We start from the raw sequence: 332,322 nt of genomic DNA, 5'->3' as shown, positions 1-332,322 counted from the left end.
GTCCGGGTTCGGGCATGTAAGCGACAGGCAATACGCCAATATCACAAAAGGGGCCGGAGCAATCCGGCCCCTTTTTCGTTGTCAGGGCATGCCGTTGTTCGAACTGTGAGGATATTCATGAAGAACCGTTTCCTGCTGCCATCTTTCGCCGCACTCGCCCTTGCCGGCTGCACCACGGTGGATGAGCTTCCCAGCGACAGGGTCGGCGAGACGACGCTGCTGTTCGCCAATGGGCTACCGGCCGGAACCGTACAATTGTTGAGCAATGGGCAGACCGTAACGGTCGCCGTCGCCGCTGCGGCCATGTCGCCAGGCGAGCATGGCTTCCATCTCCATACGACCGGCCAGTGCACCGCGCCCGACTTCACCAGCGCCGGCGGCCATCTCAATCCCGGCAACAAGACCCACGGTTCGCTGTCACCCGGTGGTCAGCATCTGGGCGACATGCCCAATCTGATCGTAGGTGCCAACCGGACGGGCAGCACCGAGGTCCAACTGGAAGGCAATGCCCGCGACGTGATCGAGGATATCTTCGATGCCGACGGCACGGCCGTGGTCGTCCATGCCGGGCCGGACGACTATCGCACCGACCCGGCCGGCGATGCCGGATCGCGGATCGCCTGCGGGGTATTGAAGCGGGTCTAGACCGCCTCGCCAGCCTCGCGGGCGCGCTCCACTACGGATCCCGCCGCTTGCGGGACCAGCTTCAGTGCCGCGACGAGCAGGATCAGCCCGATCGGCGCCGCCACCAGGGTCGAAAGCACGCCCAGCGACAGATCGTCGCCATTGGTCGCCGAGACATAGCCGGCCATGAAGGGGCCGAGGCCCAGGCCGATCAACGTCGTCGCCAGGAAAAACGTCGCCGTGGCGAGCCCGCGCATACGCGGCAAAACCAGCGCCTGGCTGGATGCAGCAGCCGCGCCCAGCGCCGATGCGCTCAGCAATTGCGCCAGAAAAGCGCCGACATAGAACAGCACGACATCGTCGGTCGTGTAGGCAAGCCACATGGCCGGGATCGGTGTCACCAGGCCGAACACTATAACCCATACCCGCCCCTCTGGCCGACGTTCGAGGAGGTAGTCGGCCATCCGTCCCCCGAGGATAACGCCGAGGAAACCAGCCACCGCCGCCGGAGCGCCGAGGAACCAGCCGAGATCGGTCTTGTCGACACCCAGCGCGCGTTCGGCATAGGGGGCGCCCCAATAGGACGCGGCATAGGCCATGAAGGCGACGGTGCCATATCCCAGAATCACGCAGAGGAAGGCGGGCGACCCCCAGGTCAGCCGGAAAGTCGGCAGATCGCGCGCGCGCAGGCCCATCGCCCAGCTGAACACCGCATAATAGCCGACGCCGAGAAACAGCCATTGCTCCAGCACACCGGTCCAGCGCCACAGTATCCATGCAAGAGCAGCGAAAAAGGCAGCGCCGAGCAGGTTCATCGCCAATGCGCCGGTCCCCCGGGCGGCCGCCCCGAACACGGTGAAGGGCGGGATGACCTGGAACAATTCGCGCAAAAAGCCGCGGAACGGTTGCGGATCTTCGGGCGTGGGCAACCCGTCGATCGCCCCGCGAACGGGTTCGCGCAAAGTGAGCACCCACAGCGCCAGCAGGAGCCCGGGCAGGCCGACCGCCAGGAATGCCGCCTGCCAGCCGGCCAGGCCCAATGGCCCGCCTTCGGGATAGGCGGCGTTCCAGTTCTCGACGATGAGCCCGCCGATCAGCAGCGAAATACCGCCGCCGATGTACAGGCCCGAGGAATAGATCGCGAGCGCGGTCGCGCGCAATCGCGCGGGGAACCAGTCCGAGATGAGCGAATAGGCCGACGGGCTGGCCGTCGCCTCCCCCACGCCGACACCGATGCGTGCGACGGTCAGGGCGGTCGCACTTTTCGCAAAGCCCGACAGCGCAGTCATGGTCGACCAGAGCGCCAGACCCAGGCTCATCAGCCGGACCCGTTTCCAGCTATCGGCGAGCTTGCCTAGCGGGATACCGAACAGAGCATAGAAGACGGCGAAGGCGGTCCCGTAAAGGAAGCCGAGATAGTCGTCCTCGACGCCGAGATCGGCCTTGATGTCATTGGCGAGGATCGACAGGATCTGCCGGTCGATGAAGTTCAGAACATAGATGAGAACGAGAACGCCAAGGGCATACCAGCTATAGGCGGGAACCTTGTCCGTGCCGTCGCCTGCTGTTTTTCCGACCTTTGGCGCGGCATCCGTTGCTTCTGTCAAACCCTCACTCCGTCAGTTCCGGGGCATCCTCTGAATAGACGGTGGTATCGACAAGCCCTGCCTCGGCAAAGCCTTTTCGGCGCAGGCGGCAGGAATCGCAGGCGCCGCAAGCCTCGCCCGAAGCGGTCGGATCGTAGCAGGACCAGCTCCACGCCGGATCGAGGCCGAGGCGATGGCATTCGCGCGCGATATCGGCCTTGGACATGTGCTGCAGTGGCGCGTGGATCGTAAACGGATGGCCCTCGACACCCTGCTTCGTGCCGAGCCGCGCGGTTTCCGCGAAGCTGGCGATGAATTCGGGACGGCAATCCGGATAACCCGAATAGTCGAGCGCATTGACCCCGATAAAGATATCGCGCGAGTTCGCCGTTTCGGCAAAGGCGGTCGTCAGTGCCAGGAAGACAAGGTTGCGCGCCGGCACATAGGTCACGGGGATATCGTTCCCGACCCCGCCTTTCGGTACATCGATATCATCCGTCAGCGCCGAACCGCCGAAGCGCCTGAGGTCGAGCGGCAATTCCACATGACGCTCGACCCCCAGCTTTTCGGCGATGGCGCGGGCCGATTGCAGCTCGCGCACGTGGCGTTGGCCATAGTCGATCGTCAGCGCGTGGACCGCCATGCCAAGCTCGCGCGCGATCGCTGCCGTGACCATGGAGTCGAGCCCGCCCGAGAGCAGGACCACTGCCGGGCCGGATGTGTCGGATTCAGTCATGCAGGCCCGCTAAGCGCGAACGCGCGACCCTGCAAGCCGGCGGTCAGCCGCAGCTACCCGTCTGGCGCGCTTCGGCGGTGAACTGGAACGGCTTGCCCCCGGCAATTCCCTGACTGTCGATCTGGACCAAGCTGGCCGACTCCTTGCGGATATGGGTACGCCCATAACCATTGCCCCGGCAGGTGTACTGCACCGTCACCTCGCTCGCCGCATCGTCGACGACGAACCGGTTGCAGCCGCCTTCGGTGTGGCGAAGCTGGATGAGTTCGCGCCCCGTCCGCACGCAGACCTTGCGCGCGGAACTGCCATCGCGGAAACGGATTTCCCATCCGCCGCGATCGATACTGTCGAGCATGGCGAGAGATGCCTGCGCAATGGCCGGGGAGGTCACGGCCGCAAGCGGCGCCAGCAGGAGCGCCGTCAGGAAAGCCCGTTTGCAAGCCATACCAAATCCACCTTTCGTCCGGAGAGACGCCTCGATTCCCGCGCATTATACCAAAATGGCGATGAACCGTTGTATAATATCGACATACCGATCAAATTTCGATGTCGAACTGCTTCGAGCAGAACGCGCAGTCGACGAGCACGATCCCGTTCTCATCGCGCATCTCGGCGCGCTGGTCGTCGGGAAAACGCTCCAGCACGGCGCGATAGTGCTCGACCGAGCAGCGGCATCCGCGGGCAATCTGCGCTCCCGGCTGGATGCGAACTTCGTCTTCCTCGTGGAACAGCCGCCAGGCGATCGCTTCGAGCGAAAGCGCGGGATCGAGCAGTTCGTCGTGCCTGAGCGAGCCTGCCAGGATGGCGACATGTTCCCATTCGGGATGATCCAGCTTGGCATGCAGGCGCTCGCGCCCCTCCTCGCCCTCGGGAAGGTGCTGCACCAGCAGCCCGGCGGCACGAACTCCATCGCCGTCCGAGCGCACGGCGCAGCGAATGAGCGTGGGAACCTGTTCGGACTGGTAGAAATAGCGCTCGCACGCTTCGGCAAGACTATCGCCCTCCAGCGGCACGATGCCCTGGTAGCGCCCCTTGTCGCCGGCAAGATCGAAGGTGATCGCAAGATAGCCCTTGCCGAACAGCGCATAGAGCGAAGGGTTGGCACCCAGTTCGGCAAGCCTGGCCGCGTCGAACTCCACATAGCCGCGCAGGTCGCCGCCCTTGTAGTCGCAGACCAGCAAGCTGACCGCACCCGCTTCGGTCTGCGCCTGCATGGTGACCTGCGATCCGTCGTCCTTCACCAGCCCTCCGATCAGGACGGCCAGCACTAATGCCTCGGCGAGGAGATGCGTGATCGGCGCCGGATAATCATGCGCCGCGAGAATCTCGTCGAGCGTCCTGTCGAGCCGCACGACGCGCCCGCGCGCATGGCGCGTCGGAATGGTGAAGGCGAGCAGGCGACCCGAATAGGTCTCTTCGTTCTTTGCGGAAATGGCGTCCATGCCCGATATATGGGGCGCATGCCCGCAAATGTTAGGTTTGGCGGAAGCTGTCAGATCCGGTCGAAACACCAGAGCAAGACCGACTTTTGCGCGTGAATGCGGTTCTCGGCCTCGTCGAAGACTACCGACCGGTCGCTTTCGAACACGTCTTCGGTGACTTCCTCGCCCACATGGGCGGGCAAGCAATGCAGGAACTTGGCGTTGGGCTTGGCCATATCCATCAGTCGGCCGGAAACCTGGAAGGGAGCCATCGCAGCGAGCTTGTTGTGAACATGCTCCTGGCCCATCGAAACCCAGGTGTCGGTGACGACGATGTCGGCGCCCGACACGGCCTCGGCGGCGTCTTGCGTCAAAGTCACCTGCGCACCGCCCGAACGCGCCATGTCGACGAACTCGGCATCCGGCTCATATCCCTGCGGCGTACCGATACGGACGTTGAACTTCATCAGCCCCGCCGCTTCGAGAATCGAATGGAGCACATTGTTGCCATCGCCCAGCCAGGCGATTTCGAGCCCGGGCACGGCCTTGCCATGTTCGACCATGGTGAGCAGGTCGGCGACGATCTGGCAGGGGTGCGAACGGTCGGTCAGGCCGTTGATGACAGGCACACTGGCATGGCGCGCCATTTCCAGCGCTTTCTCGTGATCGTCGGTGCGCAGCATGATCGCATCGACCATGCGGCTGAGCACGCGTGCCGTATCGGCAATGCTTTCGCCGCGCCCGAGCTGGCTGGTGCCCGAATCGAGGATCAAGGCCGAACCGCCCAGCTGACGCATGGCCATGTCGAAACTGACCCGGGTGCGGGTCGAGTTCTTTTCGAAGATCATCCCGAGGACATGGCCGGCAAGCGGCGCATCGGCATCGGCCCTGCCCTTCGGCCAGCCGGCCCGCGCCGCCTTGCGGTCCTGGGCATCGTTGATCATGGCGGCAATCGCATCACCGCCAGCGTCCGAGAGGTCGAGGAAGTGCCGCACTGCCACCCTCCCGTCAGCCTGCCGGATCGTAGCTCGCGGCACCGGCCGAAAGCTTGTCGAAGAACTCGTCGAACTCGGCATCGCCCGCCACCAGCGGCGGCAGGACACGCAGTGTGTTGTCGCCGGCGGCCACCGTCAGCAGGTGATGATTGTCGCGCAAATGGACGAAGAAGGGCCGGCTTTCGACCTTCATCCTGAGGCCGAGCATCAGGCCCTTGCCGCGCACCAGTTCGAACAGCTCGGGATAATTGCCGATGAACTGTTCCAGGCGCGTACGCAGACGCTCGCCCTTTTCGGTGACTTCGGCGAGGAAATCGTCATTGGCGACGGCGTCCATCACCGCCATGCCGGCAGCCATGGCCAGCGGGTTGCCGCCATAGGTCGAGCCGTGCGTGCCGAAGCCCATGCCGCGTGCCGCTTTCTCGGTCGCGAGGCAGGCACCGAGCGGGAAGCCCCCACCGATACCCTTGGCGGTGGCCATGATATCCGGTTCGATGCCGTAATGTTCGTAAGCGTAGAGCTTGCCGGTGCGAGCGACGCCGCACTGGACTTCGTCGAAGATCAGCATGAGATCGTTATCGTCGGCCAGCTGGCGCAGGCCGCGAATGAATTCGTCGCTGCCCGGGCGGATGCCGCCCTCGCCCTGGATCGGCTCGACAAGGAAACCGGCAGTCCTGTCGTTCATCAGCGACCTGGCGTGGTCGAGATCGTCGAACTCGGCATATTGGAACCCGGCGAGCAGGGGCATGAAGCCCTTGTGCATCTTTTCCTGGTTGGACGCGCTGATGGTCGCCATAGTGCGCCCGTGAAAGGCGTTGGTGAAGGTGATCAGCTCGGTACGGTTGCTGTCGCCGTCATCATGCTGGTGGTAGGCGCGCGCCGTCTTGATCGCCGCCTCGACCGCTTCGGCGCCCGAATTGGTGAAGAAGACGGTATCCGCAAAGGTCTTGTCGACCAGGCGCCGGGCGAGTTCTTCGCCCTGTGGGCTGCCATAGAGGTTGGAGACATGCATCAGCGTCTCGGCCTGTTTCTGGATCGCGCCGATCAGGCCGGAGTGGCTATGGCCTAACAGGTTCACCGCAATGCCGCTGGCGAAGTCGAGATAGCGCGTGCCGTCTTCATCGATCAGATGGCAATGCTCGCCCTTGACCGGGCGAACCCCGCAACGGGGATAGACGGGCATCAGCGGCGTAATCGACATGGAGCCTCCAGCGGCACCTCTTCGCGGGTGCGTTTGCAATCGAAAGACAAATGGCGGTCCCGCGAAGGAACCGCCATCTGCGTGTTTGCCAGCGATCTATTGCGTCTCGCGATCCGGGTCAAACCCGAAGGCGGAGCGCGGCCTCAGTCCTGAACGGGGACGAGGTTGACCGCCGAATATTTGCCGCGTCGGTCGACTTCGAGGTCGAATTCGAACCGTTCGCCCTCGTTGATTCCGGCAAGGCCCGAACGTTCCACGGCGCTGATATGGACGAACGCATCGGGTTGACCGTCATCGCGGGTCAGGAAGCCGAAGCCCTTCATCGAATTGAAGAACTTGACCGTTCCCGTCGCTTTCTCGCCGGTCAGTTCCCGCCGGGGTGCTGCATCGCGGTCACCGCCGCGATCACCGCCGCCGCGCGATTGCACGGGAATGACATCGCCGACGACCTGGAGATCCTGCGCCGAGACCTTGCCGCCGCGATCCACGAGGTTGAATTCCAGTTCCTGCCCTTCGGCAAGACCTTCGAGCCCGGCGCGTTCGACTGCGCTGATGTGGACGAACACGTCCTCACCGCCGCCATCCTGCTGGATGAAGCCGAAACCCTTCTGGCCGTTGAAGAACTTGACCGTACCCTTGCCGGTACCGACGACCTGTGCAGGCATGCGGTTGAAGCCGCCACCGCCGCCGCGATTGCCGCCGCCGAAGCCGCCGCCACGATCGCCCCCACGATCACCGCCGCCAAAACGGTCATTCTGAAACGCCTCATGCGGAGCAAAATCGCCCGGAGGCCCACCGAAATTGTCGAAACCGTCTTCCCCGAAACCGTCGCGCTTGTCCCGGCCGCGGCGGCGTCCTCTGTCGTAACCCATAACTCGAACAATACCTTGTCGTGCAGTCTACAAGTCAGAACTCGCCGGAACGGAGGACTGCATTCCGTACTGGCGCGGGCGGGAACTTAACCCTCCCCTGTTCACCCGTCATAGCGCGAAACATGGCTAGGCGCGAATGTTTTAGGTGCAATAGCTAGCAAACCGCAGAAATGTGACATTTTCGCATAGCGATACTGCTCAAAAGATCGCTTGAACGAAGCGAGGGCGGCGGGCAGAGGGTGAGTGATGGAATTTCTGGCTCTCCTGTCCGATCCGGCAACCTGGCTGGCCCTGCTGACGCTGATTGCACTCGAAGTCGTGCTCGGCGTGGACAATCTCATCTTCATCGCCATCCTGTCGAACAAGCTGCCCGAACACCAGCAGCAGCGCGCACGCCGTATCGGCCTCGCGCTTGCGCTCATCATGCGCATCGGACTGCTGATGCTGATCGGTTGGCTGGTCACGCTACAGACACCTTTGTTCGACCTCGGCCTGGTGGGTGCGCCCAACGAATATGGCGAACCCAGTTTCGAGACAGCCTTTTCCGGTCGCGATCTGATCCTGCTGGTCGGGGGCCTGTTCCTGCTGTGGAAGGCGACCAAGGAAATCCATCACGCGATGGAGCCGGAAGACAATTCGGGCGAGCTGCTCGACAAGACACCCGGTGTCGCCGCCGCGGCGACCGCGACGTTCGGGACCGTGATCGCCCAGATCGTCGCGATCGATATCGTCTTTTCGGTCGATTCGATCCTGACCGCCGTCGGCATGACCGACGAAATCCCGATCATGGTTGCAGCGGTCGTGATCACGGTTGCGATCATGATGGTCGCGGCCGATCCCTTGGCGAACTTTATCGAAAAGAACCCGACACTGGTGATGCTGGCGCTCGCCTTCCTCGTCATGATCGGCCTCGTCCTGATCGCCGACGGCTTCGGATTCCACGTACCGAAGGGATATATCTATGCCGCGATGGGCTTCTCGGTCGGGGTCGAGATCCTCAACATAATCCAGCGCCGGCGCCGGGAAGGCAAAGCGGCCAGCGCGGCAGGAGAAGCTCCATGAGCGAATTCCGCAAGATATCCGACGACTTCTATGCCAGCCCGCAGGTGACGCCGCAGGAGATTTCCGAAGCCGCGGCGATGGGCATCGCGCTGGTGGTCAACAACCGCCCCGACGGCGAAGCGCCCGATCAGCCGGAAGGCGCAGATATCGAGGCTGCCACGCGCGCGGCCGGAATGGATTATCTGGCCATCCCGATCGGCAGCGCGGGCTTCAGCGAACCGCAGGTCGAACAACTGCAGGACGCGCTGGCCGCGGCGCAGGGACCGGTGCTCGGCTTTTGCCGTTCGGGAACGCGCTCGACCCTGCTCTGGTCGCTCGCCCAGGCGAGGGCTGGCAGCGATCCCGACGAAATCGGCGAAGCGGCGGCGGCCTGCGGCTACGATGTGAGCCCGGTTCGCCCGGCGATCGACATGTTCGCCGCCCGTGCCCGCGGCTGATCATTTGCGATAGTCGAGCGGCGGGTCGCGATCGCCCAGCAGCGATTCGTAGACGTAATCCTCGCCCCGCGCCGCAATGAACTCGGCCTTGGCCGTCTCGCGCAGTTGCGGATTGGTGTAGAGTTCGACCGCTGCCAGCACCATCGCCTTGGCCGCATGCTGCGTGCCCTTGGAACCATAGCTGTGCCCGCTCGCGGCGACCGCCTGCCAGCTATGTGCCGCCGTTCCCGGAACCCAGGTGGCGGTGCGCACGCTGACGGTGGGCACGGCGCGGCTGACATCGCCCACATCGGTCGAGCCGTAGCCGGTCTGCACGGCATATTCCTCGACCTCGCCCGCTTCCGAGAGTTCGGGAGCATCCTCGCCGAAACTTTCGCGAACCGTCGCCGCCCAGGTCAGCTCATCAGCCGTATACTCGATCGGCTCGAGCGCGCGCAGCTTGGTATCCATCATCTTTTGCAGCGATTCGAGGGGGAGCGTAGGATTGTTGCCATGGATGATCTCCCAATCGACCTCGGTCCCCGTTCCCATAGCTGCGCCCTTCGCCGCCGCCTCGAGCCGCGGCCATAGCGCCCGCACCTCGTCGGCATCCGAATGGCGGACGTAATAGAACACCTCGGCAAAATCGGGCACAACGTTGGGAGCCTTGCCCCCGTCCGTGATGACGTAATGGATGCGCGTATCCATGCTCGTATGTTCGCGCATCATGTTGACCATCATGTTCATCGCCTCGACCCCGTCGAGCGCCGAGCGCCCGCGCTCCGGCGCGCCGGCGGCATGGGCGGAAACCCCGCGGAAGCGGAACTTGCCCGAGCGATTGGCAAGGCTCATGCGCGAAGCGGCGGAATTGCGATCCGCCGGATGCCAGTCGATCACGAAATCGGCATCGTCGAACAGACCCGCGCGCGCCATGTAGACCTTGCCAGAGCCGCCTTCTTCGGCGGGCGTACCGTAAAGCCTGACGCGGCCGGGCGTACCGGTCGCCTCCAGCCAGTTGCGGATAGCGATCGCTGCGCTGAGCGAGCCCGCACCGAACAGGTTGTGGCCGCAGGCATGGCCGGCATGTTTCCCCGCCACGGGATCGCGCGTCGGTTCCGCCGATTGGGTTATTCCCGGCAGAGCGTCGAACTCCGCGAGCAGGCCGATCACAGGCCCACCTTCGCCCCACTCGGCAACGAAAGCGGTGGGTATATCCGCCACACCGGGCCGGATGGAAAAACCCTCTTTCTGCAACTCGTCGATCAGCAATCCGCTCGAGCGCGTCTCGAGATATCCAAGTTCCGCAAACTGCCAGATCTGCTGGGCGACACGCTCGGTCCGATCTGCTTCGGCTTCGACCTGAGCGATGGGATCGGCAGTCTGTGCGAAGGCGGGCGTGGCGACCAGTGCGGCCCCGGCGGCAAGAATGGCGAAGGATTTCATATCTGTCTCCCTGATGCGCCCTGCTTGCCGGAAAGCGCCGCGCGTGCCAACGCCTGCGTCATGGAATTGCCACCTGCTCTGTTCCAGTTCCTCGGTTCGCTGATGGCGATCTTCGCACTCGCGGGAATTGCCTTCTGGCTCAAGCTTGGCCCGGCGCCCCGGCTTGTAGACGAAGATGCCGCCCGGACTGCGGCGGCAGAGGCCGTCAGTGGATTCGAAGCGGTCGCCGTCGGGCTGGACCGCGACGGGCGGGGCGCGCTGCTGCGGGATGGCGCCGGGCGCGTGTTGCTGCTGCGCGCTCATGGCGTGCATTTCGCGGGACGCGTTCTGTCCCCCGCCTCTCGCGCTCAACGCGATGGCGACACGCTGCTCGTCGATACGGCAGAAAAGCGTTACGGTGCGGCGCGACTGGTGCTCGACGATCCTTCGGCTTGGGTCGATGCGATAGACGCGATAAAGAACTGACCGCCATGCCCGATTTCTCGCCCACCGAACTTGCCGTTCCCGGCTTCGTCGCGCTCGTGCTGATCGAGATGATCTGGGCGTGGCGCAAGCGGCCCGAGGCTTACGAGCCCAAAGATACGCTCACCAGCCTGGCCTTCGGCCTTGGCAGTACGGTTTCGGGTCTGCTTTTCGGCGGCGTTTTCTTCGCTCTGTTCCTGTGGCTATGGCAGTTTCGCCTGTTCGATATACCCTGGACCTGGTGGGCCTTCGCTTTGTGTTTCGTGCTCGACGATCTCAAATATTACTGGGTCCATCGCTTCGGCCATCGCGTGCGCTGGTTCTGGGCAAGCCATGTGAACCATCATTCGAGCCAGCATTACAACCTTTCCACCGCGCTGCGGCAGACATGGACCGGGTTCCTGACGCTGGGTTTCGTCTTCGCACTCCCGCTCGTTCTGCTCGGCTTCCACCCGGCGATGATCGCCATCTGCGGCGGGTTCAATCTGATCTACCAGTTCTGGATCCACACCGAAGCGATCGACCGCATGCCGCGCTGGTTCGAGGCGGTGATGAACACCCCAAGCCATCACCGCGTCCACCACGCCACCAACCCGCGGTATCTCGACCGCAATTATGCCGGCGTGTTCATCGTCTGGGACAAGATGTTCGGCACCTTCGCACCGGAGGTGGACGGCGAGAAAATCCGCTACGGTATCGTCAAGCAGCTCGGCAGCTTCAATTTGCTCTGGGCGGTGTTCCATGAATGGATCGGCATCGTGCAAGACATGTGGCGCGCGCCGTGGAAGCACAAACTCTCCTATCTCCTGCGCGAGCCCGGCTGGACGCATGACGGCAGCCGCGAAACCTCGGACCAGATCCGTGAACGCTGGCTCGAACGGCAGGGAACGCAGGAAAAGTCCGTTTCATCGGAAAACCCGATTGCGGGCGAAGCGGAGCCTGCCTAACCTCTAGGCAGGAGAGGAGAATCCATGGACGAATTCGATGTCATCGTGATCGGTGGCGGCAGCGGCGGCAGTGCCGTTGCCGGAAGGCTGGCGGAAGCTGGACGGACTGTATGTCTGCTCGAGGCGGGCGGGCGGAACAACGGCATGTTGGTCAGGACACCCGGCTTCATGCCCTTCCTGCGCGACGCGCAGAACTATCGTTTCGAGACAATTCCGCAGAAAGGTCTCAATGGACGCGTCGGCTATCAGCCTCGCGGGCGCGGCCTGGGCGGTTCATCGGCAATCAACGCCATGGTCTATATCCGCGGCAATCGCTGGGATTACGACAATTGGGCTGCGCTCGGCTGCACCGGCTGGGGCTATGACGACGTTCTGCCCTATTTCAAGCGCGCCGAGCACAATGTCCGCGGGGCCGACGAATACCATAACAGCAGCGGCCCGCTTTGGGTCAGCGATCAGAGATGGCCCAATCCGGGCAGCCTGGCTTTCGTCGAGGCGGCCGCGCAGCTCCAGTTGCCGCGCAATGCCGATTTCAACGGGGCGAACCAGGAGGGTTTCGGACTCTACCAGGTCACGCAAAAGGACGGCGAACGCTGGTCGGCCGCGCGCGCCTATATAGAGCCGCAGCGCCGCGCGAAGAATCTCGACATCCGCATCGGCGTCACGGTGCAGCGGCTTGAAATCGACCAGGGACGGGTAACCGGCGTGACCTACGCAGTCGCGGGCAAGGAGCGCACGATCACGGCGCGCGGCGCGGTCGTGCTGTCAGCGGGAGCTTTCAATTCGCCGCAGATACTCATGCTGTCCGGTATCGGCCCGGGGGCGCATTTGCGGGAGCACGGGATCGAGGTCGTACTCGACAGGCCCGCAGTCGGGTCGGACCTTCAGGACCACATCGACTACGTTTCCAGCTGGGAGACCAAGAGCAAGGATTTCATCGGCGACAGCCTGACCGGCACGGTCCGCATGGCCAAGGCCATCATGGAGCATCGGCGCAAGCGCACCGGCATCATGACGACACCCTATGCCGAAGCGGGCGGGTTCTGGACCGTCATGCCCGATGCGCCCGCCCCCGATGTGCAATGGCATTTCGTGCCTGCCATGCTCGAAGATCACGGGCGCGAAAAAGTGAAAGGACACGGCTTTTCGCTCCATGCCTGCGTCCTGCGACCCGAAAGCCGCGGCACCGTCCGGCTCGACAGCCGCGATGCCAGCCATGCGCCTCGCATCGATCCGAACTTCCTCGATGACGATCGCGATATTGCGACCTTGCGCGAGGGAGTGCGCCTCTCGCACCGCATCGCCTCTTCGCCCAGCCTCGCGAAATACGGCCCGCAGGATCGCTATGCGGTTAATCTCCACGACGATGCCGAGCTGGACGAGCTGATCCGCAATCGAGCGGACACGGTCTATCACCCCGTCGGTACATGCCGCATGGGCGCGGATGAAGGTGCCGTGGTCGACCCGACGCTTAAGGCGCGCGGGATCGACGCGCTGTACGTGGCCGACGCCAGCATCATGCCGCGCGTGGTCAGCGGCAATACGAACGCGCCGAGCATCATGATCGGCGAGCGCTGTGCGGATTTCGTGAAGGCAGCGCTGGTTGCCTGATCTGAGTTCTCCGCAAACGAGGAGCGGGCCGGAGTCGCCCCCGGCCCGCATTTAAAGTCCTGGATGCCCCATCAAAACGTCTGGCGTGCCGTCAGGCCGAAGGTCCGCGGCGAACCGACGCTATAGCCCAGACGGGCACGTCCGCCGCGTTCGCGGTCGAAGCTGAGCAACGCATTCTCGTCGAAGATGTTGTTTGCGTAGAGGACGAAGGACAACCCGCTGTCGAAGTCGATGCCCACATTGACGTTCACCAGATCGTAGGACGGCAACAGCAGATCGACCGTGGTGGCGGCATCGGCGGGAGCGCCTCCGAACGGCAGGCCATGGACGAAGGTGCGCGGATTGTTTTCCTGATCGCCCGGCTGCGTATAGCGATTGCCGACATGGCTGTAGGAGGCCGAAAGATAGGCGCTCGCACTATCCGCGATCGGGAACTCGTAACTGCCGGAGGCGGAGAACTGGAACTTCGGCACGGAGGCGAGCCGGTTACCTTCGCGAATCCCCGTAGCGGCGGCGAGCGGGCCCGGAAGGGTGGAATCGAACTCCGCCTCGATCAGGCTGCCCGAAAAGACCAGATCGAGCCCGTCGATTGGCGACAAGCCGAATTCGGCTTCGACACCCATCGTATGCGCTTCCTCCACGTTGAACACGATGCGCGAGGAACAGCTTCCGGCATCGAGTGTCGTCTGCAGGTTCTTGATGTCGTTGTAGAAACCCGCAACGTTGGCATAGAAGCCGCGTCCCTGCGCCTTGGCGCCAACTTCGTAGTTCCACAGGGACTCGTCGTCATAGCTCTGGAATGCCCCGAACAGCGCGGCATCCTCCGGCGTGCAGAGCGTGATGTTGAGCGGATCGTTTACGCCGCCAAGACGGAAGCCCTTGGAAGCTTGCGCATTGACCGTAAGCGTTTCGCTGACATCATAGCTTAGCAGAATGCGCGGACTGAAACCGTCGGACGTGGTCGTATCGGAAACATTGTCGCCATTGGCGAATAAACCGCCCGAGATGAACTTGCGGCTTTCTTCGAAATCGTAATACCGCACCCCGATCGTCACATCGAAGGCATCGGTCAGGGCATAGGTGCCTTCGCCGAAGATCGCGACCTGTTCGAGCTGGTAGGGCAGGTCCGCATTATAGGGCGAATCGAGATCCGGGAAGCCGTTGGCGACCGCTGCCGATGTGCCTGCGCCCAGCGTCGCGTCGGTCACTGCCGCATAGCCCGGCGTGGGCAGGCGTTGGCGATAGAAGCGGTCGGTGCTGGCGTAGAACCCGCCGAACACCCATTGGAACGGGCCCGATCCGTTCGAGGAAAAGCGGATTTCCTGCGTGACCCCTTCCACATCGGTGGTGTCGCGCAGATTGGCCGGCAACAGGACACCCTCGTCGGGATAGCCGAGATCGACCGAAACCGAGCCGGTGAGGGCGCTACCGTCGCGGCTGACCAGGATATCGCGATTGGTATAGGAGCTGACCGAGGTGAGCGTGACCGGGCCAAGCTCCGCCTCGACCACCAGATCCGCGATCAGCGTTTCGTCTTCGAATGCCTCGCGCAAGAGCAGGTACTGCTCGCGCTCGTCGAACGTCACCGCGGGGCGGGTGGTCGTAAACGGATTGGCGTAGAGGTTGTAGATTTCCTGCCGGTTGAAGCCATTCGCTTCCACCTTCTGGTAAACCACGCGCGGCGTGATGCTGAAACCTTCGCCGGTGTCGAGCGTGAAGGCAATGCGTCCGCCATAGCGCTTGCCATCGTTCACGTCTTCGCCGCCAGCTGGACCGATCGCGTCGATGAAGCCGCCATATTGCGTGTAATAGCCGACCGCACGGATTGCCGCGTTCTGCCCTACAGGCACGTTGACGGCGCCTTTCAGGTGCCAGCCCAGGTCGTCGCCATCGACAAGATTGATATTCCCCTCGACAAGGCCTTCGGTAACACCGACTTGCGGCTGGTTGGTAATGTAGCGGATCGTCCCGCCGACGCTGCCGGAACCGAATAGCGTACCTTGCGGGCCACGCAGCGTTTCCACGCGATTCAGGTCGAACAGGTCGAGATCGGGCGTAAACAGCGAGAGCGAAATGACGCTTTCATCCAGATAGACGCCAACCTGCTCCTTCACGCCGGGCTGATCGCGTACGACCTGCCCCGCCGATACCCCGCGGACCGACACCTGGCTCTGGCCCGGACCGAGATTCTGCACGGAAAGGCCGGCAACGTTGCGCGAGATGTCTTCGAGATTGGCTGCACCGGATTTCTGGATGTCTTCCTGCGTCTGTGCGTTGATCGAAAACGGCACATCCTGGATGGTCGAATCTCGTTTGGTCGCCGTCACGATGATAACGTTGGCATCGTCTTCGACTTGCTCCGTCTCCTGCGCAAGCGACGGAACTGCGACAGCCATGTGGCTGCATCCGGCAAAGAGCAGCGCAGTGCGCACAGCAAGCCGGTGGTTTATTGTTTGCATGATGTTCGTCCTCCTGCCGAGGCACTAACAGCCTCTTGATGACGAATTACATGAATCAACTTGGGCCGCGAAACAATCGGGACCATCCGCTACTCAATGAGATCGGTCGCCAACGTAGTAAAAGAGTCACACAGGCAGCGGACAAAAAAATGGGCCGGGAAATATCCCGGCCCTCGATAGGCTTGTGTTCGCAGGAGGAACATCTTTAGACGGGGACACCTCCAAGAGGAGAGGAGAGAGAAGAGGCGCCCCGCCTAACTTGTGATCAACTTGCCCGGGCGAATTCCGGGTAGGCTTCGATACCGGTTTCGCCGAGGTCGAGACCTGCCATCTCTTCCTCTTCGCTCGGACGCACCCCGATGGTCATCTTGAGTGCGAACCAGACGATGCCGGAAGTCACGCAGACGAAGACGGCTGTCGCGACGACACCGGTGATCTGTGCCACGAACGGTACTTCGGTGTTGGTCAGCGGCACTGCCAGCGTACCCCAGATACCGGCGACGAGGTGGACGGGAATGGCGCCGACGACGTCGTCGATCTTCAGTTTGTCGAGTATCGGAACGAAGATCACCGGGAGCGCGCCGCCGATACCGCCGATTATGATCGCCATGCCCACATTCGGCGTCAGCGGTTCGGCAGTGATCGCCACAAGGCCGGCAAGCGCACCGTTGAGAGCCATGGTGGTATCCGCCTTGCCGTAGCGCAGCTGGGTGAAGATGATCGCTACGACCACGCCGGCACAAGCCGCCATGTTTGTATTCACGAAGATTTTCGACACGTCGGACACGTCGCCGATCGTGCCCATGGCAAGCTGGGACGCGCCGTTGAAGCCGAACCAGCCAAGCCACAGGATGAAGGTGCCGAGCGTTGCGAGCGGGATGCTCGAACCCGGGAATACCGCCATGCCCTTATTGGTGTAGCGCCCCAGGCGCGGGCCGATGATGAGAGCTCCCATCAGAGCCGCCCAGCCGCCGGTCGAGTGAACGAGAGTCGAACCGGCGAAGTCCGAGAAGCCCATCGCATCGAGCCAGCCGGCACCCCATTCCCAGCTGACGATAACCGGATAGATGAAGCCGGTCAGGACGGTGACGAAGATGAAGAACGGAACGATCTTGATGCGCTCCGCAACCGTGCCCGAAACGATCGAGGCCGTGGTGGCGCAGAAAACCATCTGGAAGAACCAGTCGGACGCGATCGAATATCCGGTCTCGGTGTCAGCTTCGCCAACCCCCTGCATCGCGTAGGGGAAGTCCGCGATGCCGAAATAGCCCCCTTCGAAACCCGGATAGGCGATCGAGTATCCGATCACCCAGAACATGAGACCGGCAATTGCATAGAGGCCGATATTCTTGAGGCACTGGACCGATACGTTCTTGGAACGGACCAGACCGGCCTCGAGCATGGCAAAGCCCGCCGCCATCCACATGACGAGGAATCCGCCGATTAGGAATAGAAGCGTATTGAAAATATAGGCCGTACCGCCGGAAACGGCCGCTGCTGCTTCCGCGGCGGCGGGATCTACCGCCTCCTGCGCGAATACCACTGCGGGCGTGAGCAGCGCGAGGCCGACGGCGGCGCTGCGAGAAAAAGTTCGAAGCATCATGGTTCCCATCCTGTCCGTCAGAGCGCGGTGTCGCCGGTTTCGCCGGTGCGAATACGCGTGGCGCTGGCGAGGTCGAATACGAAGATCTTGCCATCGCCGATCGCCTCGGTGCTGGCAGTCTGCTGAATTGTCTCGACCACTTGCGGAGCAAGATCGTCGCTGGCGGCAATCTCGAGCTTCACCTTGGGCAGCATATTGGTCGAGTATTCCGCACCGCGGTAGATTTCGGTCTGCCCTTTCTGGCGACCGAACCCCTTGACTTCGGTAACGGTCATTCCGGCCACTCCGATAGCTCCCAAAGCCTCACGGACTTCGTCGAGCTTGAATGGCTTGATGACGGCGATGATGAATTTCACGCGCTCACCCCCTCATTGTGATCCACCGGCCCAAGCACCGGCATTCGCACATGCAGCAAACTGCGTGCCAAATAAGGTTTTGGTAAGATTTGGCCGCCCAGACCCCTTTTCAGGGTATAATATTGTCCATTCCTTAGGCGGGTGCCCGCTATTTAGGCAATTCGAGGGTCGCCTTTATGGGCAGATGGTCCGATGCGACGGCGGACAGCGCCGTATGATGGACGTCGGTCGCGATGCAGTTCCAATGCCTGCTCGCCACGATACGATCCAGCGTCGCCACGGGCTGTCGGCTCGGATAGCTGCGGCCCGGCGTGATGACCTGCCAGTCGGCCGCAAATTCGCGCATCGCGCCCGTCTGCCGGCCCCATTGGTTGAAGTCGCCCATGATGACGGTCGGCAGATCGCGCCGGCATTTGCCGCAGAATTTCAGGAGGGAGCGGATCTGGTCGCGGCGGCGCAGGCCGGACAGGTCGAGATGCGTCCCGATCACGCGCAGGCTGCGCCCTTCGACCACGAACTCCCCGCAAGCCGCGCCACGCGGCTCAATGATCGGAAGATCGAGCGCTTCGCCATGGACGATATCGATCCCGCGCCTGACCAGCAGCGCATTGCCGTGCCAGCCGATGCTGCGCGGGCGCCGGGCCACCTCGACCACGCGCCAGTGCGTATCGTCGAGCTCCGCGCGCGGCAGAACGCTCGCACGCTCGCCGATGCGTCGGTCGGCTTCCTGCAGCGCAACGATATCGGCGTCGATCTCGTGCAGGACCGAAAGGATGCGCTCGGGATCGCGTTTGCGGTCCAGCCCGACAGCCTTGTGGATGTTGTAGCTGGCGAAAGTGATCTGCACTCGCGCCCTATTCGCCTTCGAAGAACCGATCGGTCGGGCGGGTGGGCAGGCCGTCGATGCTTTGGGTGCGCGTCTGCATCTTGGCGACCCATTCCTGCGGGTCGGACTGGGCATGCGCCTTTTTCAGCGTGTGGCGTTCCTCGCGATAATCCATGAAGGGCACGCCCCAGCCACAACTGGTCTGGACGCTCTCGACCGCGATATCGAAGATTTGCCGCGTGCCGGGAATGAGTTCGAACCGGTCCGCCAGTTCGGCCCAGCCCGCATCCTGCGGCAGCACGGCGCGCCCCTGGCCATAGATGCGCAGGATCAGTGCCGGCCGGTCGAAGTTGCAGAACATGATCGTGATCCGCCCATCCGCGGCGAGATGGGCGTGGGTCTCGTTGCCCGACCCGCCAAGATCGAGATAGGCGACCCGGTCGGGGGCGATTACGCGAAAGGCGTCGTAGCCCTTGGGCGAGAGATTGATGCGGGCATCTTCGGCGGCTGTGGCGACAAAGAAGACCGGCTGCTTGCCGATCATGGCGATATGCTTGTCGTTCAGCGCGTCGAAGAAATCGGCCATCAGAGAAAATCCCTCAGTGTCGCCATAAAGCGGTCGAACTGGTCATGGTGGAGCCAGTGCCCTGCATTTTCGAATTCGATCACCCTGGCATTGGAGAAATGGTCGAGCCGGCCATCGCCTTCGGGGTTCGAAGCCCAGCTGTCAGCGCCGTAGAGCAGCAAGGTCGGCGCTGTGATAGCCGCCCATGTCTGGTGCAGGAACTCGTCGGCAATGTCTTCGACCGGCCACACATTGAGGTGCGGGTCGAACTTCCAGCTATAGGTGCCGTCCTCGTTGCGGTTCACCCCGTGAACGGTGAGGTGACGCGCCTGATCTTCGGTGAGGTAGCTGTTTTCCTCGATCATCCGCGCGAAGGCGGCTTCGATGCTTTCGTATTTGCGCGGAGTGCGGCCGGATGCGGCGCGCTTCTTGCCGATCCACTCATTGAGCCGTTCGGGATAGCTTTTCTCGCGCATCTCGGCCTGGCGCGTCGGGCTCGGCCCCAGGCCTTCGATGGCGACAATCTTGCCGACCATGTCGGGAAACGTGCCGGCATAGCGCAGCGAGACATTGCCACCCATCGAATGGCTGACGATGGTCACCGGCCCCACGCCGAGCTGATGGACCAGCTGGGCAAGGTCGTAGACCATGTCGTTGGCGGAATAATTGCCGTCGCTGACCCAGTCGGAATCGCCGTGGCCGCGATGGTCCATGGCCACGACATGCCAGTCGTCGCAGAGCTGTTCGGCGACCCAGTCCCAGCTGCGTGCATGGTCGCGCCCGCCATGGACCAGCACCAGCGGCGGCTTCCCGCGCCCCTTCCCGTTAAGTCCACCCCAGTCGAGATAGTGCAGCCGCAGGCGCTGCGAGATGAAGGTCTGCGAGGTCGGTCCGGCGTGTGGCGTCATGCGCGTGGCTTTGCGCCACTCCGCGCGTCAATTCAACCTCAGCGCTCCTTGGTCGCGGAGAAGGTCAGGTCCGGGTTCTTTTCCTGCTGGTAGTTCACGTCCCACGGGCTCTTGGCCATGAAGACGAGATCGCCGTCGCGGTCCTTGGCGAGGTTGGAGAGGTTGAACTTCTCGAACTCGTTCAGCGCCTTGTCTTCGCCCCGGATCCAGCGCGCGGTGGCGAAGGGCGAGGCTTCCAGCCGCGCCTCCACCTTGTATTCGGCGGACAGGCGGCTGATCAGCACGTCGAGCTGGAGTTGCCCGACCACACCGACGATCCACTGGCCGCCGATCTCGGGATAGAAGACCTGGATCACGCCCTCTTCGCTCAGATCGTCGAGTGCCTTGCGCAACTGCTTGGTCTTGGTCGGATCGACCAGCGCCACGCGGCGCAGGATCTCCGGCGCGAAGTTCGGCAGGCCGGTAAAGCGGATCGCGTTCTTCTCGCTCAGCGTATCGCCGACGCGCAAAGTGCCGTGATTGGGGATGCCGATGATGTCGCCAGGCTCGGCCGTGTCGGCCACTTCGCGATCCTGCGCGAAGAACAGGATCGGCGAATGGATGGCGACCGGCTTGCCGAGGCCCGAGGGCGTCAGCTTCATGCCGCGTTTGAAGGTGCCGGAGACCTGCCGCATGAAGGCGATACGGTCGCGGTGGTTGGGGTCCATATTGGCCTGCACCTTGAAGATGAAGCCGGTGACCTCGTCGCGTTCGGGCGAAATCTGCTCTTCGCCCGCAGGTTGGGGGCGCGGCGGCGGAGCGTATTTCGCGATCGCCTCGATCAGTTCGGTGACGCCGAAATTCTTGAGCGCGGAGCCGAAATAGACCGGCGTGAGATCGCCATTGCGATACGCCTCGAGATCGAATTCGGGATAGCCGATCTGCGCCAGTTCGATATTCTCGGCAAAACGTTCGGGAATCTCGGCATCGCAGTCGCGCCTGCCCTTGAACTCCTTGCTCGGCCCTTCCGGGCGCGCGATGCAGCCGGTGTCGAAATCGAGCACGCCTTCGAACTCCCCACCCATGCCCACCGGATAAGCCTGCGGGCTGACATCGAGCGCGAGCATATCCGCAATCTCGTCGAGCAGTTCGAACACCGGCCGTCCTTCGCGGTCGACCTTGTTGACGAAGGTGATGATCGGCACGCTGCGCAACCGGCACACTTCGAACAGCTTGCGCGTCTGCGGCTCGATCCCCTTGGCCGCGTCGATCACCATGATGGCGGAATCGACCGCAGTCAGCGTGCGATAGGTGTCTTCGGAGAAATCCTCGTGCCCCGGCGTATCGAGCAGGTTGAAGGTAATGACTTCCCCGTCTTCATTGGCGCGCTCGAAGGTCATCACGCTCGAGGTGACCGAAATGCCGCGCTGCTGCTCGATCTTCATCCAGTCCGAGCGCGCCCGCCGCGCCTGCCCGCGCGCCTTGACCTCGCCGGCCAGGTGGATGGCACCGCCGGTCAGCAGCAGCTTTTCGGTCAGCGTGGTCTTGCCCGCGTCGGGGTGCGAGATGATTGCGAAGGTACGGCGGTTTGAGGTCATTGGCTCACGGGATTCGAAGAAGCGGGCATTGGTTATTGAGGATGTCCCTGATCGCGGCCCCCGGCGAGAAATCGTGCAACACCAGCAACGGCAGGATGCCGACGATAATCAGATAACCCGTCGTGGGGCGTAGGCTGATGGCCGCCCCGCACGCCAGCAGAAACACGAGGGCACCTCCCCAGACGTAGTACGAGGAGACGAACACCGATTGCGAGCAGTCGGAGATCAGCCGCGCACCCGTGGAGGTAAGCGCGACGCCAAAACCGCCGAGGCCGATAAGCGCACAAATAATCGCCAGTACCGTGCGCCCCATCAGTCGCGCGCCACCCGAAAACCTGCAAAATCCTGGTTCACCGGCATCAGTTCCAACCGGTTGATGTTCAGATGCGGCGGCAATTCGGCGATCCACTTGATCGTATCGGCGATGTCCTGCCCGGTCATCGGGTTCACCCCGCGATAGAGATCGTCGCTCGCGTCCTGGCTGTTCGTGCGCACCAGTGTGAACTCGGTTTCCACCATGCCCGGCTCTATGCTGGTCACGCGCACGCCGGTACCGTGCAGATCGGCACGCAAGGCAAGCGTGAAGTGGTTCGCAAAGGCCTTGGACCCCGCATAGACATTGCCGCCCGGATAAATGTAGCTGCCCGCCACCGACCCGATGGCGATGATTGCGCCCTTGCGTTCGATCAGCACGGGCAACAACTTGCGGGTCAGCACCACCATGGCCGTGACATTGGTGTCGATCATGGTCTGCCAGTCGTCGAGGCTGGCCTCCTGCGCGGGTGACAGGCCCTGCGCCAGCCCGGCATTATTCACCAGCAAATCGATCCCGGCGAAACCTTCGGGCAGCGCGGCGATGGCATCGTCCATCGCGGCGGTATCGCGCACATCGAACGCGGCAGGGTGGACCTTGTCCGCGCCCAGCTCGGCAACCAGCGCATCGAGCCGTTCATTGCGCCGGCCCGTGGCCACGCAGCGCCACCCGCCAGCGACCAGCGTGCGAACGGTAGCCTCGCCTATCCCCGCGGTGGCGCCGGTTACGAAAGCGGTCTTCATCCCCTCAGCTCCGCGCCTTGCTTGGCGGCTGCGGCGACGACCTTGTCCGAAATCGCCTTGATCTCGACATCGGTGAAGCTCTTCTCGCCTGGCTGAAGCGTGACTTCCAACGCCACGGATTTCCGGCCTTCGGGCACACCCTGCCCCGCGAACACGTCGAAAACGCGCGCATCGACGACCGCCTTCTTGTCTGCGCCCTTTACTACGCGCACCAGATCGGCGGCGGCGAGATCGGCCGGGACGAGGAAAGCGAAGTCGCGCCCGATCGCCTGCAATGCGGGCGGGGCATAGGCGGCGCGTGCGAAGCTCGGTGCACCCTTTTTGACCGGGATCGCATCGAGATGGATCCCGCCGGCCATGACCGGCACATCGATGTCGAAAGCCTTGAGCAGCGCAGGGTGCACCGCGCCGAAGCTGGCAATGCGGTTCTTGGGGCCGAGCCGCAGCGTGGCCGACTGGCCGGGGTGATAGACCTCGCCCGCCTCGCCCATCACCATGAGATTGCCGACCGGCGCCCCGGCGGCGGCGAGCAGGTCGAGGACCAGCGCCTTGGCGTCGTAGGCATCGAAGGTGCGCGGCTTGCCCGTCTTCCAGCCGCGTTCCGCCTCGTCGCCGACCAGAACGAAGGCCAGCGAGGGATGCTCGCCATCCGCGAGATAGCGCCGCCCGATCTCGAACAGCCGCAGCGAGGATGCACCGCGCGCGAGGTTGCGCCGCGCCGCGGAAAGCAGGCCGGGGAGTAATGAGGGACGCATGACCTTCATCTCCTCGCTGATCGGATTGTCGAGCACCCATGGCCCGCCGCCGACCAGATCGGCCTCGCGCTCGGAGATGAAGCTCCAGGTGATCGCCTCGTCGAGCCCGCGCGCCGCTGCTGCGCGGCGCAGCTTGCGCTCCATCAGCTGGAGCGGGGTGGCGGTGGGCTTGGCGACGCCCTCCGCGCGCGGCAGTGCCACGCTCTCGACCTTGTCGAGGCCGTGGATGCGCACGACTTCCTCGACCAGATCGGCCGGACCTTCGATATCGTGGCGGCGCGGCGGACAGGTGACCTGCCAGGCCTCGTCGACCCGGAAATCGAGCGCTTCGAGAATGCGCCGCTGTTCGTCCTCTGCCACCTCGACACCGCCGAGGCGCCGCGTGAGCCCCGGATCGAAGGTGACAATCCTCGGCTCCTTCGGTGGAGCACCCGCGCGCACCACATCGCTCGCCTCGCCGCCGCAAAGCTCCAGAATCAGCGCCGAAAGCAGCGCCAGCCCGTCGTCGAGGAAAGCCGGATCCACCCCGCGCTCGAACCGGGTGCGGGCATCGCTGGCAAGCCCGAGCTTGCGGCCCGTCACGCCGATGCGCTCGGGATCGAAATAGGCGATTTCGAGCAGCACGTCGCTGGTCTCGGGTGTCACCGATGAATGCTCGCCGCCCATGATCCCGGCGATGTCATGCACGCCTGCCTCGTCGGCGATCACGGTCATGGTTTCGTCGAGCGTGTAGGTCTTCTCGTTCAGCGCTTCGATCTGCTCGCCTGCGACCGCGCGGCGGGCGACCACCGTGCCGGTGAGCTTTGCGAGGTCGTAGGCATGTGCGGGGCGGCCGTAGGAAAGCATCATGAAGTTGGTCAGGTCGACGATCGCGCTGATCGGGCGCTGCCCGGCGCTGAGCAACGCATTCGCCAGCCATTCGGGCGAAGCGCCGTTGGTCACGCCGCGAATGACCCGCCCATAGAAGGCGGGGCAGCCTTCGGGATCCTCGGTACGGATTGCGACCGGACAGGGAAAGCGCCCCTCTACCGCGTCGATGCGCGGCGGCTTCAGCGTGCCCAGACCCGCCGCCGCGAGATCGCGCGCGATGCCGTAAACGCCCATGCAATCCGGGCGATTGGGCGTGATCGCCACATCGAACACGGGCGAGGTTCCGCGATAGATGGCAAAATCCGTCCCTACCGGAGCATCGCCCGGAAGCTCGATGATGCCGTCATGCTCCTCGCCCAGCTCCAGTTCGCGGACGGAACACATCATGCCGTTGGATTCGACCCCGCGGATAGCGCTTTTGCGCAGCTCCATGCCATTCGCGGGGACCACCGCGCCGGGCAAGCCGAGCACACCCTTCATCCCGGCACGGGCATTGGGCGCTCCGCAGACGACCTGGAGCGGTTCGCCCTCTCCGGTGTCGACCGTCAGCACCTGCAGCTTGTCGGCATCGGGATGGGGCGCGGCGGTCAGCACTTCGGCGATGCGGAAGCCCGCGAACCGTTCCGCCGGATCGTCGATCCCCTCCACCTCGTGGCCGATGGCGTTGAGCGTCGCAGCGATCGTCGCAGCGTCCGCCTCGGTCGTGAGATACACCTTGAGCCAGTTGAGCGAGAACTTCATGCGCGTGCTCCCACCCCGGCGCTGAGCGTCGGCTGGTCGAAGGGCGAGAAGCCGTAATGCGAGAGCCAGCGGCGATCGCCGTCGAAGAAGGCGCGCAGATCGTCCATGCCGTATTTGAGCATGGCAAGGCGATCGACGCCGACGCCGAAAGCGAAGCCCTGCCACTCGTCCGGATCGAGACCCGCGAATGCGATCACGCGGCGATTGACCATGCCACTGCCCAGCAGCTCCATCCAGCCATGGCCCGGCGCATCGCCATCACCGCCGAGCACGCGGCGGCCATCTACATCCTGCCAGCCCACATCGACCTCGACCGACGGTTCGGTGAAGGGAAAATAGCTCGGCCGCAGGCGCAGCACGATATCCTCGCGCTCGAAGAAGGCCTTGAGGAAGGTCTCCAGCGTCCACTTGAGATGGCCGAGATGGATCGCGCGGTCGATCACCAGGCCTTCGACCTGGTGGAACATCGGCGTGTGGGTCGCATCGCTGTCGCTGCGATAGACCCGGCCCGGGGCGATGATGCGGATCGGCGCACCATGTTCGACTAACGATCTGATCTGCACCGGCGAGGTATGCGTCCGCAGCAGCATGCGTGTGTTCGGCGCGTTATCAAGCGTCTGATCCGCACGATCTTGCAGGAAATAGAAGGTATCGTGCATGGCGCGCGCGGGATGCGTTTCGGCCATGTTGAGCGCGGTGAAATTGTGCCAGTCGTCCTCGATCTCGGGACCTGTGGCGACCGAGAAGCCGAGATCCGCAAAGATTTCAGCGAGTTCGTCCATCACCTGGCTGACAGGGTGGACCGAGCCCTGCGGCACATCCGGCGCTGGCAGGGTGAGATCGAGAGTCTCCGATGCCAGTCGCGCTTCAAGCTCTTCATTTTCAAATGCTTCCTTGCGCGCGGCAATGGCATCGGCGGTGGCGCTGCGCAGGCCGTTCAGCAGCGGGCCCTGCACCTGCCGTTCTTCGGGCGCCATCTTGCCCAGCGTTTTCATGAGTCCCGAGATCGATCCCTGCTTGCCCAGAAATTCGATCCGCAGCGCTTCGAGCGCCGCTGCATCGGGAGCGTTTTCGATCTGCGTCAGCGCATCGGTCTTGAGTTGGTCGAGGTCGGTCATCGGATCTTGCTTGGAAGTGTCGGAACTATGCGTCCGCCGCCCCTAGCGGCATGTGGAGAAATGCTAAAGCCCAGTTTCCTAGTTGCGCGAACGGTCGGGGTGATAGAGGGCCTGCATCGTGACGCCCGCGCGCATGCTCGTCAGTCGGACCGCAGCTCCGGAGATTGGATGGGGCAGTGCCGCAAATTCGCTTGGCTTCATATTCATCGTCGCGCGAAACTCGCGGATGAAATGCGCCTGATCCCAGTAGTGCGTGTCGAGCGAACCGATCCAGCGCATCGATGGATCGAGCATATACTTGCCGAGACTGCGCAAAAATCTCTGTCGCCTGAGCAACGCACTGGGTGCGAAGCCGAAATGTCGCTTGCAGAAACGCTCGAAAGTGCGCGGTTTCATGCCCGCCATTTCGGCGATCGATGCCACCGAAGACGCGTCTTCCGACAGAAAACCGAGATGGACGGCGCGGATCGCGCTTTCGGAGTCGAGACCGTTGCCTGGGAGCGCACGAAACGTCTCGTTAATAAGCCGCGCCGATGCCTGAACATCATCGCCATCTTCGCGCAAAGCATCGAGCATCGCCTGCAGCGACCCGTGTGCCGCGGAGCCGGCGATGTCGGTGATGCGGTTCGCCATGTCGCTGGCCGGCAAGCGGATAAAGCGGGCCCAGCCGGCGGGCGTCAACCCGATACCCCAGAACTTGCCGCCGCCTATGCGCAAATAGGTCACCCGGTCCGTCGGCCCGGAAATCACTCCGGGCGGGACGTCGATTACGGCGTCGCCCCCGATCGCCGCCTTGTAGACTGTCGCAGACCCCGTCCTGAGATTCGCTTCTTCCGGAGGCAGCCAATCCTCGATCTCGACACCCTCTTCCACCTCCGTCCGGTAATAGGCGGACAGATACGGCGCCAGATCGTCGGGCGGTCCGGCCAGCTGCAATCGCAAACCATTCGCCTCGTAATCGCTAAACTCTACCAGCGATGTCGTCACCGCGCTCCCCCAAAGCGCGATCTAATGGTTAACGGCTTTGAATTGCAACATTTTTCCTGTCCAGCCCGGTTGTTGGCCCGGGCGAAGACAGACTAACGGGCCTCGGGCCGGTGAAGCACCTGCATTGCCTCGCCCGCTATCGCCATGCGGGCATGTGCCGCCGCGGCGAGGACGGAATGCGGAAGTTTTGCATAGGCGCTCGGCGACGTGACCATGAACCGCATGCCCCGCTTCGCTTATCACAATCCCATCTGTGGCTGTCGGGTAGCAACTTCCATCCGAATCCCAAACCTATTTGGGTTTATCGAGTGCCTGCACCGGCGAACCCCACACCCGCTTGCGTTCGGCCATGAAGGCGCTGAGCACGGGATGCGGCTTGGCCGCATACTCGCTGGGAGAACAGCGCATGAAGGCGTGGAACTCGTGAACGAAATGCGATTGATCGTGGTAATGCCGATCGATCACTTCGGACCAGTTCGCCCGCGGTTCGAGCATGAAGGCGGCAAGGCTGCGCATCAGCCTCTGCCGTCGCAGCAACAAACGCGGCGGGAACCCGAAGTGGCGCAGACAAACACGCTCGAGCGTGCGCTTCGACAAGCCGCATCGATAAGCGAACTCCCCGACCAGCATAAGGTGGGGATCGACCATGATCTCGTGGATCTTCTGGATACGAGCGCCATCGCGCGGCGGAGGGGCAAGCGCGCGAAAAAACTCGGCAAGCCAGGCGAACTGCCTTTTATCCGAATGTTCGCGCGTGCACAGTTTCCCACACAACGGCGCGAACTGCGCGAAAACGGGGCTCCGCTCGCCATCGACGACGATGTTGACATGCTCGCTGGCGTTCAATCCGACGTAGCGCGCCCACCCGAGCGGAAACAGCCCGATGCCCCACATCCGGGTGCGGCCGATCCTGAAATGAGCGGGGCCGGAACTGGGGCCCGTCGCCTGAAATCTGACTTCGCTGGATGGTCGGCCATCGGTAAAATCGGCCATCGGCGGATTGCCGGCGAAAAAGCGGAGATTTGCCCATTCCGGCTGCAACCAGTCTTCGAGAACTTCGCCTTCCGGCAGGTCGACCTCAAGCCGATAGAAACTGGTGAAGCAGGCAGCCAGATCGGCTGGCGGCGCAAAAAAACGCACATTGATGGCGTCGTGAGCTGTCAATCGCCTCCTCCGACTGCAGAGCCGCAGTATAGACGGTTGTAACCTCGCGACAAGCAGCCCCAATGCAGAAGGGCGCCCCTCGCGGAGCGCCCTTCAGAAAGATTCGGTTAAGCAGTGGCTTAGGCGGGCAGAGCCTTCTTCGCCTGCTCGATGATCGCCTTGAATGCACCGGCTTCGTTCATGGCGAGGTCGGCCATGACCTTGCGATCGAGCTCGATGCCGGCGAGCTTCGTCCCGTGCATGAACTGCGAATAGGTCAGACCTTCGGCGCGAACCGCAGCGTTGATACGCTGGATCCAGAGCGCGCGGAAACTGCGCTTCTTGATCTTGCGATCGCGGTAAGCGTATTGGCCGGCCTTCTCGACGGCCTGGCGGGCGATGCGGATGGTATTCTTGCGACGGCCGCGATAGCCCTTCGCCTGATCAAGAATCCGCTTGTGCTTCTGGCGCGTGGTGACGCCGCGTTTGATGCGAGGCATTTCGTATTCTCCTTAGTTCGCGCTCAGTCGAGGCCGTAGGGGGCCCACTTTTTCACCGTTTTGCTGTCGGCTTCCGACAGGACGGTGGTGCCGCGGTTCTGGCGAATATACTTCGCATTGTGGCTGATCAGACGGTGACGCTTGCCGGCCACACCGTGCTTGACCTTGCCGGTTGCGGTGATCTTGAAGCGCTTCTTCACACCGCTCTTGGTCTTCAGCTTGGGCATTTTCATCTCCTTGACAGAGACACGTCGCGCCAGCCCTGGCAGCCCTTTCGGCCAGACCGGCGGTGAATCACGTGTCGGTGAAGGGCGCGCACTTAGCGGTTCTCTTCACAAAAGCAAGTCAGAAGTGGGTGAGATAGCCGCCATCGACGGCCAGTGTATGGCCGGTTATGTAGCTCGCCTCGGGCGAGGCGAGGAAGGCAACCGCACCGGCGATCTCGCCCGGCTCGCCCCAGCGGCCGAGCGACGTCCTCCGGGCGAGGTGCTGCGCGATACCCGGATCTGCGGCCATTTCCCCGTTCGCTTCAGTCGCGAAATAGCCCGGCGAGACCGCGTTGACGGTAATGCCGGTCGGGCCGAGTTCCGCTGCCAATGCGCGGGTCAATGCTGCCAGACCGCCTTTGCTGGCGGTGTAGAGTGCATCGCCGCGCGCAATATCGGCGGCGATCGAGGTGATATTGACGATCCGCCCGAAACCCCGCGCCTGCATCAACGGCACTGCGCGGCGGGCAAGGTCGAAAGGCGCGACGAGATTGATGGCGAGCATCGCAACCATGTCCTCGCGCGTCAGCTGGTCGAGCGGACGCCGGTCGCGCTGGCCCACATTGTTGACCAGAATGTCGAGGCCGTCTTGCGCCAGCCGTTCGAAAGCCGCTTCGCTCGCTCGATCGTCGCCGATATCGAAGGCCAGCACCCGCACACCGCCGCCGATTCGCCCGGCCGCGTTCTCGAGCGCCGCGCGGTCGCGCCCGTTGAGCCACACCGTCGCACCATCGGCAACGAGCCGCTGCGCGATTTCGAAACCCAATCCACGCGCCGCCCCCGTAACGAGGGCGGTCCTGCCGGAGAGCGGGGAGCTCACCCCATAGCCTCGAGCACATCCTCGAGCCGGGCCGCATCGCCCAGCGCGATCACCCGACCGTCGCTGCCGGCGTCTAGCGGGTTGCCCAGCCAGTCGCTCATCACGCCGCCCGCGCCTTCGACCACCGGGACCAGCGCGGCATAGTCATGCAGCTTGAGACCGGCCTCGATCACCACATCGACATGTCCGCTCGCGACCAGTCCGTAATTGTAGCAATCGCCGCCGTAGATGATCTTGCGTTCGGCCACCGCCTTGGCCACGCCCATGAAGGCATCGACATCGTCGCCCGAAAACTGGTGCGGAGTGGTTGTGCCGAGCACCGCGTCCGACAGGTCCTTGCACGCCGCGACATGCGCTGGCTTGCCGTTGAAGGTCGTGCCATTGCCGATCTGCCCGACCCAGCGCTCTTGCGTTATGGGTTGGTCGATCACGCCCAGCACCGGCCACCCATCCTGGACCAGCGCGATCAGCGTACCGAAGATCGGCCGCCCGGCGATGAAGCTTGTCGTACCGTCGATCGGATCGAGCACCCATTGCCTTGCCGACCCTTCGTTGCGGGTGCCGTATTCCTCGCCGATGATCCCGTCATCGGCGCGTTCGCTTTCGAGGATCGCGCGCATGGCTGCTTCGGCGGCACGATCGGCCTCGGTCACGAAGCTGCGATCGGCTTTCTGCTCTTGCGACCATTCGCCCCGGAACAGCGGGCGGATGGCCTCCCCTGCAGCTTGGGCGAGACGATTGGCGAGCGCTATATCGGAACTACTTTGCATCAGAGTGCATTTGACTTCATGTGCGGCACCGTCAAGGTGCGGTTAGAAAGATGACGTGATTGCCCTTCGGGTCGCTTCGGAGGAAAAACAATCACTTTGTCGAAGTCTGAACGACGTCGGCCTAACAAAGGCCGGGGCGACAAATCGTCGCCTGTCATGAAATCTGCCACCGGGTCCACTCCGGAAGGGCTGCCGCTCGCCTATAACCGTGCACCCTGTGCTGCGTTGCAGCCGTGGGTGGCGCGCATCGGCGTAACCTCCGTGGTTCTGCCAGAAGGTCAGACGATCGAATGCGGCACGTTCGGCGAGCAGCCTATTCTGAGGATGATATACGGGTCGCGCTGGACGGCCGAAACCGCCGACGGATCGCAAGTCTTCGAACCGGGCGACAGGGGTATCGCGTTGTATTTCGGTCCCTGCACGCGGCTCATGCGGCTCACCGCACACGGATCCTTCAAGGTCGTCTCGATCAATTTCGCTCCTGGCGGCACGATCGGCCTCGACCTGCCGCCGATCCAAGAGACACTGGATCGCATTCTGCCGTTCGATCCGTTCACGCGCTCGCCCTTTCCGCCGGAAGGATTTGCGCCGGACAATGATGCGCGAGCCTGGCTCGACGCTGCGGAGCGGGAACTGCTCGATATCAGCAGTGGGGACACACGGGCGCCGCCCGATCCACTGCTTGCCGAATTCGAACAACTGTGTCTGACGGACCCCGGAGCCCCGCTAGTCGACTTCGCCAAATCGAGGGGTATTGCCCGGCGAACGCTCGAGCGAGTGATCCGGAAGAACTGGGGCGTGACTCCCCGATTCGCGATGCGCCGTGCGCGGGCACTGGATATGGCCGCGGTATTGCTGAATGTGATTGCGGACGAGGAAGAAGCCGAAATCCGGCTACGCTATTTCGACCAGTCGCATGTCACGCGCGAACTGCGGAAATTGCTCGATACAACGCCCGGACGCTTGCAAAAGGGACATCACCCCCTGCTGCTGATTACCATGGAAATCCGGCAGTCGCGGCGCCTCGAAGTCCTCGCACGTCTCGCCAGCGACGATCCCCGCCCGTGGCGCGACCCCCATGCCGAGCCGCATTCGCTCAGTCGAAAAGAGAGCTGACCGAACTCTCGTCGGCAATCCGCCGAACCGCCTCGCCGATCAGAGGGGCGATGGTCAGGATGCGGATGTGCTGCGAATCCCGGGCGTCGTCTGTCGGACGGATCGAATCCGTGATCACGAGTTCCTTGAGCGCGGAACCGTCGACCCGGGCCACTGCGCCGCCGGAGAGGACGCCATGGGTGATGTAAGCCGCGACCGAAGCGGCACCCTGGTCCAGCAACGCCTGCGCCGCATTGCACAGCGTGCCGCCGGAATCGACGATATCGTCGATCAGGATGCAGTGGCGGCCCGACACGTCGCCGATGATGTTCATCACCTCGCTCTCGCCGGGACGGTCGCGGCGCTTGTCGACGATGGCCAGCGGGGCATTATCCAGCCGCTTGGCCAGCGCGCGGGCGCGCACCACGCCACCTACGTCGGGCGATACGACCATCAGGTCCTGATCGCCGTAGCGCGCCTGGATGTCGGCCGCCATGACCGGGGCGGCGAAAAGGTTGTCGGTCGGGATATCGAAAAATCCCTGAATCTGTCCGGCATGCAGATCGACGGCGAGGACGCGGTCGGCGCCCGCCTCGGTGATCAGATTGGCGACCAGCTTGGCCGAGATCGGCGTACGCGGACCGGGCTTCCGGTCCTGGCGAGCATAGCCGAAATAGGGCACGACCGCCGTGATCCGCCGCGCAGACGCGCGTTTCAGCGCATCGATGCAAATCAGCAATTCCATGAGATTATCGTTCGCCGGATAGCTGGTCGACTGGACGACGAAGACGTCCTCGCCACGGACGTTCTCGTGGATCTCGACGAAGATTTCTTCATCGGCGAAGCGGCGTACCTGCGCGTCGACCAGCGGCATTTCGAGATAGCCTGCGATCGCGCGGGCGAGCGGCAGGTTCGAATTTGCGGCCATGATTTTCATGCGACGAATCCCCGGGGAAGCTGGCGGTGCGCCACGCCTAGCCGAGCGTCATGGATATGCAACATGTGAGATGGGCATTTCCCCGTCCCCGGGCAGGTTATTTCTCGCGATGCTCGCCCTTGATCCAGCGAACCGTTCCGCTGCTGGCGCGCATGACCACGCTTTCGGTCGTCATCCGACCATCGCGCAAATATTTCACGCCCTCGAGAAGCGAGCCCGAGGTGACGCCGGTCGCGGCAAAGATGCAGTCCCCTTTCACGAGATCGTCGCGGGTATAGATGCGATCCAGATCTTCGATGCCCCATTTGGCGGCACGGGCCTTCTCGTCGTCGTTGCGGAATACGAGGCGCCCGTTGAACTGCCCGCCGACACAGCGCAGCGCTGCTGCGGCGAGAACGCCTTCCGGTGCACCGCCTTGCCCCATATACATGTCGATCGTGGTATCTTCGTCGGTCACCGCAATCACACCTGCGACGTCGCCATCCCCGATCAGAACCACACCACAACCCAGATTGCGCAACTCGGCGATGAGCTCGGCGTGGCGCGGACGGTCGAGTACGCAGACGATGATGTCCGCAGGCTCCACCCCCTTGGCCTCGGCCACCGCCTTGACGTTTTCTGTCGGTGTCTTGGCCAAGTCGATAATGCCCTGGGGATAGCCTGGGCCTACGGCTAGTTTGTCCATGTAGACATCCGGCGCATTGAGCAGGCAGCCTTCCTCGGCAGCCGCAAGCACGGCCAGCGCATTCGGGCCGGCCTTCGCGGTAATCGTCGTTCCTTCCAATGGATCGAGCGCGATATCGATCTTCGGGCCCTTGCCCGGTGCACCGCCTACTTTCTCGCCGATAAACAGCATCGGCGCTTCATCGCGCTCTCCCTCTCCGATCACGACGGTACCGTCCATGTATAGCGTGTCGAATGCCTGACGCATCGCTTCGACCGCAGCGGCATCGGCAGCCTTCTCGTCGCCGCGCCCGATCAGCTTTGAAGCGGCGACCGCGGCCGCTTCGGTCACCCGGACCATTTCGAGCACGAGAACACGGTCGAGTGGGTTGTCGGCAAGCGAGTTCATAATGAGTTCAGTCCTCGGTAGCTGTCAGGGGAATTGATCGGTGATCGGGCCGCTGGCGGAAATTCGTATGCGCGGCGCGAATATACAGGGAGCTTTGCATTGTCGAGACACTGGCGTCCAGCGTCGCTGGTTGTGTTGAGCCTGCTGGCGCCTGTTCCGCTCGCCGCGCAGGATGAACCGCCCGAAACGATCGACATTCTTGTTCCACCCGAAACCTATGAAGGTGAGCTGGAGGATTGCAGCGCCGAACAGGAGGCAGCCTCGATTTCCGGCGAGATCATCGTTTGCCGCAGACGGGTGGGCGGCGGCGGCTTCGGCTATGACCCTGAACGTGCAGAACGCGAATACGCCACTCGAACGATGAACAGGGGCGCTCCGAAGGCGCCAGACGTGTTCGGGATTCCCGATCACGGTGTGGTAGTGGCTCGCGGCTGCTTTATCCCGCCCTGCCCACCGCCGCCGGCGTTGATCATCGACGTCGGGGCCCTGCCCGAAGCCCCGGCAGGTTCGGATGCCGACCGCATTGCCCGGGGCCTGAATCCAACGGGCGAAGACACTCCGGCGCAGCCTGGCGTTCCACTGGTCCAAAGAGAACTTGGCCTTCCACCACCGTCGGATGCCATCAATCCTTCAGAATCGGCATCACCAACGGAGGAGCCGTCAGGCTAGGCGACCCGTCGAGCAGAGCAAGAGCCTTGCTCACGCAGCGTTCCGGCCCTTCATGCGTGACCATCGCGACCAGAACTTCGCCACCTTCGTGGTCGCGTCCACGCTGGATCAGGCTCTCGATAGACACCTCCGCATCGCGCATGGCAGCCGTGATCTCCGCAAGCACGCCGGGGCGATCGGTGACGGTGAAACGGATGTAATCGCGCCCCACGCGGTTTCCTGGATCGGCCGGAGCGAACTTTTCGAGTTCCTCGACCGGAACCGAGAAGGGCGCCCCGCTATCGCCGCGCGCGATATCTATGAGATCGGCCACCACGGCGCTCGCGGTCGGCCCGGCGCCCGCGCCCGCGCCCTGGAAGAGCAGGCGGCCCGAGAAATTGCCTTCCGCCACCACCGCATTGGTCGGTCCGGTGACCGCGGCGAGCGGATGCCCCCGCGCCACCAGACATGGGCGAACCCGCTGGAGCAATGCAGCCTCCGCGCCGCTCTGATCGAGCGAGGCTATGCCGACCAGGCGTATGACATAGCCGAGAGTGCCGGCCTGAGTGATGTCGGCGGCTCGGACCTCGCCGATACCCGTCGCCTCGACCCCATCGAAATTCACCCGCGCGCCGAAGCCTATTGCCGCCAGAATGGCCAGTTTGTGCGCGGCATCGACACCTTCGACATCGAATGTCGGATCAGCCTCCGCATAGCCTTTCTCCTGAGCCGCGCGCAGCATGTCGCCAAAATCGGCACCCGTACGCTCCATTTCGGAGAGGATGTAATTGCAGGTGCCGTTGAGGATGCCGTAAATGCGCTCGATCCGGTTGGCTGCCGCGCCTTCGCGCAATCCCTTTACCACGGGGATGCCGCCGGCAACGGCCGCTTCGAACTTGAGTGGCACGCCCCTTAGTGCCGCCTGCTCCGCCAACGACAGGCCGTGATGGGCGATCATGGCCTTGTTTGCGGTCACGAATGCCTTGCCTTCATCAAGCGCCGCTCGCGCCAGTGTCAGCGCGGGACCATCGGATCCGCCGACCAGTTCGACAACCACGTCGACGTCGACCCGCCCGGCCATCGCCTGCATGTCGTCGACCCAGGCATAGGGCGTGAGGTCGATGCCGCGGTCGCGCGTGCGGTCGCGTGCATTGACGGCGACGATTTCCAGCGCGCGTCCGGCGCGGCGTTCGATCATCGACCGGTTGGTTTCGAGCAGCTCGATCACGCCAGTGCCGACGGTGCCGAGCCCGGCCAGAGCTATGCGAAGAGGTTCAGACATGTTGGCCGCCTAGCGCAGGCCAAGGGTGCGTTGGAACCAGTTTGTCTTGGAAAGGGTCAAGCGTGGCCTTTTCAACTACGCGTACGCTCGCATGGTCCGAGCGCTTCGCGGATCAGAGCATAGTCAGCGGTCGCGAGTTCGCGCGCTCTTGCGTCGCGCGAGAGATTGGCGTCCGCCGGCAAGTTTGCGGGAAGTGAGCAGGCAAGACGATACCATTCGAGAGTATTGCGCTGCGGTGCCCGGGCCGACTGATCCACGATCTCGGTCCACGAGACGCCCCAGCGCGGTTCCTGACCAGGGCGACGTACGATGGTGACCGATACCGGGCCGTCATTCTCCGTATCGAGGAATAGCTGAGTTTCCGATTCGCCGACCAGCGTCCCTTCGACCGCCAGTGCATCGCGAATACCGGTCACACGCGGCGGAGCGTCCTGCGACAGGACTGACGAGAGGACTGGACGCAGTCGCTCCTCGAACGCTGCGCTATAAGGAAACTGCGCCTGCGGATCTACGAGCTGGACCTGGTCGGCGCGCCCACGCACCGGCCGTGCAAACAGGATGACGTCCTGCTTCTTGAGCTTGGGCGCCTTCCCCTTGGTCGTCAGCGGAACGTCGACAAGGTAGCGCAGCGATTCACCCACGGGTGCATTGCCTGCAATAAGAGCGGTAGTGCGCGCTTCGACATAAAGACGGACGAAACCGGGAGCGAGACCAGGCGAGCGTTCTTGCTCTACAGTCGCCTGTTCGCGAATCTGGGCCCTGAGAACGAGCGGTGTGCCTTCGGCGAGATCGACCATATCGGCGTAGGTTAGGCCGGGAGTGGTCGAGGCAGGCTCCTGAGCGCCCGTCGCCGACGGCACCATGGTCAGCGCTGCACTGGCGAGCAACAGGCGGGTGGGCACGCAAAACGTCGGCATGGGCAAAATCATTCCTCCTGTCGGATCCAAGGCGCGATTCGCAAAACTCGCGGAGTTTATCACGGTTCCTTCCGACAGACCGCTGAATCCGCCGTTAACCGATAAAGCGTTTGCGGAGGGGGGACAGCTTGGCTAAGGGTCGGACCATACCTGAGTACATGATACATTATTGCTTGGGGAGAGGTGCTAGAGTTCTTATTGGGAACTTTGGCCTGCTTTCACCGCTTGGCTTTCAGGAGCCCAAGTGGTGCGAATGTGTTAACGACACCTGTTTCGCGTCGGCTTGGCGGGAAATGTATGTGTCAATCTGCCCCGGATTTTCCGGGGCGCCCGATGGAGTGATGCAACCGAATGGCTTATGCTGACCAACAGATGAGCGGCAATCGCGTCGTCGCGATCATCATTGTTGCCCTCATCCATATCGCTCTCGGCTACGCTCTCATCACCGGTCTCGCATATAATGCAGTCCAGCAGGTGGTCGAGCGCGTGACGACGATCGATATCGAGGAACCCCCGCCGCCCGAGGAAGAACCGCCACCACCGCCGCCGGAAAACATTCCCGATACACCGCCGCCGCCGGTCGCGCCGCCGCCGCCGATCAGTATCGCGCCGGCTCCTCCTCCGATCCGGACACAAACCACTATCCCGCCACCGGCACCTCCGCGGTTGGTTATTCCGCCGCCGGCACCGCCCGCACCACCACCGCCTCCCTCGAAGGCTCAGGGCGCCAGCGTAAGAGGTAATTGGGGCGCGCAAATTCAGCGCAACTACCCCAGAAGGGCCGAGCGTGAAGGTATCGAAGGCACGGTCGGAGTCCGTGTTACGGTAACTGCCGAAGGGCGTGCAACGGGTTGCACGGTGACTTCTTCGAGTGGTTCGAGCGATCTCGATCAAGCCGCTTGCGAAGGCGTGGAACGGTATGGCCGTTTCAACCCCGCGCAGGACGCGGCGGGCAATCCGATCGCAGATACCTACAACACCAGGATCGTTTATCAGCTCAACTAAGTTTCGTCCGCAGCTGACGCGGAACCAAATGACACAAAAGGACCACTCGTTATGACCTTCGAACTTCTTGCAGCTGCAGGTGAAGCAGCACCGCAGAGCTCTTTCGGTTTCATGGAAGCCATGGAACAGGGCGGCTTCGTCGCCTGGTTCATCCTCGGCGTCATGGTGATTATGTCGGTCGGCTCGTTCTACATCCTCTTCACCAAGCTGTTCGAGCAGCGCAAGGTGATGAGCCAGTACAAGGCCGTGCGCACCAATTTCTGGAAAGCCAATAACCTCAAGGAAGGGGCCACCAAGCTCGAGAAGAACAGCGCTTGGCGTCAGCTCGTCGACGACGCGCTGGTTGCCGAAGATCAGCACGCCAAAATGACCGACAAGCTGGAAGCGCACGACTGGATGCACGGTTCGCTGGCGCGTTCGGAAGATACCATCAATTCGAAGCTTGCAGGCGGCCTGCCGTTCCTCGCCACGGTTGGTGCAACCGCACCGTTCGTCGGTCTGCTTGGAACGGTTATCGGTATCTACCGCGCCCTGATCAACATCGGCATCGCCGGTTCGGCTTCGATTGACAAGGTTGCTGGCCCCGTCGGCGAAGCGCTGATCATGACCGCCATCGGTCTGTTGGTCGCGGTTCCGGCCGTGTTCGCTTACAACTGGTTGCAGGGCCGCAACAAGCGTATCGCCGAAATGCTCAGCGCATTCTCGACCGACCTGCTTGCCTACATCAACTCCAACGGCACGGTTAAGCCTGCGGCGTTGACCACTACGTCGACGCAGCAGGCAGCCAAGGCTGCCGGCACCGCGCCCGCCACCGCGGTCAAGAAGTAATCGATCGGAAGCGGGGGCGGCTCGGCGTCGCCCTCGCAACCACAGCATCGAACCCAAGAATTTCGAACGTTAGGAACTGAAACATGGCGATTTCGACAGGAGGTGGAGCAGGCACTCCGATGTCGGACATCAACACCACGCCGCTCGTGGACGTGATGCTGGTGCTTCTGATTATCTTCCTCATCGCGGTTCCGGTCGCGATCCAGACTATCGAGAGGCTGGAAATCCCGGTTTTCGAATCGGTCGAATCCAAAGACAAGGTCGAAAACCTCCTCCTGACTGTCAGCACTTCGGACATGAACGGTGCCAGTGCAGGCGAACCAGGCTTCGAAGGTGCGTCGCGTGGCGGCGAGTGCCGTGTCTATTTCAACAACACGACGGCGGTTACCTCCGAGGAGCTCTATGACCGCGCATTCGAGCGCCTCGATGCCATCGTGCAGCGTGCCGGCGGCCCCGAGGCGATCATGAACGACCCGGAAAAGATCCCGCAGGTGCATATTCGTGGTGACGTGAATGCACCCTGGTCGTGCGTTGCAGGCGCGATCTACAACGTCCAGGCGGCGGGCTACCCCACCGTCGGCTTCATCTCGAACCCGGTCGACCCCAACGGTTGATCGAGCGGTTCGGCAAGCAGATTAGGGAGTAACCCACTATGGCAATGTCAGGCGGCAAGGATGATGGCGCGCCGATGATGGAAATGAACATGACGCCGCTGATCGACGTCCTGCTCGTTCTCCTCATCATGTTCATCATCACCATCCCGGTTGCGACCCACTCGGTCGACATCGATCTTCCGGCTCCGAGCCCGGTCGATACTCCGATCACGGTCGAGCCGGAGAAGAACAAGCTGGTGCTCACGGCCACCGATGAGATTCTTTGGAACGGCAATTCGATCGATCAGGGCCAGTTGCGTACGCTGCTCGATCAGTCGACGCAGATGGCGGTTGAGCCCGAACTTCAGTTCGAGCCCGAAGCACAGGCAAGCTACGATCTTTCGGCAAAGGTGCTGCAGCTCATCAAGGTCAGCGGTGTCACCAAGTTCGGCTTTGTCGGCAATGAACGCTATCGGACTTTTGGCAAATAGGGCCAGATCGAACGGACCGATAAGCAGTAGTGTTTAAAGGGGCGGAGCGATCCGCCCCTTTTTTGCGTCCTGGCTTTCGCGAAGTTGCCTAGCCATCGACCCGCATAGCCGCGCCCGCGAGACTCTCCGCCTCAAGCAGCAGTTCATCGTCTACCGCCCCTTGCGGCGTCGCCTCTCGTCCAATCATCACCATGACCGGAACCGCAAGCGGGCTCACGCGATCGAGCTGGACATGCACGAGCTGCTCCGCAGACCGGTCGAGCAGGTCTCCCAGTCGGCCCACATCGGTCAACCGGGTGCGCGCGTCCGCCCAAGCAGCCTCGATCAGGACGTGGTCGGGCTCGTACTTGCGCAAAACGTCGTAGATCAGGTCGGTCGAGAACGTGACCTGCTTGCCGGTCTTGCGTTTACCCGGATGCTGACGTTCGACCAGCCCGCCAATCACCGCGACCTCGCGGAAGGCCCGGCGCAAGAGGTGCGAATTTTGCACCCAATCGATGAATTCGTCCTGCAGGATATCGGGTGAAAGAAGCGGTGCCGGCTCCTTTACGGGCTTCAATCCCCAAACAGCGAGCGAATAGTCGTTGGCTACGAAGCCGCCTGGCATCAGCCCACGATCCTCCATGCGCCGCGTGATCAGCATCCCCAGGCTTTGGTTCGCATTCCAGCCTTCGAAGGTATAGTATACGCTGTAATGCTGTTTCGCGTGCGGGAAGCTTTCCACTAACAGTTCGCCTGGCCCCGGCATCTTCGAGCGCCAGTCCTGCACCTCGAGCCATTCGCGCACATCGTCCGGAAACCGCGCCCATGCCGCCCGGTCGATCAGCATTTCTCGTACTCTGTCGGCAAGGTGTGTGGTCAGCGGCATTCGTGCGCCGCCATAGCTGGGTATCATGGCGCTGGCCTTGGCGGCCTTCACCACGACCTCCATGTCCTGAATCTTGACCACTTCGAGGCTCATACCGGCAAACGAGAAGGTATCTCCGGGGCTGAGCGAGGCCGCGAACCGTTCTTCCACCTTGCCGAGCGATCGCCCGCCGCGACCACGCCCGGCATTTATGCGGACGTCGAGCATTTCGGAATCCACTATAATTCCGGCATTCATGCGGTGACGCTGGGCCTGCTCCGGGTGGGTCAGGCGCCATACCCCTTCGCGATCGCGCACGATGCGCCTGAATTTGTCATAGGCCCTCAGCGCATAGCCGCCCGTCTCGACGAAGGAGAGGACCCGCTTCCATATCTTCTCGTCCACCCAGGCATAGGACAGGCTACCCCGAATTTCGGCCAATAGCTCCGCTTCCTGAAATGGCGAGGCGCAGGCACAAGCCATCACGTGCTGAGCGAGCACGTCGAGGCCGCCGGGCCGAAACTCCTCGCCGTCGCGCTTGCCCTCATCGACCGCCTCTTTCGCCGCGGTGGCTTCCAGGAACTCGAAGCGGTTGCCCGGCACCAACAGCGCGCGGCTGGGGCAATCGAGCCTGTGATTGGCGCGGCCGATCCTCTGGAGCAGACGCGAGGAGCCTTTGGGCGCCCCCATCTGTACGACTAGGTCGATATCCCCCCAGTCGACGCCCAGATCCAGGCTGGCCGTAGCAACCAGCGCACGCAACTCGCCCCGCGCCATCGCACTCTCGACCTTGCGCCGCGCCTCTTTGCTCAGCGAGCCGTGGTGAACGCCGATGGGTAGGTTCTCTTCGTTCACGTCCCACAGGTGCTGAAAGATATACTCCGCAAGAAAACGCGTATTCGTGAATATCAGCGTCGTTCGGTTGGCGCGGATTTGGTCGTAGAGTTGCGGAATTGCCCAAGTCGCTGCATGCCCGCCCCAAGGCACGCGCTCTTCTTCGGGCAAGAGGATCTCGACCTCGGCCGGTGCACCGGCCTCTCCCTCGACGACATCCACCGCGTCGATATCGCCCCACGGTGCGAGCCATTCGCGGAAACCTTCGGGATTGGCCAAAGTCGCCGAAAGCGCGGCGCGTTGCAGCCCGGGTGCGATCGCCTGCAAACGGGTCAAGGCGAGCGCCAGAAGATCGCCTCGCTTGCCGGTGGCGAAGGCATGCACTTCATCGATGACAACGCGCTTCAACCCGTGGAAGAGTTCGAAACTGTCGGGGTAGGAAAGCAGCAGCGAAAGGCTTTCCGGCGTCGTCAGCAACACATGCGGCGGACGCGTGCGCTGACGCTTCTTGCGATCGGACGGGGTATCGCCGCTGCGCGTTTCGATGCGAAGTGGCAGCCCGATTTCATCGATCGGCGTCAGCAGATTGCGCTGAACATCATGCGCCAGCGCCTTGAGCGGCGAGACATAGAGCGTGTGCAGCCCGTCGGGCGCATCCCCGCTTCCCAATCGGGAAGGCGTGAAATCTGCCAGCGTCGGCAGGAATCCCGCCAGCGTCTTACCGGCACCGGTATCAGCCACGAGCAGCGCATGCCGCCCGGCATCGCTCGCCGCCAGCATATCGGCCTGGTGTCGCCGGATGCGCCAGCCACGCCCGGCGAACCAGTCTTCCAGCTCGGGCGGGATAGCGGTGTGCATCACGAAAGAAGCGATGCAGGAACCGTTTCGGTTCCTCCGCGACGCACAGGTCGAAGGATGTCGCTACATTGCCTGATCTTCGACAGACCAATCCATCGGTTTAGGCGGCTTGACGATCTCGCGCAGGCTCTCCGCATCCACCTCCAGCAAGGCGGCCAGCCGGGCCCGCTCGGCAGGATCAAGATCCCCGTAGCCACGCTCGGTCGGCAGCGATTCCATCGCCTCTTTCATCGCGGATTCCATGTCTCCGAGACCACTCAGCACAGCCGGAAGCGCTTGCATGGTTGCTTCCATCACCTGCGGATCGGCGAACATGGCCATCGACTCCCTGGCATATACGCCGCCCGTCGGGGTCGCGAAGAAGGCAGAGATATCGGCAAGTTGCGTGTCATCGAACCGCACCGCATAGGCTTTGGAAAGACCTTCGCGCATCGGACCTTCCATGGTCGAGAACATGCCCCCCATCTTGCCTGTCAGGACACCGACGGTAGCATCGAAACGCTTTTCGTAAGCCGGATCGAGCATGGTCATGATCTCGACCTGCTCTTCATCCGCCAGAGCTTCGATCGTTTCCTGTTCCAAATCCAGTCGCGATCCCAGGATGAATTCCGGTGCGGCCAACATCGACATCATCGGACTCAACATCTTGTCGATCATCTCGCTCATCATCTTGCCGTAGAAGCCATCGGGCATCATCGCGCCCACAACTTCCTGCGCAGCAGGCAAACGCGCCTGCTGTTCGGCAGTGAGCGGCTCGGTCTGGAACAGACCGGTCATCATCGCCGCGAAATCGTCGATCTTCTTCTGCGCAGCCACGTCTGTGCCTGCCTCATCAGCTTCTTGCGCCACGGCCGGGTTCGTCATCGCGAGCGCCACTGCCGCAATCGATGTTCTGAAAAATCTACGCAACTTTTCCCCCTTTAGTATTGGTGAGCCGAAGTTAGTGCCCTGCCTGCGGGCCACGTTCCAGCCCCGATGCCGCGAGCTGCTCGTCAATCTGCGCGACCAGCCGATCGAGACCTTCCTGGCTTTCGCTTTCCGCACGGGCGACCAGCACGTCCTGCGTGTTCGACGCACGCAGGAGCCACCAGCCGTCATCGGTCGTCACCCGGACCCCATCGGTGGTATCGGCCACCGCGTCGCTGGCTGCGATCCTTTCGGCAATCTCGCCGATGGCAGCGAACTTGCGGCTTTCATCGACCTGGAAGCGCATCTCGGGTGTGTTGACCATTGGCGGCATTGCGCCGCGCAATTCGGTCACCGAGCGGCCCAGCCGCGCCGCGGCGGCGATCAAACGGACTCCGGCGTAAAGTGCATCATCGTAGCCGTAGTACTCGTCGGCGAAGAAGACATGACCGCTCATTTCGCCGGCGAGCGGCGAGCCGGTTTCCTTCATTTTGGACTTGATCAGCGAATGGCCGGTCTTCCACATCAACGGCTCACCGCCGTGTGCAGCGACATGATCGAACAGCGCGCGGCTGGCCTTGACGTCTGCGATAATGGTCGCGCCTTTCGCCCGGGTCAGCAGATCCTCGGCATAGACCATCAGCAACTGGTCGCCCCAGATCACCCGGCCCTCGCCGTCGATGGCACCGATGCGGTCGCCATCGCCGTCGAAGGCTATGCCGAAATCGAGCCCCTTGTCGGCGACGAGCTTGCGCAGATCCTCGAGATTCTCCTCGACCGTGGGATCCGGGTGATGATTGGGGAAATTGCCGTCGACTTCGGTGAACAGCAGGTGATGCTCACCCGGCAACCGCGCAGCCAGCTTTTCCAGTGCGGGACCGGCGGCACCATTGCCAGCATCCCAGCCAACCTTGAGATCGGCGAGAGCGGTATTGTCGATCCCGTCCAGCGCCTCGAGCATACGATCGATGTAGGCATCGAGGACATCGCGCTTCTCGACTTCGCCCGAACCGTCCGCCCATTCTCCCTCGGCACCGCGGCGCCCCTGTTCCTGGATATCCGCGCCAAAGAACGGACGCCCTTGGAATACCATCTTGAAACCGTTGTAATTTGCGGGGTTGTGGCTCCCGGTGATCTGGATCCCGCCATCGACATCCTCGGCCGAGGCCTCGGCATAGTACAGCATCGGCGTGGGCCCCATACCGATCCGGACGACGTCCATGCCGGAAGCCGTCAGCCCTTCTATCAGCGCGTGCTCGAGCAGCGGCGAGCTGACGCGACCGTCATACCCGACCGCTACCTTGCTGCCGCCCGCTTCGGCCAGCATGGAAGCGAAACCGCGGCCGATCGCACGCGCATCGTCCGGCCCGAGGGTTTCGCCGATGATTCCGCGAATATCGTACTCGCGCAGGACGGTGGGGTGAAAGGCATGGCTCATTCTGGTCGCTCCGGTGGTTCGTGCGGTAGGTCATCTAGCAGTAAGTCGCGGGCCGCGTTGAGTTCCTGCATTGCCGCGTTCGTCCCGCCCCTATCGGGATGAATCATGGCAGTCATGCGACGATGCGCCTCGCGTATTTCACGTCTGCCCGCCTCTGGTCCGACCCCAAGCAACTGGCGCGCTTCCGACAAGGCCAGTTGACGCGTCGGCTTCGACTGCAGGTATTCCCAGGGCCATTTCCCAAAGATCCAGCGGCAGGCGACAGAGATCAGTATGAGAAGCGCGAGCAGACGAATCACGTCGCAGCCCCGTCGATCTGCTCGAAATTGTCGCGGGGCAGGCGGAAGCTGGCGACAAGACCACGTAGTTCCTGCCGCGCGACCAGATGGCTGGTCCCAAGATCGCCCAGTTGTCCCTTATCGAGCAGCGTCAGGCCCGAAGGGAAGAGTTCGCGATAGATCACGCGTTCGGACAACCCCTTGGCCACGCGGAAACCGACGCGCTTGGACATCTCGGCCAAGGCCTGTTCAATACGAGCCATGTTACGCGCTTCCGTATAGCCCGTGCGGTTTCGCACGACTACCCAATCCATCTGCGCGCGCTGCTGTTCGATCGATGTCCGGCTGCGCTTCAGGCGCGCTTCCCAGATAAGCTCGGCGTAGAAGGACAACTTCTTGACCTTGAAACTCTCGCCTTCGACCTGACCGATGAGGTCGAAGTCGACGAAACTATCGTTCATTGGCGTGACGAGCGTATCTGCCGTCGTCGCGGAGTGGCGCGCGAGGGGATCGTCACGCCCCGGCGTGTCCACGACCACGAAATCTGCCTCGGCAGCCTTTTCTTCGATCAAGCCTTCCATCCCGTCTTCATCCATGTCTTCGACGACATGGCAGCGCGCAGTGGGCAAATCGATACCACGACGACTCATGGTTTCCGCCCGGTTCTCGAAATAGCGAAACATGGTGCGCTGGCGATGGTCGAGATCGAAAGCGACGACATCGGCGCCGCGAAAAGCCAGCGCGACGGCGATGTGGACCGCCGTCGTCGATTTGCCCGTCCCGCCCTTTTCGTTGGCGAAGACAATGCGGTGGGGCTGCGAAACCATCAGGATCTGGCCGGAGAAATCATGTCGGCAAGGTCCCTATCCAACCCGTCGCCCGGCGGCAACGCGCGGTCTCACGGAGCAGTATGATTTTTCCCACAATGACGGTTCCATACTAGCACATACTCCATCATTTGGTATTCTCCCTCCTAACTGGGTCGCATTCGACCGGCGAGGATCGGCAATAAGTCGGCGGCCGCGAACTGTTTTTCCAAAGGGGGGAACCCAGAATATGAAGAAGGCGCTTTTCGCGGCATTGGCCGTATTTTCGATGACGGGCATGGTTGCCGAACCGGTTTTCGCCCAAGGCACATCTTCTGGCCGCAAGGCACAGGAGCGTGGAACCATGGAAATTCCGCGCTGCAACCGCAATCTCGGCACGATCGCAGTGGTCGAACCCGACGACAAATGGTGGCGCGAACTGAATCTGGGCAGTCCCGAACAGATCATCCGCGTCTTCGTCCAGCGTTCGGGTTGCTTTACCATGGTCAGCCGCGGACGAGCGATGCAGAGCAGAGCAATGGAACGCGCCTTGCAGGAGCAGGGCGAGCTGCAGGACGGGCAGAATGTCGGGCTGGGCCAGGTTGTGACCGCCGACTATTTTCTCCAACCCGACATCGTTAGCGCGAACAGCAATTCGGGCGGCGGTGGCGGCGCCCTCGGCGGCGTTGTCGGCGGCCTGTTCGGTCGTACTGCCGGTGCACTTGCCGGCGGTATCCGGGTGAAGAAGGGTGAGGCAAACGTGGTCCTCTCGCTCGTCAATGCCCGAACGACGGTCGAAGAAGCGCTTGTCGAGGGCTACTTCCAGAAGAAGGACCTCGGCTGGGCTGCCGGCGGCGGCCTGTTCGGCGGAGGCGGAGGCGCTGCGGGGGGCTTCGGTAGCTACGAGAATACGGCTATCGGCCAGATTCTCGTGCTCGCATATCTGAATGCCTACACCGATATGGTGTCTCAGCTCGGCGGGCTTCCGCTGGACGCCGCGGCTGCAGCCCCGGAGGCGCGCTGAGAAACGCCAGCTTGCAACACAAGGGGCGGGGCGGCACAGGTCGCTCCGCCCCTAACCGTTTCCGGGAGTTGGATCGTTGCAAACCATCACCCATCTCGCTGAACTCCGCCCTGCCACCCGCGCGTTGCAGACCACCGGGAAGCTCGCCCTGGTTCCGACCATGGGTGCCTTGCACGATGGACATCTCAAGCTTGTCCGCGAAGCGCGCAATGCCGCGGCCCACGTTGCCGTGTCGATCTTCGTCAACCCGCGGCAGTTCGGCGCGAATGAGGATCTGGATGCCTACCCCAGGCAACTGCAGCGCGATGCGACTCTGCTCGAAGACGAGGGTGTTGCTCTACTATGGGCGCCCTCCCCCGACGAAGTTTATCCAACCGGCTATGCAACCAACGTCTCCGTCGCCGGGATCAGCGAAGGACTTTGCGGTAGCGATCGCCCTGGCCATTTTGACGGGGTGGCGACGGTCGTTTGCAAGCTCTTCAATCAGGTCAGACCCGATATGGCGTTCTTCGGCGAGAAGGATTGGCAGCAACTGGTCGTAATCCGTCGCATGGCGGAAGATCTCGACCTGACCGAACCCCACGTCGATTCGATCCATGGCGTACCCATAGTGCGCGAGCCCGACGGCCTCGCGATGAGCAGTCGCAACGCCTATCTTTCGCCCGAGAATCGCAATGCAGCCGCTGCGCTCCCCCGCGAAATGCGCGAGGCGATCCGACGAGTTGCCGAAGGTCAGGCCGCGAGTTCGGCTACCAGAGATCTGCGCAGCCGCCTGATAAATGCCGGTTTCGATTCGGTAGACTATGCGGAGATACGCAACGGTGCCGATCTCGCGCCCGCTAACAACGCAGCCGCAGTAAATCGCCTGTTCGTGGCCGCCAGGATCGGCGGAACGCGCCTGATCGATAATATGCCGATCATCTGAAATGGCTCACGGTCCACCATTTGGAGGACTGTAACCGAATCGCAATCCTCGCTATCGCGGAGATCCGTTGAGAACGGTGCCACGCAGCGCCTGCCCTTCGGGTTCGCACGGGCCGGGTGCATGGCATCTACGATGCCGTGCATCCGGCCTTGGACGTGCGTCGACTTTCCGACACAGGATTAGGTCGTCCTCCCACGGAAGTGCGCCCAATTTTAACTGGAGAGAATGGAGCGGGTAAGGGGAATCGAACCCCTCTAGCCAGCTTGGAAGGCTGGAGCATTACCACTATGCTATACCCGCCCGGGTGGAGCGCCAATGCCACCGAAGCTGCGCCGCCGTCAACACGCTATTGCGTTTGCGCGTTATCTTCAGTTTCTTCCTCCTGCCTCGTAGTAGCCAAGCTCTCAGCCAAAGTCGGCCTGCTGTCCCGCGCGGCCTGATCGAAGCTGCGAACTTCGATCTCGACCCGGCGATTTACAGCCCTGCCATCCTCATCGGGGGAACCGTCCGGCAGGGCGTTGGGCGAAGCCGGATTTTGCTCGCCGAACGCAATCACCGAAATGCGGTCTGGCGCAACGCCGTTCTCCACCAGCCAGTCGCGCACCGCTTCCGCCCGCGCCAACGAGACGCGCATATTGACTTCGTCGTTCCCGCCACTGTCGCTGTGTCCGCGCAGGACAATCGTATAGCCCGCGGCAATTTGCGGAGAAGCCAGCACGGTAGCGAGTTCGGCACGCGCGTCCTCTGTCAGTTCGGCGCCTTCGGGAAAGAGAATTCGCGTTTCGAGCGAACCGGATGGGCGCAGCTCCTCAATCGGCTCTACCTGGAACTCGGGGCGGAAGATCGACCGCTTCTCCACCGCGACATCATCCTGCGATGAAGATGAGCTGCGTCGATCTTCACATGCACCCGAGGCAAGTGACAATGCGACAATGGCGAGCGAGGTACGGATCGGGTTGTTCATTTCATGCCCCCTGGTCGGCGGTCTTGTTTCGTTTGCGATCTCGTTTGGCGGCAGCATCCTGTGCGCTGCGTTCCTGCGGCGGCGCGAAGCTTACGATAACATCCCCCGCCCGCGGTTCCGGCTTTGCCGCATGTGTGAAGAAACGAATCGTCCCGTTGTCGCGCACCAACAGGAGCATCGATGCCGCATCGGACAGGCGCTCCCGGGCCGCGTCGAAATCGAACTCTTCCGACAGCTTGGTCTTGCGGAACACCCAGCCGCGCGCGAGCCGTTCGTTGACATCCTCCACGCCGAAACCGCTCTCGAACAGGGCACGGCCACGGATGCTGCTGGGGAGCGCATGCTTGTCGTCCTCGTCGACCGCATTGCCGAGCTGAAAGACCGTGTCGCGCCCGATTTCGTAAGCAAACTCGTTACACACAAGCGCGTTATAGGCTTCGTTCTCGGTTGCCGCCACGAGGACCGCATAGGGCGCAAGGTCAAGATTGTGTTCGGTCGCCTCGTTGAGGATCTCGCCATGGTAGAAAGGCAAGCCCTTCTGTCGCGCCAGCGCAAGCCGCTGCCAACTGGCATCGACGACCATGACCGGCGTCTTGAGCTCCTTCATCATCATGGCAAGCGAGATAGTCCACGGTGTACTGCCGACGATCAGGATGCCGGGGCGGCTGCTTCCTTTGAGTTTGAGCAGGCGGGCCACGAGATCGATGGTAAAGCCATGCGCGACTATGGTTGCGACCACCACGGCGAAGCTGAGGCCGATCAGTGCCGTGCCGTCATAACCGATTTCCTCGAGCCGCAGCGCGAACAGGCCCGAGATAGCCACGAGGACGATACCTCGCGGGGCGATCCATGACAGGAACAGCCGCTCGTTCCATGGCACCGAACTACCGAGCAGGCTGAGCAATATCGTGCCAGGCCGGACCAAGAACAGCAGCGCAAGCAGGAACAGCGCGAAGTTCCAGTTGAGATAGGCAAGCTCTTCGAATTTCAGGCTGGAAGACAACAGGATGAATATGCCCGAGATCAAAATCACGGCGATGTTCTGCTTGAAAGGATGGATGCTACGCAGAGAAGAGACATTCATGTTCGCAAGCGCCACGCCCATGACGGTCACTGCGACCAGTCCGGCTTCGTGCTCGATCTGGTTGGACAGAACAAACACGACGATCACAGCGGTGAGCAGGACCGGCACCTTGAGGAATTCGGGCACCGTTCCACGCGGGAACGCCCAAGCTACGGCAGCCGCTGCAACATAGCCGATCAGACCGGCAAGAATGGCCGCGAAGATAAGCGGCGGGACGACTTCGAACAGGCTCGATCCGGGCGATTGCGCCACTGCACGGAAATACTCGTAGGCGACGACTGCGAACAATGCCCCGATCGGATCGTTGACGATGGCTTCCCATTTAAGGATCGCTGCGGGGCGCGCCTTGATCGAGGATTGCCGCAATAGTGGCATCACGACCGTTGGCCCCGTTACCACGAGAATGCCGGCGAAAAGGATGGCCACGGGCCATTCAAGGCCGCCGATCGAGTGGGCGGCAAAGGCACCCAGCACCCAAGCGATCGGCCCACCGAGCAGAACGAGGCGCCACACGCCCTCCCCGGCGTGACGCAATTCGCGGAAGTCGAGGCTCAAACCGCCTTCGAACAGGATCAGGGCAACACCGATTGCGATCATCGGTTCGAGCAGGTCGCCGAACGCGTGTTCGGGATCGAACAAGCCGAGAATAGGTCCGGCGAGAAAGCCAGCCGCCAGCATCAGGACAATCGCGGGCCACCCCGTGCGCCAGGCCAGCCACTGGGCGCCTATGCCCAGCATGCCAACCATTGCGATAACTAGTGACTGTTCCATGCCCCTCTCTGACTAAGCGATTGGTCGCGGGTCAGTACACCCCCTTGGGCACTAATCCAATCAATGCCCGACACCGCCGATATCTCCAGCGCTTTCGGAAAGATCAGTCGCCGTCGAAGTCCATCAACGTCCGCACATCGACCGATTGAGCAGCTAGTCTGGCGCTCCCACCCAAATCCGGGAGATCGATCACGAAGGCCGCCCGCCCCACTGCCGCACCCGCCTTTCGCAGAAGTTCGGTGGCTGCGAGCGCGGTCCCACCGGTGGCGAGAAGATCATCGACGATTGCCACGTTCTGCCCCCGCGCGATTGCGGTCGGGTCCATTTCCAGCCGATCGACGCCATATTCGAGTTCGTAATCCACTCCGATCACTTCGCAGGGCAGTTTACCCGGCTTGCGGATCGGCAGGAACGGCAGACCGAGACGGGCCGCGACCGCAGCTCCGAAGATAAAGCCCCGTGCCTCCATGCCGGCGATGGCCTCTACACCCTCCACCTCGCCCGCCAGCCATCGGACGGAGGCCGCGAAGCCGGGACCGTGGCCGAGCAGGGTGGTGATGTCACGGAACTGTATGCCCGCTTTGGGGAAATCCGGGATCGTCCGGATCAGCGCCTTGAGATCGTCGGGTGTCATGCCTTCTCCCGGAATCAGAACGCCCCTTGCATCGCTGGGACGCAAGGGGCGCTAATCATTCGCTTCGAACCGGCTGCTCAGCCGTTCTTGCGTTTTGCCGCTGCCCAGATCTGGTTCTTCGACAGATATGCGAGAACGGTTGCGAACAGCAGGAAAATCAGCACCGGCCAGCCGGTCTGTTTGCGCTTCACCAGCGTCGGCTCGGCAGTCCAGGTCAGGAAGGCGGCAACGTCTTCGGACATTTGCTGGACCGTGGCTTCCGTGCCGTCGTCATATGTCACCTGCCCGGTCATCGCCAACGGGGGAGCCATCGCGAGATTCAGGTTCGGGAAATAGGGGTTGTGGTGCAACCCCGGCCCCGGAGCCGCTTCCGGATGCTCTTCAAGCAGTTCCGCACTGGGTTCGGCATATCCCGCAAGCAGTGACGCAACATAGTTCGTACCGTCATGCCGCGCCTTGGTCATCAGCGAGAGGTCTGGCGGAATGGCGTTGTTGTTCGCCGCTGCCGCCGCGACATTGTTTGGGTAGGGCGAGGGGAAGTAATCGGTCGGCAGGCCCGGACGCGTGGTTGCCTCGCCCGTGTTCGGGTCGATGCCCGGGACTTGCTTGGACGCGGCGAAGGCTTTCACCTGGCCTTCATCGTAACCAATCTGTTCGAGGTCGCGGAAGGCGACATATTTAAGGCTGTGGCAAGCAGAACAAACTTCGTTGTAGACCTTGAAGCCGCGCTGCAGCTGCTGAACGTCCCACTTACCGAAAGGGCCATCGAAAGAGTAGGCGATGTCGCGCGGCTCTTCGTAGGGCAGGTGGCCGGGCGCTTCTTCGGTGATCGCAGCATAGGCGCCGACGACGAAGGAATAGAGCGCAACAACTGTGAAACCGAGGCCGACGAGTATCGCGACGAGGCGGATGCTGAGAAGCTTGGTCATGTCTTTTTCTCGTACTCGCTTAGGCCGCCGCTTTGGCGTTTTCGCCAAGCACTGCCTTCTCGTCCGAGCCCAGAACGGCTTCGGTGATCGAATAGGGCAGCGGTTGAGGCTTCTCGATCTGGCTGACGATCGGAAGGATCACCAGGAAGTGGAGGAAGTAGTAAGCCGTCGCGATCTGGCTCATCATCACGAAAGGCTCTTCAGCAGGAGCACCGCCGCAGTAGAACAACACCGCCATGCAGATGAGCAAGACGTAGAAGAACTTGCGGAACAGCGGGCGATAATGGCCGCTGCGCACCGGCGACTTGTCGAGCCAGGGCAGGAAGAACCAGATCAGGATCGACCCAAACATCGCGATCACGCCCATCAGCTTTGCCGGAATGAACAGGAAGTCGACGGTAAAGGCGCGCAGGATCGCGTAGAACGGCCAGAAGTACCATTCGGGCACGATGTGTGCAGGTGTCGAGAGAGGGTTCGCCTCGATATAGTTGTCGGGGTGGCCCAGAGCATTCGGCAGGAAGAACACCATCGCAAAGAACAGGATGAGCGCGACGCCGAGCCCGAAACCATCCTTCGCCGTGTAATAAGGATGGAAGGGTAGCGTATCGCTTTCGCTCTTCACCTCGACGCCGGTCGGGTTCGACGAACCCGGGATATGGAGCGCCCAGATATGCAGGATCACGACGCCCGCGATCACGAAGGGCAGCAGGAAGTGCAGGCTGAAGAAACGGTTCAGCGCGGCGTTGTCCGGGGCGAAGCCGCCGAGCAGCCAGATCTGGATCGGTTCCCCGATTACTGGGATTGCCCCGAACAGGCCGGTGATCACCTTGGCACCCCAGAAGCTCATCTGGCCCCAGGGCAGAACATAGCCCATGAACGCGGTCGCCATCATCAGCAGGAAGATGACGACGCCGAGCAGCCAGATCATCTCACGCGGCGCCTTGTACGACGAAAAGAAGAGGCCGCGGAAAATATGCAGGTAGACGACGATGAAGAAGAAGCTGGCGCCGTTCGCGTGCGCATAGCGCATCAGCCAGCCCCAATTGACATCGCGCATGATGTGTTCGGTCGTCGCAAAGGCGACCTGCGCATTGGCGGCATAATGCATTGCCAAGACCACACCGGTGACAATCTGCAGCACGAGGAAGAAGCCGGCGAGAACGCCGAAATTCCAGAAATAGCTCAGATTGCGAGGTACCGGGTAGCCCGCGCCGACGGCGTTGTAGACGAGGCGCGGCAGTGGCAGCTTCTCGTCGAGGAACTTCATGACCCCGTTGGTCGGGGTATATTCCTTGGCCCAGGGAAAGCTCATCGTATCGTCTCTTCTCTCTAAGCTCAGCCGACCTGAATGACGGTGTCAGAAGTGAACTCGTATTCGGGCACTTCGAGATTGGTCGGCGCCGGGCCTTTGCGGATGCGGCCGGCGGTATCATAATGCGAACCGTGGCAGGGGCAGAAATAGCCGCCAAACTCGCCCTTCACCTCGCCTTCCGCGGCGCCCAGAGGGACACAGCCAAGGTGGGTGCAGACACCCATCGTCACGAGCATATCCTCATGACCTTCCTTGGTTCGTTCGGCCAAGGTTTGCGGATCGCGCAGCGAACCGGTGCTGACGGCGTTGGCGGCCTGGATCTCAGCTGGTGTCAGGCGGCGCACAAACAGCGGCTGTTTGCGGAAGATCGCCTTGATCGCCTGCCCCGGCTGAATCGCCGAAACGTCGACCTCGGTCGAACTGGCGGCGAGAACATCCTTCGACGGCGCCATCTGGCTGATCAGCGGGTAGATCACCGCCAGGCCGCCGATGCCTGCGGCACTGACTGCGGCGATGTCGAGAAAATCCCGGCGGCGGATGCCGTCATCGGCCACGCCGGTCGTTTCGGGAGTTGCGGTTGCAGCGGTGTCTGCCATCAGCGCTTTGCCTTGCCTGCCTTGGTAGTGCGCCTCCACCCGGACGGGTTTCGGCGCCTTGTGCGAATCCAGTACCCGCCCTCTCGGAAAGCCGGTGCGCCCGAATATGCGATACGTGCGCGACAGCCCCCGGTGTGCCGGTTTGGTGGCGCCTCTAGCCGCTATGCGACTGGTTGCCAACCGCCTTTTGGCACGCTTGGGCTTCGAAATGCAGCACACGCCTCAGCCGCTGGCGGGAAGCCCTATTACGCTGAGCTGGCGCCCGTTCGTCGTTTCCCCGCGATGTGTGGCGCGGCGGTAAGAGTGAAATCGCCCCGGTTGCGAGTAGGTATCCTCGGCGAGATCCTCGACCCGGCTCACCCCAACTTTGCTCAAACGATGTACGACATAGGCGGGGAGATCGAATTGCAGATGCCCCTCGCGACCGGCCGCGAAGAAGTGCGAATCCGTTTCAGCGAACTGTCGCTCGAAAGCCTGGTCTACTTCATAACTGGGCTGGGAGATCGTAGGACCGATCGCGGCACCGATATTCTCTGGCTGAGCTCCAAGAGCGATCATGGCCGTGACCGTTTCCTCGAGAACACCGCCAAGTGCACCGCGCCAGCCCGCATGCGCCGCCCCCACCACACCCGCGACCGGGTCGGCGAACAGCACCGGTGCACAATCGGCGGTGACAATGCCGAGCAACAGACCCGTGCGGGCGCTCACGATCCCGTCGGCCTCGAGAAGAGCATCTCTCGCCTTTGTCGCCTCGACGACGGCTCGGCCGTGGACCTGCTTGACCCTGACCAGTTCGGCACCCGGCAAAATGGCCGCGAGATCCGGTTCCCGCGCGGTCGAGAAACCGTGTGGCAGGCCCTCCAAAACGCGCGCTTGCAGATGATCCCCCATGACGACCTAACCCAGCGAGCGGGTTACCTGCTCGAATGTGTCGCGCGACAGCCGGGGGGCTGCAGCGATCCGATCGAGAGCTTCGCGCATCAGCCTGGCCCGTCCTGGCTCAATCCGCCTCCAGCGTCCTAGCGGAGGAACGGAGCGTGCAGCCGTCTGCGCGTTGATCGGATCGAGTTCCAGGATCAGATCTGCGATCAAGTCGTACCCCTCCCCGTCGGCGGCATGGAAGCCGTGGGGGTTGGCGGCGAAAGCCATATAGAGCGAGCGCACCCGGTTGGGATTCTTCAGTGTGAAGTCGGCATGTTCGCTCAGCGCCTTGACGTGCTCGATCACCTGTGGATGCAGAGAACTCGCTTGAAGCGCGAACCATTTGTCGATGACCAGCGCGTTGCCTCGATAACGATTGTAGAAATCGAGCAATTTGTCGGTGCGCTCTACGCTGTCGAGGCCAGCCAGTACCATCAGCGCACCCTGACGATCGGTCATGTTGTCGGCGCGATCGTATTGCCAGGCCGCAAGTTCTACGGCCTTTGCCGGATCGCTGGCGGCAGCGTAGCCGAGTATCAGCGTTTTGACTTTGCGCGCACCCTTTGCTTCAGCACCAAGCGAAAACTCTATCTTCGCGGCACGATCGTACAGCGCATGGAACGGCGATGCGAGCCGCGCACCCAGATCGGCCTTCAACGCTTCCCTCTCGGCATGGATACGACCCGGTTCGGCAACGAGCATCTGTTCGGCGATATAGCTGTGACTGGGCATCATCATCAGTTCGCCACGCATGAGGTCGTCGAGTCGATCGTCCTCGATCACGGCCTCCAGTGCGCGGGCGATATCGGCGCGGGCGGCCTCACGCTCATTTTCGCCAAGATCGCCGGAGACCGCCGCGACGAGATAGCCGGTCATCAGTTCCTGCATCGCCTCATAGCGCGCAAACGGGTCATCGTCTCGCGCCGCCAGGAAAACGAGATCCTCACGCGGTACGGCGCGCTCGATCGAGACAGGCGCGGAAAAGGTGCGATTGATCGAAAGGACCGGCTTTTCGGCAAAACCGTCGAAGGCGAATTCCGCGCTTTCCTCGCCCAGCACGACGAGTTCTTCACCGCCATGCTTTCCCGTGGAGCGATCGAACAAGGCCAGCTTGAGCGGGATCGGCATGGGTTCCTTGACGGGTTGGCCCGGAGTCGCCGGAACCGTCTGCGCGAGCCTGATCTTCGCGGTCTCTCCCTCATGCTCGAGCTTAAGTACTACCTTCGGCGTTCCGGCCTGCGCATACCATCGGCGAAACCGGACTAGGTCCAGCCCCGTGCCGTCCTCGATCGCCTTTACGAAATCCTCGCAGGTCGCCGCTTCGCCGTCATGGCGATCGAAATAGAGATCGGTGCCTTTCCGGAACAGCTCCTCTCCAGCCATGCTGCGCATCATGCGTATGACTTCTGCGCCCTTGTTGTACACCGTACTGGTATAGAAGTTACTGATCTCACGATAGGAATCGGGCCGAATGGGATGCGCCAACGGACCTGAATCCTCGGGAAACTGTACCCCCCGCAGCACGCGCACGTCCTCGATCCGCTTGACCGGTGCGCTGCCCATATCGGCGCTGAACAACTGGTCGCGTAGTACCGTGAAGCCTTCCTTGAGGCTCAACTGGAACCAATCGCGGCAGGTGATGCGGTTACCCGACCAGTTGTGGAAATATTCGTGACCGATTACCCCCTCGATACCGTCATAATCGCCGTCGGTGGCGGTGTCGGGGTCGGCAAGGACATATTTGGTGTTGAAGATGTTGAGGCCCTTGTTCTCCATCGCCCCCATGTTGAAATCGGACACGGCGACGATGTTGAACAGGTCGAGATCGTACTCGCGGCCGAATATTTCCTCGTCCCACTTCATCGAGCGCTTGAGGCTTTCCATCGCGTGCTCGGTCCGGTCGAGATCGCCCTCGCGGACCCAGACGTTGAGCTCCACCTCGCGGCCGCCCATGGTGGTGAAGCTGTCGGTCCGGGCGACGAGATCGCCCGCCACCAGCGCGAAGAGATAGGACGGCTTGGGCCAGGGATCGTGCCATTCGGCCCAGTGCGTGTCGCCGCCCTCACCCTCGCCCGTGCGGTTCCCATTGCATAGCAGCACCGGGAACTGCGCCTTGGGTCCGCTCATCCGCACGGTGTAGGTGCTCAGTACATCGGGGCGATCGGGGAAGAAGGCGATACGACGAAAACCCTCTGCCTCGCACTGGGTGCAAAGCATGCCGCCCGAGGCGTAGAGCCCCATCAGCTGCGAATTGCCGGACGGGTCGATTTCGGTGACGATCTCGATCGTGTGGCGATCGCCTTCCAAGGTAATGACCAGATCGTCGCCATCCATCATATGGCCCGCGCAATCGCCCCCGTCGCAGGTCAGCGAGACTGGCTGGAGGCCATCACCATTCAAACGGATCGTCGGCGAGGCATCGGCAGCCGGATTGCGCTCGACATCCATGGTCGTCCTGACCCGGGTCTTCTCCAGGCCGAGGTCGAATTCCATCCGGATCGTCGGCACAAGCCAGGGAAACGGCGCATAATCCTCGCGGCGGATTTCGGGCGGCGCCTTGGGTTCGACGGCCGCATCGGCCATTTCGGGATTGCCGTCGGGCGTGGCGGGAGTGCGCGCAATATCCATGAAGGTCCTGTCGGTTCTGGGTCGGAAGTGCTCTGTCACCCATTGCAACGCCCGTCGAGACTTTGCGTTCACTCGCCGCGCCGCAACCGTCGCGCGATTGACAGATTCGCGGCACTCGCGCAGCAGCGGGAAGGAGGATCATCATGCCGAACCTGCCTTTTGCCGTCAGCGGCATTCTCGACATCGACGCGGCGACACGCCCGCGTCCCCGCTGCGCATGAGCCGCCTGCTGATCTTCGGCCTCGGTTATACCGCATCGCGGATCGCCTATGCGATGCGAGGACGCGGCTGGCAGGTCGAGGCCACGGGCAGCGCGGGGAATATCGGGTTCGACGAACGGGACGGTGTGTCCGCCGCTCTTGCGCAGGCATCGCATGTCCTGAGCTCCGCGCCCCCGGCCGATGGCAGCGATCCGGTGCTGGACCGTTATGGTGACGCGCTGAAGGGACGAATGCTCGCTTATCTCTCGTCCACCGGCGTCTATGGCGATGCCGATGGCGCATGGGTCGACGAGGCTTCTCCTACAGGCAGCGGGCGGCGAAGCGCGCGGGCCGAATGCGATGCGCGGTGGCTGGAAGCGGGTGCGCGGGTATTCCGCCTGCCCGGGATTTACGGCCCGGGACGCAGCGCTTTCGACCGGATCGAGGCAGGCAAGGCGCACCGGATCGACCTGCCCGGACAGGTTTTCAGCCGGGTCCATGTGGACGATATCGTCGCAGGCGTGGTCGCGGCGTTCGAGCAGGCGGTTCCGCCAGGCGCCTACAACCTGTCCGACGATCTGCCGGCGAGCCAGAATGCGGTGATCGAGGAGGCTTGTCGCCGGCTCGATGTCGAACCACCGCCCCTTGTAACTCTGGAGGAAGCCGATCTGTCACCTATGGCGCGCGGGTTCTATGCCGAGAACCGCCGTGTCGCCAATGGCAAGGCCAAACGGGTGCTTGGCTGGAAGCCGCGCCATCCGACCTATCGCGAAGGCCTCGCCGCCATCATGGCTCGGGAGTAGCGCGGCGCGGGGGTGCGCTTGCCCTGCCGCGCATCGCGACGACCATGCCGATCAGCGTGATGGCGGCACCAGCTATCGGAAGCGGTCCCCATTCGAACGCTTCGAACAGTGTCGACAGTACCATTGCCACGACCGGCACGACGACCGAGCTGTAGGCCGCCTGCCCCGCCCCGACCTTGCGCACGAGGCCGTAATAGAGCGGGAAGGTCACTACCGAACCGGCAAGCCCGAGGTAAAGAATGCCAAGCGTGTAGGAAGGTCGCGGATCGAATTGCGGCAGGCCGGATGTCGCCAGTGCGAATGCGCTGTTGATGACGACTCCTGCGGTCATTGCCCAGGCCAGCAGAGCGAGAAACGGCTGCTTCTTCGCCCCTTCCATCGCTTGCGTTATATTGGCCGCGCTGGCCGACACTATGCCGCAAACCGTCAGCCCCGCGCCCAGCAGCACTTGCTGCAAGGTCGCGGGCGAGGAGCGCCATTCATGCGCGAACAGCAGTGCCACGCCGATGGCGGCGATCGCCGAGCCCACAACAAACGGCCCGGTGATCTTCTGGCCGAGGAAAATCCGTCCCAGAATCGCATTGGGCACCACCAGCAGGGCGAACATGACCGCAACCAGACCCGAGGTGATGTAGCCTTCCGCATTATAAACGAAGACAAAATTGAGGGTGAACTGGAACAGACCCAGCAGGAATGCCCAGCGCAATCCCCCCCGGCCGAGCATCAGGCTTTCGCGCCGCAGCGCGGCTAGCGCGAACATGCCGAGCGCGGCGACGATAAACCGGTAGGAGATCGACCAGCCTGCCGGAACGCTAGCGATCTGATCGCGGATCACCAGCCAGGTTCCGCCCCAGATTACACTGACCAGCAGGAATGCCGCGAAATTTTTCGGAGTGAAGAGGCTTTCCGCCTCGCTTGCCGCGCTCATAGATTGCCGATCGCTTGGGCGAGCGCCGACGCATCTTCGGCGCGTGTGTTCCAGGCGGTTACGAAACGTGCGGCGCCATCGCCCCAGTCGTAGAAGCCGAAACCCTGCGCGCGCAGTGCCTCGCGCTCGGCGGCGCTACAGCGAACAAACACTTCGTTGGCCTCCACCGGGTGCATCAATCGCTCTGCGCAGGCCAAACCGATTTCCTGCGCGGCGGAGTTGGCGTGGCGCGCATTGTCCAGCCACAGATCGCCATCGAGCATCGCCAGGAGCTGGGCGGCGAGATAGCGGCCCTTGGATTGGAGATGCCCCGCCCGCTTGCGGCGATAGCGCGCCACATCGGCCGCCCCTGCATCGAAGAACACGATCGCCTCCGCACTCATCGCTCCGTTCTTGATGAAGCCGAAGCTGAGCGTATCCACCGGACCCGCAGCTTCGGCCGGCGCGCAGCCCAGAAATGCCGCCGCATTGGCAAAGCGTGCGCCATCCATGTGCAAAGCGAGACCCCTGTCGCGGGCCAGATCGGCAATCGCCGCGATTTCATCGGGCCGATAGCTGCAGCCATATTCGCTCGCTTGGGTGATCGCGATGGCATGCGGCTGCACCTGATGCACATCGTCGCGGATCGGATCGATAGCGGCAAGGATCGCAGCGGGCGTTAGTTTCGCGCTCTGTCCGCCAGCAAGCATCAGCTTTGCGCCGTGCAGGTAGAAACCCGGCGCACCGCCCTCGTCGACCTCGATATGCGCCTCTTGGTGACAGACGACGCCCCCGTGGGGCTGGACGATCGTCGCCAGGGCAAGGCAGTTGGCCGCGGTGCCCGTAGCGACCCAGAGAACCGTGCAGGGTTTGCCGAACAGTTCGGAAAATCTCCCGTCGAGTGCGGCGCTCAACGCATCGCCATCATAGGGAGAATCGGGCCCATCCGCGGCTTTCAGGGCATCCCAGACGGCCGGGTGGACCGCAGCGGCATTGTCGGAGAGGAACTGCATCGGAACGCCCATAACCATCGGCGCATTGCTTGCACAGAAAGGAAAGGTTCGACGATGGAAACTGCCGAAATAGCGATTCGCAGCGAGGATCGCGGCACCAAGGGCGAGTACATCGCAACCGACGGCACCGGCGCTTATGCAGGCAAGCTGACATGGACGGTCCGCGGCGAAGCCCGCGATGCCGAACACACGGTGGTCCCGCCCGACATGCGCGGCCGGGGTATCGCGGCAAAGCTGGTGGAAGCCATCGTGAACGATGCGCGCAGCGAAGGGTTCAGGATCGTTCCGAGCTGTTCCTATGTCGCGGCACAGTTCGACCGCCATCCGGAATGGGCGAATCTGCGCGCCTAGGCGGCGGGTAGCTGCTGGTCCACTATATCGGAGAAGTCCTGCTGCGCCATGCTGTCCACCACGGCGTCGCGGATGTGCCGCGCCTCATCCAACGCTACACCGCGCATCCGCAGGCGGCCGCCGGCCAGCCCGAAATGCACATCGGCATAGCCGCGCAGGCGCGCCAGCGGGTTGCGCACGATTTCGACCGATTGCAGTTTCTCACGCGAGGCAATGGTCAGGCTCGGCGCAAACCAGCCGTGGCGGGCGTAGAGTTGGCCGGGCCCGATAGCATACCGATCCCAGCGCCAGCGCAAGTATTCGTGGAGACCGAACCAGCCACCGCCGAGCAGAATCGGCAGGATTGCGAACGCGGCACGATCGGCGACGAACAGGCCGATCGATAGCGCCGCCATTGCCGCAAGACCGAGCAGGAACCCGTCGATCCGATAGGCGGGTGCGGCGCGGCTCCATTCTTGCGTTCCTCCCGGCAGTTCGAATCCGGTTTCCGCCACGACGGGGGCAATCTCATCCATCTGCGCGAAGGGAACCGCCTCGTGATTAGCCGAGCCACTATCGCTGGCGAGGCTGACCAGTTTGAGCGAGTGCCAGCCGAACAGCCGCCTGACGATGCCCGTTCCTATCCGCAGCGCCTGCACGCGGTGGACAGGCATGACCAGATCGGTTCGCGTCAACAGCCCGCGCCTGCGCCGCAGGCCCTTGTCGGTCCGCTCCAGCCGGAATCCCCATTCACGCAGGACGGTACGGACGACGCCGGTCACCACGCCGACGAGCAGCAGCGACGCGACAGCGAGAACGCCGCCTACGATCTGGGCCAGGAATCCGAGCCCCGCCAGCCATTGACCGGGCCCGGTCAATCGCTCGCGCCAGGCCCGCCAGTCCCAGACTTCGAAGGGCAGGAGGAATTCCAGTTGCTGCGCAAGGCCCGCAACCACCGCGACGACGGCGAGCGAAAACTCGAACAGGCCGAAAGTGAGCACCCGCTTGCGCGACATGGCATACAGAAGACGGGCGTCGACATCGTTCTCCGCCTCGTCTGTGTCCGTGTCCGACGCGGCAACCGCGATTCTTCCGCGCCGCGAACGGACCAGTTCGCGCAGGCGCTCGCCCTCGTTTTCCCGAAGATAGGCAAGCTTGAGATCTTCGCCTCCACCCGCGCCGGTTTCGAACTTGACCTCCACCAGGCCGAACAGCCGCGGCACTACCTTCTGTTCTAGGCTGACGTCCTGAATGCGCTCGTAGGGTACCGAGCGCGCGGCGCGCGAGAGGACGCCGCTTTCAACCCTGATATCGGCATCACTAACCGTATAGGTGAGGCGTGACCAGCGCAGATAGGCGAAGAGAATATTCGCGCCCACGGCGACCAGGACAAAGGGCAGAAAATAAACGATCGCGTCGTCGAAATCGCCGTCGTCGAGGAGGGCAAAGCCACCTACGACAAGGGGCAGGACGAGTTGGGACAGCAACCCCACGGTGCGCACGGCGAACGTGCGCGGGTCGGTCCGGCGCGGGATCGTGTCGGGCGTCTGGTTCACCGCGTGTCGCGCCTGATCGCGGCGCGAATGTCTTCGCGCATGGCAATCGCATCGGCGTGGCGCAGCCCCGGCAGCGAAACCGAGGCGTTGTGCGTGCCCGCCGTATGCACGGTAAGCGTGGCGAGACCGAACGCGCGCTCGAGCGGCCCTTGGCCGACATCGATATGCTGTACGCGTCCGAAGGGCACGACGGTATCTGCGCGGAAGAAGATCCCCCGAACCACCCGCAGCCGCTCCTCGACGAGCGAATAGCTGCTGGCATGGTAGCGCCGCAGCGGCACGCGGATCAGCGCATAGGCGATGACGAGCAGGGCCGGGATCCACACGGCGCCCGTCCATCCGGGGATGGCGATTTCGGCAATGGTCGTGGGCACCAGCAGCACCAGTCCCGTGATCGCCAGCTGCAGGCGCAACATGGATTTGTAGGCAGGGTCGAGCGGGATGAGATCGTCGGCGGCGTCCATGCCGTCATAGCTAGGCAATACAGCGCATCGATTCAATCTGGTTTAGAGGGCCTCTTGCGCTATGCCCCCGGATGACAAAGGGAGAGAGCGATGGATATTACAAAGCTGATGTACCGCGATGGGCTGATGAAAGGCGAGCGCATCCTCGTCACCGGCGGCGGCACCGGGCTTGGCAGAGAAATGGCGGAAGCATTTCTGAAGCTGGGCGCGGAAGTGCATATCTGCGGGCGGCGGCAGGGCAAGCTCGACGAAACGGCCCGTGAGCTAACCGATCGGCATGGCGGAAAGATCATCGGCCACGCCTGCGATATCCGCGACCCGGAGGCGATCAGCACCATGGTCGACACGATCTGGCAGCACGGGCCGCTGACCGGGGTAGTCAACAATGCCGCGGGCAATTTCATCAGCCGGACCGAGGATCTGTCGGTAAACGGCTTCAACGCGATCAGCGATATCGTCTTTCGCGGCAGCTTCTACGTGACGCTCGATGTCGGCAAGCGGCTGATCGAGGAAGGGCGCAAGGCCAGCTTCCTCTCCATCCTCACGACCTGGGTCCGGAACGGCGGCCCCTTTGTGGTGCCGAGCGCGATGAGCAAAGCGGGTCTCAACGTGATGACCCAGAGCCTGGCGGTCGAATGGGGCCGTTACGGCCTGCGCTTCAACGCCATCGCGCCGGGCCTCTTCCCCACCGACGGCATGAGCGCGCGTCTGTCGCCCGGCGGGCGCGGCGGGAATTCGCATGACGACATGAACCCGATGGGCCGCCATGGCGAAATGCACGAACTCGCCAATCTCGCGGTGTTCCTGATGGGGCCGGGTGCCGAATGGATCAACGGCGAAACCATCGCTATCGACGGCGCCGGTTACAAGGCGCATGGCGGCAGCTTCTACGGCGCGCTCAAGGACATGGACGACGAGCAGTGGGAAGCGATGCGCGCGATGATCAAGGGCACGAATGCCAAGGACAAGGCGGAGAGAACCATCTGATCTTCGCATGGCGCACCTGCGCAGGCCAATGCGGACACCAAAAAAACATCGCTTTTCGAAAAATGGTGCTGCTGGGGAGGATTGAACTCTTACCCCGCGCACTTAAAGCGTTGAAAAGTCGCAGTATCTTTTGGCGTAGCTGTTCCCGTTGTAATGGCCTGCTGTAACAGTTTTTACAAGATCAGGCATAACGAGGCCCCCGCGCATGCAGGGGCCTCGCCGTGTCATTTCCGTTCAGGATGTTTGATGCGTTCCCGCTCGGTCGTGGCAGGATGGCGGTGAGCATACTGCTCGGTCACGAAGCGTCCGGTCCGCGAACTGCGGTGGGACGTTTGCGTTGGCACTCTATTGCGGGCCATGTCCGTTCCTTTCTTGTCGAGGACATGTCTATCAGCGTGAGCGTAGGAAGGGGCCTCCGCCAGCCAAGTGCAATGACCAGCGGAGGCTGTATCTGGCTTACTCGTCTAAGATGATGGGAAAGGCACAGATGCCGCGCTCACGGGCGTAAACCCGCTTCCCCTTCACCGTAATCCAAGCACGCCAGATCACGCGCTTCCCCGTGGGTACGCTGACCTTGGACATGTCGAACCTCATAGTGAGGGTGGCCCGACGTTCTTTGCGTCCCATCTCAACCATGCTACGCATGGCTTGCACAGAGGGCAGGATCGCGCACCCGTAACAGGGGCCACATTCTGTTCCGGGATGGGGAGGTCCGCCCGTGCGGGTGACCTCCTCATTTCCCTTAGATTTCAGCCATTGCTGACGCGTCGGCCTCAAACCATCAACATGGTGAATGCGCGGTTCACTCGGTTCAAGGCGGATAACCCTGTGGATACCGGAGTTATCGCCGGTTGTCTTTCGTCGGGCGTAATTTCAGATAGGGCGACTCGCCGGAAATCCTCGGCCCTGATGCGTCACAACCCCTTGGGCAAGAAATAGGGGAAAAGTCGCCTTTTCCACAGTTGAGTGATTCGCCGGTGCGATTCTGCACGCGCATGGCCCTTTGACCGTCGCCCCAGACTGCCGACCGATTCGCCAAATTGGCGGAAATGCGTGGCCAACCCCGAGTCGAACCGGCGCAACCCCGACCTGAAAATAAAATGCTCGCAAGAGGCCCCACCTATGACCTTTGACGCGCGCGTTTCCCCCCGTAGCCCCACCCGCGGAGCCACGCGAAGGTTGAGCTTTACATTTCTGTCAACGAGCATAGTTGGTAACGTAACATCGCGTTTTGACAGAGGTGCCTCGTGACCGACTATGTAGCTTACGCTCGTGTATCGACAGCCAAGCAGGGGCGAAGCGGCCTAGGGTTGGAGGCCCAGCAAGCGGCCATTGACGCATTCCTACGCGAAGGGGACAAGTTGCTCACCCCTACCTATGTCGAGACGGAAAGCGGCAAGGAGGATGCACGTCCCGAACTCACCAAGGCGCTCAATAGGTGCAAGCTCACCGGTGCCACACTCCTCGTGGCGAAGCTTGACCGACTCAGCCGCAACGTGGCTTTCATAGCCCAGCTACAGGACGCGGGGGTCAGCTTTGTCGCCGCCGATATGCCGGAAGCCAACGAACTCACTATCCATGTCATGGCGGCGATGGCCCAGCATGAGCGCAAAGCTATCAGCAGGCGCACAAAGGAGGCGCTGGCCGCAGCCAAAGCAAGGGGGACGAAGCTGGGCGGGTGGCGAGAGTACGGCAAGGAGCACAAAAAGCACGGACAGGCCCGCATGCCCGTTGACCATCGGCTGGGTATGGTAGCGCGGCAGGCGAGGGCAGCGGAGTTCAACGGACGCGTTGGGCAGGCCATTGCGGAGATACAGTCCGGAGGAACAACTAGCTTGGCTGGTATCGCCCGCGCACTGAATGAAGAAGGCATACGGACAGCGCGCGGAGGCAAGTGGCAAGCGACACAGGTATGCCGTGTGCTCGCCTCAATCGAAAACATTGACTGAGGCGCTCCACACCATTGCGCAATCAATGGGCAAAGGACTTTCGCGGCTTCCCATCTTCGCTAAGACGTTCGCATGACGGCTCAAGAGTTTATCGCCAAGTGGCGTAACACCCAACTGAACGAACGCGCTGCATCGCAGAGCCACTTCAACGACCTGTGCGCATTACTGGGGGTCGATGATCCGATCACGGCCGACCCCAAGGGCGAGTGGTACGCCTTCGAGAAAGGTGCGACCAAGACCAGCGGCGGCGAGGGCTGGGCCGATGTGTGGCGCAAGGGCTGCTTCGCGTGGGAGTACAAGGGCAAGAAGAAAGACTTAAACAAGGCTTTCGCCCAGCTCCAGCAATACGCCATCGCGCTGGAGAACCCGCCGCTCCTGATTGTGTCCGACATGGACCGCTTCCGCATGCACACCAACTGGACCAACACCGTCCAGGAGGTGCACGAGTTCGCACTCGACGACCTGATCGACGGGGCCACGCGCGAGATGTTGCGAGCCGCCTTTGAAGACCCCGAGCGCCTGCGCCCGGCGAAGACCCGGCAGATGCTCACCGAGGAAGCTGCCGAGGAGTTCGCACGGCTCGCCCAGCGGCTGCGCGACCGTGGCCACGAGGGCCACACCGTCGCTCACTTCGTCAACCGGCTGGTGTTCTGTATGTTCGCCGAGGACGTTGGCCTCCTGCCCGGGCATATGTTCTCAGAGATGCTCAAGGCCAGCCGCAGCCAGCCGGAGAGCTTCGCGGGCCACGCCGCCACCCTGTTCGCCGCCATGAAGTCGGGCGGGCTGGTGGGCTTCACCAAAGTGGAGTGGTTCAACGGCGGCCTGTTCGATGACGACAGCGCACTGCCGCTCGACCGGAACGACATCGACAGCCTGATCGCCGCCGCCGCGCTGGACTGGTCAGAGGTGGACCCCTCGATACTCGGCACCCTGTTCGAGCGCGGACTGGACCCCGACAAGCGCAGCCAGCTCGGGGCGCACTACACCGACCGCGACAAAATCATGCAGATCGTGGGGCCGGTCATCCAGCGGCCCCTCACTGCCGAATGGGAGGCCATCCGGGGCCAGATCGAGGAGCTGGTCGCCAACGCCCCGCAACAGACCGCAGAGAAGCTCCTGCGAGGCGCGGAAAAGACGAAGCGGGACCGGGCCTTCGCCATGGCTCAGGAGCTGCTCAGAGGGTTTGTGGAGCGCCTGCGGACGTTCCGGGTGCTTGACCCTGCCTGCGGCTCGGGAAACTTCCTGTACCTATCCCTGCTTGCCCTGAAAGACTTGGAGCATCGCGCCAACCTAGAGGCCGAGGCGCTGGGTTGCTCGCGCGAGTTCCCAGCGGTCGGGCCAGAGAGCGTTCTGGGCATCGAGCTGAACCCCTACGCGGCGGAGCTGGCCCGCGTGTCCGTCTGGATTGGCGAAATCCAGTGGATGCGCCGAAACGGCTTCGAGGCCGCCCGCAATCCCATCCTCCGCAGCCTCGGCAACATCGAGTGCCGGGATGCCGTGTTGGACGTGGTGACCGGCGAACGCGCCCGGTGGCCAGAGGCCAATGTCGTCGTCGGCAACCCCCCTTTCCTCGGGAACAAGAAGATGATCGCCGAACTGGGGGAGGAGTACACCACCGCCCTCCGCAAGGCTTGGCCGCAGGTGCCGGGTGGGGCGGACTTGGTGTGCTACTGGTTTGCAGGTGCATGGGATCGAATGGTTGCGCACAAACTGAAACGTGCCGGGCTGGTTTCCACGAACTCAATCCGTAGCGGTACCAACCGTGATGTCCTCAAACCCATCGTGCAGCACGGGCGGATATACGAGGCTTGGGGCGATCAGGAGTGGACCGTTGAAGGCGCAGCGGTCAGAGTGTCATTGCTCTGCTTCGACCGTGAACAGCATACTGGTGCGGTGCTAGATGGCAAACCGGTTGAGGCAATCTATGCTGACCTATCCGGACAGCGGGGAGGTGTGGACCTAACTTCCGCGACCCAGCTTCCAGTTAACGCCAAGGTCGCCTTTCAGGGGCCGGTGAAAGTTGGGCCGTTCGACATTGACGGTGCGCTTGCACGAGAAATGCTCGGCCTTCCGTCCAACCCTGATGGCAGCAAGAACTCCAAGGTAATCGTGCCGCTACTCAATGGTAGCGACATAACCCGTCGGCCTAGCGACCGATGGATCATCGACTTTGGTGAGCGCACGGAAACTGACGCCAGTTTGTACGAAACCCCCTTCGAATATGTCCGCAAAGTGGTGAAGCCGGTGCGCGATATGAACCGCAGGGAACGCCGCCGCCAGTACTGGTGGCAACACGGCGAAACGGTGCCCGGGATCAAGCGGGCCGTAAGCGGCCTCGGTCGGGCTATCCTCACTCCCCGCGTGGCGAAGCACAGACTGTTCGTCTGGACTGGGCGACGCGTCGTACCGGACAGCCGCGTGGTCATTATCTGCCGGGACGATGACTGCGCCTTCGGCGTGCTTCATTCGTCCTTCCACGAGGTTTGGTCGCTTGCGCTTGGTGGTTGGCACGGTGTGGGCAACGATCCCCAATACACGCCGACCCAAGGCTTCGAGACCTTCCCCTTTCCCGAAGGTCTCACGCCCGATATTCCAGCCGCCAATTATGCCGGTGATCCCCGCGCGGTGGCCATCGCCATCGCAGCGGCCCGGCTCAACGAGTTGCGCGAGAACTGGCTCAACCCGCCCGACCTGATCGAGCGCGTCCCCGAGGTCGTCCCCGGTTACCCCGACCGCCTCCTGCCAAAGAACGAGGCCGCCGCCCAGGAGTTGAAGAAGCGCACCCTCACCAACCTCTACAACGTCCGCCCCGCATGGCTAGACCACGCCCACCGGGCCTTGGACGAGGCCGTGGCCGACGCCTACGGCTGGGGCGACGACTTCCGCGCTGGCACCCTCACCGACGACGAAATCCTCGCCCGGCTTTTCCAGCTCAATCAGGATCGGGCTAGCAAGTAGCTGGGAGCTACCACACGCAGTGACCTAGATCGCCTTGCTGGCTCAGCTTCGTGGGCGGCCAGCCTGCCTTGTTTTCCTGATCTGATACCGTCATAACACAACCGTTCGCCTGCCTTAAAAACCATGGGTTCCATGGGGGCGCAGGGAGGCATGGGGGGAGAAACTAGGCTGCCAAAGGCAACGCAACCAATGAAGCCCCTGCACTCCACGATGTAGAAATTGAATAATGCCGTATGGACTAGCAGGAGTATGTACACTCGCAGGACGCACGGGATTTAGTTGACCCATAAATGGGACGGGCGATAGAGGGTAAGCCAAGGGAGCATGCACGGTTTCCCGAGTTACGATCAGCAACAAAAAGCTTGCTAGGCACCCACACAAGTGCGCCCCTACCTTGCTCCGATGTAATCGAGAAATCTCCCGTATTCCCTTGGGTCAACTGCATGCGCCACGCCCAGCAAAAAGACAGCCGCTGATTGATAGGCAACTTTGGCCTCGTCAGCCGTTTTGAAAGTCCGCCTGCCGAGCGCATCTGCCATGGTATCCTTGAAGGTCTCAATTGCTTCGTCGAACTCTGACAGGTTTGCCGTAATAGCATAGGCTCCACCCCAGCGAGCGGACAAAGCCTGCTCCAGCGAGCACCCTTCTTCCAGCAGCTCTGCTGCGTATCCGCGCTCTAGCTTGTGCAAATCCAAATGCGGTGCATGGCGACGCGTTATGGCCACCTGAACGAATCCCCGTGCGGCAAACTCGATGTCCGGCTCTGGCGTCCTTCGTGTAACCCTGCTGAAAATCCCCACGTGCGCTCCCCTACACCCGAAATGGGTCGTAAATACCGTGGCCTATGGGTGCATCTGGCGCAACTGAAAATGCGTGCCGCGCAAGTCCGCCAAGACCGATCCCGAGGAAAAGCTTCTCAAATTGGGGAAGGCGATCCGTGCGGCGAGGCTAGAATGTGGGCTTTCACAAGAGGCGCTCGCTGACGCCTCTGAGATTGATCGCTCTCACATGGGTAAGATTGAACGTGGCGAAAGAAATGTAAGCTTCCTAAACCTCGCCCGCGTCGCAGCGGCCCTTCGAATGTCTGTGGCCGCCCTTCTAGTCAAAGCTAATATCTGATCAGCACACGCTAAGAGCGCGATCCGCGTTCGTCATAGATCGAAGCGCGGCAGCTTCTCGATAGCGTTTCGCATGAGAACCAAAAGGTTCGAGCCACCATATTTCCGACCTTCTGTCGCTGGGGCGTGGCCCTGTATTTTGTCTGCAAGATATTCCGGTATTTCAGCGATACGGGCCTGCGTCTTAAATCTGTGTCGCCAGCCGTGGTTCGGTGCGGGCGCATCAACACCGAGGGTCCGGACCCACTTGGCGAGGTCGCTGGCTCGCAGTTTGTAGCCGGGGTTCAAGTCGCTCCCTGCACCCTCCCGATAGAACAGAGGCGCTTCGTCACCTGTCTTCGCAAACTGAGCAATGCCTTGGTCCAATAGATGCGAATGGATCGGTACCAACCGGGCCTCCCCGGTTTTCACTCCGCCTGCCTCCGGAGTGATATGGACTAGCCAAATGTCTCCGGCTTTGGTTATGTCTGTGGCTCGTAGCTGCGTTATTTCGCTGACCCGCGCCCCCGTGTAGGCGCAAAGCCAAGGAACCCAGCGGCGGGCCAAAGCGTGCTCCGGTGACAGGCGCTTCGGCTGGGGTTGCAGCGATCCCCGCAGGATCGTGGCCGCCTCATCGTCCGTAAGTTCGCGCTCCCGCAGCTTCGTTGGCTTGGGCGCCCTCACCTTCAATCCGGAAGCGGGGTTGGTGGGAATGTCCCCATCCTCATAGGCCACAGCAAAGGCGACCCGGATGGCGGGCAGGTACCCATCCCGGACAGTTTTCCCTTCCAGACCCTTTGCCACCAGAGCGGCGGTCCATCCGTTCAGGTCTGCCCGAGTCACTCGGCGCGCGTCGTCGTGCCCCAGATGCTCCACCAATTGTTCAACCCGGTTGCGCCATCGGCGCGCCGTGTTCGGGTTGGCGGAACCCGAGGCGGCGTAGCGGTCGAAGAGGCCGAAAATGCTTAGGGCCTTGCCGCTGCCTTGCCGCTGTGCCTCAAGTGCCTTGTTGCCCGCCCTGAGCCCCACTGTGGCCTCACGGAGCATCTCCAGCGAGATGCCTTTCTCGCGCAGCACATCAATCCATGCGGCGTCCTGCGGGTCCATTTCGGCTGTGCTTAGCTGGAGGCGCTTGTGGACCTCGATACGTCCTTCCCTGCGAGCCTCCCGTCTGGCGCGCTGCGCAGCCTCCAGCGCGGCGAGGGCTTCTGATCGCTCATCTCCCCCGCCTTCGCCCCCAATCCGCTCTCCGGCGTCATCACGGGCAGAAGCGAGGGTCCGGCGGGCGTCATCAATGAGCGCATCCGTTTCAACCTCGTGGGGCCGCAGGAGACGCTTCGCCGTTTCCCGGTCCTTGGTTCGTAGGCTGAATTTCCAATCCGTCCGGGCTTTACCCGTCTGGGTCTTGAAAAAGCCGATGAGGTCTTGGGGTACGGCGCGGCGGAAATAGTAGGTTGATCCGACCTGATCGAGATATGAGCACATTGGATTTCTCCGTTACAATTGTAACAGCCAGATGCCAATAAGCCTCGATTTTCTGCCAGATTTCCGCCGTTCCTAGGAGGAAAATGGTGCTGCTGGGGAGGATTGAACTCCCGGCCTCACCCTTACCAAGGGTGCGCTCTACCACTGAGCTACAGCAGCACGGATCTGCCGCGAGAACCTCGCGGAGTGGAGGCGCGCGCTATTGGCAGAGACGGCGGATAAGTCAACCTTCGCTTGAGCCGCGCCGCAAAATTGGCGAAAGCTTGCGCGATGGGCAGCCAGAACGACAAATCGAGCCGCGAAGAGCGCCTTGCCGCGAAACTTCGCGAGAACCTGCGGCGCAGGAGAGCGCAGGGGCGCGAAATCCGCGAATCGGACCAGACAAGCCTTCCCAATGAAGAAACGGAGCGCTAACGCGCACTGCTCCTAGGGGAAACCGGAGTAATCATGTCGAAACTGATCCTCGTTCGCCACGGCCAGAGCGAGTGGAACCTCGCCAACCGCTTCACCGGCTGGTGGGATGTCGACCTGACCGATAAGGGCGAAGCCGAAGCACACGACGCCGGCGAGTTGATGAAAGCCAAGGGCGTGCTGCCCACCACCGCGTTCACGAGCGTGCAGAAGCGCGCGATCAAGACGCTCAATATCGCGCTCGAAGCCTGCGATCGGTTGTGGATCCCGGTGACGCGCGACTGGCACCTGAACGAGCGGCATTATGGCGGCCTCACCGGTCTCGACAAGCAGCAGATGCGCGAGAAGCATGGCGACGAACAGGTCCATATCTGGCGCCGCAGCTTCGACGTTCCGCCACCCGAGATGGAGGCGGGCAGCGAATTCGATCTCGCCGACGATCCGCGTTACGCCGGCATCGACGTGCCGCGTACCGAGAGCTTAAAGCTCACGATCGAACGCGTGCTGCCCTATTGGGAAAGCGCCATCCTGCCGCTGCTGGGCAAGGGCGAGACTGTCATCATTTCCGCCCATGGCAACAGCCTGCGCGCGCTGGTGAAACACCTCTCGAACATCTCCGACGACGAGATCACCGGGCTCGAGATCCCGACGGGGCAGCCGATCATCTACGAATTCGATGGCACCACCGTGTCGGGCAAGCGCTATTATCTGAAGGACGCCTAGGATGAGCGCGAAGGTCGCCATTGTCATGGGTAGCCAGTCCGACTGGGAAACCATGACCTGCACCGCCGAGGTGCTCGCGGAACTCGGCGTCGAGACCGATGTCCGGATCGTTTCGGCTCACCGCACGCCCGACCGGATGTACGATTTTGCGAAGGGCGCAGCGGATGCCGGTTTCGAAGTGATCATCGCGGGCGCAGGCGGCGCGGCCCACCTTCCGGGCATGATCGCGGCGCTGACGCATGTTCCCGTGCTCGGCGTGCCGGTGCAGTCGAAAGCGCTTTCCGGCGAAGACAGCCTGCTGTCGATCGTGCAGATGCCAGCCGGCGTGCCGGTGGGCACGCTCGCCATCGGTAAGGCGGGCGCGACGAATGCCGGGCTGCTTGCCGCGGCCATTCTTGCCAATCACGATGCCGCGCTGTCGCAGCGCCTGCAAGACTGGCGCGCAGCGCGCAGCGCAGCCGTCACCGAACGCCCCGTCGATTGATGCTCAAGCGCGGAAGCACCATCGGCATTCTCGGCGGCGGCCAGCTTGGCCGGATGATGGCGATCAGCGCCGCGCAGCTGGGCTATCGGGCAATCGCCTATGCGCCCGAGGGCGACAATGTGGTGCGCGAAGTTTGCGACGATGTCTTCGCGAACACGTGGGACGATGCCGCCGCGCTCGCAGCTTTTGCCGCCAGGTGCGACGTGGTGACGTGGGAGTTCGAGAACGTCCCCGTCGCAACTGCTCGGGCCATGCCGGAAGGCCGCATTTTCCCGCATCCGCGCGCTCTCGAAACGGCGCAGGATCGCCTGAATGAGAAGCGCTTCGTCGAGGAGCTGGGCGGGAGGCCTGCAGCCTATGCCCAGGTCGATACGGACGCCGATCTTGTGAGTGCGATCGACAGGCTGGGCGCGCCCGGCATTCTCAAGACGCGGCGCGACGGATATGACGGCAAGGGCCAGTGGCGCATCGGTTCCATCCGCGATGCGCAGGGCATCCGCCTGCCCGACACACCATTGGTCTATGAAGGCTTCGTCGAGTTCGCGGCCGAATTCTCGGTCATCCTCGTCCGCGGACGGGACGGCGAGATTCGCTTCTGGGATTCGACCTGCAACACGCATGAAGACGGCATCCTCGCAACTTCCGCTTTGCCGGCCGGGGAGGCTATCGAGGCGCAGGTCGGCGCAGCGCGCGAACTGGCCCGGCAGGTCGCCGATGCGCTCGGCTATGTGGGGGTGCTGACCCTCGAATTCTTCGCCACGCGCGACGGGCCGGTGTTCAACGAGATGGCGCCCCGGGTGCACAATTCGGGCCACTGGACCATCGAGGGTGCCGTCACCAGCCAGTTCGAAAACCACATCCGCGCGGTGGTGGGCCTGCCGCTGGGCGATACCGCGACGGTAGCGCGAAGGGTCACCATGACCAATATCATCGGGGTGGATATTGACCAGGCAAACCAGTGGCTTGAGCAGCCCGACACGCATCTCCATGATTACGGCAAGGCCGAGGTGCGCGAGGGGCGCAAGATGGGCCATGTGACGCAGCTGGAACGATAGACACGAGTCTATGCACAGGCTTTAGACAGCCCTTTCCGCAGTGTTGCATAAAGGACTCTTGCTGTATCGGCCTTTCAAGATTCTAATGGCGCTACGTCACCGGGGACATGACATGACCACACTTACATCAATCGTGGCAGTTGGACTCGACGGTGCAATCGGCATACAGAACCGCCTTCCATGGCGGCTCAAATCCGACCTGCGGTTCTTCAAGTCCAAAACGAAACAGAACGTTATTATAATGGGTCGGAAAACCTACGACTCCCTAGGCTCGTGTCTACCAGACAGGGAGAACTTAGTTCTGTCACACACTCCCTCGCTGTTCCCCGACCACGAAGGCTGTCACCATGTGCACAGCATCGCCGAGGCGCTGTTCGCAAGAGAGAAGTGGGTAGGCAAAGAAGCGTTCGTCATCGGTGGAGCGCAGACGTATTCGCAATTCGCGCCCTACGTTGATCGCTACCTTTTGACCATCGTCAACGCTCGATTCCCGTTAGCTGATGCCTTTTTCGACCAGTCTATATTTGGTGAGGAATCGGATTGGGATCGTCGGGAGTTGGAAGTCGAGCGGGTGCCTTCTGAGGGAGCGGATGAATTTGACTTTCAAGTGTTTGAATTGAAGCATAAAGCTTCTAATGAAGTTGAAGCTCGCAGAGCTAAAATCGTCGCTGATTTTCAAAGACGCAATCATCTATCGAAGCCAAAATTGCCGCCGAAATCTCGCCGAGCAACTAAAACAGGTGAACCTCTAAAACTGTTCGCATAACTTTTTAGCATGAGATACCTCGATCACCGCGAGCCGCTGCCCGAATCGCTGCGCGGCGCGATCGTCGCGCTGGGCAATTTCGACGGCTTCCACCTCGGCCACCAGGCGGTGGCGGGCGAGGCGATCCGGTGGGCACGCGCCGAAGGCCGCCCTTCGATCATCGCGACTTTCGACCCACATCCGGTACGCCATTTCAAGCCCGATGCGCCGCCCTTCCGGCTGACGACGCTGGAACAGCGGCAGGAGCTCTATCTCGCGGCAGGGGCAACCGCGATGCTGGTGTTTCATTTCGATGGCGAGCTGGCGGGCACCACAGCGGAGGATTTCGTTCGCAAGCTGCTGGGCGATCAGCTCGGCGTGGCGGGCGTCGTCACCGGCGAGGATTTCACCTTCGGCAAGGCGCGAGGCGGCAATTTCGAGAAGCTCGTGAGCCTCGGCAAGGATGTCGGGATCGAGGCGCGTGCGGTGCCGCCGGTGCTGGACCGGGGCGAGCCGGTATCGTCGAGCCGCGTGCGCGACGCCCTGCGCGGAGGCGACCCGCAGGAGGCGGCGCGGCTGCTCACCCGCCCCTTCGCCATTCGCGGCGTAGTGCAGCATGGCGACAAGCGCGGGCGGGAGATCGGCTATCCCACCGCCAACCTGCCGGTCGAACATTACCTGCGTCCGAAATACGGCATCTACGCGGTGACCGGGCGCATCCTCGCCACCGGGCAGGGGCTCAAGGGCGCCGCCAATATCGGCATCCGCCCGCAATTCGATCCGCCCAAGGAACTGCTCGAACCCTATTTCTTCGACTTTTCGGGCGATCTCTACGGGCAGGAGATCGAGGTGGCCTTCCACCATTTCCTGCGCGGCGAGGCGAAGTTCGACAGCCTCGATGCGCTGGTGGCGCAGATGGAGAAGGATTGCGACGAGGCGCGGCGGTTGCTGGCCTAGCGGCCGCTGTTTCGCGCTGAGAGCGCAGAGGAGCAGAGGCCACAGAGTGACCTACGCGGCGAAGCCGCAATTTATCTCACACGAAGCCACGAAGATGTTGCGCCAGGTGGCAGCCGGGATTGCCCCCTTCGTGTCTTCGTGTGAAAAACCGGAAGCCGCTGCGCGGGTGGAGCGTCTCTCTGCGGCCCCGGCTCCTCTGCGGCCTCTGCGCGAAACCCTTTCCTACACGGCGCAATTCGGTTAGCGGCGCACAGCTATGCCAGAGTCCACCGACACCAAACGCGATTACCGAGATACCGTCTTCCTGCCGAAGACCGATTTTCCCATGAAAGCCGGCCTCCCCCAGAAGGAGCCAGGTATTGCCGCGCGCTGGGAAACGGAGGAGCTCTACAAGGAGCTGCGCGAGGCACGGAAGGGGCGGGAGAAGTTCATCTTCCACGATGGCCCGCCTTACGCCAATGGCGACATGCATATCGGCCATGCGCTGAACCATACGCTGAAGGACATCGTCTGCCGCACGCAGAACCTGCTGGGCAAGGACGCGCCCTATGTTCCCGGATGGGACTGCCACGGCCTGCCGATCGAATGGAAGGTCGAGGAACAGTACCGCAAGAAGAAACTCGACAAGAACGAGGTCCCGGCGAAGGAATTTCGCGCCGAATGCCGCGCCTATGCACAGCACTGGGTGGATGTGCAGCGCGAACAGCTGAAGCGGCTGGGCATCATGGCGGACTGGGACAATCCCTATCTGACCATGCAGTTCGACAGCGAGGCGACCATCGTGGCCGAACTGATGAAGTTTGCCGAGGCGGGCAATCTCTATCGCGGATCGAAGCCGGTGATGTGGAGCCCGGTCGAGGAAACCGCGCTGGCCGAGGCGGAGGTGGAGTACGAGGACATCACCTCGACCCAGATCGACGTGGCGTTCGAGATCGTGGAATCGCCGGTTCCCGAACTGGTCGGCGCACATGCGGTGATCTGGACGACGACGCCGTGGACGATCCCGGTGAACCAGGCGGTCGCCTATGGGCCGGAGGTCGAGTACACTTGCGTCAGTATTGAAGGAAAAAAATACTTGTTTGCCCTTCCGCTCAGCGGCGAATTTGCTGAGCGAGCTGATCTCCCACTCGAGTACAAGCATCGCGTCTGGACTGGCAAAGGCTCCGACCTCGCCGGAACCGTCGCCCGCCACCCGATTTACAACCTTCTCAAATCCCGTCGGCCCGGGCTTGACCCGGGCCAGGGCTCCTCTTCGGGAACGGCGGACGAAGGAAGCACAACCCCGGATCAAGTCCGGGGTGACGGCCGAAACGGGGAAATGGAAAAGGCGCTCGCATTCTACGCCAATCCGCGCCCTTTCCTGCCCGGCGATTTCGTCACCACCGACAGCGGTACGGGCCTCGTCCACATGTCGCCCGACCATGGCGAGGACGATTTCCTGCTGTGCCGCGAGCATGGCATCGAGCCGGTCTTCGCGGTCATGGCCGACGGGCGCTATCGCGACGACTGGGAATGGCTGGGCGCAGGCGATGTCGATGCCGAGGGCAAGGAACGCCGCCGCAGCGTCATCAACAAGCCGTTCAATGCGCCCGAAGGCCCGATCTGTTCGGATTTGCGCGAGGCAGGGGCGCTGCTTTCCGCCAGCGAGGATTACCAGCATTCCTACCCGCATAGCTGGCGGTCCAAGGCCAAGGTCATCTTCCGCTGCACGCCGCAATGGTTCGTGCCGATGGACAAGCCCATCCTGGAGCATGTCGACAATCGCGCAGAGCAGCGCTGGGAATCGGAAGGCGGCGCGCAGGAACCGCTCGTGACGCTGCGCCAGCTCGCCATGCAGGCCATCGCCGATACGCGCTTCGTGCCGGAAAAGGGCCGAAACCGCATCGGGTCGATGGTCGAGGGCCGCCCCGACTGGGTGCTGTCGCGCCAGCGCGCCTGGGGCGTGCCGATCACGCTGTTCGTGAAGAACGGCACCGGCGAGTATCTGCAGGACCGCGACGTCAATGCACGCGTGATCGCCGCCGTGCGCGAAGAGGGAGTCGATGCGTGGGACGACGCCCGCAAGGCCGAATTCCTGGGGTCCGGTTACGATCCCGACGAGTATGAGATGGTCAGCGACATTCTCGACGTCTGGTTTGATTCGGGCTGCACCCATGCCTTCGTGCTCGAATCCGGGCGTTGGCCGGAAATGCAATGGCCCGCCGACCTCTATCTGGAAGGCAGCGACCAGCATCGCGGCTGGTTCCAGTCCAGCCTGCTGGAAAGCTGCGCCACGCGCGGCCGTGCGCCCTTCAACCAGATCCTGACGCATGGCTTCACCATGGCGAGCGACGGGCGCAAGATGTCCAAGAGCCTGGGCAACACGATCGATCCGCTCAAGGTGATGGAGCAATACGGCGCCGACATCATCCGCCTGTGGGCGCTGAGCGTCGATTTCACCGAAGACCACCGCATCGGCGACGAAATCCTGAAGGGCGTGGGCGACCAGTATCGCAAGCTGCGGAACACCTTCCGCTATCTGCTGGGCGCGCTGGACGGGTTCGTCGGCGACATGGGCGATACGGGCGCGATTCCGGAGCTGGAAGTCTACGTCCTGGCGCTGCTGGCCGATCTCGACGGCAAGCTGCGCCAGGCGGTCGATGACTACGACTTCAACACCTATACCCGCCTGCTGGTCGATTTCTGCAACGAGGACCTGTCGGCCTTCTATTTCGATATCCGCAAGGACAGCCTCTATTGCGACGGGCCGGACAGTGTAAGGCGCAATGCCTATCGGACGGTGCTGGACATCCTCTTCCATGCGCTGGTCCGCTATGCGGCGCCGGTGCTGGTCTATACGGCCGAGGAAGTGTGGGGGACGCGCTATCCGGACGGGGGTAGCGTCCACCTGCTCGAATGGCCGAATGTGCCGGGTGTGAGCGCCGACGGCGCAAAGTGGAGCACGCTGCGCGAGTTGCGCGAAGACGTGATGGAAGCGATCGAGCCGCTGCGGCGCGATAAGGTGATCCGGTCCGGCCTGGAGGCCGATGTGGTGGTACCGGCGAGCATGGTGCCCGACGGCTTCACCGATGCCGATCTTGCCGAACTGTTCATCACCGCGTCAGTCACGCGCGGCGATAGCGAGGCGGTGACCGTCACGCGGACATCCGAAAGCAAGTGCGGGCGCTGCTGGCGCCTCCTCCCCTCCGTCGCGGAAGACGGCGATCTGTGCGATCGCTGCGAACCCGTGGTCGCCCAACTGGATGCCGCCCAATGAATGCGATTTTGAAGTACCGCCTGATCGGCTGCGTGGTCGCGCTCGGCATCTTCGCCGTCGATCAGTGGAGCAAGAGCTACGTCACCGACGCACTGGGTATCGACGAGATCGGCGATGCGATGGAATTGCTGCCCTTTTTCGACCTGCGCTTCACCCGCAATTTCGGCGTCTCGCTCGGCATGTTCGAGGCGACCAGCCCGGAAATGCGCTGGGGCCTGGTGCTGGTGACTGCGCTGATCGCGCTGGTCGTCACCGTCTGGATGCTGCGCGAGAAGCTGATCGGCGACATCCTTGCGCTGTCGCTGATCCTCGGCGGGGCACTGGGCAATATCAAGGACCGGTACGAGCTGGGCTATGTGGTCGACTTTGCCGATCTGCATTTCGGGGAATTCCGCCCCTTCCTTATTTTCAACGTCGCCGATGCGGCTATCACCATCGGCGTAGTCATCGTCCTTGCGCGCGCCTTCTTCATGCGCGACAAGGATGAGCAAGAGGCCGGCAGCCTCATGAACAGCAAGGCGGCCGATGCCGCGGAGAGCAAGTGATGACAAAATTCGCCCGTTTCGCCCCAAGATTCGCGATTCTCGCCGGCCTCGGCGCCATGACCGCAGCGTGCGGCGGCGGCGGCTTCCTCGACCGCCAGCGGCCCGACGAATTTGCCGTGCAGCGCCAGGCGCCGCTGGTGGTTCCGCCCGATTTCAACCTCACTCCGCCCGCCCCCGGCGCGCCTCGCCCGAGCGAAGGCACGGCCGCTTCGCAGACTCTCGAAGCATTGTTCGGCGGCCCGCAGGCGCGCAGCAGTGTCGAAACCAGCCTGCTCGAACGCGCCGGCACGTCCGACCCGGGCATCCGTAGCGCCGTGGGCGATGCGCAGACCGCCACCGTGGCCAAGGGCAGCGTGACCCGCGACATCATCGCCGCACCCGAAGGCGACGGCGCAACGGCAAGCGCGGTTATACCCGGCTGATTTTTGCTTTTCGCACCGACCTCCGTCGGTGCGTCCTTGCCGGGCCTCCACCGGCCCGGATCTGACGCAGTCTGATCGACTGGCGAAATTATCCGAGCCGCAGCCGAGGCAAGCGCGACCGCGCGCCCGAGCTTATGCGAGGAAGCCAAGCCGCATGGACGTGCGGCGCCCGGCGTTTGAGGGTCTGAACAAAAGACTCCGGAGGTCGGTCCGAAACACAGAAATTCTATCCCGCGTTCTCCGCTTTCCCCTCGCCGCTCACCAACAGCTTGTCGATCCGTCGGCCGTCCATGTCGACCACTTCGAAGCGCCAACCCTGGTCGGTGAAGTGATCGCCTTCGATCGGCAGGCGCTTGAGGACGTGCAGCGCATACCCGGCAGCCGTGCCGAACTCGCGATCTTCGCCATATTCGAGCGCCAGCCGATCGGCGAGCACATCGGCGGATAGCGAGCCGGACACCAGCAGGCTGCCATCCTCGCGCTCGACGATGCCTGGGCCGTCGGTGCCATCCTGGTCGCTCACGAAATCGCCGACCAGCGCGGTCAGCAGGTCGACCGGCGTCACGATCCCGTCGAGATGGCCGTACTCGTCATGGACCATCGCCATGGGGACTTCGGCCTGCTGCAGCACGCGGAGTGCATCGACCGCATCGAGTTGATCGGGCACCACCTCCGCCTTGACCATGAGGGAGCGCAGGTCGACCGGATCTTTCATGACGAGGCGGGTCAGGATCTCGCGCACTTTCACTACGCCCAGAACCTTGTCGGGCGATCCTTCGGCCACCGGCAGGAGCGAATGGGGGCTGGTGTCCAGTACCGCCCGGATCGCATTGGCATCCGCGTCGGCATCGATCCAGTCGACCTCGGTACGGGGCGTCATCAATTCGCGTACCGGCCGCTGCGCCAGGCGGACGACGCCCTGCAACATCTGGTGCTGTTCGCTTTCGATCACTCCGCTGCGGGTCGCTTCGGCGAAGAGCATGTGCAGTTCCTCGGCCGTCACCGCGCTTTGCCCGGAGGAGCGCACACCGAGCAAGCGGATAAGCACGCCGGACGACGCGTCTAGCAGCCAGACCAGGGGCGCCGCCACCCGCGCCAGCAGCGCCATGGGCTGCGCCATGACGATCGAGATCGGCACGGCGGCACGCAGGGCGATCTGCTTGGGGACCAGTTCGCCAATGACCAGCGTCGCATAAGTTGTCAGCGCGATGACCGAGGCGAAGCCGATTTCCTCGGCGTAACGCTCCGGAACGCCGAGCACGGCCAGACGCTCGCCCACCGGCCCGCCAAGACTGGCGCCCGAATAGGCGCCCGATATGATACCGACCAGGGTGATGCCGATCTGCACCGTGGACAGGAACTTACCCGGATCTGCAGCGAGCGCGATTGCGGTTGACGCCCCGCCGCTGCCCTTCGACGCTGCCTGCTGAAGGCTCGAAGTCTTGGCGGAAACGATGGCGAGTTCGCTCATGGCGAATACGCCATTGAGGACGATAAGCCCGGCTATGATCAACAGGTCTGTCAGGGGAAAGGGTGTCACGCGGCACTGGCTAGCACAAAAGCGCAAGGCTGCCAGCGCCCCGCGCTACTTATCTGCGCAACATTGGAACGGCTGCGGGCCTTGAAGGTTTGAGGATGAGAGACGCGAGTGGGCGCGTCCCGTACCACTCGCACGGCACGGCCCCATCTGGTCGGCTGCCGATCAAGAAGGGGAAGAGTATATGAATAAGTCGCGCATCCTTACCGCCAGCCTTGCCGCCGTGTCGCTGATGACCGTATCCGCTTGCGTCACCGATCCGAATACGGGCGAACGCAAGGTATCGCGCACGGTTCTCGGCGGGGTCGGCGGCGCAGTGGCCGGCGGCCTGCTGGGCGGAGTGATCGGCGGCAAGACCGGCCGTATTATCGGCGCGGCCGCGGGCGGCGTCGCCGGCGGCGTCGTCGGCTACAAGATGGATCAGCAGATCAAGGAGCTCGAAGAACAGACGGCCGGATCGGGCGTGGACGTCTCGGAAACCGATGGCGGCGAAGCGATCCTCGTGAATCTGCCCGACGGCGTTACCTTCTCTACCGGCAGCTACACGATTTCGCCGGGCTTCCGTGAGCTACTCGATCGCGTGGCCGGCAGCCTGCGCCAGTATCCCAACAGCCTGGTGGATGTGTACGGCCATACCGACACCACCGGTTCGGCCGAATCGAACCAGCGCCTGTCCGAACAGCGCGCACAGGCCGTGGCCAATTATCTCATTTCGCAAGGCGTCAGTTCATCGCGCATCCGCTGGATGGGTTTCGGCGAAACACGACTCAAGGTTTCGACCGGCGACAATGTCAACGAACCGCTGAACCGCCGCGTCGAAATCAAGATCATTCCGTTCGACCAACAGGATGTCGAAGCTGCACAGTCTCAGTGAATGTAAGGCACCGAACCCTTCGGGATGTCGCACCAACTGGGGCCGGTTCACGCGGCCCCTTTTTACTGTGCGGCTGCAACGCGCGCTGCGAGGCGCTCTACCGCAGCCTCATGAATATCCGGCGCGCTGACCAGCACACCGAATGCACGGGGATCGCGCTTGTTGTAGTGGAGCTTGCCGCCATGGGCATCGCTGACCGCGGCCCCCGCTTCGCGCGCTATCAGGCCGGCCGCGGCGATATCCCATTCGAAGCCCCAGCGAACGGTCGCGACGAGATCCGCTTCGTCGGCGGCGACCATGGCGATGCGTAGGGCGATCGAATTGGGCTGGTCGACGGCGACCAGATCGGCGTCGGTCTTCGGTAAAGCGTGCGCTGGAACGCGTGATCCCGCGAATTCCTTGCGCATGCTGGCGATGAGCTTCCGGCGGTTGCGATAGGCACCTTGTCCGGCCATCGCCTGCCAGGTTTCGCCGCGGGCAGGCGCGCAAAGCGTGCCGATCAAGGGCCTGCCGCCGCTGATCAGAGCGACCGAAACCGCCCAACCGGTACGGCCGCGGATGAAGTCGCGCGTCCCGTCGACCGGGTCGACCAGCCAGATCAGATCGTTGCCAAGGCGCGCGGGATCGTCGGCGGTTTCCTCCGACAGCCAGCCAGCCGATGGCAGCAAAATTCCCAGTTCGCGCTTGAGAAAGGCATCGACCGCGAGATCCGCTTCGCACACCGGATCGCCCGGCCTTTTTTCCCATGCATCCAGCTCGTTGCCCGCCCCGGGCCACAGATCGTACGCGATCCGTCCGGCTTCGGAGACGATGGATTCAAGGCGCTGGCTATCGATCATGAAAGAATGGCTGCTGCCTGCACCCGAAAGCGGGCCTTTTCAAGCGCGCCCAGACATGCTTATGGCGCTCGCGACTCTCTTTCCCCCACGCGCGTCACGCGAAGGACGAAGCTTCTCATGAACATTCACGAATACCAGGCCAAGGAACTGCTCGCAAAATACGGCATCGGCATCCCGGCAGGACATGCCGCCCTCTCGGTTGAAGAAGCCGTCGCAGGTGCCAAGAAGCTTCCCGGGCCACTTTACGTCGTGAAGGCGCAGATCCACGCTGGTGGCCGTGGCAAGGGCAAGTTCAAGGAATTGGGTGCGGATGCGAAGGGCGGCGTGCGCCTGTCGAAGAGCATCGAGGACGTCGAAGCCAATGCCAAGGAAATGCTCGGCAATACGCTGGTGACGATCCAGACCGGCGATGCTGGCAAGCAGGTCAACAGCCTTTACGTCACCGACGGCGTCGACATCGCGTCCGAATACTACCTCTCCATGCTGGTCGATCGCGCGACCGGCCGCGTGGCCATGATCGTCTCGACCGAAGGCGGGATGGATATCGAGGAGGTCGCCCATTCGACGCCCGAAAAGATCGCCACGATCGCCATCGATCCGGCGCAGGGCTTCATGCCGCATCACGGTCGCGCGGTGGCCTTCGCGCTCAAGCTTGAGGGCGACCTCAACAAGCAGGCGCAGAAGCTGGCCAAGCAGCTCTACACCGCCTTCATGGACCTCGACTGCGAGATGCTCGAGATCAATCCGCTGGTCGAAACCGAGGACGGCAATCTGCTGGTGCTCGACACCAAGATGAGTTTCGACGGCAATGCGCTGTTCCGCCACAAGGATGTGGAAGCACTACGCGACGTGACCGAAGAAGACCCCGCCGAAGTCGAAGCGAGCGAATACGACCTCGCCTACATCAAGCTGGACGGCAATATCGGCTGCATGGTCAATGGCGCAGGCCTCGCCATGGCGACGATGGACATCATCAAGCTCAACGGCGCTTTCCCGGCGAACTTCCTCGACGTCGGCGGCGGTGCGACCACCGAGAAGGTCACCGCGGCGTTCAAGATCATCCTCAAGGACCCGGCGGTCGAAGGCATCCTCGTCAACATTTTCGGCGGCATCATGAAGTGCGACGTGATCGCGAATGGCATCGTGCAGGCGGCGAAGGACGTGAACCTTTCCGTTCCGCTGGTTGTCCGCCTCGAAGGCACCAATGTCGAAGAAGGCAAGGCCATACTCGACAATTCGGGTCTCGCGATCGTCAGCGCCGACGATCTGGGCGATGCGGCCAGGAAGATCGTTGCCGAGGTGAAGAAGGCGGCCTGAGCGCCGCTCTCGCCTATCGCTCCATCCGTTTGAAGCGGAAGACCAGCTCGCCTGCGGGTTTGCCCTCGCGCGTCATGCGGACGGCCGCCAGCAGGCCTTCCTCGCCGTCGCAACGCAGCGTCAGCGCGCGGAAATAGGCTGCGCAGTCTTCGAGAGCGATCAGGTCGAAGGTCAGCATATCGTCCTTCTCTTCCCAACCGGTGAGGTCGGCATTGAAGTGCTTGAGACGCAACACGAGCGAGCCACCTTCTTCCATCAGATACATGTGCTCGGTAAAACGGACGGTGTCTGCGTCGGCCAGTTGGACGAAGGTGCCGATCATCGTGCCCCCGGTCGGAGGTAGCCAGCTCTCATAGGCAGGCTGGCCGCCTATCCCCTCACCCGCCCATTGACCGGCGAGCCAATGCATCTGGTCGAGTGTGGCAGGAGGCGGGGTGTGGTCCTCCGGTACGGTGCGGGTTTCCTGCGCCGAAACCGGCATTGCGCATAGCGCTGCGAAGCTTGCGGCAATGGCCCAGACGCGCATCGAACACCTCCTGTCTCGACCCAATGAAACTATGCCCGGCGCCAACCATAGTAAAGACTGGTGCCGACGCCGCTTGACCTGCCCTGCCGCGCGAGCGAGGGACCAAGGCGAGGGTCGTATACGGCTCCATCGCCTTGCTTGACGTTTACGTAAACGCAAGCTAGGCGAGCGCCACAGTTTCAAGTCGAGAGGAAGGTAACACCGATGAAAATCCTCGTCCCCGTCAAGCGGGTGATCGATTACAACGTCAAGCCGCGGGTCAAGGCCGACGGCTCGGGCGTCGATCTTGCCAACGTCAAGATGAGCATGAACCCGTTCGACGAAATCGCCGTCGAGGAAGCCATCCGCATCAAGGAAGCGGGCAAGGCCGAGGAAATCATCGCCGTCAGCATCGGCCCCGCCAAGGCGCAGGAGACACTGCGCACCGCGCTCGCCATGGGTGCCGATCGCGCGATCCTGGTGCAGACCGACGACGAGGTCGAGCCGCTGGCGGTGGCAAAGATCCTCAAGGCCATTGCCGAGGAAGAACAGCCCGGCATCGTGATGTTGGGCAAGCAGGCGATCGACGACGATTCGAACCAGACCGGCCAGATGCTAGCCGCCCTCATGGGCCGCCCCCAGGGCACGTTCGCCAATACCGTCGAGGTCGATGGCGACAGCGTCACCGTGAAGCGCGAAGTCGATGGCGGGCTGCAGACGGTTAAACTCGCCCTGCCGGCCATCGTCACCACCGATCTACGCCTCAACGAGCCGCGCTATGCCTCGCTCCCCAACATCATGAAGGCGAAGCAGAAGCCGCTCGATACCAAGGCCCCTACCGATTACGGCGTCGACACGGCGCCGCGTCTCAAGACCACCAATGTCTCCGAGCCGCCGGTCCGCCAGGCGGGCGAGAAGGTCGAGGATGTCGACGCGCTGGTCGCCAAGATCAAAGCGCTCGGCATAGCCTGAGTCACACGAACGAGAAGGAACACGGATATGAACACCCTCGTTTGGGTCGAACACGACAATAAGAGCGTCGCTGACGCGACGCTCGCCGCCGTCACCGCCGCTGCCGAGCTGGGCGAAGTCCACCTGCTCGTCGCGGGATCGGGCTGTCGTGCGGTGGCCGACGAAGCCGCCAAGATCGCGGGCGCCGGCAAGGTGTACCTCGCAGACGATGCGGCTTACGAGCACGCATTGGCCGAAAACATCGCACCGCTGGTGGCCGATCTGATGGGCGAGCACGACGCCTTCGTCGCGCCCGCGACCACCACCGGCAAGAACATCGCCCCGCGCGTCGCCGCACTGCTCGACGTGATGCAGATCTCGGACATCCTTTCGATCGAGGGCGACAAGACCTTCACCCGCCCGATCTACGCCGGGAACGCCATTGCGACGGTGGAGTCCTCCGACGCCAAGCTCGTTATCACCGTTCGCGGCACGGCCTTCGAAAAGGCCGCGCCCGAAGGCGGGTCGGCGAGTGTCGAGGACGTGTCCGGCCCGACCGATGCCGGGATATCGACCTTCGTCAGCGAAGAGATCGCCGAGAGCGACCGCCCGGAACTCACCAGCGCCAAGGTGATCGTGTCGGGTGGCCGCGCGCTGAAGGATTCCGAAACCTTCGAACAGGTCATCACCCCGCTCGCCGACAAGCTTGGTGCCGGCATCGGCGCGAGCCGCGCGGCAGTCGATGCGGGCTATGTTCCCAACGACTACCAGGTCGGCCAGACGGGCAAGATCGTCGCCCCCGAAGTCTATATCGCGATCGGCATTTCGGGCGCGATCCAGCACCTCGCCGGGATGAAGGATTCCAAGACGATCATTGCCATCAACAAGGACGAGGATGCGCCGATCTTCCAGGTCGCCGACATCGGCCTCGTCGCAGACCTGTTCAAGGCGGTTCCGGAGTTGACTGAAAAGCTCTGAATTGCATTGTCACCGAAATCGAATAACCCTCCTACCGGGCACCGGTAGGAGGGTTATTCATGTTGGGTCGCATCATCTCCGCAGCATTGTTAATTTCAATAGCCGCGCAACCGGCTGCCGCTGCGGCAAGGGAACCCGTAATTCTGGAGCCAAGCTCGACTTGGCAAATCGACTATGGTGAAACACGCTGTCGCATTGGGCGAATTTTTGGCGAAGACGGTGGCAAAACAGCGCTCTATTTAGAGCAATATGCGCCGTCGGACGAGTTCGAATGGGTCATTGGAGGTCCATTGATTGACCGACTGAATGCCAGCCACAGATTCACTATTCAATTTGGGCCGGGACAAGCGCCTTACGAATTTAGGCCGAAGATAAATCTGACCATGGAAAATTTCGGAAAAGCTGTCGGCGGGAACGGTTTCGAGGGATGGTCCAACGCAGAAGACGGGGCGAAGGACGAGAATAGCGCCGAACCGGTTGGGCTGCCGAGCCTGTCATCTGAACAAGGCAAGGGCATCGATTGGATCGAAGTATCGCGCGCAGGTCGTGCCTATCGGCTGAACACGGGTAATCTGGCACCCGTGTTCGACGCAATGAACGCCTGCATGGAGAATCTCGTGACTCATTGGGGAGCGGATATCGAAACCATGAAATCCCGCAAGACGGAGCCCGAGATCGTCAACCTCGAACAGGTCGTACGCCTTGTTCAGACACGATATCCCAAGGCAGCCGAAATGCATGGCTCGCAGGCGAGTCTGCAAATTCGTGTGATGGTCGAAGCCGATGGGACTGTGGCAAAATGCCATACGGATTCGGTCACCAAGGCAGAACGGTTCGACGACAGCGCGTGTGTAGTTTTCCTGGAAAGTGCGAAGTTCAAGCCCGCTACCGACCTTCAGAACCGACCTATCCCGTCATACTACGCGGTTCGGGTGTCGTACCAGCTTTACTGAAAGCGCAGCTTAGATCACGTAAACATCCAGCGTGTGGATGGTCATTCCGACCAGTCCGCCGACAAGCGTGCCATTTATGCGGATGAACTGGAGGTCGCGGCCGACTGCGTTTTCGACGCGGTCGGTGATTGTCTGCGCATCCCAGCGGCGTACGGTTTCGGACACCAGCCGGACGATCTGGTCGCCATAGCGTGTCGCAACGCCCACGGCAGTGCGGCGGGCGAAGCGGTTGACCTGCCTTTGCAGCCGTTCGTCGTCGCGCAGCGCGGCGCCAAGCTCGCCCAGCGTCTGTCCGATATAGTCGCGGCCGGGCGCGTCGGAGTTGCGGATCGCACCGATGAGATTGGCACGCAGCCGCTCCCACACGCCCTGCCACCATTCGCCGATTGCAGGGTTCTCGAGGAGCTCGCGCTTCATGCGCTCGACCCTTTCCTGCATCTCCGGATCCTCGCGCAGACCTCTGGCGAGTTCGTGCAGACCTTCCTCGATCTTGTCGCGCAAGGGATGCTCGGGATCGACCAGAACCTCCGCCAACAGCTTGTAGAGCCCATCGAGCACCGAGTTCGCCAGCCGCTCGTCGAGGCCGGTAAAGCGCAGCACGGCATTCGCGCGCCTGTGCACCATGTCACGTACCATCGCCTCGTTGTCTTCCAGCACCAGGCCGGCCCAACGGATGATCTTGTCGATTAGCGGCTTGTGACGCCCATCGGCGATCATCGCTTCGAGCATACCGCCAAGCAGCGGCGCAATCTCCAGCCTGCCGAGCTGCGCCTTTATCCCGCTGCGCACCTGCGTGCCGAGCCGGTCTGGATCGAGCGATTCGAGTACCTCGATCGCCAGTTCGCCCGCACCGGCGCGAATGCGTGAATCCTTCGTGGCCTTGGGATCGGCCAGGTAGCTGCCAACGGCCTGCGCGAGATTCATCGAGCCCATCCGCCGGCCGACCACGGCGGGAGTAAGGAAGTTCTCGCGCAGGAACCCCGCCATCGTATCGGCGATGCGATCCTTGTTTTCGGGAATGATCGCCGTGTGCGGAATGGGCAGGCCGAGCGGGTGGCGGAACAAGGCGGTGACCGCAAACCAGTCCGCCAGTCCCCCGACCATCGCAGCCTCGGCGAAAGCATGAAGATAGCCCCAGGCGGGATGGGCATCGAGAAAGCGGCCCGACCACAGGAAGAGCGCCGCCATCAGCACGATCAGCCCGGTCGCCGTCCGGCGCATTGCGCGCGCGCGATCAGGCGGGATCGATGGACCGGTAACGTGCCGACCCGCTGGCAAGCGGACATTCACTCTGCGGGTTCGACTCCGGGTTCGGCCGAGCCGTCACCAATAGGACCTCGCTTGTCATCGCCTTCCTTGTAGGTCAGCATGCGCGTACGCAGCCATGGTCCGATGCGTTTCTCGAAGCCATCCGCCAAGCTGAAGCCAGCCGGAACGATCAGCAAGGTGAGCAGGGTCGAGAGCAGCAGGCCACCGATCACCACCGTACCCATGGGGGCACGCCAGGCGCCATCGCCTCCCCCGAACACGCCCGACAGAGCGGTAGGAACCATGCCCGCCGTCATCGCGACCGTCGTCATGACGATCGGTTGCGCGCGCTTGTGGCCGGCATCGATAATGGCGTCGAGCTTGCGCGTGCCTTTGTCCATTTCCTCGATCGCAAAATCGATCAGCAGGATGGAGTTCTTCGAGACGATGCCGAGCAACAGCAGGATGCCGATATAGACCGGCATGGATTGCGGCTGGCCGAAAATCCAGACAAGCAGGATGCCACCAAGCGGGGCGAGCGCGAGACTGGTCATGTTGACCAGCGGGCTCATCAAGCGCTTGTAAAGCAGCACCAGCACCGCGAATACCAGCAGGACACCCGAAACGATGGCGATCAGCAGGCTGGTCATCAATTCGGCCTGCCATTCATCCTCGCCAACCGCATCGCGGATCACGCCCTGCGGCAGGTTCTGCAGGATAGGCAGGGCGTCGAGCTTGGCCTGCGCCTCTCCCTTGACCACACCCTGCGCGAGGTCGGCACCGACCAACACACGGCGGTTCTGGTTGTAACGCTGAATGGTGGTGGGTCCGGAGCCGAAGGAGATGTCGGCAACGCGCGACAGAGGCACCGAGCCGCCGCTTGCGGTCTGCACGGGCAGGTTCTTGATCGTTTCAAGACTTTCGCGCGATTGTTCGGGCAGCTTGACGCGGATCGGAATCTGACGGTCCGACAGCGAGAATTTCGCTGCGTTCTGTTCGATTTCGCCCAAGGTCGCGATACGGATCGTCTGGCTGAGCGCAATCGTGGTCACGCCGAGTTCGGCTGCAAGATCCTCGCGCGGCTGGATGATCAGTTCGGGCCGATTGATGTCGGCACTGATGCGCGGGGCGACCAGCATGCCGATCCCCTTCATTTGCTCGACCAGCGTCGCTGCCGTCTGATTGAGCAATTCGGGATCCGATCCAGCGAGCATTATTGTCATGTCGCGGCCCGAGCCGAAACCGCCCGATTGCGACGCAAAGCGAACGCGGGCGTCGGGAATTTGCGCGAAAGTCGGCGCAAGCCCACGTTCGAATTCGATCGAGGTTCGTTCTCGATCGGGGCGCAGGGTCACGTAGATCGTTGCCTGTCCTTCGCGCACCCGCTCGAGCGCGATTTCGACCTCTTGCTGATCATAGAGGATCTGTGCGACGCGGTCAGCCACGCGCTCGGTCGTTTCGAGCGTCGTACCGGGCACCATTTCGATTTCGACCCGGCTGTTCTCGTCATCGATCACGGGCTGAAACTGTGTCGGAACAATCCCGAATAGCAGGATAGTGAACAGCAGGGAGAAATAGCCTACGCCGAGCATCCATACGCGATGATCGAGGAAGCGCGCGTACAGATACTGCCACGCCTGCGCCATGTGATCGCCAAAGCGGCGGACTATAAAGCCGAGTATACGGAAGAAGGCGAGCGTGGCGACCAAGCCGGCGATCAGCGGCACCGCAAGCTGAAGGATACCGACCACCTTGGCGAGAATTTCGGCACCGATATTCGCGCCGGGACCCGCAATCATGGTGGTCACGCCGAAACCCTGGATGAAGCCGGACAGAGCGAAGGTCACCATTGCGGAGATGGCCAACGCTGCAAGCACCACCAGGAATAGCGACAAAACGTAAAGCCAGCGATGGCGCGGCCCTTCGATATTTTCGCGGGCGGCATACATCTTGCCCCGATTGAGCGACCACTGCAGCACATTCATGTAGCGGTCCATCATCGGACCTTCACCATGCGCCGCCTGGCCATGCGCCTTGAGGAAATAGGCCGCGAGCATCGGCGTGATCATGCGCGCGACAGCCAAGGACATCAGAACTGCCACGACGACGGTGAAGCCGAAATTCTTGAAGAACTGGCCCGATATGCCCGGCATTGCGCCGACCGGAAAGAACACGGCAACGATGCAGAAGCTGGTCGCTACAACAGGCAGGCCGATTTCGTCGGCCGCATCTATCGACGCCTGGTAGGCCGTCTTGCCCATCCGCATATGCCTGACGATATTCTCGATCTCGACGATAGCGTCGTCGACCAGCACGCCGGCGACCAGCGCAAGCGCCAGCAGTGAAAGCTGGTTCAGGTTGAAGCCGAGCAAATCCATGAACCAGAAGGTCGGGATCGCTGACAGCGGGATCGCGACCGCTGAGATCGCGGTCGCGCGCCAATCACGCAGGAAGAAGAATACCACGACCACGGCGAGGATCGCGCCTTCGATCATCGCTGCCATGGCGCTTTCGTACTGGTTCTCGGTATATTTGACCGTATTGAACAGCGGGATGAACTTCACGCCCGGGTTTTCCGCCTCGATCTCGGCGATCTTTTCGAGCGCATCGTCATATACCGTCACATCCGACGCACCCTTGGCGCGGCTCATGGCAAAGTTGACGACTTCCTTGTCGCGCACCTTGCTGATCGAGGTCCGTTCCGAATAGCCATCACGCACGCGAGCAACATCGGCCAGCTTGATCGTCCGGCCGCCGCCAAGTTGGATCTGGCGCTGGCTGAGCGCATAAGCGTCGTCGCTATTGCCAAGCACGCGAACCGACTGCTTCGTCCCGCCGACTTCCGTCGCACCGCCTGCGGCGTCGATGTTGCTCTGGCGCAGCACGCCATTGATTTGGCTTGCGGTAACGCCCAGCGCCTGCATTTTGGGCAGATCGAGAATAACTTCGATCTCGCGGTCCACCCCGCCAAAACGGTCAACCTCGGCCATGCCTTCGATGCCGAGGAGCTGCTTGGCCACCGTGTCGTCGATGAACCAGCTCAACCCCTCGATCGTCATATCGTCCGCCTCGACCGCGTAGATCGCAAGGAAGCCGCCGGAAATCTCCTCTTTGGTCACCTGGGGTTCGATAATGCCGTCTGGCAGCGAACTGCGGATCTGGTCGACCGCATTCTTTACCTCGGCGACCGCATCGTTGGGATCCGTGCCGATTTCGAACTCGATAAAGGTATTCGAATTGCCTTCGCTTGCGGTCGAATTGATCGAGTTGACCCCATTGATCGAACGGACAGCCGATTCGACCAGCTGGGTAATCTGGTTCTCGATCTCCGTCGGCGCCGCGCCGGGTTGCGAGATCGAAACGTTGACCGCGGGAAATTCGATATCGGGATTGTTGACCACGTCCATCCGCGCAAAGCTGATCAGGCCAGCGAGCAGCAGCGCCGTGAATGCAACCAGCGGGATGACAGGGTTGCGGATTGACCAGGCGGAGATATTGCGGAAATTCATCTACTTGCCCCCGGTCAATCGGCCTCGGCCATCTGTGTCTTGACGGTCTCGCCTTCGGTCAGGAAGCCGCCAGCGCGCAACACCACCTTTTCGCTGCCGGTAAGGCCATCGGTTATCACGATACCGCGCGAGGTAACGGCACCGGTCGTTACAGAGCGACGTTCCGCTTTGCTTTCGCCGTTGACGATCAGGACGTATGGTCCGTCGCGGTCGGAAAGCACAGCGCTCTCGGGCAGGATCGGCGCCACGACCGTGCCGCTGGAGATTGTCGCGGTGGCAAAGCCTCCCGGACGCAGGCCCGGCGCATAGGAAAGCGCGATACGCACGGTACCCTGGCGGTCTTCCTGGCTGATCGTCGGCGAAATCTGCCAGACCTGGCCGGTGAAGAGTTGGTCGGTGCCGACCGGGCGGATTTGCGCCGTAGTCCCCACCGACATGGATGCGAGCGAGTCTTCTCCCAGCCGCGCCAGCATCTCCATCTCGCCGCCGCGCGCGATCCTGAAGAGTGGCGCAGCACCGCCGCTGACGGTCTGCCCAGGCTCCACGTTGCGTTCGAGCACGTAGCCCGAAGCAGGCGCGAGAATGTTGAGCCGCGCGTTGCGAGCGCGCAATTCACCGAGCTGTGCCTGCGCCACACGGACCCGGGCCACTGCGGCATCGCGCGTCGCGGTCAAGCGATCAATATCGGCCTTGGAGACGAACCCGCGTTCGACCAGTTGCAGCGCGCGATCGAGATTGGCCTGGGCGAGATTTGCATCTGCCTGGGCGACCTGAATATTGGCGGCGGCACTCTGGACCTGCTGGGTCTGAACGGACTGGTCGATGCTGGCAAGCACCTGCCCCTGCCGTACCCAGTCACCGGCATCGATCGGCACCGACACCACGCGACCACCTTCGCCGACGACGCCGACCGGCATTTCGCGACGCGCCGACAGCGTCCCGGTGGCGGTGATCTGACCGTCGACCGTGGTTTTGCCAGGGGTAATAACGGTCACGGTGGGGGCTTGAGCATTCTCGTCGCCGACCGGCGTGGTTGTGCCGCTCCCGCGCATCACGAAGAAGGCACCGATGGCCAGTGCGAGCACGATCAGCGAACCAATGATTATCAGACGACGCTTGCTACGGCGGGCGGAATCCTCGAATTCGGCAGGCTCATTGTCGAGACCGATCGTTATCGGCTCGCCTCTTTCGGCCATTACTCCAGATTCGTAGTTCATGTTTTACCCTGCCCCAGAAGCGCTATGGATAGGCAGTGTATTACATTGCTATATCACTTAGCGCAAGATATTCGCCATGTGCGATAGACGCAGGCCGAACGCAGGGCAATCGAGGCTTCGACCAGAGGCATGCATGGCTTGACGAATGTCGCCCAGGCACAACACAGGTCCAATCTCGAAAACAAAGGGTGGGCGCCGTCCGACGCCCCACCCATCGATAATGTTGGATAATGTTGTTTTATGGACGCTTAGCGAACGCGGCCGCGCTGAACCATGTTGGCGATACCCAACAGCACGATCGCGCCAAGGAGCGACATGAGCAGGCCCGGTACGCTGAAGGTAGTAAGCGTTGCGCCGACACCGATGAGCGAGCCGAGAAAGCTGCCGATAAACGAACCCACAACGCCGACGATGATGTTCCAGAAGATGCCCATCGATGCGTCACGGTTCATGACCAGGCTGGCAAGCCAGCCGATGATGCCGCCAACGATGATTGCGATAATCCAACCCATTACAATTCCTCCTGTTTATCCCGTCAACCCGTGCGACCATTCAACGGGCCGGTGGGACGAACGGTTCCCCGCATTTCCTGACGGGAATGCAGTTGGAGCGTGCGGATTGATGTTTGGTTCCCGTCCGGCAAGGCGGGCGGAAAGGGAGGGTCAGTACTTCAGCTGGCGCTCGTACAGGTCGCGATAATGCTGGATGCGAGTTACGCGCAGCCCCTGCATGCCCGACCGGTCGACCGCGCGTTGCCACGAGGCGAATTCTTCAAGACTGAGCGAATAACGCTCGAGGACCTCGTCGATCGTCAATAGGCCGCCATTGACCGCTGCCACGACTTCGGCCTTGCGACGAACGACCCAGCGCTTCGTGGTAGGCGAAGGCAGGTCGCGAAGGGTCAGCGGCTCCCCGAGTGGGCCGATGACTTGCGCAGGGCGGATGTCCTGGTTTTCGATCATTTGTTCTCTCTATCGCCTTGCGCCGCATCGCTTGCGGCTTCCCCAAGGCTTAGCCCGCTCGTTTTGCCATGACTTAAATCATCATGGTTAAGCGACGGTTTACTGTCGTCAACGCCTTCGCGGCGCGCTTCGCCGAACGCATTGAACCCGCCGTCGACCTTCGCGAGCTCGTCGCGAAGCTCCCGAGTCGCGGCGAGCTTCGCTACCAGGTCGGTCCAGCGAAACTGCCGCAAAACCGTGCTTTCGCGCGGTTCCGGAAAGTCCGCTCTGTTGATGTGCCCCTCAAACATGCCATTGTGAATAACGCTGTATGGTAAACGTTCCATGAAGCTTCCGATCGCGCCGTTACGGGCAACTACTGGTCGCAAGCGCGCAAGGCGTGTATGGGGCGCTTCATGCCCGCAACCGAAACCCTTTCGCCGGATCAGGCCGCCGCGCTGTTCGACCTGCCGAGACCGGCAGCCCAATGCCGTATCGTCGTCGCGATGTCGGGCGGCGTCGATAGTTCCGTGGTTGCGGCATTGGCCGCGCGCACGGGAGCCGAGGTCGTCGGCATCACCCTGCAGCTTTACGATTACGGCGCAGCGACGGGGCGCAAGGGCGCCTGCTGTGCGGGCGACGACATCCGCGATGCGCGGGCCGTAGCCGAACGGCTGGGCATCGCCCACTACGTTCACGACCACGAGAGCGCCTTCCGCGAAGAAGTGGTCGAAACATTCGCCGACGATTATCTGGCCGGGCGCACACCGGTGCCGTGTATCCGCTGCAATATGGGCCCGAAGTTCACCGATCTGCTCGATATGGCGCGCGAACTGGGAGCCGATTGCCTGGCCACGGGCCACTATGTCCGCCGCATCCTGGGCGCTGCCGGGCCCGAATTGCACCGCGCCGCCGATCCGGCTCGCGACCAGTCCTATTTCCTCTACGCAACCACCGACGGGCAGCTTGATTTCTTGCGCTTCCCGCTTGGCGGGATGCCCAAGGCCGAGGTGCGCGAGCTGGCGGAAAGCGCGGGCCTGCGCAATGCAGCCAAGCCCGACAGCCAGGATATCTGCTTCGTTCCCGATGGAGACTACGCCAAGATCGTCAAGAAGATGCGGCCCGAAGGCGCTCGCCCCGGCCCGATCGTTCATGCCGCCACCGGCGAAATGCTGGGCGAGCATAAAGGCGTGATCCACTATACGGTCGGCCAGCGGCGCGGGCTGGAAATCGGCGGGCAGCCCGAACCGCTCTATGTGGTGGGGATCGATGCAGTTCAGGCGCAGGTCCTCGTCGGCCCGAAGCGTATGCTAGCCGTCTGCGAAGCGCATATCGTCGAAACCAATCGCATAGGGCCGCTGCCCGACCTGCCCCTGACAGCCAAGGTTCGCAGTCTCGCCAAGCCAGTCCCCATTATGCTCGACGGGTCGCTCGGCAACGGGAAGGGAGTCACCGTCCGCTTTGCCGATCCCGAATTCGGCGTGGCGCCGGGCCAGGCGGCGGTGATCTATGCCGGCGACAGGGTCGTGGGCGGAGGCTGGATCGATTCGACGACGCGGGTCGCCGCTTAATCGCGCCACTCCTGCAATACACAGCCATAACCTTCGCGGTATACTGCCGTGTCCGAGGCAATGAACGGAATCGACGCGGTCACGCTTTTCGCTTCGGGATCCTCGCTCAGCGAAATCAGTTCCATCCCTTCGAGCTTGTCCTTGGTGCAATCGTCGAGACTGCGTCCAGCGACGAAGCGGCACGAGCATCCTACCCGCGCCGCATAGGCCGACCCGACACCGCCGGTCTTGCGCAAGCCTTCGCCCCAGGCGAACCAGGCAGCGCCGAGCAGTGCGACGACCAACAGGACCAGCCACAGCCAGCGGCGCGATTTGCGGGAGCGTGTTTTGGCCGTTGCCAAGCGGGATTCCTTCGTGCGAGTGACGCCGCATGACCATGCGGCCTGTTCCCCTTATCGCGCTTGCCCTCGCCACCTCAAGCCTTGCGTCCTGCGGCTCCCACGGCCCTGTCGAAGAGCCCCCTTTGAGCGAAGAAGCGCTGGCTGCCGTGACTGCCGACCCCGGCGCTCCGACCAAGGCGCTGGCCCGCGCGGCCGACGAGCTGTTCACGCTCGACGGTCTCGGCGAAACGCGCGCGCTGGTGGTCTATCATGGCGGCAAGCTGGCGGTCGAACGCTATGCGCCGGGATACGACAGGGACACGCGCTTCGTCAGCTGGTCGATGGCCAAGACGGTCACCGCGGTGATGATCGGCATGCTGGTCGCCGACGGGCTGCTACGGCTCGATGCACCGGCCCCAGTCCCCCGCTGGCAGCGCACGGGCGACCCGCGCGCCGAGATCACTTTGCGCCACCTGCTGCAGATGCGCAGCGGGCTGGAGCATACGGAAGCAGGCGATCCGCCTTACGAGAGCGGCGAGGTACGCATGCTCTTCCTCGATGGCCGCGACGACATGGCCGATTATGCCACGGCCCAGCCACTCGAAGCGGAGCCGGGGGAGAAATTCGAGTATTCGTCGAACACCACGGTTATCCTCGCCGATATCGCCGCGCGCGCGCTGACCGACAGCGCGGATCCGGACGTTCGCCGCGAGGCGGTGGCCGACTATCTCGAGGCGCGGCTGTTCGCTCCGCTGGCGATGACGAGCGCAGTTCCTGAATTCGACCGCGCGGGAACGCTGATCGGCGGAAGCCTGATCCACGCCACCGCGCGCGACTGGGCGAAGCTCGGCGAGTTGCTCCGCAACAAGGGTTCCTATCGCGGTGAGCAGCTGGTGCCGCGCCAATGGGTCGAAGAGATGGTCGAACCAAGCCCGCGCAGTCCGCATTACGGCTTGCAGACCTGGCTTAATCGCCCCTTGCCTGACGGCGAGGACCACCCGCTATTCCCCGATCGCGCCTCGCACAGCGCGTTTTCGCTGATCGGCCATATGGGCCAGTATATCTTCGTGTCGCCCTCGCAGAAGCTGACCGTGGTGCGGCTCGGCCACTCGAATGCCGAAGAGCGCAAAGCCATGCTCCAGCAGCTGGCCGACATTGTCGAACTCTACCCACAAATCTAGGGCAGCAAAAAACTGCCTTCGACCACGGTTACGCATGGCCCTGACAGCACCGCCCGTTCTCCCTCGCGACGGCAGGTGGCGTGTCCGCCGCGCTGCGAGGCCTGAAATGCGGTGAAGCTGTCGCGCCCCAGCCGCTCCGTCCAGAAAAAAGTCAGCGCGGCATGGGCCGAGCCGGTAAAGCTGTCTTCGTCCACCCCGCCTCCAGGGACGAAGACGCGGCTCACGACGTCCGTATCGCGTCCCGGGGCGGTGCAAATGAACTGATCGTTCCCCAAGGCCCGCAATCCGCGCAAATCGGGATCGAGCGCACGCACCTGATCCTCGTCCTCGAAGAGATAGACTCCGTAGCGATCGGGACTGAGCCAGATGTCCCGCGGCGTCGTCCCGATCAGCCGGACAGCGTCCGCCCACACGCCCGGCTCCGTCCGAATCAAGGGCAGCGCCAGTTCGTATCCCGCCTCGGCACGCGCAACTTCGAGCACCCCGGCTTTGCGCGTAAGAAACGTGACACGATCGCCGCCATCGCGGGTCAGCAATACATGCCCACTGGCGAGCGTTGCATGGCCGCAAAGCCGAATCTCCTCGGCTGGAGTGAACCAACGCAATTCCCAATCCGAAACGCCGCTCTCGTCGCGAATCAGGAAGGCGGTTTCGGCGAAGTTGTTCTCTTCCGCAATGGCCAGCAGGGTGGCATCGTCGAGCCATTCCTCCAGCGGCATCACCGCCGCCTGGTTCCCCGCGAAAGGACGCCCGGCGAAAGCATCGACATGCCAATAGGGCAGCTTGCGGGTCATGAATCCTTCTCCAGCTTGGCGAACTCGTTTTCCTCGACCAATGGATTACCGGGTTCGTCGATATGTCCTTCCGGGTCGATGTGGATGAGCAGTTCCATGCCGGGAAACTGTCGGCAGAGATCGGCTTCGACGCGTTCGATGATGTCGTGCGCTTCCTCGATCGTCATGATCGGCGGCAGATCGACGTGAAACTGTACGAAATCGCGATTGCCGCTGGTGCGGGTCCGCAGGTCGTGAAGATTCGACAGCTCTGGATGCTTCGCTGCGGCCTCGACAAAGGCGAGGCGCTTCTCTTCAGGCCATTCCCGGTCCATCAGATCGTCGACCGCTTCGCTCGCCCCGCGCCACGCCCCGAATGCAAGCCAGGCGGCGATGGCCAGGCCGAACAGGGGATCGACGACGCCGAGACCGGCATATTGATCCAATGCCAGCGCAGCGATGACCGACAGGTTGAGAAACAGATCCGATTTGTAATGCAGGTGGTCCGTCTGGATCGCCAAGCTGCGCGTCCGGTTCATTACATAGCGCTGCCGGGCGAGCAGCGCGAAGGTCAGCGCTATCGCAATCAGCGAAACCGCGATCCCTTCCTCCGCCGCTGCAGTTTCGCGCTGCCCGGCAAGTTGCATGATCGCGCGGATCGCGATGCCAAAGGCAGATAGGCCGATCAGCATGACCTGGAAGATCGCCGCCAGCGCCTCGGCCTTGCCGTGACCGAAGCGGTGATCTTCGTCGGCTGGCATGGCAGCGATCCACACCCCGGTCAGCGTCGCGAGGCTGGCGACGAGATCGAGCGCCGAATCGGCAAGGCTGCCGAGCATGGCGGTCGAACCGGTGCGCCAGCTCGCCCAGGTCTTCAGTGCGACCAGCACCGCAGCCACCGCGATCGAGGCCAGCGCAGCGGACCGTGCGAGCTTGGTCCGGTCCGGCGTCATGGATAGAGCAGCGTGTTCGTCCATGCGTCCGTTTCGCTTTCACGGGAGAACAGGCGGCGGTCGTGCAGGCGATATTGGCGATCCTGCCAGAATTCTATCCGGCGCGGGCTCAGCCTGAATCCCGTCCAGTGCGGCGGGCGCGGGATATCGCCTTCTGGATAACGGTCTTCCAGCGCCTGGGTCCGGTCGAGATAGACCTGCCGGTCGGGCAACGGACGCGACTGGTCGCTGGCCGCCGAAGCTATCTGCGAACCGCGCGGGCGCGAATGGAAATAGGCGTCGGCCTCTGCCTCGCTCACTTCCTCCAGCGGGCCTTCCACGCGGATCTGACGACGCAGGCTCTTCCAGTGAAACAGCAGCGCAGCACGCATATTGGCCCGAATCTGCTCCCCCTTGCGGCTTTCGGCATTGGTGTAGAAGACGAAGCCGTCGCTCCCGTGCCCCTTCAGCAGTACCATGCGTACCGAGGGAAACCCGTCCGCCGAAGCGGTGGCCAGCGCCATTGCATTCGGGTCGTTCGGCTCGCTCTCGCGGGCCTCGGCGAACCACACTTCGAATAAAGTGAAGGGGTCGCTTTGCGGAATGGCGCTTTCGTCGGTCTGCATCGAACCTTCCTTATACTATGGACACTTGGAGCGATGTTCCGGAGCAAAATGCGCCGCAGCCCGTTCTTGCCCGGAATGCCGAGGACAGAGATGATAATTGTCGCCCATGTCGAGCCCCCTATCGCCAATGCGCGCGGGAGGAAACCGCGCGCGCTTGCATGCGCAAAGCGTAGCAATTAGCTAACACACCATGGCCGACCCCTATTCCACCCTTGGCGTAACGCGCAGCGCTTCCGAAAAGGACATCAAAAGCGCCTATCGCAAGCTCGCCAAGGAACTTCATCCCGACCGCAACAAGGACAATCCGAACGCGGCCGAACGGTTTTCCGACGTCACCAAAGCTTACGACCTTCTCTCGGACAAGGACAAGCGCGCCCGGTTTGATCGGGGCGATATAGACGCGGATGGCAATCCAGCCAGCCCCTTCGGCGGCATGGGCGGTGGCGGCGGTTTTCGCCCTAATGGTGGACAGCAAGGGTTCAGAGCCGAGGATTTCCAGGGCTTCGGCAATGAGGAAGTGGACCTGGGCGATATTTTCGACGGCTTGTTCGGCGGGCGCGGTCCCCGCGGCGGGGGCCCGTTTGGCGGGGCCCAGCAGCGCCGCCGCCCGCCACCCCAGAAGGGTGCGGACATCGCGTACAAGCTCCGCGTAACATTTACCGATGCCGCGACTCTTAAAGATCAGCGCATTACGCTGGCCGATGGCAAGACGATCGACCTCAAACTGCCCGGCGGCGTCGAGGATGGCACGCAGATGCGGCTCAAAGGCAAGGGCGAACAGGGGCCGGGCGGAGCGGGCGATGGACTCGTCACCATCGCGATCGACAGGCACAAGGTCTATCGGCGCGAAGGCGACGATGTGCGCCTCGACCTGCCGATCACGCTCGACGAAGCGGTGAACGGCGGCAAGGTACGAGTGCCCACCGTGGACGGTCCCGTGATGATGACGATTAAGTCCGGCACCAATGGCGGGACCGTTCTGCGGCTGAAGGGCAAGGGTTTCACGCGCAAGGGCGGAAGCCGCGGCGATCAGCTCGTCACGCTCGAAATCCAGCTTCCCGAAGACGTCGAGGACCTTGCCAAGCGGCTCGAGGGATGGAAGGACAACGGGGATCCGCGCAGCAAGCTCGGGATTTAACCCTTGTCGCACCAGCAATTTCCGGAAGGTCAGGAACGCGAGATTCACTCGCTTTCGCCCGAGCAGCGCCGGAAGGACGCGCTCGCTCTTCGCGATCGTATCGAACGGCGCGTCGGACCGGGAACGCGGGCCTGGGACGTCGCCAAGCGAACGCTGGTGGGCACATATAATGACGGCTTCATCCATGCAGGTAACCTCGCCTACCTGTCGATGCTGGCCATATTTCCCTTCTTCATCCTCGGCGCGGCGGTGTTTTCGGCGATCGGGGAGGAAGCCGAACGCGCGGCCATGATCAACGCTGTATTGAGTGCGATGCCGCCTGTGGTCGGCAACGTCATCGAGCCCGTGGCGCGCGACGCGATCGAAGCACGCAATGGATGGCTGCTGTGGATCGGCGGGCTGGTGGGACTGTGGACAGTCGGCAGCCTGATCGAAACGATCCGCGATATCCTGCGCCGCGCCTACGGCACGCACGCGACGCATGCCTTCTGGAAGTACCGGTTGCTTTCTTCCGGCGTGATCCTGGCGGCAGTTCTGCTGCTGATGCTCAGCCTGATCGCGCAGTTCCTGATCGGCACGGCGCAGGAGGTTATCGAGGTCTATTTCCCGCAGCTGGTCGACCGGGTTGCCGATCTGAGGTTGTCGCGCATCGTCCCGGCGATCGGCCTGTTCGGATCGCTCTATCTGATCTTCTATTCGCTCACGCCTTCGGAGTACCGGAGCAAGCGCTACCCCAAATGGCCGGGCGTACTGCTGACCACTGTGTGGTGGATCGCGGTGACCACGGCAATGCCTGCGCTGCTACGCAATTTCTTCTCCTACGACCTCACCTATGGCGGGTTGGCGGGCGTGATGATCGCGCTGTTCTTTTTCTGGCTTGTCGGGCTCGGCGTGGTTATCGGCGCGGAACTGAACGCTGCATTGGCCGAAACACCCGAGGAAGAGATGAACCTCATCGGGCAGGCAGACGACCGGCGCCGGGCTGCGCTGGCCAGGGAATTGAAAGAGAAGGAGCGCGCTTCATGAGCGGGTTGATGGCAGGAAAGCGCGGGCTGATCATGGGGCTCGCCAATGACAAGTCGCTGGCCTGGGGCATTGCCAGGCAACTGCATGAACAGGGGGCGGAGCTCGCCTTTTCCTATCAGGGCGAAGCGTTGAAGAAGCGGGTCGGCCCGCTTGCGGACCAGCTCGGCAGCGATTTCCTGATCGAATGCGACGTGTCGGACATGGCGGCGCTCGATGCCGCTTTCGACACGCTGAAGGCGCGGTGGAAGACGATCGATTTCGTCGTTCACGCCATCGGGTTTTCGGATAAGAACGAGCTGCGCGGGAAATATGTCGACACCAGCCTCGACAATTTTCTCATGACGATGAACATCTCGGCGTACAGCCTGGTGGCGGTGGCGCAGCGCGCCTCGGCGATGATGCCGGACGGGGGCGCCATTCTTACCCTGACCTATTACGGCGCCGAGAAGGTCATTCCGCACTACAATGTGATGGGCGTGGCCAAGGCGGCGCTCGAGACTTCGGTAAAGTACCTCGCCAACGATCTCGGTCCGCAGAACATCCGCGTCAACGCGATCAGCGCAGGGCCGATCAAGACGCTCGCGGCCAGCGGGATCGGCGATTTTCGCTATATCCTCAAGTGGAACGAGCTAAACTCGCCGCTGCGCCGGAACGTCACGATCGAGGATGTCGGCGGATCGGGTCTCTACTTCCTGTCGGACCTGTCGTCGGGTGTTACCGGCGAAACGCATCACGTCGATGCGGGCTACCATGTCGTCGGCATGAAGCAGGAGGATGCCCCCGATATCGGACTTGTCTGACTGTTTCGTTCGCCCTATGTTCCGACGAAAGCAAGGGAGAGAGTGCGATGATGAGCGGTGGATGCCAATGTAGTGCCGTAAGGTACGCAGTATCGGGCGAAGCGGCGCATCACGCGCTGTGTCATTGCCGGGATTGTCGGGCCTCCTCGGGCGCGCCGGCAACGGCCTGGATGGCCTTTCAGGCAGACGATTTTCGCGTGACCAGGGGAAAGGCGATGGCCTATAATTCCTCGGGCGCGTCCTGGCGTCATTTTTGCGGCCAGTGCGGCACCGGTCTGTATTTCATCAACGAAGAGATGCTGCCCGGCATAGTCGATATCCAGTCGGCGACGCTCGACGACGCTCAGGCCTACCCGCCAGGCGCGCAAATCCAGACCGCCGAGCGGCTGGCTTATATGGCGGATTTGGCAGCGATGCCCGAGTTCGAGCGTTATCCCGGGCCTTAGAGATCCGCGTCAGGCCAAGTCGGGCCAGATGCCACGAGTATCGTAGATCGCCTTGCCTTGCCGCTCTTCAGGCGGAATTACCTTGAATACATCGTGGTCGACCAGAGTGACAAGCACGCCGCATTCCTCGAGCGCAGTATCGATATCGATCAGTTCGGCACCCGTACCCTCGAATTCGCGTGGCAGCTCGGCTGCATAGGGTTCTACCACGCGAACCCGTTCGCCGAATTCCCGCGCCAGAGAGGCGGCGACATAACGCGCCGGGGATTCGCGGAAATCGTCTATGTTGGCCTTGAAGGCGAGGCCGAGGCAGGCAACCTTTTCGCCCGGATTGGCCTCCGCCAGTGCTTTGGCGCGGGCGAGAACGTGGTGCATCTTGCCATCGTTTGTCTCGCGCGCCTGGCGGATAATCTTCGCCTCCTCCGGCGCGCCATGGACGATGAACCACGGGTCGACCGCGATACAATGCCCGCCCACGCCGGGGCCAGGAGTAAGAATGTTGACGCGCGGATGACGATTCGCGAGGCGGATGACCTCCCATACGTCGAGGCCCTGCCGGTCGGCGATCATCGAAAGTTCGTTGGCAAAGGCAATATTCACATCGCGGAAGGCGTTTTCGACCAGCTTTGTCATCTCCGCCGAGCGTGCGTCTGTGGTCACGCATTCACCCTTCACGAAGCGCTTATAGAAGGCGAGCGCCTTTCTGGCGCAGCGCGGCGTGATGCCGCCGATCGAGCGATCGTTGTGCGTCAGCTCCTCGAGAATTCTTCCCGGCAAGACGCGTTCGGGGCAATAGGCAATCGACACATCGGGCTGGCCTTCGCACAGACCCGGCATGGCGAGATCCGGACGTTTTGCAGCAATCGCATCGCGCATCGCCTCTGTCGTGCCGACGGGTGAGGTGGATTCGAGAATCACCGCGTCGCCCTTCTTCAGGACAGCGGCGACCTTTTCCGCCGCAGCCATGACATGGGACGTGTCGGGCGTGTGATTGCCATCCTTGGCGAAAGGCGTCGGCACTGCGATCACGAAAACGTCGGCGGGTGCGACTTCGGTCGATGCCCTGAGCAAGCCGCGCTGGACCACGGCCTGTACCAGCCCGTCGAGGTCGACTTCCTCGATATGGATCTCGCCGCGATTTATAGTGTCGACCACATTCTGCGACACGTCGACACCCGACACGGGACATCCCGCCCGGGCGATGATCGCGGCGGTAGGAAGGCCGATATAGCCGAGGCCGATGACGCAGACGTCGGGCTTGTTGTCACCACGCATGAAATTTCTGTCCCTGCACCTTTGCGAGGCGGGTCTAACGCCTGTCGGTAAATTTAACAGTAGCAACGATTAGGCACTTGCGAGCAAGTCCGCGATACGCGTTGCGGAACGTCCGTCGCCAAACGGATTGTGCGCGCGGGCCATGGCCGCATAGGCCGCCTCGTCGTCGAGCAGACGGTTGGTTTCGTGCACGATCGCATCCGCATCGGTACCAACGAGCATCGCTGTGCCCGCTTCGACTCCTTCGGGACGTTCGGTCGTCTCGCGCATGACGAGCACCGGCTTGCCCAGCGCCGGAGCCTCTTCCTGAACGCCGCCGCTATCCGTGAGCATGAGGTAGCTGATGTCGAGCAGGCGCGCGAAATGCGGATAATCGAGCGGTTCGATCAGCGCGACATTGTCGAGCCCGGCCAGTTGCTCGTTCATTACAGCACGCACATTGGGATTGAGATGAACCGGAAAAATAACCGCAATGTCGTTACGAGATGCGATACACTTAACCGCGTTGGCAATGTTCTGCATGCCGTCACCGAAATTTTCTCTCCGGTGACTGGTCATGCCGATTATGCGTTTGTTCGCGAACCTGGCCTCCAGATCGGCAAGGCCGGAAGCCAACTCGGGAACGCACTCGACACGCTTCGCCACCCAGTGCAATGCGTCGATTACCGTATTGCCGGTAACATGAACCGTCGCCGGATCGACATTCTCGCGCAGCAAGGCATTGCGTGCAGTATCGGTCGGCGCGCAATGCAGCGCAGCGAAGCTGCCAACGATCCGGCGATTGACCTCCTCGGGCCAGGGATGATGGATATCGCCGCTACGCAGCCCTGCCTCGACATGGCAGACCGGAATCTTGCGGTAATAGGCAGCGATCGCTCCGGCCATCACAGTGGTCGTATCGCCTTGTACCACGACCCAGTCGGGCCGCTCGTCGTCGAGCACCTTGCCGATTTCGACCAGTGCTCGCGCCGTGAGCGAATCGAGCGTCTGCCCGGGTGTCATCAGGTCGAGGTCATGATCTGGTACAACCTCAGCGATATCAAGCACCTGGTCGAGCATCTCACGATGCTGGGCGGAAATGCATACGCGGCTTTCGAAGCGCGTATCGTCAGCCAGGGCGTGGATGAGCGGGAACAGCTTGATTGCCTCGGGACGTGTCCCGAAAACGGTGAGAATCTTTCGGCGCACGGTCATGGGCGCCTGCCTAACGGCAAAAGGTTAAGCGGGCATAGACTCTACAGCGCGTCTTCGTCGCTTTCAGGCTGCGGCAATGCGGCTTCTTCGGGCGTGTCCGCACCGCGCTCGCGTTCGAGCCGTTCCATATATTCGCGCTCGATCATCTCCACGCGCTTCTGCTCGGCGGCGGCGTCTTCGTCGATGGTCGCCAGACGTTTGGCCCGCTCGGCAGCGATGATCTCGGCGAAGCGCACGCCGGCATTGTTGGCCTTGTCGGCGTAGGCGGCCTTGATCATTTCCTGCGTACAACCGGTAAAGCCGCCCGCTCCGGTCGGAGAGCAAGACATAGCGCCGAAGGCGCCCGCCATCTCGAAGCTCTCAACCCGTTCCGCCCAGGACCTGTTCTCGGGGCTCTCGGAGAAGCGAAGGTTTTCGGGTATCCGATAACGCTCCCGCTCGGCCTTGCGCGCGCAGACGACGATCTGATCTTCGGTGCTTTGCGGACACTCGTCGTCCCCATAGACGATGACCATGTTGTAGTTTTCATCGCCCGGCTCCTGTGTCTGCACCGGCTCTTGGGCAATTGCAGGGACGGCGAGTGCCAGACTGGCAATGGCAATCAGCGGTTTCGACATGGTCGTCCTCTTGGCGAAATACGGGCTGACACAATTGGCGCCACGTGGGGTGAACTCTCTATGAAGCGAATGCCGGGCCCCTCCGGTTCCCATCACACCCGCTCCGAAATGCGGATTGCCGCGCGGCAGCCGAGTCGGATCAGGCCGGACAGCACCGGATAGGCGGGCGCACGCTCGGCGCCTGCGGCCAGTGCCGCATCGCGATGCTCGCGCTCATCTTCGCGGAACTCCTCGATCATGCCGGCGAGTTCGGGATCCTCTCCGCTTTCATGCAGGCGGTCGAGTTGCTTCGAATAGTGATCGTCGATCTCGATCTCGATCGCAGCGGTGCAGGCCATCGCCGCCTCCGGCCCGATCAGCGCTGTCACGGCCCCCAAAGCGAAACCCGCGCGATCCCAGAAGGGCTGGAGCGCCGTAGGCCGGACCCCGCGTTCCGCCATCAGAGCGTCGAACTTTGCCCTATGGCCGGCTTCCTGTTCCGCCATTCCCGCGATCTCGGCCGAGTGGGGCCCACGATCGCCCATCACGGCCAACTGACCCGCATAAATACGCGTCGCGCCGAATTCGCCTGCCTGATCGACGCGAATCATACGCTCGATATGGTCTGGAACAGCGGTCATACGCTACGATCCTTGCCGAGCAGCACCAGGATTGCCAGACCCGCGGCCGTCGAGATCAGGAAATTATAGCCAGCGAGACTGATGCCGAACAAGGTCCACGCCGGCTCGTCGCATCGCACCAGCGGGGTGTTCATGATATCGTCGAGCGCATTGCCGCTACCACCGCCAGTTACCACGGCACAGGATGTAACGCCCTGCCACCAGCCATACTCGACGCCGGCATGAAACAGGCCGATACCCCCTGAGATCAGGATCGCGATAGCCGCGAAGCCGGTCCATAGCTGCCGCGGCGCGATGGTATAGGCAAGCAGCGCCAAGCCGATCGCCGCGAAATGCGGCCAGCGTTGCCACCAGCACATCTCGCACGGATAAAGGCCGAAACCGTACTGGGAAACATAGGCACCGCCCAGCAACAGAGCAGGTGTGGCGAGCGCCAGGACGCGGGCGAGGCGGGCGTGCTGCGAAAGGCTCATGGAGCGGCGGTGTAGCCTATTTCGCGCGGGCGGCAATGCTCTTGGGGCTTGTGCGGCGCAACGTCTCCAGCGCGTAATGCAACTGGAAATCCTCGATACCCTTTTCCTTCAGCTCTTCCGCGGTCTGCTGAAAGCGCGGATCCTCGCGCGTATCCTTTTCTACCGCATCGTCGGCAAGGCCGATTTCGTTGATCAGGTGACCGCGCAGGTCGGATTCGCGCATCTGGAAACGGGCGCGCTTGGCCAAATCGGGGTCCGACAGCTGCGGCACGGCAATATCTGGCTTGATCCCGCCTTCCTGCACCGAGTGGCCCGATGGCGTGTAATACCGGGCGGTGGTCAGTTTGAGCGCGGCGTCGTTGCCCAATGGCAGCAGCGACTGGACGCTGCCCTTGCCGAAACTGCGTTCGCCCATGACGACCGCGCGGCGATGATCCTGCAATGCGCCGGCCACGATTTCGGACGCCGAGGCCGAACCGGCATCGATCAGCACGACGATCGGCAATCCTTCGGCGATGTCGCCGCGGAAGACGGTTTCCGCGTCATAGGAGATATTCTCGCCCCGCGCACGCCCACGTTGCGCGACGATGCGCCCGTCGGTCAGGAACAGGTCGGAAAGCGCCACGGCTTCGTCGAGCGAACCGCCGGGATTGGAGCGCAGGTCGAGTACCAAACCGTTCAGACGGCCGGTCGCCTTCTTCTTCATATCCTCCCAAGCGCCGAAGACATCGCTGCCGACATCGCGCGAGAATTCATTGACCATTATGTGGCCGACATTGCCGTCCTGCAGTTCCCAGGTAACCGGTTCGAGTTCGATCACGCCGCGGGTAACGGATACGTCGAACGGCTCATCGCGACCGGGGCGGAAGATCGTCAGCTGGATCGAGGATCCTTCCGGGCCGCGCATCTGGGCGACCGCTTCGTCCAACGTCTGCCCGACAATGAACTTTCCATCGAGATGCGTGATGAAATCGCCCGCCTTGAGGCCGGCCTTGTCGGCCGGACTGCCGCGGAACGGCGAAATGACCTTCACTGCCCCGTCTTCCTCGACGACCGATAGGCCGAGGCCCGAGTAATTGCCGTCGATCATCGTTTCGAGACGCTGGAGATCCCCGCCATCGAGATAGCCCGAATGCGGATCGAGCGCGGTGAGCATACCGTCGATCATCCCGCGGATTAGCACATCGTCTTCTACCGGCTCGACATAGCTGGCCTTGATCCGCTGGTAGACTGCCAAAACCTTGGCGAATTCCGGACCGGCGCGGCCATCGACCTGCGCAAGGCTGGCAGTGGTCGCGGGAATAAGCGCGACGGCGGTCACGAGGGCGGCCGAGCGGGCAAGGGCAGCGAATTTCATCGGCGAAACAACTCCTTTACGCGCGTCCAACCTATCGCTTGTTCGCGCTGAATGCCAGATGAGCATTGATTGGGCGGCTGAAGGAAGCGGTTTTCGACCGGCGTCCTATGCCAAGTGGTCGAGCGGGTTCACCGGTTCGCCCCCCTTTCTGAGTTCGAGCGTGACTTCGCCACGCTGCGCCGGGGCAAGGCCCAGGGGCGAGCCAGCCGCGATATCCTGACCGACCGCAACATCGAGCGTGCCGAGCCCTGTAACCAGGCTGGTCCAGCCGTTGGCATGTTCAAGGATCACGATCCGCCCGAAGCCGCGATAGGATCCCGCGAAAGCCACGCGGCCGGGGCCTGGCGCAACGACCAATGCGCGCGGACGGGCAGCGAGGGCAATCCCCGCCTGGCGTTGGCCGCTGGTGCCCGCTTCACCAAAGCCGGCGACGATCTCCCCCGCCACGGGAAGCTGGTATTGCGCCGGGGGATTGGTAGCGCTTGCCCGCGGAGGCGCGTCCGCCGACGCCATCGCTCTTGCCGGATCGGCCGGACGAGGCAGGGGCCCGGGCAAAGCGGCAAGCTGTTGGCGGAGCGATCCCGCCGCTTCCAGCCGACCCACAAGCTGGTCGAGATCGATCGCCTGTTCGGCCAGCACCAGCGCCCGCTGCGCCTCGCGATCGGCGCCGCCTGTCGCCTGGCGCGCCTTCATCCTTTCCTGTTCTGCCAGCGCGACGAGCTGCGTACGTCGCTGGCGCAGGGCCGTCTCGCTATCGCGCCGGTCGGCAACAGCCTGGCGCGCTTCCGCCTCGAGCGATTTCGCCTGGTCGAGATCCCCACGCAGCGCTGCTGTGCGCGTACGGATCACCGGAATGGTGCTGTCGAGTACCGCGCGCGTGTAGACGAGATCGCGCAACGACCCGGGCTGGAGCGCCGACAGGGCCAGCGGGCGACGCGACATCGATTGGAGCGCCCCGGTCAGCCGGACAAGCGGCGCACGGCGCGCGGACAGCTTGCGATCGAGCGATCGTCGCGCGCGATTGGCCAATGCAAGGCGGGCCTCGGAAGCCGCGATCGCCGCCTCCGCCTGCTGGACTCTCGCCGCAAGTGCTGCCGCATCGGTTATCGCCCTGTCCGAAGCTTCGCGCGAATTGGCCGCTTGCCGTTCGAGTTGTTCCGCCCGGGCGCGGGCATTGCGTTGTTGCTGACGTGCGGCATCGAGCGCAGCGCGCGCATCGTCGACGGTGTCGAATTGCGACGGGGCCTGCGCGATTGCCGGCAAGCCCAGCAATCCCGTGACCAGAGCCATTCCGGCAATAAGGGAGATGCTGCGTCTCATCGCGCGAATTCTGCCCGATCAGCCGCTGCGATGATAGGGGTGCCCGGCGATTATCGTCGTCGCTCGATAAAGCTGCTCCGCCAGCATGGCCCGGGCCAGCAGGTGCGGCCAGGTCGCCTTGCCGAAAGCCAACAGCAAGTCCGCCTCGAGCCGCTCTTTTTCCGAATGCCCGTCCGCCGCACCCAGCACGAAACGGCACTCACGCATTCCGTCGTCGCGCCAGCGCGCCAGAATTTCCGCCAGGCTTTCGGAAGAGAGGTCCCGGCCGCGCTCGTCGAGCAGCACGGTCTTCAGCGGTGTCTGCGGGTCGGGAACACGCCCTCCGGTTTCCGGCAATTCGGTGAACTTCACCGGCCATGCCAGCCGCTTCTCATATCGCGCGACGAGCTCCGCCTCCGGCGATCGCGCAATCTTTCCCCTGGCAATGATGTGAAGGAGCATGAACTCGCTCTATGGCGATGTTCCATGCGCGTCCAGCACGCGGCAAGGGCAGCGGTCTACCCGCAGCGATGCAGCCGCCAGGTCGCATGAGCGAGGATATCGCACCCGCGAAGGCGAGTGCGGAAATATGCTACGCGGTGCCGGCCACGGGCGGCGCGTCGCCGAAGGCCCACATGCGCTCGAGATTGTAGAAGCTACGGACCTCGGGGCGGAACAGGTGGACGACAACGTCGCCTGCATCGAGCAGAACCCAGTCGGCAGCCGGCAGCCCTTCGAGCTTCACCGGGCCGAAGCCTGCCTGCTTGACCTTTTCGGCGAGTTTTTGTGCCATCGCGGCAACCTGACGGGTCGAGCGGCCCGAAGCGATCACCATGTGATCGGCAATCGAACTCTTGCCCTCGAGATCGATGGTCACGATCTCCTGCGCCTGGTCGTCGTCGAGCTGCTGCAGCACCAGCTTGAGCAGCGGATCGGTCTTCGCGTCAGCCAAGGCAATAACCTGTGCCGTAGCGGTCCCGGCAGTCGCCGGGCTGATATGCGCCTGTGTCATAGGCGGATGCGGTACTCCTGGATTGAGAGGCAAAGACCATGGCAGGGACAACGCGCATCATGGCGCGGTGGTTTCCTCCCCCGACGAAATCAAGCGATGTGTCAGTTGGTCCCTCGGAGGCGGTCCGGCATAGCGTAAGGCCCAGTCGGGATCGGCGCGGCGGATGGCCGTGGCCGATCGGTCATCGGGATCGAAACGCAATGTCACCAGTGCCGGTGCGCTCCATTCGCCCCTGTTCGCGAAACTGGACAGCGGCACGGAAAAGCACCTCAGCCAGGCCATCGCGGGGCTCGCGACAGCATCCGCATCATAGCCGGGCCTTGCGATGACCGCAATCGGCATCCTGCGCGCGATCCCCCGCCAGGCCCGCCAGCGGTGGAACTGGGCAAGATTATCCGACCCCATCAGCCAAACAAATTCGCGTTTGGGAAAACGACGCATCAGTGCGCCGAGCGTATCGACCGTGTAACGTGTCCCCAGGTTCCGTTCGATCGCTGTGACCCTGATCGGTGCGCGTTTCGCCTGCTCTATCGCCGATCGCACACGCGCGGCCAGCGGTGCCATGCCGGCTTCCGGCTTGAGCGGATTGCCCGGCGAAACCAGCCACCACACTTCATCGAGCTTGAGCGCCCGCGAAGCAAACAGCGAAATCGAGCGATGGCCGCCATGCGCGGGGTTGAAACTTCCGCCGAGCAGACCGATTCGGCGATTCACGCCGGTCAAACCGACGCTCCAGCCAATTTGTCGTATTTATACAATGCCTTGCTTCCGAAGAGGGGGCCGAATCGCAAGCTATTGGTAAACAACGACTTAACCTTTGGTTCCCGCTTCTGTTCGATAATTTTCCGGCGCTGAAACGACTCGTCCCATCGAACCTTCGACTCGTGGATTCTACGGGAACCGCGATTCGATTTCATCGGCAACCTTTGTTAGCTCTACGTGGAGGGACGTATAAGACCATAAGGGACGGGTCGTTTTGAGCAACAAGATTGCCGCAAAAGGCTGGGGGAGCCGTATGCGGAGCTGGTTTCCGGATCGTGAGTTTTTCATGCGGTCGGAAGGTCAGGTTCGCTTCATAACCATTTCATCGAAAGTGCAGATGACCGCTGCGGCGATCGCGCTTGCGGCGCTGATCGTCTGGGCATTGTCGATGGCGATCGCCGGCTGGACGCAATATCGCGCCACGGCGGACCGTCTCTCCTTGCTCGACCGCGAGGCCAAAGTCACCACCGCGACGGAGCGCGTCAATGCCTATCGCCACGATATCGATGCCGTGGCGACCGACCTGGCGAAGCGGCAGGAGTTCATCGAGGATATGGTCGCCTCGCTCCCCGATGACGTGAAGACCGTGGAAAATGTCAGCGATTCCACCGGCGAAGCGGCCGCGACGGTCGACAAGGTCAGCCTGTCCATTCCCGAAGCCAGCGCGCTTGCCAGAATCGAAGCGCGCCAGCTGGCCTTCGTCGAGAACCTTACACGCTACGCGGACTGGCGGTCGCAGCGCGCCGCGTCGGCGCTGAAAAGGCTGGGCCTCAACCCGGACAACATGATCCGCAACGCCGACCGCAGCGCGATGGGTGGCCCGCTGGAGAAGCTCGCCACAGATAGCAGCGGTGGTGTAGATCCGCGCTTCGAGCGTCTTGGCCTTTCGATCGCCCGCATGGACGCGCTCGAACGCGGCCTTGCCGGCGTGCCGCAGGTCGCCCCGGCCAATGTCCAGATGGTCACGTCGAGCTATGGGTATCGCCGCGATCCGTTCACTGGAGTTGCCGCCATGCACAAGGGCCTCGATTTTCGCGGTCCCATCGGCGCTCCCATCTATGCTGCCGCCAAAGGCCACGTCAGCTTCGTCGGGCGCAAGTCGGGCTATGGTAATGTCGTCGAGATCAGTCATGGTAACGGCCTCATGACCCGCTATGCCCACATGTCGAAGTTCGCGACAAAAGTCGGGCAGACGGTCGATGCCGGACAGACCATCGGCGCAATCGGCTCCACCGGTCGCTCGACCGGTCCGCACCTCCATTTCGAGGTTCGCATCAATAACCGTGCGGTCAACCCGCGCACTTTCCTGGAGACAGCTCCCCATGTTCTCGAAGAAATCCGACGAGCTCCCCAGCTCGCCTCAACCAAGTAATCCGGGACGAGACCGCATGGCCAGCAAGAGCAACTCCACCTTTTCGGTCTTGGGCTCGGATCTCTCGATCACAGGCGACATCAAGGCCTCGGCCGATTTGCATATCGACGGGTCGGTCGAGGGAGACATCGCCTGTTCGTCGGTTGTCCAGGGCGAGACCAGCATCGTAAAGGGCGCGATCAAGGCCGAGACCGCTCGCCTCGCCGGGACGGTCGACGGGTCGATCACTGCGCGTGAGCTGGTGATCCTCAAGTCGGCCAAGATCATGGGCGACGTGTTCTACGACGCGCTTACCATCGAACAGGGCGCGCAGGTCGAAGGGCGTTTCGCCCACCGCGATACCAAGGCCAAAACGCCCGACACCGCGCACGCGCAAGCCAAGCCCGAGCTGGCCGTGGCCGGCTGAGCAATCGAGTTCGGAGAGGACGGGGGCCGTCTGCGCAACGACGCAGGCGGCCTTCTTTGTTTTCCGCCTGCCCGAATTATGCGCGTCTGCTCGAGCGAGCGGATCGCCCTTCAGTCGAGAACCTCGGCCCGCAGCGCCTTGCGATCGAGCTTGCCGATCATGGTCTTGGGAAGTTCTTCGCGGATCACGACTTCCGCGGCGCGTTCGTGCTTGCCGACCCTTGCATTGAGCCATTCCTTGAGCTGGCTTCCCGTAGCATCGGCGCCGCTTTCCAGGGTGACATAGGCAACGGGCACTTCGCCGCGATACCCGTCGGGGCGCCCGATGACGAGCGCCTCCTTTACCGCATCGTGTTCGAGCAGAACGTCCTCGACCTGGCTGGGAAACACCTTGAATCCGCCGACTGCGATCATGTCCTTGATCCGATCGACGATTTCCAGAAAGCCGTCTTCATCCAGCGTCGCCACGTCGCCCGTGCGCAGCCAGGTCTTTCCTAGATGCTCGACGAAGACATCCTTCGCCGCCTCGGGCCGGTTCCAATATCCCTGCATGATCTGCGGGCCGTGGATCGCCAGTTCGCCCGGCTCGCCATCGGGTGCGATGACCGAAGGGTCTTCCTTGTCGAGCAGAAGCACCTCGGTACCCATGACGACCTGCCCGATAGTGCCTGGTTTGCGCATGCCCTCGTAGGGGTTGGTCGACACCACGCCGGAACTTTCGGTCAGCCCGTAGCCTTCGACCAGCCGCACACCGGTCGCAGCCTCGAACTTTTCGCGCAAAGGGCCGGGTAGCGGCGCCCCGCCGGAAATGCAGACCTTGAGCGAAGAGAGATCGATCTTGGCGAGATCCGGATGGTCGAGCAGCGCCTGATACATCGTGGGCACACCGGGAAAACCGGTCGCGCCCAGTTTCTCGATCGTCTTGAGAACCTGCTTCGTTTCGAAACGCGGGACCATGGCAATCGATGCCCCTGTGACGACGGCGTGATTGAGCAGCGCGGTGTTGGCAAAGACATGAAAGAACGGCAACGCGCCCATGAAGACTTCGCCCGGCGGATCTCCGAACGGATTGAGACCGGCGGTCTGCTGCGCATTGATCGACAGGTTCGCGTGGGTGAGCATCGCACCTTTGGGCGTGCCGGTCGTACCCCCGGTATATTGGAGCAGCGCCAGCGAATGCGGATCGACGACGGGCAGGCCGCCTCGGTTGCGACCGCCTTCTTCCAGCAGGTCGCCCCACCGCACGACGCCCTCGCCATACTCGACCTTCGCAACTTTCGCGCGACCAAAAAGCCGCAGCGCAATGCCCTTGAGCGTTGGCAGCATCTGCGCAAGCGAACTGACCACCAGCGTTTCCAGAGCCGAGCTACACAGCACTTTTTCAGCCGTCGTGTAGAGTTCGGGCACATCGACCGTCACCAGCAGCCGTGTGCCCGAGTCCGCCACTTGCTGCGCCAGTTCCTCCACCGTGTAGAGCGGCGAGAAATTGACCACCACGGCTCCCGCCATCATCGCTCCGTAGTAGGCCACGACATAACTTGGCACGTTGGGCAGGAAGAGCCCCATGCGGTCGCCTTCCGCAATGCCCCGTGCTTTAAGCGCATGCGCAAAGGCCTGCGCGTCGCGGAAGAGTTCGGCGTAGGAGTAAGTCCGCCCAAGAAAATGCAGCAGTGGCGCATCGGGCGTACCGCGCATGGTACGCGCAAACATCTCGGGCAGCGCGATCGGCTCGAACGTCGTGCCCCACGGCACCGGGTGGTGGTTCGGAAGCTTGCTTACATCCATGTCAGTTGACTTGGACCATCTCGCCCCAAACGCAAGTAAAAAGGCGGGCCGAGCCAACGCTCGACCCGCCTTTGCGTCAGACATTCCGTACGAAAGGTCAGGCTTCGTCCGTGGCCTCGACCTCGCCCGCATCTTCGGCGGCGCGCTTGGCTTCGAGCCATGCAGCGGCCTCGGCTTCCTGCGCCGCCTCGGCCGCAGCCTTTTCATTGGCGTCGCGTTCGGCACGCAGTTCTTCGATCAGCTTTTCGCGGTCGCTGGTCCCGCTGGCCGCTTCGACCGGAGCGATGTCTTCATCGACCGGCAGGTTCTTGGCTGCCTTGGCGACCACGGCATCGAGTTCGCGCTGTGAACACAAGCCGAGCGTGACAGGATCCTTGGGCTGGATGTTCTGGATATTCCAGTGGCTGCGTTCCCGGATCGCAGTGATCGTGTTGCGCGTCGTGCCGATGAGCTTGCCGATCTGCGCATCCGAAATTTCCGGGTGATTGCGCAGAATCCAGGCGATGCCATCGGGCTTGTCCTGACGCTTCGAAACCGGTGTGTAGCGAGGGCCCTTCGTACGGCTGACCGCGACCGGCGCACGCTGCATCTTGAGCTTGTATTCGCTATCGGCCTGACCGCGCTCGATCTCTCCTTGCGTCAGTTCGCCCGAATGAACCGGATCGCGACCGGTGTATTTGCTGCCCGCCAGATCGTCGGCCATCGCCTGCACTTCGAGGATATGCAGACCGCAGAATTCGGCGATCTGTTCGAAGGAAAGACCCGTATTGTCGACCAGCCATGTGGCGGTAGCATGCGGCATCAGCGGTTTGGGTTGGTCGGCCATGAATATGCCTTTTCTCGTCCTGCGAAAATAGAAGGGCCGCCCCTTGCGGAGCGGCCGTACCTTTGATGATGTAGGCGAAGGCGCCGGATTCGGCAAGCGTTTCGCTAGGCCGCGGGCAGTTCTTCCGACTCGAAGGCCGCCAATCCGCGCAGGAACTGGCCAGTGGCCGCGGTCCAGCTATAGCTCGCACCATAGGCGGCGCAGGCGCGGCGGTCGCAGAACAGCGCTGCGGCGATGGCGCGGTCCAGATCTTCGCAAAGGGCGCCGACCTCGTCCGTGACGATGTCGCTTGGCCCCGGCACCGGATAGGCGGCAACCGGTGTGCCGCAGGCCAGCGCTTCGATCATGACGAGACCGAACGTGTCGGTCTTGCTGGGGAAGACGAACACGTCGGCACCGGCATAGCATCCCGCCAGATCTCGCCCCCCGCGCCGTCCGAGAAAATGGGCATCGGGATATTTCGTCTTGAGCGAAGCGAGCGATGGCCCATCGCCGACCACGACCTTGCTGCCGGGATATTCGCCCTCGAGGAAGGCCTCTATATTCTTCTCCACTGCCACGCGCCCGACATAAAGCTGGATCGGCTTCGGCAGGCCGGCAAATTCCGGCGGCGGGGGCGCATCGGGTGTGAAGCAGGACAGGTCGACGCCGCGGCTCCAGCGGTGGAGGCGGGTCAGGCCGTGCGCGCGCAACTCCTCGCAGATGCTGTCGGTCGCCACCAGCACGCGTTTCGCAGGGCTGTGAAACCATCGGATATATCGCCAGAACCATTCGGCCGGCAGATGAGTTCGCTTGGCGAGATAGTCGGGGAACTGCGTGTGGTAAGCCGTTGTGAAACGGATCGCATGTTTCGCGCAATAGCGGCGTGCCGTCATGCCGAGGGGGCCTTCGGTGGCGATGTGGATCGCCTCGGGCGAAAACTCCCGCAGACGGGCGGCAACGGCGCCCGGTTTCGTGAGCGCGAGGCGGATTTCGGGATATGTCGGACATGGAATGCTGGCGAACTGGTCGGGCGAAACCACCAGCACCTCGTGCCCCTGTTCCCGCAGCTGTTCACAGGTCGTGGTCAGCGTGCGGACCACACCGTTCATCTGCGGAAGCCACGCGTCTGTGACGATGGCGATGCGGTGTGGAATTTCTATCGGCCCGCCGTGATCGGGAATTGCGGGCGCCGGAGTCACGCAGCCTCCGGCACCGTTACCGTGGCGTCATTGCGTCGGCCGTCGCGCCGCGCGACTTCGTCCGGCCAGTGGAGAATTTCCATGGTTCCGTCGAAATGCTCGACCAGCGCGTTGCAACCTTCGACCCAGTCGCCGTCGTTCCAGTATTCGACACCGTCGAAGTCGCGGAATTCGGCGGTGTGGATATGGCCGCATACGACCCCGTCGACTCCGCGCTCGGCAGCGGCGCGGGCCACCACTTCCTCGTATTTGGAGATGAACTCGACCGCGTTCTTGACCTTATGCTTGGCCGCCTTGGAGATCGACCAATAGGGCAGGCCGAGGCGTTTGCGCACGCCGGCCACCCAGTTGTTGAGCTTCATCATGACATGGTAGGCCGCATCGCCCACGAAGGCGAGCCAGCGATGTGCCAGCATGATGGTGTCGAATTCGTCCCCGTGCAGCACCATCAGGCGCCGCCCGTCGGCCGTATCGTGGAATGCGGCGCGCATGATCTCCACCCCGCCAAAATTCATGCCGGCGAAGGGGCGGATCATTTCATCATGATTGCCAGGGATATACACGATCCGGGTGCCGCGCTTGGCGCGCTTCAGGATCCGCCAGACGATGTCGTTATGTTCGGGCGGCCAGTAGAACTTCTTCTTCAGCCGCCATCCGTCGATGATGTCGCCGACCAGATACATGGTATCGCTGTCGGTGTGGTCGAGGAAGTCGATGAGCAGCTCGTGATTGCACCCCTTGGTGCCGAGATGCACGTCGCTGATCCAGATCGTGCGGAATTTGCGCCGCTCGCCCAAAGTGCGTTCGGGCACACTGGGCTTGATAGATGGAAAATTGGCCACCTTGTGGGCGGCATCGAAGTGTTTGGGCAAATCGTTCATGGGCTTGACCCCCGATCACTGTCGGGAATGCCATGGCGCAAGATTGTTACATGCGATTCACAGCGCCGTTACGAAACGGCGACATTGCGACGATTGCGGGTCAGTCTCCGGCGACCTCCAGCACGATCTTGCCGATATGCGCACCCTCTTCCATCCGGGCATGCGCCGCACCGGCTTCGGCGAAGGGAAAGGTGCGATCCATCACCGGCAGGATCGTGCCGTCTTCGAATAGCGGCCAGGCGTAATTGTAGATTTCGTCCGCAAGCAGCGCCTTGAATTCGTCCGAGCGCGGGCGCAGCGTCGATCCGGTCAAAGAGAGGCGCTTGCGCATGACGGTAGCCATGTTGATCTCTGCCTTTAGTCCGCCCAGCACGGCGATGGTCACGTGCCGCCCGTCATCGGCCAGGCATTCGATATTGCGCGCCACGTACTCGCCCGAGACCATGTCGAGCACGACGTTCACGCCCTTGCCGCCGGTGAACGCCTTGACTTCTTCGACGAAATCCTGGGTCCGGTAATTGATCGCAAGGTCCGCCCCGAGCCCGCGGATCGCCTCGCACTTGTCCTCGCTTCCTGCCGTCGCGATAACGGCGATGTCGAACGCCTTGGCAAGCTGGATCGCCATCGTGCCGATACCGCTGGTCCCGCCATGGACCAGCAGCGTGTCGCCATCGCTCGCCCAGCCACGCTCGAACACGTTATGCCACACGGTGAAAAGCGTTTCGGGAATCGCCGCGGCGATGTCGAAGGCCATGTCGGCGGGCAGATTCAGGCAGTGGGCCGAATGGGCCAGGCAATATTCTGCATAGCCTCCGCCCGAAACCAGCGCGCAGACGCGGCGGTTCAGCATTTCGGGCGGGGCGCCCTTGCCTACTGCCACCACAGTGCCCGCGACTTCGAGCCCGGGTATCGGCGATGCACCGGGCGGCGGCGGATAGAACCCTTGTCGCTGGATCACATCGGGCCGGTTGATACCGGCATAGGCAACGCGGATCAGGACCTGATTCTCGCCTGGCTCGGGAACCGCCAGCCTTTCGGGGCGCAGGACTTCAGCCCCCCCCGGATCGTCGAAACCTATTGCGGTCATCGTCTCGGGCAAATTGGCTGCCACGTGCGTCCCCGTTTTCTGTTTTGTCATAGTGGCGTCGCTGCCACGTTGCGGTGCAATACCGTCCACCCCCGTTGACAGCAACCGGCCATCCTTGCGAGATTGCAGGTCGATGGAAGAAGACGATCGTCCACTTCTCAAGGGGGATGCTGCGAGCAAGCTCGCCACCGAAGATCTCGGGCCCTATTCGCAGGACGAACTGGCAGCACGCATCGGGCTGCTCGAAGCCGAAATCGTCCGCGTCGAAAAACACCGTCTGTCCGCCGCCGCGCACCGCGAAGCGGCGGACGCGTTGTTCGGGCGAAAGGAATAGTTGGCGATGCGGGGGATGATAATATCTGCCTCCGCACCCATATCGGCCGTGCATACAGCATTGGCTAACCTTCGGCCCATAGGCTGTTTCCAGTTCGCCCCGTGCGAGTCGCCCAAGAAAGATACCTGAATGCCCAGTTTTGCAGCCAATCTCGAAAAGACCCTCCACGCCGCGCTGACCGATGCCGGCGAGCGCCGCCACGAATATGCGACGCTCGAACATCTGCTGCTTGCGTTGATCGACGACGAGGATGCGGCCCAGGTCATGACTGCTTGCGGCGTCGAACTGAACGAACTTACTGCGGTAGTGAAGCAATATCTGGAACAGGAATATCAGTCGCTGCAATCGGACGAGAGCGCCGATCCGCAGCCGACGGCGGGTTTCCAGCGAGTCATCCAGCGGGCGATCCTGCATGTGCAGTCTTCGGGCAAGGATACGGTGACCGGCGCCAACGTGCTGGTGGCACTGTTTTCCGAGCGGGATAGCTATGCCGTCTATTTCCTCCAGCAGCAGGATATGAGCCGCCTCGACGCGGTGAGCTTCATCAGCCACGGCATCGGCAAGGGCGGCAAGCAGATCGAGAGCCGTCCGCCCGAAGGTGCGGAAAACGCCGAGACGCAGGGCGAGGAGAAAGCCGGCGAAAAGGGCAAGAAGGAAACCGCGCTCGACCAGTTCACGGTCAATCTCAACAAAAAGGCCGAGGACGGCCGGATCGACCCGCTGATCGGGCGCGGTCCGGAAGTCGATCGGACGATCCAGATCCTGTGTCGTCGCAGCAAGAACAATCCGCTCTATGTCGGCGATCCCGGCGTCGGGAAGACCGCGATCGCGGAGGGGCTGGCGCGCAAGATCGTCGAAGGCGAAGTGCCCGAAGTCCTGCAGGATGCGGTGATCTACTCCCTCGACATGGGCGCACTGCTCGCCGGCACTCGTTACCGCGGCGATTTCGAAGAACGGCTCAAGCAGGTCGTCAACGAACTCGAAGGCATGCCCGAGGCCATCCTGTTCATCGACGAGATCCACACCGTGATCGGCGCCGGGGCGACCAGCGGCGGGGCGATGGATGCCTCGAACTTGCTGAAGCCGGCCCTTTCGAGCGGCGCAATCCGCTGCATCGGTTCGACCACCTACAAGGAATTCCGCAATCACTTCGAAAAGGATCGCGCGCTACTGCGCCGGTTCCAGAAGATCGACGTGAACGAGCCGACGATCGAAGACACGATCAAGATTCTCAAGGGCCTGAAGACCGCATTCCAGGATCACCACAAGGTAACCTATACGATCGATGCGCTGAAAACGGCGGTGGAGCTGTCCGCGCGCTATATCAACGACCGCAAGTTGCCCGACAAGGCAATCGACGTGATCGACGAGGTTGGCGCGATGCAGATGCTGGTGCCGCCCAGCCGCCGCAAGAAGAAGATCACCGCCAGAGAAATCGAGGCGGTCATCGCCACTATGGCGCGCATCCCTCCCAAGACGGTATCGAGCGATGACAAGAAGGCGCTGGAAAACCTCGAGCGCGATCTGAAGCACGTCGTGTTCGGACAAGACGCGGCGGTAAAGAAGCTGTCGACCGCGATGAAGCTCAGCCGCGCAGGGCTGCGCGATCCCGACAAGCCGATCGGCTCCTTCCTGTTCTCGGGCCCCACCGGCGTCGGAAAGACCGAGGTCGCGCGCCAGCTCGCCTCGATCATGGGCATCGAACTGAAACGTTTCGATATGTCCGAATACATGGAGCGTCACAGCGTGTCGCGCCTGATCGGCGCACCTCCGGGCTATGTTGGTTACGATCAGGGCGGACTTTTGACCGATGCGGTTGATCAGAACCCGCATTGCGTGCTTCTGCTCGACGAGATCGAAAAGGCGCACCCGGACCTCTTCAACATCCTGCTGCAGGTGATGGATAACGGCCGCCTGACCGATCATCACGGCAAGACGGTCGACTTCCGCAATGTCGTGCTGATCATGACCACCAATGCCGGTGCCGCCGACATGGCACGCCAGGGCATCGGCTTTGGCGACGTGAGCAAGGAAGACGCGAGCGAGGAAGCGGTGAAGCGCATGTTCACCCCCGAGTTCCGCAATCGCCTCGATGCGATCGTGCCGTTCGGCTATCTCGGCAAGGAAACGGTCGCGCGAGTGGTCGACAAGTTCATCCTCCAGCTCGAGCTTCAGCTGGCCGAACAGAATGTCGACATCCAGTTCGACAAAGAGGCCCGCGCCTGGCTCGCCGACAAGGGCTACGACCGTCTCTACGGTGCACGCCCGATGAGCCGCCTGATCCAGGAAAAGATCAAGCAGCCGCTGGCAGAGGAACTGCTGTTCGGCAAGCTGGCCGATGGCGGCGAGGTTTCGGTGACGATGAAGGACGGCAAGCCCTCCTTCGAACTTACCCCGGCTCCGCCCAAGGCCAGTCGCAAGCCGGCGGCGAAGAAGAAGCCGACCGCGAACAAGAAGGCTGCGCCGAAAAAGCCTGGCGCGAACGCCAGCGAAGGGACCGACGAAACCAAGAGCTGAGCTGTGCCGGCCATGAACAGTGGGCACCAGAGTGTGGTCGGCGCCTCTGTTTTCTTTCGCTCGCGTCGGCCGCAACAGCAAGCGATCACCACTGTTTGCAGGATGGGCCGTGATCGGCCTTTCGTGCCCGTCAGGCTAGGCGTGGTTGCACCGGGGATCGACGTCACCTAGTCGCTATCGGACACTAGGGAGCGCCAATGTCGGTTCTGCAAGTTTCTCATCTCGTCAAACGCTTCGATAACGTGGTCGCCGTGGACGATCTGTCGTTCACGGTCGCGCCCGGGCAGATTTTCGGCTTTCTTGGCGGCAACGGTGCGGGCAAGACCACGACGCTGCGCATGGTGCTCGACATCATCCGCCCGACATCGGGGACAATCAGCGTGCTTGGCAGCGCGCCCGACCGCCGAAACGCACAGGCAATCGGCTTCCTGCCGGAAGAACGCGGCCTCTACGCCGGGATGAGCGCGATCGATACCATCGTGTATTTCGGGCGGCTGAAGGGAATGAAGGCCGCCGAAGCGCACAGCCGCGGTATGGATCTGCTCGCTCGTTTCGATCTTGCGGGGCGTGCCAGAAGCGATATCGGCGATATGTCCAAGGGAATGGCGCAGAAGGTTCAGCTGGCGACTTCGCTGGTCAACGATCCCGCGCTGCTGATGCTCGACGAACCTTTTTCCGGCCTCGATCCGGTCAATCAGGGGCTACTGGAAGATGAAATCCTGCGCGCGTCCAGGCGCGGTGCGGCAGTGATCTTTTCCACCCATGTGATGCAGCACGCCGAACGGCTGTGCGATCGCCTGCTGCTGCTGCGCAACGGCCGCAAACGGTTCGAAGGCACGCTGGACGAGGCGCGCGCGGCCTTGCCCGCGCGGCTGATTGCCACCGCGAAGACAGATCTTTCGCAAGTCCTCGGCGTGGCTCGGGCCGAGCGGGGCGAGACACGCAGCGACGGCTGGCAGGACTGGACACTTCATCTGTCCGATGGGGTCGATCCCGCCGCGGTGCTCGAACACTGCAGTTCCAACGCTATTGCGTTGCGGCGCTGGGATGAACACCGGGCCAGCCTGCATGACGTCTTCGTCCAGCTGGTTGGGGCGGACCCCGAACACGACCCTGTTGCAGCGGAGGCGGCGCGATGAAACCGTCGATCGACATTACCAATGTGCTGCTTGTCGCCCGGCGGGAAATTCACCAGATCCTCAAGATGAAGAGCTTCTGGCTTACTCTTCTCATCCTGCCCGTCGCTTTCGCACTCGGACCGATCTTCGCCGACACGCTGGAAGACAACGAACCCACGCGGGTTACCGTGGTAGATCGGTCTGGCGGGGACGCCGAGCAGGCGCTGGAGGCACTTTTTGCGGCCGAAGAGGCCCAGGGGCTGCTGCGCGAATTGTCGCGTTATGTCAGGCGTTACGATCTCCAGCACGCTGATCCGCAAGCTCCGTGGGCAAAGCACGACCGCTGGTATACCGCCGCCGATATCATCGCCTTCGAGCGTGCGGGCGGGATCGAGGCGGCACTGGAAAAGATCGACGCCGTGCGTCCCGAAGGCGTGCCCGCTTTCGAGCCGGAAGAGACCCAGTACATTTTCTCCCCCATCCCCGAAGCCCTGATCGCTGCGGAAGGCGAGGCGTTCGGCACCCAAGCGCGCGCGCTGTTCGATGCGGATGACGATACCGCGCCGGAAATCGTGGTTCTGATCGGCGAGAACTATCCGGCCAATCCGCGTATCCAGCTGTTCTCAGCCAATCCGCCCCAGGGCAGTTTCGTAACCACCATACAGGAAGCGCTGACCGCCGATCTGCGCGCGCGGCTACTCGCCGCTCAGGGTATTCCACCCGCAAACGCTGCGGCGGTACAGAGTGCGGCGCCGATTGTTGCGGTGGACACCCCCCCGCCGGGCGGCGGCGCGCGCGAGGCTTTGCTGGTCCGCTCGATCGTGCCATTGGCCCTTGCCTACATTCTGGTAATGAGCCTCATCCTCTCGGGCAGTTGGATGCTGCAGGGCTCGGTCGAGGAACGCTCGAAAAAACTTCTGGAATCGCTCCTTGCCTGCATCAGGCCCGAGGATCTGATGTACGGCAAACTGCTCGGCTCGCTTAGCGTCGGCCTGTTGATGATCCTTGTCTGGGGCGCTTGTGCAGGCGTGGCAGCCTACGCCACGCACGGGGTTATCGCGGACATGATCCGCCCGGCGCTCGATCCTGTCTCCAGCCCCGGCATCATCGCCGCGATCCTGTTCTTCTTCATTGCCGGCTACATCGCCATCTCGGCTCTTTTCGTGGCGATCGGCGCGATGGTCGATTCGATGAGCGAGGCGCAAGGCTATCTCATGCCGGTCATGTTGCTGATACTGCTGCCTGTCACTTTCCTGATTCAGACGATCCTTGCCGGCAATTCGGGCTGGATCGTGCAAGTGCTGACCTGGGTGCCGCTATGGACGCCCTTCACTGTACTGGCGCGGCTGGGCATGGGTATCGAATGGTGGGAGATGGTCGGTTCGGGCGCATTGCTCGCCACTGCGATCGCGCTCGAACTGGTACTGATTGGGCGGCTGTTCAGAGCCAGTCTTCTCGCTTCCGGGCAAAAGCCGAGTTTCAAACGCATGATCGAACGCCTGCGCGGCACGCCGGGCTGATCGCAGGCAAGACAGGTACGGGAACGGTCGGCGCCCTTTTCGTTTGAATACGAAATGGCCGCACCCGCCCCCTCCTGGATCAGGCCCAAACCGCACGGCATCTATATCGCTCCCGCCGATTGCTGGGTCGACCCTTCGCGTGCGGTCGACAAGGCATTGGTCACGCATGGCCATGCCGACCATGCGCGCGGCGGGCACGGACGGACCGTTGCCACGCCCGAAACGCTGGCGATCATGGAGTTGCGCTACGCAACTCGCGACGGCGCGACGCCAGTCGCATACGGCGAAACGATCCGTTTGCCTGGCGGCGTCGATGCGAGCTATCTGCCGGCGGGGCACGTCCTCGGCAGCGCACAGATACTGCTCGAACATGCGGGCGAGCGCGTGATCGTGACGGGCGACTACAAACGGCGTCACGACCCCACTTGCCCACCTTTCGAGGTCGCCCCCTGCGACATCTTCATCACCGAGGCGACTTTCGGCCTGCCAGTGTTCCGTCATCCGCCGATCGAGGAAGAGATGCAGAAACTGCTCGATCGGCTGGCCGCGCATCCCGACCGTTGCGTACTCGTCGGTGCCTATGCTCTGGGCAAGGCGCAGCGTGTAATCGCCGAATTGCGGCGCGCGGGACATGGTGCGCCGATCTATCTCCACGGCGCGATGGAGAAGATGTGCCGGCTCTACGAGGAGCATGGTGTGAGGCTCGGCGAATTGCGGCTGGTCTCCGACCATTCTAAGGACGACATGCGCGGGTCTATCGTGATTTGCCCGCCGTCTGCGCTAAACGATCGCTGGTCTCGCCGTCTGCCCGGGCCTATCACGGCCATGGCCAGCGGCTGGATGCGTATTCGCCAGCGGGCGCGCCAGCGCAACGTCGAATTGCCGCTGGTCATCTCGGACCATGCCGACTGGGACGAACTTACCCGCACGATCGAGGAAGTCGGCGCGCAGGATAACTGGATCACTCATGGCCGTGAGGACGCACTCCTGCGCTGGTGCCAACTCCACCAGCGCCGCGCGAAGGCCCTCGCGCTGGTCGGCTACGAGGATGAAGACGACTGATTTATCGTGGAACCCCGCCGCCGGTTAAGTCGTTCTCGGCCTGAAGCAATCCGGAGCTGCCCAATGCGTCTTGCCCTCACGACCGCGCTTGCATCCCTCGTCATGCTTTCCGCTTGCGGAGTGAAAGAGACAGAGCCCGAGGGCAGCGAGGGCTCGGCGGAACAACAGGATATGACCCCCGAAGGTCCCTCGATCACGTCGCGCCTGTTCGGCGGGGGCGAGCCGATGGGACTGGACATTCAGCTTACCCACCCCAACCGCTCGGTAGTCCAGCTCACTTCGATGCAGGCCAAACCTTCCGAAACTGTCGTCACTGCCGTAATTACCAATGGCGCGGAAAAGGAAATGTACTTCAACCGCTATGGCAATGACGACACCTACATCGTCACCGGTAGCGGTCAGAAGCTCTATCTCTCGCCACCAGCGGGGAACGAGAAGCTCGGTGTGACTGCGGGCCAACGGGTACAGGTGGAACTCGTTTTTCTCGGCAACTTGCCCGAAGGCGAAAGCGCAACGCTGATCTTCAACGACGGCGAGGCGACCGATAACCGCTTTTCCGACCGCCCGGGTTTCCGCATTCCCCTGCCCCTGACCGAAGCGGCCTTTTCGGACGACGGCTCAAAAAAAAACTGAGCCGTCTGACGGTACTGGGCCAGTCGCCGCGAACAGCGATCCGGCCGTTCCAGGGTAGCGCTTCAACGCTCGGCGGAGCGAATACCGGCGGCAGCAGCGTGAGCACCATCGAACAGGTCCGCTCCGACCTAGGCGCAACGCAGACCGAGCGCGGCACCGTCGTGGCTCTGCCGGGCGACGTGCTGTTCGATTACGACAAGGCGGAGATCCGCGACAGCGCCAAGCCCACGCTGGCCAAGCTGGCGCAGCTGATCGCGGCGGACAAACCGTCATCGATCGCGATCGAGGGCCACACCGATTCCAAGGGCGAAGACGCGTACAACGATCGCCTCTCGCGCGCCCGGGCCCAGGCGGTGTACGATTTCCTCAAGGACGTGCACAGCGTGGCTGGGGACAGCATGGAGGTAGAAGGCTTTGGCGAGAAGCGCCCGATCACTCCCAACACCAATGAGGACGGTAGCGACAACGAAGATGGCCGCCAGCAAAACCGCCGCGTGGAAGTTATCCTGAAAAAATGATTGGAGACTGCGATGCCCCTGACTTTCGTGCCCTATTTCGCCTACGAAAATGCCGCAGAGGCGATCGACTATCTCGAACGATGCTTCGGTTTCGCAACCGGTGCGCGCTATGACGGCGAGGACGGCGCAGTAATGCATGCCGAGCTGACCTTCCGGGGCGGCGCCATCATGCTGGGTTCGGCGCAGGGCGGCCCGGGCGATCCGAAGCCGAGTCACGGCACCTATGTTGTGGTCGAGGATGTCGATGCACATTTCGCCAAGGCCGAGGCAGCAGGGGTTCGCGTGGTCTATCCGCCTGAGGACACCGAGTTCGGCTCCCGCCGCTGGCGCGCGCAGGACAGCGAAGGTTATGAATGGAGTTTCGGCACTTATGCTCCGAATACCGGGGATGGATGAAGCTTCCTCTCCCGGCTGCGGCTTTACGGTATCTGCAGAAATCGGGGCAACCCAGGCCAATCGGCATCCAGCCGATTGGCTTGCGGCGTTTCGCTAGTGGAGCAACTCGCAGCTCTGCTGGATGCGCTGGTCTATACGCGCAGCCGCAACGAGAAGCTGCGGCTGATCGCCGAGTACCTGCGCACCACACCCGACCCCGACCGCGGCTGGGCGCTGGCCGCGCTATCCGACGGGCTCGACTTTCCCGCCGTCAAGAGTTCGACGATCCGCAACCTGCTCAAGGATCGGATCGATCCGGTGCTATGGACCCTCAGCCGCGACTTCGTCGGCGATACGGCGGAAACGGCCAGCCTGCTGTGGCCCGCCCCCGAACGGCCGCCCTCGCCGCCGACGGTCGGCGAAGCCGTCGAACTGCTTCTCGCGATGAACCGCAAAAGCGTTCTCGGCGAACTCCCCGAACTGCTCGATCGCCTGGACGCCTCCGGCCGCTATGCCCTGCTCAAACTGGCGACGGGCGGAATGCGGATCGGCGTATCCAGCCGCCTCGCCAAGACCGCATTCGCCCACGCCTTCAATGTCTCCGTCGACGAGGTGGAAGAATACTGGCACGGCCTCGATGCCCCCTTCGATCCGCTTTTTGCCTGGGCTGCACGCGGCGAAGCGCCGCCCGATATCGAAAACCTGCCGACCTTCCGCCCCTTCATGCTCGCACATCCGTTAGAGGACACCGTCGTCGACCTCGCCGATTATGCCGCCGAATGGAAATGGGACGGCATCCGCGTGCAACTGGTCCGCGCAGGCGACGAAACGCGCGTCTACAGTCGTTCCGGCGACGATATCTCCGCGACTTTCCCCGAACTGCTGGACGTCCTGCCCTTTTCCGCTGTGCTCGATGGCGAACTGCTGGTGCGCGGTTCGACGCAGGGCGGCCCGGAAAACGCCCGGACTCAAGGCGGGGCGGCCAGTTTCAATGCCCTGCAGCAACGGCTCGGCCGGAAGACCGTGAGCAAGAAGATGCTCAAAGAGTTTCCCGCCTTCGTGCGCCTCTACGACGTGCTCCTGCTCGAAGGGCAGGATCTGCGCGAACAGCCCTGGACCGGACGCCGTGCGCAGCTCGAAAGCCTGATAGTCCGCCTCCCAGAAAGCCATTTCGACATCAGCAAGGTGGTCGAGGCGCGCGATTTCGATCATCTCGCGAAAATCCGCGAGGGCAGCCGCGACGATGCGATCGAGGGCTTGATGCTCAAGCGCAAGGACAGCCCCTATATCGCCGGGCGCCGCGTCGGCTACTGGTACAAATGGAAGCGCGATCCGCTGCTGATCGACTGCGTACTGATGTATGCCCAGCGCGGCAGCGGCAAGCGCTCGAGCTTCTATTCGGACTACACTTTCGGCTGCTGGGACGGCGATCCCGACGCCGGGGCGGAACTTCTCCCCGTGGGCAAGGCCTATTCGGGCTTCACCGACGAAGAACTGAAGAAGCTCGATCGGCACGTGCGCCAGAACACGGTCAACCGTTTCGGGCCGGTGCGCGAAACGGACAAGAGCCTGGTCTTCGAAGTCGCCTTCGACAGCGTCCACGAATCCAGGCGCCACAAATCCGGCCTCGCCATGCGCTTCCCGCGTATCCATCGCATCCGCTGGGAAAAGCCGGTGCACGAGGCGGACAGGATCGACGCGCTGCGAGCATTGATCCGCGATTAGGGAGACTCGGACAATGGATATGAAGACGCTGCTACTGACCACGCACGCCAACATGCTCGGCACACTCGACGGGTTGGTCACGAAGGCCGAGAGTCATGAGAAGGCCGGCGAGCTGCTCGGTGCACGCCTGGCCGACGACATGCACCCGCTTTCGACGCAGATCCGCTTTCTTGCGAATATGCCGGGCGAAGCGCTCGAAAGGCTTGGGCTTATGGAGTTCACCAGCCGCGACGAAGACCCGAAAGACTTCGCCGAAGCGCGTGCAATTATTGCCGAGGCTCGAAAGCTGGTGGAAAGCGCGGAAGCTCTCCACTTTCCCGCCGACGATGCACCGTTGGCAATGGCATTGCCCAACGGCATGACCTTCGACCTCACTACGCAGGACTACGTTCGCGATTGGGCCATCGCGCAATTCTACTTCCACATCAACGCCGCCTACGCCATCCTGCGGCAGGCGGGGCTGGCTATCGGCAAGGCCGACTACGTGCCCTACATGTTCAAGTATCTGCGCCAGCCCACAGGGTAGAAGTCGCGCCGCGCATCTTGCGGCGCAGTGGCGTCAGCCTCACGACGCCTTGGCGACCGCCTCCGCATGTAGCCTCGCGTTCTCCGCATAATGCGCCACGCCCATGCGCATGCCCGCAATGTCCGCATCGTCGAGATCGCGCATCTTGCGCGCAGGCCGCCCGCCCCACAGCTCGCGCGGGGCCATAACCTTGCCTTCGGTCAGCATGGCGCCGGCCGCCAGCATCGCATCCGAGCCGATCACCGCCTTGTTCATGGCGATCGCGCCGAGGCCGACGAAGCCACGATCCTCGATCGTGCAGCCATGGACCATGGCCATGTGGCCGATCAGCACATCGTCGCCGACGATCAGCGGCGAGCCATCGGGATCGCCCGGGCGCTCGGGATCGCAGTGGCACACGCTGCCGTCCTGGATGTTCGAGCGCTCGCCGATCACGATGCGGCTGACATCGGCGCGCAGCACGCAATTGTACCACACCGAACTGTCGGGCCCGATCTCGACATTGCCGATGATCGTGCAACCGGGCGCGATGAAGGCGCTGTCGTGGATTTTCGGCGTGTGGCCATGGATCGGGATAATGGTGACGCCGGGTCGGCTCGCGTTCATCGTGCGTTCTCCCATTGGTCTTTCGTGAGCGAGTAGAGGATCGTCGTGCGATCCTCGGGCGGATAGGCGGGATCGTCGAAGTCGAGATCCTCGCGCCGGACCATGCCGAGCTTTTCCATCAGCTTCCAGCTGCCGATATTGGCATGGCTGGTCAGCGCAACGACATAAGGGGCACCGATACGGGTGAAGGCCCAGTCGAGTACCGCGCGCATGGCCTCTTCGGCATAGCCGCGCCGCCAGCGATCCTCGCGCACGAGCCAGCCGACTTCGTGATCGCCGAGGTTCTTCGCCAACGGATTGTCGACGCGCTTCATCCCGCAATGGCCGACCATCTCGCCGGTCGCCTTCTCGATCATGAAAAGAAAGCTGAAGCCTTCTTTGGCGTAGAGTGCCATCGACTTGGCATGCTTTGCCTGAGTCTCGTGCAGCTCTTTCGGTCCGCCTAGGCGTGCCATAACCTCCGGACTGTTCAACACGCGCATCTGCTCGGCCGCGTCGCTTTCCTCGATCGTACGCAGGATCAGGCGGCCGGTTTCCGCGATAATGTCAGCCATCTGCACCCTCCCACGTGGCACGGCCGATGGAATAGACGATGATCACCGGATCCTCGTCGTCGAACTCGGCATTGTCGAAGTCCAGATCCTCGCGCCGACGCATGCCGAGGCGCTTCATCAGCCCCCAGCTGCCCGCGTTGCGCTGGACGGTGAGCGCGACGACCTCGTCCACCTCGAACCGGTCGAAGCCAAGGTCGAGCGAGGCCTGTGCCGCCTCGCGCGCATAGCCCTTGCCCCAGGCACTCTCGCGCAACCGCCACCCGGCCTCCATCATGCCGATCGGCCCGCCCGCCTGGTTCGATCGCTTGAGGCCGCAGAAGCCGAGGATTTCGCTGTCCTCCTTCCGCTCGACACACCAAAATGTGTGGCCGTGATCGCGTTCGTAGGACAATATGCGGTCCTGCGCGGCCATGCGCTTCCCTTCATCGCACACGCCGCCCAGCCAGCGCATGACGGCGGGCGTATTGGTGCCCTCCCAGAAGCGCGGCCAGTCGTCCTCGCGCCAGCTACGCAGGACCAGCCGCTCGGTCTCGTGACGGAAGTCAGCCATTCAGCAGCTGTGCGGCGCGCGGGGCATGATAGGTCAGCACCCCGCTGCACCCGGCGCGCTTGAAGGCGATGAGCTTTTCCATCAGCAAGGCGTCCCGATCGGCCACCCCCGCCGCCGCACCCGCCTCGATCAGCGCATATTCGCCGCTCACCTGATAGGCGAACACCGGCACGCCGAAACGCTCCTTCGCGCGCCAGATGATATCGAGATAGGCCAGCCCCGGCTTGACCATCACACTGTCCGCGCCCTCGGCGATGTCGAGAGCGATCTCGCGCAACGCCTCGTCGCCATTGGCCGGGTCCATCTGGTAGCTCTTCTTGTCGCCCTTGAGCAGACCGCCCGATCCCACCGCGTCGCGGAACGGACCGTAAAAGGCCGAAGCATATTTCGCCGAATACGCCATGATCTGGACATTGGGATGCTGGTTCATCTCCAGCGCCATGCGAATCGCCTTCACCCGTCCGTCCATCATGTCCGACGGCGCGATAATGTCCGCGCCCGCATTGGCCTGGTTTACGGCCTGATCCACCAGCACCGCGACAGTGTCGTCGTTGACTACATAACCCGTCTCGTCGAGCAGACCGTCCTGGCCGTGGCTGGTATAGGGATCGAGCGCGACGTCGGTCAGGATGCCGATTTCGCTGCCGCAGGCATCACGGATCGCCTTGATCGCGCGGCACATGAGATTGTCGGGGTTGAGCGCTTCGGCGCCGTCGTCACTGCGCCTGTCAGGCTGTGTGTTCGGGAACAAAGCAATGCACGGAATGCCCAGATCAAGCGCCTGATGCGCACGTTTTGCGACAAGGTCGACCGACCAGCGCGATACTCCGGGCAAGCTCGCCACCGGCTCTTCCACGCCCGAACCCTCGGTCACGAAGAGGGGCCAGATGAGATCGGCCGGCGTCAACACGGTCTCGCGATGCATGGCGCGGCTCCACGCAGTCGCGCGGGTGCGACGCAGGCGAGTGTTGGGATAGCTTGCGTGAGTCATACGCGCGCTCTGCCGCAAGCGGCCACGCGGCGCAATCGCGGCGCTACTTCTTGGGTGGAGCGAGCTTGTCGATTTCGCGCTGGGGCTCTTCGGCTGCGACTTCGGAAGCGGTCTGTTCGAGCTCGGCCAGCGCCGCGCCAGGCTCGACCGTTTTCATCTTCGCCAACGTATCCTTGAACCGCTGCAATTCGGCACCGGAAAGCTGTGCGCGCGTGACATACTGCACCGAAGCCGGGTCGATGGCGCGGCCATTGCGATACATTTCGTAGTGGAGGTGCGGTCCGGTCGAAAGACCGGTCGAGCCGACATAGCCGATGACCTGCCCACGACGCACGCTCTGACCGCGGTTCACCGCGATCCGGCTCATATGGCAATAACGTGTATCTATGCCGCCGCCGTGGCGCAGCTTGACCGCATTGCCACAGCCGCCCGCGCGGCCCGAGGAAAGCACGCGGCCATCGGTCACTGCAACGATCGGCTGGCCGTAAGCAGCCTTGAAGTCGAGCCCTGCATGCATGCGGCGATAGCCGAGGATGGGGTGACGGCGCATGCCGAAGCGTGAGCTCATCCGCCCGGGCACCGGTGCCATGAGTCCGCCGCGCTGTTCGCCTACGCCCGATGCCTCGTAGAATTCGCCGTCCTTGCCCCAGCGCATGAGTTGCACGCGAGGCTTTTCCGCGCGTTCGAGGCCCGCATAAAGCAACTGGCCTGCCTGACGCTCTCCGGTTGCCGCCCGACGATGGGCCAGGATGAAGTCGAAAGTGTCGCCCGAACGCACTTCGCGGTCGAGATTCACATGCTGGCCTAGCGTCTTGAGATAGGATTGCACAGCGCTTGCCGGAGCGCCAGCCGCGCGCGCCGAACGGTACAGGCTATCGCCCACCGTGCCACGGATCCGCAGCGGGGTTTCGTCCACGCGAATGACCTTGCGGACGAGCGCAAGGGCCGCACCTTGGTCCAGTCGGCCAACATCGAGTTCGAGATCGAACCGCGCGCGAAACGCCAGCGATCCGAGCGGGCGCGGTTCTCCGGGCGCTACCCGGCGGCCAAGCGTGATATCGAACTGCGTACCGGACTCGATCTCGGAAAGCGGGATCGCCCCGGCAACAAGGGCCGCGACGCGATCCGCATCGCCGGCACCAACCCCTGCGCGGCGCAACATGCGTTCGAAGCTGTCGCCCTTCGCCAGCGTGGCGACCATTTCGAGTGTCGGACGCTCGGGAGCGGCGGCGAGCGGCTGGACCAGCGCCGTTGCGCCCATATGCCGACCGCTATCCGCCCCCAAGGCGAGCGGCAGGATCATCTGGCTGCGGAACTCGTCGCGCACGGCATCGTCGATATGTGCGGGCGGGGCCGCTTCGAGCGGCGCGAAATTGGGCCAGAAAGCCAGCGCAACAGTGGTCAGACCGACGAAGGTTCCAAGCCCGCGGAACCAACGCTTGCTGCCGATCTCGCTGCCAAGATCCGGTGCGAGGTCGAGGGCACAGATACGACCGGAAAGCTGTTCCCGCACGGCTTTCCAGGAGAATGAGGGCACGGGCATTTTTGGCAGGATCTGGTCATACGCAAGCGCAGCTGTGGGTCGACCGGGGCCACCGTTCGCCGCTTGCAATCCTGCTTCTGCGTTGTCCGCGTGAGACGTGTACACGCCTGTCCCTCCAACAAGGTCGCCCGATGCGTGAACCGGCGCGACCTGACGCTTGCAAAGGTCTTCTGCCCGCTTCGCCTGCCAAAACAAAGTAAAGGGGGCCTTAACTTGCGGTCATACGAGTCGGGATTGCGGTGAATCGAGCAATAGGCGCGCCACCCGGTTGCCCTTGCGCCCGCGCGCTGCCACCTAGGGGGCGTGCAGCGTAGCGCGATCAAGGCGGTCCTCGGACCCACCAATACCGGCAAGACGCATCTGGCGATCGAGCGCATGGCGGCGCATTCGAGCGGGTGCATGGGCTTCCCACTGCGGCTGCTTGCGCGCGAAGTCTACGACCGGGTTCGCGCCATCAAGGGCGACGATGCGGTCGCTCTCATCACCGGCGAAGAGCGGATCGAGCCCAAGGGCGCACGTTATATGTGTTGCACGGCAGAGGCGATGCCGCGCGACGGTGCGAATGCTGCGTTCGTCGCGCTGGACGAGGCGCAGCTTGGTGCGGATCGCGAGCGCGGGCATATCTTTACCGATCATCTGCTCAACACACGCGGGCGCGAGGAGACGATGCTGCTCGGCGCAGCGACGCTCGAGCCGCTGGTGCGCCAGCTCGTGCCCGAGGCGGAAATATCCGACCGGCCGCGCTTCTCGACGCTCGCCCATATTGGTCCACGCAAGCTCTCGCGCCTGCCGCCAAGAAGCGCGATCGTCGCCTTCAGCGCGGAGCAGGTCTACGCGGTTGCGGAGATGCTGCGACGCTTTCGCGGCGGAGCCGCGGTGGTGATGGGCGCGCTCAGCCCCGAAACCCGCAACAAGCAGGTCGCGCTCTTCCAGACCGGCGAGGTCGATTACATCGTCGCCACCGACGCGATCGGCATGGGCCTCAACCTTGACGTCAATCACGTCGCTTTCGCAGGTCTGACGAAATTCGACGGCGTACGCATGCGCCGCCTGCTGCCCGCCGAAATGGCCCAGATCGCCGGACGTGCCGGCCGCCATCAGCGCGATGGGACTTTCGGAACATTGGCAGGCACGAACAAGCACGGCACTGCGCCCGAGTTCTCCGAGGAAGAAGTCTACGCAATCGAGGAACATCGCTTCGCGCCCCTCACACAGCTGTTCTGGCGCGAGCCCGAGCCACGTTTCGATTCGCTCGGCACGCTGATCGCCGATCTGGAAGCGCCGCCGGGAGATGCCGCATTAAGGCTTGCTCCGCAAGCGATCGATCTTGCCACGCTCAAACGTCTCGCGGAGGAACCGATTGCCGCGAATGTTCGCGGGGCTGGGGCGGTACGGCGGTTCTGGGAGGCATGCTCACTCCCCGACTTTCGTCAACGCGGTCCGGATGTTCACGCCCGCTTCGTCGCCCGACTGTGGCAGGATCTGGCCCAAGGCTATCTGGGTGCAGACTACGTTGCTGCGCGAATCAGCGAACTCGACAATATGAGCGGGGACATCGATACGCTGCAGGGGCGGATCGCAGCGATTCGCAGCTGGGCCTATATCTGCCAGCGGCCCGACTGGGTGCTGGCGCGTGACGAAATGGCGTCGCGCGCCCGAGCGGTAGAGGCAAAACTGTCGGACGCGCTCCATGCGCGGCTGACCGAGCGATTCGTAAACCGAAGGACGGCGATCCTGATGAAGTCACTAGGACAGGATGCAGGCATGTTGCCGATTGAATTGAGCGAGATGGGTGAGGTGAGCGTAGAGGGCGAGGTGTTGGGCCACGTCGAAGGCCTGCGCTTCGTGGTCGACCCTTCGGCCCGTCACGAAGACCGGCGCATGCTGCTCGCCGCGGCGGAGAAGGCATTGCCCAGATTGCTCGGCGAGAAGGCGGAGGCCCTGGCAACGTCGGACATGGCCGATGTAGAGCTTTCGCGAGGTGCAATCCGCTGGAAGGGGCGGGAACTGGGCCAGCTTGAACGCCGCGACGGCACCGTGACGCCAGTGATATTGCCGACGCGCGAAGTTGCCGCACTGCCCGAAGCGGCGCGCCGCAAATTGCTGGCCTCGCTCGACACATGGCTTGCGAAGAAGCTCGAGCCGCTCGATCCGCTGGAAAAGATGCATCATGCGGCGAGCAATCCCGATGCCGGTTCGCAGGCGCGCGCGCTGTTGCTCAACCTCATCGCGGGCCATGGTTACGTCACCCGAGAGAAAGCGGGGATCGAGTATTTGCCCAAGGAGATGCGGCCCTTCCTGCGCAAGATCGGCGTCACCTTCGGTGCGCTCGACATTTTTGCCCCGGCCCTCCTCAAGCCGGCGCCACGCCAGCTGCTGAATGCGCTCAGCCTCGATCGGCGTCCGCTGCTCGATGCGATGCTGCCAGTCATTGCCGATACCAAGAAGCTGCCATCGGGCTATCGTCATGCGGGCAGCCAGGCGATCCGCATCGACCTTGCCGAGAAGATACTGCGCGCTGCACATGAAACGCGGGCAAAAGCGCAGGCCAAGGATCGGCGACGGAAATTCGTGCTCGATTATGCGCTGCCGGTGTCCATCGGTCTCGAGGAAGGCAACATTTCCCGATTGCTCGGCAATGCGGGGTTCCGCGTGCAGAAAGGCAAGCCACTTTCCGAAGGTCAGTTCGGTCCGCCTCGGCCCGACCGCTGGGAATGGCGACCCTCCCGCCGCAAGCAGGAACGGCAAAGGCCTTCGCAGCCAAGAGAAGGCAACGCGTTCGCCGCTCTTGCCGGTTTGGTCCGCTGACGACGAGGCCCGAGTGAGAATCGATCGGCTGCTGTGTTACCTGCGCTTCGCGAGAACCCGCGGCGCAGCACACAGGCTGGTCGAGGAGGGGCATATTCGGCGCAACGGAGAGCGGGTCACCCGTTGTTCGCGCAACGTTGTCGAGGGGGACATTCTTACCCTGCCGCTCGGCAGATCGGTAAAATTGGTGGAAATCCTGGCGCTCCCCGAACGGCGCGGCCCGCCTCGCGAAGCCGAAGCCTGCTATCGGGAGCTTGACCCCAACGGATAATCCGCCCTAGCAGCACGGTCAGGGAAACAGTTCCAGGGATTACGCCACCAATGACTTATGTCGTCACCGACGCCTGCATCAAGTGCAAGTACACCGACTGTGTAGAGGTGTGTCCGGTCGATTGTTTCTACGAAGGCGAGAATATGCTCGTCATCAATCCCAGCGAATGTATCGACTGCGGCGTGTGCGAGCCCGAATGCCCCGCCGAAGCGATCCTGCCCGATACCGAAGACGGGTTGGAGAAATGGCTGGAATTGAACACCAAATTCAGCGCCGAATGGCCGAACATCACTCAGTCCAAGGAACCGCCCGCCGACGCCGACGAGCATAAGGACGAAGAAGACAAGTACGACAAATACTTCTCGGACGAACCGGGCGAAGGCGACTGATCCGGCGGGGCGCGCGCGGCCAGACACGAAAAATCCGGACAAATGAATTGCGATTCGCAATTTTGTTGCGGCTGTGCTATATAATGCAACAACTGCGCCGGCTTGCTCCCGGGCAGGTGAGACAATTGAAAGGGCACGCCGCTTCCAGCAACGTCACAATCGGGTATCGACTGCACTCACTGTAGAGTTGCGGCCAAGCCTTTCATGACGCTGCTTGCCCCCGGTGGGGTGTCCCGACGAAAGGAAGTATTGCATGGCAAGCAAGGCTGATGCCTTCGACGTTGGCGACTACGTTGTTTACCCAAAGCACGGCGTAGGCCGTGTCATCGAGCTCCAGAGCGAAGAGATCGCCGGTATGCAGCTCGACCTCTATGTTCTCCGGTTCGAGAAGGAACGTATGACCCTGCGCGTTCCGGTCAACAAGGTCGAATCGATCGGGATGCGCAAGCTGTCGAGCGACAAGACGCTCAAGGAAGCGATGGAAACGCTCAAGGGCAAGCCCAAGGTCAAGCGCACAATGTGGAGTCGGCGCGCGCAAGAATACGAAGCCAAGATCAATTCGGGTGAAATCGTGCTGATTGCCGAAGTGACTCGCGACCTGTTCCGCCCGGACGATCAGCCTGAGCAGAGCTATTCCGAACGCCAGATCTTCGAGGCCGCTTCGAGCCGCCTTGCTCGCGAGCTTGCCGCAATGGAGAAGACCGACGAGCCGACGGCGCTGGAGAAAATCCTCGACGTGCTGCGCGAACACGCGCCACAGTACTACGAGAACACCGAAGACGCATAAGCGCTTCGCCAGTTCAACGCGCAAAGAAGGGGGTGCCGAAGGGCGCCCCCTTTTTCGTTGGAGTACGATTCGAACGGCAATTCCGCCGACCCACTACATCTGTCGACGAGCGCACTCGACATTGAGGATGGATGATGGGAGCAATGCGACCCGCAATTTGGAGAATGCCCATGTTTCGCATCCTGGCCGCCGCCTCGCTCGGCCTGGCGGTCGTGACCGCCATCCCGCCAACGCCCGTACTCGCCGAAAAGGCGTGGCGCTCCAAACTGGATGATGGCCAGCCCATCGGGGAGAATTGGTCGGCGACCGGAGATTTCGAGCAAGTGACTTTAGCCGGGAGCGACAGCGTAACCGTTACCCGCGGAGATCGCTGGCAGATCCGGGCGTCCGGCAGCGCGGCCGTGCTGGCCGATCTCCGCTACCTTGTGGAAGATGGCGAGTTGATAATTGGGCGTCGCTGGCGCCGCGAGCCGGTGAGGGGCAATGCACGGATCGAAGTGGTTGCGCCTTCCATCGACGGCGGCACATTGGCGGGATCGGGAAACTTGTCGGTCGATGCAATGAGCGGATCGGAAATAGACGCCACGGTTGCAGGATCCGGCATGTTCGATGTCGCCCGGGTCGAGACCCCCCGCCTGTCGGCGACAATTGCAGGTTCGGGAAGTTTGCGAGTCGCCGGCCGGGCCGACGACACCAGGATCAGCATTGCCGGCAGCGGCGATCTCGACGGCACACGCCTGCGTGCCGGCCGCGCTACCGTAACTATCGCGGGATCGGGCGATGCTCGTTTCAACGCCGAAGATTCGGTTTCCGCCAGCATTGTCGGCAGCGGCGATGCTATAGTCAGCGGCACGACCAACTGCACCCAATCCCGAATGGGGTCGGGTCGCCTGACCTGCTCGCGCTAAGGCTCGACAGGCAGCGATCGGGCCCGATGCCCTTAGCGTTTCCTGAGCGCGCGTCGGTTTCTCTGCCTTGATGAATCTCGGTTGCTGTATTATATCAGCAATACGGACTGCCGCAGCAGAGGAACATGACCGCGATGATTCACCGAATTCTCAAAGGGCTCGCCCCGATCGCCGCACTCGCCGGGGCAGCGCTCGTTGCCGGATGCGATGGCATGAACATCCAGATCGGAGATAGCGAAGGCGTTCCATTGGCCGAACTCGATCTGAGCGGAGCAGCACCGACGGAGCTGGTGCTGGCGGGTCCCGACAAAGTAATCGTTACCAAGGGCGACGCACTCGATATTGCCGTATCGGGCGATGATGCGGCGGTTGATGCGCTGCGCTTTTCTCTGGACGAGGGATCGCTCGGTATCAGCCGCGAAAATGACAACTGGAAGGACCGCGGCACGGCGATCGTGCGAGTTACCATGCCCAGCCTCACTGCCATGGTTCTGGCCGGGTCGGGCGATATCGAAGCCGCTTCGATGGCCGGCAAAGCCGATGTGACGATCGCGGGATCGGGCACGGCGAAAGTAGCTCTCCTCGACGCCGAATCGCTCGATCTGACGATCGCCGGGTCCGGCGATTTCGAAGCGGCCGGTACAGTCGACAAGCTCGACATGACGATTGCCGGGTCTGGCAAGGCGAGCATGTCGGGCCTCGCGGTTGGCGAGGCGGACATCTCCGTTGCCGGATCGGGCGATGCCGAGTTTTCTTCCGACGGCAAGGTCGACGCCAGCATAATGGGTTCGGGAACGATTACCGTCAACGGCCGTGCGGACTGTACCATCAATGCGATGGGATCGGGAGAGCTCAACTGTCGTAACGTCAGATCGGCAAATACAGCGCCGGAAGCTCCAGCGAAGCCCGACGCTCCGAACGCACCCGCTGCACCCGAGGCGCCTGAGGCCCCCGCCGCGCCAGAAGCCTGAGTTCATCGACGGCTCACCGATTCTAAGCTAGGCAGCGCAGCGAAAGGATTTCGCCATGCGCCGCCTAGCCCTGTTCGTACTCCTGCCGGCAGCCATTGCCTTGCCCGGATGCCTCGCCAAGACCGTTGTCGATGTCGCGACGCTGCCCGTGAAGGCTGTCGGCAAAGGCGTGGACGTCGCCACTACCAGCCAGTCGGAAGCAGACGAGAATCGCGGGCGGGAAATCCGGCGCCGGGAGGAGCGTTTGGGAAAACTCGAGCGCGACTATCAAAAACAGCTCGACGACTGCAGGGACGGCAGCCGCCGCGCCTGCGACGATGCGCGCGACACCTATGCCGAAATGCAGCAGATAATCCCCTCGATCCCGGTCGAACCGAGAAACGACTAGGCGGCCGGAGTCGCGGCACGGCGCAGCCTGTCGTTGATGGCAATGCCGACGCCCTTCTCCGGTATGGGCGCCACCGCGATCCGAGGTTTGTTCGATCGCGCGCCTTCGTGGAGGCATGCATAAAGGCGCGACGCCGCCTCGGTTAGATCGCCTTTAGTTGACAAAGTGCATTCGCCAACGACCTCTCCGAAGCCGATCAGATACTCGTCTGGCGCAACTTCCGACGCCATGAGGCGGACCGGCTTTCCCGGAGCGTAATGGCTGGCAAGTTGACCGGGCGCTTCGACGCCTTTTCCGCTCGCCGCCAAGGCCTCCAGAACGACAGGTCCGGGGCGCAACACTTCGACCGTACCGTCCGCCCGCACCGCGGCGATGGTCGATTCCAATCCTTGCCGGGACGAACCGCCATCGAGCACGGCATCGACTTTCCCGTCGAGAGATGCGAGCACATGGGCGGGCGAAGTGGGGCTGATGAACCCGCTGCGATTGGCCGAAGGCGCAGCAACAGGCAGGCCGCATTCCTCCAGCACGGCACGCATCACGGGATGCGAAGGCATGCGCAGCGCAAGTGTATCGAGCCCTGCCGTCACGGCTTCGGCCAGTCCGGCGCGGTCGCTGCGCGGAAGGACGAGGGTAAGCGGGCCGGGCCAGTGCTCGGCGGCCAGCCGTTCCGCTTGCGGACAGAAGTCGGCCAAGCTTTGCGCCTGCTCGAGCGACACGACATGGACAATCAGCGGATTGAAGCTGGGCCTGCCCTTTGCCCGGTAGATGCGCGCCACCGCTTCGGCGCTGTCGGCACGCACCGCGAGCCCATAGACCGTCTCCGTCGGTACGGCGACAAGCCCGCCATCGCGCAGAATCTGCGCTGCTCGGGTGATTCCCTGCGGATCGGCCGGTATAGTTTCCGTAGCGTATTTGCCGCTCATGCCCGTGCGCTATATCTGCGTGCGGGACAAAGCCAAGAGGATTACATGTGACCTACACCCCCGCCACCCAGGATCAGCTGCTCGCCATCCGCGTCAACGCCGGCATCGAGGAATTGGCGCAAAGCGAAAAATTCGCCGCCGCCGAACCGGATATGGTCGAAGCCATCGTGAGCGGAATCGGCGAATTCGCGGCCGGTGAATGGGCGCCGCTCAATCGCGCGGGCGATCTCGAAGGCGCCAAGCTGGAAAACGGCGTTGTCCGCTTGCCCGAAGGATTCGCAGAAGCTTACGCCCATTATGTCGAGCAGGGCTGGAATGCGATTGCGGGCCCGGTCGAGTTCGGCGGGCAGGGTCTGCCCTTCACCCTTTCGTGCAATGTGCTCGAGAATCTCGGCACGGCGAACATGGCTTTCAACCTGCTACCCATGCTCAGCGTCGGTGCGATCGAATCGCTCGAGCATCACGGATCGAAAGCATTGCAGGAGAAGTACCTGCCCCGCCTGGTCAGCGGTGAGTGGTCCGGGACGATGAACCTGACCGAGCCGCAGGCCGGGTCGGATGTCGGTGCGCTGCGCACCACCGCTCAGCCGATCGAGGATGGCGAGCATGCCGGGAAGTATCGCATCAAGGGCCAGAAGATCTATATCACATGGGGCGAACACGAGCTGGCGAAGAACATCGTCCACCTCGTCCTTGCCCGGCTGCCGGATGCGCCCGAGGGCAGCCGCGGGATATCGCTTTTCATCGTGCCGAAGTATCATGTGAAGGACGACGGTACGCTTGGATCGCACAACGATCTGCGTTGCGTCAGTATCGAGCACAAGCTCGGCATCAACGCCTCGCCGACCTGCGTGATGAGCTATGGCGACAACGGCGAATGCATCGGCGAACTCGTCGGCGCGGAGAATCGCGGTTTGATGGCCATGTTCACCATGATGAACAATGCGCGCATCAATGTGGGCAATCAGGGCGTTCAGATCGGCGAGAGAGCGACACAGCAGGCGCTGGGTTATGCGCAGGAGCGCGTCCAATCCGCCCGCGCCGGCTCGCCCGACAAGTCGCCCATTGCCATCGTCGAGCACCCCGATGTGCGCCGCATGCTGCTGCGGATGAAGGCACTGACCGAAGGTGCGCGAGCCCTGCTCTATTACACGGCCGGTCAAGTCGATCGCGGTACGCTCGGCGATACGGCAGCCGGCGCGCGCGGCGAAGTGCTCACCCCGCTGATCAAGGCCTGGGGTACGGATATCGGGATCGAGGTCGCCAGCCTTGGAGTACAGGTGCATGGCGGCATGGGCTTCATCGAGGAGACGGGCGCCGCGCAGCACTGGCGCGATTCGCGCATTGCGCCGATCTACGAAGGCACCAACGGAATTCAGGCCGCGGATCTCGTCACCCGTAAGCTCGGACTGGATGGCGGGGAAGCATTGACTGGCCTGATCTCCGACATCGCGCGCGACGCAAAGGACGAGCCCCGACTTGCCGCCCTCGCCGCCGATTGCGAAGCGGTGGCCAACTGGATGCGCGAGGAAGCCAGCCTCGACGACCGCCTGGCGGGATCGGTGCCCTTCTGCACCATGCTTGCCGTGGCGGTCGCGGGCTGGCAGCTACTTCGCCAGTTGCGCGCCGTCGAAAGCGGCGAATCGCCCGGTTTGGCCGCGGCAAAGCCCGCCAGCGTCCGTTTCTTCATCGACCGTATCGTGCCGGAAGCGTCGGGGCAAAAAGCCGCGGCAACCGCAGGCGCGGAGCCACTTTATGCGATCTCCACCGAGCAACTCGTCGGCTAGCTACTCGGCGGTCACGTGCCGCGCATAATCGTCTTCACCGAAACTCGCTTCCTGCCCGCGCAACTCGCGCTGGGCGGGCAAGCGTTCGCCAGTGATCCGGTCGATCCCGGCTTGCGCCCCAGCGCCGGGCGCAAAAACCCGCCAGATGATGCCGGCGGTGTCGTCCGACACGAGCAGCGAACCGTCGCCTGCCCATTCGACCCATGTCGGGCGGCCGCGCGTAGTGCCGTCCTCTTTGAGGAAGCCGGCCAGTACGGGCACCGGCTTACCGGTCGGATTGCCGCGATCGTCGAAAGCTACGTAGACCACGTCGTAACCCGACGGCGGTTTCCGATTCCACGATCCGTGCTGCGCGACGAAGGCACCACTACCGAACCTTTCGCCCATTCTCGCTCCTTCCCTGCTGAAAACGAGACCGAGGGCGGCGACATGGGGGCCAAGCGCGTATTCGGGTGTGCGGACGTAGTTGATGAATTGCGGAATTGGATACTTGACCCGGCGATCGAAATTGTCGCCGAAATAAACCCACGGCCAGCCATACTGCGCGCCTATCGGAACGTTCGTCAGATAATCCGGAACGAGGTCCGAACCGAGCATGTCGCGTTCGTTGACCGTGGTCCACAACTCACCCGACCACGGGCTGAAATCGAGACCATTGGCATTGCGCAGCCCGCCGGCAAACATCCTCTGGCGTCCGGTCTCGAGGTCGATTTCCCAGATCAGCGCCCGACCTTCTTCGGCCTCCAGCCCCTTGTCGGCGATGTTCGTGTCGGAGCCGACCGCCGCGTAGAGCCTGTCGCCATCGGGATGCAGCGCGAGATTGCGCATCCAGTGACCGCCGCCCGCAGCCAGATCGGCAATCTTCCGCGGCGCGCCCGATACCTTGGCGGCACCCAGCTCATACGGATAGGCGAGCACTGCATCGTTATTGGCGACGTAGAGCGTATCGTCGCCCCAGGCCAGGCCTGACGGGGAGTTGAGGCCGTCCAGCAAAACCTCGCGCGTTTCGGCCTGTCCGTCGCCATCCGCATCGCGCAGCAGGACGACCTGGTTGGGCGAGTCCCCGGTCGCCCCCGCGCGCGACATCAAGAGATCGGCGATCCAGGCGGTGATGCCGCCTCCACCCTCGCGCTTCGGTGCGCGGGTCAGAGATACGAGAATATCGCCATTGGGCAGCGCCTGCAGAGTTCGCGGATGGTCGAGCCCGTCGGCGAAGCGGCTGACGGCAAGGCCCTCTGCCGCGACCGGGACCTCGTTGTCGCCCCAGCCGACAGGTTCGGCAATTGCCACGGTAGGGATACTTTCCGCGTCGGGTTCCTGCAGAGTGGGATCGGTGCCCACGACTTCGTCGAACGGAACATCCGCCGTATCGCCCCGCGTGAAAAAATACCCCGCGATCAACGCGATCAGTACGATGACGATGAGCGCGATGCCCAGCTTTTTGAGAATACCCATGGGCGTCGGGATAAGCGAGCGCGGTGCGGGGGGCAATGGGGCTTGCGAGACGCAAGTTCCACGCTACATCGCCGCTGCATGTTCGATTTCCGCCCAACGCCCGGCACACCGAAGCCCGAAGCCTATCGCCAATTGCGCGAGTCTGCCGATGCGCTGACGGCGGGCGAGCCCGATGCAGTTGCCAATATGGCCAATATCGCGGCCTTGCTGTGGGATTTCCTGCCCGATCTGAACTGGTCCGGTTTCTACCGGGTGATCGATGGCGAATTGGTGCTCGGGCCGTTTATGGGTCGCCCGGCCTGTATCCGCATTCCCATGAGCCAGGGCGTCTGCGGCATGGCGGCTGCCAGTGGCGCAACGCAGCTCGTCGAGGACGTTCACGCCTTTCCGGGGCATATCGCCTGCGATGCCGTGACCAATTCGGAACTGGTCGTCCCGGTGAAGCGCGACGGGGAGGTTGTCGCCGTGATCGATCTCGACAGCCCGCGCAAGGCGCGGTTCGACGGCGACGACGCGGCGGGCATAGAGACAATTGCGGCGATGCTGTCGGAACGCATCTGATCGGCGCTGCCCCATTCCGGCACACCGCGCGCCCAACTTTTGCGTGCAAATCCGCCGGTGCTACCGAGAGGCGAGCGATTGTCGGCCTACGCCGAGTCGCCCGAAGGAGCACGCGCCATGATCGATCGTATAGCCCTTGCCGTGACCGTCTCGAGCCTGGCAGTGGCGCCCGGCGCTGCCCACGCGCAAGAGACGATACCCTACGATGCGGGACAATACGAATACGCGCAGCCGGAGCCCGAGCTGGACGACGATGTAGTGACCGAGACCGTTGCGGCGCAACCCGATGCCACTGCAACGGTGCAGGCTCCGCAAGATCCCGCAGCGCCGGTTTTCGTTGCCAATCCGACGATCCAGCCGATCGATCCTTCGGACCCCGCATATTATGCCGACGGGGCGTCGCCTGCGGGGCCGGGGCCGGCAGTTCGAACCATCCCGGCCCGTGCATCCGCGTCTGGCACACCAACGGCCGAACCTGCGGCAGGCGCGTCGCGGATCATCTATCGCGATGTGCAGCAGCAGGCCGCTCCCACGCAGTATGTCTACCAGTCGGGCTATGTGGGTTCGCCTGCCTATCTCCCGGCGGGAGCGCAGGTGGTCGCTTTCGATCGCGATGTGTGGCTGAACGAATGTCGCTCGCGCCTCGAAACCTATGAGAGCGAAAGCGATCGTGGGAAAATTATCGGAGCACTGATCGGCGGGGTTGCTGGCGGGGTGCTCGGGAACCGGATCGCCGGTCGGGGCAACCGCACTGCAGGCACGCTCATCGGAGCAGGCGCAGGGGCCGCCGCAGGTATGGCGGCAGGCGATGCCATCGACGATCGCAGCCAGCCTCGGAGTGATAGCTATGCGCAGTGCCAGGCCTATCTCGACAGCTATATGCAGAATGCGACCGCAAGCGCGGGTGCGGTCCAGTATTCGCAGCCGGGAGCGTATATGCTGGTTCCGGTAACCGTCGAGGTACCGCAACGCGCTGTCTATCGAGACGGCACGCCGGTCGATTAGTCTTTGAGCGCCATTGTCCGGGATGTGCAGCGCGCCACCAGATCGGGCATTGCGAAGCTATCGAGGTCGAATTCCGGCAGGACGGTACGGCAGTCGCCCCCCATCCCCGGATCGAGTGCAATCCATTCGTCTTCCGACAGACCGTTGAAGTCGACTAGCCCGTCGAATGCGACCATGTACTCCCGGCCCGACGGCATGGAGACGATGGTGCTGCCCACCGGCAGCGGTTCGCCCTGTTCGTCGACCACGCGCAGCAGGACCGAGCGGTAGGCCTCGATGTCCATATCGACCAGTACCACCCCGCCGCGCGAGGCCTGCATCCGGCGGAAGGTCGACCGGGCGACCGCCGTGGCGGGCAGTTTGTCGGGGGCAACGTCGAATTGCATCGGCACCAGCGGCGTGATCCGCGTGACGAGCAGTCGTCCGCCCTCATCGGATTGGCCCACCTCGCGGTGCTCGTGCGTCACCGTCACGCCGCCGACATTGCCCGTACGGACCAGCGCATAGGCTTCCGATGCGCGGTCGCGCGCGAAGACCCGGCCGTCTGCGATTACCAGCGAGCCTTCGGCACGCAGCCGCGCGGCGGCAGTTCCTGCCGCGTATTCGGCATCGGCGGCAAAGCGGGCGAAAGGCGCGCGATATGCTGCCGTTCCCGCGAAGCGCGTCCTGCCGCCGAGCTTGGCATGGGCCGCATAGCCGAATTCGCCGATCTCGGTATCCGGCCGGAAGAAGCTGAGCTGACCGGTGGCCTTTTCGGTGCTGGTATGGCGCATCGATGCGCTGGCGCTGGTACGCGGCCCGAACCGGATATTGAGATTGAGCCCGGCCACGAATTCGCTTTGCCCGGCACTCTCGCGATAACTGAGATCGCCGGTAAGCGTCATGCGATCGTTCAGTTCGTGCCGAGCTGCAGCACGCAGTACGGTGGTCGTATCGGCCTGACGCTCGAGCAGGGGTTCCGCCGGTCGCGAAAGGCGGGTGGCCGAAAGCTGGAAGCGCGTGGTCTGCGCGAGGTCGAAGTCGATCGAACCGACGAGTTGTCGTGGAACCCGACCATCGCCCGACTGGGACGCAATGTCGCGGTATCCGGTCGAGGGAACTATGGCCTCGATTCTTCCGGATATTCCACGACCGACGGACTCCGCCCCCAGCTTGAACAGGGTTCCGTTTTTGTCAGCGGTATGACTATACCGCATTTCGCCATAGACCATCGCGATGTTGGCAAGTGTGGTCTGAGCCTGGCCGCCCACATTCCACAGCCCGTTTCCACCTTCGCCAGAAACGCCTACGGAGAGTGACCTGGTCAGTCCTCTCCGTATGAAAAACATTCCTACCAGATCGCGGTAGTCGTTGCTTATGGTCCCGTATCTTCGTCGGACCCAGCCCATAGTCGCTCCCCATTCGGTGATTCCCCGGTCCAGCATTTCGGGCGCGATGTAGATTTGCGCCGTCCGGACCGTTTCGCGGCCCAGTTCGTCACGCAGAACTACCGAAACCTCCCCGCGACCGGCGGCCATGGGTATGTTGTGCACACGGAACTCACCGGCTTCGATATCGGACGACTGAAAGCGCCTGTCGTTGACGATAAGGTCGATCGAGGTCGGCACCGACACCTGCCCTTCGAATTGGGGCAGTGGGTTGGTGATGATATCCGGACGAAGAGCGAAATCCGAACCGATCTGGATACCGCCGAGGCGCAGCGGACGCTGAACTTCGCTTCCCAAAGTGATCACGTCGCCGGCGCGCACCACCAGCGTCTTGTTGGGGATGGCCAGCGTTGCGGTGGTATCCAGACGGACGAACTCGGACCGTTCGGGTCCCGCATTGGTCCGAAACGTGAAGGCACTGCCGAGGTTGAAGTTGCCGTAAGTGACGCGCGGCGCGACATAAGCGCCAAGCTGGGTATTGCCGCCTGAATGGGACGCATTCAGGCTGTAATCGACTATCCCTGCAAGCAGCGGCGCCTGCAAACCGGGCTCATAGTTGCGCCGCGCAACATTCACATCGTTAGGGCCATCGCCCTTCCGGTAGTTCTTGACGGTCAGCTGCTGGGTAACCCGGTCGAAGTCGAAGCGGGCGATATCGAGCTGACTTAGCTTGATGTAACCTTTCGCCCCCCGCTCTACGGGCAGGCCGGCGGTTTCCGCCGACTCGCCCAGGATGGCGAGCTCGCCGTCGACCCATTTCAGGTCTACCATGCGCTTTTGCTCGATGCCGTCCACGAGTATGACGCTGAGCCCCGGACCTTCCTTTTCGGCCTCGACAGCTTTCTTGAATGTCAGGTCGCGCTCGATCGCGAACGGATCGTCCGATTGTGCGAGGGATTGCGCGGGTACCGTTATGGCCCCCACAGCAACGATCGACGCCGCGACAAATAGGTTAGCTGCAGGTAGCCGGAACCTGGACACGATGCGTGTCGCCCTCGATGCGAGCCTGAAGTGTCAGCTGGCCCGTCGGGCACCCACCGGGAAGCTTCCACTCGTGCCAGGAGCCGCCATGGACATAGTGGAGCGAGGCGCCCTGGATTTCGACCGGAGCGTTAACCCCGTTGCTTAGAGCCAAACTAACCATACGCGCGGATTGTTGACCGAGGTTTGCGACGCGCAGAGTATCTCCCTTCACCGACCAGTCGAGCTGAGCGGGAGCAGCTGTGGCGCGGTCTACGAACAAGGGAATGGTGAAACGGATGCGCGTCATGGCCGTGCCGCTCTGTGCGAGTTCGGGATCGGGTAGCTGGTCGATCGCGACGCGGTAGCGGCGCTCTCCTGCAGGTGGCAGCGCGCGGCGCTGGACGCGGAAGAACTGTGTCTTACCCGGTTCGATCACCACGATCGCGGGAGAAACCAGTACATCGGTTGTGGGCGCATAGACGTCTTCCCCATCCGTCTGCGTCCAGCCGAAGGCCCTCACCTGAATACCGATCGGGCGATCCGAGGGATTGATGACCCGAAGTGTCTCGTGCAGTTGCTCGCCATCCAGCTCGAGTCTCAGCGGGGCCACGGTGACCCGCGCGGAAGGAGCTTTCGAACCTATGGTAGATTCGTCCTGCGCATGCGTCGAAGAAGCCAGAAGGGCGAGCGACAGCGCGGCAAATACGGATGCGAAGCGTGCGTACATTGTGGCAACCCGATTTGTGGCCGGCGGGCCGAAGCCCGCCGGACGAGGATCAGAAGGTGATCGTGACAGCAACCGAGTCCGAATAGGTGTCGGCAGCGACATTGGCTGCGGATGCCGGAATACGGCCGCCAATGGTGAGCGTCTGCGCGGAACCGTTGCCGGTGCCGGCGGCAACCGCGTTGTTGACCGCGAGGATCGTACCCGAGGCCGGAACGCCGAGATAGAGGTTATACGGAATGGTGTCGGTGCCCGAACCGGCCATGTAGCGCTGTCCGGCAACAGCGTTGCCACCTGCTCCCATGGTGACATTGTAGTCCGAACCGTCGGTGCAGGTGAGCGACATCGAGGTGCTGGTGTCGTGATCGGCACCGTTGAGCACGCCCAGGCCAGTCCAGGCCAAGGTGGCATCGCTGACTTCGCACGATTCGATGACCTCGGCGGTGACGGTCAGAGTGGACGAGTTGGTGGCTGCAACGGCGGGCGTCGCAACGACCATACCGGCACCAGCGGCGACCAGAATAATCTTACGCATGTGATTGATCTCCTAAACCCAGTTCCAAGCGGGTGATTCGGTAAATACGTAGCTCGCGTATAGATTCGGTTAAGCGCCAGTGTTTCGAAGCGGGTGCAGGGAGCTGAAAAGGCCGGAATTTTCAGCCAGAACTGCTTTCTCCTGCAGTTAATGGCGATCTCGTGCAGCAGCTCAGAAATCGATAGTTACAGTGACGTTGTCATCATATCGACCGGGGACCGCGGCACCGTTGAAGGTGAGCTCGCCATACACCGTATAGGTGACCGACCCGGTCGAACCCGAGTTTCCTTGAACCCGTCCGGACCGCTGATCGGTCCAGCGGCGCGAGTAGCCTGGGTCCGAATAGAGACTGTAGCGCATGTAGCCGCCATTCACGGAGTTGCGCATCCGGCGATTGATCCCCTGACTGTGCAGTCCCCGGTCCATCGATATGGCGAAATCGAGATTGGCCGTGCATTGCACATCGACAGTTCCCGACGCCCGTATCTCCCCGGCCACACCGACGATCAGGCCGAATGCAACATCCGTGGTCGAAAGCGTGCACCCATCGACGATGGCTACCGACAGCTCGAGATCACCGCTATTCTGATGCGATTGCGCCTCGGCGGGCGATGCCGCGCAGACCAGTGCAAAACCGACCGGTATCGAACTAAGGCGGGAAAGTTGAGACATCTCGGATCCGTAAGGACCCGTAGTACTGCGTTAGGGTAAATAAACGCTTTCGCTGCCTAGCAGGCTCCGAGAAAGCTAGACATCCCCGCCTGTAAGTCTCTGACAGATAAGGTCTAATTGGTCGAGGGTCCGGTACCGTATGGTGACGCTACCGGTGTTTGGCGTCACGTCCGTGGTAATCTTCACCGGCATGCCGAGGAACTCTTCGAGGTGCCCCTGCACTGCCGCAATATCCGCATTGTCGTCTACATCGAACTTCTCGGGGTTCTCGGTCTTGCGGGATCGGTCCTCGCGCGGCTTGCGCGTCAGGGCTTCCATTTCGCGTACCGACAATCCTTCGGATACCGCTTTCTTTGCAAGCTCCGTTGCCTCCTCGCGCCCGATAAGCGCGCGGGCATGCCCCATCGACAGCGAACCATCGGCGAGAAACGCAAGCACTGTGTCCGGAAGAGCCAAAAGCCTTTGGAAATTAGCTACATGGCTTCTCGATTTGTCGACCAGCTTGGCGATCTCCGCCTGCGTCATACCCTCGTCTTCGGCGAGCTTGTGATAGGCCCGCGCCTCCTCGACAGGGTTCAAATCTTCGCGTTGCAGGTTTTCGATGAGCGCGAGCGCCATGACCTCGCGCGGCTCAAGTTCCCGAACTAGCGCAGGAATATCGTGCAAACGCGCCTTCTGTGCGGCACGCCACCGGCGTTCGCCCGCGACCAGGCGATAGCGCCCCGCCCCGAGTGGTGAGACAATAATCGGCTGGATTACGCCCCGCGCGGCGATCGACGAGGCGAGCGCGTCGAGGGCGTCTTCATCGAAGCGGGTGCGCGGCTGCCCGGGAAGTGGTTCGATATCTGCAACCGGAATGGAAGCGAGCCCCCCGGATACCGGCGCGGCGTTCGCAGAGCCCGGAGAAGAGGTCTGGTCGCGAGGCGTATCGCCTTCGCGGACCAGCGGTTCCTCGCGTCGGGTTTCGCCGAGAAGCGCACCCAAACCTTTGCCCAGCTTCTTCTTGCGATCGATCGGTCTGGCTCCCGCGTCTGCCTGGCTCATGCTGCTTTCCTGTTTTCGGGCAAGCGCCCGATGAGTTCCCGGGCAAGGCCGATATAGGCGCGGCTACCCGGACAGTTATGGTCGTAAACGAGTGCCGGCATACCGTGGCTGGGCGCTTCGGACAGCCGCACATTGCGCGGAATGACGCTTTCGAACACGAGATTGCCGAGACAATCGCGAACGTCATCGGCGACCTGATCGGTCAGACGATTGCGACGATCGAACATCGTCAGCACGACGCCGACAATGCCGAGCGATGAATTGAAGCCCTGTTGCACCCGTTCGACCGTCTGGAGAAGCTGGCTCAATCCCTCGAGCGCAAAAAATTCGCACTGAAGAGGGACCAGAAGCGTATCAGACGCGCACAGCGCGTTGAGTGTCAGCAGGCCCAGCGATGGCGGGCAATCGATGAAGCAGACATCGTATCCGGCGAAACCACCGCGAGTTTGTTGATCAAGTGCATGCGTGAGGCGCGCCGTTCGATCGTCGACCGAAACCAGTTCGACTTCGGCGCCTGACAAATCCTGCGTGGCGGGAATGATGTCGAGGCCGGGAATTTCGGTCGGCTGGGCGCATTCGGCCAGCGTAGCCTGATCCAGCAGCAGATCGTAGCTTGTGTTCTCGCGCGCGGCGCCCGGAATGCCGAGCCCGGTGGAGGCATTTCCCTGCGGATCGAGATCGATAAGCAGGGTTTTCCAGCCGGTCGCGGCCATAGCGGTAGCGATATTGATCGCGGTGGTGGTCTTGCCCACCCCACCCTTCTGGTTGGCGATCGCGATGGTAATCATGCTTTAGCGCTCCATTGTCCGCGGCCGACGACGATCCCAGCTTCCGGATCTGTCCGGGATTGTTCCACGTGAAACATATTCCGGCGATTCTTCGGTAATGCCCGCACTTCTTGCGCTGCCGACCGCCCCTTGGGCAACACCCAACACGTATCCTTTGTGGAGAAGCGTGCGGATAATGCGAGCAAACGATCCAGCGGCGCAAAGGCACGCGCCGAAATGACACCGGCGGACACGGATTCGACGCTTTCCAGCCGCCTCCCCTCGACCTGACAATTGGTCAGCTCCATCGAGGCCACTGCCCGTTCCAGCCAGTCAACCCGACGCTTCCTGGATTCTATAAGTATTACAGATATTTCCGGCCGCATCGCGGCGATCACCAGACCGGGAAAGCCAGCGCCGCTGCCCAAGTCCAGCCACGGGCTCGACGGTTCGCAGAACTGGAGCAGTTGAGCCGAATCGGCCACGTGCCGTTGCCACACCGTGCCGAGAGTCGCCTTTGCCACCAGATTCTGAAGCTCATTCTCCCGCGCAAGCTCTTCGATAAGAATGTCCAGTCGCGCAATCGCCGCGTCTCCAGCGAGATCGGCCACATAAGAGCGCGCGTCGCTCTCCGTAGAAATCATGCCGCCGCCTTGCTTAGCTTGCGCGAATGGACAAGCACAGCCGCCAGCGCCGCCGGAGTGATGCCGCGTATCCGCCCCGCCGCGGCCAGCGATTCCGGTTTCGCAAGCGACAGCCTCTCGACCATCTCGGTCGACAGACCGGGCACTTCGTCAAAGGGGAAGTCTGCAGCCAGAATCTGGGCTTCGCTGGCGCGCAGATCGATCAGTTCCGCATTCTGGCGAGCCAGATATGGGGCGTAGAAAGCATCCTCGGCCATTTCCACGGCCAAAGGATCCGAGGGATCGACCCCCTCCATCCACCGATCCAGCGCTGCAAGATCGGCATGCCCCGCCGCGATCCATTCCGCCGCTGCGCGCGGTCCGGCATCCCGTTTCACGTGAAACCCCGCGTCCGCCAGTGTCTTCGAATGGATGGGCGCCGCAAAGGATTCAGCGTATCTCGCGCGCCGATTCTCCCGCGCCTCAAACCAGGTCGCGCGCTCATGCCCGACGATTCCGCAAGCCATGCCAAGAGGGGTCAATCTTGTATCGGCATTGCTCGCCCGCAGCCGCAGACGGTACTCGGCGCGGGACGTTAACATCCGATAGGGCTCGGTAATCCCCTGCAAGGTCAGATCGTCGAGCATCACGGCAATATAGGAATTGGCCCGATCGAGCGTGGCCGCTTCGACACCCAGAATGTCGGCTGCTGCGTGCATGCCCGCAACAAGCCCCTGTGCAGCGGCCTCCTCATATCCGGTCGTGCCATTGATCTGCCCGGCGCAATAGAGACCGGGAATGGCATGAAGCCCTAGGGCGGAGCTGAGAGCGCGCGGATCGATATGATCGTATTCGACGGCATAGCCGGGAACGGCCATCTCTACGCGAGACAGGCCGTCCATTTCCCTTAGCATTGCCAACTGTACGTCAGCCGGAAGCGATGTCGAAATCCCGTTCGGATAGATCAGTTCGGTGTCCAGGCCCTCCGGTTCGAGAAAAACCTGATGTCCGTCGCGATCCCCAAACCGGTGGATCTTGTCTTCGATAGAGGGGCAGTAGCGCGGCCCCGCGGCGCCGATTGCGCCGGAAAACAGCGGAGAGCGATGCAGATTGGCGCGAATGATATCATGCGCGCGTTCGTTGGTGCGGGTGATCGCGCAGAATATCTGCGGGTTGGCCCGCCCCTGCGAAAGCGCGCTCATCGTCCACGCTTCATCATCGGACGACTGCTCGTCGAGAACCGCCCAATCGATCGTCCGCCCGTCGAGCCGCGGAGGCGTCCCTGTCTTGAGCCGCCCCATGGGCAGCTCCGCCCCGCGCAACTGAGCCGCCAAACGATGCGCAGCGCCTTCGCCTATCCGACCGCCCTCGAACCGCTCCTCACCGCGAAACAGGACGCCGCCGAGAAAGGTCCCCGTACACAGCACGACCGCGCGCGCGGCGAGCCGATCGCCGGAGGCCAGCTCCAGCCCGGCGACTCGCCCACCTTCGAAACGGAGCGCTGCTGCTTCGCCTGCAACGAGTTCCAGCGATGGTTGTGCACGCACCACGCTCTGGACCGCGCGATGAAACAGTTTCCTGTCCGCCTGCACGCGCGGCCCCCAGACGGCACTGCCCTTCGACCGGTTGAGCATACGGTAGTGAATCGCGGCGGCATCGGCAGCCCGGGCGATCACTCCGTCCAATGCGTCGACCTCGCGAACGAGATGGCCCTTCCCCAACCCGCCGATTGCCGGGTTGCAGCTCATCGCTCCGATCTTGTCGATCTCGAGCGTGACCAGGCCCGTCCGCGCGCCCATGCGGGCGGCAGCGCAGGCAGCTTCGACGCCGGCATGACCGCCGCCGACGACAAGGATATCGAATTCGAGCATTTGGCGGCGCTTTACCCGAGGCCCAGCCGGGCGTCAAAGCGCATGTTTCACGTGAAACACTACTTGCCAATACAGAACCGTCCAAACAGGGCATCCAGCATTTCTTCGGTCGAATCGCGCCCTACCAGGCGGTCCAGAGCCCGGCGCGCATTCCTGAGATCCTCCGCCACGACCAGCATGTCGCCCTTGCCACCAACGGCATCAAGGCTGTCGGCTGCAGCCAACGCCCAGTCACGCTGACGCCGATTGAACGCGAGACCGTCTACGGGAGGCAGTGCGGCGCGACCTCTTTCGACCAAAAGATCTGTCAGTCTATCCAGCCCGGCACCGGTTACAGCCGAAACTTCCAACGCATCGTCGGAGGCAGCGCCGAGATCGGACTTGGAATGAATCCGTATAGCGCCATCCGGACGATCTTCGGGCATGCCGAGCCAGAGCACGATTTGACCCGCTGCCACTTCGCGGCGCGCGCGCGCTATGCCGATTTCCTCGATTTCTCCTGCACCGGTGTCGCGCATTCCCGCGGTATCGACCAGGACAAATGGTACTCCCCCGATTGCCAAGGGCCGCTCCAGCACATCCCTGGTGGTCCCTGCCTGAGGGGTGACGATGGCTGCCTCGTCTAGCAATAATGCATTGAAAAGAGATGATTTTCCTGCGTTTGGCGGCCCTGCGAGCACCACCCGTATGCCATCCCTGAGTCTCTCGGTGGCAGGTCGTTCGGCGATCGAGCGAATTTCGCTGGCCAGCGCATCCGCATCCTGTGCGAACGAACAAGGGAGGCTCGTCACATCGTCCTCGTCGGCAAAATCGATCACGGCTTCCACCGATGCCGCCAGCCCCAGGACGCGGTCTCGCCAAGTTTCGATCCGCCGCGACAACTCTCCGCCGGCAGAGCGCATCGCCCCTCTGCGCTGCAATTCGGTTTCAGCTGAAAGCAAATCCGCAAGACCTTCCGCTTCCGCCAGATCGATCCGCCCGTTCGCGAAGGCACGACGGGTGAATTCGCCCGGCTCCGCCTCGCGCAAACCCGCAATCTCTCCGAGCGCTGCAAGCACGCCTGCAATGACCGCCCTGCCCCCGTGGCAATGCAGCTCGGCCAGATCTTCGCCGGTCGCAGTGGCCGGTCCCGGAAACCAGAGCACCAGCGCGCTGTCCAGCTGTTCGCCGCACCGATCCCGCAAGGTCCGCAATCGCGGCGAGCGCGAAGGCGGAAGATCGCCCGCCAACTGCGTCAGCGCCTCTGCTGCCCCCGGTCCGCTTATCCGGACAACCCCGATGGCAGCCGGCGGCGCGCCGCTCGACAAAGCGAAGATCGTATCGTCCATTGCGCCGCGGCGCCTCAGTCGTCGTCGGAAGTCTTGCTCTGCGAGGAGGTGCGCGCAGCACTGGCGCCTTCCATGAAGCTCTGGAACAGCTTGAACCCGGCCTGCCCCATCGGGGCGAGCTGCTTGGCATATTCCTGCAACTGGTCGGTGTTGTTCACGCCCTTCATCGCCTTCGACATCATATCGACATAGACCGCGTTGGCCTTGCCGACATCGGGCAGGCCCATGAAGCTGCGCGCCTCTTCGGGCGTGCAATCGATTTCGATATGGACCTTCATCGTGCTTCCTCCGTTATGATGTGCGAGACCTATCTGGGTTCACATCACGCGTCATGCAAGCATAAGACACCAGCGAAACGAGGAAGCCATAAGCCCATGAGCGAAACTGTCACCATCTCGACCCTGTCCGGCAATGACAAATTCGGGGCCTATGTCGCCCGCCCCGCCAGCGAACCGAAAGCTGCGATCCTCGTGATCCAGGAAATTTTCGGCGTGAATGCCGGCATCCGCCGCAAGTGCGACAAGCTGGCCGAAGACGGCTACCTCGCAGTCGCGCCCGACCTCTTCTGGCGGATCGAGCCGGGGGTCGAGCTCGATCCGGACGTGGAACCGGAGTTCCAGCGCGCGCTCGACCTGATGGGCAAATTCAATCAGGATCAGGGCATCCGCGATATCGAGGCGGCCATTCATTATATCCGGCAGAATGAAGGCGTAGGGAAGGTCGGGGCCGTGGGATACTGCCTCGGCGGCCGCCTGGCATTCATGACCGCAGCGCGGACCGATGCGGATGCCGCGGTAGGCTATTACGGTGTCGGGATCGACGGCCTCCTGCGAGAGAAGCACGCCATCGCCCACCCCGTGATGCTGCATATCCCGACCGAAGACGGTTTCGTCGACAAGGATACGCAAAAGGCGATGCACGATGGCCTCGACGACCATCCCAAAGTTACTCTCTACGACTACGAGGGTCTCGATCACGGCTTCGCGACCGAATTCGGCAAGCGCCGCAGCGAGGAGGCTGCACAACTGGCCGACAAGCGCACGGCGGAATTCTTCGCCGAGCACCTGGGCTGATGCGCAACCGCGCGCAGATGCGCGAATCGTCAGAGCTGTTCATGCGGTTCGGCCCCACCCTGGTCGTGGCGTTGCTGACCGCACTATTTGCCATGGTCGAATGGTTGCGATGGGGCCTGGTCTTCACCATCCCGCTGCTGCTGCTGGCGATCTACGATTTCTTCCAGCGACGGCACACCTTGCTGAGAAACTATCCCCTGCTCGCCCATGTGCGCTGGCTGATGGAAGATCTGCGGCCCTATGCGCGCGCCTATTTCGTCGAGGGCGACCTCGAGGGGCGACCGTTCAACCAGCAACAGCGGGCGCTCGTCTATGCCCGCGCCAAGGGCCAACTCGACAGCCATCCTTTCGGTACCGAGCTGGATGTCTATTCGGACGAATATGAGTGGCTGGCCCATTCGATGGTCCCGAACGACCGGGCGCCCCCGGAATGGCGCGTGGATGTCGGTAGCGAACAATGCTCGAAGCCCTATTCCGCATCGCTACTCAATATATCTGCCATGAGCTTCGGTTCGCTATCAGCCAATGCGATCATGGCGCTCAACAAAGGGGCTGCGGCGGGCGGCTTCTATCATGATACGGGCGAAGGCGGCATCTCGCGCTACCACCGCTCGCATGGCGGCGACCTCGTGTGGGAAATCGGCAGCGGATATTTCGGCTGTCGCGACGGCAACGGCTCGTTCGACCCGGCGCGATTCGCCGACAGCGCGCAGGACGACCAGATCAAGATGATCGAGATAAAACTCAGCCAAGGCGCGAAACCGGGTCACGGCGGCGTCCTGCCCGGAACCAAAGTCACCGCGGAAATTGCCGAAGCGCGTGGCGTAACCATCGGGACGGACTGCATCTCCCCGCCCGCACATGCGACTTTCTCGACCCCCACCGGAATGCTCGAATGGGCCGCGAAGCTGCGCGATCTTTCTGGGGGCAAGCCCGTCGGGATCAAACTATGCGTCGGCAAGCCGCACGAGGTCTTCGCGGTGATGAAAGCCATGCGCGAAACCGGCATCAGGCTGGATTACATCGTGGTCGACGGGGCCGAGGGCGGGACGGGAGCGGCACCGATCGAGTTTTCGAACCGCGTCGGCATGCCCCTGCGCGAAGGGTTGATCCTGGTACGCAACGCGCTCGTCGGCAGCGGTTTGAAGCCCCAGGTCAAGCTTGCCGCGGCGGGAATGGTCCATTCGGGTGCCGGGATGGCGATGAACTTCGGCCTTGGCGCCGACTGGTCCAATGCCGCGCGCGCCTTCATGTTCGCGCTGGGCTGCGTCCAGTCGATGAAATGCCACACCGATGCGTGCCCCACCGGCGTAGCCACGCAGGATTCGACGCGCCAACGCGGCCTCGTCCCGATGCAGAAGGCCGAACGCGTCGCCCGGTTCCAGCGCCATACGCTGCATTCCTTCCGCGAGCTGGTCGTCGCGATGGGGCTCGATAATCCCTGGCAGATTAACCCGCATCTCATGTCCGAACGGATCAACGGCGCGCAATCGGACAGTCTCGGCCGGCTCTACGACTTCCTCGAGCCCGGCCAACTGCTCGACTCGCCCGATAGCACGCCCTATGCCAAAGCCTGGGCCGCCGCTTGGGCGGATACATTTGCGGAGGCGGGATGAGCGCGGAACTGGGCCTGAAGAAATGGCATGAGGTGATCGAGGGCGGCAATTCGCCCGACGCGCTGGCCGCGATGATCCATGAAGATGCGGTGTTCCATTCGCCTGTGGTCCACACGCCGCAGGTCGGTCGACCCATCGTCGTCGCCTATCTCTCCGCTGCGGGCCAAACGCTTGGCAATGCCAGCTTCGAATATGTCCGCGAGCTCGTCGACGGCGAGAACGCCATGATCGAGTTCCAGACCACAATGGACGGCATTCATGTCAACGGCATCGACCTCATCCGTTTCGACGAGAACGGCAATATCGTCGACTTCAAGGTGATGGTGCGTCCCCTCAAAGCCGTAAACAAGGTGTGGGAGCAGATGGCGGCGCAGCTCGAACGTCAGAAGGCGTCATAAACGTTCCAAGACGAACGCTGCGCGCTCCCGTGCCGAAATCAAGGGCAGGTCGATCAGATCGTATCCGAAGTGCTTCCACGCCCGGGTCACAGCCTCGTCGCTGGCCACGGCTTCGTTCCAATCCTGTATCCGCTCATCGTCGGGTGAATAGATCGCACGCCACGGGCGAGCCCTGAAGACCGGGCCGTCGAAAACCAGCTTCCGACAGACCCGGTCGAGTCGGTCGGAAACCGCCAGGCCTTCGACCCACAGAAATCCGACAATATCCGCAAACCCGCGATCGAACACGGTCGAGCCGCCTCTGCCGTCACAGTCCCAGGCTGCCAGCTGGGCGTCCAGCATGCGGTCCGCGAAACCCAGCGGATCGCTTACGCGCAACGCCATGCCGCCACTCGATTGCAGTATGCTGCGAGCCACTTCCGGAACCACTGGCACCGCCTGTGCCGCAAGTTCTGCCAGCAAAGTCGACTTTCCCGCGCCCGGTGCGCCAGTGATGGCAGATCTCCGGACGGCGGGCATGACGACCGAACTACTACTGGTTCATCGTCGCGAAGAAGTCCTCGTTGGTCTTGGAATCCTTCATCTTGTCGAGCAGGAATTCCATCGCATCGACCGTGCCCATCTGCATGAGGATGCGGCGGAGCACCCACATCTTGGACAGCTTGTCCTTTTCGACCAGAAGCTCTTCCTTGCGGGTGCCGGACTTGCCGACGTCGAGCGCGGGGAAGATGCGCTTGTCGGCGACCTTGCGGTCGAGCACGATTTCGCTGTTACCGGTGCCCTTAAATTCTTCGAAGATGACTTCGTCCATGCGGCTGCCGGTATCGATCAGCGCGGTGGCGATGATCGACAATGAGCCGCCCTCCTCGATATTACGTGCCGCGCCGAAGAAGCGCTTCGGGCGCTGAAGCGCGTTGGCATCGACGCCGCCGGTCAGCACCTTGCCCGAGCTGGGCACGACGGTGTTGTAGGCGCGGCCGAGGCGGGTGATCGAATCGAGCAGGATCACGACGTCGTGCTTATGCTCGACCAGCCGCTTGGCCTTCTCGATCACCATTTCCGCGACCTGCACGTGGCGGTTTGCGGGCTCGTCGAAGGTCGAGGAGATAACCTCGCCCTTCACGCTGCGCTGCATGTCGGTAACTTCCTCGGGCCGCTCGTCGACCAGCAGTACCAGCAGGAAGACTTCGGGGTGATTGTCCGTGATCGCCTTGGCGATGTTCTGCAGCAGCACGGTTTTACCCGTACGCGGCGGTGCGACGATCAGCGCACGCTGGCCCTTGCCCTGCGGCGAGATGATATCGATCACCCGGGCCGACTTGTCTTTCACGGTCGGATCGAGCGTGTCGAGATTGAGCTTCTGCTCGGGATAGAGCGGCGTGAGGTTGTCGAAATTGGTGCGGTGACGGACCGCTTCGGGCTCGTCGAAATTGACCTTGTAGAGCGTGGTCAGCGCAAAATAGCGCTCGCCTTCCTTCGGCGCGCGTATTTCGCCTTCCACGGTATCGCCGGTGCGCAGGCCCCATTTACGGACCTGGTTCGGCGAGACGTAAATGTCGTCGGGCCCGGCAAGATAGTTGGCTTCGGGCGAACGCAGGAAGCCGAAGCCATCCTGCAGCACTTCGATCGTGCCGATGCCCATGATCTTTTCTTCGTATTCCTCGTCCTCGGCGAGCTCGCGAAGAATGCAGAACATCAGGTCCTGCCGGCGCATCGTCGATGCGCCTTCGACGCCCAGCTCTTCGGCCATCGCGACCAGGTCTGCTGGGGTTTTTTCTTTCAAATCCTTGAGATGCATATGTTTTTACTCGGTATTCGGGTTCGGATGGCCGGCGGATCGGTATGGGCTTGGAGAAAGCGGACCCAGCCTCACAGGAATGGAGGCCTGTAGCCGGTAGGTGGCGTGCAATTACGACTGCGCTGCGAAGGCGTCAATTGACAATGCGACGTGTCGTTTTCTGTCCGGTTTCAGGCGCCGGCGGCGTCTCGTCCCTGGCCCGGAACGTCAGAACGGTTTGACGACGACCAGTACCACGATGATCGCCAGGGCAATGCCGGGAAACTCGCCCCAGATGCGCAACTGTTTCTCGGTCATCGGTCGTTCGCCCGCGATCATCTTCCTGGCGCGGGCAACCATGATGCCGTGGAACGCGGTCAGAAGCACGACAAACAACAATTTGGCGTGAAACCACCCCTGGTCCCACGCACCGATCGACATGGCCAGCATCAGGCCCAGGACCCATACGACGATCAGGCTCGGCGTAAGGATCACCTTGCGCAACAGGCCCATTCTGGTCGCCCACAGCGCCGCTTCCTCGGAATCGGGCGCTGCCGGGTGCAAATAGATCATCTGGCGCGGCAGCATGAACAGCCCGGCCATCCAGAACACCATGAAGATAATGTGGCCGGCCTTGAGCCAGTAATAGGTCATTGCGAGCACATCCTGCATTGCACGATCATGTAGGGATCGCTCACGCCTCCGTCACCCCTTGAAACCGCGCACGGTGGCAATCAGGCGCTCGACATGCCCGATCGGCGTGCGGCGGTCGATCCCGTGACCGAGGTTGAAGACGTGCGGTCGATCGGCAAAGGCCTCGAGGACGTCCCGCGCCCGACTCTCCAGCCGATCGCTACCGGCGAGCAGCAGCAAGGGATCGAAATTTCCCTGAACCGGCATACCGGCGGGCAGTTCCCGTGCGACCCAGTTCGGATCGAGAGTTTCGTCGACGCCGACCGCCTGGACGCCGGTTTCGCGTGCATAAGCGGGCAGCTTCTCGCCCGCCCCCTTGGGAAAACCGATCACCGGCGTTGCGGGATGACGTTCGCGCAGAGCTGCGACGATCGCCGCATTGGGTGCGATCACCAACCGTTCGAACTCGTCCGGGGCAAGACTGCCCGCCCAGCTATCGAAGAGCTGGACCGCTTCGGCACCCGCCTCGATCTGTCCGGAGAGATATTCGATCGTCTCCGTGACGATCCGCTGCAGGATCGCGTCGAGCTTCGCCGGGTCGCGATAGGACAGTGCACGCGCCTCGTGCTGATCGCGACTGCCCTCGCCCGCGACCATGTAGGTCGCAACGGTCCACGGGCTGCCCGCAAAACCCAGCATGGTCACCGTTTCGGGAAGGCGCTGGCGGCACAGGCGCACCGTCTCGTAGATCGGTTCGTAACGCGAAGGATCGCGCGTCAACGCATCGAGCGCGACATCGACCAGTCGCGGCGACAGCTTCGGGCCCTCGCCGGCGAGAAATTCGAGATGCTGGCCGATCGCGTGGGGCACGATGAGGATATCGGAAAACAGGATCGCCCCGTCGAAGCCGAACCGGTCGATCGGCTGCAAGGTGATCTCGCAGGCCGCCTCGCTGTCGTAGGCCATGGCGAGGAAGCCGCCCCTTTCCTCCCTCAATGCCCGGTATTCGGGCAGGTAACGCCCTGCCTGGCGCATGAGCCAGAGAGGTACGCTTGTCCCGCGCTTACCGTTCAGCGTGTCGAGAAGGAGACCGGGCATCGATGGGTCCAATCCAATAAATAATTATATTTATAATAGGGTTGAAGGAGTCTGTTGGCCCTGTGGATTTCAGGGATAAGTGGCTCCTGCCCGATTTCTCCCGCGCTGCAAAGGGCAGACGCCGGATTGCGACTCGCCAGCCGGCGGGAGTCGAGTCAAACTTATCCTCGCTGTCCCCACCCCTGCGCAAAACTCGCATTTGGTGTGCGGGAATCGGCCCGTGAAGGACTCGTATCGGGGAGGGTTTCTGCTCCCGAACTTGTCGCCAGCTTTCTCCCGTGGTTTATGCCTCCCGTTCTCCACAGGCCGCAGGACGTCGAAATCACCAACCGGGTCCATCTCCACCTTCTGTCCGATTCCACCGGCGAAACGCTCGAAATGCTCGCCAAGGCGGCATTGGCGCAGTTCGAGGATGCCGATGTGGTGCGCCATTTCTGGCCCATGGTCCGCAGCCGGCAACATCTTGAACGGATATTGCCGGAGCTCAAGGCGAACCCGGGGCTGGTGCTGTTCACGCTGGTCAACCTCGAAACCCGTTCTAGGCTGGAAGAGGCCTGCAGTCAGCTGGGCCTGCCCGCAGTACCCATTCTGGATCGCGTGACCGAGGCGCTGGAAAAGGCGCTCGGTCAGGAGGCGCACGGCCGCCCCGGTCGCCAGCATGCCATGGACCAGGCCTATTTCGCGCGGGTCGAGGCGATCCAGTTCACCATCGCGCATGACGACGGGATCGGCTGGGAGGATTGGGAAGATGCCGATATCGTGCTGGCAGGCGTGTCGCGCAGTTCGAAGACGCCGACCAGCATCTATCTTGCCAATCGCGGCTACAAGGTCGCCAATATCCCGCTCGTGGTCGAAAGTCCGCCGCCGTCAAAGCTGTTCGAGCTGAACCGGCCGATGGTCGTCGGCTTGACCACGGCACCCGAACGTCTCGTCCAGATCCGCCGCAACCGGCTCCTGACGCTGAACGAGGAGCGGGAAACCGACTATGTCGACAATGAGCGCGTGAAGGACGAGGTGAAATTCGCTCGACGCATGTTTGCCGACAATGGCTGGGCGGTGATCGACGTGACCAGGCGGTCGATCGAGGAAACCGCCGCCGCGGTGATCCGGCTTTACAATGAGCGCGAGACGCGCGGAACGTCGCAGGGAGCGAAACCGATATGAACACGATCAGCGGCAGCGGAATCCTGCTCGCATCCAGCAGCGCGTCCCGCAAGGCGATGCTGGCGGCGGCGGGTGTCGCTTACACGGCCGAAGCCGCGGGCGTCGATGAGCGCGCCCTCGAGGCCGAGATGGACGGCGCCGAGCCCGCCGAAATTGCGCAGGCGCTGGCGGCGGCGAAGGCGGCGGCGGTTTCGGCAGAGAAGCGCGATGCCCTGGTGCTCGGGTCGGACTCGCTGGTCGAGGTAGGCGGAAACCGTTTCGACAAGCCGACCAGCCGCGCGAATGCAGCCGAGCACCTGCGTTTGTTCTCCGGCAAGACGATGACTCTTCACAGTGCCGCAGCACTGGCCCGCGACGGCCAGATCGTCTGGGTCGGCTCGGACTTTGCGCGGCTGCGCTTGCGCGATCTGAGCGAGGACTTCATCGCGGCCTATCTCGATGCCGAATGGCCGGCAGTAAGTTATTGCGTGGGCGTGTTTCGCATCGAGGGGCCGGGCGTCCAGCTGTTCGAGAGTATCGCGGGCGACCAGTTCACGGTTCTCGGCATGCCTTTGCTCCAGGTCCTCGACGCCTTGCGCGAGGAAGGCGCTCTCTCGTCGTGACTCGCTACGCCGAAGTGATCGGCGACCCGATCATCCAGTCGAAATCGCCGGTGATCCATGGGTTCTGGATCGAGAAGCTGGGGCTGGATGCCGAATATCGGGCTACGCATGTTACGGCAGACAGGCTGCGCGAATACATCACTCGTGGGCGCGAAGACCCCGACTGGCGCGGTTGCAACGTTACCATGCCGCACAAACAGGCCATCATGCCGATACTCGATCGGCTGGAGCCGCTCGCCAAACGCGTCGGCGCTGTGAACACGGTAGTAAAGGGGCCCGATGGTCGTTTGATCGGTCGCAATACCGATGTCGCAGGTTTTCTCGGGCCCCTCACGGATCGGCTGCGCAACCAGCATTACTTTCGTATGGCGCGGGTTCTGGGAACGGGAGGTGCCGCCCGGGCAATCGTCGCCGGGCTAGCGGGAGCGGGATTCACACTAGTTCTCGCGGGCCGCGATCCCGACAAGGCACGCGCTTTGCTCGAAGAGCTCGATCCGGGAAAGGAACACCACGTCGCCCTGCTCGATCATTTCGCGCAGGCCACCGACTTCGCTTTCGACGACCGCCAGGGTTGCTGCGATCTGATCGTCAATGCGACTCCGCTAGGGATGCGCGGTCAGCCGCCGCTTGCTTTCGACTGGAGTCACGCGCCGCCTGGGTCGGTGGCCTACGACATCGTCACCGATCCCGTGGACACGCCTTTTCTCAAGGATGCCCGCGTCGCCGGGTTCGAAACGATCGACGGCCTCGGCATGCTGATCGGCCAGGCCGCCGCGGCCTTCACTTACTTTTTCGGCGTCGAACCTCCCCGCGAACACGATGCCGAGCTGCGCGAAAGGCTTACGGCATGACCCGCCCGCTGATAGTCGGCCTGACCGGCTCGATCGGCATGGGCAAATCGACCGTTGCGGCGATGTTCGAGGCGGCGGGCGTGCCCGTTTTCGACGCCGACGCCGAAGTGCGCGCCATGCAGGGGCCGGACGGCGAGTTGATAGCTGCGATCGAAGCGGCGTTCCCCGGCAGCACGGATGCGGGTGGGGTGTCGCGAGACAAGCTGGGCGCACAGGTGTTCGGCGATCCCGAACAGCTTGCCCGGCTCGAGGCGATCGTTCACCCGGCAGTGGCGCGGAAACGCGAAGCCTTCCTGATCGAACACGCCGGCGAACCGATGGTCGTGTTCGACATTCCCCTGCTGTTCGAGAAGGGCGGCGTCGACGCGGTTGACCGCGTGGTCGTCGTTTCGGCGCCAGCGGAAGCGCAGCGTCGCCGCGTGTTGGCTCGTCCCGGGATGACCGAAGACAAGTTCGCCCATATTCGCGGTCTCCAGACGCCCGACGCGGAAAAGCGTGCCCGTGCGGACCATGTGATCGATACCGGCACTGCCCTCGAGGTCACCGAACACGCTGTAATTGCACTGGTTGAGGAATTGCGCGCCGCAGGAGCATACTCCCGCGGGTTGTAACCCTCTTGTAATCTAGAGACGTGAGGCCGATACAAGATTCGATGCGCGAAATCGTGTTCGACACCGAAACGACCGGCCTCGACCCCAAGGCCGGGGACCGAATGGTCGAGATTGGCTGCATTGAGATGGTCAATCTCGTCACCACCGGCAACAGCTACCATGCCTATTTCAATCCCGAACGGGACATGCCTGCCGGTGCCGAAGCCGTGCATGGCCTTTCGGCAACTTTTTTGTCGGACAAGCCACTGTTTCGCGATCTTGCCGAAGAGCTGCTGGAGTTTCTCGGCGATTCGCCATTGGTTGCCCATAATGCGGGGTTCGATTTCGGCTTTCTGAATGCGGAGCTGGCGCTCATCGAGATGAAGCCGGTGTCGACCGATCGGATGGTCGATACCGTGGCACTTGCTCGCAAACGGCATCCGGGGGCAAAGCTTTCGCTCGACGCCTTGTGCACCCGCTACGGCATCGACCGCAGCCACCGCGTGAAGCACGGTGCGCTGCTCGACGCGGAATTGCTTGCGCAGGTCTATGTCGAGCTCAAGGGTGGGCGTCAGATCGGCCTCGAACTGGCGGCCGAAGCGGCTCGAACGGCCGGCGTTTCCGCGACGCGCAGTTCGCCCGATGGCCCACGGCGTCCGCCGCGACCGCATGCGGCCAGCGATGCAGAGCTTGTCCGACACAGGGAATTCATGGCCGGGATCGAGAACCCGCTTTGGGGCTGAGTTGCAGCCATGGGGAAACCGACGGATGACGGGTGAGTTGGGATCGCACGGGGGACGATAAAGGAGAAAACGACAAGATGGACATTCGCGTTTCCGGCCACCAGATCGACACCGGCGCAGCCCTGCAAGAGCATGTCGGCGATCGGTTGAACTCCATCGTCGACAAGTATTTCAACCGCGCGATCTCGTCTCACGTCACGTTCGGCAAGGGCCCCGGCGGAGCATTCACTTCCGATATCGTGACGCATGTGATGCAGGGCCTGATCCTGAAAGGTCATGCCGAAGCGCACGACGTCCACCAGGCGTTCGATGCTGCCGCGAACAAGATCGAAAAGCAGCTGCGCCGGTACAAGCGACGGATTCAGGATCGGCACGAACAGGCTGCGCACGCCGTGCGCGAGGCGGAGGCGGCCTATACGATTCTCGCGGCACCCGAGATCGACAGCGACGAGGAAATCGCGGCCGACAGCCCGCTTGTGGTTGCCGAGACGAAAGCGATGATTCCCGAATGCACCGTTGCCGATGCGGTGATGCTGCTCGACCTGCAGAACGCCAACGGACTGCTGTTCAAGAATGCGGGTAGCGGGGAGCACAACATGGTCTATCGCCGCCATGATGGTTCGATCGGCTGGGTCGAGCCCCGTTAAGGGAGAACAGGCAGCTATGACCGGGGCCGCATCCAGCGGGGCGCAGCGTCACCATCGGGCGCTGGAAAGCCTCTACGCTTCGGCGCCGGTCAATGCCGTGTTCGATTCGCATCTGGACATTACCGGCGAAGGCGCGGCTCGGATCACTTTCGATGTGACCGAGAAAGTCTATCATGCGGCAGGCGCGGCACACGGCACGATCTATTTCAAAATGCTCGACGATGCGGCGTTCTACGCAGCCAATACCTTCGTGACGGATCGCTTCCTCCTGACGACGTCGTTCAACCTGCACTTCACCAAGCCGGTGCGGGTCGGTCGGGTTGTTGCAGAAGGGCGTTGGGTCAGTGGGCGCAAACGCGTGTTTGTCGCCGAATCGCGACTGGTCGATGCCGAAGGCGACGAGATCGGTCGGGGAACCGGTACCTTCATGCGGTCGCACATCGCGCTGTCCAGCCTGCCCGGCTATCTCGTCGGCGGCTGAAGGACATGGATGCGCGCCTGCCCGCCCACGTCGAGGTTTCCGGCCTCATCCGCGCAGCAGAAGCGGCTGGCGGCTTTGGTATGGTCCTGCAGAAGGGCGAAAGAGATGCGGGAACCATTCTGCTGTTAACCACGCATAGTGGCAGAAATACCCGCCTGTGGGAACGCATGCCACAACTCGACGGCTCGCGTATATTCGTGTGCACGCGCGACCAAGACGATGAAAATACAAGAGAATTTGAGGAATATCTGGCGCGACGGCGGCTTTCCGACCCGGATTGCTGGATGGTGGAACTGGATGTCGAAAATGCGGAACGGTTCATCGCAAGGGGCGGCCATTAACTTGACTTGATTTCATTTGCGACTATTTGGCCGCGGAACTTCGATGCGCAGGCGGTGTGAAACGGCAATGGGGTCGGTACGCTAGCACGCAGACGGGGGGTGGCCGGCAGGCCCGCGAAAGATCCGCCATCCAGGACGCAACCAACGCGCCATGGGTCCCGACCTGCGACAGACCGCTCACCGCTTAGTTGTCAGTAAAAATGATTCGCAAGACTACCGGTTTCTCCGCGATTGTCGCGGCGACTGCCTTGACCATTCTTGCCGGAGCCGAGGGTTCCGGAGCCAATGCCCAGGTTGCGGCGCAAGCAACCGAAGTTACCGCCGCCGAGGCACAGCTTACCGAAGAGGTGGTGCCTGTCTTCGTAGAAAAGCCGGTGGTGCAAGAACTTCCCGAAGACGCGGAAGTTCCATCCAGAGATTCCAGCGACGATGTGCCGCAGGCTGACAGCCTGCGCGAGCTCGTCTCGCAGATGCCTACCACGGGCCAGCTTTCGGAAGAACTGCGCTGCCTTGCAGGCGCGGTCTATTTCGAATCGCGCGGCGAGCCGCTCGACGGCCAGCTTGCGGTGGCGCAAGTCATCATCAATCGCGCCGAAGACAACCGGTTTCCTTCCAGCTATTGCGGTGTCGTCTATCAGCGTTCGCAGTTCTCCTTCGTGAAACGTGGGCGCATGCCGCATATCCGGACCGGTTCGACCGCATGGAAGCGCGCCGAGGCCATTGCCCGCATTGCGCATCGCGGTCTGTGGGACAGTCTGGCGAGCGATGCCCTGTTCTTCCACGCCAACTATGTCCGTCCCGTCTGGAGTCACCGCAAGGTCGCGCTCGCCACGATCGACACGCACGTCTTCTACCGCTGAGACAAACCGGAATTCCATCGGAGGGCCGCCATTGATGTGGCGGCCCTTCGTACGCCATTCACGCTAATCGCGCAGCTCGACCCAGACGGGCGTATGGTCGCTGGCCTTCTCCCTTCCCCGATATTCCTTGTCGACCCCGGATGCAGTCATTCGGTCGGCCAGTTCGGGAGAGAGGAGAAGGTGGTCGATGCGGAAACCATGGTCCCGCTGCCATGCGCCAGCCTGGTAGTCCCAATAGGTCCACACTCCGCCTCGCGGATTGAGCGTATCGATCGCGTCGGTCCATCCATCGGCGAGGAAGCCTGAATAGGCGTCGCGCGATTCGAGCTGCATCAGCGCATCGTCTGCCATGGCCCGCACCGACCAGACGTCCTTGTCTTCGGGAATCACGTTGAAATCGCCCAGCACGATGGCGGGAATCTCGTCTTTCCAGATCTCTTGCATGCGCTCGCGCAGCTTCTTCATCCAGGCAAGTTTATAGTCAAACTTGGGCCCTGGATGCGGATTGCCGTTTGGCAGATAGAGATTGCAGATCCGCACGCCGTTGACCTCTGCTTCGAGATACCGGGCCTGCTCACCCTCGCCGTCCTTCGGGCCGTCGATCCCCAGCCCGCGCTTGATTTCCCTGGGCTCTACACCATCGGCCAGGATGGCGACGCCGTTGAAGCTTTTCTGTCCGTGCCAGATGGCCTTGTAGCCGATCGCCTCGAACTCGTCGGCCGGGAAACCGTCATCCATCGTCTTGATTTCCTGCAGGCAGGCGACGGTGGGACGAGTCTCCTCAAGCCATTCCTTCAGACGCGGCAGGCGGGCCTTGATGCCGTTGATATTGAAGCTGGCGATACGCATGCGCGCCTGATGCCCGAAAGGTTCGCGCGGGTCTAATCTAAATGCCGAAGCTCGATCCGCAGCCGCAGCCGGCTGCCGCTTGCGGGTTCTCTACGCGAAATGCGGCACCGCCAAGCGATTCGACGAAATCGACCGTGCTACCGGCTACGAGGTCGAGACTGACCGAATCGACCACCAGTTTGACCCCAGCGTTCTCGCTCACCGAATCGTCGTCTTCGGCTGCGTCGGCCAGACCGAACCGGTACTGGAACCCGGAACACCCACCGCCTTCGACGGACAGCCGCAGGATCGCAGGCTTCGCCTGCTTCTTGGCAATCGCGGCAATGCGTGCAGCCGCCGCATCGGTCAGGGAGGGTGTCGTCATGCTGGCGATGTAGGGAGTGGAGCCGGCACTCTCAAGCGGTCCGGATATACTCGCGCATGGCTTCGGCTTCATGCTGGATTTCTTCCAGACGCGCCTTGACCAGGTCGCCGATCGAAATGAACCCGCACATCACGTCCCCCTCGACCACCGGCAAATGCCGGATACGGCGGCGCGTCATCAGGGCGAGCGCGTCGAGAAGCGTGGTCGAACGCTCGACGGTTATGGCCGGCGATGTCATCACTTCGCCGAGCGGACGCGACAGACATGCCTCGCCCTCGTCGGCCAGCCGATAGACCACATCGCGCTCGGAGAAGATGCCGACGATCTGCCCACCTTCGACAACCGGAATCGCACCGATGCGCCTCGACGCGAGGAGCTTGACGGCGTCGCGAACGGGCGTCTCGACGGAAGAAGATATGATGTCCGAACTCGCACGCCCTTCGATCAGACGACTGATTTCCATACGACCTCTCCTCTCCTATTTGCCGTGCAGCAAGAATGCCATTTCTGCGGGGAAAAAGCGAATCGCGTGCGGGGCGACGTTGAATAGTCGTCCATGGGCCGCCATGTCCGCCGGCGATGGTACGCAAATCACCCCTCGACGATCCGGAAAAGGCCGCCTTTGCCTGGGCGCGCTATCGGCGGATCATGCGGTTCATGTTCCTGCTGACGGTCGGTGTGGTGATCGTTGCGCTGGCCTTGCTGTACAAGCATGGCGACGAGGAAATCTCGATCCACTACTATATCGCATCCGCCCTCGGCATCGGTTTCACCATGCTGCTGACGAGCGCGCTTATGGGGCTGGTATTCCTGTCGTCGGGCACGGGGCACGACGAATCCATCGAAGATCCGCTCAGCGACGACGATTAGCCTGCTGGACGCAGTCGGTATTCCTCGACCGGCACGCCGCCGATCAGATGGCGCTGGATGATGGCTTCGAGAATTTCCGGGCGGCAGGAATGGTACCAGACATTGTCCGGCCACACCACGGCGATCGGGCCTGCTTCGCAAATCTGCAGGCAGTCGGCCTTGGTGCGCTGAACCGAGCCGCCGCGGCCCACAAGGCCAAGCTCTTTCAGGCGTTTTTTCAGGTAATTCCAGGCTTCCTTGCCCTCGTCCCGGCGGCAGCATTTCTGCTTTTCCGACACGGCGCACAGGAAAATCTGCCGTTCGACGGAAGCGCCCCCGGTCTTGGCCAGTGCTTCCTCGGCCTTGCGCATCGATTTCGAACTTACAGTCAAGGTGCGGGCGGGTGTCCTAGCTACGCTTGCCCGCGATCCGCGCGATCTCGGCCTTGACCAGGTCTTCCACCATTCCGGGCAGATTGTCGTCCAGCCATTGAGCCAGCATCGGACGGAGCATCTCGCGAACCAGTCCCTCGAGCGAGGTTTCGCCGGAACGCACGATCTGCGGTTGCTTGCCCGGCTTGGCCAGCATGGCCAGCGCAGCGAAATTCTGGCGCATCGCCTCCCGCGTATCGCCGCGGGTGAGTGCATCCATGTCGGGTTCGGCTTCCTCGTCGCCCGGCAGGTCTTCGAGAGCCGTCTCTTCCGCCAGCTCGAGCACTTCTTCGGCATCGTCGCCGTCGGCCGATCCGATCGCGTCCCCCGACGGCTGGACGCCGAGGCGACGGCGGCGATCGAGGATTGCGCCCTCGCGATTGTCGCGCGCGATCACCTTCTTGATGGAGTCGAGAATTTCCTCGACCGAAGGTTCACCCGGTTGTTGCATCGTGTTCAGGCCCCCCTGCTGGCGAATCGGCAAGCTCCGATTCGGTAAGACACCTCAATAGCTTGGTTCGAGCCCGATTTCACCTTGTTCGGGCACATCGGCCGTAGGCGCCGGAACGTCGACGGTACGCGTGGCATCGGCGACCGGGTCCGGGTCCCGTCCCCAATCCCAGATCTTGCCGCGCACGCGTTCGTAATTGTCGACCGGGTCGTAGAGCATGCCTTCGCCGAAGAAGCCGAGATCGCGTGCTTCGGCGCGCCCCATGGCGGCCAGGAGGCTGAACCCGGCGACATAGGCGTTGCGGCGAGCGGTCACGAGCTCGACTTGTGCGCCCACCAGTTCCTGCTCGGCATTGAGAACGTCGAGGATCGAACGGCTGCCGATCGAATTCTCGGCGCGCACACCCTCAAGGCTGAGAGACGCCGCTTCGACGGCAACCTGGCTGCTTTCGATCACGCCGAGCGAAGCCTGCCAGCTCGACCATGCGGCTCTCACCTGCGCTATGACATCGCGTTCGGTTGCGATGATCTGTTCCAATGCTGCAGTTTCGCGCGCTTGCGCCTGGCGCTGGCGGGCTGCCGGCAGCCCGCCCTGGAAGATCGGGATGCTGATCTGGACGCCAGCGTTGGCGGTGGTCTCGTCCTGTGCGATACCGCCCGCGCCGCCAGCCAGTGTACCGAAGTAATCGGTGTAATCGGCACCGGCGAAAAGAGAAACCGTGGGCAGCCGACCGGAACCGGCCACTTCGGTGTCGAAGCCGGCAGCCTGCGCGCGCTGCTTGTCCGCGATCAGATCGGGATTGCCGGCCAGCGCGATATCGACGGCTGTGTCGACATCTGCCGGAAGGCCCGGCAGCGCGGGTGGAGGTTGGAGTTCGTTCGGCGCTTCGCCCACCAGCTGGATATAGGTTTCTCGCGCATTGATCAGCGCCGCCTGCGCGTTGCGCAAGTCACCCTGAGCCAGCGCCAGACGCGATTGCGACTGCGCGACGTCGGTCCGGGTCAGATCCCCGATTTCGAAACGGTCGCTTGTCGCCTGAAGGTTGACGGTCAGAACATCCACCTGGTTGGCGGCCAGCGATACCAGTGCCTCGCTGCGCAGCACGTCCATATAGGCCGCCACGAGCTGGCTGAAGATAGCGCTTTCGATGGCGCGCAGGTCTGCCTGCCCGGCGTCGACGCGCTCCCGCGCCGCCTTGACGGAATTCTTGATCGCCCCGCCGGCATATACCGGCACAATCAGCGTAGGGCCTATTTGCAGGATCCGGTCGGGAGCGGTGAAGCTGTTGGGCGATTTCTTGAGAACTTCGGTGTAGCTTCCCGTAGCATCGATGCTTGGGATGCCCTGCGCCTTGTTGATCGGTACGTCCTCGTCGATTGCGCGCTGGTTGGCGCGCGCGGCGAGTAGCGTGGGGTTGTTGCGATATGCCTTGGTAAGCGCTTCCTGTAGCGTATCGGCTTGAGCCGGTGCAGCAAACGCCAGCATGCTGGCGCCAGTCCCCATTACCAGTATTCTAACGATCCCTCCCCGACGCATTCAGAAACTCCAGTTTTGCGGCCGGTCGAATGCGCCAAGCCGCGGGATTCCCATCTCCGCCAGCGGGAGCATGGCGAGAGCCTTGCCGGACTTGCGACCGGTAGCAAGGCGGGTCACGCCGCGCTCGACCGTGCCGGTGACGATCCGTCCGCCTTCCGCGACCAGTTTCACCAGCGCCGCCGGCACGTGTTCAATGGCTCCGTCCACCAGGACCAGCGTGTAACTGCCCGGCCGGCTGCCATTGGCCGCCTTGTCGGGGGTGGTCGTGTCCAGCCTGCCCGCGAGCGGTGCGACCAGGGCAGGCAGATACCCGCTTCCGGCATCGACCACGAGCACCTTGTCGTCCGCGCCGGGGCGGGCTTCTGCCAGCATTGCACCATGGAAGAGCGGGGCGGGCAGAAAGCCGCCGTCGTCGAGCCGGATGGCCCGATCCATATAGGCGATCGCCCTCGCGCTTTCGGGCACGAAGTCCTCCCGCGGGACGCTCCCCATGCGCTCGAGCACGAAGGCGTCGCTCACGCCGCTGGTGCGTAGCTGGCTGTCGATCATCGCCTTGCGGGCGACGGCATAATCGGGGCTGGTGGTGGTCAATATCATGGTCGTTCCGCGAGCTGTATTACATCAATAACACGCTTATGCAAGCTCCGGTTGCCTTAGGCGCAAGGCCTGTTTCGGCCAAGTGCTTTGACCGATGGCGGCAAACGCGCCTATCGGGGAGCGCAAATCTGCAACATGGGAATTTGCGGCGATGAGCGACATGACCGTCATCAGCGAAGACGACCTTATCGAGAGCGTGGCCGACGCGCTCCAATACATCTCCTACTACCATCCGATGGACTATATCCGCGCGCTGGGCGAAGCTTACGAGGCGGAGAAAGGCCCAGCAGCGAAGGATGCCATCGCCCAGATCCTGACCAACAGCCGCATGTGCGCCGAAGGGCATCGGCCAATCTGTCAGGATACGGGCATCGTCAACGTCTTCGTCCAATGGGGCATGAATTGTCGCCTCGACAGCGATCATTCGCTGCAGGAAGTCGTGGATGAAGGGGTGCGTCGCGCCTACAACCACCCGGATAACAAGCTCCGCGCATCGATCCTCGCCGATCCGGCTTTCACCCGCCGCAATACGCGCGACAACACGCCATCTGTCCTCTCGGTGGAAATGGTGCCGGGCAATACGGTAAGCGTGGACGTCGCGGCAAAGGGCGGCGGCAGCGAGAACAAGTCGAAATTCAAGATGATGAACCCGAGCGACAATATCGTCGAATGGGTGATCGAACAGATCCCGTCCATGGGCGCGGGCTGGTGCCCTCCCGGCATGCTCGGCATCGGTATCGGCGGTACCGCCGAACACTGCATGAAGCTCGCCAAACTCAGTCTGATGGACCCGATCGATATGGGTCAGCTCAAACAGCGTGGCGCGCAGACCGACATCGAGCATCTGCGCATCGACATCTTCGACGCGGTCAACGCGATGGGCGTCGGCGCGCAGGGTCTCGGTGGCCTGTCGACCGTGCTCGACGTGAAGATCCTCGATGCGCCGTGCCATGCGGCCGGAAAGCCGGTGGGCATGATTCCCAATTGTGCGGCGACGCGCCACGCGCACTTCACTCTCGACGGTTCGGGCCCGGCCTATCTCGAACCGCCCAGGCTGGACGATTATCCGCAGGTCACCTGGCAGCCCGATAGTGCCGCGAAGCGTGTCGATCTAGACGCGCTCACGCCGGAGGAGGTCGCGAGCTGGCAACATGGCGACCGCCTGCTGCTTTCGGGCAAGATGCTCACCGGGCGCGACGCCGCACACAAGCGCATCAAAGACATGCTCGATGTGGGTGAGGAGCTGCCGGTCGAATTCAGGGGCCGTGCCATCTACTATGTCGGCCCGGTCGATCCGGTGATGGGCGAGGTGGTCGGTCCGGCCGGACCGACCACGGCAACCCGCATGGACAAATTTACCGAGATGATGCTCGATCTCGGCCTTCTCGCCATGATCGGCAAGGCGGAACGCGGGCACAATGCGGTCGAGGTGATCAGCAAGTTCAAGGTGGCCTATCTGATGGCGACCGGCGGCGCGGCCTATCTGGTCAGCCGTGCCATCAAGGGCGCGAAGGTGGTCGCTTTCGAGGATCTGGGCATGGAGGCCATCTACGAGTTCGAGGTACAGGACATGCCGGTAACCGTGGCGGTGGATGCCGCGGGCAACAATGTTCACACGCTCGCCCCGGCAGAGTGGCGCCGTCGGATCGCCGAGGGTGATCTGGAACCCGCCGAATAGCAGGCGGCTCGACCAACCGCACAGCGGGTTCGACAGCGGCGCTGGTATTTGAACGCGCGATTGGCCACATCTCGAATCGTGTCGATACATGAACGCCAAATGAATCCGGAAGACGAGCGTCTGCCCGCCAAGGTCGTTTTTGCCTCCATGGCGGGGGTCTGGCTGTGCTATTTTCTGCTGATCACATTGCGTGGCGTGGTGGTGGGGCTGGAGTTCCAGGACGAACTGGCCTGGCGCCGCGCCCTCGTCTGCGTGATCGGCGTGGGCGTCACGGCAATCCTGTGGCTCTTGCTCCGCGTGGTCGAAAACCGGTCCTTGGGCATCAAGATCGCGGTCGCCCTGATCGCGGCGCTGCCCGGCGCGATCATGATAGCCCAGGCCAATCGCTGGGTATTCGATCCGATCGAGGCCAAGGTCGAGCAGCAGATGGGCAAGGAACGCGGTATCTTCCTGCGCCGTGACGAGGCCGGCAATCTGCTGATCGACCTTCCCCGGACGCAGATGGATGAGGATGTCGAGGAGGCAGCCCCGCAAAGCGTGGTGATCGCCCCCGCGCCGACTTCGCTCGATCAGTGGAAGATGACATTCGAACTGGCCATCGGGCGGTACTTCGTCCTGATGGCCTGGGCTGCGCTGTTCCTGGCGCTGCTTGCCGGGGCGCAGGCGCGGGCTGCCGAGCGGCGGGGCGAACGCTTTCGATCGGCGGCCAAGGCCGCCGAACTGCGCTCCCTGCGCTATCAGGTGAACCCGCATTTCCTGTTCAACACGCTCAATTCGCTGTCGGCCCTGGTGATGACCGGCAAGGCGGAGCGGGCCGAACAGATGATCCAGACGATATCGCGTTTCTACCGGCACAGTCTGGCAGAGGATTCGACGGGCGATGTGAGCCTGGAAGACGAAATCGATCTGCAGGAACACTATCTCGAAATCGAGTCGGTGCGGTTTCCCGAAAGGCTCAGGGTCAAGGTGGACCTGCCATCCGAACTGGCAGGGTATAAAGTGCCCGGAATGATCCTTCAGCCGCTGGTCGAGAATTCGGTGAAGTACGGCGTCTCGGCATCGAGCAAGCCTGTGACGATCGCGATATCCGCGCGGGAAGAATACGGCCGGTTGGTCCTGACCGTCAGCGATGACGGCCCTGGTACCTCGGGGCAACATGGTTTCGGTATCGGCCTCGCCAATGTGCGCGATCGGCTGGAGGCACGCTTCGGCAACGCCGCGACGATCGTTTCCGGACCGTCCCTGACGGGCTATGAAACAGAGTTGAGGTTACCGATGGTGAAGCATGGCTGAGGAAGAGGGCGAGAAGCTCAGGACCCTGATTGTCGACGATGAACCGCTGGCGGTCGAACGCATGCAGGTCATCTGTTCGAAGATCGGCCAGCTGCAGGTCGTCGGAACGGCGAGCGACGGGGCCCAGGCCTTGCGATTGGTCGAGGCACTCCAGCCCGACCTCATGCTGCTGGATATGACCATGCCGGAGATCGACGGGATTTCTGTCGCGAAGACGCTGTCGAAGAAAGCGCCACGTCCCGCCGTCGTGTTCGTGACCGCGCATGACAACTACGCCGTCGAAGCCTTCGATCTCGATGCGGTCGACTATGTGCTGAAGCCGGTCAAGGCAGAACGCCTCGAACGGGCAGTGTCGCGGGCCTTCGCACGGCAAGGGACTGGCGAGCAAGGCGACCGAGTGTGGCTCGAGGAATTGTGGATCCCGCATCGCTCCGAGCTGATCCGCATCGCCACGTCCGAAGTCGGCCGGATCGATGCCGAACGCGATTATGTCCGCCTGCATGTCGGCTCCGACGACGAGGCGCGGACCTACCTCCTGCTGCAAACCATTGCCGGCCTGGAAAAGCGGCTCGATCCGGCGAAGTTCATTCGCATTCACCGCTCCACCATATTGCGCAAGGATCGGATCACCGGGTTGCGCCATGATGGCCTGGGCGTGTGGTCGGTGGAACTTGACGATGGCGAGGCATTGCGTATCGGGCGTACCTATCTGCCCAAGGTCAAGGCAATGGCCGGGCGGTAGAAGCCGGCGCAACCATTTATCGAGATCGTCTGCGGTTCTACCCGCACAAAGAAAGACCCCGACCGGGGGACTGCATCCGGCCGGGGTCCGATATTGGGCGAACTGGGGGTATCAGCCGCCCAAGGACTGATCTTCCACGAGCGCGGCGAATTGCTCGCTCACGTCGGCCTTGGCCTTCTCGAAACAGGCTTTCGCTTCGCGGCTCTGCAGGCGCGTACCGGTCCGCGATTCGGAATAGCCGCAAGCATCCCGCGCGGCCTTATCGATCCTTTGGGACAAGACCTTCTGCCCGGCCGCGGTACCGAGATTGAGGTCATCGTAGGTGACGGTAATCGACTTGGCGTGGGCGGTGCCGGCAGTCAGTGCGATTCCGATTGCGGCGATCGTAGCGAGGGTCGTCTTCATGGCATGTTCCTCCTGGTTTGCGGCGAGCCCGATCAGTGAGGGGAGAGGCTCGCCGCTGGAACTGTATTACGCGGCTACATCTGTAATCGCACGCCGGTTTCGATCAGCGACGATGCATTCGGACAAGCGACGCGAAACGGTCGACCAATGGCGTTTGGCAATCGGCGGACGACGAGCCTAAGGTCTTCGTCCATGTTGCTCGGCGTCCTTTTCGTGCTCGGGATCGTGAATTTCGCGGTCCACAAGGCGGTGCTCGAGTCGGACCATCCCCTGCTCGATACCTTGCCGCGACCGTTCACGGCGAATGGCGGCCGGCTTTCGCTTGCCGTCGAGTTTCTCGTGCTGCTCGCGTCCATGATGCTGTCGGCTCATGGTTGGCCGGCGGCGGCCTGGGGATATGCCTTGTACAGCGCGCTCAATGCAATAACGGGGTGGCTGTTGCTCGACGACCGGGTCTGAGCACGGGAACTGTGGCGAGCATTCGGCGCTTTCTCCGCATGCCGTCCCTGAAAACATGTCTCGTCGTCAATTCGCGTAGCGGCAGCAACAGCGATGCCACTCTCGCTGCGCTGGAACAGTCGATGGCTGCGCGCGGCCTGTTGCCTGCGACCACGTTCGGATTTCCGGCAGACCCATTGCCCACCCGCCACCAGCTCGAAAGCGAGGGCGTTGCGCGCCTGGTCGTCTTTACCGGAGATGGCACGCTCAACGCCGCGATCGACGCGGTTGCCGGCTGGGACGGCGAAGTCCTGGTTCTGCCGGGCGGCACGATGAACCTGCTCAGCGCCCGGCTTCACGGCGAGGGTACGACGTGCGACGCGATTCTCGATTGTATCGCACGCGGCGCCTATCGTCCGGTCCGGCCGATCATGGCCTGCTGCGATGCGGGCCGGGCGCATGCCGGTTTGCTGGTTGGCCCCGGGACAGCCTGGGCGGAAGTGCGCGAAGCGATGCGCGATTTCGATATCACCGGTCTCGCCCAAGGCGCGAGCGAGGCGCTGGCCGAGACGACCGGGGGGCCGCGGGTCCGCATGATCGACCCGGCAATCGGCCATGATGACGGCTATCCGTTGATCGAACTTACGCCGTGTCATCGCGGAATGCAGGCGGATGGCTACCGGCTCGAAAGCGCCGGCGAGTTTCTCCAGCAAAGCTGGGCCGTGCTGCGGCGCAGATTTCGCGATGGTCCGCACGAGCGGCTGGGCTTGCTCGACCGGCTGGTCATCGAGAATTGCGGGAATCAACCGCTGCAGCTGCTGATCGACGGCGAACCGGCCACGCTCGGCCCCCGTGCCGAATTCACGGTGGCTGAATGTCCCGTCAATCTGCTAGCGACCGCGCATGGCTTCTGACATCCGCCGCATATTCCACCTTTCGGACATCCATTTCGGGCTCGAGAACAATCGGGCGCTGGACTGGGCCAAGCAAGAGATATCCGAAAAGGCTCCCGACGCGGTGGCGATCACCGGCGATCTGACGATGCGCGCGCGCCATCGGGAATTCGCGGCCGCCACGCACTGGATCAATTCGCTGGACGCTCCCGTCACGGTCGGAGTGGGCAATCACGATCTGCCCTATTTCAACCTGCTGGAGCGTTTCGCCACGCCCTATAAGCGGTTTCGCGGGATGCAGGAGAAGGTCGAAAAGGAACTCGATCTGGGCTCTCTTGCAATCGTGCCCTTGAAGACGGCGGTTCGCATGCAGCCCCGTCTCAACTGGTCGAAAGGCTGGGTGAGCCGACGGGCGCTCCACCGCTGTCTGAAGGCGCTGGACGCACTGCCGGAGGGCACCCGCGCGCTGGTCGCGGTTCACCACCCTCTGCGCGAAGTCGGGACCGAGGGGACGGCCCTCACCAAGCATGGCGATCGGGCTCTGCGCGAACTGGCGAAACGCAAGGTCGAAGCAGTGCTGTCCGGCCATGTCCATGATGCCTTCGATATCATGGAAAATACGAGCGAAGGCCCCGTCCGCATGATCGGGGCGGGCACCTTGTCCAAGCGGACCCGCTCGACGCCGCCGAGCTTCAACGAGATCGAGTGGGACGGCAGGACGCTGAAAGTATGCGTCCGCAATCTCGAGGATGTGGAGACCCGCGACATGCAGATCGACGACGTTCCCGAGAACGCCTTGCCGCCGCGCCGCGAGGGCGAGCCCGTGGCTCCGGTTCGCCAGATCCCGCGCGTCGACCCGCCGGTCCATTAACCAACGGCGCTAGGCGCGATCCGCATTGCTTCGGCAACCGTGGTTTTGTAGGTTTCCCGGGTAAGGAGATGGCCAGGTGGAACTCGTCAAAGCAGTCCCCCTTGGTGCGATACTGACGTTCGTGGTCGCACTGCTGATCGGATCGCAAGGCTCGAAGGGCGGCGAGCTGGCGATCTTCCATGTCGAAATATACAGCTACGATTTCTGGTGGTCGTGGCCGCTTTTCTTCGGGGGCACCGCACTCGCCTGGGGCATCATGATGCTCCAGCGTTGAGCGCTGCGCAAAGCAAGAGTGCGCAAAGAAGAAGGGCGGCTCCCTGCGGAACCGCCCCCTCGGTGATCTGAAAGATCGGGTGAAGCCTTAACGCTTCGAGAACTGGAAGCTGCGGCGTGCCTTGGCGCGGCCGTACTTCTTACGCTCGACTACGCGGCTGTCGCGGGTCAGGAAGCCGGCGGCCTTGATCGTGCTGCGCAGGGCAGGCTCGTACTTGGCGAGCGCCTGCGAAATGCCGTGCTTGACCGCACCGGCCTGGCCCGAAAGACCGCCACCCTTGACCGTGGCGACGACATCGTACTGGCCCTGGCGATCGGTGATCGTGAAAGGCTGGTCGATGATCAGGCGCAACGTCGGACGGGCGAAGTAAACTTCCTGGTCCTTGCCGTTAACGATGACCTTGCCGCTGCCGGGCTTGAGCCAGACGCGAGCGGTCGCGTCCTTGCGGCGACCGGTGGCGTAAGCGCGGCCCTGCTTGTCGAGCTCCTGCTCGCGCAGGGGGACGTCGGCGGTTGCTGCGATATCGGCGGCATCGCCCTCGGGCGCGTCACCGGCGATGTCCTTCAGATCGGCGAGATCCGAGACGGTTTCGTTCTTGGTTTCGTTCGACGATTCGGGAGCCATTACGCGACAACCTTGTTCTTGCGGTTCATCGAGGCAACATCGAGCTTCTCGGGCTTCTGGCCGTCATAGGGATGCTCGGTGCCGGCGAATACGTGGAGCGCGCGCATCTGGGCACGGCCCAGCGGGCCGCGCGGAATCATACGCTCGACAGCCTTTTCGAGGACGCGCTCCGGGAACTTGCCTTCCAGCACCTTGGCCGGGGTGGTTTCCTTGATGCCGCCCGGATGGCCGGTGTGCTTGTAGTACACCTTGTCGTTCATCTTCTTGCCGGTGAACTTCACCTTGTCGGCATTGACGACGACGACATGGTCGCCGCAATCGACATGCGGGGTGTAGCTCGGCTTGTGCTTGCCGCGCAGGTGGTTGGCGATGATCGCGGCGACACGACCGACGATGAGACCTTCGGCGTCGATGATGTGCCACTTCTTTTCGACCTCGGCCGGCTTGATCGACCGGGTGGCCTTCGTAAGAGCCTTCATGGCTGGTTTCCGTTCCTAGTGTTCGTGCCGCGCCCTTGCGAGGCGGCGGCGCCAATCGGCGAATCCATGTGCACGGACCCGCGAAGCGCGCGCCAAATGGCTGCAGACCGGCGATTAGTCAAGCAATTCCGCGGCCTTCCCATGGGGTAAAATAAAACCCCAACACAATCTGCGAAACGTGAATGGCGGAAATGCCCCGTCTTCGCGCTACAGGGCGCCGAGCCATTCCCGGGTGGCCGCGCCTGCCGCCTCGCAGCGCCAACCCAGAATGGCCGGGGAATCGTAAGGGTGCAGTTGTTCGAGGCGTGCAACAGCGTGATCGAGCTTTGCGGCCGATGTCTTGAGAAGTCCTGGAATCTCCTCGCCCTCGCCGATTGCGCCGTCCCATGAAAATATCGCGCGGATTGGCCCGCCGATATTGATGCAGGCGATGAGACCTTCCTCGACCAGGACCCGACCGATCCGTTCGGCGCAAGCCGCATCGGGAAACGGGCAGTAGATCAGGGCGGTCACGTCCGGCGGCCCAATATATGCGCGCCCCATGCAAAGCTCGCCACCAGCAGTGCCCCCACCACCTGATGCGCCACCGCCACCCACAGGGCGACGCCGGTCCAAACCGTCGCAATGCCCAGCAGGATCTGCGTTCCCAAGGTCATCTGGATCGCCACCGATGCCTTGCGTTCGAGCGGCTTGACCCGGCGGGCCAGCACTATGAGTGCAATGACCGCGATCCAGGCCCACCAGCGATGGAGGAAATGGATCAGGAAGGGATCGTGGGTCATGGCCCAGAAGACGCCGTGCGCGCCATCGAATTCGGGCATGAAGCGGCCCTGCATCAGTGGCCATGTGTCCGATGCCAGCCCGGCATTGAGCCCGGCCACCCAAGCGCCCAGCAATAGCTGCACGAAGAGGATCGCACCCACCCAGCTTGCGGCAAGCGTCCAGCGCGCAGCCCGTTTCTGGCCCGCCGCCCGGCGCCTGAGGTCCAACGCCGTCCAGACCAGACCGCCAAGGGTAAGGAACGCGGTCAGCAAATGGATCGAAAGCCAGAAATGGCTCACATCGGTCATCGTCCCGGCGAGGCCGCTCTTCACCATGAACCAGCCGAACACGCCCTGCAGCCCGCCGAGCGCCAGCAAGGCAACAAGTCGCGGCTTGTATCCGGCGGGGATGGCACCCCTGACCCAGAACCACACCAGCGGAAGCGCGAACGCCAGCCCGATCAGACGCCCCAGCAGCCGATGGAGCCATTCCCAGAAGAAGATGAACTTGAAGGCGGTGAGGTCCATGCCCGCGGGGCCGGTGACGTTCTGGTATTCTCCGGTGGCCTTGTAGAGATCGAACTCGGCCTGCCACGCGCTCTCGGTAAGCGGTGGGATCGCTCCGGTTATGGGCTTCCACTGGGTGATCGAAAGCCCGCTCTCGGTCAGGCGGGTGATACCGCCTACCGCGACCATCAGGACAACCATGGCGGCGACCACTAAAAGCCAGTTGGCGAGCGCAACCGGGCGGACCTGCATGCTATTCTTGGACATGGCTCGCGTCTCTGGTTCCCACTTGCGCGCAGCGCAAGAGCAAATCCGGAAAGCGGTATGCCGGTTCCTGCAATCGCCGGAACGAAGCGGCATAGACACGGTTTCGCTTGAAACACGTTACACCATAACATAACTGCCGAGTCATGTTGCAACGCGCTATCTCGCCGATTCGTCGGAAGCTGGACCGTGCGGGAATATTCCTGTCCGGTGCCTGCGCGGTGCATTGTCTGTTGTCGATCGTCCTGGTGTCGGGCCTCGGCCTCGGTGGCGAGTTGTTCCTCCATCCCGATATCCACCGGGTCGGCCTTGTCGTGGCGACGCTCATTGCGGGCGTCGCGATCGGCTGGGGGGCGATGCGCCACCGCGTCGCGGCCCCTTTCGTCGTCGCCATGACCGGTCTGACCTTCATGGGCGGTGCACTGGCTGTCCCGCATGGGTTCGAGGAAGCCATTCTGACCATCATCGGCGTCGCCCTGGTGTCGCTCGGTCACATCCTTAACCTGCGCCATGTGCATTCCGCCGCTTGCAAGGAGCGCTGCGGGGACTAAGTCGGGCCGCATGATTGCCCTGACCGTCAATGGCGAGACCCGCCGCACTGCCGCCGCCACCATCGCCGACCTCGTGCGCGAGCTCGACCTCGATCCAGCCAAGGTTGCGGTCGAACACAATGGCACGATTGCGCCCCGCAGCGAACTGGCCGCACATTCCATCGCGGACGGCGATACGCTGGAGATCGTGCATTTCGTAGGCGGCGGGCAGGAAGACGACATCTGGACGGTTGCCGGGCGCACGTTCGGGAGCCGCCTGATCGTCGGCACCGGAAAGTACAAGGATTTCGAACAGAACGCCGCCGCGCTCGAGGCTTCGGGCGCAGAAATCGTCACCGTGGCCGTGCGCCGCGTGAATGTCAGCGATCCCAAGGCGCCGATGCTGACCGACTATATCGATCCGAAGAAGATCACCTATCTGCCCAATACCGCCGGTTGCTTCACCGCCGACGAAGCGATTCGCACCCTGCGCCTGGCGCGCGAAGCCGGCGGCTGGGCTCTGGTGAAACTGGAAGTGCTGGGCGAAGCGCGCACGCTCTATCCCGACATGCGCGAAACGCTGGTGGCGACCGAGACGCTGGCCAGGGAAGGCTTCCTGCCGATGGTCTATTGCGTCGACGATCCGATCGCGGCGAAGCAGTTGGAAGATGCGGGCGCCGTCGCGATCATGCCGCTTGGCGCGCCGATCGGCTCGGGGCTGGGCATCCAGAACCGCGTGACGATTCGTCTGATCAAGGAAGGCGCAGGCGTGCCGGTGCTGGTCGATGCCGGTGTCGGGACCGCCTCGGATGCGGCTGTCGCCATGGAACTGGGCTGCGACGGTGTGCTGATGAATACCGCCATCGCCGAAGCGAAGGACCCGATCCGCATGGCCCGCGCGATGAAGCTGGCGGTGGAGGCGGGGCGCGACGCCTATCTTGCCGGACGCATGGCGACGCGCAAATACGCCGATCCGAGCAGCCCGCTGGCCGGATTGATCTAGCACGAAGAGGAGAGCGCGTCGTGGCCGATATGGAAATCACCCGTGAAGACGGGGAAACCAAGGGGCGCTACGTCTACCGGTCTGCCGACGGTGGCGAGGAGGCGGAACTGACTTTCTCCAAGGTCAGCCCGACGCGCATCATCGTGGATCACACCGGCGTGCCCGATTCGCTGCGCGGTCAGGGGGTCGGCCAGGCGCTCGCCTTGCGCGTGGTCGAGGATGCCCGCGCCACCGGCGTGAAGATCATTCCGCTCTGCCCGTTCTTCAAGGCACAGGCCCTGCGCCACGAGGATTGGCGCGATGTGGTAGAAATCTAGCGCGGCACACAGCTTGTTAACCATCTTGGGCGAAACTCCGCCTTGCAACAGGGGCTTGCAACAGGGGAGTGCCGTCATGGCCGTCACGGGTACCGCATCTTTGACCATCGCCGAAATGCGCGAATTTGCCAATTTTACCGCCGCCGAACAGCGCTATATCCGCCGCAGCCTCGACATCGGACTCGGCCGGTGCGACGCCTTCCGCATCTGGGGCCGCAATGCCGGCGAGAATGCCGCGATTCGCAGCCAGTACGTCGCCTACCAGGAATTGAAGGCACTGCGGCAGTCGATCCCCGAAGAGTCGGGGTTCGACGGCATCGAGGGTTTCGTCGGCAAGCTGACCCGCGTCGCGGCTTTCGACCTCGCACAAGAGCGGATCGACAGTTTCTCCGCGTTCCGTTTCCTCTACGAGCGCCTCATTTCCGCCGAAGCGCGGCCCTGGCTGCCCAGCGCCTTCTGCGCCGCCGCGGCCCTGCCCCAAATCCGGCCCGAGCGTCGCAAGATGCTGCTTCAGAGCCTTAGCGAGGCGGCCGCAACAGCCCCGGGCTGGAGCGACCGCGCGCCGAGCTTCTACCCGGAATTCATCGAAGAAGTGGCCGCCTGACCATCGCGCTTTCGCCCAGGTGCTTAAGCCGCTAGCTTGCGCAGCAATGACTCCTGCACCTGCTTCCGCGAAGCCCGGCTTTCGACCGTTCGGCCTGACGCTGTGGGCGGTGATTGCGCCCGTCCTCTCGGTCGTTGCCATCGGTGCCGGAAAGCCCGGCGGGATAGGCATGGCGCTGATTCTCGGCCTGCTGCTCGGCGCCGCGATCATGGCGGCGGTCTATCACGCCGAAATCCTCGCTCACTATCTGGGCGAACCTTTCGGGACGCTGGTTCTGGCCGTCGCAGTCACGGTGATCGAAGTGTCGCTCATCGTCTCGATCATGCTTGGCGAAGGCGCGCAGGCTCAGGCCTTGGCTCGCGATACGCTGATCGCTGCGATCATGATTACCATCAACGGTATCGTCGGGATCTGTCTCTTGGCCGGGGGGAGAATCCATCACGAGCAAAGCTACACCCAGTCCGGGGTGAGCGCCGGGCTGGCCATGCTTGCGACGCTGTCCGTGCTCACGCTGGTGCTGCCCAATTTCACCACAAGTGCTCCGGGGGCTTTCTATTCGCCCAAGCAACTCGTGTTCGTCGCCGTGGTCTCGCTACTGATCTATGCCACTTTCGTTGTGGCGCAGACGATCCGGCACAGAGATCACTTCCTCCACAACCTCGAAGAAGCCAACGATCACGCGCATGAGGAAATGGTCACCCGGCGCAAGGCGATCGCTGCCGGCGGCGCTCTGTTGGTCGCACTGGTCGGCGTGGTCTTCCTGGCGAAGAACCTGTCGCCGACGATCGAGGGCGCCGTGGCTTCGGCAGGCCTGCCCCGGGCGCTGGTCGGGATCATTATCGCGGGACTGGTCCTTGCGCCCGAAGGTTTTGCGGCATTGCGCGCTGCGCGGGCCAATCGTGTGCAGACGAGCTTGAACCTGGCGATTGGCTCTGCGTTGGCGACCATCGGACTTACGATCCCATCGGTCGCGGTGGTTGCGCTGATGCTGGGGCTCGATCTGGAACTGGGGCTGTCGATGCGCTCTGCCGTGCTACTGGCGCTGACCCTGCTGGTTGCGACATTGACCCTGTCGCGCGGCCGCACAACCGTCGTGCAGGGCGTAATCCATCTGGTGATCTTCGCGACCTATCTGTTCACCACCATAGTGCCCTAGGATCGGTAAAGCTTTTCCATCCGTTCGCCATAGCGTTCCTTGATTTTGTGGCGGCGGATTTTCATCGAGGGCGTCATTTCCTCGTTCTCGATGGTGAAGGGCTCGTCCGCGAAGGCGAACTGACGGACTTTCTCGACTACCGACAGATCCTTGTTCACCCGATCGACCGCCGCGCGCACGGCGCTGCGGTACTCCGGCAGTTCCTGCACTTGCTTGCAGTCGAACTGCTTGCCCTGCTCGCGGCACCATTCGAGCGTCCATTCGGCATCCGGGACGATCAGGCCAACGACATAGGGCTTCCTGTCGCCGGCAACCATTGCCTGGCCGATCTCGGGCTGCAATGTCAGCATGCCTTCGACCTTTTGCGGCGCGATATTGTCGCCTTTGTCGTTGACGATCATGTCCTTCTTGCGGTCCGTGATCACGATGCGGCCTTTTTCGTCGAGATGGCCGATATCGCCGGTGTGCAGCCAGCCATCCTGGATCGCGCGCGCCGTTTCGCCCTCGTTCTGCCAGTAGCCATGCATCACGAGCTCGCCGCGGCAGAGAATCTCGCCGTCCTCGGCAATCCTGATCTCTACCCCGCGCATGGCCGGGCCGACCGAATGCATGGCGATGCCCGCTGCCGGGCGGTTACAACTGATGACCGGGCCGGCTTCGGTCTGTCCATAACCTTGCAGCATGGTCAGCCCCATCGCTTCGAAAAAGATTCCGACTTCGGGGTTGAGCGGCGCCCCGCCCGACACCATCGCCTTGATCCGTCCGCCGAAACGCTTGCGGATCTTGGGCTTGAGCAACCGGCCGACAGCGAAATCCTTTACCCCGTCGCCGAACTTCTGCTCGCCCGCGGCGCGCCGCTCGCCCACTTCCAGAGCGGTATTCATGAGCTTCTCGGCAAGCCCGCCCTGCTTCTGCACCTGTTTCATGATGCGCGCGCGCAGCACCTCGAACAGGCGCGGAACGACGACCATGATGGTCGGGCGGGTTTCCTCGATATTGCTGGCGAGCTTTTCGAGGCCTTCCGAATAATAGATCTGCGCTCCCACGCCGATGGGGAGGAACTGGCCGCCGGTATGTTCGTAGGCGTGGCTCAGCGGGAGGAAGGAGAGGAAGCGCTCGTCCTGCGCGATGCCGAAATCCTCCATCAGGATTTCGGCGGCCCCGGCGACATTGCACAGGATTGCGCCATGGTGCTGCAACACCCCGCGTGGAGCCCCGCCCGTACCGCTGGTGTAGATGATGCAAGCAGTGTCGCCGCGGCCGATTCCCGCAATCCGCTCTTGCACCGCCTTGCGCGCAGCGTCGGCGTCGCCTTCGAGCATGCGGTCCCATTTGTGGAAGGAGAAGCTGCCCGATTGCTGTCGATGCAGGTCGTCGATGCCGATCACATGTTCGGCCACGCCCGTGGCCTGCAAAGCACCGTGTAGCGGTTTCAGCAGTTTTTCGGTCGAAACGATTACCGCCTTGGCGCCCGAATTGTCCAGGATATGGACGTGATCCCGTTCCGTATTGGTGATGTAGGTGGGCACCGTGATGCAGCCCGCTGCCATGATCGCAAGGTCGGCAATGCACCACTCGGGCCGGTTTTCCGCCACGAGGCAAACCCGATCGCCATCCTTCAGACCGAGCTGGCGGAGGCTTTCGGCCAGCAGGCAGACACGGTCTGCCGCAACTTGCCAGCTTATGGTCTGCCAACTCCCATCCCGTTTCGCACCGAGGAAAGGCAGGCCACCCTTCTCGTCCGCGCGCTTCAGGAAAAGTTCGACGAGATTGTTGGCGGAATCGATATCCGACAGCACGGCAGGCTCCTCAACAGTCGCTTTTATTTTACCCTGCGCGGGGACTTAGGCGCCCTCCGGCATGACGGCAAGCCGGTCTGCCAACGGGTCAGGGGGTATCGATCTGGCCCACCAGGCGCGGATCGCGCGCGCTGTGCCAGCCCGTTGTGTCGTGCAAGACGGCGCCTGCCTTGACCGGGGCTTCGCGCGCGAACACGTTTTTGTGCCCGAGCGACTGAAACGCGGCCATCTGCTCTTCCATCCAGGTGCCTTGTTCCACCATGACGCGATCGCCGAATGCCATGATGAAGGGCAGGCCGAGTATTTCTTCCGCCGACATGCCGAAGTCGATTGCGCCGATGATGCTGCGTGCAGTCTGCACCGGGATGGTGCCGCCGCCAGCGGCTCCGACGGCGAGGAATGGTTTGCCTTGCGGATCCCAGATAATCGTCGGCGACATGGAGCTTCGCGGGCGCTTCCCGCCCTCGACCCGGTTGGCAACGAGCTTGCCGTCCACCATGGGCGAGCGGCTGAAATCGGTGAGCTCGTTGTTCAGGAAAAAGCCATTGACCATCAGGCCCGATCCGAACGCGCCTTCGATGGTCGAGGTGTAGCTGATCATCGTGTTGTCGGCATCGACGACTGCGAAATGGGAGGTGCCGTGCTCTTCGGGTTCATCGCCATCGGACAGTGCCATGGATGCTCCGGCAGGAATGCCGGCCACCGCCTCGGTCAGCGTGTTGCCCTCGTCTATGAGCCGACTGCGGGTCGCGATGTAATCGGGCGCGAGCAGCCCTGCCACCGGAACCGACACGAAATCCGCATCGGCAAGGTAAAGTTCGCGGTCGGCATAGGCGAGGCGCTGCGATTCGACGAAGAGGTGCCAGACAACCGGGTTGCGCGGCCCAAGCGCCGCCAGATCGAAGCGTTCCAGCTGGCCGAGGATCTGCAACACCGCGACGCCGCCCGATGTCGGGGGGCCCATGGTGCAGATGCGATAGTCGCGATAGCTCCCGCATATGGCGTCGCGCTGTTTCGCTTCGTAAGAGGTAATGTCGTTATAGGTCATGGCGCCGGAATGCGGCGTATCGGCGGCCACGGCGGCGGCTATCTCCTGTGCGGTGTCCCCCGCATAGAAGGCCTCGGGGCCGGCACTGGCAATCGCTTCGAATGTCTTGGCCAGCCGCTCGTTCTTGATCGTTGTGCCCAGGGGCAGAGGATTGCCCTCCGCGTCGAAGAATATGCTGCGGGCTTCCGCCGAGTGCGCGGAACGGTCCTTGGCCGAGTCCAGCGAACCGCGCAGGCGCGGATTTATCTCGAACCCCTGCCGTGCCAGATCGATGGCCGGTCCGAACAGCGTCGCCCATGGCAGCTTGCCGTGGGCCGCATGGGCCTTGGCCGCGAGCGCGATATTGCCCGGTACGCCGACCGAAAGCCCGCTTCGAACCGATTCGATATACGGTGGAACCTCGCCGTTTTCGTCGAGAAACCATTCGGGCGTCGCGCCGGCCGGGGCGGTTTCCCGGCCGTCGAAAGTGCTGACCGTGCCATCGGCCTCTCCGCGGACCATGAAGCCGCCGCCGCCTATGCCCGAGCTTTGCGGTTCGACGACGGTGAGTGCTAGCATCACTGCGATGGCGGCATCGGTCGCGCTCCCCCCGCGGGCGAGCATCTCTTCGCCTGCGGCCTGGGCCCGCGGGTCTGCCGCCGAGACGGCTCCTGCCGGTGCCGACTGCGCCTGCGAAGCCGTCGACGAAAGCGGTGCATTGGCGGTGCACGAGGCCAGAGCGACGGCCAATAGCGAAGCGGAAAGTTTTCTGATCATCGGCAGGACGCTATTCGCTTCCGATCGCTTCGGCAATCGAAGTGAAGCCATCGCGTTGCATGAGCTGTTCGACCCCTCGCAGAATACGGCGTGGCAGACCCGGTCCGCCGTAAACCATCGCACTATATATCTGTATCAGGCTGGCGCCGGCGCGGATGCGTGCCCAGGCATCCTCTGCGCCGGCAATGCCGCCAACGCCGATCAAGGGAACGCGTCCGCCCGTCGCCTTGCGAAAATCGCGGAGCCGCGCTTGAGCCAGATCGCGCAACGGAGCGCCCGACAGACCGCCGGTTTCGGCTGCATGGCCGGATTTCAGCGATGGGCGCGACACGGTGGTGTTCGACACGATCAGCGCCCCCAACTGCTTTTCGATGGCGATCCGCGCAATCGCATCGATGTCGGACGGCTCGAGATCAGGCGCGACCTTGAGGAATATGGGCGGTCCGCCGCTTCCGCGCGCTTCGATGACCGCATCGAGCAGGCCGGACAGCGCGCTCTCGTCCTGCAGCGCGCGCAGGCCCGGCGTATTGGGGCTGGAGATGTTGACCGCCAGATACGAGGCGAAAGGCGCCATCGTTTGCGCCATGATCGCGTAGTCGGCGATGCGATCCGCACTGTCCTTGTTGGCGCCGATATTGATGCCGACGACGCCGTCGCGCCCCGCACGTCGTTCGAGGCGGACCCTTGCCGCATTCGCCCCGCCATTGTTGAACCCCATCCGGTTTATGACGCCCCGATCTTCGACCAGGCGGAAGAGGCGCGGCTTCGGATTTCCCGCCTGTGGCTGCGGAGTGATCGAGCCGACTTCGGCAAACCCGAAGCCGAGGCCGAGAATCTGATCGGGTACTTCCGCATCCTTGTCGAAGCCGGCCGCCATGCCGAGCGGGTTCGGGAAATGCACGCCCGCGACATCCACGGCCAGCCGCCCGGAAGTTCGCGGGCCGATACGGGGCGCGAGCGCGAGCGCCCTGATGGTAAGCCCATGGGCGGTCTCGGGATCGAGCGTGAAGAGAAACGGGCGCGCCAGGTCGAACAACATGCTGTGCGCATGCCTCGCCGCGCGCATTCTGTCGAGCCGCTACCTGCCCGTTCCGCCGGTCGCAAAAAGGTAGAACGAGGCAAGAAAAGTCACCGCATTTTCACGACTGTCGCTTGCATACAATCAATTGAAACATAGTCGGCCTAACACGTCTTTGCGACCCGAAGGGCTCGGAGCAGTTCTGCAACGAGTTCTCGACTTGAGAGGGGGGCGACCTTGGTGGGTTGCCCCCTTTTTTTGACTACTCGCGCCTTGGCTGCCCACAGTTTCTTGCCATGCCATTTGCGCATGGAGCGTATTTGGCGTATTTTTACAATTTGCTAACCAAAAAAGAAACGGAACAGGGGTTTGTCGGGTCGGATGGGAGACCGCATTTCACATTCGTTCGAGTTTGTCGCGGCGCCGCCGGATCTCGCACCATACCTGAACTCGCTCTACATCTGGCGCAGCCCGGACGCGCATCTGGACGATGTGCTGCCTGCCTATTCGGGGCAGATGGCCATCTTCGGACAAGGGGCCGGGCAAATGCAGTTCGATTCGGCACCGGTCGAGGCGGGCGACACGTTCATTCTCGCGCCGCTCTGCCAGGCGCGGCGCTTCAGCGTGAACGGCCCTGCGACCTTGCTCGGCGTATCGTTGAACTTCCGGGGATGGGCTGCCCTTTCGGGCCTGTCGGTGCACGACTATCACGACTGCTTTCTCCAGCCGGCAATGGTTCTTGGTGACGAGCTCGCCGGGGTGTTCACCGGTCTTGCCGCAAGATTTCGCGACGGCGAGCTGGACGAGAGAGGTTTGCTCGACGCCATGTCCGATATCGTCAGGCGCGGAATTTCGGTCCTGCCGAAACAGCACCTCACGGTGATCGACCGGACGCTCGAATGGCTGTCGAGTTCGTTCAAGCCGGAGCTCGAGGATCTGTACGAAAAACTGCCCTACTCCAAGCGACAGTCCCAACGGTTGGTGGCGCAGTTCTTCGGCCAGTCGCCGGTGCGCCTTGTGCGCCGCTATCGCGCGGTACGGGCGGCAACGCTCCTGTCGCTCCCGCATCTGCCCGAGGAAATCGAGGCGGAGATTCGCGAGGCATTCTACGATCAGGCGCATCTCATCAAGGAGATCCGCTTTTTCACCGGCCGCACGCCCAAGCGCCTGCAACCGGCATCCGGATTGCCGATCAGCGACATGCTCGGCCCGGACGGCTACGGTTCGGTCAGTCTGTTCGGTTCGGGCGAGGCCGAGCAACTGGGCAAGGATCCGATCGACGAATGGTAAGTGCTAACGACTCGCAACAAAGGAAAATCCGTTGAAAAGGTAGGTCCGGGCGCTTAGCTGTCCAATCGGAGCGATTTGGTCCGATTTGATATGCGCCTTTCCAATCTTGCCGACTATGCCGTGGTCACGATGAGCGCCGCCGCCCGCCATTGCGGCGGTGCGCGCACCAGCGCGGCCGAACTGGCGGCCGAAACCGGCCTACCGGTTCCCACCGTGCAGAAGCTGGTCAGCAAACTATCGGCGGCCGGACTGCTGCGTTCGACACGCGGCTCCGGCGGCGGCTTGCAGCTGGCGCGCCCGGCGGCGGCGATTACCGTGGCCGATATCGTCGAAGCGGTCGAAGGGCCGATTGCGCTGACCGCCTGTATCGAAGGCGCGGAGTGTTCGGTGGAACATGACTGCACGGTCAAACCGCACTGGCCGGTCGTCAACGAAGCGTTGCGCGGCGCGCTGGCGGCGATCCCGCTGACCCAGCTGGCCCGCACAAGAGAGATTGCATGAGCGAGAATATCGACATCCAAGACCGCGAAGCGAAGGAAGCCGCCGAAAAGGCCGCCGAATACGAACATGGCTGGTCGGCGGAAATCGAAACCGAATTCGCCGAAAAGGGCCTGAGCGAAGACACGGTCCGGTTTATCAGCGCCAAGAAGGGCGAGCCCGAATGGATGCTCGACTGGCGCTTGAAGGCGTTTCGCCTGTGGCAGGAGATGGAGGAGCCCGACTGGGCCAAGCTCGGCTATCCCGCGATCGATTATCAGGACGCATATTATTATGCCGCGCCCAAGAAGAAGGAAAAGCTCGCCTCGCTCGACGAGCTCGATCCCGAGATCAAGGCGGTCTACGACAAGCTCGGCATTCCCGTGGCGGAGCAGGAAGTGCTCGCCGGGGTGGAGGGCGCGCGCAAGGTCGCGGTCGATGCCGTGTTCGATTCGGTCAGTGTCGCCACCACTTTCCGCGAAGAGCTGAAGAAGGCGGGCGTCATCTTCCTCTCGATCAGCGAGGCGGTGAAGGAATATCCCGAGCTGGTGAAGAAGTGGCTCGGCAAGGTCGTCCCGCAGCACGACAATTTCTTCGCCACGCTCAACAGCGCCGTCTTTTCGGACGGCACCTTCGTCTATGTGCCCGAAGGCGTGCGCTGCCCGATGGAACTCAGCACCTATTTCCGCATCAATGCCGAGAATACCGGCCAGTTCGAACGCACGCTGATCGTCGCCGAAAAGGGCTCCTATGTCAGCTACCTCGAAGGCTGCACCGCGCCGATGCGCGACGAGAACCAGCTCCACGCCGCCGTCGTGGAACTGGTCGCGCTGGAAGATGCCGAAATCAAATATTCGACCGTGCAGAACTGGTATCCCGGCAATGCCGAGGGCAAGGGCGGGATCTACAATTTCGTCACCAAGCGCGGCCTGTGTCAGGGCGCCCGCAGCAAGATTTCCTGGACGCAGGTCGAAACCGGCAGCGCGGTGACGTGGAAATACCCGTCCTGCGTGCTCAATGGAGAGGACAGCGTGGGCGAGTTCTACTCGGTCGCGGTCACTAACAACTATCAGCAGGCCGATACCGGCACCAAGATGATCCACAATGGCAAGGGCAGCCGCTCGACCATCATCTCCAAGGGCATATCGGCGGGCAAGTCGAACAACACCTATCGCGGGCTGGTGCGCGTGGCCGCCAATGCCGACGGCGTCCGCAATCGCACCGAATGCGATTCGCTGCTGATCGGCGACCGGTGCGGCGCGCACACCGTGCCCTATATCGAGGTGAAGAATCCGAGTGCCCAGATCGAGCACGAGGCGACCACCAGCAAGATCAGCGACGACCAGCTCTTCTACGCCATGCAACGCGGCCTCGACGACGAGGAAGCCATGGCGCTGATCGTAAATGGCTTCGCCAAGGATGTGCTGAAAGAGCTGCCGATGGAGTTTGCCGTCGAGGCGCAGAAGCTGCTGGCGATCAGCTTAGAAGGGAGTGTGGGGTGATGCGCGCCGTATTTTTTCGAGTTTCGGTCCTAGCCTATATTCTGCTGTGCGGAATTTGCTTCATCCATTTCACAGTTGGTGAAGCGTACTTCGACCCATCGATGGAGTGGGCCCCACAAGATCGCGCCTGGCTCATCGCTTCGCAATGGGCCGCTCTACTAGTTCCGATCCTAGGCGGTGGATTACTCTATTGGGTTTCCGGACGAGAAGAATGACTGACCGCAAAACCCTCCAGCTGCCCGATCCGTCCGAGGTCGACGAAGCGCCCGCCATCAAGAAGCGCGGGCGCGGGTGGGAAATCTCGGAGAAGCGGCTCGATGCGATCCATGAGCGGGCGCGCTATCTGCGGCGGCACTCGACCGCGGCGCACAAGGCGCTCGCGGCGCGCTTCGCCAGGGAAGATTTCGGGAAGTACAAGTTCACCCGGCACACGGTGGTCGGCTCCGCGATCCTCGATTTCGTGTCGCACCCGCTCGGCCTCGCCATCGCGATCGACGAAGAAGATCAGAACGACACTCTCGCCAGGCGCCGCGACAAGAGCCTCGCCAGCGTCGGCATCGAGGTGTTCCGCATTCCCGCCGCGACGATCCTCGCAGATGTCGAGGCCGCCATGCAGCCGATCTTCGCCGCGATGAATGCGCGCTACCGCGAAAAGGAAACCGCGCGCCGCGCGCACCAGTCGAAATACGGATCGACGCCGCGCCGTCCCGGCCGCGCCCCCCGTCGCGACGACACCCGTGGAGGTCCACGAGACCGCCGATGACGCGCGCCTGCCCCTCTCCCGTCATCCCGGACTTGATCCGGGATAGTGCTTTTTTTGCCGATGCTGCGCCCAAAGCAGCGCCGGCCCCGGATCAGGTCCGGGGCGACGACAATATGGAAATCGCCTGATGCTGAAAATCGACAATCTCCACGCCGAAATCGATGGCAAGACCATCCTCAACGGCCTTTCGCTCACCGTTCCCGCGGGCGAGGTCCATGCCATCATGGGCCCCAATGGCGCGGGCAAGTCGACGCTCGCCTATGTGCTCGGCGGTCGGCCGGGTTACGAGGTGACGCAGGGTTCGGTCGAATTCAACGGTATCGACCTGCTCGACATGGAACCGCACGAACGCGCCGCTGCGGGCCTCTTCCTCGGCTTCCAGTATCCGGTCGAAATTCCCGGCGTCTCCAACCTCCAGTTCCTGCGCGAGGCGCTCAATTCGCAGCGCAAGGCGCGGGGCGAGGAGCCATTGACCGGCGGCGAATTTCTCAAGCTGGCCAAGGACAAGGCGGCGCTGCTCAAGCTCGACCCGGACATGCTCAAGCGCCACGTCAATGTCGGCTTCTCCGGCGGCGAAAAGAAGCGCGCCGAGATGGTCCAGATGGGCATACTGAACCCGCGCTTCGCCGTGCTGGACGAGACCGATAGCGGGCTGGACATCGATGCCTTGCGCGTGGTCGGCGAGGGGATCAACGCCATCATGCGCGCGCCCGACAAAGGCGTGTTGCTGATCACCCACTACCAGCGCCTGCTCGAAGTGGTGAAGCCCGATCGCGTCTCGATCCTCAGCCGGGGCCGCATCGTCAAGACCGGCGGGCCGGAGCTGGCGGTCGAGCTCGAAAACGAAGGCTACGACGCGGTGATGGCCCCAGAGACGGCCAATGCCTGAGGCAGCGGAACTTCCCACAAGGCGCGAAGAGGCCTGGCGCTATTCCGCAGTCGAGCGGCTGCAGGGCGAGGCGCTGGACCGCTGGCGCACGATCGACATCGCGGCGGGCGAGAGTGTTCGTGAAACGCTCGTGATCGCGGATGGCGATGGCAGCAGGCCGACCGAATTGCATCGCTGGCGGGTCACCATAGGCGAAGGCGCGACCTGCGAGCTGTTCGCCGTGCTCGCCTCGGCCGAATATGCGCGGCTCGAAATCGAAGTCACGCTGAAGCGAGGCGCACATTTCGAGTTCGGCGGCATAACCGTGGGCGGGCGCGACACCGTCCGCGAATTCGTCACCCGCACGATCCACGCCGAACCGGAAGCGACCAGCAACCAGACCGTCCGCAGCGTCCACTGGGGCCATGGTACGGGCAATTTCCTCGGCAATATCGATGTCGTGCGCGATGCGCAGAAGACCGATGCGGCGCAGGATTTCAAGGGCCTGCTGCTCGAAAAGGGCGCGAGCGTGAATGCCGTGCCGCAGCTCGAAATCTTCGCCGACGACGTGAAATGCGCCCACGGCGCCAGCGTCGGCCAGCTCGACGAGACGGCGCGCTTCTACATGGCGGCGCGCGGCCTGTCGCCCGAACTCGCCCGCCGCCTGCTGGTGCAGGCCTTCCTGGGCGATGCGCTGGTCGGCCTGGAAGACGACGCGCAGCGCGAAGAATTGATGCAGGTCGCGCTCGACAAGGTGGACAGGTACCTGTGAGCGACACCGCCACCCTCTCGCGCAAGGCCGATTTTCCTGGCCTCGTCACGGCCGATGGCGGGCCGTGGCACTATCTCGACACGGCCGCCTCGGCGCAGAAGCCGCAGGCGGTGATCGATGCGATGACTCGTGCGCTGGGCCGGGATTACGCCACCGTCCATCGCGGCGTCTATGGCCGCAGCGCGCAGATGACGCTCGGCTACGAGGCCGCCCGCCGCCGCGTCGCGGACTTCATCGGGGCGAAGAGCGAGAACGAGGTGGTCTTCGTGCGCGGCGCGACCGAGGCGATCAATCTCGTCGCCGCAAGCTGGGGCATGGCCAATATCGGCGCGGGCGACCGGATCGTGTTGTCGACGCTCGAGCATCACTCCAACATCGTCCCATGGCAGATGCTGGCCGAGCATACCGGGGCGCAGATCGATGTCTGTCCGCTGACCGGGGATGGGCGGATCGACCTCGGCGCGCTCGAAGCGCTGCTGACCCCGCGCACGAAGCTGGTTTCGCTGGCGCATGTCTCGAACGTTCTCGGAAGCGTGCTCGATGCGCGTGCGGCGGCGGAACTCGCCCATTCGGTCGGTGCGAAGCTGATGCTCGACGGGTGCCAGGCGGCGCCGCGCATGGCGCTCGACATGGCGGCAATCGATTGCGATTTCTACGCGTTCTCGGGCCACAAGATCTACGGACCGACCGGCATCGGCGTGCTGTGGGCGCGCGAGGAAATCCTCGATGCCATGCCGCCCTATCAGGGCGGCGGATCGATGATCGACAGGGTCACCTTCGCAAAGACCACCTATGCCCCGCCGCCGCAGCGGTTCGAGGCGGGCACGCCGATGATCACGGAGGCGATCGCGTTGCATGCGGCGATCGATTATCTGGCCGATTATGGTGTCGATCGAGCGTATGATCACGAACGAAATCTCGCCCGAACGCTGCGCGAAGCCCTGTCCGGCCTCAATTCGGTCCGCCTGTTCGGGCCGGAAGACAGTGTCGGGATCGTCAGTTTCGCGATGGAGGGGGTTCACCCGCACGATCTCGGCACCATATTGGACGAAGAGAATGTCGCGATCCGGGCCGGGCATCATTGTGCGCAGCCGCTGATGGACCATCTCGGCGTCCCTGCCACCGCCCGGGCCAGCTTCGGGCTGTATTCGGACGAGAGCGACATCGCCGCCTTGTTGCGCGGCATCGAACGTACCCAGAGGATCTTCGGATGAGCGAAGAAACGAATACCGACACCGATTTCATCGCCGCGCCTTCGCCGGCCGACGCTGCGGCTGCCAAGCCGCGGCGCGCGCGAGTGGAAGATGCCGTGGATGCGGACGAGACCCCGCGCGAGACGATGGAGCGCAAGCGCGACTATCTCGAAGGCTTCCTGCAGAAGAAGCCGGACAACGTGCCCGCAGGCGCGCCCGGCGGCGATCTGTACGAGGCGGTGATCGCCGCGCTCAAGGAAATCTACGATCCGGAAATCCCGGTGAACATCTACGATCTCGGCCTGATCTACGGCGTCGAGGTCGACGACGAGAGCGACGTGACCGTCACCATGACGCTGACGACGCCGCATTGCCCGGTCGCCGAAACCATGCCGGGCGAAGTCGAACTGCGCGCCGCCAGCGTGCCCGGCGTGCGCGATGCCGAAGTCAATCTCGTCTGGGACCCGCCCTGGGGCCCGGACAAGATGACCGACGAGGCGCGCCTCGAACTGGGAATGCTCTGATGACCGAGACCACGACCCGTCCCGCCCCCAAGGCCGCCGTCATCCTGACGAAGGCCGCCGAACAGCGCGTCGCCGACCTCATGGCGAAGGCGCCCGAGGACGCGATCGGCGTGAAGCTGTCCACCCCGCGCCGCGGCTGTTCGGGCCTCGCCTATTCGGTCGACTATGTTGCCGAGGAAGCGAAGTTCGACGAGAAGATCAAAACGCCCGGCGGCGTGTTCTACATCGACGGTGCCAGCGTGCTCTACCTGATCGGCAGCACGATGGACTGGGTCGAGGACGATTTCACCGCCGGCTTCGTGTTCGAAAACCCCAACGCCAAGGGCGCCTGCGGCTGCGGCGAGAGCTTCATGGTATGATGCACGGATGAGCTTCTACGAACGGCTGCTGAGGAAGGCGCGCCGCGCCGCGGCCAACCGCCGCCAAGACCGGGAGGCGATGATGCGACGGCTCGGACGCGAGCCCAGGAAGCCCCGCAGGAAACCTCCCGAAGCAGGAATTGCGGTACCTGCCATTCCGCCGCAGGGTCCATTGCCCAAGCTCGGCGGAGCCGAAGCCCCGCTCGAATTCGACTAACTCACTTCCCCGCGAGGAAATCGAGCAGCGCTTTCTCGTAGGCGTCGATCCGGCCGTTCACCGCGAATTTGGCGTTGAGCCATTCGTTCTCGCTGGCGGTCAATTCATGCGCGGCTGCGACGTGCTCTTCGCGGGCCGGGCCTGCATCCTTGCGGCCGAAGACGATCCCGAACGCGTTCGGGGCGGAAACCGCCATCTTGCCGAGGAACCCGCCCACGCCCGACGCAGTGTCGTTCATGAAGGCCTGCAATTCGCTCGCCCGTTCGCGGCTGATCTGGGCGTTCTCGCTGCTATAGCCCTGCAGATAATTGGCGACGCCCTGCACGAAGAGCTGCTTCCACTCCGGCGCATTGTCGGCGTCCAGCGTCGCATCCTTGAGGCGGAAGAGCATGTCGGCTTCCTTGCGGCCCACCGCGGCCGGGCGCTCGCTGGCGGGCGCGAAGATCGCGCGGCGCAGCAGCCTGGCCTCGGTCGCATTGACGTTGCCCGCTTCCAGCGCGCCGCCGTCGCGCGTCGGGCCGGTGCCTTCGAGCACGGCCAGTTCGATCTGCGAGATCGCGCAATCCTTGAGCGCCCCGGGCACGTTCTGCGCACGCTCGAACACGCGGATCAGCAGTTCGAGTTCGGCCATCGAACCCAGCACCCCATCGGCATCGATCTGCGCCATCAGCCAGGCGGCATTCTCGCTGTCGACATAGCCGGTCGGCGCACGCTGGTTGACGACATATTCGCCCAGCGCCTCGACGAAGAAGTCGACCCATTCGGCGCTCTGCGATGTGAGCGCGCGATTGAGGGCGAAGATCGCCTCCGCCTCGGTCTGCGAAATACGCCCGTCGGGCCATGCCTCGCGCCGGAGGGCGAGCACGTCCTCGCCCGATATCGCGCCGTCCGCGCCGACTTTCTTGGCCAACTCGCCGAAATGTACGCTCATCAGGTCCGAACCCTCGTAAAATTCAGGTCCGGAGAACCTATCGCGGTTTGCTTAAGACGGGGTTAGCGCCGCAGCGCCCGGACGCAGGCGGCACGGTCGACATCGACACCGTCGCTCGCCCGCCGCGCATCGACATAGGTGGCGCTGGGCTCGCCGCGCGGTTCGAGCGGGTAGAGATAGATGTCGAGCACGCAGGCCTCGCCCACGAATTGCAGCTTCCTGGCATCGCCCTCCTTCACATTGAGCCGGGGCGCACCGAACAGATTGGCGAGCGCCGTCTCGTTCCGGCCGATCACGCTCTCCAGGCCCGGCATGTTCATGATGCGCGGCGCGCGGAAGGCCTGCGTGGTCGGAGCGGGGCGCACCTGCTGCGGCGGAGGCGCGGCGGAAGGCCGCGACGGCGCGGGGCCGGACGGGGAAGGCACGGCCGCGCAGGCGCCGAGCAGCGGCAGCAGGAACAGGGCAAGTTTACGCATGGGGTACTTTCTCTCGGGCGCGGTGGACCATGTGGGTCGCGGCGGCAGCGCCTATTATCGGGGCGATCAGATTGACGAAAGGGATTGCGAGCAGGGCCACCACCGCCCCGCCGAGCAGGACGCGGTTCAGGCCGCCCATGGGGGCGATCTCGGCCCTGTCGCTGCGGTGTCTCAGCCAGACCATGTCGCGCAATTCGCGGCCGACAAGGAAGGCGTTGACCGCCCAGAACACCGCCGCCGCGCCAATCCCGGTGACCAGCAGCAGCCCTGCGATCGGCAGCGCCGCGGCATTGGCCAGCACGGTGCGCAGGAGCGAACGCAGCGCATTGCCGACCTCCTCGGCCAAGGGAATATCGCGGACGGTATGCGCGGCGTGCGGATAATGCTTCGTCTCCACCGCACGCACCACGTCCTCGGCAAAGAACTGCAGCACGAACAGCGCGACCACGCGGAACAGGAACCAGCCGGCGAACACCGTGACGAGGGCGGCGACGAAGCCGCTGATTTCCGCGCTGAATGCGACGCCTGCGGATATGAGGTAGTTGTACAGCCCGGCCAGCAGCACGCCGCCGAGCACCACGAAAATCGCCAGCGTCGTCAGCGCGGTCTTGAGCAGCACCGCGATGATGGCCGGATCGCCGAGCTGGCGCAGCGACAGGGCAAATGCGGCAGGCAGCGAAATCATGCAGCCGGGGGATGCGCGCGCACTGCGCCCAAGTCAACGCCGCCCTTGGCCTTGCGGCGACGAACGGCTAACGGCGCCCGACATACCGAAAACCCTACCCGGAGTATCCATGACCGAACCCCGCTACGACGTCGTCGCCATCGGCAATGCCATCGTCGACGTGATGGCCCCCTGCACGGACGAGCTGATCGACGAGCTCGACCTGAACAAGGGCGGCATGACGCTGGTCGACGAAGACGGTGCGCGGCGGCTCTACGAAGCGATGGGTCCGGCACGCGAAATCTCGGGCGGTTCGGCGGCCAATACGCTGGCGGGCATGAGCGCGCTGGGCGCGCAATGCGCGTTCGTCGGCCAGGTGGCGCAGGATCAGTTGGGCGATGTGTTCACGCACGATATCCGCGCGGTCGGCATCGATTTCGATACGCCCTCGCGCGAAGGCCAGCCTGCGACCGCGCGCTGCCTGATCTTCGTGACGCCCGATGGCGAGCGGACGATGAACACCTTCCTCGGCGCCAGCCAGTTCCTGCCGCCCGCCGCGCTCGACGACGAGCTGATCGCCAGCGCGGGCATCCTCTATCTCGAAGGCTATCTGTGGGACCCGGAAGAGCCGCGCAGCGCGATGCGCCGGGCGATCGGGGTGGCGCGCAAGGCCGGGCGCAAGGTCGCCTTCACCGCCTCGGAAAGCTTCGTGATCGAACGCCACGGCGACGATTTCCGCGCGCTGATCGAGGAAGGGCAGATCGACATCCTCTTCGTCAACGAAACCGAACTGGCGACGCTGACGGGCGAGAGCGATTTCGAAGCGAGCCTCGCTGCGCTGGACGGCAAGGTCCCGGTCCTCGTCGCCACCCGCAGCGCCAGGGGTGCGGTCGGCATCGCCGGCGGCCAGCGCGCCGAAGTCGCCGCCGAGCCGGTCGAGAAGGTGGTCGACACGACCGGCGCAGGCGACCTCTTCGCCGCCGGCTTCCTGACGGGCCACGCGCGGGGCGAAAGCCTCGAAACCTGCCTGCGCATGGGCGCGATCTGCGCCGCCGAAATCATCTCCCACTACGGCGCACGGAGCGAGGCCGATCTGAAAGCGCTGATGGCCGAGAAGTTGGGGTGAACCATCGCGATGGGGACCGATAACGGCCCCCGGCTCAGTCGCCACCCCCGCCCCGAGCCGGGGCCCGGCTTTTTCTTGCGAAGTCGCGCTGTGTCTCAGTTAAGATGTCGCCTTCAAGAGTATGTGTTATTTGAGGTGCGGCACCAGAAAATTCTGCTAGTTCTTTGGTGATGTTCCTCACCTCGCAGATCGACCGCCTCGAAGGCTTCTTTCTCGCGCAATTTGAAGAAGATGGCGACCGCTGCCTTTATCGAAAACATGGGCGAGGGGCGCCGATACCGGTGACGCCCCAGGAGAAGGAAGATTTCCGACTTCAGTATCGCCGCGCGACGCGATCGATGTTCTGGCTTACCATTGCGCTGACCATTGTTGCGATCGCTCTGGCATTCTGGATCACGCCCGAGTTTCTGGACGAGGGACCGGGTATATTCGTCATTTCAATGGCAACAATCCTCGCAATCGCTGTGCTCAGCGTGCGCAATACTACCGCGCCAGCGAGAACTCTTGGAACGCGTCTTTCAATAGGACCGCCCCTGACAAATCGCGAGGTTCGTGCCAAACACTTTGCCAGCACCAGCTGGGCGCTGCTTGGATCGATATTCTTTATCTCGACTACCGTTTGTGGGTACCTGCTCTGGAGCGCGCAGTTCACAGCCATAGAAGATTACTTCTGGGCGGCTGGCAGTGCCATGATTGCGGTGATCGGCGCACGCGCTTTGTGGCTGAAGTATTCACTCGGGGTGTAGCATGGCGCGAACGGTCTGATGGGCCGACGCCGCTATCACCTTTGCCACCCCCGCTCAGCCTGAGCTTGTCGAAGGCCACGCACTACCGCCTGCTCCGAGCGCCATCACCCCTGCCGGTTACGCGACAGCGCCGAGATTCTCTCCCAATCTCCGGCGATGAGCGCCTGTTTCTTCGCCCGGCTCCATCCCTTGATCTGCCGCTCGGCGTCGAAAGCCTCGTCGCGAGTGGGAAAGTCCTGAGACCATTCGAGCGATACGGGGCGCCGCTTTGCCGTGTAACCGCCCAGCGCACCGGAGTGGTGCTGCGCCATCCGGTCGTCCAGGTCTTCGGTGTGCCCCGCGTAATAGCTGCCGTCATTGCAGCGCAGGAGATAGGTGAAGAAGGCCATTTCCTGCCGCTAACCTCGGTGGATGGCCTTCGACAAGCTCAGGCTGAGCGGAGCTGGGTACCGGGGGCGGCGGAGCAGACCGGGAGCAGCGCCCGCAGATCCGGCCAATTGCGGAAAATTCACCCCCGCTCGCGCCGCACTTCCCTTTGCCCGATATCGCGGCGGCAAAACCCGTCCGCAAAGTCGATCGCGTCCACCGCAGCGTAGGCTTTGGCTTGCGCCTCGGTCGCGCTGCCGCCGCGGGCGGTGACGTTGAGCACGCGGCCGCCGCTGCTGGTCAGCGTCTCGCCCTCCAGTTTCGTGCCCGCGTGGAAGACTTTCGCGCCGTTCGCCTCCGCATCGCCCAGATCGATCTTGCCGCCCTTCTTCGGCGTGTCGGGATAGCCTTCCGCCGCCATCACCACGGTCAGGGCGAAATCGTCGGACAGCACCGGCGCGGCGATCTCGCCCAGCCGCCCTTGCGCACAGGCCTGCATCAGTTCGACGAGGTCGCTTTCCAGCCGCATCATCAGCACCTGGCATTCGGGATCGCCGAAGCGCGCATTGTATTCGATCAGTTGCGGGCCGTCCTTCGTCAGCATCAGCCCGGCATAGAGCACGCCCGAATAGGGCATGCCCTCGGCCGCCATGGTGCGCACGGTCGGCTCCACGATCTCGCGCATGACCTGGGCCTGCAGCGCCGCGCTCAGCACCGGGGCGGGGGAATAGGCGCCCATGCCGCCGGTATTGGGGCCGGTATCGCCTTCGCCCACGCGCTTGTGATCCTGCGCGGTGCCGATGGGGACGATGGCGGTGCCGTCGGTCAGCGCGAAGAAGCTGGCTTCCTCGCCGGTCAGGAACTGTTCGATCACCACTTCGCTCCCCGCGCTCCCGAACCTGCCGTCGAACATCTCGTTCAGCGCGTGCTGCGCGTCCTCGCGCGTTTCGGCGATGACCACGCCCTTGCCCGCGGCCAGCCCGTCGGCCTTGAGCACGAAGGGCGCATCGAACTTCTTGAGCGCGCCCCAGGCCGCTTCCAGCGACGTGCAGCGTTCGTAACGCGCGGTGGGGATATCGGCGCGCCGGCACAGTTCCTTGGTGAAGCTCTTGCTCCCTTCGAGCTGGGCGGCCTTTTGGGATGGACCGAAGGTATCGATGCCGGCGTCGCGCAGCGAATCGGCCAGGCCGTCGACCAGCGGCGCTTCGGGCCCGATCACTACGAGGTCGATCGCATTTTCCGACACGAAATCGACCACGGCCCGGTGATCGGTTACATCCAGCGCTACGCAGGTTGCACCCTGCGCTATACCGGGATTGCCCGGCGCCGCCCACAGCTTGTCGCATAGCGGCGATTGCGCCAGTTTCCATGCCAGAGCATGTTCGCGCCCGCCCGCACCAAGCAAAAGGATATTCATGGCCAGCGATTTCCCGTCAGATTCCGAAGATGCAGGCTTGGTAGCGAAGGGTCGCGCGGGCGACAACGCCGAGCCGCTGACGGTGAGCGAAATATCGCAGGCGCTGAAGCGGACCGTGGAGGATCGCTTCGGCTTCGTGCGGCTGCGCGGCGAATTGTCGGGCGTGAAACGCGCGGCCTCCGGGCACATGTATTGCGCGCTCAAGGACGAGAAAGCGGTGCTCGACGGGGTGATGTGGCGCGGCAATGCCGAGCGCCTGCCATTCCGCCCCGAAGACGGGCTGGAGGTGGTCGCCAGCGGCAAGATCACCACCTATCCGGGGCGCTCGAAATACCAGATCGTGATCGAGCGGATGGAACTGGCGGGCGAAGGCGCGCTGCTCGCGCTACTGGAGAAAACCAAGGCGAGGCTCGAGGCGGAAGGGCTGTTCGATCCGGCACGCAAGAAGCCGCTGCCGTTCCTGCCGCGCACCATCGGCGTGGTCACCTCGCCCACCGGTGCGGTGATCCGCGACATCCTGCACCGGCTGGCGGACCGCTTCCCGAGCCGGGTGATCGTGTGGCCGGTACTGGTGCAGGGGCAGGGCGCGGCGGAGCAGGTGGCGGGCGCGGTGCGCGGGTTTTCGGCACTGCCCGAGGATCATCCCGACCGCCCCGACCTCGTCATCGTCGCGCGCGGCGGCGGGTCGATCGAGGACCTGTGGAGTTTCAACGAAGAGGTTGTCGTTCGCGCCATCGCAGACTGCCCGATTCCCACGATCAGCGCGGTCGGGCACGAAACCGACACCACGCTGGCCGATTACGCCGCCGATCGCCGCGCGCCAACACCGACCGCCTCGGCCGAAATGGCGGTACCGGTACGCGCGGAGCTGGCGGCGACACTGGCCGATTTCGAGGCGCGCAAGAAGCGCGCAATACTGCGCCCGGTCCAACTGGGCCGGGAACGCTTGCAGGCCCGCACCGACCGGCTGCCCAGGCGCGAGGCGCTGCTCGAACCGCACGCGCAGGCGCTCGACGATCTGGCCGAACGGCTGCGGCGCGGCCTGCAGGATCGCGCGTCGCAAGGGCGCGAGAAACTGTCGAATCTGCGCCTGTCGCCTGCCGTACTGGAGCGAAACCTGCGCGAGGCGCGGCGTGCACTGACGGGACAGAAGCTGGTGCCCGCGCTGGTCGAGCGCCCGCTTGCCGACCGGCGCGAGCGGTTGGCCGCGCTCGCCCGGCTGGCCGAACAGCTGCATCCCGACCGCCCATTGTCACGCGGCTATGTGCGTGTAACCGGCCCGGACGGGCGGACCATTACCGACAAGGCCCAGGCGGCGAAGGAGGCCGCACTCACGCTCAAGTTCCGCGATGGCGATCTTGGCGTTGCGACCGGTGCTTCGTCACCCGCTCCGCGCCGAAAACCGCCCAAATCCGGAACTCCATCGAAGCAGGATGATTTGTTCGGTTGAGACTGACCTGCTAGAAATGTTTCCATGCTGATGAATAAGAATTCCGGCCCGTCGAGTGGCGAGGCCAAGCTGCAATACGGCCCCTCCGGCTTTCGGGTTCTGCGCGCCGGCAGCCATGTGTTCTGCGCCGTGAGCGGGGTGCCGATCCCGCTCGACGAATTGCGCTACTGGTCGGTCGAGCATCAGGAGGCCTATGCCAGCGCCCAGATCGCAACGGAACGGCTGGCGCCGTGAGGCTGGCAAGGGTCGCGCTGCTTCCCCTTCTCATGACTGCCTGCGTCCCCGCCGCCGAAGCGCCGACTTCCCCGCCGCCGGCAGAGGTGGTGCAACCGGTGCGTACCGCGCCGGCGGCACGGCCGAGCCCGTCGCGATCGGCGGTTTTTACGTTCGACGGGGAACTCGAACAGGGTGGCTGGATGCGGGGCACCGTACCTCCCGGCACGGTCGAGGCCAGACTTGGCGAGGAACGGCTCGCGTTCGACGATGAGGGGCGGTTCTTCGCCGCGTTCGACCGCGATTCGCCCGGAACAATGACGCTTGCCGCGCGGCTGGCCGACGGGCGGACGATCGAAAGCCCGCTCGCCATCGCGCCGCGTGGCTGGGATATCGAGCATGTCGATGTCGCCCGTAGTCCGGGCGGGGCTTCGGAAGCCTTCATGCGCCGCCGTCAGCCCGAACTCGACGCAATCTGGACCGCCCGGCTGAAGGAAACCGGTAGCGAGGGCTGGAAACAGGACTTCGCCTGGCCGGTGAAGGGACGGATTTCGGGCCGCTTCGGATCGCAGCGCGTATATCGCGGCGAACCGGGCAGCTATCATTCGGGCCTCGACATCGCGCCGGGGAATGGCGCGCCCTACGTGGCGCCGGCCGACGGAGTGGTGGTGCTGGTAGCGGACGATTTCAGTCTGGAAGGCAAATTGCTGATCATCGACCACGGTCAGGGCCTCAACAGCGCTTTCCTGCATTCGTCGCGCCTCTATGTGCGCGAAGGCGAACGCGTGCGCCAAGGCCAGCACATCGGCGATGTCGGCGCATCCGGCCGCGCGACCGGCCCGCATCTGCACTGGAGCCTCAAATGGCGCAATGCGCGGCTCGATCCGCTGCTGTTTACCGGACCGATGCGCTGAGGGGCCGGCATCGCCTCGATACTCAAGAGAACTCAGGATCCATGCGCTACAACCACCTCCTTCTGGCCTGCCTGCTGGCCCTGGCGATCGCGCCGGGAACCTGGTTGCGGACCGAAATCCCGCTGGAGGAACCGAGCTTTGTCGAGGCGATAGCGACGGTGGAGGTCGGCAAGGCGCAGGCCGGGCCGCTCGTTCTCGAACATGCGTGGGAGATTACCGGGAGCGGCCCGCTCTTCGGCGGCTTCTCGGCGCTTCTGTCCTTGCCCGATGACCAGTTTGTGGCGGGGAGCGATGCGGGCGCCAAGCTCGTCTTCACGCGACCCGACAGGCGGGGCACGCTCCCGCGGCTCACGCGGTTCGGCGGAGACGACGATCCCGACAAAAATGCGGTCGACCTCGAATCACTGACGCGCGATCCCGAAACCGGGTGGATTTGGGGTGGATACGAATGGGATCAGGCCATCCGCCGTTTCGATCCGGACTACGTTCCAAGAGGAAAGGTGCGCCCCCGCGCCATGGCCGACTGGGGCAGTAACAGCGGCGCCGAAGCGCTGATACGCCTGCCCGACGGCAACTTTCTCGTTATAGAGGAGGGCTCCTTCAACGACGACACGGTGCACCATCAGGCGTTGCTGTTTGCCGGCGATCCATTCGAAAGCCGACCGCCCGAATTGCTCTTCGTGAATGTGCCGGAAGACTATCGCCCGGTCGACATGACGCAACTGGATGATCACCGGATTGCGGTTCTGCTGCGCGGGTTCGAATTCGACCTGCCGCCCCGCTTCTCCACCGCGATCGCGGTGATGGACATTGCGGACATAGCGCCGGGCGCGACGGTCGATCTGCATCTTGTCGCAGAGCTTGGCGAAGATTTCCCCGCCGACAATTACGAGGGCATGGCGGTCACGCGCGATGCCGGGAAAACCTACCTGTGGCTGATGTCGGACGACAACTTCATGCAATATCAGCGCACACTGCTCCTCAAGCTGCTCTGGCAGACACGCGAAAAGGCGCGCGAGTAGACCTCGCGCGCCCTTCGAGTTTCCGCTGTTGCTGCGGCGCCCAGGCGCCGGCATGCCTTCAGGCGGAAGCGGCGTTTGCCTTCTTCAGCTCGCGCTTCACCTTCAGCGCATTGGTCGACAGCTTTTCGTCGCTGGTCTTGAGCAGCCAGTTGTCGAGGCCGCCATTGTGCTCGACCGAACGCAGGCCGTGGGTCGACACGCGGAACTTGAAGCTACGATCGAGCTTCTCGCTCATCAGCGTGACGTTCTGCAGGTTCGGCAGGAAGACCCGCTTGGTCTTGTTGTTGGCGTGGCTCACATTGTGACCGACCTGGCGGCCCTTGCCGGTGAGTTCGCAAATGCGCGACATGATACGTCTCTTCGTTCGAATGGGCGGGCGAGTTCCCTTGGCCGCATGGGCGCGGCTGCGGGGCTCATTAATCCCGGAAAGCGGCGCGCATAGCGGCGAGGGGGCGAATCGTCAAGCACGTTGCGCCATGCGACGCCCGGGGCTAGCGCGTGCGCAATATGACCGGCTGGACGTTACCGCAACCCATGGGCCGTGCCCTCGCGCTGGCCGAAGAGGCCGCCGCCGCGGGCGAGGTGCCGGTAGGCGCCGTTGTGACACGCCACGGCGAGGTGGTGGCCGAGGCGCATAATGCCCCCCGCCGGACACACGATCCCACCGCCCATGCGGAGATCCTCGCGATTCGCCGCGCGGCGGAGGCGCTTGGCGACGAACGCCTCACGGATTGCGAGCTGTGGGTGACGCTGGAGCCCTGCGCCATGTGCGCCGGGGCCATCGTCCACGCGCGGATCGCGAAGCTCTACTACGCTGCGAGCGACCCCAAGGGCGGTGCGGTGGAACATGGCGCGCGGGTCTTCGAACAGGAGCAATGCCTGCACCGGCCCGAGGTCTATGCAGGGATCGGCGAGGCGCGTGCGGGAGCGCTGTTGCGCGAGTTCTTCAGGGAGCGGCGGTGAGTAGCCGGTCTGGAGACGACCCTAGTTGCGGTCGCTCAATTACAACCAAATTCTACCCGATTTCCGCCCAAGTGGCTGACACAGTTTCCCATCTGTCTTACTGAGATAATTGGAGGTCGCGAATGCCCAAAGCAATCATAGTCGGTGGCGGAATTGCTGGTCTAGCATCCGGTATCGCATTCGCGAATGCTGGCTGGGATGTGGAGGTCTTGGAGCGCGCGGCCCGCTTCGAACCCTTAGGCGCTGCGCTCAGCCTTTGGCCAAACGCTTGTGCGGCGATGTCGAGCATCGGGGTCTTGAGCGCAGTCAGCGCAGTCGCCGCTCCGATTACGGCAATGCAGTTGGCCACGCGAGGCGGACAGACAATCCTTCGCAGAGAAATTCCAGATCAAGCAATGATGAGCACCCGCGCTTCCTTGCAGGATGCACTTTTGGCAGCCCTTAGCATCGAACGCGTTCTTCTCGGTTGCAAGGTCGAGCACATTTCCAATGATCGGATCACACTGGCTGACGGGGCAACGCTGACCTGTGATCTGGTCGTCGATGCGGGAGGCATCCGCGCCTTAAGCAGTGCAGGATCACCACCAAGCTATGCCGGTTATGGCGGGGTGTTGGCGCTTTCAGACAAAGTTGGCAAAGCCAGACTTCACGGTCTGGCTGCTGAATATTGGGGTAGGGATGAACGATTTGGCGTCTTCGAATTGCAGGAGAATCGGCGTTATTGGTTTTACATGCGCAGCCAGAGTGCCGAAGCTTCAATGCCTAGCCTTGCAATGTGCCAAGCAGCAGCCGAAGGTTGGCCTGAACCAGTCGAACAGGCAATTGCTGCTACGACAGAAGATGCCCTCATCCCATTCGCAATTTATGCGAAACCGCCGCCGAAGGCACTTAATGAGAGTGGCATCTTGCAGGTAGGCGACGCTGCGCACGCGATGGAGCCCAACCTTGGTCAAGGCGCATGCCAAGGACTTGAAGATGCGGCAGCTTTACAAGCAATCGTTTCAACTGTTCCCTTAGAAAAGGTGACCGCTGAGTATGAACGGATGCGGCTAAAGCGAGCGAGGATGTTTGTCCGGGAATCGACGCAAGCAAGGTTTGGCGCGCATGGTCCGAGAACCATTCAGACAATCTTCAGAGCGGCGTTGAGGGTTATACCAGCCTCAATCACGGAGCGGCGAATGCAAGGAATGCAGACAATGCCCGACTATCTAGCGAGTGTCCGCTGATCCGTTTCTTTTCTCGTAAGCCGCCAGCCTGTTCCCTACCCAATGGCAGCCTTAGAGCTAAGCCCTATAGCCCTCGCCAGATCTTCGCCTGCGCCCCATTTCGCGCACCGAACCGCGCTCTGTCGCACGCTTTGGGCATGAAACGTTTATCGTAGCAGAGCCGCAGCTCTTCCAGCCAACCGCGCGCGTTGAGTTTCACGCCGATCGCCTCGCGGGGCCAGCCGGGGTTTGCGTCGACGAAGCGGGTGCGGATGGTGCTCGCGGTCACCCCGTCCTCGCGGCTGATACGGTCGAAATCGGGAATGCGCAGGCCCTCCCACAATATGCGGGTGACTTTGAAATATGTCGCGGGGCGCTTCGCCATGCAGGTGCCGTGCTTGGCCCATTGGCGCGCGATCAGCGATGCGGAGGGCGAGATGCACATATTCGCGGCGATCTCGCGCGGCTGCGGCTGGCGCTGACTTGCGCACCATTGCGGCCAGCTGCGCCCGCTTTCCGGCCAGAGCCCGTGGACGACGAGGCCGAACATCCCTTCACGACCGCTGCATTGGCGTGCATGGCGGGCCTGTCCCTTGCGGGGCTTGCAGAACTCGGGGCTCCAGCTCAACGCCATTGTGTAGCCGGTGACCGGCAGCGGCCGCGGCGAGGCTTCGGGCGTTATCCGCGGCATCTGCACGCTGCGCGGCAGGCTGCACTGGTAGTGCTGGGCGGCCAGTGGCGCGGCGGGAAGTGCGGTCATTGCAAGGCCGAAGGCCAATAGCCGTTCGCGGCATCGCATATTGCAGATCACAGCGGTGTAAAGTCGAGACCGATATCGGCGGCGGGCGCGCTCTGGGTCAGGCGGCCGACCGAGACGTAGTCCACGCCGGTTGCTGCTTTGGCCCTGATCGTGTCCAGATTTATCCCGCCGCTGGCTTCGGTCGGCACCCGGCCCGCGACCAGAGCTACGGCCTCGCGCAGCATCGGCGGCTCCATATTGTCGAGCAGCAGGCGAGTGGCGCCGGCCGCCAGCGCGGGTTCGATCTGGTCGACCCTGTCGACTTCGCAGATGATGTCCCCGACACCCGCCGCGATCGCGCGGCGCACCGCCTCGCCGACCGATCCGGCCACGAGCACATGGTTGTCCTTGATCATCGCCGCGTCCCACAGCCCCATACGATGGTTCGACCCGCCGCCCATGCGCACCGCATATTTTTCGAGGTGGCGAAGGCCGGGAATGGTCTTGCGCGTATCGAGCAGGGTGCAGTCGGGATTGTCCATCGCTCGGATGTATTCGGCGACCATCGTCGCGATGCCCGAAAGGTGCTGGACGGCATTGAGCGCGCTGCGTTCGGCGGTCAGCATGGCGCGGGCATAGCCTTCCAGCCGCATCAGGTTGGTGCCCGCCGGAACGGACGCGCCCTCCTGAACGAGGATGTCGATCCGCATGTCGGGATCGAGCGTGCGGAAGAATGCCTCGGCGATCGGCAGGCCTGCCACATGGATCGCATCGCGCGTATCCATGACGCCCGAGAAGCGCGCCCCTGCCGGGATCACGCTCTCGCTGGTGACATCGCGTCCGCCGTCGGAGAATCCTTCGCCAAGATCCTCGGCCAAGGTGTCACGGACAAATGCGGCAAGGTCGAAGCCGGGAAGCTGGAATTTGCTCAAGGCCATCTCTCAGTCATTGCGAGCGACAATAGGTCGTGTGGGCAATCCATGGCGCCATGGATCACTTCGTCGCCTCGCTCCTCGCAATGACTGTGAGAAGCGTCAATGCACGAAGCGCGCGACGACATCCCTGTAGGACCGCGAGACCTTCACCTCCGCCCCGCTGTCGAGCACCAGGAAGCACTCGCCATTGGTATGCGGTTTCACCTGGCGGACCTGATCGAGATTGACGATGGTCGAGCGGTGCACGCGCTGGAACTTGCGCGGATCGAGGCGGCGTTCGAGGTCCTTCATCGTCTCGCGCAGGATCAGCGAATTGTCGCCGGTGTAGATGCACATATAGTCGCCGGCGGCTTCGATATGCTCGATCGTTTCCACTTCGACGCGGAAGATCTGGCCGCGATCCTTGACGTTGATGAGCTTTTCGAACCGGCTGGCCGCTTCGGTATCCTCGCCGGCCAGGTTCTCGGCCGCCTCCGGTGCGACTTCGGACAGGACGTTCTTGAGCTTTTCGGCTTCCTCGGTCGACTTTTTTTCCGCCAGACGCTGGCGAACGCGCTCGACCGTGTCGGCCAGCTTGTCTTCATCGACCGGCTTCATCAAATAGTTGACCGCATTGGCTTCGAAGGCGCGGATCGCGTGTTCCTGGAACGCGGTAACGAAGACGAACAGCGGCGGGTCGATTTCCATCACGCCCTGAACGACAGAGAAGCCGTCGAAGCCGGGCATTTGGATATCGAGAAAGACGAGATCGGGCTTCTGGGTCTTGATTGCGCGAATCGCTTCGCGGCCGTTCTGGCATGTGTCGATGATTTCGACATCCTCGAACGGTTCCAGGCGGAGCTGGAGGCCCTGGATGGCGAGCTTCTCGTCGTCGACGAGGATAGTGCGGATGGTCATGTCGTCTGGGGTGCTTTCGGGGGTAGTTGCGAGTGTATAACGGCTGGGGGAGCCGACGGTTTCTGCGGAATGACGGCCTGCTGCGCGGGGGCGACTTGCCCTTCGCTTAACGCTTCGGTTTCTTCGCCCTCATAGGGAAGCTCGATGAGAACCGAAAAGCCGCCACTTTCGGGCGAGCGGATTTCGAAACGATGTTCTTCGCTATAGGCCTGTGCGAGGCGATCACGAATATTGGCGAGGCCCACGCCCGTCGAGTCGCGCCGGGCATGGGTGGGGCGGACGGCGGGCAGGCCGTCTTCGATACTGTTCATCGTCATACCCGGTCCAGTGTCCGATACAGTAACGCGCAGCCGTGGACCCACGATCTGCGCCACGATGGCGATCTCGGCGCCTTCTTCCTGCGGGCTGACACCGTATTTGATCGCATTTTCGACCAGCGGCTGGAGCAGCATGGCGGGCAGTTGTGCCCCGGCAGCGTCGGGCTCGATGCGGAACGTGGTCCGCAGCCGTTCTTCGAAGCGCATCTGCTCGATACCGAGATAGAGTTTCAGCGTTTCGACTTCCTGCGCCACGGTGACTTTGCCGCCGGGCTGCGTGACCAGCGTGTGCCGCAGGAAGCTGGACAGGCGGGTGAGCATGGCGTTGGCGGTTTCGCTCTGTTTCAGCAGCACCAGCGTACTGATCGAATTGAGCGTGTTGAACAGGAAATGCGGATTGAGCTGGTAGCGTAGCATGGCCAGCTGAGCGCTGGTTGCCTGTGCCTCCAGCCGTTCGAGCCGATCGGCCTGTTCTTCCACCTGCAGGAAGAAATTGATCGCGTAATACAGCGCCGACCATGCTCCGAGCAGAACGAGATCGATGAAGTAGATGCCGACGAAGAGATTGGCGAAATTGCTGCCCGACGAGGCCGCGCCCGCCACTTCGAGGACCCAGCTGTCGATGAAGGCATAGACCCCTGTGGCAACGCCGAGCACCAGCGCAGTCGCGCCCCACGTAATGATCGGGCGCTGCTTGATGAGCTGGCTGTAGATCACTGCCAGGATCAGGCTGATCGAAAAGCCGGTAATCGTCGAGATCAGGTTGATGACCAGCCGGTCGAGCGGAAAGCCGTTGGCCAGCGCGGACATTGCGCGCAGCATCGTCGCCCCGCCCCAGCCGGCCAGCTGCAGGTTCCAGAACGCCTGGTTCTTGTTGGCGAAGAACGGCGTGGGACGAATGGGCAAGACTGCCATTTCGACGTCCCTCTAGCGCAATTGCGACGAATTGCACCAGCCGCTACACTGCGCGGAACAGGTAAGACGAGAGAGAGACGCGATGGGCATCCAGGAAAATATCGGAGATTCGGCGGCGGAACGCGCCAAATTTCGCGAAATGAAGGAGGGCACCGCCCAGGATTGGGCGATCATCGGCGGGGAGTATCGCGAATTCGCCAAGGGCCTGCCTGATCGCGTGCTCGATCACCTGAAGCTGCTCGATGGCGATTTCGGCGGCTTCCCTGTCGACCGGCTCGAACATTCGCTGCAGACGGCAACCCGTGCGCATCGCGATGGGCGCGACGAGCAATATGTCGTCATGGCCCTGCTGCACGATATCGGCGACACGTTGGGCAGCTACAACCATCCGGAGGTCGCCGCCTCCATCATCAAGCCCTTCGTCACGGAGGAAATCCACTGGATCTGCCAGAATCACGGGGCCTTCCAGGGATATTATTACTTCCACTTTCTCGGCATGGATCAGAACGCGCGCGACAAGTTTGCCGGCCACCCGCATTTCGAGGCCTGCCGCATCTTCTGCGAGAAATACGACCAGGCCGCCTTCGATCCCGATTACGAGAGCGAGCCGCTCGAATTCTTCGAACCGATGGTGCGCCGCGTGATGGAACGCCCGCTCGCCTCGATGTATGCCAAGGCGATGGAGGAGGGGTAAGCGTCTAGCCCGCCCCTTTCAGCGCCTCTGCCAGCCGTTCGGTCGGCACCAGCCCTTCGATGACCTCGCCGCCAGCGACCCAGCTGGGCGTGCCAGTGAACTGCAACGAACGGGCGAAGGCCATGTTCTTGGCGATCTCGGCCGAAGCCTCTTCCGATTCGGCGAAATTTTCGGCGGCGGTCATGTCGAGCCCCGCAATCTGTCCGGCGCGGGCAATGGCGGCTTCCGTGGGCGGGCCCTGTTCGAACATGGCGTGATAGAAGGCGGTGAATTTGCCCTGTTTCGCAGCCGCCAGCGCCATGCGCGCCGCGTGTTCGCTGCCATCGAAGATGGGCCATTCCCGGATCACGACCTTGAGCTCGGGATCGGCGGCTATGAGCTGGTCGATCCCTGCGATCGATTGGCGGCAGTAAGTGCAGCCATAATCGGTGAACTTGACGAGCACTTTCGAGCCTTGCGGATTGCCCAGCACCGCGCCGGGGAAGGCTGCCTTTACCTCGTCGGACACCTGCGCGAGCCGGCCCTGCGCTTCGTTGCGCTGATAGGCCTCGGCCATTTCCGGCAGGATCTGCGGGTTGGCGAGCAGATAATCGCGCGTATGCCCGTTGCCGAGGCCCGATAGCGACCACAGGCCGGCACCGGCAAAGCCGAACACAAGAGCGATAAATCCAGATATCAGGTGGTTCTTCATCGTGCCCCTTGGGATACGTCAACCGGGCGCACAATTGCGCTTACGTTCCATTTCGCACTGCCGTTCCAGCAGCGCACGCGCCTGCATGCCGATATCCTGCGCGCGGATCCAGTCGGGTGTGCCGTGCTCCAGCCCGTCCTCGGCCGCACGCGCGCTGCGCATTGCCAGGCCGTATTCTCCGTTCATCACCTGCTGTTCGGCGGTAGCGAGGCGGGCACGGGCGTCATCGCCATTGGCTGCGTACACCACGCCGAGTTGATACCAGGCGAAGGGGTTGCGCCGGTCGCGCCCCACGGCTGCGCGCAGCACGCGTTCGGCTTCGTCGTAATTGCTCTTGTCCTCGGTCGCGATCAGCGCATGCCCGAAAAGACCGGCGATCAGTGGCTCGGCATTGGTAAGTTCGGTCGCCCGGCGGAGCAGCGGTAGAGATTCGCCGGGACGCCCCGATTCCAGCAACACCTGCCCCTTGAGTTCTAGAAAGTATGGATCGTCGGGATTGGTCGCCAACAGCTGATCCGCCGTCTCGAGCGCCAGATCGACCCGGGCGTTCTGGTGATAGGCATAGGCGCGGGCGTAGAGCGCAGGTACGGTCCGGTCGGTTTCGGGATAGTCACGCAGTGTGGCGGACGGTTTCGAGATATAGCCGACCAGCTTGGCCTTGACCCGTTCGAAATTGGCCTGGTTTCGGGCATTGGGCGGTGCATCCCAGGCGGGATCCGTCTGATAGACTTCACGCAGGGTCGAGATGCGATCGCCCGACAGCGGGTGCGTGCGGTAAAACCCCGCCTCGTCGCTCTGGCTGTAGCCATAGCGATATTCCTGGTTGAGCAGCTTGCCGAAAAAGGCGAGTGACCCCCGCCCGGATATGCCCGCCTTGGAAAGATACTCTGCCCCGGCAGCGTCTGCGGACGATTCCTGCGTCCGGCTGAAGGCAAGGAAGTTGCTGAGCGCGGCCTGCTGCCCGGCCATCATGATCCCCATCGCTGCATCGCCCGCGCCCGCCAGCGCAGCGCCAAGCCCGGCCAGCAGCGACAGCACGGTGACTTTCGTGGCCGACGCCATGCCCTCGCTGTAGCGAATAACATGCCCGCCGGTGATATGGCCAAGTTCGTGAGCGATGACGCCCTGGACCTCCTCTGCCGTGTCCGCTGCATCGATCAGGCCGGAATGGATGTAGACCGCCTGTCCGCCCGCCACGAAAGCGTTGATCGAAGGGTCGTTTATCAGGACGATGTCCACATTGTCGGGCTGTAACCCTGCGGCCTCGATCAGCGGGGCGGAAATCTCGTTCAGGAAAGCTTCCGTCTCGGCGTCACGCAGGATCGATTGCGCAGCGACCGGCTGCGCCGCAAGCATGGCGGCCGCGAGGATGGCGAGCAGGCGGGCGATCAGGCGCATCGGCGGCGACCCTATGGGATCTCGGCCTGAACCGAAACTGAAACCTCGGTCACGCGGCGAGCAAAATCGATTGCGACCTCGTCGATATCGCGCGATCCGCGCCAAGGGCTCGCCAGCGAGATCAGCGGGGCGTTGTGATCGAATTCGTCGTAGATACGAAGCTCGACCGGCGCGCCCACATCCTCCAGCGCCTTGGCAAGGGCGCGGGAATTGCGCGGCTTGACCAGCGTGTCGCGCTCGCCGTGGATCAGCAGCATGGACGGCGCATCGCTGCGTGCGTGATTGACCGGCTGGCTGTCCGGTCCGGCTCCGACAGACCCGAAGGCGTCCCTGCTGGATTCCTTGTCGAAGGGATAGAAGTCGTAAGGGCCGGCCAAGCCGATCACGCCGCGCGGTGCCCCACCGGCGGCGGTCAGCCACTTCCTGTCCAGCGCTATCTGGACGACGTTATACGCCCCCGCCGAATGTCCGGCGAGCACGATGCGCGTCGGGTCGCCTCCGAACTGTGGGGCGAGACGCGCTGTTTCGGCAAAAGCCGCTGCGGTGTCTTCCAGCATCGCGGGATAGCGCCCGTCTTCGCCCAGCCGGTACCCTGCCAGAGCTACGATGAAGCCCTCCGGTGCGAAGGCGCGGGCGATGAACGCGTAATCGTCCGGATCGCCCCAGCTCCAGCTCCCGCCATGAACGAAGAGGAGGACCGGCAGCTGCTGCGTTGCCTTCGCAGCAGCGTAGATCCGCAGCTTCTGCGATGCATGGCTGCCGTATCGGGTCTCCGAAACCAGCGACACGCCGCGCGTGCCGCCGGTCAACCGGTCGATGCCGTCGAGAACTGCGGCGCCGTTCATGCGAATTGCCAACGCCAACGCGCCACCCGCCAGCAGCAGAGCGACGGTCAAACCGAGCGCGATTCGCATTGCTTGCCTCACACAGTTTCAGGGGCGGTCGCTTCGACCGTATCGACGATTGCCCGGACTTCGTCATCGGCCAGCATTCCGGTCGAGGCGAGGAACTGGCGACAGGTCCGGTAGCTGTCTCCGAGCCACAATGGCACTTTCGCGCCTTCAAGTTTCGCCTTTGCGGTTAGCTCTTCTGCACTCATCGCATCGCCCACCTTGCGGATGAAGACGGCGCGGATGCGGCCGGGATGCGTGAGTGCGATATCGGCAAAGGCGGTCAGGTCGCCCTGGCTGTCATCGCCGATGAGCGCGAATTTCATCTCGGGGTAGGTCTCGATAATGCCGCCGATCGCCGCGCTTTTGTGTGCACCATGGCTCGACGAGCCGAACGTTCTGCGGTTCAGACCCCAATCGCGCAGGAAAATCGGCCCCAATGGAAGTCCGCGTCCGCGAATATAGGTCACCAGATAGCTGAACAGGTTCCATGGGCTCGACGAGACATAGAAAAAAGGGCGGTGCGTTGCCGACTGCGTGTTTCCCACCTGCCCCCTGCTATCCGCCAGCACTTCGCTGCCGCCAAGGGCATTGTAGAACACGTCGGCACCGGGAACGAGGATACGTTCCTCGGGCATTTCTACCAGCACGCGCCGCCAGTTGCGCAACACCGCGCGGAAATCGCCGGTGATCCCGGTTTCGACGATGGTGTCGTCGATGTCCGAGATCACTGCAAGGCTCGTATCGCGGCCCGGAGCGAGCACATGGGCATCGACGCATCGCTCCTCTTCGCCCGCCTTCCAGTGGAATACGACCGTCTCCCAGGCAGACTGATCGCCATAGTCCCAACGAGGATCGAGGCGGATATCGAAATGCACAAAGCCTTCCTCGTCGGTCAGGCCTTGATGACGGTGACTTTTTTGCCCGGGGCGTGCGATTTCGAGCTCGACCGACAGTTCGGGCACTTCATGGCTGGCGAATTGGGTCAGCATGGTTTTTGCTGCGCGCCATTTGCCGCGCTTCTCGAACTTGCCGACGCGCGATCGCAACGCGCGTGCGGTGATGCGCAGCCGATCGCGGTTCCGATAGCCGAAATAGGGTTGAATACGGACAGGCGCGGAGGGCAAGAACGGCATCGCGGTCCGAGCTAGCCAATCCGGCGCAGGGCCGACAAGCGAATTGTCTCGGTTGTCGTCCTAGCCGAGCAGCTTGCGCGCGGCGCGTTCGACCAGCGGCACGTCCTCGGGCACTTCGCCGATGACTTCCAGCTTACCTTCGGGCGTGCGGCGGACCATAACCAGCGCAAATTCCGCACCATCCTCGTCGAGATCGGCCAGCGAGAGCGGCTCCAGCGCTCGCAGCTTCCTGGCGAGGGTCGCGCGCACGGCCTTTTTATCGCCGACCGGCTTACCTTGCTCCTCCTTGCGCGCATTGCGCTCGGCATTGACCACACCCTTGAGGCCGCCTTCGGCCTCGCGCAGAAAGGTAGCGAGCTTTCCGCGCTCGACGCCCACGCGGTGGGCATGCATCAGCACGGCAGCATATTCGGTAAGGCGGGTCTTGTCGTAATCGGCGCCGAAGACGAGCTTGACGATCGGCGTCATCGGCGCGCGATCCTGGAATGTCAGGCCGTTATCGACCAGAAGTTCGTCGAAATCGTCCGGCGCTTTCTGCGCCTCGAGGCTGAAGTCGTATGCGCGCCCGACCGCCGAATACAGCGCCTTGCGGCTGCGATCTTCGGTGTTCTGCGCGGCTTGTGCCATCTCGCGGGCTGCCGCGAGACAATCGTGGAGACCTGCGGGTGAGCCGTCGTCATCGATGGGTTCATCCCCGGCGACCGAATCGACGGCGTCCTTGTCCGCCGGATCGTCGTCTTCACGCTTTTCATATCCGATCGAAAGCCCGAAGTGGCCTTCCGGCTCGTCGTCAGTCTCGCCGAATGCGGTCGCCGGGTCTTCGGCCGGCGCTTCGTAGGCTTGAGGCATGCGCGGCGGCAAGGAGAAGCCCTCGTCGTCAAAGGCTTGGGGGATGGCGGGCGCGGGCTCGCTGTTGGAGAGGTCGACGCTCTTCTTCGTGCGGCCGCCGCGACTTACCAGCGAGATCAGGCTGCTTGCCGTGTCCTCATCGGCCAGCGGGTCGACGACACCTTCGACATCGTCATCATATTCTTCCTCATCGTCCCAGTTGGGAAGGCCATAGTCGGCGGCGGTCTTGATGGTGCTGTCGAAATCGTCCTCTCCCTCGTCGTCCATTCCGACTTGCTCGCTGGCTCCATGGCCGCCGACCGGATTGCCGAGCGCATCGACGCGGTGACCAGGGTGGGCCGTTTCGACCGCTTCGATCGCCGCATCCTCATCGTCTGCCACCGCCCCGAACGAGGGCTTCGGCAGCGAGCCGTTCGAGTGGTTGTCCATCATGGTCTCGTCTCCGAGGTCCAGCACGTCTTGGTCATGTTCGAGGCCCGCTCCGAAGGTGAGTGTTTCGGCGGTTTCGACGGTGTCTTCGAAATCGTTCTCGTTGTCATCTGCCGTGCCGAGGGCTTGGTCTATCGCCAGAAGAAGCTCGTCGGCCGTCTGCCGATCGGCCATTTCCTTCCAGTTGATCACGCCATAGATGAAATCGATCGTCTCGTTGTCGCTGGAATAGGGAAGCAGGATCCCGCGATAGAGCATCGTTGCGCCGCGTTCGTTGATGAATTCCGCTTCGAAGCCGATCGGCGCCTGGTTGGCGAGGATCTGCATGTAATGATCGGTGATCCGGCTCAGTACCGAGCGGCTCGGGACTTCGGACAGCCGGCCCAGCATGCTGTCGTAGCCGCACTCTTCGGCCAGTTCCGCACCGACGAAGGCGACCTGCGGGTCTTCGATGTCGTCCGACAGGTCGAGCAGCACCGAATAAGGCCCGAAATCGTCAAGCTTTTCCGGTTCCAGGTCCGACACATGCGGGAAACTAAGGTCGCCGAGGAGGCTGGCCCAATGGTTATAGGCCCGCACCTGCATGCGCCGTTCGTCCTGACCGACGGGCGAAGGCGGCGGATCGAGATCGGCGTCGGCCTCGTCGACGAAATCGTCGTCGAAGTCCTCCTCCTGATCGCGCGAGCCGAAAAAGCCGCCTAGCCTGTCCATCACTGCATTTGCCCCCGAAGAGTTCTGCTCATTCGTCGGCGGTATGGAGGGTGCGCAGTAAAGATATGGTTAAAGAAATTAACCATGACCACTCCGTGCGGGCGGGTGATCAGAGCATGTAGCGCATCCGGATGGTCAGCTGGCGATCATCCTTGCCGATGTCGATCACGGCATCGGAGAAGCTGGGGGGGCCCATCCGGACCTTGGCATCGCGCGAGAAGCCAAAACCTTCCTTGGGCATCATGCCGAGAGCGCGATCGGCCTTGCCGTTGGAGTTCTCGTCATGAAGCAAGGCAATGGCGTAGCGACCCGGCGTCACGTCCTTGAAGGTGAAAGATACGTTGCCTTCGCGCGCCTCCGCGGTCGCGCCATGCGCACCGGCCACTCCGCGACAGCGCGGGAATCTTGCCTCGTCGGCGGTCATGCATGCACGCACGATACCCTTGGCATTGCGCAAGTCGGTCACCGTGACGGTAATCGTGGCGCCCTTGCCGGGTGCCGGGACCGCTGCGGCCAGAGCGAAACACAGCGGCGGCAAGGCCAGCGCGACCGCACGGTTCATGCGTTGGGGCTCAGTCCGCGATCCGTGCCGCATACCCGATCCCAAAAGCGAAAATAGAGGCCATAGTTGCATTTGTACTCTTCGTGATGACGCTGATGATGGCTGGCGGTTATCAACCACTCGCCCAACCTCGAATGAACCAGTCGCCTGGGAAACATTTCCCAGCCCATATGATTGGTGACGCCCATGACCGTCATGATCAGCAGAACAAGGCCGAGCATGGTGACATGGATGGGAATCGCGAAAACCAGCACGGGGATCACCACCGCACCGGTAAGCGCTTCCCATGGGTGAAAGCTCATCGCCGCCCACGCCGTCGGAGGGCGGCTCGCATGGTGGACCGCATGCACGACACGGAACCATCTGGGGCGGTGCATCAGCCGGTGGGTCCAGTAGAACCAGCTATCATGTGCGAAAAGATAAAGCAGCGGCGCGATCGGCAAATACCAGAGAGGATAGGCGTTCCAGTCGATATAGATCCGGGTCCATCCGTGTTCCTGCCAGCCCCAGGCGATCACGCCCGCCGGTATGCCGTAGATCGCCGCCGATGCCAGCGACCAGCCAATCTCTCTGCGGATTTGCTGGCCCAGCCGAGCGTGATAGCCCGGACGCACCCGGTTCGTAACGAGCGCAAACACCCCGCTCGCCGCCAGATATCGCAGCGCGACAATCGCGGTCATGGCAAGAGCCGAGAGGATGATGGCGGTCCACATCGTCCGCGCACCCTAGTCGGCCGGGGCAATCCGGAAAACAGCCAAGTTCTACTCGGGTGTTCCCCAGGGCGCGCAGTGTGGGTCGAGCGCAACGGTCGCCCGCCGCAAGGCGGCGCGCGCAAGGCGTTCGACCTCGAGCCTGCGGCGCGCGGCGGCGAGCGGATGCAGCGGGGCAGGGCGTACGATTTCGCCGTCATAGCCATCTGCCACGATGATCCCGCAGCAATCCGGGCGATAGCCTTCGCCGGCCAACGGACTTCGGTCCAGTTCCGGCGGAACGCCCCAGTAAAAGCGGTCGCAGAAATCGAGATAGTCGGGCCACTTGCCGTCACCGAGCAGGTCTCCACGCTGCACTTTGATCTCGACGATGATGACCCTGCCCTTGGGATCGACACCCATGAGATCCGCACGCCTGCCGTTGCGCAGGGGCATTTCGGACAGGCACCAGATATCGTTGCGCGCAAAAAGTCGGGCGATACCCCGCGCCACGCGCGTTGCCGTTTGTTCCTTAGCTATCGAATCTGCCATTCCCGATGAATGGAACATACCACGAACACGGTCAAGAACCAACTTCAGGGAAAGATGGCAAGGCCGGTGTCCCGGCCCGGAAGCGGCAGGCGATGGTTAACGGCCTGTCAAATACGCTTTGCGCATTCTACCCAATGGAAAGAAGGGAAACGGTTAGGCAAACTCCACAGTCCGATGAAGCTCACTATCGTTCTACCTGCCACCATCGTGGCCGCCGCGCTCGGCACCCCGGCCTTGGCTGGCCAGGCCAATGCTGTCATGCAGGTGCGGGCGGAGGTTGTCGAAAGCTGTAGCGCCAGCGCGGGTCACTTGGAATTCGCCCTCGACGCGGCAGATGGCGCAAAGGCACTGGGCCAGGCAGCCGTGGTGTTGTCGTGCGATGGACCCGCGGCATATGAGATCGCCCTCGATGCGGGGCAGAACGGTGTGCGCCGGATGGTCGATCCGGCCAGTGGAGCCACGCTTGCCTACGAAATCTATTCCGATGCGGCGCGCAGCCTTCGCTGGGGCAATACCCGCGGTTCTGATACGGTCGCAGGAATGGCCGATGCCGATGGCAAGGCCGTGCTGACGGCCTACGGAGCGACACTGGGCGGCGGCGAACGGCTGCCTGCCGGGACTTATGCCGACGCGGTCGTCGTTACCGTCGATTTCTAGGAATCAGCCTGCCCCGACGGTGTCGAGTATCGCTCTGCGTGCGGCATGGAATTCACGCCAGAGGGTAAGGGCGGCGGCCGTCGTATCGCGACCCTGTGCCGTTAGCGACAGCAGCGCGCGCAGACCCGGCTGCATCACGGCGGCAAGATCGTCGATCCCTCGGGCAGCCGTTTCGTAGCGCCAGCCGCCCATTCGGGCCGCGCGCAATGGCAGTTCCGCAATTTCGGGCGACAACGCTTCGCGTCCAAGCTGAGCGAGATTGCCGACGGCCGCTGCCGCTTCGTGTACCGCTTCCCACTGTTCGGTGAGTATGTCGACTTCGGAAAGCGTACGCCTTCCGACCCCGATGGGAGGGAGCACGGTGGCATGAGCCAGGTCGAATTCGTGGGACATCGCACTCATGGCCAAGACCATTACGAACCCAGTCTTGCCAAATCGCTAATGCAGCAGCCGTTAACGAGCTTTTCGTTTTAAGGCTGGCGAGGGCCCCCGCGCTTTGCTAAGCGCCCCGCTCGCCGAAAGGTGAGCAAAGCACCCGTAGCTCAGCTGGATAGAGCGCTGCCCTCCGAAGGCAGAGGTCAAGTCAGCTTTGGCGCGATAAAATGAAGGAATTACAGTTATTTGGATGTTTGCAAGGAATGGGTTCACATCAGAAATCATTCCGCGTAAGCACCACGTAAGCACAAAGCACCCGTAGCTCAGCTGGATAGAGTGTCGCCCTCCGAAGGCGAAGGTCACAGGTTCGAATCCTGTCGGGTGCGCCAGCTGCCTCCGATTTTCAGAATTCGAAGCCTTGTAGCCAAGGCCAATGGCGCGCTGTCTCAGCGGCTCAGGGCGTCAGCTTTTCCGAGATAATCGCTACCCAGTCTGGCCTCTATTGCGTCGCGTCCTGAGGATTGTTGGTGCCGCGAATGTCGCTCGTCATGAGATGATCGATCACATCGAGACAACGCCTCCTCATCTCTGCATTCCTCTCGTTCGAGGTGTGATTTGCATAAGCGGTTCCCGAAGACGATTGGTTACTCCCGCACGAGCCGGGCACAAGCGGGCGCAAGCAACGTCCAGATATCATCGAGAACCTCAGCAAACTCCGGTACCGGAAGATCGAGGGACTCGGCATAGGCGCGCCATCGTTGTTGCGCGGCTGCATCTTCGGTCATCGCCGTCGATAATCCGGGCGGGCGTTCGCTTGGAATCGGCGTGGTTCTTCGCCCGAATGTCGCGGCCAGGGCATCGTCGAGTGCCTGGTCATCGAGCGATATGGCCTGTGGAATGGCCCAAAGATCGTAGAAGTCCTTCATGCGGCCATTGACGAGACCCAGCGCGACCACCGCCTGAAATTTCTCGGCAATGACCTGGACTGGTGGATAGGCGCGGATGGTGGGCCGATCCATGCCGAGTAGCGAAGGATAGTCGATGGTCTGGCCGGCATCGGCCACCGCATCGCCGAAGGCGATGTCGAGCGTGACCGGGATACGGGTTCGTTCGAGATAGGAGCTTGTCTTGAGCCGGATGCCGCCATACTCCATCTCTTCGCGGATCGATGTTGCCACGATCGCATCCGTGTCGAAATCGAGCCCGTCGTCTGCGGCGATCGACATGATTTCGGCAAACGTCGCCTTGATCGTTTCGACCTCGGCTTTACCGAAGCCGAGGAAATCAGCATCGCGGGTTTCGCGATGGTCGTGGTCGAGCCATTGCGTGACCAGCATTCCGCCTTTGAGGATGAAGCTGTCGCGGTGCGGCGACTGCGAAAGGCGAAACAGCAACCGTTCAAGTGCGAAGCGCACGAGCAGGATGTCGAACCCGCGTCGCTGCGCACGCGCCATATTGAGCAAGCGCTGTTTGACCGAGACGGCAATGTTTCCGGGCGGGTCAGCCATTGAAGGTCAGCGCCTCGAGATAGGGGCGCATGACCCGCCAAGCGCCACCCGCGCGTGCTGCATCCGCAATCTGCGCCGGGGTCGCCTTGCGCTGGTCGAGCGCGGCGCGCAGCCCTTCGACTGCGACCGAGCGATCCACCAGTCGACCATTGCGAAACAGGTCTGCGAGCGTCTTGGGAATCGAGAATATCGGGACATCGACGCCCGAGATGCGCTGTTGTTCGACGCCTTGATGGAGGTATTTGTCCGTGAAACGCACGATCCGGACGGGCGGATAGTCCGACACCGTCGACCAGTCGCTGGTTCCGATTGCCACCCAGGTCTTGCGCGGCATCTGGTCGGTCAGTCCATGATAGGCCAGCGCCGACAGCATCGCGATCACACCCTTGGGAATGCGTTTCGCTACCTCGGCAAGCGTCTGCTCTGTTTCGAAATCGCTTTGCGGATTCTGATAGAGGCCGCGGCCGATCCGCACGAGATCGCCATCGTCGAGCGCGCGCTGTATGGTTGAGCCAGCAATCCCGGCCTTGCGCAGTTCCTGCGCGCGAACGATCGATTTGCCCGCCACGATGGCCCTGAGCTGTTCGCGCTGGGTTTGCATCGGTGCCGACATGTTACAAATCCTATGAGGAGATCGCTTGTAGTCAGAGGTTTTGTAACAACAAGTGTCCAAATAGGCCAGTCGTAAACAACCGCCCGGCACCCTGCCACCAACTCGGAGAAATGTGAGCGACGAAATATCCGGAGACCGTATTACAATTCCGAACTGCCCCGAATTCCCCCAATCGCTTGAACAGGGAAATGCCTTCCCCTGCACCAAAACCGCAGCCAGTCTCTGCCTACCTCCCTCATGCGGGGGCGCACAGCAACGCCCGGGGAAGCGCCGCGGGGGTGGTGACGCGCTCGGTCCCGCGCGCCGTCCCGGCGCGCTCCAATGGCCGCGGTGTTGGAGGACTGGGCCCCGCAAGCAGCCCTAACGCGAGGATTACAGGTTCGAATCCTGCCGGGCGCACCAAATTTTGCCTGCACTCGCTCTGTTGCCGCTCTAGGCGCATGGGTGGCGCCTAAAACAGATGAAGCGTTCTCACGATCCTAATTGTGACGGTCACAAGCAGCGACAGCGCGCAAATCGTGCCGCGTGATACGTCAGCAAAGCGCCGTAATGTCGGCCATTCGAGTGATCGCGTAAATTTCCCGGGAGCAGACGTTTGTTCAGACTGGCGCGGCTGGCTACTAAGCGCCCTATTTCCGGACACTGGCCAAACGTTAGTACAGCTCTCAAAGCGGCCAAGAATGCTCGAAAGGGCGAATTGAGGTCTCCCTCGCAGCTCGCCCTAACGTGATGCTATGCCGCTGAGGTTCAGACAGCGTCTGGCTTAGCGCTCGTGTGCGCTGTCCAACGCAGGAACGCTTGGCAGCGCAAACGCTTCGACAAATACGGTCGGATCGAAATACTCCCTGAAGAGCGCGATCTTGCCGTCATCGTCGATCTGGAAAACACCGATGTAGCGTTGATCATAGGTGCGACCGGTCGGCACGATATGCGTAGTTCCGCGGAACTCAGCGATGACAAGATCGGGATCAGCGCTCGGCAGGAAGCGCAATTCGCTCGTGTAATCGGGATCCAGAGCGTTCTGTGGCCAGCCTGAATATCGGCGAAGCAAAGCCTCCCGGCCTTCGACCCTGTTCGGGAAGCCGACGCCGCGCGGCGCAAAGGGCATTTCCTGGACGGCGTCTTCGGCCCAGACCGCGTTTACCTGATCCATGTCCTTTGCCTCTAGACCTACGAGGAATTGCCGCACGATCGCCTGTGAGCGCTGGCGGCGCAGATAGGGCGCCGGTTCGTCGTCGGCGGCCTTGCCAGCGGCGTCGAAGACTTCGCGGGTTCCACTCTCTCCGTTGATCTCGAATCGATGGGCGGTAATGGCCCAGCCATCGACAGTCCGCTCGAACGCATAGGTGTAGTTGCCCCGGACCTGCCAGTGAAGGCTGCCGACCCAGTGATCGGCGACAACCGCAGCAGTGGCTGTGGCGCTGTCTCCGGAAATGACGACCACGATTTCATCAATCGCATGGCGGGTCCGGTCAAACCCCGGCAGAATGCCGGCCCAGCGCGTCATGAGTTCGACGTTGCTCACCGTTTCCGGTTCCCCGCCGGCAAGCGAGGTATAGTCAAGCATGACTTCCGGAGCATAGAGCTGCTCGAGTGCGCCAAATTCTCCCCTGTCCGCGAATGTTCCGACGCTTTCGATGATTGTGGTGATTGCGGCCTGATCCTGTGCCTCGCTACTGGTAGGCAGGGATGAGACATTGTCCGGTGACCCAGCAAAAAGAGGGGTGGTCGTCATGGCAAGAACTCCTGCGAGAATGATGGTGCGAAGCGCGGACATCACAGCGTCTCGCCGAAGTGGCGGGCAACCGCATCGGCAGCTGTCGTGACCGGTCCCTGCTGATCGTAGAAATCGAACTGCGTGACAGCTTCCAGCCAGAGTTCGGTCTTCTGAGCGGGCACGAGATCGAAGAACCTGTGCGCTCCCTCGGGGATTGCTGCGCTTTCGCTATGGACCATCAGGAAGGGCTGCTTGAGCAGTGGCGCTGCCTCGATGGCATTGAACGTCAGCCATCCGCGCCAGAAGCCGGGGTCAGCCTCGTTGCGCCAATCAGCGATCATACCCCGATCCGCTTCGGTATAATAGGGCGCCTGGTACATGATTGCGTTTGCGTCGGTCATGCTGGCTGCCGGCACGAAAGTCTGCTGCCCGGTCATTGCATAGGCCTGCCCGGCTTCGTCGCCGAGACGGACAAGAGCGTCCATGCCATCGTCCCCGCCATATATGTCTGCAAGGATCGAGGTGTCATGCAGCCACGGTGCAACCAGCGATACCGACCTGATCACCGAAGACGTCAGGCTTGCGGTCACCATGTATCCCGCGCTGGCGCAGATGCCGAGGCCACCAATCCGCTCTTCATCGGTTTCGGGTCGCGAGGCCAGAAATTTCGCTGCCGCCTCGATATCGGCGATCTTGGACTGCGGGTCCTCGAACTGACGCCTGGTGCCGCCGCTCTCGCCCCAGTTGCGGAAGTCGAAAGCCAGCGCAGCATAGCCGCGGTCAGCGAGTTCGGCAGCATAGCGACCGGCCATTTGCTGCCGTACTGTCATCCAGGCGCCGGTTACCACCACGGCGCTCAGGCGGTCACCCTCCTCGTAGTCATCGGGAAGATAGAGGTCGCCGACGATAGTCTCGCCGTCGCTCTCGAAGGTGACGGGGATTTTGGTGGCTGCCTGTGCGGTCCCGGTGAGTGCGCTTGTCGCAAGAGCGGCTGCTGCAAGCAGTTTCATGATTCTTCTCCTCATGTGTGTTCATGTCGATGAACATGCTTCTAGGAGACGCGACCTCGGCAATATTGTCCCAGCCTCGGAAGGTTTTGAACGAAACTGCTATCAGCGCTTGCGATATTCGCGAGGCGTCATGCCGCTTGCCTGCTTGAAAGAGCGTGTGAGGTGAGCCTGATCGGCAAAGCCGCAGGCAAGGGCCACATCGATGAGCGCCCGCGAGGGATCATCGAGCATCTTGCGCGCCTGCTCGAGACGATAGTCCATCACGAAGCGGTGGGGCGTCTCCCCGACGGTCGCCTTGAACAGCCGCGAGAAATGCGCAGGGCTCAGTCCTGCTGCCCTTGCAAGCTGCTCGACCGTGATGGTGGAGCCGAAGTTGTCCGCCACGTAGTTGAGCACCCTGCCGTACTGGGTCGCCGTGAACCCGTTCGAGAAATCAGCGCCTACAGCGCGTTTCTCACCATAGCGATCGAGCAGCTGAACGAGAAAGACCCGGCACAACGATTCGTAGACGATCTCGAAGCCGAGTGGCCGTTCCTCGAGCGCGATCTTCATCTGCCATGCCGAAGCGCACAGGGCCGCATCTCTGCGTTGCGGCACATCCGCAAGCTGCTTCTCTGCCAGAAGGATCCCAAGCTCCTTCTCCGCAAAGGTCCCCAGCCGATGCGGATCGAGGGTGATCACGATCACCTTTGATCTGGCATGCCAGTGCCAGCCGCTTTCGATCCCGGCGGGGGTCAGGACGATCTCGTCGGGATGATAGGTGAAATCGCGGTGCCGCCCGTCTCGCCAGTTCTCGACCCGGTGCGGTGTCTCGCGGTAATTGAGCAGCAGGTGATGCTGCTCGAACCGTCCTTTCGGCATCGCAGCGGGCTCGGCCTCGAAATATTCCAGATTGAGAAGATCGGCCGCCCGTGGCCGGAGTATGTCGCGTCCGCGCAGTAAAGGATCGGAAGGATAGATGTCCTGGTAACGCATCAGGCCCCCGCTTGCCGAAAGATGAGGTCGAGACTTCCCGAGGTCATGGCTCGCAGCGCTCCTGGCTCTGTACCGGCGCGCGCGCGCAGCGCGATGCTGTGAAGGAGCGAGGAGAGCGAGAGCGTGAGGTTTTCGACGGGCACAGCAGGCGCAAGCTCACCGCCGTCAACAGCATGCCGGAGTCGCTTCAGGAAGGCCTCGTCGATGGTACGGATTGTTCCGGCGAGTTGCTCTCGCACCTCGGGTTCCTCGACCCCTTCGGCAACCGCGGTGCCCAGGATCGGGCAACCGAGCTGGGCATTCTCGCCCGAGGTATAGAACTCCACGCTGGCAGCAAAGAACGTCTCAAGCTCGCTTGCGAGCGGGCGTCGGCCGGACAGCGTGATCCGCAGCATCCGCTCAAGATCAGCCTCGAAGCTGCGCAGTACTTCGAGATAGATCGCCCGCTTGTCACCAAAGGCCGAATAGAGGCTCGGCTTGCTTGCGCCGGCGGCCCGCGCGAGCTCGTCCATCGACCGGCGCGAAAATCCGCCCGACCAGAACTGTGCCTTCATGCCATCGAGCATGGCCTCGCGGCCCAGCGAAGGCGGACGCCCGCGTGGCCGTGTCGCCTTTTTCATACCAGGTCGTAGATAATCATTGACGCCATTTTCCTACTCTTTAGTAGAAAGCCGTGTTCGTCAAGGGAGCCGTCATGCATTTCAACCCCTTCGCCTCGTCGCGCAAAGGCACCGAGATACTGCCGGGGGTGCACATGCTGGGTACCCGGCGCGTCAATTTCTTTGTCCTTGAGGAAGGACGTTCACTCACGCTCATCGATTGCGGTTTCGATGGTCATCGCCATCGCCTGCAGCACTGGCTCGATGCGAGAGGTCGCAGGCTGAGCGATATCGAAGCGGTGCTGCTGACGCATGGGCACGCGGATCACGTCGGCTTTGCCGAGCGTCTCGCCCGTGCCGGCGTTCCGGTCTATCTGCATCACGCCGACGTCCACTTTGCCTGCAGCCGGCACATGCGCAGACCTCCCGAAAGGTTTCGCAGGCGCGCATGGCATCCGCGCGCCATCGGGCTGTTCGGCGAGGCCCTGTTCGACGGCGTCTTTGCCCAGCCCCCGCTGACGCGCCCCATCCCGATCGGCGCCGGTCCGCTTGATCTGCCGGGTCGCCCAGCGATCGACGTGATCGCTACCCCCGGGCACACAGCGGGACATACAGTTTTTCACGTCCCGCAGAGCAACGCCCTCTTCACCGGCGATGCGCTGATGACTGCTGACCCGATGTTCGGCGGTCCGGAGCGGGCGCTGGTCTTTGCCGAGCGCGAATCGCAGACCGATGCGGCGATGGCTGCTCTCGCAGCATTTGCTCCGTATGGCGAGGCGGCCCTTTTGCCAGCGCATGGCGAGCCATGGTTGGCCGAAGGCGCCGTGGCCCGGGCTGTAGATGAGGCTGTTGCCGTCTGAAGGATAGCCGGGGTCTGCCCGGCCCGTCCCCTGTGAGGAACTCAATCAGCGCCCGGGCGCGGAAGGTCGCGAGCAAAGATCGCCCGGTAGGCGCGCCGCAGAAGGTCGACCGAGCCGAAGCCGCTCTGGCTTGCCACCTTCTTGGACGGCACGCCGGCCTCAAGCAGGGCCCGGGCCCGTTCCACCCGCAGCCGCCGAACGAAGGTTGCGGGCCTGTGACCCGTGGCCTGGCTGAAACGGCGGTAGAAGGTTCGCTCGCTCAGGGCCGTGCGCCGGGCTAACTGTCCGACCGAAAGATCCTCTCCAAGGTTGTCCTGCATCCAGGTGATGAGATCGGCGAACTCGCCGCCCTGGGCCGCCAGCGTCTCGGAGAACTGCGACTGGTTGCCGTCGCGCCGCATCTGCAGGACGAGACGCCGGGCAACGCGAGCGGCAAGGGCGCGGTCATGATCGTTTTCGACCATGGCGAGCGTCATGTCGATGCCCGTGGAAACCCCTGCCGAGGTCCACACCGGCCCGTCGACAATGAACAGTGCATCGCTGTCGACCATGACATCCGGGAAGCGGCGCAGCAGTTCTTCGCCGGCCTCCCAATGGGTGGTCGCGTTGCGGCCAGAAAGCAAACCGTTCTGCGCCAGCAGGAAAGCCCCGGTGCACACCGACGCCACCCGCCGTGCGCCCGCCAGGGACCTGATCGCCGCAGCCAGCTGGCGATCCCGCAAGGCGTCTGCAAGGGAGTTCGCGTCCGCACCCGGAATGATGGCGGTATCGATGTCGCCGGCGACGATATGCTCCGCCTTCACGGTTTCGACTGCGATACCGCCGCCTGTCCTGATCATGCCGCCCGCAGCCGAAGCGAGGATCACCCCATAGCCCGGCGCCGGCAAGAGGTGGTTGGCCTCCGCAAGGACCGCTGCCGGTCCCGTGATATCGAGGATCTGCGCGCCCTTATAGGCAAGGATGACAACCCGGCGCGTCATGACAATGGCAGATATCGTAGCATCATTGACATTTCTGCCATGACAGATTGCGTCTATGCAAGGGCTGATAACTTACTGCAGGAGTGATGCATGCCTTTCCGGATTGGCTTTCTTCTCTATCCGCACGTGACCCAGCTCGACCTGACGGGGCCTGCCCAGTTCCTCTCGCGCATGAGCGATGCGACCATCCATCTTGTCTGGAAGGACAGGGCGCCGGTCCCGACTGACGCCGGATTCAGCATCCTGCCGACCGACGATCTTGCCACTTGCCCGCAGCTAGACATGATCTGCATGCCCGGCGGCGCTGGCCAGGTCCCGCTCATGGGCGATTCCGCGATTCTTGACTGGATCGCCCGGCAGGGTGGACAGGCCCAATACGTCACAAGCGTGTGCTCGGGCTCACTGCTGCTCGGAGCATCCGGCCTGCTCAGAGGTTACGAGGCCGGATGCCATTGGGCCTACCGCGACATGCTTGCAGCCTTCGGCGCGACACCGGTACCGGAACGCGTGGTCAGTGATCGCAACCGGATCACCGGGGGTGGAGTAACGGCGGGGATCGATTTTGCCCTGACCGTGATCGCCCGGATCCGCGGCGAGGCTGAGGCCAAAGCTATCCAGCTGGCCTATGAATATGCACCGCAGCCGCCGTTTTCGAGCGGGCGCCCGGAAAGCTCGGACTCTGAAACGATCGCCTCGGCCCAGGCGATCCTTGCCCACATGCGCGATGTCGCGCAGGCCGAACTTGCCAGTGGCGATCATGCAGCAGCTTAACTTCATTGGCCCACGCGCGCTCCAATGGCGTGACGTCCCGCCGCCGGTCCTTGATGACCCTAAGTCGGTCCTCGTCCGGCCGCTGACCGTTTCGACCTGCGACATGGACGGGGTGGTGATTCAGGGACTTCTGCCGCTCAAGGGCCCCGTTCCGCTCGGACACGAAGGCGAGGGAGTGATCATCGAGGCAGGAGGCGAGGTCACGCGCTGGCGGGTGGGCGACCGCGTGATCATCCCATGGAAGATCGCCTGCGGTCACTGCAAGTCCTGCGGGCGAGGGCACAGCGCGCAGTGCCTCACCGTTCCCCCAGAGGACGCCTATGGGTGGGGCCCGACCGCTCCACATTGGGGCGGGTTCCTGTCAGATGTCGTGCTGGTGCCTTTCGCCGACACCATGCTGACGCGGTTACCTGACGGGATCGACCCCGTGCTGGCCTGCGGCGTTGCGGACAATATCTCCGATGGCTGGCGGGCGGTCGGCCCGGCGCTGCGCGAACGCCCCGGCGGAACCGTGCTGGTGGCCGGGATGGTGCCGCCGGGCTCGATCGGGCTCTATGCTGCCGGGATCGCGGTGGCGCTCGGATCGGAGCGGGTTGTCTATGCCGACCATGATCAGCGCCGGCTCGAGATTGCCGGGAAGATGGGGGCAGAGCCCTTGCAGCTGGGCCCAAACTCGCTTGAAAGCCTCAGACTTGGCGGGGGTCTTGACGGAGGGTTCGATGTCACCGTGGATGCTTCGGGTAGCCCCGAAATCCTCCAGTCGCTGATCCGCCTGACCGCGCGGGCGGGCGTCTGTGTCTCGACCGCGGGTATCGTCTATCGCGGGCGCGATCCGCAACTGCCCGTCTACGAGATGTACCGCAAGTCGATGACCTTCTCGACCGGCTGGGTGCATACGCACAGCCTGATCGACGATCCGCTTGACCTGATTGCCTCGGGACGCTTCGATCCGCGCCCGGTCATCACGCGGGTCGTTCCGTGGGAAGAGGCGCATGCGGCGCTCGCCGAGCCATTCACCAAACTCATCGTCTCGCGCGAGGCGTGATGTGGCAACGGGGCAGAATAATGCGCAAAGCAGCGTTCCTGACGCTGGCCCTGTTCGCGATGTCCGCGGCGGGCGCGTGGTGGATGCTGCGCCTTCCGCCGTCACCGGAACCCATCCATACCCGCTTTACCCTGTCGGACATCACGTTGGTTGTGCCCGGTGAGAGCCGCACTCCTGACGCCACGGTTTCGGTGTCTGATGGCAGGCTGCGCATCGGACCCGGTGCTGCCGGCGGAGCGCTGCTTTCCGAATATGCAGGCCACTATGTGCTGCCCGGCTTCATCGACATGCACACCCATCTTCCGCCCGAAAGCCTGCTCGGGCTGACTCGGCACTACGGGCTCCTCCATCTCGCGCATGGCGTCACCACCATCCGCGATGCCGGAGATATTGATGGCACGGCCGTCCCGGCCGCACGACGCGCGCTTGAAGCGGGCCATCCCTTTCCGCGCCTGTATTCCTGTGGGCCGTTTGTCTCGGCCGGAAAACCGGTCTGGCCCAATACCATCCTGATGCACTCGCCCGCCGAAGCGGGGAGCATCGTCGCCCAGATCGCGACGGAGGGGCACAGCTGCATCAAGGCCTATGACGGGCTGTCGCCTGAGCAGATCGCCGCTCTCGTCGAGGCGGCCGGCAAGCGCTCGATGCCGGTGCTGGGGCACGTCCCGGACGACCTCGCCTACGAAGAGGCCGGATTGCCCGATGTACAGCACTTCTTCGGCGTTCCGCCTGCCGCTCTGAAGAGCCAGGCGAGAAGCGTGGTGGCGCGGAACGGCGACTGGTCCGGTGTGAGCGATGCACGCCTCGACGGGATTGTCGAACATGTCGGGCGCACCGGTACGCGCAACACGCCGACGCTCGGCACGCTTGCGGGCTTTGCCCGGCTTGAAGAACGGAACGACAGCGGTCTTGGCGCCTCCGGCGGCCTTCCCTCCCTGTATTCGCAGGTGATCTGGGACCGCAAGTTTGGCCTGCCGGTCTATCGCCGGGTTGGACCTGCCGAGTTTGCGCGGGCCAGAGCCGCACTCCGGCTTAAGATGCGACTGGTCCTGCGTCTCGCCGAAAGCGGCGCGAAGTTGCATATCGGCACCGATGCAGGGCAGCCCTACTCTGCGCCCGGCAGCGCCTACTGGCGTGAGTTGCGGTTGTTCGAGGAGTCGGGTGTCCCGCCCGAGCAGGTCCTCGCCTATGCGACAACCGTGCCGGGTGAGGTCATTGGCCATGGTGCGGGACGGTTGTTTGACGGTGGTCCGGCCGATTTCCTCATCTTCAGCGAGGATCCGACCGCCGACCTTGATGCGCTCGACAGTCTTGTGGCCGTCGTGATTGGCGGGCGTCTCTATACCAGGGGGCAGCTCGACGACGGCGTTACCCTCATACTCGACCATTACGAGAGCTGGCCGTTGAGACCAATCTCCCATTGGCTGGCGCGCCGGAAGATTGAGGGCAGTGCGCGGGATTTTTAGCTTCTGTTGCCGCCATCTTACTGGTGCTCGGACTGGAAACGCTAATGTCGGATCTCCCCGCGCCCGCAGAGCTAGTCCCGGTGTACCTAAGAGATCAAAACCCTACGCGTTTGTGAAATTGCTGCGCTTAAGTTGCTGCGCGAGCGGCTGCTTCGCGCGGTGTGCGGGTCCATAGCAGACTGTCGGGATACGGCCCAATCTCAGCCGAGCAAAATGAAACCACTCATAGCCCCGGCGGCGACAATCACCGGAAGCCCCCATATGCCTTTTAGCTTCCAATAGGCGGCGAGTGCGACGACGAACATCGTAGCGATCACGGGCAGGTTCGTTGCTCGCTCCGAGAGGTTTCCAGCCAAATCGAAGAAGGTCCCCGCAATGATGCCGATTGCCGCGGCAGCCACACCGTCGAGCAAGCGCTCCAGCTGCACGTTGCCGACAATGGCCTCGAGGCGTTCGAAGAAGATCATGGAAAAAGCAAAGGCCGGGAGGAACATTCCGGCGGTGATCGCGATCGCGCCAGTCCATCCCCCTGCGATGTATCCCACAAAGGTTGCGAAAATGACGAGAGGTGCAGGCAGCAGTCCCGCGAGGGCAACTCCGTCGAGAAACGCGCCGTCGGATATCCATCCGCGACCGACGGTATCGTCGCGCACGTAGGGTATCGCGGTATAGGCCCCGCCGAACGTAAGCAGCCCGCCCTTGAGGCCTGCGACGAACAGTGCGGCCACCGTTACGGCTTCTGTTGCCGCTTTGGGTTCGGCGATGACGGAAAAAGCGAAAGGCAGGCTTCCACAGACCAGCCAACCGATGCCAATGGCGACAATCAAGACGCCGATCACGATGCCGGATCGCTCGAAGAGTGCGAATGCAATAGCCGCACCGAGCAGGATGATCCAGAACGGCACGCCGAAGATTGTGCCCGCCAGAGCCACCAGGGAAGCTGCGATGAGGGGCGAGCTGGTCAACACATGCTCGCCGATACGATAAACCGCGCGCAGGATGATGGCCAACACCGCCGCCTGGACGCCCAGCAACACACCGACCCAGTCGGACTGGCCGGCGATGAAGGAGGCGTAGGCCCAGCCGCAAACCATCATCAGCCCGAAGCCGGGCAGCATGAAGCCCATCCCTGCCAGCAGCCCACCGATCCGGCCGCGCGCGATCATCCCCATATGAACGCACAGCTCGTGCGCCTCGGGACCGGGCAGGACCTGCATCACAGCGAGCAAGCGATTGAACCGTTCTCGCGAAATCCAGCGCTCGTCTTCGACCAGGGCCTCGCGTACCATCGCGATCTGCGCGACCGGCCCGCCGAACGCGAGGCAGCCAAACCGAAGGAATTTCAGAAAGAGGGCGCCGAGCCCAATTGCAGGCGGCGCGGGTGGCAGTTCGTCCATCGCATATCACTCCATGCCGCACGGAGCGGCGCAGGAGCGGACTTGGACGAAAACCGTCTCAGCGGGCGTCCGCCGAATGGGCCCGCAGCGCGGTATTCGCGCATTTTCTGGAAACCGGCAAGCCACTTCGCGTGTGCACCTCAACCAAAGGCTTGCACGATCGAATAGGTGCTTGTGGCGATCAGTATTACTGCCACAGCGCCGAGCAGGAGGCGCGGCCTTACCCGCTTCACAAGCATCGCGCCGAGCGGCGCGGCGATCACGCCGCCGATGATCAGGCCGACCGTCGCCACCGTAAAGGCGGCGAGGCCGAGCGAAGCGATGAAGGCGATCGATACCGACAGCGCCAGGAGGAACTCCGCTGTGTTGACCGTGCCGACGATCCGGCGCGGATCGCCGCCCTGTATCAGCAGGTTCGAGGTCACTACTGGACCCCAGCCTCCGCCACCGGCTGCATCGAGAAAGCCACCGACCAGCGCCAGGGGTCGGGTGGTTTTCGGGTCTTCGAAGCGCGGCTTGGACAGCTTGATTGCGCGATATAGCAGCAGCAACCCGATGATGGCCAAATATGCCATGACGAATGGCCGCGCGACCGATGCGTCAATGTTTGACAACAGATACGCCCCTGCAACGCCGCCTGCGATGCCAAACGGGACGAGCCGCTTGAAGAGGCTCCAATCGACATTGCGCTGGACGATGTGGCTGGTCCCCGAAGCGCCGGTCGTGAACACCTCGACCAGATGCACGCTGGCGGAGGCCGCTGCGGGTGGGACACCGACGCTCACCAGGAGGGTCTGCGAGATGACCCCGAAGGCCATGCCGAGCGCGCCGTCGATCAACTGTGCCGCGAAGCCGATTAGCAGGAACGGCAGGATGTCGGCGAGCGTGAGATCGCCGATCTCGAGCAACGGTACGGTCGATACGTCGAACATGCGTTCAAGCTCCGTCTGAGATAGGCATCAGAATCTGTAGGCTGCCGTGACGCCATAGGTGGCCGGATCGCCGGGATTGCCGACGATCAGCCCGGTGTTGCCGCTGGGGACCTGCAATTGCTCGAAATACTCTTCGTCGAACGCGTTGCGCGCCCAGGCGAAGAGGTTGAACCCGCTGTCGCTGCGAAAGCCGAGGCGAAAATTGCTGAGCGAATAACCGTCCACATTGGTGTAGATCGATGGTGAGGGGTTGGACGAGAAGCCCGAGCGATACGAACCGTCATAGCCGAGGTAGACCTCGCCGCTCGCACCGAAGATCACCGCCGGATGATTGTACTCCGCACCGTAGGAGAACGCCCATTCGGAAATGCCGGGGAGCCGCTGGCCCGAGATGTCGCAGTTGGCAGGGCTGATCCCTCCGGGCGCTCCCGGTGCGCTGGGCGTCTGGCCGGGTTGCGCTGAGGCACCGCCGGAAAGCTCGGGCGGACAAGGCGCATCGGTGAAGCTGGCGTACTCGGCATCGGTGTAGGCGCCGTTGAAATAGAGGTTGAAACGCGCGCTGGGTCGCCACGACAGGTCGAGTTCGATCCCCTGACTGCGAACCTTTTCGGCATTGGCGAGATAGCCACGCAGCACGCCCAGCTGCCCGTTAGTCACCAGCGCCTGGTAATCCTCGATTTCCGTGCGGAATGCGGCGAGGTTGGCCGTCAGCCGCCGATCGAGGAACTGCGCCTTGATGCCGGCCTCGAAATGATCGACCGATTCCGGCGCCACGTTCGCCGCCGCCAGGATCGGATTGCCCTGCGCGTCCGACGGCACGCCGTTGAGGTTGATGCCGCCCGACTTGAAGCTCTTCGCATAGGTCGCATAGGCCAGGATGTCGGGTGCCAGCGCGTAGCTGGCGGTGAAATCATAGCTCAGATTCCAGTCGCTGAAGGTCGTCTCGAAGCTTTGCGGGGCCAGCACGGCGCGTTGCGCCACGATGCGCGGATCGATGCTGGCAAACGTGACGGGCTGCCCGTTCCCATTGGTGACGACAGAAGCGTAAAGGCCATCCTTTCTGTCGTAATTGACGCGGATGCCCGGCTGCAGCGTCAGCCGGTCGGTGACGCGCCAGCTCAGCTGACCGAACAGCGCGGCACTGACATTGTCGAGGCGAATGTCGTTGGTGGCGGTCAGGCCGTTCAGCAAGGAGGGATCGCCGCTAAGCGGGTTGGCCGGATTGATCAGCCACCGGCTCGCCGCCGGTCCCTGCGCCTGCGAGCCTTGGGTGCGGATTTCCTGATAGTAGCCGAACGCGCCCAAGACGAAATCGACCTGGCCGAGATCGGCGCTGTAGCGAAATTCCTGCGTCCACTGGTCCTGCCGCGAGGGGTTCTGTGAGAGCGTGGTGATCGGTAGGCCGAGGAAGTCGCGATCGTTGGCGGGTAGCCAGTCCCAGAAGCGCCACGCTGTGATAGACGTGAGCGTTCCGGGGCCGAGCTGCCAGTTCACCTTGAGCGCCGCTCCGCCAAGCTCGTTCACCGCGCTCAGCGGCGCGTCGAGATCGGCAATGCGGTCGAACGGGTCGGCGCTAGGGACGGCATAGCCCTGCACAGCGGCGAGCGCGGCGAACTGGCGCTCCAGCGGGCGCTGGGTGGCGCCGGTACCGACGTAGACCGTGCCGCAGCACAGCGGGTTCTGACGGCTCCAGTCGAGCGCAAGAGTGACATCGAACGCGTCACTCGGCTCCCACAGCAGCTGGCCGCGCGCCCCGAAATTGTTCTGCTCGTTAATATCCTCGCCCGTCGCCGCGTTGAACAGCGTGCCCGCGCGGTCGGTGTAAGAAAGCGCCAAGCGCGCTGCGACCGTGTCGCTCAACGGTCCGGAGAGCGCTGCCTTGACCTGGCGGAAGTCGAGATTGCCGAGCGACATCTCGACGCTGCCTTCAGGCGTGAAGGTCGGCTGCCGAGTTGTAATGTTGATCGCACCTGCCGTCGTGTTCTTGCCGTAAAGCGTGCCCTGCGGCCCGCGGAGCACTTCGATCTGAGCCACGTCTAGAAAGTCGAACGTCGCAGAGGCGACACGCGAATAGTAGACATCGTCGACATAGATGCCGACGCCCTGCTCGATCCCGTCGTTGGTCAGGCCGAAGGGCACGCCGATGCCGCGTATGTTGACTGCGGTGTTGCGCGGGTTGGAGCTATAGAATTGCAGCGTCGGGGTCAGTTGTTGCAGCCGTCCGACATTGAAGCTGCCGGTCGCGTCGATATGCTCGCCGCCCACCACCGACACCGCGATCGGCACATCCTGCGAACTTTCCTGCCGCCGCCGGGCGGTGACGACGATCGTGCCGTCATCTACCGCGCCGGTGCCGATGGAAGAAGGCGACTGTGCCTCATCCTGCTCGCTCCCGGAGAGGTCTGGTTCGTTGGAGCTGGCCTCCTGCGCATTAGCTGGTAGAACGGGAGCGGCGCACGACAACAGCGCTGCCGCGCGGATAAGAAATCTCGGATGCATGGTCTCGCTTTCGAAGGGTCGAGCCGCATCCGGTGGTCCGGTCTGCTTGTTCGGGGTGGTTTGAGGTTGGCGTAAGTCAGGTGAAGCGGCGCTTCTCCGTGATCTCGAGCTGCACGAGCTTGCCTTCGTGCACCGTCAGCTGGATTACGCCGAACCGCAGCGTGTCGATGGCCGCCGCTACCTGGAGAAGAGGTTCTGAGAGGTTGGGCACCAGTTCGGTAACTTTTTCATTCAAGCTAGCCATTCACTTGTCTCCATGTTGCCGAATCACGGCTCCACGCACAACGATCTATTCTCAACTAAATCAGTTGACAATATAGCATGCGACAAAGCGTTCGAATTTTAGGCACCGTGTGATTGCTCGGGAACCATTTCATCGAACGAAGGAAGCGGCTCTACAGGGTCAGACAAGCGGATCGAGTCAAGCAATTCGGCGGTCTGGTCGCGCACCATCAGCATGAGCGCGCGCAGGCGGCACTCATCTTCGGCAATGCAGTTCGTACAGCGCTCGTGCGCGTTCCGACTGGCGCAAGGCACCAGCGCGAGCGATCCACGCATCATCCGCACCAGATCGCCATAGGTAAGTTTAGAGGGCGCGACGGCGAGCCAGTACCCGCCGTCGCGCCCGCGTTGCGATCCCACGACTCCCGCGCGTCCTAGCTCGGAGAGGATCGTCGTCAGGAACTTCGCCGGGATTTTCTGCCGCGCTGCGATCTCCGAGAGCGGCACTGCGCCTTCTCCATGACGGTCGGCAAGGTGCTGGATTGCACGGATGGCGTAGCGGGCTTTCTGCGAGAGCATGAAACGACCCTAAACCAAACTCTATTGGCGCGCGAGTAGCCCGGTAAAGTGTCTGCTTGCATAGGCAGACCCTTCGAAGGCCGACAGTCCGCTGTCGGCCCACATACTGCAGCTCGCGGTTCTTTCGGATCAGGAAACAGGTTTCCGGGCATACTTAGAATCGACAAACGTGCGATCCGGGGCGGGCAGCAGACTGGCTGCTTTTGAGCCGCCTTTCTTAGTGCTAAGCTGCCAGCCTTACTGCAAGACAAACGACACCCTACATCGACGGAGAAGGACGCCATGCATGTGAAGTTGTGCCGGGCCTTGGCGGCGTTCTTGATATTGCTTGCTTCGGCCATGTCTTCGGTCGCAACCGCTCAACAGGTCAGCGAAGTTCCGCTAAGCGAAGAGGTTCGCTATCCGTCCGATCCCGACACGGTGATCGCTGCCACCCTCGAAAGGCCGCCTTCGACCGACGAGCGCCTTCTTCCTGTGGTCGTCATCATTTCGGGCACCGGACCTTGGACTCGCGGAGGTTGGGAAAACATGCGCGCCACCCTCCACGCAGCGGGCTTCGCTACGCTGATGTACGACAAGCGCGGACTGGGGCAATCGACCGGCACCTTCGTCGACACCATTCCCGCCATGCAGCGCGATGTGGCCGCTGCCGTCGCGTTCCTGCGCACGCGAGCAGACATTGATCACGAACGCATCGCTCTGATGGGCATTAGCCAGGGTGCCGTCGCCGCGCCGCTGGTTGCGTCGGAAGATCCGGCGATCGCTGCGGTGGTCATGCTCTCCGGCCCGGTTGGGCCACGCGGCGAGTTGTTTCTCGGTATCCTGCGCGGCCATCTCACGAACGCCGGGAAGACCAGTGAGCAGATCAATCGAGTGACTGCGGCGGTTGCAGCCTGGATGAACGCTCGCAGCGAGGTTGCCGACGAAAGTGAAACAGCGAATCTGAGAAAAGCGGTTGTAGATGCATTCGCAGAGGTCGGCTTCCCGCAAGATCAGGCGGAGAATTTCGTTGCGGCCTTGGATGACGAGGTTGTGCTTTCGATGTACGATGTCGCATCCGACCGTGCTCTCGAACGGCTGCGTATGCCGACGCTCGCCATCTACGGGTCGAAAGATGAAGTCATCGCTCCCTACCTCAGCATCGAAGCGGCGACGGTGGCCTTGCAGGGGAACCCCGATGCGATCGTTGTCGCGATTCCTGGCATGACCCACGAATTGCAGCGTGCAACACCGATGCCGAGCTCTGGAACCGCACCAAAGGATGGCACAATGCCGGTCGTCACCGAGCTCGTCGGAAACTGGCTTGCGAGAAGGCTGGGTACAATGCCGCGTGGTCGCTGAAGAGCTAACGGGCAACTGTCTCTTCCCACCACACGGACCGCGAACAGGTGCCGTTAGTCTTCGGGCGTGAAGCATCCTTGAGAGGATCACCCTTACATTGAGGCTTGAAAGGCCTGCGGCTGGGACAAACGTTGCCTAAATTTATGACAGGTTCGCGGTCGGGTATCCAGAAACAATCTGGAGGGAAACGGCCCAGAACCGGTCACACTTCGGTGGAACATGTCCCGATTCTCTCGGCATGGGCGCAGCAAGAAGCGTTCGGCTCACTCCTGATCGATCGCCAGACGGAAACAGGTCGCGAAGCGTCCCCGATCGGCCCGGCCAAGCCCCGCCCCTTCGAACAGCTGCTCCCAGCGCGCGGCGACGATCTTCCGCATCTGAGCGATCATCTTGGCCGCCGCCTCTTCGCCAAGATCGAAGACGGCGGCACCGGCCAAAGCGTTCTCAAGCGTCGCGTTGCGCCCCTGCGGGCCAACACCCAGGACGAGCCGCCGATCGAGACCGACCTGCGGCTTGGGGACCACATCGTAGAGCGGCGACAGGCGCCAGCCCTTGCCGTCAAACAGGAAGCCGTGGTTGCGCAGGTGATCATCGTCATTGGTGACGAGGATGTTGAACACCATGCGCCGGAACAATTCGTGGAGATCGGCGCGCACCTCGGTCCCAAGCTGGCGCAGAGCGCCCGCCAGGTCGGCATAGCTGTAACGGCTTACCTCGCTCTCGTGCGCGCCGAGCATGGTCAGGCCGGACGCGAAATGGCGCCGCTCCATCCAGTTGCCATGATGGACGCGGTCAAAGCGCTCGATCAGATAGATGTCGCGTTCAAGCACCCGCCTGAGACCCAGCGCCGGAACATTGAGACCGCATTCGGCAGCGAGCCGCATCGTCGCATACTCGACCCGGCATTCGGGAAAGCTGTCATTGCGCGCCTCGAACTTGGCAATCCACGACTGGTCGGCGATTTCGGTTGCCGCCTTGGGGCGCGCGCCGCCGAGCGACGATCCCGCGGTCAGCAGGCGGCGCAGGTTCTCGTCCAGCTCCTCGACATGCTGCGCGCGCTCGGCCGCTTCGGCCAGTTCGCCCAGCGTGAAATGCTCACCCGGCGCCGCGCCTTCGCCCCATGGTGTGATGCGCTGCGGGCGTTCGGGCGTGGGACCAAAGGCGAGGCACCCGACCCGGTGTTCTCCTGAAGCAAGGATCAGGTCGATCTCGCTCGGCGTCCGGTCACCCATGGCCTTATACATGAGGTACTGCCCCCAGCCGTCCGGCGCGGCATCGCGAATGCCGTTGAAGACGGCGAAACCCTCTTCCGTGCGATAGGTCACGCTGGTCCCTGCCTCGGGAAGTGGCAGGGCGACGGGATCCACCGCCAGACGATCGGGACGCTCGAGATAGCGCCTGCCATAGGCGAAGGTCGCGAACCGGTTGCGCGGCTCGTCGGTCATGGTCAGCAGGCCAGCCGGGACCGGGCCTTCGGGCAGATGCACGAAGACATAGGTGCGCATGGTCACCATTACGGCTCAGAAATCCAGATCATCGTCGCCCGCCGCGTGGGTCGTCCTGGGCAGGCGGGCGAGATCCTCGCTGATCCCTGCCCGATCGGTATCTGGCGCGGCGAGACCGGCGAGACGGCCGGTCATGCCGAACACATGAAGCGCGCTTGCGAGGACCGCAAGGCCGACCGTGGGGTCTCCGGCCTCAAGCCGCTGCAACGTCTGGACCGAGACGAGCATGCGCTCGGCCATCAGGCGCTGTGGCAGCTTGCGCCGTCGGCGCGCGAGCGCAATATCCCTGCCAAGTTGCGCGATGGCGCGTTGGCTCTGGGGCGGCAGTCCGGTGGCGGCTCTGGAGGCGCGTGGCATAGTGTCTCAGATGACATATCATGTGCATTCTGTCAAATTCAAATGATATGTCATGCTTCAAACCACGAATTCTCATGAGCACACACAGTCGTTGGGTATCACACACCAGCGCTCACGCTAGAACAGTAAAGCCTGCTCTATTGTTGGATGGCATCGCAATTTTGAAGGCCGACGCGAGACGATGAGCCAGGAGCAGAGGGACGCTCTTGCTGTTGCATCTGCCACGTTCAGGAGGTCGCATGTCCCCGTCTGTCCGATCTCACCCCGACCGGTCGCTTGCCGAGACCGCCCGCCAGATCTGCGAATCGCGAGGCGGCAAATGGTCCGGCACAAAGGGCATGGCCTGTTGCCCCGCGCATGATGACCGCACACCGTCACTCGGTGTGTCGCTCGGCCGACAGGCCATCCTCTTCCACTGTTTCGCGGGATGCGATCAGCAGAGCGTGCTGGCTGCTCTGGCGCGTGAAGGTTTCGAGACACCGGCGCTTTTTGCAGGTTCTGCGACCAACAACGAACCCGAATCGACCAGCACCCGCAAACCCTCGGCGGTAGCGCTGAGGATCTGGCGCGATGCGCAGCCACTGCGTGCCAGTTCGGCAAAGGCATATCTTGAAAGCCGCGGCATCCTCGCCGCATCTCCGGCGCTCCGCTTCCATCCACGAACGCCGCTTGGCCCGAAAGGACGAACCCGTTTTCTTCCCGCCATGATCGCGGCGGTAAGCCTCGACGAGGGGCCGATGGCCATCCACCGCACATTCCTGTCTACCGAGGCTTCAATCAAGGCCGCTTTCGAAAAGCCGAAACGCGCGCTCGGCGCGCTCGGTGAAGCTGCTGTTCGTCTCTTCGCTCCAGTTTCCGGCAAGCTTGGCCTCGCCGAGGGCATCGAGAGCGCGATGTCGGCTTATGCTCTTACCGGTATTCCCGTCTGGGCGACCCTGGGCAATGAGCGCTTCGGTCTCGTCAGCGTGCCTGAGAGCGTGACCGAACTTCATCTCTTCGTCGATCACGATGCTGGCGGCGAGCTGGCTGCGTCGCGTGGCCTGGCCGCTTATGCCCGTGAAGGACGGACGATCCAGGTTCGCAAACCTTCCTTGCGCGATACCGACTGGAACGATGAACTGACAGCATGGCTGCGCCGCAAGGCGGCGCGGTAGAGGAGAGATGGCTTCTCGATTTCCTGATCCGGCAGAGGGCGTGTCCCGATGCCCCCATCAGGAGGACGAATTGCCATGATTCAATCAGACCTGTTTCCCGCCAGCGAGCAGTTGCCGTCAGAGCCCCTGGCCTTCGCAATCAGCACCAAGATTGCGGCGCTTCTTGCCTCGGGACGCCATCTGACCCGTGCGGACATTTCCGGCCTGTTCGCCAAAGACACCGGCGCCCTGGACTGGGGAAGCGCCTGGACCATCGATGACTACAACAACGCGGCCGAGATCGGCGCAATGCTGTGGCTACGGGAATCTTCACGCATCGATCTGGCGACAAGCGTGCATGAAGCCGAAGCGCGTTTCGACTGGCTCGAGGCTGCCTTGCCGCCGCGGCACGTGCGCAGCGAAGCACAGGTCGAGCTCCAACAGTTCTCGACCCCGCCAATGCTGGCCTGGCTGATGGCGAAGGCCGCAGCCGTCTCTGCGCAAGACACGCTCCTCGAACCGTCCGCGGGCAATGGCGCTCTTGCTCTCTGGGGCAGCGTCCAGAACGCCTCATTGGTCCTCAACGAGATCGATCCGGCAAGACGAGACGGCCTGGGCCACATCTTCCCTTCGACCACGATCACCGCGCATGACGGGGAATTGATCGCCGACCTGCATCGCGGCCCTGTTCCGTCGGTCGTGTTGATAAACCCGCCATTCGCGCGCAGCCAGGAACGCGGCAGGGATAGTGAGACGGCGCAGCGCCACCTGCGCAGCGCGATCCGGGCCGCTGCCGGTGGCGCGAGGATTGTCGCGATCATGCCCGAAGGCTTCGATGCTTCCACCTTCGCCAAGGCACAGGATGACGCGTCGCTCCTGCTCAATGTCCGCTTGCAGCAGATGTTTCGACGGACGGGCACGGGGATCGCCGTTCGCCTGGTCGTGTTCGACAAGACGCCGATTGCGTCCTTGCCCGCAATCACCGGAGATACTGACGACCTCATCTCGCTCCACGAGCTTATCACTGCGCTTCCGCCACGCGTACAGACCTCCGCCAACATCCATCGCCTGCCGCTCGGCAAGCCAGCGCGCCTCGTTGGCAAGACTTCGACCCAACGCACGCCGGTCCGGCCGTTGGCGCCTTTCGCAGCGACACCAGCAGCCACAGCGAATGCGACCAATCTTGCCTATTCGGTCCTAGCCGAACCTGCGCCTGTACCCGAACAGGCAGGCATTTACCTGCCTTACCGGCCCAGCCGCATCGCCTTCGAAGACGCGCCGGTCCATCCCACCCCGCTCGTGGAATCGGTCGCCATGGGTTCGGTCGCGGCGCCCCAGCCGGAAGTGCGGCCACGTCTCCCCACCAACTGGCAGGCCGATGGCCTTTTATCCGAGGCTCAGTGCGAGACACTGATCTACGCTGCCCAGGCATTCGCGCGCAACTTACCGGGCCAGTTCAAGGTCAGCCAGGAAGGCACTGCGCTGGAACTATCCGAAGACGGGGACGCGTTCCGCCAAGGCTTCTTCCTCGGCGACGGAACCGGAGCGGGCAAGGGACGGCAGATCGCAGCGGTGATCATGGACCGCTGGCTCGCAGGCGAGCGCCGGCATGTCTGGATCACCAAGAACGAGGCGCTGCTCGAAGATGCACGCCGCGACTGGGAAGCGCTCGGCGCCATGGCTCTCGATCTCCAGCCGCTCTCACGCTGGAAACTTGGCCATCCTGTAACAATGTCCGAAGGCATCCTCTTCGTGACCTACCCGACGCTGCGCTCGGGGCGCGCCGAGGATACGCGGCTCGACCAGATCCTTGCCTGGGCGGGCGAGGATTTCGACGGCGTGATTGCCTTCGACGAAGCTCACGCGATGGCCAATGCGCTCGGGAGCTCTTCAATCCGCGGCAAGGTCAAGGGCTCCGAGCAAGGGATGGCGGGCCTCAGGCTGCAGAACCATCTCCCGCGTGCCCGCGTGCTCTACGCGTCTGCCACCGGCGCTTCGGATATCGCCAACCTAGGCTACACGTCCAGGCTTGGCCTGTGGGGACCCGAGACCGCATTCCCGACCCACGAGGCGTTCATGACCGAGATCCGCGCCGGCGGCGTCGCAGCGATGGAACTCGTCGCTCGTGATCTCAAGGCCCAGGGCCTCTATCTCGCCCGTGCGCTATCCTTCGCCGGGGTAGAGTACGAGATCCTCGAACACAGTCTGACCGAAGCACAGGTGCGGATCTACGATGCCTATGCTGATGCCTGGGCGATCATCCACCGCAACCTTGAAGCTGCGCTCGAAGCAACCCGCGTGGTCGACGAGGACAGCGGCGATACGCTCAACCGCAACGCCAAATCGGCGGCGCTTTCGATCTTCGAAGGCACCAAGCAACGCTTCTTTGCCCAGCTTCTGCTCTCGATGAAGCTGCCGAGCCTGATCCCGGCGATGGAAGCAGCTCTTGGCGCGAACCATTCGGTAGTCGTGCAGCTGGTCTCGACCGCCGAGGCCATGCTCGACCGGCGCCTTGCCGACCTTAGCGTGGAAGAACGCGAAGCGCTCGACATCGATCTGTCCCCGCGAGAGTACGTCATCGACTATCTTGCGAAGAGCTTCCCTGTGCGCCTGATGCAGGTCTTCGCCGACGAGGATGGCAATCTTCGCTCCGAGGCGATGAGCGACGAGGAAGGCAATCCCGTTTTCTGCCCGCGCGCCATTGCTGCGCGCGATGCGCTGATCGAACAGCTCTGCGCGCTGCCGCCCATCGCCACAGCGCTCGATGCGATCATCGAGCACTTCGGAACCGACGCCGTCGCCGAGGTGACGGGCCGAACCCGCAGGCTGGTGATGGGACGCGATGGTCAGCAACGCCTCGAACGGCGTAGCCCCAGCGCCAATGTCGCCGAAGCGCAAAGCTTCATGGACGGGACCAAGCGCATCCTGGTCTTCTCGGACGCGGGCGGCACGGGGCGTTCCTACCATGCCGATCTCGGCTGCCGTAACCAGCAGCGCCGGGCTCATTTCCTGCTCGAGCCGGGCTGGCGCGCCGACAACGCGATCCAGGGTCTCGGCCGTACCAACCGCACCAACCAGGCCTCGGCCCCGCTGTTCCGGCCGGTAACCACCGACGTGAAGGGTGAGCGCCGGTTCATCTCGACCATTGCGCGAAGGCTCGATGCCTTGGGCGCGCTTACGCGCGGCCAGCGCCAGACCGGCGGACAGAACCTGTTCGACCCGGCAGACAATCTCGAAAGCGACTATGCGCGCGATGCGCTCAGCCGCTGGTTCCAGCTGCTCTATGACGGCAAGCTCGAAGCCACGAGCTTCGGCCAATTCGTCGAGCGAACGGGCCTCCGTCTCGAAAACCCAGATGGGGGGCTGACCGACAATCTCCCCACGATCCAGCGCTGGCTAAACCGCATTCTCGCGCTGCCGATCGCGCTCCAGAACGGAATCTTTGACGAATATCTCGGGTTGGTAGAGGCGCGGATCGAAGCCGCGCGCGAGGCCGGAACGCTCGACCAGGGACTGGAAACCGTGAGGGTCGATCGGTTCACGGTCCTGGCAGATGAACTCCTGCGCGCCGATCCTGTGACCGGAGCGGAGACCCGGCTCGTCTCGCTCGAAGTGAGCCGGCACCTTCGGCCCCTACGATTGCAGCGCCTGGTGCGGATGCACGAGATCGGCAGCCCGCACGCGATACCGATGCGCAATGCGCGCTCGGGCAAGATCGCACTGTCGGTTCCAGCCCGGCGCCTCATCGCTGACGACGGGGCCGTGATCGAACGCCGACGACTGCTGCGCCCGCTCAAATCCGCGAACTGGACGCTTGAGGCGCTTGCTGAAAGCCACTGGGAGGAGGTTGGCGTTACCGCATTCACCAGCGCCTGGCGAGCCGAGGAAGAGGAGGCCTCCGCTGCACCTGTGACCAAGCGCGTCCATCTTGCTACCGGACTGCTGCTCCCGGTCTGGAAGCGCCTGCCCGGCGATCATGTTCGGGTTACCCGGCTCGTTGCCGAAGATGGCCAGTCGATCTTCGGCCGCGAAGTGCTCGATATCGATCTCGCCGCAATCGCCGATACCTTTGGCCTTTGCGGAGTTACCGGGCCAGCTGCAGAGCAGATCGGCGACCTGGTCCTCTCAAGCGGAAAGCCGCTGGTCCTCGCAAGCCACGATGCCTTGACCGTCAAGCGATCGCTGGTCGGCGGCGAACAGCGCCTTGAACTGACCGGGTTCTCGCCCGATCGGCTCGACTGGTACAAGAACAAGGGCTGTTTCACTGAGATCATCCGCTACCGCACGCGGCTGTTCGTGCCGGTGTCGAGAGTCTCGTCGGTCCTCCCTGCGCTTGCCGCCTGATCCTTAGGGCGGACCCCAATCTCAGAATGAGAGTGGAGGGAGCCCTTTGGGCTTGTGGGCCTCGTGATCCTCACCTGCGCCCTCATTCCATCAGGAGAACACCCATGATCCAGTCGATTCCCTTGAAGAAGCTCGTCCCGAGCCCGCGCAACGTTCGCAAGTCGAGCGACGTGCTGGCCGACCTCCAGCTGCGTGCAGACATTGCTGCCCGCGGCCTACTGCAGAACCTCGTCGTGCGCAAAGGAAAGCGCGGCAAGTTCGAGGTCGAAGCAGGCGGTCGCCGTCTCGCCGCGCTGCAGGCGCTGGCCGAAGAGGGCACATTGCCCGACATCCACGAGGTCACTTGCCTCGTCATCGAAGGCGAAGAAAGCGAAGTGCGCGAAGCCAGTCTTGCCGAGAACTTCCAGCGCCTCGCGATGAACCCCGCCGACGAGGCGCAGGCCTTCGCTTCCATCATCGAGGCAGGGGCTACCACCGAAGACGTGGCGCGTCGCTTCGGCCTCACTGTCCGGTTCGTCGAAGGGCGTTTGCGCCTGGCAAGTCTCGCGCCATGTGTCTTCGAAGCGCTTGCCGAAGGCACGATCACGCTCGACATGGCCAAGGCCTATGGCGCGATTTCCGACGTGGAGCGTCAGGCGCATGTCTATACCGAGCTGCAGGACGTCTGGTACCAGATCACGCCTGACACGATCCGCCGCATGGTGCTCGATGCATCGGTGCGTGGTTCCGATCCGCGTGCCGTGCTCGTCGGACGCGATGCCTACCTCGCCGCAGGCGGCCGGATCGAGCGCGAACTGTTCGACGATGATGCCAGCGAGAGCTGGATCGATGTCGCGCTGCTCGAGGACCTCGCGCACAAGGCCATGGACGAAGCCGCAGAAAAGACCGCGCTTGAATATGGCCTTGCCTGGGTTCGGCCGACCCTTGGCAACTACGTCAGCCAAGACCTTGTTGAAGGTCTCGGTCGCTTGCCCTGCGGGCATGCGCCAATGACCGAGCAGGAAGCTCGGGAGCTCGGCGAGCTCGAGGCCGACTACGACCGTGTCGCCGCCGTACTCGAAGACGAGGATAGCGACGAGGACGAGGTCGCCAAGGCCGAACAGGAACTCGTCGTCATCGACCGTGCCATGCGCGCGCTCAATGACCGGCCGCCGGTACTCGCCGACGAACTGAAATCCGATGCTGGCGCCTTCCTCGTCCTCTCGCGCAATGGCGAGCCGACCTTGGTTCCGCAGTTCTATACCGAGACCGAAGTCATCGCTGACGAAGGTGTGGTCGAGGCGATTGAGGAAAACGGTGCGGCGAAGCCCAAGGGAAGCTCGTTGTCGCAGCGCCTGCTCGACGAACTGGCCATGCAGCGCCGCGATATCCTGGCAATCCATCTCGCCAACGATCCGGCACTGGCGCTCGACTTCATGGTCTTCACGCTCGCCGATGCCGACGGCCATGACTGGCGCGCCAAGAAAGCGTCGACGCTTGTCGGCTCGGTGGCTTCGGGCCCGGTTACCGGGTTCGAGGCCAAGGATGCACCGGCGAGCGCTGCGCTCGCCGAGTTCGCCGGTTCGCTCGATGAAAGCTGGCGCGCTGGGACAAGCGATGTCGAGCGGTTCGCCAACTTCCGGGCGCTTTCCGACGAGGCGCGCTCGGCTTGGCTTGGTCATGTTGTCTCGCGCACTCTGATTGCAAGCCTTGCTTGCGAAGGCGAGCGCTCGGTGCCGATGCATGAGACGCTCGGCTCCCTCCTCGAAATCGAGACCGCGCATTGGTGGCGTCCCACAGCGGCGAGTTACTTCGACCGGGTGGCCAAGGCTCGCACGCTCGAAGCGCTCGATGCTGTCGGTGGTCCGGAGCTGGTCAGTCGCTATGCTGCATCGAAGAAAGCCGAACTGGCGAGCGCTGCCGAGCGCATCTTCTCCGGCAACCTCATCGGCGAGGCCGAAGTAAAGGAACGGGCTCAGGCCTGGGTGCCTTCGATCATGCGTTTCGCCGGTTCTGAAGAAGTCGAATTGGCCGACCATGTAGGAGATGAGGCGGTCAACGCCGAAGGAACTGACGAGATTGCCGAGCAGGCTGCCTGACCCCTCCTGACAGGTCCAGGTCGTTCGGCGGGCGGTCTGTCCCTCTCGGGACGGGCCGCTTTTTTCTATTATGCGTGTCTGGGTTGAAAGGACGATACCCGTTGGCACAACACGCATGATGCCGAAGGATCAGCAGGCCGCCGTACCGGTCTCTCGGCTCTGGTGTTGCGGCTAGATCGACACTTTCCACTCTTAATCGGGTCGATCGCGACCGACAAAGGCCCGTGGCGCGGGCTCCGGGAGGATACTACCTGCCTTCACTTCCGAAAGGCGGCTGCGCAACGTGTCGATTGAAAGATAAGACGGCATGGGCGCGTGGGCTTCGGCATCAAAGGATTCTAGAAGCCCGAGAATTCGAGCGGCAGGTTCAGACATATCGTGTCCCAATTCGTGGCGGATCAGGATCGCTGCAATCAGCGCGGTCGAGATTTCTTGCTCGAACAGAATTTCCGGCTCGCTATCCAGACGCTCCAAGGCAATCTCGTACATGTCGTTTCTTCGAGACATGGCGATCAACAGGGCTTGGTCGAGGAAGGCTCCGGTACGGCTGGCAGGGTTGCGCTGTTCAACAGCGATAGCTTCTTCCAGCGCATCGACAGCGCTGTCCACGTCTCCGGCCATAGCCAATGCGGTTCCAAGATAGAGTCGTGCCCGTGCCTCCTGATCGACGTCGCCTGTTGCAACTGCGCGTCTTGCGAGTTCCGCTGCTGCTAGGGGATCATGAGCCAGAAGAGTATAGGCCTGAATGTTTAGGTATTGCGCTTTGTGTTTGGCACGACCCAATTTCTTATCGAATGCTTGCCCGATGTCCTCATCCCATGTGGTGTTGCGATACCAATCCGTCATGACTCACTCCTCGCCGCCGCAGCTTCACTACTGCGCAGATGCGAAATTGCGTGACCGCCGTCCAGCGCCTCCGCAAAATCTGCGAACGCACCCTTCTGCGGAGAGAACACGCCGACTTCTTCCGTCCCGTGTGCGATGGAGGGCGAATTTTCCGGGGTCATGGCAAGCGGCCAAAACCAGGCCGGCAAGCAAGGTGACATGGTCGATGAAAAACGCAAACTCGACCTGATTGCTCTGCCAACGGTCCGGACCGTGAAACACAAGGGCGAAAAAAGCCACGTAAGCAGCCGACCAAGTTTAGCTGCCTGATAGGCAATGCCGCTGAAGATAGCTGCCGCGACCGCGAAATCGAAAATTACGGCGAACCATGTCAGCAATGCAGGCATCGGAAATCCTGCCGCCTCGATCGTATCGGTCGTCACCAAAGGGTCGGATATCTTCATTACCGCGGCCATCGCAAAGAAACCCGAGAATACAACGCGTGCAACAAGTGCGCCTAGCGAATTGCATTGCACAGTCGTTTTCCATTCGTGTTGATTTGATTTTCAGTTTGCGCAGCGCATTTGATCGGATACTCCGGATCAAGCGACGGCGGTTGGGGGTGGGCATGGCCATCGATGTGTTGGACAAGGCGGCTGCTGCCGAAATCCGCAGACTGATCCTCCCGCTGTTTCGTGATCTGGGGTTTCAGCGAGTAACATCCTCGATCAGCGAGCGCTGGGATGGATCGGCTGAGCGTCCGGACCGGTTCCTCAGGCTTCACCTTATTCCCGAACCGCGCAGGCGCGACCTTGGCGAACCGTACGGAGTGAGTGTCGAACTTTCGGTTTTTCATCCAGCGATGGAGCACCCCGACTGTTCTGTGCGGCGAGACCCTCAAGGGCGCTATTCGCCGAAGCCTGCTGAAGTTTTCAGGCCGCGCCACGTTCTCCACTTGTGGACCGGTGATGGCCAACCGCACTGGCGCGCTGACGCCGGTGACATGGCGAGAATGTTCGGTGTCATGAGAGCCAGCATGTGCGAACTGCTTGTGCCGGAAATCGAGGCGGTCGCAAGTTTTGCCTATGAGGTTGTTAAGCACAAACAGCTCTTTCCGCTTACGCCGGATGAAGTGCGTGAGCGGGTTTGCGAGGAACAGGCAGCCGTGGCGCAAGAGGTTGACCTGATCCCGGACGTTCCGTTTATCTGGACGACGCAGAAGCGACCCGCCGGCTTCTTCAGCCCTGACCTGCGCTTTCCGGTTGCGACCGCCGATTGGGGCGACCCGGTTGTGTCTGCACTGCTGCGCGAAGCGCATTCGCTGCACTATCTGTCGGCGCTGGCAGATCGTTACCTCGGCAAGCCTGTAGCGACCGAATTCAGGCAGCGAGCAGGGGCGTTGGAGGCGGCCGCCGGCATCGATCTGCGCGCTGAAACCGAGGAAGAGTATCTCTCCAGGTTCGGTTACTGACTTGGCGCGCCGCTCCACTTCGGCCGAAGTTGGCAATTTTTCGATCGAACCGATGCGAGCGATATTCTCACTGATCGGCACAATTCGCTTTTCTGCGGAAGTAAGGAGAACGCACGATGCAACCTGTACCAGAAACGCCTGAGGACGCCTTGGCAGTCTATCTGGATGAAAGATCGGAGGATTGGGAAAGGGACTATGCGGCGCGCATGATCGGGATCCTTGAAGAAGGTCGCGCGGCACTTCTTACGACCGCACGCAATGCCGACGAAGACGAGATGCTCCAGCAGAGAGCTGCCGAGGTCCTCGCCTGGGCGTGGCGCGAGGCGGGAACGCTCATGACGGAAGACATCGCCGGCTTTACACAAGCGGCCCGAGAAGAAATCGCGCTTCACCGCGGACAGGGGGAAGGGTTCAGAGGCTGAAGGCGGCAGACCGCATTGACGGCGCAAACCGAATGTCGCGACAATTTCAACGCCGGCCACTGCGGAGACTCGCCCGCCTAAAGCGAGAATTCGAAAGTTCTCACATCAGCGCCGGTCTCGAACCCGCGGACGAATTTCATTTCGCTTGGTATTCTGCCGTCGAACAGCCTTTTCCCATTTCCGCCCATTGTCGGGTGAACCGACAGCAGGAGCCGGTCGAGCAGACGCCATTGGGCGAACTGGTCGATTACGGAAGGGCTGCCGAGAATGAGGATATCGCCTTGCGAGCGCAGCTTTTCGGCTGCGGCTCGGTCGAGTTCGGGCAAAATCGTGGTTCCCGTCCAGTCGCTGGTTTCGAGCGAGCGAGACACGAGGGTACGATCAATTCCGTCGATGGCCTGACCCAGTTTCTGTTCCATTTCCGGCAAGGTCTTATCGTGCGCCGCCTTCGGCCAGTGGGACACGAAAAGTTCGTATGACTTTCGTCCGAGAACGAGACGCTGCGCCTCGTCAAGGCAGGCGATCGCGAAGCGCATGAAGTCGTCGTCGATTACGACATCGTCGTGGTCGCAAAACCCATCGGGTGTAACGTTCAACTGGGCGGTGACGGGCATATATAAAACTCCGTATCGTCAGGAGAAAAACTGCAACCGCTTGCATATCTAAACCACTTGCAGAATGCAACTAGTTGTTAAGGAGGATCGGAACGTTTACTCCTGTCCGACCGTGTCCAGCTCGCAAGAAAAGCAGATCCGGTCGGGCTGCCCGATCAATCTCACCCTCGAAGTCCTTGGCGACCGATGGAGCCTCATCCTCATCAGAGACATGATGTTCGCTGACCGCCATCACTTTGGCGATCTGATGCGCGGGTCTATCGAGAACATCGCTTCGAACATGCTCGCAGACAGGCTCAGGCGCCTCGAAGTGGCGGGTATCGTGACCAAGAAAGACGACTCGTCGCACAGCCAGAAAGTTCGCTATGATCTGACCGAAAAGGGAATCCAGCTCTTGCCGGTCCTTGTTTCCATGGGCGCGTGGGGACGCCGGCATCTTCCGGTGACTGATGAACTCGCTGCGCGAAATCAAGCTCTCGAAGAGGGAGGCGCACCGATGCTCGCAGCTTTTATGGACCAACTGCGCCGCGACCATCTCGGTTCGCAGACCGCATCGGACCGGGACGTCAGGGCCGAGCTGGCCTCCGCCAAGCGCCGCGCCGCAGGGCTTGATTAGGTTACTGCTCTTCAAGAGCCCGGTGCGACTTCATCTGACCCGCTTGACATCGGGCGCCAACATCGTCGCACGCCCTCCCGCCGCCTGAAGCGTTGACCCACTCGGCACCATGGCGACGAGCCCTCCCAGAACGCAGCATGAGCCTCCGAATAGAATGACGGGACTTACGGCCGCAGGGTTCCTTACCCATTCCATCGCGGCCGCGAGTGGAGCCAGCAGGATCAGATAGCGCGCAGCCTTTGCGGGACCGAGCTCGTCTATTGCCCTCATCCAGGTACAGTAAGCCACTGCGCCCGCTGCAAGCGAAAGATAGGCGACGGGCCAGAATACCTCGGCACTCGAAACTGTCTTGCTCAAGCCCGCGGCCGTCCACGGGGCAAGCATGACGGCGCCGCAGCCGATGGTCGCTGCTGCGCTGGTAACCGGACCATATGTTCGGACCAAGGGCCGCTGGATAACGAGATAGATACCGGACAAGAATGAGGCTATACTGCACAATGCGACCCCCTTGGCGCTTATCGCGTCGGCTCCGCACGCTGTCATCGCGGCTGATCCGATCACGAGCAAGGCGACGCCCGTCGACAGTGTCACGGTCAGGCGCGTATTCCGATCCGACCGATCGATGAGCTTTGCCCACACCACCTGCCCTGCGACGATGAAGCCGGCAACCGCCGGCCCGGTCAGCTCCTCTCCCCAACCAAGCACCGCGTTGTAGCCCGCTATTCCTATTGCTCCACATGCAGCGAGACGCCCGATGTCTTGGCGACCGGGTTTGGGTCCTCGCGCGAATGCAAGCCAGCCGACAGCAAGCAAACCAACGATCGCAAACCGTGCGGCCGCCAATTCGAGCGATGACGCCGCTGCAACGCCGTCGTGGATTGCCAGGAAGGACCCGGCCCAGATCAGGACCGTGAACAATGCGGCCGTCCTTCCGGTCATGTTCATCGCTGGCAGGCGTTTGCGCGAACCCGGCGCTCTCGCGGCCTCAGGGCGTAGCATCGTCGGCGGATTCGCGTGCGTCCGTGTCTGCAGCCAGCTCGCCGAGTGCGGCAGCTTTCACCTTTTCGGCTGGAACAGTCGCAAGCGACGCACCTTCGGCGCAGCCGAGCCGGGCTCTAAGAGCTTCGAGGACCATTCTGTTGGCAAAACTATGGGGCTCGTCCGGATTTCCGCTCTGGTTTGCCGCAAAGCCGTCAAGCACCCGTACCAGCGTCGTATCCGCCAACGCCACTTCAACGAGCTTGGCGCGGTATTCCAGTTCCCAGTTGGCCAGCCCCGAATAGCGGGCCTTGTCCGCAAAATGCTGGCTCTCGTGGGCGAGGAAGTTGATACGGAAATGCTCGTCGTCGAGGCTTTTGTATGCAGGCACGATGACGAACAGACCTTCGTCCGTTGTCCACCCGCCGGTGCCTGTCCTGTCGCAGGTGAACCAGCTGCTCCACCCTCGGCTGTCGAAATCGTCGAGATACGTAACAAGGGTCTGCGTCGTGCCTCCCGGAAGGTCTACCTGCTCGCGCTTCTCGATTTGCTTGCGCCATACCATCAGCTCGCGCAGCAGGCCTGTCCTGCCCAGCTGAGCATGATAGCCGCGCTTCCCCAGCGCCGCGACAAGTGCGGCTTCGACGCTGTCCCACTGCGCGCTGCGCTCCAAGTGGAGCATGTTTGCCAGGTCGGTCCGTAGTGCATCCTCCAGACGGTCGCGGTCGGCACCGGCTGCCGCAGCTTCGTTCCAGTACTGCCGATACCTGGCGAGCAGCGCCTCTTCGAAGTGATGGTTATGCTCGATGCGCGCTTGAAACGGCCCAAGGCGCGACAGCGCGCAGGTGCGGAACTGCCGATCTTCCTTGTCGAGCTCCTGTTCTGGGATTTGCATGAGCAATGCGCGCGCTTCTGCCGTGTCGGCGCGCAGGATGGCACCTACCCCCTTCTTAAGCTGCGCCGCCGTCTCCGGGGTCGTATCTTGAATGTCGGACTGTACCGGTGAATTCGGCGCTGCCACCATCAGTAGGATCGAAAAAAACATGCATACTCCGAAAGCTAGATATCGCGGCAGCATCTGACGTGATCACGATCACCGATCTTGAATGGATTTGACCCTTTGTCTTTTACCGGGCGTCTGACCAGTCACGGCCTTCACTGCCCTTGTCATATGCGCTTGGTCGGCGAAGCCAGCTTCTGCGGCAATTCCGGCCAGCGACAACTCGCGTCCGTCGATCAACCGCAGCGCCTGCTGAACTTGGGCTTCCAGCCGAAATGCAGCAGGCGAAGTGCCGAATGTTTTGGAGAAAGCGCGGCTGACATAGGCTGGGGACCGGTTATTAACCTTGCACCAGTCACCGATTGCGATCGGGTTCGTCACGAGGTGGTCGGCCAACTCGTCTATCCAGTCGCAGTACCTTCGAGGACTGGCGCGAGCGCTTCGCAGAACGTCATTTGCGTCGAGCGTGTCGCCCTCATGCAGGCGAAGCAGGTCGTCGGGATTGTCGATCGTGAACACTGCCGGCAGGTCCGGTAAAGTAGCAAGGGCCAGATTGAAGATGCGTGTGCCCGCGCTCACCTCGATATCGTCATGCGCCTCGAAGGGCCCATGGCAGACGATCTCACCGGGCTCGACCTGCCACCGACCGCGGCCGCCGCGTTCGACATAACCGCCTTCGAGAACCAAAGCGAGGTAGGCGTGGGCGTGCCGGTGCCGCGGCATACCTCCCCCCAACGACTGGATGCCACCCGACAGCGGCAGGCGGGAAAGGTCTGTAGAAATGCGCCGCGACCTCGGCGGCGGTACAGACTGGGGTGCGCTCATCTCCTCATTGTAGCCCGGCGGTTTGCAGCGCGGCGGTCACGCATGCGCGAGATTGTACTCCGGGCCATGTCATGGGGAGACGCAAGCCGTGCGGAAAATCCGGCACCAGCGATGCGATAGCGAACTTTGCAGGACCGGGCGATGCATCGGAAAACATTGCCGCGTGCAGCGGCTGGAGGCGCTTGTCGATAGCCTCTGCTTTGTCCCAATCGCCGCTTGCGACGGCGGTCTGAAACTCCGCGCACAAGTGCGGCGCAACGTTGGCGGTTACGGAGATGCAGCCACACCCGCCGAGGCGAGCGAATTTCAGAGCCTGGTCGTCGTTGCCCGTAATGAGTGCAAATTCTTGGCCGATTTCCTTTCGGTGAAGCTCGACGCGTCCGAGATCGCCGCTGGAATCCTTCAGTCCGACGATTTTTTCAGGATACCGACGGGCCAGTTCGATCACCAGATCAGGCGTCAGATCCGCCACCGTCCTTCCCGGAACATTGTAAAGAAGGATCGGCAATTCCGAAGCTTCAGCGAGCAGAGAAAAATGTTGTAACAGACCGTCCGAGTTTGGCCTGTTGTAGTATGGCGCAACAATCAGGGCGGCGTCCGCTCCTGCCTTTTCGGCAGCCTCGAGATTCCGCACCGCAATGCGGGTATCGTTCGACCCCGTTCCCGCAATGACCGGCACCCGCGCTCGTGCCGCCTTCACGCACGCTGCCACGACTTCGAAATGCTCTTCAAACGAGAGTGTGGCCGCTTCTCCGGTGGTACCACACGCCACCAGTGCGGAACTGCCAGCGTCGATCAAACGGTCGATATGCGCCGCATAAGCAGTTGCATTGAAACGTCCGTCAATATCGAACGGCGTAATGAGGGCTGGAATTGATCCTTTGAACACATTCAACTCCAGCGGGGGAGATTAAGAGATTCGGAGTGCTGATCTGGGCAGGCGCCAATTCGACTCAGAGTCCCTGTCTCCTTCATAGTCCGGGGCCTGTCATTCGAAAACAGACGCAAACCGCATCGCCGCGTTTCTCAGCGTCACGACCGCAGGCGATCATTTGGCTGCGGGAACAGGAAATCCATTTGCCGCCAGGACGCTGAAGGCGCCTTTCGTGCGAGCGTCCATCGCACCGGCGAGGGTGAGATCGAGATTCATCGCGAAGTAGACCGGGCCGCCCGCTGACTCGGGTCGTTCTATCCAGCCGACGAACCAACCGGTCCGCTCCATGTCCGATCGCAACAGTCCGTCGGTTTCCTTGTGCAGAAACCCGTCGTCGTCGATCGGAAGCATGGCCCCCGTCTTCCCGTAAATCGCGCTGCCGTCGCTTGCGGGATCCATTCGTATGATCCGCCTGGTCCGGTCCATAGAGGATGCGGACGCATCGAGCGTGCCGTTACGCAGGCGCTCCAGGAAAGTCACCTGTTCGACCGCGCTGATCGTGAGGGGTCCGCTGAGCCAGAAGTGGCGCAGGTCGGCTTCCGGTCCGACATTCTCGTTGCCGTAACCCAATCGCTCCACCCACGCCTGCTCACGCTGCGTCCCAACACTGTGAGCGATCGCCTGGAAGACCCATACGGCCGAAGCGGGCACTGCCTCGGCCAGGCTCTTGTCCCCGTTCCAGGCGGGAACACCGCGATCTTTCCCATCCCACCTGAATTTTGCATTCTCGTCGGCTACAGCGCCGGTCTCGAGCGCGATGAGCGTATGGGGAATCTTGAAGGTCGAGGCCGGGACAAAGCGCTGCTCGGAGCGCGCTGAATTACACACCAGCATTCGCTCGGCGCCGGGCTGATAAATCACCATCGTCGCTTTCATTTTATCCGGAAGGCTGTCGCAGCCTGCTGCGGCTTGCATGCTGCTCTGCGTACCGGAAAAGTTCGCCGGTCCGGCGACCGACGCGCAGCCTGCCGACGCGGCGCACAAGCCGACAACAAGGGCTGCGTAAAGGCGCCGCGTCAATTTCAATCCGGTTGAAAGCATGGTGTTTGATCCACCTATAATATACACGAGTAGTGATAAGTCTTTACCAGAGCGGGATGTTCCCGCAATGAATCGGCTTTGCGGCAAACCGGTTGGCTTCTCTCGTTTGCCGCCAATCGGCACTCGTAGCCGAAACGCAGCGAACATATCTTTATCAACCGCGACATCCTCCCCCTTGACGAGTATCGGGAAAAGTAACCTCATGAATACGCTGGAATCCGTCGACTGGAGCCAACTGCCGCAACCGAGCGATGACGGCGGTGCCGCGCATCTTCCGGGCAAGCGCATGCCTCAGGTTTCTCTTGCATCGACGTCAGGCCGATTTGTCGATCCTTCTTCTCTGGAGGGTGTGATCGTCGTCTACGCCTACCCTATGACGGGCCGCCCAGGTCGTTCGCTTCCGGACGGTTGGGACATGATACCGGGAGCACGCGGATGCACTCCGCAATCGTGCGCCTTTCGGGATCATTTTGCAGAGCTTCAGTCGCGGGGCGTGGCTCATCTTTTCGGCTTGTCCACCCAGCCTGCCGCGGAACAGCGTGAGACCGCAGATCGTCTCCACCTGCCGTTCCCCTTGCTGTCGGATGCCGCGCTGGAGTTGACCAGAGCGCTGGAGCTGCCGACCTTCGAAGTGAACGGGGCTATCCTTTTGAAGCGGTTGTCCCTTATCATCCGCGACGGCCTCGTCATAAAAGCTTTCTATCCGGTCTTTCCGCCCGATCGCGCAGTCTTCGATGTGATGGCCTGGTTCGACGGCGAAGAGGCAGATTGATCGCTTGATCGAAACCGGATTTGCTCTGGCGCAAAGCGGTGATGGCTATGTGACCCCTGCATTTCTTCGAAAGGGAAAGACCTTGTGTCGATAACAAGCGGCTCTCGAGTTGCCGTACTCTCGCTTCTCTTCCTGTCGGGGTGCGCCACGGTGCCTGGCGACACGTCGCAACTGGCCGGAACGCGCTGGATTATCGAGAGCGTGAACGGATATGATCTTTCCGCGCGAGAGGACTTCACGATCAGCTTCACGCACTCGAAGTTCGAGGCGCGCTTCGGATGTCGAACGAGCTCAGGGCGTTACACTGTCGAAGGCGACTACCTCAGAACCGCCGAGGTGGTTACCGACGGACCGTCCTGTGCCGAAACACCAGCCGAGGAACTCGGACCGGTAATCTTGAATTCCGGTATGTCGCTGTCCTGGAGCGGACGAGGGCTCATGCTCGAAAAACCTCCTACCTTCATTTTCCTTCGGCCCACCAGGTAGGAGTGCAGGACGGTCTGCCTGCGCTTAAGAGACAGGGTGACCGGACAGTTCCCGACAGCGAGCAGGATGGGGCACTTGCTTGCGCGCGGCGATGGCGTTCCTGCCGTCCTGATTTACTCTTCAGCCATGCTTTTGCGATACCAATGAGGAAAATTTCAACCGGCCAGGACGACTCGGATGTTTGGCTTATTCAAACGTAAACCTCGGCTTCTAGAACCTAGCGAACCGATTGAACTCAAGACGTCGATTGAAATCGATCGTTCGGCGGAAGAAATCTATGCGTTGCTGGACTTCGGCGACGCGCGGAACCAGTTGCGTGCGCGCGGCAACGAGGTTCGACGTATCTCCGATGATCCGGTGGAGTATCGACTCTGGTACGACCGGATGCCCGATCACAACTTTCTGTTCACGGTAACCGAGGCGATTCCCGGCAAGTCATATGCGTATGCGGGCCAGATCGTGCCGCCGGTCGGACGTCGCATATCGTCGCATGAGGCCTATGCGATCGAGGAGCTGAGCGAGAAATCGTGTCGGCTTACTTTTGTAAATACGATAACGCATGTTGCAGGCCTGACCGAGGCAGAACTAGCCGACGAAGTCGGCAAGTCTTCGCTGGCGGCCGCAAACTCTTTGACGAAACTCAAGATTCAAGCCGAGAAAGGCGTCGAAGCCGTCGACGAATTTGAGCGAGAAATGGGTCAACGCTAATTCCCACCGCGCGTAAGAGAGCGGCGCCTGACGATAGAAGAATCAGACGCGTGGAAAAGGATGGCAGGTTCGCTCACGTCGGGGAGGTAATAAGACCCAAAAGGGGTTCAGACATACTCGTCCCATTACATTTGCCCAACATCCAAAGCGGTGAACCGTCCGCTGTCCGACTAACAGCTGAAAGATTATAGGGGTCTACTGGCATTTTGCGCCGATGATCACGCCGTTGTCGTCGAGCATGACGTTGAGCCGGTCTTCCTGGATGTCCATTGTGATCACGCTGTCAGGGGTAAGCCAGCGGATTTTCTCATGACCGACCTTCGAGGTGAGATCCGCTCGTACGCCAGGAGTGGCGGTCTTCGAGACAAATTCACCGATCCGGTCGGCACCGCACGTACTATCGGCAACAGACGTATCCGGGCCCTGATCGTTGTCTGGCCCCGGCTGTGCATCCGCCGGAGGATTTACGGTTGCGGGCATAGTTCCGGAGACAGTTTCGTTTGTCGAGCCTGTTTTGCCCGAATCTATCTTGCCATCTCCACTGTCCTGCATCGCTCCGCTGCATCCGGCGAGCGCTAGACCTGAGGCGAAGAGCGTAAACAGAGCACGGGTCATAAGGCATCCTTTCATAAAATCGTGGAAATTCAACGATACCGAATGTGAAAATTTCCCGATGCGCCCGGTGGCGAGGCACAATTCAACGCGAATTTTACGGGTTTTGTCGGATCGGACAATTCGACAGGCATATCGAGAAAGCACACGGCCCAAACTCACTTCTGAGCTGGTCGGCCGATTTTCCAGAGAGAGGAGGGAGCTTTGCTCTCCCTGAGCCGGGGCATGTCCGTCCCGGCGATCAGGAGATCTCCCATGACTAAGTCCCACCGCACTGCTTCGACATCGACAGCGGAGCGCATCACCACCGCCATCATTGAAAAGCTTGAAGAAGGCACAAAACCTTGGATCAAGCCTTGGCGAGGTGTGCCGGTCTCGCGGCCCTTGCGCTCCTGCGGGACACCCTATCGCGGCATGGCAGTCACCCGGATAGTCGCGAACCTTTTCACCAATGACCCGCCTGCGCTGGCAAAGTTCTACGAAGAGGTGTTCGCTTTAGATATACCGCTCGATATGGGGTGGATTTCTTTCCTCGTGAATGACTCGCAGCAGAAGATTGAACTTCATACAGCATCTCAAGGAGGCGCAGGCACCGAACTTCCAGTGATTTCAATCGGCGTTGATGATCTCGAGGCCACAGAAGCTGCGGTCCGTGCATTCGGAGCCGAGGTTGTATACGGGCCGGTGAATGAGGATTGGGGACTGCGCCGTTTCTTTTTCCGGGACCCAGCGGGTAATCTGATCAATGTCGTCGACAACTAGGCTCGATGCCGAAGATGAATCGGGATGCGGCACACCACAGCATCAGGTACACTCCAAGTCTCGCCTCTGAAGTCTCGAGTTAGGTTATAGATAGCAAGCACACCTTTGGGTGGCTCGATCGTCTTCCAATCGCACCACCGGAGTGGCGTAGCCTACTCACTTAGATTACTTAATTCATATCAGCTGCTCAGCGCACGCTCGATGCGCAGTCCTAAAAGGTGAAGCATGGCTAAGTCGGCGCAAACGCTGAGTGTGTCCGACCGGAGATTGGTTGCCGGGTGGGCTGCTGAGTGTGCCGAGCGGGTCCTGTGGTTGTTCGAGTCAGAAACAGTCTCCGATATGCGCCCTCGTGCTGCCATCTCTCGGGCGCGTGCTTTCGCTCGCGGTGAGTTGGATACCGCATCGGAAATACGCCAACGTTTCGGCCGAGGGAGCGCAGCTCGTGATGCGAAGTCACCAGCAGCAGCGGCAGCAGCTCGTGCCGCCGGTCAAGCCTCCGCGGTATGTCACATGGGTGCCCATGCGCTCGGTGCAGCGGCTTACGCCGTCAAAGCTGCCAGCCTGGCTGCACCAGATCGACCGGAAGCGGCCGAGGACGAGATCAGATGGCAAGTCGCGCTCATGACGGCGGACGTGCAGGCCGCACTTCGGTCGCTTCCCCCAGTCGGAGAGAATCGTTCGGGGCCACTCGGACCAGGTCTCTTGGCATCAGGTCAGATCGGCCTCATCATTCGTCAGATTCAAGCTCATCTTGGCGAAAACGACGCATTATGAGTAGATCTGCCGCATTTGGCGGGTAAGCATGCGCTTACAAGGGCAGCTGTTCTTGGCATGAACGGATTACCCAAGGTTTGCTGGCCGAATGGCCGCATTTTCCATTCACTCTCCTAATGCCGAACAGTCTGATATCGGCACAGTTTCCACTGCGATGGAAAGAATTGCGACCGGCAGTTTCAGATTGCTAGCATTGAGACTGAATGCGGCAGTCGAGGTGAGAAGCGCAGCGTCGGTTTGAAGATCGGGGACTCTTGAGATCAGCGTTTGAAATAGGGCTCGTCAACTAGCCTCTGAGAAAGCCACCAGATATTTCCCGAAGCATCGCGCACGCCGCCTTGCCGATCGTTGTAAGGCATGTCTGCCACGTCCATAATTTTGGTCGCCCCGGCTTCGATCGCGCGCGCCACAGCCTCATGGGCGTTGGCCACGTAAAGGTAAAACGCAGCCGAGCTAGCAGGAAATTCACTCGAAGCTTCGCTCACCATAATCGTGGTTGTATCAAATTTCATCTGACAATTAGCAATGCTACCGTCAGGAGTTGTGCTTCTGCCGATTTCCAGCGCACCGAAGGCGTCCGAAAGAAATCTGACATAAGCGTCTGCTTGGTCGACGAATATGTAGGGGGTTACTGTTGCGAAACCATCAGGAACATTCATATTTCTCTCCTTGGGTGCGCACCGCATATCCGCTCCCATGATGAGATTATTGGACGAATGTTCCGCTCTCTTTGCAATAGGCAGTCGGCGAGACCCCGGTGAACTCGGCGAAATCTCTCAGCATGTGAGATTGATCGTAATATCCTGCGTCGATTGCGCGATCGACCCAAGACATCTCAGCGCTATCGAGCGTCGCCAAAAGTCTTCGATAGCGGGCGATCCGGACGAAGGTTTTCGGAGTGATACCCAGAACGTCTCGGCATCGATCTACAATTTTCCTGCGGCTCCAGCCCAACTCCCGTGCGATCGCGGTCACTGATGCTCCAGGCTGTTGTAGTTGATTGATACACCATGATGTTTCCGAGCTCACACCGGGAGCTTCGACCAACGCTTCCTCGATCAGCAAACCGACTGTTTCGTATGGTCGCGCCAGATCCGGCGGTCCATATCTGGCCAGCGCTGCGGCAAGGCCGCTCTCTGGCATGTGTCGCACCGCCACGGCGTGGTCTGCGACGGCAGCAGCACCTGCCCCCAGCAGTCGGATGGCAGCCTGCGGCGACAATCTCACATGTATGCCCGACTGTGACCCCGCGCAGCGCGAAAAACAGAATCGGCGATGCAGTCCGGCAAAGAAAGCATCCCCGGTCCCGACGTCGAGCACATGGCCAGACGCATCCACGATAGAAATCGGAGCACCCGTATTGAATATCAGAGTCGGTTCGAGTGAAGGCAATTCGCGGTTTTGGGTCGGAACTCCTGGAACGAAAAAATATGGCTCGATCTGGCGGATGCCGATTGATCTGAACAGGTCGAACCGAACGCTCATGGCGACCCGCATAACATGGATTTCGTGAGATCGTCAGCAGGTCTGTGCCATTGTCGAAAGCGATTAGGACAATGACAACTCTCGGAAAAACTCCAGGAGTTTGTCGCAGTTCTGCATTCGGGTCGGAGGCCGAATGACGGTATTTCGCAACTCCGAACAACCAGCACACTGCCCAAAACCGGCCCAAGTTTATCAATTTAAACTAGCGCTGGTAGTTGCACGCGACTCCAGCGCCCTGCGTTTCTCCTTAGACACCCCTCAGATATTTTCATCAGCGCATGCCGTACGGCTGTGCAACCCATGGACGGGGATAGCGGCCCGGAGCATTCGAGGTGCGGTCCGGGTTGGGGGGCGGGCTTGCATATATCTTTCGTAATCGAGGCGCGATCAGCGGCGCGTGCTCAACCTTGCAGTCTTTTTCGATGAACAGCGAGATCTCGGGACATATGGGCGCGACGCAACCTGCCCGTCCTGAGCAGGCGCTGGAAATCGCTCAACCGATCAAAGTTCATCAGCTGGCGGTGATAGTAGTTCACATATTCCAGCAATGCCAAGCCGGCCAATATCAAAGCAGAAAACATGGGCGGGCTGGGGCCCCTCACAGCGAAGCCGGAAATTGCCAGAAGCATCGCGACGACTGTCATTGAGAGGAGCGGGATTTCCGCACTATCGGCAAGGTCGAGCGCCTTCGCCTTCGCCTGATCATCTGAACGTTTGATGCGGCGGTCCAAGGCAAGCCAGTATCTTGCGCCGACATAGAGAAAACCGGCACAGCAAAGGACGGCAGCGGATACTGCAAGCAGTTCGAAAGAGTCCCGAGGCGGAGCGAGGAAAAGGGCAAGGCCGGGAACGAATATGATGTTGGTCGCCTCCATCATGCCATACCGTCTGAGATCCCGCATGAAGAAGGTAAAAGCGGACCTGCCGGTCGATGTCAAAAGTCTGCCCTGTTGAAAGCAGTACGGGCGCTCGTACCCGCAGGATCATCGCACCAGCGCCCGGCAACTGCTTGTCGGATCAGGGGCTTGCAGGTATATTGCTGCATGCCTGATCCGGCCATGCCGTCCACACCGGCGAAGCTTGCGGGCAGGTGCGATTTACTCATGGAACCTGTCCAGGTGCGCCATGGACCCAGTGGACACGTCCCGATATGCACCGCCGGAGGGCAGATAGGCTCCGCCGCTCGCCCAATGGGATCCGTAAGGTGGTCAGGCAGTACGCTGGTCCGCCAGCAAATGCGTAAATCGCTTTCAGCCCGTTTCTGCGGGGTGTCGATATGCTGGCAATAGGCAATGCTCGCCCGTGACCCGTTTGCGACGAAAACTCGATAATCTGATTAACACACCCACCGCAGCAACCGCCTCTAGTTGCGGTTCGCCAGCCATGTCGGTGTCGTTCTTTATGGGTGGAAGGGGGCGAGTAATTGAGTGTCGAACCTTAGAATTCACGCGGTATGCTATACGTCGATGCGGCTCCGGCTACGCAATACCGCGCGTGACAGGGTGCCAGGCGCGGTGCGCCCTCTTTCTCAAGGATAACGGATGTCCCCTATGCTCTGGCAAAGCACTAGATAGGTTGGTCGCCGATCGCATGGCGAACCAGTCGGGTTGATATGATTGGGAACGGAATGGCTCTTTCACTGGGCAAGAGTGTTGACCGTCAAAGGCGTCTCACCCCGGCTTCCTCCAGGTACTGCCGGAAGTCTTGGAGCTCGTCGCCGAGCGCCATCTTGGGAACGATGTGTGCACTCTGGTCGGTCCGGTCGACGAGAATGAGTGTCTCAGTCTCGATGAAGCCGGCCAGTTCGGCCAGCGATTGCCGGTACGTGACGGTGCGGCTGCGAAACACGAGCAGGCCCTCTTCCACGGTCAAGCAATTCTCGTCGCTAAGCGCGGGTGTGCGCGCGAAACTGCGTCGCGCCGCGGAAGTCGTCATCCAACGAAGCGTGGCCACTAAGACCGGTAGCGTCAAAACCGCTACCGAAGCGGCGGCAATGTTGATGAAACCGTCCATCGCGTCGCCGACCAGCATCGCGAGACAGATGGCTATCAGGAATAGCTGGATCGCCGGAAAGGGTCGCCGACGGAGCTGCACCCAGAGCAGGCGTTGCATACTTTCCGTGTACTGGTCAGCAGTAATGCTGTAGCGATATGGGCCGAGTTTAGGCACCGACACCGCAACATCCGGGTTGTGCAATCCTGGACCGGAAACAGAATTCGAATGGTTCAAACGTCTGCCCGTCCATCTTCATCGCGATCCATCACGCCGCGGGCATATATTCACTCTTTGAACCTTGATCCGTCAAGACAGAACAAGCGAGGGCGGGGCAGCCTTTTCCTTGCCTTACCTTCGCGCAGCCTACAGGCGATCGCCGGCGCTACAGGCAGGGTGCTTGGCCTTAGGAGCAGGCGAAGGGCTCGCAAGCAACAATCAATGTCCATTCACGAGATCCATTTCTCTCCGAGGCGTGTATTGTGTACTCCGCCCCGCGTGCGTCTTGGTTGGCGTAGAGAGATTGCACCCACTGCGTTATTGCCTCGCCGTGCACCTCGCTCGAATACGGGACTGTCGCCTCGCCGCATTCAGAACACCGCGTGCGCCCGTACCGGGAATGTGCCCATCTTGCGTATCTTGGGAGGGATGGCCGAGAAGCGCGCTCCTTTGGCCGGCAGTTTGTCGAGGTTCGTGAGGTGCTCGATTATCGGAATTCCCGCTTCGAGCAGGATCGTATGAACCGGTCGCTCCCTTGTGGAGACGTCGTCGATGTTGAGCGAGTCGATCCCAACGAGCACCGCACCATCATCTCGTAGAAAGCAGGCTGCCGCTGCGGTCAGGAAAGGGTGACCTTCAAAGTATCGGTCTGTTCGCCAATGCCGGTCCCACCCGGTTCGGATCAGCACTGCGCGACCCTCTACGGGCTCAGCCGCGAGAGCAGGCCAGTCGACGGCGCGGCTATCGCTGCCTGTTACATTCACGACAATTGCCGGCACCCCGCTTACCCGATCGAGATCGAGGCGCGACAGATCGTATCCGTCCTCAAATCGGTGATAGGGCGTATCTAGGTAGGTGCCCGTGTTTCCTACCATCTCCAGTCTGCCGATCTGGAATTCCGTGCCAGCAGCGTAGTGCGCCCGGGACTCCACGCGGGAAAGATGGTCGCATATAATGGGAGCGGGTAGACCCCTGTAGGTGATCATGCCCTCTTCGATCGTGTGGCTGAGATCGACGAACCTGCGAACCGGCGCAGAACCGGGTCGGTCCGAAATCGATCCGCGTTTGTGCGCTTCGCGGATAACCTGTTTGTTCAAGATACGCACTTCTCCGACCATGAGAAGCCGCAAGTCGCCGATGATGCAGGCGGCCAGATCGTCGTCGGAGATGTCGTCGCCTTGAATATCGAGCCGGAAACCCTGTCCCTGCAGGCCTCCGCCGTTCAGAAAGTCGAGTTCGAAGTCGAAGCACACCCTCTTGTCATGCATCGCGCCTGCTTCCTTCCTGCAACTGCTTTTGCCGGAATCTCCGCACTTTTGCCCTGTTGCCGCAACCGCTTGAAGAGGAACACCACTTGCGGCGACCCGGCTTGGATTTGTCGAAGAAGATCATACTGCATTCGGGGCAGGACCTGATGCGGTGCCGGTTGGGAAGCGAGAGGATTGTCACGGCTTCTGCGGCAAGCATCGCCATGGCCGCTCGCACCGGATCGTCCGCCGCGAGGATCACCGATCCTTCAATCAGCTGTGGCCTGAAGGATTGAAACGCGGCTGTTCGGTTGATCAGTTCGACATCTTCGGGAGCAGGATCTTTGGCGGCCAGAACCGCAGCTGCGCTTCGGAAGATCCCATTCCTCAGCGAGCGGACATCCCTAAGATCGTGATCGGTGACATCCTGCGCGACGATCTTCAAACCGTGAAGCCAGAACGAAAGGTCGCCAGGCGTTTCGAGCAATTCGATGTTCGCGGTTCCCCGCGAGCTTACGGTATCGACCAAATCGAGCGCAGGTGACCCTGACGCATATTCGAATCGACGCTTGCCCATAGGTAACTAGTAATACAGGTTACGATTGGCGCAAGGTGGTTCTTCGTTTGGGCTGGGCGAACCGTATTTGAGGGTCGCCGAAACAAGGCAGGGGGCGGATATCCTTGTCTGATGCCTCGCGGGCGGCCCGAAACTGGCTTAGGATGGTCGGCGGACGTGGCGATTGTCGAGGCAAAGCTTAGCTGCGCGACCAGTTGATTTCTTCCGGAAGCGGAGGGGCTTCGTGTCCTCCCGCACAATCGTCTGCTTGGCTTCGAGATCGAGTTGCACCGCCTTCTGCCACCATCCGACCTTGGCCCCTCCCGGAAAGAGTTCCTCGGGAAGATTAGGCAGAATCTGCTGCTTGATTTCGCTCGAGGTCAGGCCCGGCGAAGCTGCCGGGAGGGCATCGAGGTAGGCCTTGCGGACCGCCTCGTATTTCGTCCTGTCGACGCGCGTCGTTTTGCCGGTCGACGAGTTTTGAATTTCAATCTTTTGGTCGTCCGTCATCGTCGATTTCCTTGTGAACGTAATCGATGTTCGGCGTCTTGAATCCCATCTTGGCCCAGTTGGCCATAAGGCGAAGGAAGAACATCGCCGACGTGCGGCCCTGCTTCGGTGCGGACCGCGCTGCGCCCGCAAGATCGATGCGGTCGGCGAACACGGTGATCCAGTGCCCTTTCGTGAAGTCGAGAAACATGAAGCTGTTGCAGCAGGCGGCAACCACCCGGCGCGTCGGCGACGACGGTGTGAGCCGATGTTCGGCAAGATTGTCACATCCCGAAAGACAGTCGACCCTGTCCTTGCGGTACAGGACGAACCTGGTGCCTTCGTCCTCGTCGAGGATCGGCGGTGCCTGGGGAAGCGACTGCAGTATCGCTCCCGCTTCCCGGCATCCGTTGCAATGGCACGATGTGCGCACGATAGGCACCTTGCGCGCCTCCATGGTCACAGCCCCGCATTCACATGTGATTTTCGAAACAGTCATAACAACACCTCTCGGTTGATAATCATACTGGACCGTCTAGTATGTTTGGTCAAGGGGGTGCTGACACCTCGGAGATGAACTGGCACAGGCAGGAATCGATGGCCGACCGCACGACTACCCGCACTGCGCGCACCAAAAGCGCAATATTCGGCGCTGCGGAAAAGCTGTTTCTCGATCACGGATATACGGGAACCAGCATGGACGCCGTCGCCGAACTGGCGGGGATCACCAAGCAGACCGTGTACAGCCACGTCGGAGACAAGGAGAGCCTGTTCCTTGAAGTCGTCGATCGGATGACCGGTGGGGCGGGTGATTCCCTGGCAGCGCGGATGGTCCCGCCCGCAACCGTCTCCTCCGCTGAAGCCTATCTGGTCGAATTCGCTGAGCAACAGCTGGAAATCGTCCTTACGCCGCGGCTGATGAAGTTGCGCCGGATGGTAATCGGCGAACACGCCCGGTTTCCCGCTCTCGGCCAAATGCTTCATCGTCGCGGACCCGGCCGCTCGATCGCGAGACTTGCCGAGGTCTTCGAGACTTTTGCGCAGCGCGGGCTGCTGAAAACAGGCGATGCGCGGCGGGCGGCCGTCTATTTCAACTGGCTGGTCATGGGAGAGCCGACCAACGACGCCATGTTGCTCGGCGACGATTTACTGCCGGGCAACGCGGCGAGACGCGCGCATGCAGAAGAATGCGTACGCATCTTCATGGCGGCATACGGTTCCTGATCGCTTGCCGGGGGAGCGCTCGATCATTCGCAGCAGCGACTACGAGCCCGCTTGACTACGCTACCGTTCGGTGTCATTTGCTAAACGATACCGAGTGGTAGTGTTCTGCGGCTGGTTTTTTGACACAGTTTATCGGCAGCAAATCCACCCGGTATCGTTTCATTCGGCAGCCTGCAGGCTGCCTTATAAAGAGGCTGCGCTTCCCATGATCTCTCACACCGCCAAGGCCGGCGACTTCTGCGACCTGCACGTAAAGGGTGACCCCCTCGTCCTGTTCAACATCTGGGATGCCGGCAGCGCCGCAGCAGCCGCCAAGGCCGGCGTCCCCGCAGTAGCTACCAGCAGCTGGGCTGTCGCTGCCGCAGCAGGCTACGAGGACGGCGAGCACCTGCCGATAGACGAGGCTCTGTCAGCGATCGGGCGGATCGTGCGCTCAACCGACCTTCCGGTCACTGCGGACTTCGAAGGGGGCTATGCGGAAGACCCGGCAGGCATCGTCGGGCATGTCGCCCGCCTTATAGAAACCGGAGTCTCGGGTCTGAATTTCGAGGATCAGAGGGTCGGAAGCGAAGGTTTGTACGATATCGAGCGTCAGGCCGGCAGGGTCGGCGCAGTGCGCGAAACAGTCGAGGCATCGGGTGCGCGCGTATTTCTCAATGCCCGCACGGACGTGTTCCTCAAACCGCGGCCGGACGATGACCGCGAGCAACTTCTGGCCGTCGCAATTGAGCGCGCAGCAGCATACGAGGAGGCGGGTGCGGACGGTTTCTTCGTGCCGGGCCTCACCGACCTGGCGGCAATCAAGACCCTCTGCAGCGAGGTACGCCTGCCCGTCAACGTGATGTGGCGCGCAGATCCGTCGGACTTCGCGTCGCTGGCACAATGCGGCGTGGCGAGGATCAGTCTCGGACCGGCTCCTTTTCTTGCGGCCATGGATTTCATAACGCAGAGTGCGAAGGCCTGTATCTCGCCCAGCCTTGCCCGTCGGGCCGAACCGGTCGCCGCCTGACCGCATAAGCCGGTCGGGCGAACGACATTGCGGTGCAGGACGACTTAACGCATGGTCTCGCATCGCATGACCGTTTCCAGCACCACCCTTCGCGCCGTGATGCAGGCCGTTTTCCCGAACGGCTACATCGATCACGCAATCTACCTCGACCGCCTCAAGGCGATGGGGGAAAAGCGCAAGCCCGGGACCGCTCGGGTTACGGACTTTTCTTCACCCCCTGCTTCCGCTGTCGACCTGTTTGCCCTGACCGGGCATCTTCTTCTGAAGAGCGGCGCGTATCATCATGTTGGTCCCCTGGTGGACGGCACCGATCCGAGCGCCATGATCGTCGTGAGCAAGGCGGCGCGGACCGAGGTGCAACGGATCGGCACGATCTGGCGCGGTGCCGTCGAGAAGACGCTTCCGCCGCCGCCGGCAGCCTTGCTCGACCTGTGGCGCGAGCTTGTCGACCATCTCGATGCTCCCTTGTTCACAGCACCCGGCCGATCGGCAGAAGCCAGGGACTGGTGGCGCGCGGCAATCGAGCTCTTCTGTATCGCCGACGAAGCGGCCCAGGATATCGGCTTCCATGCATCCGACAAATCCGCGCAGGCCGAGTATATTGAGGTGCCCATCCGACTGCGCCAGGCGGGCGGTTCCACCGGGGCACGCGGCCCGATCACCCTGTCGAGCGCCGATCCCGACCAGGTCTGTGTCCTGCCGAAGAGTCGAACGCCCAAGGTCGGCTGCACGATCAGGTCCCTTTCACACAACCTTGCGCTTCTTCCGCCGCGCGGGCTTGCCGGCGCGCACTGGAGTCTCACGCCGACCAGGCAGGCGCCTCAAAAGGATGGAGATCCGGCTCCCTTCAATCTGGTCGTCATTCCGATGCCGTTCGACATCCGTGCCAAAGCCTTCTCGGGCGTTCCATCGCAGGACGGGACTTGGGGCTGGTTCGACGTAAATCCGCACTGGTGCCCCTACACGGCCACACCGGAACAGAACGCCGGGTTCGAGACCTTTTTCAAGTTTGTGACCCGGGTACTCGACGCGGCCGCATCGGATACGGGCGAAATTCATTGCCTTGTGTTTCCCGAGGCCGCGCTGAGCTACGGCGTGTTGCGCGAACTGTGCGAGCGGCTGAAGGAGCGTCCGGGCTTTGAACTTCTCATTTCGGGACTGTTCGACGCGCCGATGCCCGGAGCGATTGAAGGCAGGCACCGCCGCGGCAATTTTACCGCCATGGCTCGTTTCACAAGGGCCGAGGGAGAATGCTCCTTCGACCTTTCGGTCCGGGAAAAGCATCATCGCTGGCGCCTCGATGCCGGCCAGATCGAAACCTACGCGCTCGGTTCGTCGCTCGACGTGAACCGCGGCTGGTGGGAGCACATTGATATCCTCGGGCGCAGTCTCGACGTCTTCGTCATGCGGGGCGGCGCGACTGTCACGACGCTGATCTGCGAGGATCTCGCGCGCAACGATCCGTGCCAGGAGCTGGTCAGGGGAATCGGCCCGAATTTCGTTGTCGCCCTGCTGATGGACGGACCCCAGCGCCGGGACCGGTGGCCTGCCCGATATGCGACGGTACTTGCCGAGGATCCCGGTTCCTCGGTTCTTTCGGTGACGTCCTACGGGCTGCTGAACCGCACCAACAACGTCGGCGCCTATCCGCCCGCCGACCAGATCGGTCTTTTTCGCGACGACACCGGCAAAACGACCGAGATCAGGCTGCCCTCGGGCGCGCAGGGGGTGTGTGTGACGCTCCAGCCCACGGAACTCACCGAACACACGCTCGACGGCCGCCCCGACAAGGGCGATGCCCAGTCATGGCGACTTTCCGGAATTCAGCCGGTAAGAGTTTCGGGGTCAAACATAGACATCACGGCAGGGCGCTGGCCCGGCGCAGACGATTAGGCAGCTTCGAGTTCGGCTGCGTCGGCTTCCTCGGCCATGTACTTCGCCAGCGCTACCGCCTCTTCGGACATGCCTTCATACATGTCCTCAAGGATCTGCGTATTCTCGCTGAGATAGGTTTCGCCGTATTCCAACATGGTCTGTTTCCTGTTCGGTACTGCGGTTCTAGCACGGTTTGGTTTCCAAGCCATTGAAAATTTCGCAGTGACCGGTGTCGGTTTCTGCATACCATATCGGTTGCCGCACGCTCCTGTTCAAGCGGTACCTGCGCAGGCCCTGCGCGCAGGAGTCCGCTCTACCACTTGCAAGCGGCAGTAAACGACGAGTGCCCGCCGGTTGCGATCCATCACCTTCTCGTTATACATCTGCGTTGCAAAACATATTCCGGAGATTCACAGTGTTTCGTACTGCCGTCCTCGGCGTCTTGGCGGCGGCCGTCGCCGCACCGCTTGCCGCGGGTCAGCCGCAGCCATTCGATCCGCGCGATTATCAGGACAGGGTCGCGGGACCTCCGACCGAGGTGATGGTTCTGGGAACAGCCCATCTCGGCGGGACGCCGGAAAGCTGGGACCCTGCGGTACTCGATACGCTCATCGAGAAACTGGCGGAGTTCAGGCCGGAAATAATCGCGACCGAAGATCGGCCGGGGACGACCATCCACAAGCTTTGGGCTTATCGCTCGATATTCCCGGAAACTGCTGCGACATACGGCGGCTGGGCGATGCGGATTGCTGCGGCAGCAGGCATCGGGCTCGATATGGATATGCCCCAGGCCGAAGCTGCAGCCCGTGAAACTCTCCTTGAGTGGCCCGCCGAACCCACGCCGGCCGATCGCAGGCGCCTCGCCGCCCTGTTCGGCGCGGCGGGCGATCCCGGATCGGCGCTCGTCCAATGGCTGCGCCTGCCCGAAAGCGAGCGCATCGCCGAGGACGGCGCCGCGAAAGCTTTCGTCGAGCAGTTGGAGGCCTACGGAGAAAGGCACAATGAAACGGTCACCCTGTCAGTGCCGCTCGCCGTCCGGCTGGGTCTTGAGCGCCTCCACCCTGCCGATTCGCAAGACGATGCGGCGATGAACCCGCGGGATGCCGAAATGTTCTTTGATGAAGTTTTTCCGTCGATGTCCGAACGCTACCGCGCCGACCCGATGCTTCAGGATACGGGCGATCCCGAAAAAATGACGGATCCGGAGACGACGATCGAAGAATACCGGAAACTCAACTCCCAAATCATCAACGAACGCAGGTCGGCGATCGAATGGCTCGGCGTCATGGAGCGCGAATACCCGCGTTCGGTCGGCCGGCAACGTGTCGCGTCATGGGAAGTGCGCAACATGCGGATGGCTGCCAATATCCGTGAGGCGAGCGGACGCGTTCCCGGCGGGCGGATCTTGGTCGTCGTTGGCGCATCGCACAAGATCTGGCTGGAAGCCTACCTTGGGATGATGTCGGACGTCGAGATCGTGTCCACCGACACTCTGTTCGAAGAGCAGTGACTGCGGAAGCCCGCTTGCGTCAGGCGTCAGTATGAATTTGCAGGCGAGGACCCACGGTTTCGAAGAACGCGGCAGGATCGAAGACCTCGCCGGGCGCCCTGACGCCTGTAAGCCCCGTGGTACGCCCCTCGAGTATCATGGCGCAGGCCGAGACGACCAAGGGGGCTGTCACGGCGTAAATGTCCTGCCCGGTCGCCCGGATGCGGCGGTAATCTCCCTCGGCCTCTTCTAGAGCAATCTCGACGCAGAAGCGCTGGCTCGAACGCCCGCTGCTGTCGGTGGGAACCGGCGGTGATGTCGAAGTATCGGCAAGGTCGGAGAGCGGCTTGAGGTTCATCCAGCTGCGTACGTTGTGGGCCGATATGTGCCGGTTTATCAGTACGATCTCCGACAGGGGTACGAGAGCGACCTCCTGATCGCCGAAGCCCGGTCCGAAATCCCAACGACGATTGGCTGTGTCCTCGACCGGCATCAGGACCCCGTCTTTGACGACGGCCCTGGTGTGCGTATTGCGTTTGCCGGTGAGCCGCGTGCCGTCTGTGGGATGCCAGCTGTCAAGCGCCACCGCGACGTCGGTCGACCGGACCGGCCCCGCACCGCGAGCGGCATATGCGGCAAGCATGTCGGCAAGGCCTCCGAAAAAGCCCATCGCCGGAACGACCGTTGTTCCGCTTTTCCTCGCCTGCTCGTCCAGCTCGGTGAAGAGGGAAGCAGCGGCCGCCTGCTCGGCCGTGACGTCGAGATAGGGTATGCCTGAGAGGATCGCCGCGCGTGCTGTCTGAAGAGCGGTGTCGAGGAACGGTCCGGCGCAGTTGATCACGGCGTCGGCATTGCGCAGCACTCCTTCGATCGAGCTCGCGTCGGTAAGATCGACGGCGGCGCAGTCGGTCTGAGACCCATCACGGCGTCGCAACCTGCCGTCTCGGGTCGCGGGCAAGATTTCCAGGCCCCTGCTGATCAGCTCGTCGATGACAAATTGTGCGGTATGCCCATTGGCCCCGAGAACGGCGATCTTCTTCATGCGCACTCTCCTAACGATACCGATCGGTATCGTTAGGCTGATTGACACCGATCGGTAGCGATGTCAATCGTGGGTTTTCGAGGATAGCCCCATGAATATGCCCGTTGCGCAGACACGCTCGGCAAAAGCTCGTCGAACCGCGCTGGAGACGGCTTCTCGCCTGTTCTATCATCAGGGCGCACACGCCGTCGGGATGGAAGCGATCGTTGCGGAATCCGGGATCGCCAAGACGACGATTTACCGGCATTTCCCGACCAAGGACGACCTGATCGCCGCGTTTCTGGAAGAAGAGAATCGCGATTTCTGGTCTCAGTGGGACGCGGCCGTCGCGCAGGGAAGGACCCCGGAGGGCGAACTTGCCTCCCTATGCCGTTGGATCGGCGATAAAGTGGACACCGAAGGGTATCGCGGGTGTCCCCAGATCAACATGGCGGCCGAATTTGCCGACCGGCAGCACCCTGCGCGTATCGTCGCCCGCCGGCATAAAAAGGAAATGCTGGAACGCCTGGTCGAGATCTGCAGGCGCTGCAATGCCTCGACGCCTGAAATTGCAGCCCACCAGATCGCTCTCTTGTTCGACGGAGCCTTTTCGAGCGACGGACGGCTCGAAGGACTGCAAGCGGGTTCGGTTCTTGCGGACGCGGTCACACGGCTTGTAGAGCCGTGATCAGGCCTGCAGCAGTGCGATACGCTCGCGCCAGCTCGAGCGCCGCCCTGACCCGGCGGAGTTGATATATCACACTGTAGTAATAAGATGGGCGGAGCTGGGGCGACTGAGCGAGCCCCGACGCGTGCTCCCCGAGATCCGGGCCCTTGCCTTTCTGGAGAACTCATTATGCTGGACGAAACATTCAGGGCCCTTGCCGACCCGACACGCCGATCAATCATCGACATACTTGCCGCGGGCGATCGTTCGGTGGGTGAGCTGGTCGACCAGTTCGACTTCGCACAATCGGGTATCTCCCGGCACCTGACTGTCCTCGAACGCGCCAACCTGATCGTTCGCAGGCGCGCAGGGCAGAAGCGCATATGCAGCTTGGCAGCAAATCCGCTTGAAGAGGCCGATGACTGGATACGCCGTTACCGCGAGCATTGGGGCGCGCGTCTCGATCGGCTCGAGGTCCATCTGGCGGAGGACGAAGGGTGAAGGTCGAGGACACCTCATTACGGTCAAGGGAGCTGCTGTCGCGGTGGCTACCGCAGCCGCCCGATGCCGTATTCGAGGCGTGGATCATTCCCGCATCGGTGGCCAAATGGTGGGGCCCTGAAGGCTATTCCGCAAAGGTGATCGCGATCGAACCCCGCACAGGCGGTCGATTTGAAATCGAAATGCGGTCTGCGGACGGCGAGATCGACTTCATGCTCGGCGAGATCGTGAGGTTCGAAAGGCCGTTCGCATTGGATATCCGCTTTCACAGTCACTGCAATATCGGCTTGCCGGAGGGTGTGTGCAGACAGGAAGAGGTGACCCTCATGCAGCTGGAACTCACCGACGAGCGCGGCGGTACCCGCTTGCGTCTATGGCAGGCCCCGTTCGCTGCGGTCTACGGCGAGGGGGCTGCGGCATCGTGGGGACAGGCCCTGGAAAAGCTCTCTCAAAATCTGTTTGCAAGAGGCAATTAGCTTTTCCATCACTCTTATGTGATATATGCGCATGGGCCATCAAAACACTGTCGTGTTGCATGTCGGGGAGCGAGATCATGAGACCGTCGATCATACTGTCTGCGCTTGCAGCAATACTGGCGATCAGCGCCCCGGCCGCCGCGCAGGACGAGCGGTTCGATTGGCAGCGGGCCGATCGGAACTATCAAGACCTGCTGCGCGGCACCAAGCAGCTCGCCCAACTGCCGTATTTCGAACGGCTCGAGCTCATAGAATACCGCAGGTGGCTTGAGGAAGGGAACAGGGACACGCGGACGAGGCACCAGAAATGTATGGATGAAGAAATCGAACGCCTCGGTCCTGACCCCACCTATCTCGGTATGCGCACTGCAAGAATGAAATGTCGCGGAGAGGAAGATCGATAAGCTCCCCTACGCGGTCACCTGACCGGTTCCAACGCCCTTCTCGTTTCTCGACCGGCGAGGTTCCCAGAAATAGACGATGTCGGACCGGCACCGAATTTCCGGCTGACCGATCGGCAACTTATCACCTTGTCGTTATATGTCCAAAAGGCTATCGATCGCGCTTTGCTACTGTTCAGTTCGATACAGCTCGAAGCTGAGCAAGAAGGGACATTTCAATGAAATTGCTTCGCATCATGGCTTTTGCTGGAGCATGCGCTGCCTCAATATTCTCGGTAGCCGCCTCGGCACAGGACCAACCGTCAGCAGAATTGCAGCTTTGGCGCCTCGACTGCGGCGTGATCCAGATGAACGATGCGTCTCCGCTGTCGGATACCGGTCACTTCGACGGAGAGGCACGCCGGATGGAGGTAAGCTGCTATCTCATCCGACACGGCACCGATTATCTGCTGTTCGACGCGGGTCTCGAGACGAGCCTTCTGGGCCGCAAGCTCAACGACAGGCCCCAAAGCTACACCCTTGCATCGAGCCTCGTCGATCAGCTGGCTGTCATCGGTCTCGAACCTGATGACATAGTTTCGGTCGCAGTCAGCCACTATCACTTCGATCACGCCGGACAGCTTGCTTCCTTCCCGAAAGCGAAACTGATCATCGGGGCCGCGGACTGGGCCGCTCTCCAACAGCCGAAACCGCCGCTCGGAGCCGAACCGCCGCTGTTCGACCACTGGTTGAAGGGCGACGGAGAAGTCCAGACAATCGTCGGCGACCTCGACGTGTTCGGCGACGGCACCGTTAGGATGCTGTCCATGCCCGGGCATTCACCCGGGTCCTACGCGCTTCTCGTTAAACTGGCCGAGAAGGGACCGGTTCTGCTGAGCGGCGACATCGTTCACCTGCAGGAGCAGTGGGACCATTCCAATATTCCGGTCTGGAATGCGGACCGCGCCGACAGCCTTGCCTCGATGGACCGGATGCAGAAGACAGCCGAGAACCTGGGTGCAGAAATCATTGTCGGGCATGACCCGAACGATTTAGACAAGCTGGCGACCTTTCCTGCCCCGAGCGATTGAGCAGATGCTCGAGCCTGAAATATCGAAGCGCACGCCGAATGATTGAGCGGAACCGCGATGACTGAAATTCAGGGCAGCAAGGACTGCGGCAACTCTCCCAAGAACAAGGCGGTTCAGGACATCGCAATCGGCCTGGCCGTCGGCGATATCGCGCCGGATCTGATCGACGACGACGTCGTCTGGCAGCCAACCGACAGCGAAGCCGTTTCGGGTCGCGAAACTCTGATGAAGTCACTCGCCGATCAACCGGTGCCCCAGTCGGTTACCGTCGATCATGCGGTATCGCACGGAAAGGTGGGTGCCGCGAGCGGCGAGATCATCCTGGCGAACGGTCATCGTCGACGATTTTGCCACGTAATCGAATTTACCAGCGCGAAAGCCGCCTGTGTTGCAGCGATAAAGAGTTACACATGAACACAGCGCGTTCGGGAAACGCATCTCGCCGTTCGCGGCCGTTCCTACGCCCCGCTGCGACATTCGAAAATCCTAGTTGCCTCCGCATGATTGTTCATGAGACCGTTGAACTGCATCACGTTGGCTTTTCGGATCCGCCGAGATGCATTCCTCGAGCAAGGCAAGCGTGGAGCCTGCCTCAGGTACTATCCCGAATTCCAGACGGCGCGCATGATACATCCGCTCGCCGAGCGCCGTGACGAACCGGGTGCATTCGTCGTTGCCCGAGCCCGCTGCAAGCTTGCGAACAACCGCACTTAGACGATCGGGATAATTGTCGCCTTCGCAATCTGGTCGCCGGAGAGCTCAACCGGCGTGGCAAAGAGCTCTTCCGCTGTGCACAAGAGAACGAGTTTCCCAACCTTCAGCGGCCCGACATCTGGCTCCTGAACAACGACGTGCCGGCCCCGGTACCGATCGAACTTAAGGTACTCGATGGAGGCTAGAGCGGCCCGAAGCTATGCGAGGGGCTGCGCAACCAGCTGGTGGGCGATTGTCTGCGCGAGGACGGCGCGGAATGCGGCATCATGCTGCTAATCTGGCAAGGCCGGGCGGCGGCCAAGCAGTGGTGAATCGATGGGAAACTGGTATCGCTCGATGTACTTGCCGATGCTCTGAAACGATACTGGGTCAGCATCGCCAATGATTATCCCGGCGTATCAGCGATCGAAGTGGTGGTCATCGATCTCACCCGGCGGGCGCCGAAGGCGGATGGCTAATGGCTGACGCATCTCCAACGCAGCCGAAACGGCAGCATTTGGGATGACGTAACTGCTAGCCAAATGTCCGACATTGGGGCGCATCACGGTCATCATTGAAGGAGAGAAGAGGGAGCTTTGCTCTTCCTGAGCCGGGGCATGTCCGTCCCGGCGATCAGGAGACCTCCCATGACAAAGTCCCGCCGTACTAATTCAATGTCGCCCGCTCAGCGCATCACCGCCGCCATTATCGAAAAGCTCGAGCAAGGGACAAAGCCCTGGGTCAAGCCGTGGCGCGGTGTTCCGGTTTCGCGGCCCTTGCGCTCTTGCGGGACGCCCTATCGCGGCATGAACACCTTCTGGTTGTGGATGGTAGCCGATGGCTGTGGCTATGCCTCGCCTTACTGGATGACGTACCGCCAGTGCCAGGCACTCGGCGGACAGGTCTGCAAGGGTGAGAAATCGACCATCGCGATCTTCTACAAGAGCTACACCAAGGAGGTCGAGAACGTCGAAGGCGAGGCCGACACCGAGAACCGGCGCGTGCTCAAGGCCTACGCCGTGTTCAACGCTGACCAGTGCGATGGCCTCCCCGAGTTCTATCATCCCAAGCCACTCGTTGCCGCGCTGGAGCCCGAAGGTCGCGAAGAGCGGCTTGATGCCTTTTTCGCAGAGATTGGCGCAGACCTGCGCCATCATGGCGCCCAGGCCTATTACGAGCCGCTGCGCGACCGCGTCACCATGCCGCCAGCCGAGCTATTCGAAGCTTATGACCACTATTACGCGACGCTCGCGCACGAGCTGTCGCACTGGACGGGGCATTCCTCGCGGCTCGACCGCGATCTCAAGAACCGCTTCGGCAGCGACGCCTATGCTGCCGAGGAACTGATCGCCGAGCTTTCCTCGGCCATTCTCGGGGCAGAACTGGGTCTTCCCGTTACCCATCTCGACCATCACGCCAGCTACATCGCGTCCTGGCTCAAGATCCTCAAATCGGACGAGCGCGCGATCCTCACCGCTGCGGCCAAGGCTGAGGAAGCGGCCAGCTTGCTGCTCGAACTGGGCGGATACCAATCCAACGAAAGCGAGAACGACATCGATATTGCAGATGCAGCCTGAGGAGGAGTAAGATGGGACGTTCTGTCAGCTATCCGACCGGCTCCGTGGTGGCCTTTCACCTGCTTGATGACGGTGAAGAGGACGACACCGACTGGGCTTATGAGTGCCTCGTCGAAGAGGTCATCGATACTATGAAGGCGACCTTTCCTTCCTTTCAGCGCTTCGATGGATGGCGCGGCCGCGAGGATCGCATCCTCCTGCGCAATGCCTTCGCCGATTGCGGCATATCGACCTATTGCGGGCTCGCCGCGATCTGGCTCGCCGAGCGCGATGACGCTCGCTACTGGGAAGCCGATCTCTACAACCCGCGAGTGCCGAGGGCACGGCACTGGCTTGCCCAGGTGTCGGGACGCTTCATCGACCTGTTCGGTGAGCTGCGCCTGGTCGGGCGGTTCTCGAATGGCGAAGCGATCTTCGAGCGCTCCCGATCCGCTTGTACAACCGGGGCCTGATCCTGCCTCGTCCCAGTCCGCCGGGAGAGGCCCTTGGGCCGGTCGGGGCGCGCCGCAACCTGCGACCCGTCGGCCCGTGTTGCCCGCGCCAGCCTAGGGCCGCAGGTTTCCCGCTACACGGTGCGTCACGCCCCTTGACCCGGCCCTGATCGGGCTCCGGCGGACAGGCCCGAGGCAATGGTGCCTCCTCTCCTTGTCCCCGCGATCAGGAGACACCCCATGTACGACAGCTTCATCGATCAATTGAGCGGCCTCGACCTTTCAGGCCTCAGCATCAGGCCCGCCCCATTCAACGAGACCGACTTTCCTTGCGAGGATGCGATCGAACAGACGCTTGGCGCCGTATGGTCCGACCTCTTCACGATGTTTTCCGACACGGCCCTGGAAGCAGATGCCGAGGATATTGCCTGGGGCATGGTCAATCTCTTTCACCGTGCTGCCAGCCGCAAGTCGGCTCAGCTTGACCGGGCAAGCGACGAGATCCGGGTCCTCCTCGCATCAGCCGATGGCTCCGAAGTGCATTCGAGCAATCTTGAAGAGCAGGTTGAGCGCGCGCAGGCTGCCGAAGCGAGCATGCTGGCCTTCGAGCAGATGCGTGAGGCGGCGGCAGCACTCTATCGCGACGAGACCGGTTCCTCGTGGAAGCCTGTTTCCGGCTCGCGGACCAGCCATTCGCGAAACCTTACCTCGGCCGTGATCGATGCCCGCGATTTCCTCCGGGCACGCGCTGAGAACCGGCGTAATGCCCTGATCCCGGAAGGCACTCCTGTCGTCTTCGCCGGTGGTCGCCAGAGCTTCGAAAGCGCCGAGGATGCGAAGCGTTTTGCCGACAATATCTGGGCGACGCTGGACAAGGTGCGCGATGCGGTTCCCGATCTCTTCCTGGTCCATGGCGGCGACGGCAAGGGTGCCGATCGCCTGGCCGCCAGCTGGGCCGAACGCCGCGAAGTCCAGCAGCTGACCTATTCGCTCGATCGTCGGCTTGGTGCCCGCGGCGGGTTCAAGCGCAACGAGCAGATGCTTTCGCTCAATCCACGTTACGTCGTCGCCTTTCCGGGCAATGGCGTCACCGAACGACTGGTGATCGATGCTAAGACGCGCCGGATCACCGTGGTCGATCGTCGCGGCCTCTTGGGCACCTCTCCTGGGTCCTGAGGGGCCCTTCATCATCTTCATCTGAATTCCCTGGATGTGCATTCGGCGCCGACCCGACTATGAACCGGTCATGCAACTTGACGATATGCTGCAGCGCTACTTTGCCACCACCGACCTCTCCGGGGTTCCTCCCGACACCTTTGCAGCCGGCATTGAGCATTGCCGGGTCGATCTCGGCCTTGAGAAGGACCGGGGCAAGCGCTTTGCACTGTGGTCGTTCCTGCATATGTTCGGGTCCGCCCCCGATCTCGATGTGGCGTTCGAAAGCGAGGAAGACCGGGAGGCCGCGCGCAACTTCATGGATCTGCTGGCGGCATCGGAAGGCGAAGGCGAAGCCTGATTGCAAGCGCCGGTCACGGCACCTTCAGATCTGCACCCGATACCCATCCGGCTTTCTTCGCGAACAGTCCTGAACCAGGTCAGCTGAGGACAGCAACCCGTTCCTTTCCGGCCGTGTTGTCGCGCTTCGCGCGCCTGCCCGCACCACCCGTCATGAACAGGTTTCCCTTGGAGCTTCGCTCCTGCGGTGCAGTCCTCCCATGCCCTGCTTCTTCTGGATGTTCGCAAGCCGGAGATGGTCTTCGGTTTGAGGAACTGAAGGACTACTATCATGACCAATATCGCAATCCTCACCGGCCGCATTGCCCGCGATCCCGACACCCGCGAGACCAAGAGCGGCACCAATGTCACCGGGATCACCGTCGTCACCGATCGACCCGCACGCGACAAGGACGGCAAGACCTACAAGGACGAGAACGGCTACACCGCCAAGGAAAGCGAGTTCCACCGGGTGACTTGCTTCAATGGCCTCGCCAAGACCGTCGGCCAATACTGCTCCAAGGGCCAGCTGGTTTCGGTCCAGGGCCGCATCCACTACACCCAGTGGGAAGACAAGGACGGGGTCACGCGCTACGGCACCGAGATCCTCGCCGACAAGGTCGACTTCCTCTCCCGCGGCAACGGCTCGGGTGACGAGAACGACAACACCGAAGCTCCCGAGATCGATTGACATCGATCCCGGTCGTCCCCCTTACGAAGAGGCTCTGCCGCAAGCGGCAGGGCCTCTTCTTCTGTGGTTACTGGGTTCCCGGCGCTGCATTCGAAGCACGGGTTGCACCGCGCCCCGTCAGTTTCTCGATCGCGGCATCCTCGCCGAGTTTCCCGAGTTCTTCGGCAACCTTCCTCAGGCCCTTCTTCGAGAAGTTTTCGAGGCCGCTTCCCAGGATGATTTCGCCGAGTTCTCTGGCCGCTTGCACTTCGAGTTCGCGTTGTTTGGCGTCGAGCGCCTCGCGGTCCGCTTCGAGCTTTTGCAGGGCTGCAATCGCGCTCCTGTTTCGGGGCATGTTTCTTGTCCTTTTGTCCCCCTCGGATCTGCTCCCCGGTTGTTTCCATGCCCGCGTTCCCGGGGTGTAGGAAAGGCAATTCGCACCCAGCAGATGTTTGATCTGGGCGGCGGTGGTGGGTTCTGGCTCACGGTTCTCCCAGCATGATGGCCTTGCGCCTCCCGCCTCAAGGACGGCGGGGCCCCACCATTTTGCCCGCCACCGGATTGGATCCGGCAGCGAACAAAATCGTTACCCCCGCCGCCGCTATCGCGGTCGCCCATTCGGGCGATCCCTGACCCGGGATGCACAAGACCATCGCGCGCACCTCCTGTCGTCTCACGACAGAAATCAGGAGGATTATCATGGCCTATTCAATGCATTGCGCCGTTGCGTCCCGGAGCTACTTCGAGGCTCTGGAAACAGCCGAGAAGAGAGCGCTTCACAGCTTCTTCGATCAGCACGTTATCGAGGATGACGAACTCGGGTACTTTGCCCTCGACGAGGGTGACTACAACATCTTGCCAGCACATCTCGCAGCGCGGGTGGTCCACACGGTCCACGGCGGCATGCTCGACGAGTTTTGAGACTACCGACAGGGCGGGAACCGGGAACGGTTCCTGCCCTTTTTCTTGTTCGCCGGGTAGTCCAATCAAGCACAAAAACCCGGTTCGGTCGGTTGCTCTGACGGCCGCTCACCGCACTGCGGCGGCACCCGATAAGTGGAGCGGGGCTGTGGACGCACTCTGTCCCGCGCATCTTGCGATGCGCTCCTGAGGGTGCGGCGTAATTTGTTCTTGGGCCCCGCGCGCACTTGCGAACCGGCAACGGGTCGCGCGGCGGGAAGCTTGGGCACGCGACAGGTCCCGCTTGCCTTGCTTCCCACGCGCCCTTGGCCGCTGCCTCTTTCGCAGGTGCTGTCTTCGGCTGGAGGCGTCCAACTGCTTTCTATCTGCATGCTGTGAGCTGCCAGGCTTGGTTGCTCGCGCTCCAACATGGAGATCGAGAAAAGTCGTCCTTGATCAATCCCCCTTATTGCCTGGACCACCTCGCGCATTTGGGAACAAAGGAGCACACCGTACCCCGCGATTTCGGGATTTACCTCTCTGTTATTGCTGAAGAATGTGGTTTTGGGCGAAATCAACCCGTCTGCGAGTAGAGCGGCTTTGCGCCGATCCGCTGACAACTCACATCCATCTATCACTCTGAAATATCGTCTGAATATTTCGATTGACTGCGAGTTGTTCACGATTTATTCTCATCAGCACCTTCCGCAAGGTGAGCCAGGTTCCGTCGGCCCGACAAGGAACCTGTTTCATGACCCGACAAGATCGGCTTCAGACATTCGTATCTCTCTCCGTTGGTAACTGGGTTCGCCAGTGTGCCGCGGACCATGGCGTCAGTGTCAGCGTCTTTATCCGTGACCTCATTGTCGCAGCGTGGCAGCGCGATAACGAGGCGAAGGACCGGCCCGCGGGGCTCGATCCCGCGCGCCAGGCAATCTTCATATCGGTGGCGCTCGATGCGCTTCTGGCCAGCCATTCTGACGCGAGTTTGCGCGACCGTACTCACGAGGCGTACCGGCGACGCCTCGAGCGTCTTGGCCTCCCCGTCAACGCAGACATGGGAGGCCAATCCCATGAAGCATAATCTTTTGAACTTCACCCGCGGGAGCCAGTTGCTCGGCCACTTTGGTTTCATGTTTGCAGCTGGCCTGAAGGGCCCCTTGATTGTCACCGGCCTAGTAGCGGTCGGCACCTGCTATTGGGAAGTGCGGTCGGCTCTGAGTGATCACCAGATCTACCTGGTCTGGATGCATATCTACGCCAGTCTCTATGCCTTCATGGAGTTCGATCCGGCCAAACTGGTCAACCTTGAATTGCTTGACGGCGAAAGGGTCGGCCTCCCGTTTGGCATCGTTCGCGAGTTCCCGCCGATGCGCGAGGCGGTCGAGGCGTTTCGTACGGCAGTGAAGCAGGGATTGCTGGTCTCAGCGGTACTGCTGATCCCGGCCTTCGTGTTCTTCTGGTGGTTCGCCGAGCGCTTTGGCGGTCGATCAAAGGAGCGCAAGCACGAGCGCGGCGCGATGCTGGTTTCGCTCGACGAACTCGAAGAAGAAATCGAGCGTCACAACAAGGCATTCCGGGCCGAGGAACTGGGACGCAAGTTCGGCTGGAAGTGGCGGCTTGCGAGCTCGTCGGCGCTCGCTGAAGCGGGCCACTACCAACCCGCACATCTAGCCGGTGTAAGCTGGCCGTGGCGGCTCGAACAGAGCCACGCAATGCTTATCGGGACAACCGGAACCGGCAAGACCGTGGCGCTCACCGAACTTGTTGCCGAAGCGCGTGAACGCGGCCAGCGCGCGGTAATTTTCGACCTCACAGGGGCTTTCATTGAGGCCTTCTACGATCCCGCGCGCGACATCATTCTCAATCCTGTCGATGTTCGGTGTCCACTATGGAGCGTGTTCAACGACTGCACGACGGAAGCCGAGTTTCATGCTGCCGCTGAAGCGCTCGTGCCCCATGACGGGGGTGGTTCAGAACAGTTCTGGGTGCTCGCGGCACGCATGCTGTTCGTCGAGATGTGTCTCCATCTTGCCCGTACCGGCACTGCAACCAACGAGGCTTTGGCGCGGCGGCTGATGACCGCTGACCTGTCCGAAGTGCATAAGCTGATGCGAGGAACGATGGCTGATCCGCTGACCGCCCCGGAAGCGGCCCGCATGGCGGAATCGATCCGCGCGGTGTTCAATGCGAATGCGAAAGTGCTCAAGCTCTTGCCCTCATCCGGACCGCGCTTTTCGGTCCGCGACTGGGTCAAAGGCGACTGCCAGGCGGGCTCGATCCTGTTCCTCTCTGCCCGCTATGTCGACATGAGCATCTCTTCTCAGTTGCTCACGCTATGGCTCGACACGGCGATGAATACGCTGATGACGCTCGAGCGCACACAGGACCTGCGGATGTGGTTCCTGATCGACGAGCTCGGCGCCCTTCACCGCCTACCGGCGCTTGAAAAGGGGCTGCAAACCGCGCGCAATTTTGGCGGTGCGATCGTCACCGGGGTGCATGCGTTTGCCAAGCTCAAGGAAGTCTACGGTGAGAACATGGCCATGACATTGTCCTCGCTTGCGCGCACCAAGCTCATCCTGGCGACGGCCGATCGAGAGACAGCGACCTGGTGCTCCGATTTCATCGGTCACCGGCAGGTGCGCGACATGGAAGAAGGCTATAGCTACGGGTACAACAATGCGCGCGATGCAGTCAGCCTGACGCCCAGGCGGCAGATCGAGCCGTTGCTCCTGCCCGACCAGTTCATGAACCTTCCGCGGTTGTCTGCCTACATCAAGTTTCCTGACGGATTTCCCGCTGCGCCGGTCTCGCTCATTCCGCGCACGCGTGGCCGTATTGCCGAGGGATTCATTTCCCTCGAGAAACCGCTCATAAAGCCTGGCCAGGGTCCGGCGGCAATGGCGCCCCAAGCAAAACCGGGTTCGAAACCGAATGACGAACATCCCGCCTCGAACGACGACGGTGCCGGTAAGCCTGTCGATACTAAGCAGCTCAAACTCAACCTGGAGGGGCAGCGCCGTGTCCCCGATGAACTGCAGGATCGTCAGGAGCCTGTGCCGTTTGAAAAGCTGAACGCAGGGCGCGCTGCTGCTAATCTCGGTGCCGAAACCCGGTCCGATACGCATCTGGATGCAGGTCCAACGCTACCTCTCGCCGCCGTGCAAACCGGTGAGGATGCACCAGCAATGGGCGGGGAACAGCATCCGTCCGAACCAGGAACCGCCGGCGATGACGCAGCTGGAAAGGGCGGTTCGACGCCCCAAGCTCGCGCGGTGACCAGTGGGCACCAATCTCTCACGCCGGTCGAGAAAGACCTGCGTGAAGGTGCGGTCGCAGATCCTCCGGAGAAGGATTTCGGCGAGTTCGAGCCCGACTTGTGAAAGGCAAATGGGGAGGGATTACTCGGCCGCGAGGGGAGCCGTGACGAGGACCAAACTGGATGCTTTCCGTCGCCAATGTGCGCTCCCCTTCGGCTGCTGCGAGCTATTTCGCGGCAGACAATTACTACACCGGCGCCGATGCCGATCGTTCCGGAACCTGGGTCGGGAAGGGAGCGGAACGACTTGGCCTTGAGGGCCGCGTCAGCGCCGAGCAATTCGATGCCTTGCTGCGGGGAGAGCTTCCCGGCGGTATCCAGGTCGGCAACGCGGGCCAGGCCCACAGGCCGGGAACCGATCTCACATTTTCACTCCCGAAAAGCTGGTCGCTGCTCGCGCTGGTGGGCGGAGACCAGCGGATCATCGATGCCTATCGCGAGGCCGTCATCGAGACCTTGCGCTGGGCAGAAAAGAACGCTGCGCAGACCCGGATGGGTAGTCAGGCTGGTTACGGGAAGGTCGCGACAGATAACCTGACGATCGGTCTCTTCCAGCACGACACCAACCGCAACCAGGAACCAAACCTGCATTTTCACGCGGTCGTAGCGAACGTCACGCAAGGCAGCGACGGGAAGTGGCGCGCGCTTCGCAACGACAAACTTTGGTCGTTTAACACCCTGCTCAACTCGATGACCATGGCGCGCTTTCGTCTGGCGGTCGAGAAAATGGGCTTCGAGGCCGGGCCGGTTGGAAAGCATGGCAACTTCGAAGCAGCGGGCATTGCCCGCGAGCAGGTGATGGCCTTTTCAACGCGGCGCGAAGAAGTCCTCGCAGCCAGGCGCGGGAGCGGACTTGAGGCAGGGATTGTCGCAACGCTGGAAACACGCAAAGGCAAAGAGCCTGTGCGCGATCGCGAGGGCCTTCTTTCGTCGTGGCGACAGCGAGCCGAAGAGGTCGGTCTCGATCTCGGTGGTCTGATTGACGCATCCCAGATGCGTGCAGCGGCGAAGGCCTCCGAAGGCTCGAAAGAGCAAAGCCTCCTTCAGCGCGGGATTGCGAAGCTGAGAGAGTTCGCGCAGCGAATCAAGGGCGATCCGGCTGATCCGCTGATCCCTGCCCATGTCCTCACGCAGGATGCACCGACCATCGCAGCCGCACAGGCGGTGGCCTCCGCGGTGCGTCATCTCTCGCAGCGCGAGGCAGCCTTTCCCCGTGAGGGATTGCTGAAGGCGGCGCTCGATTTTGGGCTACCGACGACGGTGGACCACGTCGAAACCCGTGTGAACGCACTCGTCAGAAGCGGTGCTCTCGAGCCCGGCAAAGGCGAACATAGAGGCTGGCTGGCGAGCCGCGAGGCGCTAGACCTTGAAAGCACCATTCTCGCGAATGTCGACCAGGGACGTGGCGCGGTGTTGCCCATCCTCGATCGATCGGACGCCGCAGAACGGGTTCAGGCAGTTGCCGCGATCAACCACGGAATTTCGCTCAACGAAGGGCAGGAGAATGCGGCGAGCCTTGTCCTTTCGTCGCATGACAGGATCGTAGCGATCCAGGGCATAGCCGGGGCGGGCAAAAGCAGCGTGATGAAGCCGGTCGCCCAGCTGCTCCGCGAGGAAGGCAAGCAGGTGCTGGGGCTCGCCGTGCAAAACACGCTCGTCCAGATGCTCGAGCGCGATACCGGCATACGTTCGATGACCATCGCCCGCTTTCTCGTCCAATGGGGCAGGCTTTTGCACGAGCCGGGAAATGCCTCCCTGCTTGGCGAGGCTCGGAGCGCGCTCGCAGACCATGTCCTGGTGCTCGATGAGGCGTCGATGGTGTCGAACGACGACAAGGCCAAGTTGGTACGGCTGGCGAACCTTGCAGAAGTCCATCGTCTGGTTCTCGTCGGCGACAAGCGACAGCTAGGCGCCGTCGATGCCGGCAAGCCCTTCGACCTCGTACAGCAGGCCGGGATCGCGCGCGCCAACATGCATGTGAATTTGCGCGGCCGCGATCCCATCCTGCGGCGAGCCCAGGCCGCCGCGCAGGAGGGACGCATCGACGATGCGCTCCAGACTCTTGCTCCCTCAACCATCGAGGTTCGCGGGGACAGTGCGATTGTTGCTGCCGAAAAGTGGCTTTCGCTCAGCCCGGCGGATCGGGATCGGACGTCGATCTACGCGTCGGGACGAGCCTTACGGTCTGCGGTCAACGAGGCTGTCCAGCGCGGACTCAAGGCCAATGGCGAGCTCGGCCCACGATCGGGCCGGCTGACCGTTCATTCGCGGGTGAATGTGACACACGAGGAGCTGCGCTATCTTCGCACTTACCAACCAGGCATGGTCCTCAACTTTCGCTCGCGCGACAGCACCCAGAAACTCTCCAAGGGCGACTACACCGTCAAAACCATCGATCATGCGCGCAAGCAGCTCGTGCTTGAGGACAGGAAAGGACGGCTTCGCAAGTTCAATCCCGCGCGTCTACGTCCAGGCGCAGACGATAGTCGGCTGTCGCTCTTCGACCGCAAATCGCTGTCCATCATCGAGGGTGACAAGATCCGTTGGACCGACAACGACCACAAGCGCGGGCTCTTCAATGCCGACCAGGCGAGGATCGTGGCCATCGACGCAAAGGGCGTCTTGGTGGAGACGTCAGCGGGCAAAGAGCTTCGCCTGAGCCGCGGTGACCCCATGCTCAAACGCTTGGACCTCGCCTACGCCCTCAATGCACATATGGCGCAGGGGCTTACATCGGATCGCGGGATCGCGGTGATGGACAGCCGCGAACGCAATCTCGCCAATCGCCAGACCTTCCTGGTCACGGTCACCCGGCTTCGCGACGGCCTTACACTGATTGCAGACAATGCCGAGAAACTCGGCCGGGCTATTAAGTCCAACAGCGGCGAGAAAGCGTCGGCCCTCGAAGTAACGCAAAGGCTCAAGACGGCAGCGGCCAAGGGCCTTTCACAAGACAAGGATGTTGGCAGCGTTTCGCCTGCAAGTGACAAGCCCGAACTCACGAAGGAAAGGGTAAAGCCTTTCGAAATCGGCATTTGATCACCGGCAGTCTGGACGATTTCAGCGTTACCAGGCACGGTGCCTGTGCGAATGAATTGTGGAGCGTTGCCGGTGAAAGGTGTTTTCGAGATCAGCGGCAATTCGCGCTACGACGACCTCATCACCGAGCGGTATCATTTCCCCTCGCAATATCTTCCTCAGGCCCGCCAGCTCGAGAACGACTGGATCCTTTATCGCGAAACCCGCGTATCGGGCGGCCGGATGGCCTACATCGCGACCGCCTTCGTTGAGCGGATCGATCCCGATGAGGCTGATCCAACCCATTACTACGCGCGCGTCAGAGACTATCTACCCTTCGATGATGCAGTCTCCTACCGCGACAAGGACGGACGCTTTGCCGAACGCTTCCTGCGCGACATGGCCCGTCCTGGCGATGCCGGAAGGACGCTGCGCGGCAAATCGGTGCGCACGCTCGATGGCGATGACTTCGTCGCCATCGTCAATCAGGGCCTGAGCGAGACACTCGATCCGGACAATCGGATCAGGCTCGAGCTCGACGAGCGGTACATCGACGATGCGACCGCCGCGCTGCTGGCCGATGATTTTGGCAAACGCCGGATCGAGCAGATCCTGGTGAACAAGAAAATCCGGGCGGCCAGTTTCCGCAATCAGGTTCTCGATGCCTATGACAGCACCTGCGCCGTAACGGGATTGCGGATCATCAATGGTGGCGGGAAAGCGGAGGCACAGGCGGCCCATATCTGGTCTGTCGCCGATGGCGGACCCGACGTCGTACCCAACGGCGTGGCACTCTCGGCTACGGCCCATTGGCTGTTCGACCGACATCTCATCACGTTCGACGATAACCTTTGCCTGCTCGTATCGCACAACAAGGTGCCGTCCGACCTGTTGAAGCTCTTCCCGCCTTCAGGACAGAAGATCAGGCTTCCGGTCGATCCGAGGGATCACCCCCGTCCGGACTTCGTTGCCAAGCATCGCGCGCGTTTTGCGGGGTTCTGATCCGGTAGGATCAGACAGCGCGTCCGAACCAGATGACACGGCCGACCACCTGAATCTCGGACCGGTCGACATCATCCCAGCTGGGATAGGCCGAATTATCGCTGCTAATCGTGATCTTGCGGCCACCTGGCTTGAGCGTCACGCGCTTGACGACCAGCGCATCGTCGGCGCGCAGGACGTAGATGCCGTCACGTAGCCGCGAACCCTGGTCCGACGCATCGACGAGCACTTCGTCGCCATCGCTGAGTGTCGGCTCCATGGAGTCGCCTAGGACATGGATGATCGAAAGGCTGGCACTCTTTGCTCTGGTGAGCCTGGCAAGCCAGCGTTCGTCGAAACCGAAGCGGGTATGGGCAGTCTCGCTTTCGGCAATCGCTCCGAAGCCTGCCGACGCATCGACATTGAGCACGGGTATTTCGATCAACCCATCACGCATGGGTGCAGGCGGTCCGCCAAGCACTTGCTCGTCGACCCCGAAGAAGCTGGCAAGCGTACGCCGGTCATCATCGTCCAGCTTTCGCGGCGAGCCGCGCTTGATGAACTGCTGAATGTAGGACGAGTTTCGTCCGATCATCCGCGAGATCGAGGAATATCCGAGCCGTCGCTGCTGGATCAGGCGATCGAGCTCCTCTCTGACATGTTCCATCGTGTCGTTCCTTCTGACGGTCTCAGGAGAGAAGGAAATCTCCTAGACTCGATGGAACCTTCCTACTAAGAACAAAACAGGAACACAAGTGATGAGTGAGTCGAGGAAGGCCATGAAATTGCTGGATCGCATTGAGCGTCATTTGAAGGAATCGCACATGTCGGCGACACGGTTCGGTCGTCGGGCGGTTGGCGATCCGCGCTTCGTACTTGACCTGCGCGCAGGTCGAAGGCCGCGTAGAAGGACTATCGAGAAGGTGGAGTATTATTTGAAATCATGCCGCAAATAGATTGTGCTGTTTGTTGTCTAGGCCGGGCAGATTTCGATGTATCCAATCAGCTCCGCAGAATAGCTGCCGTCGCCCGTCGCCATTCCCTTGTGCTTTAGCTCGCGCTGCAAAGTGGGTTCGACCACATTTATAAAGAGATCAAGCCTCTCCTCAGCTGTCAAAACGGGTGTGGTTACGGGTAGTTGTAGGTAAAGTGCCGACTGCCTTTCGACAGCCGGCAGCCGTGCACCGTCTGGTTGTACCGCAATCGCCTGAACAGTTGTCCGCCGCTCTCCATTCGCAACTGCGCATTCAACCATCCAAAACGACAGGAGAGTCTGGCTAATGTCGTAACTGCAAACGGCCAGGCCCAATTGCTCTGGCGGCAGACCTCTCCAACGGCCTAGCTCTTCTTGAACCAAAGGGTGGTCCAGACCGAGCAATTCGTAGCCTTCCTGGCTCGTCGCGACATCGCGATCAATTGTAAAGCGAAGCTTTCGTGATCCATCAGCAGCCGTCAAATCGTAGGTTTGATCATCAATGTTTGCCAGTCGCTGGTTCCGATCGGGTAGTGAAGAAGCGATGAATTGGACGATCCGCTCCATGCCGGTCGAAACGTCAGAGAATGGCTGATATTCGTCTAGGCTGAAACCATCGAGATCTTGGAAAAGGTCGAACACAACCTCCCGAGCCTCTCGCGCATTGGATAGTGCCGCCTCAAGTTCGACGGTGGTTCGCTGTAAGCTAGGGTCGGAGAGAGCCTCCTGATAGACCCGATCGTAGTTCAAGCGTTCGGACAACTGCCCCAAGATCTGAGCTCGGAGATCCTCGGCGACATTGCCCTGATCATCGACTTTGCCCAGTGTCCTTGCGATCTCTGTGAGCTTATCGTCCAGGAGCAGGAATATTCGCCCCTCGATGGTGTCGGAAAGGACCAGATTGTAGACCTGCGCTGTATGCGCTTGGCCGTAGCGATGGATGCGCCCGATCCGCTGCTCCATTTCCATTGGGTTCCAAGGCAGGTCGAAATTGAACAGGATACGGGCAAACTGGAGATTTATCCCTTCACGCCCGGCGGCGGTGCACACCAGAACACGGGGTCCGTCTTTCATACGGAAGCGTCGCTCAGCCGCTGTCTTAGCGCCGTGATCGCCACCGCGAAGCACAACGACACCTTGGCCCGGATAGGCCTGCTCGATCTCACGGGAAATCAAGTCGACGGTACCAAGGTAGGTCGCAAAGATGACGACCTTCTCACCAGGATTCTGGCGCCACAACGTTCCCAATCCATCCAGCAGTTTTTGGACCTTCGTCTCGCGTGATTGCGGGAACGTTTCGAGGAGGTCGCCGATGCGCAGCCGCTCTTCCGGCAGGTGAAGGTCTACGACAGATGAGGCGATATCCTCGACGTGTGACGCGGCAAACTCGCTGCCATATGGATCAGAAGCCATCTCTAAGGCGTCCTCGTCGAGTTTTCTTGCCAGCCGGTACTTCAGGTCAGCCATCACTCGATCAACCTCGCTGCGCCCAATCGGGTCGCGGCCGAGGTTCCACTCAAGATGGATCAGTTCGCGAGCCTCGTCGTAAAGGCGCTCGCGACCTTCGATATCAAGCTCGCGGTCCCGGAGAAGAGCTTCCTTGAGCGTCAGCATCAGCAAACGTCGCTTCAGAGTCCGACGAACGGCGGCGAAGCTCGAAGCAGCGATTTTCTGGAAGATCGCCATCAAGAAGCCCAGGGCTCGCCCCTGGCTTCCCTTGCGCTTGGCCAGGTCGAATCCGTCCTCCAGATATTCCCGCAACGTCTCGTAAAAGCGGCGCTCATCTTCCCGCATTACGAAGGATTCCGTGTGGACCCAGCGCCTGGCGAACAGCGGTTCACCGTCTGGTTTGCAGGCGTCCGCCTTGGTCCGGCGGTACATCACTGTATTCAGCCGGTGCCTATGCTCGACCATCTCCTCTGGACTGCCAAACAGGGTCGGATTGAGCAGCTGAATGAGCATCCAAAACTGGAAGTGGTTGCCCTGATGCGGCGTTGCGGACAGGAGAAGGAGGTCTCGAGTGTGACCTTTCAATGCCTCCGCCAATTTGTAATTCTCTGTCTTTCGAACCTTGCCGCCTGTTCGATAGGCCGTCAGGTGGTGGGCTTCGTCGAAGACCACTAGGTCCCAGCGGGGAGCTTCCAGAAGGCGCTTGATCCGGTTCGGCCGCTTCAATGTGTCGATGCTGGCAATCAGCAGGTCGTGCTTGGCGAATGCGTTGGTCTTGCGGTCGGTGATGTCGCCCTCAGACCCGAAAACCTCAAAGTCGAGATTGAAGATCTCGTTGAGCTCGCGATGCCAATTGTTCACCAATCCGGCCGGCACTACCATTAGTGCACGGTTGAGTTCTCCCCGACTGGCAAGCTCTCTTAGAACCAGCGCGGTCTCAATCGTTTTGCCCAACCCAACTTCATCAGCGATGAGAAACCTGCGGGGTGATGCCGTCGCAATCCGGTGGGTGAGGACCACCTGGTGCGGCAAGAGGTCGATACGAGCTGACGTCAGCGCTGACGCACTCTCCATCAACGGCAAGACGTGCGCCTCATATGAAAGCCAAGCTTTGCGCGCTCTATCCTCTGTTCCTTCAACCGACCGAAGAATGCGCTCGGTTCGGGAGAGCTCAAGGCGTACTGCAGTAACCGGCACGCGGCGCTCGCCGACACTGAAAAACGCTCGGAGGTAGCCGTCACGAGCAGGGTCAAGGACAACGCCTTGACCAAATTCTGGATGCGTAATCCGTTCGCCGGGCTGTAACTGGGGTGATGAAACCACGCGTCAGCCTCAGGTAATTCGTAGATGGAAAAGGCCTGCGGCCTTGGCGCCTTCACGCAGCAAGATTTCTTGCGGGTACTCGTTGGCCTCGCCCCACAGAATACGACCGAAGGCCAATAGACTATCGGTATGGGGTGCAGCGCAGCGCCATTCGACGGAGTCTGTAGCAGGGTGAAATTTGATGCGCCCATGGCCCGAAGGCAGCCAAAAGATCAGCGCGGCCTCACTTTCATAATGTGCTTGGAAAGAGAGAATCGCGTCTTTGACTGTTTCGCCCAACCACGCCTCGGCATCGCCAGGGGCCAGCAAATCAAGGCTACCTTCCAAACCTGCTACGACTAGGGTGTTGTTCTGGTTGCTTGGCAGGTCTTCCGGCCAGATCCTTGCCGACTGTAGGAACTGCCGCAGGCTCCAGACCTCGTTGGCCATACAGACCTGATTGCGGGCTTCTTCATCCCAGATCCAGCTGGTGCCGCGCCGCTGCCAGACGGTGTCGAGTGTACGCTTCATAGATCATACTCCTCGAACAAAGAGCCCTGCTGGGGCTTGGTCGCCTGGGACGCGGCCCAGGAATTATAGATCGTCAACGCTCGTGATGCCGCATTACGGTTGGCTTGGTCCGGACCGTTCCGTTGCAGCCATTCCAACAGAGGTTTCAGCGCCACGTGGGGTTTGAAGTTTTCGTTTTTCAATGTGTCAGACGCGTTGATGCCGCTGCCATCGAAGCAGGAACCGATCAGTACCAGGGCTTGATCCAAGTCAGATGTTAGGCGACGCTTGTGTTTACCAGACCAGTCACGGGCAAAGTCGATTGGGTTGACGCGTGTGAAAACCTTGCTCTTTTCCGAGCACCAACCACGCTGTTCGAATTCGTCAGGGGTCGTGATTGAGCCCTTGAGGAACTTCTGGAGCTGATCTCGTTTCATCTCGGTAGCGGTGCCGAACGTGCGTAGGAACTGGCGCGTGATCGGCTCCGCGTTGACCGGGGGCGGCTCTTTGCCCTTGTCGGCATCCTCATCAATGAGCTGGTTGATCCCGACCAGCGCATCCTTGACGGAGATCGGCCTCCCTTCATCGACATAGACCTTGCCATAGTGACGGGAGAAATACTCGAGCGCTTTTCCGCGTCGGATCACTTGGATGTCGGCGGCTGGCAGTCCCTCCTTGGCATGATTTTCCAGCATTGCCTGCAGTTGGCGCACGTCGGCCATCACTTCACGCCGCATGCGGCCCCAGCTCACAGGGGTCGGTTCCTCGGTGCGTTTGCGGCAGACGTGAATGATGTCGTACTCAATAGTCTTCGAGCCGAACTCTCCATCACCCTTGGTCTCGTCCGAGCGGATCGGATAGGTCGCCTCTAGATAATAGCCGGCATCAAACAGAGATTCGAGCACGGCCACCCAGGGCTCGTCTTCGCTGTGATGGAAAGTGAAAGCGAGAATGCCCCCAGGCTTTAGGATGCGATGTGCTTCGCGCCAACATTGGGTAAGCAGCCGCTTGTAGAAACCATCAGGATCCTCAGGCTCACGCGCGCGATTTGCCACCGCCTCAAGAGACTTGGGAGTGTATTCCGATGTGAAATAATCAGGATATTGGCCTTTGAGAGCTAGTCGAAGCCAAACATAGAAAAAATCCGATAACTCAGAATAATGCAAAAGTCCGCCAAACGGGGGATCCGTGATGACTAGGTCATAGGACGAGGACGCGATATCAGATAAATCAGTCGACGATCCACAGGATACCGAGATGTTGTTCGGCAGGGCGTCGCCTATTTTTATCTTCTCACTCTTTCCTGAGAGAGAATCCTTAAGGTCTGGACGCAGCCGTTCAATATTACCGTTGCTTACTAACTCCCAAGGCTCGCGTGACCATCGCATCGCATCGGGTAAGCCACGGATAGCTGACTTCCAATTCCCGTCGCCAACAGAGCTTAGAGGGCTTGGCTCCAAGCTTGTAGATTTAGGGTGGAAATTGGAATTGCTGAGTGCGGCTGAAATTTGGTTGTTACGTAAATGCCAGATACTAAGATTGGTATTGCAGCGAACAAACTGCTGAAATGCACCTAGAACAAATTCCCGAGTGCCACGGTCATGTTTCTCGCCCCCAACCTCGCAAATGGCCTTCAAGAATAAGGAATTTACCAGTAATTGCCTGGGATTGAACAAGGTCCACCAGTGGGTCAGCCCGTGGCCCTCTCGAATGTCGCCATTAGCAACCCCTGTCATGAAACCATAAGGGATGGCAGACCGTGGCCAGTAATCAGCCAAATCCGTGGCTTTGCGTTTTTCCCACTCCTGCAACGCAGCGTTGAATTGCTTTGCTTGTAGACTAGCAAAAGGAGCAAAAAACCGGCCGCCGTTTGCTGCACCAAGCTTATCTCCTTCAGGAGAATATCCTTGGAACGCGTAGGCTGCTACCGGACCAGACTTTCCGCTTGCTTTCACAGTCGCGAGTACATCCTGAACAGTACCGCAGGATCCGCATGCATAGTTGGACCTTTTGGGAACGGTACCGGCGTCCGTCCGATACGTGAGACCGGTCTCGGGGCAAGTGACTTCAAGAGGCAATTTCCCCCTGACTTCCAAAAGCCGAATTCGGGAAGCGCGCTCCATATTCCATCGAATTGTTGCTTCGCAGCTGTCTTGAGCTGAGCCACCTAAAAGATGCCCATTACCGTCTTGACGCGGACTGCCATTCAACCAGCTCGGATGAACAAGAATAGTGAGCTCAACCTTCTTTTTCTTGCTTTTTGGAAGCTTCAAAAGCTCGACGTGTCCACAATGCGGACAAATTGCGCCGCGTTTGCGATCAAGTGTGGTCGAAGGAAACTCCGATGGAGAGCGGTAAAGGGGAGCGTCCGGTGCAAGCCTTGGATTGTCTTCCTCAATTTGGAAATCATCACCGCATTTATTGCAGGTATGGTCCCAGTATTTAGTCGATAGTGTTTTAGCGGCGATTACTGGGCTGCTCATAATCGGTGTGCGGTGACCGCAGCCAGTTACCTGACAGGGCCCGTGTTTTGCCCAAAATGTGAATACGCTTTCAGGCCCTTCGTAGCGGAATTGGTGCCGTAGCTCGTGCGGGATGCTCAGCGGGTCGAAACTGTCCGGCATGACGCGTTGTTCGGGAAGGAAAGTCCAAACACCTTTCTCACCACCCGGGCCATCACAATAAAAATAAGGGTTTATTTGGGGCCTGACATAAGCGTCTATGTCGGAAATAAGGGACTCAACTTTGGAGAGGTCAGCATTAGATAGTTCTTGCTTAACGACAAACCAAGCGACCGGATTGAGGTCCGTGCCTGTCACCTGCATCCCGAGCCTAGCTGCCTCAACAACCGTTGTTCCGCCTCCCATGAAGATATCGGCCACTTTTAAGTTATTGAATGAACCACGTTTTTGGTGGTTTGCATAATAACTGTCCCATACAGCCCTTGAAGCATGCGCACCATCTTCGGGCGCTCGCGTTGCAGCAGCAAGCAACATTGAACGGAAAACGCTTGACTGACGTCGCGCCCACCACTTCGACATCTGATAGATAGGCTTCTTGGACGCGCCGGAAGCTGCTTCTAAGCTTGCAATTTCGTTGACCGGTACGAGAGGAAAATCGATCTCCAAGCACGTTTTAGGGCGATTGGGATCATTGAAATCTACGGTTTCAAGCGCGACAGCCCTGCCCGCCCCCACTGCCTTCGCGACTTCCTGCGCCAACAATTCTTTTTTCGATGTCATGGGGCGCAATCCTTACTTTGTAATCTCGACGAAGGGAGAAAGCACCTCAAGCAGCGAGAGGCCGCCATGCGTCAGAGTCGGGTAGCCGCCCTGGCTCTTCCACTTCCAGCGGCCCACTGCCAGGCGATGTTCGCCGTGTGGACTGTTGATCTGGAGAGCGACTGGCGGGACAAATGGTCCCGTTTCGCCGCTTCCTTTTGAACTCCGCCTGCTGGCAAACGTCGACTTCAAAAATTGACCGACTTCGCCGTCCGCATCCGGGAAGTAGCCGGTCGCCGCATAACCATGGTCAGACGTTATGACCAACCGACGACCTGTGGCCAGACGTTCAACGAATGCCCAGAAATCGTCGCTGTTGAGTTGATCAGTGGCGTCACGGATCAAGGTATCAAGCCCCTGGCCGGCGACAGCACCATCGTGGACCTTACTGTCGGGCCAATGGTGCCAGAAAACCCAGTTCTTCGAACCGTTGATCAGGCCTTCACAGTCTTTCCAGGGCATATCAACGCACTCGGTGACGGCCGGTTGCAGCTTATGCGCCATGCCACCACCGTTGTTTTGCAGCTGGCTCCGGCTGCCGAAGCCAAGGGCCTTCGCGAATTCATTGGTTTCGCCGGGCAGCTCGGAGGCATTTGCGGAAACCTCGTGCAGCGTGAAACCTCGCTCCTTGGCGCCTTGTAGCAACCAGGGCAACTCACGCAGCGAAAGGCCGTCCAAGATGAGCACAGCTTTGGCGCTGTACGGCTCCAGCCACCAGCGGGCGAGACGATCCGAATTGCGTTCAACGGTGGAGCTGAAGCTTTGCCAGAGATCCCAAGCGCTGGATGACAGGAAGTGATCGAGCACCCCGATCTCCCGGTCGCGCTTGATCACCTCACTTGGTGCGTTGCCAGCCGCCAATGGCTTTGAGGCGATCTCGACAGTCCTATCGATGATGACACGCCACGCATCTTTTTCGGAGCCTTTGGCCAAGCTCTCGAGAACCGCTGCATCTAGCGCCATCAATCGTCCTCCTTCTCGAGGCTGATCTCAAAAGTCATTCCATCCGGCAGCTTCTTCAGAAGCTCCTTGAGCTGGGCGCCGTTGGCCGCCGACACTTTTATCGCGACTTCGGCAACCTTTGTGGCCGGGCCGATACCCCAGCCTTCAAGCTTGCCGATCAGATTGAGTGGTGAGGTGGCGGGGTTGTTGAGAGGAATTCGAGGTTTACCCCCGGGGGCTACCGGGGTGCCGCCGAAGATACCTCCAGGAGTTGGCTGTGCCTCGCCGCCGGCACCGGTGCTGCCACCGAATGGATTGGGCTGCGGTGTCGTGGCCCCATCGAACAGACCGCCAGCATCACCGCCACCTGCTGGGGGCGGTGTTATGGGCGTACTGCCACCCGTTGTTGGCACTGCCGATGGCGCCATGAGGAACACCTCATCGAGCTGCCGACCAGTGTACGAAAGCTTGGGACGAAGGCGCTTCCACGCTGTGTCCTCATCCTCGCCCGGCTGTGTCTGCAAATATTCCATGCCGCGCAGATTGATGGCGATCTTACCCTTTGCGCACAGACGAAGGATGCGCTCCTTCATGGCCGTCTCACCGAGCCAAGGTATGCAATCCTGACCCGCAGGACGGGGTTCCTGCAATTCACGAAGCAGTTTGCCAACGGCCGAATTATCCGCTGCGGCCTCCAGGACCAAATCTTCGAAATCTTCGGGCACGAATAGATCATTGACTAAGGCTTCTTCAATGCCTTCGGGAATCTGGGCTCCTTGCTTCTTCAAACTCTCAACGCTGAACTCGCATTGGCTCGGGTCCGCAAAATTCCAACGATACAAAACAGCGAAGCGATCAAAGCGCTTCTTGAGCATGTCCCGAAGCGCGCTTTGGTATTCGGTATGGAGCTTTTTATATTCCGGGCTCTGACCGCTCCATTCCTGCGCCTTCATTTCGGCGCGTGCCAGGATCAAGAGGTCCCGATCCTGGTAAGCATTCAGTGAACCAGAACGTGGAAGTAGAAAGCGAATCGTGTTTCGTCGCTTCTGCAAATGATCCTTGAGCCAACGGCCAAGGGCGGGAGCGATATTCTCTGGTTCTTCGGGAAGCACCAGTATCGGCAGGCGGTCATCCCAGCGATCCGGTTGTTCTGATTCATCGAGAGCGGACCATGGATCAGTGTGCCAAGATTTCGGCAACGCGATAACGCGGAAAAGCTTTGCAACCTCATCGGTGCCGCCGATCACATAGCGCACTTGTTTGGATAGCTGGGCTTGATCGGACGCGTCGGTGAACAGTTTGTCATTCCGAGCGCAGGCCATCAATTTTGCACGAGGGTTTTCTTCCTCGCGAAAAACAAGCCGAGGCCCATCTTGGTGGATGTTAAAGCTGTTCTCGACGATCGTAGATAGCTCCACCTGAAACGCATTGTCATCGACGGCATTGTCGCGCGTGATATCGACCTGCAGTGTTGCAGGCTCCGCGCCGGCCAAATTGCCGACCGCGATGGATCGGAGCCACAAAGCGCCCACAATCTCTTGAAGATGCGGAGCGAGAGTGGCGTGGTTCGACACCGCTTCAGTTACTGAAATGATGTTCTGCTGGGCCTTTGCCCGTAGCGTGCGGTGATGCTCATTGGATACCGAATCCAACAGAGCGCCGATGCCTGAAGCATCGTCGTCGAGGCGAAAATCCGCGGCCGTGAGAACTGGCGAGGCTTCTCCGCGGCTCTTATACAAATTCGCCAGAATGCGGATCATGTCGCGCGTTTCCTGCGCGTCGGTAGCAATCAGAACTTGCTCTTCAAGCAGTCGCAGGAGGTGCGGTGCATAGGGCCATGACTCGGTGAATTCGGTGCGCTTGCGGTCTTGTTCCGACGGCGGAATGTTCAGCAGCCGAAAATACTCTGCTACATGCTGCGCGACCAGTGCTCCAATCGTCCCATTTGCAATCTGCAAACGGTTGTCGAAAAGGCGATGCAGCAGCATTCGGCGGCGGTCTTGCTGGATCCGCTCGGCATTACCGCCGGCCTTAAAGTCAATTGCCACCGGGTTGACGCGATGCACCTGCTGGTATGCATCGCTACCGCCGTTGCGGACGGAGATCACGAGAACCAGGAGGTCAGGCCGATCCTTGGCAATCTCAGACAGAATCTGAATAAAATTGAATGCCCAATTCTTCCATGGGTATTGCTTGGTATTAGTGAGGCCGTCGTACCAAGTCTGAAATTCGTCTAGAAGCAGCATTGTCGGCGCAGCTTCGAGCATCTCCAAGATCAGCTTGTCAGAAGGGATGTCGGTCTGCGCCGCACCCATGCCTTCCCACCTGCCCTTTATATAGGTCCCGTGAGGATGACGATCAAACAGCAGGTCCCACAAAAACTTGTATCGCTGGCGGTGAAGGCTTTCGCCAATTACCTGCATCCCGTCGCGCAGCGCGATATTGGCAATCTTTGGGTCGCCTAGCGTGGTTGCCCAAGAGTTTAGCCAGGCGCCAGTCGACGCGGCATCATTCACGGCGTGAAAAAGTGCGGCCATCAAGTGAGACTTACCAAGCCCGCGCTCACCGATAACGACTACCGGGCGCCCCTGGCCCGGGCCAACAGCCTCAATCCCTTTGAGCAAATCATGCGTGGGATAAGTGATGTTGAGAAATTCCTGCGCAGCTATCTGCGTTGCACCGGTATGGGAATCGTTCGAAAGCTCGATTGCCGTACCTTTGAGTCGCTTGCTCCGGAATTCTTCTCTGAGAGTTAAACCCAACATGATCAGTCTTTCTTCTTTTCGGGCTGGTCTCTTCGTTCTGCCTGCTCATTCATCCAACGAATGAGGTCAGAACGTTGGAAACGCCATGATCCACCGACTTTGAACGATGGTATCTTCCCTTCTGTCGCCAAGCGATAAATTGTCCGTTCAGTAACCTTGAGGAACTCGGCAACGTCTCGAACTGTAAGGATTTCTTCGGGCATCTATTGAACCCCGTACGTTCACCTTACGGAAAATATTCAAGATTTTTCCATCTTGCCAGTCCTTTTCGCGCCGGCAGGACAACGAATGCCAAGCGTATTGCTGGTCAGGGTAATGCTGCAAAATCAGACCTCCGATATGGGTGCACCAGTTCAGCCAGTCTTGGCGGGGTGATGACCTCCACGCTTTCGCCCCACGCATAAAGATGCCAACACATCTCGAGATGCCCAGATGCGTCGAAGCGCACCAGCAAAGATCCGTCATCCATGCGCTCGGCCTCTTGGTTCGGATGGAACTGAAACCTTGCGGCCCGCTCAGCCGCTTCAGGCGCAAATTTCCATACCACCTCCCCGTATTCAGCCTCGTGGTGATATGATCCGAAAGCACGCTTCGCATATTCGCCAAGATCGAATTCGACTGGATAGGTGAAGATCCTGGTCTGGACTCGGGCTTCCATGATGTCTTCGACGCGGTAGTGTCGGTAGCGCCCATCCCGCTTGGCCGTATCGATACCAACGAGATAGCGGCGTGAACCCAGAAGTAGCCCAAGCGGCTCGATTGTTCGCCAACTCGGCTTCGCATCCCCTCTGCCTTGATAGCAAATTCTCAGTTCGAACGGCCCCTTCAGTGCCTCCGAAATGGCGAGATCCACTGCTTCGTTCATCGAAGGTCGCGGACCAGGTCTCGCGGCAAAGCCCATGGCTTCGAGCAGGGCTTCCTCATCCGTCGTCAGACGAAGTGTTCGGTCACTGGGAATGAGTGCGCGGACCTTACGCTCAAGCCTCCGCAGCTGAATGGCCTCACCATTCATATCGACCCGCTCAAGTTCGGTAATCGCCGACTTGAGGCTGACAAGCTCTTCCGCCGAAGGGGTCAGGAGTGGCGCAACCGCCCGAGAGGGCAAGCGCCAATAGTGACGGCCGTCGTCACCCACATAGTGCTCAGTGGCAGGGAACGCATCCTCCAGAGCCGCGATCATGCGCTGTGCCGTTCGTCGGACACCGCCGAATTCCGATTCAACATCGCTGAGACAAACCCCCTGTCTTGACGTGGCCATCATTGCGAGACGCAAGAGATCCACCGCTTTGGCAAACGACATAGAGGTCCCCCGTGACAGTTTCTGTCGCCCCCGTGGTTTAGACAGAAATCATCAACGAGGGAAAGGAAGATCCAATGTTTACGCACCACGCCGAAGCCCGCATGCAGCAGCGCGGGATTTCTCACCAAGCGGTCGATGCCTTGATGGCTTATGGCGAATACCGCCGGCACCGCGGCGCTGAGGTCTGTTACCTTACCAAGCAAAGCCGATCTCGTATGCTGAAGGATATGGGAAAGCCGGCCTTCATGAAGCTCGAAAAAGCGCTCGACACGTATGTCGTGGTTAGTGGCGAAGGTGCGATCATTACTGCGGGGCACCGCTACCATCGCCTTAAATTTTGAAGCTTTTCTTGCTGGCTAAGATTGACTGGCAGGGTATGCTTCCAAAAGTTTGTCTTGTGGATTGGGGGGACGACATTGCAACCTGGCACTCGCGTTCGGCTGAAAGGTGATCCGTCCTCTATCGGCGTCATCACTATGAAGCCGCCCCTCGAGAGGGCTGGGCGCACTTTCATCGAGATTGAATTGCCGGCGGGCCGACGGACAGTGCCCCTTATCGAGTTGGAGGAAGTGCCGGAGATTGCCGATGCACTGAGCGATCTCGCTGCGGGAAAATTCTCAGGTCCCGATGATTTGAGACGGGCGCTGACGCATATGCGCATGACGGGCAAACTGGCTGATATCATTTACAGCATCGGCGCGACCAACACCGAATTCCATGCCTATCAGTTCAAACCCGTTCTCAAGCTTCTCAACTCGCCGTCGAGGGGTGTGCTGATTGCCGATGAGGTGGGTCTTGGCAAAACCATCGAGGCGGGCCTGATCTGGACTGAACTGGTGGCACGGTTCGATAGCCGCAGGTTGCTGATCGTTTGCCCGAAGCCATTGACGGAAAAATGGCGCGAAGAGCTCCGTTCGAAATTCAATGTCGATGCTCGCATCTGCGATGCCGCAGATCTCTTGGATCGGATTAAGGACGATCAGGTGCGGCGCGAGGGTTTTGCTGCGATCGCCTCAATCTCTGCAATTCGACCGCCGAAAAACTGGAATAATCCCGAGGAGCCTGCGAAGGGCCCGCGTGCCGAGCTCGCACGATACATCGCCGATGCTGAGGAGGAGCTGTTTGACCTCGCGGTGTTCGATGAGGCTCATCACCTCCGTAACACAGAAACGCTCAACCATAAGCTTGGGCAGATGGTCAGCGAAGCGTCCGACTATACGGCCTTCCTTTCGGCTACACCAATCAATCTGCGGGCAAACGATCTTCGTGCAATCCTGAAACTGATTGATCCGGAGACATTCGAACGCGAGTGGCTTTTCGACGTCCTACAAGCGGAAAACGCACCAATGATCACAGCCTGGGAAGCGGCTCGTGATCCGCGGACATCGATGAGTGATTTGACCAAACTGGTCGATGAATTGCCCGAAGGCCAGGTGCTCAAGACCGGCGGGCGCCTCAAACGCCTGCGCCATGAACTCGCCCAGGGAATGGAGGATACGCCGGCCAATCGGGTGGCAGTGGCAGCCCGCATCGAAGAGATGTCTCTGCTGGGCTCGCTGATCAACCGCACCCGCCGGCGTGATGTCGCCGAGTTTCGTGTGGAGCGCCGACCCCAAGCTCCGCGCTGGGAAATGTCCGATACCGAACGCGACTTCTACGATTCCGCGACACAACGGATCGAGGAATACGCCTACACCCACGACATCAACGAGCGCTTCCTGCTCGCGCAAACTCAGCGCTTTCTCGCTTCGAGCTTGCCATCAGCCTATCGCCATTGGGGCGAGCGCAGCGGTTCACTTGAACTTGATGAGGAAGACGATGACCGACCGCCGCCGAAAGTTCCCGGCCCGCTGATCCAAGCGCTCGGCGAGATTTGCGACGACCCCATGATCCTCAATGGGCTTGAAGCTTCTGACACCAAATTCACGCGATTAGTCGAATGGCTCGGCCGTGTTCGTGAGGCAGACGGTGATCAACGCATCATCGTCTTTTCCAGCTTCCGCCGAACAATATCCTACCTTGCTCGTCGGTTGAAGGACGCTGGTTTTAGCGTGATGGAACTGCACGGAGGAATTAAGGACGATCGCCAGGCGACGATTGCGCGCTTCGCAGATTCAGCTGGTGGGACAATCCTGCTGACATCTGAGGTTGGCGGTGAAGGCCTCGATCTTCAGTTTTGCCGGATACTCTTCAACTGGGATCTTCCCTGGAACCCGATGAAGGTCGAACAGCGCATCGGTCGTATAGATCGTATCGGTCAACGTTCGCCATCGATCGAGATCATCAATCTCATCGCCGCCGACACAATCGAGGAGCAGGTGTATAATCGGCTATACGAACGATTGGGCATCATTCGTGAAGCCCTTGGCGATTTCGAACCAATCCTTGGCGACATCATCCGCGATATCGAACTGGTTCTTACAGATCCGGAACTCAGTCCCGACCGACGGGCTGCAGAGTTGGATCGGGCCACCCAAGCAGCCGAACAGCGCAAGCGAGAGAGCGATGAACTCGAACGCGAGGCGCCAGGACTCGTTGCTCATGGCGACAGCATCCTTCAGAAGATCAAGGACGCTCAAGCGCCGTATAAACGCCTGACTGGCGACGATCTCAGGGAATACGTGTCTGCTGTTTTGTCGCACAGCTATCCTGGAACGCGGATTGAGCCGATCGCGAACCTCGACATCGACGCCTACGACATTCGCTTATCGCCGAGAGGTCAGGCCGATTTCGAGCGCTATCGATCGCAGCACATTCGTCGCTATCCCACGCGCTTCACCCGTGATGCTGCAAGCGGTGTGAAAGTCATTTTTGGCAGCAACCCCGACCCTTTGCGTTACCGGGCGCTCGAAGCTGTTCCAATGACCCACCCGTTGGCAAGGTTTTGCGCAAGGATCCTCGATGATCGCCAGGCTGGGATGGCTCCGCGCCCAGCGACTGCTTTCTGTATTCCCAAACCCGCTGACTTAATGATCGGGGCGGGCACGTATGCTGTAGCTGTACAGCGCTGGTCGATCGATGGGCTCCTGCCGATCGATCGATTGAGCTTCCTCGGTATGGATCTATCAGCCCGTACCATTATGCCGGAAGACGATGCTGAGCGGCTGCTCATGGAAGCGCTCGCCACAGAGCCGCGCCTACATAGCCTCGATCCGGCCGAGCGCGATTCCGCCAGCGCCGCAATCGCGGACAAGCTTCTACCTTCGCTCGAAGCAATGTGGGACGACTTTCAGCAGGCGACTGCTGCAGATCATTATGACCGCGTCGAGACACAGCGTGCGCTCATAGTGGAACACAAGGAGCGCAGGCGAAGGGAAGCCGAAAGCAGGATCCGGGATCTCCGGCTGACGGGTGGAGATGGGCGCATGCGCATTGCCCTTCTCGAGCAGGGCAAGCTCAACAAGTTCCTCGCCCGCATGGACGTAAAGCTCGACGAAATCGCCGAGCGGGAGAGGCGATTGACGTTTGAAGAGCCTATTTTGGCAGGAATTGCCCTCATTATCGTTGGGGGGAGCTGAAGATGGCAAAGAAAAGTCAGTCTTTCGGCTCATTCGCCGACGCCGCCGAGGCCTTGAAGAAGCTTAAAGATAAGTCTGGCGTCGCCCAACATCAGCACCGAGCTGCTTCACCTCCTGCAAAGCCAGATCTCACAAGTTCAAACGAATTCGCGGACATCGAAGCGGCCATGATGAAAAAGGCCGAACAGCAGGCAGCGACTTCACCAATCAAGCCCAAGCGTAAGGAGTTCGAGGTTCAGCCGACTGGCCGCGGGCGTCCGAAGGTCGTCCCGGTCGAGGCTGCAACTCCGCCTCCCAATCAAATCAAGGCGGGTCTGTTGCGCAAGCGCGCTCCCGAAGAACGCAAGAAACCAGAACCCCCTCCGCCAATCGCGGAGCAGACATCACCCCTAGCTTCGCCGACGCAAAACCCTAGGGCCCCCAAGGGTAAGAAGACGGTGAAAGGCAAGTCTCGACTGCCTCGCAAGCCAAATATGGTCGTGGCGAAGGCAAAGCCGCCCCCGCAGCCTGTCGCAGCGATACCCGCTCATCCTGCTACAACGGCACCACCACCGCCGACGACCAAACACCTCCTTGAGCGAATTCGAGTGTTGTTTGGGGAGGCACCGCCTCCGATCGAGGCTCGGCCGCAGCGAACCCTTCCTTGGGTTCGGAATGGCGTGGAAGAATGCGTTGCGCGCGGTGCTGAGATAACTCGGAGACAGGCGGAGCCCGACCACTCCGGCTACATAATTGGTTGTGACTTCGGGACGAGCTCAATCAAGCTCGCCGTTCGCCAGCCTTACCGTGCGGGTAATCCGACGGCCGCACGCCCTGCGCCAAACTTGCTGCAATCGAACCGGCATCCCTATCTTTGGCAGAGTGTCATCTGGTTTTCGCCCGACACCGAGGAATTCTCCCTGCTGCCCGGCAAAGGCAAGGTGGCGCTGGAAGGCTTTAAGGCGGGTATTTTGGCGGGGGGAGGCGGGATGCGCATCCTGCCTGATCTGCCCGTTTCACGAAACGAAGCCGCCGCAGCGTTCCTTGCGCTCCAACTGGCTCACTGCCTTGGCTGGTACGCCACAACCGAGCCACTGGGGAGCGATGCGGCGAGCAATTTCCTGGCTATCAATATCGGCATTCCAGTGGCGGCTCAGGACGACACCAAAACCTACCGCGATTTCAGGCACATTGTGAGCGCTGCCCGCGCATTGATGCCTCACGCGAACTGCCTCACCCACAACAAGGTGAGAGAGTGTTATCAAGCTTCTACACATGAACTGCCAGCAGGCTTTGACCTCATACCTGAGCTTACCGCCGCAATTTCGGGTTATGCCAACGAACCTTATGCGAGGGACGGTGCGCACATCCTCATAGACGTTGGTGCATCGACTCTCGATGTCGTCGCATTCAACCTGGTTAATAGGGAACGCGTTGCAGCATTTGCTGCGGATGTGAACCTGCTTGGTGCCGCCGCCCTAGATGCCGCCCGTAGTGATGGTTTCCCAGATGACCTGTTTCGCCGAGCATGCTTCGAACACTACGACAACGTCTTCAAATACGCTCGGCATCCAAGGGTCGCCCCCCGCAATTTTGATGCGACCCTCCGTCGCAATCCTGTTCAGCTCATCGCCATTGGTGGTGGCTGCAAAACCTCTGTGCATAAGGAATTGATCGCTCGTCTTCATCCGACCTTGGGCGATCTGAAGATCGTGCGGCCGAGCCCTCCGGAGCACATGACCAAGCTGAAGTGTGACGCTTCGCGCTTGTTGCTGGCTTACGGTCTCACTTCGGATATTCCCGAGCAGCTGGAGCTGCGGCGTCCATCAGAGATCCCGCAGATCAACGACCAGCAGAGCGCACCGATCACTTTCATCTCTAAAGACGATGTATGATTGGAGGTGACAGAAATTGTCACCTCTGGAGGATAAGAGTAGTCTGAGCAGTAGGGAATGAGGGGCGCGACGTAATTCAAATGAATTCTGGCAGCCGACAGATCGGCCTTTCCAAATCAAAAATTACTTCCTTCGAGCAGTGCCCGAAGCGCTTGTGGTTGCAGACTCATCGCGCTGAGCTAGCAGAGCTCGACGCCGGTGCTGAGGCGCGCTTTGCTGCAGGTCACGAAGTTGGGGACGCCGCGTGCGGACTGTGTCCTGGCGGCGTGATGATAGAGGCAGAACCGGATCTCACCGCAGCACTTGAACGCACGCAAGAACTCATGTCCAGTTCGGCCGAAGTCCCGCTGTTCGAGGCAACCTTTGCTCATGACGGCGTGCTTGTACGCGTAGACATAATGGAACCCGACGGCCTTGGGGGCTGGCATGTTGCCGAAGTCAAAAGTTCGAAAAGCCGCAAGGCCTATCATGTTGCCGATCTAGCCACCCAGCTCTGGGTGTTGCGTGAGGCTGGAGTCCAGGTGAGTTCTGCCGCTATCCGGCACCTTAACAACCAGTTTTTCTTGGCCGAGGAGGGCAACTATCAGGGGGCATTCGTGGATACGCAGTCCCTAGAGGATGCGAAGCCGCTGGCCCTCAAGCGCTCAAAGCAAGCTGAGGAAATTCGGTTAGTACTTGGCGGGGACGAGCCAGCTCGAGATACTGGCGATCATTGCCATGATCCGTTCCCCTGCAAATTTGTAGCCTATTGCTCGCGCGATGACGAACCGGCGCGATATCCAGTATCATCGCTACCCCGGACAGGCCGGCAACTCGCAGCCAAGTGGGCCGAGCACGGCATTGTTGAGCTCGAGGATGTCCCGCCTGGCAGTTTCTCCAATGCGATCCACGCGCGCATTCATGAAGCGACCTTGTCGGGCGTCCCCTACCACGACGTGGATGGAGCGCGGCGGATCATCGGCGATTGGGCATTTCCCCGAACCTATCTCGATTTCGAGACGATCGCCTTTGCCTTGCCTCGCTGGCTCGGAACCAAGCCATGGGAGCAAGTCCCGTTTCAGTTCTCAGCTCACATCGAAGATTGCGAGGGGCAGATTACTCATCGTGAATTCTTGAGCCTGGATGGCAAAGATCCTCGCCGCGCCTGCGCCGAGGCACTGGTGGCACAGATCTCACAGGACGGGGCCGTCATCGCCTACAACGCAGCCTTCGAGCGGACATGCATCCTCCGGCTGGCGGAGCGGTTTTCAGATCTCGCTGAGAATCTCAAGGCGATTGCAGCGCGCATCGTCGATCTGCTGCCGGTGACCCGAGAGCACTGGTACCACCGTGACCAGGGCGGAAGCTGGTCCATCAAGGCCGTTCTGCCAACCATCAGCAATAGCGGCGACTACGCCATGCTGGATGTTGCGGATGGCTCTGCGGCGCAGCTTGCCTATCTAGAAGCAATTGCGGCCCGCACTTCTGAGGCCCGGTTGGCTGAAATAGCGCGATCGCTCAGAACTTATTGTGCAAAAGACACTTACGCCATGATCGAGGTGCTCTCGCATCTGATTGGAGAGAGAATGCCGGGATCACTGCGATGAGACCGGCGGTCATTTGCCAATGGGCAGCATTGTCGAGGCGGGTGGCTCCGCTCATATTTTAGAGGGAATTGAGAAACTATGGGTAGGTCCGCTCTTCGTCACGTATCTGTCCGCGTGCCTTGGCATGACACCGGATGGAACGGCTCAATTTGCAGGGACCCCAAAGCTAACTCGTCTTGTTTGGCATTGCGCCGCACATCGCAAAATCGTGATGATGATTTTGAAGGCGCGGTTGCAGGTAGGTTCATCAACGAACTTGATCGGCTGCCCCCGTGTATGGCCGAGCGCGGCACCTTCCTGTCCGCCCTTCCTCTGCATTTCGAGAGCCGTCTGGATTACTCGAAGTACAGCAAAGATCACGAGCATGTCCTTCCACAGACAGTCCATGTGCCGGCTTGGGGCGGTGTGTTTACCCCATATCGGTGGATGCTGCGCGAGCATGCTTGGGACATTAGCAAGTCGATGGGGCTTGATGCGGATATCGACCGCGAACCGAAGAAGGGACAGGCTCCCGATCTTATAGTCGATACCGCATGGGTGCAGGAATGCGACAATCAGCGTTCCCTGCTCGAGGGTTTTCATTCTCAGCTCGAATGCGACGAATCTCTCGTCTTCTTTTATGCTCGGCAGACTCCGATGTCGGACAGTTCTGCGCGCCAAATTGTTGCGGTCGCGAAGCTAAGCAAGACCAACTCGGTAGACGAGTATCCCTATGAGGGTGGAAAGGCTGCCGGACGGATTCGTTCAATGATATGGGAGCGTCCCTTTCAGCATTCGCTGCGACCGGACAAGGAAAACCCGGGCTTTTGGCACGGTGGTGTGGTGCTTCCCTACCACCAGCTCATCGATGCCGCAGAGGCAGGAGAGCTCGATCTCGCAGACTACGTGGCAAGTGTTCCTGAAGAAGCGTACGAGCAGTTCTTGTACGGAAGCGAACATGTAACCCACGGCAGCGCGATCACCAGCCTGCAGGCGGTTCGCACTGCCATTGAGGCCGCCTCAGCCGTGCTGCCGGGTCCTTGGGAAAACTATCTCTCATGGATTGACGAAGAGCTTAGCCGCCTTTGGGTCATGCAGGGGCCGACGCCTGGATTGGGCAGTGCGCTGTCCTGTTTCGATGAAACTTTCAACGGTACGCTTTTCGCTCAGGCTCTCGCCGCCGAAATTGAGGACGGCGAAGATCCTTGGCCCCTCGTTGAAGCCATTTTTTCGGGCAGCAGGCCGCTCCCCAAGGGTGCTCCCAAGCCGACCACCATGCAAAAGAAGCGTTTTGAGCTGCTCAAGGCCAAGGACGCCGATCGTTATGATTTGATGCGTCTGCTCTCGTGTTTTGAATTGAGCAAGTCGCAGGCACTTGCTGCGTTCAGGACTGATGAGCCATTGGGAATGCTCGCCAACCCATACTTACTGTTCGAACGAACTCGTCTGACCGATGATCCGGTCTCACTGACGACGATTGATCGCGGCCTTTTCCCATCGGAAGGCGCCCTAACCAAGCCGAGTCTGCCTCGCGAGCCCGAGATTGATCTAGATGAGGCTGATCATCCCCTCCGGCTGCGCGCCATTTCTGTTCAGGCATTGGAACTTGCCGCGGCCGAGGGCCACACGATCTTGGATGGTGATCGGTTGGCACTTCGCATTGGCGACCTGCCGCTATCGCGATCGGTGGTGGTCGACCAGAGCACACTGGAAATCTGTCGCGAAGAATTCTCGTCCGAGATTGACATCGTTGACTATGAGGAAATCCTCCACGCTCAGCTCAAGCGCTATCAGCTATCGCGTGACGTCATAAGTTCGCATGTCGCATCACGTTTGGGAGCAGCCCAAGGAAATAAAGTCGATTGGGCTGCTTTGGTAACGAACGAATTTGGCAAGCCGTCCGCGGGCGACTTGGACGAGGAGGCCGCTCAGACGGAGAAGGTTGAAGCGCTTGGCGCGATGGAGCGCTCTCGGATTTCGGTTCTGACTGGCCCGGCCGGAACTGGTAAAACAACGCTCCTCAAGATTTTTCTGAAGCAAAGCGATGTCGTTGGCCGAGATATTCTTTTGCTAGCACCGACTGGCAAGGCGCGTGTCCGCCTTGGCCAACAAACCAAGCGCCCTGATCAGGCGCGGACGGTTGCTCAGTTCCTTCTAGAGTTTGGCCGATACGACACTGGGACGGGGCAGTACATAATTGATATGGGCGGCCCAACCGCGAGTGCGACCACTTGTGTAATCGACGAGTCTTCGATGCTCACCGAGGACCAGTTGGCGGCAATTTGCAGCGCTTTGCCGACCACTTGTAGGCTGATCCTTGTCGGTGACCCACAGCAGTTGCCGCCGATCGGCGCGGGGAGGCCATTTGTCGATATCATTACGCATCTCGAAAGCCGGTCGTCGGAGGGACTTGCCAAGCTCAGTGTCAGTCGCCGTCAATCCGGCGGCGAACTAGTCCGCGCCACATCATTGCCCGACGTTCAGCTGGGCAGCATTTTCTCGGGACAGCCGTTGCCTCCAGGCGAAGATGAAGTCTTGGCCTCTGGCGAAACGCCAGCCGATTCAGAGCGCTTGAGGTTCGTGACTTGGGAGAGCGCGAGCGATCTCCGTGAGCGAATAATCGAAGTCATCGGTAGCGAACTGGACGCATCGGATGACGAGCTGGAACGTGCGGTGGAGCTGTCGCTGGGCGGCACGGTCAGCGGCGATTATATCTACTTCAATCACGGGTGCGGCCAGAGCGCGGAGGAGTGGCAAATCCTCTCCGCTCACCGAAACATGGCTAGCGGCTCTAGCGAGATCAATCGCTTGATCAAACAAACCGTACGGGCTCGCCGCTTGGAAGCGGCAAGGCGACGTGGTTGGGGCTGGAGAATGGTCGAGCCGCGGGGCGCCGACCAGATAACCTATGGCGACAAGGTTATTTGCCTGCGGAATCATCCCAGAAAGCGTTGGAACCCGACTGATCAAAAGCGAGATGGCTATCTGGCAAATGGCGAAGTCGGTATCGTCAACGGTGATGCCGGCAAGAGGCCGCGCTGGACCAAGGTCGAATTCGCATCGCAGCCGACCGAGAGCTACAGCTTTTCCTCAAGGGATTTTTCGGAGGAAGGAAGCCCGTTCCTCGAATTGGCCTACGCCGTAACCGTGCATAAGGCCCAGGGTTCCGAGTTCGGAACAGTTATCCTCGTCTTGCCGCGGGGCAGCCAGCTCCTTAGCCGGGAAATGCTGTACACCGCTCTGACGCGGCAAAGGAACAGAGTTTGGATCCTCCATCAAGGACCCTTCAGTCACTTCCTGAAGCTGCGCTCGAATTTCTTTTCAGAGACAGCGCGGCGATCAACTAATCTCTTTGGCATGCCGGCCATGCGGGAGCTGACAGTTCATGATGTGGGAGGTTCTCGAAAGGGATGGTTGGCTGAGAAACTCATCCACGCGACCCGAGGTGGCGAATTGGTCAGCTCAAAGTCCGAGGTTTTCATTGCGGATGCCCTGTTCGAGAAAGCTCAGGCGGGTACGATCCGTTACAGTTTCGAGAAGCCGCTGATCGCCAATGGTCAGTACCGTTTGCCTGATTTCACGATCGAGAAGGCAAACGAGGTCTGGTATTGGGAGCATTGCGGTTTGATGGATAAGCCTGACTATGTCAGCCGCTGGAAAAAGAAGCTCGCCTGGTACGAGGCGCAAGGCATTTCCATATGGAGCAAGTCCAATCCTGAGGGGCGCCTCATTTTAACAGAAGAGACTAAGTTGACACCATTCAGCAGTCCGCAGGCACACCAGCTGGTGGCCGAGCTCTTTTCATAGTGTAGGCGGGTTACAACCATGAGTTTTGAGACAGAGAAATATGGCCGGTACGAGATAAAGTCCGGGCCACTGAAAGGATCGTGGGCGGCAAATGCGTTTCGCGGCAAGACGTTGGTCGCTCAAGCCGCAGGGGGATCTCGAATTGAGGTAGTCCAAGATGTCAAAACCCAGCTCGATAATCTGGATGCTATTGAGCTATCGGAGCGCGACAAAGAGGGAGCACCTTCCGCGAAGGTCTATGAGGCAGCTTTTCTAGCCCTCGGTGAGTTAAATGATGGATATCGAGCAATGCTCAAGGCGCATTTGAATGCGCCCGACCATCTTATCTCAGCTACCAAGCTGGCCGCGGCGGCCGGTTATGTGAATTGGTCTGCTGCAAACCTACACTACGGGCTGCTCGGTGCGAAAGTTGCCGAAGAAATTGGGTTCGAGCCACCTTCTAGGCCAGATGGCTCAAAAATTTGGACCTGCGCGATTGCACGCGATCCCAATCTAGATCTCGAGTTTCCTGATACATCCCTGCAGGACGCGCTTGAGCGTTGGATTGACGACGAAAGCTTCAGGCATTTTGAATGGCAAATGCGTCCGCAGGTTGTTCAGGCACTACGCTCATTAGGCTACTAGCCTGCCGCTCCCTTCGTTTCAGGTAGATTACATAATCCGTCGAAAACCAAGGTTCGCACGACTTTCGAGATCACGTGGAACCCCTGCGTCTCGACAGAGGAAGCTCCAATTCGCAATTGCGGATCGAATGTCGGTGACGATTGCTTTCGTTTCATGGACCTTTAGGTCCGCAAACTTTCCAAATGCCAGCAGGTCATCGAGTTCGAAGCCGTCCGTTTTGCCGGCCAGAGACATTTGGTGCTCGTTGGTCCAGTCCCCTTTCGGATTGTAGGCGTAGACGACATCGAATGCGGGCGAGAGGCTCCAGCGACCCGAGCTATCCATCAGGAAGGCGATGTTCTTGGTGTGGTCGTCCTGGTTGCGAATGAAGACATTGAGCAGCGCGCGGCGCACCTGCTCCTTGATCGCTTCGCGTCCGAGGCCGAGCATTCGGATGGTCTCGATCGCCTGCTCGTAGCTGTATGCGCGAGCGAGGTTGAAATCGAAATGGCGCATCGCGCAAAGCGACTGCATGTGGAGCTTCTTGCCGTTAGGCGTGCGATCGAAGCGCTGGGTCATGAAATGCGCCCGCCCACCTTCTTCGTGCAGACGAGAGCGAGCCATATCGATGCCGGCCTCTCGGGCTAGCAGGTAGCAGGCGTACTCAAGCCGGCCGAAGCCCATCGGGTCGGCAAGTTCCTTGTCGGCATTGCCCGACACGCCGTCGAACTTGACCAGCCATTGCGTGTAGCCGGGCCCTGCAGTCAGCTGCCCTGAATGGAATTCTCCGGTCTCCTCATTCCAGGCGAGGACGGCCTTGGCCCGGGCACCACCAGCAGAGGTGCCGACGCGCAAGATCTCTTGAAGTGCGCGATGATCATCTTCACCCTTGAGCACACCGGCCAGTTCTTCACGCGCGGCAATGACCCTGTTGGCGAGCTCGACAAGCGGAGCGATATCGACCGGCCGGCCCTGTTCACGGCGCTCACCGGTAGCGGGCTCGAATTCGAGCGCGCCCATGCCTCTGCGGCCGGTGTAACAAAGGCGCTCGACCGGATCGAAGCTGCCGGCTGTGCGGCCCTGCTCGGCAAGCCAACGGTTGATGAGGGCGTTGCCAAACTTGTCGGGCAGGCTATCGGCCAGCATGCCCGGGAGCCCTTTGAAGGTCTCGTAATTCAGCGCGGGAAAGTCGTAGACGCCGCTTCGTAAGGGCATTGTGAGCGGGGCGACTTCGATACCGCTGCGGCTGAATTCCGGAGTGTATTCGAAAACCCCGACATCGCGATCCTCATCCCACAGGACGGCGCCGATCTGACGACCCCAGAGATTGACTACGGCACGCGTCATGGGGCCTCGTCACCCCAGCTCCATTCCTCGTCAGCCTCACCTTCAGAAGACTTGCGCACCCTTTGCCGCGCCTTGCCGGTGTCGGACCGGGGATCGAGCGGGCTCAGCTTGGCGTCCGGCATGACATCCAGAAGGCGGTCTTCAATTTCAAGCGCACGCATGATCCTGGCAAGGCTATCGATGGTCCCGCCATTGCCGGCTTCCAGGCGGGCGAGCGTTGAACGCGAGATGCCAGCCATTTCCGCAAGCTCGGCCTGCTTGAGATTGCGTGATATGCGATATGCTTCGATCTGCTTCCCGAGGTCGGATAGCAGCACCGAGAGAGGGCGCAGATCTGATGTATCATAATGTGGCATTATCGAGACATTATCTCGGTTATGGAGCTTTGTGTAGCGATTTTGCGTCTTTACATGACGACAGTTAATGTGTCAATATCGAGACGTAAATTGGCTAATCACCGATAATGCATCAAGTTTGCTACTTTATGTAGGTGGGAGCGATGGAAATGGATGACGAGAAGGATCAAAAAGACCAGACGGACTGGAAGGGCCTACGAGAGATCGACCGTGCCATCTCCGAAAATCGCCTCACGTCATACTCTTGGAAGAAGGCTTGGGCCGACCCCTGGGGACGGGCGAAGATCATCACGGTGCTCACGCTGCTCGTAGCATTCGTGATCTTCGTTATCGTCTACGACCTGGTCCTCTGAACCTTACCACTCCTTCACATCATCTGCCGCTTCCTCGCTTGCGCCCGTGGCGCCCTGTGTCTGGCGGTCCAGGTAACCTCGAACGGTACCAATCCTTCCACGACCCTGCTGGCGAACCCGCTCGACCTCATCCGTAATGTCAGACCGATCAGGAGCATCGGGCATTGAGCGACCACCCGCAGAGCCCACGGCTCCTCTTGCGCGCACCTGCCCAGCACTTCCGATCCCGGGGCGGCTGACAGGAGCGAAGTCCGGCAGCGAAAGGTCGGCTTCGATGTCGTCTTGCAGGCGGTCAGCATAGCTTTCGACAAATCGCGATTGCAGCTGCTGGCCGCGCGCGCTCATCTGGAACTCGATGTCGTCGAAGCGCACCGGCCCGTAATAGTCGCGATTGGCTTCGATCTCGGCCATGCCCCATTCGCGATAGGCCTGGCTCAGGTTCAGCGTGCCTGCGGCGCTGTTGGCCTCGTACCAGCTGGCCTGGTTCTCGAGGCGGCTGGCCATCTCTTCGGCCCGACGCGCCTCTCGCGTATAGCTCTCGGCCTCGGTCAGCGATCGGCTAAGACCCGACGAGCTGGTCGAAACCTGTGATACCGAGCTTGAGCTCGTCTCGCGCAGGAAGCCTTCACGCGTGTTCGACCAGTTGCGGCTATCCGAAAGCTGCCGCAGCGTTCCCATGATCCTGCCACGGTCTTCCGAGGCGATCCCGATATCGCTGTCCGTCCACGATTGATTGCGACCGCCAGTCGCCTTGGCTCCAAGAGTTGCTGGCCCCAAATTGCCTCCAACGCCTGCGGAAGCTTCTCCATTTAGGAACCAGGATACAGTAATGTCGTCGGACGCGCGCCGCGACAGGCCAAACTGCTGCTGGAGCGTCCTTGAAGCATTGTCGACTTCGCTGAATGCCGTGCCGACGCTGTCGTTCGTGCCGACGCCGCTGACTGTGTCGGAGCTCTGACCCTGGCTGTAGGCGTTGCGGATCTCGCTGAACCGGGTGAGCGCAGAGCTTGTCGATTGTTGGGCGAGGTTGGCATAGGTCTCGCTCTGCGTCCGGCTCTGGCTCGCCATCGTTCCGAGGCGGCCGGTGAAGTCGTGCCCCAGTGTCGGCGTGAACGGATAGCTCGAGTTCGGGACAGCAGCGAACTCGCCATCGGGGAAGCTGGTAGTCTGCGTGCCGCTGTCGCTGAAACCACGCGTCTGCGTGGCGCCATAGGCGATGTTGGGTGCAAGATTGCCCTGCGCAAACTGGCGGGAAAACACCGTCGAGTTATCGATGTTCGAATTGCCGAGCGAGACATTGCCGGTGCTCGCTTCGCGCGAGGCTTCCTCGGCCGCATTCTGGCTCGGGTTGAGATAGCTCGTTGCCTGGCCCGAAATCGCCAGCGCACCACGCGCAACCCCGCCGGCAAGGAAGGGGATCGAGGCGACAAGATAGCCCGCGAGAATGCCGATATCGCTGTTGACGTCGCTCATGCCAGCAAAGGTCGCGAGGCTGAGGCCCGTGCTGCCGCCAGCGGCGGTGACATCGCCCGCGCCTTTGAACATCAGGATCATGTGCAGGATGACGAAGAGCGGTCCCCACGCCGCAAGGTAGAAGAAGCCGGTGACGTAACCTCTCAATGCAGTGGGTCCGGTCCGCGGCATCAGGAACAGCGGAAACAGGACAGGGAACAGCGCGTAGAACACCACCGTCAGCACGACATTGAGGATCGGGACCCATTTCATCGCGTTGTGCGCGATCGAGGAATAGGTCCGCTCGGTCTGAATATCGGCCCGGGTCTGCGCGAAGACGTCGATGCTGCCGGTGCCGCTCGCCCCTGCAAAGCCGTGCATGGCCTGGTTCATGGCATTGATCGTCAGCACCTGGCGGAAAATGTCGCTCGCGCTGCGCGAGATGCCGGTGAGATACTGATAGGCAATCGGGAGGTCGGCCATGAGCTTGGCCCTGGCGAACGCTTCGGTTTGTCGCGGATAGAGCTGGCGTCCCGCGACAAGCGTCATCTCGTCGATAAGGCTCGCCCACTGCCCCGACAGCGCGGTGTAGGCTTCACGGCAGGTGATGATCGAAGCCGTCACGCTGTCGTCGGCCTGCCGGGTCAAGAATTTCTGCGCGCGAGCCGCGCTGCCCGGCGCGATCGTCGCCCAAATATCGTCGCTCTCGGACAGCTCCTTCATCGAGTAGCGGCCGAGCAGCAGATCGTAGAACACGCATTGCCGGACATGCTCGTCGAAGTTCGCAGCGAACTCCGGATCGGAAATGCGCAAGCTGCGCGTCGATTCGAGCAGCCGCGCGCCATAGATCATGCCGTTCTTCGAGTAGTTGAGGTCATCCGGCAGGCCGAAGACAAGCTCGGCCGAGCGGGTCAGATAGTCCCCTGCCTGGCTGGTGAAACTTGCCATTAGGGCGAGCCCGAGCGGGACATTGGCCACCGTTGCCGGTGCAAGGCTGGGATTGACCCGGTCTGTCACATGGACGTCCATGCGCGGCACCATCAGGCACATGTAGATGAGCGTCGCACCGAGGAACCAGTTGAGCCAGGCACGCCAGTCCTGGTTGAACGCGACCACTATGACCGCAAGCACCATGCCCATCACCAGCGCGACTTGGATCAGGCTCTTATAGCCGCCCGCACCGGTCCAGGCGGCAACGGCGTTGAGGACATTGACGATGTACTCGCCGCCGCCGACCGTGAAAATCTCGACCATGCTGCCTGACCCTTATGGAACGATGGAGCGGGACTGCATCCCGCGTGACCAGTCGAGCGCGGCGGCCATCGACGGTGACATCGAGGCAGCGAGCATATTCTCGATCATCGCCGTCTTCTCGATGATCTGCATGATCGCAGAGACCCGCGCCTGTCCGGTCGCTTGCCGCTGGGCGAGGCCAGACCGGACCTCGGCGACCTGAGCGCGCCAGATCGCGAGCTTGGCTTCATCGGCCGCAATGAAGCTCGCCATCGAGCGTCCGGCCTCAGCGGTGATACGCTCGAGAATGGCATAGAGGAGATCGATGCTGGCGATCTCGGCCAGCGTGTCGCGGTCGTCGGTTGCCATCCCGCGCCCATAGGCCGCCTGAACGGTGAGGATCTTGTAGAGCGGCACCGATGCCACCTGGAGCAGCTCCTTCTCCTCGTCGCCGATCGCGGTATCGCTGCGGATCGCCTCCACCATGCTGCCGATGAGCCGGGCAACGCGTGGCCGGATGGCTTTCGCGCTCGTGAGGCTCATCTGCTGGAAAGTGGGGTTGAGGCACTGGTCGGGCTCGTCGCACTGGAACACCCGCACCGACTGGCCCTGCGTCCCGTCGAGCAGTGCGGTCACCAGCGTCGAGGAGGCATCGCCTGCGAAAGGTACGAATTTGCCCGACTCGTCGTCGCGGGGCGGCACGTAGATCACCGTGCCGATGAGCGTCATCGCATACTCGGCAAGATCGCGGTCGAAAGTGCCGCCGGGGTTGAAGAAGGCGCTCTGCTTGAGGACATGCCAGGTGTAATTGCGCGGCACACCGGGATTGACGTCGGCATAGTCGGCGCCGGCGCCCTCGTTGGTGGAGGCGCGTTGGCCGCGCGTCCCGCAACCATGCTTGGCGGCAGCATAGTCGGTGAAGATACCTTCGGAGTTGCCGATCGCTTCGCAGATCGCCTTGTCCGCGAGATCGCCCTTGGGCCAAACGCCGCCGACCAGGCCCTGCGCCATCTCGCAGGAGTTGATCGAGAGATTGTTCATGAGCTGCGCCTTCTGGCTGAACTCCTGCATGATCTTCGAGCATTCGGGGCAGACGGTGTCGATCGCGAGGCTGAAGGCGAACCCCACCGCATTGTTCGCGACGGCCTTCAAGAGCGCGACCATCTCGCTTGCGTTGATGAAGGAGAACGACCCGGCGAAGATATCGATACCGCCGCAACCAGCGCGGGCACGCGGAAGCTGGAGATTGGCGATGTTGGTCGTCTTCTGCGGGAAGCGCGTCCAGACATTGCCAAGGCTGTAATAGCCCGCCGACTGGCCTTCGAACGCGCTTGGCCCGGTAACATTGGCCGCCGCGCCCATGTCGTCCATGAAGCGGTCCATGCTGTCGCCAACATTGGCTGATGCTGGCGCGGCCAGAGGGGACGCGACCATGCTGGCGGCAGCTATGCTGAGCGCCGTATTGCGGATGCTAGTAATCATGTCCGGCTTCCTTCGAGGTGAGGAGGTAGATGCGGTCCTGCAGCTCGTCGGCCGAGAGCACGCCGTATCCGATCGGGATCGGGCGCCTGGCCACGCTGTCCCACAGCACGAGCGCCGGGGTGATGCCGGGCTCGAGCCCCATCCGCGGCCGCTGGCCGCTTTCGACCTTGTAGTCGGGGAAGTGCCGGGACGGTCCGCCATCGGTAGAGATCGCCCGAACAGTGATATGCCAGCGGTCCGCCACCGAGCGCACGATCGGGCTCATCACTTCACATGCACCGCAGGTCTGGGCGAAAAAGTAGAACAGGCCATAGCGCTCGGAGAGCCTGGCCATCACCGCATCGCGGTCGGCAGCGCGTGCTTCCTGCCATTGCTTCTTGGCGAGCGCGCCGACCGGTCTCTCGAGCGTGTAGTCGAGCTCGGGATCCTGCCAGACCGCGCGCTGCCAGACATCGGAAAACAGCGAAGCCCGGTCGAGCTGGGTACGTTGGAAGCGGATATAGGCGGTGACGTTTTCCGGCGTCGGATAGAGGATCGCGCGCGCTTTGAGTTCGCGCAGTTCCCCCGTGACCGCGTCGAGTTCCTGTGTGGCGGTTACCTGGGCGGGTGGCTGTGCGACCTGCGGCTCGGCTTTCGGCTCCGGCCTGACGCAATAGAACCAGTATCCGAGCCTGCGCTGCTCGCAGTAGAGGCTGTCTGCCGAGGCAGCTGGCTCTGCTGGGCGTGCTTCCTGGGCGACTGCCCGAACGGGAAGCAGTGCAGCGAGACACATGGCCAGTGCTGGGAGGGCCAGCATCGGCAGTGATTGGCGGCGCGTCATTGGCCACTCCTTGCGTAATAGTCTTCGATTTTCTGCTGGATGAGGATGCTGGTCTCGAGCTCGTCGGGAAGCCGCGCAGCCTCGGTGAACTCGGCATAGACTTCGCTGAAATCCATCTGGCTGAGGTCGAGCCGGGCGAACTCGTCGAGAGTGAAACCCTCGCACTGCTCTTCCTTGGGCTTGTCCCACGGCTTGAGCAGCTGGAGGCGGCCCTGTTCCTGCAGGACCCGCGAGAGCTTGCTCTCGAAGCAGCAGTAGACCTTCTTCTTGGTCAGGCAGACGCCGAGGAACTTGTCCGAACAATAGGTCCCTACAAAAGCGCACAGTCCCTGCGCATCGCGTTCGTGGAGCAGCACCTCCTCGCGGTTGCAGCCGAGCGCGACGAGCAGGCTGATTCCGGGGATGAGCGGGAAGCCCTTGCCCTTGCAGCAGTTGAGCACGCCGAAGACCTTGGAGGAGCAGGTGTTGCGGGTGCCGCGGAACAGCGTCAGCGTTTCAGGATCGAACTGACCGCGGGCCTCGTCCATCGCATGGAGCGCGGTGACGGCATCCTTGAACTCATCGTTAGCTGTGCGCTCGATCGTCTCGCAGCTGCCGTCGATGCAATAGACATCGCCGTCGCAGACATACTGGGTTGAGCTATCGTTTACGGGAAGCGGGCACTCGTAGATGCGCTCCCAGGTCTCGCAAGGGTCTTCGTCAGTGAGGCATTCCTCGCGGACAAAGCGGCAGGTGCCCTGGCTTTCGATGTCGGAGCAGTCGGTCGCCGCTTCGCGCGCAATGCAAGTGTAGCTGCGTTGCCATTCCCAGCAGGGCCTGGTGACAGAGACGCCGTCGATCACGCGGGTCTGCGGATCGCTATCGGTGCAGATTTCGGCGTCCAGCGTGCAATCGCTATTGTCCGCAAGACCTGTGCACTGGCTTTCGTCAGAGGTCGTCGTGACGGTGGTCGCCGTGGCGATGCGGTAGGGCGTCTGCCCCGCGACCTGTTCGTCGCAGGTCAGCTCGGTAATCGGATCGCCCGGCTCGGTGCACCATTTGCGACCGCCGGACCAACCCCACTGTAGGCAAGGACCGTCCCGGTGTCCGGTCACCCGGCAAAGAGCGCCCGAAAACTCTTCGCAATCCGGCTCACCTGACAGGTTGAAGCTGCCCAATGGGCTGCAAAGGTAATGATACTGCGGTTGCTGGCTGACCTTGGCGACGAGCGGGACCGTGCATTGGCCAAGCGACTGATCGATCCGTGTGCCCGTATTGCAGGTGGCTGTGTAGGTGCCCGCCGACCCCGAACCAGGCGGCAGCGGAACGCACGATCCCTGGCTGCCCGAAATTGCCATGCCGCTGGTGTAGTCGAGCGGCGTCTCGTTGATCGCGAGGCTGCGGGCAATCACGTCCTCGATCTCGTTCGGCTCGAACCTTGCGCGATTGGCAATGCTGTCGCGGATGGTCCGCATCGGCGTGCTGGTCGTGGCGGCGCTGCGGGCGCGGGCCTCGATCTGGTCGGGATCGCGCACAAGATCCTGCAGGTCGCGCGTCGCCTGCGGATCGAAATTGGGAACGCGCGCCGCGTCGGGATTGGTCGTTGCGGCGTCGCGCGCTTCGCCCAGCAGCTCGGTGGCAAAGTCCTTGCCGTCGGCCCTTGCTGCATCGCGGGTCTGAGCGTGAATGGAAGCCGCGCTTGTGAGGGCGACGAGTGCGGCAAGGAGATTGGCGAGGGTTCTGCCGGTCATGGCCGTTCCTCCCTGGAGAGCTGGCGCAGATGGAGGCGAGCAAGCTCGGCACCCGGACCCTTGCCCGAGACAAAGGTCTCGAGGACTTCTCCCACGCTGATGTTACCGGCGATGCGGTCGTGCGGCGGCACCTCGCTGGTGCAATCGAACCCGTCGCAGGGACTGAACTCAGTGCTCAGCATGACGAAGCTCGGTGCGGCCTCGATTTTGAACGCGCGGAACAGCCTTGGATCAATGCCGAGCGAGCCGGCTTCGTCGCGGGTGCTCCAGATGGCAGCCAGGCGCTTCTTGAACGCCTCGCTGTTTCCTTGCGGGAAGCCGCGCAGCACGGTGACGCCTCCTGCCCTGGTCATGTCGTGGACCAGTACTTTCAGCGCCTCGGGCGGCATCGACAGGCTGGCAAAGGCAATGAAGCGGGGGGCTCCCCCGAGCGATGCCTTCTCGGCGGCGGCTTGCCCCGCGATCATCGCGTCGAAGTCGAGGACGGCGTTTGTCTCGATTGCCTCGATGCTGTCCGCATAGGCTGCGCGATTGGCCTGCGCTTGCGCCTGGATAGTCTGTGCGTCCTCGGTCAGCGCCTCGGCGCGCTGGCGGACATTGGTGCTGAGCGCCTGCGCATCGTCGGCGTGTTCGGCCGCACGCTCGCGGATCGCTTCGAGATCGATGCCTTCGGGCGCGCTCTGGGCGAGAGCGAGGCCACCGAGGGTGACGGCAAGGCCGACGGGCAAAAGAAGGAGGTGTTTGTTCATAGCGCGCAGCAGTTCCGCTTGCGCCAGACGAGGTATCCCATGTCTTCACCGATAGCGGGGATGACCTGTCCGGCCGATTGAAAGGTGGTGGAGGCGCCGACGGGCGGGCAGGCGTAACGGCCCGAGGTCGCCGGGTTGGGGTTGGTGGCCTGGAAGCGGTATTGCTGCTTGCGCATCACCGGCATCAGGTATTTGCCGCACAGGCCCTTGGACCCCATCGTCCCCCACGAGACGAGTTCGCGGTGGAGCTTGTAAGCAAAGCGCGAGAGCACGAGCCGCGAGGCCTGGACGTGCCCGATCGAGGCCGAGACGTTGCCGTTCATCGGATACATCGAACCCTGGCAGCCCGCGCACCAGAACATCTCGTCGATCGGCAGCTTCGCGGTCGAGGCGACGCAGTCGGCCGCACAGGCAGCGAGCGCCAGCGGGTTGGCGAAGAGCACGGCCTCAGGGTTGATGATCGCGGTGAGCTCGGAATCCTGCCACAGCGGATCGATCTCGGAGATGTAGAGAATGTCGATCGAGCCCGATTCCAGGCACAGGAAATCGGCGACGATCTCCATCCAGTAGATCAGCGGATAGGCATACCAGTGGACATGCCAGCTCGAATAATACTGGCTCGCGCCGCCCACCGCCGATGGACCCGAGATCGAGCGGAAGCCGATATCGAAGCCCGGATCGAGTTTCATGCCGCCGAGGTTCACGAAGCACCACGGCTTCATGCTGACATCGGCAAGCCGAACGGGCTCCCAGAAGCCCATGGCGATCCCGGGCCTCAGACCGCACAGGCACACCGGCAGATCGGGGTTATCGGGATCGGGCCGGCTCGACGGCCAGATGTCCAGCCCGCCGATGGAGATCGGGAACAGGCACGACCAGCAGATGTCGGTGATCGGGTTGACGAAGCTGCCGGTGCAGCGTCCCGGACCGGCATCGGCCATGGCGGGCGTTGCGGTCGCTAGACCAAGAATGGCGGCCAGCATGAGCGCCAGCTTTCTTAAGTGCGTCATTGGGCTGTCCTCCTTTTCGGTGGCAGCGCGATTTCGCTGACCTCGAGCAGGCGGCCCTGCTGGCGCACGCGTGCGGGCACCGACCTGATCCCGAACCTTTCGGTGAGCTTGCCGCCCTGGTCGAAATAGAAGCGGCGCTGGCGAGCCTTCATCAGCTCGAGCGGCGCGCCCTTCACCAGGATCAGCTTGGCATTGGCGTCCTGCTTGAGCGCCCAGGTGAGCTGGTCTGGATCGTCGCCGTCGAGGAACAGGAGATCGGCGCGAAGGTCGACGCTGTCGAGCGGATTGACCCTCGTGCCAGCGGCATGGATCAGCTCGCCTTTTGCCCCGCGGATATCGGCAGCGAGCGTAATCGTCGGATCGAAGTGCCAGCGCCGCGCTTCGCTGGCCCGGGCGATCCCCGCAACGGGGTCAGGGCGGTTGACCCGCGCGATCGTGCGGCGCTTCAGGTCTTCATTGAGCCGCGCGGTCTCGCCCGATCGTTCCATCTGCGTCAGGCGCGAATGGATCTGTTCGAGGAGGTCGCGTTCGATCACGGGAAACACCGTGCCGCGCTGGCCATAATCGCGCGCCAGCACCTCGGCAGGGTAGAGCAGGACTGCAAGCAAGGCCGCAGGGAGGATGAATTTGCTCACAGGATCGCCCTCCCGCTGCCGAGGATCTGGCCGCGGCAGACGAAGCCGATCTCGGCGTAGCGGCTGTCGAGGCCGCGTGGATGGCTGGTCCCAGTGTAGAAGCAGCCGTCGGGGATCGTGCCTTCGGGGCCTTTGTGAAGCGCAATGCCGAGACGGGTCTCATCGAGCCGCGCGGCGATCTTGCGGCCGTTGATGAAGACCTCGTGGCCACGGTGGCTTACGACATCGCCCGGCACGCCGAGCACCCGTTTGCCGAAGAGCTGCGCGCCTTTCCCGAAATGCACTTCAACGAGTCTGCTTGCCGGCGGCTCGAAGAAGATCAGGCTGCCGCGCTCGATCCGCGCATGCTTGTCGAGCCAGAAGGCCCAGTTCGGCAGGCTCGGGCTGGCGTTGATGAGAAAGGCATGGCCTTTCGCGAAGGCATCGACCGCGCCCCATCCGAGCGGCAGCAGCACCAGGCCGGTCAGGACAAGCGGCCGTTTGATCGTGCGGACAAGACGAGAGGCAAAGGGCGTCACTGACCGCCTCCCTGCCCAAGCTGGCGGGCGATCCGCATGCGCAGTTCGTTGGTGGCATCGGGGGCATCTCCTGCGAGCACCGCTTCGCCGACCAGCACCACGCGGCCATCGGTCCCCATTTCTGCAACGGCACGCTCGGACGCTTGGAGGAAGGCGAGCACGCGCGCCTGGCTGGCTTCGGGATCCTGCTGCCCGCGCGCTTCGGCATCGACGAAACCCGCGATGGTCTCGGCAAGCCGGACCGTGACGATCTGCTGGCGCGGCTCGGACAGCTCGCGGCTGACCCAGGCCGCCCAGAGCAGTCCGACCACGAGCGCGAGCACGCCAAGAATTCTGAGCACCAGCGGGCGATTAAAAGATTGTAATCTGCGCGTGTCAGTCACGGTTTGCCTCCCGGGCCGGATGGTTGTCGAGATCGGCCGCGAGCCGCTTCAGGAAGCGGGGCATGCGAAACAGCGTCACCGCACCGGTCAACACCAGGAAGCAGCCCTTGAGGTCCTGGCTGAACAGGCTGCGGCGCAGGCCGTCGGCTTCGAGGTAGCGGTCCGACAGATTGGCGAGCTGGGTGAAGAGGCCGCCAAGGTCCCAGCCCGCAACGAACAGGAACAGCGCGAGCGGCAATCCCAGCACGATCAGCAGCGAGGTCGCGGCAAAGCGTGCGGTCTCGATGAGGACGAAGCAGGTCCCTTGCAGGAATGGCATCAGGCTGCGGAGATTGGCCGGAGGGGTCCGGTCGACGAGATGCGAGACCATCATTGTCCGCCTCCCGCCACAATGCGGATGGCATCGGCGAGGCTGTGTCCGCGCCGCTCGCATTCCTGGATCGCGGCATAGGTGTCGGGATCGGAGGAGTAGATTGTCGCCGAGAAGGGATCGAGCACGAGCCGGCCGACCGCCTCGGTCTCGGGACCCTTGATGAAGACCTCGCTGTACTCGGTCCCCGAACGCTTGAGGCTGCGGATCAGCGTCTCGGTGCGATCGTCCATGTCGAGCCGCGCGTTCGCCCTGAAATCGGCGATCGTCTCGGCCTTCTGCTGGAGCACCAGCATCCAGTCGCTGTTCTCGAGCGCGGCGCGCGCGCCATCGGACTTGTAATAGTCATTAAGGGACTGGGTCGCAGTGGCGAGCGCGCCGCCGTACTTGCGGGCTGTGCGGGCATAGGTCTCGACGAACTCGCCCATCGACCCGCCCTTGAGCATGGCCCAGGCCTCGTCGATCAGCAGCAGCTTCTTGGTCGCTCGCGATGAGCGCGTCATCGCCTGGCTGGTCATGAACATGATCGCCGAAAGGACGACGCTGCGCAGTTCCTCACGGGACGCGAGATCGCTCATCTCGAAGACGGTGAAATCATCGTCGAGCGCGAAGCTCGCTTTGCCTGCAAAGAACCCGCCGTAGCTGCCGCCGCGGCAGAAGGGCGCGATCGCGGTGGCCAGATCGCGGCCCGCCTCGCTTTCCGATCCATGGAGCGCATGCGCGACATCGTCGACCGATGCGCCGCTTCCCAGAGCCTCCCAGGTCGCAGTCACGGCCCGGTCGATCAGTCCGCGTTCGGTATCGCTCGGCGCGGTGCCGGGTCGCGCCATCTGGCCGACGATCGCCTTGATCATGGCGAAGCAGTCGAGGCGGTAGTCCTCGTCTTCGTGCGCGCGGGCATCGTCGACCATCGAGAAGGGGTTCAGGGAAAAACCCGAGGCGAGCGTGAACTCGACGAAGCGTCCGCCCTGCAGTTTGACCGAATGCTCGAAGCTGCGCCCGTCGTCGATCACCACGACCTTGGCGCCCGCGCCGCGCAAGGCGGCGCAGAGCTCCTGCAGCAGCACCGACTTGCCCGAGCCCGACTTGCCGCAGATCGCGATATTGTGATTGCCGGCGGCGTTTTCGAACGGCGACCACCAGAAGGGCTGGCCGCGGCGGCCAACGAGCAGGAGGTGGGGGATCACGCCGCCAAGATATTCCCCCTGCATCGGCGCGATATGTGCCGCTGTCGTCGAGAGCATGGTCTTGAGGCGCTTCAGCCGCGCCATGTCGTCGGCGAGGCCATCGGCAAGGCTCAGGGGAAAGGCAGCGACGAGGCCCTGCAGCTGGAGGAAGCGCTCGTCGGCAAGATCCCATCCCGCTGCCTTGTAGATCGCCTTGATGATGCGTTCGTGCGCGTCGCCCTGGCCGAGCGGCGAGATGCTGGTGAGCCCGTAGAACAGCTTCACGAGCTTCTTTCCTTCCTCGAGTTCGGCTTGAACGTGGCGCCACTCGGCCGACTGTTCGGCGAGCTTGGGCAAGAAACGCGCGCTCTTGGTCTGGCTGAGGCTGGTCGTGCGCATGAACTTGAAGCCCGCGCGCGCCGAGGCGGCTTCCTGGTCGGGGTAGACCAGGCACAGCATGGTCGCCGTTGGACAGGGGAAGCGCAGCTTGTCGGTGAACATGTCGCCGATGAGCCGCGCGCATTCCCAGGGCGCCCAGCGCTCAGGGGTAGAGCGCACGGCATAATGCCGCACGTCGAAATGGTCGGGATAGCATTCGCCGACTTCGGGATTGCCCTCCTCGTCGCGGCCGGTCTCGCGAAAGCGCTCGGTCCTGAGGATCAGGCGATCG

Annotated in this window: 337 protein-coding genes, 3 tRNA genes and 1 pseudogene (1 of these 341 cut by a window edge); 152 read left to right on the top strand and 189 right to left on the bottom strand. The window is 62.1% G+C overall.

All coding sequences use genetic code 11. The features are described 5' to 3' along the window. The first annotated feature begins 117 nt into the window (after window positions 1-117). Window positions 118-645, top strand: coding sequence for a superoxide dismutase family protein (locus K3174_RS07625; RefSeq protein ID WP_221557597.1), 528 nt, complete (start codon window positions 118-120; stop codon window positions 643-645). On the opposite strand, the gene K3174_RS07620 is transcribed toward K3174_RS07625, so the two are convergent. From K3174_RS07620 to K3174_RS17000, 7 genes are all read right to left on the bottom strand, one after another. Then, window positions 642-2,231, bottom strand: a complete 1,590-nt coding sequence (locus tag K3174_RS07620) for an MFS transporter (protein ID WP_221557595.1) — start codon at window positions 2,229-2,231, stop codon at window positions 642-644. The genes K3174_RS07625 and K3174_RS07620 overlap by 4 nt on opposite strands. A gap of 4 nt (window positions 2,232-2,235) precedes the next feature. Then, on the bottom strand, window positions 2,236-2,946 hold the full coding sequence (gene queC, locus K3174_RS07615; protein WP_221557593.1) for a 7-cyano-7-deazaguanine synthase QueC: 711 nt from the start codon (window positions 2,944-2,946) through the stop codon (window positions 2,236-2,238). Window positions 2,947-2,989: 43 nt separating this feature from the next. Next, a complete protein-coding gene (locus K3174_RS07610) occupies window positions 2,990-3,391 on the bottom strand; it encodes a hypothetical protein (RefSeq protein ID WP_221557590.1) in 402 nt (133 codons plus the stop codon). A gap of 91 nt (window positions 3,392-3,482) precedes the next feature. Next, window positions 3,483-4,388, bottom strand: a complete 906-nt coding sequence (gene hslO, locus K3174_RS07605; protein ID WP_221557588.1) for an Hsp33 family molecular chaperone HslO — start codon at window positions 4,386-4,388, stop codon at window positions 3,483-3,485. 50 nt (window positions 4,389-4,438) lie between these two features. Next, the gene (argF, locus tag K3174_RS07600; RefSeq protein WP_345719602.1) at window positions 4,439-5,368 is read right to left on the bottom strand and encodes an ornithine carbamoyltransferase; all 930 of its coding nucleotides are present in this window, start codon (window positions 5,366-5,368) and stop codon (window positions 4,439-4,441) included. A gap of 7 nt (window positions 5,369-5,375) precedes the next feature. Further along, window positions 5,376-6,563 (bottom strand): aspartate aminotransferase family protein, encoded by a 1,188-nt coding sequence (locus tag K3174_RS07595; protein ID WP_221557584.1) that lies wholly within the window; start codon window positions 6,561-6,563, stop codon window positions 5,376-5,378. A 143-nt stretch (window positions 6,564-6,706) separates the two neighbouring features. Next, window positions 6,707-7,435: a cold-shock protein gene (locus K3174_RS17000; protein ID WP_221557582.1), complete on the bottom strand. Its 729-nt coding sequence runs from the start codon at window positions 7,433-7,435 to the stop codon at window positions 6,707-6,709. 246 nt (window positions 7,436-7,681) lie between these two features. On the opposite strand from K3174_RS17000, the gene K3174_RS07585 reads away from it, so the two are divergent. After that, window positions 7,682-8,497, top strand: a complete 816-nt coding sequence (locus tag K3174_RS07585) for a TerC family protein (protein WP_221557580.1) — start codon at window positions 7,682-7,684, stop codon at window positions 8,495-8,497. Next, window positions 8,494-8,934, top strand: coding sequence for a protein tyrosine phosphatase family protein (locus K3174_RS07580; RefSeq protein ID WP_221557577.1), 441 nt, complete (start codon window positions 8,494-8,496; stop codon window positions 8,932-8,934). Before K3174_RS07585 ends, K3174_RS07580 begins: the two co-directional genes overlap by 4 nt. Here the strand turns inward: K3174_RS07580 and K3174_RS07575 are convergent, their stop codons facing one another. Next, entirely contained in the window at window positions 8,935-10,356 is a 1,422-nt protein-coding gene (locus tag K3174_RS07575) for an amidohydrolase (RefSeq protein WP_221557576.1), read from the bottom strand. A 60-nt stretch (window positions 10,357-10,416) separates the two neighbouring features. Between K3174_RS07575 and K3174_RS07570 the strand changes: the two genes are divergently transcribed. From K3174_RS07570 to K3174_RS07560, 3 genes are read left to right on the top strand one after another with little or no spacing between them, the layout of a single operon-like run. Then, a complete protein-coding gene (locus K3174_RS07570; protein WP_247711972.1) occupies window positions 10,417-10,821 on the top strand; it encodes a hypothetical protein in 405 nt (134 codons plus the stop codon). 5 nt (window positions 10,822-10,826) lie between these two features. Continuing rightward, the gene (locus K3174_RS07565) at window positions 10,827-11,765 is read left to right on the top strand and encodes a sterol desaturase family protein (protein WP_221557574.1); all 939 of its coding nucleotides are present in this window, start codon (window positions 10,827-10,829) and stop codon (window positions 11,763-11,765) included. Window positions 11,766-11,789: 24 nt separating this feature from the next. Beyond that, entirely contained in the window at window positions 11,790-13,376 is a 1,587-nt protein-coding gene (locus K3174_RS07560) for a GMC family oxidoreductase (protein WP_221557572.1), read from the top strand. A 71-nt stretch (window positions 13,377-13,447) separates the two neighbouring features. On the opposite strand, the gene K3174_RS07555 is transcribed toward K3174_RS07560, so the two are convergent. The 18 genes from K3174_RS07555 to hisN form a co-directional block, all read right to left on the bottom strand. Further along, entirely contained in the window at window positions 13,448-15,835 is a 2,388-nt protein-coding gene (locus K3174_RS07555) for a TonB-dependent receptor (protein ID WP_221557570.1), read from the bottom strand. A 265-nt stretch (window positions 15,836-16,100) separates the two neighbouring features. Next, a complete protein-coding gene (locus K3174_RS07550; RefSeq protein WP_247711971.1) occupies window positions 16,101-17,438 on the bottom strand; it encodes an ammonium transporter family protein in 1,338 nt (445 codons plus the stop codon). Window positions 17,439-17,455: 17 nt separating this feature from the next. Next, on the bottom strand, window positions 17,456-17,794 hold the full coding sequence (locus tag K3174_RS07545; protein WP_221557560.1) for a P-II family nitrogen regulator: 339 nt from the start codon (window positions 17,792-17,794) through the stop codon (window positions 17,456-17,458). A gap of 148 nt (window positions 17,795-17,942) precedes the next feature. After that, window positions 17,943-18,641 carry an endonuclease/exonuclease/phosphatase family protein gene (locus K3174_RS07540; protein ID WP_221557559.1) on the bottom strand — a complete coding sequence of 233 codons (699 nt, stop codon included), beginning with the start codon at window positions 18,639-18,641 and terminating at the stop codon, window positions 17,943-17,945. A gap of 7 nt (window positions 18,642-18,648) precedes the next feature. After that, a complete protein-coding gene (locus tag K3174_RS07535) occupies window positions 18,649-19,206 on the bottom strand; it encodes a pyridoxamine 5'-phosphate oxidase family protein (RefSeq protein ID WP_221557549.1) in 558 nt (185 codons plus the stop codon). Next, a complete protein-coding gene (locus K3174_RS07530) occupies window positions 19,206-20,093 on the bottom strand; it encodes an alpha/beta fold hydrolase (RefSeq protein ID WP_221557547.1) in 888 nt (295 codons plus the stop codon). Before K3174_RS07530 ends, K3174_RS07535 begins: the two co-directional genes overlap by 1 nt. A 38-nt stretch (window positions 20,094-20,131) precedes the next feature. Further along, window positions 20,132-21,670, bottom strand: a complete 1,539-nt coding sequence (locus K3174_RS07525) for a peptide chain release factor 3 (protein ID WP_221557545.1) — start codon at window positions 21,668-21,670, stop codon at window positions 20,132-20,134. A 4-nt stretch (window positions 21,671-21,674) separates the two neighbouring features. Next, window positions 21,675-21,983, bottom strand: coding sequence for a hypothetical protein (locus K3174_RS07520; RefSeq protein WP_221557543.1), 309 nt, complete (start codon window positions 21,981-21,983; stop codon window positions 21,675-21,677). Next, window positions 21,983-22,726: an SDR family NAD(P)-dependent oxidoreductase gene (locus K3174_RS07515; protein ID WP_221557541.1), complete on the bottom strand. Its 744-nt coding sequence runs from the start codon at window positions 22,724-22,726 to the stop codon at window positions 21,983-21,985. The genes K3174_RS07520 and K3174_RS07515 overlap by 1 nt, the downstream gene beginning before the upstream one ends. Then, window positions 22,723-25,092 (bottom strand): phenylalanine--tRNA ligase subunit beta, encoded by a 2,370-nt coding sequence (gene pheT, locus K3174_RS07510; protein WP_221557530.1) that lies wholly within the window; start codon window positions 25,090-25,092, stop codon window positions 22,723-22,725. Before pheT ends, K3174_RS07515 begins: the two co-directional genes overlap by 4 nt. Beyond that, window positions 25,089-26,210: a phenylalanine--tRNA ligase subunit alpha gene (pheS, locus tag K3174_RS07505; protein ID WP_221557528.1), complete on the bottom strand. Its 1,122-nt coding sequence runs from the start codon at window positions 26,208-26,210 to the stop codon at window positions 25,089-25,091. Before pheS ends, pheT begins: the two co-directional genes overlap by 4 nt. Window positions 26,211-26,288: 78 nt before the next feature. After that, window positions 26,289-27,197, bottom strand: coding sequence for a helix-turn-helix domain-containing protein (locus tag K3174_RS17100; protein WP_221557526.1), 909 nt, complete (start codon window positions 27,195-27,197; stop codon window positions 26,289-26,291). 92 nt (window positions 27,198-27,289) lie between these two features. Further along, window positions 27,290-27,412, bottom strand: coding sequence for a hypothetical protein (locus K3174_RS16995; protein ID WP_282099690.1), 123 nt, complete (start codon window positions 27,410-27,412; stop codon window positions 27,290-27,292). Between the two features lie 76 nt (window positions 27,413-27,488). Beyond that, on the bottom strand, window positions 27,489-28,361 hold the full coding sequence (locus tag K3174_RS07495) for a helix-turn-helix domain-containing protein (RefSeq protein ID WP_247711970.1): 873 nt from the start codon (window positions 28,359-28,361) through the stop codon (window positions 27,489-27,491). Between the two features lie 119 nt (window positions 28,362-28,480). Further along, the gene (rplT, locus tag K3174_RS07490) at window positions 28,481-28,840 is read right to left on the bottom strand and encodes a 50S ribosomal protein L20 (protein ID WP_221557524.1); all 360 of its coding nucleotides are present in this window, start codon (window positions 28,838-28,840) and stop codon (window positions 28,481-28,483) included. A gap of 23 nt (window positions 28,841-28,863) precedes the next feature. Next, window positions 28,864-29,067, bottom strand: a complete 204-nt coding sequence (rpmI, locus tag K3174_RS07485; RefSeq protein ID WP_067693021.1) for a 50S ribosomal protein L35 — start codon at window positions 29,065-29,067, stop codon at window positions 28,864-28,866. A 118-nt stretch (window positions 29,068-29,185) separates the two neighbouring features. Continuing rightward, window positions 29,186-29,926, bottom strand: coding sequence for an SDR family oxidoreductase (locus K3174_RS07480; RefSeq protein ID WP_221557523.1), 741 nt, complete (start codon window positions 29,924-29,926; stop codon window positions 29,186-29,188). Then, window positions 29,923-30,696, bottom strand: coding sequence for a histidinol-phosphatase (hisN, locus tag K3174_RS07475; RefSeq protein WP_221557521.1), 774 nt, complete (start codon window positions 30,694-30,696; stop codon window positions 29,923-29,925). The genes K3174_RS07480 and hisN overlap by 4 nt, the downstream gene beginning before the upstream one ends. Window positions 30,697-30,852: 156 nt before the next feature. On the opposite strand from hisN, the gene K3174_RS07470 reads away from it, so the two are divergent. Then, entirely contained in the window at window positions 30,853-31,812 is a 960-nt protein-coding gene (locus K3174_RS07470; protein WP_221557519.1) for a helix-turn-helix domain-containing protein, read from the top strand. Here K3174_RS07470 and K3174_RS07465 read toward each other — a convergent pair. Then, entirely contained in the window at window positions 31,793-32,728 is a 936-nt protein-coding gene (locus K3174_RS07465) for a ribose-phosphate pyrophosphokinase (protein ID WP_221557517.1), read from the bottom strand. The genes K3174_RS07470 and K3174_RS07465 overlap by 20 nt on opposite strands. A 97-nt stretch (window positions 32,729-32,825) precedes the next feature. Beyond that, window positions 32,826-33,800: a class II fructose-bisphosphatase gene (gene glpX, locus K3174_RS07460; RefSeq protein ID WP_221557515.1), complete on the bottom strand. Its 975-nt coding sequence runs from the start codon at window positions 33,798-33,800 to the stop codon at window positions 32,826-32,828. Window positions 33,801-33,899: 99 nt separating this feature from the next. Here glpX and K3174_RS07455 point away from each other — a divergent pair, with 99 nt between their 5' ends. Beyond that, on the top strand, window positions 33,900-34,469 hold the full coding sequence (locus K3174_RS07455) for a hypothetical protein (RefSeq protein WP_221557664.1): 570 nt from the start codon (window positions 33,900-33,902) through the stop codon (window positions 34,467-34,469). Here K3174_RS07455 and K3174_RS07450 read toward each other — a convergent pair. Next, window positions 34,423-35,730 (bottom strand): homoserine dehydrogenase, encoded by a 1,308-nt coding sequence (locus K3174_RS07450; RefSeq protein ID WP_221557513.1) that lies wholly within the window; start codon window positions 35,728-35,730, stop codon window positions 34,423-34,425. The two genes, K3174_RS07455 and K3174_RS07450, sit on opposite strands and share 47 nt — an antisense overlap. A gap of 71 nt (window positions 35,731-35,801) precedes the next feature. Further along, window positions 35,802-36,647 carry a hypothetical protein gene (locus K3174_RS07445; RefSeq protein ID WP_247711969.1) on the bottom strand — a complete coding sequence of 282 codons (846 nt, stop codon included), beginning with the start codon at window positions 36,645-36,647 and terminating at the stop codon, window positions 35,802-35,804. A gap of 351 nt (window positions 36,648-36,998) precedes the next feature. On the opposite strand from K3174_RS07445, the gene K3174_RS07440 reads away from it, so the two are divergent. The 4 genes from K3174_RS07440 to K3174_RS07425 all read left to right on the top strand — a co-directional run bounded on the left by K3174_RS07440 (window position 36,999) and on the right by K3174_RS07425 (window position 39,564). Further along, window positions 36,999-37,652, top strand: coding sequence for an energy transducer TonB (locus K3174_RS07440; protein WP_221557511.1), 654 nt, complete (start codon window positions 36,999-37,001; stop codon window positions 37,650-37,652). A gap of 51 nt (window positions 37,653-37,703) precedes the next feature. After that, window positions 37,704-38,480 carry a MotA/TolQ/ExbB proton channel family protein gene (locus tag K3174_RS07435; RefSeq protein WP_221557509.1) on the top strand — a complete coding sequence of 259 codons (777 nt, stop codon included), beginning with the start codon at window positions 37,704-37,706 and terminating at the stop codon, window positions 38,478-38,480. 83 nt (window positions 38,481-38,563) lie between these two features. After that, window positions 38,564-39,094, top strand: a complete 531-nt coding sequence (locus tag K3174_RS07430; RefSeq protein ID WP_221557507.1) for an ExbD/TolR family protein — start codon at window positions 38,564-38,566, stop codon at window positions 39,092-39,094. 38 nt (window positions 39,095-39,132) lie between these two features. Further along, complete coding sequence (locus K3174_RS07425; protein WP_221557505.1) at window positions 39,133-39,564, top strand: ExbD/TolR family protein; 432 nt, start codon at window positions 39,133-39,135, stop codon at window positions 39,562-39,564. An 88-nt stretch (window positions 39,565-39,652) separates the two neighbouring features. Here K3174_RS07425 and K3174_RS07420 read toward each other — a convergent pair whose 3' ends face one another. The 5 genes from K3174_RS07420 to K3174_RS07400 form a co-directional block, all read right to left on the bottom strand. After that, window positions 39,653-42,103: a ligase-associated DNA damage response DEXH box helicase gene (locus K3174_RS07420; RefSeq protein WP_221557503.1), complete on the bottom strand. Its 2,451-nt coding sequence runs from the start codon at window positions 42,101-42,103 to the stop codon at window positions 39,653-39,655. 63 nt (window positions 42,104-42,166) lie between these two features. Next, on the bottom strand, window positions 42,167-42,952 hold the full coding sequence (locus K3174_RS07415) for a hypothetical protein (protein WP_221557501.1): 786 nt from the start codon (window positions 42,950-42,952) through the stop codon (window positions 42,167-42,169). A gap of 91 nt (window positions 42,953-43,043) precedes the next feature. Continuing rightward, window positions 43,044-44,447: a phosphoglucomutase/phosphomannomutase PgmG gene (gene pgmG / locus K3174_RS07410; protein ID WP_221557500.1), complete on the bottom strand. Its 1,404-nt coding sequence runs from the start codon at window positions 44,445-44,447 to the stop codon at window positions 43,044-43,046. After that, entirely contained in the window at window positions 44,444-44,746 is a 303-nt protein-coding gene (locus tag K3174_RS07405) for a DnaJ domain-containing protein (RefSeq protein WP_221557496.1), read from the bottom strand. Before K3174_RS07405 ends, pgmG begins: the two co-directional genes overlap by 4 nt. Beyond that, window positions 44,743-45,552: a division plane positioning ATPase MipZ gene (locus K3174_RS07400; RefSeq protein WP_221557494.1), complete on the bottom strand. Its 810-nt coding sequence runs from the start codon at window positions 45,550-45,552 to the stop codon at window positions 44,743-44,745. Before K3174_RS07400 ends, K3174_RS07405 begins: the two co-directional genes overlap by 4 nt. Window positions 45,553-45,781: 229 nt before the next feature. Here K3174_RS07400 and K3174_RS07395 point away from each other — a divergent pair, with 229 nt between their 5' ends. Continuing rightward, complete coding sequence (locus tag K3174_RS07395; protein WP_221557492.1) at window positions 45,782-46,555, top strand: CsgG/HfaB family protein; 774 nt, start codon at window positions 45,782-45,784, stop codon at window positions 46,553-46,555. A gap of 76 nt (window positions 46,556-46,631) precedes the next feature. Next, entirely contained in the window at window positions 46,632-47,480 is an 849-nt protein-coding gene (gene panC, locus K3174_RS07390) for a pantoate--beta-alanine ligase (RefSeq protein WP_221557483.1), read from the top strand. 226 nt (window positions 47,481-47,706) lie between these two features. Here the strand turns inward: panC and K3174_RS07385 are convergent. The 9 genes from K3174_RS07385 to pepN all read right to left on the bottom strand — a co-directional run bounded on the left by K3174_RS07385 (window position 47,707) and on the right by pepN (window position 57,319). Further along, a tRNA-Gly gene (locus tag K3174_RS07385) sits at window positions 47,707-47,780 on the bottom strand. A 46-nt stretch (window positions 47,781-47,826) separates the two neighbouring features. Continuing rightward, the gene (locus K3174_RS07380; RefSeq protein WP_221557480.1) at window positions 47,827-48,444 is read right to left on the bottom strand and encodes an OmpA family protein; all 618 of its coding nucleotides are present in this window, start codon (window positions 48,442-48,444) and stop codon (window positions 47,827-47,829) included. 1 nt (window position 48,445) lies between these two features. Beyond that, on the bottom strand, window positions 48,446-50,299 hold the full coding sequence (locus K3174_RS07375; protein ID WP_221557478.1) for a cation:proton antiporter: 1,854 nt from the start codon (window positions 50,297-50,299) through the stop codon (window positions 48,446-48,448). Window positions 50,300-50,402: 103 nt separating this feature from the next. Continuing rightward, complete coding sequence (locus tag K3174_RS07370) at window positions 50,403-50,933, bottom strand: adenine phosphoribosyltransferase (RefSeq protein ID WP_221557476.1); 531 nt, start codon at window positions 50,931-50,933, stop codon at window positions 50,403-50,405. Window positions 50,934-51,010: 77 nt separating this feature from the next. Further along, entirely contained in the window at window positions 51,011-51,862 is an 852-nt protein-coding gene (locus K3174_RS07365) for a cytochrome c1 (protein ID WP_221557468.1), read from the bottom strand. A 19-nt stretch (window positions 51,863-51,881) separates the two neighbouring features. Beyond that, window positions 51,882-53,174: a cytochrome b gene (locus K3174_RS07360; RefSeq protein WP_221557466.1), complete on the bottom strand. Its 1,293-nt coding sequence runs from the start codon at window positions 53,172-53,174 to the stop codon at window positions 51,882-51,884. A gap of 23 nt (window positions 53,175-53,197) precedes the next feature. Then, on the bottom strand, window positions 53,198-53,770 hold the full coding sequence (gene petA, locus K3174_RS07355) for a ubiquinol-cytochrome c reductase iron-sulfur subunit (protein ID WP_221557464.1): 573 nt from the start codon (window positions 53,768-53,770) through the stop codon (window positions 53,198-53,200). Between the two features lie 222 nt (window positions 53,771-53,992). Beyond that, window positions 53,993-54,661 (bottom strand): peptidoglycan editing factor PgeF, encoded by a 669-nt coding sequence (gene pgeF / locus K3174_RS07350; protein ID WP_221557462.1) that lies wholly within the window; start codon window positions 54,659-54,661, stop codon window positions 53,993-53,995. 6 nt (window positions 54,662-54,667) lie between these two features. Further along, a complete protein-coding gene (gene pepN, locus K3174_RS07345) occupies window positions 54,668-57,319 on the bottom strand; it encodes an aminopeptidase N (RefSeq protein WP_221557460.1) in 2,652 nt (883 codons plus the stop codon). 217 nt (window positions 57,320-57,536) lie between these two features. On the opposite strand from pepN, the gene K3174_RS07340 reads away from it, so the two are divergent. After that, on the top strand, window positions 57,537-58,322 hold the full coding sequence (locus tag K3174_RS07340) for a Rossmann-fold NAD(P)-binding domain-containing protein (protein ID WP_221557458.1): 786 nt from the start codon (window positions 57,537-57,539) through the stop codon (window positions 58,320-58,322). Here the strand turns inward: K3174_RS07340 and K3174_RS07335 are convergent. Then, window positions 58,306-59,250, bottom strand: coding sequence for a DMT family transporter (locus K3174_RS07335; protein WP_221557456.1), 945 nt, complete (start codon window positions 59,248-59,250; stop codon window positions 58,306-58,308). The two genes, K3174_RS07340 and K3174_RS07335, sit on opposite strands and share 17 nt — an antisense overlap. After that, on the bottom strand, window positions 59,247-60,242 hold the full coding sequence (locus K3174_RS07330) for a threonine aldolase family protein (protein ID WP_221557655.1): 996 nt from the start codon (window positions 60,240-60,242) through the stop codon (window positions 59,247-59,249). Before K3174_RS07330 ends, K3174_RS07335 begins: the two co-directional genes overlap by 4 nt. Window positions 60,243-60,296: 54 nt before the next feature. On the opposite strand from K3174_RS07330, the gene K3174_RS07325 reads away from it, so the two are divergent. After that, complete coding sequence (locus K3174_RS07325; protein WP_221557454.1) at window positions 60,297-60,593, top strand: GNAT family N-acetyltransferase; 297 nt, start codon at window positions 60,297-60,299, stop codon at window positions 60,591-60,593. On the opposite strand, the gene K3174_RS07320 is transcribed toward K3174_RS07325, so the two are convergent. Next, window positions 60,590-62,128, bottom strand: a complete 1,539-nt coding sequence (locus K3174_RS07320) for a PH domain-containing protein (protein ID WP_221557452.1) — start codon at window positions 62,126-62,128, stop codon at window positions 60,590-60,592. The genes K3174_RS07325 and K3174_RS07320 overlap by 4 nt on opposite strands. Continuing rightward, the gene (locus K3174_RS07315) at window positions 62,125-62,592 is read right to left on the bottom strand and encodes a PH domain-containing protein (RefSeq protein WP_221557450.1); all 468 of its coding nucleotides are present in this window, start codon (window positions 62,590-62,592) and stop codon (window positions 62,125-62,127) included. The genes K3174_RS07320 and K3174_RS07315 overlap by 4 nt, the downstream gene beginning before the upstream one ends. Window positions 62,593-62,682: 90 nt before the next feature. Here K3174_RS07315 and K3174_RS07310 point away from each other — a divergent pair, with 90 nt between their 5' ends. From K3174_RS07310 to K3174_RS07300, 3 genes are all read left to right on the top strand, one after another. After that, window positions 62,683-63,579, top strand: a complete 897-nt coding sequence (locus K3174_RS07310) for an SDR family oxidoreductase (RefSeq protein WP_221557448.1) — start codon at window positions 62,683-62,685, stop codon at window positions 63,577-63,579. Between the two features lie 1,247 nt (window positions 63,580-64,826). Further along, the gene (locus tag K3174_RS17095) at window positions 64,827-65,528 is read left to right on the top strand and encodes a recombinase family protein (RefSeq protein WP_221557446.1); all 702 of its coding nucleotides are present in this window, start codon (window positions 64,827-64,829) and stop codon (window positions 65,526-65,528) included. 72 nt (window positions 65,529-65,600) lie between these two features. After that, window positions 65,601-68,486 (top strand): class I SAM-dependent DNA methyltransferase, encoded by a 2,886-nt coding sequence (locus K3174_RS07300; protein WP_221557444.1) that lies wholly within the window; start codon window positions 65,601-65,603, stop codon window positions 68,484-68,486. A 389-nt stretch (window positions 68,487-68,875) separates the two neighbouring features. Here K3174_RS07300 and K3174_RS07295 read toward each other — a convergent pair whose 3' ends face one another. Then, entirely contained in the window at window positions 68,876-69,286 is a 411-nt protein-coding gene (locus K3174_RS07295; protein WP_221557443.1) for a hypothetical protein, read from the bottom strand. Between the two features lie 73 nt (window positions 69,287-69,359). On the opposite strand from K3174_RS07295, the gene K3174_RS07290 reads away from it, so the two are divergent. Further along, window positions 69,360-69,605 carry a helix-turn-helix domain-containing protein gene (locus K3174_RS07290; RefSeq protein ID WP_221557441.1) on the top strand — a complete coding sequence of 82 codons (246 nt, stop codon included), beginning with the start codon at window positions 69,360-69,362 and terminating at the stop codon, window positions 69,603-69,605. 32 nt (window positions 69,606-69,637) lie between these two features. On the opposite strand, the gene K3174_RS07285 is transcribed toward K3174_RS07290, so the two are convergent. Beyond that, window positions 69,638-71,068 (bottom strand): DUF6538 domain-containing protein, encoded by a 1,431-nt coding sequence (locus tag K3174_RS07285; RefSeq protein WP_221557439.1) that lies wholly within the window; start codon window positions 71,066-71,068, stop codon window positions 69,638-69,640. 84 nt (window positions 71,069-71,152) lie between these two features. Next, window positions 71,153-71,227: transfer RNA gene (locus tag K3174_RS07280), tRNA-Thr, on the bottom strand. 111 nt (window positions 71,228-71,338) lie between these two features. Between K3174_RS07280 and K3174_RS07275 the strand changes: the two genes are divergently transcribed. The 9 genes from K3174_RS07275 to K3174_RS07235 all read left to right on the top strand — a co-directional run bounded on the left by K3174_RS07275 (window position 71,339) and on the right by K3174_RS07235 (window position 79,666). Further along, the gene (locus tag K3174_RS07275) at window positions 71,339-71,482 is read left to right on the top strand and encodes a hypothetical protein (protein ID WP_221557431.1); all 144 of its coding nucleotides are present in this window, start codon (window positions 71,339-71,341) and stop codon (window positions 71,480-71,482) included. A gap of 33 nt (window positions 71,483-71,515) precedes the next feature. Then, a complete protein-coding gene (gpmA, locus tag K3174_RS07270; protein WP_221557429.1) occupies window positions 71,516-72,202 on the top strand; it encodes a 2,3-diphosphoglycerate-dependent phosphoglycerate mutase in 687 nt (228 codons plus the stop codon). Between the two features lies 1 nt (window position 72,203). Beyond that, the gene (gene purE, locus K3174_RS07265; RefSeq protein WP_221557427.1) at window positions 72,204-72,686 is read left to right on the top strand and encodes a 5-(carboxyamino)imidazole ribonucleotide mutase; all 483 of its coding nucleotides are present in this window, start codon (window positions 72,204-72,206) and stop codon (window positions 72,684-72,686) included. Next, the gene (locus tag K3174_RS07260) at window positions 72,686-73,741 is read left to right on the top strand and encodes a 5-(carboxyamino)imidazole ribonucleotide synthase (RefSeq protein ID WP_221557425.1); all 1,056 of its coding nucleotides are present in this window, start codon (window positions 72,686-72,688) and stop codon (window positions 73,739-73,741) included. Before purE ends, K3174_RS07260 begins: the two co-directional genes overlap by 1 nt. 112 nt (window positions 73,742-73,853) lie before the next feature. Continuing rightward, on the top strand, window positions 73,854-74,507 hold the full coding sequence (locus K3174_RS07255; RefSeq protein ID WP_221557423.1) for a dihydrofolate reductase: 654 nt from the start codon (window positions 73,854-73,856) through the stop codon (window positions 74,505-74,507). A 9-nt stretch (window positions 74,508-74,516) separates the two neighbouring features. Then, window positions 74,517-75,443 carry a bifunctional riboflavin kinase/FAD synthetase gene (locus K3174_RS07250; protein ID WP_221557421.1) on the top strand — a complete coding sequence of 309 codons (927 nt, stop codon included), beginning with the start codon at window positions 74,517-74,519 and terminating at the stop codon, window positions 75,441-75,443. A 256-nt stretch (window positions 75,444-75,699) separates the two neighbouring features. After that, entirely contained in the window at window positions 75,700-78,699 is a 3,000-nt protein-coding gene (ileS, locus tag K3174_RS07245; protein WP_221557418.1) for an isoleucine--tRNA ligase, read from the top strand. Further along, window positions 78,696-79,244 carry a signal peptidase II gene (lspA, locus tag K3174_RS07240; RefSeq protein ID WP_221557408.1) on the top strand — a complete coding sequence of 183 codons (549 nt, stop codon included), beginning with the start codon at window positions 78,696-78,698 and terminating at the stop codon, window positions 79,242-79,244. The genes ileS and lspA overlap by 4 nt, the downstream gene beginning before the upstream one ends. Then, window positions 79,244-79,666, top strand: a complete 423-nt coding sequence (locus tag K3174_RS07235; protein ID WP_221557406.1) for a DUF3035 domain-containing protein — start codon at window positions 79,244-79,246, stop codon at window positions 79,664-79,666. Before lspA ends, K3174_RS07235 begins: the two co-directional genes overlap by 1 nt. 226 nt (window positions 79,667-79,892) lie before the next feature. Here K3174_RS07235 and K3174_RS07230 read toward each other — a convergent pair whose 3' ends face one another. Next, window positions 79,893-81,206 carry a hemolysin family protein gene (locus K3174_RS07230; RefSeq protein ID WP_221557404.1) on the bottom strand — a complete coding sequence of 438 codons (1,314 nt, stop codon included), beginning with the start codon at window positions 81,204-81,206 and terminating at the stop codon, window positions 79,893-79,895. A gap of 181 nt (window positions 81,207-81,387) precedes the next feature. Here K3174_RS07230 and K3174_RS07225 point away from each other — a divergent pair, with 181 nt between their 5' ends. Further along, window positions 81,388-82,077, top strand: a complete 690-nt coding sequence (locus K3174_RS07225) for a YiaD family glycine zipper/OmpA-like lipoprotein (protein ID WP_221557402.1) — start codon at window positions 81,388-81,390, stop codon at window positions 82,075-82,077. Window positions 82,078-82,139: 62 nt separating this feature from the next. Here K3174_RS07225 and K3174_RS07220 read toward each other — a convergent pair whose 3' ends face one another. Beyond that, window positions 82,140-82,916: a 3'(2'),5'-bisphosphate nucleotidase CysQ gene (locus K3174_RS07220; protein WP_221557400.1), complete on the bottom strand. Its 777-nt coding sequence runs from the start codon at window positions 82,914-82,916 to the stop codon at window positions 82,140-82,142. Between the two features lie 117 nt (window positions 82,917-83,033). On the opposite strand from K3174_RS07220, the gene sucC reads away from it, so the two are divergent. Continuing rightward, window positions 83,034-84,233, top strand: coding sequence for an ADP-forming succinate--CoA ligase subunit beta (gene sucC / locus K3174_RS07215; protein ID WP_221557398.1), 1,200 nt, complete (start codon window positions 83,034-83,036; stop codon window positions 84,231-84,233). A 13-nt stretch (window positions 84,234-84,246) separates the two neighbouring features. On the opposite strand, the gene K3174_RS07210 is transcribed toward sucC, so the two are convergent. Continuing rightward, complete coding sequence (locus tag K3174_RS07210) at window positions 84,247-84,759, bottom strand: DUF6265 family protein (protein WP_221557396.1); 513 nt, start codon at window positions 84,757-84,759, stop codon at window positions 84,247-84,249. 204 nt (window positions 84,760-84,963) lie between these two features. Here K3174_RS07210 and K3174_RS07205 point away from each other — a divergent pair, with 204 nt between their 5' ends. Genes K3174_RS07205 through K3174_RS07195 form a run of 3 tightly spaced genes read left to right on the top strand, consistent with a single transcriptional unit; the run spans window position 84,964 to window position 87,620 of the window. Beyond that, entirely contained in the window at window positions 84,964-85,710 is a 747-nt protein-coding gene (locus K3174_RS07205; RefSeq protein WP_221557395.1) for an electron transfer flavoprotein subunit beta/FixA family protein, read from the top strand. A 27-nt stretch (window positions 85,711-85,737) separates the two neighbouring features. Next, window positions 85,738-86,667, top strand: a complete 930-nt coding sequence (locus K3174_RS07200) for an electron transfer flavoprotein subunit alpha/FixB family protein (protein ID WP_221557386.1) — start codon at window positions 85,738-85,740, stop codon at window positions 86,665-86,667. A gap of 59 nt (window positions 86,668-86,726) precedes the next feature. Beyond that, window positions 86,727-87,620 (top strand): energy transducer TonB, encoded by an 894-nt coding sequence (locus K3174_RS07195; protein ID WP_221557384.1) that lies wholly within the window; start codon window positions 86,727-86,729, stop codon window positions 87,618-87,620. Between the two features lie 9 nt (window positions 87,621-87,629). On the opposite strand, the gene K3174_RS07190 is transcribed toward K3174_RS07195, so the two are convergent. The 6 genes from K3174_RS07190 to K3174_RS07165 all read right to left on the bottom strand — a co-directional run bounded on the left by K3174_RS07190 (window position 87,630) and on the right by K3174_RS07165 (window position 94,882). Further along, on the bottom strand, window positions 87,630-88,841 hold the full coding sequence (locus K3174_RS07190) for a DUF445 domain-containing protein (protein ID WP_221557382.1): 1,212 nt from the start codon (window positions 88,839-88,841) through the stop codon (window positions 87,630-87,632). A gap of 65 nt (window positions 88,842-88,906) precedes the next feature. Next, window positions 88,907-92,377 (bottom strand): efflux RND transporter permease subunit, encoded by a 3,471-nt coding sequence (locus K3174_RS07185; RefSeq protein WP_221557380.1) that lies wholly within the window; start codon window positions 92,375-92,377, stop codon window positions 88,907-88,909. Window positions 92,378-92,391: 14 nt separating this feature from the next. Then, window positions 92,392-93,594 (bottom strand): efflux RND transporter periplasmic adaptor subunit, encoded by a 1,203-nt coding sequence (locus K3174_RS07180; RefSeq protein ID WP_221557372.1) that lies wholly within the window; start codon window positions 93,592-93,594, stop codon window positions 92,392-92,394. A gap of 248 nt (window positions 93,595-93,842) precedes the next feature. Continuing rightward, the gene (locus K3174_RS07175) at window positions 93,843-94,106 is read right to left on the bottom strand and encodes a GlsB/YeaQ/YmgE family stress response membrane protein (protein ID WP_221557370.1); all 264 of its coding nucleotides are present in this window, start codon (window positions 94,104-94,106) and stop codon (window positions 93,843-93,845) included. Between the two features lie 150 nt (window positions 94,107-94,256). Then, the gene (sciP, locus tag K3174_RS07170; RefSeq protein WP_221557367.1) at window positions 94,257-94,556 is read right to left on the bottom strand and encodes a CtrA inhibitor SciP; all 300 of its coding nucleotides are present in this window, start codon (window positions 94,554-94,556) and stop codon (window positions 94,257-94,259) included. Further along, window positions 94,553-94,882, bottom strand: a complete 330-nt coding sequence (locus K3174_RS07165) for a hypothetical protein (protein WP_221557366.1) — start codon at window positions 94,880-94,882, stop codon at window positions 94,553-94,555. The genes sciP and K3174_RS07165 overlap by 4 nt, the downstream gene beginning before the upstream one ends. Window positions 94,883-94,951: 69 nt before the next feature. On the opposite strand from K3174_RS07165, the gene mnmA reads away from it, so the two are divergent. After that, window positions 94,952-96,106 carry a tRNA 2-thiouridine(34) synthase MnmA gene (gene mnmA / locus K3174_RS07160; protein ID WP_221557364.1) on the top strand — a complete coding sequence of 385 codons (1,155 nt, stop codon included), beginning with the start codon at window positions 94,952-94,954 and terminating at the stop codon, window positions 96,104-96,106. On the opposite strand, the gene K3174_RS07155 is transcribed toward mnmA, so the two are convergent. Beyond that, entirely contained in the window at window positions 96,103-96,447 is a 345-nt protein-coding gene (locus tag K3174_RS07155; protein ID WP_221557361.1) for a hypothetical protein, read from the bottom strand. The two genes, mnmA and K3174_RS07155, sit on opposite strands and share 4 nt — an antisense overlap. A gap of 29 nt (window positions 96,448-96,476) precedes the next feature. Between K3174_RS07155 and K3174_RS07150 the strand changes: the two genes are divergently transcribed. Then, window positions 96,477-97,607 carry a serine hydrolase domain-containing protein gene (locus tag K3174_RS07150; protein ID WP_221557360.1) on the top strand — a complete coding sequence of 377 codons (1,131 nt, stop codon included), beginning with the start codon at window positions 96,477-96,479 and terminating at the stop codon, window positions 97,605-97,607. Here K3174_RS07150 and K3174_RS07145 read toward each other — a convergent pair. The 3 genes from K3174_RS07145 to pdxH are packed head-to-tail and all read right to left on the bottom strand — an operon-like array spanning window position 97,604 to window position 99,938. Beyond that, window positions 97,604-98,401: a PhzF family phenazine biosynthesis protein gene (locus tag K3174_RS07145; RefSeq protein WP_221557357.1), complete on the bottom strand. Its 798-nt coding sequence runs from the start codon at window positions 98,399-98,401 to the stop codon at window positions 97,604-97,606. The two genes, K3174_RS07150 and K3174_RS07145, sit on opposite strands and share 4 nt — an antisense overlap. Further along, window positions 98,398-99,357 (bottom strand): cation diffusion facilitator family transporter, encoded by a 960-nt coding sequence (locus K3174_RS07140; RefSeq protein ID WP_247711968.1) that lies wholly within the window; start codon window positions 99,355-99,357, stop codon window positions 98,398-98,400. The genes K3174_RS07145 and K3174_RS07140 overlap by 4 nt, the downstream gene beginning before the upstream one ends. Beyond that, window positions 99,330-99,938, bottom strand: a complete 609-nt coding sequence (gene pdxH / locus K3174_RS07135; protein ID WP_221557355.1) for a pyridoxamine 5'-phosphate oxidase — start codon at window positions 99,936-99,938, stop codon at window positions 99,330-99,332. Before pdxH ends, K3174_RS07140 begins: the two co-directional genes overlap by 28 nt. 190 nt (window positions 99,939-100,128) lie before the next feature. Here pdxH and K3174_RS07130 point away from each other — a divergent pair, with 190 nt between their 5' ends. The 4 genes from K3174_RS07130 to K3174_RS07115 are packed head-to-tail and all read left to right on the top strand — an operon-like array spanning window position 100,129 to window position 103,348. Next, window positions 100,129-101,076 carry a DnaJ C-terminal domain-containing protein gene (locus K3174_RS07130; RefSeq protein ID WP_221557353.1) on the top strand — a complete coding sequence of 316 codons (948 nt, stop codon included), beginning with the start codon at window positions 100,129-100,131 and terminating at the stop codon, window positions 101,074-101,076. A gap of 3 nt (window positions 101,077-101,079) precedes the next feature. Further along, window positions 101,080-102,102, top strand: coding sequence for a YihY/virulence factor BrkB family protein (locus K3174_RS07125; protein ID WP_247711967.1), 1,023 nt, complete (start codon window positions 101,080-101,082; stop codon window positions 102,100-102,102). Next, entirely contained in the window at window positions 102,099-102,902 is an 804-nt protein-coding gene (gene fabI, locus K3174_RS07120; protein WP_221557342.1) for an enoyl-ACP reductase FabI, read from the top strand. Before K3174_RS07125 ends, fabI begins: the two co-directional genes overlap by 4 nt. A gap of 47 nt (window positions 102,903-102,949) precedes the next feature. Beyond that, window positions 102,950-103,348 carry a GFA family protein gene (locus K3174_RS07115; protein WP_221557340.1) on the top strand — a complete coding sequence of 133 codons (399 nt, stop codon included), beginning with the start codon at window positions 102,950-102,952 and terminating at the stop codon, window positions 103,346-103,348. Between the two features lie 9 nt (window positions 103,349-103,357). Here K3174_RS07115 and wecC read toward each other — a convergent pair whose 3' ends face one another. From wecC to K3174_RS07065, 10 genes are all read right to left on the bottom strand, one after another. Continuing rightward, window positions 103,358-104,623 carry a UDP-N-acetyl-D-mannosamine dehydrogenase gene (gene wecC / locus K3174_RS07110; protein WP_221557331.1) on the bottom strand — a complete coding sequence of 422 codons (1,266 nt, stop codon included), beginning with the start codon at window positions 104,621-104,623 and terminating at the stop codon, window positions 103,358-103,360. 69 nt (window positions 104,624-104,692) lie between these two features. Continuing rightward, the gene (gene wecB, locus K3174_RS07105; protein WP_221557328.1) at window positions 104,693-105,817 is read right to left on the bottom strand and encodes a non-hydrolyzing UDP-N-acetylglucosamine 2-epimerase; all 1,125 of its coding nucleotides are present in this window, start codon (window positions 105,815-105,817) and stop codon (window positions 104,693-104,695) included. A gap of 41 nt (window positions 105,818-105,858) precedes the next feature. Beyond that, the gene (locus tag K3174_RS07100; protein WP_221557325.1) at window positions 105,859-106,434 is read right to left on the bottom strand and encodes a hypothetical protein; all 576 of its coding nucleotides are present in this window, start codon (window positions 106,432-106,434) and stop codon (window positions 105,859-105,861) included. A gap of 92 nt (window positions 106,435-106,526) precedes the next feature. Further along, a complete protein-coding gene (locus K3174_RS07095) occupies window positions 106,527-107,054 on the bottom strand; it encodes a demethoxyubiquinone hydroxylase family protein (RefSeq protein WP_221557323.1) in 528 nt (175 codons plus the stop codon). Then, the gene (locus tag K3174_RS07090) at window positions 107,051-107,527 is read right to left on the bottom strand and encodes a disulfide bond formation protein B (protein WP_221557314.1); all 477 of its coding nucleotides are present in this window, start codon (window positions 107,525-107,527) and stop codon (window positions 107,051-107,053) included. The genes K3174_RS07095 and K3174_RS07090 overlap by 4 nt, the downstream gene beginning before the upstream one ends. A 16-nt stretch (window positions 107,528-107,543) precedes the next feature. Then, the gene (locus tag K3174_RS07085; RefSeq protein ID WP_221557312.1) at window positions 107,544-108,884 is read right to left on the bottom strand and encodes a S41 family peptidase; all 1,341 of its coding nucleotides are present in this window, start codon (window positions 108,882-108,884) and stop codon (window positions 107,544-107,546) included. A 105-nt stretch (window positions 108,885-108,989) separates the two neighbouring features. Next, entirely contained in the window at window positions 108,990-110,204 is a 1,215-nt protein-coding gene (locus K3174_RS07080) for a murein hydrolase activator EnvC family protein (protein ID WP_221557310.1), read from the bottom strand. Between the two features lie 18 nt (window positions 110,205-110,222). After that, on the bottom strand, window positions 110,223-110,645 hold the full coding sequence (locus K3174_RS07075; protein WP_221557308.1) for a 23S rRNA (pseudouridine(1915)-N(3))-methyltransferase RlmH: 423 nt from the start codon (window positions 110,643-110,645) through the stop codon (window positions 110,223-110,225). 130 nt (window positions 110,646-110,775) lie between these two features. Next, a complete protein-coding gene (gene rsfS, locus K3174_RS07070; RefSeq protein WP_221557305.1) occupies window positions 110,776-111,195 on the bottom strand; it encodes a ribosome silencing factor in 420 nt (139 codons plus the stop codon). A gap of 57 nt (window positions 111,196-111,252) precedes the next feature. Next, entirely contained in the window at window positions 111,253-111,909 is a 657-nt protein-coding gene (locus K3174_RS07065) for a nicotinate-nucleotide adenylyltransferase (RefSeq protein ID WP_221557303.1), read from the bottom strand. Window positions 111,910-112,210: 301 nt separating this feature from the next. On the opposite strand from K3174_RS07065, the gene K3174_RS07060 reads away from it, so the two are divergent. Continuing rightward, window positions 112,211-113,329 (top strand): M23 family metallopeptidase, encoded by a 1,119-nt coding sequence (locus K3174_RS07060; RefSeq protein WP_221557649.1) that lies wholly within the window; start codon window positions 112,211-112,213, stop codon window positions 113,327-113,329. A gap of 16 nt (window positions 113,330-113,345) precedes the next feature. After that, window positions 113,346-113,735: a bactofilin family protein gene (locus K3174_RS07055; RefSeq protein ID WP_221557300.1), complete on the top strand. Its 390-nt coding sequence runs from the start codon at window positions 113,346-113,348 to the stop codon at window positions 113,733-113,735. A 110-nt stretch (window positions 113,736-113,845) separates the two neighbouring features. Here the strand turns inward: K3174_RS07055 and K3174_RS07050 are convergent, their stop codons facing one another. From K3174_RS07050 to K3174_RS07030, 5 genes are all read right to left on the bottom strand, one after another. Then, a complete protein-coding gene (locus tag K3174_RS07050; RefSeq protein WP_221557298.1) occupies window positions 113,846-115,519 on the bottom strand; it encodes a long-chain-fatty-acid--CoA ligase in 1,674 nt (557 codons plus the stop codon). Between the two features lie 97 nt (window positions 115,520-115,616). Beyond that, the gene (locus tag K3174_RS07045; protein WP_221557295.1) at window positions 115,617-116,345 is read right to left on the bottom strand and encodes a DUF1013 domain-containing protein; all 729 of its coding nucleotides are present in this window, start codon (window positions 116,343-116,345) and stop codon (window positions 115,617-115,619) included. Window positions 116,346-116,449: 104 nt separating this feature from the next. Beyond that, on the bottom strand, window positions 116,450-117,436 hold the full coding sequence (locus K3174_RS07040) for a glycosyltransferase family 4 protein (protein WP_221557647.1): 987 nt from the start codon (window positions 117,434-117,436) through the stop codon (window positions 116,450-116,452). 86 nt (window positions 117,437-117,522) lie between these two features. After that, complete coding sequence (locus K3174_RS07035) at window positions 117,523-118,407, bottom strand: UDP-2,3-diacylglucosamine diphosphatase (RefSeq protein WP_221557293.1); 885 nt, start codon at window positions 118,405-118,407, stop codon at window positions 117,523-117,525. A gap of 100 nt (window positions 118,408-118,507) precedes the next feature. After that, on the bottom strand, window positions 118,508-119,545 hold the full coding sequence (locus K3174_RS07030) for an NAD(P)H-quinone oxidoreductase (RefSeq protein WP_247711966.1): 1,038 nt from the start codon (window positions 119,543-119,545) through the stop codon (window positions 118,508-118,510). A gap of 82 nt (window positions 119,546-119,627) precedes the next feature. Between K3174_RS07030 and K3174_RS07025 the strand changes: the two genes are divergently transcribed. From K3174_RS07025 to K3174_RS06980, 10 genes are all read left to right on the top strand, one after another. Next, on the top strand, window positions 119,628-119,828 hold the full coding sequence (locus tag K3174_RS07025) for a DUF1192 family protein (protein WP_221557291.1): 201 nt from the start codon (window positions 119,628-119,630) through the stop codon (window positions 119,826-119,828). A 129-nt stretch (window positions 119,829-119,957) separates the two neighbouring features. Then, entirely contained in the window at window positions 119,958-122,345 is a 2,388-nt protein-coding gene (gene clpA / locus K3174_RS07020) for an ATP-dependent Clp protease ATP-binding subunit ClpA (RefSeq protein WP_221557289.1), read from the top strand. Between the two features lie 197 nt (window positions 122,346-122,542). Beyond that, window positions 122,543-123,484: an ABC transporter ATP-binding protein gene (locus K3174_RS07015; protein WP_221557287.1), complete on the top strand. Its 942-nt coding sequence runs from the start codon at window positions 122,543-122,545 to the stop codon at window positions 123,482-123,484. Further along, entirely contained in the window at window positions 123,481-124,983 is a 1,503-nt protein-coding gene (locus tag K3174_RS07010) for an ABC transporter permease (RefSeq protein ID WP_221557285.1), read from the top strand. The genes K3174_RS07015 and K3174_RS07010 overlap by 4 nt, the downstream gene beginning before the upstream one ends. Before the next feature lie 54 nt (window positions 124,984-125,037). Further along, on the top strand, window positions 125,038-126,045 hold the full coding sequence (locus tag K3174_RS07005; protein ID WP_221557283.1) for a ligase-associated DNA damage response exonuclease: 1,008 nt from the start codon (window positions 125,038-125,040) through the stop codon (window positions 126,043-126,045). A 63-nt stretch (window positions 126,046-126,108) separates the two neighbouring features. After that, on the top strand, window positions 126,109-126,678 hold the full coding sequence (locus K3174_RS07000; protein WP_221557281.1) for a hypothetical protein: 570 nt from the start codon (window positions 126,109-126,111) through the stop codon (window positions 126,676-126,678). A gap of 98 nt (window positions 126,679-126,776) precedes the next feature. Continuing rightward, entirely contained in the window at window positions 126,777-127,196 is a 420-nt protein-coding gene (locus K3174_RS06995) for an OmpA family protein (protein ID WP_221557279.1), read from the top strand. Window positions 127,197-127,208: 12 nt separating this feature from the next. Continuing rightward, window positions 127,209-127,592: a VOC family protein gene (locus K3174_RS06990; protein ID WP_221557277.1), complete on the top strand. Its 384-nt coding sequence runs from the start codon at window positions 127,209-127,211 to the stop codon at window positions 127,590-127,592. A gap of 96 nt (window positions 127,593-127,688) precedes the next feature. Beyond that, window positions 127,689-129,296 carry a cisplatin damage response ATP-dependent DNA ligase gene (locus K3174_RS06985; RefSeq protein ID WP_221557275.1) on the top strand — a complete coding sequence of 536 codons (1,608 nt, stop codon included), beginning with the start codon at window positions 127,689-127,691 and terminating at the stop codon, window positions 129,294-129,296. A gap of 13 nt (window positions 129,297-129,309) precedes the next feature. Continuing rightward, window positions 129,310-129,822 (top strand): DUF1993 family protein, encoded by a 513-nt coding sequence (locus K3174_RS06980; protein WP_221557263.1) that lies wholly within the window; start codon window positions 129,310-129,312, stop codon window positions 129,820-129,822. A gap of 39 nt (window positions 129,823-129,861) precedes the next feature. Here K3174_RS06980 and K3174_RS06975 read toward each other — a convergent pair whose 3' ends face one another. Genes K3174_RS06975 through K3174_RS06955 form a run of 5 tightly spaced genes read right to left on the bottom strand, consistent with a single transcriptional unit; the run spans window position 129,862 to window position 134,066 of the window. Beyond that, on the bottom strand, window positions 129,862-130,428 hold the full coding sequence (locus K3174_RS06975; protein ID WP_221557261.1) for a gamma carbonic anhydrase family protein: 567 nt from the start codon (window positions 130,426-130,428) through the stop codon (window positions 129,862-129,864). Then, window positions 130,425-130,982, bottom strand: a complete 558-nt coding sequence (locus K3174_RS06970; RefSeq protein ID WP_221557259.1) for a GNAT family N-acetyltransferase — start codon at window positions 130,980-130,982, stop codon at window positions 130,425-130,427. Before K3174_RS06970 ends, K3174_RS06975 begins: the two co-directional genes overlap by 4 nt. Next, complete coding sequence (locus tag K3174_RS06965) at window positions 130,975-131,532, bottom strand: GNAT family N-acetyltransferase (RefSeq protein ID WP_221557257.1); 558 nt, start codon at window positions 131,530-131,532, stop codon at window positions 130,975-130,977. Before K3174_RS06965 ends, K3174_RS06970 begins: the two co-directional genes overlap by 8 nt. Further along, entirely contained in the window at window positions 131,525-132,523 is a 999-nt protein-coding gene (gene hemB, locus K3174_RS06960; protein WP_221557251.1) for a porphobilinogen synthase, read from the bottom strand. Before hemB ends, K3174_RS06965 begins: the two co-directional genes overlap by 8 nt. Before the next feature lie 43 nt (window positions 132,524-132,566). Next, entirely contained in the window at window positions 132,567-134,066 is a 1,500-nt protein-coding gene (locus K3174_RS06955) for a M23 family metallopeptidase (RefSeq protein ID WP_221557249.1), read from the bottom strand. 303 nt (window positions 134,067-134,369) lie between these two features. Here K3174_RS06955 and K3174_RS06950 point away from each other — a divergent pair, with 303 nt between their 5' ends. The 7 genes from K3174_RS06950 (at window position 134,370) to K3174_RS06920 (ending at window position 140,588) form a co-directional block, all read left to right on the top strand. Further along, window positions 134,370-136,874: a helicase-related protein gene (locus tag K3174_RS06950; RefSeq protein WP_425594425.1), complete on the top strand. Its 2,505-nt coding sequence runs from the start codon at window positions 134,370-134,372 to the stop codon at window positions 136,872-136,874. Between the two features lie 13 nt (window positions 136,875-136,887). Then, window positions 136,888-137,145 carry an RNA-binding S4 domain-containing protein gene (locus K3174_RS06945; protein WP_221557246.1) on the top strand — a complete coding sequence of 86 codons (258 nt, stop codon included), beginning with the start codon at window positions 136,888-136,890 and terminating at the stop codon, window positions 137,143-137,145. Between the two features lie 50 nt (window positions 137,146-137,195). Next, a complete protein-coding gene (gene fdxA / locus K3174_RS06940; protein WP_221557244.1) occupies window positions 137,196-137,534 on the top strand; it encodes a ferredoxin FdxA in 339 nt (112 codons plus the stop codon). 253 nt (window positions 137,535-137,787) lie between these two features. After that, on the top strand, window positions 137,788-138,321 hold the full coding sequence (locus tag K3174_RS06935) for a CarD family transcriptional regulator (protein ID WP_050601467.1): 534 nt from the start codon (window positions 137,788-137,790) through the stop codon (window positions 138,319-138,321). 170 nt (window positions 138,322-138,491) lie between these two features. Further along, window positions 138,492-139,229, top strand: a complete 738-nt coding sequence (locus tag K3174_RS06930) for a head GIN domain-containing protein (RefSeq protein ID WP_221557242.1) — start codon at window positions 138,492-138,494, stop codon at window positions 139,227-139,229. A gap of 125 nt (window positions 139,230-139,354) precedes the next feature. Further along, the gene (locus tag K3174_RS06925; RefSeq protein WP_247711964.1) at window positions 139,355-140,200 is read left to right on the top strand and encodes a head GIN domain-containing protein; all 846 of its coding nucleotides are present in this window, start codon (window positions 139,355-139,357) and stop codon (window positions 140,198-140,200) included. A gap of 55 nt (window positions 140,201-140,255) precedes the next feature. After that, window positions 140,256-140,588: a hypothetical protein gene (locus tag K3174_RS06920; protein WP_221557240.1), complete on the top strand. Its 333-nt coding sequence runs from the start codon at window positions 140,256-140,258 to the stop codon at window positions 140,586-140,588. On the opposite strand, the gene K3174_RS06915 is transcribed toward K3174_RS06920, so the two are convergent. Beyond that, window positions 140,585-141,514, bottom strand: coding sequence for an L-threonylcarbamoyladenylate synthase (locus tag K3174_RS06915; protein ID WP_221557238.1), 930 nt, complete (start codon window positions 141,512-141,514; stop codon window positions 140,585-140,587). The genes K3174_RS06920 and K3174_RS06915 overlap by 4 nt on opposite strands. A 47-nt stretch (window positions 141,515-141,561) precedes the next feature. Between K3174_RS06915 and K3174_RS06910 the strand changes: the two genes are divergently transcribed. Continuing rightward, complete coding sequence (locus K3174_RS06910) at window positions 141,562-143,301, top strand: acyl-CoA dehydrogenase family protein (RefSeq protein ID WP_221557236.1); 1,740 nt, start codon at window positions 141,562-141,564, stop codon at window positions 143,299-143,301. On the opposite strand, the gene K3174_RS06905 is transcribed toward K3174_RS06910, so the two are convergent. Then, window positions 143,302-144,756, bottom strand: coding sequence for a PQQ-dependent sugar dehydrogenase (locus K3174_RS06905; protein ID WP_221557234.1), 1,455 nt, complete (start codon window positions 144,754-144,756; stop codon window positions 143,302-143,304). A 78-nt stretch (window positions 144,757-144,834) separates the two neighbouring features. Here K3174_RS06905 and K3174_RS06900 point away from each other — a divergent pair, with 78 nt between their 5' ends. Both K3174_RS06900 and K3174_RS06895 read left to right on the top strand, forming a co-directional pair. Next, complete coding sequence (locus K3174_RS06900; RefSeq protein WP_221557232.1) at window positions 144,835-145,317, top strand: GAF domain-containing protein; 483 nt, start codon at window positions 144,835-144,837, stop codon at window positions 145,315-145,317. Between the two features lie 117 nt (window positions 145,318-145,434). Further along, window positions 145,435-146,322 (top strand): glycine zipper 2TM domain-containing protein, encoded by an 888-nt coding sequence (locus K3174_RS06895; RefSeq protein WP_221557230.1) that lies wholly within the window; start codon window positions 145,435-145,437, stop codon window positions 146,320-146,322. Here the strand turns inward: K3174_RS06895 and K3174_RS17090 are convergent. The 10 genes from K3174_RS17090 to K3174_RS06845 form a co-directional block, all read right to left on the bottom strand. Then, entirely contained in the window at window positions 146,319-148,673 is a 2,355-nt protein-coding gene (locus tag K3174_RS17090) for a fimbria/pilus outer membrane usher protein (protein WP_221557213.1), read from the bottom strand. The genes K3174_RS06895 and K3174_RS17090 overlap by 4 nt on opposite strands. Before the next feature lie 28 nt (window positions 148,674-148,701). After that, window positions 148,702-149,439, bottom strand: coding sequence for a fimbrial biogenesis chaperone (locus K3174_RS06885; RefSeq protein WP_221557211.1), 738 nt, complete (start codon window positions 149,437-149,439; stop codon window positions 148,702-148,704). Window positions 149,440-149,488: 49 nt separating this feature from the next. Further along, on the bottom strand, window positions 149,489-149,971 hold the full coding sequence (locus tag K3174_RS06880; protein WP_221557209.1) for a Csu type fimbrial protein: 483 nt from the start codon (window positions 149,969-149,971) through the stop codon (window positions 149,489-149,491). A gap of 171 nt (window positions 149,972-150,142) precedes the next feature. Continuing rightward, a complete protein-coding gene (locus K3174_RS06875) occupies window positions 150,143-150,643 on the bottom strand; it encodes a Csu type fimbrial protein (protein ID WP_221557207.1) in 501 nt (166 codons plus the stop codon). A gap of 75 nt (window positions 150,644-150,718) precedes the next feature. Next, window positions 150,719-151,687, bottom strand: a complete 969-nt coding sequence (locus K3174_RS06870; protein ID WP_221557197.1) for a ParB/RepB/Spo0J family partition protein — start codon at window positions 151,685-151,687, stop codon at window positions 150,719-150,721. Further along, window positions 151,684-152,475 (bottom strand): ParA family protein, encoded by a 792-nt coding sequence (locus K3174_RS06865; RefSeq protein ID WP_221557194.1) that lies wholly within the window; start codon window positions 152,473-152,475, stop codon window positions 151,684-151,686. Before K3174_RS06865 ends, K3174_RS06870 begins: the two co-directional genes overlap by 4 nt. Beyond that, window positions 152,472-153,098: a 16S rRNA (guanine(527)-N(7))-methyltransferase RsmG gene (rsmG, locus tag K3174_RS06860; RefSeq protein ID WP_221557192.1), complete on the bottom strand. Its 627-nt coding sequence runs from the start codon at window positions 153,096-153,098 to the stop codon at window positions 152,472-152,474. Before rsmG ends, K3174_RS06865 begins: the two co-directional genes overlap by 4 nt. Further along, window positions 153,095-154,948, bottom strand: coding sequence for a tRNA uridine-5-carboxymethylaminomethyl(34) synthesis enzyme MnmG (gene mnmG, locus K3174_RS06855; protein ID WP_221557190.1), 1,854 nt, complete (start codon window positions 154,946-154,948; stop codon window positions 153,095-153,097). Before mnmG ends, rsmG begins: the two co-directional genes overlap by 4 nt. Before the next feature lie 59 nt (window positions 154,949-155,007). Then, the gene (gene mnmE, locus K3174_RS06850; RefSeq protein ID WP_221557188.1) at window positions 155,008-156,276 is read right to left on the bottom strand and encodes a tRNA uridine-5-carboxymethylaminomethyl(34) synthesis GTPase MnmE; all 1,269 of its coding nucleotides are present in this window, start codon (window positions 156,274-156,276) and stop codon (window positions 155,008-155,010) included. Window positions 156,277-156,290: 14 nt separating this feature from the next. Further along, complete coding sequence (locus tag K3174_RS06845) at window positions 156,291-156,554, bottom strand: DUF6489 family protein (RefSeq protein WP_221557186.1); 264 nt, start codon at window positions 156,552-156,554, stop codon at window positions 156,291-156,293. 96 nt (window positions 156,555-156,650) lie between these two features. On the opposite strand from K3174_RS06845, the gene K3174_RS06840 reads away from it, so the two are divergent. From K3174_RS06840 to K3174_RS06830, 3 genes are read left to right on the top strand one after another with little or no spacing between them, the layout of a single operon-like run. Then, entirely contained in the window at window positions 156,651-157,349 is a 699-nt protein-coding gene (locus K3174_RS06840; protein ID WP_221557184.1) for a dienelactone hydrolase family protein, read from the top strand. Continuing rightward, window positions 157,349-158,965: an FMN-binding glutamate synthase family protein gene (locus K3174_RS06835; protein WP_221557183.1), complete on the top strand. Its 1,617-nt coding sequence runs from the start codon at window positions 157,349-157,351 to the stop codon at window positions 158,963-158,965. The genes K3174_RS06840 and K3174_RS06835 overlap by 1 nt, the downstream gene beginning before the upstream one ends. After that, on the top strand, window positions 158,962-159,363 hold the full coding sequence (locus K3174_RS06830) for a nuclear transport factor 2 family protein (protein ID WP_221557181.1): 402 nt from the start codon (window positions 158,962-158,964) through the stop codon (window positions 159,361-159,363). Before K3174_RS06835 ends, K3174_RS06830 begins: the two co-directional genes overlap by 4 nt. Here K3174_RS06830 and K3174_RS06825 read toward each other — a convergent pair. From K3174_RS06825 to hemE, 4 genes are all read right to left on the bottom strand, one after another. Continuing rightward, window positions 159,358-159,882 carry an AAA family ATPase gene (locus K3174_RS06825; protein WP_221557179.1) on the bottom strand — a complete coding sequence of 175 codons (525 nt, stop codon included), beginning with the start codon at window positions 159,880-159,882 and terminating at the stop codon, window positions 159,358-159,360. The genes K3174_RS06830 and K3174_RS06825 overlap by 6 nt on opposite strands. Before the next feature lie 13 nt (window positions 159,883-159,895). Further along, window positions 159,896-161,161, bottom strand: coding sequence for a transcription termination factor Rho (gene rho, locus K3174_RS06820; protein WP_221557178.1), 1,266 nt, complete (start codon window positions 161,159-161,161; stop codon window positions 159,896-159,898). A gap of 207 nt (window positions 161,162-161,368) precedes the next feature. Then, window positions 161,369-161,812: a CopD family protein gene (locus tag K3174_RS06815; protein WP_221557176.1), complete on the bottom strand. Its 444-nt coding sequence runs from the start codon at window positions 161,810-161,812 to the stop codon at window positions 161,369-161,371. A 33-nt stretch (window positions 161,813-161,845) separates the two neighbouring features. After that, complete coding sequence (gene hemE / locus K3174_RS06810) at window positions 161,846-162,871, bottom strand: uroporphyrinogen decarboxylase (protein ID WP_221557174.1); 1,026 nt, start codon at window positions 162,869-162,871, stop codon at window positions 161,846-161,848. 285 nt (window positions 162,872-163,156) lie between these two features. On the opposite strand from hemE, the gene K3174_RS06805 reads away from it, so the two are divergent. The 9 genes from K3174_RS06805 (at window position 163,157) to K3174_RS06770 (ending at window position 169,150) form a co-directional block, all read left to right on the top strand. After that, a complete protein-coding gene (locus K3174_RS06805) occupies window positions 163,157-164,035 on the top strand; it encodes a pyruvate, water dikinase regulatory protein (RefSeq protein ID WP_221557172.1) in 879 nt (292 codons plus the stop codon). Then, window positions 164,032-164,637: a Maf family protein gene (locus K3174_RS16825; protein ID WP_247711963.1), complete on the top strand. Its 606-nt coding sequence runs from the start codon at window positions 164,032-164,034 to the stop codon at window positions 164,635-164,637. Before K3174_RS06805 ends, K3174_RS16825 begins: the two co-directional genes overlap by 4 nt. Then, on the top strand, window positions 164,634-165,488 hold the full coding sequence (gene aroE, locus K3174_RS06800; protein WP_345719601.1) for a shikimate dehydrogenase: 855 nt from the start codon (window positions 164,634-164,636) through the stop codon (window positions 165,486-165,488). Before K3174_RS16825 ends, aroE begins: the two co-directional genes overlap by 4 nt. Further along, complete coding sequence (coaE, locus tag K3174_RS06795; RefSeq protein WP_221557168.1) at window positions 165,485-166,099, top strand: dephospho-CoA kinase; 615 nt, start codon at window positions 165,485-165,487, stop codon at window positions 166,097-166,099. Before aroE ends, coaE begins: the two co-directional genes overlap by 4 nt. Before the next feature lie 41 nt (window positions 166,100-166,140). Continuing rightward, complete coding sequence (gene dnaQ, locus K3174_RS06790; RefSeq protein ID WP_221557166.1) at window positions 166,141-166,821, top strand: DNA polymerase III subunit epsilon; 681 nt, start codon at window positions 166,141-166,143, stop codon at window positions 166,819-166,821. 77 nt (window positions 166,822-166,898) lie between these two features. Beyond that, window positions 166,899-167,468 carry a ribosome hibernation-promoting factor, HPF/YfiA family gene (hpf, locus tag K3174_RS06785; protein WP_221557164.1) on the top strand — a complete coding sequence of 190 codons (570 nt, stop codon included), beginning with the start codon at window positions 166,899-166,901 and terminating at the stop codon, window positions 167,466-167,468. Between the two features lie 16 nt (window positions 167,469-167,484). Next, entirely contained in the window at window positions 167,485-167,949 is a 465-nt protein-coding gene (locus K3174_RS06780) for a PaaI family thioesterase (protein WP_221557162.1), read from the top strand. A 5-nt stretch (window positions 167,950-167,954) separates the two neighbouring features. After that, entirely contained in the window at window positions 167,955-168,290 is a 336-nt protein-coding gene (locus K3174_RS06775; RefSeq protein WP_221557160.1) for a DUF1491 family protein, read from the top strand. A 200-nt stretch (window positions 168,291-168,490) separates the two neighbouring features. Then, complete coding sequence (locus tag K3174_RS06770) at window positions 168,491-169,150, top strand: cell wall hydrolase (RefSeq protein WP_221557152.1); 660 nt, start codon at window positions 168,491-168,493, stop codon at window positions 169,148-169,150. Window positions 169,151-169,213: 63 nt separating this feature from the next. Here K3174_RS06770 and xth read toward each other — a convergent pair whose 3' ends face one another. The 3 genes from xth to K3174_RS06755 are packed head-to-tail and all read right to left on the bottom strand — an operon-like array spanning window position 169,214 to window position 170,826. Then, entirely contained in the window at window positions 169,214-169,999 is a 786-nt protein-coding gene (gene xth / locus K3174_RS06765) for an exodeoxyribonuclease III (RefSeq protein WP_221557150.1), read from the bottom strand. Window positions 170,000-170,036: 37 nt separating this feature from the next. After that, window positions 170,037-170,363 carry a HesB/IscA family protein gene (locus K3174_RS06760; RefSeq protein ID WP_221557148.1) on the bottom strand — a complete coding sequence of 109 codons (327 nt, stop codon included), beginning with the start codon at window positions 170,361-170,363 and terminating at the stop codon, window positions 170,037-170,039. A 31-nt stretch (window positions 170,364-170,394) separates the two neighbouring features. Continuing rightward, window positions 170,395-170,826 (bottom strand): CBS domain-containing protein, encoded by a 432-nt coding sequence (locus tag K3174_RS06755; protein WP_221557146.1) that lies wholly within the window; start codon window positions 170,824-170,826, stop codon window positions 170,395-170,397. Between the two features lie 116 nt (window positions 170,827-170,942). On the opposite strand from K3174_RS06755, the gene K3174_RS06750 reads away from it, so the two are divergent. Then, a complete protein-coding gene (locus tag K3174_RS06750; protein ID WP_221557144.1) occupies window positions 170,943-171,233 on the top strand; it encodes a hypothetical protein in 291 nt (96 codons plus the stop codon). On the opposite strand, the gene K3174_RS06745 is transcribed toward K3174_RS06750, so the two are convergent. From K3174_RS06745 to K3174_RS06730, 4 genes are read right to left on the bottom strand one after another with little or no spacing between them, the layout of a single operon-like run. After that, window positions 171,230-171,583, bottom strand: a complete 354-nt coding sequence (locus K3174_RS06745; protein ID WP_221557141.1) for a (2Fe-2S) ferredoxin domain-containing protein — start codon at window positions 171,581-171,583, stop codon at window positions 171,230-171,232. The genes K3174_RS06750 and K3174_RS06745 overlap by 4 nt on opposite strands. Before the next feature lie 37 nt (window positions 171,584-171,620). Further along, on the bottom strand, window positions 171,621-172,094 hold the full coding sequence (locus tag K3174_RS06740; RefSeq protein WP_221557139.1) for a DUF2497 domain-containing protein: 474 nt from the start codon (window positions 172,092-172,094) through the stop codon (window positions 171,621-171,623). A gap of 54 nt (window positions 172,095-172,148) precedes the next feature. Beyond that, complete coding sequence (locus tag K3174_RS06735; protein WP_247711962.1) at window positions 172,149-173,597, bottom strand: TolC family outer membrane protein; 1,449 nt, start codon at window positions 173,595-173,597, stop codon at window positions 172,149-172,151. 33 nt (window positions 173,598-173,630) lie between these two features. After that, window positions 173,631-174,227 (bottom strand): protein-L-isoaspartate O-methyltransferase family protein, encoded by a 597-nt coding sequence (locus tag K3174_RS06730; protein WP_221557135.1) that lies wholly within the window; start codon window positions 174,225-174,227, stop codon window positions 173,631-173,633. Between the two features lie 160 nt (window positions 174,228-174,387). Here K3174_RS06730 and K3174_RS06725 point away from each other — a divergent pair, with 160 nt between their 5' ends. The 3 genes from K3174_RS06725 (at window position 174,388) to K3174_RS06715 (ending at window position 177,940) form a co-directional block, all read left to right on the top strand. Continuing rightward, entirely contained in the window at window positions 174,388-175,905 is a 1,518-nt protein-coding gene (locus K3174_RS06725; RefSeq protein ID WP_221557632.1) for a fumarate hydratase, read from the top strand. A gap of 99 nt (window positions 175,906-176,004) precedes the next feature. Then, entirely contained in the window at window positions 176,005-177,198 is a 1,194-nt protein-coding gene (locus K3174_RS06720) for a sensor histidine kinase (protein ID WP_221557133.1), read from the top strand. Further along, a complete protein-coding gene (locus K3174_RS06715; RefSeq protein WP_221557131.1) occupies window positions 177,191-177,940 on the top strand; it encodes a LytR/AlgR family response regulator transcription factor in 750 nt (249 codons plus the stop codon). The genes K3174_RS06720 and K3174_RS06715 overlap by 8 nt, the downstream gene beginning before the upstream one ends. 111 nt (window positions 177,941-178,051) lie before the next feature. Here the strand turns inward: K3174_RS06715 and K3174_RS06710 are convergent, their stop codons facing one another. Next, the gene (locus tag K3174_RS06710; protein WP_221557129.1) at window positions 178,052-178,345 is read right to left on the bottom strand and encodes a UrcA family protein; all 294 of its coding nucleotides are present in this window, start codon (window positions 178,343-178,345) and stop codon (window positions 178,052-178,054) included. Between the two features lie 192 nt (window positions 178,346-178,537). On the opposite strand from K3174_RS06710, the gene K3174_RS06705 reads away from it, so the two are divergent. The 4 genes from K3174_RS06705 to K3174_RS06690 all read left to right on the top strand — a co-directional run bounded on the left by K3174_RS06705 (window position 178,538) and on the right by K3174_RS06690 (window position 180,821). Next, window positions 178,538-178,804, top strand: coding sequence for a hypothetical protein (locus K3174_RS06705; RefSeq protein ID WP_221557127.1), 267 nt, complete (start codon window positions 178,538-178,540; stop codon window positions 178,802-178,804). Between the two features lie 38 nt (window positions 178,805-178,842). After that, window positions 178,843-179,697 carry a diacylglycerol/lipid kinase family protein gene (locus K3174_RS06700; protein WP_221557126.1) on the top strand — a complete coding sequence of 285 codons (855 nt, stop codon included), beginning with the start codon at window positions 178,843-178,845 and terminating at the stop codon, window positions 179,695-179,697. Continuing rightward, window positions 179,687-180,547 carry a metallophosphoesterase family protein gene (locus K3174_RS06695; protein ID WP_221557124.1) on the top strand — a complete coding sequence of 287 codons (861 nt, stop codon included), beginning with the start codon at window positions 179,687-179,689 and terminating at the stop codon, window positions 180,545-180,547. Before K3174_RS06700 ends, K3174_RS06695 begins: the two co-directional genes overlap by 11 nt. 76 nt (window positions 180,548-180,623) lie before the next feature. Beyond that, the gene (locus K3174_RS06690; RefSeq protein WP_221557122.1) at window positions 180,624-180,821 is read left to right on the top strand and encodes a hypothetical protein; all 198 of its coding nucleotides are present in this window, start codon (window positions 180,624-180,626) and stop codon (window positions 180,819-180,821) included. Between the two features lie 87 nt (window positions 180,822-180,908). Here K3174_RS06690 and rpsI read toward each other — a convergent pair whose 3' ends face one another. The 4 genes from rpsI to K3174_RS06670 all read right to left on the bottom strand — a co-directional run bounded on the left by rpsI (window position 180,909) and on the right by K3174_RS06670 (window position 183,459). Next, window positions 180,909-181,445, bottom strand: a complete 537-nt coding sequence (gene rpsI, locus K3174_RS06685; protein ID WP_247711960.1) for a 30S ribosomal protein S9 — start codon at window positions 181,443-181,445, stop codon at window positions 180,909-180,911. Further along, a complete protein-coding gene (gene rplM, locus K3174_RS06680; RefSeq protein ID WP_221557120.1) occupies window positions 181,445-181,924 on the bottom strand; it encodes a 50S ribosomal protein L13 in 480 nt (159 codons plus the stop codon). Before rplM ends, rpsI begins: the two co-directional genes overlap by 1 nt. A 207-nt stretch (window positions 181,925-182,131) precedes the next feature. Then, window positions 182,132-182,437 carry a divalent-cation tolerance protein CutA gene (gene cutA / locus K3174_RS06675; protein ID WP_221557118.1) on the bottom strand — a complete coding sequence of 102 codons (306 nt, stop codon included), beginning with the start codon at window positions 182,435-182,437 and terminating at the stop codon, window positions 182,132-182,134. Beyond that, window positions 182,434-183,459, bottom strand: a complete 1,026-nt coding sequence (locus K3174_RS06670) for a COX15/CtaA family protein (RefSeq protein WP_221557116.1) — start codon at window positions 183,457-183,459, stop codon at window positions 182,434-182,436. The genes cutA and K3174_RS06670 overlap by 4 nt, the downstream gene beginning before the upstream one ends. A gap of 143 nt (window positions 183,460-183,602) precedes the next feature. Here K3174_RS06670 and K3174_RS06665 point away from each other — a divergent pair, with 143 nt between their 5' ends. The 5 genes from K3174_RS06665 to K3174_RS06645 all read left to right on the top strand — a co-directional run bounded on the left by K3174_RS06665 (window position 183,603) and on the right by K3174_RS06645 (window position 187,066). Continuing rightward, a complete protein-coding gene (locus K3174_RS06665; RefSeq protein ID WP_221557114.1) occupies window positions 183,603-184,007 on the top strand; it encodes a MerC domain-containing protein in 405 nt (134 codons plus the stop codon). Window positions 184,008-184,017: 10 nt separating this feature from the next. Further along, window positions 184,018-184,989 (top strand): sulfur carrier protein ThiS, encoded by a 972-nt coding sequence (thiS, locus tag K3174_RS06660; protein WP_221557111.1) that lies wholly within the window; start codon window positions 184,018-184,020, stop codon window positions 184,987-184,989. Window positions 184,990-185,018: 29 nt separating this feature from the next. Then, complete coding sequence (locus K3174_RS06655; protein WP_221557629.1) at window positions 185,019-185,306, top strand: GNAT family N-acetyltransferase; 288 nt, start codon at window positions 185,019-185,021, stop codon at window positions 185,304-185,306. Window positions 185,307-185,382: 76 nt separating this feature from the next. Then, window positions 185,383-185,910, top strand: a complete 528-nt coding sequence (locus K3174_RS06650; protein WP_221557109.1) for a hypothetical protein — start codon at window positions 185,383-185,385, stop codon at window positions 185,908-185,910. A 46-nt stretch (window positions 185,911-185,956) separates the two neighbouring features. Then, a complete protein-coding gene (locus K3174_RS06645) occupies window positions 185,957-187,066 on the top strand; it encodes a calcium:cation antiporter (RefSeq protein ID WP_221557107.1) in 1,110 nt (369 codons plus the stop codon). Here K3174_RS06645 and K3174_RS06640 read toward each other — a convergent pair. The 3 genes from K3174_RS06640 to K3174_RS06630 all read right to left on the bottom strand — a co-directional run bounded on the left by K3174_RS06640 (window position 187,063) and on the right by K3174_RS06630 (window position 191,708). Continuing rightward, window positions 187,063-188,865 carry an AMP-dependent synthetase/ligase gene (locus K3174_RS06640; RefSeq protein WP_221557105.1) on the bottom strand — a complete coding sequence of 601 codons (1,803 nt, stop codon included), beginning with the start codon at window positions 188,863-188,865 and terminating at the stop codon, window positions 187,063-187,065. The genes K3174_RS06645 and K3174_RS06640 overlap by 4 nt on opposite strands. A gap of 88 nt (window positions 188,866-188,953) precedes the next feature. Continuing rightward, window positions 188,954-190,669, bottom strand: a complete 1,716-nt coding sequence (ggt, locus tag K3174_RS06635) for a gamma-glutamyltransferase (RefSeq protein WP_221557103.1) — start codon at window positions 190,667-190,669, stop codon at window positions 188,954-188,956. Between the two features lie 10 nt (window positions 190,670-190,679). Further along, window positions 190,680-191,708 (bottom strand): quinone-dependent dihydroorotate dehydrogenase, encoded by a 1,029-nt coding sequence (locus K3174_RS06630; protein WP_221557101.1) that lies wholly within the window; start codon window positions 191,706-191,708, stop codon window positions 190,680-190,682. Window positions 191,709-192,068: 360 nt separating this feature from the next. On the opposite strand from K3174_RS06630, the gene K3174_RS06625 reads away from it, so the two are divergent. The 10 genes from K3174_RS06625 (at window position 192,069) to K3174_RS06580 (ending at window position 199,652) form a co-directional block, all read left to right on the top strand. Then, on the top strand, window positions 192,069-192,977 hold the full coding sequence (locus tag K3174_RS06625) for a helix-turn-helix transcriptional regulator (RefSeq protein ID WP_221557092.1): 909 nt from the start codon (window positions 192,069-192,071) through the stop codon (window positions 192,975-192,977). Window positions 192,978-193,067: 90 nt separating this feature from the next. Further along, window positions 193,068-193,478 carry an SUF system Fe-S cluster assembly regulator gene (locus K3174_RS06620; RefSeq protein WP_221557090.1) on the top strand — a complete coding sequence of 137 codons (411 nt, stop codon included), beginning with the start codon at window positions 193,068-193,070 and terminating at the stop codon, window positions 193,476-193,478. Continuing rightward, the gene (sufB, locus tag K3174_RS06615) at window positions 193,475-194,956 is read left to right on the top strand and encodes a Fe-S cluster assembly protein SufB (protein WP_221557089.1); all 1,482 of its coding nucleotides are present in this window, start codon (window positions 193,475-193,477) and stop codon (window positions 194,954-194,956) included. Before K3174_RS06620 ends, sufB begins: the two co-directional genes overlap by 4 nt. Window positions 194,957-195,167: 211 nt before the next feature. Next, complete coding sequence (locus K3174_RS06610) at window positions 195,168-195,719, top strand: DUF559 domain-containing protein (RefSeq protein WP_221557087.1); 552 nt, start codon at window positions 195,168-195,170, stop codon at window positions 195,717-195,719. A 127-nt stretch (window positions 195,720-195,846) separates the two neighbouring features. Further along, window positions 195,847-196,608, top strand: coding sequence for a Fe-S cluster assembly ATPase SufC (gene sufC / locus K3174_RS06605; protein WP_221557085.1), 762 nt, complete (start codon window positions 195,847-195,849; stop codon window positions 196,606-196,608). After that, window positions 196,601-197,359 (top strand): SufD family Fe-S cluster assembly protein, encoded by a 759-nt coding sequence (locus tag K3174_RS06600; RefSeq protein WP_221557083.1) that lies wholly within the window; start codon window positions 196,601-196,603, stop codon window positions 197,357-197,359. Before sufC ends, K3174_RS06600 begins: the two co-directional genes overlap by 8 nt. Then, window positions 197,356-198,573 (top strand): cysteine desulfurase, encoded by a 1,218-nt coding sequence (locus K3174_RS06595; RefSeq protein WP_221557074.1) that lies wholly within the window; start codon window positions 197,356-197,358, stop codon window positions 198,571-198,573. The genes K3174_RS06600 and K3174_RS06595 overlap by 4 nt, the downstream gene beginning before the upstream one ends. Continuing rightward, window positions 198,570-199,076, top strand: a complete 507-nt coding sequence (locus K3174_RS06590) for an SUF system Fe-S cluster assembly protein (protein ID WP_221557072.1) — start codon at window positions 198,570-198,572, stop codon at window positions 199,074-199,076. The genes K3174_RS06595 and K3174_RS06590 overlap by 4 nt, the downstream gene beginning before the upstream one ends. Then, window positions 199,076-199,435 carry a HesB/IscA family protein gene (locus tag K3174_RS06585; protein ID WP_221557070.1) on the top strand — a complete coding sequence of 120 codons (360 nt, stop codon included), beginning with the start codon at window positions 199,076-199,078 and terminating at the stop codon, window positions 199,433-199,435. Before K3174_RS06590 ends, K3174_RS06585 begins: the two co-directional genes overlap by 1 nt. 7 nt (window positions 199,436-199,442) lie before the next feature. After that, the gene (locus K3174_RS06580; RefSeq protein WP_221557068.1) at window positions 199,443-199,652 is read left to right on the top strand and encodes a hypothetical protein; all 210 of its coding nucleotides are present in this window, start codon (window positions 199,443-199,445) and stop codon (window positions 199,650-199,652) included. A gap of 1 nt (window position 199,653) precedes the next feature. On the opposite strand, the gene K3174_RS06575 is transcribed toward K3174_RS06580, so the two are convergent. The 3 genes from K3174_RS06575 to K3174_RS06565 all read right to left on the bottom strand — a co-directional run bounded on the left by K3174_RS06575 (window position 199,654) and on the right by K3174_RS06565 (window position 201,744). Beyond that, window positions 199,654-200,583 carry a hypothetical protein gene (locus K3174_RS06575; RefSeq protein ID WP_221557066.1) on the bottom strand — a complete coding sequence of 310 codons (930 nt, stop codon included), beginning with the start codon at window positions 200,581-200,583 and terminating at the stop codon, window positions 199,654-199,656. Window positions 200,584-200,645: 62 nt separating this feature from the next. Then, entirely contained in the window at window positions 200,646-201,059 is a 414-nt protein-coding gene (locus K3174_RS06570; RefSeq protein WP_221557064.1) for a hypothetical protein, read from the bottom strand. Next, window positions 201,052-201,744: an EI24 domain-containing protein gene (locus tag K3174_RS06565; RefSeq protein ID WP_221557062.1), complete on the bottom strand. Its 693-nt coding sequence runs from the start codon at window positions 201,742-201,744 to the stop codon at window positions 201,052-201,054. The genes K3174_RS06570 and K3174_RS06565 overlap by 8 nt, the downstream gene beginning before the upstream one ends. Before the next feature lie 109 nt (window positions 201,745-201,853). Here K3174_RS06565 and K3174_RS06560 point away from each other — a divergent pair, with 109 nt between their 5' ends. Beyond that, window positions 201,854-202,849 (top strand): adenosine kinase, encoded by a 996-nt coding sequence (locus K3174_RS06560; protein ID WP_221557060.1) that lies wholly within the window; start codon window positions 201,854-201,856, stop codon window positions 202,847-202,849. A 164-nt stretch (window positions 202,850-203,013) separates the two neighbouring features. Beyond that, window positions 203,014-203,595, top strand: a complete 582-nt coding sequence (locus K3174_RS06555) for a hypothetical protein (RefSeq protein WP_221557058.1) — start codon at window positions 203,014-203,016, stop codon at window positions 203,593-203,595. A gap of 104 nt (window positions 203,596-203,699) precedes the next feature. Here K3174_RS06555 and K3174_RS06550 read toward each other — a convergent pair whose 3' ends face one another. Together K3174_RS06550 and purD are read right to left on the bottom strand one after the other, a co-directional pair. Continuing rightward, window positions 203,700-203,984, bottom strand: a complete 285-nt coding sequence (locus K3174_RS06550; protein WP_221557055.1) for a GIY-YIG nuclease family protein — start codon at window positions 203,982-203,984, stop codon at window positions 203,700-203,702. Between the two features lie 119 nt (window positions 203,985-204,103). Beyond that, window positions 204,104-205,378 (bottom strand): phosphoribosylamine--glycine ligase, encoded by a 1,275-nt coding sequence (gene purD / locus K3174_RS06545; protein ID WP_221557053.1) that lies wholly within the window; start codon window positions 205,376-205,378, stop codon window positions 204,104-204,106. On the opposite strand from purD, the gene xseA reads away from it, so the two are divergent. From xseA to K3174_RS06525, 4 genes are read left to right on the top strand one after another with little or no spacing between them, the layout of a single operon-like run. Next, the gene (gene xseA, locus K3174_RS06540; RefSeq protein ID WP_221557051.1) at window positions 205,377-206,828 is read left to right on the top strand and encodes an exodeoxyribonuclease VII large subunit; all 1,452 of its coding nucleotides are present in this window, start codon (window positions 205,377-205,379) and stop codon (window positions 206,826-206,828) included. The genes purD and xseA overlap by 2 nt on opposite strands. A 24-nt stretch (window positions 206,829-206,852) precedes the next feature. After that, entirely contained in the window at window positions 206,853-207,062 is a 210-nt protein-coding gene (locus K3174_RS06535; protein WP_221557049.1) for a DUF2093 domain-containing protein, read from the top strand. A 32-nt stretch (window positions 207,063-207,094) separates the two neighbouring features. Further along, a complete protein-coding gene (locus K3174_RS06530; RefSeq protein ID WP_221557047.1) occupies window positions 207,095-207,955 on the top strand; it encodes a M23 family metallopeptidase in 861 nt (286 codons plus the stop codon). 41 nt (window positions 207,956-207,996) lie between these two features. Further along, window positions 207,997-208,977: an esterase-like activity of phytase family protein gene (locus K3174_RS06525; RefSeq protein WP_221557045.1), complete on the top strand. Its 981-nt coding sequence runs from the start codon at window positions 207,997-207,999 to the stop codon at window positions 208,975-208,977. A 58-nt stretch (window positions 208,978-209,035) separates the two neighbouring features. Here the strand turns inward: K3174_RS06525 and rpmB are convergent, their stop codons facing one another. Next, window positions 209,036-209,326, bottom strand: a complete 291-nt coding sequence (rpmB, locus tag K3174_RS06520; protein ID WP_221557043.1) for a 50S ribosomal protein L28 — start codon at window positions 209,324-209,326, stop codon at window positions 209,036-209,038. 158 nt (window positions 209,327-209,484) lie between these two features. Here rpmB and K3174_RS06515 point away from each other — a divergent pair, with 158 nt between their 5' ends. After that, complete coding sequence (locus K3174_RS06515) at window positions 209,485-209,940, top strand: nucleoside deaminase (protein ID WP_221557627.1); 456 nt, start codon at window positions 209,485-209,487, stop codon at window positions 209,938-209,940. A 122-nt stretch (window positions 209,941-210,062) separates the two neighbouring features. Then, a complete protein-coding gene (locus K3174_RS06510) occupies window positions 210,063-211,166 on the top strand; it encodes an FAD-dependent monooxygenase (RefSeq protein ID WP_221557041.1) in 1,104 nt (367 codons plus the stop codon). A 64-nt stretch (window positions 211,167-211,230) separates the two neighbouring features. Here K3174_RS06510 and K3174_RS06505 read toward each other — a convergent pair whose 3' ends face one another. From K3174_RS06505 to K3174_RS06490, 4 genes are all read right to left on the bottom strand, one after another. Beyond that, complete coding sequence (locus tag K3174_RS06505; RefSeq protein ID WP_221557038.1) at window positions 211,231-211,905, bottom strand: ribonuclease T2 family protein; 675 nt, start codon at window positions 211,903-211,905, stop codon at window positions 211,231-211,233. Between the two features lie 47 nt (window positions 211,906-211,952). Then, window positions 211,953-212,822 (bottom strand): carboxylating nicotinate-nucleotide diphosphorylase, encoded by an 870-nt coding sequence (gene nadC, locus K3174_RS06500; RefSeq protein ID WP_221557029.1) that lies wholly within the window; start codon window positions 212,820-212,822, stop codon window positions 211,953-211,955. A 96-nt stretch (window positions 212,823-212,918) separates the two neighbouring features. Next, window positions 212,919-213,716 carry a LytR/AlgR family response regulator transcription factor gene (locus K3174_RS06495; protein WP_221557026.1) on the bottom strand — a complete coding sequence of 266 codons (798 nt, stop codon included), beginning with the start codon at window positions 213,714-213,716 and terminating at the stop codon, window positions 212,919-212,921. Beyond that, window positions 213,713-214,948 (bottom strand): sensor histidine kinase, encoded by a 1,236-nt coding sequence (locus K3174_RS06490; RefSeq protein ID WP_221557024.1) that lies wholly within the window; start codon window positions 214,946-214,948, stop codon window positions 213,713-213,715. The genes K3174_RS06495 and K3174_RS06490 overlap by 4 nt, the downstream gene beginning before the upstream one ends. Before the next feature lie 82 nt (window positions 214,949-215,030). On the opposite strand from K3174_RS06490, the gene K3174_RS06485 reads away from it, so the two are divergent. Next, window positions 215,031-215,642 carry an HD domain-containing protein gene (locus K3174_RS06485; RefSeq protein WP_221557022.1) on the top strand — a complete coding sequence of 204 codons (612 nt, stop codon included), beginning with the start codon at window positions 215,031-215,033 and terminating at the stop codon, window positions 215,640-215,642. A gap of 4 nt (window positions 215,643-215,646) precedes the next feature. Here K3174_RS06485 and K3174_RS06480 read toward each other — a convergent pair whose 3' ends face one another. From K3174_RS06480 to K3174_RS06445, 8 genes are all read right to left on the bottom strand, one after another. After that, complete coding sequence (locus K3174_RS06480; protein WP_221557021.1) at window positions 215,647-216,333, bottom strand: DsbA family protein; 687 nt, start codon at window positions 216,331-216,333, stop codon at window positions 215,647-215,649. Between the two features lie 18 nt (window positions 216,334-216,351). Beyond that, a complete protein-coding gene (locus K3174_RS06475; RefSeq protein ID WP_221557019.1) occupies window positions 216,352-217,731 on the bottom strand; it encodes a M48 family metalloprotease in 1,380 nt (459 codons plus the stop codon). A gap of 11 nt (window positions 217,732-217,742) precedes the next feature. Continuing rightward, window positions 217,743-218,645 (bottom strand): alpha/beta hydrolase, encoded by a 903-nt coding sequence (locus K3174_RS06470; protein WP_221557009.1) that lies wholly within the window; start codon window positions 218,643-218,645, stop codon window positions 217,743-217,745. 8 nt (window positions 218,646-218,653) lie between these two features. Next, entirely contained in the window at window positions 218,654-219,757 is a 1,104-nt protein-coding gene (locus tag K3174_RS06465) for a phosphatase domain-containing protein (RefSeq protein ID WP_221557007.1), read from the bottom strand. Between the two features lie 60 nt (window positions 219,758-219,817). Continuing rightward, a complete protein-coding gene (locus K3174_RS17150; protein ID WP_425594427.1) occupies window positions 219,818-221,746 on the bottom strand; it encodes a PAS domain-containing protein in 1,929 nt (642 codons plus the stop codon). Window positions 221,747-221,855: 109 nt separating this feature from the next. Next, the gene (locus K3174_RS06455; RefSeq protein ID WP_221556994.1) at window positions 221,856-222,308 is read right to left on the bottom strand and encodes a DUF2141 domain-containing protein; all 453 of its coding nucleotides are present in this window, start codon (window positions 222,306-222,308) and stop codon (window positions 221,856-221,858) included. Next, entirely contained in the window at window positions 222,305-223,021 is a 717-nt protein-coding gene (locus tag K3174_RS06450) for a sterol desaturase family protein (protein ID WP_221556992.1), read from the bottom strand. Before K3174_RS06450 ends, K3174_RS06455 begins: the two co-directional genes overlap by 4 nt. 48 nt (window positions 223,022-223,069) lie before the next feature. Beyond that, on the bottom strand, window positions 223,070-223,549 hold the full coding sequence (locus K3174_RS06445) for an MmcB family DNA repair protein (RefSeq protein ID WP_247711959.1): 480 nt from the start codon (window positions 223,547-223,549) through the stop codon (window positions 223,070-223,072). A gap of 174 nt (window positions 223,550-223,723) precedes the next feature. On the opposite strand from K3174_RS06445, the gene K3174_RS06440 reads away from it, so the two are divergent. Further along, window positions 223,724-224,206 carry a Csu type fimbrial protein gene (locus tag K3174_RS06440; protein WP_221556989.1) on the top strand — a complete coding sequence of 161 codons (483 nt, stop codon included), beginning with the start codon at window positions 223,724-223,726 and terminating at the stop codon, window positions 224,204-224,206. 3 nt (window positions 224,207-224,209) lie between these two features. Here the strand turns inward: K3174_RS06440 and K3174_RS06435 are convergent, their stop codons facing one another. Beyond that, complete coding sequence (locus tag K3174_RS06435) at window positions 224,210-224,608, bottom strand: hypothetical protein (protein ID WP_221556987.1); 399 nt, start codon at window positions 224,606-224,608, stop codon at window positions 224,210-224,212. A gap of 285 nt (window positions 224,609-224,893) precedes the next feature. Between K3174_RS06435 and K3174_RS06430 the strand changes: the two genes are divergently transcribed. Next, a tRNA-Arg gene (locus K3174_RS06430) sits at window positions 224,894-224,970 on the top strand. Between the two features lie 255 nt (window positions 224,971-225,225). Here K3174_RS06430 and K3174_RS06425 read toward each other — a convergent pair. From K3174_RS06425 to K3174_RS06400, 6 genes are all read right to left on the bottom strand, one after another. Continuing rightward, the gene (locus tag K3174_RS06425) at window positions 225,226-226,089 is read right to left on the bottom strand and encodes a nucleotidyl transferase AbiEii/AbiGii toxin family protein (RefSeq protein ID WP_221556984.1); all 864 of its coding nucleotides are present in this window, start codon (window positions 226,087-226,089) and stop codon (window positions 225,226-225,228) included. Beyond that, a complete protein-coding gene (locus K3174_RS06420; RefSeq protein WP_221556982.1) occupies window positions 226,082-226,702 on the bottom strand; it encodes a type IV toxin-antitoxin system AbiEi family antitoxin domain-containing protein in 621 nt (206 codons plus the stop codon). The genes K3174_RS06425 and K3174_RS06420 overlap by 8 nt, the downstream gene beginning before the upstream one ends. Before the next feature lie 763 nt (window positions 226,703-227,465). Next, on the bottom strand, window positions 227,466-228,437 hold the full coding sequence (locus K3174_RS06415) for a nuclear transport factor 2 family protein (protein WP_221556980.1): 972 nt from the start codon (window positions 228,435-228,437) through the stop codon (window positions 227,466-227,468). A gap of 41 nt (window positions 228,438-228,478) precedes the next feature. Further along, complete coding sequence (locus K3174_RS06410; RefSeq protein WP_221556978.1) at window positions 228,479-229,429, bottom strand: alpha/beta hydrolase; 951 nt, start codon at window positions 229,427-229,429, stop codon at window positions 228,479-228,481. 102 nt (window positions 229,430-229,531) lie between these two features. Further along, complete coding sequence (locus tag K3174_RS06405) at window positions 229,532-230,404, bottom strand: helix-turn-helix transcriptional regulator (protein WP_221556976.1); 873 nt, start codon at window positions 230,402-230,404, stop codon at window positions 229,532-229,534. Continuing rightward, the gene (locus tag K3174_RS06400; RefSeq protein ID WP_221556975.1) at window positions 230,404-231,024 is read right to left on the bottom strand and encodes a TetR/AcrR family transcriptional regulator; all 621 of its coding nucleotides are present in this window, start codon (window positions 231,022-231,024) and stop codon (window positions 230,404-230,406) included. The genes K3174_RS06405 and K3174_RS06400 overlap by 1 nt, the downstream gene beginning before the upstream one ends. Window positions 231,025-231,098: 74 nt before the next feature. Between K3174_RS06400 and K3174_RS06395 the strand changes: the two genes are divergently transcribed. Beyond that, on the top strand, window positions 231,099-231,863 hold the full coding sequence (locus K3174_RS06395; RefSeq protein WP_221556973.1) for an MBL fold metallo-hydrolase: 765 nt from the start codon (window positions 231,099-231,101) through the stop codon (window positions 231,861-231,863). A 41-nt stretch (window positions 231,864-231,904) separates the two neighbouring features. Here the strand turns inward: K3174_RS06395 and K3174_RS06390 are convergent, their stop codons facing one another. Further along, complete coding sequence (locus tag K3174_RS06390) at window positions 231,905-232,843, bottom strand: GlxA family transcriptional regulator (protein WP_221556971.1); 939 nt, start codon at window positions 232,841-232,843, stop codon at window positions 231,905-231,907. Between the two features lie 90 nt (window positions 232,844-232,933). Between K3174_RS06390 and K3174_RS06385 the strand changes: the two genes are divergently transcribed. Genes K3174_RS06385 through K3174_RS06375 form a run of 3 tightly spaced genes read left to right on the top strand, consistent with a single transcriptional unit; the run spans window position 232,934 to window position 236,125 of the window. Continuing rightward, window positions 232,934-233,614, top strand: coding sequence for a DJ-1/PfpI family protein (locus tag K3174_RS06385; RefSeq protein WP_221556970.1), 681 nt, complete (start codon window positions 232,934-232,936; stop codon window positions 233,612-233,614). Then, window positions 233,568-234,659, top strand: coding sequence for a zinc-dependent alcohol dehydrogenase (locus K3174_RS06380; RefSeq protein WP_221556961.1), 1,092 nt, complete (start codon window positions 233,568-233,570; stop codon window positions 234,657-234,659). The genes K3174_RS06385 and K3174_RS06380 overlap by 47 nt, the downstream gene beginning before the upstream one ends. 20 nt (window positions 234,660-234,679) lie before the next feature. Continuing rightward, window positions 234,680-236,125: an amidohydrolase family protein gene (locus K3174_RS06375; RefSeq protein WP_221556959.1), complete on the top strand. Its 1,446-nt coding sequence runs from the start codon at window positions 234,680-234,682 to the stop codon at window positions 236,123-236,125. Window positions 236,126-236,325: 200 nt separating this feature from the next. Here K3174_RS06375 and chrA read toward each other — a convergent pair whose 3' ends face one another. The 5 genes from chrA to K3174_RS06350 form a co-directional block, all read right to left on the bottom strand. Continuing rightward, window positions 236,326-237,522 (bottom strand): chromate efflux transporter, encoded by a 1,197-nt coding sequence (gene chrA / locus K3174_RS06370; protein WP_221556957.1) that lies wholly within the window; start codon window positions 237,520-237,522, stop codon window positions 236,326-236,328. 140 nt (window positions 237,523-237,662) lie between these two features. Beyond that, window positions 237,663-238,454 carry a sulfite exporter TauE/SafE family protein gene (locus K3174_RS06365; protein WP_221556955.1) on the bottom strand — a complete coding sequence of 264 codons (792 nt, stop codon included), beginning with the start codon at window positions 238,452-238,454 and terminating at the stop codon, window positions 237,663-237,665. A 27-nt stretch (window positions 238,455-238,481) separates the two neighbouring features. Next, window positions 238,482-240,953, bottom strand: a complete 2,472-nt coding sequence (locus K3174_RS06360; protein ID WP_221556952.1) for a TonB-dependent receptor — start codon at window positions 240,951-240,953, stop codon at window positions 238,482-238,484. Window positions 240,954-241,029: 76 nt separating this feature from the next. Continuing rightward, a complete protein-coding gene (locus K3174_RS06355) occupies window positions 241,030-241,197 on the bottom strand; it encodes a YezD family protein (RefSeq protein ID WP_221556950.1) in 168 nt (55 codons plus the stop codon). A 98-nt stretch (window positions 241,198-241,295) separates the two neighbouring features. Then, on the bottom strand, window positions 241,296-241,754 hold the full coding sequence (locus K3174_RS06350; RefSeq protein ID WP_221556943.1) for an RrF2 family transcriptional regulator: 459 nt from the start codon (window positions 241,752-241,754) through the stop codon (window positions 241,296-241,298). Window positions 241,755-242,093: 339 nt separating this feature from the next. On the opposite strand from K3174_RS06350, the gene K3174_RS06345 reads away from it, so the two are divergent. Further along, entirely contained in the window at window positions 242,094-243,095 is a 1,002-nt protein-coding gene (locus tag K3174_RS06345; RefSeq protein WP_221556941.1) for an alpha/beta hydrolase family protein, read from the top strand. Window positions 243,096-243,358: 263 nt separating this feature from the next. Here the strand turns inward: K3174_RS06345 and K3174_RS06340 are convergent, their stop codons facing one another. Both K3174_RS06340 and K3174_RS06335 read right to left on the bottom strand, forming a co-directional pair. Then, on the bottom strand, window positions 243,359-244,609 hold the full coding sequence (locus K3174_RS06340; RefSeq protein WP_221556939.1) for a type II toxin-antitoxin system HipA family toxin: 1,251 nt from the start codon (window positions 244,607-244,609) through the stop codon (window positions 243,359-243,361). 6 nt (window positions 244,610-244,615) lie between these two features. Continuing rightward, on the bottom strand, window positions 244,616-244,957 hold the full coding sequence (locus K3174_RS06335) for a helix-turn-helix domain-containing protein (protein ID WP_221556937.1): 342 nt from the start codon (window positions 244,955-244,957) through the stop codon (window positions 244,616-244,618). A 239-nt stretch (window positions 244,958-245,196) separates the two neighbouring features. On the opposite strand from K3174_RS06335, the gene K3174_RS06330 reads away from it, so the two are divergent. The 3 genes from K3174_RS06330 (at window position 245,197) to K3174_RS06320 (ending at window position 252,512) form a co-directional block, all read left to right on the top strand. Then, entirely contained in the window at window positions 245,197-246,111 is a 915-nt protein-coding gene (locus tag K3174_RS06330) for a DUF7146 domain-containing protein (RefSeq protein WP_221556935.1), read from the top strand. A 75-nt stretch (window positions 246,112-246,186) separates the two neighbouring features. Continuing rightward, the gene (locus tag K3174_RS06325; RefSeq protein ID WP_221556933.1) at window positions 246,187-250,434 is read left to right on the top strand and encodes a strawberry notch-like NTP hydrolase domain-containing protein; all 4,248 of its coding nucleotides are present in this window, start codon (window positions 246,187-246,189) and stop codon (window positions 250,432-250,434) included. Between the two features lie 104 nt (window positions 250,435-250,538). Then, window positions 250,539-252,512: a ParB/RepB/Spo0J family partition protein gene (locus tag K3174_RS06320; RefSeq protein ID WP_221556931.1), complete on the top strand. Its 1,974-nt coding sequence runs from the start codon at window positions 250,539-250,541 to the stop codon at window positions 252,510-252,512. Between the two features lie 192 nt (window positions 252,513-252,704). On the opposite strand, the gene K3174_RS06315 is transcribed toward K3174_RS06320, so the two are convergent. Together K3174_RS06315 and K3174_RS06310 are read right to left on the bottom strand one after the other, a co-directional pair. Beyond that, window positions 252,705-253,358: a hypothetical protein gene (locus K3174_RS06315; protein WP_221556929.1), complete on the bottom strand. Its 654-nt coding sequence runs from the start codon at window positions 253,356-253,358 to the stop codon at window positions 252,705-252,707. Continuing rightward, a complete protein-coding gene (locus K3174_RS06310; protein WP_345719600.1) occupies window positions 253,355-253,873 on the bottom strand; it encodes a DoxX family protein in 519 nt (172 codons plus the stop codon). The genes K3174_RS06315 and K3174_RS06310 overlap by 4 nt, the downstream gene beginning before the upstream one ends. Window positions 253,874-253,965: 92 nt before the next feature. On the opposite strand from K3174_RS06310, the gene K3174_RS06305 reads away from it, so the two are divergent. Beyond that, complete coding sequence (locus K3174_RS06305) at window positions 253,966-254,808, top strand: hypothetical protein (protein WP_221556926.1); 843 nt, start codon at window positions 253,966-253,968, stop codon at window positions 254,806-254,808. Window positions 254,809-254,924: 116 nt separating this feature from the next. Then, window positions 254,925-255,230 carry a hypothetical protein gene (locus K3174_RS06300; RefSeq protein ID WP_221556923.1) on the top strand — a complete coding sequence of 102 codons (306 nt, stop codon included), beginning with the start codon at window positions 254,925-254,927 and terminating at the stop codon, window positions 255,228-255,230. A gap of 77 nt (window positions 255,231-255,307) precedes the next feature. On the opposite strand, the gene K3174_RS06295 is transcribed toward K3174_RS06300, so the two are convergent. Next, window positions 255,308-255,844, bottom strand: coding sequence for a dihydrofolate reductase family protein (locus K3174_RS06295; protein ID WP_221556921.1), 537 nt, complete (start codon window positions 255,842-255,844; stop codon window positions 255,308-255,310). A gap of 112 nt (window positions 255,845-255,956) precedes the next feature. Here K3174_RS06295 and K3174_RS06290 point away from each other — a divergent pair, with 112 nt between their 5' ends. Continuing rightward, a complete protein-coding gene (locus K3174_RS06290; RefSeq protein ID WP_345719599.1) occupies window positions 255,957-256,460 on the top strand; it encodes a winged helix-turn-helix transcriptional regulator in 504 nt (167 codons plus the stop codon). Window positions 256,461-256,490: 30 nt separating this feature from the next. Here the strand turns inward: K3174_RS06290 and K3174_RS06285 are convergent, their stop codons facing one another. The 5 genes from K3174_RS06285 to K3174_RS06265 form a co-directional block, all read right to left on the bottom strand. Next, window positions 256,491-257,399, bottom strand: coding sequence for a DMT family transporter (locus K3174_RS06285; RefSeq protein ID WP_221556917.1), 909 nt, complete (start codon window positions 257,397-257,399; stop codon window positions 256,491-256,493). Between the two features lie 46 nt (window positions 257,400-257,445). Further along, window positions 257,446-258,483, bottom strand: a complete 1,038-nt coding sequence (locus K3174_RS06280; RefSeq protein ID WP_221556915.1) for a hypothetical protein — start codon at window positions 258,481-258,483, stop codon at window positions 257,446-257,448. 48 nt (window positions 258,484-258,531) lie between these two features. Continuing rightward, window positions 258,532-259,161, bottom strand: a complete 630-nt coding sequence (locus tag K3174_RS06275) for a helix-turn-helix domain-containing protein (protein WP_221556912.1) — start codon at window positions 259,159-259,161, stop codon at window positions 258,532-258,534. Window positions 259,162-259,267: 106 nt separating this feature from the next. Beyond that, a complete protein-coding gene (dapA, locus tag K3174_RS06270) occupies window positions 259,268-260,152 on the bottom strand; it encodes a 4-hydroxy-tetrahydrodipicolinate synthase (protein WP_221557625.1) in 885 nt (294 codons plus the stop codon). 159 nt (window positions 260,153-260,311) lie between these two features. Beyond that, window positions 260,312-261,061 carry a penicillin-binding transpeptidase domain-containing protein gene (locus K3174_RS06265; protein ID WP_221556911.1) on the bottom strand — a complete coding sequence of 250 codons (750 nt, stop codon included), beginning with the start codon at window positions 261,059-261,061 and terminating at the stop codon, window positions 260,312-260,314. A gap of 175 nt (window positions 261,062-261,236) precedes the next feature. Between K3174_RS06265 and K3174_RS17085 the strand changes: the two genes are divergently transcribed. The 3 genes from K3174_RS17085 to K3174_RS06250 all read left to right on the top strand — a co-directional run bounded on the left by K3174_RS17085 (window position 261,237) and on the right by K3174_RS06250 (window position 263,204). Then, the gene (locus K3174_RS17085) at window positions 261,237-262,010 is read left to right on the top strand and encodes a peroxiredoxin (RefSeq protein ID WP_345719598.1); all 774 of its coding nucleotides are present in this window, start codon (window positions 261,237-261,239) and stop codon (window positions 262,008-262,010) included. An 84-nt stretch (window positions 262,011-262,094) separates the two neighbouring features. Then, a complete protein-coding gene (locus K3174_RS06255) occupies window positions 262,095-262,496 on the top strand; it encodes an META domain-containing protein (protein ID WP_221556906.1) in 402 nt (133 codons plus the stop codon). Window positions 262,497-262,673: 177 nt separating this feature from the next. Beyond that, on the top strand, window positions 262,674-263,204 hold the full coding sequence (locus K3174_RS06250) for an SRPBCC family protein (protein ID WP_221556905.1): 531 nt from the start codon (window positions 262,674-262,676) through the stop codon (window positions 263,202-263,204). 195 nt (window positions 263,205-263,399) lie between these two features. Here K3174_RS06250 and K3174_RS06245 read toward each other — a convergent pair whose 3' ends face one another. Beyond that, window positions 263,400-263,819, bottom strand: coding sequence for an I78 family peptidase inhibitor (locus tag K3174_RS06245; protein WP_221556903.1), 420 nt, complete (start codon window positions 263,817-263,819; stop codon window positions 263,400-263,402). Between the two features lie 252 nt (window positions 263,820-264,071). On the opposite strand from K3174_RS06245, the pseudogene K3174_RS17080 reads away from it, so the two are divergent. The 3 genes and pseudogenes from K3174_RS17080 to K3174_RS17145 form a co-directional block, all read left to right on the top strand. Next, window positions 264,072-264,242 (top strand): annotated as a pseudogene (locus K3174_RS17080) (ArdC-like ssDNA-binding domain-containing protein); the annotation flags it as partial. After that, a complete protein-coding gene (locus tag K3174_RS06240) occupies window positions 264,231-264,578 on the top strand; it encodes a VOC family protein (protein WP_425594426.1) in 348 nt (115 codons plus the stop codon). The pseudogene K3174_RS17080 and the gene K3174_RS06240, both read left to right, overlap by 12 nt. A gap of 225 nt (window positions 264,579-264,803) precedes the next feature. After that, window positions 264,804-265,352: a putative immunity protein gene (locus K3174_RS17145; protein ID WP_425594424.1), complete on the top strand. Its 549-nt coding sequence runs from the start codon at window positions 264,804-264,806 to the stop codon at window positions 265,350-265,352. 260 nt (window positions 265,353-265,612) lie between these two features. Here K3174_RS17145 and K3174_RS06235 read toward each other — a convergent pair whose 3' ends face one another. From K3174_RS06235 to K3174_RS06200, 8 genes are all read right to left on the bottom strand, one after another. After that, complete coding sequence (locus tag K3174_RS06235; protein WP_221556891.1) at window positions 265,613-266,011, bottom strand: VOC family protein; 399 nt, start codon at window positions 266,009-266,011, stop codon at window positions 265,613-265,615. A 46-nt stretch (window positions 266,012-266,057) separates the two neighbouring features. Then, complete coding sequence (locus K3174_RS06230; protein WP_221556888.1) at window positions 266,058-266,837, bottom strand: helix-turn-helix domain-containing protein; 780 nt, start codon at window positions 266,835-266,837, stop codon at window positions 266,058-266,060. Window positions 266,838-267,238: 401 nt separating this feature from the next. Beyond that, window positions 267,239-267,715 (bottom strand): hypothetical protein, encoded by a 477-nt coding sequence (locus tag K3174_RS06225; RefSeq protein WP_221556886.1) that lies wholly within the window; start codon window positions 267,713-267,715, stop codon window positions 267,239-267,241. 781 nt (window positions 267,716-268,496) lie between these two features. After that, window positions 268,497-269,066 (bottom strand): YcxB family protein, encoded by a 570-nt coding sequence (locus tag K3174_RS06220; protein ID WP_221556884.1) that lies wholly within the window; start codon window positions 269,064-269,066, stop codon window positions 268,497-268,499. A 353-nt stretch (window positions 269,067-269,419) separates the two neighbouring features. Further along, window positions 269,420-270,316 carry a cyclase family protein gene (locus tag K3174_RS06215; RefSeq protein ID WP_247711957.1) on the bottom strand — a complete coding sequence of 299 codons (897 nt, stop codon included), beginning with the start codon at window positions 270,314-270,316 and terminating at the stop codon, window positions 269,420-269,422. Then, window positions 270,309-270,872, bottom strand: coding sequence for a CGNR zinc finger domain-containing protein (locus tag K3174_RS06210; protein ID WP_221556882.1), 564 nt, complete (start codon window positions 270,870-270,872; stop codon window positions 270,309-270,311). The genes K3174_RS06215 and K3174_RS06210 overlap by 8 nt, the downstream gene beginning before the upstream one ends. 138 nt (window positions 270,873-271,010) lie before the next feature. After that, complete coding sequence (locus tag K3174_RS06205) at window positions 271,011-271,361, bottom strand: DUF6958 family protein (protein WP_221556880.1); 351 nt, start codon at window positions 271,359-271,361, stop codon at window positions 271,011-271,013. Next, the gene (locus K3174_RS06200; protein WP_486659984.1) at window positions 271,339-271,839 is read right to left on the bottom strand and encodes a GFA family protein; all 501 of its coding nucleotides are present in this window, start codon (window positions 271,837-271,839) and stop codon (window positions 271,339-271,341) included. The genes K3174_RS06205 and K3174_RS06200 overlap by 23 nt, the downstream gene beginning before the upstream one ends. A 98-nt stretch (window positions 271,840-271,937) precedes the next feature. Here K3174_RS06200 and K3174_RS06195 point away from each other — a divergent pair, with 98 nt between their 5' ends. The 3 genes from K3174_RS06195 to K3174_RS06185 all read left to right on the top strand — a co-directional run bounded on the left by K3174_RS06195 (window position 271,938) and on the right by K3174_RS06185 (window position 275,466). Further along, window positions 271,938-272,564 (top strand): TetR/AcrR family transcriptional regulator, encoded by a 627-nt coding sequence (locus K3174_RS06195; RefSeq protein WP_221556876.1) that lies wholly within the window; start codon window positions 271,938-271,940, stop codon window positions 272,562-272,564. Window positions 272,565-272,769: 205 nt separating this feature from the next. Beyond that, a complete protein-coding gene (locus K3174_RS06190) occupies window positions 272,770-273,573 on the top strand; it encodes an isocitrate lyase/PEP mutase family protein (RefSeq protein ID WP_221556875.1) in 804 nt (267 codons plus the stop codon). Window positions 273,574-273,639: 66 nt separating this feature from the next. Beyond that, window positions 273,640-275,466 (top strand): hypothetical protein, encoded by a 1,827-nt coding sequence (locus tag K3174_RS06185; RefSeq protein ID WP_221556873.1) that lies wholly within the window; start codon window positions 273,640-273,642, stop codon window positions 275,464-275,466. On the opposite strand, the gene K3174_RS06180 is transcribed toward K3174_RS06185, so the two are convergent. Further along, window positions 275,463-275,603 (bottom strand): hypothetical protein, encoded by a 141-nt coding sequence (locus K3174_RS06180; RefSeq protein WP_221556871.1) that lies wholly within the window; start codon window positions 275,601-275,603, stop codon window positions 275,463-275,465. The genes K3174_RS06185 and K3174_RS06180 overlap by 4 nt on opposite strands. 260 nt (window positions 275,604-275,863) lie before the next feature. Between K3174_RS06180 and K3174_RS06175 the strand changes: the two genes are divergently transcribed. After that, window positions 275,864-276,958, top strand: coding sequence for a DUF5694 domain-containing protein (locus K3174_RS06175; RefSeq protein ID WP_221556863.1), 1,095 nt, complete (start codon window positions 275,864-275,866; stop codon window positions 276,956-276,958). Between the two features lie 19 nt (window positions 276,959-276,977). On the opposite strand, the gene K3174_RS06170 is transcribed toward K3174_RS06175, so the two are convergent. Further along, window positions 276,978-277,979: a saccharopine dehydrogenase NADP-binding domain-containing protein gene (locus K3174_RS06170; protein WP_221556861.1), complete on the bottom strand. Its 1,002-nt coding sequence runs from the start codon at window positions 277,977-277,979 to the stop codon at window positions 276,978-276,980. A 91-nt stretch (window positions 277,980-278,070) separates the two neighbouring features. On the opposite strand from K3174_RS06170, the gene K3174_RS06165 reads away from it, so the two are divergent. From K3174_RS06165 to K3174_RS06115, 11 genes are all read left to right on the top strand, one after another. Continuing rightward, entirely contained in the window at window positions 278,071-278,646 is a 576-nt protein-coding gene (locus tag K3174_RS06165) for a TetR/AcrR family transcriptional regulator (RefSeq protein ID WP_221556859.1), read from the top strand. Between the two features lie 168 nt (window positions 278,647-278,814). Continuing rightward, a complete protein-coding gene (locus tag K3174_RS06160) occupies window positions 278,815-279,126 on the top strand; it encodes an ArsR/SmtB family transcription factor (protein ID WP_221556857.1) in 312 nt (103 codons plus the stop codon). Next, complete coding sequence (locus tag K3174_RS06155; RefSeq protein ID WP_221556854.1) at window positions 279,123-279,602, top strand: SRPBCC family protein; 480 nt, start codon at window positions 279,123-279,125, stop codon at window positions 279,600-279,602. The genes K3174_RS06160 and K3174_RS06155 overlap by 4 nt, the downstream gene beginning before the upstream one ends. 77 nt (window positions 279,603-279,679) lie before the next feature. Further along, window positions 279,680-280,006: a hypothetical protein gene (locus K3174_RS06150; protein ID WP_221556852.1), complete on the top strand. Its 327-nt coding sequence runs from the start codon at window positions 279,680-279,682 to the stop codon at window positions 280,004-280,006. A gap of 215 nt (window positions 280,007-280,221) precedes the next feature. Continuing rightward, window positions 280,222-281,073 carry an N-acyl homoserine lactonase family protein gene (locus K3174_RS06145; protein WP_221556850.1) on the top strand — a complete coding sequence of 284 codons (852 nt, stop codon included), beginning with the start codon at window positions 280,222-280,224 and terminating at the stop codon, window positions 281,071-281,073. Window positions 281,074-281,130: 57 nt separating this feature from the next. Next, window positions 281,131-281,487, top strand: coding sequence for a nuclear transport factor 2-like protein (locus K3174_RS06140; RefSeq protein WP_221556848.1), 357 nt, complete (start codon window positions 281,131-281,133; stop codon window positions 281,485-281,487). A gap of 926 nt (window positions 281,488-282,413) precedes the next feature. Continuing rightward, window positions 282,414-283,343: an ArdC family protein gene (locus tag K3174_RS06135; RefSeq protein ID WP_221556845.1), complete on the top strand. Its 930-nt coding sequence runs from the start codon at window positions 282,414-282,416 to the stop codon at window positions 283,341-283,343. 11 nt (window positions 283,344-283,354) lie between these two features. After that, on the top strand, window positions 283,355-283,795 hold the full coding sequence (locus K3174_RS06130) for a hypothetical protein (RefSeq protein WP_221556843.1): 441 nt from the start codon (window positions 283,355-283,357) through the stop codon (window positions 283,793-283,795). 219 nt (window positions 283,796-284,014) lie between these two features. Continuing rightward, window positions 284,015-284,950, top strand: coding sequence for a DUF2493 domain-containing protein (locus K3174_RS06125; RefSeq protein ID WP_221556841.1), 936 nt, complete (start codon window positions 284,015-284,017; stop codon window positions 284,948-284,950). Between the two features lie 70 nt (window positions 284,951-285,020). After that, on the top strand, window positions 285,021-285,290 hold the full coding sequence (locus tag K3174_RS06120) for a hypothetical protein (RefSeq protein ID WP_221556831.1): 270 nt from the start codon (window positions 285,021-285,023) through the stop codon (window positions 285,288-285,290). A gap of 270 nt (window positions 285,291-285,560) precedes the next feature. Further along, complete coding sequence (locus K3174_RS06115; protein WP_221556828.1) at window positions 285,561-285,959, top strand: single-stranded DNA-binding protein; 399 nt, start codon at window positions 285,561-285,563, stop codon at window positions 285,957-285,959. Window positions 285,960-286,026: 67 nt separating this feature from the next. Here the strand turns inward: K3174_RS06115 and K3174_RS06110 are convergent, their stop codons facing one another. Beyond that, complete coding sequence (locus K3174_RS06110; RefSeq protein WP_221556826.1) at window positions 286,027-286,293, bottom strand: DUF6437 family protein; 267 nt, start codon at window positions 286,291-286,293, stop codon at window positions 286,027-286,029. 344 nt (window positions 286,294-286,637) lie between these two features. Here K3174_RS06110 and K3174_RS06105 point away from each other — a divergent pair, with 344 nt between their 5' ends. From K3174_RS06105 to K3174_RS06085, 5 genes are all read left to right on the top strand, one after another. Beyond that, the gene (locus K3174_RS06105) at window positions 286,638-286,859 is read left to right on the top strand and encodes a hypothetical protein (protein WP_034921513.1); all 222 of its coding nucleotides are present in this window, start codon (window positions 286,638-286,640) and stop codon (window positions 286,857-286,859) included. Window positions 286,860-287,589: 730 nt separating this feature from the next. After that, window positions 287,590-287,922: a hypothetical protein gene (locus K3174_RS06100; RefSeq protein ID WP_221556824.1), complete on the top strand. Its 333-nt coding sequence runs from the start codon at window positions 287,590-287,592 to the stop codon at window positions 287,920-287,922. Further along, window positions 287,912-290,224, top strand: a complete 2,313-nt coding sequence (locus K3174_RS06095; protein ID WP_221556822.1) for a type IV secretion system DNA-binding domain-containing protein — start codon at window positions 287,912-287,914, stop codon at window positions 290,222-290,224. The genes K3174_RS06100 and K3174_RS06095 overlap by 11 nt, the downstream gene beginning before the upstream one ends. Window positions 290,225-290,283: 59 nt before the next feature. Beyond that, window positions 290,284-293,199 (top strand): MobF family relaxase, encoded by a 2,916-nt coding sequence (gene mobF / locus K3174_RS06090; RefSeq protein ID WP_221556821.1) that lies wholly within the window; start codon window positions 290,284-290,286, stop codon window positions 293,197-293,199. Between the two features lie 72 nt (window positions 293,200-293,271). After that, window positions 293,272-294,180 carry an HNH endonuclease gene (locus K3174_RS06085; RefSeq protein WP_221556819.1) on the top strand — a complete coding sequence of 303 codons (909 nt, stop codon included), beginning with the start codon at window positions 293,272-293,274 and terminating at the stop codon, window positions 294,178-294,180. Between the two features lie 10 nt (window positions 294,181-294,190). Here K3174_RS06085 and K3174_RS06080 read toward each other — a convergent pair whose 3' ends face one another. From K3174_RS06080 to K3174_RS06045, 8 genes are all read right to left on the bottom strand, one after another. Beyond that, window positions 294,191-294,826: a S24 family peptidase gene (locus tag K3174_RS06080; protein ID WP_006832465.1), complete on the bottom strand. Its 636-nt coding sequence runs from the start codon at window positions 294,824-294,826 to the stop codon at window positions 294,191-294,193. A 306-nt stretch (window positions 294,827-295,132) separates the two neighbouring features. After that, window positions 295,133-297,904: a DEAD/DEAH box helicase gene (locus K3174_RS06075; RefSeq protein ID WP_345719597.1), complete on the bottom strand. Its 2,772-nt coding sequence runs from the start codon at window positions 297,902-297,904 to the stop codon at window positions 295,133-295,135. A gap of 9 nt (window positions 297,905-297,913) precedes the next feature. After that, complete coding sequence (locus K3174_RS06070; protein ID WP_221556817.1) at window positions 297,914-298,414, bottom strand: hypothetical protein; 501 nt, start codon at window positions 298,412-298,414, stop codon at window positions 297,914-297,916. Further along, window positions 298,411-301,635: a hypothetical protein gene (locus K3174_RS16810; protein WP_247711954.1), complete on the bottom strand. Its 3,225-nt coding sequence runs from the start codon at window positions 301,633-301,635 to the stop codon at window positions 298,411-298,413. Before K3174_RS16810 ends, K3174_RS06070 begins: the two co-directional genes overlap by 4 nt. 12 nt (window positions 301,636-301,647) lie before the next feature. Then, on the bottom strand, window positions 301,648-302,637 hold the full coding sequence (locus K3174_RS06060) for a hypothetical protein (RefSeq protein WP_221556815.1): 990 nt from the start codon (window positions 302,635-302,637) through the stop codon (window positions 301,648-301,650). Next, window positions 302,637-305,381 carry a DUF499 family protein gene (locus K3174_RS06055; protein WP_247711953.1) on the bottom strand — a complete coding sequence of 915 codons (2,745 nt, stop codon included), beginning with the start codon at window positions 305,379-305,381 and terminating at the stop codon, window positions 302,637-302,639. The genes K3174_RS06060 and K3174_RS06055 overlap by 1 nt, the downstream gene beginning before the upstream one ends. Window positions 305,382-305,383: 2 nt before the next feature. Continuing rightward, a complete protein-coding gene (locus K3174_RS06050) occupies window positions 305,384-305,584 on the bottom strand; it encodes a helix-turn-helix domain-containing protein (protein ID WP_221556812.1) in 201 nt (66 codons plus the stop codon). 104 nt (window positions 305,585-305,688) lie between these two features. Then, window positions 305,689-306,681, bottom strand: coding sequence for a helix-turn-helix transcriptional regulator (locus tag K3174_RS06045; protein WP_247711952.1), 993 nt, complete (start codon window positions 306,679-306,681; stop codon window positions 305,689-305,691). Between the two features lie 74 nt (window positions 306,682-306,755). Here K3174_RS06045 and K3174_RS06040 point away from each other — a divergent pair, with 74 nt between their 5' ends. The 6 genes from K3174_RS06040 (at window position 306,756) to K3174_RS06015 (ending at window position 318,069) form a co-directional block, all read left to right on the top strand. Then, window positions 306,756-307,022 (top strand): DUF4258 domain-containing protein, encoded by a 267-nt coding sequence (locus K3174_RS06040; RefSeq protein ID WP_221556810.1) that lies wholly within the window; start codon window positions 306,756-306,758, stop codon window positions 307,020-307,022. 135 nt (window positions 307,023-307,157) lie between these two features. Further along, a complete protein-coding gene (locus tag K3174_RS06035) occupies window positions 307,158-310,199 on the top strand; it encodes a helicase-related protein (RefSeq protein ID WP_221556808.1) in 3,042 nt (1,013 codons plus the stop codon). Window positions 310,200-310,201: 2 nt separating this feature from the next. Beyond that, window positions 310,202-312,073: a hypothetical protein gene (locus K3174_RS06030; RefSeq protein WP_221556806.1), complete on the top strand. Its 1,872-nt coding sequence runs from the start codon at window positions 310,202-310,204 to the stop codon at window positions 312,071-312,073. A gap of 80 nt (window positions 312,074-312,153) precedes the next feature. Then, window positions 312,154-313,659: a DUF2779 domain-containing protein gene (locus K3174_RS06025; protein ID WP_221556804.1), complete on the top strand. Its 1,506-nt coding sequence runs from the start codon at window positions 312,154-312,156 to the stop codon at window positions 313,657-313,659. Window positions 313,660-313,845: 186 nt separating this feature from the next. Continuing rightward, window positions 313,846-317,445, top strand: coding sequence for an ATP-dependent DNA helicase (locus K3174_RS06020; RefSeq protein ID WP_221556802.1), 3,600 nt, complete (start codon window positions 313,846-313,848; stop codon window positions 317,443-317,445). An 18-nt stretch (window positions 317,446-317,463) separates the two neighbouring features. After that, the gene (locus K3174_RS06015; RefSeq protein ID WP_221556800.1) at window positions 317,464-318,069 is read left to right on the top strand and encodes a hypothetical protein; all 606 of its coding nucleotides are present in this window, start codon (window positions 317,464-317,466) and stop codon (window positions 318,067-318,069) included. A gap of 27 nt (window positions 318,070-318,096) precedes the next feature. Here the strand turns inward: K3174_RS06015 and K3174_RS06010 are convergent, their stop codons facing one another. Together K3174_RS06010 and K3174_RS06005 are read right to left on the bottom strand one after the other, a co-directional pair. Then, window positions 318,097-319,395 (bottom strand): type II toxin-antitoxin system HipA family toxin, encoded by a 1,299-nt coding sequence (locus tag K3174_RS06010; protein WP_221556798.1) that lies wholly within the window; start codon window positions 319,393-319,395, stop codon window positions 318,097-318,099. Next, window positions 319,392-319,751, bottom strand: a complete 360-nt coding sequence (locus tag K3174_RS06005; protein WP_221556795.1) for a helix-turn-helix domain-containing protein — start codon at window positions 319,749-319,751, stop codon at window positions 319,392-319,394. The genes K3174_RS06010 and K3174_RS06005 overlap by 4 nt, the downstream gene beginning before the upstream one ends. Before the next feature lie 149 nt (window positions 319,752-319,900). On the opposite strand from K3174_RS06005, the gene K3174_RS06000 reads away from it, so the two are divergent. Continuing rightward, window positions 319,901-320,104, top strand: a complete 204-nt coding sequence (locus tag K3174_RS06000) for a hypothetical protein (protein WP_425594422.1) — start codon at window positions 319,901-319,903, stop codon at window positions 320,102-320,104. Between the two features lie 3 nt (window positions 320,105-320,107). Here K3174_RS06000 and K3174_RS05995 read toward each other — a convergent pair whose 3' ends face one another. The 11 genes in view from K3174_RS05995 to traC are tightly spaced (at most 34 nt apart) and all read right to left on the bottom strand, a layout consistent with a single transcriptional unit that may run on beyond the window. After that, entirely contained in the window at window positions 320,108-322,810 is a 2,703-nt protein-coding gene (locus K3174_RS05995) for a conjugal transfer protein TraG N-terminal domain-containing protein (RefSeq protein WP_221556792.1), read from the bottom strand. A 12-nt stretch (window positions 322,811-322,822) separates the two neighbouring features. Then, entirely contained in the window at window positions 322,823-324,271 is a 1,449-nt protein-coding gene (locus K3174_RS05990) for a conjugal transfer protein TraH (protein WP_221556789.1), read from the bottom strand. Continuing rightward, window positions 324,261-325,091 carry a conjugal transfer protein TraF gene (locus K3174_RS05985; protein ID WP_247711951.1) on the bottom strand — a complete coding sequence of 277 codons (831 nt, stop codon included), beginning with the start codon at window positions 325,089-325,091 and terminating at the stop codon, window positions 324,261-324,263. The genes K3174_RS05990 and K3174_RS05985 overlap by 11 nt, the downstream gene beginning before the upstream one ends. Beyond that, window positions 325,088-326,821: a conjugal transfer protein TraN gene (locus tag K3174_RS05980; protein ID WP_221556787.1), complete on the bottom strand. Its 1,734-nt coding sequence runs from the start codon at window positions 326,819-326,821 to the stop codon at window positions 325,088-325,090. Before K3174_RS05980 ends, K3174_RS05985 begins: the two co-directional genes overlap by 4 nt. After that, entirely contained in the window at window positions 326,818-327,570 is a 753-nt protein-coding gene (trbC, locus tag K3174_RS05975) for a type-F conjugative transfer system pilin assembly protein TrbC (protein WP_038575725.1), read from the bottom strand. Before trbC ends, K3174_RS05980 begins: the two co-directional genes overlap by 4 nt. Then, window positions 327,567-328,580, bottom strand: a complete 1,014-nt coding sequence (gene traU, locus K3174_RS05970) for a conjugal transfer pilus assembly protein TraU (protein ID WP_221556785.1) — start codon at window positions 328,578-328,580, stop codon at window positions 327,567-327,569. Before traU ends, trbC begins: the two co-directional genes overlap by 4 nt. Then, entirely contained in the window at window positions 328,577-329,215 is a 639-nt protein-coding gene (gene traW, locus K3174_RS05965) for a type-F conjugative transfer system protein TraW (protein WP_221556782.1), read from the bottom strand. The genes traU and traW overlap by 4 nt, the downstream gene beginning before the upstream one ends. Continuing rightward, window positions 329,212-329,733: a S26 family signal peptidase gene (locus K3174_RS05960; RefSeq protein WP_221556781.1), complete on the bottom strand. Its 522-nt coding sequence runs from the start codon at window positions 329,731-329,733 to the stop codon at window positions 329,212-329,214. The genes traW and K3174_RS05960 overlap by 4 nt, the downstream gene beginning before the upstream one ends. Beyond that, window positions 329,730-330,074: a TrbI F-type domain-containing protein gene (locus tag K3174_RS05955; RefSeq protein ID WP_345719596.1), complete on the bottom strand. Its 345-nt coding sequence runs from the start codon at window positions 330,072-330,074 to the stop codon at window positions 329,730-329,732. Before K3174_RS05955 ends, K3174_RS05960 begins: the two co-directional genes overlap by 4 nt. A 34-nt stretch (window positions 330,075-330,108) precedes the next feature. Further along, window positions 330,109-330,489, bottom strand: a complete 381-nt coding sequence (locus K3174_RS05950; protein WP_221556779.1) for a hypothetical protein — start codon at window positions 330,487-330,489, stop codon at window positions 330,109-330,111. Beyond that, window positions 330,486-332,322 carry the 3' portion of a type IV secretion system protein TraC gene (gene traC / locus K3174_RS05945; RefSeq protein WP_221556777.1) on the bottom strand. Its footprint extends 707 nt past the window's final position, so the window shows 1,837 of its 2,544 coding nt (coding positions 708-2,544); its start codon lies off the right edge, out of view; it ends in the stop codon at window positions 330,486-330,488. The genes K3174_RS05950 and traC overlap by 4 nt, the downstream gene beginning before the upstream one ends.

It is taken from the genome of Qipengyuania qiaonensis (assembly GCF_019711515.1).
Lineage (GTDB): Bacteria > Pseudomonadota > Alphaproteobacteria > Sphingomonadales > Sphingomonadaceae > Qipengyuania > Qipengyuania qiaonensis.
The sequence above is the reverse complement of the archived record's forward strand: the minus strand, read 5'-3'. Positions and strand labels throughout refer to the sequence as shown.

What these genes read in the sequence shown, in the direction of transcription:
- K3174_RS07625 (WP_221557597.1), top strand. Translation starts at nt 118, where the DNA reads ATGAAGAACCGTTTCCTGCTGCCATCTTTCGCCGCACTCGCCCTTGCC.
- queC (WP_221557593.1), bottom strand. Translation starts at nt 2,946, where the DNA reads ATGACTGAATCCGACACATCCGGCCCGGCAGTGGTCCTGCTCTCGGGC.
- K3174_RS07610 (WP_221557590.1), bottom strand. Translation starts at nt 3,391, where the DNA reads ATGGCTTGCAAACGGGCTTTCCTGACGGCGCTCCTGCTGGCGCCGCTT.
- hslO (WP_221557588.1), bottom strand. Translation starts at nt 4,388, where the DNA reads ATGGACGCCATTTCCGCAAAGAACGAAGAGACCTATTCGGGTCGCCTG.
- K3174_RS07595 (WP_221557584.1), bottom strand. Translation starts at nt 6,563, where the DNA reads ATGTCGATTACGCCGCTGATGCCCGTCTATCCCCGTTGCGGGGTTCGC.
- K3174_RS17000 (WP_221557582.1), bottom strand. Translation starts at nt 7,435, where the DNA reads ATGGGTTACGACAGAGGACGCCGCCGCGGCCGGGACAAGCGCGACGGT.
- K3174_RS07585 (WP_221557580.1), top strand. Translation starts at nt 7,682, where the DNA reads ATGGAATTTCTGGCTCTCCTGTCCGATCCGGCAACCTGGCTGGCCCTG.
- K3174_RS07580 (WP_221557577.1), top strand. Translation starts at nt 8,494, where the DNA reads ATGAGCGAATTCCGCAAGATATCCGACGACTTCTATGCCAGCCCGCAG.
- K3174_RS07575 (WP_221557576.1), bottom strand. Translation starts at nt 10,356, where the DNA reads ATGAAATCCTTCGCCATTCTTGCCGCCGGGGCCGCACTGGTCGCCACG.
- K3174_RS07570 (WP_247711972.1), top strand. Translation starts at nt 10,417, where the DNA reads ATGGAATTGCCACCTGCTCTGTTCCAGTTCCTCGGTTCGCTGATGGCG.
- K3174_RS07565 (WP_221557574.1), top strand. Translation starts at nt 10,827, where the DNA reads ATGCCCGATTTCTCGCCCACCGAACTTGCCGTTCCCGGCTTCGTCGCG.
- K3174_RS07560 (WP_221557572.1), top strand. Translation starts at nt 11,790, where the DNA reads ATGGACGAATTCGATGTCATCGTGATCGGTGGCGGCAGCGGCGGCAGT.
- K3174_RS07555 (WP_221557570.1), bottom strand. Translation starts at nt 15,835, where the DNA reads ATGCAAACAATAAACCACCGGCTTGCTGTGCGCACTGCGCTGCTCTTT.
- K3174_RS07550 (WP_247711971.1), bottom strand. Translation starts at nt 17,438, where the DNA reads ATGATGCTTCGAACTTTTTCTCGCAGCGCCGCCGTCGGCCTCGCGCTG.
- K3174_RS07535 (WP_221557549.1), bottom strand. Translation starts at nt 19,206, where the DNA reads ATGGCCGATTTCTTCGACGCGCTGAACGACAAGCATATCGCCATGATC.
- K3174_RS07530 (WP_221557547.1), bottom strand. Translation starts at nt 20,093, where the DNA reads ATGACGCCACACGCCGGACCGACCTCGCAGACCTTCATCTCGCAGCGC.
- K3174_RS07525 (WP_221557545.1), bottom strand. Translation starts at nt 21,670, where the DNA reads ATGACCTCAAACCGCCGTACCTTCGCAATCATCTCGCACCCCGACGCG.
- K3174_RS07520 (WP_221557543.1), bottom strand. Translation starts at nt 21,983, where the DNA reads ATGGGGCGCACGGTACTGGCGATTATTTGTGCGCTTATCGGCCTCGGC.
- K3174_RS07515 (WP_221557541.1), bottom strand. Translation starts at nt 22,726, where the DNA reads ATGAAGACCGCTTTCGTAACCGGCGCCACCGCGGGGATAGGCGAGGCT.
- pheT (WP_221557530.1), bottom strand. Translation starts at nt 25,092, where the DNA reads ATGAAGTTCTCGCTCAACTGGCTCAAGGTGTATCTCACGACCGAGGCG.
- pheS (WP_221557528.1), bottom strand. Translation starts at nt 26,210, where the DNA reads ATGACCGACCTCGACCAACTCAAGACCGATGCGCTGACGCAGATCGAA.
- K3174_RS16995 (WP_282099690.1), bottom strand. Translation starts at nt 27,412, where the DNA reads ATGGTCACGTCGCCGAGCGCCTATGCAAAACTTCCGCATTCCGTCCTC.
- rplT (WP_221557524.1), bottom strand. Translation starts at nt 28,840, where the DNA reads ATGCCTCGCATCAAACGCGGCGTCACCACGCGCCAGAAGCACAAGCGG.
- rpmI (WP_067693021.1), bottom strand. Translation starts at nt 29,067, where the DNA reads ATGCCCAAGCTGAAGACCAAGAGCGGTGTGAAGAAGCGCTTCAAGATC.
- hisN (WP_221557521.1), bottom strand. Translation starts at nt 30,696, where the DNA reads ATGCAAAGTAGTTCCGATATAGCGCTCGCCAATCGTCTCGCCCAAGCT.
- K3174_RS07470 (WP_221557519.1), top strand. Translation starts at nt 30,853, where the DNA reads ATGAAATCTGCCACCGGGTCCACTCCGGAAGGGCTGCCGCTCGCCTAT.
- K3174_RS07465 (WP_221557517.1), bottom strand. Translation starts at nt 32,728, where the DNA reads ATGAAAATCATGGCCGCAAATTCGAACCTGCCGCTCGCCCGCGCGATC.
- glpX (WP_221557515.1), bottom strand. Translation starts at nt 33,800, where the DNA reads ATGAACTCGCTTGCCGACAACCCACTCGACCGTGTTCTCGTGCTCGAA.
- K3174_RS07450 (WP_221557513.1), bottom strand. Translation starts at nt 35,730, where the DNA reads ATGTCTGAACCTCTTCGCATAGCTCTGGCCGGGCTCGGCACCGTCGGC.
- K3174_RS07445 (WP_247711969.1), bottom strand. Translation starts at nt 36,647, where the DNA reads ATGCCGACGTTTTGCGTGCCCACCCGCCTGTTGCTCGCCAGTGCAGCG.
- K3174_RS07440 (WP_221557511.1), top strand. Translation starts at nt 36,999, where the DNA reads ATGGCTTATGCTGACCAACAGATGAGCGGCAATCGCGTCGTCGCGATC.
- K3174_RS07435 (WP_221557509.1), top strand. Translation starts at nt 37,704, where the DNA reads ATGACCTTCGAACTTCTTGCAGCTGCAGGTGAAGCAGCACCGCAGAGC.
- K3174_RS07430 (WP_221557507.1), top strand. Translation starts at nt 38,564, where the DNA reads ATGGCGATTTCGACAGGAGGTGGAGCAGGCACTCCGATGTCGGACATC.
- K3174_RS07425 (WP_221557505.1), top strand. Translation starts at nt 39,133, where the DNA reads ATGGCAATGTCAGGCGGCAAGGATGATGGCGCGCCGATGATGGAAATG.
- K3174_RS07420 (WP_221557503.1), bottom strand. Translation starts at nt 42,103, where the DNA reads ATGCACACCGCTATCCCGCCCGAGCTGGAAGACTGGTTCGCCGGGCGT.
- pgmG (WP_221557500.1), bottom strand. Translation starts at nt 44,447, where the DNA reads ATGAGCCATGCCTTTCACCCCACCGTCCTGCGCGAGTACGATATTCGC.
- K3174_RS07400 (WP_221557494.1), bottom strand. Translation starts at nt 45,552, where the DNA reads ATGGTTTCGCAGCCCCACCGCATTGTCTTCGCCAACGAAAAGGGCGGG.
- K3174_RS07395 (WP_221557492.1), top strand. Translation starts at nt 45,782, where the DNA reads ATGAAGAAGGCGCTTTTCGCGGCATTGGCCGTATTTTCGATGACGGGC.
- K3174_RS07380 (WP_221557480.1), bottom strand. Translation starts at nt 48,444, where the DNA reads ATGAACAACCCGATCCGTACCTCGCTCGCCATTGTCGCATTGTCACTT.
- K3174_RS07375 (WP_221557478.1), bottom strand. Translation starts at nt 50,299, where the DNA reads ATGGAACAGTCACTAGTTATCGCAATGGTTGGCATGCTGGGCATAGGC.
- K3174_RS07370 (WP_221557476.1), bottom strand. Translation starts at nt 50,933, where the DNA reads ATGACACCCGACGATCTCAAGGCGCTGATCCGGACGATCCCGGATTTC.
- K3174_RS07365 (WP_221557468.1), bottom strand. Translation starts at nt 51,862, where the DNA reads ATGACCAAGCTTCTCAGCATCCGCCTCGTCGCGATACTCGTCGGCCTC.
- K3174_RS07360 (WP_221557466.1), bottom strand. Translation starts at nt 53,174, where the DNA reads ATGAGCTTTCCCTGGGCCAAGGAATATACCCCGACCAACGGGGTCATG.
- petA (WP_221557464.1), bottom strand. Translation starts at nt 53,770, where the DNA reads ATGGCAGACACCGCTGCAACCGCAACTCCCGAAACGACCGGCGTGGCC.
- pgeF (WP_221557462.1), bottom strand. Translation starts at nt 54,661, where the DNA reads ATGGGGGATCATCTGCAAGCGCGCGTTTTGGAGGGCCTGCCACACGGT.
- pepN (WP_221557460.1), bottom strand. Translation starts at nt 57,319, where the DNA reads ATGGATATTGCGCGCACTCCCGCCACGCCCGACGGCAATCCCGAAATG.
- K3174_RS07340 (WP_221557458.1), top strand. Translation starts at nt 57,537, where the DNA reads ATGAGCCGCCTGCTGATCTTCGGCCTCGGTTATACCGCATCGCGGATC.
- K3174_RS07335 (WP_221557456.1), bottom strand. Translation starts at nt 59,250, where the DNA reads ATGAGCGCGGCAAGCGAGGCGGAAAGCCTCTTCACTCCGAAAAATTTC.
- K3174_RS07330 (WP_221557655.1), bottom strand. Translation starts at nt 60,242, where the DNA reads ATGCAGTTCCTCTCCGACAATGCCGCTGCGGTCCACCCGGCCGTCTGG.
- K3174_RS07325 (WP_221557454.1), top strand. Translation starts at nt 60,297, where the DNA reads ATGGAAACTGCCGAAATAGCGATTCGCAGCGAGGATCGCGGCACCAAG.
- K3174_RS07315 (WP_221557450.1), bottom strand. Translation starts at nt 62,592, where the DNA reads ATGGACGCCGCCGACGATCTCATCCCGCTCGACCCTGCCTACAAATCC.
- K3174_RS07310 (WP_221557448.1), top strand. Translation starts at nt 62,683, where the DNA reads ATGGATATTACAAAGCTGATGTACCGCGATGGGCTGATGAAAGGCGAG.
- K3174_RS07300 (WP_221557444.1), top strand. Translation starts at nt 65,601, where the DNA reads ATGACGGCTCAAGAGTTTATCGCCAAGTGGCGTAACACCCAACTGAAC.
- K3174_RS07285 (WP_221557439.1), bottom strand. Translation starts at nt 71,068, where the DNA reads ATGTGCTCATATCTCGATCAGGTCGGATCAACCTACTATTTCCGCCGC.
- K3174_RS07275 (WP_221557431.1), top strand. Translation starts at nt 71,339, where the DNA reads ATGGGCAGCCAGAACGACAAATCGAGCCGCGAAGAGCGCCTTGCCGCG.
- gpmA (WP_221557429.1), top strand. Translation starts at nt 71,516, where the DNA reads ATGTCGAAACTGATCCTCGTTCGCCACGGCCAGAGCGAGTGGAACCTC.
- purE (WP_221557427.1), top strand. Translation starts at nt 72,204, where the DNA reads ATGAGCGCGAAGGTCGCCATTGTCATGGGTAGCCAGTCCGACTGGGAA.
- K3174_RS07260 (WP_221557425.1), top strand. Translation starts at nt 72,686, where the DNA reads ATGCTCAAGCGCGGAAGCACCATCGGCATTCTCGGCGGCGGCCAGCTT.
- K3174_RS07255 (WP_221557423.1), top strand. Translation starts at nt 73,854, where the DNA reads ATGACCACACTTACATCAATCGTGGCAGTTGGACTCGACGGTGCAATC.
- K3174_RS07250 (WP_221557421.1), top strand. Translation starts at nt 74,517, where the DNA reads ATGAGATACCTCGATCACCGCGAGCCGCTGCCCGAATCGCTGCGCGGC.
- ileS (WP_221557418.1), top strand. Translation starts at nt 75,700, where the DNA reads ATGCCAGAGTCCACCGACACCAAACGCGATTACCGAGATACCGTCTTC.
- lspA (WP_221557408.1), top strand. Translation starts at nt 78,696, where the DNA reads ATGAATGCGATTTTGAAGTACCGCCTGATCGGCTGCGTGGTCGCGCTC.
- K3174_RS07235 (WP_221557406.1), top strand. Translation starts at nt 79,244, where the DNA reads ATGACAAAATTCGCCCGTTTCGCCCCAAGATTCGCGATTCTCGCCGGC.
- K3174_RS07225 (WP_221557402.1), top strand. Translation starts at nt 81,388, where the DNA reads ATGAATAAGTCGCGCATCCTTACCGCCAGCCTTGCCGCCGTGTCGCTG.
- K3174_RS07220 (WP_221557400.1), bottom strand. Translation starts at nt 82,916, where the DNA reads ATGATCGATAGCCAGCGCCTTGAATCCATCGTCTCCGAAGCCGGACGG.
- sucC (WP_221557398.1), top strand. Translation starts at nt 83,034, where the DNA reads ATGAACATTCACGAATACCAGGCCAAGGAACTGCTCGCAAAATACGGC.
- K3174_RS07210 (WP_221557396.1), bottom strand. Translation starts at nt 84,759, where the DNA reads ATGCGCGTCTGGGCCATTGCCGCAAGCTTCGCAGCGCTATGCGCAATG.
- K3174_RS07205 (WP_221557395.1), top strand. Translation starts at nt 84,964, where the DNA reads ATGAAAATCCTCGTCCCCGTCAAGCGGGTGATCGATTACAACGTCAAG.
- K3174_RS07200 (WP_221557386.1), top strand. Translation starts at nt 85,738, where the DNA reads ATGAACACCCTCGTTTGGGTCGAACACGACAATAAGAGCGTCGCTGAC.
- K3174_RS07195 (WP_221557384.1), top strand. Translation starts at nt 86,727, where the DNA reads ATGTTGGGTCGCATCATCTCCGCAGCATTGTTAATTTCAATAGCCGCG.
- K3174_RS07190 (WP_221557382.1), bottom strand. Translation starts at nt 88,841, where the DNA reads ATGCGCCGGACGGCGACCGGGCTGATCGTGCTGATGGCGGCGCTCTTC.
- K3174_RS07185 (WP_221557380.1), bottom strand. Translation starts at nt 92,377, where the DNA reads ATGAATTTCCGCAATATCTCCGCCTGGTCAATCCGCAACCCTGTCATC.
- K3174_RS07180 (WP_221557372.1), bottom strand. Translation starts at nt 93,594, where the DNA reads ATGAACTACGAATCTGGAGTAATGGCCGAAAGAGGCGAGCCGATAACG.
- K3174_RS07175 (WP_221557370.1), bottom strand. Translation starts at nt 94,106, where the DNA reads ATGGGTTGGATTATCGCAATCATCGTTGGCGGCATCATCGGCTGGCTT.
- sciP (WP_221557367.1), bottom strand. Translation starts at nt 94,556, where the DNA reads ATGATCGAAAACCAGGACATCCGCCCTGCGCAAGTCATCGGCCCACTC.
- K3174_RS07165 (WP_221557366.1), bottom strand. Translation starts at nt 94,882, where the DNA reads ATGGAACGTTTACCATACAGCGTTATTCACAATGGCATGTTTGAGGGG.
- mnmA (WP_221557364.1), top strand. Translation starts at nt 94,952, where the DNA reads ATGCCCGCAACCGAAACCCTTTCGCCGGATCAGGCCGCCGCGCTGTTC.
- K3174_RS07150 (WP_221557360.1), top strand. Translation starts at nt 96,477, where the DNA reads ATGACCATGCGGCCTGTTCCCCTTATCGCGCTTGCCCTCGCCACCTCA.
- K3174_RS07145 (WP_221557357.1), bottom strand. Translation starts at nt 98,401, where the DNA reads ATGACCCGCAAGCTGCCCTATTGGCATGTCGATGCTTTCGCCGGGCGT.
- K3174_RS07140 (WP_247711968.1), bottom strand. Translation starts at nt 99,357, where the DNA reads ATGGACGAACACGCTGCTCTATCCATGACGCCGGACCGGACCAAGCTC.
- pdxH (WP_221557355.1), bottom strand. Translation starts at nt 99,938, where the DNA reads ATGCAGACCGACGAAAGCGCCATTCCGCAAAGCGACCCCTTCACTTTA.
- K3174_RS07130 (WP_221557353.1), top strand. Translation starts at nt 100,129, where the DNA reads ATGGCCGACCCCTATTCCACCCTTGGCGTAACGCGCAGCGCTTCCGAA.
- fabI (WP_221557342.1), top strand. Translation starts at nt 102,099, where the DNA reads ATGAGCGGGTTGATGGCAGGAAAGCGCGGGCTGATCATGGGGCTCGCC.
- K3174_RS07115 (WP_221557340.1), top strand. Translation starts at nt 102,950, where the DNA reads ATGATGAGCGGTGGATGCCAATGTAGTGCCGTAAGGTACGCAGTATCG.
- wecC (WP_221557331.1), bottom strand. Translation starts at nt 104,623, where the DNA reads ATGCGTGGTGACAACAAGCCCGACGTCTGCGTCATCGGCCTCGGCTAT.
- wecB (WP_221557328.1), bottom strand. Translation starts at nt 105,817, where the DNA reads ATGACCGTGCGCCGAAAGATTCTCACCGTTTTCGGGACACGTCCCGAG.
- K3174_RS07100 (WP_221557325.1), bottom strand. Translation starts at nt 106,434, where the DNA reads ATGTCGAAACCGCTGATTGCCATTGCCAGTCTGGCACTCGCCGTCCCT.
- K3174_RS07095 (WP_221557323.1), bottom strand. Translation starts at nt 107,054, where the DNA reads ATGACCGCTGTTCCAGACCATATCGAGCGTATGATTCGCGTCGATCAG.
- K3174_RS07090 (WP_221557314.1), bottom strand. Translation starts at nt 107,527, where the DNA reads ATGAGCCTTTCGCAGCACGCCCGCCTCGCCCGCGTCCTGGCGCTCGCC.
- K3174_RS07085 (WP_221557312.1), bottom strand. Translation starts at nt 108,884, where the DNA reads ATGAAATTCGCTGCCCTTGCCCGCTCGGCCGCCCTCGTGACCGCCGTC.
- K3174_RS07080 (WP_221557310.1), bottom strand. Translation starts at nt 110,204, where the DNA reads ATGAGACGCAGCATCTCCCTTATTGCCGGAATGGCTCTGGTCACGGGA.
- K3174_RS07075 (WP_221557308.1), bottom strand. Translation starts at nt 110,645, where the DNA reads ATGCTCCTTCACATCATTGCCAGGGGAAAGATTGCGCGATCGCCGGAG.
- rsfS (WP_221557305.1), bottom strand. Translation starts at nt 111,195, where the DNA reads ATGACACAGGCGCATATCAGCCCGGCGACTGCCGGGACCGCTACGGCA.
- K3174_RS07060 (WP_221557649.1), top strand. Translation starts at nt 112,211, where the DNA reads ATGCGGAGCTGGTTTCCGGATCGTGAGTTTTTCATGCGGTCGGAAGGT.
- K3174_RS07055 (WP_221557300.1), top strand. Translation starts at nt 113,346, where the DNA reads ATGGCCAGCAAGAGCAACTCCACCTTTTCGGTCTTGGGCTCGGATCTC.
- K3174_RS07050 (WP_221557298.1), bottom strand. Translation starts at nt 115,519, where the DNA reads ATGGATGTAAGCAAGCTTCCGAACCACCACCCGGTGCCGTGGGGCACG.
- K3174_RS07045 (WP_221557295.1), bottom strand. Translation starts at nt 116,345, where the DNA reads ATGGCCGACCAACCCAAACCGCTGATGCCGCATGCTACCGCCACATGG.
- K3174_RS07040 (WP_221557647.1), bottom strand. Translation starts at nt 117,436, where the DNA reads ATGAACGGTGTGGTCCGCACGCTGACCACGACCTGTGAACAGCTGCGG.
- K3174_RS07035 (WP_221557293.1), bottom strand. Translation starts at nt 118,407, where the DNA reads ATGAACGATTTGCCCAAACACTTCGATGCCGCCCACAAGGTGGCCAAT.
- K3174_RS07030 (WP_247711966.1), bottom strand. Translation starts at nt 119,545, where the DNA reads ATGACAAAACAGAAAACGGGGACGCACGTGGCAGCCAATTTGCCCGAG.
- K3174_RS07025 (WP_221557291.1), top strand. Translation starts at nt 119,628, where the DNA reads ATGGAAGAAGACGATCGTCCACTTCTCAAGGGGGATGCTGCGAGCAAG.
- clpA (WP_221557289.1), top strand. Translation starts at nt 119,958, where the DNA reads ATGCCCAGTTTTGCAGCCAATCTCGAAAAGACCCTCCACGCCGCGCTG.
- K3174_RS07015 (WP_221557287.1), top strand. Translation starts at nt 122,543, where the DNA reads ATGTCGGTTCTGCAAGTTTCTCATCTCGTCAAACGCTTCGATAACGTG.
- K3174_RS07010 (WP_221557285.1), top strand. Translation starts at nt 123,481, where the DNA reads ATGAAACCGTCGATCGACATTACCAATGTGCTGCTTGTCGCCCGGCGG.
- K3174_RS07005 (WP_221557283.1), top strand. Translation starts at nt 125,038, where the DNA reads ATGGCCGCACCCGCCCCCTCCTGGATCAGGCCCAAACCGCACGGCATC.
- K3174_RS07000 (WP_221557281.1), top strand. Translation starts at nt 126,109, where the DNA reads ATGCGTCTTGCCCTCACGACCGCGCTTGCATCCCTCGTCATGCTTTCC.
- K3174_RS06990 (WP_221557277.1), top strand. Translation starts at nt 127,209, where the DNA reads ATGCCCCTGACTTTCGTGCCCTATTTCGCCTACGAAAATGCCGCAGAG.
- K3174_RS06980 (WP_221557263.1), top strand. Translation starts at nt 129,310, where the DNA reads ATGGATATGAAGACGCTGCTACTGACCACGCACGCCAACATGCTCGGC.
- K3174_RS06975 (WP_221557261.1), bottom strand. Translation starts at nt 130,428, where the DNA reads ATGAACGCGAGCCGACCCGGCGTCACCATTATCCCGATCCATGGCCAC.
- K3174_RS06970 (WP_221557259.1), bottom strand. Translation starts at nt 130,982, where the DNA reads ATGGCTGACATTATCGCGGAAACCGGCCGCCTGATCCTGCGTACGATC.
- K3174_RS06965 (WP_221557257.1), bottom strand. Translation starts at nt 131,532, where the DNA reads ATGGCTGACTTCCGTCACGAGACCGAGCGGCTGGTCCTGCGTAGCTGG.
- hemB (WP_221557251.1), bottom strand. Translation starts at nt 132,523, where the DNA reads ATGACTCACGCAAGCTATCCCAACACTCGCCTGCGTCGCACCCGCGCG.
- K3174_RS06955 (WP_221557249.1), bottom strand. Translation starts at nt 134,066, where the DNA reads ATGCCCGTGCCCTCATTCTCCTGGAAAGCCGTGCGGGAACAGCTTTCC.
- fdxA (WP_221557244.1), top strand. Translation starts at nt 137,196, where the DNA reads ATGACTTATGTCGTCACCGACGCCTGCATCAAGTGCAAGTACACCGAC.
- K3174_RS06935 (WP_050601467.1), top strand. Translation starts at nt 137,788, where the DNA reads ATGGCAAGCAAGGCTGATGCCTTCGACGTTGGCGACTACGTTGTTTAC.
- K3174_RS06930 (WP_221557242.1), top strand. Translation starts at nt 138,492, where the DNA reads ATGTTTCGCATCCTGGCCGCCGCCTCGCTCGGCCTGGCGGTCGTGACC.
- K3174_RS06925 (WP_247711964.1), top strand. Translation starts at nt 139,355, where the DNA reads ATGACCGCGATGATTCACCGAATTCTCAAAGGGCTCGCCCCGATCGCC.
- K3174_RS06920 (WP_221557240.1), top strand. Translation starts at nt 140,256, where the DNA reads ATGCGCCGCCTAGCCCTGTTCGTACTCCTGCCGGCAGCCATTGCCTTG.
- K3174_RS06915 (WP_221557238.1), bottom strand. Translation starts at nt 141,514, where the DNA reads ATGAGCGGCAAATACGCTACGGAAACTATACCGGCCGATCCGCAGGGA.
- K3174_RS06905 (WP_221557234.1), bottom strand. Translation starts at nt 144,756, where the DNA reads ATGGGTATTCTCAAAAAGCTGGGCATCGCGCTCATCGTCATCGTACTG.
- K3174_RS06900 (WP_221557232.1), top strand. Translation starts at nt 144,835, where the DNA reads ATGTTCGATTTCCGCCCAACGCCCGGCACACCGAAGCCCGAAGCCTAT.
- K3174_RS06895 (WP_221557230.1), top strand. Translation starts at nt 145,435, where the DNA reads ATGATCGATCGTATAGCCCTTGCCGTGACCGTCTCGAGCCTGGCAGTG.
- K3174_RS06885 (WP_221557211.1), bottom strand. Translation starts at nt 149,439, where the DNA reads ATGTACGCACGCTTCGCATCCGTATTTGCCGCGCTGTCGCTCGCCCTT.
- K3174_RS06880 (WP_221557209.1), bottom strand. Translation starts at nt 149,971, where the DNA reads ATGCGTAAGATTATTCTGGTCGCCGCTGGTGCCGGTATGGTCGTTGCG.
- K3174_RS06875 (WP_221557207.1), bottom strand. Translation starts at nt 150,643, where the DNA reads ATGTCTCAACTTTCCCGCCTTAGTTCGATACCGGTCGGTTTTGCACTG.
- K3174_RS06870 (WP_221557197.1), bottom strand. Translation starts at nt 151,687, where the DNA reads ATGAGCCAGGCAGACGCGGGAGCCAGACCGATCGATCGCAAGAAGAAG.
- K3174_RS06865 (WP_221557194.1), bottom strand. Translation starts at nt 152,475, where the DNA reads ATGATTACCATCGCGATCGCCAACCAGAAGGGTGGGGTGGGCAAGACC.
- rsmG (WP_221557192.1), bottom strand. Translation starts at nt 153,098, where the DNA reads ATGATTTCTACGGAGAGCGACGCGCGCTCTTATGTGGCCGATCTCGCT.
- mnmG (WP_221557190.1), bottom strand. Translation starts at nt 154,948, where the DNA reads ATGCTCGAATTCGATATCCTTGTCGTCGGCGGCGGTCATGCCGGCGTC.
- mnmE (WP_221557188.1), bottom strand. Translation starts at nt 156,276, where the DNA reads ATGGACGATACGATCTTCGCTTTGTCGAGCGGCGCGCCGCCGGCTGCC.
- K3174_RS06845 (WP_221557186.1), bottom strand. Translation starts at nt 156,554, where the DNA reads ATGAAGGTCCATATCGAAATCGATTGCACGCCCGAAGAGGCGCGCAGC.
- K3174_RS06840 (WP_221557184.1), top strand. Translation starts at nt 156,651, where the DNA reads ATGAGCGAAACTGTCACCATCTCGACCCTGTCCGGCAATGACAAATTC.
- K3174_RS06835 (WP_221557183.1), top strand. Translation starts at nt 157,349, where the DNA reads ATGCGCAACCGCGCGCAGATGCGCGAATCGTCAGAGCTGTTCATGCGG.
- K3174_RS06830 (WP_221557181.1), top strand. Translation starts at nt 158,962, where the DNA reads ATGAGCGCGGAACTGGGCCTGAAGAAATGGCATGAGGTGATCGAGGGC.
- K3174_RS06825 (WP_221557179.1), bottom strand. Translation starts at nt 159,882, where the DNA reads ATGCCCGCCGTCCGGAGATCTGCCATCACTGGCGCACCGGGCGCGGGA.
- rho (WP_221557178.1), bottom strand. Translation starts at nt 161,161, where the DNA reads ATGCATCTCAAGGATTTGAAAGAAAAAACCCCAGCAGACCTGGTCGCG.
- K3174_RS06815 (WP_221557176.1), bottom strand. Translation starts at nt 161,812, where the DNA reads ATGCAGGATGTGCTCGCAATGACCTATTACTGGCTCAAGGCCGGCCAC.
- hemE (WP_221557174.1), bottom strand. Translation starts at nt 162,871, where the DNA reads ATGCCCGGTCTCCTTCTCGACACGCTGAACGGTAAGCGCGGGACAAGC.
- K3174_RS06805 (WP_221557172.1), top strand. Translation starts at nt 163,157, where the DNA reads ATGCCTCCCGTTCTCCACAGGCCGCAGGACGTCGAAATCACCAACCGG.
- K3174_RS16825 (WP_247711963.1), top strand. Translation starts at nt 164,032, where the DNA reads ATGAACACGATCAGCGGCAGCGGAATCCTGCTCGCATCCAGCAGCGCG.
- coaE (WP_221557168.1), top strand. Translation starts at nt 165,485, where the DNA reads ATGACCCGCCCGCTGATAGTCGGCCTGACCGGCTCGATCGGCATGGGC.
- dnaQ (WP_221557166.1), top strand. Translation starts at nt 166,141, where the DNA reads ATGCGCGAAATCGTGTTCGACACCGAAACGACCGGCCTCGACCCCAAG.
- hpf (WP_221557164.1), top strand. Translation starts at nt 166,899, where the DNA reads ATGGACATTCGCGTTTCCGGCCACCAGATCGACACCGGCGCAGCCCTG.
- K3174_RS06780 (WP_221557162.1), top strand. Translation starts at nt 167,485, where the DNA reads ATGACCGGGGCCGCATCCAGCGGGGCGCAGCGTCACCATCGGGCGCTG.
- K3174_RS06775 (WP_221557160.1), top strand. Translation starts at nt 167,955, where the DNA reads ATGGATGCGCGCCTGCCCGCCCACGTCGAGGTTTCCGGCCTCATCCGC.
- K3174_RS06770 (WP_221557152.1), top strand. Translation starts at nt 168,491, where the DNA reads ATGATTCGCAAGACTACCGGTTTCTCCGCGATTGTCGCGGCGACTGCC.
- xth (WP_221557150.1), bottom strand. Translation starts at nt 169,999, where the DNA reads ATGCGTATCGCCAGCTTCAATATCAACGGCATCAAGGCCCGCCTGCCG.
- K3174_RS06760 (WP_221557148.1), bottom strand. Translation starts at nt 170,363, where the DNA reads ATGACGACACCCTCCCTGACCGATGCGGCGGCTGCACGCATTGCCGCG.
- K3174_RS06755 (WP_221557146.1), bottom strand. Translation starts at nt 170,826, where the DNA reads ATGGAAATCAGTCGTCTGATCGAAGGGCGTGCGAGTTCGGACATCATA.
- K3174_RS06750 (WP_221557144.1), top strand. Translation starts at nt 170,943, where the DNA reads ATGGTACGCAAATCACCCCTCGACGATCCGGAAAAGGCCGCCTTTGCC.
- K3174_RS06745 (WP_221557141.1), bottom strand. Translation starts at nt 171,583, where the DNA reads ATGCGCAAGGCCGAGGAAGCACTGGCCAAGACCGGGGGCGCTTCCGTC.
- K3174_RS06740 (WP_221557139.1), bottom strand. Translation starts at nt 172,094, where the DNA reads ATGCAACAACCGGGTGAACCTTCGGTCGAGGAAATTCTCGACTCCATC.
- K3174_RS06735 (WP_247711962.1), bottom strand. Translation starts at nt 173,597, where the DNA reads ATGGGGACTGGCGCCAGCATGCTGGCGTTTGCTGCACCGGCTCAAGCC.
- K3174_RS06730 (WP_221557135.1), bottom strand. Translation starts at nt 174,227, where the DNA reads ATGATATTGACCACCACCAGCCCCGATTATGCCGTCGCCCGCAAGGCG.
- K3174_RS06725 (WP_221557632.1), top strand. Translation starts at nt 174,388, where the DNA reads ATGACCGTCATCAGCGAAGACGACCTTATCGAGAGCGTGGCCGACGCG.
- K3174_RS06720 (WP_221557133.1), top strand. Translation starts at nt 176,005, where the DNA reads ATGAATCCGGAAGACGAGCGTCTGCCCGCCAAGGTCGTTTTTGCCTCC.
- K3174_RS06715 (WP_221557131.1), top strand. Translation starts at nt 177,191, where the DNA reads ATGGCTGAGGAAGAGGGCGAGAAGCTCAGGACCCTGATTGTCGACGAT.
- K3174_RS06710 (WP_221557129.1), bottom strand. Translation starts at nt 178,345, where the DNA reads ATGAAGACGACCCTCGCTACGATCGCCGCAATCGGAATCGCACTGACT.
- K3174_RS06705 (WP_221557127.1), top strand. Translation starts at nt 178,538, where the DNA reads ATGTTGCTCGGCGTCCTTTTCGTGCTCGGGATCGTGAATTTCGCGGTC.
- K3174_RS06700 (WP_221557126.1), top strand. Translation starts at nt 178,843, where the DNA reads ATGCCGTCCCTGAAAACATGTCTCGTCGTCAATTCGCGTAGCGGCAGC.
- K3174_RS06695 (WP_221557124.1), top strand. Translation starts at nt 179,687, where the DNA reads ATGGCTTCTGACATCCGCCGCATATTCCACCTTTCGGACATCCATTTC.
- rpsI (WP_247711960.1), bottom strand. Translation starts at nt 181,445, where the DNA reads ATGGCTCCCGAATCGTCGAACGAAACCAAGAACGAAACCGTCTCGGAT.
- rplM (WP_221557120.1), bottom strand. Translation starts at nt 181,924, where the DNA reads ATGAAGGCTCTTACGAAGGCCACCCGGTCGATCAAGCCGGCCGAGGTC.
- K3174_RS06670 (WP_221557116.1), bottom strand. Translation starts at nt 183,459, where the DNA reads ATGTCCAAGAATAGCATGCAGGTCCGCCCGGTTGCGCTCGCCAACTGG.
- K3174_RS06665 (WP_221557114.1), top strand. Translation starts at nt 183,603, where the DNA reads ATGTTGCAACGCGCTATCTCGCCGATTCGTCGGAAGCTGGACCGTGCG.
- thiS (WP_221557111.1), top strand. Translation starts at nt 184,018, where the DNA reads ATGATTGCCCTGACCGTCAATGGCGAGACCCGCCGCACTGCCGCCGCC.
- K3174_RS06655 (WP_221557629.1), top strand. Translation starts at nt 185,019, where the DNA reads ATGGAAATCACCCGTGAAGACGGGGAAACCAAGGGGCGCTACGTCTAC.
- K3174_RS06650 (WP_221557109.1), top strand. Translation starts at nt 185,383, where the DNA reads ATGGCCGTCACGGGTACCGCATCTTTGACCATCGCCGAAATGCGCGAA.
- K3174_RS06645 (WP_221557107.1), top strand. Translation starts at nt 185,957, where the DNA reads ATGACTCCTGCACCTGCTTCCGCGAAGCCCGGCTTTCGACCGTTCGGC.
- ggt (WP_221557103.1), bottom strand. Translation starts at nt 190,669, where the DNA reads ATGATCAGAAAACTTTCCGCTTCGCTATTGGCCGTCGCTCTGGCCTCG.
- K3174_RS06630 (WP_221557101.1), bottom strand. Translation starts at nt 191,708, where the DNA reads ATGTTGTTCGACCTGGCGCGCCCGTTTCTCTTCACGCTCGATCCCGAG.
- K3174_RS06625 (WP_221557092.1), top strand. Translation starts at nt 192,069, where the DNA reads ATGGGAGACCGCATTTCACATTCGTTCGAGTTTGTCGCGGCGCCGCCG.
- K3174_RS06620 (WP_221557090.1), top strand. Translation starts at nt 193,068, where the DNA reads ATGCGCCTTTCCAATCTTGCCGACTATGCCGTGGTCACGATGAGCGCC.
- sufB (WP_221557089.1), top strand. Translation starts at nt 193,475, where the DNA reads ATGAGCGAGAATATCGACATCCAAGACCGCGAAGCGAAGGAAGCCGCC.
- K3174_RS06610 (WP_221557087.1), top strand. Translation starts at nt 195,168, where the DNA reads ATGACTGACCGCAAAACCCTCCAGCTGCCCGATCCGTCCGAGGTCGAC.
- sufC (WP_221557085.1), top strand. Translation starts at nt 195,847, where the DNA reads ATGCTGAAAATCGACAATCTCCACGCCGAAATCGATGGCAAGACCATC.
- K3174_RS06600 (WP_221557083.1), top strand. Translation starts at nt 196,601, where the DNA reads ATGCCTGAGGCAGCGGAACTTCCCACAAGGCGCGAAGAGGCCTGGCGC.
- K3174_RS06590 (WP_221557072.1), top strand. Translation starts at nt 198,570, where the DNA reads ATGAGCGAAGAAACGAATACCGACACCGATTTCATCGCCGCGCCTTCG.
- K3174_RS06585 (WP_221557070.1), top strand. Translation starts at nt 199,076, where the DNA reads ATGACCGAGACCACGACCCGTCCCGCCCCCAAGGCCGCCGTCATCCTG.
- K3174_RS06580 (WP_221557068.1), top strand. Translation starts at nt 199,443, where the DNA reads ATGAGCTTCTACGAACGGCTGCTGAGGAAGGCGCGCCGCGCCGCGGCC.
- K3174_RS06575 (WP_221557066.1), bottom strand. Translation starts at nt 200,583, where the DNA reads ATGAGCGTACATTTCGGCGAGTTGGCCAAGAAAGTCGGCGCGGACGGC.
- K3174_RS06570 (WP_221557064.1), bottom strand. Translation starts at nt 201,059, where the DNA reads ATGCGTAAACTTGCCCTGTTCCTGCTGCCGCTGCTCGGCGCCTGCGCG.
- K3174_RS06565 (WP_221557062.1), bottom strand. Translation starts at nt 201,744, where the DNA reads ATGATTTCGCTGCCTGCCGCATTTGCCCTGTCGCTGCGCCAGCTCGGC.
- K3174_RS06560 (WP_221557060.1), top strand. Translation starts at nt 201,854, where the DNA reads ATGACCGAACCCCGCTACGACGTCGTCGCCATCGGCAATGCCATCGTC.
- K3174_RS06550 (WP_221557055.1), bottom strand. Translation starts at nt 203,984, where the DNA reads ATGGCCTTCTTCACCTATCTCCTGCGCTGCAATGACGGCAGCTATTAC.
- xseA (WP_221557051.1), top strand. Translation starts at nt 205,377, where the DNA reads ATGGCCAGCGATTTCCCGTCAGATTCCGAAGATGCAGGCTTGGTAGCG.
- purD (WP_221557053.1), bottom strand. Translation starts at nt 205,378, where the DNA reads ATGAATATCCTTTTGCTTGGTGCGGGCGGGCGCGAACATGCTCTGGCA.
- K3174_RS06535 (WP_221557049.1), top strand. Translation starts at nt 206,853, where the DNA reads ATGCTGATGAATAAGAATTCCGGCCCGTCGAGTGGCGAGGCCAAGCTG.
- K3174_RS06530 (WP_221557047.1), top strand. Translation starts at nt 207,095, where the DNA reads ATGACTGCCTGCGTCCCCGCCGCCGAAGCGCCGACTTCCCCGCCGCCG.
- K3174_RS06525 (WP_221557045.1), top strand. Translation starts at nt 207,997, where the DNA reads ATGCGCTACAACCACCTCCTTCTGGCCTGCCTGCTGGCCCTGGCGATC.
- rpmB (WP_221557043.1), bottom strand. Translation starts at nt 209,326, where the DNA reads ATGTCGCGCATTTGCGAACTCACCGGCAAGGGCCGCCAGGTCGGTCAC.
- K3174_RS06515 (WP_221557627.1), top strand. Translation starts at nt 209,485, where the DNA reads ATGACCGGCTGGACGTTACCGCAACCCATGGGCCGTGCCCTCGCGCTG.
- K3174_RS06510 (WP_221557041.1), top strand. Translation starts at nt 210,063, where the DNA reads ATGCCCAAAGCAATCATAGTCGGTGGCGGAATTGCTGGTCTAGCATCC.
- K3174_RS06505 (WP_221557038.1), bottom strand. Translation starts at nt 211,905, where the DNA reads ATGACCGCACTTCCCGCCGCGCCACTGGCCGCCCAGCACTACCAGTGC.
- nadC (WP_221557029.1), bottom strand. Translation starts at nt 212,822, where the DNA reads ATGGCCTTGAGCAAATTCCAGCTTCCCGGCTTCGACCTTGCCGCATTT.
- K3174_RS06495 (WP_221557026.1), bottom strand. Translation starts at nt 213,716, where the DNA reads ATGACCATCCGCACTATCCTCGTCGACGACGAGAAGCTCGCCATCCAG.
- K3174_RS06490 (WP_221557024.1), bottom strand. Translation starts at nt 214,948, where the DNA reads ATGGCAGTCTTGCCCATTCGTCCCACGCCGTTCTTCGCCAACAAGAAC.
- K3174_RS06485 (WP_221557022.1), top strand. Translation starts at nt 215,031, where the DNA reads ATGGGCATCCAGGAAAATATCGGAGATTCGGCGGCGGAACGCGCCAAA.
- K3174_RS06480 (WP_221557021.1), bottom strand. Translation starts at nt 216,333, where the DNA reads ATGAAGAACCACCTGATATCTGGATTTATCGCTCTTGTGTTCGGCTTT.
- K3174_RS06475 (WP_221557019.1), bottom strand. Translation starts at nt 217,731, where the DNA reads ATGCGCCTGATCGCCCGCCTGCTCGCCATCCTCGCGGCCGCCATGCTT.
- K3174_RS06470 (WP_221557009.1), bottom strand. Translation starts at nt 218,645, where the DNA reads ATGCGAATCGCGCTCGGTTTGACCGTCGCTCTGCTGCTGGCGGGTGGC.
- K3174_RS06465 (WP_221557007.1), bottom strand. Translation starts at nt 219,757, where the DNA reads ATGCCGTTCTTGCCCTCCGCGCCTGTCCGTATTCAACCCTATTTCGGC.
- K3174_RS17150 (WP_425594427.1), bottom strand. Translation starts at nt 221,746, where the DNA reads ATGGACAGGCTAGGCGGCTTTTTCGGCTCGCGCGATCAGGAGGAGGAC.
- K3174_RS06455 (WP_221556994.1), bottom strand. Translation starts at nt 222,308, where the DNA reads ATGAACCGTGCGGTCGCGCTGGCCTTGCCGCCGCTGTGTTTCGCTCTG.
- K3174_RS06450 (WP_221556992.1), bottom strand. Translation starts at nt 223,021, where the DNA reads ATGTGGACCGCCATCATCCTCTCGGCTCTTGCCATGACCGCGATTGTC.
- K3174_RS06445 (WP_247711959.1), bottom strand. Translation starts at nt 223,549, where the DNA reads ATGGCAGATTCGATAGCTAAGGAACAAACGGCAACGCGCGTGGCGCGG.
- K3174_RS06440 (WP_221556989.1), top strand. Translation starts at nt 223,724, where the DNA reads ATGAAGCTCACTATCGTTCTACCTGCCACCATCGTGGCCGCCGCGCTC.
- K3174_RS06435 (WP_221556987.1), bottom strand. Translation starts at nt 224,608, where the DNA reads ATGAGTGCGATGTCCCACGAATTCGACCTGGCTCATGCCACCGTGCTC.
- K3174_RS06425 (WP_221556984.1), bottom strand. Translation starts at nt 226,089, where the DNA reads ATGGCTGACCCGCCCGGAAACATTGCCGTCTCGGTCAAACAGCGCTTG.
- K3174_RS06420 (WP_221556982.1), bottom strand. Translation starts at nt 226,702, where the DNA reads ATGTCGGCACCGATGCAAACCCAGCGCGAACAGCTCAGGGCCATCGTG.
- K3174_RS06415 (WP_221556980.1), bottom strand. Translation starts at nt 228,437, where the DNA reads ATGACGACCACCCCTCTTTTTGCTGGGTCACCGGACAATGTCTCATCC.
- K3174_RS06410 (WP_221556978.1), bottom strand. Translation starts at nt 229,429, where the DNA reads ATGAAACTGCTTGCAGCAGCCGCTCTTGCGACAAGCGCACTCACCGGG.
- K3174_RS06405 (WP_221556976.1), bottom strand. Translation starts at nt 230,404, where the DNA reads ATGCGTTACCAGGACATCTATCCTTCCGATCCTTTACTGCGCGGACGC.
- K3174_RS06400 (WP_221556975.1), bottom strand. Translation starts at nt 231,024, where the DNA reads ATGAAAAAGGCGACACGGCCACGCGGGCGTCCGCCTTCGCTGGGCCGC.
- K3174_RS06395 (WP_221556973.1), top strand. Translation starts at nt 231,099, where the DNA reads ATGCATTTCAACCCCTTCGCCTCGTCGCGCAAAGGCACCGAGATACTG.
- K3174_RS06390 (WP_221556971.1), bottom strand. Translation starts at nt 232,843, where the DNA reads ATGACGCGCCGGGTTGTCATCCTTGCCTATAAGGGCGCGCAGATCCTC.
- K3174_RS06385 (WP_221556970.1), top strand. Translation starts at nt 232,934, where the DNA reads ATGCCTTTCCGGATTGGCTTTCTTCTCTATCCGCACGTGACCCAGCTC.
- K3174_RS06380 (WP_221556961.1), top strand. Translation starts at nt 233,568, where the DNA reads ATGTCGCGCAGGCCGAACTTGCCAGTGGCGATCATGCAGCAGCTTAAC.
- K3174_RS06375 (WP_221556959.1), top strand. Translation starts at nt 234,680, where the DNA reads ATGCGCAAAGCAGCGTTCCTGACGCTGGCCCTGTTCGCGATGTCCGCG.
- chrA (WP_221556957.1), bottom strand. Translation starts at nt 237,522, where the DNA reads ATGGACGAACTGCCACCCGCGCCGCCTGCAATTGGGCTCGGCGCCCTC.
- K3174_RS06365 (WP_221556955.1), bottom strand. Translation starts at nt 238,454, where the DNA reads ATGTTCGACGTATCGACCGTACCGTTGCTCGAGATCGGCGATCTCACG.
- K3174_RS06360 (WP_221556952.1), bottom strand. Translation starts at nt 240,953, where the DNA reads ATGCATCCGAGATTTCTTATCCGCGCGGCAGCGCTGTTGTCGTGCGCC.
- K3174_RS06355 (WP_221556950.1), bottom strand. Translation starts at nt 241,197, where the DNA reads ATGGCTAGCTTGAATGAAAAAGTTACCGAACTGGTGCCCAACCTCTCA.
- K3174_RS06350 (WP_221556943.1), bottom strand. Translation starts at nt 241,754, where the DNA reads ATGCTCTCGCAGAAAGCCCGCTACGCCATCCGTGCAATCCAGCACCTT.
- K3174_RS06345 (WP_221556941.1), top strand. Translation starts at nt 242,094, where the DNA reads ATGTCTTCGGTCGCAACCGCTCAACAGGTCAGCGAAGTTCCGCTAAGC.
- K3174_RS06340 (WP_221556939.1), bottom strand. Translation starts at nt 244,609, where the DNA reads ATGGTGACCATGCGCACCTATGTCTTCGTGCATCTGCCCGAAGGCCCG.
- K3174_RS06335 (WP_221556937.1), bottom strand. Translation starts at nt 244,957, where the DNA reads ATGCCACGCGCCTCCAGAGCCGCCACCGGACTGCCGCCCCAGAGCCAA.
- K3174_RS06330 (WP_221556935.1), top strand. Translation starts at nt 245,197, where the DNA reads ATGTCCCCGTCTGTCCGATCTCACCCCGACCGGTCGCTTGCCGAGACC.
- K3174_RS06325 (WP_221556933.1), top strand. Translation starts at nt 246,187, where the DNA reads ATGATTCAATCAGACCTGTTTCCCGCCAGCGAGCAGTTGCCGTCAGAG.
- K3174_RS06320 (WP_221556931.1), top strand. Translation starts at nt 250,539, where the DNA reads ATGATCCAGTCGATTCCCTTGAAGAAGCTCGTCCCGAGCCCGCGCAAC.
- K3174_RS06315 (WP_221556929.1), bottom strand. Translation starts at nt 253,358, where the DNA reads ATGACGGATTGGTATCGCAACACCACATGGGATGAGGACATCGGGCAA.
- K3174_RS06305 (WP_221556926.1), top strand. Translation starts at nt 253,966, where the DNA reads ATGGCCATCGATGTGTTGGACAAGGCGGCTGCTGCCGAAATCCGCAGA.
- K3174_RS06300 (WP_221556923.1), top strand. Translation starts at nt 254,925, where the DNA reads ATGCAACCTGTACCAGAAACGCCTGAGGACGCCTTGGCAGTCTATCTG.
- K3174_RS06295 (WP_221556921.1), bottom strand. Translation starts at nt 255,844, where the DNA reads ATGCCCGTCACCGCCCAGTTGAACGTTACACCCGATGGGTTTTGCGAC.
- K3174_RS06285 (WP_221556917.1), bottom strand. Translation starts at nt 257,399, where the DNA reads ATGACCGGAAGGACGGCCGCATTGTTCACGGTCCTGATCTGGGCCGGG.
- K3174_RS06280 (WP_221556915.1), bottom strand. Translation starts at nt 258,483, where the DNA reads ATGTTTTTTTCGATCCTACTGATGGTGGCAGCGCCGAATTCACCGGTA.
- K3174_RS06275 (WP_221556912.1), bottom strand. Translation starts at nt 259,161, where the DNA reads ATGCCGCGGCACCGGCACGCCCACGCCTACCTCGCTTTGGTTCTCGAA.
- K3174_RS06265 (WP_221556911.1), bottom strand. Translation starts at nt 261,061, where the DNA reads ATGGTGATTTATCAGCCCGGCGCCGAGCGAATGCTGGTGTGTAATTCA.
- K3174_RS17085 (WP_345719598.1), top strand. Translation starts at nt 261,237, where the DNA reads ATGGTGTTTGATCCACCTATAATATACACGAGTAGTGATAAGTCTTTA.
- K3174_RS06250 (WP_221556905.1), top strand. Translation starts at nt 262,674, where the DNA reads ATGTTTGGCTTATTCAAACGTAAACCTCGGCTTCTAGAACCTAGCGAA.
- K3174_RS06245 (WP_221556903.1), bottom strand. Translation starts at nt 263,819, where the DNA reads ATGACCCGTGCTCTGTTTACGCTCTTCGCCTCAGGTCTAGCGCTCGCC.
- K3174_RS06240 (WP_425594426.1), top strand. Translation starts at nt 264,231, where the DNA reads ATGGCAGTCACCCGGATAGTCGCGAACCTTTTCACCAATGACCCGCCT.
- K3174_RS17145 (WP_425594424.1), top strand. Translation starts at nt 264,804, where the DNA reads ATGGCTAAGTCGGCGCAAACGCTGAGTGTGTCCGACCGGAGATTGGTT.
- K3174_RS06235 (WP_221556891.1), bottom strand. Translation starts at nt 266,011, where the DNA reads ATGAATGTTCCTGATGGTTTCGCAACAGTAACCCCCTACATATTCGTC.
- K3174_RS06230 (WP_221556888.1), bottom strand. Translation starts at nt 266,837, where the DNA reads ATGAGCGTTCGGTTCGACCTGTTCAGATCAATCGGCATCCGCCAGATC.
- K3174_RS06225 (WP_221556886.1), bottom strand. Translation starts at nt 267,715, where the DNA reads ATGATGGAGGCGACCAACATCATATTCGTTCCCGGCCTTGCCCTTTTC.
- K3174_RS06215 (WP_247711957.1), bottom strand. Translation starts at nt 270,316, where the DNA reads ATGCATGACAAGAGGGTGTGCTTCGACTTCGAACTCGACTTTCTGAAC.
- K3174_RS06210 (WP_221556882.1), bottom strand. Translation starts at nt 270,872, where the DNA reads ATGGGCAAGCGTCGATTCGAATATGCGTCAGGGTCACCTGCGCTCGAT.
- K3174_RS06205 (WP_221556880.1), bottom strand. Translation starts at nt 271,361, where the DNA reads ATGACGGACGACCAAAAGATTGAAATTCAAAACTCGTCGACCGGCAAA.
- K3174_RS06200 (WP_486659984.1), bottom strand. Translation starts at nt 271,839, where the DNA reads ATGACTGTTTCGAAAATCACATGTGAATGCGGGGCTGTGACCATGGAG.
- K3174_RS06195 (WP_221556876.1), top strand. Translation starts at nt 271,938, where the DNA reads ATGGCCGACCGCACGACTACCCGCACTGCGCGCACCAAAAGCGCAATA.
- K3174_RS06190 (WP_221556875.1), top strand. Translation starts at nt 272,770, where the DNA reads ATGATCTCTCACACCGCCAAGGCCGGCGACTTCTGCGACCTGCACGTA.
- K3174_RS06185 (WP_221556873.1), top strand. Translation starts at nt 273,640, where the DNA reads ATGACCGTTTCCAGCACCACCCTTCGCGCCGTGATGCAGGCCGTTTTC.
- K3174_RS06180 (WP_221556871.1), bottom strand. Translation starts at nt 275,603, where the DNA reads ATGTTGGAATACGGCGAAACCTATCTCAGCGAGAATACGCAGATCCTT.
- K3174_RS06170 (WP_221556861.1), bottom strand. Translation starts at nt 277,979, where the DNA reads ATGAAGAAGATCGCCGTTCTCGGGGCCAATGGGCATACCGCACAATTT.
- K3174_RS06165 (WP_221556859.1), top strand. Translation starts at nt 278,071, where the DNA reads ATGAATATGCCCGTTGCGCAGACACGCTCGGCAAAAGCTCGTCGAACC.
- K3174_RS06160 (WP_221556857.1), top strand. Translation starts at nt 278,815, where the DNA reads ATGCTGGACGAAACATTCAGGGCCCTTGCCGACCCGACACGCCGATCA.
- K3174_RS06150 (WP_221556852.1), top strand. Translation starts at nt 279,680, where the DNA reads ATGAGACCGTCGATCATACTGTCTGCGCTTGCAGCAATACTGGCGATC.
- K3174_RS06145 (WP_221556850.1), top strand. Translation starts at nt 280,222, where the DNA reads ATGAAATTGCTTCGCATCATGGCTTTTGCTGGAGCATGCGCTGCCTCA.
- K3174_RS06140 (WP_221556848.1), top strand. Translation starts at nt 281,131, where the DNA reads ATGACTGAAATTCAGGGCAGCAAGGACTGCGGCAACTCTCCCAAGAAC.
- K3174_RS06135 (WP_221556845.1), top strand. Translation starts at nt 282,414, where the DNA reads ATGACAAAGTCCCGCCGTACTAATTCAATGTCGCCCGCTCAGCGCATC.
- K3174_RS06130 (WP_221556843.1), top strand. Translation starts at nt 283,355, where the DNA reads ATGGGACGTTCTGTCAGCTATCCGACCGGCTCCGTGGTGGCCTTTCAC.
- K3174_RS06125 (WP_221556841.1), top strand. Translation starts at nt 284,015, where the DNA reads ATGTACGACAGCTTCATCGATCAATTGAGCGGCCTCGACCTTTCAGGC.
- K3174_RS06120 (WP_221556831.1), top strand. Translation starts at nt 285,021, where the DNA reads ATGCAACTTGACGATATGCTGCAGCGCTACTTTGCCACCACCGACCTC.
- K3174_RS06115 (WP_221556828.1), top strand. Translation starts at nt 285,561, where the DNA reads ATGACCAATATCGCAATCCTCACCGGCCGCATTGCCCGCGATCCCGAC.
- K3174_RS06110 (WP_221556826.1), bottom strand. Translation starts at nt 286,293, where the DNA reads ATGCCCCGAAACAGGAGCGCGATTGCAGCCCTGCAAAAGCTCGAAGCG.
- K3174_RS06105 (WP_034921513.1), top strand. Translation starts at nt 286,638, where the DNA reads ATGGCCTATTCAATGCATTGCGCCGTTGCGTCCCGGAGCTACTTCGAG.
- K3174_RS06100 (WP_221556824.1), top strand. Translation starts at nt 287,590, where the DNA reads ATGACCCGACAAGATCGGCTTCAGACATTCGTATCTCTCTCCGTTGGT.
- K3174_RS06095 (WP_221556822.1), top strand. Translation starts at nt 287,912, where the DNA reads ATGAAGCATAATCTTTTGAACTTCACCCGCGGGAGCCAGTTGCTCGGC.
- mobF (WP_221556821.1), top strand. Translation starts at nt 290,284, where the DNA reads ATGCTTTCCGTCGCCAATGTGCGCTCCCCTTCGGCTGCTGCGAGCTAT.
- K3174_RS06080 (WP_006832465.1), bottom strand. Translation starts at nt 294,826, where the DNA reads ATGGAACATGTCAGAGAGGAGCTCGATCGCCTGATCCAGCAGCGACGG.
- K3174_RS06070 (WP_221556817.1), bottom strand. Translation starts at nt 298,414, where the DNA reads ATGAAGCGTACACTCGACACCGTCTGGCAGCGGCGCGGCACCAGCTGG.
- K3174_RS16810 (WP_247711954.1), bottom strand. Translation starts at nt 301,635, where the DNA reads ATGACATCGAAAAAAGAATTGTTGGCGCAGGAAGTCGCGAAGGCAGTG.
- K3174_RS06060 (WP_221556815.1), bottom strand. Translation starts at nt 302,637, where the DNA reads ATGGCGCTAGATGCAGCGGTTCTCGAGAGCTTGGCCAAAGGCTCCGAA.
- K3174_RS06055 (WP_247711953.1), bottom strand. Translation starts at nt 305,381, where the DNA reads ATGTTGGGTTTAACTCTCAGAGAAGAATTCCGGAGCAAGCGACTCAAA.
- K3174_RS06050 (WP_221556812.1), bottom strand. Translation starts at nt 305,584, where the DNA reads ATGCCCGAAGAAATCCTTACAGTTCGAGACGTTGCCGAGTTCCTCAAG.
- K3174_RS06045 (WP_247711952.1), bottom strand. Translation starts at nt 306,681, where the DNA reads ATGTCGTTTGCCAAAGCGGTGGATCTCTTGCGTCTCGCAATGATGGCC.
- K3174_RS06040 (WP_221556810.1), top strand. Translation starts at nt 306,756, where the DNA reads ATGTTTACGCACCACGCCGAAGCCCGCATGCAGCAGCGCGGGATTTCT.
- K3174_RS06035 (WP_221556808.1), top strand. Translation starts at nt 307,158, where the DNA reads ATGAAGCCGCCCCTCGAGAGGGCTGGGCGCACTTTCATCGAGATTGAA.
- K3174_RS06030 (WP_221556806.1), top strand. Translation starts at nt 310,202, where the DNA reads ATGGCAAAGAAAAGTCAGTCTTTCGGCTCATTCGCCGACGCCGCCGAG.
- K3174_RS06025 (WP_221556804.1), top strand. Translation starts at nt 312,154, where the DNA reads ATGAATTCTGGCAGCCGACAGATCGGCCTTTCCAAATCAAAAATTACT.
- K3174_RS06015 (WP_221556800.1), top strand. Translation starts at nt 317,464, where the DNA reads ATGAGTTTTGAGACAGAGAAATATGGCCGGTACGAGATAAAGTCCGGG.
- K3174_RS06010 (WP_221556798.1), bottom strand. Translation starts at nt 319,395, where the DNA reads ATGACGCGTGCCGTAGTCAATCTCTGGGGTCGTCAGATCGGCGCCGTC.
- K3174_RS06005 (WP_221556795.1), bottom strand. Translation starts at nt 319,751, where the DNA reads ATGCCACATTATGATACATCAGATCTGCGCCCTCTCTCGGTGCTGCTA.
- K3174_RS06000 (WP_425594422.1), top strand. Translation starts at nt 319,901, where the DNA reads ATGGATGACGAGAAGGATCAAAAAGACCAGACGGACTGGAAGGGCCTA.
- K3174_RS05995 (WP_221556792.1), bottom strand. Translation starts at nt 322,810, where the DNA reads ATGGTCGAGATTTTCACGGTCGGCGGCGGCGAGTACATCGTCAATGTC.
- K3174_RS05990 (WP_221556789.1), bottom strand. Translation starts at nt 324,271, where the DNA reads ATGATTACTAGCATCCGCAATACGGCGCTCAGCATAGCTGCCGCCAGC.
- K3174_RS05985 (WP_247711951.1), bottom strand. Translation starts at nt 325,091, where the DNA reads ATGACGCGCCGCCAATCACTGCCGATGCTGGCCCTCCCAGCACTGGCC.
- K3174_RS05980 (WP_221556787.1), bottom strand. Translation starts at nt 326,821, where the DNA reads ATGACCGGCAGAACCCTCGCCAATCTCCTTGCCGCACTCGTCGCCCTC.
- trbC (WP_038575725.1), bottom strand. Translation starts at nt 327,570, where the DNA reads ATGAACAAACACCTCCTTCTTTTGCCCGTCGGCCTTGCCGTCACCCTC.
- traU (WP_221556785.1), bottom strand. Translation starts at nt 328,580, where the DNA reads ATGACGCACTTAAGAAAGCTGGCGCTCATGCTGGCCGCCATTCTTGGT.
- K3174_RS05950 (WP_221556779.1), bottom strand. Translation starts at nt 330,489, where the DNA reads ATGATGGTCTCGCATCTCGTCGACCGGACCCCTCCGGCCAATCTCCGC.